This window comes from Pseudomonas koreensis (genome assembly GCF_036668835.1).
GTDB classification, from domain to species: Bacteria; Pseudomonadota; Gammaproteobacteria; order Pseudomonadales; family Pseudomonadaceae; genus Aquipseudomonas; species Aquipseudomonas koreensis_I.
On the sequence record NZ_JAZEVW010000002.1, the window covers coordinates 171,787 to 633,159 of the forward strand.

The 461,373-nt window shown below is 59.6% G+C and carries 369 protein-coding genes, 4 tRNA genes, 8 pseudogenes and 2 riboswitches (2 of these 383 cut by a window edge); of the genes and pseudogenes, 214 read left to right on the forward strand and 167 right to left on the reverse strand.

The genetic code is table 11. The features are described 5' to 3' along the window. The 15 genes from V6F91_RS05870 to rfaH all read right to left on the reverse strand — a co-directional run. Nucleotides 1-616 carry the 5' portion of an acyltransferase gene (locus tag V6F91_RS05870; protein ID WP_332762996.1) on the reverse strand. 434 nt of this gene lie to the left of the window's left edge, so 616 of the gene's 1,050 nt are visible here — the first part of the coding sequence; it begins with the start codon at nucleotides 614-616; its stop codon lies off the left edge, out of view. 96 nt (nucleotides 617-712) lie between these two features. Continuing rightward, on the reverse strand, nucleotides 713-2,215 hold the full coding sequence (locus tag V6F91_RS05875) for a family 16 glycosylhydrolase (protein ID WP_332762997.1): 1,503 nt from the start codon (nucleotides 2,213-2,215) through the stop codon (nucleotides 713-715). Next, a complete protein-coding gene (gene galE, locus V6F91_RS05880; protein ID WP_332762998.1) occupies nucleotides 2,212-3,267 on the reverse strand; it encodes a UDP-glucose 4-epimerase GalE in 1,056 nt (351 codons plus the stop codon). Before galE ends, V6F91_RS05875 begins: the two co-directional genes overlap by 4 nt. A 32-nt stretch (nucleotides 3,268-3,299) precedes the next feature. Beyond that, the gene (locus V6F91_RS05885) at nucleotides 3,300-4,718 is read right to left on the reverse strand and encodes an oligosaccharide flippase family protein (protein WP_332762999.1); all 1,419 of its coding nucleotides are present in this window, start codon (nucleotides 4,716-4,718) and stop codon (nucleotides 3,300-3,302) included. 13 nt (nucleotides 4,719-4,731) lie between these two features. After that, complete coding sequence (locus tag V6F91_RS05890) at nucleotides 4,732-5,676, reverse strand: glycosyltransferase family A protein (RefSeq protein WP_332763000.1); 945 nt, start codon at nucleotides 5,674-5,676, stop codon at nucleotides 4,732-4,734. 17 nt (nucleotides 5,677-5,693) lie between these two features. Beyond that, nucleotides 5,694-7,007, reverse strand: coding sequence for an O-antigen ligase family protein (locus V6F91_RS05895; RefSeq protein WP_332763001.1), 1,314 nt, complete (start codon nucleotides 7,005-7,007; stop codon nucleotides 5,694-5,696). Further along, nucleotides 7,004-8,116: a glycosyltransferase gene (locus V6F91_RS05900; RefSeq protein WP_332763002.1), complete on the reverse strand. Its 1,113-nt coding sequence runs from the start codon at nucleotides 8,114-8,116 to the stop codon at nucleotides 7,004-7,006. Before V6F91_RS05900 ends, V6F91_RS05895 begins: the two co-directional genes overlap by 4 nt. Then, on the reverse strand, nucleotides 8,113-9,195 hold the full coding sequence (locus V6F91_RS05905) for a glycosyltransferase (RefSeq protein WP_332763003.1): 1,083 nt from the start codon (nucleotides 9,193-9,195) through the stop codon (nucleotides 8,113-8,115). The genes V6F91_RS05900 and V6F91_RS05905 overlap by 4 nt, the downstream gene beginning before the upstream one ends. A 2-nt stretch (nucleotides 9,196-9,197) precedes the next feature. Then, nucleotides 9,198-9,902, reverse strand: coding sequence for a WecB/TagA/CpsF family glycosyltransferase (locus V6F91_RS05910; protein WP_332763004.1), 705 nt, complete (start codon nucleotides 9,900-9,902; stop codon nucleotides 9,198-9,200). 13 nt (nucleotides 9,903-9,915) lie between these two features. Continuing rightward, nucleotides 9,916-11,256, reverse strand: a complete 1,341-nt coding sequence (locus V6F91_RS05915) for a UDP-glucose/GDP-mannose dehydrogenase family protein (protein ID WP_332763005.1) — start codon at nucleotides 11,254-11,256, stop codon at nucleotides 9,916-9,918. Nucleotides 11,257-11,326: 70 nt separating this feature from the next. After that, nucleotides 11,327-12,718 (reverse strand): undecaprenyl-phosphate glucose phosphotransferase, encoded by a 1,392-nt coding sequence (locus tag V6F91_RS05920; protein ID WP_332763006.1) that lies wholly within the window; start codon nucleotides 12,716-12,718, stop codon nucleotides 11,327-11,329. Between the two features lie 147 nt (nucleotides 12,719-12,865). Further along, nucleotides 12,866-15,187 (reverse strand): GumC family protein, encoded by a 2,322-nt coding sequence (locus tag V6F91_RS05925; RefSeq protein ID WP_332763007.1) that lies wholly within the window; start codon nucleotides 15,185-15,187, stop codon nucleotides 12,866-12,868. Between the two features lie 2 nt (nucleotides 15,188-15,189). Continuing rightward, nucleotides 15,190-15,723: a polysaccharide biosynthesis/export family protein gene (locus V6F91_RS05930; RefSeq protein WP_332763008.1), complete on the reverse strand. Its 534-nt coding sequence runs from the start codon at nucleotides 15,721-15,723 to the stop codon at nucleotides 15,190-15,192. Nucleotides 15,724-15,735: 12 nt separating this feature from the next. Continuing rightward, nucleotides 15,736-16,896: an outer membrane beta-barrel protein gene (locus V6F91_RS05935; RefSeq protein WP_332763009.1), complete on the reverse strand. Its 1,161-nt coding sequence runs from the start codon at nucleotides 16,894-16,896 to the stop codon at nucleotides 15,736-15,738. Between the two features lie 37 nt (nucleotides 16,897-16,933). Then, entirely contained in the window at nucleotides 16,934-17,467 is a 534-nt protein-coding gene (gene rfaH / locus V6F91_RS05940) for a transcription/translation regulatory transformer protein RfaH (protein ID WP_332763010.1), read from the reverse strand. Nucleotides 17,468-18,021: 554 nt separating this feature from the next. On the opposite strand from rfaH, the gene V6F91_RS05945 reads away from it, so the two are divergent. Beyond that, a complete protein-coding gene (locus V6F91_RS05945; protein ID WP_332763011.1) occupies nucleotides 18,022-19,005 on the forward strand; it encodes an SDR family NAD(P)-dependent oxidoreductase in 984 nt (327 codons plus the stop codon). Between the two features lie 117 nt (nucleotides 19,006-19,122). Continuing rightward, nucleotides 19,123-19,638, forward strand: a complete 516-nt coding sequence (locus V6F91_RS05950; RefSeq protein ID WP_332763012.1) for a cupin domain-containing protein — start codon at nucleotides 19,123-19,125, stop codon at nucleotides 19,636-19,638. A gap of 190 nt (nucleotides 19,639-19,828) precedes the next feature. Here V6F91_RS05950 and V6F91_RS05955 read toward each other — a convergent pair whose 3' ends face one another. Next, complete coding sequence (locus V6F91_RS05955) at nucleotides 19,829-22,150, reverse strand: hypothetical protein (RefSeq protein ID WP_332763013.1); 2,322 nt, start codon at nucleotides 22,148-22,150, stop codon at nucleotides 19,829-19,831. Between the two features lie 25 nt (nucleotides 22,151-22,175). Further along, a tRNA-Lys gene (locus V6F91_RS05960) sits at nucleotides 22,176-22,250 on the reverse strand. Nucleotides 22,251-22,880: 630 nt separating this feature from the next. Here V6F91_RS05960 and V6F91_RS05965 point away from each other — a divergent pair. Together V6F91_RS05965 and V6F91_RS05970 are read left to right on the forward strand one after the other, a co-directional pair. Continuing rightward, nucleotides 22,881-23,348 carry a metallophosphoesterase family protein gene (locus V6F91_RS05965; protein WP_332763014.1) on the forward strand — a complete coding sequence of 156 codons (468 nt, stop codon included), beginning with the start codon at nucleotides 22,881-22,883 and terminating at the stop codon, nucleotides 23,346-23,348. A gap of 127 nt (nucleotides 23,349-23,475) precedes the next feature. Further along, nucleotides 23,476-23,895 carry an ATP-binding protein gene (locus V6F91_RS05970; protein WP_332763015.1) on the forward strand — a complete coding sequence of 140 codons (420 nt, stop codon included), beginning with the start codon at nucleotides 23,476-23,478 and terminating at the stop codon, nucleotides 23,893-23,895. A gap of 14 nt (nucleotides 23,896-23,909) precedes the next feature. Here V6F91_RS05970 and V6F91_RS05975 read toward each other — a convergent pair whose 3' ends face one another. Together V6F91_RS05975 and V6F91_RS05980 are read right to left on the reverse strand one after the other, a co-directional pair. Next, entirely contained in the window at nucleotides 23,910-24,650 is a 741-nt protein-coding gene (locus V6F91_RS05975) for an NAD(P)-dependent oxidoreductase (RefSeq protein ID WP_332763016.1), read from the reverse strand. 361 nt (nucleotides 24,651-25,011) lie between these two features. Further along, the gene (locus tag V6F91_RS05980; protein WP_332763017.1) at nucleotides 25,012-25,890 is read right to left on the reverse strand and encodes a LysR family transcriptional regulator; all 879 of its coding nucleotides are present in this window, start codon (nucleotides 25,888-25,890) and stop codon (nucleotides 25,012-25,014) included. Nucleotides 25,891-25,993: 103 nt separating this feature from the next. On the opposite strand from V6F91_RS05980, the gene V6F91_RS05985 reads away from it, so the two are divergent. The 3 genes from V6F91_RS05985 (at nucleotide 25,994) to V6F91_RS05995 (ending at nucleotide 29,058) form a co-directional block, all read left to right on the forward strand. Next, nucleotides 25,994-27,346 carry an acyclic terpene utilization AtuA family protein gene (locus V6F91_RS05985; protein ID WP_332763018.1) on the forward strand — a complete coding sequence of 451 codons (1,353 nt, stop codon included), beginning with the start codon at nucleotides 25,994-25,996 and terminating at the stop codon, nucleotides 27,344-27,346. Then, nucleotides 27,346-27,669, forward strand: a complete 324-nt coding sequence (locus V6F91_RS05990; protein WP_332763019.1) for an AtuA-related protein — start codon at nucleotides 27,346-27,348, stop codon at nucleotides 27,667-27,669. Before V6F91_RS05985 ends, V6F91_RS05990 begins: the two co-directional genes overlap by 1 nt. Nucleotides 27,670-27,750: 81 nt before the next feature. Further along, nucleotides 27,751-29,058, forward strand: a complete 1,308-nt coding sequence (locus V6F91_RS05995) for a citrate:proton symporter (RefSeq protein WP_332763020.1) — start codon at nucleotides 27,751-27,753, stop codon at nucleotides 29,056-29,058. 12 nt (nucleotides 29,059-29,070) lie between these two features. On the opposite strand, the gene V6F91_RS06000 is transcribed toward V6F91_RS05995, so the two are convergent. Further along, nucleotides 29,071-29,988 (reverse strand): LysR substrate-binding domain-containing protein, encoded by a 918-nt coding sequence (locus tag V6F91_RS06000; protein WP_203417900.1) that lies wholly within the window; start codon nucleotides 29,986-29,988, stop codon nucleotides 29,071-29,073. A gap of 193 nt (nucleotides 29,989-30,181) precedes the next feature. Here V6F91_RS06000 and V6F91_RS06005 point away from each other — a divergent pair, with 193 nt between their 5' ends. From V6F91_RS06005 to V6F91_RS06035, 7 genes are all read left to right on the forward strand, one after another. Then, nucleotides 30,182-30,931, forward strand: coding sequence for an SDR family NAD(P)-dependent oxidoreductase (locus tag V6F91_RS06005; protein WP_332763021.1), 750 nt, complete (start codon nucleotides 30,182-30,184; stop codon nucleotides 30,929-30,931). Nucleotides 30,932-31,028: 97 nt separating this feature from the next. Then, a complete protein-coding gene (locus tag V6F91_RS06010; RefSeq protein ID WP_332763022.1) occupies nucleotides 31,029-32,327 on the forward strand; it encodes an MFS transporter in 1,299 nt (432 codons plus the stop codon). 17 nt (nucleotides 32,328-32,344) lie between these two features. Then, nucleotides 32,345-33,193, forward strand: a complete 849-nt coding sequence (locus tag V6F91_RS06015) for a transketolase (protein ID WP_332763023.1) — start codon at nucleotides 32,345-32,347, stop codon at nucleotides 33,191-33,193. Next, nucleotides 33,190-34,212, forward strand: a complete 1,023-nt coding sequence (locus V6F91_RS06020; protein ID WP_090283349.1) for a transketolase family protein — start codon at nucleotides 33,190-33,192, stop codon at nucleotides 34,210-34,212. The genes V6F91_RS06015 and V6F91_RS06020 overlap by 4 nt, the downstream gene beginning before the upstream one ends. A 62-nt stretch (nucleotides 34,213-34,274) precedes the next feature. Further along, complete coding sequence (locus tag V6F91_RS06025) at nucleotides 34,275-35,219, forward strand: alpha/beta hydrolase (protein ID WP_332763024.1); 945 nt, start codon at nucleotides 34,275-34,277, stop codon at nucleotides 35,217-35,219. A 136-nt stretch (nucleotides 35,220-35,355) separates the two neighbouring features. Then, on the forward strand, nucleotides 35,356-37,323 hold the full coding sequence (gene betT, locus V6F91_RS06030) for a choline BCCT transporter BetT (protein WP_332763025.1): 1,968 nt from the start codon (nucleotides 35,356-35,358) through the stop codon (nucleotides 37,321-37,323). 130 nt (nucleotides 37,324-37,453) lie between these two features. Continuing rightward, entirely contained in the window at nucleotides 37,454-38,908 is a 1,455-nt protein-coding gene (locus tag V6F91_RS06035; RefSeq protein WP_332763026.1) for a TrkH family potassium uptake protein, read from the forward strand. Here V6F91_RS06035 and V6F91_RS06040 read toward each other — a convergent pair. From V6F91_RS06040 to V6F91_RS06050, 3 genes are all read right to left on the reverse strand, one after another. Then, the gene (locus tag V6F91_RS06040) at nucleotides 38,905-39,828 is read right to left on the reverse strand and encodes an SDR family NAD(P)-dependent oxidoreductase (protein ID WP_332763027.1); all 924 of its coding nucleotides are present in this window, start codon (nucleotides 39,826-39,828) and stop codon (nucleotides 38,905-38,907) included. The genes V6F91_RS06035 and V6F91_RS06040 overlap by 4 nt on opposite strands. 102 nt (nucleotides 39,829-39,930) lie before the next feature. After that, the gene (locus tag V6F91_RS06045) at nucleotides 39,931-40,560 is read right to left on the reverse strand and encodes a glutathione S-transferase (protein ID WP_332763028.1); all 630 of its coding nucleotides are present in this window, start codon (nucleotides 40,558-40,560) and stop codon (nucleotides 39,931-39,933) included. Between the two features lie 138 nt (nucleotides 40,561-40,698). Continuing rightward, on the reverse strand, nucleotides 40,699-40,911 hold the full coding sequence (locus tag V6F91_RS06050; protein WP_332763029.1) for a hypothetical protein: 213 nt from the start codon (nucleotides 40,909-40,911) through the stop codon (nucleotides 40,699-40,701). Between the two features lie 301 nt (nucleotides 40,912-41,212). On the opposite strand from V6F91_RS06050, the gene V6F91_RS06055 reads away from it, so the two are divergent. Beyond that, the gene (locus tag V6F91_RS06055) at nucleotides 41,213-41,989 is read left to right on the forward strand and encodes an alpha/beta hydrolase (protein ID WP_332763030.1); all 777 of its coding nucleotides are present in this window, start codon (nucleotides 41,213-41,215) and stop codon (nucleotides 41,987-41,989) included. 51 nt (nucleotides 41,990-42,040) lie between these two features. On the opposite strand, the gene V6F91_RS06060 is transcribed toward V6F91_RS06055, so the two are convergent. Beyond that, nucleotides 42,041-42,970 (reverse strand): aromatic alcohol reductase, encoded by a 930-nt coding sequence (locus V6F91_RS06060; protein WP_332763031.1) that lies wholly within the window; start codon nucleotides 42,968-42,970, stop codon nucleotides 42,041-42,043. A 96-nt stretch (nucleotides 42,971-43,066) separates the two neighbouring features. Here V6F91_RS06060 and V6F91_RS06065 point away from each other — a divergent pair, with 96 nt between their 5' ends. Beyond that, a complete protein-coding gene (locus V6F91_RS06065; protein ID WP_332763032.1) occupies nucleotides 43,067-43,525 on the forward strand; it encodes a helix-turn-helix domain-containing protein in 459 nt (152 codons plus the stop codon). An 18-nt stretch (nucleotides 43,526-43,543) separates the two neighbouring features. On the opposite strand, the gene V6F91_RS06070 is transcribed toward V6F91_RS06065, so the two are convergent. From V6F91_RS06070 to V6F91_RS06080, 3 genes are all read right to left on the reverse strand, one after another. Beyond that, a complete protein-coding gene (locus V6F91_RS06070; RefSeq protein ID WP_332763033.1) occupies nucleotides 43,544-45,601 on the reverse strand; it encodes a pyridoxamine 5'-phosphate oxidase family protein in 2,058 nt (685 codons plus the stop codon). A gap of 117 nt (nucleotides 45,602-45,718) precedes the next feature. Then, on the reverse strand, nucleotides 45,719-46,237 hold the full coding sequence (locus tag V6F91_RS06075; RefSeq protein ID WP_332763034.1) for a DUF3833 domain-containing protein: 519 nt from the start codon (nucleotides 46,235-46,237) through the stop codon (nucleotides 45,719-45,721). Between the two features lie 72 nt (nucleotides 46,238-46,309). Beyond that, nucleotides 46,310-48,196 carry a sigma-54-dependent Fis family transcriptional regulator gene (locus tag V6F91_RS06080; protein ID WP_332763035.1) on the reverse strand — a complete coding sequence of 629 codons (1,887 nt, stop codon included), beginning with the start codon at nucleotides 48,194-48,196 and terminating at the stop codon, nucleotides 46,310-46,312. A 242-nt stretch (nucleotides 48,197-48,438) separates the two neighbouring features. Between V6F91_RS06080 and V6F91_RS06085 the strand changes: the two genes are divergently transcribed. The 5 genes from V6F91_RS06085 (at nucleotide 48,439) to V6F91_RS06105 (ending at nucleotide 56,633) form a co-directional block, all read left to right on the forward strand. Further along, nucleotides 48,439-50,256, forward strand: a complete 1,818-nt coding sequence (locus V6F91_RS06085; protein ID WP_332763036.1) for an NAD(P)/FAD-dependent oxidoreductase — start codon at nucleotides 48,439-48,441, stop codon at nucleotides 50,254-50,256. Nucleotides 50,257-50,701: 445 nt separating this feature from the next. Further along, entirely contained in the window at nucleotides 50,702-51,580 is an 879-nt protein-coding gene (locus V6F91_RS06090; protein ID WP_423815324.1) for a ZIP family metal transporter, read from the forward strand. Nucleotides 51,581-51,669: 89 nt separating this feature from the next. Further along, the gene (locus V6F91_RS06095) at nucleotides 51,670-52,572 is read left to right on the forward strand and encodes a bestrophin family protein (protein ID WP_332763037.1); all 903 of its coding nucleotides are present in this window, start codon (nucleotides 51,670-51,672) and stop codon (nucleotides 52,570-52,572) included. 272 nt (nucleotides 52,573-52,844) lie between these two features. Beyond that, nucleotides 52,845-55,250, forward strand: a complete 2,406-nt coding sequence (locus V6F91_RS06100; protein WP_332763038.1) for a glucose/quinate/shikimate family membrane-bound PQQ-dependent dehydrogenase — start codon at nucleotides 52,845-52,847, stop codon at nucleotides 55,248-55,250. 84 nt (nucleotides 55,251-55,334) lie between these two features. Further along, nucleotides 55,335-56,633 carry a carbohydrate porin gene (locus tag V6F91_RS06105; protein ID WP_332763039.1) on the forward strand — a complete coding sequence of 433 codons (1,299 nt, stop codon included), beginning with the start codon at nucleotides 55,335-55,337 and terminating at the stop codon, nucleotides 56,631-56,633. A gap of 73 nt (nucleotides 56,634-56,706) precedes the next feature. Here V6F91_RS06105 and V6F91_RS06110 read toward each other — a convergent pair whose 3' ends face one another. Further along, on the reverse strand, nucleotides 56,707-58,278 hold the full coding sequence (locus V6F91_RS06110; protein WP_332763040.1) for a hypothetical protein: 1,572 nt from the start codon (nucleotides 58,276-58,278) through the stop codon (nucleotides 56,707-56,709). Nucleotides 58,279-58,548: 270 nt separating this feature from the next. Here V6F91_RS06110 and proP point away from each other — a divergent pair, with 270 nt between their 5' ends. Continuing rightward, nucleotides 58,549-60,051: a glycine betaine/L-proline transporter ProP gene (gene proP / locus V6F91_RS06115; protein ID WP_332763041.1), complete on the forward strand. Its 1,503-nt coding sequence runs from the start codon at nucleotides 58,549-58,551 to the stop codon at nucleotides 60,049-60,051. 153 nt (nucleotides 60,052-60,204) lie between these two features. Here the strand turns inward: proP and V6F91_RS06120 are convergent, their stop codons facing one another. The 4 genes from V6F91_RS06120 to V6F91_RS06135 all read right to left on the reverse strand — a co-directional run bounded on the left by V6F91_RS06120 (nucleotide 60,205) and on the right by V6F91_RS06135 (nucleotide 64,556). Continuing rightward, a complete protein-coding gene (locus tag V6F91_RS06120) occupies nucleotides 60,205-60,861 on the reverse strand; it encodes a hypothetical protein (protein WP_332763042.1) in 657 nt (218 codons plus the stop codon). A 411-nt stretch (nucleotides 60,862-61,272) separates the two neighbouring features. Continuing rightward, nucleotides 61,273-62,226: an HlyD family secretion protein gene (locus V6F91_RS06125; protein ID WP_332763043.1), complete on the reverse strand. Its 954-nt coding sequence runs from the start codon at nucleotides 62,224-62,226 to the stop codon at nucleotides 61,273-61,275. A gap of 4 nt (nucleotides 62,227-62,230) precedes the next feature. Then, nucleotides 62,231-62,431 carry a DUF1656 domain-containing protein gene (locus V6F91_RS06130; RefSeq protein ID WP_332763044.1) on the reverse strand — a complete coding sequence of 67 codons (201 nt, stop codon included), beginning with the start codon at nucleotides 62,429-62,431 and terminating at the stop codon, nucleotides 62,231-62,233. Beyond that, the gene (locus tag V6F91_RS06135) at nucleotides 62,421-64,556 is read right to left on the reverse strand and encodes an FUSC family protein (protein WP_332763045.1); all 2,136 of its coding nucleotides are present in this window, start codon (nucleotides 64,554-64,556) and stop codon (nucleotides 62,421-62,423) included. Before V6F91_RS06135 ends, V6F91_RS06130 begins: the two co-directional genes overlap by 11 nt. A gap of 171 nt (nucleotides 64,557-64,727) precedes the next feature. On the opposite strand from V6F91_RS06135, the gene V6F91_RS06140 reads away from it, so the two are divergent. The 3 genes from V6F91_RS06140 (at nucleotide 64,728) to V6F91_RS06150 (ending at nucleotide 69,076) form a co-directional block, all read left to right on the forward strand. Continuing rightward, the gene (locus tag V6F91_RS06140) at nucleotides 64,728-65,783 is read left to right on the forward strand and encodes a tetratricopeptide repeat protein (RefSeq protein WP_332763046.1); all 1,056 of its coding nucleotides are present in this window, start codon (nucleotides 64,728-64,730) and stop codon (nucleotides 65,781-65,783) included. Nucleotides 65,784-65,906: 123 nt separating this feature from the next. Next, complete coding sequence (locus tag V6F91_RS06145; protein ID WP_208937475.1) at nucleotides 65,907-67,409, forward strand: ATPase domain-containing protein; 1,503 nt, start codon at nucleotides 65,907-65,909, stop codon at nucleotides 67,407-67,409. Beyond that, nucleotides 67,406-69,076, forward strand: a complete 1,671-nt coding sequence (locus V6F91_RS06150; protein WP_332763047.1) for an ATP-binding protein — start codon at nucleotides 67,406-67,408, stop codon at nucleotides 69,074-69,076. Before V6F91_RS06145 ends, V6F91_RS06150 begins: the two co-directional genes overlap by 4 nt. A gap of 36 nt (nucleotides 69,077-69,112) precedes the next feature. On the opposite strand, the gene V6F91_RS06155 is transcribed toward V6F91_RS06150, so the two are convergent. From V6F91_RS06155 to V6F91_RS06175, 5 genes are read right to left on the reverse strand one after another with little or no spacing between them, the layout of a single operon-like run. Further along, nucleotides 69,113-69,490, reverse strand: coding sequence for a response regulator (locus tag V6F91_RS06155; RefSeq protein WP_332763048.1), 378 nt, complete (start codon nucleotides 69,488-69,490; stop codon nucleotides 69,113-69,115). A gap of 44 nt (nucleotides 69,491-69,534) precedes the next feature. After that, complete coding sequence (locus tag V6F91_RS06160; RefSeq protein ID WP_208937472.1) at nucleotides 69,535-70,749, reverse strand: hybrid sensor histidine kinase/response regulator; 1,215 nt, start codon at nucleotides 70,747-70,749, stop codon at nucleotides 69,535-69,537. Next, nucleotides 70,743-71,336, reverse strand: a complete 594-nt coding sequence (locus V6F91_RS06165) for a chemotaxis protein CheB (protein WP_332763049.1) — start codon at nucleotides 71,334-71,336, stop codon at nucleotides 70,743-70,745. Before V6F91_RS06165 ends, V6F91_RS06160 begins: the two co-directional genes overlap by 7 nt. After that, complete coding sequence (locus V6F91_RS06170; RefSeq protein ID WP_332763050.1) at nucleotides 71,333-72,166, reverse strand: protein-glutamate O-methyltransferase CheR; 834 nt, start codon at nucleotides 72,164-72,166, stop codon at nucleotides 71,333-71,335. Before V6F91_RS06170 ends, V6F91_RS06165 begins: the two co-directional genes overlap by 4 nt. Beyond that, nucleotides 72,166-75,657, reverse strand: coding sequence for a response regulator (locus tag V6F91_RS06175; protein WP_332763051.1), 3,492 nt, complete (start codon nucleotides 75,655-75,657; stop codon nucleotides 72,166-72,168). The genes V6F91_RS06170 and V6F91_RS06175 overlap by 1 nt, the downstream gene beginning before the upstream one ends. Nucleotides 75,658-75,916: 259 nt before the next feature. On the opposite strand from V6F91_RS06175, the gene V6F91_RS06180 reads away from it, so the two are divergent. The 21 genes and pseudogenes from V6F91_RS06180 (at nucleotide 75,917) to V6F91_RS06280 (ending at nucleotide 102,873) form a co-directional block, all read left to right on the forward strand. Beyond that, nucleotides 75,917-76,276 carry a response regulator gene (locus V6F91_RS06180; RefSeq protein ID WP_332763052.1) on the forward strand — a complete coding sequence of 120 codons (360 nt, stop codon included), beginning with the start codon at nucleotides 75,917-75,919 and terminating at the stop codon, nucleotides 76,274-76,276. Nucleotides 76,277-76,430: 154 nt separating this feature from the next. Further along, nucleotides 76,431-80,261: a hypothetical protein gene (locus tag V6F91_RS06185; protein ID WP_332763053.1), complete on the forward strand. Its 3,831-nt coding sequence runs from the start codon at nucleotides 76,431-76,433 to the stop codon at nucleotides 80,259-80,261. A 96-nt stretch (nucleotides 80,262-80,357) separates the two neighbouring features. Further along, a complete protein-coding gene (locus V6F91_RS06190; protein ID WP_332763054.1) occupies nucleotides 80,358-81,668 on the forward strand; it encodes a glycosyltransferase in 1,311 nt (436 codons plus the stop codon). 143 nt (nucleotides 81,669-81,811) lie between these two features. Further along, a complete protein-coding gene (locus V6F91_RS06195; RefSeq protein WP_332763055.1) occupies nucleotides 81,812-82,639 on the forward strand; it encodes a phospholipase in 828 nt (275 codons plus the stop codon). Nucleotides 82,640-82,727: 88 nt separating this feature from the next. Further along, a complete protein-coding gene (locus V6F91_RS06200; protein ID WP_332763056.1) occupies nucleotides 82,728-83,633 on the forward strand; it encodes an AraC family transcriptional regulator in 906 nt (301 codons plus the stop codon). 258 nt (nucleotides 83,634-83,891) lie between these two features. Then, on the forward strand, nucleotides 83,892-85,202 hold the full coding sequence (locus V6F91_RS06205) for a sugar ABC transporter substrate-binding protein (protein WP_332763057.1): 1,311 nt from the start codon (nucleotides 83,892-83,894) through the stop codon (nucleotides 85,200-85,202). Nucleotides 85,203-85,356: 154 nt separating this feature from the next. Further along, the gene (locus V6F91_RS06210; protein WP_332763058.1) at nucleotides 85,357-86,283 is read left to right on the forward strand and encodes a sugar ABC transporter permease; all 927 of its coding nucleotides are present in this window, start codon (nucleotides 85,357-85,359) and stop codon (nucleotides 86,281-86,283) included. Between the two features lie 8 nt (nucleotides 86,284-86,291). Continuing rightward, nucleotides 86,292-87,122 carry a carbohydrate ABC transporter permease gene (locus tag V6F91_RS06215; RefSeq protein ID WP_090283315.1) on the forward strand — a complete coding sequence of 277 codons (831 nt, stop codon included), beginning with the start codon at nucleotides 86,292-86,294 and terminating at the stop codon, nucleotides 87,120-87,122. Between the two features lie 165 nt (nucleotides 87,123-87,287). Continuing rightward, complete coding sequence (locus V6F91_RS06220; RefSeq protein WP_332763059.1) at nucleotides 87,288-88,391, forward strand: sn-glycerol-3-phosphate ABC transporter ATP-binding protein UgpC; 1,104 nt, start codon at nucleotides 87,288-87,290, stop codon at nucleotides 88,389-88,391. Nucleotides 88,392-88,406: 15 nt separating this feature from the next. Next, the gene (locus tag V6F91_RS06225; protein WP_332763060.1) at nucleotides 88,407-89,879 is read left to right on the forward strand and encodes a mannitol dehydrogenase family protein; all 1,473 of its coding nucleotides are present in this window, start codon (nucleotides 88,407-88,409) and stop codon (nucleotides 89,877-89,879) included. Between the two features lie 217 nt (nucleotides 89,880-90,096). Next, nucleotides 90,097-91,593, forward strand: coding sequence for a xylulokinase (gene xylB / locus V6F91_RS06230; protein ID WP_332763061.1), 1,497 nt, complete (start codon nucleotides 90,097-90,099; stop codon nucleotides 91,591-91,593). Between the two features lie 13 nt (nucleotides 91,594-91,606). Then, nucleotides 91,607-92,545: a carbohydrate kinase gene (locus tag V6F91_RS06235; protein ID WP_332763062.1), complete on the forward strand. Its 939-nt coding sequence runs from the start codon at nucleotides 91,607-91,609 to the stop codon at nucleotides 92,543-92,545. Between the two features lie 45 nt (nucleotides 92,546-92,590). Further along, complete coding sequence (locus tag V6F91_RS06240; RefSeq protein WP_332763063.1) at nucleotides 92,591-93,211, forward strand: hypothetical protein; 621 nt, start codon at nucleotides 92,591-92,593, stop codon at nucleotides 93,209-93,211. A gap of 384 nt (nucleotides 93,212-93,595) precedes the next feature. Continuing rightward, nucleotides 93,596-95,668: a type VI secretion system tip protein VgrG gene (locus V6F91_RS06245; protein WP_332763064.1), complete on the forward strand. Its 2,073-nt coding sequence runs from the start codon at nucleotides 93,596-93,598 to the stop codon at nucleotides 95,666-95,668. After that, the gene (locus tag V6F91_RS06250) at nucleotides 95,665-96,489 is read left to right on the forward strand and encodes a DUF4123 domain-containing protein (protein WP_332763065.1); all 825 of its coding nucleotides are present in this window, start codon (nucleotides 95,665-95,667) and stop codon (nucleotides 96,487-96,489) included. The genes V6F91_RS06245 and V6F91_RS06250 overlap by 4 nt, the downstream gene beginning before the upstream one ends. Before the next feature lie 50 nt (nucleotides 96,490-96,539). Continuing rightward, nucleotides 96,540-97,400 carry a hypothetical protein gene (locus tag V6F91_RS06255; protein ID WP_332763066.1) on the forward strand — a complete coding sequence of 287 codons (861 nt, stop codon included), beginning with the start codon at nucleotides 96,540-96,542 and terminating at the stop codon, nucleotides 97,398-97,400. 11 nt (nucleotides 97,401-97,411) lie between these two features. Continuing rightward, the gene (locus V6F91_RS06260) at nucleotides 97,412-99,640 is read left to right on the forward strand and encodes a lipase family protein (RefSeq protein ID WP_332763067.1); all 2,229 of its coding nucleotides are present in this window, start codon (nucleotides 97,412-97,414) and stop codon (nucleotides 99,638-99,640) included. Between the two features lie 128 nt (nucleotides 99,641-99,768). Continuing rightward, a pseudogene (gene tssI / locus V6F91_RS06265) lies at nucleotides 99,769-100,812 on the forward strand (type VI secretion system tip protein TssI/VgrG); the annotation flags it as partial. A 146-nt stretch (nucleotides 100,813-100,958) separates the two neighbouring features. Next, nucleotides 100,959-101,819 (forward strand): hypothetical protein, encoded by an 861-nt coding sequence (locus V6F91_RS06270; RefSeq protein ID WP_332763068.1) that lies wholly within the window; start codon nucleotides 100,959-100,961, stop codon nucleotides 101,817-101,819. Between the two features lie 299 nt (nucleotides 101,820-102,118). Beyond that, nucleotides 102,119-102,385 carry a DUF2790 domain-containing protein gene (locus V6F91_RS06275; protein ID WP_332763069.1) on the forward strand — a complete coding sequence of 89 codons (267 nt, stop codon included), beginning with the start codon at nucleotides 102,119-102,121 and terminating at the stop codon, nucleotides 102,383-102,385. Between the two features lie 89 nt (nucleotides 102,386-102,474). After that, the gene (locus V6F91_RS06280; RefSeq protein ID WP_332763070.1) at nucleotides 102,475-102,873 is read left to right on the forward strand and encodes a hypothetical protein; all 399 of its coding nucleotides are present in this window, start codon (nucleotides 102,475-102,477) and stop codon (nucleotides 102,871-102,873) included. Here V6F91_RS06280 and V6F91_RS06285 read toward each other — a convergent pair. Then, entirely contained in the window at nucleotides 102,870-103,139 is a 270-nt protein-coding gene (locus V6F91_RS06285; protein ID WP_332763071.1) for a DUF1652 domain-containing protein, read from the reverse strand. The genes V6F91_RS06280 and V6F91_RS06285 overlap by 4 nt on opposite strands. Before the next feature lie 365 nt (nucleotides 103,140-103,504). Between V6F91_RS06285 and eco the strand changes: the two genes are divergently transcribed. Continuing rightward, a complete protein-coding gene (gene eco / locus V6F91_RS06290) occupies nucleotides 103,505-103,990 on the forward strand; it encodes a serine protease inhibitor ecotin (RefSeq protein ID WP_332763072.1) in 486 nt (161 codons plus the stop codon). Between the two features lie 38 nt (nucleotides 103,991-104,028). Here the strand turns inward: eco and ilvA are convergent. Beyond that, nucleotides 104,029-105,018, reverse strand: a pseudogene (gene ilvA / locus V6F91_RS06295) (threonine ammonia-lyase, biosynthetic); the annotation flags it as partial. A 249-nt stretch (nucleotides 105,019-105,267) separates the two neighbouring features. Between ilvA and V6F91_RS06300 the strand changes: the two are divergent. Beyond that, nucleotides 105,268-105,411 (forward strand): annotated as a pseudogene (locus tag V6F91_RS06300) (DUF2834 domain-containing protein); the annotation flags it as partial. A 31-nt stretch (nucleotides 105,412-105,442) separates the two neighbouring features. Here V6F91_RS06300 and V6F91_RS06305 read toward each other — a convergent pair. After that, nucleotides 105,443-105,658 (reverse strand): annotated as a pseudogene (locus V6F91_RS06305) (class I SAM-dependent methyltransferase); the annotation flags it as partial. Nucleotides 105,659-105,813: 155 nt separating this feature from the next. Here V6F91_RS06305 and V6F91_RS06310 point away from each other — a divergent pair. The 4 genes and pseudogenes from V6F91_RS06310 to pncA all read left to right on the forward strand — a co-directional run bounded on the left by V6F91_RS06310 (nucleotide 105,814) and on the right by pncA (nucleotide 108,004). Beyond that, entirely contained in the window at nucleotides 105,814-106,347 is a 534-nt protein-coding gene (locus V6F91_RS06310) for a tetratricopeptide repeat protein (protein WP_332763073.1), read from the forward strand. A 90-nt stretch (nucleotides 106,348-106,437) separates the two neighbouring features. Continuing rightward, nucleotides 106,438-106,881, forward strand: a complete 444-nt coding sequence (locus V6F91_RS06315) for a sigma factor-like helix-turn-helix DNA-binding protein (protein WP_332763074.1) — start codon at nucleotides 106,438-106,440, stop codon at nucleotides 106,879-106,881. Further along, nucleotides 106,878-107,219: pseudogene (locus tag V6F91_RS06320) on the forward strand (transcriptional regulator); the annotation flags it as partial. The gene V6F91_RS06315 and the pseudogene V6F91_RS06320, both read left to right, overlap by 4 nt. 158 nt (nucleotides 107,220-107,377) lie before the next feature. Next, nucleotides 107,378-108,004: a bifunctional nicotinamidase/pyrazinamidase gene (gene pncA, locus V6F91_RS06325; protein ID WP_332763075.1), complete on the forward strand. Its 627-nt coding sequence runs from the start codon at nucleotides 107,378-107,380 to the stop codon at nucleotides 108,002-108,004. Between the two features lie 123 nt (nucleotides 108,005-108,127). Here pncA and V6F91_RS06330 read toward each other — a convergent pair whose 3' ends face one another. Next, nucleotides 108,128-109,429 carry an ATP-binding protein gene (locus V6F91_RS06330; protein WP_332763076.1) on the reverse strand — a complete coding sequence of 434 codons (1,302 nt, stop codon included), beginning with the start codon at nucleotides 109,427-109,429 and terminating at the stop codon, nucleotides 108,128-108,130. Between the two features lie 4 nt (nucleotides 109,430-109,433). Further along, nucleotides 109,434-110,135 carry a response regulator transcription factor gene (locus V6F91_RS06335; RefSeq protein ID WP_332763077.1) on the reverse strand — a complete coding sequence of 234 codons (702 nt, stop codon included), beginning with the start codon at nucleotides 110,133-110,135 and terminating at the stop codon, nucleotides 109,434-109,436. Nucleotides 110,136-110,410: 275 nt separating this feature from the next. Between V6F91_RS06335 and V6F91_RS06340 the strand changes: the two genes are divergently transcribed. The 3 genes from V6F91_RS06340 (at nucleotide 110,411) to V6F91_RS06350 (ending at nucleotide 115,504) form a co-directional block, all read left to right on the forward strand. After that, on the forward strand, nucleotides 110,411-111,568 hold the full coding sequence (locus tag V6F91_RS06340; RefSeq protein WP_332763078.1) for an efflux RND transporter periplasmic adaptor subunit: 1,158 nt from the start codon (nucleotides 110,411-110,413) through the stop codon (nucleotides 111,566-111,568). A gap of 15 nt (nucleotides 111,569-111,583) precedes the next feature. Continuing rightward, nucleotides 111,584-114,682, forward strand: coding sequence for an efflux RND transporter permease subunit (locus V6F91_RS06345; RefSeq protein WP_332763079.1), 3,099 nt, complete (start codon nucleotides 111,584-111,586; stop codon nucleotides 114,680-114,682). Between the two features lie 180 nt (nucleotides 114,683-114,862). Continuing rightward, nucleotides 114,863-115,504: a DUF1345 domain-containing protein gene (locus V6F91_RS06350; protein ID WP_332763080.1), complete on the forward strand. Its 642-nt coding sequence runs from the start codon at nucleotides 114,863-114,865 to the stop codon at nucleotides 115,502-115,504. A gap of 67 nt (nucleotides 115,505-115,571) precedes the next feature. On the opposite strand, the gene V6F91_RS06355 is transcribed toward V6F91_RS06350, so the two are convergent. Both V6F91_RS06355 and V6F91_RS06360 read right to left on the reverse strand, forming a co-directional pair. Beyond that, on the reverse strand, nucleotides 115,572-118,226 hold the full coding sequence (locus V6F91_RS06355; RefSeq protein WP_332763081.1) for an autotransporter outer membrane beta-barrel domain-containing protein: 2,655 nt from the start codon (nucleotides 118,224-118,226) through the stop codon (nucleotides 115,572-115,574). Between the two features lie 237 nt (nucleotides 118,227-118,463). Next, nucleotides 118,464-121,289, reverse strand: coding sequence for a hypothetical protein (locus V6F91_RS06360; RefSeq protein ID WP_332763082.1), 2,826 nt, complete (start codon nucleotides 121,287-121,289; stop codon nucleotides 118,464-118,466). 241 nt (nucleotides 121,290-121,530) lie between these two features. Here V6F91_RS06360 and V6F91_RS06365 point away from each other — a divergent pair, with 241 nt between their 5' ends. From V6F91_RS06365 to V6F91_RS06385, 5 genes are all read left to right on the forward strand, one after another. After that, nucleotides 121,531-122,559 (forward strand): LacI family DNA-binding transcriptional regulator, encoded by a 1,029-nt coding sequence (locus V6F91_RS06365; protein ID WP_332763083.1) that lies wholly within the window; start codon nucleotides 121,531-121,533, stop codon nucleotides 122,557-122,559. A gap of 153 nt (nucleotides 122,560-122,712) precedes the next feature. Beyond that, a complete protein-coding gene (locus V6F91_RS06370) occupies nucleotides 122,713-123,495 on the forward strand; it encodes a TIM barrel protein (protein ID WP_332763084.1) in 783 nt (260 codons plus the stop codon). After that, nucleotides 123,488-124,507: a sugar kinase gene (locus V6F91_RS06375; RefSeq protein WP_332763085.1), complete on the forward strand. Its 1,020-nt coding sequence runs from the start codon at nucleotides 123,488-123,490 to the stop codon at nucleotides 124,505-124,507. Before V6F91_RS06370 ends, V6F91_RS06375 begins: the two co-directional genes overlap by 8 nt. A gap of 57 nt (nucleotides 124,508-124,564) precedes the next feature. After that, complete coding sequence (locus tag V6F91_RS06380) at nucleotides 124,565-125,863, forward strand: MFS transporter (protein ID WP_332763086.1); 1,299 nt, start codon at nucleotides 124,565-124,567, stop codon at nucleotides 125,861-125,863. 12 nt (nucleotides 125,864-125,875) lie between these two features. After that, on the forward strand, nucleotides 125,876-126,844 hold the full coding sequence (locus V6F91_RS06385) for a D-glycerate dehydrogenase (protein ID WP_332763087.1): 969 nt from the start codon (nucleotides 125,876-125,878) through the stop codon (nucleotides 126,842-126,844). 55 nt (nucleotides 126,845-126,899) lie between these two features. Here V6F91_RS06385 and V6F91_RS06390 read toward each other — a convergent pair whose 3' ends face one another. From V6F91_RS06390 to V6F91_RS06405, 4 genes are all read right to left on the reverse strand, one after another. After that, a complete protein-coding gene (locus V6F91_RS06390; RefSeq protein WP_332763088.1) occupies nucleotides 126,900-128,087 on the reverse strand; it encodes a pyridoxal phosphate-dependent aminotransferase in 1,188 nt (395 codons plus the stop codon). Between the two features lie 41 nt (nucleotides 128,088-128,128). Further along, complete coding sequence (locus tag V6F91_RS06395; RefSeq protein WP_332763089.1) at nucleotides 128,129-129,754, reverse strand: methyl-accepting chemotaxis protein; 1,626 nt, start codon at nucleotides 129,752-129,754, stop codon at nucleotides 128,129-128,131. Between the two features lie 195 nt (nucleotides 129,755-129,949). Beyond that, entirely contained in the window at nucleotides 129,950-131,092 is a 1,143-nt protein-coding gene (locus tag V6F91_RS06400; RefSeq protein ID WP_332763090.1) for a glycerate kinase, read from the reverse strand. A 145-nt stretch (nucleotides 131,093-131,237) separates the two neighbouring features. Next, a complete protein-coding gene (locus tag V6F91_RS06405) occupies nucleotides 131,238-132,356 on the reverse strand; it encodes a sugar diacid recognition domain-containing protein (RefSeq protein WP_332763091.1) in 1,119 nt (372 codons plus the stop codon). A gap of 171 nt (nucleotides 132,357-132,527) precedes the next feature. Here V6F91_RS06405 and V6F91_RS06410 point away from each other — a divergent pair, with 171 nt between their 5' ends. The 4 genes from V6F91_RS06410 to rarD all read left to right on the forward strand — a co-directional run bounded on the left by V6F91_RS06410 (nucleotide 132,528) and on the right by rarD (nucleotide 138,451). After that, nucleotides 132,528-133,841, forward strand: coding sequence for an MFS transporter (locus V6F91_RS06410; RefSeq protein ID WP_332763092.1), 1,314 nt, complete (start codon nucleotides 132,528-132,530; stop codon nucleotides 133,839-133,841). A 323-nt stretch (nucleotides 133,842-134,164) separates the two neighbouring features. Then, the gene (locus V6F91_RS06415) at nucleotides 134,165-135,178 is read left to right on the forward strand and encodes an aldo/keto reductase (RefSeq protein WP_332763093.1); all 1,014 of its coding nucleotides are present in this window, start codon (nucleotides 134,165-134,167) and stop codon (nucleotides 135,176-135,178) included. 110 nt (nucleotides 135,179-135,288) lie between these two features. Continuing rightward, entirely contained in the window at nucleotides 135,289-137,400 is a 2,112-nt protein-coding gene (locus V6F91_RS06420; RefSeq protein ID WP_332763094.1) for an acyltransferase family protein, read from the forward strand. Between the two features lie 169 nt (nucleotides 137,401-137,569). Further along, nucleotides 137,570-138,451, forward strand: a complete 882-nt coding sequence (rarD, locus tag V6F91_RS06425) for an EamA family transporter RarD (RefSeq protein WP_332763095.1) — start codon at nucleotides 137,570-137,572, stop codon at nucleotides 138,449-138,451. A 64-nt stretch (nucleotides 138,452-138,515) separates the two neighbouring features. Here the strand turns inward: rarD and hppD are convergent, their stop codons facing one another. Continuing rightward, nucleotides 138,516-139,592, reverse strand: coding sequence for a 4-hydroxyphenylpyruvate dioxygenase (hppD, locus tag V6F91_RS06430; RefSeq protein ID WP_332763096.1), 1,077 nt, complete (start codon nucleotides 139,590-139,592; stop codon nucleotides 138,516-138,518). Between the two features lie 245 nt (nucleotides 139,593-139,837). Next, nucleotides 139,838-140,776: a DMT family transporter gene (locus V6F91_RS06435; RefSeq protein WP_332763097.1), complete on the reverse strand. Its 939-nt coding sequence runs from the start codon at nucleotides 140,774-140,776 to the stop codon at nucleotides 139,838-139,840. A 76-nt stretch (nucleotides 140,777-140,852) separates the two neighbouring features. Between V6F91_RS06435 and V6F91_RS06440 the strand changes: the two genes are divergently transcribed. The 3 genes from V6F91_RS06440 to V6F91_RS06450 all read left to right on the forward strand — a co-directional run bounded on the left by V6F91_RS06440 (nucleotide 140,853) and on the right by V6F91_RS06450 (nucleotide 143,958). Then, nucleotides 140,853-141,725: a LysR family transcriptional regulator gene (locus V6F91_RS06440; RefSeq protein WP_332763098.1), complete on the forward strand. Its 873-nt coding sequence runs from the start codon at nucleotides 140,853-140,855 to the stop codon at nucleotides 141,723-141,725. A gap of 98 nt (nucleotides 141,726-141,823) precedes the next feature. Then, nucleotides 141,824-143,359 (forward strand): cyclic diguanylate phosphodiesterase, encoded by a 1,536-nt coding sequence (locus tag V6F91_RS06445; RefSeq protein ID WP_332763099.1) that lies wholly within the window; start codon nucleotides 141,824-141,826, stop codon nucleotides 143,357-143,359. A 233-nt stretch (nucleotides 143,360-143,592) separates the two neighbouring features. After that, nucleotides 143,593-143,958: a histone-like nucleoid-structuring protein, MvaT/MvaU family gene (locus V6F91_RS06450; protein WP_332763100.1), complete on the forward strand. Its 366-nt coding sequence runs from the start codon at nucleotides 143,593-143,595 to the stop codon at nucleotides 143,956-143,958. A gap of 206 nt (nucleotides 143,959-144,164) precedes the next feature. Here the strand turns inward: V6F91_RS06450 and V6F91_RS06455 are convergent, their stop codons facing one another. Next, nucleotides 144,165-144,683, reverse strand: coding sequence for a DUF4946 domain-containing protein (locus V6F91_RS06455; RefSeq protein ID WP_332763101.1), 519 nt, complete (start codon nucleotides 144,681-144,683; stop codon nucleotides 144,165-144,167). A gap of 138 nt (nucleotides 144,684-144,821) precedes the next feature. Between V6F91_RS06455 and gloA the strand changes: the two genes are divergently transcribed. Further along, nucleotides 144,822-145,343 (forward strand): lactoylglutathione lyase, encoded by a 522-nt coding sequence (gene gloA, locus V6F91_RS06460; RefSeq protein WP_332763102.1) that lies wholly within the window; start codon nucleotides 144,822-144,824, stop codon nucleotides 145,341-145,343. Nucleotides 145,344-145,595: 252 nt separating this feature from the next. Here the strand turns inward: gloA and ahpF are convergent, their stop codons facing one another. The 3 genes from ahpF to V6F91_RS06475 form a co-directional block, all read right to left on the reverse strand. After that, entirely contained in the window at nucleotides 145,596-147,158 is a 1,563-nt protein-coding gene (gene ahpF / locus V6F91_RS06465) for an alkyl hydroperoxide reductase subunit F (RefSeq protein WP_332763103.1), read from the reverse strand. A gap of 123 nt (nucleotides 147,159-147,281) precedes the next feature. Then, nucleotides 147,282-147,845 (reverse strand): alkyl hydroperoxide reductase subunit C, encoded by a 564-nt coding sequence (gene ahpC, locus V6F91_RS06470; RefSeq protein ID WP_016774916.1) that lies wholly within the window; start codon nucleotides 147,843-147,845, stop codon nucleotides 147,282-147,284. Nucleotides 147,846-147,982: 137 nt separating this feature from the next. Then, complete coding sequence (locus V6F91_RS06475) at nucleotides 147,983-148,921, reverse strand: site-specific integrase (RefSeq protein ID WP_332763104.1); 939 nt, start codon at nucleotides 148,919-148,921, stop codon at nucleotides 147,983-147,985. Nucleotides 148,922-149,097: 176 nt separating this feature from the next. Between V6F91_RS06475 and V6F91_RS06480 the strand changes: the two genes are divergently transcribed. Next, a complete protein-coding gene (locus V6F91_RS06480; protein WP_332763105.1) occupies nucleotides 149,098-150,105 on the forward strand; it encodes a DNA-binding protein in 1,008 nt (335 codons plus the stop codon). On the opposite strand, the gene gorA is transcribed toward V6F91_RS06480, so the two are convergent. Both gorA and galU read right to left on the reverse strand, forming a co-directional pair. After that, on the reverse strand, nucleotides 150,102-151,460 hold the full coding sequence (gene gorA, locus V6F91_RS06485; protein ID WP_332763106.1) for a glutathione-disulfide reductase: 1,359 nt from the start codon (nucleotides 151,458-151,460) through the stop codon (nucleotides 150,102-150,104). The two genes, V6F91_RS06480 and gorA, sit on opposite strands and share 4 nt — an antisense overlap. Before the next feature lie 128 nt (nucleotides 151,461-151,588). Continuing rightward, entirely contained in the window at nucleotides 151,589-152,428 is an 840-nt protein-coding gene (gene galU / locus V6F91_RS06490) for a UTP--glucose-1-phosphate uridylyltransferase GalU (protein WP_053120371.1), read from the reverse strand. Between the two features lie 255 nt (nucleotides 152,429-152,683). On the opposite strand from galU, the gene V6F91_RS06495 reads away from it, so the two are divergent. Both V6F91_RS06495 and V6F91_RS06500 read left to right on the forward strand, forming a co-directional pair. Then, nucleotides 152,684-152,869 carry a hypothetical protein gene (locus V6F91_RS06495; protein WP_090283267.1) on the forward strand — a complete coding sequence of 62 codons (186 nt, stop codon included), beginning with the start codon at nucleotides 152,684-152,686 and terminating at the stop codon, nucleotides 152,867-152,869. Between the two features lie 139 nt (nucleotides 152,870-153,008). Then, entirely contained in the window at nucleotides 153,009-153,296 is a 288-nt protein-coding gene (locus V6F91_RS06500) for a hypothetical protein (protein ID WP_332763107.1), read from the forward strand. Between the two features lie 3 nt (nucleotides 153,297-153,299). On the opposite strand, the gene V6F91_RS06505 is transcribed toward V6F91_RS06500, so the two are convergent. Both V6F91_RS06505 and V6F91_RS06510 read right to left on the reverse strand, forming a co-directional pair. Then, nucleotides 153,300-153,530, reverse strand: coding sequence for a hypothetical protein (locus tag V6F91_RS06505; protein WP_039762740.1), 231 nt, complete (start codon nucleotides 153,528-153,530; stop codon nucleotides 153,300-153,302). 71 nt (nucleotides 153,531-153,601) lie between these two features. Continuing rightward, nucleotides 153,602-153,958, reverse strand: coding sequence for a hypothetical protein (locus V6F91_RS06510; protein WP_203417816.1), 357 nt, complete (start codon nucleotides 153,956-153,958; stop codon nucleotides 153,602-153,604). Between the two features lie 210 nt (nucleotides 153,959-154,168). Between V6F91_RS06510 and V6F91_RS06515 the strand changes: the two genes are divergently transcribed. From V6F91_RS06515 to ada, 4 genes are read left to right on the forward strand one after another with little or no spacing between them, the layout of a single operon-like run. Next, nucleotides 154,169-154,471: a DUF1883 domain-containing protein gene (locus V6F91_RS06515; protein ID WP_007912251.1), complete on the forward strand. Its 303-nt coding sequence runs from the start codon at nucleotides 154,169-154,171 to the stop codon at nucleotides 154,469-154,471. Between the two features lie 30 nt (nucleotides 154,472-154,501). Beyond that, on the forward strand, nucleotides 154,502-154,666 hold the full coding sequence (locus tag V6F91_RS06520; RefSeq protein ID WP_332763643.1) for a hypothetical protein: 165 nt from the start codon (nucleotides 154,502-154,504) through the stop codon (nucleotides 154,664-154,666). Nucleotides 154,667-154,674: 8 nt separating this feature from the next. Further along, nucleotides 154,675-155,394: a DNA oxidative demethylase AlkB gene (gene alkB / locus V6F91_RS06525; protein ID WP_332763108.1), complete on the forward strand. Its 720-nt coding sequence runs from the start codon at nucleotides 154,675-154,677 to the stop codon at nucleotides 155,392-155,394. Nucleotides 155,395-155,426: 32 nt separating this feature from the next. Next, nucleotides 155,427-156,494: a bifunctional DNA-binding transcriptional regulator/O6-methylguanine-DNA methyltransferase Ada gene (ada, locus tag V6F91_RS06530; protein WP_332763109.1), complete on the forward strand. Its 1,068-nt coding sequence runs from the start codon at nucleotides 155,427-155,429 to the stop codon at nucleotides 156,492-156,494. Between the two features lie 24 nt (nucleotides 156,495-156,518). Here the strand turns inward: ada and V6F91_RS06535 are convergent, their stop codons facing one another. Next, nucleotides 156,519-157,502: an MDR family oxidoreductase gene (locus V6F91_RS06535; protein WP_332763110.1), complete on the reverse strand. Its 984-nt coding sequence runs from the start codon at nucleotides 157,500-157,502 to the stop codon at nucleotides 156,519-156,521. 187 nt (nucleotides 157,503-157,689) lie between these two features. Between V6F91_RS06535 and V6F91_RS06540 the strand changes: the two genes are divergently transcribed. From V6F91_RS06540 to V6F91_RS06575, 8 genes are all read left to right on the forward strand, one after another. Next, entirely contained in the window at nucleotides 157,690-160,122 is a 2,433-nt protein-coding gene (locus V6F91_RS06540; protein ID WP_332763111.1) for an autotransporter, read from the forward strand. Nucleotides 160,123-160,229: 107 nt separating this feature from the next. Continuing rightward, entirely contained in the window at nucleotides 160,230-161,294 is a 1,065-nt protein-coding gene (locus V6F91_RS06545) for a nitronate monooxygenase (RefSeq protein ID WP_332763112.1), read from the forward strand. A gap of 132 nt (nucleotides 161,295-161,426) precedes the next feature. Beyond that, nucleotides 161,427-162,194: a molybdate ABC transporter substrate-binding protein gene (gene modA / locus V6F91_RS06550; RefSeq protein WP_332763113.1), complete on the forward strand. Its 768-nt coding sequence runs from the start codon at nucleotides 161,427-161,429 to the stop codon at nucleotides 162,192-162,194. Beyond that, complete coding sequence (gene modB, locus V6F91_RS06555; protein ID WP_332763114.1) at nucleotides 162,195-162,875, forward strand: molybdate ABC transporter permease subunit; 681 nt, start codon at nucleotides 162,195-162,197, stop codon at nucleotides 162,873-162,875. It abuts the gene before it with no gap. A 3-nt stretch (nucleotides 162,876-162,878) separates the two neighbouring features. Further along, nucleotides 162,879-163,958, forward strand: coding sequence for a molybdenum ABC transporter ATP-binding protein (gene modC / locus V6F91_RS06560; protein ID WP_332763115.1), 1,080 nt, complete (start codon nucleotides 162,879-162,881; stop codon nucleotides 163,956-163,958). Nucleotides 163,959-164,028: 70 nt separating this feature from the next. Further along, complete coding sequence (locus V6F91_RS06565; protein ID WP_332763116.1) at nucleotides 164,029-165,066, forward strand: DNA topoisomerase IB; 1,038 nt, start codon at nucleotides 164,029-164,031, stop codon at nucleotides 165,064-165,066. Nucleotides 165,067-165,168: 102 nt separating this feature from the next. Then, complete coding sequence (locus V6F91_RS06570; protein ID WP_332763117.1) at nucleotides 165,169-165,399, forward strand: hypothetical protein; 231 nt, start codon at nucleotides 165,169-165,171, stop codon at nucleotides 165,397-165,399. Nucleotides 165,400-165,516: 117 nt separating this feature from the next. Then, nucleotides 165,517-165,747, forward strand: coding sequence for a hypothetical protein (locus V6F91_RS06575; RefSeq protein ID WP_008082703.1), 231 nt, complete (start codon nucleotides 165,517-165,519; stop codon nucleotides 165,745-165,747). Nucleotides 165,748-166,240: 493 nt separating this feature from the next. Here the strand turns inward: V6F91_RS06575 and V6F91_RS06580 are convergent. The 5 genes from V6F91_RS06580 to V6F91_RS06600 all read right to left on the reverse strand — a co-directional run bounded on the left by V6F91_RS06580 (nucleotide 166,241) and on the right by V6F91_RS06600 (nucleotide 172,854). Continuing rightward, nucleotides 166,241-166,327 (reverse strand) — tRNA-Leu (locus tag V6F91_RS06580). Nucleotides 166,328-167,674: 1,347 nt separating this feature from the next. Continuing rightward, nucleotides 167,675-168,625, reverse strand: a complete 951-nt coding sequence (locus tag V6F91_RS06585; RefSeq protein ID WP_107647078.1) for a DNA-processing protein DprA — start codon at nucleotides 168,623-168,625, stop codon at nucleotides 167,675-167,677. Continuing rightward, entirely contained in the window at nucleotides 168,625-169,893 is a 1,269-nt protein-coding gene (locus tag V6F91_RS06590) for an HAD hydrolase-like protein (RefSeq protein ID WP_332763118.1), read from the reverse strand. Before V6F91_RS06590 ends, V6F91_RS06585 begins: the two co-directional genes overlap by 1 nt. 163 nt (nucleotides 169,894-170,056) lie before the next feature. Beyond that, nucleotides 170,057-171,097, reverse strand: coding sequence for a phage portal protein (locus V6F91_RS06595; RefSeq protein ID WP_332763119.1), 1,041 nt, complete (start codon nucleotides 171,095-171,097; stop codon nucleotides 170,057-170,059). Further along, the gene (locus tag V6F91_RS06600; protein WP_332763120.1) at nucleotides 171,097-172,854 is read right to left on the reverse strand and encodes a terminase ATPase subunit family protein; all 1,758 of its coding nucleotides are present in this window, start codon (nucleotides 172,852-172,854) and stop codon (nucleotides 171,097-171,099) included. The genes V6F91_RS06595 and V6F91_RS06600 overlap by 1 nt, the downstream gene beginning before the upstream one ends. 154 nt (nucleotides 172,855-173,008) lie before the next feature. On the opposite strand from V6F91_RS06600, the gene V6F91_RS06605 reads away from it, so the two are divergent. The 8 genes from V6F91_RS06605 to V6F91_RS06640 all read left to right on the forward strand — a co-directional run bounded on the left by V6F91_RS06605 (nucleotide 173,009) and on the right by V6F91_RS06640 (nucleotide 177,713). Further along, complete coding sequence (locus V6F91_RS06605) at nucleotides 173,009-173,839, forward strand: GPO family capsid scaffolding protein (protein ID WP_332763121.1); 831 nt, start codon at nucleotides 173,009-173,011, stop codon at nucleotides 173,837-173,839. Between the two features lie 32 nt (nucleotides 173,840-173,871). Then, a complete protein-coding gene (locus V6F91_RS06610; protein WP_332763122.1) occupies nucleotides 173,872-174,879 on the forward strand; it encodes a phage major capsid protein, P2 family in 1,008 nt (335 codons plus the stop codon). Nucleotides 174,880-174,889: 10 nt separating this feature from the next. Next, the gene (locus V6F91_RS06615; protein ID WP_332763123.1) at nucleotides 174,890-175,588 is read left to right on the forward strand and encodes a terminase endonuclease subunit; all 699 of its coding nucleotides are present in this window, start codon (nucleotides 174,890-174,892) and stop codon (nucleotides 175,586-175,588) included. A gap of 104 nt (nucleotides 175,589-175,692) precedes the next feature. Beyond that, the gene (locus V6F91_RS06620; RefSeq protein ID WP_332763124.1) at nucleotides 175,693-176,163 is read left to right on the forward strand and encodes a head completion/stabilization protein; all 471 of its coding nucleotides are present in this window, start codon (nucleotides 175,693-175,695) and stop codon (nucleotides 176,161-176,163) included. Beyond that, complete coding sequence (locus tag V6F91_RS06625; RefSeq protein ID WP_160769727.1) at nucleotides 176,163-176,375, forward strand: tail protein X; 213 nt, start codon at nucleotides 176,163-176,165, stop codon at nucleotides 176,373-176,375. Before V6F91_RS06620 ends, V6F91_RS06625 begins: the two co-directional genes overlap by 1 nt. A 45-nt stretch (nucleotides 176,376-176,420) precedes the next feature. Beyond that, nucleotides 176,421-176,735: a phage holin, lambda family gene (locus tag V6F91_RS06630; protein ID WP_332763125.1), complete on the forward strand. Its 315-nt coding sequence runs from the start codon at nucleotides 176,421-176,423 to the stop codon at nucleotides 176,733-176,735. Between the two features lie 34 nt (nucleotides 176,736-176,769). Further along, the gene (locus V6F91_RS06635; protein ID WP_332763126.1) at nucleotides 176,770-177,246 is read left to right on the forward strand and encodes a phage tail protein; all 477 of its coding nucleotides are present in this window, start codon (nucleotides 176,770-176,772) and stop codon (nucleotides 177,244-177,246) included. Then, nucleotides 177,243-177,713: a phage virion morphogenesis protein gene (locus V6F91_RS06640; RefSeq protein WP_332763595.1), complete on the forward strand. Its 471-nt coding sequence runs from the start codon at nucleotides 177,243-177,245 to the stop codon at nucleotides 177,711-177,713. Before V6F91_RS06635 ends, V6F91_RS06640 begins: the two co-directional genes overlap by 4 nt. On the opposite strand, the gene V6F91_RS06645 is transcribed toward V6F91_RS06640, so the two are convergent. Then, entirely contained in the window at nucleotides 177,710-178,558 is an 849-nt protein-coding gene (locus V6F91_RS06645) for a DUF2971 domain-containing protein (protein WP_332763127.1), read from the reverse strand. The two genes, V6F91_RS06640 and V6F91_RS06645, sit on opposite strands and share 4 nt — an antisense overlap. Before the next feature lie 308 nt (nucleotides 178,559-178,866). Further along, a complete protein-coding gene (locus V6F91_RS06655; RefSeq protein ID WP_332763128.1) occupies nucleotides 178,867-179,352 on the reverse strand; it encodes a hypothetical protein in 486 nt (161 codons plus the stop codon). A 190-nt stretch (nucleotides 179,353-179,542) separates the two neighbouring features. Between V6F91_RS06655 and V6F91_RS06660 the strand changes: the two genes are divergently transcribed. The 15 genes from V6F91_RS06660 (at nucleotide 179,543) to V6F91_RS06730 (ending at nucleotide 191,636) form a co-directional block, all read left to right on the forward strand. Then, complete coding sequence (locus tag V6F91_RS06660) at nucleotides 179,543-180,115, forward strand: phage baseplate assembly protein V (protein ID WP_332763129.1); 573 nt, start codon at nucleotides 179,543-179,545, stop codon at nucleotides 180,113-180,115. Beyond that, the gene (locus V6F91_RS06665; protein WP_332763130.1) at nucleotides 180,112-180,456 is read left to right on the forward strand and encodes a GPW/gp25 family protein; all 345 of its coding nucleotides are present in this window, start codon (nucleotides 180,112-180,114) and stop codon (nucleotides 180,454-180,456) included. The genes V6F91_RS06660 and V6F91_RS06665 overlap by 4 nt, the downstream gene beginning before the upstream one ends. Continuing rightward, nucleotides 180,453-181,364: a baseplate J/gp47 family protein gene (locus V6F91_RS06670; protein ID WP_332763131.1), complete on the forward strand. Its 912-nt coding sequence runs from the start codon at nucleotides 180,453-180,455 to the stop codon at nucleotides 181,362-181,364. Before V6F91_RS06665 ends, V6F91_RS06670 begins: the two co-directional genes overlap by 4 nt. Further along, a complete protein-coding gene (locus V6F91_RS06675) occupies nucleotides 181,364-181,987 on the forward strand; it encodes a phage tail protein I (RefSeq protein WP_332763132.1) in 624 nt (207 codons plus the stop codon). Before V6F91_RS06670 ends, V6F91_RS06675 begins: the two co-directional genes overlap by 1 nt. Further along, a complete protein-coding gene (locus V6F91_RS06680; protein WP_332763133.1) occupies nucleotides 181,980-183,482 on the forward strand; it encodes a phage tail protein in 1,503 nt (500 codons plus the stop codon). Before V6F91_RS06675 ends, V6F91_RS06680 begins: the two co-directional genes overlap by 8 nt. 7 nt (nucleotides 183,483-183,489) lie before the next feature. Further along, nucleotides 183,490-184,071, forward strand: a complete 582-nt coding sequence (locus tag V6F91_RS06685) for a tail fiber assembly protein (RefSeq protein ID WP_332763134.1) — start codon at nucleotides 183,490-183,492, stop codon at nucleotides 184,069-184,071. 89 nt (nucleotides 184,072-184,160) lie between these two features. Continuing rightward, nucleotides 184,161-185,330 carry a phage tail sheath protein gene (locus tag V6F91_RS06690; protein ID WP_332763135.1) on the forward strand — a complete coding sequence of 390 codons (1,170 nt, stop codon included), beginning with the start codon at nucleotides 184,161-184,163 and terminating at the stop codon, nucleotides 185,328-185,330. Nucleotides 185,331-185,345: 15 nt separating this feature from the next. Next, a complete protein-coding gene (locus tag V6F91_RS06695) occupies nucleotides 185,346-185,861 on the forward strand; it encodes a phage major tail tube protein (protein WP_332763136.1) in 516 nt (171 codons plus the stop codon). 27 nt (nucleotides 185,862-185,888) lie between these two features. Beyond that, a complete protein-coding gene (locus V6F91_RS06700) occupies nucleotides 185,889-186,218 on the forward strand; it encodes a phage tail assembly protein (protein WP_332763137.1) in 330 nt (109 codons plus the stop codon). A gap of 8 nt (nucleotides 186,219-186,226) precedes the next feature. Continuing rightward, a complete protein-coding gene (locus V6F91_RS06705) occupies nucleotides 186,227-186,346 on the forward strand; it encodes a GpE family phage tail protein (protein ID WP_024012260.1) in 120 nt (39 codons plus the stop codon). Beyond that, nucleotides 186,336-188,894 (forward strand): phage tail tape measure protein, encoded by a 2,559-nt coding sequence (locus V6F91_RS06710; protein WP_423815316.1) that lies wholly within the window; start codon nucleotides 186,336-186,338, stop codon nucleotides 188,892-188,894. Before V6F91_RS06705 ends, V6F91_RS06710 begins: the two co-directional genes overlap by 11 nt. A 5-nt stretch (nucleotides 188,895-188,899) precedes the next feature. Further along, nucleotides 188,900-189,340: a phage tail protein gene (locus V6F91_RS06715; RefSeq protein WP_332763139.1), complete on the forward strand. Its 441-nt coding sequence runs from the start codon at nucleotides 188,900-188,902 to the stop codon at nucleotides 189,338-189,340. Continuing rightward, nucleotides 189,337-190,605, forward strand: coding sequence for a phage late control D family protein (locus tag V6F91_RS06720; RefSeq protein ID WP_332763140.1), 1,269 nt, complete (start codon nucleotides 189,337-189,339; stop codon nucleotides 190,603-190,605). Before V6F91_RS06715 ends, V6F91_RS06720 begins: the two co-directional genes overlap by 4 nt. 18 nt (nucleotides 190,606-190,623) lie before the next feature. Further along, nucleotides 190,624-190,824 carry a Com family DNA-binding transcriptional regulator gene (locus tag V6F91_RS06725; protein WP_332763141.1) on the forward strand — a complete coding sequence of 67 codons (201 nt, stop codon included), beginning with the start codon at nucleotides 190,624-190,626 and terminating at the stop codon, nucleotides 190,822-190,824. After that, nucleotides 190,785-191,636: a DNA (cytosine-5-)-methyltransferase gene (locus V6F91_RS06730; protein ID WP_332763142.1), complete on the forward strand. Its 852-nt coding sequence runs from the start codon at nucleotides 190,785-190,787 to the stop codon at nucleotides 191,634-191,636. The genes V6F91_RS06725 and V6F91_RS06730 overlap by 40 nt, the downstream gene beginning before the upstream one ends. Nucleotides 191,637-191,727: 91 nt before the next feature. Here V6F91_RS06730 and V6F91_RS06735 read toward each other — a convergent pair whose 3' ends face one another. The 5 genes and pseudogenes from V6F91_RS06735 to V6F91_RS06755 form a co-directional block, all read right to left on the reverse strand. Further along, the gene (locus V6F91_RS06735; RefSeq protein ID WP_332763143.1) at nucleotides 191,728-192,714 is read right to left on the reverse strand and encodes a DUF4238 domain-containing protein; all 987 of its coding nucleotides are present in this window, start codon (nucleotides 192,712-192,714) and stop codon (nucleotides 191,728-191,730) included. A 48-nt stretch (nucleotides 192,715-192,762) separates the two neighbouring features. Beyond that, on the reverse strand, nucleotides 192,763-193,758 hold the full coding sequence (locus tag V6F91_RS06740; protein WP_332763144.1) for a hypothetical protein: 996 nt from the start codon (nucleotides 193,756-193,758) through the stop codon (nucleotides 192,763-192,765). A gap of 90 nt (nucleotides 193,759-193,848) precedes the next feature. Continuing rightward, nucleotides 193,849-195,120: pseudogene (locus V6F91_RS06745) on the reverse strand (Y-family DNA polymerase). Next, nucleotides 195,107-195,538, reverse strand: a complete 432-nt coding sequence (locus tag V6F91_RS06750; RefSeq protein WP_225138110.1) for a LexA family protein — start codon at nucleotides 195,536-195,538, stop codon at nucleotides 195,107-195,109. The pseudogene V6F91_RS06745 and the gene V6F91_RS06750 overlap by 14 nt, the downstream one beginning before the upstream one ends. A 53-nt stretch (nucleotides 195,539-195,591) precedes the next feature. Beyond that, entirely contained in the window at nucleotides 195,592-195,843 is a 252-nt protein-coding gene (locus tag V6F91_RS06755) for a hypothetical protein (protein ID WP_332763145.1), read from the reverse strand. 1,495 nt (nucleotides 195,844-197,338) lie between these two features. Here V6F91_RS06755 and V6F91_RS06760 point away from each other — a divergent pair. Further along, entirely contained in the window at nucleotides 197,339-197,632 is a 294-nt protein-coding gene (locus V6F91_RS06760) for a DUF3077 domain-containing protein (RefSeq protein ID WP_332763146.1), read from the forward strand. A 432-nt stretch (nucleotides 197,633-198,064) separates the two neighbouring features. On the opposite strand, the gene V6F91_RS06765 is transcribed toward V6F91_RS06760, so the two are convergent. Continuing rightward, complete coding sequence (locus V6F91_RS06765; RefSeq protein WP_332763147.1) at nucleotides 198,065-198,412, reverse strand: helix-turn-helix transcriptional regulator; 348 nt, start codon at nucleotides 198,410-198,412, stop codon at nucleotides 198,065-198,067. Nucleotides 198,413-198,514: 102 nt separating this feature from the next. On the opposite strand from V6F91_RS06765, the gene V6F91_RS06770 reads away from it, so the two are divergent. The 7 genes from V6F91_RS06770 to V6F91_RS06800 all read left to right on the forward strand — a co-directional run bounded on the left by V6F91_RS06770 (nucleotide 198,515) and on the right by V6F91_RS06800 (nucleotide 203,991). Then, nucleotides 198,515-198,721 (forward strand): DNA-binding protein, encoded by a 207-nt coding sequence (locus tag V6F91_RS06770; RefSeq protein ID WP_332763597.1) that lies wholly within the window; start codon nucleotides 198,515-198,517, stop codon nucleotides 198,719-198,721. Between the two features lie 37 nt (nucleotides 198,722-198,758). Then, on the forward strand, nucleotides 198,759-199,049 hold the full coding sequence (locus tag V6F91_RS06775) for an ogr/Delta-like zinc finger family protein (RefSeq protein WP_332763148.1): 291 nt from the start codon (nucleotides 198,759-198,761) through the stop codon (nucleotides 199,047-199,049). Next, complete coding sequence (locus V6F91_RS06780) at nucleotides 199,046-199,288, forward strand: hypothetical protein (RefSeq protein WP_332763149.1); 243 nt, start codon at nucleotides 199,046-199,048, stop codon at nucleotides 199,286-199,288. The genes V6F91_RS06775 and V6F91_RS06780 overlap by 4 nt, the downstream gene beginning before the upstream one ends. Before the next feature lie 73 nt (nucleotides 199,289-199,361). Next, nucleotides 199,362-199,601 carry a hypothetical protein gene (locus V6F91_RS06785; protein ID WP_332763150.1) on the forward strand — a complete coding sequence of 80 codons (240 nt, stop codon included), beginning with the start codon at nucleotides 199,362-199,364 and terminating at the stop codon, nucleotides 199,599-199,601. Further along, the gene (locus tag V6F91_RS06790) at nucleotides 199,598-202,321 is read left to right on the forward strand and encodes a bifunctional DNA primase/helicase (RefSeq protein WP_332763151.1); all 2,724 of its coding nucleotides are present in this window, start codon (nucleotides 199,598-199,600) and stop codon (nucleotides 202,319-202,321) included. The genes V6F91_RS06785 and V6F91_RS06790 overlap by 4 nt, the downstream gene beginning before the upstream one ends. Before the next feature lie 345 nt (nucleotides 202,322-202,666). After that, nucleotides 202,667-202,921 (forward strand): DUF4224 domain-containing protein, encoded by a 255-nt coding sequence (locus V6F91_RS06795; protein WP_122699225.1) that lies wholly within the window; start codon nucleotides 202,667-202,669, stop codon nucleotides 202,919-202,921. Nucleotides 202,922-202,923: 2 nt separating this feature from the next. After that, nucleotides 202,924-203,991, forward strand: coding sequence for a tyrosine-type recombinase/integrase (locus tag V6F91_RS06800; RefSeq protein ID WP_332763152.1), 1,068 nt, complete (start codon nucleotides 202,924-202,926; stop codon nucleotides 203,989-203,991). Between the two features lie 56 nt (nucleotides 203,992-204,047). Here V6F91_RS06800 and V6F91_RS06805 read toward each other — a convergent pair whose 3' ends face one another. From V6F91_RS06805 to V6F91_RS06835, 7 genes are all read right to left on the reverse strand, one after another. Beyond that, nucleotides 204,048-204,848: a hypothetical protein gene (locus V6F91_RS06805; protein ID WP_332763153.1), complete on the reverse strand. Its 801-nt coding sequence runs from the start codon at nucleotides 204,846-204,848 to the stop codon at nucleotides 204,048-204,050. Between the two features lie 175 nt (nucleotides 204,849-205,023). Beyond that, nucleotides 205,024-205,097 (reverse strand) — tRNA-Cys (locus V6F91_RS06810). 45 nt (nucleotides 205,098-205,142) lie between these two features. Continuing rightward, nucleotides 205,143-205,218 (reverse strand) — tRNA-Gly (locus V6F91_RS06815). Nucleotides 205,219-205,278: 60 nt separating this feature from the next. Then, the gene (gene pgsA, locus V6F91_RS06820) at nucleotides 205,279-205,839 is read right to left on the reverse strand and encodes a CDP-diacylglycerol--glycerol-3-phosphate 3-phosphatidyltransferase (RefSeq protein WP_007950102.1); all 561 of its coding nucleotides are present in this window, start codon (nucleotides 205,837-205,839) and stop codon (nucleotides 205,279-205,281) included. Nucleotides 205,840-205,871: 32 nt separating this feature from the next. Beyond that, nucleotides 205,872-207,695: an excinuclease ABC subunit UvrC gene (gene uvrC, locus V6F91_RS06825; protein WP_090283252.1), complete on the reverse strand. Its 1,824-nt coding sequence runs from the start codon at nucleotides 207,693-207,695 to the stop codon at nucleotides 205,872-205,874. A 2-nt stretch (nucleotides 207,696-207,697) separates the two neighbouring features. Next, a complete protein-coding gene (gacA, locus tag V6F91_RS06830; protein WP_016984198.1) occupies nucleotides 207,698-208,339 on the reverse strand; it encodes a response regulator transcription factor GacA in 642 nt (213 codons plus the stop codon). Between the two features lie 127 nt (nucleotides 208,340-208,466). Continuing rightward, nucleotides 208,467-208,910: a GNAT family N-acetyltransferase gene (locus V6F91_RS06835; protein WP_332763154.1), complete on the reverse strand. Its 444-nt coding sequence runs from the start codon at nucleotides 208,908-208,910 to the stop codon at nucleotides 208,467-208,469. A gap of 236 nt (nucleotides 208,911-209,146) precedes the next feature. Here V6F91_RS06835 and V6F91_RS06840 point away from each other — a divergent pair, with 236 nt between their 5' ends. Together V6F91_RS06840 and V6F91_RS06845 are read left to right on the forward strand one after the other, a co-directional pair. Next, on the forward strand, nucleotides 209,147-209,275 hold the full coding sequence (locus V6F91_RS06840; protein WP_332763155.1) for a hypothetical protein: 129 nt from the start codon (nucleotides 209,147-209,149) through the stop codon (nucleotides 209,273-209,275). Nucleotides 209,276-209,612: 337 nt separating this feature from the next. Continuing rightward, a complete protein-coding gene (locus tag V6F91_RS06845) occupies nucleotides 209,613-210,686 on the forward strand; it encodes a 3-deoxy-7-phosphoheptulonate synthase (RefSeq protein WP_332763156.1) in 1,074 nt (357 codons plus the stop codon). Nucleotides 210,687-210,739: 53 nt separating this feature from the next. Here V6F91_RS06845 and V6F91_RS06850 read toward each other — a convergent pair whose 3' ends face one another. Next, nucleotides 210,740-211,819, reverse strand: coding sequence for a hypothetical protein (locus tag V6F91_RS06850; RefSeq protein WP_332763157.1), 1,080 nt, complete (start codon nucleotides 211,817-211,819; stop codon nucleotides 210,740-210,742). 327 nt (nucleotides 211,820-212,146) lie between these two features. On the opposite strand from V6F91_RS06850, the gene V6F91_RS06855 reads away from it, so the two are divergent. The 10 genes from V6F91_RS06855 (at nucleotide 212,147) to V6F91_RS06900 (ending at nucleotide 225,097) form a co-directional block, all read left to right on the forward strand. Continuing rightward, nucleotides 212,147-213,016 carry a triacylglycerol lipase gene (locus V6F91_RS06855; protein ID WP_332763599.1) on the forward strand — a complete coding sequence of 290 codons (870 nt, stop codon included), beginning with the start codon at nucleotides 212,147-212,149 and terminating at the stop codon, nucleotides 213,014-213,016. 98 nt (nucleotides 213,017-213,114) lie between these two features. Continuing rightward, entirely contained in the window at nucleotides 213,115-213,396 is a 282-nt protein-coding gene (locus tag V6F91_RS06860; protein WP_039758565.1) for a peptidylprolyl isomerase, read from the forward strand. Between the two features lie 130 nt (nucleotides 213,397-213,526). Then, nucleotides 213,527-215,395, forward strand: coding sequence for an extracellular solute-binding protein (locus tag V6F91_RS06865; RefSeq protein WP_332763158.1), 1,869 nt, complete (start codon nucleotides 213,527-213,529; stop codon nucleotides 215,393-215,395). Then, a complete protein-coding gene (locus V6F91_RS06870; protein WP_332763159.1) occupies nucleotides 215,395-216,456 on the forward strand; it encodes a microcin C ABC transporter permease YejB in 1,062 nt (353 codons plus the stop codon). The genes V6F91_RS06865 and V6F91_RS06870 overlap by 1 nt, the downstream gene beginning before the upstream one ends. Then, the gene (locus tag V6F91_RS06875; protein ID WP_332763160.1) at nucleotides 216,456-217,478 is read left to right on the forward strand and encodes an ABC transporter permease; all 1,023 of its coding nucleotides are present in this window, start codon (nucleotides 216,456-216,458) and stop codon (nucleotides 217,476-217,478) included. Before V6F91_RS06870 ends, V6F91_RS06875 begins: the two co-directional genes overlap by 1 nt. A gap of 9 nt (nucleotides 217,479-217,487) precedes the next feature. After that, the gene (locus V6F91_RS06880) at nucleotides 217,488-219,062 is read left to right on the forward strand and encodes an ABC transporter ATP-binding protein (RefSeq protein ID WP_332763161.1); all 1,575 of its coding nucleotides are present in this window, start codon (nucleotides 217,488-217,490) and stop codon (nucleotides 219,060-219,062) included. Nucleotides 219,063-219,230: 168 nt separating this feature from the next. Continuing rightward, entirely contained in the window at nucleotides 219,231-220,637 is a 1,407-nt protein-coding gene (locus tag V6F91_RS06885) for a sigma-54 interaction domain-containing protein (protein ID WP_332763162.1), read from the forward strand. Between the two features lie 285 nt (nucleotides 220,638-220,922). Further along, nucleotides 220,923-222,314, forward strand: a complete 1,392-nt coding sequence (locus V6F91_RS06890; RefSeq protein WP_332763163.1) for a GntP family permease — start codon at nucleotides 220,923-220,925, stop codon at nucleotides 222,312-222,314. A gap of 7 nt (nucleotides 222,315-222,321) precedes the next feature. Then, nucleotides 222,322-223,095: a 3-hydroxybutyrate dehydrogenase gene (gene hbdH, locus V6F91_RS06895; RefSeq protein WP_332763164.1), complete on the forward strand. Its 774-nt coding sequence runs from the start codon at nucleotides 222,322-222,324 to the stop codon at nucleotides 223,093-223,095. 46 nt (nucleotides 223,096-223,141) lie between these two features. After that, nucleotides 223,142-225,097 (forward strand): acetoacetate--CoA ligase, encoded by a 1,956-nt coding sequence (locus V6F91_RS06900; RefSeq protein WP_332763165.1) that lies wholly within the window; start codon nucleotides 223,142-223,144, stop codon nucleotides 225,095-225,097. Between the two features lie 48 nt (nucleotides 225,098-225,145). On the opposite strand, the gene V6F91_RS06905 is transcribed toward V6F91_RS06900, so the two are convergent. Beyond that, complete coding sequence (locus V6F91_RS06905; RefSeq protein ID WP_332763601.1) at nucleotides 225,146-226,255, reverse strand: PilT/PilU family type 4a pilus ATPase; 1,110 nt, start codon at nucleotides 226,253-226,255, stop codon at nucleotides 225,146-225,148. Between the two features lie 114 nt (nucleotides 226,256-226,369). On the opposite strand from V6F91_RS06905, the gene V6F91_RS06910 reads away from it, so the two are divergent. Together V6F91_RS06910 and V6F91_RS06915 are read left to right on the forward strand one after the other, a co-directional pair. Continuing rightward, nucleotides 226,370-228,907, forward strand: a complete 2,538-nt coding sequence (locus V6F91_RS06910; protein ID WP_332763166.1) for a PAS domain S-box protein — start codon at nucleotides 226,370-226,372, stop codon at nucleotides 228,905-228,907. A 50-nt stretch (nucleotides 228,908-228,957) separates the two neighbouring features. After that, nucleotides 228,958-229,233 carry a peptidylprolyl isomerase gene (locus V6F91_RS06915; protein WP_332763167.1) on the forward strand — a complete coding sequence of 92 codons (276 nt, stop codon included), beginning with the start codon at nucleotides 228,958-228,960 and terminating at the stop codon, nucleotides 229,231-229,233. Between the two features lie 116 nt (nucleotides 229,234-229,349). On the opposite strand, the gene V6F91_RS06920 is transcribed toward V6F91_RS06915, so the two are convergent. The 8 genes from V6F91_RS06920 to V6F91_RS06955 all read right to left on the reverse strand — a co-directional run bounded on the left by V6F91_RS06920 (nucleotide 229,350) and on the right by V6F91_RS06955 (nucleotide 236,088). After that, on the reverse strand, nucleotides 229,350-230,282 hold the full coding sequence (locus tag V6F91_RS06920; RefSeq protein WP_332763168.1) for a sugar kinase: 933 nt from the start codon (nucleotides 230,280-230,282) through the stop codon (nucleotides 229,350-229,352). A 132-nt stretch (nucleotides 230,283-230,414) separates the two neighbouring features. Then, entirely contained in the window at nucleotides 230,415-231,629 is a 1,215-nt protein-coding gene (locus V6F91_RS06925) for an amino acid deaminase (RefSeq protein ID WP_332763169.1), read from the reverse strand. Nucleotides 231,630-231,668: 39 nt separating this feature from the next. Then, nucleotides 231,669-232,433, reverse strand: coding sequence for an IclR family transcriptional regulator (locus V6F91_RS06930; protein ID WP_332763603.1), 765 nt, complete (start codon nucleotides 232,431-232,433; stop codon nucleotides 231,669-231,671). Nucleotides 232,434-232,645: 212 nt separating this feature from the next. Further along, on the reverse strand, nucleotides 232,646-233,035 hold the full coding sequence (locus tag V6F91_RS06935) for a RidA family protein (protein WP_332763170.1): 390 nt from the start codon (nucleotides 233,033-233,035) through the stop codon (nucleotides 232,646-232,648). Nucleotides 233,036-233,065: 30 nt separating this feature from the next. Then, on the reverse strand, nucleotides 233,066-233,857 hold the full coding sequence (locus V6F91_RS06940) for an amino acid ABC transporter ATP-binding protein (protein ID WP_090283234.1): 792 nt from the start codon (nucleotides 233,855-233,857) through the stop codon (nucleotides 233,066-233,068). After that, the gene (locus V6F91_RS06945) at nucleotides 233,854-234,516 is read right to left on the reverse strand and encodes an amino acid ABC transporter permease (RefSeq protein WP_332763171.1); all 663 of its coding nucleotides are present in this window, start codon (nucleotides 234,514-234,516) and stop codon (nucleotides 233,854-233,856) included. Before V6F91_RS06945 ends, V6F91_RS06940 begins: the two co-directional genes overlap by 4 nt. A 9-nt stretch (nucleotides 234,517-234,525) precedes the next feature. Next, on the reverse strand, nucleotides 234,526-235,188 hold the full coding sequence (locus V6F91_RS06950; protein WP_076563193.1) for an amino acid ABC transporter permease: 663 nt from the start codon (nucleotides 235,186-235,188) through the stop codon (nucleotides 234,526-234,528). A gap of 51 nt (nucleotides 235,189-235,239) precedes the next feature. Further along, nucleotides 235,240-236,088: a transporter substrate-binding domain-containing protein gene (locus V6F91_RS06955; RefSeq protein ID WP_093101834.1), complete on the reverse strand. Its 849-nt coding sequence runs from the start codon at nucleotides 236,086-236,088 to the stop codon at nucleotides 235,240-235,242. Between the two features lie 360 nt (nucleotides 236,089-236,448). Between V6F91_RS06955 and V6F91_RS06960 the strand changes: the two genes are divergently transcribed. Continuing rightward, entirely contained in the window at nucleotides 236,449-236,883 is a 435-nt protein-coding gene (locus V6F91_RS06960; RefSeq protein ID WP_332763172.1) for a thioredoxin family protein, read from the forward strand. Between the two features lie 173 nt (nucleotides 236,884-237,056). Here the strand turns inward: V6F91_RS06960 and V6F91_RS06965 are convergent, their stop codons facing one another. The 5 genes from V6F91_RS06965 to cobW form a co-directional block, all read right to left on the reverse strand. Then, nucleotides 237,057-238,616 carry a TerC family protein gene (locus V6F91_RS06965; RefSeq protein WP_332763173.1) on the reverse strand — a complete coding sequence of 520 codons (1,560 nt, stop codon included), beginning with the start codon at nucleotides 238,614-238,616 and terminating at the stop codon, nucleotides 237,057-237,059. 316 nt (nucleotides 238,617-238,932) lie between these two features. Next, nucleotides 238,933-239,616, reverse strand: coding sequence for a vWA domain-containing protein (locus V6F91_RS06970; RefSeq protein WP_332763605.1), 684 nt, complete (start codon nucleotides 239,614-239,616; stop codon nucleotides 238,933-238,935). Next, nucleotides 239,598-240,608: an ATP-binding protein gene (locus tag V6F91_RS06975; RefSeq protein WP_332763174.1), complete on the reverse strand. Its 1,011-nt coding sequence runs from the start codon at nucleotides 240,606-240,608 to the stop codon at nucleotides 239,598-239,600. The genes V6F91_RS06970 and V6F91_RS06975 overlap by 19 nt, the downstream gene beginning before the upstream one ends. Nucleotides 240,609-240,833: 225 nt before the next feature. Continuing rightward, the gene (gene cobN / locus V6F91_RS06980; RefSeq protein ID WP_332763175.1) at nucleotides 240,834-244,682 is read right to left on the reverse strand and encodes a cobaltochelatase subunit CobN; all 3,849 of its coding nucleotides are present in this window, start codon (nucleotides 244,680-244,682) and stop codon (nucleotides 240,834-240,836) included. Nucleotides 244,683-244,685: 3 nt separating this feature from the next. Next, entirely contained in the window at nucleotides 244,686-245,765 is a 1,080-nt protein-coding gene (gene cobW / locus V6F91_RS06985; RefSeq protein WP_332763176.1) for a cobalamin biosynthesis protein CobW, read from the reverse strand. A gap of 100 nt (nucleotides 245,766-245,865) precedes the next feature. Then, nucleotides 245,866-246,077: riboswitch (cobalamin riboswitch) on the reverse strand. 84 nt (nucleotides 246,078-246,161) lie between these two features. Then, nucleotides 246,162-246,384: riboswitch (cobalamin riboswitch) on the forward strand. A gap of 119 nt (nucleotides 246,385-246,503) precedes the next feature. Here cobW and V6F91_RS06990 point away from each other — a divergent pair. The 4 genes from V6F91_RS06990 (at nucleotide 246,504) to cobM (ending at nucleotide 248,648) form a co-directional block, all read left to right on the forward strand. Then, entirely contained in the window at nucleotides 246,504-246,701 is a 198-nt protein-coding gene (locus V6F91_RS06990) for a CbtB domain-containing protein (protein ID WP_093101841.1), read from the forward strand. A 10-nt stretch (nucleotides 246,702-246,711) separates the two neighbouring features. Beyond that, nucleotides 246,712-247,413 (forward strand): CbtA family protein, encoded by a 702-nt coding sequence (locus V6F91_RS06995; RefSeq protein ID WP_332763177.1) that lies wholly within the window; start codon nucleotides 246,712-246,714, stop codon nucleotides 247,411-247,413. Beyond that, a complete protein-coding gene (locus V6F91_RS07000; protein ID WP_332763178.1) occupies nucleotides 247,410-247,823 on the forward strand; it encodes a cobalamin biosynthesis protein in 414 nt (137 codons plus the stop codon). The genes V6F91_RS06995 and V6F91_RS07000 overlap by 4 nt, the downstream gene beginning before the upstream one ends. A 78-nt stretch (nucleotides 247,824-247,901) precedes the next feature. Further along, nucleotides 247,902-248,648, forward strand: a complete 747-nt coding sequence (gene cobM / locus V6F91_RS07005) for a precorrin-4 C(11)-methyltransferase (protein ID WP_332763179.1) — start codon at nucleotides 247,902-247,904, stop codon at nucleotides 248,646-248,648. A gap of 100 nt (nucleotides 248,649-248,748) precedes the next feature. Here the strand turns inward: cobM and nfuA are convergent, their stop codons facing one another. Next, on the reverse strand, nucleotides 248,749-249,333 hold the full coding sequence (nfuA, locus tag V6F91_RS07010) for a Fe-S biogenesis protein NfuA (RefSeq protein ID WP_003225494.1): 585 nt from the start codon (nucleotides 249,331-249,333) through the stop codon (nucleotides 248,749-248,751). Nucleotides 249,334-249,601: 268 nt separating this feature from the next. Here nfuA and V6F91_RS07015 point away from each other — a divergent pair, with 268 nt between their 5' ends. Beyond that, nucleotides 249,602-254,098, forward strand: coding sequence for an SET domain-containing protein (locus tag V6F91_RS07015; RefSeq protein ID WP_332763180.1), 4,497 nt, complete (start codon nucleotides 249,602-249,604; stop codon nucleotides 254,096-254,098). 59 nt (nucleotides 254,099-254,157) lie between these two features. Here V6F91_RS07015 and V6F91_RS07020 read toward each other — a convergent pair whose 3' ends face one another. Further along, nucleotides 254,158-256,452, reverse strand: a complete 2,295-nt coding sequence (locus tag V6F91_RS07020; protein ID WP_332763181.1) for a fatty acid cis/trans isomerase — start codon at nucleotides 256,450-256,452, stop codon at nucleotides 254,158-254,160. A 154-nt stretch (nucleotides 256,453-256,606) separates the two neighbouring features. Between V6F91_RS07020 and metH the strand changes: the two genes are divergently transcribed. Further along, a complete protein-coding gene (metH, locus tag V6F91_RS07025) occupies nucleotides 256,607-260,317 on the forward strand; it encodes a methionine synthase (RefSeq protein ID WP_332763182.1) in 3,711 nt (1,236 codons plus the stop codon). 79 nt (nucleotides 260,318-260,396) lie between these two features. Here metH and V6F91_RS07030 read toward each other — a convergent pair whose 3' ends face one another. After that, nucleotides 260,397-267,716 (reverse strand): NEL-type E3 ubiquitin ligase domain-containing protein, encoded by a 7,320-nt coding sequence (locus V6F91_RS07030; protein WP_332763183.1) that lies wholly within the window; start codon nucleotides 267,714-267,716, stop codon nucleotides 260,397-260,399. 135 nt (nucleotides 267,717-267,851) lie between these two features. Continuing rightward, nucleotides 267,852-275,048 (reverse strand): NEL-type E3 ubiquitin ligase domain-containing protein, encoded by a 7,197-nt coding sequence (locus V6F91_RS07035; protein WP_332763184.1) that lies wholly within the window; start codon nucleotides 275,046-275,048, stop codon nucleotides 267,852-267,854. Between the two features lie 167 nt (nucleotides 275,049-275,215). On the opposite strand from V6F91_RS07035, the gene V6F91_RS07040 reads away from it, so the two are divergent. The 3 genes from V6F91_RS07040 (at nucleotide 275,216) to V6F91_RS07050 (ending at nucleotide 278,089) form a co-directional block, all read left to right on the forward strand. Next, nucleotides 275,216-275,434, forward strand: a complete 219-nt coding sequence (locus tag V6F91_RS07040; RefSeq protein WP_332763185.1) for a DUF2970 domain-containing protein — start codon at nucleotides 275,216-275,218, stop codon at nucleotides 275,432-275,434. Nucleotides 275,435-275,952: 518 nt separating this feature from the next. After that, on the forward strand, nucleotides 275,953-277,611 hold the full coding sequence (locus V6F91_RS07045) for a nitrite/sulfite reductase (RefSeq protein WP_332763186.1): 1,659 nt from the start codon (nucleotides 275,953-275,955) through the stop codon (nucleotides 277,609-277,611). Beyond that, nucleotides 277,595-278,089, forward strand: a complete 495-nt coding sequence (locus tag V6F91_RS07050; protein ID WP_332763187.1) for a DUF934 domain-containing protein — start codon at nucleotides 277,595-277,597, stop codon at nucleotides 278,087-278,089. Before V6F91_RS07045 ends, V6F91_RS07050 begins: the two co-directional genes overlap by 17 nt. Before the next feature lie 69 nt (nucleotides 278,090-278,158). Here V6F91_RS07050 and sohB read toward each other — a convergent pair whose 3' ends face one another. Beyond that, nucleotides 278,159-279,190 carry a protease SohB gene (gene sohB / locus V6F91_RS07055; protein WP_332763188.1) on the reverse strand — a complete coding sequence of 344 codons (1,032 nt, stop codon included), beginning with the start codon at nucleotides 279,188-279,190 and terminating at the stop codon, nucleotides 278,159-278,161. Nucleotides 279,191-279,394: 204 nt separating this feature from the next. Between sohB and V6F91_RS07060 the strand changes: the two genes are divergently transcribed. Together V6F91_RS07060 and V6F91_RS07065 are read left to right on the forward strand one after the other, a co-directional pair. Further along, nucleotides 279,395-280,105, forward strand: a complete 711-nt coding sequence (locus V6F91_RS07060; RefSeq protein WP_332763189.1) for a histidine phosphatase family protein — start codon at nucleotides 279,395-279,397, stop codon at nucleotides 280,103-280,105. A gap of 63 nt (nucleotides 280,106-280,168) precedes the next feature. Continuing rightward, complete coding sequence (locus V6F91_RS07065) at nucleotides 280,169-280,486, forward strand: SCP2 sterol-binding domain-containing protein (protein WP_332763190.1); 318 nt, start codon at nucleotides 280,169-280,171, stop codon at nucleotides 280,484-280,486. Nucleotides 280,487-280,575: 89 nt separating this feature from the next. Here V6F91_RS07065 and V6F91_RS07070 read toward each other — a convergent pair whose 3' ends face one another. Together V6F91_RS07070 and V6F91_RS07075 are read right to left on the reverse strand one after the other, a co-directional pair. Next, nucleotides 280,576-281,079 carry an RES family NAD+ phosphorylase gene (locus V6F91_RS07070; protein ID WP_332763191.1) on the reverse strand — a complete coding sequence of 168 codons (504 nt, stop codon included), beginning with the start codon at nucleotides 281,077-281,079 and terminating at the stop codon, nucleotides 280,576-280,578. Further along, nucleotides 281,076-281,648 carry an MbcA/ParS/Xre antitoxin family protein gene (locus V6F91_RS07075; protein ID WP_332763192.1) on the reverse strand — a complete coding sequence of 191 codons (573 nt, stop codon included), beginning with the start codon at nucleotides 281,646-281,648 and terminating at the stop codon, nucleotides 281,076-281,078. The genes V6F91_RS07070 and V6F91_RS07075 overlap by 4 nt, the downstream gene beginning before the upstream one ends. A gap of 287 nt (nucleotides 281,649-281,935) precedes the next feature. Between V6F91_RS07075 and V6F91_RS07080 the strand changes: the two genes are divergently transcribed. The 3 genes from V6F91_RS07080 (at nucleotide 281,936) to V6F91_RS07090 (ending at nucleotide 285,128) form a co-directional block, all read left to right on the forward strand. Next, nucleotides 281,936-282,799: a LysR family transcriptional regulator gene (locus V6F91_RS07080; protein WP_332763193.1), complete on the forward strand. Its 864-nt coding sequence runs from the start codon at nucleotides 281,936-281,938 to the stop codon at nucleotides 282,797-282,799. 110 nt (nucleotides 282,800-282,909) lie between these two features. Next, nucleotides 282,910-284,055, forward strand: a complete 1,146-nt coding sequence (locus tag V6F91_RS07085) for a sterol desaturase/SRPBCC family protein (protein ID WP_332763194.1) — start codon at nucleotides 282,910-282,912, stop codon at nucleotides 284,053-284,055. A 56-nt stretch (nucleotides 284,056-284,111) separates the two neighbouring features. Beyond that, nucleotides 284,112-285,128: an SMP-30/gluconolactonase/LRE family protein gene (locus V6F91_RS07090; protein WP_332763607.1), complete on the forward strand. Its 1,017-nt coding sequence runs from the start codon at nucleotides 284,112-284,114 to the stop codon at nucleotides 285,126-285,128. Between the two features lie 116 nt (nucleotides 285,129-285,244). Here the strand turns inward: V6F91_RS07090 and V6F91_RS07095 are convergent, their stop codons facing one another. Both V6F91_RS07095 and V6F91_RS07100 read right to left on the reverse strand, forming a co-directional pair. After that, nucleotides 285,245-285,409 carry a hypothetical protein gene (locus tag V6F91_RS07095; RefSeq protein ID WP_203421958.1) on the reverse strand — a complete coding sequence of 55 codons (165 nt, stop codon included), beginning with the start codon at nucleotides 285,407-285,409 and terminating at the stop codon, nucleotides 285,245-285,247. Nucleotides 285,410-285,507: 98 nt separating this feature from the next. Next, nucleotides 285,508-285,756, reverse strand: a complete 249-nt coding sequence (locus V6F91_RS07100) for a hypothetical protein (RefSeq protein ID WP_332763195.1) — start codon at nucleotides 285,754-285,756, stop codon at nucleotides 285,508-285,510. Between the two features lie 203 nt (nucleotides 285,757-285,959). Here V6F91_RS07100 and V6F91_RS07105 point away from each other — a divergent pair, with 203 nt between their 5' ends. After that, nucleotides 285,960-286,481 carry a DUF4142 domain-containing protein gene (locus V6F91_RS07105; RefSeq protein WP_332763196.1) on the forward strand — a complete coding sequence of 174 codons (522 nt, stop codon included), beginning with the start codon at nucleotides 285,960-285,962 and terminating at the stop codon, nucleotides 286,479-286,481. A 57-nt stretch (nucleotides 286,482-286,538) separates the two neighbouring features. Here V6F91_RS07105 and V6F91_RS07110 read toward each other — a convergent pair whose 3' ends face one another. From V6F91_RS07110 to V6F91_RS07165, 12 genes are all read right to left on the reverse strand, one after another. Continuing rightward, nucleotides 286,539-286,802 carry a hypothetical protein gene (locus V6F91_RS07110; RefSeq protein WP_332763197.1) on the reverse strand — a complete coding sequence of 88 codons (264 nt, stop codon included), beginning with the start codon at nucleotides 286,800-286,802 and terminating at the stop codon, nucleotides 286,539-286,541. A 240-nt stretch (nucleotides 286,803-287,042) separates the two neighbouring features. After that, nucleotides 287,043-289,676: an excinuclease ABC subunit UvrA gene (locus V6F91_RS07115; RefSeq protein WP_332763198.1), complete on the reverse strand. Its 2,634-nt coding sequence runs from the start codon at nucleotides 289,674-289,676 to the stop codon at nucleotides 287,043-287,045. A gap of 31 nt (nucleotides 289,677-289,707) precedes the next feature. Then, nucleotides 289,708-291,819, reverse strand: a complete 2,112-nt coding sequence (locus V6F91_RS07120) for a hybrid sensor histidine kinase/response regulator (RefSeq protein ID WP_332763199.1) — start codon at nucleotides 291,817-291,819, stop codon at nucleotides 289,708-289,710. Nucleotides 291,820-291,952: 133 nt separating this feature from the next. Beyond that, nucleotides 291,953-292,642: a GntR family transcriptional regulator gene (locus tag V6F91_RS07125; protein WP_090283193.1), complete on the reverse strand. Its 690-nt coding sequence runs from the start codon at nucleotides 292,640-292,642 to the stop codon at nucleotides 291,953-291,955. Between the two features lie 235 nt (nucleotides 292,643-292,877). Continuing rightward, nucleotides 292,878-293,537, reverse strand: a complete 660-nt coding sequence (locus tag V6F91_RS07130; RefSeq protein WP_332763200.1) for a DUF799 domain-containing protein — start codon at nucleotides 293,535-293,537, stop codon at nucleotides 292,878-292,880. Then, a complete protein-coding gene (locus V6F91_RS07135; RefSeq protein ID WP_332763201.1) occupies nucleotides 293,534-293,902 on the reverse strand; it encodes a DUF4810 domain-containing protein in 369 nt (122 codons plus the stop codon). Before V6F91_RS07135 ends, V6F91_RS07130 begins: the two co-directional genes overlap by 4 nt. 28 nt (nucleotides 293,903-293,930) lie before the next feature. Next, a complete protein-coding gene (locus V6F91_RS07140) occupies nucleotides 293,931-294,617 on the reverse strand; it encodes a CsgG/HfaB family protein (protein ID WP_332763609.1) in 687 nt (228 codons plus the stop codon). A 203-nt stretch (nucleotides 294,618-294,820) separates the two neighbouring features. Continuing rightward, a complete protein-coding gene (locus V6F91_RS07145) occupies nucleotides 294,821-297,898 on the reverse strand; it encodes an error-prone DNA polymerase (protein WP_332763202.1) in 3,078 nt (1,025 codons plus the stop codon). After that, nucleotides 297,895-299,310: a DNA polymerase Y family protein gene (locus V6F91_RS07150; protein ID WP_332763203.1), complete on the reverse strand. Its 1,416-nt coding sequence runs from the start codon at nucleotides 299,308-299,310 to the stop codon at nucleotides 297,895-297,897. The genes V6F91_RS07145 and V6F91_RS07150 overlap by 4 nt, the downstream gene beginning before the upstream one ends. 7 nt (nucleotides 299,311-299,317) lie before the next feature. Further along, complete coding sequence (gene imuA, locus V6F91_RS07155; protein WP_090283187.1) at nucleotides 299,318-299,935, reverse strand: translesion DNA synthesis-associated protein ImuA; 618 nt, start codon at nucleotides 299,933-299,935, stop codon at nucleotides 299,318-299,320. After that, entirely contained in the window at nucleotides 299,935-300,552 is a 618-nt protein-coding gene (lexA, locus tag V6F91_RS07160) for a transcriptional repressor LexA (RefSeq protein ID WP_332763204.1), read from the reverse strand. The genes imuA and lexA overlap by 1 nt, the downstream gene beginning before the upstream one ends. 872 nt (nucleotides 300,553-301,424) lie before the next feature. Continuing rightward, a complete protein-coding gene (locus V6F91_RS07165) occupies nucleotides 301,425-302,102 on the reverse strand; it encodes a DUF3313 domain-containing protein (RefSeq protein ID WP_332763205.1) in 678 nt (225 codons plus the stop codon). Between the two features lie 212 nt (nucleotides 302,103-302,314). Here V6F91_RS07165 and V6F91_RS07170 point away from each other — a divergent pair, with 212 nt between their 5' ends. After that, a complete protein-coding gene (locus tag V6F91_RS07170) occupies nucleotides 302,315-304,675 on the forward strand; it encodes a tetratricopeptide repeat protein (protein WP_332763206.1) in 2,361 nt (786 codons plus the stop codon). A 214-nt stretch (nucleotides 304,676-304,889) separates the two neighbouring features. Here V6F91_RS07170 and V6F91_RS07175 read toward each other — a convergent pair whose 3' ends face one another. Further along, complete coding sequence (locus V6F91_RS07175; protein WP_332763207.1) at nucleotides 304,890-305,861, reverse strand: hypothetical protein; 972 nt, start codon at nucleotides 305,859-305,861, stop codon at nucleotides 304,890-304,892. A 427-nt stretch (nucleotides 305,862-306,288) separates the two neighbouring features. Here V6F91_RS07175 and ccoN point away from each other — a divergent pair, with 427 nt between their 5' ends. Then, a complete protein-coding gene (gene ccoN, locus V6F91_RS07180) occupies nucleotides 306,289-307,716 on the forward strand; it encodes a cytochrome-c oxidase, cbb3-type subunit I (protein ID WP_332763208.1) in 1,428 nt (475 codons plus the stop codon). Between the two features lie 11 nt (nucleotides 307,717-307,727). Next, nucleotides 307,728-307,946 (forward strand): cbb3-type cytochrome c oxidase subunit 3, encoded by a 219-nt coding sequence (locus V6F91_RS07185; RefSeq protein WP_332763209.1) that lies wholly within the window; start codon nucleotides 307,728-307,730, stop codon nucleotides 307,944-307,946. Between the two features lie 191 nt (nucleotides 307,947-308,137). Here V6F91_RS07185 and V6F91_RS07190 read toward each other — a convergent pair whose 3' ends face one another. Next, nucleotides 308,138-308,629, reverse strand: coding sequence for a hypothetical protein (locus V6F91_RS07190; protein WP_332763210.1), 492 nt, complete (start codon nucleotides 308,627-308,629; stop codon nucleotides 308,138-308,140). A 199-nt stretch (nucleotides 308,630-308,828) separates the two neighbouring features. On the opposite strand from V6F91_RS07190, the gene V6F91_RS07195 reads away from it, so the two are divergent. Beyond that, the gene (locus V6F91_RS07195; protein WP_332763211.1) at nucleotides 308,829-309,521 is read left to right on the forward strand and encodes an aspartate/glutamate racemase family protein; all 693 of its coding nucleotides are present in this window, start codon (nucleotides 308,829-308,831) and stop codon (nucleotides 309,519-309,521) included. 1 nt (nucleotide 309,522) lies between these two features. Here V6F91_RS07195 and V6F91_RS07200 read toward each other — a convergent pair whose 3' ends face one another. The 11 genes from V6F91_RS07200 to V6F91_RS07250 all read right to left on the reverse strand — a co-directional run bounded on the left by V6F91_RS07200 (nucleotide 309,523) and on the right by V6F91_RS07250 (nucleotide 321,013). Continuing rightward, complete coding sequence (locus V6F91_RS07200; RefSeq protein WP_332763212.1) at nucleotides 309,523-310,041, reverse strand: GNAT family N-acetyltransferase; 519 nt, start codon at nucleotides 310,039-310,041, stop codon at nucleotides 309,523-309,525. An 830-nt stretch (nucleotides 310,042-310,871) separates the two neighbouring features. Next, on the reverse strand, nucleotides 310,872-311,852 hold the full coding sequence (locus tag V6F91_RS07205) for a LysR family transcriptional regulator (RefSeq protein ID WP_332763213.1): 981 nt from the start codon (nucleotides 311,850-311,852) through the stop codon (nucleotides 310,872-310,874). Nucleotides 311,853-311,952: 100 nt separating this feature from the next. Then, a complete protein-coding gene (locus V6F91_RS07210) occupies nucleotides 311,953-312,900 on the reverse strand; it encodes a peptidylprolyl isomerase (protein ID WP_332763214.1) in 948 nt (315 codons plus the stop codon). Beyond that, a complete protein-coding gene (locus V6F91_RS07215) occupies nucleotides 312,897-313,367 on the reverse strand; it encodes a YbjN domain-containing protein (RefSeq protein WP_332763215.1) in 471 nt (156 codons plus the stop codon). Before V6F91_RS07215 ends, V6F91_RS07210 begins: the two co-directional genes overlap by 4 nt. A 17-nt stretch (nucleotides 313,368-313,384) precedes the next feature. Further along, on the reverse strand, nucleotides 313,385-314,014 hold the full coding sequence (locus V6F91_RS07220; RefSeq protein ID WP_332763216.1) for a DNA repair protein: 630 nt from the start codon (nucleotides 314,012-314,014) through the stop codon (nucleotides 313,385-313,387). A 17-nt stretch (nucleotides 314,015-314,031) separates the two neighbouring features. Beyond that, the gene (locus V6F91_RS07225) at nucleotides 314,032-315,729 is read right to left on the reverse strand and encodes a putative porin (RefSeq protein WP_332763217.1); all 1,698 of its coding nucleotides are present in this window, start codon (nucleotides 315,727-315,729) and stop codon (nucleotides 314,032-314,034) included. Nucleotides 315,730-315,783: 54 nt separating this feature from the next. After that, a complete protein-coding gene (locus V6F91_RS07230; protein WP_332763218.1) occupies nucleotides 315,784-316,488 on the reverse strand; it encodes an energy transducer TonB in 705 nt (234 codons plus the stop codon). Nucleotides 316,489-316,491: 3 nt separating this feature from the next. Next, nucleotides 316,492-316,917: an ExbD/TolR family protein gene (locus tag V6F91_RS07235; protein WP_007915482.1), complete on the reverse strand. Its 426-nt coding sequence runs from the start codon at nucleotides 316,915-316,917 to the stop codon at nucleotides 316,492-316,494. Between the two features lie 11 nt (nucleotides 316,918-316,928). Next, nucleotides 316,929-318,728: a DUF2341 domain-containing protein gene (locus V6F91_RS07240; protein WP_332763219.1), complete on the reverse strand. Its 1,800-nt coding sequence runs from the start codon at nucleotides 318,726-318,728 to the stop codon at nucleotides 316,929-316,931. 15 nt (nucleotides 318,729-318,743) lie between these two features. Continuing rightward, entirely contained in the window at nucleotides 318,744-320,342 is a 1,599-nt protein-coding gene (locus tag V6F91_RS07245; RefSeq protein WP_332763220.1) for a ShlB/FhaC/HecB family hemolysin secretion/activation protein, read from the reverse strand. Between the two features lie 59 nt (nucleotides 320,343-320,401). Continuing rightward, nucleotides 320,402-321,013 (reverse strand): transposase, encoded by a 612-nt coding sequence (locus V6F91_RS07250; RefSeq protein ID WP_090283170.1) that lies wholly within the window; start codon nucleotides 321,011-321,013, stop codon nucleotides 320,402-320,404. An 878-nt stretch (nucleotides 321,014-321,891) separates the two neighbouring features. On the opposite strand from V6F91_RS07250, the gene V6F91_RS07255 reads away from it, so the two are divergent. Then, the gene (locus V6F91_RS07255; protein ID WP_332763221.1) at nucleotides 321,892-322,269 is read left to right on the forward strand and encodes a fe2+ zn2+ uptake regulation protein; all 378 of its coding nucleotides are present in this window, start codon (nucleotides 321,892-321,894) and stop codon (nucleotides 322,267-322,269) included. An 18-nt stretch (nucleotides 322,270-322,287) separates the two neighbouring features. Here the strand turns inward: V6F91_RS07255 and V6F91_RS07260 are convergent, their stop codons facing one another. Further along, nucleotides 322,288-322,476, reverse strand: a complete 189-nt coding sequence (locus V6F91_RS07260; RefSeq protein ID WP_090283703.1) for a hypothetical protein — start codon at nucleotides 322,474-322,476, stop codon at nucleotides 322,288-322,290. A 161-nt stretch (nucleotides 322,477-322,637) separates the two neighbouring features. Here V6F91_RS07260 and V6F91_RS07265 point away from each other — a divergent pair, with 161 nt between their 5' ends. The 6 genes from V6F91_RS07265 (at nucleotide 322,638) to V6F91_RS07290 (ending at nucleotide 330,068) form a co-directional block, all read left to right on the forward strand. Further along, on the forward strand, nucleotides 322,638-322,772 hold the full coding sequence (locus tag V6F91_RS07265) for a hypothetical protein (protein WP_332763222.1): 135 nt from the start codon (nucleotides 322,638-322,640) through the stop codon (nucleotides 322,770-322,772). 245 nt (nucleotides 322,773-323,017) lie between these two features. Then, complete coding sequence (locus V6F91_RS07270) at nucleotides 323,018-324,265, forward strand: MFS transporter (protein WP_332763223.1); 1,248 nt, start codon at nucleotides 323,018-323,020, stop codon at nucleotides 324,263-324,265. 13 nt (nucleotides 324,266-324,278) lie between these two features. Continuing rightward, on the forward strand, nucleotides 324,279-325,409 hold the full coding sequence (locus V6F91_RS07275; protein WP_332763224.1) for an acyl-protein synthase: 1,131 nt from the start codon (nucleotides 324,279-324,281) through the stop codon (nucleotides 325,407-325,409). Nucleotide 325,410: 1 nt separating this feature from the next. Beyond that, nucleotides 325,411-327,813: an acyl-CoA reductase gene (locus V6F91_RS07280; protein WP_332763225.1), complete on the forward strand. Its 2,403-nt coding sequence runs from the start codon at nucleotides 325,411-325,413 to the stop codon at nucleotides 327,811-327,813. A 36-nt stretch (nucleotides 327,814-327,849) separates the two neighbouring features. Beyond that, the gene (locus V6F91_RS07285; protein ID WP_332763226.1) at nucleotides 327,850-329,151 is read left to right on the forward strand and encodes a phenylacetate--CoA ligase family protein; all 1,302 of its coding nucleotides are present in this window, start codon (nucleotides 327,850-327,852) and stop codon (nucleotides 329,149-329,151) included. Beyond that, complete coding sequence (locus tag V6F91_RS07290; RefSeq protein ID WP_332763227.1) at nucleotides 329,139-330,068, forward strand: GNAT family N-acetyltransferase; 930 nt, start codon at nucleotides 329,139-329,141, stop codon at nucleotides 330,066-330,068. The genes V6F91_RS07285 and V6F91_RS07290 overlap by 13 nt, the downstream gene beginning before the upstream one ends. 55 nt (nucleotides 330,069-330,123) lie before the next feature. On the opposite strand, the gene V6F91_RS07295 is transcribed toward V6F91_RS07290, so the two are convergent. Further along, nucleotides 330,124-330,651, reverse strand: coding sequence for a hypothetical protein (locus V6F91_RS07295; protein WP_332763228.1), 528 nt, complete (start codon nucleotides 330,649-330,651; stop codon nucleotides 330,124-330,126). Between the two features lie 380 nt (nucleotides 330,652-331,031). Between V6F91_RS07295 and V6F91_RS27350 the strand changes: the two are divergent. The 20 genes and pseudogenes from V6F91_RS27350 to V6F91_RS07390 form a co-directional block, all read left to right on the forward strand. Further along, nucleotides 331,032-332,162, forward strand: a pseudogene (locus V6F91_RS27350) (HAMP domain-containing protein); the annotation flags it as partial. 333 nt (nucleotides 332,163-332,495) lie between these two features. Further along, nucleotides 332,496-333,023: pseudogene (locus tag V6F91_RS27355) on the forward strand (methyl-accepting chemotaxis protein); the annotation flags it as partial. 239 nt (nucleotides 333,024-333,262) lie between these two features. Further along, nucleotides 333,263-333,709, forward strand: a complete 447-nt coding sequence (locus V6F91_RS07305; protein ID WP_332763230.1) for a DUF411 domain-containing protein — start codon at nucleotides 333,263-333,265, stop codon at nucleotides 333,707-333,709. Beyond that, on the forward strand, nucleotides 333,709-334,143 hold the full coding sequence (locus tag V6F91_RS07310) for a YqaA family protein (RefSeq protein ID WP_332763611.1): 435 nt from the start codon (nucleotides 333,709-333,711) through the stop codon (nucleotides 334,141-334,143). The genes V6F91_RS07305 and V6F91_RS07310 overlap by 1 nt, the downstream gene beginning before the upstream one ends. Before the next feature lie 86 nt (nucleotides 334,144-334,229). Further along, on the forward strand, nucleotides 334,230-335,270 hold the full coding sequence (locus V6F91_RS07315) for an alpha/beta hydrolase (protein WP_332763231.1): 1,041 nt from the start codon (nucleotides 334,230-334,232) through the stop codon (nucleotides 335,268-335,270). A gap of 13 nt (nucleotides 335,271-335,283) precedes the next feature. After that, entirely contained in the window at nucleotides 335,284-336,237 is a 954-nt protein-coding gene (locus tag V6F91_RS07320) for a D-2-hydroxyacid dehydrogenase family protein (RefSeq protein WP_332763232.1), read from the forward strand. A 543-nt stretch (nucleotides 336,238-336,780) separates the two neighbouring features. Further along, nucleotides 336,781-338,367 carry a glycogen synthase GlgA gene (gene glgA / locus V6F91_RS07325; protein WP_332763233.1) on the forward strand — a complete coding sequence of 529 codons (1,587 nt, stop codon included), beginning with the start codon at nucleotides 336,781-336,783 and terminating at the stop codon, nucleotides 338,365-338,367. Nucleotides 338,368-338,384: 17 nt separating this feature from the next. Then, a complete protein-coding gene (gene treZ, locus V6F91_RS07330; RefSeq protein ID WP_332763234.1) occupies nucleotides 338,385-340,181 on the forward strand; it encodes a malto-oligosyltrehalose trehalohydrolase in 1,797 nt (598 codons plus the stop codon). Beyond that, nucleotides 340,178-342,256, forward strand: coding sequence for a 4-alpha-glucanotransferase (gene malQ / locus V6F91_RS07335; RefSeq protein WP_332763235.1), 2,079 nt, complete (start codon nucleotides 340,178-340,180; stop codon nucleotides 342,254-342,256). Before treZ ends, malQ begins: the two co-directional genes overlap by 4 nt. Then, nucleotides 342,253-345,021, forward strand: a complete 2,769-nt coding sequence (locus V6F91_RS07340) for a malto-oligosyltrehalose synthase (RefSeq protein WP_332763236.1) — start codon at nucleotides 342,253-342,255, stop codon at nucleotides 345,019-345,021. The genes malQ and V6F91_RS07340 overlap by 4 nt, the downstream gene beginning before the upstream one ends. Nucleotides 345,022-345,048: 27 nt before the next feature. Next, a complete protein-coding gene (locus V6F91_RS07345) occupies nucleotides 345,049-345,396 on the forward strand; it encodes a DUF2934 domain-containing protein (RefSeq protein WP_332763237.1) in 348 nt (115 codons plus the stop codon). A 222-nt stretch (nucleotides 345,397-345,618) separates the two neighbouring features. After that, nucleotides 345,619-347,778: a glycogen debranching protein GlgX gene (gene glgX / locus V6F91_RS07350; protein WP_332763238.1), complete on the forward strand. Its 2,160-nt coding sequence runs from the start codon at nucleotides 345,619-345,621 to the stop codon at nucleotides 347,776-347,778. Nucleotide 347,779: 1 nt separating this feature from the next. After that, the gene (locus V6F91_RS07355) at nucleotides 347,780-348,778 is read left to right on the forward strand and encodes an acyl-CoA dehydrogenase (RefSeq protein ID WP_332763239.1); all 999 of its coding nucleotides are present in this window, start codon (nucleotides 347,780-347,782) and stop codon (nucleotides 348,776-348,778) included. Next, nucleotides 348,775-349,533 (forward strand): PIG-L family deacetylase, encoded by a 759-nt coding sequence (locus V6F91_RS07360; protein ID WP_332763240.1) that lies wholly within the window; start codon nucleotides 348,775-348,777, stop codon nucleotides 349,531-349,533. Before V6F91_RS07355 ends, V6F91_RS07360 begins: the two co-directional genes overlap by 4 nt. Next, nucleotides 349,530-350,129, forward strand: coding sequence for an SAM-dependent methyltransferase (locus tag V6F91_RS07365; protein WP_332763241.1), 600 nt, complete (start codon nucleotides 349,530-349,532; stop codon nucleotides 350,127-350,129). Before V6F91_RS07360 ends, V6F91_RS07365 begins: the two co-directional genes overlap by 4 nt. Next, nucleotides 350,126-350,812, forward strand: coding sequence for a glycosyltransferase (locus V6F91_RS07370; protein WP_332763242.1), 687 nt, complete (start codon nucleotides 350,126-350,128; stop codon nucleotides 350,810-350,812). The genes V6F91_RS07365 and V6F91_RS07370 overlap by 4 nt, the downstream gene beginning before the upstream one ends. A gap of 151 nt (nucleotides 350,813-350,963) precedes the next feature. Beyond that, a complete protein-coding gene (locus V6F91_RS07375) occupies nucleotides 350,964-351,722 on the forward strand; it encodes a PIG-L family deacetylase (RefSeq protein ID WP_332763243.1) in 759 nt (252 codons plus the stop codon). A 189-nt stretch (nucleotides 351,723-351,911) separates the two neighbouring features. Next, nucleotides 351,912-352,694 carry an endonuclease/exonuclease/phosphatase family protein gene (locus V6F91_RS07380; RefSeq protein ID WP_332763244.1) on the forward strand — a complete coding sequence of 261 codons (783 nt, stop codon included), beginning with the start codon at nucleotides 351,912-351,914 and terminating at the stop codon, nucleotides 352,692-352,694. Between the two features lie 186 nt (nucleotides 352,695-352,880). Continuing rightward, entirely contained in the window at nucleotides 352,881-355,388 is a 2,508-nt protein-coding gene (locus tag V6F91_RS07385; protein ID WP_332763245.1) for an autotransporter outer membrane beta-barrel domain-containing protein, read from the forward strand. Nucleotides 355,389-355,708: 320 nt separating this feature from the next. After that, nucleotides 355,709-356,755, forward strand: a complete 1,047-nt coding sequence (locus V6F91_RS07390; protein WP_332763246.1) for an autotransporter outer membrane beta-barrel domain-containing protein — start codon at nucleotides 355,709-355,711, stop codon at nucleotides 356,753-356,755. Between the two features lie 119 nt (nucleotides 356,756-356,874). On the opposite strand, the gene glgB is transcribed toward V6F91_RS07390, so the two are convergent. From glgB to V6F91_RS07405, 3 genes are all read right to left on the reverse strand, one after another. Continuing rightward, nucleotides 356,875-359,106, reverse strand: a complete 2,232-nt coding sequence (gene glgB / locus V6F91_RS07395) for a 1,4-alpha-glucan branching protein GlgB (protein WP_332763247.1) — start codon at nucleotides 359,104-359,106, stop codon at nucleotides 356,875-356,877. A gap of 2 nt (nucleotides 359,107-359,108) precedes the next feature. Then, on the reverse strand, nucleotides 359,109-362,450 hold the full coding sequence (gene treS, locus V6F91_RS07400; protein ID WP_332763248.1) for a maltose alpha-D-glucosyltransferase: 3,342 nt from the start codon (nucleotides 362,448-362,450) through the stop codon (nucleotides 359,109-359,111). A 169-nt stretch (nucleotides 362,451-362,619) separates the two neighbouring features. Then, entirely contained in the window at nucleotides 362,620-364,614 is a 1,995-nt protein-coding gene (locus V6F91_RS07405) for an alpha-1,4-glucan--maltose-1-phosphate maltosyltransferase (RefSeq protein WP_332763249.1), read from the reverse strand. A 217-nt stretch (nucleotides 364,615-364,831) separates the two neighbouring features. On the opposite strand from V6F91_RS07405, the gene V6F91_RS07410 reads away from it, so the two are divergent. Beyond that, entirely contained in the window at nucleotides 364,832-364,990 is a 159-nt protein-coding gene (locus V6F91_RS07410; RefSeq protein ID WP_167359896.1) for a hypothetical protein, read from the forward strand. A gap of 102 nt (nucleotides 364,991-365,092) precedes the next feature. Here the strand turns inward: V6F91_RS07410 and V6F91_RS07415 are convergent, their stop codons facing one another. Further along, nucleotides 365,093-365,605 (reverse strand): MgtC/SapB family protein, encoded by a 513-nt coding sequence (locus V6F91_RS07415; RefSeq protein ID WP_332763250.1) that lies wholly within the window; start codon nucleotides 365,603-365,605, stop codon nucleotides 365,093-365,095. Nucleotides 365,606-365,730: 125 nt separating this feature from the next. Between V6F91_RS07415 and V6F91_RS07420 the strand changes: the two genes are divergently transcribed. The 3 genes from V6F91_RS07420 to mapR all read left to right on the forward strand — a co-directional run bounded on the left by V6F91_RS07420 (nucleotide 365,731) and on the right by mapR (nucleotide 369,250). Beyond that, nucleotides 365,731-365,964: a DUF3203 family protein gene (locus tag V6F91_RS07420; protein WP_203418236.1), complete on the forward strand. Its 234-nt coding sequence runs from the start codon at nucleotides 365,731-365,733 to the stop codon at nucleotides 365,962-365,964. A gap of 195 nt (nucleotides 365,965-366,159) precedes the next feature. Beyond that, on the forward strand, nucleotides 366,160-367,602 hold the full coding sequence (gene ccoG, locus V6F91_RS07425) for a cytochrome c oxidase accessory protein CcoG (RefSeq protein WP_332763251.1): 1,443 nt from the start codon (nucleotides 366,160-366,162) through the stop codon (nucleotides 367,600-367,602). A 238-nt stretch (nucleotides 367,603-367,840) separates the two neighbouring features. Next, nucleotides 367,841-369,250, forward strand: a complete 1,410-nt coding sequence (gene mapR / locus V6F91_RS07430; RefSeq protein ID WP_332763252.1) for a GntR family transcriptional regulator MpaR — start codon at nucleotides 367,841-367,843, stop codon at nucleotides 369,248-369,250. Nucleotides 369,251-369,381: 131 nt separating this feature from the next. On the opposite strand, the gene V6F91_RS07435 is transcribed toward mapR, so the two are convergent. From V6F91_RS07435 to tpx, 7 genes are all read right to left on the reverse strand, one after another. Further along, nucleotides 369,382-370,128 (reverse strand): SDR family oxidoreductase, encoded by a 747-nt coding sequence (locus tag V6F91_RS07435; RefSeq protein ID WP_332763253.1) that lies wholly within the window; start codon nucleotides 370,126-370,128, stop codon nucleotides 369,382-369,384. 121 nt (nucleotides 370,129-370,249) lie between these two features. Continuing rightward, nucleotides 370,250-372,331: a putative bifunctional diguanylate cyclase/phosphodiesterase gene (locus V6F91_RS07440; protein WP_332763254.1), complete on the reverse strand. Its 2,082-nt coding sequence runs from the start codon at nucleotides 372,329-372,331 to the stop codon at nucleotides 370,250-370,252. Between the two features lie 206 nt (nucleotides 372,332-372,537). After that, entirely contained in the window at nucleotides 372,538-374,007 is a 1,470-nt protein-coding gene (locus V6F91_RS07445) for an efflux transporter outer membrane subunit (RefSeq protein ID WP_332763255.1), read from the reverse strand. Next, nucleotides 374,004-377,111, reverse strand: coding sequence for an efflux RND transporter permease subunit (locus V6F91_RS07450; RefSeq protein ID WP_332763256.1), 3,108 nt, complete (start codon nucleotides 377,109-377,111; stop codon nucleotides 374,004-374,006). The genes V6F91_RS07445 and V6F91_RS07450 overlap by 4 nt, the downstream gene beginning before the upstream one ends. Nucleotides 377,112-377,223: 112 nt before the next feature. Further along, a complete protein-coding gene (locus tag V6F91_RS07455; protein ID WP_332763257.1) occupies nucleotides 377,224-380,316 on the reverse strand; it encodes an MdtB/MuxB family multidrug efflux RND transporter permease subunit in 3,093 nt (1,030 codons plus the stop codon). Next, the gene (locus V6F91_RS07460) at nucleotides 380,313-381,620 is read right to left on the reverse strand and encodes an MdtA/MuxA family multidrug efflux RND transporter periplasmic adaptor subunit (protein WP_332763258.1); all 1,308 of its coding nucleotides are present in this window, start codon (nucleotides 381,618-381,620) and stop codon (nucleotides 380,313-380,315) included. The genes V6F91_RS07455 and V6F91_RS07460 overlap by 4 nt, the downstream gene beginning before the upstream one ends. 173 nt (nucleotides 381,621-381,793) lie before the next feature. Continuing rightward, nucleotides 381,794-382,294 (reverse strand): thiol peroxidase, encoded by a 501-nt coding sequence (gene tpx / locus V6F91_RS07465; protein WP_332763259.1) that lies wholly within the window; start codon nucleotides 382,292-382,294, stop codon nucleotides 381,794-381,796. 241 nt (nucleotides 382,295-382,535) lie between these two features. On the opposite strand from tpx, the gene V6F91_RS07470 reads away from it, so the two are divergent. From V6F91_RS07470 to V6F91_RS07520, 11 genes are all read left to right on the forward strand, one after another. Further along, complete coding sequence (locus tag V6F91_RS07470; RefSeq protein WP_332763260.1) at nucleotides 382,536-382,961, forward strand: YciI family protein; 426 nt, start codon at nucleotides 382,536-382,538, stop codon at nucleotides 382,959-382,961. Nucleotides 382,962-383,202: 241 nt separating this feature from the next. Continuing rightward, on the forward strand, nucleotides 383,203-384,153 hold the full coding sequence (locus V6F91_RS07475) for a SphA family protein (RefSeq protein ID WP_332763613.1): 951 nt from the start codon (nucleotides 383,203-383,205) through the stop codon (nucleotides 384,151-384,153). A gap of 24 nt (nucleotides 384,154-384,177) precedes the next feature. Next, on the forward strand, nucleotides 384,178-385,158 hold the full coding sequence (locus tag V6F91_RS07480) for a MoxR family ATPase (RefSeq protein ID WP_332763261.1): 981 nt from the start codon (nucleotides 384,178-384,180) through the stop codon (nucleotides 385,156-385,158). Beyond that, nucleotides 385,155-386,090 carry a DUF58 domain-containing protein gene (locus V6F91_RS07485; protein WP_332763262.1) on the forward strand — a complete coding sequence of 312 codons (936 nt, stop codon included), beginning with the start codon at nucleotides 385,155-385,157 and terminating at the stop codon, nucleotides 386,088-386,090. The genes V6F91_RS07480 and V6F91_RS07485 overlap by 4 nt, the downstream gene beginning before the upstream one ends. After that, nucleotides 386,087-386,686: a DUF4381 domain-containing protein gene (locus V6F91_RS07490; RefSeq protein WP_332763263.1), complete on the forward strand. Its 600-nt coding sequence runs from the start codon at nucleotides 386,087-386,089 to the stop codon at nucleotides 386,684-386,686. The genes V6F91_RS07485 and V6F91_RS07490 overlap by 4 nt, the downstream gene beginning before the upstream one ends. Further along, nucleotides 386,673-387,665, forward strand: coding sequence for a VWA domain-containing protein (locus V6F91_RS07495; RefSeq protein ID WP_332763264.1), 993 nt, complete (start codon nucleotides 386,673-386,675; stop codon nucleotides 387,663-387,665). The genes V6F91_RS07490 and V6F91_RS07495 overlap by 14 nt, the downstream gene beginning before the upstream one ends. 1 nt (nucleotide 387,666) lies before the next feature. After that, nucleotides 387,667-389,247 carry a VWA domain-containing protein gene (locus V6F91_RS07500; protein WP_332763265.1) on the forward strand — a complete coding sequence of 527 codons (1,581 nt, stop codon included), beginning with the start codon at nucleotides 387,667-387,669 and terminating at the stop codon, nucleotides 389,245-389,247. Between the two features lie 107 nt (nucleotides 389,248-389,354). Beyond that, entirely contained in the window at nucleotides 389,355-390,659 is a 1,305-nt protein-coding gene (locus V6F91_RS07505) for a hypothetical protein (protein ID WP_332763266.1), read from the forward strand. Continuing rightward, a complete protein-coding gene (locus V6F91_RS07510) occupies nucleotides 390,656-391,678 on the forward strand; it encodes an HAD family hydrolase (protein WP_332763267.1) in 1,023 nt (340 codons plus the stop codon). Before V6F91_RS07505 ends, V6F91_RS07510 begins: the two co-directional genes overlap by 4 nt. Nucleotides 391,679-391,751: 73 nt before the next feature. After that, a complete protein-coding gene (locus V6F91_RS07515) occupies nucleotides 391,752-393,326 on the forward strand; it encodes an arylsulfatase (RefSeq protein ID WP_332763268.1) in 1,575 nt (524 codons plus the stop codon). Between the two features lie 185 nt (nucleotides 393,327-393,511). After that, complete coding sequence (locus tag V6F91_RS07520; RefSeq protein WP_332763269.1) at nucleotides 393,512-396,016, forward strand: fused MFS/spermidine synthase; 2,505 nt, start codon at nucleotides 393,512-393,514, stop codon at nucleotides 396,014-396,016. 698 nt (nucleotides 396,017-396,714) lie between these two features. Here the strand turns inward: V6F91_RS07520 and V6F91_RS07525 are convergent. The 10 genes from V6F91_RS07525 to V6F91_RS07570 all read right to left on the reverse strand — a co-directional run bounded on the left by V6F91_RS07525 (nucleotide 396,715) and on the right by V6F91_RS07570 (nucleotide 406,416). Further along, on the reverse strand, nucleotides 396,715-396,993 hold the full coding sequence (locus tag V6F91_RS07525; protein WP_332763270.1) for a DUF971 domain-containing protein: 279 nt from the start codon (nucleotides 396,991-396,993) through the stop codon (nucleotides 396,715-396,717). Further along, nucleotides 396,990-397,952 (reverse strand): HEAT repeat domain-containing protein, encoded by a 963-nt coding sequence (locus V6F91_RS07530; protein ID WP_332763271.1) that lies wholly within the window; start codon nucleotides 397,950-397,952, stop codon nucleotides 396,990-396,992. The genes V6F91_RS07525 and V6F91_RS07530 overlap by 4 nt, the downstream gene beginning before the upstream one ends. Beyond that, the gene (locus V6F91_RS07535) at nucleotides 397,949-398,797 is read right to left on the reverse strand and encodes an ABC transporter ATP-binding protein (protein ID WP_332763272.1); all 849 of its coding nucleotides are present in this window, start codon (nucleotides 398,795-398,797) and stop codon (nucleotides 397,949-397,951) included. The genes V6F91_RS07530 and V6F91_RS07535 overlap by 4 nt, the downstream gene beginning before the upstream one ends. Then, entirely contained in the window at nucleotides 398,797-399,576 is a 780-nt protein-coding gene (locus V6F91_RS07540) for an ABC transporter permease (RefSeq protein WP_332763273.1), read from the reverse strand. The genes V6F91_RS07535 and V6F91_RS07540 overlap by 1 nt, the downstream gene beginning before the upstream one ends. A gap of 196 nt (nucleotides 399,577-399,772) precedes the next feature. Continuing rightward, nucleotides 399,773-401,176 carry an ABC transporter substrate-binding protein gene (locus V6F91_RS07545; protein ID WP_332763274.1) on the reverse strand — a complete coding sequence of 468 codons (1,404 nt, stop codon included), beginning with the start codon at nucleotides 401,174-401,176 and terminating at the stop codon, nucleotides 399,773-399,775. Between the two features lie 231 nt (nucleotides 401,177-401,407). Continuing rightward, nucleotides 401,408-401,653 carry a 4Fe-4S dicluster domain-containing protein gene (locus V6F91_RS07550; protein WP_003225615.1) on the reverse strand — a complete coding sequence of 82 codons (246 nt, stop codon included), beginning with the start codon at nucleotides 401,651-401,653 and terminating at the stop codon, nucleotides 401,408-401,410. 28 nt (nucleotides 401,654-401,681) lie between these two features. Next, nucleotides 401,682-403,412 (reverse strand): fumarate reductase/succinate dehydrogenase flavoprotein subunit, encoded by a 1,731-nt coding sequence (locus V6F91_RS07555; protein ID WP_332763275.1) that lies wholly within the window; start codon nucleotides 403,410-403,412, stop codon nucleotides 401,682-401,684. Continuing rightward, nucleotides 403,409-404,161, reverse strand: coding sequence for a GntR family transcriptional regulator (locus V6F91_RS07560; protein WP_332763276.1), 753 nt, complete (start codon nucleotides 404,159-404,161; stop codon nucleotides 403,409-403,411). Before V6F91_RS07560 ends, V6F91_RS07555 begins: the two co-directional genes overlap by 4 nt. Nucleotides 404,162-404,378: 217 nt before the next feature. Next, nucleotides 404,379-405,266, reverse strand: coding sequence for a Dyp-type peroxidase (locus tag V6F91_RS07565; protein ID WP_332763277.1), 888 nt, complete (start codon nucleotides 405,264-405,266; stop codon nucleotides 404,379-404,381). A gap of 82 nt (nucleotides 405,267-405,348) precedes the next feature. Then, nucleotides 405,349-406,416, reverse strand: coding sequence for an AraC family transcriptional regulator (locus tag V6F91_RS07570; protein ID WP_332763278.1), 1,068 nt, complete (start codon nucleotides 406,414-406,416; stop codon nucleotides 405,349-405,351). Between the two features lie 210 nt (nucleotides 406,417-406,626). Between V6F91_RS07570 and V6F91_RS07575 the strand changes: the two genes are divergently transcribed. The 3 genes from V6F91_RS07575 (at nucleotide 406,627) to V6F91_RS07585 (ending at nucleotide 408,287) form a co-directional block, all read left to right on the forward strand. After that, nucleotides 406,627-407,571 (forward strand): SphA family protein, encoded by a 945-nt coding sequence (locus V6F91_RS07575; RefSeq protein WP_332763279.1) that lies wholly within the window; start codon nucleotides 406,627-406,629, stop codon nucleotides 407,569-407,571. A 253-nt stretch (nucleotides 407,572-407,824) separates the two neighbouring features. Continuing rightward, nucleotides 407,825-408,019 (forward strand): stability determinant, encoded by a 195-nt coding sequence (locus tag V6F91_RS07580; RefSeq protein ID WP_332763280.1) that lies wholly within the window; start codon nucleotides 407,825-407,827, stop codon nucleotides 408,017-408,019. Nucleotides 408,020-408,065: 46 nt separating this feature from the next. After that, nucleotides 408,066-408,287, forward strand: a complete 222-nt coding sequence (locus V6F91_RS07585; protein ID WP_332763615.1) for a type II toxin-antitoxin system RelE/ParE family toxin — start codon at nucleotides 408,066-408,068, stop codon at nucleotides 408,285-408,287. A gap of 53 nt (nucleotides 408,288-408,340) precedes the next feature. Here V6F91_RS07585 and V6F91_RS07590 read toward each other — a convergent pair whose 3' ends face one another. From V6F91_RS07590 to V6F91_RS07600, 3 genes are all read right to left on the reverse strand, one after another. Next, nucleotides 408,341-420,838 carry a filamentous hemagglutinin family protein gene (locus V6F91_RS07590; protein ID WP_332763281.1) on the reverse strand — a complete coding sequence of 4,166 codons (12,498 nt, stop codon included), beginning with the start codon at nucleotides 420,836-420,838 and terminating at the stop codon, nucleotides 408,341-408,343. A gap of 877 nt (nucleotides 420,839-421,715) precedes the next feature. Then, a complete protein-coding gene (locus V6F91_RS07595; RefSeq protein ID WP_093101244.1) occupies nucleotides 421,716-422,057 on the reverse strand; it encodes a hypothetical protein in 342 nt (113 codons plus the stop codon). 86 nt (nucleotides 422,058-422,143) lie between these two features. Further along, nucleotides 422,144-422,788 (reverse strand): ATPase, encoded by a 645-nt coding sequence (locus V6F91_RS07600; protein WP_332763282.1) that lies wholly within the window; start codon nucleotides 422,786-422,788, stop codon nucleotides 422,144-422,146. A gap of 165 nt (nucleotides 422,789-422,953) precedes the next feature. On the opposite strand from V6F91_RS07600, the gene V6F91_RS07605 reads away from it, so the two are divergent. From V6F91_RS07605 to V6F91_RS07620, 4 genes are all read left to right on the forward strand, one after another. Next, complete coding sequence (locus V6F91_RS07605) at nucleotides 422,954-423,202, forward strand: hypothetical protein (protein ID WP_332763283.1); 249 nt, start codon at nucleotides 422,954-422,956, stop codon at nucleotides 423,200-423,202. A 50-nt stretch (nucleotides 423,203-423,252) separates the two neighbouring features. Next, complete coding sequence (gene ahr, locus V6F91_RS07610; RefSeq protein ID WP_332763284.1) at nucleotides 423,253-424,281, forward strand: NADPH-dependent aldehyde reductase Ahr; 1,029 nt, start codon at nucleotides 423,253-423,255, stop codon at nucleotides 424,279-424,281. A 103-nt stretch (nucleotides 424,282-424,384) separates the two neighbouring features. After that, nucleotides 424,385-425,542, forward strand: a complete 1,158-nt coding sequence (locus tag V6F91_RS07615) for a GGDEF domain-containing protein (RefSeq protein WP_332763285.1) — start codon at nucleotides 424,385-424,387, stop codon at nucleotides 425,540-425,542. 8 nt (nucleotides 425,543-425,550) lie between these two features. Then, nucleotides 425,551-426,045 (forward strand): PaaI family thioesterase, encoded by a 495-nt coding sequence (locus tag V6F91_RS07620; protein WP_332763286.1) that lies wholly within the window; start codon nucleotides 425,551-425,553, stop codon nucleotides 426,043-426,045. A gap of 510 nt (nucleotides 426,046-426,555) precedes the next feature. Here the strand turns inward: V6F91_RS07620 and V6F91_RS07625 are convergent. After that, the gene (locus tag V6F91_RS07625) at nucleotides 426,556-428,760 is read right to left on the reverse strand and encodes an OsmC domain/YcaO domain-containing protein (protein ID WP_332763287.1); all 2,205 of its coding nucleotides are present in this window, start codon (nucleotides 428,758-428,760) and stop codon (nucleotides 426,556-426,558) included. Nucleotides 428,761-428,979: 219 nt separating this feature from the next. Between V6F91_RS07625 and V6F91_RS07630 the strand changes: the two genes are divergently transcribed. Next, on the forward strand, nucleotides 428,980-431,601 hold the full coding sequence (locus V6F91_RS07630; protein WP_332763288.1) for a bifunctional diguanylate cyclase/phosphodiesterase: 2,622 nt from the start codon (nucleotides 428,980-428,982) through the stop codon (nucleotides 431,599-431,601). Between the two features lie 2 nt (nucleotides 431,602-431,603). Here V6F91_RS07630 and cydB read toward each other — a convergent pair whose 3' ends face one another. From cydB to V6F91_RS07650, 4 genes are read right to left on the reverse strand one after another with little or no spacing between them, the layout of a single operon-like run. Beyond that, the gene (gene cydB, locus V6F91_RS07635; RefSeq protein ID WP_332763289.1) at nucleotides 431,604-432,605 is read right to left on the reverse strand and encodes a cytochrome d ubiquinol oxidase subunit II; all 1,002 of its coding nucleotides are present in this window, start codon (nucleotides 432,603-432,605) and stop codon (nucleotides 431,604-431,606) included. Between the two features lie 12 nt (nucleotides 432,606-432,617). Further along, nucleotides 432,618-433,994 carry a cytochrome ubiquinol oxidase subunit I gene (locus V6F91_RS07640; protein WP_332763290.1) on the reverse strand — a complete coding sequence of 459 codons (1,377 nt, stop codon included), beginning with the start codon at nucleotides 433,992-433,994 and terminating at the stop codon, nucleotides 432,618-432,620. Between the two features lie 8 nt (nucleotides 433,995-434,002). Beyond that, nucleotides 434,003-434,392, reverse strand: coding sequence for a VOC family protein (locus tag V6F91_RS07645; RefSeq protein ID WP_332763291.1), 390 nt, complete (start codon nucleotides 434,390-434,392; stop codon nucleotides 434,003-434,005). Between the two features lie 23 nt (nucleotides 434,393-434,415). Continuing rightward, nucleotides 434,416-434,631, reverse strand: a complete 216-nt coding sequence (locus V6F91_RS07650) for a hypothetical protein (RefSeq protein ID WP_332763292.1) — start codon at nucleotides 434,629-434,631, stop codon at nucleotides 434,416-434,418. A gap of 262 nt (nucleotides 434,632-434,893) precedes the next feature. On the opposite strand from V6F91_RS07650, the gene V6F91_RS07655 reads away from it, so the two are divergent. Together V6F91_RS07655 and V6F91_RS07660 are read left to right on the forward strand one after the other, a co-directional pair. Beyond that, on the forward strand, nucleotides 434,894-437,020 hold the full coding sequence (locus tag V6F91_RS07655; protein WP_332763293.1) for a TonB-dependent receptor family protein: 2,127 nt from the start codon (nucleotides 434,894-434,896) through the stop codon (nucleotides 437,018-437,020). Nucleotides 437,021-437,097: 77 nt separating this feature from the next. Then, complete coding sequence (locus V6F91_RS07660; RefSeq protein ID WP_332763294.1) at nucleotides 437,098-437,472, forward strand: hypothetical protein; 375 nt, start codon at nucleotides 437,098-437,100, stop codon at nucleotides 437,470-437,472. A gap of 126 nt (nucleotides 437,473-437,598) precedes the next feature. Here the strand turns inward: V6F91_RS07660 and V6F91_RS07665 are convergent, their stop codons facing one another. Further along, nucleotides 437,599-438,180 carry a helix-turn-helix domain-containing protein gene (locus V6F91_RS07665; RefSeq protein ID WP_332763295.1) on the reverse strand — a complete coding sequence of 194 codons (582 nt, stop codon included), beginning with the start codon at nucleotides 438,178-438,180 and terminating at the stop codon, nucleotides 437,599-437,601. 116 nt (nucleotides 438,181-438,296) lie between these two features. On the opposite strand from V6F91_RS07665, the gene V6F91_RS07670 reads away from it, so the two are divergent. Then, nucleotides 438,297-439,739: an amidase gene (locus tag V6F91_RS07670; RefSeq protein WP_332763296.1), complete on the forward strand. Its 1,443-nt coding sequence runs from the start codon at nucleotides 438,297-438,299 to the stop codon at nucleotides 439,737-439,739. Nucleotides 439,740-439,822: 83 nt separating this feature from the next. Here the strand turns inward: V6F91_RS07670 and V6F91_RS07675 are convergent, their stop codons facing one another. After that, the gene (locus V6F91_RS07675; protein ID WP_332763297.1) at nucleotides 439,823-440,458 is read right to left on the reverse strand and encodes a hydrolase; all 636 of its coding nucleotides are present in this window, start codon (nucleotides 440,456-440,458) and stop codon (nucleotides 439,823-439,825) included. A 225-nt stretch (nucleotides 440,459-440,683) separates the two neighbouring features. On the opposite strand from V6F91_RS07675, the gene V6F91_RS07680 reads away from it, so the two are divergent. Then, entirely contained in the window at nucleotides 440,684-441,580 is an 897-nt protein-coding gene (locus V6F91_RS07680; RefSeq protein ID WP_332763298.1) for a LysR family transcriptional regulator, read from the forward strand. Between the two features lie 20 nt (nucleotides 441,581-441,600). Here V6F91_RS07680 and V6F91_RS07685 read toward each other — a convergent pair whose 3' ends face one another. Next, nucleotides 441,601-442,038: a DNA methylase gene (locus V6F91_RS07685; RefSeq protein WP_332763299.1), complete on the reverse strand. Its 438-nt coding sequence runs from the start codon at nucleotides 442,036-442,038 to the stop codon at nucleotides 441,601-441,603. Nucleotides 442,039-442,306: 268 nt separating this feature from the next. Between V6F91_RS07685 and V6F91_RS07690 the strand changes: the two genes are divergently transcribed. The 3 genes from V6F91_RS07690 (at nucleotide 442,307) to V6F91_RS07700 (ending at nucleotide 446,249) form a co-directional block, all read left to right on the forward strand. Beyond that, nucleotides 442,307-443,872, forward strand: a complete 1,566-nt coding sequence (locus V6F91_RS07690; protein WP_332763617.1) for a sensor domain-containing diguanylate cyclase — start codon at nucleotides 442,307-442,309, stop codon at nucleotides 443,870-443,872. Nucleotides 443,873-443,955: 83 nt separating this feature from the next. After that, nucleotides 443,956-444,933 (forward strand): helix-turn-helix transcriptional regulator, encoded by a 978-nt coding sequence (locus tag V6F91_RS07695; RefSeq protein ID WP_332763300.1) that lies wholly within the window; start codon nucleotides 443,956-443,958, stop codon nucleotides 444,931-444,933. Between the two features lie 188 nt (nucleotides 444,934-445,121). Continuing rightward, nucleotides 445,122-446,249, forward strand: a complete 1,128-nt coding sequence (locus tag V6F91_RS07700) for a mechanosensitive ion channel family protein (protein ID WP_332763301.1) — start codon at nucleotides 445,122-445,124, stop codon at nucleotides 446,247-446,249. A 48-nt stretch (nucleotides 446,250-446,297) separates the two neighbouring features. On the opposite strand, the gene V6F91_RS07705 is transcribed toward V6F91_RS07700, so the two are convergent. Then, nucleotides 446,298-448,217 carry a tyrosine-protein phosphatase gene (locus V6F91_RS07705; RefSeq protein WP_332763302.1) on the reverse strand — a complete coding sequence of 640 codons (1,920 nt, stop codon included), beginning with the start codon at nucleotides 448,215-448,217 and terminating at the stop codon, nucleotides 446,298-446,300. Between the two features lie 691 nt (nucleotides 448,218-448,908). After that, a complete protein-coding gene (locus V6F91_RS07710) occupies nucleotides 448,909-449,169 on the reverse strand; it encodes a hypothetical protein (protein WP_423815317.1) in 261 nt (86 codons plus the stop codon). A gap of 131 nt (nucleotides 449,170-449,300) precedes the next feature. Here V6F91_RS07710 and tspO point away from each other — a divergent pair, with 131 nt between their 5' ends. The 9 genes from tspO (at nucleotide 449,301) to V6F91_RS07755 (ending at nucleotide 458,784) form a co-directional block, all read left to right on the forward strand. Beyond that, nucleotides 449,301-449,744 carry a tryptophan-rich sensory protein TspO gene (gene tspO / locus V6F91_RS07715; protein ID WP_332763303.1) on the forward strand — a complete coding sequence of 148 codons (444 nt, stop codon included), beginning with the start codon at nucleotides 449,301-449,303 and terminating at the stop codon, nucleotides 449,742-449,744. Further along, nucleotides 449,741-450,697 carry an alpha/beta hydrolase fold domain-containing protein gene (locus tag V6F91_RS07720; RefSeq protein WP_332763304.1) on the forward strand — a complete coding sequence of 319 codons (957 nt, stop codon included), beginning with the start codon at nucleotides 449,741-449,743 and terminating at the stop codon, nucleotides 450,695-450,697. The genes tspO and V6F91_RS07720 overlap by 4 nt, the downstream gene beginning before the upstream one ends. 199 nt (nucleotides 450,698-450,896) lie before the next feature. Continuing rightward, the gene (locus V6F91_RS07725; RefSeq protein WP_332763305.1) at nucleotides 450,897-451,892 is read left to right on the forward strand and encodes a TRAP transporter substrate-binding protein; all 996 of its coding nucleotides are present in this window, start codon (nucleotides 450,897-450,899) and stop codon (nucleotides 451,890-451,892) included. A gap of 62 nt (nucleotides 451,893-451,954) precedes the next feature. After that, entirely contained in the window at nucleotides 451,955-452,587 is a 633-nt protein-coding gene (locus V6F91_RS07730) for a TRAP transporter small permease (RefSeq protein ID WP_332763306.1), read from the forward strand. Further along, entirely contained in the window at nucleotides 452,584-453,867 is a 1,284-nt protein-coding gene (gene dctM / locus V6F91_RS07735) for a C4-dicarboxylate TRAP transporter large permease protein DctM (RefSeq protein ID WP_332763307.1), read from the forward strand. The genes V6F91_RS07730 and dctM overlap by 4 nt, the downstream gene beginning before the upstream one ends. Before the next feature lie 69 nt (nucleotides 453,868-453,936). Beyond that, on the forward strand, nucleotides 453,937-454,887 hold the full coding sequence (locus V6F91_RS07740) for a TAXI family TRAP transporter solute-binding subunit (RefSeq protein ID WP_332763308.1): 951 nt from the start codon (nucleotides 453,937-453,939) through the stop codon (nucleotides 454,885-454,887). A 78-nt stretch (nucleotides 454,888-454,965) separates the two neighbouring features. After that, nucleotides 454,966-456,993, forward strand: coding sequence for a TRAP transporter permease (locus tag V6F91_RS07745; RefSeq protein WP_332763309.1), 2,028 nt, complete (start codon nucleotides 454,966-454,968; stop codon nucleotides 456,991-456,993). After that, nucleotides 456,990-457,379: a DUF1850 domain-containing protein gene (locus V6F91_RS07750; RefSeq protein ID WP_332763310.1), complete on the forward strand. Its 390-nt coding sequence runs from the start codon at nucleotides 456,990-456,992 to the stop codon at nucleotides 457,377-457,379. Before V6F91_RS07745 ends, V6F91_RS07750 begins: the two co-directional genes overlap by 4 nt. An 88-nt stretch (nucleotides 457,380-457,467) precedes the next feature. After that, nucleotides 457,468-458,784, forward strand: coding sequence for an SDR family oxidoreductase (locus V6F91_RS07755; RefSeq protein ID WP_332763311.1), 1,317 nt, complete (start codon nucleotides 457,468-457,470; stop codon nucleotides 458,782-458,784). Between the two features lie 33 nt (nucleotides 458,785-458,817). On the opposite strand, the gene V6F91_RS07760 is transcribed toward V6F91_RS07755, so the two are convergent. The 3 genes from V6F91_RS07760 to V6F91_RS07770 all read right to left on the reverse strand — a co-directional run. Further along, a complete protein-coding gene (locus tag V6F91_RS07760) occupies nucleotides 458,818-459,762 on the reverse strand; it encodes a class I SAM-dependent methyltransferase (RefSeq protein ID WP_332763312.1) in 945 nt (314 codons plus the stop codon). Between the two features lie 14 nt (nucleotides 459,763-459,776). Then, complete coding sequence (locus V6F91_RS07765; RefSeq protein ID WP_332763313.1) at nucleotides 459,777-461,150, reverse strand: iron-containing redox enzyme family protein; 1,374 nt, start codon at nucleotides 461,148-461,150, stop codon at nucleotides 459,777-459,779. Nucleotides 461,151-461,352: 202 nt separating this feature from the next. Beyond that, nucleotides 461,353-461,373, reverse strand: the 3' end of a protein-coding gene (locus V6F91_RS07770) for a hypothetical protein (RefSeq protein WP_157720699.1). Its footprint extends 132 nt past the window's final position; the window shows 21 of its 153 coding nt (coding positions 133-153); the start codon falls outside the window, past its right edge; its stop codon occupies nucleotides 461,353-461,355.

Here is a 461,373-nt window from a genome sequence, read left to right on the forward strand (position 1 = left end):
TGGCCCAGGCCAGATAAAACGTGGCCCCGGCGATGAACCACGCGGCGTAATCGGTGATCAGCATCGAGCGCAGCTTTTCGAATTGCAGGCCCTCGGCGACGGCAGAGATCAGCAACCAGACCAGCATGCAAGGCTCGATCCGGTCGATTTTCTTCAAGGCCATCAGCACGGAAATCATCAAGTAGAACTTGATCTCCACAAACAGCGACCAGTACACGCCGTCGATGGGCTCGACATTCAGCATCTCGCTGAGAAACGCCATGTTGACCACGTATTGATAAAAATCAGCGCTGAACCGTGGCTGGCCAACGGCGAGGATGACCAGAAAGGTGATCGTGCAGCACACCCAGAAGGCCGGGCAAAGGCGCACCACACGGGAAATGAAAAACACTTTGAGGTTGTTGCTGGAGGCGGTCATCAGGATCACGAAGCCGCTGATCATGAAAAACAGCTCGACGCCCAGATAGCCGTACTTGGCCGGCTCAGCCAGCAGCGGGTAGGGCATCGCCGACATATCGCCCTTGGCATAGCCGCGAAACGCATAGTGAAAGAACACCACGGCAAGGGCCGCCAGAAAACGCAGTAAATCCAGTTCCTTGAGCCGTCGATTGTTCATGTAGATGCGCTCCGGACTGATCAGCGCTGATCAAAAACTGACGGCTCTGTCGAACAAGGTTCGACCCAAGGCGCAAGCTGAAACAGCAGTGGCGGCTCATGGCGTGCTCCCGGCCTGGGACAGCGATGAACGGCGTTGCCACATCTTGATGTAGTCGACTTCGAACGTTGAGGGGAGGTCGGCATCGTCAACAACACCAAACCATGACCACATGGCCTCGCTGTCGAAGACGATTTCCATCGGGAAGAAGAAGTGTTTGTTGCGCGATTCGCGCACCAGCACGCCATCGACATACCAGCGCAACGTGTCGGGCTGCCAGTCGAAGCCGTAGACGTGAAAGTCGTCCGCCAGCCGCCATGGGCTGACCCAGATGCTGCCATCGGCGATGTGCTCGGTGCTTTGCGGTGTGGCCCAGAGGTGGGCGTTCATGTGGTACGAGCGGTCCAGTTTGCCGTCCTTGGTCTTGCCGGCGATTTCGAAAATGTCGATTTCGGTGGCATTGTCGGCCATGCCCGTCCAGGCCAGCCAGAAGGCGCTGGAGCCGGCGGAATTCATCGGTTTCGCCCGCGCTTCGTAATAGCCGAACAAGCCCTTCTCAAGGGTGCGGACCATCGCGGAGGTGTAGTCCTTGAAACCGAGTTTCACGTACTTTTCCGGCAGGGTTTCCTTGCGAAAGACAATGTTCAGGTTACCATTGCTGACGCTGGCATTTTTCTCTGTATACAGCGCCGGTTTGCGGCCGAGCGATTCGTTGCCGACGCCGTGGTTGACGTGCCAGCGTGTGCGGTCGAGGGTGCTGCCGTTGAACTCGTCGGACAGCTTGTCGTTAAGTACCCACTGACTGCTGTTGGCCTGATCGGACAGCGGCAGATTGCTGTTCGTCCGATTCGGTACAGCGCCGAGCGGACCGACCCGGGTCCAGGTATCAGCGATCGGCGGAACCGCCACGGTCCAGCGGTCTGCGAGGTACTGAAAGGCTTGCTGGCGGTCGGCGAGCGAGGCAAACGCACGGTCATAGACCAGCACTTCGGCGATGTCGCCGCGAAAGTTATCCGCCGTGCCAACGGCGTTGCGGCCGATGCCAAACGGGCCGATCGGCACGTCGTAAAGCTCCAGCACCGAAACGTTGGTCGCATACGCTGCAGCATCGCGCAGGCTGATGGCGAAATTCGGCAGGACGTTGTCGTTGTTGGCGGTTTGCGGGCGTGAGCTGAACAAGCGTTGCCAGGCATCGGCCCCGGCTTGTTCTGCCGTGCGCCGCGACACCACCAATACCGTCACCGGACCTTTGGCGCTGCGGATGGCCTTGCCGAGCAAACCCGAGACGCCGTTGAAGCGCACGACGGCACGACCGTTCACTGCGTCCGGCAACCACTGTGGCGCCGCGCCGGGATTGTCGGCGCTGGCATCATGGCCACTGGCGGACTTGTCCTTCCAGCGCAGCACGCGGTTCTGCTCATCGAGCTGCACGCTTTGCGCATCAGCCGCGTCCAGCCACAGCACCAGCCCGGCGGTGGGAACACCGGGCGGCGCTGGCGCGGCGTTGCCGGCCAGGGCAAACCCCAGCAACCAGAGAAACAACACGCCATGAAGTTTCATCGGGCCACACTCAACGCCGGGATCTTGAACGAAGACTGATAGCCCTGCGGATTGCACGACTGCCAGCGCCAGGCATCGACGATCATCTGTTGCAGATCGCGTTGCGCGGTCCAGCCCAATTCCCGCCCGGCCTTGCCGGGGTCGGCAAAGCACTTGGCGATGTCACCTTCGCGACGCGGGGCAAAGCGATAGGGAATGGCGATGCCGGTGATGTCTTCGAAACTCTGAATGATCTGCAGCACGCTGTAACCGACGCCGGTGCCGAGGTTCCACACATCGACGCCGCTGGTTTGCTGCAACTTGAGCAGGGCCTTGAGGTGACCAATAGCAAGATCGACGACATGGATGTAGTCGCGCACGCAGGTGCCATCGAGGGTCGGATAATCGCTGCCGAACACCGTCAGCTCAGGTATCCGGCCAATGGCGACCTGGGTCAGGCAAGGCAACAGGTTGTTCGGCCGGCCGCTGGGATCTTCGCCGATCATCCCGCTTTCGTGGGCACCGATCGGATTGAAATAGCGCAGCAAGGCGATGCTCCAGCGTGGATCGGAGTGGCACAGGTCGGTCAGCAGCTCCTCGATCATCAGTTTGCTGCGGCCGTAAGGGTTGACCGGTTTGCCGGTGCCGAAATCTTCTGAGATCGGTGTGCTCGCCGGATCGCCATACACCGTAGCCGAAGAGCTGAAGACCAGTTTGAACACCTCGTTGCGCGCCATCGCCCGGCACAGTTCCAGCGTGCCGGCCACGTTGTTGGCGTAGTAGTCCAGCGGGTTGCTCACGCTTTCGGCAACGGATTTGAGGCTGGCGAAATGCACCACGGCGTCGATGTCGTAGCGGCCGAAGATGTTGTCGAGCAAATGCGCATCGCGAATATCGCCCCGGATGAAATCCACCCGGCTCAGGGTCAACTGCTCCAGACGCTTGATGCACTCGCGACTGCTGTTGCACAGGTTGTCGAGAACCAGCACGTGACGTCCGGCATTGATCAGGGCCAAAGCGGTGTGCGAGCCGATGTAACCGGCGCCGCCAGTAATCAACGTAGTTTTACGCATGGATGGGCCTTCCTGTTTTTCGTGGACTGAATTCAGCGAGCGGTGAACACCGATTTGAATTCCTGCGGCCAGCGCGGGTGCAGGACGCTATACGCCACGGCATAGCTCAGGGCGCCAAGCGAGATGTCGCACACCAGGTGCAGGTAGCCTTGAACGGACAGGTGCGGCGACACCGACAACACGGTTGTGACCATCACCAGCGAGGCCAGCACGCTGCGGTAATTGGAGTCGAAGAAGCGGCGCCAGTCGTAGCCGACGGCGGTGTTGAGCCCGCGAATCTGCAGCGGCGTGATCAGCAGCATGCGCACCAGCAGTGCCACCGCGGCGGCCATGCCGCCATAGGTACTGCCGAAGACGTACACCAGCAGCAGCGCCAGCAGCGTAGTCAGCACTTCGGCCTTGATCGTGAGATGGCTGCGGTTGACCGCGACCAGCGCGGTGGTCGCGTACATCGCCATGTTGCCGACGGCCGCCGTACACGCCAGCACTTGCAGCAGAGGAATCGCCTCGGCCCATTTGGCGCCGAAGATCAACAGAATCAGGTCGCTGGCCGTGAGGGCGATGCCGAGGAACAGCGGCGTCAACAGAAAACTGCTGACCACAGTCGAGTCGCCGATGATCCCGAGCAGGCGCAGCGGTTCGGCGCTGCGTCGGGAAAACGCTGGCAGCGCATAGCTCAGCAGGCCGTTGTAGATCGCCGTTCGCGGCAGGTCGATGATGCGCATCGCCATGTTGAACATGCCGACCGCATTCGCCCCGGCCGTCATCCCCAGCACCACGTTGACGCCGCGTTGCAGGGTCTGTGAACTGAGTGCGTTGATCGCCACCGGCGTGCCGGCCTTGATCAGCTCGCGCAAGAACGGACCGTCGATATAAAAAGCGATGCGCCGCGGGTCTGCGCGCATCAGCACGATGATCGAGACGAATTCCATGATCAGTGCCTGAGCGACCACCGCCCAGGCGCCGAGTCCCCAGAGCGCCACCGCGATACCGGCGAAACCGCCGACGATCTTGCCCAGCAAGGTGCGCGAGGCGAGCGCCTTGAAGTTGCCGCTGCGGCGCATTTGCGCCACATAGACCCGCGCCATCATGGTGAACAGGATTTTCACCGAGGCCAGCGCGGTCATCCAGCGCAGCACTGGATCGGTCGTATACAACAGCACCGCCAGCGAGATCAGCACAATCGACGCCAGGCTGACCAGCACCGCCGCCCAGAACGCCGTCGAGATGTGTTTGTCTTCCAGACGTTCCAGGCGTACCAGCGGGTCTTCCAGCACCGAGGAGTAGATCAGCCCGACCAGCTCGACAATGGCGATGATGATCGTGCCCACACCCAGCTCGGCCGGTGACAACAGGCGCGCATAGGCGACGAAGGTGATCATCGACAGCAGGATCAGGCCGAATTTTTCCGTGAAGATCCAGCCGAGGGTGACGAGGCGGTGATTGGCCATGGCGGTTACCGGATCATTGAGCGGCGGTTGATGCCGGTGCCTTGAACCCGCTGCGGGCGAGGGCGTAGAGACAGCGCAAGGTCGGTTTGCCGTGATCGAAGATCAGCGTCTGCCAGGAGTATTCGAACATCCGCCGGTACACATCGAGCACCTCGGCATGATCGCCACGCCGGGAAAAGGTATTGAGAAAATCAGTGTGATTGCCCAGCACGAAATCGATGTGTTGCTGCTTGCTCAACTGCGCGCCATAGCGTTCGAGATACACGTCGATGAACTTCATCTTGTTCTGGTAGTGCTTTTTCGGTTGCGCGGTCATGTTGCCGTCGTTGACCGTGCGTTCGAGCAGCACTTGCGGCACCGTGTGGATTTCCCAGTGCTCGGCGATGCGCGTCCACATGAAGCGGTCTTCGCAGTAACGCAGGCCGGCATCGAAGCCGCCGAGTTGCAACATCACGTCGCGTTTGACCAGCGCGGCAGACACGCCATTGAGCACGTTGGCGTGGACGAAGTCGTAGAAGTGCATGCCGCTCTTGCGCACGGCGTCCAGTTGGCGCTTGCCGTTGCTGTAATTGACCTGCGTGTAGCAATCGATCAGCCCGACCGGGCGGCCTTGTTGTTCGAGTTCGGCATACAGCGCCAGTTGCAGCTCCAGCTTTTGCGGGCGCCACTGGTCATCGGCATCGAGCATCGCCACGAAGGTTTCCTGGCTGTGGTGCAAACCGGTATTGCGCGCACTGGCCTGGCCGGCGTTGGCCTGCTGCAACAGGGTCAGGCGAAACGGCGCGGCGAAGTCCCGGACCCGTTGCGGCCCGTCATCGGTGGAACCATCGTCGATGACGATGACGTGATCGGGCAGGCGGGTCTGCTCGGCCAGCGAGGTCAGCGTTTGCTCGATGCTGTCGGCGCCGTTGTACATCGGGATCAGAACGCAAACGGTATACGGGGCTTGGTTTGGCACGGCGGCTTCTCCTTGGGTTACGCCTTGGCGGAATCAGGCGCAAATGCCCGACCAGCCTGACGCTGGCGCGGGTTTGTCGGTTTGAACGCGGGGAGCATCACCAGTTGATGCCGGAAGGACAGGGCGAGGGTGCAGAACACCAGGAATTCGGCGGAGCGGTAGTTGGGAATGACGTATGCCACGTAGTTGGTCACGGCAAACAGGCCGATAATCACCAGCGCACTGGCGCGCAATTGCGCCGTGTGGTTGGCGGTCACGGCGCGGTACTGTTTGAGCAGCGCTTCGCCGAACAGCAGAATCAGTGTGCTCAACTGGATCACACCGCCGTTGAGCAGGGTTTCCATGTAGCCGCTGTGGGCGTTGCCGATGTAACCCCAGCGCGTAATGAACGCGTCGGCATCGGGACTGGCCCAGAACGCGCCGAAGCCATAACCCTTGAGCCATTCCTGCTCGACGAAGGGTGAAAGCAGTTCCCAGATCAGCGTGCGGTCCGTCAGCGACGGGTCGCGACCAGCGATTTCCAGCAGCCAGGCAACGTGGTTGTAGAGCAACAGGCCCGCCAGCAGAAACAGCGCCGTGCTGGCGAAAAACAGCGCCTGCGAGCGGTGGATGCGCAGGCGGATCAGGGTCAGGAAATACCAATAGCTCACCGTGCCGAACACCACCAGAGCGACGCCGGTCGCCGACTGCGCGAGCAGAATCGCCACCAGCGAACACAACGCGCAGAACAGCGCGCGGCGGTTACCCTGGCGGATCATCGGCAGCAATAACAGGATGGCCACGGCATTAAGCCGCGCCCCGGCATTCTTTTCGGCAAAGATGCCCTTGAAGGCGCCGTCACGGATGCCCCCTGAGAGGAACGCGACGTCAGGCATGACCACCGCCAGTATCAGCCCGATGAACGCTGCGGCGCCGATCGCACAGCCGAGCATGAAGACGATCTTTTCCAGCGGGTAGTTCCAGGCAATGAAGCCGGCAAAGAACACCACGCCGAGCAGGGCGATCACCCGTTTCAGGCTGAGCATCGGATCGTGGGACCAGCCGATCGAGGCGATCACACAGAGCAGAAACAGCAGCAGAAAGAAGTTGCTGCGGTAGAAGGTTTTGCTCAGGAACACCTTGTTGCGGATAAAGAAAAACAGCGGCACCAACAACGTCACAAGCCCACAGACCTGGTTGGCGACGCTGCCTTCGAGGTCTTTGTCGACGTCGCCGAAGCTGAACCCGCTGCCCAGCCCGAGGGCAAAGGTGATCACCTGGATGTAAAACAGCACGCCGAACAAGGCGAAGCCGTCGCGCAATGTCGAATATCGGATCGTCAGAGTGCTCATGATGTGGCGCTCCCAAGCATCGCCGTGAGGTAGGTCTGCAAGGCGCGGGTATTGGCGAACCGGGCCGCCGCCTCGAGCCGGGTATCACGCTTGAAATGGCGCGGCGTGTGGAGCTGCAGGCCGATCGCCTGCGCCAGCGCAAGTGCGTCGTCGACCTCGACCAGCGGTGCCACCAGACCATTGATAAGAATTTCTGCCGGGCCGTGAGGGCAGCGAGTCGCGACCACTGGCGTACCCGTGGCCAAAGCCTCGACCAGCGCATTCGGGCTGCCCTCGAAGCGTGACGACAGGACAAAACAATCGGCAGCGGCGACTTCCGCCAGCGGATCGGCGGTGTAACCCGGCAGATCGACACGCTCGGCGACGCCCAGCTCACGGGCCTGTTCCAGCAACTGCGGGCGCAGCGCACCTTCGCCAAAGATGATCAAACGCACGCCGGTATCCGGTAGCGCGGCCAGCGCGCTGATCAACGTGTCGAAACCTTTTTGCCGGGCCAGACGGCCCACGGCAACGATCACCGCACCGGACTTTTCCAGCAGCCAGCGGTGACTGGGGCGGCCCGGGCGCTTTTTGTAGAAGTCGTCGTCGAGCACCGGATTGTCGGCAGTGGTCACGTCCTGGCGGCGCGCGATGGTGGTATCGACCAGATCCTGGGCGACGCCTTTCGACACGCAGATCACCGGGTTAGGAATCAGCCGATACAGCAGCGGTGCCGCGCTGTAGGCCAGCCGCACCATAAAGGCTGGATTGACGTGTTTGTCGTGGGAAAACGCGTTGCGTTCGCTGACGTGCAGGCGCGCCAGCGTGCCGGACAACAGCGCGGCGGCGATCGCCACGACGTTGACGTGAGTCAGCGCCGCCAGTTGCGCATCGAAGCGATTGGCGCGCAGAAACCGTGCGAGTGCCGGAATCGCGCGAACACTGCGCGGGCTATGCAGTTCGACAGTCTTGACGCGCGGGTCGAGATATTTCGCGTTGATGCCGCCGCCGGTGAGCAGGAGCAGGGTCACGTCGTTGTCCGCGTCGACCAGCGCACCGGCCAGGCGCGTCATCATTTTCTCGGCGCCGCCGGCACTGAGGTCGTGGAGAATGATCAGGAATTTTTTCATTGATTCCATACCTGGTAATACGCCTGCGCCGCGTGCTGGCTGGTGTAGGGGCGCAAGGCTTCGGTCAGGGTGTGTTCGTGGGGCATCGCGTCATCGCGCGAGGTCAGACTTTGCAGCATTCCGTCAGCCAGTGCCGGCACGTCGTTGACCTTGACCAGCAGGCCGAGCTGGCCGTTGTCCAGCAGTTCTCGGGGCCCGGTTTCGCAGTCGCTGGCCAGCACTGGTGTGCCCAGCGCCAGTGCCTCGATCAGCACGGTCGGCATGCCTTCGTGGGTCGAGCTGAGAATGAACAGTCGCGCGTTTCTGAGCAGCGGATAGGGATTGCTCAGGTAACCGGTGAAGTGCACCCGTCGTGCGATACCCAGGCGTTGCGCCTGCGCTTTGAGTGCGTCGCGCATCGGCCCGTCGCCGGCGATCACAAGGTCCGGCAGCGTGCGTTGTTGCAAGGCCAGGGCGTAGGCAGCGAGCAACAGGTCAAAACCTTTCTGCTGTGTCAGGCGTCCCAATCCCAACCAATAAGCCTCGGGCAACCCGGCGAGTAATGGCGCCCGTGAGGCCTGGAACAGTTGTTCGGTGATCACCGCGTTCGGGCAATAGCTGATGCGCTTTCGGCCCCATGGCAACAGGCCGACCAGCGACTGGCGCAACGCCGTGGAGACCGTGACCACTTTGCCGCTGCCGCACAGGTACAAGGCGTACAGCAGGCGCAGGCTCGAAGGATTGGTTTTCTGCTCTTTGCAATCGAGGGCAATGTGTCGGCTGTAGATGACTTTGCAGGCACTGCCGAGCGTGGCGAACCAGGTGCAGACGTTGGCCTGCTCCTTGGCGGAAATCAGGTGGGTCACCTGCTCCTCACGGATCAGCCGGCGCAACAGCACGATCGAGCGGAGCAGGCCGGTGATGCCGTTGCCGCCGCCGCTGTGGTGGCGTTGATTGCCCTCGGTGTCCGGGGTTTCGCCGTTCATGACGAAGAAACTCACGCGCCGGCCATCCTTGAGGAACTGCTCGGACAGCCGCTGCTGCACCCGCTCGACGCCGCCACCGGATTTGAAATCCTTGAGAATGAACAGAATGTGCATGGTCACTCCCCGACACTGATGGCGACTTTGCGCCGTGCGAGCAGGGCCAGCAGGTGCAGGAAGTTGCTCGGGTAATCGATGAGGTAGCGTTTGATCGTGTGCGGCTCGCGGTACATGCGGTAGAACGCGCGCAAGTGCAGGCGATTGATCAGCGCCGGATAGTATTGCCGCGAGGCCAGCGCTTCCTGGCGAATGAAGCCGCCGCAGGTGAAGGCAACGCCTTGAAAACCTGCGCGCAGCACGTCCTGTTCGAACTGCTCCTGCAACCCGGCGCCGAGGCCAACAATCAGAATGTTCGCTTCGCTGCGGCAGATGTCGGCGTGCAGCGCCGCAGCCTCGGCAACGTTGAAATAGCCGTTGTGGTAACCGGCAATGCTCAGCCGTGGATACAGGGTCTGGATCTTGCGCATGAACAGCTCAAGTTCGCCTTGCCGGGCGCCGACGAAGTAAACCCGTTTGCCCAGGCGCTCGGCGCCGCCCAGTACCTGGTCGGCGATCGAGGTGAAGTCGAAGCTGACCCGGCCGATGGTTCTGCCGGTCACCCGTGACATGAACGAGGACATCAGCATGCCGTCGCAAAAATAGGTGATGGCGCCCGAACGCTGCGCGAAGACGCTGCTGATCGAGGCAAAGTTGATGAACGAATAGGCCTGGTTGGCCTCGAGCAATTGTGGCGAGTAGTGCCCGACCAGTTCGAGTTTCAACATGGCGAGGCTCCCGTCAGATCACAGAGTGGGTCTGACGACCCACAGAGACGTAGGTGAAGCCGCGTTTGCTCAACCGTTGCGGATCGAACAGATTGCGCCCGTCGAAAATCAGCGGTTGCTTGAGCCGCGCGCTGAGCACGTCAAAGTCCGGCGCGCGAAACGCCTGCCACTCGGTGACGATGATCAGCGCGTCGGCATTTTTCAGTGCCGCTTCCTTGGTGCCGGTCAGGGTCAGGTCATCGCGCGAGCCATAAATGCGCTGCGCCTCTTCCATGGCTTTGGGGTCGAAGGCTTGCACGCTGGCGCCGGCGCGCCACAGGGCTTCCATCAACACGCGGCTGGGCGCTTCGCGCATGTCGTCGGTGTTGGGCTTGAAGCTCAGCCCCCACAGGGCGAAGGTCTTGCCGCTGAGGTGGCCGTCGAAGTGGTTGAAAATCTTGCTGTAAAGCGTGGTTTTCTGTTCCTGGTTGCGCGCCTCGACGGCCTTGAGCACGCGGGCGTCGAAGTCGACACTGGTGGCGGCGTGGATCAGCGCTTTCACGTCCTTGGGAAAGCACGAGCCGCCATAGCCCGGGCCGGGGTAGATGAATTGGTAGCCGATGCGCGGATCGGAACCGATGCCATGACGGACCTTCTCGATGTCGGCGCCGAGGCTTTCGGCGAGGCAGGCCATTTCGTTCATGAAGCTGATCTTGGTCGCCAGCATGCAGTTGGCGGCGTACTTGGTCAGCTCGGCACTGCGCACGTCCATGACGAGGATTTTTTCGCGATTGCGATTGAACGGTTCATACAGTTCCCGCATCACTTCTTCGGCACGCGCGCTGTCGGTGCCGATGATGATCCGGTCCGGGCGCATGCAGTCCTCGACGGCGCAGCCTTCCTTGAGAAATTCGGGGTTTGAAACCACATCGAAGGTCAGATCGCTGCGGTCGTTGTCGGCCAGCACCTGCTCGATATGAGCGCGCACCCGGTCGCCGGTGCCGACCGGAACGGTGGATTTGTCGACGATGATCTGGTGGCGATCCATGTTCAGCGCGATGGTGTGCGCCACGCTCAACACGTATTGCAGGTCCGCTGAACCGTCTTCGTCCGGTGGAGTGCCGACGGCGATCAACAACACGTCGCCGTGGTGTACAGCGTCCGCCAGATCGGTGCCGAAGCGCAGCCGACCGCTCTGATAGTTGTCACGCACCAGGCTTTTCAGACCCGGCTCGTAGATCGGCAGAGTGCCTTCCTTCAAGGCCTCGACCCGGGCGACGTCAACATCGACGCAGAGCACACTGTGCCCGACCTCCGCCAGTGCAGCGCCTTGGACAAGGCCAACATAACCAATACCGAATACGCTCACATTCATGGTCAAACCTCAGGTCGTCATGACCGGTTATCAACGGACGGGCAGGGAGCAGGCAGCGGTGGAGCAGGGGTCAGTAGATGTTTTTCGAGAACAGCGTGAAGGGGGTCTTGAGGAGGATTTTCAGGTCGAGCCACAGCGACCACTGGTTGATGTAGTTGAGGTCCTGGGCGACGCGCAGCTGCATCTTTTCCAGCGTCTCGGTTTCGCCGCGATGGCCGGTGATCTGCGCCAGCCCGGTGATGCCCGGTTTGAGCCGATGGCGGGCCATGTAGGCGCGCACCTTGCCGGTGTAATAAATGTTGTGGGTGACGGCATGTGGGCGCGGACCGACCAGCGCCATCTGCCCGAACACCACATTGAACAACTGCGGCAATTCATCGATGGAGCTGCGCCGCAGGAAGTGGCCGATCGGCGTGAGGCGGTTATCGTTGCGAGTGGCCTGGCGCACCTCACGGTCGTCGTGAACGTGCATCGAACGAAACTTCCACACCTTGATCACTTCGCCGTTGCAACCGTGACGGTTCTGCTTGAACAGCACCGGGCCTGCGGAGGTCAGCTTGATCGCGGTCGCCACCGCCAACAGCAACGGGCTGAGCAGCACGATCGCCAGCGCGGCGAGGCTGCGCTCGAACAGGTCCTTGCACAACAGGCTGGCCGGATGCGAGCTGATCAGGCTTTCGTTGAGGTAGATGGCCGGCATTCGCTCGATTTCCGAGATCGAATGGTTGAGCAGTACCATGCTGCCGAAATCCGGAATCCACACCACGTCGACATTGACGTCCAGCAGATCGATGTACAGCGCCTCGATGGTCGCGGCATGCGCCATGTTCAGCACGATGTACACGCGGCGCACTTCAAGACGCGCGATGATCTCGCGGATCGCATCAACGCGGCCGAGCAGCGGCAGAATGCTGGGCGCGGGGCCGCTGTCATCGGCGGCAGCGACAAAGCCCAGCACCAGCGCACGATTGGGCGTGGAGAGCTTTTTCGCCAGCTCATGCGCGGTCGGGCAGGTGCCGATGATCACCGAGCGGCGCTCATTGCATATCTTGCGTGAGTACATGCGGGCCAGGTAATGCAGGGGTAGAAAACTCGCCGCCTGGACCACGAAACCCAACACCGCCCAGAGGATGATCACCTGGCGTGAATAGATCGCGCTGGTCTGCGTGACGAAGGCAATCGCCGCCAGCACCGCCAGTAGAATCAACCAGCCGGCCAGCAGTCTGCCGAGTCCGACCACCAGGCCATAGCGTTTGTGATATACGCGCATCACGCTGTAAATCGGCACTGAGCCGAGCACAGCCAGGATGATCAGGATGCGGTATTCGCTGGTCAGGTAGCCGACGCGCCAATACACCAGCAGCACCAGCAACGAGGTGGCCAACAGCAGCGCGCACGACCACTGGCCCCAGAAGGTCAGGCCGCGGCGTTGCGTCATATGAGCGGTATAGAGCGGAGTCATGGGCTTGACCTCAAGGCAGCAGTAATGCGTCAGCGCTGAGCAGGCAGACACGAGGTGTCTTCCCGCTGGCTTTTCCGTGGCTCGGCAGAGGTGAAGCGAGTTGTGTTTGGGCAGAAGGGGTGCAGCGGCAGGCGCGGGCGCCCGGTGTTACCTGGGCGCGAAATCGTAGTTATAGAACGCCCGGGAGTGGTGATGGCCGTATTTGCGCGCCTTGCGCAGGTCGACCTGGTTGAGCACGGTACCGAATACCGGCACATGACTCTGTTGCAACATGGCGAGGCCGCGCTGGACCTGACTGATTGGCGTACTGTCGGCCTTGACTACGTAAATGACCGCATCCGAATGCTTGGCCAGCAACAGCGCGTCGCTGATCATTTCTGCAGGCGGCGAATCGATGATGATGTGCCGGTAACGCGAGCGCAGTGCTTCGAGCATGCGCGCCATGCGCGGTGAACTGAGCAAATCCTGCGGCGGTGGTTGCAGCGCGTTGGGCGGCTCGGCAGGAGAGGGCAGACGTGGCGCGGCGAGGGAATCGCGCGCCGACGGCATGACCTTGCCCGCCAGTAACATGTCCAGATTGCCCACCGAAACGATGCAGTCTTCAAGCCTGGCGGTGCCGGCAATCACGTTCGCCAGGCCGGGGCTGTCCGGCGGGAAGTCGAAATTCTGCGACAGCGTGGGCTGGCGCATGTCGGCATCGATCAGCAGTACCCTTTCCAGCGGTGCCAGCGAGCTGGCGAGATTGTTGGCGATGGTGCTTTTGCCTTCACCGGCCACCGTCGAGGTGATCAGCACCACCTGCGAAGGCAATTCATTGCTTTGCAGCATCAGCCAGGTGCGCAGGTTGCGGATCGTCTCGGAGAAGCGCGGGTTGTCGTTGTCTTCGAACAAACGCGCCAGTTGCCGGCGATTCTTCTTCATGACCAATGGCACGACGCTGAGCAGCGGGATGTTCAGCGCGCTTTCGATCGACTCGTCGGTTTTGAAGGTGTTGCTCAGGCTGTCGAACAGCAGAGCCAGGGCCACACCGATGACCGCCGCGACCAAGGAAACGATCGCCACGATCAAGGTTTTGCGCGGTTTGCTCGGGTCGACCGGAACAATGGCCGGGTCGACGATGCGCACTTTGGTCGAGTCCATGTCGGCGGTGGCGGTGGTTTCCTTCAGGCGGGTGACGAAGGTTTCGTAGAGCGCCCGCGAGCTGTCGACCTCACGCTGGAACTCGCGCAACTGGAATTCCTTGCGGGCAATGTCCTGAATCTGCGCCTTGTTGCTGTTGAAGGACTGACGCAGCGAAGCCTCACTGGCAGTAGCGAGCTGGTATTGCCGCTCGATCCCGGCGACGACCTGTTGCACCTGCAATTGCAGGCTGGTGGTGGCGGTGCGCAATTCCGACTGCGCGGACAGCAGGCTCGGGTGTTTCGGCCCATAGCGGCCCGACAGTTCATCGACCTTGGCTTGGGCAAGGGCGCGGTCTGCCTGGAATTTCTGCACCAGGGGGTTACTCAGGACGGCGGGCACGCTGGACAGTCTGCTCAGATCACCGTTGCCCAAGGCTTTGGCCTGCCGATATTCACTTTCAGCTTCGGCGCGGTTGCGCCGCGCGTCGACCATGCGATTACCGGTCATTTCCAGTTCATTGGCGCTGATCGTGGCGACACCGCCAACGTCTACCAGACCTTGTTCTTCGCGGTAGCCCTGGAGCTTTTTCTCGGCGGCGCGCAAGTTGTCACGCAGCTTGACCAGCCGGGTGTTCATCCACGCCGTGGTGGTTTGCGTGGACTTTTCACTGGTGTCGAGCTGGCTGTCGGTGAAGCCGCGGGCCAGCGCATTGGCCGCGGCCGCCGCTAGAACCGGGTCCGGCAGTTCGACCTCGATTTCGAGCAATTGGCTCTTGCCGACAAACTTGACGCTGGTGTGCAGCATCAGGTTTTGCGTGACCTGGTTGAACACGTCTTCTTCGGTGACCGCCGGTTTTTCCGGCAGCCAGCGCTCCAGACCGAGCCCCGGTAACCACTTGTCCAGATCGACAGCCGCCAGCCATTCGCGTGGGGCGAACCACGACTTCGGTTGCTGGCGCGGGTCGGTGACCGGGTGGGTGGTCAGGCCAAGTTTTTTCACCGCGCGCTCGGCCAGATCCCGTGATTGCAGGAGCGCCTGTTGCGTTTGCAGATAGTCGGTGGTGTTGCTGTTGGAGTCCTTGACCTGCTGGAAGGACATCAGCGGCGGGCTCTTGTCGTTGAACAGCAGGGTGGTGCTGCCGATGTATTGCGGGGTGATGTTCGAGACCACAATGGTCGCCAGCAACCCGCTGACCAGAATCAGCCAGGCGATACTCCATTTTGCACGCCAGATCACCCGCCAGAGTTTCAGCAGATCCAGGGTGTCCTTGTCTTCGCTGTGCTGTTGATGCGGCTGCACGTGCGCTTGCAAAGGACGTTCGACGTAGGTGCCAAGGCTGTTGTCCATGATCAGAAGAACCCTTGTGCAATGGAAATGGTGTCGCCGGGGGCAATCGTGGTGCTGCGCGTCACGTTATCGGTGTCGGTCGCGCCACTGGCGCCACGCAAAATGGTGACGCGCTTGATCGAGGCCCGCTCGGTCAGGCCACCACCCAAGGCAATGGCTTTCTCCAGTGTCAGGCCCGGCACGAACGGATAGCTGCCGGGCTTTTTCACCTCGCCATTGATGTAGAAGGAGCGGTACTCGATCTGACTGAGGCTGACTTTCGGGTCGACCAGGTAGCCTTGTTTGAGCCCGTCGACAATGATTTTTTCGACCTGGCTGGGGGTCAGCCCCTTGGCGGAGATTTCGCCGAGAAAGGGGTAGGAAAAGGTGCCGGCGTCGCTGAGCCGGATCTTTTTCAGGCTCAACTCCGGCTCACCGAAGACGATGATGCGTAATACATCGCCGGCGGCCAATTTGTATTGCGTGCCGGGATCTGCCGCGTAGGCAGTCGATGCCGCAAGCAACGAGAACGACAGGACAAGTGCGGATGTGTTCATGTCGAAACCCTCTTAAAGGCTGACGTTGAAGCTGATCTGAAACACGTTGCGGGTGAAGCTTTCGTTGTCGGCATCGGAATCGTTGTCGCGGAAGCGATAGCCGACTTCGATGTCCAGCCAGCGGCGCATCGCATAGATCACCGCGAGGTTGTAATCCTGAAAGTCGTCGGTGCGGCTCTGTCCTTCGTAAACGTAACGGCCGAGCCCGGCCTGGGCTACGGTGGTAATTCGCTCCGTCCAGCCGTGCCGCCAGCCGACCTGGGTGAAGGTCGACTTCACGGCCTCCGCGCCATCGTCGCCCTCGGCCAGCGCCTGGCGCGCGACAAAGGTAAACGTCGAATACGTGCGCGGTTTCCATTGCAGATCGACTTGCCAGGTGGGGTTGTCGAGGTCATTGGATTGGTTGCTGTCGAAGTTCTTTTTTTCATAACCGACGCGCACTTTGCCCGTCGTGCGTGCCGTGAAATCCCAGACGGCACCGGCGAGTACGGCGTCCGATACGCTGCTGCGCGGACTGTTCGCCTGCTTGTAGTCGAAGTCGGTGTGGTCATATTCGAGCAAGCCTCGGGTGTTGCTGCCGATGCGGTGGTACCAGGTGCCAGTAAGGGCAGTGGTGTCGCGTTCCTTGTCGGCATTGATGCCATCGCCATTGTCGTAGCGCAGTTGCGCGTAATTGGCGCCGATGTCGATCTGGTTGTCTGCACTTTTGGCGCCGAAGGTATAAAGCCCGCCAACCCGTTTGTTGTTGAGTTTGTCATTCACCCCCTCGACCGCCGTCGACTCGGTGCGCTCCCATTTGCGATATTCGGCGTCAAGCTTCAAACGATGGCGGTCGGTGAACTCCATCACGCTCTCGGCACGCACTCGTTGTGCTGTGTTCGAGGCATCCGAATCGTCGTGATAGATGTACCGCGTCGGCTGCCAGATCAATCGCGTGGCGCTATTGCGATCTTCAGCCTTGAGCTCGAAGGAGGGCGCCAGTTTGGTGATCATCGAGGACTGCTTGTTGTCTTCCACTTCGCGAAAGTTGTCGTCGTAACTTTCTGAAAAAACGAACGTCGGCGTGAAGTCGAATCCATAAACGTTTATCGCTTGTGGGTCGGTGCTCCAAGCCATTCCCGGGTAGAAAGAGGCCATGATCAGTGCAACAGGGCAGCGTGATTTCCAGGCCATGTCATGGCTCCTGAGAAATGGCAGGTGAGACAAGCAGTCATTTGTACGATTGGAAGTTGTGCTGTTGTCGTTGAATAACGCTAAGCGGCAAGCACACAGGCTGCTCGCGGTTGAGAAACTGCAGAAGCAGTAACACCCGATCGTTGCCTTGTAACGCCTGGAATACACCCTCGAGTGGTGAGAGCGGGCCGCTGATGATCCGCAGTGGCTCACCGGGTTCGAGTCGTCCTTGCACATCCGAATTCGATTCCAGGCAGCGTTCGCGCAAGTGCTCTATGACATGCTCCGCTACTGCCGCGGGACCATGATTGAACTCGACAATCCGGCTGACGCCACGGGTCGAGCGCAACGGTGCCCAATTGTCAGTGCCGCTGAGCTGGATAAACAGATAACCGGGGAATAACGACTCCATCACGCGCTGTCGTTTCCCGCGGATAACGCGCTCAGTGAAGAGTTGGGGATGAAAGACCACGTAGTGTTGCTGGAGCAGGTTGAGGTGTGCGCGCTCATCCTGACGTGGTTTGCATTGCAACAGATACCAATTGGGTTGATCCGAGCTGATTGCTGGCATGCGTGTAAACTCTTTGATGTTCGAGAAGTTTAGGGCAGGCAGAAGCTCTATTCAGGGCCGTGCAAAGACAATTGGCAGGGGATGTTTTTATTATTATGTAACGTTGATGTGTTTCAACAATGAATCACTTGTGCGGCGCCATGTAGGCTGAACTTTCCCAAAGACAAAGCTACCGCACAGTCTGCATGTTCGCAGTGTTTATGTTAGGTCGCTAAGTGGTTAGCTCAGGAACTTTTTGGAGCGAAGGAGAAGGGATTCGCGCCACGTTCAGCTAGACGTTGATAGTTATCGGCCAGTCTTCGCAGTCTGTCAAACGATCCAAGTCAAAAAACACGCCATTTGTCGACTAGCGAGTCCCGTTTCGGCTATGTCATTGTTTATACGATGTTTTTAATTTGACGTTCCAATGTGTCTGGTTTTTTTACACTGATCGGCAAGGCAGATTGCTAAGATCCTCCAGCATTGAGTTGCTGCAAAATTCTTCTAAGCTACGGACTGCTTCTGTCGCGTGACGTTATAAATCACCGCCTATTCGATTGAGAGGAGCAGGCACTATGACCGTTCTTGTGACTGGCGCCGCGGGCTTTATCGGGTATCACACGGCCCAACGAATGGCTCAACAAGGTCAGCAAGTTATTGGTATCGACAACCTCAATAACTATTACAGCGTCGAACTTAAAGGTGCGCGATTGAAACAACTATGTGAACTGCCGAATTTCGAATTTCGACGGATGGACATAGTTGATAAACCGGCACTGATGGCATTGTTCGATCAATATCGTTTCACCGAAGTTATCCACTTGGCCGCGCAGGCCGGTGTTCGTTATTCGCTGGACAATCCGGATGCTTATGCGCAGTCGAATCTGGTGGGTTTTTTGAACGTACTGGAAGCCTGTCGTTTTCACCAACCGGCGCATTTCATCTACGCATCAAGCAGTTCGGCGTACGGCGCTAACAGCGAACTGCCTTATAGTGTCGACAACCCGGTCGAACGCCCGGTTTCGCTGTACGCAGCGACCAAACGCGCCAACGAATTATTAGCCAGCAGCTATTGCCATCTCTACGGATTGAAAGCCAGCGGGCTGCGCTTTTTTACCGTTTATGGGCCCTGGGGCCGACCGGACATGGCGCTGTTCAAGTTCGCTCAAGCGATCCTGCAGGGTGAGCCGATCGATATTTATAACAACGGCCAGATGGCGCGGGACTTCACTTATATAGATGACATTGTCGAAGGTATCGCATTGTTGCGTTGCAAACCGCCGGTAGCGGAGAAGGAGGGCGAGGGCGTTAACAAACTGTTCAACATAGGCCGCGGCCAACCGATAGCTTTACTGGATTTTGTCGAATGCCTGGAAAAAGCATTGGGCGTTAAAGCACAGTACAATTTTTTACCGCTGCAAGCGGGTGATGTTGTCAGTACATGGGCCGATGTGTCGGCACTTGCACAATGGACAGGCTTTTCTCCACAGGTGGATGTTGCAGATGGCGTGTCCCGATTTGTCAGGTGGTATCGCGATTATTATCAAATTTTGTCCTGATAATTGAATGAGCTGAAAGGCTGATGCAGGGTGGATAAAGCGAGATTATTGATAGCTACACTAAATGACCGTTTAGTTGAGCTAACAAAAAACCTATCAACAACGTGGGAGCAGGCGGTGATCGAAGCTAAACCCAATGCACAAGACGTCATCAATGCACTGGAACTCGTAGCTCACGTCGAAGGCGGCTATTTCCGCCGAACCTATCAATCCGACCACCGCGCCAGCGTTGAGACCAGCACAGGGCCGCGCTATCTGCTGACGTCGATCTTCTACCTGTTGACTGAGCAATCACCGGTTGGACAGTTTCATTTCAACCAGTCCGACATCCTGCATTATTTCCATCTGGGCGATGCCATCGAATACAGCCTGATCCATGCAGACGGCTCATTGCAAACGCTGGTCATGGGCAGCGACATTCTTGCCGAGCAACTTCTGCAATTACACGTACCAGGTGGCATATGGAAAGCTTCGCGCTTGCTCAATGGCCCGCACGGATTCGGATTGATCAGCGAGGCGGTTTCGCCAGGATTTGATTTTGCTGACATGGAGATGGCTGATCGAAGAAAACTCACTGCGCAATCTCCGCAGCATCGTGCGCTGATTGAAAAGCTGACGCGGGACGAAGGCTAAGCAGTGCAGATTTCAATATCGAGCAGTGGATCTACGGAGCGTGCGCTGAGGCTTTGCAGCAGATTCAAATGCCGCGTACATCGTGGCTGCGTCGTAATACTTTGTTACGTGTAATGTATATTATGTTAAATCATGGATGCGAATAGCCTCAGGTTTCAGATATCACATCCACCACTCCCAACCTCTCAGTCTAAGCAACGCCATTCGTTTGCAGCTTCAACAACCAATGTCTCTCGGTAGTCCATCCGATAAAAACCTGAGCACCTTCGCTTGCTTGGCGAGCCTCGGTCAACGGTGTGCCAGAAGCTGCTACTCGCAATCCTCTAATCGCCGGCAGGAACCTTTCACGAAATGCACTAGGCTGAGTCGCGAAATGAGCTTCGATTCGTTCAATCGCGAATTGCATTTCTGCCTCATCGAGCATCGCTAGATAAAACACCATCTGCCGCCACGCGTACGCTGTATTTTTGATCATCACCAGGCTGGAGTGATAAAACCTCAACTTCATCTGCTGGCGTATGCATATCCACCTGAAGCATTCCTCGGCCATCGAAGCCAGGCGATCCTGCAATAGCGCTTTCAACCCAAGCTCACCGAATAAGAGCGAGAGGTTTTGTGTCGTCAGGATCTGTTGTTGCTCAATGATTTTCCCGTTAGTCGCCGGTCGCCATGTCCCCAGGCCCTCATCAGCGCGCTGGGAGCACAATCTGGCCAATGCGTCCCTGGTACTAGCGTCAGCCCTGGAGAACTTTTTGCGCCTGGATTTCGGTTGATCAGGAAGCATCGCCAATTGGCTTGCATCAATGTCGTAGTAATTGGCGTATAGCGTGCCACCTGTCAAAGATGCCGCCTGCCTGGCAGCTCTTATGTACTTGTTCGAGAAAGCGCCCATGAAAATGTCCGAGGCGACTTCTTCCACAAAAGGCAGATCCAGCTTGGCCATCGCCGCAAGCGCGGCAAATTCCTGAATCAGTTTGTTGGGCAGGATCGCTTGAGGAAAAGCACAAAGGGTCATTGCTGCGGATTCGATCAGGACCTGTCTGGCTGCGTCAGCGACCACCGAGTCCGTTTTACGCTCGACTTCAACAGCCGCCACCCACGGCAATTCATTCATCCTGACCTGACTTTGCAGATCCAACAGCAACAATGATCGGCGTTGTCGAAAGGCGCGATAGGTTGCTACAGAGAGCATCCGCAGCGACATATCGCGAAATCCTGCACTGCAGATCTCAGCTGTTATCGCTGGCAGCAGCCGCGCCACGGTATCCCCGGATGTAATCAATCCCTTCTCGATCAACTCGGCAATTGTGCCCTTTCGACACCGCTCGACGCGTCGACGAATATCAGGAGGAATGCCGATACCTGTTAACAGCGAATATGCGGTCGCTTCTTCGCAGGTAACGGGTTGCAGCAGAGATGAAAAGTCGGAAACTCCGTCCGAACCGGGATACCTGCTCAGACGTGCGGCAACCGCTTTAGCAAATAGATGGTGACCGGGTGCGGACACGTGACTACGTTGAGAGTCTCTGTGCTTTTGATGAGATTCGGATTCGGGATGACCATGCTTGCGTACGAAATCGTCGACGATCCTGCGAATTCGTCCGACTTGCCGTCCCGTAAGCGACGCCACATCGCTTGCGCAACTCCCCAGCAGTGCAAACAACTCCCCTGCCCGATCCCTTGAGCTTTCAGCTTCACCTGAAGTGCTGGGGCAAGAAGCATCGAACTGCCGCTTCAGAATATTCGCCTGCTCAAACCAGCCCTCGGGGTACCGGCGACAAGGCCAATTATCCTGATACGTTAAAAGGAACAGCGACACCGCCGAATCGTAAAGCGGTAAACGAGTTTCAACGACATGCTTCTGCACTGCCACGCGCGCCTGTGCCGGGCGATTTGAAAGCACGGCCCTGACATCACCGACAGTAAAAGCCTGCACTTGCCCTGAAGAAAGCGGCAAACCGTCAGAAGCCATCGGAAAGAATCGCAGCTGTTCAAAGAAAGGCGCTATCGCTTCAACCAGGTCCCATGCACTCTCTGTACGTTGCTGCCCCAGCAACCAGGCCACGGTCAGCAGTGCAGCCTCTTCGGGCACCTCGATTCGATAATCCCCGCTCGCCAGCTTCGTTTGCAGTACCTCGATCCCCTCCTCCGTAAGGTGCCAAGTGTTGAGATCGAGTCGCTCGAAGCCAGGACGGATACCAGGAATCGAAGCAGCCAACTGTCGCTCGTACTCGGTCAGTGCACCGCCGGCCAAGAACCGCCCAGTGGCGAAACCTCCAGTGACGACTTCCAGCGTGACCCACTCAGGCACATCCGCGAATGGAGTTCGTGAGCCATACGACGCCGATCCCTGCAATATGTGCTCGATTACATTGCGCCAGCGCTCGATGCGCTTGCTCGTCTGTGCGTCATTGTCGAGGCCCGGTGCAGTGAGTGCTCGAGACAGTTGAAAGGCTGCATAGCCGGCACCTATGCCGGCGTTCGCATTCGATTCCCTATCGTCCCTGAGCATGAGTCCTTCCGAGCCTGCGATGTTGTGGGTCCGGGGGCTGGATTCGAACCAGCGCCCACCCGGTTAAGAGCCGAGTGTTCTACCGCTGAACTACCCCGGAACAGAGCGCGGATTGTCCACGAGCGTTGAACGATTGTGAAGATCGAAAACATTGCCGCTTGTGAACCTGAACGGTCGCACCGGCGTCGCGAACCAATACTCCGGGAGCCGAAGACTTTATTTCGGGTTGTGGGATTGTCAGTCAGTTTAGCGCTACTGTGCGGAATCGATTACTTCGCCGTTCCAGTAGCAATTGTACGCGCCGGAGCGGCCGCGATTGAGACTGCACTCAAAATACGTTTGAGCTCGATCCCCAGCGCCTCCCCTTCTGATTCAGCCCCGATTTGCCAAGCTCCGACCCCATAGTCCGCATGATAGGTCGGGCTGACAAGCGACATTACTTTGTCTGCCCGAGGTATCAGCAGCAATGAAACGTCAGGCTTGATGCCCTTCCACTGGAGACTATCGTGATAAATGTGCGCTGACTCCATTGCATCCAGGAAAATCCGCGTGAGTATTCGAACTGGCATGTTCAACCCTGACGAAGCGAAATATGCGAATGGCGCCTTGGTGGAGTATGGGCAAAAAGATCGAGTCGAATATCGAGATGCCGGGAGATCAGGCTTGGTAAACGTCCGCTTCGGGTCGAAAACAGTCGCTCCCACCCGAAACGCCCACGGAGAATTGGCTCATGAAAACCGCCGTAATATCCGACACTCATAATCTCCTCCGCTCTGAAGCCACCGGCGCGCTCCAAGGCTGTGACCTGATCATCCACGCCGGCGACATTGGCAACCCAGACATCCTCGCCCGATTGTCCCAAATTGCTCCCGTCCACGCCGTGCGTGGCAACAATGATCTAAGCAGCCCATGGGCCAAAGACCTCCCCGACCTTCTGACCTGCACGCTCAACGGCTGGCACACCCTCCTAATCCACGACATCGCCGACGTCCCCGCCGATCTAGATCCAGACATAAAGCTCATCATCACCGGCCATTCCCATAAACCGCGCATCGAATGGCGCGGCGATCGTCTATACGTGAACCCTGGTAGCGCCGGCCCTCGGCGTTTCAAATTGCCGATCACGCTGGCAATTCTCGAGATACAACCCGACAGCATCGAGCCGCGCCTGATTTCCCTGCTGGATCCCCCCGCCTGAAATCGCTACGGTTGCCGCGATCCAGAACAGGGAATCCACGCGTGGTCTGCAGCGCGACAGTGGTAGCTCAAGTTGCTTCGACGCTTTTCAATGAGCATCATGAAAACTCGACAAGGAGACGTCTCTCATGCCCGAACCAATACTGCATCTGATGGCAGGCAAGATTGCATCCGGCAAATCGACATTGGCCAAGTCCTTGGCATCCGATCGTTCGGCCATTCTGCTCAGTGAAGATTATTGGCTCTCACAGCTCTACCCTGATCAGGTCAAAACAGTGCTCGATTACGTACGGCTTTCGCGTCAGATCCGGAAACTGGTCGGCACGCTTGTCGTCGATGTGCTGAATTCTGGCGTGACCGTGGTTTTGGATTTCCCAGCTAATACTCCAGAAGACAGGCAGTGGTTATGCGGTTTGGCTGACGCTGCTGGAGTTTCTCACTGTTTCCACTACGTCGAACTGGATGATGAGACCTGTCGGGCCAGGCTACATCAGCGCAATGGCCGCGCCGAGCATGAATTTTCGGCGACTGACGCTGAGTTCGGTTAGGGGGTAATTTGCGTTCAATCAGATTGAGCTCTTCCTTCCAATATCTCAAACCCGTCATCAACGGGGGCATACCCGACAACTTTTTTGCTCTGATCTATAGAGAGACGCTTATATCGGTTATCTGAGACCCCATGGATAACGTGAAAACCCTTCAGCTCGGCTTCAACGCAATTATTGAGAAGTGCGACAACATCTCTAAAACTGATGAAGGCCGCAACGTCTCTGTGACTGTGGGTTTGCCCTTGTTGAAATTTGGCTACGTTGGCAATACGGACTGCGATGGTCGTCATCTGTCCATCGTTTGCATACATCGAAGCCAAAGCTTCTCCGAACGCCTTGCTGACTCCGTAGAGATTGCCTGGTTTAGGTGCCATGCATTCCTGGATCTGAACATCCGTTGGATATCCCTCAATCACTTGGGCACTGCTTGCAAATATGAAGCGCTTGCAACCTTGTGCATTTGCGGCGAAAAGCATGTTGTAAGTGCCCACGATGTTCACTGAAAGCAGTGAGTCCATGAAATCGGCGTCTGGGTCAGGGTCAGCGGCAAGATGGATGACGGTATGGATACCTTCGCAAGCTCGAAGGCAACTGGCTTGATCCCTGACATCCAGAGCGAAACGCTGTGCCGAATCCGGAAGTTGAGTTACGTCTAGATCGGCCAAACGCAAATCGGATTTATCGTCGCGCTCTTGCCAAAAAGCAGTGCCGATCTTCCCTGCCGCACCTGTGACGAGGATTTTCCTTGAGCTCATTTCGGCATGTCCTTGTGGTAAATGTCACGCCAGCCTCCCAGCCTTGTGATCGGTTTACAACCACCGATATGAGCTTGCCAAGAAAAGCTGTTTCGCCTCGGCATGGAGCCACAGAAAGGAGGCTGGATACCTGCTCTGCGACGCCATGGGCGATGGCTCAGGATTGCGAGAACCAGATTCTGGCCTCGCTTGACACGCTGGGCGCAGGATACCGGCGCCATGGCAATTGTGCCGTCCATGAAACAGCCATCATTGAACAAGGAGCGGTCCTTAAAGGCGCAATTGCGGCCACATATGCGCGTGCCGCGTCTGGGACTGATTGACCAGTTTGCTCACGATTAAACGTCGGAGCGCCACTGGCTCAGCCTAGCCTCAACCCTGCCAACCTGCGCACAAACGCCTGCGTCGACGGCGTCTGCTTCAACGGTTTCCTCTGCAACAACCCCAACGACCGCTGCTGCGGCTGTTCAACCTGCAAAACCTCCACCTCCGCATCAACACGCAAAAACCTCGTGGCGCTGGCCGGCAACAACGTAAACCCCAACCCCGCACGCACCAGCGCCGCCGCCGTGCTCATGTGCGCAACTTCCCACGAACATTCAGCCTTCACACCCAACAACGCCAATGCCGCATCCGCCAGCGGACGAATGCTGGTGTCCGGGGTCAGCGCTATATAAGGCAGCGACTGCCAGCGCTCGTCAGAGCTACCCGCCAGAGCATCCCGGCGCACCAGCAGCACCAGGTTGTCGTCCATCAGCGCTTCGAATTCCAGTCCGGACAGATCCTCTGGGCGCGACGTTATGCCCAAGTCGACTTCGCCACTTTGCACCCAATGGCTCACCTCCCCCGCGCGCCCATCGCGCAGCGATACCTGCACGCCGGGAAATTCGCGCATGAACTCTGCGATGATTTCCGGCAGAAACGACGCAGCCGCAGTCGGTAACGCTGCCAAGCGAATGCTGCCGCGATTGAGATTCAGCGTTTCGCGGGCATCGCGAACAGCGTTTTCCATGTCGCGGAGCATCGCTTGGGCCTGGGGCAGGAAGTGTTCGCCGGCCGGGGTCAGTTCGACGCTGCGGGTGTTGCGCGCCAGCAGTTGCAGGCCGATGGTGTCTTCGAGCTTGCGGATGATGTAGCTCAGCGCCGGTTGCGAGACGTGCAGTTTCTCTGAGGTGCGGGTAAAGCTTGAGGTCTCGGCGATCAGGATGAACGCGCGCAGCTGGCGGAAGTTGATGTCCATGCTCGACCGATAAAATTAATGGATTAATTTTTAGAATATTTAAAATTTACAGAACAATCCAACGCTCGCATGATGGCCGCGAACACATGCCGAGTCCGACGCAATGACAACAACAATTCATATCGGTTGTGGCGCAGGTTTCGCCAATGATCGCCCCGACGCGGGTTTGCGCCTGGCGCAGGATCTGGCCAGCCGCTGCGGCAAACGCTATCTGATGTATGAACTGCTCGCCGAGCGCACCCTCGCCGAGGCGCAGCTGCGCAAACAGGCTGACCCTGAAAGCGGCTATGCGGCGCGTTTATTCGACTTTCTTCGCCCGGTGCTCGATACCTGCATTGACGCTGGCATTCCTATCATCACCAATGGCGGCGCGGCCAATCCACGCGCTGCAGCCCAGCGTTTGCGCGTCGAACTGGGCGCACGCCACGCAAATCTGAAGATCGCCTGCGTGCTCGGCGATGACTTGCTGCACGTCGAACAGCAACGTCTTGAGCAGTGGCTGGACCTCGATGTTGCGCAACACGATGTGGTTTCGGTGAACGTCTATACCGGCGCCGACGGCATCACCCAGGCATTGAATGACGGCGCCGGCATCGTCCTCTGCGGTCGGGTTGCTGACCCTTCGCTCGCGGTGGGTCCGATCCGCCATGGTCTCGGCTGGGCGGCGGATGACTGGGAGAAAATGGCCATCGCCACAGCTGCCGGGCATCTGCTGGAGTGCTGCACGCAGGTCACCGGCGGCTATTTTGGCCATCCTGGCATCAAGGACGTGCCCGATCCGGCGCGTTTGGGCTGTCCGATTGCCGAGATCAGTGCTGACGGCACGCTGGTCATTACGAAAGCGGCTGGCTCCGGCGGTTGCGTGACCGAGCGCACCGTCAAAGAGCAATTGCTGTACGAAGTCCACGACCCGCGCCGTTACCTCACGCCGGATGTGGTGCTCGACCTCGGCGAAGCCGGCGTGACCACCCTCTCCCCCAACCGCGTGGCCATCAGCGGTATTCAGGGCCACCCGCGTCCTGCACAGCTCAAGGGTTTGGCGGGCCTGCGTGGCATGTGGTTTGGCGAGGCCGAGATTTCCTATGCCGGCCCCGGCGCGGTCGATCGGGCGAAGCTTGCCCGCGACATCCTCCTGCAACGCTTCGATCAACTGGCCCCGCAAGTGCAGCCGTGGATCGACATTGCTGGCGTGGCCAGCCTGTTCAACGATGCCCGTGGCGACTACCTCAACCAGTGTCTGGCGCAAGCGCCGCAGGTGGCGGATGTGACGGTCAGGGTCGGTCTGGTACACAAGGATCGCGCTCAGGTCGACCTGCTTTTAGCCGAGGTCGAGTCCCTTTACACCAACGGCCCGGCTGGCGGTGGCGGCGTTCGCCGGCACTTGAGCGAGTCGATTGCCACCCACGGTTTTCTGATTGCGCGCGATGAAATCGAGACGCGCCTGGAGTGGTACTGATGACTGCACTTGTCACGCTTGCTGATTTCGCCCACGCCCGCGCCGGTGATAAAGGCAATATCCTCAGTGTGGTGGTTCTGCCGCTGGACGCCGCGCATTACGACTGGCTCAAGCGCGAGCTGACCGCCGAGCGCGTCGCCGAGCAGTTCGCCAGCCGCCGGCCTTCACGCGTTCAGCGTTATGAGATCGATACGCTGCAGGCGCTGAATTTCGTCCTCAACGATGCGCTCGAAGGCGGGGTGAATCGCAGTCCGGGGCTCGACCGCCATGGCAAAAGCCTGAGCTACCTGCTGCTGTCGTTACGCCTGCCCGCGCCGGGTTGAGCGCTCTCCTCTGACAGGTTTTACCGGGCCGTCGTATCAGGCCGAATCGCACAATAAAAACAATACCGAGATGCCATATCCATGATCACTGCACTGGGTTTTCTCATGATGTTCAGCATCATCGCGCTGATTTTGCTCCGTAGAATCAGCCCGGTGGTGGGCTTCACCACAATCCCCGTCGCCGTCTGCCTGCTGGCCGGTTTCGCGCCGCCGCAGATCGGCGATTTCATCAAGAATGGCTTGATCACCGTGGCACCGACCGCCGCGCTGTTTCTCTTTGCCATTCTGTATTTCGGCATCATGCGTGATCGTGGCCTGTTCGATCCGCTGGTGAATTTCCTGATCCGGCGTACCGGTGGCAAGCCGTTGGCCGTGGCGTTGGTCACGGTTTTGGTGACCGCTGTGGTGCACCTGGACGGCGTCGGCGCGGCAACGTTTCTGCTGACCATTCCGGCGTTGCTGCCACTGTACAAACGCCTGAACATGAGCCCGAACACGCTCTTGCTGTTGGTCGGCACGACCGCAGGCGTCGGCAACATGGTGCCGTGGGGTGGCACCACCGCGCGCGCAGCCGCCACCACCGGGCTTGACGCAACGGCGCTGTGGATGGGGCTGATTCCGGTGCAACTGGTGGGCTTCGCCTGCCTGCTGTTGATTGCCGGATGGCTCGGTTTGCGTGCGCAGCGTCGGTTGCCGAAATCCTTGGGCGCTGCGTCGAGTTATGACGCCGCACTGGCCCAGCCTGAAGAACGTGAGCACGCGCTGTCACCACGGCAGTGGCGTTACTGGCTCAACGTTGCCCTGACCGTCGCCATCCTCGCCTGTCTGTTCAGCGGTATTTTCCCGTTGTACGCCTGTTTTATGGTCGGCTTGGGCATTGCGCTGCCGCTTAACTTTGCTTCGTTGGAGGCGCAGACCGATCGCATCAAGGCGCATGCGGCCGACGCGCTGCAAATGGTCCTGGTGATGATGGCCGCCGGCGTGCTGCTCGGCGTGTTGTCCGGGGCAAAAATGTCCGACGGCATGGCCCTCGCGCTGATCGACGCCCTGCCCCATGGCTCTGCGCAATATCTGCACCTGATCATCGGTGCGTTCGGCGTGCCGTTGGGGATGATTTTTTCGCCCGATGCCTACTACTTTGCGTTACTGCCGGTGATTCGTGATGTGGCGGTCGCTGCCGGCGTGCCTCTCGAAGCAGTCGCACGGGCAATGTTGATCGGCGAAAACACCGGTTTCGCCATCAGTCCGGTGGTGCCCAGTGTGTACCTCGCTCTGGCGCTGGCCGGGGTCGAATTGCGCAAGCACATCATGTACACGTTTTTCTGGGCGTGGAGCGTCAGCCTGGTGATGTTGGTATTCGCCGTGCTCAGCGGCGCGATCCCTACCTGAGGTCAATCCGGCTCAATAGACGAAACCATGGCCCAGCTCGCTCTCGATCCACTCGAGAAAGCGCCGAACCCGGGGAAACGTCGAATGCGCCTTGGGAAACACCAGATGATGGGCGGCCACCGCAGCACTCAGTGCTTCGGGTGCCACTTCTACCAGCGTGCCGGCCGCCAGATACTTTTGCGCCAGCAAGGTGCTTTCCAGGGCAAAGCCGAGCCCGTGACTGGCGGCTTCCAGCGACATATAGGAGCGGTCGAAGCTCAGCGCATAAGGCCGCTCCGGGCGCGCCAGGCCGTGCTGGGCGAACCACTGCGGCCACTTCAGCAGGGTCGCTTCCGACAGAATCAGATCATGATCGAGCAGGTCCGCCGCCGCGCGCACCGGTCGTTGCGCGAGCAGCTTCGGTGACGTCAGCACGGCGAATTTTTCATTGCGCACGGTGCGCACCTCGTAGCTCGGCCAGTTCGGCGTGCCATGGCGGATGTCGACGTCGATCTTGTCGCGGCTGAAATGCAGCGATTCATAGGAACAGGACAGGTTGATCTGAATGTCCGGATGACTGGCGCGAAATGCTTCCAGGCGTGGCATCAGCCAGAGCAGGCCGAAGCTCGGCGATGAGTGCAGCCGCAGGCAATCGAGGCTGACATCGCTGGCCGCGCGTTCGGTGGCCACGGCCAGACTGTGCAGAATCCCGGAAACCTCTTTCAAATACTGCTCGCCCACCGGCGTCAGCGACACACCACGCGCAGCGCGCACGAACAATTGCCGGCCGATCATGCCCTCGAGTTTGGCCAGTTGATGGCTGACCGCTGACGGCGTCAGGTCCAGCACTTCGGCGGCGCGGGCGACGTTGCCGAAGCGCGCGGTTTGCTCGAAGGCCTGAATTGCTCTCAGCGGTGGCAGGATCACAGGGGCATCGGAATCGGTGCGCATGGCGGCTCCGTTAGATTTTTTATGGTTTTTCGGCTGCTCGCATTCAATCACTCGCCAGCCGGGTTGACGAGTGCTGAATTTTTTTCAGCATTGAATGACGTTCGCGTTATTGCTCGACCCCGCCCCGGAGGACAAGCTGAGTCATCGGTTCTTCACGGATCGACCCAATAAAAACAATTTGAGGGACTCCTCCATGCTTCTTCAAGGCAAAGTCGCAATCATCACCGGTGCCGCATCTGCCCGTGGCATCGGTCGCGCTACCGCAATCACGTTTGCGCAACACGGCGCACAGGTGGTGATCCTCGATCTGGATGCCTCCGCCGCCCGCGATGCCGCGGCGTCCCTGGGCGAAGGTCATCTGGGCCTGGCTGCCAACGTCGCCGATCAGGCACAGGTGCAACACGCCGTCGCTGCGGTGATCGAGCACTTCGGGCGCATCGATATTCTGGTCAACAACGCCGGCATCACTCAGCCGCTGAAAACCCTCGAAATCGGCCATTCCGATTACGACAAGGTGCTCGACGTCAGCCTGCGCGGCACCCTGCTGATGTCGCAAGCGGTGATTCCGCTGATGCGCCAGCAGGCCTCGGGCAGCATCGTCTGCATGTCTTCGGTGTCGGCGCAGCGCGGTGGCGGGATTTTCGGCGGCCCGCATTACAGCGCGGCAAAGGCCGGTGTGCTGGGGCTGGGCAAAGCCATGGCCCGCGAACTGGGGCCGGACAATATTCGCGTCAATTCCATCGCCCCCGGTTTGATTCACACCGACATCACCGGCGGCCTGATGCAGGATGACCGCCGCCACGCGATCATCGATGGCATTCCGCTCGGCCGTCTCGGTGAGGCGCAGGACGTCGCCAACGCGGCGCTGTTCCTGGCCAGCGACCTGTCCTCTTATCTGACCGGCGTCACCCTCGACGTGAACGGCGGCATGCTGATTCACTGACAACGCCTGGGCGGGCCTGCGTGGCCCGTGCGGTTCTGGATCGATGACGCAGCCGGGCCTGAAGGCCTGGCGGTCAATAAAAACAAGAGATCAGACCATGACTACCCTGTCGCTCGAAGCGGTTTCGACCGTGCGCTCTTCTGCCTATCGCAAAACGGCCTGGCGGCTGATGCCGTTCCTGATGCTGTGCTACCTGTGCGCCTATCTGGATCGGGTCAATGTCGGCTTCGCCAAGTTGCAAATGATGAACGATCTGGCCCTCAGCGAAACCGTCTATGGCTTGGGCGCCGGCGTGTTCTTCATCGGCTATTTCCTCTGCGAAGTACCCAGCAACATCATCCTGCACAAGGTCGGTGCGCGCGTCTGGATTGCGCGGATCATGATCACCTGGGGCATTGTCTCGGCGCTGTTCGCCTTCGTCGAAACCGCGTGGCAGTTCTACGCCCTGCGCTTTCTGCTGGGGATCGCCGAGGCCGGTCTGGCGCCGGGCCTGTTGCTTTATCTGACCTACTGGTTCCCGTCCTACCGGCGTGCGCGCATGACCGTGTTGTGGTTCATCGCCATCCCGCTGTCCGGCATGGTCGGCGGCCCCCTCTCCGGCTGGATCATGAACCATTTTGCTGGCGTGCATGGCTGGGCCGGCTGGCAGTGGATGTTCGTCCTCGAAGCGGTGCCTACCGTGCTCGTCGGCCTGCTGGTGCTCAGCTATCTGAAGGACGGCGTGCATCAGGCGAACTGGCTCAACGATGACGAAAAAGCCCTGATCAGCCGCGAACTGGCGGAAGACGACCAGCAAAAAGTCACCCACGCCTCGGTCGGCGAGTTTATCCGCGACCGGCGGTTGTGGTTGCTCGCCGGGATCTATTTCTGTGTGGTGATGGGCCAATACGCGATCACGTTCTGGCTACCGACCCTGGTGCGCAATTCAGGGGTATCCGACCCGCTGCACATCGGTTTCCTCACCAGCCTGCCGTACCTCTGCGCGATTGCCGCGATGCTGCTGGTCGGCCGCAGTGGTGATAAGCACCGCGAACGCCGCTGGCACCTGATCGTGCCGATGATTGCCGGAGCCATCGGTTTGAGTCTGGCGGCAATGATGGGCGGCAACTCGACCCTGTCGATCCTCAGTCTGTGCCTGGCGGCTTCGGGGATTCTCTCGGCAACCTCACTGTTCTGGATGCTGCCCACCACGCTGCTCGGCGGCGTGTCTGCCGCTGCCGGCATCGCTGCGGTCAACAGCTTCGCCAACCTCGCCGGTTTCTGCTCGCCGTATCTGATTGGCTGGATCACCACCCTGACCGGCTCCAGCGCCATCGGCATGTACCTGATCACGGGCGTGTTGTTCGCCGGCGCCGCGCTGGTGCTGCGCATCCCTGCCGCCCTGGTCAATCGTTGAATCAACGGAGTTTCATCATGATTATTGAGTCTTCAAACGCTGCATGCCTGAGCCTCGCCGAGCGTGCGCACAACATTCGCCGCCATGCGCTGCGCATGGGTCAGGTTCAAGGCCAGGGCTACGTCGGCCAGGCCCTTGGCGCCGCAGACCTGCTCGCCGTCTCGTATTTCCATGCGATGAACCATCGCCCGGCAGATCCCGAATGGGAACAGCGCGACCGCTTCTATCTTTCCATCGGTCACTACGCGATTGCGCTGTACGCGGCGCTGATCGAAGCCGAGATCATTCCGCTCGACGAACTGGAAACCTACGGTTCGGATGACAGCCGCTTGCCGATGTCGGGCATGGCCGCCTACACCCCCGGTATGGAAATCACCGGCGGTTCGCTGGGCCAAGGCCTGGGCATCGCGGTGGGTGCTTGCCTGGGCCTGAAGCGCAAAGGCTCGTCCTCCTTCGTCTATAACCTGCTGTCGGACGGTGAACTGAACGAAGGTTCGACCTGGGAAGCGGTGATGTCGGCTTCGCACTGGCAGCTCGACAACCTGATTGCGATTGTCGACGTCAATAACCAGCAGGCCGACGGCTATTCGAGCGAAATCCTCTCGTTCGAGCCCATCGTCGATCGCTGGCAAGCCTTCGGCTGGTTCACCCAGCGCGTTGACGGCAACGATCTCGACGCGCTGGTCGCGGCGTTCGATGCCGCGCGCAAGCACCCCGGCCGCCAGCCGCGCGTGATCATCTGCGACACGAAAATGGGCAAAGGCGTGCCGTTTCTGGAAACCCGGGAAAAAACCCACTTCATTCGCGTCGAAGAACACGAATGGGACCTGGCCCTGCGCAACCTCGAAGAAGGAAAAGACCAATGAGCAACGCCGCCAACACTCCGTCCGCAACCGGCGAGCCGGTCAAAAAGCGTCTGACCACGTCGGCGATGATCGCTTCGATTGCCTCCGAGGGCCAGGCGACCCGCTCAGCGCCGTTCGGCCACGCCCTGGCAGCGCTGGCTGATCAGCGTGCGGACATCGTCGGGCTGTCTGCGGACCTGTCCAAATACACCGACCTGCACATTTTCGCCAAGGCGCATCCCGAGCGTTTTTACCAGATGGGCATGGCCGAACAGTTGCTGATGAGCGCCGCCGCCGGGATGGCCCGTGAAGGTTTTGTGCCGTTTGCCACGACTTATGCGGTGTTCGCGTCGCGCCGCGCCTATGACTTCATCTGCATGGCCATCGCCGAGGAAAACCTCAACGTCAAAATCGTCTGCGGCCTGCCCGGCCTCACTACCGGTTACGGGCCCAGCCATCAGGCCACCGATGACCTGGCGATTTTCCGCGCCATGCCCAACCTGATGATCGTCGACCCCTGCGATGCCCTGGAAATCGAACAGGCAGTGCCGGCCATCGCCGCCCACCAAGGCCCGGTCTACATGCGTTTGCTGCGCGGCAATGTGCCGTTGGTACTGGACGAATACGGCTATCAGTTCGAGATCGGCAAGGCCAAAACCCTGCGCACCGGCAACGATGTGCTGATCATCTCCACCGGTTTGATGACCATGCGCTCACTCGAAGCGGCTCAGCAGCTTCAGGCCGACGGCATCGATGTTGCCGTGCTGCACGTGCCGACCATCAAGCCGCTGGACGAACAGACCATTCTTGCCGAGGCGCGCAAGTCCGGGCGGTTGGTGGTCACCGCGGAAAACAGCTCGATCATCGGCGGCTTGGGTGAAGCGGTTGCCGGGCTGTTGCTGCGCAACGGTGTGACGCCGACATTCCGCCAGATCGCCCTGCCCGACGCGTTCCTCGACGCCGGTGCGTTGCCAACTTTGCATGATCGCTACGGGATTTCGACCCCTGCGGTGTGTGCGCAGATCAAAGCCTGGTTGTAGCTTTACGGGTACGGGGTGCTTTGTTCGAAAGCGCCCTGTCACCGAAAAAAGGAGGCAGAACAGTGCAACCCCATGAACTGCTCGATCCGGCGTTTCGCGAGTTTTTGGCGTCTGGCAAAGACGTCTGGTCACTGCAAACCTTGCCGGCGATCAGAGCGCGCGTGCATGCAACATACAAAACCCCGGAACAGGCACGCGGTGAAAGCGTATGGACCACGGCGCACGACGGCGAGCGGTTACGCCTTTGTCTCTACAGGCCTGACGGCGCCCCACAAAGCACACCCTGTCCGGTCATCCTCTATATTCACGGCGGCGGTTTCGTCCTCGGGCAACCGGAAATGGCCGACGATTATCTGGCCGATCTCGCCACACAACTCGGTGTACTGATCGTCGCGGTCGATTATCGACTCGCACCCGAGCACCCCTTCCCCACGCCGCTTGAAGATAGCTACACGGCGCTCGGCTGGATATTCGCCCATCAGCACGAGCTCAATGTCGACACCTGCCGGCCCGTGATCATGGGCCACAGTGCCGGCGGTGGATTGGCCGCGGCGCTGGCAATTCTGGCGCGAGACCGCGGCACTTACCCGATTGCAGGTCAGGTGCTGATCTATCCGATGCTCGACCACCGCACTGGCACTGCGGACTCGCCGCACCGCAACGTCACCACGGGGGTGATCGGCTGGCCGCCTCAGGCGAACCGGTTCTGCTGGGACTGCCTGCGCGCCGAGCAGACGCTTGATCAACAACAGGCAGGCTGGTTTTCACCGGCCTTGCAGCCAGACCTCAGCGACTTGCCGCCGACCTTTCTTTCGGTCGGAGCGCTGGATCTGTTTCTCGAAGAAGACGTCGCCTACGCGATGAAATTGTCGCGCGCAGGCGTCGCCGTCGAGCTGCACGTCTACCCCGGTGCCCCGCATATGTTCGATCAATGTCCGGGGGCGATCACCGAGCAGTCCGCCGGCGATATTGCCCGTGCACTGCAACGGATGATCGCCAACGCGTAAATAATCTACCCGTGCCTGCAAAAAAAACGCCGCCAAGGCGTTGCGGAACGACGCCCGTCCCCTATGGTCATCTGAAACGCCGCGCGATTTTCCCTTCAGTCGCATACCGCGCTGTGACCGACCTCAGGAGATTCATATGACCAACAAGGCCGACACGGGCGCCGCACCGACGCTCAACCCTCCGGTTTTCTATACCTCGGGTGTGCTCCTGCTTTTACTGGTCATCTACGCCAGTGTGTTCCCGGCCCACGCGCAAGTGGTGTTCGCCAATGTGCAGAACTGGATCATCACCAACGTCAGCTGGTTCTACATTCTGGCCGTGGCGATCATCCTTGGTACCGTGGTGTTTCTCGGCATCAGTCGCTACGGCGACATCAAACTCGGGCCCGACCACAGCAGTCCCGATTACAGCAGTACCACCTGGTTCGCCATGCTCTTCTCGGCCGGCATGGGCATTGGCCTGATGTTTTTCGGCGTGGCTGAACCGGTCATGCATTTTCTCAATCCGCCGGTGGGTGACGGCAGCACCGTCGAAGCGGCGCGGGAAGCGATGAAAATCACGTTTTTTCATTGGGGCCTGCATGCCTGGGCGATCTACGCCATCGTGGCGATGATCCTCGCCTACTTCAGCTACCGCCACGGGCTGCCGCTGACCCTCAGGTCTGCGTTGTATCCGTTGATCGGTGACCGCATTCATGGGCCGATCGGCCACGCGGTCGACATTTTCGCCATCATCGGCACCGTGCTCGGCGTGGCGACCTCGCTGGGTTTCGGCGTGGCGCAGATCAATACCGGGCTCAACGCGCTGTTCGGTGTGCCGATCAACACCACCGTGCAGATCATTCTGATTGTCGCCACCACCGGCCTTGCGACCATTTCCGTGGTGACCGGGCTGGACAAAGGCGTGCGCCGGCTATCCGAGCTCAATCTTGGTCTGGCGGTGTTGTTGCTGTTGATGGTGATCATTCTCGGGCCGACCGTGCTGATCCTGCAGACCTTCGTGCAGAACACCGGCGGTTACCTCACCGAAATTGTCAGCCGCACCTTGAATCTGTATGCCTACCAACCGACCGACTGGATTGGCGGCTGGACCCTGTTCTATTGGGGCTGGTGGCTGGCGTGGTCGCCCTTCGTCGGGCTGTTCATCGCGCGCATTTCCCGTGGCCGCACCATTCGCGAATTTGTGATGGGCGTATTGCTGGTACCCGCCGCTTTCACGCTGCTGTGGATGACCGTGTTCGGCAATACCGCGATTCATATGATCCTTACCGAAGGCATCACTGACCTCGGCGCGGCCATCGACAAAGACACCTCGTTGGCCTTGTTCGCCTTTCTTCAGCATTTCCCGTTTTCCGGGGTGATCTCGCTGGTAGCGGTGGTCATGGTCGTGGTGTTTTTCGTCACCTCGGCGGACTCCGGCGCCATGGTGGTCGACATGCTCGCCTCGGGCGGATCGTCGAACACGCCGGTCTGGCAGCGGGTGTTCTGGGCATCGAGCATGGGCCTGGTGGCGATCGCCCTGCTCCTGGCTGACGGGCTCAAGGCTTTGCAGACCGCAACGATTGCCAGTGCCCTACCGTTCACCATCACCCTGCTCTTCAGCATGCGCGGCTTGCTCAAGGCCTTGAAACTGGACGCGACCAAGCGCGGCTTGCGCTATCAATCGCTGTCGCCAGGGGTCAGCCGGCATCCGGGCGGCTGGCAACGACGCTTGCGCACCATGGCCATGTTCCCGCGCCGCGCGCACGTGCTTCGCTTCATTGCGGAGACGGCAAAACCGGCGTGCCTGTCGGTCGCCGAGGAATGGCGCAAGCAAGGCTATGTCTGCACCGTCGAGGATCTGCAAGACAACAGCGTGCGGCTCAGCGTCGGCGGTGCTGACAACCCACAGTTTATTTACGAAGTGCGGCCGCACCCTTACACCATGCCGAGCTTTGTGATGGCCGACACCCAGGATGAGGAGCGCAAATATTTCCGCGCCGAAGTGCACCTGCGCGAAGGCGGCCAGGATCAGGACATCATGGGCTGGTCCCGCGAAGAAGTGATCGGCGACATACTTGATCAGTACGAGCGCCACATGCAGTTTCTGCATCTGGTCGGCTGATTGTGGCACGGCCGTGACTGGCGATCAGCGCCAGTCACGGTTCAGTCGCGCGAAAAAATTACGCAAATTTTACGCACTCGACATGTCGACATCCGATACTACGCGCCGTTATTTCAACAGACGAACGTCCATGTCTTTTGCAGCACTGCGGCTTATCGGTTTCATCCTCGGCATCTTCCTGATCACGCTTGCCGTGAGCATGGCGATTCCCATGCTCACGCTGGTGGTGTTCGAGCGCAGCGACGACCTCTCGGCGTTTCTCTGGTCGAGCGTGATTACCGTCGTCTGTGGCCTGTTGCTGGTGGCGCGCGGGCGCCCCGAAACGGCTCAGCTTCGCCCGCGCGACATGTATTTGCTGACGACTGCCAGTTGGGTGGTGGTGTGTGCCTTCGCCGCTTTGCCGATGGTGTTGATCAGTCACATCAGTTACACCGACGCCTTTTTCGAAACCATGTCCGGCATTACCACCACCGGTTCCACCGTGCTCAGTGGCCTGGACCAAGCCTCGCCAGGCTTGCTGATGTGGCGCTCGATGCTGCACTGGCTTGGCGGCATCGGCTTCATCGGCATGGCGGTGGCGATCCTGCCGCTGCTGCGGGTCGGTGGCATGCGGCTGTTCCAGACTGAGTCCTCGGACTGGTCAGAGAAAGTCACGCCGCGCTCCCATGTCGCCGCCAAATACATTCTGTTTCTGTATCTCGGTCTGACCTCTGCCGGCGCGCTGGCCCTGTGGCTGTGCGGCATGACGCCGTTTGAAGCAATCAACCATGCGATGTCGCTGATCTCCACGGGCGGCTTCTCGACTTCCGATGCCTCGCTCGGGCACTGGACGCAAGCGTCGATTCACTGGGTCGCGGTGGTCATCATGATTGCCGGCAGCCTGCCGTTCACCCTGTATGTCGCGACCTTGCGTGGTCATCGCCGCGCCCTGTTCAAGGATCATCAGGTGCGCGGCTTCATCGGGTTTCTGGTGGTCACCTGGCTGCTGGTCGGCACCTGGCTGTGGCAGCACAGCGATTACTCGTGGTGGGACGCGTTTCGCATCGTCGCGGTGAATGTCACTTCGGTAGTCACCACCACCGGCATTGCCGTCGGCGACTACACGCTGTGGGGCAGCTTCGCCATTCTGCTGTTCTTCTACCTGACCTTCGTCGGTGGATGCTCCGGCTCCACCGCCGGTGGCCTGAAAATCTTCCGCTTTCAGGTCGCCGCCGCGCTGCTGGTCAGCAGCTTGAAGCAACTGATCCACCCGCGGGCAGTGATCCAGAAGAAGTACAACGGCCACCCGATCGACGAAGAGATCCTGCGCTCGCTGCTGACCTTCTCGTTTTTCTTCACCATCACCATCGCCGTGATCGCTCTCGGGCTGGCCTTGATCGGGCTGGACTGGACAACCGCCCTGAGCGGCGCCGCCACTGCGGTGTGTAACGTTGGGCCGGGGCTGGGCACGATCATCGGCCCGGCGGGCAACTTTTCATCCTTGCCGGATGCCGCGAAATGGTTGCTGACCATCGGCATGCTCCTGGGCCGACTGGAAATCCTCACAGTGCTGGTGCTGATTACGCCGGTGTTCTGGAAGTACTAACGCTCGCCTTGCCCGATCATGCGCAGGGCTGTTTCCCACAGGCGCTGCGCGTTATCCGGGTCGAGCGCATAAGGTGCGACGCCGGTGTAATCGGCCGGACGTCGGTCGACCACCAGCGCCTCATTGCAGTCCTCGAAATAGCGGCCACCCACGCCTTCCAATAATGGCGAAGCCGCCAGCAACACGGAGGTCGCGGCGCCCTGCTGCACGTTCTTCTGCCGTTCGATCGGCGTTTTCAGTCCACCGGTATGCTTCTGCAGATTGGTGGCGATCGCGCCCGGATTCACCGCGTTGGCGAGCACACTCTGATGCGCCCAGCGTCGAGTGATCTCCGCCGCGAACAGCGCGCAGGCTGACTTGGCCTGGGCATAGGCGGCGAAAGCCTCGTAGGCGCGGAAGTCGAAATTGATGTCGTCGAACACCACCGGACCCAGCAGATTGGCGCTGGAACTCAGCGAGACGACTCGGGCACCTTCGGCCTTGATCAACGCATTCTGCAGCCCGAGCACCAACGCAAAATGGCCGAGAAAGTTGGTGGCGAACTGGATTTCCCAGCCCTGCGCACTCAGCGTGCGCTCGGGCACGGCCATGATTCCGGCGTTGTTGACCAGAATATGCAGCGGCGCTGACCAGTCTAGTGTAAACGCTCGAACCGAATTCAGATCCGCCAGATCGAGCGCCCGGACATCGACCTGCCCGCTGCCCTGCGCGCTGAGCTCGGATGCTATTGATTGCGCCGCTTCTGGGCGTCGCACTGCCAGCGTTACGTGCGCGCCAGCGTTGGCCAGGGCACGGGCGGTTTCCACGCCGATGCCGGCCGCGCCACCGGTAACGATCGCGCGCTTGCCGCGCAGGTCGACGCCTTCGATGACTGCTTGCGCGGTGGAATGAAAACCGAACGGTGTGCTGATGCGTGTCATGCCTGATTCCTCTGAGGGTTGCGGGACTCTGCACCCGAACGCTGAAAATCCAAATAGCCCGGCCGCCTGCCCTATAGACGGCAAGCCACTCCGGGCGGTCGATCAGGCGTGCTGCAAGCCAACGGCAGTGCGCTGCATACCGACAAAGCCGGGCAACGCTTCAATGCCGCTAAGCCAGGCACGAACATGCGGATAATCCGTCAACGCAACATTGCCTTCCGGGGCGTGTGACACGTAGGTATAGGCGGCTACATCAGCGACAGTCGGCTGGTCGCCGGCGAGGAATCGGCTGTTGGCCAACTCGTCTTCCATCACCTTGAGCAGGTTGTGCGATTTGCTGATTGCCTCTTCGGCGTTGTAACCGGCACCGAACACCGTAATCAAACGCGCCGTCGCGGGGCCTGAACTGATCTGCCCGGCAGCCACCGATAACCAGCGTTGCACTTTCGCCAGAGCATCCGGATCGCTCGGCAGCCATTCGCCGTTGCCGTATTTCGCGGCGAGGTACACCAGAATCGCGTTCGAGTCGGCCAGCACGGTGCCGTTATCGTCGATCACCGGTACCTGACCGAATCGGTTCAGGGCAAGAAATTCGGGGGTTTTGTGTGCGCCCTTCATCAGGTCGACGAACACCAGTTCGGTCGGCTGGCCGAGCAGTGACAGCATCAGTTCGACGCGATGGGCGTGGCCAGACAAGGGGTGGCGATACAGTTTGATCGGTTGCTGGGACATGGTGGCGTACTCCGGTTGTTATTGGGTTCGACCTGGTGATCGCGTCGATGGGCTGATCTTGCTCCCGGTGGTGAAACGGCGGAATAACCGCCGACAGCAATCGAGCATTTCACTGGATGGAATGATCGGCGCCGATCTTCAGCGCAGCCGCTTGAGTAAGGCACAGAATTTCGCCAACAGGCTTTTATCTGCGCACGGTTGAGAGTGCTCGCTCACGCCGAATGCGCTGAACTCGCCCGCCAGCGCGCCCATGAATTGCGGCAGCAGGAAACTGGCTTCGTGCTCACGGTCGAGTGGGTGCGACGTTTGCGAGGCGGCTGGGCAAAAGCGGTGTGGAGTGATGTCAGCCATGGTTATCTCCCGGTTATGTGACATTCGCGATGACCGTGACGGTCGTTCGCTCCGGGCAGCAGTCTCTCCAGCGCGGGCGGTTTAGAGAATGCGCAGCGATGTCATGGCCTTATTGCGCTGGATGAAACAATCGGCGCGCTGGCGGACGGTTCGAAAGCAAACGCTGCCATTGCAAATACCGCAACAGTGGTTTGCCGTTCGTGGTTGTTCTCTTCCTCTGTGTTCACAACCGACCATGCGCCCCGCAGTGCGCAAACAGGTCGCGCTGCCTCATCCCTCCTTCACTCACAGGTAACAACCAATGAACAAGTTATTTACAGGCATGGCCCTGGTCGCCGCGATGGCCGCCGCCAGCGCTGCATTCGCCGCACCGGTCAAACCGACCGTCGTGCTCGTCCACGGCGCTTTCGCCGACTCGAGCAGCTGGAACGGCGTGGTCAACCTTCTGGAAAAGGATGGCTACCCGGTCATCGCCGCGTCGAACCCGCTGCGCTCGCTCAAAGGCGATGCGCAATCGGTCGCCGATATCCTTGCCACCATCAAAACGCCAATCGTACTGGTCGGGCATTCCTACGGCGGACCGGTGATCAGCGAAGCGGCTTACGGCAACGCCAATGTCAAAGCGCTGGTGTTCGTCGCAGCCATTGCGCCCGACGCCGGCGAGTCAACTGCTGCGTTGTCCGGACGCTTCCCGGGCGGCACGCTCGGCCCTACCCTCGCCCCGCCTGTGCCATTGGCTGACGGCGGTAAGGATCTGTATATCCAGCAGGACAAATTCCACGCCCAGTTCGCGGCCGATGTTTCCGCCGCCGACGCGAAGGTAATGGCGGCGACGCAACGTCCGGTCACCGTCGCGGCGCTCAACGAAGCCGCAACGCAACCGGCGTGGAAAACCATCCCGTCGTGGTTCGTCTACGGCGACCAGAATCACAACATCCCCGCGCAAGCCCAGGCATTCATGGCCGAACGCGCGCACGCGAAACACACCGTCGTGGTTAAAGGCGCGTCGCACGTGGTGATGGTGTCCAACCCGAAAGTCGTCACCAGCCTGATCGAAAAGGCTGCCAGCGCTCAATGACGACAAAGCCGCTGACCGCATCCGGCCTGGTTGCCGGATGCCTTTCAAGCGTTACTTGCCCGCCAGATTCTGCTGAACCCATTGCTGCGCAGTGGTCACCGCGATCCCCTGCCGTTCATTGAACGTCCCCGCCTTGGGCCATGCCACACCACGACCTTGGGCGAACACCGCGCGGTATTTCTTGATGTGATGGGTGGGGTCTTTTCGCAGTTCGTCCATCAGGTGTTGAACGGTCCACACGTTGGACTTGAATGGTCGCCCCAGCGCATGTTCGAGGATGCCCGCGACCTGTCCGTAGCTCAGCGTGTCGCCGGACAGGTAGACAATTTCATTCCGCAAGCGAGGCTCAAAGAACACGATCTCCGCCGTCAGCGTGCCGATGTCCTCGGGCGTGGTGAGCGTCACACTGTTTTCCAGACTGCCCAGCGCATTGACGGTGTCGTTGTCGAAATCAACCACCTCGAACACCGGTTCGAACAGAAAACTGGTGAACATGCCGGTCGAGATGATCACCCATTCGGTCTGGTTCTGCGCGCGCAGCAATTCACGCACGTCGAGCTGCGCATCGAACAGATCCTGCGGACTGCCACGGCCGATCACCTCAAAGTCCACGCCGAACTGCCACGGGAAATAGCGTTTCACCCCAGACTGGAGCGCCGCTTTCGCCAGTTTCATTGGCGTTTCGCGACCGGCAACCATGCCGGCGCAGCCGATGACCGTGTCGAACCGGGCAAACACGGCTGCCAGTTGCTCGATCGAATCGTTGACCAGGTCGGCGGCCACCATGTGGATGCCGAGGCTGCGCAGCTCATCGATTTCGGCCTTTTTTTCCGCCACTCGGGAATTGATGGTCGAGTCCCTGAGCAGGACGCTGATGGTCGAGCCGGGCGCGCGCTTTGCCACTCGCGCAAGATTGCGCAACACCGCAAAGCCGAGTTCTCCAGCGCCCAGCACCAGAATGGATTGTGCTGTGTGAGTCATGATGTCTCCTTAAAACCGTTGCCTGTAAGATGCGCCAATGCTGGCAGCAACCGTCAGCGCTCGTAAGAAGGCACACGCGTGATACCAGGGGAAGACATGACCGACCAGAACGCGTTGAGGCACGCCGAAGCGATCTGCCAGACGCTCAGAAAAGACGATGACGGCGTGCGCCGCGAAGTGCTTGCACACGCCGGCAGCCGCTGGTCACTGGGCATCCTGCATGCCTTGGGGGTGTATGGCGCGATGCGTCACGCCGAGATAAAACGCCAGATGACCGGCGTGACCCAGCGCATGTTGACCAAGACTCTGCGCGCGCTCGAGCGCGACGGCCTGTTGGTGCGTCGCGAGTTCGGTGAAGTGCCGCCGCGTGTCGAATACGAGCTGACAGCACTCGGCCAAGGCTTGTTGGTGCGCATGTCACCGGTGTGGACCTGGGTGGTCGAAAACGTCGAAGACTTTCGTACGGCGCGGCGCGCTTTCGACCGTCAGGACGGGCAAAAACCGGCATGGCAGATTCCGACGCCGATGGCGGAAGATCCTGACGCGATCAAGTAGCCGCGCCAGGACCTCGCTTCAGATCTCCAATACCAGCGTCTCGCTGGCCTGCGCCGGCACCGAACAGCAGATCAGCACCTCCCCCTCCGCCAGCGTCTCTGCCGGCATGTTCAGGTAATGCACCTGGCCGCTGACCAGCCGTGTTTTGCAGGTGCCGCATGAGCCGCCGCGACAACTGAATTCCGGGCTCAGCCCGCGACTCTCGGCGAGCTGCAACAGGGTGCCGCTGTCCGGCATCCAGCGTGCTTCCTTGCCGCTGCTGGAGAACAGCACTTTCACCGGTTCGCTGGATTTCGCCACTTGCTGCTGCGCCGGGACCAGCGTTTGCAGATCCCGCACCAGCGTCGACGGGCCGAAGGTTTCTGCGTGAATGCGCTCGTCGTGGATGCGCAGCGAGCGCAGGCCGTCATACAGCGCCTGCGTGAACGCGCCGGGGCCGCACAGGTAAAAGTCGTAATCGTCGAGCGGCAGCAGATTTTTCAGCACCTGCAAGTCGATCCGCCCGGCCAGTTCGAAGCCCTCGCCTTCGCGCGCGTCGGTTTCCGGCTGACTGATCAGGCGCAGCACGCGCACCTTGTCGCCGCCCAGGCGTGCGAGTTCGCTGATTTCTTCGCCAAAGGCCAGATCGGCCACGGATCGCGCACTCTGGACAAACCACGTCGGGCGTATGCGGTTGATGCGCCGACCTTCATAAATCACTTCGCGCAGCATCGACAACAGCGGCGTAACGCCTACGCCGGCGGCGATCAGCACCAGCGGACGCCGCTGCGTCGGATCCACGGTGAAATGCCCTTGCGGCGCGCGCGCTTCGATGGTGTCACCGGGTTGGAAATGCGCGTGCAGGTGTGAAGACACACTGCCATCGCGCTTGACGCTGATGCGCACAAAATCATCCGAGGGCGCGCTCGACAGGCTGTAGGTGCGAATGGCCGGGGCTTTCTGGCCGTCCAGTTGCAGCCGCAAAGGCAAGTGTTGCCCGGCAGAAAAACGAGGCAGTGCCGCGCCATCGGTGGATTCGAAATAGAACGAACGAATGCTCTGGCTCTCGTCGACGACCCGCACCAGCCGTAACCAGCGCCAGGTATCGCGCAACGCTTCGGCCTTCAAGCGCTCGGCGGCTTGCGCCCAACTGCCGGTCATCAACGAGTTCGGCGAGTCGCCCTCGGCCACACTCGCCCAGCGCAACGGGATCGCCTTCTGTCGGCGGATAATCAGTTGCGGCGTAAAGCGCCACAAGCGCTCGACGCCTTGAAACGCGGCGATTTCCGGGCTGTCGAGAATGATCTCCGAGTGACCGTTCATTTGCAGCAGGTCGCCGCTGTCGAAGTCGATGAACGTAAGCCCCGCTCGCGGATTGACGAGCATATTGCCCAGGGTGTTGAAGAACAGGTTGCCGGAGAAATCCGGAATGGTCAGCACGCCCTCCTCGTCAATGCGCACGAATCCGGGTTTGCCGCCGCGGTGTGAAACATCGACCTGCCGCGCGCCTTCGCGCACGATGTAGCTGGCGACATAGAAGCAATCGGCCGTGCTGATCAGTTCACGGGCGCGCGTGTCCAGCGTGGTGGTTTCGCTGACATCGCCGGCCGGCTCATCGGCAAAGCTGAACTGGCGCAGGTTGATGTAGCGCGGGCAGTTGCCGTACGCCTGGCTGACGGTGACGGCAAAGCTGTCGTCGCCCTGGCGCCGGACGATGCCGTTCATGCGATTGCGGCGCCGAGTGTGCAGTTCGATGCCTAACAGGCCAATTGCATCGCCCTCGTTGATGCCGCTTTCCGCCGGATCGGCGGGCTCGCGCGCAATGGCCATGTGCAGGGTTTCGGGGTTTGGCGAACTCAGGAAACCGGGCTGACCGCAGCGAATCGTCGCCCATGGCTCGCCTTGCGGATCGACCGCGCCGACGACGATAAATGGCAATTGCGCGTAAAAATCCCGGTGTTGATCGGGCATCCAGGTGCGGGCCATTTGCCGTTGCCCCGGCCCCGCCATGATCTCCACCGCGCCCACGGAACGCTGTAACGCCAGCTCTCCGTCATGCCAGGGAGAGGGTTCTGCTGCGTCAGCCACTGGGTTCATCGCCATTCTCCGCCTGCACCGCGACGAGACAGGCGAGCACGCCCGCCGGTTGGAGCTACGAGTGTAGTCCAAAGCTTCGCGTGCCTCGGCTTGCGGATTGGTGTCTTTCGTCGGCGGTTATTTACGGAAAAACAACGTGATCTGACCGACCTCAACGCCAAACTTGCTCATGTACGAGCGGTTGATCAGGGTCTTGTCATCCATCAGGTACATCCAGTCATCCAGCTCGACGTCGTACTCCTCGCCGTCCACCGGCAAACGCAGCACATACCGCCAGCGCAAGGCGTTGCCGGCCGTCTCGCCCCGCGCCTCGCCGACCACATCGCCGGCGGTGCCGCGCCATTGGCCGGGGCCGTCCGGGGTCAGGGTCCAGACGCGTTTCTGTTTCGTACCATCGCTGTAGGTGAACGACTCGTCGAGAATCAGCTTGCTGCCTTCGGAATGGCCATTGATCAGCACATGAAAGCGCTTGGCGACCTCACCCGAACGCTTCTGAAAAATCCCCCAGGCCTCAACCCGACCCTCGAAGAATTCGCGCAACTCCAGCGTGGGTTTTTCCTGGCTGTAGCTGCGTACGTCGACGCCGCTGCAACTGGCCAGGGCGAGGCACAACAGGAGGGTGCAGAGTTTCAACATGAGCGCTTGCCTCTGGGTTCAGGAATCGGACGGTAAAGCCGTTGCGTTGCGCCAATAGCACGAAGTCTGCGATCACCCGGGCCGGGTTATCCCGTGCTGGCGCAACTTGCGATACAGCGTATTGCGGCTGATGCCCAGCCGCGCGGCGACCCGGGCGATGTGCCAATGCTCGGTGTTGATCAAGGTCAGCAGGGTTTGTCGTTCAGACACGTTCAGCGGGTTTTCCACTGCCTCGGCGTTGTACGGCAGCAATTCGTGCAGGTCATCGAGGCTGATGCGCCCATCGATGGCCAGCGCGACCAAGGTCCGCAGGCAGGTGCGCAATTGCCGGACGTTACCGGGCCAGGGCTGTTTCAGCAGGCGCTCCTTAACCCCGGCGTCCAGTCGGACGCGCATGCCGGCCGCTTCTTCACGCAGCAGCAGATCAAACAGCCGCCCCTTGTCCGAGCGGTCGCGCAGCGCCGGCAGTTGCACGGCAAAACCGCCGATGCGGTAGAACAGGTCTTCGCGCAAACGCCCTTCGGCGACGCAAGTCTGCAGGTTCTGGTGGCTGGCGCTGATCAGGCGTATATCCAGTGGCCGTGCGCTTGTGGCGCCGAGCGGCACCACCTGGCGCTCCTCCAGCACCCGCAGCAGACGTGTCTGCAACGCCAGCGGCATGTCGGCGATTTCATCGAGAAACAGAATGCCGCCATGGGCCTGTTCGAGCTTGCCGAGCATGCCTTCCTTGCGCGCGCCGGTGAAGCTGCCGCCGCGATAGCCGAACAGCTCGCTCTCGATCAGCGTTTCCGGAATCGCCGCGCAATTGATCGCCACAAATGGCTGGCTGGTTCGAGAACTCGCCCGGTGCAGCGCCGCCGCGAAGGCTTCTTTACCGGTGCCGGTTTCTCCTTGCAGAAACACCGGTACGTCGCGTTCCAGCACACGCAACGCGCGGGCAAAACCGCGTTGCAGGCGCGGGTCTTCGAGGCAAACGCGCGCGTCGTTGATGGGCGCGATCGCGGGAATGGCGGGCTGTGGCCGACGCAGCGGTTCGCGCAGCTGGGCAAACAACTGCCGACCGTCAGCCAGGCGCAGCGGCCAGCAAACGCTGGGTAGCGCGCCGGCGTGACTGATCAGTTGATCGATCGGTGTCTCCAGCAGCAGCGCCAGCGACTGGCCGATGATCGGCTCACGACTGAGGCCAAGCAGTTCCAGACCCGCGTCGTTGATCGAGCAGATCCGCGCATTCTCATCGAAGCTGAGCAGCCCTTCGCCCAGCAGTCCGACAAACCCGGCGTCCGGATGAAAACGCAGCAAATAGCGCTGCGGATCGTGCCCGAGAAAGAAGCAGCTCTCGATCAGTTTGGCCGACAGGTTGGTCAGCGCCATGGCTTTGAAACGCTGTTCGAGGCTCTGTTCTTCGCGCACCGAGGACAGATTGAGCACGGCGAGCAATTCGCCGCTCGGGTCGAAGATCGGACTGGCCGAACACGTCAGGCCGACGTGCTTGCCGCGAAAATGCTCGTCGCGGCGGATGGTCACGTGCTGACGCTCGACCAGGCAGGTGCCGACGCCGTTGGTGCCTTCGTGTTCCTCGCTCCACACCGAGCCCAGCCACAGCCCGGCGCGCTGAAACCCGGCGCGCTCGGCATCGTTGAACACACTGTCGATCGCCACGCCGCGCGCATCGGTGAGCAACACCACATGGCCGTCACGCCCGAGCTGTTGGTGCAGGCTGTTCATCTGCCAGTGCGCCACGGCGATGATGTGTTCCAGCGGCGCGCGGTGATCCTGCAAACGCGCTTGCTCGACCACATCCGGCGCGCGGCGACTGGCGGGATCGAGGCGGTATTGATCGAGGCAGCGGCGCCACGAGCGAGTGATCGCCAGGTCTGCAACGGGACCAGGACTAGCGACGCTACCCTGTACGGCTTGCAGCACTTGCTGTGCGTGGGCATTGATCAAGGCCGGTTTCATTGTTGTTGTTCTCCGCTACGGTCGGACACGGGACTGTTTGCAGCTTATATGAAAAGTCCGAAACCGGCGTTTTTCGCCCGGCGTGACACAGTGTCATCGCCCATTCCCGAATTCGTGACACAGCGCCGATACACGATTGGCGATCTACAGCGCCAACCGCTCTGCCACGGGGCTTTGCCGAAGCTGGCCCGAGCCTTGCTCCAGGGCTGTTGTTCTTACAACAACAAGATCGGAGAAGCCCTATGAACATCGCTATCGATGCGCCCCTGCAAACGCCGACCGCGCAACTGGCTGCCTGGATCGAGACCCTCGGCGAGCGTCTCGCTCAACGTGACGTGGAGGCAACGCTGGAGCTGTTTGCCGACGAATGCTACTGGCGTGACCTGCTGCTGTTCAGCTGGAACCTGGTAACACTCGAAGGCAAACCGGCGATCCGCGAGATGCTCGAAACCCGCCTCGAACCCACCCTGCCGCAACAATGGCGACTCGACGGTGAGGCGACGCTGACCGACGGTGTGCTCGAGGGCTGGATGAGCCTGGAAACCGAGGCAGCGCGAGGCAAGGGTTATGTGCGGCTCAAGGATGGCCTGTGCTGGACGCTGCTGACCACAATGCGCGAGCTCAAGGGCTTCGAAGAACCCAGCGGTCGCCGCCGACCGATGGGCGCCAACCATGGCCACGCCCATGCCGACAAGCGTAATTGGCTGGAACGCCGCCGCGATGAACACGCGGCGCTGGGCATCACCACCCAGCCGTATTGCCTGATTGTCGGCGGCGGTCAGGGCGGCTTGGGCCTCGCCGCGCGGCTCAAGCGCCTTGGCGTGCCGACGCTGATTGTCGACAAGGCCGAACGGCCCGGCGATCAGTGGCGCGGTCGCTACAAGTCGCTGTGCCTGCATGACCCGGTCTGGTACGACCACATGCCGTACCTGCCCTTCCCCGATCACTGGCCGGTGTTCACGCCCAAGGACCAGATTGGCGACTGGCTGGAGATGTACAGCAAGGTCATGGAACTCGATTACTGGTCGCGCACCGAATGCCTCAGCGCCGGGTTCGATGAGCAGACTCAGACCTGGACAGTTGAGGTGCTGCGTGACGGCGAGCGCCTGACGTTGAAACCGACGCAATTGATCCTCGCCACCGGCATGTCCGGCGTGCCCAATGTGCCGCGCTTTCCCGGCGCCGAGGTGTTTCAGGGGCAGCAACATCATTCCAGCCGCCATCCCGGCGGCGACGCCTGGCGCGGCAAGCGTGCCGTGGTCATCGGCGCTAACAACTCGGCCCACGACATCTGCGCCGACCTCGTGGAGAACGGCGCCGAAGTGACCATGGTGCAACGCTCGAGCACGCACATCGTGCGCTCCGACAGCTTGATGGAACTGGTGTTCGGCGGGCTCTATTCCGAAGATGCGCTAGAGGCAGGCTTGACCACCGACAAGGCCGACATGCTGTTCGCTTCGATCCCGTACAAGGTCATGCCGAGCTTTCACAAACCGATCTTCGACGCTATCAAAACCCGCGACAAAGACTTTTACGAGCGTTTGGCCAAGGCCGGTTTCATGCTCGATTTCGGAGATGATGAATCCGGTCTATTTTTGAAGTACGTGCGCCGTGGCTCTGGTTATTACATCGACGTCGGCGCGTCCGAGCTGATCGCCAACGGCACGATCAAGCTCAAGAGCGCGCCGGGGCTGGGCGTCGATCACATCGAAGCGGATGCGGTGGTGCTGACCGACGGCAGTCGGCTGGCGGCGGACCTGATCGTCTATGCCACCGGCTATGGCTCGATGAATGGCTGGGCGGCGAAGCTGATTTCTCAGGAGGTGGCTGACAAGGTCGGGCGCTGCTGGGGGCTGGGGTCTGGCACGACCAACGACCCGGGCCCGTACGAGGGGGAATTGCGCAATATGTGGAAGCCGACGCGACAGGACAATCTGTGGTTTCACGGCGGTAATCTGCATCAGTCGCGGCATTATTCGTTGTATCTGGCGTTGCAGTTGAAGGCGCGGTTTGAAGGGCTGGATGTCAGTGTTTATGGGGATGGCGGGTCATTGCGCTGATTGAGTTGTGGGGCGCCGATGCTTGTGGGGGGCGGCGCTGGTTTTGTGTGGTGGCCGGTATCGATCCCCCTCACCCCAGCCCTCTCCCCCATGGGGGGCGAGGGGAAAGGGAGCCGATCTTCGTGGTTGGCCAGATCTCGGCCTGTCTCGAGGCTGATGTTCAAAGCCTGAGACCACCTCCGAACGCTCAGTCCGGCGGATCTCTTACATCCACCTCGGTCAGTCCCCTCTCCCTCCGGGAGAGGGTTAGGGTGAGGGGCTTTTGATTTTTGCTTTTGCCGTCTGTCGCCTGTCCCGGAAAAAAATTGCAATTCCTCCCCACCCCATCGCTTCTGATATCTGTAAGCGCGCCCGTAATCTCAACCCCAATCGACCCAAAACCACAGGAGGCCCCATGTCACTTCCCTCGTCTTCCGCAAGCACGACCATGCGCAGCTGGTGGAGCATGGCGTCGAGTGGCGGCTGGCCGGGGCTGTTTTTCTGGGCGACGCTGATCGTGGTCACCGGGTTGCTGTTGGTCAGCGGTTACGCCGCATTGGTCGGTGCCGACGAAAACAATCTGCGGCTGGCCGTACTGGGCGGCTTGTCGGGTTTCGGCGCGACGGCACTGGGCGCCGTGGCAGCCATGGTCCTGCGCGACATCGCCTCGCGCACTCAGGACACCATGCTCGGCTTCGCCGCCGGCATGATGCTCGCCGCCAGTTCGTTTTCGCTGATTCTGCCGGGCATCGACGCCGCGGAAAAAATGACTGGCAATTCATTGCTGGCCGCCGGTGTGGTGGTATTCGGTCTGGCGCTGGGCGTAGCGTTGATGATCGGCCTGGATCGCTTCGTGCCCCACGAGCACCAGGAAAGCGGCCGCCGTGGGCCGGAGTCGCAGCGCATCAATCGGGTCTGGCTGTTCGTCCTCGCCATCACCCTGCACAACCTTCCCGAAGGCATGGCGATCGGTGTGAGTTTCGCCGACGGCGACATGAAAGTCGGCCTGCCGCTGACCACCGCCATCGCCATTCAGGACATTCCGGAAGGTCTGGCCATCGCATTGGCTCTACGCGTGACCGGTATATCGGCCTGGCGCGCGGCGCTGATCGCCATTGGCTCGGGACTGATGGAGCCGTTGGGCTCTGTGATCGGGTTAGGTGTTTCCAGCGGCTTTGCCCTGGGCTATCCGATCGCGCTGGGGCTGGCCGCCGGTGCAATGATCTTTGTCGTTTCCCATGAAGTGATTCCGGAAACCCACCGCAACGGTCACGAGACCCCGGCCACGCTGGGGCTGATGCTCGGCTTCGGCGTGATGATGTTCCTCGACACCGCATTGGGTTAATCGATTTAGCAGGCCGCGGACCTTTAGCGCGAAAACAGCGTCGGAGTTAAGGCGTCACTCCTGATCGCCAACGCTCACGAGGTTCCGGTTTGAAAGCTGCCATCGCCAAAAAGTACCGTCTGATCATCAAGACCCTCGGCTACGTGGGCTGGTCGCTGTTCTGGCTGTTGCTCTGGGACATCGCCGTCACCGTGGATTTCATGCTGTTTCTCAACGCCAAATTGAATCTGCCGTTGATGCCCCTGACGTTGCTCGGTTCAGCGCTGGTGGTGTTGATCAGTTTCCGTAACAGCAGCGCCTATAACCGTTGGTGGGAGGCGCGCACGCTATGGGGGTCGATGATCAACAACTCGCGCAGCTTCGCCCGTCAGGTGCTGACGCTGATCGACGATGGCGGTCGTGAGGTCAATCCGGTCAAGTCGACGCTGTTGCGCCGCCATGTGGCTTACGTCAATTGCCTCGCCGCGCACCTGCAAGGTCTGCCCTGCCCCGAGGAGGTCCGGGCGTTTATTCCGGCGGATGAATTTGCCCGCAGCGGCACCACCAACAATTTTGCCAACGACATTCTCACCGGCTCGGCGGCGTTGCTCGCTCGCGAATACAAGGCCGGGCGTCTGGACAGCATTCGTCTGGCGCGGCTGGAGTCGACGCTGGTGGATCTGTCCAACAGCCAGGGCGGCATGGAGCGGATTGCCAACACGCCACTGCCCTACCCTTATGTGTATTTTCCACGGCTGTTCATCTCGCTGTTCTGCCTGATCGTGCCGGTCGGGCTGGTTGAATCGCTGGGCTGGTTTACGCCGCTGGCCTCGACCGTGGTTGGCTTCATGTTGTTGGCCATCGAACGCATCGGCACCGACCTGCAGAGTCCGTTTCGTCACAGCGAACACCAGATTCAAATGGAAGCGCTGTGCGAAACCATCGAGAAAAACCTACAGTCGATGCAGCGCGATTCGCTTGGCGACGTACGCCGGATCGAAGAAAACGCCTGATCTCCCTCCCATCGGTCGCCGTGCGTCGGCCCGTCGAAAGCTGTTCATCCTCGTCGCGGATGAACAGCTTTTTTGCTTATGGCTGTCATTAATCCCACCGCTACTGGCACAACCAAGCTTTTCCCGCGCAGCCTCCGTACAAACTCATCCAGTAACACAGCGTTTAACGCGCGCCGGAATCGCGGACTACGCTTTATCGTGAAAATTTGTGTTTTAACTAGGTAGTTACCTAACGATATACTGCGCACCTCATTTCAACGGGGACATTCAACGTGAACCAGAGTCAACGCCTCTCGGGCATATCAAAATTCATTCTCGTCGGGCTCGGCGTGGTCATCGCCCTGCTCGGCCTGGCGCTTGCCGCAGGCGGCGTGAAGTTGGTCAGCCTGGGAGGGTCGTGGTACTTCCTGGTCGGTGGATTGGTGATGACGGTGTCCGGCCTGCTGATCGCCCGTTGCAAAACTGTTGGCGCCTGGCTGTTTGCAGTCTTCCTCGTCGGCACTGCGATCTGGGCGGTGAGCGATGCCGGGCTGGTGTTCTGGCCGGTGTTCTCGCGGCTGTTCATGTTCAGCGTGATCGGTCTGGTCGTCGCGCTGGTCTATCCCCTGCTCAAGCGTGCCAACGGTGAAGCCGCCGGTCGCGGTGCTTATGCCGTTGCCGCCGTGTTGGCGGTGGGCGTTGCAGTGGCTGGGGGCAACATGTTCGTCGCCCACCCGACCGTTGCCGACACCGGTGCCGGCCCGGGCCTGACCCCGGTCGAGCCGGCCAAGGCGCAGAAAGACTGGGCGCACTACGGCAATACCGAAGGTGGCAGCCGCTTTGCTGCGCTCGACCAGATCAACCGCAACAACGTCGACAAGCTCAAAGTCGCGTGGACCTACCACACCGGTGACGTTGCCGAAAGCGACGGCAATGGCGCTGAAGACCAGCTCACCCCGTTGCAGGTCGGCAACAAGGTATTCATCTGCACCCCGCACAACAACCTCATTGCGCTGGACGCCGACACTGGCAAGGAAATCTGGAAAAACCAGATCAACGCCCAGTCGAAAGTCTGGCAGCGTTGCCGTGGCATGGCGTATTTCGACAGCACTGCGGCCATCGCGCAGCCAGCCAATTCGCCGATCATCGAAGCCAAACCGGCGCCGGCTGCCAATTGCCAGCGCCGTCTGCTGACCAACACCATCGATGCTCGTCTGATCGCCGTCGATGCCGACACCGGCGAGTTCTGCCAGGGTTTCGGCAACAACGGTCAGGTCGATCTGAAGGCTGGTCTGGGTGATGTGCCGGACAGCTACTATCAGTTGTCCTCGGCGCCGTTGATGGCCGGCACCACAGTCGTAGTCGGTGGTCGCGTCGCCGACAACGTGCAAAGCGACATGCCCGGCGGCGTGATTCGTGGTTTTGACGTGATCACCGGCGCCATGCGCTGGGCGTTCGACCCGGGCAACCCGCAGGATCGCAAGGCTCCGGCCGACGGCAGCACCTACGTGCGCAGCACGCCAAACAGCTGGGCGCCAATGTCCTACGACTCGGCAACCAACACCGTGTTCCTGCCGATGGGCAGTTCGTCCACCGACATCTACGGTGTCGAGCGCAGTGAACTGGACCACAAGTACGGCGCGTCGATCCTGGCGCTGGACGCCAGCACCGGTGAAGAGCGTTGGGTGTACCAGACCGTGCACAACGATCTCTGGGACTTCGACTTGCCGATGCAGCCGAGCCTGATCGACTTCGACAAGGACGGCAAAAGCATTCCGGCGCTGGTCATCGGTACCAAGGCCGGGCAGATCTACGTGCTGGACCGCGTCACCGGAAAACCGCTGACCGAGGTCAAGGACGTGCCGGTCAAAGCAGCGAACATTCCTAACGAGCCGTACTCGCCGACCCAGCCAAAATCGGTGGGCATGCCACAGATAGGTGCGCAGCACCTGACCGAGTCGGACATGTGGGGCGCCACGCCTTACGATCAACTGCTCTGCCGCATCGACTTCAAGGGCATGCGCTACGACGGCTTGTACACCGCGCCGGGCACCGACAAATCGCTGAGCTTTCCAGGTTCGCTGGGTGGCATGAACTGGGGCAGCATTTCCACTGACCCGGTGCACGGTTTCATTTTCGTCAACGACATGCGCCTTGGCCTGTGGATTCAGATGATCCCGTCGCAGAACAAAGGCCAGGCCGCCGGCGGTGGTGAAGCGCTGAACACCGGCATGGGCGCGGTACCGCTCAAAGGCACGCCGTATGCGGTGAACAAGAACCGCTTCCTGTCGGTGGCTGGCATTCCGTGCCAGGCGCCGCCGTTCGGCACCCTGACCGCGATCGACATGAAGACCCAGAAAGTCGCCTGGCAAGTGCCGGTCGGCACCGTTGAAGACACCGGTCCGCTGGGCATCCGCATGCACTTGCCGATCAAGATCGGTCTGCCAACCCTCGGCGGCACGCTGTCGACTCAGGGCGGCTTGATCTTCATTGCCGGCACCCAGGACTTCTACCTGCGCGCCTTCAACAGCGGCAACGGTGAAGAAGTCTGGAAAGCCCGTCTGCCGGTCGGCAGCCAGGGCGGCCCGATGACCTACGTTTCGCCGAAAACCGGCAAGCAATACATCGTCGTCACCGCCGGCGGCGCACGTCAGTCGACCGATCGTGGCGACTACGTGATGGCCTACGCCCTGCCGTAACCCACGGCGACCACGTCAAGCGCGGCACCTTCGGGTGCCGCGCTGCTTTTCCCTATCGCTCAAGTTTTCAGCAGGAAGTTTCTGATGTTTTTGGCTGTTGGCTTTTCCCGCTCCACACTGTTGCAAGGCCTGTTGCTGGGCCTCACCTGCACCGCCACCCTCCCCGCGTTCGCCGCTGACGATTCCGATCTGTTGACCCGCAGCACCCTCACCGGTGACTGGGGCGGCCTGCGCCATCAGCTCGACGAAGACGGCATCAAATTCAGCGGCGACTACAGCGGCGAAACCGCTTATAACGCCGACGGCGGCCTGCATCGCTCGGCGCGCTACTCGCAGAACATCAAACTCGGTGTGCAGTTCGACCTGAGCAAACTCTACGGCGTCGACAATGCCGGCAAGGTCCAGCTGACCATCAACGACCGCCGCGGCAACAGCGCCTCGGAAGATCTGGTTGGCAACCGTTTGCCGATTCAGGAAAACTACGGCGGCCTGTACACGCGCCTGACCGAACTGAGTTATGAGCGCAGCCTGTTCACCCCGGCGCTCAATGTCAAACTCGGTTACATGGCCATGGGCAACGACCTCGGCGGCCTCGACAGCGGCATCCTCTGCAACTTCATGAACGCCGGTTTCTGCGGCCATCCGCTGAACATGTCCGGCGGCAGCGGCTGGGCCAATTACCCCAACGCGCACTTGGGCGTGCGGGTCAAATACGACCTGTCGCCAGCATGGCAACTGCGCGTCGCCGCGTTCAATGTCGACCCGTCGAGCAACGGCAACTCCAGCCGCGCCTGGCACCTGGGGCCGAAGCACACCACCGGCACCGTGGTGCCGATCGAACTGGTGTACAAGCATGCCGGCACACTGCCGGGCGAATACAAGGTCGGCTATTACTACGACAGCTCCGACGTCAAACGCATCGGCAGCGACGACGAAGTTTCCGGGCGCGGCGGCCATTACTTGCTGATCGATCAAGCGGTTTGGCGTTCACAATCCGCCGAAGGCCGCAGCCTGCATGCGTTCGGCCAGTATTCCGCAGCCAGTGAAGCCGCCTCGCCGTTCAGCAAGTGGTACGGCACTGGCGTGGTGCTGTACAACCCGTTCGAAGGCCGCCCGCGTGACACCGTCGCTCTGGGCTACGGCCGCGCCGTGCCCAACCCGCGCAGCCGCGATGTGCAGCAAGACGCCGCGCTGGCCAATGGCACTGCATTTCCCAATCTGGACAGCGCCGAGCAATTGATCGAACTCGGCTACGGCTATCAGGCCACGCCTTGGCTGACACTGCGGCCGAACATGCAGTACATCATCGAACCGGGCGCGTTTTCCGGGCAGGACATCGACAATGCGTTGGTGTTTGGTTTGCAGGTGAAGGCTGTACTTTGAAGCTGTAATCAGCCGAGATAAATCTCTGTGAATTCGCTCCACCCGCTCGTTTTTGAACGGGCGGAGCGACGTGCTAGAAAATCCAGTCGGTCAGGCTCCTGTCACGATAGGAGATGTAGTCTTTGTCGACTGTTACAGTCACGTTTGCATCGAGTAACGCCTCGATTGCACCGGTTTGCCAATCACCCAGACTGTCTCTCCAGACGAACTCCAAAGTTCCGTCCGTGGTGAACTGCAGCCGGCCCTTGATGCCTTCTGGCAATGAAGCGTCTTGTTCTGTATGGAGCTTCTGCGCAGGCACTGTGAACTTTGCCTGCGTCACCACTTCACCTCTGTCCTGCGTCGCAAAGAACCGGGCAAACCGTTCCAGACCCTTAGGGTACTGACGCTTGAAAATCTCCTGAATCAGCAGCTCATCCTGAAGCAGGCGGTCCAGTGGAAAGTCGAATGATCGGGCGACGCCGGATGCCTGGGTATAGCGAATTTCAAGATGAGGCCTGCCAGCAAAATTCTCGTTAACACCGAGCGTCAATCCATCGTCGAGCAAGTCAGACACCAGTTGCGCCACCCTGGAACGAATCAGACCGCGGTCCACGGGCTCGCTTTCTTCGTACGCTTCATAAGCTGAAAAATGCGGCGATGGCAATTGAGCAATGAGTCCTTTGGCAATCGCCACGCGGTAATTCATCCTGGCTTCACGCTTCAGCTCGCCTGTGGTACTGAGAAACAACGTCAAATCAGCGTTATCCGCGTCAGTAGAGGCGATGAATTGCAGAGCATCCTCTACCTTGAGAGTGCTTTTGGACGTTTTGATCAGCGCAACCGCGTACTTCACGGCGAGCTGATTCGGGATGGTATTTCTATCGTATCCCTTGAGATTCAGATACGACTGGTAGCGAAACGGTTCAGGCGCCTGCTCGTCCTGCAAGTAGGCCACTTCGACATCCAGCAAGTTACGGTCGCGCGATAGAATCTGCAAAATATCCAGCTTTCTGTTCGGATCATAGTGGGGGTCTTTGAACAGCGCGACCAGTTGCCGCCCCAGATCCCGGTCTCCCGCCATGATGCCCCATTCACCGTCGGCGACCGCCAGTAGACGCAAAGCATCGTAAAAATCCTGTCGGTCAGATGAAGGCGACTGAACGATGGAAAGGAGGCGTTTTTCGTCGCCCACCTTGAAGTCGAGGCTGACCATCACATCGCTCTGCGCTTTTCGTCTGGCCAGTTGAATGATGTAAGAGTCCAGTAAAGCGCGCGTCCGATAGGCATCGAGCGTCTTGCTGGCTTCCGAACTGTCATTGCTCAATGAAAGCCAACTTTCTATTCTTTGCTTCATCAAGGTATGCAGCGTCGACTTCAGATTGTTGGTTGTAATCCAGGCGAATGCACCGCCAACAATAACGACTGCTGCCAGAATAAACGTGAGCACACTGACGGCTTTATGCACCGGAGCATTGGCCTTCTCGATGACGTCCTTGCTCAGTTCATATTTTATTTTTTCAACGCTGCACTGAAACTCACGCTCCAGCGCCTTGATTTCATCCAGGGATTTCGCAGAACTGCGCTTGGCCTTGGCCAGCAGCCGCCGAATTTCGTTAAGCGTTTCTTGCGAGTCCTGATCGGGGCGGGTGTTGTCACTGGTCATTACGAGGCTTCCTGTCCCACATGCTTATGTCCATGTGCTTTGCGTTTTGTGTTGCCGTAGTCGACTGAAACTACGCGTTGCGACGAGTCTTTCTATACGAGACGCACGACAAAATCATCCCGATCAGTGAATTATTTGGTTACTTCTGATCTCTGATCCCACAGAGGGCGTGCCATTGAAAGGATGGCATCGCATGAGAACGGACCTCGTCTTCCCTGTCCCCTACGGCAGCGGCACGCAACAAGACGGCTCAGCAACAGAGTAATCACCATGAAACCACGCAAGAAAACCGTCAAACCGATCGGCCTGAAGGACATCACCATTGTCGACGACGCCAAGATGCGCAAGGCAATCACCGCCGCCGCGCTGGGCAACGCCATGGAATGGTTCGACTTCGGTGTGTACGGCTTCGTCGCCTATGTGCTCGGCAAAGTGTTCTTCCCCGATGCCGATCCGGGCGTACAGATGATCGCCGCACTCGCCACCTTTTCCGTACCCTTTCTGATCCGGCCGTTGGGCGGCTTGTTCTTCGGTGCGCTGGGCGATAAATACGGGCGGCAGAAAGTCCTCGCCGCGACCATTGTGATCATGTCGCTGAGTACCTTCGCCATCGGCCTGATCCCGTCCTATGCCTCGATCGGCATCTGGGCGCCGATTCTGCTGTTGCTGGCGAAAATGGCTCAGGGTTTCTCGGTCGGTGGCGAGTACACCGGCGCTTCAATTTTCGTTGCCGAATACGCGCCGGATCGCAAGCGCGGCTTTCTTGGCAGCTGGCTGGACTTCGGCTCGATTGCCGGGTTTGTTTTCGGTGCGGGTGTCGTGGTGTTGATCTCGACCATTCTCGGCGAGCAGCGCTTCGAGGAATGGGGCTGGCGCATTCCGTTTTTCCTCGCCCTGCCGCTGGGCATGATCGGCCTGTATTTGCGTCACGCCCTCGAAGAAACCCCGGCGTTTCAGCAGCACGTGGAAAAGCTCGAACAAGGCGACCGCGAAGGTCTGGCCGGCGGCCCGAAAGTCTCGTTCAAGGAAGTGGCGACCAAGCACTGGCGCAGCCTGATGACCTGCATCGGTGTGGTGGCGGCGACCAATGTCACCTATTACATGCTGCTGACCTACATGCCGAGTTACCTCACGCACAATCTGCATTACAGCGAAAACCATGGTGTGCTGATCATCATCGCGATCATGGTCGGCATGCTGTTCGTGCAGCCGTTGATTGGCTTCATCAGCGACAAGATCGGCCGCAAGCCGTTTATCGTGGTCGGCAGCATCGGTCTGTTCATTTTCGCCATTCCGGCGTTCATGCTGATCAACAGCGGCAGCATCGGCCTGATCTTTTCCGGTCTGCTGATTCTCGCCGTGCTGCTGAACTTCTTTATCGGCGTGATGGCCTCAACCCTGCCGGCGATGTTCCCCACACACATCCGCTACAGCGCACTGGCCAGCGCCTTCAACGTTTCGGTGTTGATCGCCGGTCTGACCCCGACCGCCGTGGCCTGGCTGGTGGAAAGCACCAACGACCTGTATATGCCGGCGTACTACCTGATGGTCATCGCCGTGGTCGGCCTGGTCACCGGCGTGACGATGAAGGAAACCGCCAACAAACCGCTGCGCGGTGCAGCGCCTGCGGCTTCGGACCTTGAAGAGGCCAAGGAACTGCTGCAAGAGCACCACGACAACATCGAGCAGAAGATCGAAGACCTCGATGCCGAAATCGCTACGTTGCAAGCCAAACGCAATGAGCTGGCGCAGCAGCATCCGCGCATCGATTGACGCGAAACCTCAGCAAAACGTCCGCCATTGTGGCGGACTTCTTTATAGCAGCCTGCTTCGCATGCGCCTGTTTCCTTAAGCCCAAGTGTCAGAGAGGGCTACGTAAGCAAGCGTAGTCGAGCGATGAATGGCTATCAGATTCGCCCACCGGGGTTAAATGTCACGGCTGATTTCGTTGCCGGGATCCTCCAGAACGTCAGTTACATTGGCCGGTTGATAAACCCAACCGATGAACAACTCATAACCCACCGCCAGTATCACCGGCCCGGTAAACAGTCCGATGATGCCGCTGGTGACCATGCCGCCCAGCGCGCCGATCAGCCCGGCGACAATCAGCGCAATCACAAACACCACGATCCCCGCGCCGACGCCCGCTGCTTGATGCAGGACTACCCTGCTCCAGTCCTTCAGGTGCGGGGCCAGTTCCTGGAATGTCCAGCTCAGGTCCTGCGAGGCGTGCATCCAGATGCCATACAGTGGCGCACCGATGAGCGGCCAGGCCTCGACGCTGGCCGGTGGCGGCGGAATCTCGAACTGCCCGGCTTCGATCGTGCGCATGCCACCCTTGACCGAATCGGCAATCGAGGCGCCAAGCAGACTTAACGGCAACATCAGAATCGCCAGTCCCAGCAGCACCAGAATGATCGCCGCCCAGCCGTAGCGATTGCCAAGCTTGGCGCCGAGTTTCTGATTCAGCGGATACAGGGTGACCGCGAGGATCAGCGCCCACAGCATCACATTCAGAAACGGATGAAAGATGTCGTAGCAAAACAGCACCAGCACGGTGATCAACCCCGCACGGATGAGCACGTCCAGCAGCGCGCGGGAACTGTGAGGGAGAGGGAACTGACCGGGGCGTATGCCAAAGGTACGCTGACCTGAAATACCGAGTCGAACTCAGGTTTTGAACGGCCCACGAATCGGCTCCCTCTCCCTCGGGAGAGGGCTGGGGTGAGGGGCGAATCCACCGAAAATCTCAAGCCATGCGACGCTTCTAACCACTCAACAATGAGCGTTAGCTCGCGTGCCCTTGATCTTGCGTCACCGGCGACGTCGGAAGGGACCCGAGCTGCGAGGGCCGTACGTAGGAGCAAAGCCTTTTGGTTCTTTTTTGGCGTTTGAAAAAGGGACTCGCCGTAATGGCGAAACCATAAGAAGCCATTACCGCAGCAACGGATATGTACCCAAAAAATCAGAGCACACAAATCTCAGCGCTGCGCCTTAAAAAACATGATCCTCAAGCACCGTCACAGTAGCAGTCGTACCCGCACGCAAGCGGTTCTTCCCGACATAATCGCCATCAATCTCGATCCGCACTGGCACCCGCTGCGCCAGTTTCACCCAGGTGTAACTCGGATTGATGTTGGCCAGCAGCCGGCTGCCCGGTGCGTTTTCCCGGTCGGCAATAGCAAAGGCAATGCTTTGCACCGTACCGCCAAAAGTTTCCCCGCTCATCAATTGCACACGGACCCGATTACCTTCGCTGATGCGCGGCAGCTTGGTCTCTTCGAAGTAACCACTGATATAAAACGAATCACTGTCGACCAGCGCCATCAAGGCACCACCCGCTGTCGCATAGTCACCCTGACGGGTCAGCAGATTGGTGACATAGCCACTGACCGGCGACTCGACGCGGGTACGCTGTAGATCAAGTTCGGCCTGGGTCAGTGCGGCAACCGCCAACTGCACATTGGCCTCGGCCAGGCCGAGATTGGCCTGGTTACGCAACAGATCCGCCTGGGCCACTGCCACATCGGTACTGGACTTCTCCCACTCTTCACCGGAAATCGCAAAACCCTGTTTGAGCTTGCGCCGCCGGCGCTCCTCGCTCTGGCGCTGCTTGAGCAAGGCTTCGCTGGCGACGATGGCCGCTTGCGACTGGCCCAGCGATGCCCGGGCAACTTCCACTGAGCGTCGCGCATGCTCTACCGCCAGGCGATAGCGCGCCGGATCGATCTCCATCAGCAGTTGCCCCTTGTCGACATGCTGGTTGTCCTGCACGGCCAGGCTGACGATACGCCCGGAAACATCCGCCGACAGCGACACCACATCCGCCCTCACCCGTGCATCCCGTGTCCACGGCGCACGGGTGTAATACTCCCAGGCAAACCAGCCCAGCACGATGGCCAACACCACCACCGCCAACGTGACCAACCGCGCGAATAACACTTTCAAGGCATCAGGCTCCCATCAACAAAATCAGCGCGGCGCAAACGCACGCGTACAAGGCGCCTTCAAACAGCGCTTCATGCCAGACCAGACGCAGCACGCCGAGGCGACGCAGCCCCCAGTCCAATAGCAAAAATATCGGTATGGCCAACAACAGCGCCTGGGCAATGGGCGGCAGGTACACACCGCCAATCTCGAAATCAATGGGCAAGGGCCGGTTCTCCTACCGGAATCGAGCGTTCGATGAATTCACCGTGACGCTGCAGGAATGACACGATGATCAGCAAGGCCACACGCATACGGAAGACCGACCAGAGATGTTCATGGCTGGCGACGTGCAGATCGTCCAGTTCGTCGCCCAAGGCACGCAGCGTCGTCAGCAACGGTGTCAGTTGCACATCCTCGCGCCCGGCGACAAAACGCCCGGTCTTGCGCAGCGCAGATGCCAGATGCTGACTGAATGCCTCACCGAGCAACGCATTGTTTTGCGCCTGCTGCCGCAACTGCTGCATCGCCACCCCCAGCGCCACGCACGCCAGGCTGACTTCATACAGCTGTTGCATGGCCCGGGTGTTCGTCGCAGGCAGCAGACCGAGCATGCTGGTCAACCGGTCGACCATGCGACTTTCGAAGGCAAATTGTTCTGCGTCGGTCGCGGGAGTTTTGCTCAGCGCATGCACCTGCTCACGCGCTTCGTTATACAAGCGGCGCAAGCGCAATGCCGGGCGGAACGGAAAAATCAACGCATAGACCAACAGCGCCAGCAGCGCCGCACTGACGTAGGCGCCCGCAAATTCGAACCACTGAATCGCGGTATTCTGCCCGGTGCCGACGTTCTGCGGACCGATCATCAAAAAGCTCGATAACCCCAGGCCCATGGCAATACCCGTCGTCGCCGGGTTCGCCAGCCCGATCGCGATGACATACAGCAGCGGCGCGAGCAGTAACGCCAGCGGTTCAAAATCACTGATCGCCGGCACCAGCATGAATTGATAGAGCGCCGAGACCACCAGCGCCAGTCCGAGGCCACGGGCGTAACTCTGCGCAGCCATCAGCGGTCGCGGAAAGGTTGCCATGAGCGAACAGAGAATCCCCACCAGAATCATCCCTCCCCGTGCGCCGTCCCAAGCGGTTTCGATCCAGATCAATCCGGCCACCAGCAATGCCGTAAAGGCGCGAACCGCATTCATCGAAGCCAGGGTGAAATCCAGATGCAGGGGGCTGACCTTAGCGCGATAGAGCACGCTGGCCTCACGCCCTTCCTGGATCGCATCGCTCAGCTCCAGGATCTGTTCCAGTTGCTGCAGCAGCCGCGCCTGTTCCCAGCGTAACGCCCAGGCCAGCGAACGCAGGGTCGCGCTCATGTTTTCGGTCAGTTGCTCAGCCTCGTACGCCAGCCCTTCGAATTGCTGCTGCAGGGTAACGAAATGATGACGACGCTCCCTGGACAGTGAGCGCCCCTGATCCCCCAGCTCGTCCAGAAGTGCCAGTTCTTCGCTGCGCAGGCGCTGCACCTCCAGCGGCAAATCACCCTCCCAGCGCTCGGTGAGCAGTTCGCGCTGGTGGCGTAATGCGGTGAGTCGCGAGGTCAGCAGCGTCAGTTGATTGCCCAGCAGCAGCACCAGATTGTTGGCACTGCGCAAACGCGGCGCATCGAAGTAAAGATGCCGACGCAAACCCTCCAGCGCGCTGATTTCCCCAAGCAATTGCTGCTGGCGTCGCTGAAAATCTTCTTCGCTTTCTTCGGTGCGCAGCACTGCCGCGGCATGCCTGGCCGCCAGTTTGATCACCTGATCGACCTTGGCGAAATAACCCTTGGCCACGGCTTGCGGTCGCGCCGTCAACAAGCTGACTACGCACACGCACGCCACGGCCAGCAGGGTTTCAGTCACGCGAGTTACTGCCAGTAAAAATGTCCCGTCCGGATCCGGAATCGCCAGCAGCGCCACGACCACCGCGGTGTAACCACTGAGCACGAACGCTTGTGAACTGGTATAGCGCAGCAACGTGCCTCCGGCGGTGCACAGTGCCAGCCACAGCGCGAGCGTGGTGATAAAGGGCAATGGCGCCTGGGGAAAAATGGCCATGATCAACACGGCGACAGTCGCACCGAGGGTCGTACCGATCACCTGGCCGAAGCTGCGCGCCAGCGCCATCCCGGCCAAGGGCTGACTGACGATGACCACCGCCATGATCGACCACTTGGGCTGGTCGAGGTCGAAGACGAACGCCAGATACAACGTCAGTAACCCCGCCGCAATGGTACGCAGGGCAAACAGCAGGACGGCCTGACCGGGATGGATGACGGCCTTGAAGTAACTGAACAGGGCTGGCATGGGCACACTCAACGAAACGACTCCTGCAAGCGTAGACACTGCATCGTCGGCTTGGTGCTCAACTGAGTCGACGCAGCTCGTAGGACGATTCGCATGTAGAGGGTTTGACTGATCGCCCGTGCTGACCGAAGCTTGCCGCTCTGCTCAACAACGCCTGTTTCGGAAACCTGCATGCCTCAGTCTCGCCGCTATCTGTATATCAGCCTCGGCCTGGTGCTTATCGTCATCGTGGCCTGGGTTTCGCTACGTAGCACCGCCCCGGTGATCCCCGATGCGATCAAGCACGGCTACAGCGAAGCGCTGAACGCCGCGCGCACCGGTGAACCGGGCGCGGCACGCCAGTTGTATCAGCAACTGGGCCGCCCGGATATCTCGGTGAAGCGCCGCGTATGGCTGCACGGCGAGCTGCCCAACTACCCGAGCCCCCAGGCGTTGAAACTGGCTGACAGCGACCTGCAGAACGAAGCCCCGCAAGTACGATTGGCCGCCATCAAGAGCGTGGTCGGGCTGGTCCCGGGCGGGCAACGCAGCCTGCTGTTGGGGCCGATGCTCGACGATGCCGATCAGAATGTCCGTTTTGCCGCTATCAACGCCCTCCTCGGCCTGACGCCGGACGAGCTGGGGCTGTATTTCGCGCCGCTGCAGCAAGCCATCGACGGTTGGGAGCAAACACTCAAGGCACAACCGGAAAGTGCCGCCAACTACGCGCAATTGGCCCGGCTGCACATTCACAACGCCGAACTCAAGCAAGCGCAAGTCGCCCTGGAAAACTCGCTGCGCCTGGAGCCGGGCAATCTGCCGGCGCTGGTCATGCAGATCGATGTCCTGGATCGTCAGGGCCAGAGCGACGCGGCCCGGCAATTACTGGCCCGGCAACTCAAGGCCCAGCCTGATTCGGCCTATCTGCAACATGCCCTGGGCTTGTGGTTGCTGCACCACGGCCAGCGTGAATACGCCCTGCTCGGTTTGTCCAAAGCTGTGGAACTTGAACCGGACAACAAGGACTACCGCTACGATCTCGCCACTACCCTGCACAGCGCTGACGAACTGGAAGCGGCGCAGAAGCAATTACAGGAAATCGTTCAGCGCCATCCCGCCGACCGCAAGGCCCGGGTTCTGCTGATCAATTACTGGAAAGAAAGCGGCCAGCTGCAAAATGTGCAGATTCTGCTGGCGCAACTCGAACAGCTCAACCCGGACGATCCGGCGCTGCAACAGGGGCTTTGAGCGTAAAAACCCGCAACATCCGCAAACAATAAGCGGAACTGCCATCACGGCTTAAGGTCAAGTTATTCAGGCCGACCCAATGCATCGATGGTCGCGCTTCCCTAAGTCATGAGAGGACATTATTTGTCTACTTCTAACGAGTTGATCAGTGCGAAAGCCGCTACCGGCATTGCGGGTCTGGATGACATCCTGGCCGGTGGCTTGTCTCGCGGCCATGTGTTTCTGCTGGAGGGTGAGCCCGGAACCGGCAAAACCACGGTCGCTTTGCATTTTCTCCTGGCCGGCGCGAAAGCCGGCGAGCGCTCGTTGTACATCACGCTCTCGGAAACCGAGCACGAGCTGCGCCAAGGCGCGCTGTCCCACGGCTGGACGCTGGACGAAAACATCGAAATCTTCGAGCTGACGCCGCCGGAAAGCCTGCTCAACGCCGAGCATCAGCAAAGTCTGCTGTACTCCTCCGACCTGGAACTGGGCGAGGCGACCAAACAGATTTTCGAAGCGGTCGAGCGTTTCAAGCCGACCCGCGTGGTGCTCGACAGCCTCTCCGAGATCCGCTTGCTGGCGCAAAGCTCCTTGCGTTATCGCCGGCAGATCCTGGCCATCAAGCATTATTTCGTGCGCTATAACGCAACCGTGGTGCTGCTTGACGACCTGACAACCGAATCCCTCGATAAAACCGTGCACAGTGTTGCTCACGGGGTGATCCGCCTTGAGGAACTGACGCCGACCTACGGCGCCGAGCGGCGACGCGTGCGGGTGGTCAAATACCGCGGACAGAAGTATCGCGGCGGTTTCCATGATTTCACCATCATGGGTGACGGCGTGCATGTGTTCCCCCGCCTCGTGGCGGCCGAACACCGTGGCGAGTACGCGCGATTGCAGCTGTCCAGCGGCATCAAGGAAATGGACGCGCTGCTCGGCGGCGGCATCGAGACCGGCTCCAGCACGCTGATCCTTGGTCCTGCCGGTACCGGCAAGTCGCTGATCTCGATGATCTTCGCCGCAGCCGCTGTCGGTCGTGGTGAAAAGGCTGCGCTGTTTATCTTCGACGAAGAACTCGGCTTGCTGCATGAACGGATGAAAAACATCGGTATCGATCTCAAGGCACTGCAGGCCACCGGCAATCTGCTGATCGAACAGGTGGACGCGGCAGAACTGTCGCCGGGCGAGTTCTCCCATCGCGTACGTCGTTGCGTCGACGAGCGCGAAATCAAGACAGTGGTGATCGACAGCATCAACGGTTACCAAGCCGCCATGCCCGAAGAGAACGCGCTGGTCCTGCACATGCACGAACTGTTGCTGTACCTGAACCGTAAAGGCGCAGCGACGTTCATGACCGTCGCCCAACATGGCCTGGTCGGTGACATGCAAGCGCCAGTCGACATTACCTACTTGGCTGACACCGTAGTGCTGCTGCGCTACTTCGAAGCGCTGGGCAAAGTCCGCCGCGCGATTTCCATCATCAAGAAACGCACCGGCAGTCACGAATCGACCATTCGTGAATTCCGGATCTCGAAAGTCGGCATGACCATCGGTGAACCGCTGGAAGCGTTTCAAGGCGTGCTGCGTGGCGTCCCAACTTACCTCGGCGCGAACAATCCGCTGCTTCAGGAAGACAGCTTGTGAATCTTGCGGTGCCACTGGCCGAACGGGCGCTGATTCTGGCGCCCCTGGGTCGCGACAGTCAGATTGCGCTGAAGATCCTCAATGAGGCCGGTTACGGTGGCGTTGTCATCCCCGCTCTCGGTGAGTTGTGTACGCAGCTGGAATTGGGTGCAGGTTTGTTGCTGGTCGCCGCCGAAGCCTTGCGCGGGCCGGAAATGGAAACGCTGTTCGCCTGGCTGGAGCAGCAACCGGCGTGGTCCGATCTGCCGATCATTCTGTTGACCCACCACGGCGGGCAGGAACAAGGCCCCTCGTCGCGCCTGAGCGATCTGCTCGGTAACGTCAGTTTTCTCGAGCGCCCTTTTCATCCTGTCACGTTGGTCAGTATGGTCTCGGCCGCATTGCGCGGACGACGACGACAATACGAAGCGCGCGACCGCCTGATCGATCTGAGCGAGAGCGAACGGCGCCTGCAATCGACCCTCGAAACCCTTGAGCAACAGGTCGAAGAGCGCACCGCGCAATTGCGCCACAACGAAGAAGCGTTGCGCCAGTCGCAGAAAATGGAAGCGGTCGGTCAGCTCACCGGCGGCATCGCGCACGACTTCAACAACATGCTCACCGGGATCATCGGCAGCCTCGAATTGATCCGCCGACGCCTGGCCCGTGGGCGCACCGAAGACCTCGACAGCCTGATCGATCTGGGCGTGACTTCAGCCAACCGCGCCGCCGGCCTGACCCATCGTCTGCTGGCTTTTTCACGCCGGCAGTCGCTGGATTCGAAAGCCGTACAGATGAACACTCTGGTCCTGTCGATGGGCGAGTTATTGCAGCGCAGCCTCAATGAAAGCATTCATCTGGAGATGCGTCTGGATGAAAACCTCTGGATCGCCGAAGCCGATCCCAATCAACTGGAAAGCGCCCTGCTCAACCTGGTGATCAACGCCCGTGATGCCATGCCCGACGGCGGCAAACTGGTGGTCGAGACCAGTAATCAGGTGCTGCATCGCGATTTCACCGAGGCCTACAGCAATCTCGAACCCGGCGATTACGTGATGCTCAGCGTCACCGATAACGGCTGCGGCATGCCGCAGAGTGTCATGAGCCGTGCCTTCGATCCGTTTTTCACCACCAAACCGATCGGCCAAGGCACAGGCTTGGGCCTGTCGATGATTTACGGGTTCAGCAAGCAGTCGCGCGGCCATGTTTCGATCGAAAGCGAAATTGATCAAGGCACTACGGTAAAACTCTACCTGCCACGCTTTCGCGGTGAAGAAATGGTCGCCGACGATAAAGACGTTGAGCATTCGCCGGATGCGCTGGATGGCGAAACCGTACTGATCGTCGAGGATGATCCAGCAGTGCGCGTTCTGGTCTGTGCTGTGCTCAGCGAGCTGGGTTATGCCTACGTTGAGGCAGGCGACGCCGACACAGCGCTGCCGTTCCTCAATTCGACGCAGCGCATCGATCTGCTGATCAGCGACGTCGGCTTGCCGGGTATGAATGGCCGGCAACTGGCAGAAGTCGGCCGCCAGTACCGGCCCGGTCTGAAGGTGCTGTTCATCACCGGTTACGCCGAGCACGCCGCAGTGCGCGGCGGGTTTCTGGACTCTGGCATGCAGATGATCACCAAGCCGTTCACCTTCGATCTGCTCACCGCCAAGGTGCGCGAGATGATCAAGAACTGACTGGCAACCCACGGCCCGCGCCAGCGGGCCAGGCAGTCAGGCCAGCAATTGCTGAATCTTTTCCTGCAGCACGTCCAGATCGAAGGGTTTCTCCAGAATGGGAGCCTTGTTGGTGATCGGGCTACCGGTCTCGCGGATTTCCTGCGGATAACCACTGATGAAGATCACTTTCAGATCCGGGCGCAGTTTGACGGCAGGTTCGGCGATCTGCACGCCGGAGATTCCGCCCGGCAAACGAAAGTCAGTGATCAGCATGTCCAGGTGCGGCTTGCTCGCCAGAATTTCGAACGCCTGCTCACCGTTTTCCGCCTGCAACACGCGATAGCCCTGCCCCGACAGATAATCCGTCAGAACCATCAAGATAACCGGTTCGTCTTCGACGACGAGTACTACATCTTGTGCATCTACGCTCATGGGAAGCCTTTGTTCGGTCAATAGCTGCTGATACGACCGTGCGGTCAATCAGAGGTTGCGTCGGATATGCCGTTTTCCTGGATTGGCAGACAAACGCGAAACAGGGCGCCTTCGTTGATTTCACTTTCGACGACGATAGAGCCGCCATGGGCGGCGACGATCTGCTCGGAAATGAACAGACCCAGCCCGAGCCCGGCCACTACCGTCTTGGCGGAAACCCGTTCGAACTGTTGGAAAATGCGCTTCTGGTTCTCTTTGCTGATGCCGATGCCGTGGTCCTGGACTTCGATTCGCGCTTCCTCGCCCTCACGGTAGACGCGCACCTGAATCGGGCTACGCCCCCCGTAACGCAAGGCATTGGTCAACAGGTTCGAGACCACTTGCTCGATGCGGAACTCGTCCCAGTGACCTTCCACGGGGCCGAATACGGTCAACGACACTTCGGTCTCTGCGGCCTCGATCTGCTGCGCGAAGTTCTGCAGCAGATTGCTCACCAGTTGCACCAGATCGAAACGGCTCGGGCGGATCGACAACTTGCCGGTACGAATGCGCGACACGTCGAGCATGTCTTCGATCAGGCGAATCAGGCTTTTGATCTGCCGCTCATCGCGGTCGACCATGGCGTGCATCTTGTCGAGGGTGAACGCCGAAGCATTGTCGCGGGCCAGGTGCATTTTGCGCAGCTGGGTTTCGAGGATCAGACCGTTCAGCGGCGTGCGCACTTCGTGGGCGACGATCGACATGAAGTCATCGCGCATACGCACGGCCTGCTCGAGGTCAGCCTGAGTGCTTTGCAGTTGTTGCAGCAACGCTTCCTGTTCGCGACGGGCCTGCTCGAGCGCTTCGAGCTGTTGCTTCAACGCTTTGCTTTGGCGATACAGATCGACGAACACGTTGACCTTGCTTTTCACCGCATGGATATCCAGCGGTTTGTGCAGAAAGTCCACCGCCCCGCTCTCGTAGCCTTTGAACGCGTAGTTCAGTTCACGGCCGGCGGCGCTGACGAAAATGATCGGGATGTTCTTGGTTTTCTCGGTGCCGCGCATCAGTTCGGCGAGTTCGAAGCCGTTCATCCCCGGCATCTGTACGTCGAGAATGGCCATGGCGAACTCGTGTTGCAGCAGCAACGACAACGCCTCATCCGCTGACAGGGCTTTGTAGACCGTGCGGTCTTCGCGCTTGATCAGCGCTTCGAGTGCCAGCAGATTCTCCGGCAGATCGTCGACGATCAGCAGTTTGGCTTGGATGTTACTTAGCATGCGATTCGTTCCAGCTCGACAAGCAGACCGCTGATGTCGTGAATGGGTAGGACATGATCCGGCTGCCGAATGTTCATTGCAGCCTGAGGCATGGTGGCGACCTGTGCTTCGTTGGGGTCCTGGACAATGGTCAAACCGCCGCAGCGTTTGACGTAGGCCAGCCCGCGCGCGCCATCGTGATTGGCACCGGTCAGTAAAACAGCGACCAGCGTGGGCCCGTAGGCGTCGGCCGCGGACTCGAACAGAAAATCGATCGAGGGTCGCGAATGGTGCAAACGGTCTTCCTGACTCAAGGAAAAGCTGCGGTCCATTTCGATCGACAGGTGATAACCGGGCGTGGCGAAATACACCGTACCGGCTTCGATATCCTGCTTGTCGGCGGCTTCGATCACGGGCATTTGCAGACGTCGGGCGAAAACCTCAGCCAATTGGCTGCGGCGCTCTTCAGGCAGGTGCAACACAACAACGATCGGCAATCTGAAGCCACGGCGCAGCGGTCCGAGCAAAGTCAGCAGCGCCTCGACGCCACCGGCGGAAGCTCCGACCACAACGGCCTCGACACGAGGCAAAACCGCCGTTTTGTTCATGTTTTGCGGTAGATCCGTTCTTGTTTCACCAACGGTTCGAACCGGTTGGCATAGTTGGAAAAGTCCAGCGTCTCTTTGCTGCCCAGCACGAGAAAGCCGCGGTGACACAGCGATTCATGAAACAGCCCGAAGGCCCGGTCCTGGAGTTTCTTGTTGAAGTAGATAAGAACGTTTCGGCAGGAAATCAAATGGGTTTCGGAGAACACGCTGTCAGTGGCCAGACTGTGGTCGGCAAAGGTCACGTTTTCGCACAAGGTCTTGTCGAAAATTGCATAGCCATAGGCGGCCGTGTAGTAATCGGCGAACGAGCGCTGGCCACCGGCCTGCTGGTAGTTGGCGGTATAAGCGCGGACATTTTCCATCGAGAAAATGCCCTGCTTGGCCTTGTCCAGCGAGCGCGGGTTGATGTCGGTTGCGTAGATGATCGTGCGGTCGAGCAGGCCTTCTTCGCGCAGCAGAATCGCCATCGAATAGACCTCCTCGCCCGTGCTGCAGCCGGCAATCCAGATTTTCAGCGAAGGATAGGTGCGCAGCAGCGGCACCACTTCGTTGCGGATCGCCAGAAAGTGCGAAGGGTCGCGAAACATCTCGCTGACCGGAATCGTCAGCAGCTGCAGCAGCTGCATGAACGCCGTCGGATCATGCAGCACTTTTTCCTGTAGCGCCGAAATCGTCGCGCACTCGAACTGGCTCAACGCGTGTTGCACCCGGCGCTTGATCGAAGCGCCGGAGTAATCGCGAAAATCGTAGCTGTACTTGAGATAAATCGCCTCGATCAGCAGGCGCAGCTCGATTTCGCTGTTTCGTTCGGCGGGTGTACTGCGTTCCACTAAATGCGTTCCATTTTCGGTAACCACACACGAATCAGCGAGAACAGACGATCCAGATCGATGGGCTTGGCCAGGTAATCATTGGCGCCCGCCTGCAGGCAGCGCTCCTGATCGTCCTTCATGGCCTTGGCCGTGACCGCAATGATCGGCAGCTTGCGCCAGCGCGGATCCTTGCGGATTTCAATGGTGGCTTCGAAACCGTCCATTTCCGGCATCATCACGTCCATCAACACCAGATCGATGTCCTCGACTTCGTTGAGTTTATCAATCGCTTCACGACCGTTACGGCCGATCACCACGACTGCGCCTTTGGTCTCCAGGGCACTGGTCAGAGCGAAAATGTTGCGCACATCATCGTCCACCAACAGCACCTTGCGGCCCTCGAAGACTTTGTCGCGGCTGCGTGCGGTCTTGAGCATCTTCTGCCGTTCATGGGACAACTGCGATTCGACTTTGTGCAGAAAGAGTGTGACCTCATCGAGCAAGCGCTCCGGCGAGCGTGCGCCCTTGATGATGATCGAGCGCGAATACTTGCGCAGCTCGGATTCTTCATCGCGCGTCAGGTTGCGTCCGGTGTAGACAATCACCGGCGGGAACGAGCAGATGTCCTCGGTAGACATGCGCTTGAGCAGGTCATTGCCGAGCATGTCCGGCAACTTCAGATCGATGACCATGCAGTCGTAGATCGTCGTGCGCAGCAGCTCCAGCGCATCCTGGGCCAGGCCCACCGCGGTGATTTCAATGTCTTCATCGCCGATCAACCGCGCGATGCTTTCGCGCTGCAGATCGTCATCCTCGACCAGCAGCACGCGTTTGACCTTCTGCGTCAGCTTGGCTTCGAGACGGGCGAATACGTCTTTGAGCTCTTCGCGGGTGGTCGGTTTGACCGCATAGCCGATGGCGCCCATGTGCATCGCTGCTTCGACACGGTCTTCGACAGAAATCACATGCACCGGAATGTGCCGCGTGCCGGCGTGTTCCTTGAGACGTTGCAGCACGGTCAGACCCGAGTGGTCTGGCAGGCGCATGTCGAGCAGGATCGCATCCGGGACGAACTCTTTTGCCAAATCATAGCCCTCGTCCGCACCGTGGGCGACCAGGCACTGATAGCCCAGTTCGTGCGCAAGGTCATAAAGAATGTGGGCGAAGTTCGGTTCGTCTTCCACCACCAGAATGCAGCGTGTGTTGAACGGAGCCTTGTCACGATCATCGGCGAAACGCGGAATGTGCACCGGGGCCAGCGGTGACACATTGAGCGCCGGCGCTGCGGGCACGACTGGCGCAGGCGGCGTGAAGGTCAACGGTGCCGATGCCACTTCCGCGGACTCGCTGTATTGGGTTGGCAGCAGAAGCGTGAACACACTGCCCTGCCCCGGCGTGCTGCTGACGCTGATCGAGCCGCCGAGCAAGGTCGCCAGATCACGAGAAATCGACAAGCCCAGACCGGTGCCGCCGTATTTGCGGTTGGTGGTGCCATCAGCCTGGCGGAACGCTTCGAAAATGCTTTCCTGCTGGTCGGGCGCAATACCGATGCCCGAATCGCGAACGATGAATGCAATACGGTCGTCGGGTTGGCCGGCGATGGTCAAGCTCACCGAACCCTTTTCGGTGAACTTCAACGCGTTCGACAGCAGGTTCTTGATCACTTGCTCCAGCCGCTGACGGTCGGTGTACAACATGGTCGGCGCACCCGGCTGCAGGTCGACAGTAAAGGCCAACTGTTTGTCTGCGGCCAACGGCTCAAACATATTGCGCAGGCCTTCAGCCAGGCGCCCGACGCTGGTGTTTTCCGGCAGTACTTCGAGCTTGCCCGCCTCGACCTTGGAAATATCCAGAATGTCGTTGATCAGGTTGAGCAAGTCGTTGCCGGCGGAATAGATCGACTCGGCAAACTTGACCTGCTCGGCGCTGAGGTTTTCCTGCGGGTTCTCTGCCAGCAACTTGGCCAGAATCAACGAGCTGTTCAACGGCGTGCGCAGTTCGTGGGACATGTTCGCCAGGAACTCGGACTTGTATTTGCTCGAACGCTGCAATTCTTCGGCGCGTTCTTCCAGTTGCACCTGGGCCTGATTGAGCTCGGTGTTCTTCTGGTCCATGGCATCGCGCTGCTCGGCCAGGGTTTGCGCCTGTTCGGCAAGCTGCTCGTTGGTCTGCTCCAGTTCGACCTGCTGGGTTTCCAGATGCGCCTGGGATTCCTTGAGAATCCGCGACTGTTCTTCCAGCTCTTCGTTGGCGGTTTTCAATTCTTCCTGCTGCACCTGCAACTCTTCGTTGAGTTGCTGGGTTTCGGCGAGCACTTCCTGCAGGCGCTGACGATAACGCGCCGCTTCGATGGAGGTGCCGATGTTGCCGGCAATCAGTTCCAGCAATTCTATGTCGCGCTGGTTCAGCGGGCGCAGGAAGCCTAGTTCGATCACGCCATTGACCCGCTCGTCATCGCTGGTCGGCACCACCACGACACTGTGCGGCAAACCCTCGCCCAGGCCGGAACTGACTTTGAAATAGTCGCTGGGCACGGAATCCAGACGAATCAGCCGCGCCTGCTGTGCGACCTGACCCACAATACCTTCGCCACTGAATATCGCTTGTTCCTGCTCTTCCTGTTCACGGGAGAACCCGTAAGTGGCTACGCGTTTCAGTCCGCCGTGCTCTTCGCGCACATACAATGCGGCCACGGCAGTGCCCAGGTATTGCGCGCAGAACTGCAGAATATTGCGCCCCAACAGATTCAGCGTCAGTTGTCCCAACACTTGCTCGGCCAGTTGTGTCTGGCCGTTGCGCAACCACGCCTGTTTTGCCAGTCGCTCGGCACTGGCCTCTTGCGCCGCCAAAGTCGCGCTGTAGCTTTGCGAAAGATTGACCAGATCACGGCGACCGACATACGCCAGCAAACCGCTGATTACGCCGATGAACAGCAGATAAAGGCTGATACTCCAGATCGTGGTACGCCGCACATCTTCATTGCGTGTGGCGCGCAATACTTGTTCGGTCTCGATGACGTCTTCGAACTGTTTGCGGATTTCGTCGGTCAGGCGCTTGCCGCGCCCGGCCTTGACCGCGCCGCGGTAATCGCCGCTGCTGCGCTGCAGATCGATCATCGATTGCGCGTAATTGGCCCACTCGACCTGCAACGCCTGCAGGCGGCGCAAACGATCCGTCTGCACCGGGTTGTCGGCGGTCAGCTCAAGCAGGGTATTGAGCGCCACGGCGATGCGCGGCTTGGCAGTCTCGTACGGGTCGAGGAAATGCTCGTCACCGCTGAGCAAATAGCCGCGCATGCCGGTTTCCAGGTCCACGGTGAGTTTCACCGCTTCGTTGGCGTTATTGATTACCCGGTCGGTGTGCTCCACCCATTGGATGACCGACAGCAGATAGGTGATCAGCGCCACGAAGAACACGGCGCTCAGTGCGCCAACGCCCAAAGGCAGGCTGATGTTGCGAGTCAGGAGTTTGCGAAACCGTTGTTCATCAACCGAAGACGGAGAGGACATGTGGCAGCCTTGTCGAACTGTTGAAAAACGTGGAGTTTGCCCGAAAACCCCGGTCTGGATCCATTTTTCTGACACTTTTGATGGCAATTTCCTACATCCCCCCTGCACTCGGACTACGCCAACCGTTATCCTGTCGCAGCCCCGAGGCCCGCGCCTTTTTTGTATCAGGCCGGGAACTTGTGGCTACGCGCCACTTACTCATGCAAGAGTCCGGTCATTTCGATCGACCGGTGTCCCCCGTTTTCTTGAGAGCCCTGCCATGTCTGCCACTCCACCCACCATTCTTGTCGTAGAAGACGACGCTATCGTGCGCATGCTTATTGTGGATGTGCTGGAGGAGCTGGAATACAAGGTGCTTGAGGCTGACGGCAGCGAGCAGGCGCTTGCTGTTCTCGGAGCGCCGTCCGAGCAAATCAATCTGATGATGACGGATGTCGGACTGCCCGGCATGGATGGTCGCGAACTGGCGATCGAAGCGCGCAAACTGCGCCCCGCCCTCAAGGTTTTGTTCGCCAGCGGTTATGCGGAGTCCATTGATGTCCCTGAAGATATGCATATAATTGGCAAACCGTTTTCCATTGACCAGTTGCGCGACAAAGTTAAAGGGATTATTGATTAACGCATAAATCAATAGAACTGCCACCCTTAATGACCTCGAGATAAATACAATAATTTTCGAGTAACTGAAAAACGCCCTCACACAAACCCTGTTGATTACCATCCATTTAAAAAAGAGGATACGCCGAACTTACAAACCAACAACAAGCAGACTTATGAACACCAAGCGTACGAACTCTTTCAATAAACGCAATTTATCCCGGCCTACCTATTCCATAGACTCCCAGCGCGATCACTCTCCGAGTGATAATCGTGAGCGGGAAGAAGTCATTTATAAGCTCAGACAACGCGCTTCGGATCTTGCCCCCTCGCAAACCATTACCCTGGACGGCGCCACCATTTCCCTGGAATCGGAATCATCCCTGGATGATGCACTGCTTGCGGGTCGGCAGCTATTACAAACATTGTCCGAACAAGCCTCTTTCAAAAAACTCCTGGCCACATTACAACTTGCCGATCGCTTCATTTTCGAGGTAACGGCTGAAGGCAAAATGAATGCAATCAGCGGGTACAACACCACGGGGCTGGAAAATGCTTTCATCCTCGCGCCGGATTTGAAAGAAGACCTGCAAATCCTGGTTGAAATGGCAGCGTTGACCGGTGGCAAGATTTCCAACACCGATCAGATTGATTTAGCACAATGGCTGACATTCCACGGTTTTCAGATCCCGCGCAACGCTCTCGAAGTTTCCCGCCTGGTGGCATTCATGAATGCTGCGCCCACGCCAGGTCCAGTGTTTGGTAACTATCGGGAAATGATCAAGGCTAGCGAAGGCGACACGGCCACGCTGTCTGCGGCTCAACGCGGCGAGCTTCGTAAGCTCATTGTCAGTTATACAAAAGGTGAGTCGTTACTGGAGCATCTTTCAGAACGTATTTTGGGTGGACGCTCTGCGCCGTTCACACGCTTTGAAGCCGAAAACATCATTGATCAATTGATCTCCAGCCCAATCGCTGTGCATTGGGCGAACGCTTACGTACGCGATTTGGGCTGGTATGGCGCGCAGCCGAATCAACCACAGTCAGCAGCGTCGCGCAAACAAATAATCCTGACCGCCCTGTTGCTGGATCTCCATTCGCAAGTCGGTGAGCAAGAGCCGCGCAATCATGTAGCCGGCTTCGATCTTTACGCTGCCGAACATCTGGAACAGTCTTTCGCAGACATACAGACCCAATTCGAAAATCACCTCATCGCGCATCATAGAGTGAGCCCGAGAAATGTCGCACTCGCCGCGCATTTATTACTGGCGGAGCCCGCGCCGGAGTTTCTTGTCCAACATCTGCCCGCCACGCTATTGCTGGGCACACCGCTATGCGTCGAATACTGCCGAATTGTGGCGGTGCATGAAATCATAGCGCCCGGCTCAACCCGCTCGATGACCTACGCGCAGCTGCAACAACTCTCAACACTGGAACCTACGACCGCATCGCGCAAGAAACTCGATGCTCTGGCAGCGATAGATCCTGTCATCGATTGGGCGTTACTCAACAAGGTCGTTGCACCTGAAGACATCGAGCAGTCGGTTGCCGACGCCCTTAAATTCTCCACGGATGCTTATGTTCAGCATTCCAGGACACTTGCCGCAAATGCTGAAACGTTGAAGCGTCCTCTGCCAACACGCAAAAGTGTTGCACTGGACATTCTCACGCACGTCGCCAAGGGTTGCACTTACCTTGAACGCGATGTGCTTCAGCAAGTACGCAATGTATCGCTGGAAGACGCCTATGACTCGATGCGCCTTTCTCCGGTTGAACTGCACATGTCCAACGATCTTGCGACCGGAGATTGGGATTTGAAAAAAGGTGACAGTATCTATGCAGCGTTTCCCGGCCTATTGCGCAATCTGGTTTCACCCGACGGTGAATTCCACCGCCAGTTCAATCGGGCCTATGTCACTCACATGCAAGCCATGCATACGCATCTGAAACAGGCCTTCTCGTTTCTGCCACTGTCTGAGCGGACTCGTTTGCTTAAAGGCAAGGTGACGATGTTCACGGTGCGACCTTCGGTCGCGAAACTTCAGACCATTACCAACTTGCCCGTCAACCCCATTGCATCGGTCATTGACTCGATCGTCAAGACGACTGAGCGCAAGCCCACTGAAAGCCACAAGGAAATAGACGACGCCAAAGGCCGCTACGGCGTTGTGATCTATTGCGAGTACGAAGGTCAGGGTTCGTGTTACGAGCTACTCACGTTGCACGGCGTCTGCCGCGAAAACACTCAAATGGCAGCGCTGATACAGCAGGAAAACCTTTTGGATTCAAAGGATCGTCCTGCCGGGGTGAATTACTCTGCACCGGCTACGGTGCATCGATTACCTACGGATATCGAATGTTATACCCATGGCGTTCCGCCCGGTCTCGTCGCTTTCAGTTCGGGCATTATCGACAGAGTCGATGAGTTGCCCGCTGAGCCACCGGCGCAGATCAACGGTTACTACCAAAGTTTCTACTCCAAGGAGTTCGATCGCCTGGTGAACTTCGTACTCAAGCACCGGCCGGTAGCAACTTATGATGAACTGGTCAAAGAATGTTGGGGACAGACCCGGCTCGAGGCGTTGCGGATCAAACGGGACAAGGATCTGGATACGTTTCTCAATGTGATCGTTCCATTCAAGTCGTGTATCGAAGATTTGAATTCCGACGATGTAGAGCGACAAGTTCAAGGCGCCGGAGCTTGCGCGCTGGAAGCCGCGATGACCGTTCTGTTGGTAGTCGCTGCCATCGCAAAAGTTGCCACCGTGGTCGCCACAGGCGTGAGTGTTGCCACAAAGGCCGGCAAAATCGCTTCGACAGGCCTTGGACTGGTAAACAGCCTGATCAACCCACTGGACGGGGCCGCCGATGTACTGATCAAGGGAGCGAAACTCTTACGTAAAGGCTGGCACAGCGGTTTGGCCGCACTTGAAGGCGCTATATACGATGCCCGGAAGTGGACTGCAAAACCGCCCTACCAGGCACTTTCCACGGCGGTCGATGCCGACACTCTACGGCTGGGCACGCGACAATATGCGCAGAGCTCCACCGACCTTTTCCAGGTATGGGGCATACGCCACACGGATGAATGGTACGCCGTGAACCGTCTGGGCGAACCGTGGGGACCTCAATTGAGAGAGCTGAAAGTTGTCAATATCTTTCGCAACCCATTCAAACGAGCAAAACCGTTCAGTTACACCCGCGGTTATCTTAAAAAAGCGATTCCTCACGCTAAAAGCAAAATCGACAACACCATTGCGTTGATTTCCGACGCCCGGAACGAGGAGATCAGACTCGTGCTTCTGCATGTGTTTGGTACCGGTTCGGATGCGGCAGCCGAGCACATCACAAAAAATCTGCGGAGCATGCGCAGCGATCTTGACTATCTGCGCATTGAAAACATGATCTTTCGGCCACCGGGTAGCGATGCCTATGCTGCGTTACAGCCTCAAGCCTATAAGCGCTGGCAAGCCGCTGTGTACTCCAATACCAAACTGGACGTCAATACGAGGACTTTCCTGTCTATTTACCCAGACAATCTGGATGAATTTTACGAAGTGGCGAAATTTGACGACGCCAAGATCGGCGACGTTCTGGTGCATGAAATATCGCATGGCGCTCCAGGCACGCTTGACTTCTATTACGGAGATGCAATTAAAAGTGCAACCCCGGCAGAGTACGACGCCGTCGGATTGCTGGAATTTGCCAGAGACCCGCACAAGGCTCATCCCAGGAATCTCCGCAACCCTCATCATCGCTATGCAAGGAGAGAAGACTTTGACGAGTTCGAGGCTATTACGGACTGGCCAGAAATCATCAAAAAGCACCCAGCGCTGTTGAATGCCGAATCCTATGCATTGGCGGTGTCTTTGATCGATCAATATCAAACCAGCCACGCGACGTTCAAATTCAACCTTTCGGTCATCACCAATACGATCAATAACACCGCTCCCGGACAGTTCCTTCCGGGGCCGCTCCTGCTCAATCTGGCTAAACCGGCCTTTTAAAGCGCGTACACAGGTGCACTGCTGACAAGAGGGGCGCAGACAACCATCACTGTGGTTTAATTGCGCCCTTTTTTTTCAACCCGGCTGATACTCCTCATGACCCTGCCCTCCACTACCAAAGTGCTTGTCATCGGCTACGTCTGGCCAGAGCCGCGCTCTTCGGCGGCCAGCGGGCATGTCATGCAGATTCTCGAAACGTTCCTGCAGCAAGGCTGGGACATTACCTTCAGCAGCCCGGCCGGTCCCGGTGAGCACAAGGCCGACCTGGCCGCGCTGGGCATTCGCGAGTTGCCGATCGAACTCAATAACAGCAGCTTCGACGAGTTCATCAGCGAACTGGCGCCGGATATTGTCCTGTTCGACCAGTTCATGATGGAAGAGCAGTTTGGCTGGCGCGTCGAAAAACATTGCCCGCAGGCGCTGCGCGTGCTGGAAACTTCAGACCTGCAAAGTCTGCGGCATGCACGCCATCAACGGCTCAAGGATCGCCTCAAGCTCAATCCTGACCAAAATGACTTCAGTGACGTGTTTGCGCCGGCCCTGAATGATGAATTCGCGTTGATGGCGCAAAGCGATCTGGCCAAACGTGAAATTGCTGCGTTGTATCGTTGCGATCTGAGCCTGATGATTTCCGAAGTTGAAATCAAGTTACTGACCGAGCAGTTCGGGTTGCCTGCGCAATTGCTGCACTGGTGCCCCTTGATGATTGATCCGCCAGTAGCCGAGCCAGCCGCGATCGCCGACCGGGCGGACTTTCTCAGCATCGGCAACTTCCGTCACGCGCCCAATTGGGATGCGGTGCTGTGGCTGAAAACCACGATCTGGCCGCTGATTCGCCAACAGTTGCCGCAGGCCCAACTGCATATCTATGGCGCTTATACGCCACCGAAAGCCACCGCACTGCACAACGCCCAAGAAGGCTTTCACATCATGAATTGGGCCGAAGATGCGTTGCAGGTCATGTCTGCTGCGCGGGTCTGCCTGGCGCCGTTGCGTTTTGGCGCGGGCATCAAGGGCAAACTGGTCGACGCCATGTTGTGTGGCACCCCCAGTGTGACCACGCCGGTGGGCGCCGAGGGCATGCACGGCGAGGATTCCTGGCCCGGTGCAGTTAACCAAAACGCAGTCGATTTCGCCAACAGCGCTGTCGCGCTCCATAACAACGAGGCGCAATGGCAGCAGGCGCATGCGGCCGGTTATACGCTGCTGACCGAGCGTTATTCACAATCGGTGCATGGGCCGGCGCTGATTGAAAAACTGCTTTATTGTCAGCAAAACCTTGAACGCCTGAGAGTTGAAAACTTTACCGGCAGCATGTTGCGTCACCACTCGCACAAGAGTACTCAATACATGTCGCAGTGGATTGAAGCAAAAAATCGTTTCATTCAACAAACGTCGAATTTGTAAGAGACAGCATCTACACGACTTGCATTAAAAGCCATGTTGGCTATTCAAAGTCGAGACGTTATAAACATCCTGCGCGCGCACTTTTATTCATCATAAAAATACGCAGGATAGATGACATGGACAACTTTCAAACTTATCAATGGATGGCTGATGCGCAGCTTATAGATAATCTTTCGCTGTATGAATTGACGCTGCCAGGCGCGCATAACGCCGGTTGTGACTGGCAGGCGACTTACGCGTTGATACCGGGGAAAAACTGGCTGGCCTGCCAGGACGTCTCGTTCTACTCACAGTTGAACCGTGGCGCCCGCGCACTTGATGTTCGTCTCGAGTTTATCGCCGAAGCCCAAGGCTTGGCGCAATTTCGTTTCCAGCATAATGGCCACCGCTCCTCTCGTACGCTTGAAGATCTGATACGGGATATAAAAGGGTTTTATGAGCGAAGCCCTGATGAATTCATCATTCTGGATTTTCACGAACTGAAAAACGGCACAAAGGCATTTGATCATTCGTTATTCAAAGCGCTGATGCTCGAACACTTGGGGGAGCGAATGATTCCCGCGAAGAATCTGCATTTGACCTTGGGGCAACTCAAGGCAATCAGTCCGCTGCAACGAATCATGGTGGCGGCATCCATGACCTGGGAAACCGACGACCATCGCTTCCAGCGCAAAATCGATCACCAATGGATTAACCAGAAGATTGTCAGCACAAGCGATTTGCGAGGTTTCATTGCGGACGTGTTGGGCAAACCGATCAGCAGACTGCACCCATGGTCCCTGTCGGCGACCAGTTACACCCTCGGCGGACCGCAACGCGTTCTCGGCGCGCTGGATGACTGGTTTGATCCAGACAAGTCCGACTGGGCGAAAAAGTGCCACATCATCAATTTCGACTTCATCAAGGACTCGAATCTGGTGCACTTTTGCCTGACGGCCAATCTGCAAAAGGCCCGTGAGAAGTTTGCGTAGAAAGCGCAACCGCAAGGCCAACGGGAACTGGCGCAACGCTCGATAAACGAGGCATCATCGTCAGGCGATCAACAACAAGAAGCGCGCCATGACCCGAACCGCTCGCGTGACCGACCCCTCCTACGAGTTGATGGACGACCATAATGGCTTGTCCATCATCTACCGCCAGCACGGGTTCCCCTGCCCGCTGGTGCGTTGGCACTTCCACAAGGAATACGAACTGCACCTGATCGTCGCCAGTTCCGGCAAGGTGTTCATTGGTGACTACATCGGTAACTTCTATCCGGAAACGCTGTTCCTGACCGGTCCCAATCTGCCGCACAACTGGATCAGCCAGGTCGCCGAAGACGAAGTAGTGGAAAAGCGCGACATGTTGGTCAACTTCACCGATGAGCTGTTCGAAAGTGGCCATCAGGTATTCGCCGAATTGAAAACCCTGGCACCGCTACTTGAACGTGCCCAGTACGGTATCGAGTTTCGCTGCAAGCGCACCATTCGCCAGGCCATGACGCTGATGCAGCGTATTGCCGACTCCACCGGTATTACCCGCCTCGGGCATTTTTTCATCCTGATGGAACTGCTCGCGGCCAGTGATGATTTCCTGTTGCTATCCGGGGCGACGACGCCGCAACTGGCCGATGAGCACAACATCGATCGCACCAACCGTGCGGTCGATTACATCTTCAGCCACTACGCCCGTGACATCTCGCTGGAAGAAGTAGCGGAACACTTGGGCATGACCCCGACTTATTTCAGCCGCGTGTTCAAACAGGCCACCGGGCGCAACTTCATCGAGTTCGTCAACCGCCTGCGCATCAGCAAGTCTTGCGAGTTGCTGGCCGATGGCGACAAACCGGTGACTGAGGTGTGTTTTGAATCGGGCTTCAACAATATTTCCAATTTCAATCGGCGTTTTCAGCAACTCAAGGGCATGACGCCATCGCACTACCGGCGGCTCGCAGTGCAGCGGCTGACCGAGCAGAACCACCTCTGACAACAACGCAATTCCCAGTGGGCACCGTTGCGGTCGAAAAACCTGTACAGATTCAATACTCCTCCCACGCTGCAAACCCCTTCCCTGCGTTAACCTCTGCAAACTTCAGTGCAAAAAAGTATCGATCAAAGTGCTAGGGATGATTTGTCACTGCGCCGATTGAAGGCTGTAATCAGCGCAGATTCTTCCTGTCGTCGGAAGACACAAAAACAATAACTGTCCTTCTGTTACCCGCCGGGTGCAGAAAAGGAGTGCACGATGCAACCCACTGCAAAAGCTCTGCTTGCCCTCACCTGTATGACCCTGAGCAGCGTCAGTCTCGGCGCCCAGACCCTGACCATCGCTACCGTCAACAACAGCGACATGATCCGCATGCAGAAACTCTCGAAGACTTTCGAGAGCGAGCACCCGGACATCAAGCTCAATTGGGTCGTGCTCGAAGAAAACGTTCTGCGTCAGCGCCTGACCACCGACATTGCCACTCAGGGCGGTCAGTTCGACGTGCTGACCATCGGCATGTACGAAGCCGCACTGTGGGGCGCCAAGGGTTGGCTGGAGCCGATGAAGGACTTGCCGGCCAGTTACGCCCTAGACGACGTTTTCCCGTCGGTGCGTGAAGGCTTGTCGGTGAAAGGTTCGCTATATGCGCTGCCGTTCTACGCAGAAAGTTCGATCACCTATTACCGCACCGACCTCTTCAAGGAAGCCGGGCTGACGATGCCAGAACGGCCGACCTGGGAAGAAATCGCCGGGTTCGCCGAAAAACTCACCAACAAGGACAAAGAGCAGTACGGCATCTGCCTGCGCGGCAAGGCCGGTTGGGGCGAGAACATGGCGCTGATCACTACCGTGGCCAATGCCTATGGTGCACGCTGGTTCGATGAGCAGTGGAAACCGGAATTCAGCGGCGCGGAATGGAAAAACGCACTGAATTTCTACGTCAACACCATGAAGAAATCCGGCCCGCCTGGCGCTTCCAGCAACGGCTTCAACGAAAACCTCGCACTGTTCAACAGTGGCAAGTGCGCGATCTGGGTCGACGCCAGCGTCGCCGGCTCCTTCGTAACCGACAAGAGCCAAAGCAAAGTCGCTGAGCACGTCGGCTTCACCTTCGCCCCGCATCAGGTCACCGATAAAGGCTCAGCCTGGCTGTACTCGTGGGCTTTGGCGATCCCAACCAGCTCCAAAGCCAAGGATGCCGCCAAGCAATTCAGCGCCTGGGCCACTTCCAAAGAATACGGTGAGCTGGTGGCGAAAACCGATGGCATCCCCAACGTACCGCCTGGCACTCGCGCCTCGACTTACAGTGACGCTTATATGAGCGCCGCGCCGTTCGCCAAGGTCACCCTGGAATCGCTGAAGGCCGCAGACCCGAGCAAACCGACACTGAAACCGGTGCCTTACATCGGCATTCAACTGGTGACCATTCCTGAATTCCAGGCCGTGGGCACCCAGGTCGGCAAGTTGTTCTCAGCGGCGCTGATCGGCCAGACCACGGTGGACCAAGCCCTGGCCGCGGCGCAGCAGACCACCGAACGCGAGATGAAGCGCGCCGGTTATCCCAAGTAACTGCTGAGCGACTTGCTCCTGCCTTTGGGGGAGCGAGCCTGCTCGCGAAGGCGTCGTGTCAATCAATATCCATGATACTGGACCACCGCTTTCGCGGGCAGGCTCGCTCCCACAAGGGATCTCCATTGGTCTGTCTGACTCGGTTGTGATCACCATGAATACTTCAACTGCCAAAGCCCACATCGAACTGGCGCCACCCCAGCGCAAACTCCGCGTACGCAATCCCGGCTGGTTTCTGGTCAGCCCATCGGTGGCTTTGTTGCTGCTGTGGATGATCGTGCCACTGGGCATGACGCTGTACTTCTCGATGATCCGCTACAACCTGCTCTACCCCGGTGAGAACGAATTCGTCGGGCTGGAGAACTTCACCTACTTTCTGACCGACTCGGGCTTCATGCCCGGCGCCACCAATACGTTGCTGCTGGTGGGCAGCGTGTTGCTGATCAGCGTGGTGTTCGGCGTGTTGATCAGTGCACTGCTGGAAGCGAGCGAGTTTTTCGGTCGCGGTCTGGTGCGGGTCATGCTGATCTCGCCGTTTTTCATCATGCCCACGGTTGGCGCGCTGATCTGGAAGAACCTGATTTTTCATCCGGTGTCGGGAATCCTCGCGTACATCTGGAAGCTGTTCGGCGCACAACCAGTGGACTGGCTTGCCCACTACCCGCTGCTGTCGATCATCATCATTGTCTCGTGGCAATGGCTGCCCTTCGCGATCCTGATTCTGATGACCGCCATGCAGTCGCTGGATCAGGAACAGAAAGAAGCCGCTCGCCTGGACGGCGCCGGCCCGATCGCGATTTTCTGGCATCTGACCTTGCCGCATCTGGCGCGGCCGATTGCCGTGGTGGTGATGATCGAAACGATCTTCCTGCTGTCGGTGTTCGCCGAGATTTTCACCACCACCAACGGCGGCCCCGGTTACGCCTCGACCAACCTCGCCTACCTGATCTACAACCAGGCGCTGGTGCAGTTCGACGTCGGCATGGCCTCGGCGGGCGGCTTGATTGCCGTGGTCATTGCCAACATCGCGGCGATCATTCTGGTGCGAATGATCGGCAAAAACCTGACTGACAAAGCCTGAGGCCCGCCATGACTCTTCAACAATCCCGCCGCTTGCAAAGCCTGTTGCTCGGCACTTTGGCCTGGGCCATCGCGATCGTGATTTTCTTTCCGATCCTGTGGATGGTGATGACCAGCTTCAAGACCGAAATCGACGCGTTCGCCACACCGCCGCAGTTCATCTTCATGCCGACGCTGGAGAACTACCTGCACATCAACGAGCGCAGCGACTACTTCAGTTTCGCCTGGAACTCGGTGGTGATTTCCTTCAGCGCCACCGCCCTGTGCCTGCTGATTGCAGTGCCGGCGGCGTACTCGATGGCGTTCTACGAAACCCAGCGCACCAAAGGCACGCTGCTGTGGATGCTCTCGACCAAGATGCTGCCGCCGGTGGGCGTGTTGATGCCGATCTACCTGCTGGCAAAAAGTTTCGGCCTGCTCGACACGCGCATTGCGCTGATCGTGATCTACACGCTGATCAACCTGCCGATCGTGGTCTGGATGGTTTACACCTACTTCAAGGACATCCCCAAAGACATCCTCGAAGCCGCACGCCTCGACGGCGCCACGCTCTGGCAGGAAATGGTCCGGGTGCTGCTGCCGATCGCCAAGGGCGGCCTCGCCTCCACCGTGTTGCTGTCGCTGATCCTGTGCTGGAACGAGGCGTTCTGGTCGCTGAACCTGACGTCATCGAAAGCCGCGCCGCTGACCGCACTGATCGCCTCGTATTCAAGCCCTGAAGGTTTGTTCTGGGCCAAGTTGTCGGCCGTGTCGACGCTGGCCTGCGCGCCGATCCTGATCTTCGGCTGGATCAGCCAGAAACAGCTGGTGCGCGGCCTCTCGTTCGGAGCCGTGAAATGAACATCCCGAACCCAACCCGATTTCCTGTGGGAGCGAGCTTGCTCGCGAAGAGGCCGTGTCAGTCGACATCAATGGTGAATGACAGTCTGCATTCGCGAGCAAGCTCGCTCCCACAAAAAAGCATGCCTGCATCAAACGAATAACAACATTGCGGAGGCCCATCTCATGGCCAACCTGAAAATCAAGAATCTGCAAAAAGGCTTCGAAGGTTTTTCCATCATCAAGGGCATCGACCTTGAAGTGAACGACAAGGAATTCGTGGTCTTCGTCGGGCCGTCGGGCTGCGGCAAATCCACCCTGCTGCGTTTGATCGCGGGCCTGGAGGAAGTCAGCGACGGCACCATCGAACTCGATGGACGCGACATCACCGAAGTCAGCCCGGCCAAGCGCGATCTGGCGATGGTGTTCCAGACCTACGCGCTGTACCCGCACATGACCGTGAAGAAAAACATGTCGTTCGCCCTCGATCTGGCCGGCGTGCCGAAAGCCGAAGTCGAGAAGAAAGTCGGCGAAGCGGCGCGGATTCTCGAGCTCGGCCCGATGCTCGAGCGCAAGCCGAAACAGCTCTCCGGCGGCCAGCGTCAGCGCGTGGCGATTGGCCGCGCCATCGTGCGCAACCCGAAGATTTTCCTCTTCGATGAACCGCTGTCAAACCTCGACGCCGCGCTGCGCGTACAGATGCGCCTGGAACTGCTGCGCCTGCACAAAGACCTGCAAGCGACGATGATCTACGTGACCCACGATCAGGTCGAAGCGATGACCATGGCCGACAAGGTCGTGGTGCTCAATGGCGGCCGCATCGAACAGGTCGGCTCGCCGCTAGACCTGTATCACAACCCGGCCAACCTGTTTGTCGCCGGTTTTCTCGGCACGCCGAAGATGGGGTTCCTCAAGGGCAAGATTGCCCGCGTCGACGCGCAGAGCTGCGAAGTGGCGCTGGATGCCGGCACGCGCATCAACCTGCCGTTCAACGCCGTAAACCTCAGTGTCGGCAGCGCCGTGACTTTGGGCATTCGCCCGGAACATCTGGAACTGGCGCAACCGGGTGATTGCAGCCTGGCAGTGGTCGCCGACGTCAGCGAACGCCTCGGCAGCGATACGTTCTGCCACGTCACCACCAACGCCGGCGAAGCCCTGACCATGCGCGTGCGCGGTGATCTCGCCAGCCGTTATGGCGAACAGCTGAACCTGCACCTGGACGCCGCCCACTGCCATTTATTCGATGCCGAAGGTGTGGCGTTGACCCGCCCGCTGCGTGTCGCGGCCTGATTTCGAGACTATCCGATGAAACTCAACCAACAGAACCTCAACCGTCTCGCCACCGAAGTCCAGCTGCCGGCCTATGGCCTCAGCGACACCCGCCAGGGCATTGCGCACATTGGCGTCGGTGGCTTCCACCGCGCGCATCAGGCGTATTACACCGACGCCCTGATGAACAGCGGCGAAGCCCTCGATTGGGCGATTTGCGGTGTCGGTTTGCGCGCTGAAGACCGTCGCGCCCGTGATGATCTCAAGGAACAGGATTACCTGTTCACCCTGTTCGAACTGGGTGACAGCGATGACACCGAAGTGCGCGTCATCGGCGCGATTCGCGACATGCTGCTGGCCGAGGATGGCGCTCAGGCATTGATCGACAAACTTGCTGATCCGCAGATTCGCATCGTCTCGCTGACCATCACCGAGGGCGGTTATTGCATCGATGACAGCAACGGCGAATTCATGGCGCACCTGCCGCAGATTCAGCATGACCTGGCTCATCCAGAGGCGCCGAAAACCGTGTTCGGTTTTCTGTGTGCGGCCCTGGAAAAGCGCCGGGCGGCGGGGATTCCGGCGTTTACCGTGATGTCCTGCGATAACCTGCCGCACAACGGCGCCGTGACCCGCAAAGCGCTGCTCGCCTTCGCCACCCTGCGCGACAGCGATCTGTGCAGCTGGATCGACGCCAACGTCAGCTTTCCCAACGCGATGGTCGATCGCATCACACCGATGACCAGCACCGCGCATCGCCTGCAACTGGCCGACAAACACGGCGTCGACGATGCCTGGCCGGTGGTCTGCGAGCCGTTTGTGCAATGGGTACTCGAAGACAAATTCGTGAATGGCCGTCCGGCGTGGGAGAAGGTCGGCGTGCAGTTCACCGACGACGTTTCGCCCTACGAGGAAATGAAGATCAAGTTGCTCAACGGCAGCCATCTGGCGCTGACATATCTGGGCTTTCTCAAGGGCTATCGCTTCGTCCACGAGACCATGAATGATCCGCTGTTCGTGCGTTACATGCGCGCCTATATGGATCTTGACGTGACCCCGCAACTGGCAGCTGTGCCGGGCATTGATCTGAGCGATTACAAGGACACGCTGGTCGCGCGGTTTTCCAATCAGGCAATTGCCGATCAACTGGAACGAGTATGTTCGGACGGCTCGTCGAAGTTTCCCAAGTTCACCATCCCGACGATCAATCGACTGATCGCCGACGGCCGCGAGACCCGGCGCGCGGCGTTGGTGGTGGCGGCGTGGGCGTTGTATCTGAAGGGTTTCGATGAGAATGGCGATACGTACTCGATTCCTGATCCACGGGCGGCATTTTGTCAGGCGCTGGTGGTGGACGATGGGTTGATTACTGAACGGTTGCTGGGGGTAGAGGAGATTTTTGGTGCCGCAATCCCGAAATCGGCGGAGTTTGTGGCGGCGTTCGAGTGGTGCTACAACAGCTTGCGCGATGAAGGCGTGACGCGAACACTGGAACGAGTGCTCGCCTGAAAAGCCCCTCACCCTAGCCCTCTCCCAAAGGGAGAGGGAACTGACCGTGGTGGCTGCGAGAGATACGCCGACCTGAAATATCGAGTCGAACGCAGGATTAGGAAATCCCCCGATCTGCTCGCTTCCCCCTCGCCCCCTTTGGGAGAGAGGGCTGGGCGGGCGGCGTTCCGATGAGGGGGTAGCTTTTGATCTTCAACACAATCCGACCGGTGCATAAATGACAACAACAAAGCTCTTCCTCGGCATCGACTGCGGCACCCAAGGCACCAAAGCGATCATCCTCGACGCGGTCAGCGGTCAGGTCCTCGGCCAGGGTGCCGCGCCGCACACAATGATCAGCGGCGCCAACGGGCGCCGCGAGCAAGAGCCGCAACAATGGCTGGAAGCCTTCGCCCTCGCTACCCGCCAGGCGTTGCAGGCCGCGAATGTCGATGGTCAGGACATCCTCGCCATCGGTGTTTCCGGCCAGCAGCACGGCCTGGTCCTGCTCGACGATCGAGGCGAGGTACTGCGCCCGGCCAAGCTTTGGTGTGACACCGAAACCAGCCCCGAAAACGACCGACTGCTCAGCCATCTGGGCGGCGAGCAAGGTTCGCTGGAGCGTCTGGGCGTGGTCATTGCGCCGGGGTACACCGTGTCGAAACTGCTCTGGACCAAGGAGCAACACCCCGTCGTCTTCACCAGCATTGCACGCATGCTGCTGCCCCACGACTACCTGAACTTCTGGCTGACCGGTCGCGCCTGCAGTGAATACGGCGATGCGTCCGGCACCGGCTATTTCAACGTACGCACCCGCGAGTGGGACTTGCAATTGCTGCGCGACATCGACGCCAGCGGGCGCCTGCAAGCGGCGCTGCCGGAACTGATCGAAGCCCACGAAGCGGTCGGCACGATCCTCCCGGCGGTCGCCGAACAGCTTGGCCTGAACCCCAACGCGCGGGTCGCCAGTGGCGGCGGCGACAACATGATGGGCGCGATTGGCACCGGCAACATACAGCCCGGCGCAATCACCATGAGCCTCGGCTCTTCCGGCACGGTATACGCCTATTCCGACACAGCGACCGTCAGCCCGGATGCCTCGGTGGCCACGTTCTGCTCGTCCAGCGGTGGCTGGTTACCGCTGATCTGCACGATGAACCTGACCAACGCCACCGGTGCGATTCGCGAGTTGTTCGCGCTCGATTTGCAGCGCTTCAACGATCTGGTCGCCCAAGCTCCGATCGGCGCCGACGGCGTGTGCATGCTGCCGTTTCTCAACGGCGAGCGCGTCCCTGCCCTGCCCCACGCCACCGGCAGCCTGCACGGCTTGACGCTGGACAACCTGACCCAGGCCAACCTGTGCCGCGCCGCCGTCGAGGGCACGACCTTCGGTTTGCGTTACGGACTGGATCTGCTGCGCCGCAATGGTTTGCAAAGCCTGCGCATTTGCCTGATCGGCGGTGGCTCGAAAAGCGCTGTGTGGCGGCAGATCGTCGCCGATATCATGAACACCCCGGTGATTTGCACCGAACAAAGCGAAGCCGCGGCGCTTGGCGCGGCGATTCAGGCGGCGTGGTGCACTGCATCGGCTGACGGCGATCAAGACAGCCTCGAAGATCTGTGCCAACGCTGCGTAAAACTCGATGCCAGCAGCGAAACCCTGCCGATCGCCGCCAATGTGGCGGCCTTCCAGCAGGCTTATGAACGCTATCAACAGCATGTCGCAACCCTATAAAGAGCAAACAATCATGTATTTGGTGTGTGGCGAAGCCCTGTTCGATTTTTTCAGTGAAGACGATGCCAGCGGTCTGGCCTCGAAGGTCAATTTCAAGGCAATCGCCGGCGGTTCGCCGTTCAACGTCGCTGTCGGTTTGCGCCGCTTGGGCGTCGACTCGGCGCTGTTTGGCGGTGTGTCCACCGACTACCTCGGTCGCCGCTTGCTGCAAGTGTTGAAGGACGAAGGCGTGCGCCCGGATTATCTGGTGGAGTTCGCTGCGCCGACCACACTGGCGATGGTCGCGGTCGGCGCCAACGGCTCGCCGCATTACAGCTTTCGTGGCGAAGGCTGCGCCGACCGGCAGTTGAGCGCGGCGCACCTGCCGACCCTCGGCGCCGAGGTACGCGGTATGCACGTGGGCTCGTTCTCACTGGTGGTGCAGCCGATCGGCGACGCCCTGCTGCAACTGGTGCAGCGCGAAAGTGGCCAGCGCCTGATCACTCTCGACCCGAACGTACGCCTCAATCCCGAGCCGAACATCGACCTGTGGCGCGAACGCATCGCGACACTGGTGCCGCTGGTGGACCTGATCAAGGTCAGTGATGAAGACCTGAGCCTGCTCTATCCCGAACAGGATCCGCAGCAAGTCATCGAGCGCTGGCTCGAGCATCGCTGCCAGATGGTTTTCCTCACTCGTGGCGGCGACGGCGCCAGCGTCTTCAGCCGTCAGCACGGACATTGGTCGGTGCCGGCCGTTTCGGTGAAAATCGCCGACACTGTGGGCGCTGGCGATACCTTCCAGGCGGCGCTGATTACCTGGCTCACCGAAAATGGTCTGGACTCGGTCGAAGGCGTGCAGCAACTGGCGCGCGAACAGATCGACGCCATGCTCCGTTTCGCCGTCCAGGCCGCCGCGCTGACCTGCAGCAAGACCGGTCCGGATCTGCCCTATCGTCAGCAATTGAGCTGAGCGCGTAGACTGTCGGCTTTTTTGCGCACGACGGGATAACCGCTTTTGAAATACGGGCAGACGCTTGGACTACTGACACTGGCAGCACTGATGACCGGGTGCGGCACTTCGCCGCCCCGTTCGCCGGAAGATATCTGTGAGATCTTCCGCGAAAAAAGCGACTGGTACGACGCCGCGCAGGTCACGCAAAAACGCTGGGGCGTGCCGATTCAGGTGCCCTTCGCGATCATGTATCAGGAATCCGGCTACCGCTACGACGCCAAGACTCCGCGCAAATATCTGCTCTGGGTGATCCCGTGGGGTCGGGTGTCGACCGCCTCGGGTTACGCGCAGGCCAAAGATGAAGTCTGGGCCGACTACCAGAAAAGCACTGGCCGCAACTGGGCCGACCGCGAAGACTTCGATGACGCCATCGACTTCATCGGCTGGTACATGGACAAAACCACCTCAATCAATGGCGTCTACAAGTACGACGCCTACAACCAGTACCTCAACTACCACGAAGGCTGGGGCGGCTTCCGCAACAAGACCTTCGCCAGCAAAGCCTGGCTGCCCCCGACCGCGCGCAAGGTGCAGGTGCGCTCCGACACTTATGCGCGGCAATATGCCGGGTGCAAAGAGGATCTGGATCGGGGCTTCTGGAGCCGGTTCTGGCATTGGTTGTAGCGGTGAGCTCTCGACCGCTATCGCCAGCAAGGCTAGCTCCCACAGTTAAAATGCGTTCTGCCTATGAAATGCACTTCATGTCCGAAACCCATTCCCCTGTGGAGCGAGCCTGCTCGCGCAAGCGATCGATCAGACGCCAAGATCGCCACCTGCCGTACTCCCCGACAACTTCGACGGTTGTTTCTTCAGCACCAGCGCGTAAGAAAAGTCGCCAATTGCGCGGCCCATACCCCACCAATCACCCGATTTCATTGACCCAAACGCTACCCCTAAGGGTTTTCCCTATCCCCCAGACCCACCCCACCTACGGCTTTTGCGCCTTGAACGAGACGGCTTAATCCTGCAACATCTGTGTCCTGCTTATTCACGGACGGAATTCAAGGCATGCTGGACGCCAACGCTACCCACATCACCCTCACCCTCGAAGGCGCCAACGCCGACCTGCAGGTCCTCAGTTTCACCGGTCGCGAAGCCCTGAATGAGCCGTTCCGTTTCGACCTCGAACTGGTCAGCGCCCGCCCCGACCTCAATCTTGAAGAGCTGCTGCACAAGCCCGGCGTGCTGACCTTCGGCGCCACCGGCGAAGGCAAGATCCACGGTCTGGTCTATCGCATCGAGCAAGGCGACTCCGGCAAGACCCTGACCCGTTACAGCCTCAGCCTGGTCCCGCAACTGGCTTATTTGCGGCACAACCACGATCAGCAGATCTTCCAGCAACTGACCGTGCCGAAAATCATCGCGCAGGTACTGGAAGACCGCGGCATCCTCGCCGACGCCTACAGTTTCCAGCTCGGCGCCGAGTACCCGGAACGCGATTATTGCGTGCAGTACGACGAGTCAGACCTGCATTTCATCCAGCGCCTGTGCGAAGAGGAAGGCATTCACTTCCATTTCCAGCACAGCAGCAGCGGCCACAAACTGGTGTTCGGCGACGATCAGACGGTCTTCCGCAAGCTCAAACCGGTGAGCTACCAGCAGGACTCCGGCATGGCCGCCGACGAACCGGTGATCAAACGCTTCAACCTGCGCCTGGAAACCCGCACCACCCGCGTCAGCCGCCGCGATTACGATTTCGAGAAACCCAAAATCCTCCCGGAAGGCGCGGTCAAATCCGAATTCGCCCCGGACCTCGAGGATTACGACTACCCCGGCCGCTTCACCACCCGCGAGCGCGGCAAGTTCCTCTCGACCCGCGCGCTGGAACGCCATCGCAGCGACTACAAACTAGCCGAAGGCAAAGGTGACGAACCAACGCTGACCAGCGGCCATTTCCTCACGCTAGCCGAACACCCGCGCGCCGAATGGAACGACCTGTGGCTGCTGCTCGAAGTCTTCCACGAAGGCAAACAACCGCAAGTGCTCGGCGAAAACGTCACCAGCGACGTCACCGACAACAAAAGCGATTTCCACCAGGGTTACCGCAACAGCTTCCTCGCCACCCCGTGGGACGCACACTACCGCCCTGCTCTCGAACACCCGAAACCAAAAGTCCTTGGCAGCCAGACCGCGATCGTCACCGGCCCTGCGGGCGAAGAAATCCACTGCGACCAGTACGGCCGCGTCAAAGTGCAATTCCACTGGGACCGCGACGGCCAGTCCGACGACAAAACCACCTGCTGGCTGCGCGTCGCCAGCGGCTGGGCTGGCGCGGCCTACGGCGGCATCGCCATCCCGCGCATCGGCATGGAAGTCCTCGTCACCTTCCTCGAAGGCGACCCCGACCAGCCACTGGTCAGCGGCTGCCTGTACCACAAGGAAAACGTCGTCCCCTACGACCTGCCGGCGAACAAAACCCGAAGCACCTTCAAAACCCTCAGCTCCCCGGGCGGCAAGGGCTACAACGAATTCCGCATCGAAGACAAGAAAGGCGCCGAACAGATCTACATCCACGCCCAGCGCGACTGGGACGAAAACATCGAACACGACCAAAAGATTCGGGTGGGCAACGAACGGCATGACACTGTTGAAGCCAATACGCTGAGCGAATTCAAGGTCGAAGAGCACCGGATCACCCATCTGGACCGAATCAGCGAAATGCGCGCGGATGATCACCTGACGGTGGGTGTGACGCAGCACGTGAAGGTGGGGACTGGGCAGTTTGTTGAGGCCGGTACGGAGATTCACTACCACGCTGGCGAGAAGGTTGTGGTTGAGGGTGGCATGGAGCTCACGGCCAAGGCTGGCGGGAGTTTTGTGAAGGTGGACGCGGGTGGTGTGACGATTAGTGGCGCTGAGGTGAAGGTTAATACCGGTGGTGCGCCGGGTGTGGGGACCGGTATCGGGATACTCGAACCGGTCATCCCATGGGCCGCTGCGAAAGACAAGGCAGGCGCCCTTCTCGTTCCGGCGGCCGTACAGATGGCCATGGCCAAAGCCGCTCGTGCAGCGGGAAATATTCGTTGCCCTATTTGCGAAGCCTGCCGGGAAGGTAAATGCGATTTGGGAGCTACCGCATGAGTGACGTGCTTGATAACTGGATGGGCGGACAATCACGCCTCGACCGAGTCTTGATCCTCGTACTCGACAGCCTAGCCGAACCCAACCCGGTGACACCGCTGTATAGCGCTGGTGTCATGCAGCGCTCAGTGCAATTGTACCGACGCACCGAATTCTCAAAGTTCGCGGCTATCAGTCCGTGGCTGACCGCATTGCACAACCCGGGCAATGATGCCTTTCGCAGACTGCTCAATGAACCTGAACGCAACTGGGGCTGGATCGGCAGTATGGACAGGGCCGACCTCGACAGCCTGACCCAGCATTGGATTGCGCGCATGGTAATCGACGAAGACGGCGACCGCTCGCTGTTTCGTTTTCAGGACAACCGGGTGCTGGCGCGCTGCCTCGCCAATATGAAAGATAGCGAGTTGCCACTGCTGCTTGGGCCAATCAGCAGCGTGCTGTATTGGGACCAGAGTCAATGGAAAAGTGCTGATAACAGCAGACCTGGAATGCATCCGGTCCCGAATCCCGAGCCGTGGTTGCGCAATCCCGAGTCTGGTGAACACGCTCGCAGCATTTTGCGCCAAAACTTAAAACGATGGATATTCACATATCACCTTGAGGCAGCTGCCACCCTAGCTGAGACCCGAGTGGTCAGTGAATGGCTTGAGGATCAATTGGATTTGCTTGATGCCTGGGGCTGGCAACTACCAGAGCAAAGGGAGTTGATGTTAAGTCGTCGACTGTCAGAACAATGTATGCAGGATCTGGCGTGGGATCCTTTGCCGAATGAAACTTCTCCAGAGCACTTTGCGAGATGCCGACGAGTATTCAGTTGAGTTTATAAATCCACTTCAGTTATGTTTTATAGTTTTTCCGGGGCACAACGATGAGCAAGCTATCAGTTTCACTAACTTTAAATTCATTACTACTTATGGCACTTCCTTTAATCGGTGCCTGTAGCTATGCCGGCCAAATTGCTCAAAGTAGCATTGAAGACATTACCAGCCACTATGGGTCCGACTCGTTTACTCTCGTAGCGACTGCACCTGCAAACTTTGGCCTAACAGCAAAATCACAATATTCACCACTAGTTGGTCAGGATTGCAAAACCTATTCAACGGGCTTAGGAGGCGAAGTAACCCGACGGCATCAAAAAACAGATCAGATTGATGTAAAAGATATAGAACAAACCGCTCGCTTCGATATCCCGCTCAGTTATCGCATAGCCGGATGCAAGATGGAGCTGACTCGCGTAGACATGGCCATCGACGGCCGCTATGGTACATCTTCATTGGATATCGGGGGGGATGTCGGAGGAATTTCTGTAATAGGACAAACGGCTATTGGAAATTCAGCGCCATCTTTGGCTGAGAACCCTGAGTTTAGAGGCTTGTGCACCTGGATGTTTCAACTCAGCGTCGCGAGAATCGAAAAGAACGGAATTTCCAAAATATTATCCTGCAGCGCGGCAAATTCAGATTGGGGCGTGTCATCTGACTATTTTGAACGCCGCAAGCCGGGCGGCTCAATCCAGCGATCAAGTATCAACGGTAAGAGCGTAAAATTCATCTTCCGTCTATCAAAAGACGAAGAACCCAGCATGAACCATCGCTGGATTCAAACCAAGAAAGGCTGGAAGCCTTGTGAGGGCAGCGCAACATCAAACAGGTGCCAAACTCCTCCTACTTTCAAAAAATTCAAAATGAACGGCCGCGAGTGTACGGTATATCCGTCTTGCACTGAATAAGGACATTCCCGATGACAGACCCATACCTGTGCGACAAAAGCGTCTGCCCTGCCCGGGGTAGCTGGTTAAGCTTTAGATTGGTTGATGAGTTTGGTGACGGCAGGCCATACGCGGGCTTAACCTATGAATTAACCGACGCAGAGGGGCAAATATACAATGGTAGCTTAGACAGTGATGGATACGCGAAGGTCACCAATAACTACAAAGGCCCAGTAACTTTGACGTTGGAAAAATCATACTCAGGGGGAGACACTTGGTATGAAAACCTTGTCGACCGAAAAGACTATCCAATCCCTCTGACGGATTTTCAGGTCGCAGCTGAAAAAACATTACATCGCCCAATCGGTAGCACCGCTAAAAGCGGCGCTTATAGAGCCGCCTCGGAAAAGGCAGAATATTACAACGTAGAAGTCCGCCAATTCGTAAAGTACAAAAGCCACTTACCCCTTCCGGCGAAACTATCTAAACCTGTTCCTTACGGCTGGACAAAATTAGCCTGTGACTTTGGTGAAGGGAAAGTTCCAGATTATGGAACGGCACTTCTACCAGACAAACATTACGTCCTAGAAGTACGTGCATTAAGGGCATTCAGACCACTTATATCCTTGGCGCCTACCTTCAGCGCAGTTAATCTTTACAATCTTTCATTATTTGCAACGCTAAGTTATGGTGATTTTGGACAATCCCCTGAAAACCCGAATAACCCCGAAAATCCAGAAGACCCAAAACGAACAAAACCTAGACAAGAAATAACATTCCCTACGGTCGGAACAGTTGGACATGTATTGCAAACCTGCTTGGCTTGTTATCAGGAACCCATGCGTTATGCCGATGCTAAAACAATAAACTATCCAGTTGTTGAAGACATCCCCTACTCAAAACGATTGGAGATCATTCCTTACGATCCACAACTCTATATAAATCCAAGCGAACAGGAAACCCCAGCGCAGGTTCATTTTTTCAATGATGCACGCGGATATTCATTAGATTCCAAGAAGACCGACACCCAAGCGTATGCGACGCATGACGATCGTATGATCCTGATAGCAATACGTGGAACAGCGGAAAAGTGGGATGCCTTGCGCGACGGAGATGCCGAGCAAGTCCCGATTAAAGATGGTATCGGCAAGGCTCACCAGGGATTTCATAATGCCTACGTCGTATTACAACCATTCATAACAAAATATCTCGAAAGATTTCTTACCAATGGCCAACGCGTTGTGGTTTGTGGCCACAGCCTAGGTGGGGCGATTGCACTCTTGTTAGCTGAATGGATACGTCAAAACTATGACGAAAAAGTCATTCTCTATACCTTCGGTTCCCCTAGAGCAGGTGATGCAGACTTTGTCGAAGGAGCCAAACCTCTCGTTCATCACCGAATTGTAAACAACAATGATCCGGTACCCAGCGTACCCGCAGCTTGGATGGATACCAAGCAAGCAGTCTGGGTTACCGGAGTCGCCGCCACTGTTACTGGAGGAGTCGCACCGATTGTAGGGGGAATCATCTTTGGTGCGGGATTGAATCGGTTCGGCGGGAAGCCTTACCGGCATCATGGCATACAACGGTACTTCACCCCTTTGCGGCTGCCAGGCAACCAGATTTCATCGGTATTGTGGACTCCAGGTTGCGAAGGGTATGAAGAGTCGGCAATGACACAGCTTTGTTATGCGAATATCAAAAACAATGACACTCCGGAACGTAGCAACTTCGGAGTACAGGTGATGAACGGGGCGGACCATACAATGCTTGGCGGCTACATTCCCGCCTGCTGGGCGACTTTGCGACGCTGGCAAGATACGCAAACCAGCGGCGGAAAAATCATTACCTCTCGCGAAGCGCTCAATCTGCGGACACAATTAAAATTCTACCGCTCCGAATTAGAAAAATGGCAGAGCGCGCAGCAAGTGGAATTTCCAGGAGGAACGATTGAAAGCAGACCTCAGGATCGCGCAACGTCTCTCCAGAGAAGATCAACTATGTCTGATCTCCAAACCCGCCAGAAGGAAATTGCTCTGGCAGTGAGCCATAATCAAAAAGAACTCGAAAATATCGAGACTACGCTGAAGAACATAGATTTATTGGAGCAAACAACTGTAGAGCTTTCCGACGTTTACGGTGATCGTGCCGAGTTACCGGAACTGAAAACTCATATCCAACGATGGGCTGATCACAAAGAGAACCAAGCCATCGTGCGAGTTGCCCAAGTCCCACAAGGGGCGATAGCGAACATCGCTTGAGGTATCCGAGTTCGAGCACAAACAGAGAGTTATGGGTAGGCCATTGTTCTACCCAAGACTACGCTTCTATAAGCACTGTAATGGTGAATATCTTAGAGGACACGCACCGTCAAAAAAGATGGAACTTGGATCGAATCGTGTTTCGCAAATTGAAGCCGGTCAGCTACCAGCAGGACTCCGGCATGGCCGCCGACAAACCGGTGATCAAACGCTTCAACCTGCGCCTGGAAACCCGCACCACCCGCGTCAGCCGCCGCGATTACGATTTCGAGAACCCCAAAATCCTCCCGGAAGGCGCGGTCAAATCCGAATTCGCCCCGGACCTCGAGGACTACGACTATCCCGGCCGCTTCACCACCCGCGAGCGCGGCAAGTTCCTCTCGACCCGCGCGCTGGAACGCCATCGCAGCGACTACAAACTCGCCGAAGGCAAAGGTGACGAACCAACCCTGACCAGCGGCCATTTCCTCACGCTCGCCGAACACCCGCGCGCCGAATGGAACGACCTGTGGCTGCTGCTCGAAGTCTTCCACGAAGGCAAACAACCGCAAGTGCTTGGCGAAAACGTCACCAGCGACGTCACCGACAACAAAAGCGATTTCCATCAGGGCTACCGCAACAGCTTCCTCGCCACGCCGTGGGACGCACACTACCGCCCTGCCCTCGAACACCCGAAACCAAAAGTTCTCGGCAGCCAGACCGCGATCGTCACCGGCCCTGCCGGCGAAGAGATCCACTGCGACCAGTACGGCCGCGTCAAAGTGCAATTCCACTGGGACCGCGACGGCCAGTCCGACGACAAAACCACCTGCTGGCTGCGCGTCGCCAGCGGCTGGGCCGGCGCGGCCTATGGCGGCATCGCCATCCCGCGCATCGGCATGGAAGTCCTCGTCACCTTCCTCGAAGGCGACCCCGACCAGCCACTGGTCAGCGGCTGCCTGTACCACAAGGAAAACGTCGTCCCCTACGACCTGCCGGCGAACAAAACCCGAAGCACCTTCAAAACCCTCAGCTCCCCGGGCGGCAAGGGCTATAACGAATTCCGCATCGAAGACAAGAAAGGCGCCGAACAGATCTACATCCACGCCCAGCGCGACTGGGACGAAAACATCGAACACGACCAGAACATTCGTGTCGGCAACGAACGGCATGACACGGTTGAAGCCAATACTCTGTGAGAACAATGCATGCAAGATGTCGGGTGAGACTTTTTCCGAGTGAAATACCTCCAGAGCGTTTAGCGAGGTGCCAACGCGATCCTGTTGAGTTCATCAATCAATTTTAGTTGCGGCTTAACCTTTTGTCAGAGAGCGAAACAATGAATAAGCCATCACCTTCGCTCCATCTAAAGTCATTACTACTTCTGGCGTTTCCTTTATTCGGTGCCTGTGCCTCTGCCGGTCAAATTGCTCAAAGTAGCATTGAAGACATTACCAGCCACTACGGGTCCGACTCGTTTACTCTCGTAGCGAATGCACCTGCATACTTTGGCTTAACAGCAAAATCACAATATTCACCACTAGCTGGTCAGGATTGCAAAGCTTATTCAGCGGGCTTAGGAGGAGAAGTAACCCGACGGCATCAAAAAACAGATCAGATTGATGTAAAAGATATAGAACAAACCGCTCGCTTCGATATCCCGCTCAGTTATCGCATAGCCGGATGCAAGATGGAGCTGACTCGCGTAGACATGGCCATCGACGGCCGCTATGGTACGTCTTCATTGGATATCGGGGGGGATTTCGGAGGAATAACTATAAAAGGCAATACGACTACTGTCGGATCGTCCTCATTAGCCAATGATAACTCTGAATTTAGAGGCCTATGTACGTGGATGTTCCAACTAAGCGTGGAAAGAATCGAGGAAGACGGAATTTCAAAAATATTATCGTGTAGCGCAGCGAACTCTGAATGGAATGTACCCTCCGACTATTTTGAACGCAATAAGCCGGGCGGAACTGTTCAACGATCGAGCATTAAAAATAAAGAAATAAAATTCACATTCCGCTTGGCGAAAGATGAAGAACCTAGTATGGACAATCGGTGGATCAAGACCACAGAAGGATGGAAGCCCTGTCAGGAAACCGCAACATCAAAAAGGTGCCAAACACCTCCAGTTTTCAAAAAATTCAAAATCAACGGCCGTGACTGTACGGTATATCCGTCTTGCACTGAATAAGGACATCCCTGATGGCGGCCCATATCTGTGTCGCAAAATCGAAGTATTTGCGGAGAAGTTGAAAACAACTTACCCGGCGCTCTTATTTTCCCCGAAAAACTAAGAGATTGACTGTCTCTGTCCCCAATCGCGCGACATTCCGTTCCCCGACAGCCACCGTTCAGCCTGCTTAACCCTGCCTTAACGCCCCAGCCAAAAACTCTCCCTGACCGCACACCCCAGCCCCCATGGCTGTCGCCCAGTGCGGCAGGTTCGGCCGCATCACACCGAACCCCCTTTCCGTCGCACGGGAGTCCTCTATGAACATTCGTATCTCACTTGTCACCGCCGCCCTCGCCTGCACCGCATTCGTCGGGCTGGCCCAAGCCAATGACACAACCCCCTCAAACGCCGCGCCCTACAAGTACGGCATACCGCTACACGTGGCGAAAGTAGTCGCACTGACCGAACCGCCCACCCTGGAATGCAAAGTCATCACCGCCGACATGAAGTACCTCGACAACAACGGCAGACCTGAAGAAATCAGCTACCGGAAATTATCCGACGCGTGCCAGCTGCAAAACTGACAGAAACGTCTGATTCGCGGCTTTGCGGTAGGCGGGAGGGGTTTCGGCGGTTATGCTCGGAGCCTTCCTCACTGCCGCAAGGATTCGCCATGCAGTTGTCGTTTCGCACGTTGTCCGGGCTCACATGTTCATTGTGTTTTCTGTTGGCGCTGGCCTGGGGCATTTTCCCTGAACGGCTGCTGGCGATCTGGAGCGTCGAGTATTCCGAGGGTGTCGGTTTTGTCGCGCGGCGCAGTGCGGTGCTGTTTGCGGCGTTGGGAGTGATGTTTTATCTGGTGCGCAATGCACCGCCGTCGCTGGGGCGCAATGCGTTGAGCAACGGTTTTATCGTCGGTTGTCTGGGGTTGGCGGTGCTGGGTTTTGCGGAATGGCTGAACGGTCATGCCGGCCCCGGGATTTTGCTCGCGGTGCTGGTCGAGTTCGCGCTGGGCCTTGGTTTTGTGCAGGCCCGGCGCGTGACGGTCGAACTGGGTGAAACAGTGCGTTAAACGGCTCGCGAACGAGCAGTAGTTTGATGAAGCGCAGTCTGTTGAGCGAGATCGGAACGAAGCCCCGCGACCAGATTGTTGATTTCGCGACAGCTGTTGAGTCGGCTGGCATCGATGCCGTTGACCTGCAGATCAACCTGATCGGTACGATGATCGCCGAAGACCTTGACGGTCATCGACAGATCCGGCGACAGCGTGCATTGGCAGCGTTTCGGCAGAAAACTGCTTTCGATGATATTGCGTAGTTCCAAGGCAGACAGAAACATGGCGAACCCTCTCCTTACTGTGAGATGCCAATCAAGTATTCACGCTGACCGTGGCGCCCCTGCGCGGGTGTATCCCCGCTGTTTCCCTGGGTGCGTCAAGCGGCGGTACTGCGAAATGCCCATTGGAGTGTAGGCGCCCAAATCCGGTGCGCCGCACTGAAAGAACGCATAAAGCGTGCCTTTGATCGGCTTGTTTTCGCTCCTTATAAATCAGTTACTTGGCGCAGTGGCCAGTATTCTGCTATTTGCATAATGCATGAAAGGCCTGCCCGAGCACTGCATTTTGCAACTCCGCACCGATTTGCATTAAGCATCCATGACAGCAAGAATGCCCCCACCACCCCGACACCCGCACGGAGGCTTCCATGGGTTCTTTACGCGTATATGCGATCACCGGGCTGCTTGTTGCCAGCCTGCCCACCCTCGCCCACGCGGCCAAGCTCGAAGACGTCGCGCCGTATCCCAAGGCTGAAACCGGATTCGCTCGCCAGGTCATCCATCTGCCCAAGCAAGAGCAGGAGGAAGACTTCCAGGTCGAAATCCTCGCTGGCAAAACCCTTGAGGTCGATTGCAATCGGCAGCGACTCGGCGGCGCGCTGGTCGAGAAAAATCTTGAAGGCTGGGGTTATCCGTTCTATCGCCTTGAAAACGTCAGCGGCCCGGTGAGCACGATGATGGCCTGCCCGCCCGGCTCGCAGAAAAAACGCGTGTTCGTGCCGGTCGTCGGCGACGGTTTCAAATTGCGCTACAACAGCAAATTGCCAGTAGTCGTCTACGCACCGTCGGACGTAGAAGTGCGATATCGGATCTGGTCGGCATCTGAAAAAGTCGGCACTGCGCTGCCGGAATAACCACAGCAAGGAGTTCACGCCGGGACGCCGCACACTGCGGCGCGCTCGGCGACATAGCGCAGACTGTCGAAGTTGATATTGGCGCCCGAATCAATCGCCACGAATGTCTGCCCTCGCACAGAGGTTCGTCCCACGTATTGTTTGATGCCTGCCACAGCCAAGGCGCCGGAAGGCTCGGTGATCGAACGCGTGTCGTCGTAGATGTTCTTGATCGCGGCACAGAGGTCGTCGTTGCTGACCGTGATGACTTCGTCCACGCAAAAACGGCAGACTTCGAAGCCAAATGCGCCGATCTGCGCCACTGCCACGCCATCGGCGAAAGTGCCTACGCTGGGCAAAACTACACGCTGATCCGCGTCCAGCGCAGCTTTCAGGCACGCCGAGTGTTCGGATTCAACGCCGATGATGCGCACCTCCGGACGCAGATATTTGACGTAAGCGGCGATGCCCGCAATCAGCCCGCCACCGCCCACCGGAACAAAGATTGCGTTCAGCTCCCCCTGATGCTGCCGAAGGATTTCCATCGCCACGGTGCCCTGCCCGGCAATCACCTCGGGATCATCGAATGGCGAGACGAAGGTGCGTCCGCTGAGTTCGGCCAGTTGCAGTGCATGCGCCAGTGCGAAAGGAAAACTCTCGCCATGCAGCAGCGCTTCGGCACCGCGACTGCGCACGCCTTGTACCTTGAGTTCGGGGGTGGTGGACGGCATGACGATCGTCGCTGTGATACCCAGTTCGCGTGCCGCCAGCGCCACACCCTGGGCATGGTTGCCGGCTGAGGCGGTGATGACCCCGCGCGCTTTCTGCTCTTCGCTCAGTCGCACCAGTTTGTTGTAGGCGCCACGGATCTTGAAGGAGAACGTCGGCTGTAAATCCTCACGCTTGAGCAAGACCCGGTTGCCCAGCGACTCCGACAATGCCGGCGCCGCTTGCAATGGCGTGCGCACCGCGATGTCATACACCGGCGCGGCCAGGATCTTTTTTACGTACTGCTCAAGCAGGGCTTGCTGGTCGGGGCTGTGCGGCATGGTCGTCTCCTGACGTTGTTCAAAACCCCGGAGACAGAAAGTGAAAACCCGCCTCTAGGGCGGGTTGGGTGCTGCAGTCGTGAGCTAGCCCGCCAAATGAGGAATGGCGGTAATAATGCTTGGCTGGCAGCGCAATACGGTGGAAGTCATGGGATGGAAAGTAGCTTGCGCGCTGTTGGCGAGTCAATGGCCAAATTCAGCCGCAAGCGTTAGGGTGGCGACTCTCTCATCGCACCAAGGAAGGCACGCATGATCTCCCTCGCCCTGCCCCTCACGACTTTGCTCGCTTTTGGTGGTTACACCGTTTCGGTGATGCTCCAGGCCGAACAGTCGTTGATCGATTTCGGCATCAGCCTGATGTCGCGTCCAGGCACCGCACAGGTTGTTATCGATCACTTGGAAACGGCATGGACAGTCAGGCCTTTTTCACAGCGATGACTTGCGCGCCAGTCGCCACCAGGCGGCCGGTGAACTTGCCAGTGCCGGCGCCCGGATCGATGACGGTCTTGTGCCCATCCAGGCCGAGGGTCGCAGACAGCCATTCACTGACCTGCGGCGGATAATCCGGCCGGCCTTTGACGTAGATGTCGGAAGCGGTCTTGTAACCACTTCGGGCTGAGGGATGGACTTGATCGCTCATGGCGACGCCCCTTTGACAAAACTTCGGATCGACGGCAGACGCTGTCGAGCATAGCGCTGGAATTTGCGCTTACCTTGAACAGTCACTGACAAAGCAATGAATAAAATTTCACCTGAGCTGTTCAACATGAAACATGACTCCGTGGAGCCTTGCCCATGACTATCCGTTCCGTTATGTTCGCCGCCCCGTTGGTGCTGGTCGCCGCGATGTTCAGCCACTCGGCCCTGGCCAGTGGCGATGAAGAAGCGCCCGTGCAGAAACCCGAATGCCCTAAAGGCCAGGTCTGGGACAGCAAAACGCAGAAATGCGTACTGCAAACCAGCACCCTGCTGCCGGATGCCGACCGTACCGACTACGCCTATCGCCTTGCCAGGGACGGTCGCTACGAAGAGGCGCTGACGCTGCTCGATACGCTGAAACAACCGAACACCGCCAAGGCCCTCAACTACCGCGGTTACGCCACGCGCAAACTCGGGCGCACCGATGAAGGCATCGGGTATTACCTGCAATCGGTGAAACTTGATCCGCGTTACGCGCAAGTGCGCGAGTACCTCGGTGAGGCCTATGTGATCCAAGGGCGTGTAGACCTTGCCCAGGAACAACTGCAGCAGATCAAAACGATTTGCGGCACGTCCTGCGAGGAGTACCGCGACCTGGCCGAAGCCATCAACGATTCGACCAAAACCTGAGCAGTTTCAAGGAAACTCATCATCAACGAACAGACCTTCAGAGCAGAACTCGGACAACATCTGGCGCGACTGTGGCGCTACGGTTTGTTGTTGTCGCGCAATCGGCATGTGGCCGAGGATCTGGTGCACGCGACGTGCGTGCGCGGACTCGAACGCGCAGATCAGTACGTGGCCGGTATGCGGATGGAACTATGGTTGTTGGGCCTTTTGCATTCGATCTGGATCAACGAAGCTCGCGCGCGCCGGGTGCGTCAGGAACCCGCGCGAAATGGCGCAGAAGCTCACGATGCCTTTGCTGCGAAACCCCACGTCATGGCTGCGCAGGTCATTCGCCGAGTGGATGCCTTGCCGGAAATTCAGCGCGAGACGGTTTATCTGGCTTATGTCGAAGGTTTTTCCTACAGCGAAGTCGCCGATATTCTGCACGTTCCTGTCGCGACAATCATGACGCGTCTGGCCACCGCCAGGTTGAAACTGGCTGAGTACCCACCGCTGTACACGGTTCCGACCTCTAACGAGACTGATCACTCATGAACGCCCCTTCAGATGAGCAACTGGTCGCCTGGCTCGACAACGAACTCGACGCCGAGCAACGCAGCCTGCTGGAACAGGCCATCGCGGACGATGCATTGCTCAACCTGCGCGTGCAGTGGCTCAGTCGCAGTAATCTGCCCTACCAAAACGCCTATGAAGAACTTGCGCAACAGGCACCGCTCGAACGGTTGCAGGCGCGACTGGGCGCGATTCCCTCGCCTGAAAAACCGAGGCTGAGCCGTCGCTGGTTTATCGGTGCCGCCGCGGCAGCGTTGTTTGCCGGTGGTGTCCTGGCCGATCGCGCGTTCCTTGGCTGGCAGACAACACGGTCAAACCACTGTTCGCCACCCGCTCGGGACGTGGCAAGCAAGCGCCGGCTCACGAGCGGGCACGACGCTGCGCCAGAACTGGAAAGCAAGGCGAAATGTTAAAAGCCGCGTCGGCGCATGAGCAGTCCTGAACTATGCTGAGCGACTGTTTTCAAGGAGAACACGCAATGCCTGATTCATCCCGTGCTGCGTTATTAGTGATCGACGTGCAGAACGATTTCATTCCCGGCGGGCAATTGCCAGTGCCGGAAGGCGATCTCATCGTGCCGTTGATCAACCGGCTCGCCCGCCAGTTCAGCCAAGTCGTCATTGCCCAGGACTGGCACCCGCCGGGCCACGCTTCGTTTGCCTCAAGGCATCCTGGCAAGCAACCCTTCGATAGCATTCAATTACCCTACGGCGAGCAAACGCTATGGCCTGAGCATTGTGTGCAAGGCACCGCCGGCGCCGAGTTCCACCCTGACCTCGATTTGCCGCACGCTCAGTTGATCATCCGCAAGGGCTGCAATCCTGATATCGACAGCTATTCGGCGCTTCTGGAAGCCGATCGCTGCACCACCACCGGCCTGTCGGGCTATCTTAAAGAACGCGGAATCGACACCGTTTACATGGTCGGACTGGCGCTGGATTTCTGTGTGATGTTTTCTGCGCTGGACGCGCGGGCGGCGGGTTTCAATGCCTATGTGGTGCTCGATGCATGCCGGGCAATCGATCTGGATGGATCACTGGCGGCAGCGATCGAGCGGATGCAAAGCGCCGGGGTCGGCTTGATCCAATCGACAGAACTTGCCTGAATACTTCAAGCCCTGTGGGAGCGAGCCTGCTGGCGAAGACGTCGGATCAGTCGACTTATTTGTCGCTCATAGGCCGCCTTCGCGAGCAGGCTCGCTCCCACAAGTTACTCAGCGTTTGGAGTCTCAGGCTTTCGTCGGCAACCACAACCTGAACCGCGCCCCACTCAGCGGCGAAGGTTCGACGGTCAGTGTGCCGCCCTGGGCTTCCAGTGCCCGGCGGCTGATTGCCAGGCCCAGGCCAAACCCGCCGGTAGACCGATCACGACTGCGGTCGAGCCGATAGAACGGTTCGAAAATCCGCTCACGCTCATCGTCGGGAATACCGATACCGTCGTCGTCGACCCAGATTTCACAGCCCTCGGCATTGACCTGCACACCAATCTGAATACGTTTCTCGCAATAGCGCATGGCATTGCGCAGCAGATTCTGGATCGCTCGAGCGGTCAGGCGCGGATCCAGCGAAAAGCGTTCGAGCTGACCGTGCAGCAACACGTCGATGACGATTTCCGGCGACTCCAGTTCCTCATCGACACTGCCGAGAATGCTGTCGATAAATTCGTCCAGCGACACCTCGACCTGTTCGGGCAGTTGCGCCGGATTCTGCAGGCGACTGTACGACAGCAACTCCAGCACCAATTCGTCCAGCTCGCGAATGTGCGCGACCAGCCCCTGCAAGCGCTCGCGGCTGGCGGCCGGCAAATCGTCGGACAGCGCCAGCGCCAGGCCGAAATCCAGGCGCGTCAATGGCGTGCGCAATTCATGGGACACGGCGTTGAGCAGATCACGTTGCTGGTTGAGCAGTTTTTCGATGTCGCCGGCCATGGTGTCGAAGACGTGCGCGAGGCTGCCGATGTTCGAGCTTGGCGCGATATGTGTGCGTTCGCTCAAATGGCCTTTGCCGAAACGTTCGGCAGTACCTTTGAGGCGTTCCAGATCGCGCCAGTGCGGACGCAACCACATGAGCAGACAGGCAAGCAATGTCGCGCCGATCAGCACGTTGATGCTCCAGTACAACAGATCGACGTCAACCGGATCGGGCGGCACAACCATCTTCACCGCGGTGGTGTCGTCCAGCGCCGCTACCGCCAGTGTGCGCCAGCCCCAATCGCCGATGCGCACGACGTTTTCTTTACGGCGCAGGCGCTCCCGCTCGATGTCAGTGAACTGTGCGTCATCGATTCGAGCGAGGACAATGTGCAGCGGCTGAAAATCCTTGTCCAACGACGCCGCCAGTGCCGGCCACCGATCTTGCGGCACCGCGTGAAACTGGCGGGTAATCAGCGATTGCAGGCCTCGTGAAAAATCGAGGTTGTAAGTGACGAAGCGATCCCGGAACGCCATCACCACCAGATCCGGCACCAGATAGATCGCCGCACTGTAGGAGACGATCGTCACCAGATACAGGCGAAACAGGATGCGAAACATCAGCTCAGCACTCCCATTCGGAGCGGCTGAACAAATAACCCTTGCCCCACACGGTCTTGATCTTCCGCGCCTCGCCGGCATGGTCGTCGAACTTACGCCGCAGCTTGGAAATCGCCACGTCCACCGAACGGTCGGTGCCGTTGAATTCGATACCGCGCAGACGTTGCAAAATCTGGTCGCGGCTGAGCACTTCACCGGCATGCCGGGCCAGCACCACCAGCAGATTGTATTCGCCGCTGGACAGCTCGACCGGTTGCTCGCGCCAGGTCACGGTGCGCTCGGACAGGTCGATGCACAGATTCCCCATGACGATCCGGTCATTGACCGTCTGCGGCTCGCCGAGGCTGCTGCGGCGCAACAGCGTGCGCACTCGCGCCAGCAATACACGCGGCTCGCACGGTTTGGTGACGTAATCGTCGGCGCCCATTTCCAGGCCCAGCACCTGATCGTGGCTGTCATCGCGGGCGGTGAGCATAAGGATCGGCAGCATTGCCGAATCAGCGCGCAGCAAGCGGCAGACTTGCAAGCCGTCGAGGCCCGGCAGCATCAGGTCGAGGATCACCAGATCCGGCGGGTTGACACGTGCCCGCTCGCGCACGTGGTCGCCACGGCCAATGACGCTGACGGAATAACCGTTGCGCTCCAGGTAGCTGGAAATCAGTTCGGCGAGGGCGGTGTCGTCTTCGACCAGGAGGATGTTGGGCATGGGGTGATCCAGATATTGCTGTGGTGGATGTCAGACCGTTTCGCGAGCAGGCTCGCTTCCACAGTGGTTTTGCATTGTTTACGAAACCCATGTGGGAGCGAGCCTGCTCGCGAAAGCGGTTCAACGGTCACAAAAGAATTCAAGGCTTGCAGGATATACGCCCTCACCCCTCCCCGAGCAAAACCCTTACACAATTTCACACAGCGCCTACAAAGCTTCACCGCTAATCTCGGCGTCTGCCCGTAGGATGCGGACTTCAATATTGGGGGTTGTACATGTCGAACAAACTGCTGGCCGGGCTCGGCCCGATCGCGCTGGTGCTGATGCTGAGTGCCTGTGATTCGTCGTCGGACGCCGAGGTGCAGGCGCCACCGGCTACGGTGCGTATCGAGACGGTCGAAGCGCATCCCCTGACGCTCAGCAGCGAACTCAGCGGGCGCATCGCCGCGCCACGGATTGCCGAAGTCCGTGCACGGGTCGCCGGCGTGGTCCTGCAACGGACCTTTCGCGAAGGCAGCGACGTGAAAAAGGGCGACGTGTTGTTTCGCATCGACCCGGCGCCCTTCAAAGCCGACCTCGACAGCGCCGAAGCGTCGCTGCGCAAGGCTGAAGCCAATGCCTTTCAGGCGAAACTGCAAGAGCAGCGTTATGCGCAGTTGATCGACGATAAAGCCATCAGCGGTCAGGACTACGACAACGCCCGCGCCAATGCCCGGCAGACCGCAGCCGACGTAGCGGCGAATAAAGCAGCGGTGGAACGGGCGAAACTGAATCTCGGCTACGCCACCGTCACGGCGCCGATTTCCGGTCGCGTCGGTCGCGCACTGGTCACCGAAGGTGCATTGGTCGGGCAGAACGAAAGCACCCCGCTGGCGCTGATTCAGCAGCTCGATCCGATCCACGCCGATCTCACTCAGTCGACCCGCGAGCTCAACGAACTGCGCCGCGCGTTCCGCTCCGGGCAGTTGCAGGAAGTCGGCCAGGATCAGGTCAAAGCCACGCTGATCCAGGACGACGGCAGCCTGTATCCGCTGCCGGGCAAGTTGCTGTTCAGCGACATCACCGTCGATCCGGGTACCGGCCAGATCATCCTGCGCAGCGAATTCCCCAACCCCGATCTCGACTTGCTGCCGGGCAGTTTCATCCGCGTACGTCTGGAACAGGCAACGATCGCCAATGGCATTACCGTGCCGCAACGCGCGGTGCAGCGTGACAGCGCCGGCATCGCCCAGGTGCTGACCGTCGACGAGCAGATGCGCGTTGCCCAGCAACCGGTGCAACTGGGCGCGGTGCAGAACAATCGCTGGATCGTCACCGGTGGTCTCAAGCCGGGCGACCGCATCGTCGTCGAAGGCCTGCAACATGCCCGCCCTGGCGAAACCGTGCAGATCGACGACAGCCCTCTTCCCATTGCCCAGACCTCAGGTCAGTAAGCAGGACGCTTTTTTATGCCGCAGTTCTTCATCGATCGCCCGGTATTCGCCTGGGTCGTCGCGCTGTTCATTCTGTTGGCCGGAGCGCTGGCCATCCCGCAATTACCGGTGGCGCAATACCCTGATGTCGCACCACCGCAGATCGAAATCTACGCCGTGTACCCTGGCGCCTCGGCGCAGACCGTCGATGAGAGCGTGGTCAGCCTGATCGAAGAAGAGCTCAACGGCGCCGATCATCTGCTGTACTTCGAATCGCAGAGCAGCCTCGGCAGCGCCACGATCAAAGCCACGTTCCAACCCGGCACCAACCCGGAACTGGCCCAGGTTGACGTGCAAAACCGCCTGAAAGTGGTCGAGTCACGACTGCCGCAAGCGGTCAACCAGCAAGGCTTGCAGGTCGAGAAAGTCTCGTCGGGCTTCCTGTTGCTGATCACCCTGACTTCCAGTGACGGCAAGCTCGATGACGTCGCGCTCAGCGACTATCTGGCGCGCAACGTGATGAACGAGATCAAGCGTCTGGATGGCGTCGGCAAGGCGCAGTTGTATGGCGCCGAACGGGCCATGCGCATCTGGATCGATCCGCAGAAGCTGATCGCTTTCGACCTGACGCCCGCCGACGTCAACGCCGCCATCGTCGCGCAGAACGCGCAGGTGTCCGCCGGAAGCATCGGCGATCTGCCGTCACCGGCGTCGCAGGAAATCACCGCAACCATTCTGGTGAAAGGCCAGTTGTCGACGCCGCAAGAGTTCGCCGACATCGTGCTCAAGGCCAATCGCGACGGCTCCACCGTGCGCGTCGGCGACGTGGCGCGAGTCGAGATCGGCAGTCAGGAATACCAGTTCGGTACACGCTTGAACGGCAAGCCATCAACAGCGGTTGGCGTACAACTGTCGCCGGGCGCCAACGCACTGAACACCGCAACACTGGTGCGGGCGAAGATGGACGAGTTGTCGCGTTACTTCCCGGCCGGCGTTGAATACAAGATCCCGTATGACACCTCGCCCTTCGTCAAAGTCTCGATCACCAAGGTGGTTTACACCCTTGGCGAAGCGATGCTGCTGGTGTTTGCGGTGATGTTCCTGTTCCTGCAGAACGTGCGCTACACGCTGATCCCGACGCTGGTGGTGCCGGTGGCATTGATGGGCACGTTCGCGACCATGCTTGCGCTGGGTTTTTCGATCAACGTGTTGACCATGTTCGGTATGGTGCTGGCGATCGGCATTCTGGTCGACGACGCCATTGTCGTGGTGGAGAACGTCGAGCGGATCATGGCCAGTGAAGGCTTGTCGCCCAAGGAAGCCACGCGCAAAGCAATGACGCAAATTACCGGAGCGATCATCGGTATCACGCTGGTGCTGGTGGCAGTGTTTATTCCGATGGCGTTCATGCAGGGCTCGGTCGGGGTGATTTACCAGCAGTTCTCGTTGTCGATGGCGACCTCGATCCTGTTCTCGGCTTTCCTTGCGCTGACGCTGACCCCGGCGTTGTGCGCCACCTTGCTCAAGCCGATAGCCAAAGGCGAGCATCATGAAAAGTCCGGGTTCTTCGGCTGGTTCAACCGGCGCTTCGAGCAACTGACTGACCGCTATCAGGGCTGGGTCGGCCTTGCGCTGAAACGCAGCGGTCGCTACCTGCTGATTTACGTCGTGCTGCTGGTCGGACTGGGCTTTTGCTTCGCGCGCCTGCCCTCCTCGTTTTTGCCGGTGGAAGATCAGGGCTACACCATTACCGACATTCAACTGCCGCCCGGTGCGACCAAGAATCGTACGGTGGCCGTGGCCGAGCAGCTTGAAGCACATAACGCCGGCGAACCGGGGATCAGTGACAGCGTGGTGATTCTCGGTTTCAGTTTCTCCGGTAGCGGCCAGAACGCAGCCTTGGCGTTTTCGACGTTGAAGGATTGGTCGCAGCGCGGCAGTGAAGATTCCGCCAGTTCGATTGCCGATCGCGCCAACGTCGCCTTGAGTGAAGTCAAAGACGCCATGGCGTTTTCGGTCCTGCCACCGCCAGTCGATGGTCTCGGTACATCGAGCGGTTTCGAGTTCCGTTTGCAGGATCGTGGCGGGCTCGGCCATGCGACCTTGATGCAGGCGCGCAGCGAATTGCTCGCCGCCGCCGAGAAAAGTCCGATATTGATGAATGTGCGTGAAAGTGCTTTGGCCGAAGCGCCGCAAGTACAGCTAGTCGTTGATCGCAAACAGGCGAACGCGCTGGGCGTTTCCTTCGCGGACATAAGTAACGTCCTGTCGACTGCGGTGGGTTCGAGTTACATCAACGACTTCCCCAACCAGGGCCGGATGCAGCGCGTTGTCGTGCAAGCAGAAGGCGACCAACGTAGTCAGGTCGCCGATCTGCTGAAAATGCATGTACGCAACAACACCGGGAATATGGTGCCGCTGTCGGCGTTCGTACAGGCCAACTGGATTCAGGGCCCGGCGCAGTTGACCCGTTACAACGGCTATCCGGCGATTGCGATTTCCGGCGAACCATCACCGGGGCACAGCACCGGTGAAGCGATGGCGGAAATCGAGCGTCTGGTGGCACAGGGGCCGAAAGGCTTGGGCCAGGAATGGACCGGCCTGTCGTTGCAGGAACGCTTGTCCGGCAATCAGGCGCCGATTCTTCTCGGATTGTCGCTGCTAGTGGTGTTCCTGTGTCTGGCGGCGCTGTACGAGAGCTGGTCGATTCCGACTTCGGTGTTGCTGGTCGTGCCGCTGGGTGTGCTCGGCGCGGTGCTGGCGGTGACGATGCGTGGGATGCCGAACGATGTGTTCTTCAAGGTCGGATTGATCACCATCATCGGCCTGTCGGCGAAGAACGCGATCCTGATCATCGAGTTCGCCAAGAGCTTGTGTGAAGAGGGTCACGATCTCATCGATGCGACGTTGCAGGCGGCGCGCTTGCGGTTGCGGCCAATCGTGATGACGTCGCTGGCGTTCATTCTCGGCGTGGTGCCGCTGGCTATCGCCACGGGTGCCAGTTCGGCGAGTCAGCAAGCCATTGGCACTGGCGTGATTGGCGGGATGATCACTGCGACGCTTGCGGTCATCTTCGTGCCAGTGTTCTTTGTTGTTGTGATGAAGCTCGTACAACGATTCAACAAACACCATTGATCCAATGTGGGAGCGAGCCTGCTCGCGAAAGCGCCCGATCAGTCAACATCAATTTTGAATGTACCGACGCTTTCGCGAGCACGCTCGCTCCCACAGGGTTTTTGCAAACATTCAGCGATGTGGTCATGTCCGTCATCGCTGGGCTAAGGTGTTCAGACCATCCCGGCCCATCGAGATCTCATGCGCTTTCTCGCCCGCACCCATCCTCGTCTCTCTGCCGCCGCGCTGTTCGGCCTCGCCACCGGCCTGCTGGCCCCCGCCGACTCCGTCGTCAGCAAAATTCTCATTGGCTGGAACGTCGGCGTCTGGACTTACCTGATCCTGATGCTGTGGCTCACCATGCGCGCCAAGGCACCGGACGTTAAACGCATCGCTGAGATCGAAGACGAGAATGCCGGACTGGTGTTGTTCATGGTATGCATCGCTGCGTTGGCGAGCCTGGCGACCATCACGCTCGAACTGGCCGGCAACAAGGACCTGGAAACCAGGCTCAAACTTCTGCATTACAGCTTCACCGCCCTCACGGTGGTCGGTTCGTGGCTGCTCATCGGCGTGATTTTCTGCGTGCATTACGCGAGGTTGTATTACACCTGGGGCGGCACGGAACCGGCGTTGCGTTTTGCCGAAGGGCTGACAACGCCCAATTACTGGGACTTTTTGTACTTCTCGTTCACGATCGGCGTGGCCGTGCAAACGTCGGATGTGGGAGTTGCGACGAGGGATATTCGCAAGATCGTGCTGGCACAGTCATTGATCGGGTTTGTGTTCAATACGGCTATTCTGGGATTCTCGATCAACATTGCCGCCGGATTGTTTGGCTGAGGCTTTCGAAGTTTTTTCCAATAAAAATAGCCCCGGCATTACCAGGGCTTCTCCATCTCATTCGAATTTAGAAAAAATGACTCAATCTCAGGCTCGCACTCCAGTCCTGGGAGATGGTATTGCCCGTACCGCCCCCGATTTCGCCCGCGACCTGCCAGTTTCGCTGTGCAGGTGTCCATTTCAGCCCGGCACGGTATTCCAGCGTGCTACTGGCGCGGTCATCATTGAAACTGTCTTCGTTGATTTTAACCTCATTGGTTTTGACGAACTCATGGTTTGCCCCCAGCGAAACACTGGGCTCCAGCAAGGCGCCACCTTCCAATGCCAACAACCGTCCGCCCCGGACGCCAATGTTTCCTTGTATGGATCGCATGGTGTCTGCTTTGACTGAAAGGCCATTGTCTAGCTTATAGCTGTCACTCTGAGTGACGCCGGTAGATACGCCGACCTGCGGTTCGAGAAACCAGTTGTCCGCAAAGCGGATGTGCTTGCCGACGGTAACGGCAGCACTCGCGCCTAGCGACTTGTAATCGCCTTTGGCCCGTGTGCCGTCGCTCATGGTGACTTTTGCCTTGTTGTCGAACTGGTTGAGCTTGAGCATACCGTTGACGAACAAACCGCTCTCGGGATCGAATGCGCTGCCGTAAACACCGGCATTCAAGCTATCGACCGTTGCCTTGGAACCGTACTTGAGGTCCATCTCGGTGCGGCTGGAACCGACGAAACCGCCCAGCAGAACATCGCGTCCACCGATGACTACCGTGGTATCGGCACCACCGGTAATTCCTGTCTGATTTTGTGTGTAACCATCACCATAGGCATTCTTGACGTTGTATTGGTTGCCATAAGTGCGTACCCAGACACTGTTACTCAACTTGGTCGTGTCGCTGTCACTGGCTGCTCGCATTGCAGCATCAGGCCGGATACTGAGGCCACGATCACCGATTTGCGTATTGAGCATGTTCATCTCCGCGTTCGATACGCTGCGCGCGCTCCCTGCCAGCGCGAGTGCGGTGTTGCTCGACGTACTGACGGTTTCCTTGTCCGGGTTGAGGAAAAGGCCCTGGCCGTCCTGTTTCAACCGATAGACAAAAGCACCAGCGTCCACCGTTTCGCGACCACCCAGCGAGAAACTGGCATCGCCGGCGGCAATATTGCCGACCTTCACCGCTTCGGCAGTAACGGGCGTAGTACCGGTGGCAGCAATTTGCAGTTGGTGTTGTCCGCTGGCATTACCGGTGACATTCAGAAAGTCGGAGGACCCGTTGCCCAGATCCGTGCCCATCACAAAGGTGCCGCGACCAGACAGGTCGCCGATATTCAACTGCTGAAACTGCTCGTTCGTGCCCATGCGAACAACGCCGTTGTCCAGCGCAAGGCGTTGCACGGTATTGTCGCCAGTCATCACCCACTGGGCTGCATTATTGACAGTCAGGTTGCCTGAATTGTTGACCTGACCGGTCAGCACAGAAGCATTGTCCAGCAGCACGCCACCGTTGGCAGCCGTGCTGACATCGCCAGTGAGACTGCTGCCATTGTTCAGCACCAGGCTTGAGACGTCCTGGACAGTACCGTTGAGCGCAGAACTGTTGTCCAGGTCAACAAGGCCATTGGCGTCAGCCAGTACATTGCCGGTCATCTGGCTGCCATTGTTCAGCGATAACCCGACAACGTTTTCCACGTTGCCAGTAAGACGGGCTTTATTGTTCAGGCTGACATTTGACGCCGTTCCTGCAACGGACAGAACATTGCCATTGAGCGAGCTGCCTGAGTCCAGGCTGACTTGCGTCACATTCTGCAGATCCCCCGCCAGCGCCGCGCCGTTCCGCATCCGCCAAGAAATCGAACTGCCCGTCTCGGCCACAACATTGCCGTTCAGCTGGCTTGCATCAACGGTGAGGTTGGCCGTTGAACGGTTGGCTGCTCGCAGAACATTGCCGTCGCCACCGATCAATTGCGTATTACCCAGAATGCTGATGGTTGCAACCGTACCGGCACCACCGGAGGAACCCAGCACGATCGCCGAACCGGTGCCACCGGTCACACGGGTATCCGTGATCGCTACGATACTGGAGTTGACGCCGGTGGGATCAGTGACGATCTGAAGGCCGTCCAGCTCTCCGGAAAGCGTACTGCCCGTCGCAGTGAGTGTTGAACCGCCCAATTGCACGCCGTAACTGGTTGCACCGGTTCCCCGTATGGTCGAGTTTTCTACATTCAGAGTAGTGAAGCCCACGGCGTTCGCCCCACCGGGACGCCCCGTAATCGTGCTTCCGCCTTTGACTGTCGCGCTTGAGGCGGCAGGGGTATTCTGATTGCGCCCGACCAACAGGCCGAAACTGTTCGAACTGGTGATCGTTGTGTTGTTATCGATCGTTGCACTACTGTCGATCAGTTGTATCGCGCCACGGCCGGTCGTGCTTTCAACAGTAGCACCTGAAATCGACAGCTTTGAGTTGCTCGTACTGATTCTCTGGCTTTTGCCGCCATTGAAGTCAATGGTGGCGTTAGATGAGGTAAGCGTCAGGGCTTCAGCATTGTTGATCGTCAATGTTCCTCCGTCAGACACCGTCCATGCTTCGGGAGCGGGAGGATTGGTGACCTCTTCACTTTGACCCGGTAAAAGGATCCGACTATTGGCTTGCGGCGATGACGCAATTGCGATGGCAATAATCAGTCCTTTGATTGCATAGGGATGTTTCGAATTAGAAAACGACGGCATAGCAATTTCCTCAACTGCACGAGTTATTGAGACTGGTCAATGGCGGAATTGATCATCCGCTAAAAACATTCATCAGCCTAATAAGAAAAGCGAGAAACCTTTGTAGGAAAAGTCCTATTTAATTGAGGAATCGCCTTCAACATGAGCAGGCGTAAATACCTCGATTCAGGAATCAAAAAAAACACCGCAAGAGAGCCGTAAAAGCTCTCTAGCGGCGTCAACTCATACAGCCACTGCTTAAGGCGCAACAGCGGGAGCCGCTGTGCCGTCGCAATAAGTGAAACTGGTGCTGATAGTGTCTATCAGCCTTACAACTGGAACGGAACTTTGTTCGCCGTTGATATCCGTCGTATACCAATATTTACCATAAGCTACCGCGCCTCTCGCCGGCTGTGCAGCCTTGAACACGGCAGGGGTAGTTCCGGTTAATGCAAAGTCGGGCACGTCGGCGGCCTTGATGGTGTAATCTGCTGACACTTTTGTATTGGCAATCAGATCGGTACCCGTCGCATTTCTATGCGCCTCAAAATGCACCTTGATTATTTTGCCCGCCGGCAACAGCGGATCCTTTGGAATCATAAGACCCAGGTCATATCCAGAGGTCGGGCTGTTCATTGCATAGCATTCGATATATGGGCGTGTATCCGGTTTCCGAATCCTCACGGTTGGCGTTGGCAGAGGAATCGGCAGCCCGGCCACTAGTACGGTTTCCTCCATCGACCTCATGATGTTTTTGTCGATACCGGACTTCTGAATAGTCCAGCGAGCTTTTACACTAGGAGTGGTAAGACCGGCAACTACACGGGCCGGAATATCGACTTGAAACTCCGTTTCATCTACAAACGGAACATAGGGTTCCAGCGCAATTTCATTGATATAGCAAGTGGCGGTTTGCTCCGGTGTAATCGGTGGATCCGAAAGTTTGAACGTTACTTTGAATTTGCCAGCTTGACTTCGATCACCCGGTAACAGATTGTTCGCAGTATTGGACGCACCGGTCACAACAGGTAGCACGAGCTCGGAGTTGATCAAGTCTGGCAGGTCCGGATTTACCGGACCTGCGTAATCAAATGCCAGGATGAAAGTGGCGATTGGTGACTGTACATCCGTGGTCATTCCCGTTCGCGTGATCGTATAGTAGATGTTGACATTTTTCGGTTCGCTGGCTCCGTCAAATACCGTTGCAAGGTCAGCATAAGCAAGAGGGAACGTCAGATTCGCACCGGCCCATGGCTGTGGATCGAGGTCAACGAAGACGGTCGCATCGAAGGCATCCTCGATAGTTATGTGGATTTGATCGCCTGTCTCGGCATTATCAATGAACGCACTTTCAACGATGGCAGAGATGCCACCGGCGAGATCGTCCAGATAAAGCGGCGTCGTGTAGTTCGGATCGGTTCGGGGCACCAGCGGCGCTTTGTTCGCCACGGGTGCTTGTGCCAGCGCCAATGTCAGAAACGCGATGGGCGCCGACTCGAGGCTAAGATTGCCCGGAAGATCTTTGTACTGCTGAACGATGTTGACCCGCCCTCTCGGCGGAAACTTGCGAAGCTCAGTGTTCGGGAACGAAATTGCGCCAGTATCGGGTACGGGACCGTTGAAAACCAAAACCGACTGAGTGGCGTTGCGAAGCCAGACGCTAACCTCGTCATCAGCAGTTCGCCGTTGCGGATAACCGGTAGGCACGGTGCAATTGACATTTACGTTTGCCGGTAGCGTCATCCATGCTTCGGTCACGGTTACCTGCGCATCCGTTGGTTTGTTGACAAACACAGGAGGCGGCGTAGGCCTAACTTCTCTTCGCGGATTCTTTGTGTGGAATGGCGCAGTCTGGTCGATGACGACCTCTAAAATATTAGACGGGTCTTCGATACCGCCGCCGCCTTTGTATACTTTTAACTGAATTTCATAAGTCGTCGGGTCAACCGGTGTTGGAAGCTCGGGAAAGTGGCTGCTGGCAACCTCTAACGGGATTTTGCCTGCCGGCCTCGCAGAAATTGGTCCCAACGGAATCGTACCAATAACCTTAAAAACCCCACCTTTTACTCGTAACTCCACATCCACATCATCGTCTTCTTCTTCATCGGCGGTACGATCAAGATTAATGACCAGTGTCCCGCTGTCCAGTACGCTCTTGGCGATATAGTTATCAGTCAGCGTGTCCACTGTGATAGCAGAAAAAGGCCCGATCTCTTTAACCCCCATGGAAAAGGGTCTGATTTTTTGGGGTTGTAATTTAAATGACATTTCCATATCTCCTTGTGTATTTAGGCCAAAAGGGCCTGTTTCGCCAGGTATCACCCTGTCTATTTTCACTAAACCTTTTTTCGACTCGCCATAAAGTCGCCCACCCTTGTGTAATTGCCAGCGTGCGATTGCTGAATCACTATCAATAAGCGGTTTTATGTTAGGTTCAAACGGAACAACAAATTGCCAATGTGCATCGATGTGCTTCTGCTCCAGCGTTATTTCCCATTCACCGAATGTTTCCGGCACAGGCGGACCGCTTCCATTCAAACTCGAATATCCTTGCCAATATAACTTTGCTCTATCTCCAGTCGCCGCAACTCCACCGGCCGTGGGCACCAAAACGGTAGCGCCGGAGGTTAACGACGGCACTGTTTTATTATTCAAGTAACCCCACAACGTTGCGTGGGGGAATTCAGGTTCGTCGAGAACCACAATGGGCCTGTGATCAATGGTCAACTTTCTTTCAGGTGAAGGATCCGAATTACCGCCGCTCGCCTTCCAGACTTTGTAAGATAAAAAAGCAATGCCGTCCGTTGCGAGGTGGGCTGGCGTCAAACGAAAGTACAGTTTGGCGGGTTGTGGCGGACTGTAAAATTCTGTGTAGAGCCTCGTAACAACGTCGCCCTGCGCCAGTTCCACCCACAGTTCGTCCATAGGCCTAGGGTCGAGCCAATAGGGAATAATGATCTGCGTACCGTTAAGCAAAATATCGCGCGGCACATAACCATCGAGATCGCCGTCATCAATACCTTCTACCGAGAGCGGGCTCGCTAGAATCCCGATGCTTCTTACGCTCGCGTTCCTGATCGTCATGATTCATTTGCCCGGTCATTTAGTTACGCAAATGGTGGTGGTGCGCATGGGTAAATTAGGCGCTCGGACAGTGAACTTGCATACTGTCAGATCTGACAGGTATCTGGACCGTTCGTCGGTTTTGAACAGACCCGTGCGGTCGCTATGCCAAATGCTTCTTGACGCAGGTGCTTTGTTTGATGTCTTCTGAAACCGGTTTCAGCGTTTTATTTGTCAAACCAACAATAAGATCATTCCTGTCATGAACGACTTTTCCACCGCCCAGCGCAGCCGCATTACCATGCTCGACGTCGCCGAACGCGCCGGAGTGTCGAAGGCCAGCGTTTCGCGCTTCATTGGCGATGACCGCGCCCTGCTCTCCGATGCCATCGCTCTGCGCATCGAGCAGGCGATTGGTGAACTCGGCTACCGCCCCAACCAAATGGCCCGTGGTCTCAAGCGCGGGCGCACTCGCCTGATCGGCATGTTGGTCGCCGACATCCGCAACCCCTATTCAATTGCCGTGATGCACGGGGTGGAAACCGCCTGTCGTGCGCACGGCTACAGCTTGGTGGTGTGCAACACCGATCGCGATGACGAGCAGGAACGCCAGCATCTGGCGCTGCTGCGCTCGTACAACATCGAGGGGCTGATCGTGAATACCCTCGGCCATCACCGTAACGAAATGCATGAATTGCGCCGCGAGATGCCGTTGGTGTTAGTGGATCGCAAGGTGGACGGGCTCGACAGCGATATGGTCGGGTTGAACAATCCACAGGCAGTAGACATGGCGTTGGCACATCTTGAGCAACGCGGTTATCGCGATCTGGTGTTGGTCACCGAACCGTATGACGGCACCAGCTCGCGGATCGAGCGGGTCAGTAGTTTTCAGGCACAGATCGCGCAGCGTCCAGACCTGGCAGGAGCGATGCTGGAAACGGGTGACGATCTGCAAGCGCAACTTCAAACCTTTTTAAACACGCCTGGTAACGGTCCGAAAGCGTTGTTCTGCGCCAACGGCGTGGCGGCGCTGGCGGCGACGACGGCATTGCGGGCGATTGGCTCGCGGCTGTTTGAAGATGTCGGATTGATCGCCCTGGATGATCTGGATTGGTATCCGTTGGTCGGCAGCGGGATTACTGCGCTGGCGCAGCCGACTCAGGAGATTGGCGCGCGGGCGTTCGAGTGTCTGCTCAGGCGTTTGCGTGGGGATGACGAGGCGGCGCGGGTGGTGGATTTTGCGCCGGTGCTGGTTGAGCGAGGATCTACCCGTGGGGTTGGTAGTGTTTGAACTGACGCCTTCGCGAGCAGGCTCGCTCCCACGGTTTGGAACACGGTCACCTGTAGGAGTGAGCCTGCTCGCGAAGGCGCCCGCAAGAACACCGCAGAGCTGACTGATATTTTATTTGAACAAAAATGAAACCGGTTTCAGAGGTCAATAACAATGAATAAACCTGCCGTTTCCATCAGTTTGTCCAGCTACGGCGCCGAGCTTGTGCGCCAGTGCGGGCAAGATTATTTCATCGACGTTCTGGCCGCAGCCGGGGCCAATCGCATCGAGTGGCGTGAAGAGCTGCTGACCCGTGAAGAGCCGGCGCAATTGGCTGCGGCCACCGAGGCGCAGGGCTTGCAAAGCATCTATTCCTCACCCACCGAACTGTGGCTCGCCGGCCAGGCGCAACCGAATCCCGAATTGATTACGGCACTGCAACAGGCCGAAGCGTTCGGTTCGAAGTGGCTGAAAGTCTCGCTCGGCTATTTCACCGACACCAACGACCTGCAAGCTTTGTCCGAACGTCTGCAACGAACCTCGGTGCAGTTGCTGGTGGAAAACGATCAGACCTTGCACGGCGGGCGCATCGAACCGTTTCAGCGCTTCTTCGCGGCGGTGGAGCAGCACAACCTGCCAATCAAAATGACCTTCGATATCGGCAACTGGCAGTGGCAGGACCAGTCCGCTACCAGCGCCGCGCGCTTGCTCGGCCGGCATGTCGGCTATGTGCACTGCAAAGCCGTAGCCCGTCGCGCCGACGGCAAACTGGTAGCGGTGCCGCCAGCCGTCAGTGATCTGCATCTGTGGGAACAACTTTTGCGGCACATGGCCCAAGGCGTTATGCGCGCGGCCGAATACCCGTTGCAGGGCGATGATCTGCTGCAACTGACCACCGAGCATGTCGCCGCCCTCGCCCGCCTCGGCCAATCGCGTCTGGAGCCTGCCCATGTGTGAGATCGATATTCTTTCGTTCGGCGAAACCATGGCGATGCTGGTCGCCGAGCAGACCGGTGATCTGGCGTCGGTCGAGCATTTTCACAAACGCATTGCCGGTGCCGACAGCAATGTCGCCATCGGACTGTCGCGGTTGGGTTTCAATGTCGCCTGGTTGAGCCGGGTGGGTGATGATTCGCTCGGTCGCTTCGTGGTCGAGACCCTGATCAAGGAAGGTCTGGATTGCAGCCACGTCGATGTCGATAAACAGCACCCGACCGGTTTCCAGTTCAAGTCGCGCAATGACGATGGCAGCGATCCGCAGGTCGAGTATTTCCGTCGTGGTTCGGCGGCAAGCCATTTGTCCCCGAGTGCCATCAAGGAAGCGCTGCTGGGCGCCCGCCATCTGCATGCCACCGGTATTCCGCCAGCGCTATCAGCCACCGCTCGTGAGATGTCCTTCGAGCTGATGACCCGCATGCGCCATGCCGGGCGTAGCGTTTCGTTCGATCCCAACCTGCGCCCGAGCCTGTGGACCAGCGAGCGCGAGATGATCAGCGAGATCAACCGCCTCGCCGCCCTCGCCCATTGGGTCTTGCCGGGGCTGAGCGAAGGCCGTTTGCTGACCGGTTTCGAAGACCCGGCGGACATTGCCGCGTTCTATCTCGATCAGGGCGCCGAAGCGGTGGCGATCAAGCTCGGCCCGCAAGGCGCTTATTACCGCACGCAGCTGGACCAGGGTTTTGTCGCTGGTGTGCCAGTGGCTCAGGTCGTCGATACGGTCGGTGCCGGTGACGGCTTTGCGGTGGGGCTGATCAGCGCCCTGCTCGAACATCAGAGTGTGCCCGAGGCGGTGCAACGCGCGAACTGGATTGGCAGTCGGGCGGTGCAGAGTCGTGGGGATATGGAAGGCCTTCCTACCCACGTGGAATTGTCGGTTGAATATGAGGCCGCCTTCGCGAGCAGGCTCGCTCCCACCTTTGAAATGCAGTCCCCTGTGGGAGCGAGCCTGCTCGCGAAAGGGCGCGCCTGATCACCACAACTTGAATGAACCTGCTGCGACAAAAACAACAAGCTCAGGAGCAAGACCATGAAAAACGCTACTCTCGCCACCCGCCGCTGGTGGTACATCATGCCGATCGTGTTCATCACCTACAGCCTGGCGTATCTGGATCGCGCCAATTACGGCTTCGCCGCTGCCTCCGGCATGGCCGAAGACCTGATGATCACCCCGGGCCTGTCGTCACTGCTCGGCGCGCTGTTCTTTCTCGGCTATTTCTTCTTCCAGGTGCCCGGTGCGGTCTACGCGCAAAAGCACAGCGTAAAGAAGCTGATTTTCGTCAGCCTGATCCTCTGGGGCGGCCTCGCGACTCTGACCGGCGTGGTCTCCAACGCCTATTGGCTGATCGTGATCCGCTTCATGCTCGGCGTGGTCGAAGCCGCCGTGATGCCGGCGATGCTGGGCTACCTGTGCCACTGGTTCACCCGTGCCGAACGTTCGCGAGCCAACACCTTTCTGATCCTCGGCAACCCGGTGACGATGCTGTGGATGTCGGTGGTTTCGGGTTACCTGGTGCAGCACTTCAGCTGGCGCTGGATGTTCATAATCGAAGGCTTGCCGGCGGTGCTTTGGGCGTTTATCTGGTGGCGTCTGGCCGATGACCGTCCGGCCCAGGCCAAGTGGCTCAGCGATCAGGAAAAGCACGATCTGGAAAGCGCACTGGCGGCGGAGCAGGTCGGGATCAAAGCGGTGAAGAATTACGCCGAGGCATTCCGTTCGCCGAAAGTGATCATTCTCGCTTTGCAGTTTTTCTGCTGGAGCATTGGCGTCTACGGCTTCGTGTTGTGGCTGCCGTCGATCCTCAAGGCCGGCGCGCAGATGGACATGATCGAGGCTGGCTGGTTGTCGGCGATGCCGTATCTGGCGGCGGTGATCGGCATGCTTGCGGTGTCGTGGGGTTCGGACAAGTTGCAGAAGCGCAAACGCTTCGTCTGGCCGCCGCTGCTGATCGCGTCCATCGCGTTCTACGGATCCTACGCGCTCGGCGCGGAACATTTCTGGTGGTCGTACACGCTGCTGGTGATCGCCGGCGCCTGCATGTACGCGCCGTACGGGCCGTTCTTCGCGATCGTGCCGGAGATCCTGCCGGCCAACGTCGCCGGCGGCGCCATGGCGCTGATCAACAGCATGGGCGCACTCGGTTCGTTCGGCGGCTCGTATCTGGTCGGTTACCTGAACAGCTCCACCGGCTCGCCCGGCGCGTCCTATCTGCTGATGAGCGGCGCCTTGCTGCTGTCGGTGGTGCTGACGATTTTTCTCAAGCCCGGCGCCAGTGACCGCGTCGTCGCCAAAGCCGTTGCCACGCCGCGCGTGCCGGCGCATTCCTGAAAGGACTTTGTCATGAAAAAACACGTCGTGCTGTACAAAAAACTGTCGCCCGCGCTGATGGCGCGTCTGCAAGAACAGTTCGAAGTGACGCTGATCGAAAGCCTCGACGCCGACGGCCTCATGCAACTGCGTGACGCCCTGCCCCGCGCTCACGGTTTGCTCGGCGCAAGCCTTAAGCTCGATGCGGCGTTGCTTGATCTCGCCCCGCAGCTACAAGCCATCGCCAGCGTTTCGGTCGGCGTCGATAACTACGATATCGATTACCTCAGCCGTCGCAAAATCATGCTGACCAACACCCCGGACGTACTCACCGAAACCACCGCCGACACCGGTTTTGCCTTGATTCTCGCGGCGGCTCGGCGGGTGGTTGAACTGGCGAACATGGTGCGCAGCGGCCAGTGGAACCGCAACATCGGTCCGGCGCATTTCGGCACTGATGTGCATGGCAAGACGCTTGGCATCATCGGCATGGGCCGCATTGGCGAGGCGTTGGCCCAGCGCGGGCATTTCGGTTTTGGCATGCCGGTGATCTATCACAGCCAGTCGCGCAAACCGGCAGTCGAGGAGCGCTTCGATGCGCAATACCGCAGCCTCGAGGATTTGCTCAGACAGGCCGATTTCATTTGCCTGACCTTGCCGCTGACGGCGCAGACTGAAAAGTTGATCGGCGCCGAGCAGTTTGCCTTGATGCGTCCCGAGAGCATTTTCATCAATATCTCGCGTGGCAAGGTGGTCGACGAGGCGGCGATGATCGAGGCGCTGCGTCATCAGCGCATTCGTGCGGCGGGGCTTGATGTGTTCGAGCGTGAACCGCTCGATCATGGCTCGCCGTTGTTGCAGCTCAATAATGTGGTGGCGACGCCGCACATGGGGTCGGCGACGCATGAAACGCGCGAGGCGATGGCGCGGTGTGCGGTGGAGAATCTGCTGGCGGCGCTGGCTGGGGACAGGCCGGCAAATCTGGTGAACCCTTTACACTGATCGTTTCCACGCTCTGCGTGGGAACGATCAGTGTGTGGGGTACGGCCAGGGACCATCAGGCACTGCGCGCCTGTAAAAGCTGCGCTGCGCACAAGGCAATCCGTGCGCAGGCGTCGGCCAGTTTAATCCGGTCGACCACCAGGCCAATGCGAATATGCCCCGCCGCACTTGGCCCGAACGCTTCACCGGCCAGCACCGAGACGCCATAACCTTCGAGCAATCGCTCGGCAAACGCCTGGGCGCCGAGCCCGGTCTGGCGCACATCGACCATCACGAACATGCCGCCATCGGGCCGGATCGGGTGCAGGCCCGGGCAGCCGTGCAAACGCTCGCAAACCAGGTCGCGGCGCAGGCGATACTCCTCGCGCATCTGCGTCACTTCCGGCAGATCACTTTGCAGCGCAACCTGCGCGGCTTTCTGCACGAAATCCGGCAATCCGAAGAGCATGCTCAGCGACAGGTTGACCAGATGCTCGGCCAGCGGTTTCGGCCCGATCACCCAGCCGATGCGCCAGCCAGTCATGGCGTGGGATTTCGACAGGCTGTTGATCGTTGCCGTACGCTCGGCCATGCCCGGCAGGCTCGCCGGGCTGATGTGCCGGCCTTCGTAAAGCAGTTCGCTGTAGACCTCGTCGCTGATCAGCCACAGGTCGTGGCGGACGCACAGCGCCGCCAGTTCCTGCCAGATCAACAGCGACAAGCTTGCACCGCTGGGGTTGTTCGGGCTGTTGAGCAATATGGCGCGAGTCTTTGAAGTAATACGCACGGCAACATCGGCCGGGTCGACGCGAAAACCATTTTCCGGGCGCACCGGGACGGGAATGACCGTTGCGCCGCAAGCGCCGAACACGCCTTCGTAAGTGACGTACATCGGTTCGGCGATGATCACCTCATCGTCCGGATCGAGCAGACATTGCGCCACTGAATACACCGCGCATTGCGCGCCGGGCAAGACAATCACCTGATCAGGATCAACGCGCTGACCACTGCGCTGGCAATGGCGCTCGGCAATCAGCCTGCGCAGCTCGACCCGGCCACGGATGTCGGCATAATGCGTATCGCCAGCCAACAGACTGTCGATCGCGCCGTGGACAATCGGCAACGGCGTATCAAAGTCCGGATCGCCGACGCTCAACAGCAGAATATCGACTCCTTCGGCGCGCAACGCCAACGCTCGGTCGTGAATCTGCCAGGCGGCGGCGCCCTCGCCGGCAATGCGTTGGGTCAAGGCTGAATAGCGCATGTACGTCTCCTGATCGCGCGGTTTCCAGCCTTCACCGTATCTCAAATCACGAAACGCGCCACCATCGCATTCAAATCCACCGCCAGACGCGACAGTTCGTGGGTCGCGGCGCTGGTCTGGTTGGCCCCGGCCGCCGACTGCGTGGCCAGATCGCGGATGTTGACGAGGTTGCGATCGACTTCGCGCGAAACCTGCGCCTGCTCTTCCGAAGCGCTGGCGATGACCAGGTTGCGCTCGTTGATCTGGTGGATCGACTGAGTGATCTGCTCCAGCGCCACGCCGGCGGCACGGGCCATTTCCAGGGTGGTCTGGGTACGCTGGTTGCTTTGCTGCATCGAGGAGACAGCCTCGCCGGTGCCGTTCTGAATGCCGGCGACCATTTTTTCAATTTCCTGAGTCGATTGCGCGGTGCGGTGGGCGAGCGCCCGGACTTCGTCTGCCACCACGGCAAATCCACGTCCGGCTTCACCGGCACGCGCAGCTTCGATCGCGGCGTTGAGCGCCAGCAGGTTGGTCTGTTCGGCGATGGCGCGGATCACGTCGAGCACTTTGCCAATGTCGCGACCCTGCGCGGCGAGGCCTTCGATCATCTGCGCGGTGTTCTGCACGTCGTGGGTCATGGTCTGGATCGCGTCGACGGTTTTCACCACCTGATCGCGACCTTCACGAGCAGCGTGAGTTGACTGGTTCGAAGCTTCGGAGGTCGACACGGCATTGCGCGCAACCTCTTCGACGGCGGCGGTCATCTCGTTGACGGCGGTGGCGGCTTGTTCGATTTCGTTGTTCTGCTGCTGCAAACCGCGCGAGGCTTCTTCGGTGACGGCGCTGAGTTCTTCGGCGGCCGCGCCCAGTTGCGTGGCGGAACCGGCGATCTGTTCGATGGTTTGACGCAGGTTGACCTGCATTGCCGCGAGGGCTTCGAGCAGGCGCGCCGGCTCGTCCTTGCCGTCGACTTCGATGGCTTTGCTCAGGTTGCCGCTGGCGATGGTTTGCGCAGCCAGTACTGCCCGGTTCAACGGCGTGACAATGCTGCGGGTCAGCAACCAGGCCAGCAACACGGTGGCCAGCGCTGCGATCACCGCGACAATGATGATGCCGGTGATGGCGCTGTCGTAATAGTCGCCGGCGCGAGTCGACGCGGTTTTGGCATCGGCCGCATTGATTGCGATCAATTTGTTCAACTGCTCGCCCATCTGGTCGGTGCCTTCCTTGATTCGCGTGTTGATCAGCGCGCGTAGCTCTTCCATTTTGTCCTGGCGCGACAACTCGAGCATCTGGTTCTGCGCTTGTGCGTAGTTGTCCAGCGTGGTCGAAAACGTCTGGTAGATCGCGCGCTCTTCCGGACCGGCAGGCAGTTCGGCATAAGCGGCTTGTGCCTTGCGCGCCTTTTCAACCAGCACGGCGATACGCGTCTGTGCTTCCTGCAACGCGGCAGGCTCGCGATTGACCAACACGCGAAACGACAGGATGCGCATCCGCAGGACGTTTTCGGTTATCACGCTGAGCTGGGTCACGCTGGGCAGTTGCGTCGAATTCATATCGATCGACGCCTGGCGAATGACCGACATGCGATTGACGGCGAACACGCCGAGCACGACGACCAATAAAGCGATGAAGGCAAAACCGAGGAAGGCACGGGGCGCGATATTCAGGTTACGCAAGGACATGGCTGCACTCTCAAGATAGAAGCTACGAGCGTCCATGCCATATCACTGAGCCGTGGGGGTGGGCTGCAGTTCGGCGCCACTGTTTTGGAGTTTTGTGTGCGCCTGACCTTTGTATCGGCCAGACTTGAGGAAGATTGCGGGTCCGTTGCAACTATTTTTATCGGTGTTTCAGGAATGAAACACCGATCAGAATTTTCACGCGCTACGCCGTGCGATCTGCCAGACACGAGCAATGTCGGTGGCGCGTTCACGCAACAACCGTGGCGCTTCGGCGCAGGCCTGTTCCAGGCTCATCGGTCCGCTGGTCACGGCGAATGCCGCGTCGATGCCATGGCCATACAGTTCTTGATAACCGTCGCCGAGGGTGCCAGCAATCACCACCACCGGCACACCGTTTTGCCTGGCTATTCTTGCGACGCCGAACGGCGTTTTGCCGCGCAAGGTCTGCGCGTCGAAGCGCCCTTCTCCAGTGATTACCAGATCGGCATCTTTGACCGCATCGGCGAGCCCCACGAGCTCGGCTACCACCTCAACGCCGGCCTGAAACTGCGCACCGAGAAATGCCTTGGCGGCAAAGCCCAGACCGCCCGCCGCACCGCTGCCAGGTTCATCGCGGACGTCTTTGCCCAGCGCTTGCGCGCACAGTTCGGCAAAGTGCCCCAAGGCTTGATCGAGTTGCTGCACCTGAGCCGGCGTAGCGCCTTTCTGCGGACCAAAAATCGCTGAGGCACCGTGCAGGCCGCAGAGTGGATTGTTCACATCAGCAGCAATATCGAAACGCACCTGTGCCAGACGCGGGTCGAGGTCGCTCAGGTCCAGCCGCGCCAGTTGCGCCAATGCAAGGCCGCCGGGGGCCAGTGCCTGGTTCTGCGCGTCGAGCAGTTTCAGCCCCAAGGCCTGCATCGCGCCGGCGCCGCCATCGTTGGTGGCGCTGCCGCCAATCGCCAGAATCACCCGTTGTGCGCCAGCATCCAGCGCCGCGCGGATCAGTTCGCCGGTGCCAAACGTGCTGCTGATGCACGCATCGCGCTGCCCGAGCGGCACCAATTGCAGGCCACTGGCTTCGGCCATTTCGATGATCGCGGTCTGGCTATGCGGCAACCAACCCCACGCGGCCTCCACCGGCGCACCGAGCGGGCCACGGACGCGACTGCGGCGCAATTCGCCTGCATTGGCGGCGAGAATCGATTCCACCGTGCCTTCGCCGCCATCGGCCATCGGGCATTTGACCAGCGTCGCTTGTGGCCACACCTGCGCCAGACCAAGGGCGATGGCCTCGGCGACGCCCTGAGCACTGAGGCTGTCCTTGAATGAATCGGGGGCGATGACGACTTTCATGGGAATTCTCCGGTGACAATGTCCGTCATGCTGCCAGTGGTCGAGCAGGTTGACCCCGGTCGGTTGCACAAGGGCTAAAGATGATTGTTGTTCATTTTCACAAAAGATCTGTGTTGCAGCTTCTGCCGTCTTCGAAGGCGCCAGATCAATTCGGATCCGTCTGCGGCAACAACTGCACTCCTAAATACAACGCCAGCATCCCATCCAGCCTGAGCGGATCGACCCCGCTCAACTCGGCGATCCGCTCCATCCGGTAGCGCAGGCTGTTGCGATGAATGCCCAAGGCATCGGCACAGGCCTGACTCTGGCCGTCGTGTTCGCACCAACTGCGCAGCGTCGCCAGCAATTGGCCGTTGCTGTCCTTGGCGATCACCTTGCGCAGCGGTTTGAGCAGTTCGTCCAGCGCGTCATCGTTACGATGGCGCCAGAGCATCACCGGCAATCGATAGCGGTTAAGGGTCAGTACCCGCGAGTGCGGTAAAACTTCGCGCCCGTAAGCAAGTAGATCGCCGACCCGCCGATAACAGCGGCGCAGCCCGGCCAGCCCGTCGGCCTGCCCGCCCACGGCCATGCGCAGGATCTTCCAGCCGAGGCCATCGAGTTTTTCCAGCAAGCGCTCGGGCTCGACGTGCTGACTCGTCGGCCGACACCAGAGCAGCGATGACTGCGCCGAACTCACGCACCAGCTGTCCGGGTAACGCGACATTAGCCAGGCACTCAGCGCCTCGACGGTTTGCCCTGGACCGTGCTCCAGACCCAGCTCGAACAGGTGCGGCACCCGCGTCAATTGCGGCTTGAGCCCCAGTTGCTGCGCCTCGTCGACCAGCCGCGGCGAATCACCCGCCTCGCTCAGCAAGAGCGCCAGCAGGTCATCACAACGCTGGCGCCGCCATTGCTGGTCGGCCTGCTGATTGCGCTGGCCGACGAGCATTTCCGCGGTCATGCGCACCAGCTCGGCATAAGTGCGCAATTGCTCCGGCTCACCGGTGATGCCGAGCACGCCGATCAAGCGCTGATCGAGCAGCAGCGGCAGGTTGATCCCCGGCTGCACGCCTTTGAGATGCACCGCCGTCTGCGCATCGATTTCGACCACGCGACCATTGGCCAGCACCAGTTGCGCACCCTCGTGGCGAGTATTGATGCGCTCCGGTTCGCCGCTGCCGAGGATCAGCCCCTGGCTGTCCATGACATTGACGTTGTAGGGCAAAATGGCCATCGCCCGGTCGACGATGTCCTGGGCGAGGTCGTGGTCAAGTTCGAACATGACAGCGGCAATCCTTGATGTTCGGCGCGTGCGATTGTTCACCCGCACAGGGTCTGCCGGCAAACCCTGTGCTCAGGCACAAAGACAATCCGGCCAGAGGTGGCCGAGACTCTCGGGGCGATCAACGTTACCCTTTGCATCGCAAAAAATCATAATAAAGAGAGAGCCGCTATGTCGCAGAGCGCCGCAGCTACCCAGACCATCGACACGGACGGTAAAAACGCCGTCTACAAACGCATCACCCTGCGTTTGATTCCCTTCATTTTCATCTGCTACCTGTTCAACTACCTCGACCGGGTCAACGTTGGCTTCGCCAAACTGCAGATGCTCGACGCGCTGAAATTCAGCGAAACCGTGTACGGCCTCGGTGCCGGGATCTTCTTCATCGGCTACGTGCTGTGCGGCGTGCCGAGCAACCTGGCCCTGACGAAATTCGGTCCACGGCGCTGGATTGCGCTGATGATGATCACTTGGGGCACGCTGTCGACCTGCCTGCTGTTCGTCACCACGCCGACCGAGTTTTACACGCTGCGACTGTTCACTGGCGCGGCCGAAGCCGGTTTCTTTCCCGGTGTGGTGCTGTACCTCTCGCAGTGGTTCCCGACGTTCCGCCGTGGGCGGATCATGGCGCTGTTCATGTCGGCGATTCCGGTGTCGGGGTTGCTCGGCAGCCCGTTCTCCGGCTGGATTCTCAATCATTTCGCCGCTGGCCAGGGCGGTCTCGCTGGTTGGCAATGGATGTTCTTGCTGCAAGGCATTCCGACGGTCATCCTCGGCGCCCTCGCCTGGTTCTTGCTCAGCGACAGTTTCGCCAATGCCAAGTGGCTGACCCCGCACGAACGCGCGGTGCTTGAAGCGGATCAGGCCGAAGACCTGGCGAACAAACCGAAATCTACCTCCGACTCGCTGCTGGCGGTGTTCAAGAACCCGGCGATCTGGGCGTTCGGCCTGATCTACTTCTGCATCCAGAGCGGCGTTTACGCGATCAACTTCTGGCTGCCGTCGATCATCAAGAATCTGGGTTTCAGCGATAACCTGGTGATCGGCTGGTTGAGCGCGATTCCCTATCTGCTGGCGGCGGTGTTCATGCTGGTTGTCGGTCGCTCGGCCGACCTGCGCAAGGAACGCCGCTGGCATCTGGTGGTGCCGATGCTGATGGGCGCGATTGGCTTGCTGATCGCGGTCAACTTCGCGGCGAATCCGGCCATTGCAATCCTCGGCCTGACCATTGCCACCATGGGTGCGCTGACCGGGCTGCCGATGTTCTGGCCGGTCCCCACTGCCATGTTGAGTGCAGGCGCCGCGGCCGGTGGACTGGCGTTGATCAACTCGATGGGGCAGATGGCCGGGTTCTTGAGCCCGTATCTGGTGGGTTGGGTCAAGGACAGCACGGGGTCAACGGATGCGGCGTTGTATCTGCTCGCGGCGGTGATTGTCGGCGGGAGTTTGCTGGCGTTGCGGCTGACGCGGACGTTGCGGGCTTAGGCTTCAAATGGTTTCCAGACACGGTCCTGGTTGGGGCCGTTTTTTATCTCGGTTCGGCTCGGGACCTGGTTGGAATTTGAGATCGGCAGCCCCTCACCCCAGCCCTCTCCGGAGGGAGAGGGAGCCGATTGGTGGGGCGTTCAAAACTGGCGTTCAGCGCGGTATTCGTCGTCGGCGTAATTCTCGCATTCACCACGGTCAGTCCCCTCTCCCTCCGGGAGAGGGCTAGGGTGAGGGGCTCTTGATCTTATAAATTCACTTTGCGACGACTTGCGCATCTGGTATTTGATCACCCTCTCCCATCGCCAAAAAAGGATTTCGCCATGAGCTACCGCACACTCGGCCATTCTGGATTGCAGGTCTCCACGCTGACGCTCGGCACGATGATGTTCGGCGAGCAGACCAGCGCCGAAGACTCGCTGCGCATCATCGACAAGGCCTGGGACCAGGGGATCAATTTCATCGACACCGCCGACGTCTACACCAACGGTCGCTCCGAAGAGATCGTCGGTGAAGCGATCGCCCGGCATCGGCACGAATGGGTGCTGGCCACCAAGGTCGGCTTCGGTCCGGTGGACGGCGTCCCAAACCGCAGCGGTTTAAGCCGCAAACACATCTTCAATGGCCTGGAAGCCAGCCTCACTCGGCTCGGCACTGACTATGTCGACATCTATTACCTGCACCGCGAAGACCACAACACGCCGCTTGAAGTCAGCGTTTCGGCGGTTGGCGATCTGATTCGCCAAGGCAAGATCCGCTATTGGGGGCTGTCGAACTATCGCGGCTGGCGCATCGCCGAGGTCATTCGTGTTGCAGAGAAGCTCGGCGTTGACCGCCCGGTGATCAGCCAGCCGCTGTACAACATCGTCAACCGTCAGGCCGAGACCGAGCAGATTACCGCTGCGCAAACCTATGGCCTCGGCGTGGTGCCTTACAGCCCGCTGGCCCGTGGCGTGCTCAGCGGCAAGTACGCGCCGGATGTGCAACCGGACGCCAACAGCCGCGCCGGACGTCAGGACAAGCGCATTCTGGAAACCGAGTGGCGCGTCGAGTCGTTGCGCATTGCCCAGCAGATTCAGCAGTACACCGAGCAGCGCGGGGTCGGCATGGTCGAGTTTGCGATTGCCTGGGTGTTGAACAATAGCGCCGTGACTTCGGCGATTGTCGGGCCGCGGACCGAAGCGCAGTGGGATGCCTATTCCAAGGCGCAGGGGGTAAAGATCAGCGCCGAGGACGAGGCATTCATCGATTCGCTGGTCACGCCGGGGCATGCTTCGACACCGGGTTTCAACGATGTCAGCCATTTCGTGCCAGGACGTAAACCGCATCAGGCATAACAGGTCTTCCCTAATGTAGAACAGCCGATACAATCGGCTGTTTTTCATTGAATTCAGCGCGATCAAACGGAAACTGGATTGATCGTCGCAAAATTGCCAGGGATCACTGCATGTTCGATCGCTCCGTCGAGGCACCCGCAAAGCCTTCTCTGCTGGAACGTCCCGGCGATAAACACGATCCGCATTCACCGCCTCGCGCTGAAGCAGCGGCAACGGCTGCCGAACGCAAACCCTCGATCGAGTACCGCGCCGACATCGACGGCCTGCGCGCCATCGCCGTGCTGCTGGTATTGATCTTCCACGGTGGCCTGGCGTTGTTTCCGTCGGGATACATCGGCGTCGATATCTTCTTTGTGATTTCCGGGTACTTGACCACCTCGATCATCATGACCTCGCTGGACAAGAGCACGTTCAGCTTCTCCGGCTTTTACACGCGACGAATCTGGCGCCTGCAACCGGCGATCATTGCGCTACTCATCGTCACCCTGCTGATCACTACGTTGCTTTATCTGCCCAGCGACTACGTCGACTTTCTCAAAAGTGAAAAATACACCTCGCTGCTGATCTCCAATCAGTACTTTTCCAAAGTGACCAGCGGCTACGCGACGCCGGATGCCGCGAGCCTGCCGTTGTTGCACACCTGGTCGCTGGCCATCGAATGGCAATGGTATCTGGCCTTGCCGCTGGGCCTCTGGTTGCTCAACCGTTACGTGGCGAAAAGAGTGTTCAAGACCACCGTGCTTGGTCTGACGCTGGCGGCAATGGCACTGGCGCTGTATTTGTCGTACGCCTATCCCGACCGCAACTATTATTTCTTCACCGCACGCATCTTCGAGTTGATGATCGGTTCCTGTGCGGTCATTTTCAGCAGCAAGACGTTCCGGCTCAAGCGCCTGAGTGCTTCGCTGATGTGTGCGCTGGCGCTGGGGACATTGTTCTACTTCGCGACGCGCGAAGATATTTTGTCGGGGTTTCCCGGCTACCCTGCCATCGCCGTGTGCCTGGCCACGGCCGTGCTGCTGTTTCGCGGCATCGGCGATGCCAGCGTGACCTCGAAGGTGCTGGCGTTCCGGCCGCTGGTGTTCATTGGCACGCTCTCGTATTCGCTTTACGTGTGGCACTGGCCGATTCTCGCCGTGACGAGCTACCTGGGCATCGCCCTCACCCCGCTGGTGCAGGTGGTGTACTTCGGCGCGACCTTCGTCATCGGCTATCTGTCCTTCGTGCTGATCGAAAACCGTTTCCGCAAGCCACGCGCAGGCTTTGGCAAAACCCTGATCTGGCTGATGATAGTGCCGGCGATTGCCTTGTCGCTGTTGCACTCCGCGGGTGACCGGAACGAGGGCTGGCCGAACCGCTTCAGTCAGGGTTCGAACAATCTGTTCAACGGTTTGAAAGCATCAGTGCCGGCCAACCGGGAAGCCTGTCTGGGCGTGAGCGACGGCGCCGATCCTGGCTGCATCATGGGCGCCGCGCAGGCCGAGCCACAGGTTCTGCTGATGGGTGATTCCTACTCGAACCATTATTGGGGCTTCGTTGAAACGCTGGCCAAGGACGCGAACCTCGCTGTCCTCGCGCAGGGTTATCCGGCCTGCCTGGCGCTGCCGAACATCTACCTCTACAACTGGTACAAAGCGAAAAACGCGCTGTATCAGAAATGCCACAACGCTGCGCAACGCTACTACGAAATGATCACCAACCATCATTTCCGCTACGTGATCATCGGGCAGTTCTGGGAGGCGTATCTCACCGATGCCATCGTCACCCGCCTGGAGGATCCGCGCAGTGTTGAACTGTCGCAGCAACGCCTCGGCGTCGCGCTCCGCCAAGCCTTGGACATCATCGTCAAATCCGGTGCGACCCCGGTGTTTTTGATGAATACCCTGCCGATGCCGACGGGGATCAACGAGTGTTTATTGAAACAGGTGAAGTTGCGCGGTTTGCTCGGCAGTGCCGAACAGAGCATTCAATGCGCTTCCGTGCCTTGGTCAAATAACGACGATCCGACATTGGCCGAGTTGTTCAGTGAACTACAGGGCGAATACCCGAGCCTGATCGTCATCGACCCGAAAAGCCTGCAATGCAAGGATGGCGCTTGCACGACCACCGTCGATGGCTTGCCGGTTTATCGTGACCTCGGCCACATGACCGATTACGCGTCTTACCGGTTTGGTGAAATGTACCTCAAGCGTTTTGGCAATCCGTTGAAGACCGGTCAGTGATTTCAAAAGCTTCGCGAGCAGGCTCGCTCCCACAGGTTATACGGCAGCTATGCTGATGGCGCGGCGATCCGGCTGATGTATGTGAAGGATATTGAGCAACCGATCAATATTCAGCACAAAAACCACGTATCCTTCGCGCCCCGTTCAACCCTCAACCTGCGAGGACAGCTTGGCTAAAGGTATCGCTCTATCGGTTTCGGCATCGGTGCTGTTTGCCGTCATGTATTACTACACTTCGTTGCTCACGCCGTTGAGCGGCGTGGAGATCTTCGGCTGGCGGATGCTGCTGACCGTACCGTGCATGACTGTGTTCATGCTGGTTTCCGGAGAATGGCGGCGGGTTGTCGAGCTGATGCGCTTGATGGCAGCGAGGCCGAAAATGATCGGCGGCTTGATCATCTCGGCAGCGTTGCTCGGCGTGCAGTTGTGGCTGTTCATGTGGGCACCGTTGAACGACTACAGCCTCGATGTCTCGCTGGGGTATTTCCTGCTGCCGCTGGCGATGGTATTGACCGGGCGCATCGCCTATGGCGAGAGCCTGTCGTATCTGCAAAAAATCGCGGTGTTTTTTGCAAGCCTGGGCGTGCTGAACGAGCTGTATCAGGTTGGCGGTTTTTCCTGGGCGACGCTGGTGGTCGTGGTCGGTTATCCGATGTACTTCGTGCTGCGCAAATACCTGAAGACCGACAACCTCGGCGGTTTGTGGGTCGACATGACGTTGATGCTGCCGGTCGCCTGGTGGTTTGTGCAAGGCGGCGAGCAAGGCTTTGGCGTGTTTGACCAGTATCCCGGGTTGCTCTGGCTGATTCCGCTACTCGGCCTGATCAGTGCCTCGGCGCTGGTGGTGTACATCATCGCCAGCCGCTTGCTGCCGTTCAGCCTGTTCGGGTTGTTGAGTTATGTTGAGCCGGTACTGCTGCTCGCCGTGGCGTTGTTGCTCGGTGAGAGCATCAAGTCCGGGGAGTGGCTGACCTATATCCCGATCTGGGTGGCGGTGGTGGTGCTGGTCTTCGAAGGCTTCAAGCACTTGATGCGACAAAGCCGCCCTTAAGCCAAACACAAAAAAATGTGGGAGCCAGCCTGCTGGCTCCCACAATGTTTATCGGTGCAACGGATTACTCGGTGGTCAAAACACCACGACGCACCTGGTCGCGCTCGATCGACTCGAACAGTGCCTTGAAGTTGCCCTCACCGAATCCATCGTCGCCTTTGCGCTGAATGAATTCGAAGAACACCGGGCCCATCAGGGTTTCCGAGAAGATCTGCAGCAGCAAACGCTTGTCGCCCTGTTCCGAGGCGCCATCGAGCAGGATGCCGCGCGATTGCAGTTGCTCGACCGGTTCGCCGTGGTTCGGCAAACGCCCTTCGAGCATTTCGTAGTAGGTGTCCGGCGGTGCCGTCATGAAGCGCATGCCGATCTTCTTCAACTGATCCCAGGTCTTGATCAGATCGTCCGTGAGGAACGCGACGTGCTGGATGCCCTCACCGTTGAACTGCATCAGGAACTCTTCGATCTGCCCAGCGCCCTTGGACGATTCTTCGTTCAGCGGTATGCGGATCATGCCGTCCGGTGCGGTCATCGCTTTCGAGGTCAGGCCGGTGTACTCGCCCTTGATGTCGAAGTAACGGATCTCACGGAAGTTGAACAGCTTCTCGTAGAAGTTTGCCCAGTAAGCCATGCGACCGCGATAAACGTTGTGGGTCAGGTGATCGATGATCTTCAGGCCGGCACCGACCGGGTTGCGGTCCACGCCTTCGATGAACACGAAGTCGATGTCATAGATCGAACTGCCTTCGCCGAAACGGTCGATCAGGTAGAGCGGCGCGCCGCCAATGCCTTTGATCGCCGGAAGGTTAAGCTCCATCGGACCGGTTTCGATGTGAATCGGCTGTGCGCCAAGTTCCAGTGCGCGGCTGTAGGCCTTTTGCGAATCCTTGACGCGGAACGCCATGCCGCAAACGGACGGGCCGTGCTCGGCGGCGAAGTACGAGGCGACGCTGTTCGGTTCGTTGTTGAGGATCAGGTTGATCGCGCCCTGACGGTACAGGTGCACGTTCTTGGAGCGGTGAGTCGCGACTTTGGTGAAGCCCATGATCTCGAAGATCGGCTCCAGCGTGCCGGGAGTCGGCGATGCGAACTCGATGAACTCAAAGCCCATCAGGCCCATTGGGTTTTCGTATAAATCTGCCATGGTGACGCCTCATCATTTCTTTTCAATTAACCAGGGTTATTTGTCAGTCATGCGAGGTCGATGGGTGGCGCACAGGAAATGCCGCGCACACTGCGGGCGAGGAAGTCACCGTAGATCAGTTGAAACCCGAATATCTTCATTGTCGACCCAAGGCTCTTGCGGGCGAGGCTTCTGCTGCCAGAAGACGATTATTATTGTATGCGTAACCCGATTCTACACAGCGTAAACCGGCTTGTCTGCTGCCCCTATGAAATCCGCTTTTTTGCGTTTGCCGCAAGGGGTTTGTTGCACAGGTAGATGCCGCCGAGGATCAGCGCACCGCCCAGCCCCATGGTCAGCGTCAGTTGCTCGCCCAGCAGCAGCGCGCCGAAGATCACCGCCGTCAGCGGGTTGAGCGCGATGAATACGCCACTGCGCGTCGCGCCGATCTTGCGGATGCCGTCGTAGTAACCGATGTAGGCCAGCGCCGAGCCGAGCACACCCAGGTAGGCGAGGCTCAGCCATTGCGCCGTGCCCAGATCATTCAGTGCTGTCCGGCTCAGATCGCCGCGCGCTGCCGCCAGCAGCCATAACATCAGCGTGCCGATCAGGACTGAGTACGTCACCGTCTGCACCGGTCCCAACGACTGGTTCAGCTCACGGGAGAACAACGAATACCCCCCCCAGCCCAGCACGCAACCGAAGATCAGCGCATCACCGATCCACGCGTCGCGTGCTGCGACCAGTAATTGCGGATCGCGACTGACAATTACCAGTACCGCGCCGATGATGCAGGTCGCGATACCCGCCGTTTTCATTCGCCCCAGGCGCTCGTTGAATAACCACCGTGAGGCGAGACCAATCACCGCCGGGTTCAGGGCGACGATCAACGAAGCGCGCGACGCGTTGATGTATTGCAGGCCATAGAAGAAGCACAGGTTGTAAAAGAAAATCCCGAAGAACCCCAACAGTGCCAGGCGCAACCATTGCCGGACCGTCGGCCGGACAAGCGCAATCCGTGCCAGCCATAGAAAACCCAGCAAGGCCACGCTGGCCAGCAAGAAGCGCAGGCTGGCAGCAAACACCGGGCTCAGACTGCCACCCAAAAAACGCCCGGCGACGAAGGTGCCACCCCAGATCATCGTTACCCCAGCGAGGGTCAGATAAACCGGAACGTCGGATGATGTTTTTCCAGGATTGTGCATGTAGTCCAGGCTCGAAGGGTTGCCGATGCTTTATGATCATCCTCATTCATCCTCATCGTAAAATGAGCAAATAATCATGACCCTCACGCAACTGGAGATCTTCTCGCTGGTCGCCGAACTGCGCGGTTTTACCCTGGCCGCCCATCGCTTGGGGATCTCCCAGTCGGCGGTGTCCCATGCGATGAAATCACTGGAGCAGGAACTCGGCGTTGAATTGCTGCGCCGACATCAGTCGCAAGTAGAACTCAGTACCATCGGCGCGCAATTGTTGCTGCGCGCGCGTGCCATGCTCGGCCTGGCCAATACCTTGCGCCAAGAGGCCGCCGATGCGCGCGGCATGAAAAGCGGTACCTTGCGCATCGGTTCGTTCGGGCCGACTTCGTCGGTCAAACTGCTGCCAGCCATTCTGCGCCGCTATCGAGAAGCTCATCCCGGCATCGAAGTGCACGTTGACGAAGGACCGGATCGTCAGGTGATTCAATGGCTGGAGGAGCGACGGATCGACATCGGCTTCGTCGTGCTGCCAGAAGAGCGTTTCGACACATTCAGTCTGATCGAAGACCAAATGGTCGTCCTGCTGCCGCCCGACCACCCGTTGACAAGGCATCCGGCGTTAAGCCTGAACGATTTGTGCGCGGCGCCATTCGTGCTCACCGAGGCCGGCTCTTCGGAACTGGTGTCGCGACTGTTCATGGCCGCACGCCTGCAACCGAATATCCGCTACCGCTGTGCGCAACTGCTCAGTACGCTCGATCTGGTCAGCCGTGGCGACGCCATCACCATCGTCGCCGAAGGCTCATTGCCACGAGTGCAAGACAAGGCCTTCGTGAAGAAGCCATTGTTGCCTGCGGTCAAGCGTCAGGTCGGACTCGCCGTTCTTGATCGGCGCCAGGCATCACCCGCCACGCTGGCGTTTATTGAGCTGGCGACGCGGATCAATCATCGCTGAGCAGCGCGAGCGCGTCGTTCGATCTATCCTCGCATCTGGCTGACTGTTTTGTGCAGCGCGCCGAGCTTCGCCCCACCCCACCGCGACAGGATGCGCCCATGCCGTTGACCGTCAGACCACGCCGCAAACGCAGCACGCGCATTATCGTCACGCTGCTGAGCGGGCTGCTACCGCTAGTGCTGGGCTGCGTAATTCTGTACTCGCAGGCGCAACGCACGCTGGAGCAGAGTTCGCAGGAAACCGCCGATCAGGCCTTGCGTCAGTTTGAACTGATGCTCGACAACACCGCCCAGGCGGCACATGAGTTGCTGCCCCTGGCCGGCCAGGCTTGCGAAAACGTCAAGCTCGCCCTGCGTGAACAAGTGACCCGCCGCCCGTTCGTGCGCTCAACCAATCTGGTGTGGGACAACAACCTCTATTGCAGCTCGCTGTTTGGCGACTACCAGGAAGTCGTGAATGCCGGTGACTATAACCAGGGCAAATTGTGGCTGATGAACGGCAACCCGGTGACACCGGACACCGCGCTGCTGGTGTATCGACTCAGCGAAGGCCGCGGTGGCGCGTTGACCACGCTGGACGGTTATCACCTGAGCAACATCCTGCGGCTGATCGGCCGACAGACGCTGCTGGTTTTACAGGTGGGTGATAACTGGCTGACGGTTCAGGGCAAGGTCCACACGGGCGCCCTCCCCGAACTTCCCGTTGCGCCGACGACGCTGGTTTCATCGCGCTATGGGTTTAGCGTCAGCGCCGGTTTCGCCCAAGGTGAGACCTGGCGCTACATGGCCGCTGAGTACCCGCCGTTGTTCAGCCTGCTGATTTTCTTCGGCGCGGTGTCCGGCGCGATCGGCCATGTCGTGCAGAAGCGCTCGACATCGCCAAGTCACGAGATGCTTCGCGCGCTGGAGGCTGGTGAGTTCGTTCCCTACTTCCAGCCTGTGGTGCATGGCGGCAGCAAGGCCTGGTCAGGGGCCGAGGTGCTGATGCGCTGGGCTCATCCCAAAGAGGGTCTGGTGCGACCGGACCTGTTCATTCCATTCGCCGAACATTCCGGACTGATCGTGCCAATGACCCGCGCGCTGATGCAGCAAACCGCTGCGCTGCTGGGACCGCTGTCATCGACCTTCACTGCACCCTTTCACATTGGCATCAATATCACCGCCAGCCATTGCCGGGACCTGGAGTTGGTGGAGGATTGCCGCCTGTTTCTCGCCGCATTCTCGCCCGGCAGCATCAGCCTGGTGCTGGAATTGACCGAGCGCGAGCTGATCGAACCCACCGAGATCAGCCGACAACTGTTCGAGCAACTGCATTCATTGGGCGTGAAGATCGCCATTGATGACTTCGGCACCGGGCACTCCAGCCTTGCCTACTTACGCAAATTCAACGTGGACTTTTTGAAGATCGATCAGAGCTTCGTTGCCATGATCGGCATCGACGCGCTATCGCGGCACATACTCGACACGATTATCGAACTGTCGGCCAAGCTGGATTTGGGTATTGTTGCTGAAGGTGTCGAAACGCAGGCACAGGCCGATTATCTGACCGCGCACCATGTCGATTTTCTCCAAGGGTATCTATTCGCCAGACCGATGCCGGCAGCGCATTTCATCGACGCATTAACTCATCGTTAACTAAGCTGATCCAAAACGAGCGTACCGATTAGGCGCACCAAATTGATACAAAAGACCACTGTTGTTACATCAAGACAACATCAGGATTTACTCTTGGCGCATTAACTACTACAATTTTTTCAACCTGAGCAAAATTCGCAGGTGAGCCATTATCACCGAGTCGCTTCACGGCTCTTGGCTTATAGCTTTGTTTGCGGTTGGTATCAGCCAAACACACTATTGGAGTAAAGATATTGTCCAGACTCGCTGAATTTCGTGCAGCTGAAAAGGCCCTTCAGGAACAGCTCAAGCAGCTTGAATCGCTGAAGAACGACGCCGGGCTCAAGAAAGAAATCGAATTCGAAGAAAAGCTCCAGGGGCTGATGAAAACCTACGGCAAAGGCCTGAAAGACATCATCGCCATCCTCGATCCAAACCCGGCAAAATCCGGCTTGCAGGCCGCTGTAGCGCCGAAGACCCGCCGCGCTCGGGTGGTCAAGGTGTATCAGAATCCGCACACCGGTGAACTGATTGAAACCAAGGGCGGCAACCACCGAGGTCTGAAAGCCTGGAAGGAACAATACGGTGCTGGCACCGTTGATTCGTGGTTGCGCGGTTAATTCACCAGCCGACTAAAAGCCCCGCATCAAGCGGGGTTTTTTATTGACAATATCTAACAATGAAATGAATTTCATCGTACAACTTGCGACTTTTGTGTAACGTTTATGAGCCAGCGGCTAAACATTTTGCTGCTTGATGTTGCCGGCGGCCTAAACTGTAGTCTTAATCCCTTCCGGCATCTAACCGTCTTGTGCAGAACAGCGGCTTAAAGTTTCAAGCTGTTTCTCACCGCCACTATTTCGTCTGCGCTCGCTTTATAAACCTCTGCCTGCCCCGCGTAGGAAAGTACATAGGCCTTGTCTGCCTCGACTGCCGCGACGAGGGTTTGTGATAGCACATGTCGTCCGTTTTCAGTGATCGTGCAAGTGGTTTCCAGTGCAGACAAAGATCCCAGTGTTGCCGCGTGCACTTTGTTGCAGACACTTTGGTAGCCGCTTTGGAAAAAATCCTTCTGAATCGATTTGCGCATCTCCAGCAGCACGCCCGGCAAATTGACTTGATGGTCTTTCTCGACCTCGGTCATGGTCAGCTCCATCACCATGACCTGATTGCCGTCAGCGTCAATTTTGACTGCCCGCTGTCGCGACACCTGCGCAGTTGCTGCGGGCAGCGCTTCAACCTGCCAACCGGCCGGCCAGGTGATGCTCGGCTCGTCCGCGGACGCGCACACCGCAACGAACGACAAGGCAGAAAACACAAACAGGGATTTGAACAGTCGGATCATTGCCGAAAGCACTCGCAAATGGAGCGTTGAAGTCTGAGGCTCGCCCGGGCGCAGGGCAAGTCTGCCCTTTCATTTGGCGATGCCGGCAGGCATGCGTATCATTGCATTCATCACTCGCCCATAGTTATTGGAGGGCTCATGAGCCTGCACGAACTCAACACATTTCCCGGCGTCACCGCCACCCCGGACAGCGCAACCCGCAACTTCGTTTTCAACCACACCATGTTGCGCGTCAAAGACATCACCAAGTCCCTGGACTTCTACACCCGCGTACTGGGTTTCTCGCTGGTCGAAAAACGCGACTTTCCGGAGGCCGAATTCAGCCTGTACTTCCTCGCGCTGGTCGACAAATCGCAAATCCCGGCTGACGCCGCTGCTCGCACCGAATGGATGAAGTCGATTCCGGGGATTCTCGAACTGACTCACAACCACGGCACCGAGAACGATGCCGATTTCGCCTACCACAACGGCAATACCGACCCGCGTGGTTTCGGCCACATCTGTATTTCGGTGCCGGATATCGTGGCGGCGTGCGCACGCTTTGAAGACTTGGGCTGCGATTTCCAGAAGCGCCTGACTGATGGAAGGATGAAGAGCCTGGCGTTTATCAAGGATCCGGATGGTTACTGGGTTGAAATCATCCAACCTGCGCCGCTGTAAAAGCTGAAAGCCCCTCACCCTAGCCCTCTCCCAGAGGGAGAGGGGACTGATTGGGGGATGTTGAAGAATTACGCCGACTTGAACGATTCGCGGTGAATCCATAATCGACCGGCTCTCTCAGGTCGATGGATGACTTCAGACACCTCGGTCGGCTCCCTCTCCCTCGGGAGAGGGCTGGGGTGAGGGGTGGCTTTCCACGCGCAATAAAAAACCCATGATCGCTCATGGGTTTTTTCGTTTTTGACCTGGCCGTTACGCCGGCGCCGACGTGCGAATCAGGTGATCGAAAGCGCTCAGCGAAGCCTTGGCGCCCTCGCCTACCGCAATCACGATCTGCTTGTACGGCACGGTGGTCACGTCACCGGCAGCGAAGATCCCCGGAATCGAAGTCTCGCCACGGTTATCGACTATGATCTCGCCACGCGGCGACAGCTCGATGGTGCCTTTGAGCCAATCGGTGTTGGGCAACAGACCGATCTGCACGAAGATGCCTTCCAGCTCGACCGTGCGCAACTCGTCGGTCGTACGATCCTTGTAGCGCAGACCGTTGACCTTCTCGCCGTTACCGGTGACTTCAGTGGTTTGCGCACTGGTGATCACGGTGACGTTCGGCAGGCTGTACAGCTTGCGCTGCAACACGGCATCAGCACGCAGTTGCACGTCGAACTCCAGCAACGTGACGTGCGAGACGATACCCGCCAGGTCGATGGCCGCTTCAACGCCGGAGTTGCCACCGCCGATCACCGCGACACGCTTGCCTTTGAACAGCGGACCGTCGCAGTGCGGGCAGTACGCCACGCCTTTGTTGCGGTATTGCTGCTCGCCCGGCACGTTCATTTCACGCCAGCGCGCACCCGTCGCCAGGATCACGCTCTTGGCTTTGAGTGTCGCGCCGCTGGCGAAGTGCACTTCATGCAGCTCGCCGTTTTTGCCAGCGATCAGCTTGTCAGCGCGTTGCAGGTTCATGATGTCTACGTCGTATTGCTTGACGTGTTCTTCCAGCGCCGTCGCCAATTTCGGCCCTTCGGTTTCCTGTACGGAAATGAAGTTCTCGATGGCCATGGTGTCGAGCACCTGACCGCCGAAACGCTCAGCCGCAACGCCAGTGCGGATGCCTTTACGCGCCGCATAGATCGCCGCCGAAGCTCCGGCCGGACCACCGCCGACAACCAGTACGTCAAAGGCGTCTTTGGCACTGATTTTCTCGGCCTGACGCTCGATGGCACCGGTGTCGAGTTTGGCAAGGATCTCTTCCAGGCCCATACGGCCCTGACCGAAGTTCTCGCCGTTCAGATAAATGCTCGGCACGGCCATGATCTTGCGATCATTGACTTCATCCTGGAACAGCGCGCCGTCGATGGCAACGTGGCGAATGTTCGGGTTGAGCACGGCCATCAGATTCAACGCCTGGACCACGTCCGGGCAGTTCTGGCAAGACAGCGAGAAGTAAGTCTCGAAGCTGAACTCGCCTTTGAGCGACCGTATCTGCTCGATCACTTCAACACTGGCTTTCGACGGATGACCGCCGACTTGCAACAGGGCCAGCACCAGCGAGGTGAATTCGTGGCCCATCGGGATGCCGGCGAATCGCAGACTGATGTCCGCGCCCGGACGGTTGATCGAAAACGATGGCTTGCGAGCGTCGTCACCGCTGTCGATCAAAGTAATGTGGCTCGAAAGACTGGCAACGTCTTTGAGCAGGTCATGCATTTCACGGGATTTCGCACCGTCGTCGAGGGATGCAACGATCTCGATCGGCTGGGTGACCCGTTCCAGGTACGATTTCAACTGGGCTTTAAGATTGGCGTCCAACATACGGGCGATTTCCTTTATTTGAGGCGAAAAAAAGCCCGAGCGAATCTCGCCCGGGCATTTTTATTGGGCGGTGCAGCTAACTAGATAGGTGCGGCGTGCCGCCCTGCGTTGCGTGTCACAGACTTAGATCTTGCCGACCAGGTCCAGGGACGGAGCCAGAGTGGCCTCGCCTTCTTTCCACTTGGCTGGGCAAACTTCGCCTGGGTGCGCAGCGACGTACTGAGCGGCCTTGATCTTGCGCAGCAGCTCGGAAGCGTCACGGCCAACGCCGCCATCGTTCAGTTCAACGATTTTGATCTGACCTTCAGGGTTGATCACGAAGGTGCCACGGTCAGCCAGACCCGCTTCTTCGATCAGCACGTCGAAGTTGCGCGAGATGACGTGGGTTGGGTCGCCGATCATGGTGTATTCGATTTTGCCGATGGCTGGCGAAGTGTTGTGCCAGGCAGCGTGAGCAAAGTGGGTATCGGTCGAAACGCTGTAGATTTCCACGCCCAGCTTCTTGAACTCAGCGTAGTTGTCGGCCAGGTCTTCCAGTTCGGTTGGGCAAACGAAGGTGAAGTCGGCTGGGTAGAAGAACACCACGGACCACTTGCCTTTCAAGTCAGCATCCGAGACTTGAACGAAGTCGCCGTTTTTGAACGCGGTAGCTTTGAACGGTTTTACTTGGCTGTTGATGATAGGCATCGATGACTCTCCGTCAGGGGTTATGAAGTTGATGGGTGAATCCTACCCACTCACTCGACGGAACGCTCATTGGCAAACCTGATGCTGCTGATTTGTTTTCGCTATTAGCTGGCTGTATTAATAGAAGAAAACGATCTCTACGGTTGATCCGGTTTATCCATAATCCGAGCCATTCCCTGGAATGGGCTGACTTCAACATAGCGCATCGCCGATTTCATGTCTTTCCAGCCGACGTAGCTCATCAGCGACTTCAAATCCCAACCCGCTTGATGAGCCCAAGTGGCAAAACCGCGCCGCAACGAGTGACTGGTGTAACCCTCGGCGGCGATCCCGGCGCGCTGTAACGCTTGGCGCAGCAGCGGGATGATGCTGTTGGCATGCAGCCCCGCCTCATTCAGGTTGCCCCAACGATCGATGCTGCGAAACACCGGCCCGCGTACCAGAGCCGCTTCGGTGATCCAGTCGATATACGCCTGCACTGGACACAGCTTGAGCAGCGCAGGGGCTTGATAGGTCTGCCCGAGGTTTTCCCGATCGCCCTTGCTGCGTGGCAGATACAAGGTGATGCCCTTGCCGGCGTGCACTTGCACATGGTCGATCTGCAGGCGGCACAATTCATCGCTGCGAAAGCCACGCCAGAATCCCAAGAGAATCAACGCGCGATCACGGTACGCCTTAAGCAAAGCCGGGCGATCCTGTTGTTCGCGCGCGGTTTGCGCCTCCTGCTCAAGCCAGTCGATGACCCGCTGCAAGTCCTGCAGTTGCAATGGCTCGGCTTGTTTCTCCTGCGCCGGGTGCAACGCGCGAATGCCTTTGAATACCTTGCGCACCACCGGCGCCTTGGTCGGGTCAGCGAAGCCTTGACTGTTGTGCCACTGCGCCAGAGCCGACAAGCGCAGCTTCAAGGTATTGATCGATAGCTCAGAAGCGTGAGCAACCAGGTAACGCGCAACGCTGTCAGCGGTCGCCGGCAGAAACCCGCCCCACTTCACTTCGAAATGCTCGATGGCCGCGCGGTAGCTGCGGCGCGTGTTGTCGCGGGTGGCGGCTTGCAGATAGCGATCCAGATCGCTCATGGGCTGGTTCTCGCTGGCGTACTGGTTTGAAGAGACAAGCGAGCATTTTGCCGTGTGACATTGGGTAATACCAGAATATCCCGCCTTTAATGTTCGATGCATTTCACTTTTATGTCGGCATGGTACACTGCCCTTATCAGTGGCATGTACCACAGTACGAAACCGTAGGAGTTCATATGGCCCGTGGCGGCATTACCAAAGCACTGGTGCAGATCGCGCGCACCGCAATTCTGGCGCGCGGCGAACACCCGAGCATCGACGCAGTACGCATCGAAATGGGCAACACTGGCTCGAAAACCACGATCCACCGCTATCTGAAGGAGCTGGACGACGGCGCACAACCGGCGGAAGCTTCGGCTGAGCCAATCGATGATGAGCTGACCGCCCTCGTTTCTCGCCTCGCGCAACGTTTGAAAGAGCAGGCGCAGGAGCCTGTCGAGCAGGCGCGCGAACAGTTCGAAGCGCAGCGTGAAGCGCTGGAAGCAGAGCTTGCGCAGACGCGCCAGGCACTGGAAAAGCTCGAGCACCAGCACGACATTCAAGGCGCTGCACTGGAGCGCGAATCCGAAGCACTGAGCAGTACGCGCTCGATGCTGCAAACCGAGCAGACGCGCAACGCCGGCCTCAATCAGGCTTTGGCCGATTTCGAATTACGCTTGCAGGACAAGGACGAGCAGATCCGCTCTCTGGAAGAAAAGCACTTGCACGCCCGCGATGCGCTGGAGCACTACCGAAACGCCAGCAAAGAACAGCGCGAGCAGGAACAGAGCCGTCACGAAGGTCAGGTGCAGCAGATTCAGGCCGAGCTGCGTCAGGCACAACAAAGCGCGCTGATGCGTCAGGACGAGATCACGCAATTGCATCGCGACAACGAACGCTTGCTGACCGAAAACCGTGGCACCCAGCGCGAACTGAGCCTGCTGCAGGATCAGCTCAAGCAGAGCAATCTGCGCCAGGATCAACTGCTCGAACAAGCCACGCGCGTCGACAGCGAACGCACCCTCCTCCAGGAACGCCTGCGCGTCGCTTCGCTGGAAAGTCAGGCACTCAAGCAGAGCGTCGAGGAGCAAACGCAGCTCAACCAGTCACTGGAAAAGGAATTGACTAAAGCTCAGGCCAGTCTGGAAGAAAGCCAGCGTCTGGCGGCTGCCGTTGCGGCAGCGCCAGAGCCGAAAGGCGTTTAAGCGCTGACCGGCGTACGCATGGTGACAAACTCTTCGGCGGCCGTCGGGTGCACCCCGATCGTGTCGTCGAAGTCGCGCTTGGTCGCGCCAGCCTTCAACGCGACGGCCAGTCCCTGGACGATTTCGCCGGCATCCGGGCCGACCATGTGGCAACCGAGGACCTTGTCGGTCCTGCCATCGACGACCAGCTTCATCAGGGTCTTCTCCTGACACTCGGTCAATGTCAGCTTCATCGGCCGGAAGCGGCTTTCGAAAATGACCACTTCATGCCCCGCTTCGCGCGCCTGCTCTTCGGTCAGACCGACCGTGCCGATGTTAGGCAGGCTGAACACCGCCGTCGGAATCATCTTGTAATCCACCGGACGGTAGTGCTCCGGCTTGAACAGACGCCGCGCCACCGCCATCCCTTCGGCCAGCGCCACCGGCGTCAGCTGCACACGACCGATCACATCACCCAACGCCAGAATCGACGGCTCAGTGGTTTGGTACTCGTCGTCGACCTTGATGAAGCCTTTATCATCCAGCTGCACACCGGTGTTTTCCAGGCCCAGATTATCCAGCATCGGACGACGGCCCGTGGCGTAGAACACGCAGTCGGCCTCCAGAACGCGACCGTCCTTGAGCGTGGCTTTGAGGCTGCCGTCAGCCTGCTTGTCGATCCGCGCAATGTCGGCATTAAACTGCAGATCCATCCCGCGCTTGGTCAACTCTTCGTGCAAGTGTTTGCGCACCGCGCCATCGAACCCGCGCAGGAACAAATCGCCGCGATACAACAGCGTGGTATTCGCGCCGAGGCCATGGAAAATCCCCGCGAACTCGACTGCGATGTAACCGCCACCAACCACCAGTACGCGCTTGGGTAGCTCTTTAAGGAAAAACGCCTCATTGGAGCCAATGGCATGTTCGCTACCAGGAATCTCTGGAATCTGTGGCCAGCCGCCGGTGGCGATCAGAATATTTTTAGCGGTGAAGCGCTCACCCTTCACTTCGACCTCATGCGGGCCGACGATTTTTGCGTGCGCTTCGTGCAGCGTCACGCCACTGTTGACCAGCAGATTGCGATAAATACCGTTGAGACGATTGATCTCGCGGTCCTTGTTGGCGATCAGCGTCGCCCAGTCGAAATTCGCTTCGCCGAGGTTCCAGCCGAAACCCGACGCCTGCTCGAAGTCTTCGGCGAAGTGCGCGCCGTACACCAGCAGCTTTTTCGGCACACAGCCAACGTTGACGCAGGTGCCGCCCAGATAGCGACTCTCGGCCACCGCCACTTTCGCACCGAAACCCGCCGCAAAACGCGCAGCGCGCACACCGCCGGAACCGGCGCCAATCACATAAAGATCAAAATCGTAGGCCATTTCTATCTCCTGGGCAGGCGCTCAGCATACCCGCAGGCGCTAATTGGGCAAGCGTTGCCGCTGATAAGGGGGTGCAAAACGAAAAAACCCGCCGAAGCGGGTTTTTCTTGCAGACCAGTCAAGCGCTTTTAGTAAGCCTTGCCAGTCTTGTAGAAGTTTTCGAAGCAGAAGTTGGTCGCCTCGATGTAACCTTCGGCGCCACCGCAGTCGAAACGCTTGCCTTTGAACTTGTAAGCCATCACGCAGCCGTTCTGGGCTTGCTTCATCAAGGCGTCGGTGATCTGGATTTCGCCACCCTTGCCTGGCTCGGTCTGTTCGATCAGATCGAAGATGTCCGGCGTCAGGATGTAGCGACCGATGATCGCCAGGTTCGACGGCGCGTCTTCCGGCTTTGGCTTCTCGACCATGCTGTGTACGCGGTAGATGTCGTCGCGGATCATTTCGCCAGCGATGACACCGTACTTGCTGGTTTCCTGCGGGTCGACTTCCTGGATGGCGATGATCGAGCAGCGGAACTGCTTGTACAGCTTGACCATCTGGGTCAGCACGCCGTCGCCGTCGAGGTTCACGCACAGGTCATCCGCCAGTACCACGGCGAACGGTTCGTCACCGATCAGCGGGCGACCGGTCAGGATCGCGTGGCCCAGGCCTTTCATTTCGGTCTGACGGGTGTACGAGAACGAGCACTCGTCGAGCAGCTTGCGGATACCGACCAGGTATTTCTCTTTGTCGGTGCCTTTGATCTGGTTTTCCAGCTCGTAGCTGATGTCGAAGTGGTCTTCCAGAGCACGTTTGCCACGGCCGGTCACGATGGAGATTTCCGTCAGACCAGCGTCCAGCGCTTCTTCAACGCCGTACTGGATCAGTGGCTTGTTTACCACCGGCAGCATTTCTTTAGGCATGGCTTTAGTCGCTGGCAGGAAGCGAGTACCGTAACCGGCTGCTGGGAACAAGCATTTCTTGATCATATAAGTCCTTGAAAAGGCTGTGTGTACGAGTTTCGGCGCAGTCTAATCAGGCGGCGCGCACCTTACAATGCCCCGCACTGGCTAACCGATGCCAAGATAGAGAAATATTCTTGCCGATAGTTCCATTCAGGTTTCAGCAGCGTATTCAGCGTAGCTCAAGAACCGGACGACCCGGATCACCATACCCTGAACGGCCCCCAATGTGCGCATTTGCCGGTATCATGGCGACTTTGAACCAGCGAACGAGACAGATAGATGGCTGCGGTAAAAATCGTCAACGGGTATGTGATCGACAAGAAAGACGGCAAGTGGACGCTGACCACCACCAATGGCGAGCACATCGCCGGGCCTTTCGACAGCGAACAAATGGCTACCGATGTGGCGGCAGTATTCACCGACACGCCAGCATCGGCCAAGCGCCGCGGCAAGGATCAGGACTGATCGGCCGCGCCACAACCCCCAAGCCCTGCCATCGCGCAGGGCTTTTTCATGCCTGCGGACAAACAAGTGGCCAATCGCTATAACCTTTTCGACGCGGCGCTGTCAGAGCGTCTAGCCCCCCCTTGCTGAAGACCTGAACATGACCCTGAAATCCTTGCTGTCTCTGCTCGCAGTATTAACCCTGGCCGGATGCGCCACTTCGCGCCCCGCCTATCTGAACAACGGCGAACAAGGCCTGGCGATCGATTGCTCCGGCGAAGCCAACTCCTGGGCAATGTGCTACGAAAAGGCCGATGCATCTTGCGCCGGCACCGGTTATCGCATAGTCGGCACAGACGGCACACCCGCCCCCACAGAGGATGACAAGACCTTGGGCGTGGATGTCGGCAATTACAAAAACCGCAGCGTCCTCGTGGTGTGCAAATAGTCGCTACATATGAATTTCGGCGAATTTGATCCCGAGGCCACGCACGACTTCGATCAAATCGTCGAGACGGCTGAACGATTCGACTTCGTCGTTATCGTCCACCAGAAAATAACTGCGACCGGCGCTTTTCTTGAAAAACACAATCCATTCGCCCGGATTGGCCGGGTTCTGAATGACATGCGTGGCAGAGATGAGGCCCTCTGCATGGCGCTCCCGAACGTGCTCTCGCTTCATCGCGACTCCAGAAATAACAATGCCGTCACAGCATCACTGCGACGGCATTGGTGCTGACGACGACAAGTCTATCAGCCGGAAATACAGGCGTTGGCGGCTTTTTGCACATCATGCGGACGCACTGGCACATTCGACATGCGCTCGTGCAATTTGATGCTGCTGCCGCCAGAGCGGTCTTCGATATCGAAGACGGCCGCCGCACCGGTGGAAAGTTTACCCGGCACGATCACTCGCACGCCTTCCTTGTGCGGCTGCACTTGCAGCGCGCCGCGGCTGTCGGCCAGCTTTTCGGCCAGACATTCGGCATATTCCTGGGGCTTCTTGCCGGAGATTACGCTCATGGTCGGCAGCGTTTCATTGATCTCGGAAACGTTCGCACAGCCACCGACAGCCAATATCAACGGCAGACACACCACACCCCACTTCATACAAATCCTCCGTTAAAGACCGTCCGACAGCACAAACGCTGATTTTCTCCGACGCCTTTTGCATTTAACCCGCATCCCATCGCGAATATCTGTTCAAAATTGTCAAACCGATGCCCGACGGCCAGATAATAACCCGTGCGGGCTGATAAACTGCGCTCATCGACAAGCTATCGTTTTGATTTTGTAGAAAAAGCCCTTCTGGAGGCGCCCATGAAATTCATCCACCAGCGCGAACACCTCAACGAAGACGACATCGTCGTCATTCAGTGCTCGCAAATGTGCAACATCCGTCTGATGAACGACGCCAACTTCCGCAGCTTCAAAAATGGCGGCCGCCACACTTATCACGGCGGCGCCTTCGATACCTTCCCGGCCCGCATCACCGCGCCGAGCACCGGTTTCTGGAACATCACCATCGACACCGTCAACCGCCGCGCGATCAGCGTGACACGCAAGCCGACGCTGACCCACTCGATCAAGATCATCCGTCGCTCGAGCACCAAGCTCAGCTGATTACCGCTCACCCGAAAAGGAAACATGACCGTGGCGCAGAAAACCAAATACGTCATCAAGTACAAGCTCGACGGCGAGCAACGTTTTGAGTTCGCTGAGCTCGAAATCGGCACTGAAGAGGAAGCAGAAGCGACGCTGAAAGAAATGCACAAAGACCAAACAGTCAGTGACATCAAGGTCAGCAAAGCGCTGTAATCGACACCATGCAACCGACCACGTTTGATCTGTTCACCGACCACGAACCCGTCCAGCAAGTCCGGGCCGAGCAAATCGGCGAGCAAGCGTGGGTGTTACGCGGGTTTGCCTTGTCACAGGTTGATCGGCTGCTGTCGGAGTTGGACACGGTTCTTGCGGCCGCCCCGCTCCGCCATATGGTCACCCCCGGCGGTTTCAGCATGTCAGTCGGCACCAGCAGTTGCGGGAGTCTCGGCTGGGTCACTGATCGCCGAGGTTACCGATATTCAAACGTGGATCCGCTCAGCGGATTACCGTGGCCCGCGTTACCTACGGTGTTTGCCGATCTGGCGCGCGCTGCAGCTGAACAGGCCGGGTTTGCTGACTTTGCGGCCGATTCCTGCCTGATCAATCAATATGTCCCAGGCGCAAAAATGTCATTGCATCAGGACAAAGACGAAAAGGCCTACGCTGCGCCAATCGTTTCGTTGTCGCTGGGCTTGCCGGCGATGTTTCTGTTCGGCGGTTTTGAACGCAGTGACAAGTGCCAGCGAATCCCGCTGCTGCATGGCGACATGGTGATCTGGGGCGGCGTTGACCGCTTGCGTTTCCATGGCGTGCTGCCGATCAAGCCAGGCCATCATCCGCGCCTGGGCGAACGACGCATCAATCTGACCTTTCGCGTCGCCGGCAGTACGAGAAAGTTTGACCGCAAGGCCCGGAGTGTCGAGGCATTCGGCAGCAGTTAACCTGAAACAAACAGGTCAACGGATTACCCCTTATGGACACGCTCGCCAACACCGTCAGCATTGAAACCGATCCGCGCTGGGCCGCTGTGGTGGCCCGCGACCCGAAAGCGGACGGGCAATTCGTCTATGCGGTAAAAACCACAGGTGTCTATTGCCGGCCAAGCAGCCTCTCGCGCCTGCCGAAACCGCACAACGTCGAGTTTTTCGATACGGCTGAACAGGCCGAGGCCGCAGGTTACCGAGCCAGTAAACGCGCCGGCAAGGATCACAGCGATGTTGCCGCACAGCACGCTGCGACGGTCGCCATCGCCTGCCGTCATATCGAGGCTGCCGAGACATTGCCGGCGCTCAGCGAACTGGCGCAGACTGCTGGCCTGAGCCCATTTCATTTCCACCGCATATTCAAAGCCGGGACGGGATTGACGCCCAAGGGTTACGCGGCCGCCCACCGCTCGCGCAAGCTGCGGCAACATCTGGCGAATGGCGGATCGGTGACTGAAGCACTGTATGGCGCTGGATTCAATTCCAATAGCCGGTTCTATGAGTCAGCCGATCAATTACTCGGGATGAAACCTGGCGATTACCGCGCTGCAGGAAAGAACAACGATATCCGCTTCGCCGTTGGCCAATGCTCGCTTGGGGCGATTCTGGTCGCGCAAAGCGATCGCGGAGTGTGTGCGATTCTCTTGGGTGAAGATCCGCATCGTCTGGTTTGTGATCTGCAGGATCAGTTTCGCCAAGCCAACCTGATCGGCGCCGATACCGGGTTCGAGCAATTGATCGCCAAGGTCGTGGGGTTTGTCGAGGCGCCAGAGATTGGGCTGGATTTGCCGCTTGACGTGCGCGGCACTGCGTTTCAGGAGCGCGTGTGGCAAGCGCTGCGGGAAATCCCGCCGGGGCAGACGGCCAGTTACGCGCAAATCGCCCAACGCATCGGTGCGCCGACGTCGATGCGCGCGGTGGCCCAGGCCTGCGGGGCCAACCGTCTGGCGGTGGCGATTCCGTGCCATCGTGTAGTGCGCAGCGATGGCAACCTGTCCGGCTATCGCTGGGGCGTCGAGCGCAAACGGCTATTGCTGGAGCGGGAAACGCAGCCTTAGCGCCTGGCGCTCGGTCAGGTCATGTCAGCGATTGACGTCGACCACAACGCGTCCGCGCAGTTGCCCGGCCAGCAACTGCGGCGCGGCGTCGATGGCGTCACTCAGGCCGATTTCGTGGCTGATCAAGTTCAGTAGCGAGAAATCCAGATCCTTGGCCAGCCGCTCCCACGCTTGCAAACGTCGCGCTTTCGGTTGGGTCACGCTGTTGATGCCAGCAAGCGTCACGCCGCGCAAAATGAACGGCGCCACCGACGCCGGGAAGTCCATGCCCTGTGCCAGACCGCAGGCCGCCACAGTGCCTTCAGCGCGAGTGCTGGCACAAGCATTGGCCAAAGTGTGACTGCCGACGGAATCGATCACGGCGGCCCACCGTTCCTTGGCCAACGGCTTGCCCGGTTCGGCCAGCGTCGCGCGGTCGATGATTTCGCTGGCGCCCAATCGCTGCAGGTATTCATGCTCCGACACTCGCCCGGTGGACGCCACCACGCGATAACCGAGTTTGCTCAGCAGCGCGATGGCGAAGCTGCCGACGCCGCCATTGGCGCCGGTGACCAGCACCTCACCCTGGGCTGGCGTCACACCATTGCGTTCAAGCGCCAAAATGCACAGCATCGCGGTATAACCGGCCGTTCCAACGGCCATGGCCTGTGCCGCCGTAAAGGCCTTGGGCAACGGAATCAACCAGTTGCCATTGAGCCGCGCCTTTTGTGCCAGACCTCCCCAGTGATTTTCGCCAACGCCCCAGCCATTGAGCAGCACCTGGTCGCCGGCCTTGTAATCCGCATGGGAGCTGTGTTCCACAGTGCCCGCCAGATCGATCCCTGGCACCATCGGAAATTTGCGCACCACCGGGCTGCTGCCGGTAATGGCCAGGCCATCCTTGAAATTCAGCGTGCTGTACGCGACAGCCACGGTGACATCGCCCTCGGGCAATTGCGCTTCGTCAAGCTGCTGAAGATTGGCGCGGTAACCGCTGTCGTCTTTGTCGATCACAATGGCGTTGAACATGACTGCCTCGCATGACTGTTTTCAGAATGTAGCGCCGTGGAATAGCACATCGAAACACATTGCCACATTCGACCATGGGCCAAACGGCAAATCTGCCGGGTGTTTCCATGGCGGGCGACTATGCTTTTTCGACGGTGGTGCGTTCGCTGCTGTTTCTCAAGAAAGCGGTCTGTCGATGGAGTTGACAATGCCTTATCCGCGCTGGTTTTTCGTGTTGTTGCTGCTTTGCCTGTCCGCACTCGGGAATGCCTGGGCGGCACCTGCCACCGACGCCGCGAGCGAGCCGACATGGCCGCAGGTGATCAGCAGTGACAAAGCGAAACTGACGGTGTATCAACCGCAACTCGACAGCTGGGACGGCTACACGCTGAACGCTCGAGCGGCCGTCGAGGCCACGGCGGCCGATGGCAAATCGACTTACGGCATCGTGCAATTCAGCGCGCACACGCTGGTTGACAAGGCCACACGTTGGGTCGCGCTCGACCAGTACAAAATCATCAAGGCAGATTTCCCCGCCGATGCCAACCAGGCCGACACCTGGATCGCCGTGTTGCAAAAAGACGCCGCGAACCGCAAGAAAACCATCTCGCTGGACCAGCTCGAAGCGGCTGTCGGCGTGCTGTCGGCCGAGGAGAAAGTCGACAGCGCCCCGCTGGAAAACTCACCACCGACCATCATCACGTCCGAGGTTCCCGCCCTGCTCGTCTATGTCGACGGTGAGCCAGCTTATCGCCCGGTTGAAGGCACTGCGCTGCAACGGGTCATCAACACTCGCCCGCTGTTTTTGAAAGACGCCTCGGGCAAACACTATTTACATGTCTTCGATGGCTGGATGGTCGCCGAGCAGGTCGATGGTGCATATACCCGCCTGAGCAACCCAGCGCCTGATCTGGAAAAAGCCAAACAAACCGCGATCAATAGCCGACAAGTGGATCTGCTCACCGGGCAAAGCAACCCGAAAGACAAGATTCCGAGCCTGGCCAAACCGCCGCTACCGAAAATCTTCGTCGCGACGACGCCCACCGAACTACTGGTCACTGACGGCGCCGCACAGTGGGCGCCGATTCAGGGCACCGGCCTTTTGTATGTCAGCAATACCACTGGGCACATCTTCAAGGAAATCGGTGACCAGAACAGTTACGTGCTGATCTCCGGGCGCTGGTTTCGCGCGACCGATATGAACGGCCCATGGACGTTTACCCCGGCAGACAAATTGCCGGCGGACTTTGCCAATATTCCCGATGACAGCCCGAAAGAAAACGTCAAAGCCTCCGTGGCGGGCACGCCACAAGCTCGGGAAGCAGCCATCGCTGCAAGCATTCCGCAGACTTCGGCGATCAAAAAGAGCGCAGTGAAAATGACGACGCCACAGTTCGACGGCGAGCCGCAGCTCAAAGCCATCAACAACACTGCGCTGCAGTATGTGGTCAACAGCGCCACACCGATCATTCGCATCGACAACGACAATTGGTACGCGGTGGAGAACGGCATCTGGTTCAGCGCGGCCACGGTCAACGGGCCCTGGGTGGTCGCCAGCTCGGTGCCGGCGGTGATCTACTCGATACCGCCGAGTTCACCGATGCATTACCTCACTTACGTCAAAGTCTATGAATCCAGCGGCGGTACGGTGGTGGTTGGCTACACACCGGGATATCAAGGATCGAATGTCGACCCCGCCACGGGCGTGGTGGTTTATGGCACCGGTTATCCGTATTCGCCGTGGGTCGGTAGCGTCTGGTACGGCCCGCCAGTGACCTACGGTTTCGGTGTTGCGATCCGTTATACGCCGTGGACCGGCTGGACCTTCGGCTTCGGTTTCGGCTGGAGCTGGGGCGGCAGCACCGTCGCTATGGGTTGGGGCTGGGGCGCCTATCCGTGGTGGGGCAATTACGGCTGGGGTTATGCCTGGGGGCCGCGCCTCTATCCAGCGCCACTGGCCTGGGCCGGTGCGGCTTACGGATATCGCGGCGGTGCCATCGCATGGGGGCCCGGTGGCTGGGCCGGCACCACCGGCAATCTTTATCATCAATGGGGCGACCGGGCCACGGTCAGCCGGTATGGCGCCGGCTATAACGCGTGGACGGGCAATCGCTGGGCCGGTCAGGTCGGGGCTTCGTACAACTCACGCACCGGGGTTGCCGCCGCCGGGCAAAGAGGCGCCGTGCACAATGTCTATAACGGCAACTACGCCGCCGGGCGCAGCGGTGTCGCGACCGGACCGAACGGTGGCGCCATCGCTGGTCAACGGGTCACTGCCGGCAATGCGCGCAATGGGACGCAAATCACTGGAAGTCGCGGAGCGGTGTACAACCCGAACACGGGCACCACCACGCAATATGGTGGTGTACGCGGTCGTAATGGAGGGGCCGCGCACGTTGGCGACAATGTCTATGCCGGGCGCGACGGCAACGTCTACAAACAGACCGGCAATGGCTGGCAACCGGTGACCAGGGGCGGTACAACGCGCCCCGCCATCAACAACAATGCGCAATTGCAGAACCTCAATCGCGATTCCGCTGCGCGTAACCTCGGTAACCAGCGGACCCATAACTTTCACGATTCATCACGCGTGATGAATCGTTCGTTTGGTGGGGGCGGCGGCGGGCTCCATCGGCGCTGAAAAACTGCACAGGTTGTTCTCAATTTCGAACTGGCTCGACACGCAGTTTTGCTGTTACAAACCACTTCTGCCGTCCCTGCCCGCTTCCTCGTACGGAGAACAGCTTCATGAGCCAATGGCCAGACACTCGCCTCGTTGATTTGCTCGGCATCGAATTACCCATCATTCAGGGGCCGATGGCCGGTGCGACGAATTCGTCCATGGTGATCGCCGTGTGCAACGCTGGTGGACTGGGCTCAATGCCGGCGGCGATGTTGAGCATTGAACAATTGCGCGAAGAACTGAAGACCATTCGCCAGAACACGACCAGGCCATTCAATGTCAATTTCTTCTGTCATCAGCCTCCAGTCGCCGATGAACAGCGCGCGCGCGAATGGAAAAACCTGCTTGAGCCGTACTACCGCGAACTGGGCGTTGATTTCGACGCACCGACGCCGGTGTCCAATCGCGCGCCTTTCGATGCGGCGGCCTGTGAAGTGCTGGAAGAGTTCCGGCCCGAGGTGGTCAGTTTCCATTTCGGCCTGCCGGAAAAACCGCTGCTGGAGCGAGTCAAGGCTACCGGGGCAAAGATTCTTTCATCGGCCACCACGGTCGATGAAGCGGTCTGGCTGGAGCAGCACGGTTGCGATGCGATCATCGCCATGGGCTACGAGGCCGGCGGTCATCGGGGCATGTTCTTGAGCGATGACCAGAGCAGTCAGGTCGGCACGTTTGCCCTGGTGCCACAAGTGGTCGATGCGGTGAGCATACCGGTGATTGCCGCAGGCGCCATTGCCGATGCGCGCGGCGTGGCAGCAGCATTCATGCTCGGCGCCTCGGCCGTACAGGTAGGCACCGCTTATCTGTTCACTACCGAAGCGAAAATCAGCGCCAGTCATCACAAGGCACTGCGCAGCGCCAAGGAAAGCGAAACCGCGATCACCAATATTTTTACCGGGCGGCCGGCGCGGGGCATTCTCAACCGGGTGATGCGCGAACTCGGCCCGATGTCGGCGCAGGCACCGGCGTTCCCCCTCGCTGGCGGGGCATTGATGCCTTTGCGCGCGGTGAAAGAGGAACAGTTCGCCAACCTCTGGGCCGGTCAGGCGTTCACGCTAGGCAAGGATACAGGCAGTGCTGAACTGACCCGGCAGTTGGCTGAAGGCGCACTGGCGAAACTCACGCATCGTTGAGGTGACGCAGAACATTTCCTGTTTGGCTTCGTTTCGCTATATATTTCCGTATATAGCGAAAGCACACTTGCCGCGAAGCAGCCTTCACCTGAGAGCGCTGCCCGGCGTACACGCCAACCACGGAGCTGTTACATGACCATGCGTGCTTCACGTTTTGCCCCCGCCTGCCTGGCGTCTCTGATCGCTGCTTGCGCCAGCAGTGGTGCTTTGGCTGAGGAGGTACAAGTGGCAGTGGCCGCGAATTTCACCGCGCCGATCCAGGCCATCGCCGCCGGCTTCGAAAAAGACACCGGGCATAAACTGGTTGCAGCCTACGGCGCCACCGGCCAGTTCTATACGCAGATCAAGAACGGTGCACCGTTTGAGGTGTTCCTGGCCGCTGACGATACCACCCCGGGGAAACTTGAAAAGGAAGGCGACACTGTCAAAGGCTCGCGCTTCACTTATGCGATCGGTACCTTGGCGCTGTGGTCGGCGAAAGAAGGTTACGTCGATGACGCGGGCGAAGTTTTGCAGAAAAACCAGTACCAGCATCTGTCCATCGCTAATCCGAAAGCTGCGCCCTACGGCCTGGCGGCGACCCAGGTACTGGCCAAACTCAAACTGACCGAGGCGACCCAAGCCAAACTCGTTGAAGGTCAAAACATCACCCAGGCTTATCAATTTGTCTCGACCGGCAATGCCGAACTGGGTTTTGTCGCACTGTCGCAGATCTACAAGGACGGTAAAGTCAGCAGCGGTTCGGCGTGGGTCGTGCCTGCCGACATGCATGATCCGATCAAACAGGACGCCGTGATTCTGAACAAAGGCAAAGACAATCCTGCCGCCAAGGCACTGGTCGAATACCTCAAAGGCCCGCAAGCCGCAGCAGTGATCAAATCCTACGGTTATCAACTTTAAATGGCGCTGACCAGTGCCGATTTCGCGGCGATCTGGCTGACCCTGAAACTGGCGTCCGTCACCACGGCGATCCTGTTGGTGATCGGCACACCGATTGCCCTGTGGTTGTCGCGCACCCGCTCCTGGTGGCGTGGCCCGGTCGGGGCGATCGTCGCCCTGCCCCTGGTCCTGCCGCCCACCGTCATTGGTTTTTACCTGTTGCTGATGATGGGCCCGAACGGCTTTCTCGGCCAATTCACCCAATGGCTGGGTCTGGGCACGCTGACCTTCAGCTTTACGGGGCTGGTGATCGGCTCAGTGATCTATTCCATGCCGTTCGTGGTGCAACCATTGCAGAACGCGTTTTCCGCCATAGGCCAGCGCCCGCTGGAAGTCGCCGCCACCCTTCGCGCCGGTCCCTGGGATACGTTCTTCAGCGTGATGGTACCGCTGGCCCGACCCGGTTTTATCACCGCAGCGATCCTCGGCTTTGCGCATACCGTCGGTGAGTTCGGCGTGGTGCTGATGATCGGCGGCAACATCCCCGACAAGACCCGTGTCGTTTCCGTGCAGATCTATGACCACGTCGAAGCCCTCGAATACGCCCAGGCCCACTGGCTGGCCGGGGCAATGTTGATATTTTCGTTTCTGGTATTGCTGGCACTGTATTCCAGCCGCAGGACCCGCGCGGGCTGGAGCTGAGTGATGATCAATACTCGTTTGAAAACCGTCTGGCCGGGCTTCAGCCTCGATGTCGACTTGCACTTGCCGGGCCGCGGCGTGACCGCGCTTTATGGACCTTCGGGCTCAGGCAAGACCAGCTGTCTACGTTGTATCGCTGGACTCGAACGCGCCGGGCAAGCCTTTGTTGAGGTTAACGGCGAGGTCTGGCAGGACAGCGACAACGGCATTTTCGTCCCGCCGCACAAGCGAGCAATCGGCTATGTATTCCAGGAAGCGAGCCTGTTTGCGCATCTGTCGGTCATGGCCAATTTGCAGTTCGGCCTCAAACGTATTGCCAAATCACAGCGCCAGGTCGAAATAACGCAAGCCACCGAACTGCTGGGCATCGCGCATCTGCTGGAACGCCATCCAGAGCATTTGTCCGGCGGCGAGCGACAGCGTGTCGGCATCGCCCGCGCTTTACTCACCAGTCCGAAATTGTTGTTGATGGACGAACCGCTGGCCGCTCTCGACAGCCAGCGCAAAAACGAAATCGTGCCTTACTTGCAGCGCCTGCACGACGAACTGGACATCCCGTTGCTGTACGTCAGCCATGCCCAGGACGAAGTCGCGCGGCTGGCCGATCATCTGGTGTTGCTCAGCGAAGGCAAGGTGTTGGCCAGCGGCCCGATAGGCGAAACCCTCGCACGGCTGGACTTGCCAATGGCAATGGGCGATGACGCCGGGGTGATCATCGAAGGCCAGGTCAGCGCTTACGATGCGCAGTATCAATTGCTGAGTCTGCAACTGCCGGCTACCGAAATGAGCATTCGCGTCACGCATGCGCCGATGGCTATCGGCCAAACGCTGCGCTGCAAGGTGCATGCGCGCGACATCAGCCTGGCGCTGCATGACAGCGAATCCAGCAGCATTCTCAATCGATTGCCAGTTACGGTAGTGGGCGAGCAAGCAGCCGACAACGCCGCTCACGTGCTGATTCGTCTCGATGCGGGCGGCACGCCGTTGCTCGCACGCATCACCCGTTTTTCCAGAGACCAATTGAGTGTGCATCCGGGCCAGCGGTTGTGGGCGCAGATCAAAGCGGTCGCGGTGCTTGCCTGAATCATTTGGCACGACGGCAACGGTGTGCGGTCAATGATTTTACTGACCGCTGCCACCCAAGGACCTTGCCATGCCCGATACCGAGCTGACTGCTGCGCTGCCATCCGACCTGCATTATGTCGATGACTCCCAGCCCGGTATCATTCGCAAGAAACTGCGCGGCAAGTTCTGCTACTTCGAGCCTTCGGGCCAGCGCATTACCGATCCGGATGAAATCAAACGGATCAACGCCCTTGCGGTGCCGCCGGCGTACACCGATGTGTGGATCTGCCCGGACCCGTGCGGTCATCTGCAAGCCACCGGCCGCGATGCCCGCGGCCGCAAGCAGTATCGTTACCATGCACGCTGGCGTGAGGTGCGCGATGCCGACAAGTATTCGCGTCTGCGCGATTTCGGTCTGGCACTGCCGAAGCTGCGCAAGCAACTGGAAGCGCTGCTGGCGGCGCCCGGCTTCAGTCGCGACAAGGTCATGGCCACCGTCATCACCTTGCTCGACGCGACGCTGATTCGGGTCGGCAATACGCAATATGCCCGCGACAACCGTTCTTACGGCCTGACCACCCTGCGCAGCCGCCATGTCGAGGTCAACGGCAGTGCGATCCTGTTCCAGTTTCGCGGCAAGAGCGGCATCGAACACCAGATCACCGTCAAGGACCGACGGCTGGCACGCATCATCAAGCGCTGCCTGGAGATTCCCGGGCAGAACCTGTTTCAGTATCTGGACGATAACGGCGAGCGCCACTCGGTCACCTCCTCAGACGTCAACGCATACTTGAAAACCCTCACCGGCGCCGATTTCACCGCCAAGGATTACCGCACCTGGGCGGGGAGCGCTTTGGCGCTGTCGACATTGCGTGAGTTGCAATGGGAGTCCGAAGCCGAGGCAAAACGGCACGTGGTGGAGATGGTGAAAAGCGTCGCCAAACAGTTGGGCAACACCCCGGCGGTGTGCCGCAAGTGCTACATCCACCCTGGCGTGGTGGAGAAATTCATGCTCGGCGCCCTTGCCGAACTGCCGAAACCGCGCGTGCGCAAAGGCTTGCGAGCCGAGGAAGTGGCGCTGGCGATGTTTCTCGAACACATGATCGAGGTAGCGGACGCCAGTTGATGCCTGACTTGAGCGGGCAGCCGACGCGCTGAACTGTCTATTTTTTGCGCAATCGCTACAGGCTTCTATAGTTGATGTGACACGAATCAGTGCGGTGGCGCCATGGAAGACATTTTCGTCGTGCAGCGTTGCACCAGGATCGTCATTCACGGCCGTCGCGCCGAGGACAGTCAGCAAGACCCTGCTGAAGCGCAGAGCTGGTTTCGCATCCGCGACACACGCACTGGCGGCTTCATCGGCGATGGCTACGACGAAGAGCACGACGCGCAGAACGAATGCAAACGGCTGAACGCAGTCAGCGCCCCGTCAAATCCCCGCCAGCCCTGCGCCTGATATCGATCAAAAGCGGGTCTATACTCAATCCAGCTGAGGGAGCAGCACCCCACGGCAGGAGGCTCGCAAACGCGGGCTTTTTGCTGCCATTCAGCTCAGATAGAACGGAGGTGTTCCATGTCCGAAAAAGAGTCCATCACCACCCTCCTCACCCTGCTCGACGCCCGCCAGGCCAGGCTCGCAGCCGCCTGCAAGGAAATCGCCGACTGGGTCGATCACCAAGGCGGCCACCCCACCGCCCTGCGCATCCGCGACCGGCTCAACGACATCGAAAAGGATGCTCCGCTGATTCGCAACACGCTGTCAGCGTTGAAACCTGTCGATCGGCCATTGCCCCGGTTCAGATGACCGCGATTGAACAAGCGGACGCGAGGTTTGCTGTACGAGCGGTGACGCTGCAGTCACCGCCAGCACGCTTGCGCGTCATGATTATTTTTCCTTCCTGATCAATTCCCTGCCGGTCAAAAGCCAATATCGCTTTTTACACCGCCATCCCCACATGATTTCCCGTAGCACAATCCAGCCGAAAAAAAATGAACATACGTTCACCGTAAACACCATTGAAAGCGTCTAGCCTGCGGGTTCCGACATAGTGACTACAGGAGTAACCCACCATGTTCTCGCACGAAAGCATCGCGCTGATCACGCTTTTTTTCCAATCCTGGTTGTGGGCGTACTTGTGGCCGCTCTGCATCCGCTACATGCATTCGCGAGCTGGATACGCAGGCGCAGGGTAAAGTCCACTCGGCTCAGCAAAGAGATGAATTCGCGCTGACCCTGGTAACCGCGACGCAAAAAAAAGGGCTTGCATGAGATACCTCATGCAAGCCCTTCATATTCATGGTGCCCGAAGCCGGAATCGAACCGGCACGCCCTTACGAGCGGGGGATTTTAAGTCCCATGCGTCTACCAGTTTCGCCATTCGGGCGGTAGCGCGATGCTGCTGTAGTCTGCATCAGAGCAGCAGTCCCGACAGGATGCAGCCCTTGAAGCAGTGCGGGAAATATATACATCACTTCCCGTTGAAGCAAGTTTGCAATGGCTGTATTTCGCGACTGAATCTTGCAGCGCAGTGCAAATAAAAAAGCTCCGTAAATCATGGATCTACGGAGCTTGTTTAAAGTGGAGGCCGAGGTCGGAATCGAACCGGCGTAGGTGGATTTGCAATCCACGCTACAAAGCTAAGTAGATCAACAGGTTAGCACGTAATGCGTTCCGCAAGCTACTGATTTATAAAGCGCTCCAGGGCCCATTCCACAAGGGTGCCGGAAACCGTTGCGGAACGCTTTCAAGCTGATTTCAGTCACAGTGAAGCTGGACTGCTAGCGCATTCGAAATGCCGACACGCATCAACGGTGACCTTGTTTTTCGACCGCATTTTTAAGCTGCGTACCACTCCCCCGACTGCTGAATTGCTGCCTCGCGTTGCTTCGCTACGCGCTTGGGCTTTCCTCGAACAGTCGTGTTTTGGAGATATGGGACGTTAGTGAAATCGTTCCGAGGGTTGCTGGTAATGAAAGATTCGAAACCGCCCGATTACAATTTTCGCGAAGTCTGGTCCCGGTTTTTAAGGGTTTCAGGGCGATAGTTAGCGCGCAAGGGTTCCCATGGCAGTCCCATAGATTTGTGCGGCAGTCGAACGCGCAAAGGGCGATACGGTGGTTACCCGTTTTTTTGGGAACGGCATCGGAAAAAGGTAATTTCGGTAACTAAATCAAATAACCGGCCTAAGAGCCTTGATTCAACTGACCTGCAAGGTATCGGCACAAGGTAATTTTTAAGTAATGTAAAGGTAAGGTAATCACCTTTTAAGGGAGTAATTTTTCTATTCATTTACCTCTTATAAATCAGTCACTGACGCCAACATTACCTTTTTCATTACTCAAAATTACTTTTTGAAGTAATTCAGTAAAACCAATGAAAACGGGGCTTTCAGCGGTCGACCGATATCCGAATTACCACATTACTTTTTTCCGACTGGGCTGCTGAAAATCAGCGCCTGACGGTGCCTCATGTCTGACGAACAAACGAGCCAGGGAAAATGCATCGGGTACCCTACCCTTCGCAGGGATTCGCAGGCTTTTTGTCTACTTCATTCAGCATCACAAAGCCCAGCCGAGGCTGCGCTCGGCGGATCGCAGGACTGCGGAAAAAAAGACCCATTTAGCCCGTAGGCGAGGTGGGGGGACGACGACGCGCGCCAATAAAATTTCACCGTGCAAATTGCCCAGTAAATATTATGTAAACTAAGCAGTTTCATGCGACTTCTAGTAGTTTATTTAATAACTCGATCTAGACTCTTGAGCATATCTGGATAATCAAACTTGCTTTTCAAGACCATCAAGTTGCTTAACTCAGAAGCTGTCGCCTTTAACAAGTTACATCGAGCGACACTATCACCTTCTGAAAGCATCAAATTTGCAGATATCTTCGGCTCTGCATTTTCTATATCTCGCACAGTTGGATACGGAACAATTAAACTGCGACCAAACTTAATAGCGCTTCTAGACGCATGTAGGCTCCCGCCCTTCAAATCAGACTGAATCATGATTACACCACTAGAAAGCCCTGCCTGAGTTTTATCTCGAATCACAAAGTTAGGCCCAGAAGCTTTTACGCCGAACGCAAACTCAGAAACTAGAAGTCCCCCTTTCGATACGATATCTCTAGCCAACTCCTGATTCTGGCGCGGAGCGATCATTTGCAAACCATGTGCAAGTACCGCAACTGTCCCCCCCCCGCTATCTAATGCTTGTCTATGCGCGATAGCATCACACCCAATGGCTAAGCCACTGACAATCACCCATCCCTGACCCACGACATACTCAGTAATTCGCTGAGCTATTATCTTGCCGTGTTCAGTAGGTTCGCGAGTACCAATCACCGCAACACTTTTTTTATTTAATAACTGAGAGTTTCCTTGTAAAAACAACAACGCGGGAGCCGAACCAGAACCACGCAACAACTCTGAATATTTTCCGTCCAATGTGGATACAACTTCAATCCCATTTGTTTCTGCGGCTTTCTTCTGAAACTCAGCGCTACTCATCGCTGCGTCATATATAGATGCATCAAATGGGATTTTTCGAAGCGAAGATGCCATCTCGCACAACTCAAAAATTGTCCCATTCGGATTATGTAAAGAAAGCGCCTTATTAATAGTACTTGCACCGATACCCTTCAATGCGCTGAGCACTAGAGCTAAAAAGGCGTTCTGGCTTAACATCACCTATCCTTGATTGAAATCGTTTGCGCTAAGCATACGCAAATCACATGCACAGCGCCATTATCCCTGCAGATTTTGTCCATGAAGAAAAGAGTTGCTCCAGTAGTAACCACATCATCTAGGACAAACACCACTTTGCTGTCGAACTGCTCGGGATTATCACAACTCAGACAATCTCGTACGTTCTCAAATCGCTGCACACCGTTTAGGAACTCGCCATGGTGTGATTTGGCTGCATCCGAAAATTTGAATGCAGTGGGTGCAAAACTCACTACACCGTCACTGATTGCATCATGACTATTCGCCTCTTCAATATAGGCAAGGAAGTTCTCCATCCTAGGCTTTCTACCTAATTTCGAGGGCGCAACTGTTACAATAACTTCATATTTGTATTTTTTTCGCCTCTGTAAAAAACCCTCACTTTCCCTTAGTGCTGATATCTGATTCTGCATAGCATCCCGAACACAGACTGCCCACTCCTGAGGAAATGTATCGGTATCTTTATATTTAAGAATTTCGTCAGTTAATAAATGCCACTCTCTTTTGTTTTTTGTTGCTTGATGCTCAGCAAACAAACGTCCAAGCGAAAGCACTCGAAAGGGTTTCCCGGGTTCCCCAAAACCATCCGGTGTAAAATGTGAAGTTGCACAAACACGCTCGGGATAATTTTCATCTAAAGGCTCTTCCAACACAACCTTCTCAAGCCATGGCAACTTTGACTTAATTGAAGTAATAGCACGAAGTAGCGTATTTTCCTTCTTCACGATCGCATCAGGAATTCTATTGCGTGCGGCATAACTTGGTTTCGCCAGCCCTACTTCACTTAAGACAAACCAGCATCCTCCTCTATACGCAGCGTCCGCATCACTTATATCATCGCCAACGAGGATAACCTTTTCTCGGTCATCTACTCCCGCATGCTTTGCCGCTAGATACAATCCATCCGGCTGAGGCTTAGGTCGATCGACATCCTCATAGCCTACGATAGCTGCCCACTTGATTTCAGGGTATACGATATTCAATAATTCCCGAGCGTAAGCTCGAGGAGATCGAGTAACAACAGCAACTTGTACACTAGGGAGGCTTTCAGAAAGCTTTATAAAAAAATCGCTAGATAATATTCTCCGCTGGAGCGATGTAGCTTTTGCTCTCAGTCGCGCCAAGTAGTCCTCGTCACTAACATTGACATTTTCTTTGCCGCGAAACTCTATAAGATCGTCAGTCTTTACGAGAGTGTTGTCCAAATCAAATATAATTAAATCAACCATCTAGAAATTCCCTGTAAATCAGTCCTTAGATGGCCAAGCCTCGCGCTTTTACATGCAACATGTCAATACGACATCATTACAATTGAGCTTTCATGCGACTGATTTTATCTATCTAGAAAAGTCATTCGATAGTTTTTATCTATAGCTTGCACGGATTTTTAGATCACACTTTGGTTATGCGATTACTCAAGAAAACTCCTGAACAAGTGAATCTTATTACCTCATCGCAGCACCACTCATTGACTTGTTCAAATCTAGCTTGGAGTGGTAGCAGCTCATTGCAAACCCAAAGCTCAGATGCCTCTTTAACCGAGCCAAAGCCACCTGCGTGCTGCGGAACAATACCCATCAACTGCGGTGGAATCCGGAGGCTCGCCAACACGTCATCCCTAGTCTGATTCTTAATCGAGTTGAATTCATCCTTAGCCGCCACCTCGCTCACCGGAATCAGTTGAATCCCGTCCTTTTTGCCGGTCGGCGAGTACACGAACAAATTCCGGAAATTTCCTGGCCCCTTCGATTCCTTCAGAGCCTTGCGCAATGCATCAATGTCCGCCTCTGTCTGGGCCGCGTCCGTCATGTACAAGATGAAACCAGCGTGACTACCGTTCTCGTAATACTTGCGCCGAAACAACGTCGCCGACTCGTTCAACAACGCCGACTGCAAAGCACTGATCCACTCCGGCAACCCATAAATCTCTTGATGCAGATCCGCCTCACGCAGATGAAAAATGCTGTCCGGCTCAAACGCATGTTCGTCCTTCCACCCCCGCACCTGGTAAAACTGCCCGTCCGGGCCGGCACGCATGTACTTCGCCAACGGCGTCTCCAGTTTGCGCACGCCACCCAACCGCGAACGCCGACCTTCAAAATAGCCATTGCCCAAACACAAAAAATCCAACGCAAACTGCTCAAACGAAGCCCGCGACAACAGTGGATGCGGGATAAACGTCTTGCTCAACAAGTTGCGCTTGAACATCAACCCCGAATGCAAATGCACGCTCGCCCCCACCGACCGAGCCAGCCCATCCAGCGAAAGCGGCGGCTCATACCACCGCCCGTTGAACCAGCACTCCAGATAATCGAAAACCTCCCGACCACCCAGCACCGGCGTCGGCTCCCCGAAGGAAAACACCTGCGTCCCCGCCCGCGTGGAGGGTGTGGTCGCGGGCAACAGTGTCTGATTGGCCAATTGTTCAGTCATCAATAAATCTCCATACGCCCAGTATTGGCAGTGGTCTGCCCCTCAAGCGGTTCGTGGTGCAATGCGTGAAAGAGCGCCCAGGCCAGGTCGGCGTGGCCGGTGTTGTCGTTGCGGCCGGCGGTGTAGGTGTACTGGCGTCCGCCGGCGGTGACGGTTTTGCGGATCGCCATCAGCGACTGGGCCATGTCGGTCCAGCCGGCATCGAATTCGAGCCGGCCCTTGTGGATCACGTCGTAGGCCTTGAGTACCAGGCGGGTTTTGACTTCGGGCGAGTAGCTGAAGGTGGTCACCGCCGGGAAGAACTGGCGCACCAGCTGGGCCACGCCGCTGCCCAGACCGGTCACGTCGATCCCGATGTAGGTCACCCAGTAGCGATCGCAGACGCTTTTGATGAACGCGGCTTGCGCGGCGAAGTCCATGCCACGGAATTGGTGGCGCTCGAGGATGCGGAATTTGCCGCCCGGTACCAGCGGCGGCGCGATCACGACCATGCCAGAACAGTCGCCCGTCTCGGCCGGGTCGTAACCGATCCAGACCTGACGGTCGCCGAACGGGCGCATGGCGAAAGGTTTGTAGTCCTCAGCCCACTCGACCCAGCTGTCCACCATGCACGACTGCAACAGGGTCAGCGGGAAGATGCTCGCGCCGTCGTCGACGAACTCGCACATCAGCAGATTGGCGAATGCCTCGGGGCTGTATTCGCGGCGCAACTCCTCGATGTCGAACAGGTCACACCCGCCCCGCTCCGCGTCCAGAATCGTGACGATCTGCCGCCACAATCGATCCTCACAGAACCGGCCCTGCTGGAGCGCACCGTGGGACACGTCAACCTTTTTATGCTGCGCGGCGGGCTTGCCCTTGTTGAAGCGTTCGCCCGTCCAGAAGGTGTACGCCTCGTGGGCCATGCTCGACGGCGTGGAAAAGTAGGTCTTGCGCCACGTCTTGTGCATCGCCATGCCCGAAGCGACCTTGTTCAGTTCCTCGAACTTGAACGTCCAAAAGAACTCATCGAAGTAGAAATTGCCGTGATAGCCTTGGGCGGTACGCGCGTTCGTACCGAGGAAAAACAGCTCAGCGCCGTTGGGCAAGACGATGGGATCGCCAGTCAGCTCGACGCCGATAATCTCGCGGCAGAACGCTTGAATGTAGCCCCGGAACAGGTAGGCCTGGTTCTTCGAAGCCGACAGGAAAATCTGGTTGCGGCCGGTCTCCAGCGCATCGATGAACGCCTCGCGGGCGAAGTAGTAAGTCGCGCCGATCTGCCGACTCTTGAGAATGACGCGGGTGCGCTGATTGCCGGCGCGGTACCAGTCTTTCTGGTAGTCGAAACAGCCATCGATAAAGGCCTCACGCAGCAGCTCGATCTGGTCTTCGTCAATCTCGTTCTTGACGGCCTTTTTCTTCGGCTCGGCGTTGCGTTTCGCTAGATTCGGGTTGAGGTCGGTTTCGGTACCGCTTCCCTGAAAGCGCTGGATGCGCGCCTGCCGCTCCAACTGCCGGTGCAGCAAATCAATCTCTTTGAAATCGCTGCCGCTTTTCCCGTCCTTGAGGATCAGTTGCACTAACCGCGCTTCCAGTGCCCCGCCGATTCGCTCGACATTGTCGGCGCGGTCCCACTGATCGCGGGCCTTCCAGCTATGTAGCGTCTTTTCCTTTTCGCCAGTAGCCTCGGCAATCTCGCAGACGCGCCACCCCATCCAATACAGAAACTTGGATTGGCGGCGCGGATCCATGGGCAGCAGTGCGGTCGTAATCATGGCCGCGATGCTGCCGCCCATGCCGACGACTCAATAGCGGCGCCTCTTGTACCGCCCTTCCCTACAGTCCCGCCTCATTGCCGCAACTCGCGCGCGTCACGACCATGCCCTTCATCGCAGGCAATCAGCGCCCAAGCAAATGAGGTTTCCCGACATGAAGAAATTCCGCAGCAACTGGTTCCGCGTCGCCGTCGAGGGCGCTACCTCGGACAAGCGCACCATCAAACGCAACTGGCTGGAACAGGCTGCGAAGAACTTCAACCCGTCCACCTATGGCGCGCGGATCTGGCTTGAGCATTTCCGTAGCTTGCTACCCGACAGCCCATTCAAGGCCTACGGCGATGTATTGGCGGTGAAAACCGAAGAAGTGGACATCAACGGCCAAAAGAAACTGGCGCTGTTCGCCCAGGTCGAGCCGACGGCTGACCTGATCGCCATGAACAAAGCAAAACAGAAGATCTACACCTCAATCGAAATCGACGACAGCTTCGCCGATACCGGTGAGGCCTACATCGTGGGCCTCGGCGTGACCGATTCACCGGCCAGCCTTGGCACCGACGTCTTATCGTTCTCGGCCCAGAAACCGGACGTCAGCCCGTTCAAGGATCGCCATTACTCCGCGACTTCGATGTTCACCGAGGCGGTCGAAACCGAACTGACATTCGAAGAGGTCGAGGAAAAGCCGAGCATCGGCGCCCAGCTTTTCAGCAAGGTGCAAAACCTGCTCAAAGGCAAACAGACCAAGGACGACAGCGAGTTTTCCCAGATCAGTGATGCCGTCGAAGCCGTCGCCGAACACGTCAAGGACCTGCCAGACCAACTGACCGCCGAGAAAAAATTCTCCGCAGGCCTGAGTATCCGACTGGATCAACTGAGCAAAGACTTCACCGAACTGAAAACCCAACTTTCCACCACCCAGGATCCCAACCAGAAAACGCGCCCTCCGGTAACCGGCGGCGACAACTCGGTAGTGACTGACTGCTGAAAGTCAGCCCCGCATAACCAAGGACGACCATCATGCGCAACGACACACGCGTTCTCTTTAACGCGTACCTGCAACAGCTCGCCCAACTGCACGGCGTGAGCGACGTCACCACCAAATTCACCGCCGCGCCGAGTGTTGCCCAGACGCTGGAAACCCGCATTCAGGAATCCAGTTCGTTCCTCAGCTCGATCAACATCTACGGCGTGTCGGAGCAGTCCGGCGAGAAGATCGGCATCGGTATCGACGGTACTATTGCCAGCACCACCGACACCACTGTGAAGGATCGCGAACCCCGTGACCCGAGCAGCCTGGACAATCGCGGGTACACCTGCACGCAAACCAACTTTGACACCGGCCTGCGTTACCAGAAGCTTGATCAGTGGGCGAAATTCAAAGACTTTCAGGCGCGCATCCGTGACGCGATCATCAAAGTTCAGGCGCTCAACCGGATCATGATCGGCTGGAACGGCACCAGCCGCGCCGCCACCTCAAACCCGGCCACCAACCCGCTGTTGCAGGACGTGAATATCGGCTGGTTGCAAAAAATGCGCACCGAAAACGAAGCCCGCGTCATGGCCGAAGTTGTGGCAGGCAGTGGCAAGATCGAGATCGGCGCCGGCAAGGACTTCGAAAACATCGATGCGCTGGTTGTCAGCATGGTCAACGAGTTCATCGACCCTTGGTATCAGGAAGATACCGATCTGGTGGTCATCTGCGGCCGTCAGCTGTTGGCCGACAAATACTTCCCGATCATCAACAAAACCCAAGCGCCGACCGAAATGCTCGCTGCTGACATCGTCACCAGCCAAAAGCGCTTGGGCAATCTGCCGGCTGTGCGCGTACCGCACTTCCCGGCCAACGGCCTGCTGGTGACTCGCCTCGACAACCTGTCGATCTATTGGCAAGAAGGCACCCGCCGCCGTACCGTCGTCGACAACGCCAAACGCGACCGCATCGAGAACTTCGAATCGGTTAACGAAAGCTACGTGATCGAAGACCTTGGCTGCGCAGCCATGGCTGAAAACATCACCCTGAGCTGAGGCGGACACCATGACCAATCCTTGCCGTCGCCATTTTGTTCGTGTCAGTGCCGCCATCGAAGCGGCAGCAGCCAATCCCACTCAAACCATGGCCGGCGCCACGGCCTACGAACATCAGCTCAATCAACTGCTGCAAGACCGTCTGCGCCTGAAACAGGTGCAATCCAATCAGGGCAAAGCGGAACTCAAGCGTCAGTTGCTGCTCGATTACATCCCCTACGTGCAAGGCGTGCTCGAAGGCGGCAAAGGCGCACAGGATGAAGTGCTGACCACCATCATGGTCTGGCGCATCGACGCCGAGGACTTCAGCGGCGCCCTCGACATTGCCGACTACGTGCTTAAACACAAATTGATCATGCCTGACCGGTTCGAACGCACCACCGGCTGCCTGGTCGCGGAAGAAGTTGCCACCGTCGCGCTCAAGTCGCTGAAAGTCGGCGAACCGTTTGAGCTGGCGATTCTGAAACGCACCGCCGAACTGACCGACGCCGAAGACATGCCCGATCAGGCCCGCGCAAAGCTGTTCCTCGCCATGGGCCGCGTAACACTGGAAGGCGTCACCGACGAGGGCCTTGGCCAACCCGGTCAGGTGCAAGCCGGCATCGCCTTATTGAAAAAAGCCATCGACCTGCACGACGCCTGCGGTGGCAAAAAGGATCTGGAGCGGACCGAACGCCTGCTCAACAAACTCACTGCCGCTGGCAGCTAACCGAGCGTCCCCACGCACCCCGCCGGCTCGGGGCGGATCGGCCAGGCCGCTCCTCCTGAACGTGAAGCCCCGACCACCGGCGACCTACAACAGAGCGCAGATTCATGAGCGGATTCGTAGCGGGCGGCACCGGTGCCCCGGTCCCGAGCGGCCACATCAACACCGACCCCTTCTGGCCATCGATCGACCTCGACGACGTGCGCGGCACTTTGCGCATCGACTCCAGCGTCACGCCGATCCGCCTGGAAACCGCGACCATCGCCGCCGCCATCAGCGTGAACCGCGAGTTTGCCACCTGGCGCCGCGCCAAACAGGCCGAAGGCTACGCCACCCTCGCGGACGTTCCGGCCGAACAAATCGAGGACAAATCCGAACTCGTTCACCTCTATCAACGGGCGATCTACGCCGCGACCGGTGCGGAGATCTGCGAGCGCTACCGCTCCTACGACAGCACCAACAGCGGCAACCAGAAGGCCGAAGAACTGACCCCGAGCATCGACGAACTGCGCCGCGACCAGCGCTGGGCCGTGCGCGACTTCCTCGGCCTCGGCCGTACCACTGTGGAGCTGATCTGATGGCCGTCAGCATCCGCGCCCAACAAAACGACACCGTCGATGCCCTGTGTTGGCGTCACTACGGCCGTACCGCTGGTGTCACCGAAGCAGTACTCGAAGCCAACCCCGGCCTTGCCGACCACGGCCCGACCTTGCCGCAAGGTCTCCTGGTGCAAATGCCAGAAGCCCAAGCCGCCGCCCCGCAACGGCAGATGGTGAACCTATGGGACTGAACAGCCCGCACCGCGCCCTTGAACCCAACCACTCTGGATCATGGAATGAAACGCATGCCTGACCGTCCCGACACCTGGGCCTGGCTCGCCGCCTGGCTCGAACAGAACTGGCACGCCATTTACTCCGGCCTGCTGGCCGTGATCATTGCGGGCCTTCGCGTGATCTATGGCGGCGGCACCGTGCGCCGGATGGTGATCGAGGCGCCCCTGTGCGGCGCACTCGCGCTTTCCGCCAGTTATGGGCTTTCGCTGCTGGGGATTCCCATTTCTGCCGCACCTTATTTCGGGGGTGTGATCGGCCTTCTGGGCGTTGAAGGCACCCGTGCTGCAGCCAAGAAGTTTTTCAACCGCAAGGTCTAGCCGACATGATTTACCAACACCAGCAGGTCCGCCAATGAACAAGCCCGACAGCCTGAAGGCCCACCTGCTCGCCACCGTGGCCGAACTCAAGCACAACCCCGACCGACTGTTAATCTTCATCGACAACGGCAAGGTCCGCTGCACCGCCGCACACACGCTGTCGTTCGAATACAGCTTCGACCTGCAGGTCATCCTCACCGACTTCGCCGGCCATCCCGATAGCGTCATGTTGCCGCTGCTGGGTTGGCTGAGCGTTCACCAGTCCGAACTACTGGAGAACCTGAACAAGGCCGCTGATGGCATCCAGTTCGAGGCTGACATTCTCGATAACAGCAAAGTCGATATGAGCCTGACGCTACCGCTGACCGAGCGTGTGGTGGTGGGCAAGGATGACCAGGGCAACACCACCATTCGACATCCTGGCGAACCGCAAAGGGCTGCTGACTTTCTTGATCCGAACTGGATACCACGCGCACAAGGAACAGGAAGTGAATGGGTATTGCCGCAATGACCAATCGGCTGGAAACACTGGAGGACTGGGCGGCGGGATTGCTTGGGCAGCTTGAGCTGGCATCGCGCATCAAACTGGCACGCAGCATTGGTCAGGCCCTCCGCCGCAGCCAGCAGCAGCGAATCATTGCCCAGCAAAACCCGGACGGCAACAAGTACGCGCCGAGAAAACAGCGCAACCTGCGCGGGAAACAGGGTCGTGTGAAATTAAAGGTAAAAATGTTTCAGAAGCTGCGCACAGCTAGCTTTTTGCAAGTGAAAGGCGATGGGAACTCCATCAGTCTCAGCTTCACCGGGCGCGTAGCCCGGATTGCTAGAGTTCATCAGTACGGGCTGAAAGACCGGGCGGAGCGCGGAGCGTCGGAAACAAGATATGAACGCCGAGAAATTCTTGGTTTTACAACCGATGAGTTTGATGCAATCAAAGACATGTTACTGGTCCATCTGCTACTAACAAACCAACCCTAATCAATCTGCTCTACTATCAGTCGGTAATCTGTCGGATGAATTTTTGCACGAAATAAACTTACATTCTTATACGCGTTATTCGACCGCAATTTTTCAATTACTGCCATCGAAAGCCCTTCAGGCATTTTAGCACCCAACACAACCGACTTTACTGCATTCACCGGAAACTCAAACAGACAAATTTTCTCGCCAGCCATATCTAGCGTCTTATCTGCCTCAGATAAAGGAAGCATCATTCGCCACTCGGCCTCATACTCCCAATGATCACTTTTCGTAAGAAAAAACTCTTCTTCGTTGGTTTGCGACAATGTAACTTCCGGTCGTTTCTGACCGTAAACGACTTTCCTCAAGGATCGAAGACTATCGTTTGGCCCAACCTTTCTGTTGAAAAAATCGGACTGGGGATCAAACTCTAGGACAAACCCTTTATGACAATCAGCATAATGGGCCCACATAAGCAAATCATCATTTTTTTCCGAAAGACATAGGACACCGATATGATTATTCCAACCAGCGTATAACGCCTCTTGCATAGCTGGTATTGACGACTCCATATTATGTCTAATCAAAGGTGCCATGAGACGCATATTCGCACTCATGCGAACATGGAACTCTTCTTTAGACATTATAGCCTTGACACCTTCGTCCATCGCTGCGTACAGATCCGAATGATCCCTGTCGGCATACTCAACCAATGTACTCTCAAACTCATCCTGCGTATTAATTGATTTTATAAAAGGAAAAAACTCAAATGGATCATTAAACGCAGCGGGAGGAGAGAATCTAATTAAACAGTTCTCTATGACTGACAATCGCTCAGCTCCAAAATACTTGAACATTCGCATGCAATTCTCCTTAATTTCAAAAAAATCATACTAACCTGGCAACTGAAGTGATTGACTCATTTTGCAAGTAAGGCTGGCTGTACCCTCGTGGGCGCAACGCCAACATTGCATCACGACCTAACCACCCTCGCCCGCCTGATCGAAAACCTCATTCGCCTCGACACCATCGCTGCCGTCCAGATGAAGCTCTCACGCGTTCAGGTTAAAACCGGGTAATTTATGAGCGCCGCGAGCTGCTAGGATTTACGCATTCGGACATAGACAGCACTCGAGAAAACCTCTATCCAACTTAGTCTAAACTCCAAGTTTCACTTGTCTTTTACATGCTCCTTCCCAACCCCTCTCAGCGTTATCGCCATCCATCCTTGCCAAGGCCCTTCTATGCTATGAACCTTGAAAAAACCCTCGGTATGGACATCACTTCTGAAGCGCATATTCCAGTGAATTTCCGGGTCATTGTGAAAGAATCCAATCTCTGTTCCTGCATCGTCTGCCTTGATACTAAAGAACGTAGTCGCTTCAGGGTTTTCACCAAGCTGCCAATCTACTAACTGGCGGCTCTGCTCCTCATCAAGCACAAGTTCTAAATCCAGTACAGCGTTTCGATTTTCAAATAAAAAATCAGAAAATTTCGAATCTAACGGACCTCTGTACTTCTTCACACGGCTCTTGAACGCCTTGTATAGGCTTACAACTTTTGCTCCTGCTCCCGCCACAGCCCCCACCGCAGCGACCACCGCCGAAATTATCCCCCAATGCTCGACCACAAAATCAATAACCAGCTGAAATTCCATGCCAACTCCCTTCAATCACCATTCATCCATGCCCAGTCCGGTAGGTGGAGAGGACACCATCGAATTAAAAAACCACCGCCAAACACCAGTGAATTTTACGCGGGCAGAACAATAAATCACTCAATGTAAAAAACCCATATACAAGTTCGATGAGCTGCGCTCTCACGCGCATAGCGCCACCATCGGCGCCATGAACGACTTAGCCACCCTCGCCCGCCTGATTGAAAACCTCATCCGCCTCGGCACCATCGCTGCCGTCCAGATGAAGCCCCCGCGTGTGCAGGTCAAAACCGGAACCCTCACCACCGGTTGGCTCCCATGGGTCGCCGCCCGAGCCGGCGCCGACCGGGAATGGAACCCACCCACCGAAGGCGAGCAGGTCATTCTGTTCAGCCCATCCGGCCAACTCGGCAACGGCATCGTCCTGACCGGCCTGTTCAGCGACAACATCCCGGCCAACGGCGACCGCGAAGGACTGCACCGAACGACCTACCGCGACGGCACCGTCATCGAGTACGACAGCGTTGCGCACCACCTCAACGCCACACTTGCCGAAGGCGGCACCACCAGCTTGATCAGCACCGGTGGCATTCACATCGTCGGCCCAATCATCCATGAGGGCGACTACACCCAGACCGGCAACCAGAACGTCACCGGCACGGTCACTGTGTCCGAAGATGCCATCTCGGCCGGCATCAGTCTGGTGAAGCACTTGCACGGCGGTGTCATGCCTGGCGGCGCGAAGACGGGGAAACCGGAATGAACAGAGAAACCGGCGCAGCCCTCGGCCTGGTCGAACACATCGCCCAGTCCATCACCGACATCCTGACCACTCGCATAGGCACCCGCGTCATGCGACGCGAATACGGTAGCCTGCTCCCCGAGTTGGTGGATCAGCCGTTTAACGACTTCACCCGGTTGCAGGTATACGCCGCTTCCGTCATGGCCCTGATGCGCTGGGAAACCCGCATCAGCCTCAGCCGCATCCAGTTCATCGGCGCGAACCTTCAGGGGCAGGCGTCGCTGGAATTCGAAGGCACCATCGTCGACAACAATCAGCCGCTGAGCCTGAGCGTGCCTCTACAACTGGGGGGCAGCGTATGAACACTTTTGTGGCCATCGACCTCGGCCAACTGCCTGCGCCGCAAATCGTCGAACAGATCGATTACGAACAGATCCTCGCCGAGCGCAAGGCTTACGCCGTCAGCCTCTGGCCGATCGAGGAACAACCCGAGATCGCCGCCCGCCTCAACATGGAGTCGGAGCCGCTGACCAAATTACTCGAGGAAAACGCCTACCGCGAAACCGTCTGGCGTCAGCGGGTCAATGAAGCATCCGTCGCCAATATGCTCGCCCTGGCCAAGGGCACCGACCTCGAACAGCTCGCCGCCAACTTCAACGTGAAACGGCTGGTCATTCAGGCTGCAAACCCGACAGCCGTACCGCCCCTTCCAAAGCTGATGGAAAGCGACGACAGCCTGCGCGAACGTGCGCAAATGGCATGGGAAGGCCTCAGCACCGCCGGCCCGCGTAACAGCTACATCTTCCACGCCCGGTCCGCTGACGGACAGGTCGCCGACGCTACAGCCGAAAGCCCGGCACCTGCCGAAGCCGTGGTCACCGTGCAATCGGTGCTGGGCGATGGCACCGCGTCGCCGGCACTGCTCGACAAGGTCAAAACCTACCTCAGCGACGACGACCGCAGGCCCGTCGCTGATCGGCTCACCGTTCAGGGTGCGGAGATCATCAACTACAAGATCAAGGCCAGGATCTACCCGCTCACCAACGGACCGGAAACCGAGCTTGTTCTCGCAGCAGCCGAAGCTCAATTGCTTCAGTTCGTGCATCAGCGCCGACGCCTGGCACTGGAGGTTTCCGAATCCATCGTGCACGCCGCGCTGCACGTCGAGGGCGTGCGCAAGGTTGTACTCGAGGACTGGGAAGACATCGTCGCCACCAAGTACCAGGCGCCGTATTGCACGAGCGTGGAACTGACATTGGGGGTTGAGTGATGACCTACCAGCCACTGCTACCCGGCAACTCGACACCACTGGAACGCCAAGCCGCGCAGGCGTTGGCTGAAATCCAGCGCGTGCCCATTCCGTTGCGCACGCTCTACAACCCTGACCAGTGCCCCCTGCCCCTACTGCCGTATTTGGCCTGGGCGTTTTCAGTGGATCGTTGGGACAGCAAATGGTCAGAAGCCGCCAAGCGTGCCGCGTGCAAAGCCGCCTATTACGTGCACTCCCACAAGGGCACCATCGGCGCATTGCGCCGAGTGGTAGAACCGCTGGGCTATCTGATCGAAGTCGCGGAATGGTGGCAGACCGTTCCGCCTGGTATTCCAGGCACCTTCACGCTGCGCATCGGCGTCCTCGACTCCGGCATCACCGAAGCGATGTACCAGGAACTGGTCTGGCTGATCGATGACGCCAAGCCGCTCACCCGCCACCTCACCGGCCTCGACATCATTCTTGAAACCCGGCTCGACACCTTCGTTGGCTTCGCCGTTTACGACGGCGACGAAATCGACGTGTATCCCTGGAGCAACTCGGACATCGACGCATCCGTCCGGGGCTACACCGGCGTGAGCCTCTACACCCTCGACGAACTGGACGTGTATCCCCATGGTTGATCAGAACTCTATTTTCGGCGGCATGCTGACAACGCTGGGCGCCGCAAAGAAAACCCGTTGTGATGCGCTAGGCGTCAGATGGAAGCCGAGTCATATGCTGCTTGGCGACGCCAACGGTACGGATCCTGTACCTAGCGCAGAGCAAACCAGTCTCATAAATCAGCGATACCGCGCCCCGCTCAATAACCTGTATGTCTCGCCCACTGATGAAAATATTCTGATCGCCGAACTGGTGCTGCCCCCGGATGTGGGCGGGTGGTGGATACGAGAGCTGGCGCTTGAGGACGATGCCGGTGTGTTCTCGGCAGTCGCCAACGTTGCGCCAAGCTATAAACCACTACTTGCGCAAGGCTCGGGTCGCAATCAGATTGTGCGAATGCACCTCACCATCAGCGGTACTTCAGAAATAGAGCTGAAGATTGACCCCTCGGTAGTTCTTGCCACGCGCGAATACGTAGATCGCGCTCTCAAAATCGGGTCTATTGTCACCAGATTATCGTCAAACAGAGCCCTGAAACCGAGCGAGCTGGGCCTTGTTTTAGCAGATGCTGCTGCCTCTTCGCTGACCCTTGAACTGCCCTCTTCTGATGCGAATATTGGCGGTCGTGACGTTATCGTTTGCCGCACGGACAACAGTATTCATCGGCTGATTGTCCAAGCGACAGGGAAGAACACACTGAAATTTCACACCCATCTAAACCCGATGGGTTACCCCTTTATGGTGTTAATGGGGGCGGGGGACTGGTGGCACCTACGCAGCGACGGCGCAGGAAGCTGGTGGCCGGTCGGGCGCTTCGATAGCACACCATTAGGACGTCCAGTGTTTGAGACCACTACTGTGTTCAATCCCGGCGGGTACGGCGCGCTTAACGGGCAACTACTCAAGAGAGCTGAATGGCCATGGCTTTGGGATCACGCGCAACAGTCAGGCATGCTTTATCCAGAAAGAGAGCAGCGAATGGAAGGCGCATGGAGCAGCGGAGATGGCCGCACAACTTTTCGCTCCCCAGAAGCGCGAGGTGAGTTTCTACGAGTGCTCGACCAAGGGCGCGGAGTGGATAGAACTCATGTGACCGGCATTGCCAAAAAAGGTAGTTCAGTCATTACAGAAATCAGAACTCATGCCCGGCTCGTACCTGGAATGCTAATCGAGGGTCGTCATCTGCCTCGGGGCAGCAGAATAACTAAAGTGAACGATGGAGAAATTGTTGTTTCCAGCAAATCCGAGAAGGACGGAGACGGAACGTGGCAAGTAGCCGGTCGTGTCGCAGGCTCATGGACTTCAGATGCGTTCAGTGATCACACACATTCCGTGTCATTAGGGCAAGGTGTGGGCAATCTCGACTCTCTGGTTCCCGCCTCTGTCGCCCGTGGCAGCGCCGATTTGCAGCACGTCGTCTCGCACAACTTCTCGCCTTCCTACATCGGCCACATTGGTGACGCAGAAACTCGCCCCAGAAACATCGCCTACCCTGGCTGCATCAAAATGATCTGAGGAATCTATGATCACTTATCTGATAGACGACGCCGGGGCCTTGTCCGGTCCTGTGACGTTCCCCCCCATACCGGGCTTCGGCCCGCAGTTGCCGGGCAATGCAGTTCAATTGCCCGAAGAACTTGCACCACCGAAACCGAGCCATGCCTGGGCGATGGTCAAGGGCGAACCTCAGCAGATCCGAGATCTACGCGGTACGGTTTTCCGCACGGAGGACGGTTCGATACAGACATGGGACGCTCTTGGCGATCTTCCTCAAAGCGTGACGCACGACCCATGGCCTGGAAAACATTTCATTTGGAAACACAATAAATGGGTACTCGATAAATCAGCTCAACGAGCTTCACAGAGCGCAATGGCAATTGATCGACGCGACAGTTCACTGCAAGCATCACAGCTACGCATCGCACCGCTGCAATACGCCGAAAAACTTGGTACCGCGACTTCGAGCGAACTGAAATTGCTGGATGCCTGGATGCGCTACAGCGTCGAACTCAATCGCATCGAACAGCAGGAGCACTTTCCCGAAATCATTGATTGGCCGATACCGCCGTCCTCACTCCAACGCCAGTCAAACCGTCGTCTGTAGCCGTTGAGCCTACAACGTCCGGCGCACGACGTAAGCACCCAACAGCGGCAACCTGTGCACCGACTCCACCTCATGCACAGGCCGCTTCCATGTCCGACTTTCTTCATGGCGTCCGGGTCATCGAACTTAACGATGGCTCACGCCCGATTCGCACAATTCCGACCGCCGTCATTGGCATGGTTTGCACAGCCGATGACGCCGACTCGGTAACCTTCCCGCTGGATACGCCTGTGTTGGTCACCAATATCCAGAGTGCCTTGGGCAAGGCTGGAGAAACAGGAACGTTGGCCGCCAGCCTGCAAGCCATCGCCAGCCAAACCAAACCCTACGTCATCGTCGTGCGGGTTAAACAAGGCCAAGACGAGGCGGAAACCACCAGTGCCTTGATCGGCACCACCACCGAGGCAGGCAAGTACACGGGCATGAAAGCCCTGCTCGCCGCCAAATCGAGGCTGGGCATGGTGCCACGCATTCTCGGCGTACCAGGACTCGACTCTTTACCGGTCGCCACGGCATTGGCCGCTGTCGCGCAACAGCTTCGCGCCTTCGCTTACATCAGCGCCTGGAATTGCAAAACCAAGGAAGAAGCCGTCGCCTACCGGCGCAATTTTGGCGCGCGAGAGGTCATGGTTATCTGGCCAGACTTCCTGAGCTGGAACAGGACGCTCAATCAAGTCTCGAACGCCAGCGCAGTGGCAAATGCCTTGGGGCTACGCGCCAAGATCGATCAGCAAACCGGCTGGCACAAAACTCTATCCAACGTGGCCGTCAGCGGCGTGACTGGCATCAGCGCCGACGTGTTCTGGGATCTGCAAAACCCGGCGACCGATGCCAACTACCTCAACGCTCATGAAGTCACCACATTGATCAACGAAGGCGGTTTCCGTTTCTGGGGCAGCCGCACCTGTAGCGACGATCCGCAGTTCGCTTTCGAGAACTACACCCGCACCGCGCAAGTGCTCGCGGACACGATGGCCGGCGCGCAGATGTGGGCGATGGACAAACCTCTGCACGCCTCGTTGGTGCGCGACATGATTGAGTCCGTCAACGCCGAATTTCGCACCAAGACAGCTGCCGGTTATCTCGTTGGTGGCGGGTGTTGGTACCCCGAAGACATCAACACGAAAGACACCCTCAAGGCCGGCAAGCTCTGGCTGGATTACGACTACACACCGATCCCGCCGCTGGAAGACCTGACCCTGCGTCAACGCATCACCGACCGCTACCTCATCAACTTCGCCAGCCAGATCAACCGCTAACCGGAGAACGGCGCCATGGCCCTGCCGCGCAAACTGAAAAATCTCAACCTGTTCAACGATGCCAACAGCTATGTCGGCGTGGTCAAGAGCGTCACCCTGCCCCCACTCGGCCGCAAGATGGAGAGCTATCGCGGCGGCGGCATGAACGGCCCGGTCAAGGCTGACCTGGGTTTCTCCGACGACGGCATCCAGTTCGAATGGAAGACCGGCGGGCTGGACCTGATCGCGCTGCGCCAGTTCGGCGCAGTGAACGCTTCAGGTATCGCCCTGCGTTTTGCCGGCGCCTTCCAGCAGGACGACACCGGTGATGTAAGCGCCGTTGAAGTGGTCATGCGCGGCCGTCACGAGAGCATCGAGATGGGCGACAACCAACCCGGCGAAGACACCGAACACAGCATCACCACGACCTGCTCCTACTACAAGCTCATCGTCGATAACGAAGAAATCATCGAGATCGATCTGCTCAATTTCATCGAAAAAGTGAACGGCGTCGACATGCTCGAAAAGCAGCGCGCCGCGATCGGTCTCTGACCTTCGCCCAACCTTAGGCCACTCCCTATGCAAAGCATCGAGCCACACGAAATCAACCTTTCTGTCGATGACAACAGCGTCACACTCGATACACCCATCATTCGCGGCAAAACCACGATCAATACGCTCACTCTGCGCAAACCCCAATCGGGTGAACTGCGCGGCGTGCAGTTGATCGAGTTGCTGAACATGGACGTCGCAACCCTGATCAAAATCCTGCCGCGCATCACGTCGCCAGGCATCACAGCGCCGGAAGCCGCCGGCATGGACCCGGCGGATCTGCTGGCCTGTGGCAGCAAGATTTCCGCTTTTTTGTTGCAGAAGTCGGTGAAGACGGATGTCTGCCTCGTTGCGTAGAGAACGCCATGGCTGACTTGGCGGTGGTCTTTCATTGGGCGCCAGCGGACATGGATTCGCTGGGCCTTCAAGAGCTGATGGAATGGCGCGAGCGCGCCAGGCTGCGGAGTGTCGCCGATGGCGAATGATCTGAAACTGCGGGTATTGCTGAGTGCCATCGATCAGGCCACTCGGCCACTGAGGGCGATCAACAACAGCAGCATCGGCGCAGCCCGTGCCTTGAAGGAGGCCCGCGAAAAGCTCAAGCGACTCAACTCACAGCAGAAGGATGTGAGCGCCTGGCGCTCGCAACGTGCGGCGGCCGAGATGACGGCTCAGGCGCTGCAAGCAGCACGCAACAAAGTCAGAACGTTAAGTCAGCAAATGGCCGCCACTGCTGCGCCGACGAAGACCATGACACAAGAATTGCGCAATGCCGTCCGTGAAGCGCAGAAGCTCAAGCAACAACACCAGCACAACAGCGAGCAGCTACAGCGCCTTCGTACTCGGCTGCACGACGCCGGTCTCAGTACCAAAAACCTAAGCCAGCACGAACGTCGCCTGCGTGAGCAAACCGATGCTGCAAATCAAAGCATCACTGAGCAGACCCGACGTTTGGCGGCGTTGGCGGCTCAACAGCGCAGGCTGACAGCGGCCCGTGCCGCAATACAAAATCAGCGAGATGTCGCCAGTTCAATGGCTGGAAAAGGCACGGCAGCGGCTGCGAGCGGAGGCGCAGCGCTGTATGCCGGCGCAAAGATGATCATGCCCGGCATCGACTTCGACGCCAGCATGAGCAAAGTGCAAGCGATCACCCGCCTCGATCAAAACGCTCCCGAGCTATCGGATCTGCGCAAGCAGGCGCGAGGGCTGGGCAGTTCCACACAATTCACCGCCGGCCAAGCCGCCGATGCTCAAGGTTTTCTGGGCATGGCCGGCTTCCAGCCGAAAGCAATCAAAGCCGCCATGCCCGGCATGCTCGACCTCGCCTCTGCCGGCGGTACTGAATTGGCCCAGACCGCCGACATCGCTTCAAACATTCTCTCCGGACTCGGTATGGAAGCCGAGCATATGAGCAAACTGGGCGACGTACTCGTCGGCACGTTTACCCGCTCCAACACCAATTTGCAGATGCTCGGCGAAACCATGAAATACGCAGCACCAATGGCCAAGACCTACGGCGTCGAGCTGGAAACCGCCGCCGCGATGGCGGGCAAATTGGGTGATGCTGGTTTGCAAGGCAGCATGGGCGGCACGGCCCTGAGTTCGATCATGAACCGCTTGGCAGCGCCGCCCAAAGCTGCAGAAAAAGCACTCGCACAATTGCAGATCCGCACTGCTGACGCTCTCGGCAACTTGCGGAAAATGCCGGACATCCTCAAAGAGATTCACGACAAAACCAAAGACCTGGGCACTGCGAAAAAAGGTGGCCTGTTCAAGGCCATTGCCGGTGAAGAAGCCGTCAAAGGCATGGCCCAATTGGTGACTCAGGCCGGCAATGGCGAGCTGCAAAAACTGATTGCCAGCCTGCGTGAAAGCCAAGGCGAGGCAGCTCGCACCGCCAAAGTCATGGCTGACAATTTGAAAGGCGACCTGACAACGCTAGGCAGTGCCTGGCAGGATCTGGGCATTGAATTGCAGGATCAGCAGGACGGGCCTTTACGGTCGCTGATCCAATCCCTCACGGAGGTTATTCGCGGTGTAAAAAACTGGGCTGCCGAGCATCCGGAACTGGCGGCCACCATTGTAAAAGCTGTAGCAATCATCGCGGGGTTAGCGGTGGTACTCGGTGGCCTGATGGTTACGGTTGCCGGTGTCATGCTGCCCTTCGTGGCGTTACGACTCATGTTCCTGAGCTTGGGGATTCGCCTGCCCAGCCTGATCAACCTGTTGTGGAGTCTTGGTCGCAAGGTACTGCCGTTCGTGGGTAAAGCGCTGCTCCTCCTCGGGCGCGCGCTGATGTTGAATCCCATCGGCTTGGCCATCACCGCCATTGCCGGCGCAGCCTACTTGCTCTACCAGAATTGGGACGCCGTGAAGCTCTACTTCACCGATGCCTGGAAAGAGATCAAAGCAGGTTTCAAAGGTGGCACGACCGGCATCCTCAAGACCCTGATCAATTTCAGCCCTGTGGGCTTGCTTTATCAGGCCTTCGCGGCAGTCATGAGATACCTCGGGATTGAGCTGCCCGGTCGGTTTACCGAGTTCGGCGGGATGATCATCGACGGGCTGGTGAACGGGCTGAAGGCGGGGATCGGCAAGCTGAAAAATGTCATGGGGGATATCGGCGACTCCACCATTGGCTGGTTCAAGGAAAAGCTCGGTATCAACAGCCCTTCTCGCGTATTCGCCGAGTTGGGCGGTTTCACCATGACCGGCCTCACTCAAGGACTGGAGCGTCATCAGCGTCAACCGATCGGCGTGCTAAGCGGGTTGACTCAGCGGCTCAATGACACAACCAAAGCGATCAGCTTTATGCCGGGCGCGAGAAACCATTCGCTGACCGTCGACAACCGATCTCCGCTCAAACCTAAATCGCCATCGATTCACGACAGCCACGATAGTTACGAGATCAACGTCCAGGCTGCCCCGGGCATGGATCCGTTGGCGATTGGTCGTGCGGTACGCGCCGAGATGACCCGCATCCAGTACGAGAAAGAAGCCCGTCAACGCAGCCGTTTGGCCGACCTGGAGTAACGCCCATGATGCTTGCCTTGGGCATGTTCGTCTTCAGTCTCTCGACCGCTGCTTACCAAGCCTTGCAACGCCAAACAGAATGGCGCCACGCGAGCAGCAACCGTGTCGGCTCGGCACCGGCTCGGCAGTTTTTGGGGCGGGGTGACGACTCGATCACTCTGCCCGGCGTCATCCTGCCGGAACTGGCCGGCAGCGCACTCAGCCTCGATGCACTGCGGCTGATGGCCAACACCGGTAAAGCCTGGCCGATGGTCGAAGGCAGCGGCCGGATCTACGGTTTGTGGATCATCGAGAGCCTGAGCGAAACCAAGACACTGTTTTTCCGTGACGGCACACCCCGGCGTATTGAATTCACGGTGAGCCTCAAGCGCATCGATGACGACTGTATCGATCTGATCGGAGTCGGAACCAGCGTGGGCATCAGCATCATGAGGACACTGTTATGATCGACGCTGCCCTCTCCCGCGTTACCGGTTATCTGGACAAGGGCCTCTCACGCTACCAGCGAGAAGTCGCTTATCCAGTGCCGGCCTTCCGCATCACTGTGGACGGCAACGACATCGCTCAGCTGATCAGCCCGCGCTTGATGAGCCTGGACCTGACCGACAATCGCGGCATCGAAGCCGATCAGCTCAGCATCACCCTCAGCGACCATGACGGCCTGTTGGCCATCCCTCCCACCGGCGCGCTAATTCGCGTGTGGCTGGGCTGGAGCGACACCGGCCTGATCGACAAAGGTACCTACACCGTCGATGAAACCGAATACTCCGGCGCGCCCGATGTGCTGACCATTCGCGCTCGATCCGTCGATTTACGTAAGAGTCTAAAGACCAAGCGCGAACGCAGTTGGAGTAACACCACCCTCGGCGACGTGCTCGGAGACATCGCCTTGGGCAACGGCCTGAGCACCACCATTGCCGGCACTCTTGACGGTTTACCCATCCTGCAGCTCGACCAGGCTAACGAATCCGACGCCAATCTGATCAGCCGCATCGGCGTAGAATTCGATGCCGTCGTCACCGTTAAGGCTGGCTGCCTGTTGTGTCTGCCGGCCGGCGGCGGAAAGACCGCCAACGGTGCCGATCTGCCCCACATCACCCTGACTCGCGCCGACGGCGACCAACACCGCTACCTGCAAGCCGACCGCGATAGTTACGACGGAGTGCGTGCCTATTTCTACGACGTGAACAGCGGCGAAAAGCAGCACGCAATTGCGGGTGGCGGCGAAAACTCCAAGGATCTGCGCCACACGTACAGCGATCGGCAATCGGCCCTACGCGCTGCCCGCGCCGAGTTCAACCGATTGCAGCGCGGAAGCGCAACGCTCAGCTACACACTGGCCATCGGGAGACCGGATCTGATTCCAGAGCTGACCTACACGCTCGAAGGCGCGAAACCCGAAATCGACGAAGTCATCTGGTACGGCGGCAACGTGCAGCATTCCCTCACCGCGGACAGCGGCTACACGGTCAGCCTTGAGCTTGAGAGCAAGTTGCCGGAAGACACGCTTGAGGGGTTGGCCGAGGAGAACAAAGACGTATTCACAGGCGTCATCGCGTACTACCGAGACGAGAAAAGCGGTGTGCAGAAGCCGATAACGACTGGAGACCAACGCAAGCCAAAACGCCTACGTTGGCTGTACGCCGCTGAGAGCTCCGCCAAACGTGCGGCGGATCGCGAATGGAAAAAACTGCAACGAGAAAAACCATGACCCATCAAGGACGATTGCATGCAGGACATACGTTGCGGCCACTGCTGCCGCAAACTCGCCGCTGCCAGCGGCTTCACTGAATTACAAATCAAGTGCCCGCGCTGCCGGACACTCAACCACCTGAAGGCCCCGAGCCTCCCCCAAGAGTGCCGCGAGCATCCAGAACAACGAGTTCCTGAATGCCCCAACCCACCCTTGGCAGCCTGTTCGCAGGCATAGGAGGCTTTGATGTCGGATTTGAAAACACGGGATACCGCAGCGCCTGGCAAGTCGAACTCAACCCCATCAACCGGGCTGTGCTTGCCGATCGATTTCCCCACGCCCAGCAATTCGAAGACGTGCGCCACTGCGGCGCCCACAACCTCTGCTCCGTCGACGTCCTCACAGCAGGCTTCCCCTGCCAGGACATTAGCATCGCCGGCGCCCGAGAAAACAATCGAGACACCCGCGGCCTACGCGGCGCACGCAGCGGATTGTTTTGGGAAGTCATACGAATCCTCAAGGAAATTCAACCTCGCTGGGTGGTGCTTGAGAACGTCGTTAACCTGCTCGCTGTCAACGATAGCCACGACTTTGAGACAGTCATCCGGGCCCTTGCGGACTGCGGGTATGTGGGATTTTGGCGAGTGCTTAATGCTCAATATTTCGGAGTCCCCCAGCAACGTCGTCGAATATTCCTGGTCGCAGGTTTTGAACAAATGCCCCCCTTCGAGTTCCTGGCTGACGCCGCGCCAGTGGACGCAATACCTCCAGCGTCTCAATCGCAGCCCTGGCCACGCCCCGCGGATGCCTGGGCTGCCAATACTCTACTGGCCGACAGAGTCCCCTCACAGATCGCTATGGGCTGTACCACTCTCGTCGCTCACGCGAACGGATGGGATCAGATGGCTGAGCGGCAGCGAGCGGCTGAAGATGATGGGTTTTGCCTCGGACTGGATGCGGCCAACCTTGCAGAGGCTTTCGGTGCCGGAAATGCCGTTGTTACGCAGGTGGCGGAGTGGGTTGCAAGGATGTTGATTCGAGGAGGATGATTATAGAGCGCGTGCCGAGTACTGCTGACACGCGCTTAACAAAACGATGCGGCCATTTTCGCATTCCTGTGCTTTCGCGTTAAAAAGTCCATTAAGGCTTCTGCAATCTCAAATAATGCGGTTTAAACTCTCTCATCGATGCTTCGGAGCTGGAATAAATCGTAAGGTGAGCATTGCCGGCCACAGCGATATTCAAATGACGCACTTCACTTTCACTAATACCATCGGACATATGCTCATAGCTGTCACTATCCGCGATAATATATCCAAATTTAGGCGAAATTGGATAGTACAAATCCATCGTTTTCGGCACGCTTAACCGAGCTGCAGCCCCCCCTGAGGCCTGCAAGTTAATTACCGGACAATCGCTTGTAATAAATGGTAAATCCGTCTCATTTCTGACAAAAACCCTTTTTGACTTTTCCCAGCCCTTTACGAGCCCATATCCAAACCCACTGCCATTCATAAAGCTAAGAAGCCACCAGTTCTTTCTGAACAGCCTCATATAGTGGACCTCTTGAGCGTTTTTCGGCTTAAGTTTTTCATGCTCTGCGAAAATACGATCTCTAATCTTTCGCGTACGAAAAAGCTGATGAGCTAAAAAATTACAAAAATTTGTACTGTTTTTTTTGTCTTCCAGACAAGTTGCATCCCCTGCAACCAACTGATCGAGGATGGGTCTTGCTAAAAGCTCAATAGCCGTATGTGTCTCTTCAAAAAAATTCGATTCAGCTTCTTTTGAGATTCTGCAAAGATCCTCATATTTCGAACTATCCTCCTGACCAACATGGCAATTAATCAACTTGGATACCAATCCAAAATAGGCAATCTGCCGCTTGTGAAAATCTTTGAGAGATGGAGAGTCATGCGTAGGCCATCGCTTGAGAAAATCAACATCTTCTTCAGTCAAAGCGATTACATTGTTGTATCCTTCTTCCTTAGACAATCCTTTAATACTATTGTACGAAACAGCCCCACTCGGCCCAAGATGCCATATATTATTGTTCGAGGCCCACGCCCTCAGATAATGAGCCCATACGTAGTGATGATTCCGTTTTATTTCTCCTGATCTACTCATTATGCACCCCTTACAACCCCCCTTAATAAGGCAAGAAAACCGCCACCACTACCTATCCACCATTACTTTAAAAGTTGAACAGTAGCTCTCAGAAAGTGTAAGACCCTTAATCTTATCAACATCCGCCGGAGGGTATTTCATTTTAGCATGGGTATTAAAAAATAACCCGACAATAATGCTAAACGCCATACTCACAACTCCTAGCAGATAACCTTTGAAGGAAAAAACATTATAATAAAATATCGCCATTGAAAAACCCAGCTTTGGCTCCCCCGCTGCTGGCAAAAAGCTCAACGGATATATCACACCAATGAAAAATATAAATAACACCAGCGCTAATGCATATGTGATTTGTTTAGGGGATTCAGGATTTCCTTTTATCGACGCTAAAAACTCGGCCGCCAATCTAGAATGATGTTTGGCATCTAAAAAACTTTGCTTGAAGCCGTCTCTAACCTTATTCATTTCAACCACCGGTAATGGCACTCGAGGAACAAAATCGGCGGGACGGGGTTCCGGTGTAGTGAAATACCGCGCCCCAAGGCTGTTAGGGATACCTAAGATACTTCTTTGCGGGTTAATATCTTTTTTACTCCGCGCATAAGCCTCTGCCGCAGCCTCGCGCTTCTCTCGCTTTTCAACGTTAGCCTCACAAAATTTTCGAGCAATTACCATTAGCCTCTCCCTTACACCCTCCATATCCGAATAAGGAGAGAATTTACGCTCTCCAACAAAATCACTCAAGACATCCTCTGTGACTTTACTAACCGATTCTTCATTACCATAGAACTCTTCAAGAAAATCAGAAAACTCATCGTACTCGTCCCTATTATAACATTCATTATACCAACCAATATTATAGCTATTCGCCGAATCCGAAATTTTTTTTGCTTGAACTAATAGATCTCTCAACTTGGTATTTTTTTCACGAAAAACTGTTTGATTAGAAAAGATTTTTGTAATAATAAAAGCACCAAATATACCCACTATCGCCGCAGCCGACTGCGACAAAGAACTAAAAAACCAATTCCAATCTAAGACCATAAATAAAATCCTTTTAAAAAATTATAGATATATGCACCAGTTTAAGTATTCGCCACCGCAAACCAATGCTAAATTTTTCATATGTCAGTATTATTTGCACTTCACTACCCACAGCTGATCAAGATTCGTGGTGAAACTCAGACTCATCGTCCCCCGCTGCATCCCCCAATCGGGATCTGTCGGCATACTACCAGCACGCAGCGTTCCGCTGCCCCACCGTTGGTTAATCTCATCCAGAACCCCCATAACTCTTTCAGCGGCTTGAGGTTGTGACGGAGCGAATAGATCATACGTAAATTCACCTGGCTGCCGCAGATCCATCAGTAAAACTTCGGCCTTGCTGTACTTGAAGCCAGACCGGAACAGACGGGTGATCGCCTCGGTCGCGCCCTTGGTTAGCAGCCTCACATCATTAGTCGGGTAAGGTAATTCAATCAAAGCACTGTTGGCATATTTGGTTTCCTCCGGACTGTACATGCCGGTGCGTATACCGATGCGCATTTTCTTGCACAGAGAGTTTTGCGCTCTAAGCTTTTCCCCCGCGCGATGCACGTAGGTGGCGACCGCTTCCTTAACAAGATCGATGGTGGTCAGCCGCATTCCAAACATGCGGCTGCTGCATATTCCTGCTTGGCCGGCTCGGTCTCTAAGAGTTCTAGACGCGACGTTCCGGTCAGCTCCCGTGCGGTCTTCTCGATGACGACGCTGGACTTCTGTCGGAGCGTCCGCTCTCGCGAGGTCCATTGCTGTGGCAATCTGCATGGCTTCGAGATGGGCTTTCATAGGACGCCCGATGCCCCACTCTTCACCGACTTCTGTATTCCGGAACACCCAGTCGCGCTTGACAGGGTCGCAGATATCCGCCACTCCGCCGGTATGCGCTTGCAGACACTTTGCTTTGTGGTTGGCGAGTTTGGCTAGGGTTTTGGTTGGCGCGATGCCCACGCCAACTGGGATGCCCGTTCCTTTGTAGACGGCAGCGCGAATGGTTCGTCCGAAAGTCGTCAGGTCACCGGGAACGCCAGTGAGACTGGCGAAGGCCTCATCGATGCTTTACACCTCGACGGCCGGAACCATGGACTCGATGATCGTCATCACGCGTTCGCTCATGTCGCCGTAAAGCGCGCAGTAGCTGCTGAACACCTGGATACCGTGACGACGCAGTTCATGACGAATCTGAAAGTACGGCGCGCCCATTTTCGCGAAGGGTTTGGCGTCGCAGCTGCGGGCAATGACGCACCCATCGTTGTTGCTCAGAACGACGATGGGGGTATTGGCGAGATCAGGGCGAAAGACACGCTCGCAGCTTGTGTAGAAGCTGTTGCAGTCAATGAGGGCGAAGACCCGATCACGACCTGCCATGGTCGCGCACGCTATAGGTCACTACACCCCAAATCACCAGCTCGTCACCCTCCATTACATAGCGCGGCGGGTACTTGCTGTTTGCCGATAGCAGCATGACGACGTTGTCGCGGCGGTGTAGGCGTTTGCAGATGGGTTCGGCGTTGAGGCCGGCGATGACAATATCGCCGTGTTCGGCATTGAGGCTGCGATTGACGATGACCAGATCGCCGCAAAATATTCCCGCGCCTTGCATGCTGTCGCCCTCGATCTTCGCAAGGTAGACGTGCGGCGCTCGGATATCGAACAGCTCGTCCAGGGAGATATGCTTTTCGATGTGGTCGGCGGCTGGGGACGGAAAGCCCGCCGGTATACGGAACGAGTAAAGCGGGAGCGTTTCGCCGCCCGCCGACAACGGGCCAAGGATGGTGACACTCATGATTCGAACCTGGATGAGAAATGGACTGTAGGGACGAGGTGACTCGTCACTGCCTACTCATCACTATTGATGTCGAGCATCGATTCCACCGCAAAGGCTAGCGCCCCATCCGCCAACTCAAGCAGATCGCAGATGTCGTCGCTATCAATCACCTTATTTGTGTATAGGGTGCGGGCTCCGGTCAGGAGTGCTTTGTGGTGAGCGCCTGGTCGAGCGAAAAGCGCGGATCTGTCGGCGAGCATCGCCCGCCAGTGCGCTAAGTCGTTTGACTGCGAGCCAGATGCGACGGTTATTGTGGTTTTCATCGGTTCGGTTTCCCATGCGAATGGCACTGTACGTACAACCAGTATATTTCGAGTCTACGCATGGTACCTACAGATGCCGACGAAATGCCTTACGGCGCATAAGGAAACGACCGATATAAAAGCGTATTTTTGACAGCTTATACAGGACAAAAAAAACCCGCTTCAGCAGAAGCTGAAACGGGTTTTCCCACAAAAACGACCGTTACTTCAGGTCGTCAAAGTGGTCTCGCAGGAACTCGTAAAAGCGGAACGCTTTAAACAATCTCCATACGAGGCTCAGCGTACGCAGCAAAAGCTTCATACGTTTTGGCCTCCAGGTTGGGGGCCAAACCTCCAGCACACTTACCGGATCACGCGTGCCTTCAGCAGATACGCCAGTATTGCCTGTGAGGCGGCCGGTTGAGACCCCTCCGAGGCATCATCCGGCACGGGTGCAAAACCGTGTCAGAGGGCATAAATCTGTTATGCCACCAGCCAAACCTCACCGCCGCACTGGCATACGAGCGACGACATCTTAACCTGATCCTCAGGGGTTCCCTGGCAAAAGGATAAGGGGGTTTTGTAAATCGGTATTTCTGCCAGTATCATCGCTTCGGTGTATCGGCCAAAAAAGCGGCGATTTGGTCGCGTGGCTCAAAAATCACCTTGCGAGGATGATTGAAGATTAATAATATGACCGCACGCCAGTATTGTCTGTGAGACGTACTTAGCCTGAGCCGCAAGCGAAGGCTTACAAAAGAACCGCCCTGCAAAGGCGGTTTTTTTTCGCCTGCCGTTTGCAGGTACGGCGCAGCAATTTCCCGAATTCGGCTTTTGAGCTACGCGATCAAGCAGGGCACAGGTTTCGAGATAATGACTTCAGCCTCCTGAAACGCTCCTCGCAGCTTCGCGACTGACGTTCGTGAAATCCAACGAGATCTTTGGTTCCTGTTATTCGGCCCCATCTCGCTGTATCTCATTTTACTGACGGGGTGACTCCTGACCTCTCACAGAAAGCCTACGCGTCACAGGCGAATGAGTCCGCGGACCCGTTTGACATGGGGATCCGAATATCAAGTGACTCAGGTCAAAGTTGTAGGCAAAATCCGCGAGTTGCGTAAGGAAGCACGACTTCTGTGCTCTCAGCAGGCAAGTGCCTTGCCGACCCTCAATTCGCCGGGATACTCTCCAGACATCGCTGTAGATTCAGCGATCGGGCTTGGAAACCCGTCGAGTCACGCAACAGCGCTCCTCCCATAAGCGTCAGCGTACTTTTACGACTGTAGGTTTATGATATGGCGGCTGTGCGTGGGACGTCTTAGGACGTGCCGGTCTCCTTGACTCCCGGTTTCCAACCTGCGTACAGCTGCCACCCATTCGCTTGGAAACGATAGCGGCAGCTCCTCATGTCAAGGAGTTAGACCATGTACATCACTATTCTCATATATGCCCCACCTCACCCTCAACGCCTGATTTCACTCTCTTCCCAATTGCCCTCTATTGCTGGAGGTGCCAAATGATCGAAGAAGCCGAAGAAAAAACCATCGGTCACACCCACTTCATCTATTGCGCGGACAAGCCACTGTTTCAAGTTTGTGCCGGCGTTCCGTTCAAGGACGCATTGACTCGGGCATCAGATCTGCTGTGCCTGGCCAAATCACTGGCAGAAGACGCCGCTTTCGCGAAGGAAACTGACCGATATGCCTGGGGCGCGCACTTCGCGACGGTGTTCGCAAAAGCCTTGGTCGATGATGTCCTCAAAGCCATGTCACCACGCCCCGGCCCGGTGACTCTGAAAGCCGCAAAATAGCGAGCGAAGCCTCTACGTTTGAGTGCTTCGACGGTGGTTGGGCGTGCTTTTGGCGCCCTCCCCCGAGCATCAAAACGCCCGACACAGGGCCGGGCTTCCTTTGGGCTTTCCATTTCTATCCAATTAATTACAAAAGTTATGGGTCGGTCGCACTGAACTTAAGTGTCACGGCTTGTGGACAAGCGCCTGTGATATGCGCTGTATGTATCCACGATCCGCTTCAGACATCGCTCTATACCATGTAAGAAGATTCCGCTCTTCTTGCGTTAACTCGGACATTTCGCACTTTGGTTTATCCGTGCGTATGTTCTCTTTTTTGTCTTGATCCAAATGCCCACTACTCCATTAAGTGCATTGAGGGGCAACGTTACTCATGAGTGTGGAAAATCAAAACTGAAATCCGTCGTAACGAATGTTTTAAATCTCGACGAGTTATTTCGTAGCAGCAGAAAGGTGGGTAACTTCGGCCATGGCGCCGACAATTCGATGCACAGCTTTTTGGTCATACTCAGAAAGCGTTCGAAGCTGTTGAATGAGTTGGTTTTCAGCAGCATCCAGCTCATTGGGAGTTGCCGATAGACGTACACCGGTCAAGACGTAAAGGACGTCCACACCAGCTCTGGCCACGGCGGTGAGATAGGCAGAATCAGGATTACGCTCGCCTTTTTCATAGCTGCCCTGCGTGTTGCGAGTGATGCCGCCCTGCTGTGCAAAGGCATCTTGGTTAAGGCCCAGGCGCGTCCTTTCCTCGCGCAAGCGCTCACCTACTCCAACGTCCAAGTCTTCCTGAGATGCACAACTTTTCAAGCTTTCACCCTTTACAGGCCCAACTATTTGGGCATAATGAAATCAAACCAACACGAATGCACACGAATGGACACTATGCCCGCCCCACTCACAACCGAGCAAGCCCGAGCGGAACTTGATCGGAAAGGCATCAGCCTTGCCGAGTTCTGTCGTCGTAACGACCTCAATAGCAACTTGGTCAGTGATTTGCTCAACGGTCGCAAGAAAGGACTTCGCGGCAAAGCCCATGACGCTGCGGTATTGCTGGGTATAAAGGTCGGCACTGTTAACACCGGAGACTGAGAGTCAAATCGTTCACCCAACGCAAGGATGCCCACCATTGAGCACTTATAAACTTGTTTGCCCCCATTGCCATAACCGCATGCGAATACGCACCAGCGAAGGCACTCATATTTTTCTGCGTGTCGCTTATCTGCAGTGCCTAAACGAAGCCTGCGGCTGGTCTGTCCGGGCTGAGTTTGAGATGACGCATGAGATGAGTCCCAGCGGAATGGCAAACCCTGCCGTGCAACTCCCGTTGGCATGTGTGGCGCAGCGTCGAGCGGCCATGCAGCCCGATGACAATCAGATGTCGTTGATTCCGCCTCAGGCAATGGAGGCCGCACGATGAACACCACCCACTTCGCCCCTGACTATCGCACCTGCATGCAGGACGCAGCTCACGCCTACCTGTTGCGGCATCGATCTGAGTACCTTGTCGACTCAGATCGCTTGTTCAGCAGCGCCGAACACCATTTGATCGTAGCCCTTGAGGTTCCGGCCAACCTCGCGGAAAAGCTGGTGTACCTGGCGTGGAATGACTTGCAGCAGGCCGATCGAGCGCCTCACCAGGTCACCGAGACGCTCTAACCCTTCTTATTTAAGTACCCCGCATCCCTGATCCACAGGGTTGGGAACGCTTTGCCTAAAAATCGAGGATTTCATGGAAGACTCAATCTGCATCAACCTGACACTGAGCCGTATCGAAGCGTGCAAGCTTCTGGATGACATTCGCGATCTGTATGCCGCACTTCATGAAAAGCACTGGGATGAAGAGCTATTTAGTGTCATTCCCATCGAACACAGGCTTAACGCAATGCTGGCTGCCCTTCCGTCCTTGCGAGTTAAACAGCAGTTGATCACTGCACTCTCGGAAGAAATCTGGAGAAGGCGTTCTTGGTGAGCGCCTTTCCCAGCACTTTACACGCCGATGTATTGCAGCGCCTCGCAGATGACTATGGACTCAAGCGTCGCTTGAGCACCGATTATCTGCGAGGCGGCAAATGCCCAGCGTGTGGAAAGGAAGAGCTCTACACGCGGTATGCCGAGCCTTGGTTGCTCATCTGCGGACGAGAAAGCAAATGCGCGCAGCAGTGGCACCTTAAAGATATCTACGAAGATTTGTTCGGCGACTGGAGCAAGCGCGCGCCGTCCTCTGAGCAATTCCCCTTGGCGACGGCTCGGGCTTATCTTGAATTTGCTCGGGGCTTTCGCTTTGAACTTATTCAAGGCTGGTTCTCTCAGGAAACGTATTTCTCTGAAGCGTTGAGCGCTGGCAGCGCGACTGTTCGCTTCGCGCTCGATAAGGGAGGTTACTGGGAACGCCTGATCGACCGGCCGCAACGGTTCGGCAAGATGAAGGCGCGCTTCAAAGCCGGCGAAAGCCCGCGTGGTTGCTGGTGGTGTCCTCCCTGCATTGGACTGCTAGACGTCGCAGAATTGTGGATTGTGGAGGGCATTTTTGACGCGATCGCTCTGGTGCATAACGGCATCGCGGCAGTGTCCGCGATGTCGTCCAACCTTTTCCCTGAGGACTCATTGAAGATGCTGGCTCGCCAGCGCGGCGGGAAGTTGCCCAAACTGGTTTGGGCATTGGACAACGAACCGGGTGCGCACAAGTACACCAAGCGCTGGGTGCGCCAGGCTCGAGCCCTAGGTTACGAATGCTATGCAGCGCAGATCCCCCAAACAGACAGCCGCAAGGTCGACTGGAACGATCTGCATCAACGCTGGGCTTTCATCGATGATGAAAATCAGCGCGCCGAGCGGATTAAAAAAGACGTGGCCACCGCCCGCTATTATGGCTCTTTGCTGATCGCGGAAAGCGCCTCAGAAAAAGGCGTGCTGATGTACGACTGGCGCGAGCGCCATGAATTTCACTTTGGTTTCGACAGTCGTTTGTACTGGTTCAGGATGGATCTCGAGAGTTTCAGCCGGGCGATGCATGCGCTGGAAGCTTCCGACCTTCACGAAGACCAGCTACTCAGCGAAGGCCAGCGACGGCAAAAAGCCCTGCGGCAATGTGGTGGTGTTGTCGAGATTGCCAACTGCTACCCACAGGCCTTGTATTTTCAACGTAACGAAGTCACCGATGAATCCTGGTATTACTTTCGCGTCGACTTCCCCCACGACAGTGGCAGCGTGAAAAACACCTTCACCGGTGGCCAGGTCGCTGCTGCTAGCGAGTTCAAAAAACGCTTGCTGGGGATGGCTGCCGGCGCGGTGTTTACCGGCAGTAGCAAGCAGCTCGACAAGATCATGAAGGACCAATTGTTCGGTTTGAAGACTGTTGAAACGATCGACTTCGTCGGCTATAGCAAGCAGCACAGTTGTTACGTGTTCGGCGATCTCGCAGTACGAGGCGGCATCGTCAGCCTGGTGAACAAGGAAGACTTTTTCGAATTCGGCAAACTGCGACTCAAGACACTGCAGAAGTCGATCACCATGCACATTCAGCGCGACGGGAAGCAGTACCGCACTGACTGGTTGCCGATGTTGTGGTTGTGCTTTGGTGCCAAGGGAATTGTCGCCCTCGCCTTCTGGTTTGGCTCGCTCTTCGCCGAGCAGATCCGAGCGAAGTACAAGTCGTTTCCGTTTCTTGAGGTCACTGGCGAAGCCGGCGCCGGCAAGACCACATTGCTGACTTTTTTGTGGAAGCTGCTCGGCCGCGAGCATGAGGGGTTTGATCCTTCGAAATCGACCCGGGCCGGACGCCAGCGGGCGATGGGGCAAGTTTCCAATATGCCGGTGGTGCTGATCGAGGGCGATCGGAATGAACCGGACAAAGCCCACGCCAAAGGTTTCGACTGGGACGAGCTGAAGGACTATTACGGCGGCGGCACGCTTGGCACCAAAGGCATGAAAACCAGTGGTAACGAGACTTACGAGCCACCGTTTCGTGGTGCGATTGCAATCAGTCAGAACGCCGATGTCAGCGCTTCCGAAGCCATCCTCACGCGGATCATCAAATCGCATTTTGCACGGCCGGAAGTCACGACTGAGAGTCGCGCGGCCGCTGACAATTTGAATCTGATTCCGGTTGAGCATTTGAGCCATTTCTTGCTACTGGCCGTACGCGCTGAGACGCAGGTGATGACTCAGTTCGCCGAGCGAGTGCTGCTTCACGAGCGGCATTTACGCGAACTCAAAGATATTCGCGTTGAACGGATTATCAAAAACCACAGCCAGTTGATGGCTCTGGTGGATTGCCTGCGCTTGGTGTGCCCGCTCGATGACAACGAGGTAGCCACAACACAACAAGCGCTGGTGAGCATGGCGCTGGAGCGACAAGCCGCGATCAGCGCTGACCACCCGCTGGTTGCTGAGTTTTGGGAGGTTTTCGAATACCTGGAAAGTATCGGCGAAGGCCCGCAGGTCAATCACAGTACTGACCCCAAACTTATCGCGATCAACCTCAACGAATTTGCGGAGTTGGCCAGCCTCCACCGGCAGAACCTCGCCGACCTCAAAACGTTGCGTGGGCTGCTAGTGAACAGTCGTAGCCGTAAGTGGCTGGAAACCAACAAGGCGGTGTACAGCGCGGTTCGAGCTTCCCAAGCCGTAATCAACGGAGCGCCAAGACGGAGCTCTACCGTGCGCTGCTGGATTTTTAAGCAGGCTTGACGCGCTGCAATTAAAGGATCACTCGGAGTTGTAGTGCCGGGATGCGTAATGGAGAAACACCATGCAAGCACCAAAACCAAGCGGAAGCGGTATAGAGGCCTCCACGAACATTTTCACAGCCTGCGACGAGATTTCTTTTGTCGCTGCACGTATTGCTGGGTACAGACTGCGCATGTGCGAAGGAACGAGTGCCGAGATAGGCAGCGCTACGGCTGTAGTCCAGACCTGCAGTAACCCTGACAGTTTGCGGCCCTCGAGGCAGACAGCCAGTTTCGTCTTGGAAGGACCAGATTTGCTCTCTGAAAAACATAACAAGCCACGAGACACTTTCTCTTTGGAACAAGCATGAATCGAGAAAACCAGCCTCAGTTGGCAAGCGAAACGCTTTCGGAAGATGAACTGGCAACCATCACTGGATACAAGACGCCGTGTTTCCAGCGCCAGTGGTTAACCCGCAACGAGTGGGAATACGTCCTCACGGGCGCACAACGTCCAGTCGTGGGTCGTGTTTACGCCCGTTTGAAACTTGCCGGGGTAAAGCCGTCAGCCAACAACGCTGTCGCCGAGACCTGGTCCCTTGATCTATCCCGCGTGAACTAACAATGCGCCAGAAGAAACCAGCAAACCGAGATTTGCCACCAAGGATGATCCGCCGTGCCCGGAAAAGGAAAAACGGCCAAATCTGGGTGGGCTACTACTACAACGGCAGAGATAGTGAGGGTAATCGCGTCGAAATCCCGTTGGGAGGGGATCTAGACGAAGCCAAGATCGAATGGGCACGATTAGATCGCAAAGCGATACCCAAACCGGCCCACTTAATGGGCCGGTTGTTCGACGATTATGAGTCGAAGGTGATCCCGACACTCAAGCCAGGCACTCAAAGCGATTACCTGAAAGGTCTCAAGCAATTGCGGAACGCATTCGAGTCGGCTCCGATCGAGGCGATCTCTCCGCAGGTGATAGCTCAGTACCGAGACGCGCGCACAGCGAAGGTCCGCGCAAACCGCGAAATCGCCCTTCTTTCGACAATGTTCACCTTCGCCCGCGAATGGGGCCTGACTGACAAGGCCAACCCGTGCTTCGGCCTTCGCAGGAACAAGGAGACTCCTCGGGACTTCTACGCCGGCAATATCATCTGGAATGCCGTGTACGAGCAAGCCGGACAAGACCTACGGGACGCCATGGACTTGGCATATCTGACCGGACAACGACCGGCCGATGTGCTAAAGGCATCCACCACCGATCTCAACCATGGTTTTCTGATGGTCGGCCAAGGCAAGACTGAAAAACGCTTAAGAATTCGTCTTTACAACGGCGATAACGAGACAGACCTTTGCGCCTTCATCAACGGACTGCTTGATCGGCGGGCACAGGCGGGCACCAGGACATCAATCTTAATCACCAACCAAACTGGGCTCCGTATGAGCTATAACATGTTGCGCAACCGCTGGGACGAAGCCAGGGAAAAGGCTGCGATAAAGGCCGCAGCCGACGGCGACAGCGAGCTGTCGGTGACGATCAGGAAATTCCAGTTTAGGGACATTCGGCCAAAGGCCGGTAGCGAAATAGAAGACATCACCGACGCAAGTCGCCTGCTCGGCCACTCAACAGAGGAGATGACAAAGAAAGTTTATCGACGTGTAGGAGAGATAGTGAAGCCGACCAAATAACGTCGAACCTCAAGTTAGTTAAGTGCCGCCATCCATAACAAGGATGGCGGTAGAAATTAAGCACTCTGAGGATCTTCACCACTTGGATCCTCAGTTCTGCCAGGGTGGTGTACAAAATACCCTCCCGTACTGTCAGCATATTTGATACTACTCCCCACAATAGGTTGCGCATGCACAATACTTGAACCAACAGTGCCAAGCAGCCCACCTATGATACCTCTACTTACGATGTTTCGAGGCTCAGCCCCAGGTTCAGGCCCATTCGCTACTCGATGTTCAAGCTCACGCACACGACCAGACAGCGCCCTAGTGTTCGCTAAGATCTCTGCGAGGATACTGTCTTCTGACCTTGCCGGTGCTGGCGTTTGTTGTTCCGTGCTCGCCAAAGCCGCATTGAAGTCCGATTCGAATTTAGGCCAATACGTGTCAAAGACCTGATTCAAGATCCGCTCGTCCAGCCGCCCATTTTCAAGGCAAGAATTCAATGTTTTTACAAGCCTTAAAACGGAGGCTCTGTCTGGCGTGGTGTGATTGAACTGCGCTAAAGGGTCCTCGATATCTGTCGGCGTCAAATCCACTAAAAATGTGCAAACCCTGCTCGCGCTTAACCCCTTCGCAAGAGCACCAGTTTCAAAAAGTATCCATGGCTTATTCTTGTTCTCCTGAGTCAGGCAGACGATACCAGCCGCAGTATCTCGGAGCTGATCTGATATCTCTGAGAACCAGACGGCCCCCTTGTCGATGTGCTGCGTTGAGATCCAAGGCTCTGATGCCTGCAACACGCACTTGATCCACTCGCTCAACATCTCAGCAACGGCCATGCTCCTGCCGCCCGACCAACTCACAAAAATCTTCATCCTTCATTCCTTTCCCAGTGGACAGCCGGACACAATATGTCATAGCAAAGTAGCGTTGCGCCACCACAGCCAGCGGCTGCAGTTGCGGAACTACTGCCAAAGATTGCGGAACACCTCATTTTGCTCGAGCAACAAAAAAACCCCGTAGATCATTGATCTACGGGGCTTTCAATAGTGGAGGCCGAGGTCGGAATCGAACCGGCGTAGGTGGATTTGCAATCCACTGCATAACCATTTTGCTACTCGGCCTCAAAGCATTTGCTGTCAGTAGCACAACAACAAATACGTAAAACTTGGAGCGGGAAACGAGACTCGAACTCGCGACCCCGACCTTGGCAAGGTCGTGCTCTACCAACTGAGCTATTCCCGCTTGGTGATGCGCATTCTATAGAATTAAGAAGGTCCGTCAACCCCTTGATTCAAAAAAGTTTTATTTCTTTTCCACATCCGTCTTCAGATGGGGCCAGGCGGCACGGAGGTACTGAACCATCGACCATAACGTCAGGCCGGCGGAGACCATCAGCAAGGCGTAACCCAAGATGACCCAGAAGCTGAAGTCCTTGGGATTGGCCAACAGGATCACCAGAGCAAGCATCTGTGCGGCGGTTTTCCACTTGCCCAGGTTGGACACTGCGACATGTGCACGGGCGCCGAGTTCGGCCATCCATTCACGCAATGCCGAAACGACGATTTCGCGACCAATGATGACTGCCGCCGGCAACGTAAGCCAGAGATTGCCGTGTTCCTGGACCAGCAGCACCAGCGCTACGGCAACCATGAGCTTGTCGGCAACCGGATCGAGAAACGCGCCGAACGGCGTGCTCTGCTCCAGACGACGGGCCAGATAACCGTCCAGCCAGTCGGTCGCTGCCGCAAAGGCAAACACCGAGGCAGAGGCCATGTAACTCCACTGGTAAGGCAGATAGAACAGCAAAATGAAGATAGGTATGAGCAGGACGCGTAAAACGGTAATCAGATTAGGGATATTCATCGGCACAACTGGCTACGAGGTGAAAGGGCATTCTACTCGCTATGCAGGTTCGCATAAATCGACTCTGCGAGCTTTTTACTGATCCCCGGGGCTTTGGCGATCTCTTCGATGCTTGCACGAGACAACTCCTGCAATCCACCAAAATGTTTCAACAAGTCGCGACGGCGGGTTGGACCGACGCCGGCAACGCCTTCAAGCGTAGAGGTACGGCGGGTTTTGCCACGGCGCGCGCGGTGCCCGGTGATCGCGAAACGGTGTGCCTCGTCGCGAATCTGCTGAATAAGATGCAAGGCCGGCGAATCGCCGCGCAACGTGAACTCGTGCGCCGCATCATTCAGATACAACGTTTCGAAGCCGGCCTTGCGGGTTGCGCCCTTGGCAACACCGAGCAGGATCAGATCCGGCACGGCCAGTTCATTGAGCACGTCGCGAGCCATCGATAGCTGGCCCTTGCCGCCATCCACCAGCAGAATGTCCGGCAACTTGCCCTCGCCTTCCTTGAGTCTACTGAAGCGCCGCGTCAGTGCCTGGTGCATGGCGGCGTAATCGTCACCGGCCGTGACGCCTTCGATGTTGTAGCGCCGGTAGTCGGACTTGATAGCGCCTTCGGGGCCGAACACCACGCAGGAAGCCACCGTTGCTTCACCACTGGAATGACTGATGTCGTAGCATTCCAGACGCTGTGGCGGCTCATCCAGATTCAGCACCTCAGCCAAGGCCTCGAAGCGCGCCGCCGTGTGTTGACGGTTGGCCAGACGAGCACCCAATGCCTGCTCGGCATTGGTGACAGCTAATTGCTGCCAGCGCGCACGTGTACCACGGACCCGATGACTGATCGCCAACTCGCGCCCACGCAATTCATGAATGGCCTCGATCAGCGCCGGAAAGTCTTCGTGCACCACATTGACGATCAGTTCACTCGGCAAATCGCGCTCGGGACTGCTGATGAAGTATTGGCCCAGAAACGCGGCCATGACTTCCGACACGTCTTCTTCGATGCCCACTTGTGGGAAAAAATTCTTGCTGCCCAGCACGCGCCCGCCGCGAACACTGATCAGATGCACGCAGGCGCCGCCGGGGTTGACGAACGCTGCGATGACATCAATATCTCCCGTGCCACCCTCCATGCTTTGTTGATCCTGGACCCGTCGCAACAGTGCGATCTGATCGCGCAATTCGGCGGCTCGCTCGAACTCCAGATTGATCGCTGCTTCTTCCATCGCCGTGGACAACTCGTTGGTCAACGCATGACTACGCCCTTCAAGAAACATCACCGAGTGACGCACGTCCTCGGCATAAACCTCTGGCTCGACCAGGCCAACACAAGGCGCCTTGCAACGTTTGATCTGATATTGCAGGCATGGACGCGCACGGTTCTTGTAGTAGCTGTCTTCACACTGACGAACGAAAAAGGTTTTTTGCAGAAGGCTCAGGCTTTCGCGAATGGCACCGGCGCTCGGATAGGGGCCGAAGTACTTGCCCTTGGCTTTTTTCGCTCCGCGGTGAATGCTCAGGCGCGGAAATTGGCCATCGGAGAGAAATACGTAAGGGTAGGATTTGTCGTCGCGCAGCAGGATGTTGTAGGGCGGACGCCACTCCTTGATCAGCGTTTGCTCAAGCAATAACGCTTCGGTCTCATTCGCCGTGATGGTTGTCTCGACCTGCGCAATGCGTCCGACCAACGCCGCAGTTTTAGGCGCCAGCCCGGTTTTGCGAAAGTAGCTGGCCAGGCGCTTCTTCAGGTTCTTGGCTTTACCGACGTATAACAGTCGCGCATCACTGTCGAACATGCGATAGACGCCTGGACGTCCGCTGACGGTCGATAGAAAAGCACTGGAGTCGAATGTTTCAGTCATGATCAGAGGCTGGCATCGACCATGCCGTGACGAACCGCCAACAGCGTCAACTCGACGTCGCTGCTGATCGAAAGCTTTTCGAAAATACGGTAGCGGTAGGTATTCACGGTTTTCGGCGACAGGCACAGCTTATCGGAAATGATCTGCACCTTCTGACAGCCGACAATCATCAACGCGATCTGGATTTCCCGCTCCGACAGCGCATCGAAGGGCGAATCGTTGGACGGCTGGAAGGATTTGATTGCCAGTTGTTGAGCGATTTGCGGACTGATGTAGCGCTGACCGGCGAACACCAGGCGAATGGCCTGAACCATTTCCGGTAATCCGGCGCCCTTGGTCAGATATCCCGCAGCGCCGGCCTGGAGCAAGCGTGTCGGGAAAGGATCCTCTTCACATACCGTCACAGCGACGACTTTTATATCCGGATGACTGCGCAGGAGCTTGCGCGTGGCTTCCAGGCCACCGATGCCGGGCATCTTGACGTCCATGAGAACCACATCGGGTTTCAACTCTCGAGCCTTGATCAGGGACTCTTCCCCGGACTCGGCCTGGCCGACCACCTGCAAGCCGTCGATATCGGCCAGCATGCGGGTAATGCCCGTACGAACGAGATCATGGTCGTCGACCACTAGCACCCTAATCAAGCAGACACCTCGCGATATGGTCATGTTGGGATGCGGGACACCTTAGCAAAAAGTGCCCCACAGACCTAGCGGAAAGCAGCATTAAAAGAGTTTCAATACATCATTGAGGGCTTGCCGGCTGCGGGTTTCAGAGCACAGGTGTGCTGATATCGAGCTGCATTCGCAGAAAACACTCGTCCTTGCCCCGGACCTGCAGACCTTTTCTTTCGTAAAGGTTTCTTGCCGGATTATTCTCGAAGACCGTCAGGCGTATAGCCGGACGACGCTCTCGGCGCGCCATATCAATAACCTGATCGATCGCCCAGGAACCGGCGCCTCGCCGATGAAACGCTTCAGCGACCTGTAATTCACGGATATAAAGCGCGCGCATGTCCCGGCTCAGACTGACATAACCGACAGACACGTCATCGCGTACTATCAGCCAGTTCTGCCGCTCCGACCACGCGACATCGAACGCATGGTCCTGCCATGGCAGTTCGAACTCGATGTAGTAACGCAGCATGTTCTGGCAGGTCAGCTCACGGGCGAATGTCATGTCCTCGGGGGTGGCGTGACGCAACTCAAAGGTCATCAACCTGCCTTCTTCAGAAACACCAAACCAGGGCTCTTGCCATTTTTTTCACATTGGTCAGTACCACAACCAGCACAATGACGACACTGTCCATCCTCGGTCAACAAGCAAAGTACCAAGTGTTACGATCTCAAGCACTTCGACAATAGGCATCAGGTTGAACAGGCAATAGCAATTTCTGATTGCTGTCGCCGGTCAGCGTCGAGTAAGCTCGGTCCATTCAACGGAGACAGACCATGCTCAATACCCTTTCACAGCTTGATACCGTCAGCGCCCAGCGCTCGGTTGCGGCTGCGTGGGTAAATGGTGTTTGCGCTCCGGTCAGCTTTTATTTTGGGTATTGGTTTAGCCACTGGCGCGCCTGATACCCAAACGGCGCCCATGTAAACGGGTCGCCTACCAGAGATTTCTCAACCCCCGGTCGGCTTCCCGACCGGGGGTTTTGTTTTTTCAGGCTTTACGAATTTTTCAGCCACACCACCAGACATTTGAGGATTCACCCATGAATTACGCCACTTATCACCGTTACGACAGCTTTAGCGCCTGGCGATTTACCAGCTTCCGCTCGGGACAGCCTGCCGCCTCCGATCGGTCACCTACAGGTGGCAAGCACACACACGTAGCCAATCCGGCCAATTGTCGAACACCCCAGTAGGGCCGAGCGCGCGGTAAGAAACCGCCGCCAGCCCAGGAAGACCGAATATGAACTCGTCCGTTTCCGCTCTGCCACTGTCCACGTTGAACCCTGCCAACGAAGCGCTGACGTTGCGCCTGCCCAGCGCGTTGCAACTCAAACTGCAATTACCGCTCAGCAACACTTTGAGCCAGCAAGTCGCCGCACAGCGCCAATCCGTGCGCGCCATTCTCAACGGCCAGGATCAGCGATTGCTGGTCATTGTCGGCCCCTGCTCTATCCACGACCCGCAGTCCGCACTCGAATATGCCGGCAAACTCGCTCGACTGGCAGAACAGGTCAGCGACGAAATGCTTCTGGTGATGCGTGCTTATGTGGAAAAACCACGGACCACCGTTGGCTGGAAAGGCCTGGCCTATGACCCGCATCTGGATGGCAGCGATGACATGGCCGGTGGCCTTGCGCTGTCACGCGAGTTGATGCTGGAAATGATCCGGCTCGGCTTGCCGGTGGCCACGGAACTGCTGCAACCGATTGCCTCCGGGTACTTCGATGATCTGCTGAGCTGGGTGGCCATTGGCGCGCGTACTACTGAGTCGCAGATCCACCGCGAGATGGCCAGCGGCTTGAGCATGCCGGTCGGCTTCAAGAACGGCACCGACGGCGGCGCTGCTATTGCGGTTGATGCCATGCGGTCGGCAGCGCACCCGCATCGGCATTTTGGCGTCGACAGCCAGGGGCATCCGGCCATCATTCAAACGCCAGGCAACCCCGACACCCATCTGGTGCTGCGCGGAGGTCATAAAGGGCCGAACCACGATCGTGAGAGCGTGGCAAAAATCCACGCCGATCTTAATCGATTGAATATCCCGAGCCGGATCATGGTCGATTGCAGTCACGCCAACAGTGGCAAGGACCCTTTGCGCCAACCCGGCGTGTTCAACGAAGTGCTTGAGCAACGCCTGCAGGGTGATCGCGGCCTGATCGGCATGATGCTGGAATCACACCTGTTCGAAGGCTGCCAGCCACTGAGCGGATCTCTGCGCTATGGGGTATCGATTACCGATGGCTGCCTCGGTTTCAGTGCGACTGAGCGCTTGTTGCTCGACGCCGCCAAGCGTCTCGCTGCGCACGCGAACTGATAGCCGTGCCACCCCTGCGGTTTCGCTGAAACCGCAGGGGTGGGCAAACAGCGCTACGCCTCCACTCGTACCGGCGTTTCTGCCGATTCCTGACTGACATCATCGAGACGTTCAACTGTGTAAGCCACACGCACCGTGGTGCCATGATGCTCACGCCAGAACCGGTGCGGCACGATGAAAATCAGTGGTTTCCCTGCCGTTTCGCGCGTGATCTCACGGTCGTCGCGATGGTTGAAAAAGTCTCCGTCACATTTGAGGTATACCAGCTCCCCTTCCTGTGTGCGGGCATTACCGATCACGACAGTCACCCCATCGATTGCATCCTCACTCCCAAGCACGCCATCCTGGGCCTCCAGCACATCGGGGGCGTCCAGGTCCTCACGGACAAAGGGCATCACCAGCAGTTTCGTCGCTTCGGACTCACGCAATGCGCCGACAGCGTCTTCGACCCGATAACGCACCGCTACCTGCTCACCGAGATGTCCGACGATTTGCGTGCCGTCAATCCAGAATGACAGCACATCGGCCACAGCGAAGGCTTCGACCTTCAAGTTATCCCTGAAAGCACCTGGAAACGCATCGGTGCCCCATATCAATGTCACCCGATCGCCAGCCGCCATGCGCGCGTAAGGCTGCAGCACGACAAGCGTACCCTCCGGCACCCGTGCAGGGTCCAGTGTTCCACTGACCACACCCTCGACGATCGGTGCGAGCAGTTGTGGCCGTGTGTCACCGACCGATAATTGCAGGCGCGCCGACAAGGAGGGTTCGGGCAATCCGGCACTCATATGAGCCCAGTAGATTTCCAGCGAACCGCCATCCAGTGCCGCGACATGCAGGCCTTTGATGACGAAAACAACCTCCTTGCCGACTTGGCCCTCGGTGACATAACGAACCATTTCATGCTGGTAAGCGAAGCCTTCAATATCCAGCCCGTCCCAACTCAGCTGCAAGCGATCGCCGCAGGTCATGCCTGGATAAGGAGCGATACGGACAACGACCCTGCCCAATGCGGGATCGAGCACCCTGCCTTCGACGGAATCCAGGGTTACCGCTGGCAACAGTTCCTTTGATACACAGGCTCCGGCGGGGTGGCGCATCCGGTAGCAAAACTCGACTTCATGCGTGTTCATCAGTGGCTCCGTTCCTTGGAAAAACGCCGCTAACAGGCGACGTCGACAGCTCATTGAACGAGATTCGGCGAATTTCTTCTGTCGGCAAGGTTCGCCGCAGACATCCGGTAAAAGCTGCGCGCCGAGTAGGCAAACATCTCGAATTGGTCATCGAACGTGCGAAAGACGGCGGCAACTTCCGATTCGGATCTCACAAGTATCTGATAATTCGTACAACTCCTAGTCCAGTTTCATCAACCAAGAGATGCCTCTTCTTACTTCCTCGGCAAGATGAGTGTTTTAGAGTGGCCTCCGGACTCCCGATGAACCTCTGTGAAAGGTCAGAACATGCAACGGAATGCTTCAACTCGCTATCCCATCCTGCTGGTACATGGTCTGTTCGGATTCGAGCGCATCGGCCACTTCGAGCTGTTCCATGACGCACGTGACGCTTTGCAAACAGCCGGCAGCCGTGTGTTTGTCCCACATATTTCCGCCACTCACAAAAACGAGACAAGGGGTGAACAACTGCTTGCACAGATCCATCGCGTACTGATCGGCACAGGTGCCGAGAAAGTCAACCTGATCGGCCACAGCCAAGGTGCATTGGCAGCCCGCTACGCTGCAGCGCTTGCACCACACGCCGTTGCTTCGGTGACGTCGGTCAGTGGCCCGAATCATGGTTCGGAACTGGCGGACTTCTTGCGCAAGGCACTGGTCCCGGGCCGTTTGCCGGAAGCGGTAGCGCAGAACGTAGCGACGCTGTTTGCCAACTTCCTTTCATTGCTCAGTGGCTATTCGGCGTTACCGCAGAACGCACTGGCCGCGCTCAATGCACTGACAACCGAAGGCGTCGGCGATTTCAACGACAAGTATCCGCAAGGACTACCCAAAACATGGGGCGGGCATGGGCCGGAACAGGTCGATGGCGTGCGCTATTACTCATGGAGTGGCGTCATTGCGGGCGCGCCCGCCTCACTGCTTGATCCCATGCAACGTATCTGCCAGGCGCTTTCGCAATATTTCACGACCGAGACGGAGCAAAACGATGGGTTTGTCGGGCGCTTCAGTTCTCACTTGGGCCAAGTGATTCGCTCGGACTATCCATTGGACCACCTGGGCAGTCTGCGCCGCGCTCACGGCACGGTGTCGGTCCTGCCCGACCCGATGGAACTGTACGTCGAACACGCCGAGCGTCTGCGTGCAGCCAATCTCTGATTTGCGCCACGGACAGAGGAGCGGAACTTTGCCGGGAAATCACTCACTGAATCCGGTAGGCTCCACATTTTACTGAAATACATTTGGAGAAATTCCCCATGGCTAAAGCCACTGCCCGCCACATCCTGGTTTCCAGCGAAGACAAGTGCAACGAACTCAAGGCCCAGATCGAAGGCGGCGCCGATTTCGCTGAAGTGGCCAAGGCCAACTCCAGCTGCCCATCGAGCCGTCAGGGCGGTGATCTGGGTTCCTTCGGTCCTGGTCAGATGGTCAAGGAATTCGACACCGTGGTGTTCAGCGCGCCAATCAATGTCGTGCAAGGCCCGGTGAAGACCCAGTTCGGCTATCACCTGCTGGAAGTCACCAGCCGTCAGGACTGATTCGTCGTCCGACTGCCCGCAACGGCCCGCCTTCTGGCGGGCCGTTGTGTTTCAGTTACACATACGGCTGGCGAGCGACGCGCCTCTCGCGTACAACTTGCGCTTATCGATTCAAGTCCCAAGGCTGACAATGCGACTGGTTTTCTCCACATTGATGCTCGCCACCCTCGCCCTGCTGACGGCTGGCGCAAGCGCGAACGCCGCACCGCAACATGCCCTGACCGTTTATGGCGAGCCTGCCAAGTACCCTCCCGGTTTCAGCCATTTCGATTACACCAACCTGCAGGCCCCCAAGGGCGGCACGATGCGCCGCTCGGCCATCGAGATCGGTCACTTCGACCATGTCCTGCCTTATATAGACAAAGGCATCGGTGTCACGCAGATCGATGGGTTGTTGTATTCGCCGCTGGCCCAGCGCTCGCTGGACGAGCCTTACACCGTATATGGCCTGGTCGCGCAAAAGATGGAGCGCTCGGATGATGGCCTGTCGCTGCGCTTTTTCATCAATCCCAAGGCCCGCTTCGCCGACGGCAAAGCGATTACCGCCGAAGACGTGCGCTACACCTATGACCTTCTGATGACCCAGGGCAGCCTGCGCTATCGCACCCAGTTCGCCGACGTCAAAGGCGTCGAGGTGGAAGCGCCGCTGACCGTGCGTTTCGATTTCAAGAGCAGCGAAAACCGCACCCTGCCCCTCGATATCGCGACATTGCCGGTATTCCCCGAGCATTGGTGGAAGACCCGTGATTTCGCCAGTGGCGGCGGTTACGAGCCGCCTTTGGGCAGCGGCCCCTATCGAGTCGGCAAGGTCGACTCGGGTCGCAGCATTACCTTTGAACGCAACCCCGACTGGTGGGGCAAGGACTTGCCGGTCAGTCGCGGCCTGTACAACTTCGATCACTTCAGCATCGAATACTTCGGTGACACCGATGTCGCCCGCCAAGTGCTGCGCGGCGGCGCCTACGACTACAACCGCGAGTTCTCGGCGACCGGCTATTCGATCGGCTATGACAGCCCCGCACTGAGCGACGGCCGTCTGCAAAAAGCCCATTTGGCGACCGAAGCGCCGCAATCGGCCCAGGGATTCGTGTTCAACCTGCAAAAGCCGATGTTCGCCGACCGGCGTGTGCGCCAGGCATTGGCGATGCTCTGGGACTTCGAGTGGAGCAACCGGCAGATGATGCGCAGTCTGTATATTCGCCAGCAAAGCTACTTCTCCAACACGCCGCTGGCCGCCACCGAGTTGCCCGATGCGCAAGAACTGAAGATCCTCGAACCGTTGCGCGGGCAGATTCCCGACGAGGTGTTCAGCAAAGTCTTCGAGGCGCCAAAAACCGATGGCAGCGGTGTGATCCGCGACAAGCAACTGCAAGCCCTCGCACTGCTCGAAGAGGCTGGCTGGAAACCCGATGGCGATCAGCTGGTGAATGCGCAGGGCGAGCCGCTGAGCTTCACTTTTCTGGTCAGCCAGAACGGCATGGATCGCCTGCTACTTCCTTACAAACGCACGCTGAAACAGATCGGCATCGAGCTCAACATCCGCCGCATCGATTCGTCGCAATACGTCAACCGGTTGATGAGCCGCGATTACGACATGATCGTTACCGGCTATCCCGTCACTTCATCTCCTGGCGGCGAACTGCTCAACTACTTCGGCTCGGCGTCGGCCAACGATCCCGGTGCCAACAACTACATGGCGCTAAAAAACCCGGCGGTCGATACTTTGATCAATGGCCTGATTCGCGCATCAACCCAGGCCGATATGCTGCGCTATGCGCATGCGCTGGACCGCGTTCTGCAATGGAACTACTACTGGATCCCCAATTACTATCCACCCGGTACTTCGACCGTGTGGTGGAACCGTTTCGGCATACCGACGATTCAGGCCAGCAATGACGAAGCGATCGAGAGCTGGTGGGAAATCAGCCGCACGCCGCTGACCAACCAACAGATGACCGCCGAGAAAATTGCGCGTGGCAGACCCGGAGGGCCGCACTGATGTGGAGTTACATACTGCGGCGTCTGCTGCTGATCATCCCGACGCTGGTGATTATTCTGCTGGTCAATTTCGTGATCATTCAGGCCGCTCCCGGCGGCCCGGTGGAACAGGCCATCGCTCATCTGCAAGGGATCGGTGGTGCCAGCGTCGGCGCCGGTGCCAGCGAGACAGCCAGCGGCGCCTCGCGCGCCAGCCGTGGCCTCGATCCGCAACTGATCAAGGACATCGAGAAACAATACGGCTTCGACAAACCGGCCCATGAACGCCTGTGGCTGATGCTGAAAAACTATGCGCAGCTGGATTTCGGCAAGAGTTTCTTCCGTGGCGCCACGGTCACTGATCTGATCCTGGAAAAGATGCCGGTGACCATTTCGCTCGGCTTATGGGCGACATTGATTACCTACCTGGTGTCGATTCCGCTGGGGATTCGCAAAGCTGTTCACCACGGTAGTCATTTCGATGTCTGGAGCAGCACCGCAATCATCATCGGTTATGCGATGCCGGCGTTTTTGTTTGCCATGTTCCTGATCGTGGTGTTCGCCGGCGGCACCTCGCTGAACTGGTTTCCGGTGCGGGGGCTGGTCTCGGACAATTTCGAATCGCTGTCGACCCTGGGCAAGATCGCCGACTATTTCTGGCACCTGGTGCTGCCAGTGACAGCGCTGGTGATCGGCGGATTTGCGACGCTGACGATCCTCACCAAAAACTCGTTTCTCAATGAAATCACCCGCCAGTATGTGGTGACCGCTCGCGCCAAAGGCTTGAGTGAACGCCGCGTGCTGTATGGCCATGTGTTCCGCAACGCCATGCTGTTGGTGGTCTCGGGGATTCCTCAGGCCTTCATCAGTGTGTTCTTCGCCGGCTCCCTGCTGATCGAAGTGATCTTTTCTCTCGATGGCCTCGGGCGCATGAGCTACGAAGCGGCGGTCTCGCGAGATTATCCGGTGGTGTTTGGCTCGTTGTTCATCTTCACCCTGTTCGGCCTGCTGATAAAACTGGTTGGCGACTTGTGCTACACCCTGGTCGACCCGCGTATCGACTTCGCCGCGAGGAACGCCTGATGCTCAAGCTCTCGCCGTTGGGCCGTCGTCGTTTTGAGCGTTTCAAGAAAAACCGTCGCGGCTGGTGGTCGCTGTGGCTGTTCATCGGCCTGTTCATGCTGACACTCGGCGGCGAATTGATCGCCAACGACAAGCCGTTGATGGTCAGTTATCAGGGCCAGTGGTACTTCCCGGTATTCAAACGCCACACCGAGCAGGAATTCGGCGGGCAACTGCCATTCCAGGCTGATTATCGCAGCGACTATGTGCAGAACCTGATCCGCAAGGACGGCGGCTGGCTGCTGTTTCCGCCGATTCCGTTCAGTGACGACACGCCGAACTATGACCTGAATAAACCAGCGCCGAGCCCGCCTACATCGGTGAACTGGTTGGGGACTGACGATCAGTCGCGAGATGTGCTGGCGCGGGTGATTTTTGGCGCGCGGGTGTCGATCCTGTTCGCCTTGATGCTGACCTTTGTCAGCGCCTTGATCGGCATTGCTGCCGGTGCATTGCAGGGCTACTACGGCGGCTGGGTCGACCTGCTTGGGCAACGGCTGCTTGAAGTCTGGTCGGGGCTACCGGTGCTGTACCTGCTGATCATTCTTTCCGGTTTCGTCGAGCCGAATTTCTGGTGGTTGCTGGGGATCATGGCGCTGTTTTCATGGCTGGCGCTGGTGGATGTAGTGCGCGCCGAATTCCTGCGCGGACGCAATCTGGAATACGTCAAAGCTGCCCGTGCGCTGGGGCTCAGCGACCGCAAAGTGATTTTCCGGCACATACTGCCCAACGCGATGAACGCGACTTTGAGCTACCTGCCGTTCATTCTCACCGGGGCGATCTCGACCCTGACCGCGCTGGACTTTCTCGGCTTCGGCATGCCCGCCGGCAGTGCTTCGCTGGGTGAGTTGATCGGCCAGGGCAAGCAGAACCTGCAAGCACCCTGGCTCGGCTTGACCGCGTTCTTCACGCTGGCGCTGATCTTGTCCTTATTGGTATTCATCGGCGAAGCGTTGCGTGACGCATTCGATCCAAGGTCCTGAAGCGTGCCCATGACTGACAATCTGATTGAAATTCGTAACCTCAATGTCGCGTTCCACGGCCAGACCGTGGTGCGTGATTTGTGTCTGGATATCCGTCCGGGCGAATGCCTGGCGCTGGTCGGCGAATCCGGCTCCGGAAAATCGGTCACCGCGCACTCGATCCTGCAGTTGTTGCCAGAGTCCGAGGCGCATTCTCACGGCAGCATTCGTTATCGAGGCCAGGAGCTGCTCGGCGCGGATCCCAAGGTCTTGCGCGAGTTGCGCGGCAACCGCATCGCGATGATCTTCCAGGAGCCGATGACCTCGCTCAATCCGCTGCACACCATCGAGAAACAGATTGGCGAAACCCTGCTGCTGCACCGTGGCCTCGGCGGCAAAGCGGCGCAGCAAAGGATTCTCGAACTGCTGGGTCTGGTCGGCATCCAGAAACCCAAGGAGCGCCTGAAAGCCTATCCGCACCAGCTTTCAGGCGGGCAACGGCAGCGGGTCATGATCGCCATGGCGCTGGCATGCGAGCCGGAATTGCTGGTCGCCGACGAACCCACCACCGCACTTGACGTCACGGTACAACGCAAGATTCTGCTGCTACTCAAATCCCTGCAGAAGCGTCTGGGCATGTCGCTGCTGTTGATCAGCCATGACCTCAATCTGGTGCGCAGCATCGCTCAGCGTGTGTGCGTAATGAAGGCCGGCGAAATCGTCGAGCAGGCGCCCTGCGAAAACTTGTTCACCGAGCCGAAGCATCCTTACAGCTGCGTGCTGCTCAACGCCGAACCCGAGGGCGAAGCGTTGCCGCGTGATGAGCGCGAGAATGTGCTGGAGGTCAATGATCTGAAGGTCGAGTTCGCCGTCGGTGGCGGACTGTTTCAGCGCAAGCAGTACCTGCGCGCGGTGGATGGCATCAGCCTGAGCATTCAGCGTGGCAAGACACTGGGCATCGTCGGCGAATCGGGCTCAGGCAAGTCGACGCTGGGTCAGGCGGTCCTGCGCCTGCTCGATTCCGAAGGCAGCATCCGCTTCCAGGGCGAGGCACTCGACGGTCTCAATCAGAAACAGATGCGACCGTGGCGGCGGCAAATGCAAGTGGTGTTTCAGGACCCGTTCGGCAGCCTCAGCCCGCGCATGTCGGTGGCGCAGATCATCAGCGAAGGCCTCGAAGTGCATTGTGAATCAAGCGCCGATGAGTGTGACGAGCAAGTGATCCGCGTGCTCAAAGAGGTCGGCCTCGACCCGGAAAGTCGTCATCGCTATCCCCACGAGTTTTCCGGTGGTCAGCGCCAGCGCATCGCCATCGCCCGGGCACTGGTATTGAAACCGGCGCTGATTCTGCTCGACGAGCCGACGTCGGCGCTGGATCGCACGGTGCAGAAACAAGTGGTCGCCCTGCTCCGCCAGTTGCAGGAAAAACACGGTTTGACATATCTGTTCATCAGCCACGATCTGGCGGTAGTGCGCGCGCTGGCCCATGACCTGATTGTGATCAAGGACGGTAAAGTCGTGGAGCGTGGCGCCAGCCATGAGGTGTTCGAAGCGCCGCAGCATCCTTACACCAAAGAGCTGTTGGCGGCTGCGCATCCGGGGTAGGCATAATCGGTGTTCGACCCGATACCGTGTCGCGGCCTTCGCGAGCAGGCTCGCTCCTACAGGGTTCGCGGCTGCTCACGCATCGTGTGACGACCGGTTTCACTGTGGGAGCGAGCCTGCTCGCGAAGGCACCGGCCCAGGCCACATATCATCAGGATCATTCGACAGATGAACACCACCGAAAGCCTCAAGGACTACCAACGCGTTCGCACGCTGGCGATCCGCTCGCTGTTCGAAATCATCGAGCAGTCCAGCGAAGGCACGGTGATCGTCGATCGGGATGCCAACATCGTCTGGATGAACGAGCGCTATGCCCGGCGCTTCGGTCTTGAATCGGCTGCGGGCGCGATCGGCAAGGCTTGTGAAAGCGTGATTCCCGGCAGCCTGCTGCGTGAAGTGGTACGCACCGGGCGGCCGATTCTGCTCGACATGCAAGACACGCCGAAAGAGCCGTTGGTGGTGATGCGTCTGCCGATCCATGACGATGCCGGCACGGTGATCGGCGCGATCGGTTTCGCCCTGTTCGATGAGTTGCGCACGCTGTCGCCAATGCTCAAGCGCTACCTGAGCATGCAGGAAGAACTGGCCTCGACGCGCTCGCTGTTGCGCGCCCGCCAGACCAAATACAACTTCGCCCACTTCATCGGCACCAGCGCCGCCAGCCTCGAAGTCAAACGCCGCGCGCGGCGCAGTGCCAGTGCCGAATCGCCGGTCTTGCTGCTCGGTGAAACCGGCACCGGCAAGGAACTGCTCGCTCAAGCGATCCACAGCGCATCGCCCCGCGCGCACAAAGCCTTTGTCAGCATCAACAGCGCGGCGATTCCCGAGGCGCTGCTCGAAGCCGAGTTCTTCGGCACGGCCCCCGGCGCGTTCACCGGTGCTGATCGCAAGGGACGTACCGGCAAATTGCAGATCGCACAGGGCGGCACGCTGTTTCTCGACGAGATCGGCGACATGCCGCTGCCGCTGCAAAGCAAGTTGCTGCGCGTTCTGCAGGAAAAGGAGTTCGAGCCGGTCGGCTCCAACGAGGTGATTCAGAGTGATGTGCGGGTCATTGCCGCGACCTCGACTGATCTGCAAGCGGCAATCAAGCGCGGCGAATTCCGCGCCGATTTGTACTATCGCCTGAATGTGCTGCCGATCCAGGTGCCGCCTCTGCGCGAACGCCTCGATGATTTGCCGGCACTCAGCGAAGCGATTCTTGAGGAGCTGCGCAGCCAGCACGAACTGCACCGTGATGCGCTGGCATTGCTTGGGCAACATGCGTGGCCGGGGAACATTCGCGAATTGCGCAACGTGCTGGAGCGCGCAGCGTTGCTCAGCGATGACTTGATTCTCACCGAACAGGATCTGCGTGCGGCGATCGGCACGTTGATGCCGGTTGAGCGTCAGTCCGCGCTCATCGCAAAAGTACCGCTTGAGGAAACCTTCGCCCGGGCGCGAGAGCGCTTTGATCGGCAATTGATTGAAACGGCGTTGGCCCAATGTGCGGGGAAGGTGCCGGAAGCGGCGGCCCGGCTGGGGCTGGGGCGGTCGACGTTGTACAAGAAAATGGTGGCGTTGGGTATCGTCTGATCTCCCTTTTGAGATGCTATCTCTTTCTGGAGACAGCAGCAAAAGCTTCGCGAGTAGGCTCGCTCCCACGGGTTAAATGCGATCAAAATGTGGGAGCGAGCCTGCTTGCGAAGGCGTCCGACCATGCACTCGAGCTCTCTTAACAGAGACAAGCGTCCCGTCAATCAACCCTGACTTCAATATAATTCGATAAATTTCAAGCATTTAGCCAATTGGCACAAATCTCGCTAACACCTCTCCACACCCGTTCCACCCACAAAAATAACAATTTTGGAGAGACACACCATGAGTGTGATCATTGCCTTGGCAGCCCTCGCGTTGCTGATGCTGGCCGCCTACCGTGGCTACAGCGTTATCCTCTTCGCCCCGATTGCCGCGCTCGGCGCGGTCCTGCTCACCGACCCTTCCGCCGTCGCGCCTGCGTTCACCGGGGTGTTCATGGAAAAAATGGTCGGCTTCATCAAGCTGTATTTTCCGGTGTTCCTGCTCGGCGCTGTGTTCGGCAAATTGATCGAGCTGTCGGGTTTCTCCCGATCGATCGTCGCCGCAGCGATTCGCCTGCTCGGTACTCGCCAGGCCATGCTGGTGATCGTGCTGGTTTGCGCGCTGCTCACCTATGGCGGCGTGTCGTTGTTCGTGGTGGTGTTTGCGGTGTATCCGTTTGCCGCCGAGATGTTCCGCCAGAGCAATATCCCCAAACGGCTGATCCCGGCGACCATCGCCCTCGGCGCGTTTTCCTTCACCATGGACGCCCTGCCCGGCACCCCGCAGATTCAGAACATCATTCCCAGCACGTTCTTCAACACCACCGCATGGGCCGCGCCGTGGCTGGGTGTGATCGGCACGATTTTCGTGTTTTGCGCCGGCATGCTGTTTCTTCAGCGTCAGCGCAACAAAGCGCAGCGCGCCGGTGAGGGCTATGGCACCGAACTGCGCAACGAGCCGGAAACCGCCGAAGACCTGAAACTGCCCAATCCTTGGCTTGCACTGTCGCCGCTGCTCGCGGTAGGCATTATGAATCTGCTGTTCACTCAATGGATTCCGCAGTGGTACGGCAAGACCCACAGCCTTGCGCTGCCAGGCATGGCCACGCCGGTCACCACCGAGATCGCCAAGCTCACGGCGATCTGGGCGGTGCAGGCGGCGTTGCTGGTCGGCATTCTGATGGTGTTGGCGTTCGGCTTTCAGGCGATTCGCAGCAAACTCGCCGAAGGCAGCAAGAGTGCGGTCAGCGGCGCACTGCTGGCGGCGATGAACACCGCGTCCGAATACGGTTTTGGCGCGGTGATCGCCTCGTTGCCGGGCTTTCTGGTGCTGGCCGACTGGCTCAAGCAAATCCCCAATCCATTGGTCAACGAAGCCATTACCGTAACCCTGCTGGCCGGCATTACCGGCTCGGCATCGGGCGGCATGAGCATTGCGCTGGCGGCGATGTCCGAGCAGTTCATCAGCGCGGCCAATGCTGCAAACATTCCGCTGGAAGTGCTGCATCGCGTCGCCGCCATGGCCAGCGGCGGCATGGACACCCTGCCGCACAACGGCGCGGTGATCACCCTGTTGGCGGTGACCGGGCTGACCCACCGCGAAGCCTATAAAGACATTTTCTGTATTACGCTGATCAAGACCCTGGCGGTTTTCGTAGTGATCGGCACTTTCTACGCCACTGGCATTGTGTGAGGTATTCATGACGACTCTTACCGGCAAGACCGCACTGGTTACCGGCTCCACCAGCGGCATCGGTCTGGGCATCGCACTGAGCCTGGCCAAGGCTGGGGCCAATCTGATTCTCAACGGTTTTGGCGATGCGTCGGCAGTGATTGCCGAAGTCGGCCAGTTCGGCGGCAAGGTCGGCCATCATCCGGCCGACGTCAGCGATCCGGCGCAGATCGCCGAGATGATCGCCTACGCCGAGCGCGAGTTCGGCGGCGTGGATATCCTGGTCAACAACGCCGGCATCCAGCATGTCGCGGCGGTGGAAGAGTTTCCGGTCGAGCGCTGGGATTCGATCATTGCCATCAACCTGTCCTCGGTTTTCCACAGCACCCGCCTGAGCCTGCCGGGCATGCGCAGCAAGAACTGGGGGCGGATCATCAATATCGCGTCGGTGCACGGTCAGGTCGGTTCGACCGGCAAAGCCGCGTACGTGGCCGCCAAGCACGGCGTAATCGGCCTGAGCAAAGTGGTCGGCCTGGAGACCGCGACCAGCAACGTCACCTGCAACGCCATTTGTCCGGGCTGGGTGCTGACGCCGCTGGTGCAGAAGCAGATCGACGATCGTGCGGCCAAGGGTGTCGATCCGCAGCAGGCGCAGCATGATCTGCTGGCCGAGAAACAACCGTCGCTTGAGTTCGTCACGCCGCAGCATCTGGGCGAACTGGTGTTGTTCCTGTGCAGCGAGGCCGGCAGTCAGGTGCGTGGCGCGGCGTGGAATATCGATGGCGGCTGGCTCGCGCAATAACGCCCCTCTGTGGGAGCCCCGTCAATTCGATAAAAAGAGGCAAGCAATGTCCGACATCCTCTGGCAACCCGATGCCAACCGTATCGCCCGGTCGCGCATCGATGCGTTTCGCCGTGCCATCAATCAACGCCACGATTTGCACATCGGAGACTACCCTGCCCTGCACCGATGGAGCATCGAGCAGCGTGCGGATTTCTGGCAGGCGCTTGTCGATTTTTTCGATATCCGCTTTCACACCCAGCCCGACGCGGTACTGCGTGAAGGCGCGCAGATGCCCGGTGCCGAGTGGTTTCCCGGCGCGACCCTGAACTTCGCCGAACACCTGCTGCGCCGCCGCGACGACGCCGTAGCGGTGATCAGCGTGGCGGAGAACGGCCAGCGCGAGCAATTGACCTGGGCCCAACTGGCCGAGCACGTCGCCGGTTTTCAAGCGAGCCTGCAGGCGGCCGGCGTGGGCCTCGGTGATCGTGTGGCGGCGTGCATGCCCAATACCTGGCAGACGCTGGTGGCGATGCTTGCGACCACCAGCCTCGGGGCGATCTGGTCGTGCTCATCGCCCGACTTCGGTACCCACGGGGTCATCGACCGCTTCGGCCAGATCGAACCGAAAGTGCTGCTGACCTGCGCGGGTTATCGCTATGCAGGCAAGAACCTCGACCAGACTGACAAGATCAACGGCATCCTCGAACAGCTGCCGACGCTCAAACAGTTGATCATCGTCCCGTACGCCCAGCCGCAAGCACGCGCCCAAATGTACCGAACACAGGCTGAAGTGAGTTTGTGGGATGACTTCTACGCAGCCGGCGGCGAAGCGCATTTCGTCCCGGTGCCGTTCAACCATCCGCTGTACGTGCTGTATTCCAGCGGCACCACCGGCGTACCGAAATGCATCGTCCACAGCACCGGCGGTGTTTTGCTGCAACACGTCAAGGAGCACGGCCTGCATTGCGATCTCGGCCCCGGCGACCGGCTGTTTTATTACACAACCTGCGGCTGGATGATGTGGAACTGGCTGGTCTCCGCGCTCGCGGTTGGCAGTGCGGTGGTGCTCTACGATGGCTCGCCGTTCTACCCGGACCACCCGCGCTTGCTCGACTTGATCGACGATGAGCGCATCAGTGTGTTCGGTACCAGCCCGAAGTTTCTCGCCACCCTCGAAAGCAGCGGCGTCATCCCCCGTGACAGCCATGACCTGCGCAGTCTGAAAACCCTGCTGTGCACCGGCTCGGCGCTGTCGCCGCAGAGCTATGACTATGTTTACCGCGAGATCAAAAGCGATGTGTGCCTGGCCTCGATGTCCGGCGGCACTGATATCGTCTCTTGCTTCGTCAATGGCAACCCGCTGTCAGCGGTACGGCGCGGTGAAATCATGGGCAAGAGCCTGGGCATGGCGGTCGAGGTGTGGAACGACGCCGGCCAGCCGGTGACCGGCGAGAAAGGCGAACTGGTCTGCACCCGGCACTTCCCCGCCATGCCGATCGGTCTGTGGAATGACCCGGACGGCACGAAACTGCGCCAGTCATATTTCAGCCTGTTTCCCGATGTCTGGGCACAGGGCGATTACGCCGAACAATTGCCACACGGCGCGATGTTGATACACGGGCGTTCGGATGCTGTGCTGAACCCCGGCGGCGTGCGCATCGGCACGGCGGAAATCTACCGTCAGGTCGAAAAGCTCAGCGAAGTACTGGACAGCGTCGCCATCGGCCAGCAGTGGCAGGATGATGTACGGGTCGTGTTGTTCGTGCGATTGCGCGAAGGGCTGCAACTGGATGACGCGCTCGAGCAGCGCATCCGCCAGGTGATCCGCGCCAATACCACCCCAAGGCATGTACCGGCGAAGATCGTTGCGGTGACCGATATCCCGCGCACCATCAGCGGCAAGATCGTTGAACTGGCGGTGCGCGAGAAGGTGCACGGGCGGCCGGTGAAGAATACCGATGCGCTGGCCAATCCCGAGGCGCTTGAGCAGTTTCGGGATCGGCCGGAACTGGATTTCTGAACCTTGCGCGGGTATCCGCTCGCTAAAGCGCGGGCGCCAGCCGGTTCGTCAATCCATCAAGCCCCACTCTCCCGAAACCGAGCCCGCGTTATTGATGGGTTCATCCGCCAGCTTCAAGCGCAGCTTCAGATTGTTCGCCGAGTCTGCATTTTTCAGCGCTTCGTCTGCACTGATTGCGCCTTCCATCACCAGCGCAAACAGTGCGGCGTCGAAGGTTTGCATGCCCAGCTCGGCGGACTTTTCCATCATCGGTTTGAGCTCGTCCAACTGCCCGCGGCGAACCAGATCAGCGATAGTCGGCGTACCCAACAACACCTCGACCGCTGCCCGGCGCTGCCCATTGAGGGTGCGTACCAAGCGCTGCGAGACAAAGGCGCGCAAATTATTCCCAAGTGCATGCAACAGCTGCGGTCGCCGCTCTTCGGGGAACATGTTGATGATCCGGTCCAGCGCCTGATTGGCATTGGTGGCATGCAATGTCGAAAGCACCAGATGCCCGGTGTCGGCAAACGCCAAGGCATGCTCCATGGTTTCGCGGTCGCGGATTTCCCCGATCAGCACCACGTCCGGGGCCTGGCGCAGGGTGTTTTTCAATGCCGCGTGAAAACTGCGAGTATCGACACCGACCTCACGCTGATTGACGATCGAGCGCTGATGCCGATGGATGTACTCGATCGGGTCTTCGATGGTGACAATGTGCCCGGTACTATGGCGGTTGCGATGATCGATGAGTGCTGCCAGAGAGGTCGATTTACCCGAGTTGGTCGCACCGACGAACAGAATCAGCCCGTGCTTGAGCATGATGGTGTCGAGCAGCACTGGCGGCAGTTTCAAATCGGCGAACCGCGGTATATCGAGTTTGACGTTACGGATGACGATCGACACGTCGTTGCGCTGCTTGAAAATGTTCACCCGAAAGCGGCCGATGCCCGTTCGGGAGATTGCCAGGTTCATTTCCAGATCCCGGTCGAACTCCCGTTGCTGCTCGGCGTCCATCAGTGAGGCGGCGATGGCGGCGGTTTCGCCGAGTTTGAACGGCTGATCGCCCAGCGCGACAAGCACGCCATCGATCCGCGCGCTGGGCGGTGCACCTGTCGAAAGAAACAGGTCTGAGCCGTTTTTATTGGACAAAATTGATAACAGTGCATCGATTTCCATGGCAAAAATCACCCGCGAAGCATTCAATGAACAGAAATTGGCCTGCACCTGGCGCATGCCTGTTTGCAACAATGATAGACGCCGTCTCGCCGAACTACGCTCAGGACCGATGTAATGAACGCTGTACCGATTCCCGATGACGCCCAGGCACTGCTCAGCCGTACCGACTGGAGTCGTGGCCCACTGGGCGCTGCCGATGGCTGGCCGCAGAGTCTGCGCACCGCGGTCGACATCGTCATTCACTCGCCCATGCCCATGCTGTTGCTGTGGGGGCCACAGCTGACGCAGATCTACAACAATGGCTTCGCCCTGCTCGCCGGGCAGAAGCATCCGCAGGCGTTCGGCCAGCCGGCGCATGAGGTCTGGCCGGAGCTTCGCGACTTCACCGACCCGATTTACCGCGCCGTCCTGCAAGGCCAGGTGCGCACCTACAGCGAGAGACGCTTTACTTTGCAGCGTGACGGCAAGGACAGCGACTTCTGGCTTGATCTGACCTATAGCCCGATTCGCGACGAATCCGCGCAAGTCGCCGGGATTCTCGTCACCGCCATCGAAACCAATGAACGCCGACGCGTTGCGCTGGAGTTGCAGCGCCGCTCCGAAGAGAGCCTGCAAGCGCAACGTGAAACCGAAGAGCGTCTGCAACTGGCCTTGGCTGCCACCGACGCGGTCGGCACCTGGGACTGGAATATCGGCGAAGACCGCTTTATCGCCGACACGCATTTCGCCCAGTTGCACGGGGTCGATCCTGCACAGGCCCAGCAATTGCCGATCAGCGAGTACCTGCAAGGCGTGCACCCCGAAGACCGCGCCATGGTTGCGCGCAGCATCAAACACTGCATCACCCACGGCACCGAATACGCCGAAGAATATCGCTTGCTACAGAGTGACGGCGAGGTGCGCTGGGTGTTTGCGCGCGGGCGCTGCTACAAGGATCACCATGGCCGGCCGACGCGGTTCCTCGGCGCGGCGCTGGACCTGACCGAGCGCAAGCACACCGAACAGGCATTGCGGCAGAGTCAGACCGAGCTGCAATTGATCATCAACGCCATGCCGATCCTGATCAGCTACGTCGATTGCGAAGAACGCTTCCGCTTGAACAACGCGGCTTATCTGGACTGGTACGGCCTCACGCCACAGGAGCTGTACGGGCGCACGATCCGCGAGGTAATTGGTGAGGAGGCGTATTTCCTGCGCCTGCCGTACATTGCCGAGGCGCTGGCCGGCCGGCCGTGTTCCTTCAGCCTGTACACCCCGCACCGCGACGGCAGCAGCCGCCACGCGTTGATGAATTATCTGCCACGTTATGGCGCCGACGGCGCGGTCAACGGTTTCTATATCTTTGTGATCGACGAGACCGAGCGCAAGAAAACCGAAGAAGCCCTGCGCAATCTCAACGAAACCCTTGAAGAACGCGTCAGTGCCCGCACCGAGCAACTGGCTTTGGCCAATCAGCGTTTGCAAAGCGAAATGTTCGAGCGTGAGCGCGCTGAAGATGCCCTGCGCCATGCACAGAAAATGGAAGCGGTGGGTCAGCTGACCGGTGGCATCGCTCACGACTTCAACAACATGCTCACCGGGATCATCGGCAGTCTTGATTTGATGCAGCGCTACATTGCCAACGGCCGGGCTGACGAGATCGGGCGGTTCACCGAAGCGGCGGTGTCTTCGGCCAACCGCGCGGCGGCACTGACTCACCGTTTGCTCGCGTTCTCGCGGCGCCAGTCGCTGGACCGCAAAACCCTCGACGTCAATGTGCTGGTGCTATCGCTGGAGGATCTGATCCGCCGGACCAAGGGCGATCCGATCGAACTCAAACTGCAACTGGCCGACGATGTGTGGCCAGTCAGCACCGACGTCAGCCAACTGGAAAACGCCCTGCTCAACCTGGTCATCAACGCCCGCGATGCGATGCCCGACGGCGGCGAGTTGCTGATCGAAACCGCCAACGTCTATCTCGACGGCAGTGACATCACCACGCTGGAACCGGTCAAGGCTGGCGATTACCTGATGCTGGCGGTCAGCGACAACGGCACCGGCATGACCCCCTCGGTACGCTCGAAGGCCTTCGATCCATTCTTTACCACCAAGCCGATCGGCCAGGGCACCGGCCTCGGTTTGTCGATGATTTATGGTTTTGCCCAGCAATCAGGCGGGCATGTCAGCCTCGACAGCTTGCCGGGCCAGGGTACGTCCGTGCGTTTGTATCTGCCGCGCTTGCAGGGTGTCGAAGCGCCACACGCTACGCAACCGGCGCTTGAGCAAACGCCGACTATCGCCACCGGTGCAACCGTGATGGTGGTAGAAGATGATCCGGCGGTGCGCATGCTGGTGCTCGATCTGCTTCGGGAATTGGGTTATCAGACCTACGAAGCCGTCGACGCGAAGACCGCCCTGCCCCTGCTCGAATCCGGCCGGCGTGTGGACCTGCTGGTCACCGACGTCGGCCTGCCGGGCATGAACGGCCGACAACTGGCGGAAATCGCCCGTCAGCATCGGCCCGGCCTGAAGGTGCTGTTCATGACTGGCTACGCGCAAAAAGCCGCTGAACGTCAGGGCTTTCTCGAGGACGGCATGGACATGGTTGCCAAACCGTTCGCGGTCGAGCTGCTGGCCAGCAAGATCCGCACGATGACCAGCCAAACCCTGTGACTTGAGGCATAATCCGCGCCCCGCCGTCACCCCGTTATCAGGACCGCCCGATGAAAGCCCAAGCCCGCCACATTCTGGTGAAAACCGCCGAAGAGGCCGAACAGCTCAAACAACGCATCGCCAAGGGTGAGGCGTTCGATGTGCTGGCGAAGAAATTTTCCACCTGCCCGTCCGGCAAACGCGGCGGCGATCTGGGCGAAGTGCGACCGGGGCAAATGGTCAGTGCGATCGATGCGGTGATCTTCAAAAAACCGCTGCGCACGGTGCATGGGCCGATCAAGAGCAAGTTTGGTTATCATCTCGTGCAGGTGTTTTATCGGGATTAGTGGGTTGGCTTGCGGGCCCAATCGCGAGCAGGCTCACTCCTACCATTGCAACGCATTCCACCTGTGGGAGCGAGCCTGCTCGCGAACCGATTGCGCAGCAAGCGGCCATTCAACAGCTATTTCGGAATCAACGCCCCCGGTACCTGAATCACCCGACTTGCCAGCAGATGCCCAGCCTGCGCCGCGTCCACAGGACTGCCACCGGACAAGCGCCTGGCCAGATACGCCGCACTGAACGAATCCCCAGCCGCGGTGGTATCTACCACTGTCTCGACCTTCTGCGCCGGCACTTCGAACGCCTCACCCTCGCAACGAATCAGGCATGCCGCGGCGCCCCGCTTGAGCACCACTTCCGGCGTACCGATCTGCGCATACGCCGCGAAAATTTCATCACAATCCGGGAAGCCGAACAGCGCCTGCTCGTCGTCCACCGTCAGCAACGCCAGATCGACGTAAGGCAAGACGCTGCGATACGCCGCTCGCGCCTCTTCGACAGAAGCCCACAGCCGCGGCCGGTAGTTGTTGTCGAAGACGATGCGCGCATCGTTCTGCCGCGCATTGATCAAGGTTTCGATCAATCTGTCCCGGCCCTTCGCGCCGAGTACAGCGAGAGTAATACCGCTGAAATACAGCACGTCATAATCGGGCAACGCCGCCAGCACCGGTTCGGCGGCCGGTGTGGTGAAGCACTCGCGGACGGCGGCTTCGTTGCGCCAATAAAGGAAACGTCGCTCACCGTTGACGTCGGTCTGAATGCAGTACAAACCGGGCAAGCGGCCAGGCAGGCGTTGAACCAGATCGAGGCCGATGCCTTCGCTTGCCCAGATCCGGCACATTGCGTCACTGAAACTGTCGTCGCCCAGCGCGGTGACGTAATTGACCTGTGCCTGATCGCCCATTGCGCGGGACAGATACACCGCAGTGTTCAGGGTGTCGCCGCCGAAGCTTTGCTGCAGGCTGCCATCAGCGCGCTGCTGCAACTCGATCATGCATTCGCCGATCAGGGCGATGCGCGGGATGTTTGGGCCCAAGGGGCTTGAGGTGTTCATTTCAGGGGGTCTCTGATGGTTCGGTGGTGGCTGTGCCGCCGTCATCGCGAGCAGGCTCACTCCTACAATTGGTATGCATTTCAAATGTAGGAGTGAGCCTGCTCGCGATTGGCTGCGCCTCGGTCTGAAGCCTTAGAAACAAGTCTCCATGCTCTCGATCACCGTCAGTTGTTCATCCACCAACAAGCCCACCCGCCATTTGTCGAACGTCAGGCACGGGTGCGACGTGCCAAAGGAAATGATATCGCCCACGCGCAGCTCCACGCCCGGCGCCACCGTCATGAACGCATGCTGATCCATGACCGCAGTCACCTTGCAGGCACTCACGTCATCGCCCGAAGCTGGCACCGCGCCGGCCTTGTAGCGCAGCAATGGCACCGGCAAACCGGCATCGAACGCCACATCGCGCTTACCGAGCGCGATCACCGCAAAACCCGGTTCCGGCAATGACTGCACATGCGCCCAGACTTCCAGCGCCGGGCGCAAGCCTTCGTGCAGATCGCTGCGCCGGTCGAGGACGCAGCACTGCGCATCCTTGTAAATGCCGTGGTCGTGGGCGACGTAGCTGCCCGGTCGCAGCACGCTGAGAAAGCGCCCAGCGGCGTTTTGCGTTTCGAACGATTCGGCGATCAAGTCGTACCACGCCGAGCCGGACGCGGTGATGATCGGTTTGGCAATGGCGAACGCGCCGCTGTCCTGCAACTGCACGGCCAGGCGTACCAACGAGGCGGCGAACTCGCGGATGCCGCTGACCGCGTGGTCGCCGTGGATCACCCCTTCGTAACCTTCGATACCGGTCAGGGCCAGCGCCGGTTGGGCGTTGATCGCCTTGGCCAGCTCGATGACTTCCTGTTCGCTGCGGCAACCACACCGCCCGCCGACGACGCCGTACTCGATCATCACGTTGAGCTTGAGCCCGCGCGAAGCGAAATACGCGCCCAGATCGGCGACGTTATCCGGGTGATCGACCATGCAGTGGAATTCGAATGCCGGATCGGTAAGCAGATCGGCGATCAGCGCCATGTTCGCGGTGCCGACCAATTGGTTGGCCATCAGCACCCGTCGCACGCCATGGGCATAGGCGGCGCGGGTCTGGGTCGCGCTGGCGAGGGTGATGCCCCATGCACCAGCGTCGAGCTGACGCTTGAACAGCGCCGGGGTCATGCTGGTTTTACCGTGGGGCGCCAGTTCGGCGCCACTGTCGCTGACGAACTTCTGCATCCAGCGAATGTTGTGCTCCAGTGCCTGGTTATGCAGCACCAGCGCGGGCAGGCTGACGTCACGCGCCAGTTGCGCGCCGATGGCCGCGTCGCCCTTTTGCACAGCACGATTGTTGGCAGTCGTCATGGTCGAACTCCTCGTTGTCGCGGCCGCAGGCAGCCGCGTTTATTCGTTGATGCGCCGGGCGAGGCTGTTGGCGCTCTCGATCAGTACCCGGCGATAGTCGTCGTAATGGGTTTTCGCGTCGGCCCGTGGCGCGACGATGCACAAGGTACAAATCGCCACGCCTTGCGGGTCTTTGACCGGCGCGGCGAAGCAATGGGTGAAGGTGTCGGCAACGCTGTCGAATGAAAAGAAACCGTCGATGCCGGCCTGACGGATTTCCGCCAGAAAACGCTCCATTGGCAGACGTTCGCCATCGGGCAGGATGTAGTCGTCTTCGTCGATCAAGTCGATGATCTGCTGGTCGCTCAGGTGTGCCAGCAGCAGTCGCCCCGAAGCTGTCCACGGGATCGGCGCGTTCTCGCCGATGTCGGAAGAAATGCGGAAATGCCGCTCACCCTCCTTCATCAACGCCACCGTGTATTTGCGCCCGTTGAGCAGGCACATCTGCGCGGTTTCGCGGGTCTGGCTGACAATCTCCTGTAAGGCGTGATCGGCCTCGCGACTGAGGTCGAAATGGCGCAGGTGCGCCTGGCCGAGAAAGTACAGCTGGCGGCCGAGGTAGACATGACCGTCCTTGCCCACCGGTTCCAGGATGCGCCGTTCGAGTAACGAGGCAACCAGTTCGTAGACCGTGGATTTCGGGCTGCCGATGCCGTTGGCGATGTCGTTCGGGCGCAGCGGCTGGCCGATTTCCTTGAGGAAATCGAGGATATCGAACGCCCGGTCCAGACCGCGAGCCCGGCGCTTGATGGTGTCTTCGGTCATATCAGTGGTTCCCATTCAAAGTCGCCGGATGGTAACTGGCCCTTGGTGTCGTGTCAGCGGCAACGCTGCCCTCACCCCCCCGCCCTCGCCCGGAGGGAGAGGGAGCCTGATCGTATCGATGCGTATATTGTGGTCAGCTGCAAAAAACAGCATCGACAGTGATCAGTCCCCTCTCCTTCCGGGAGAGGGCTAGGGTGAGGGGAAGCCTTCACTCAGGCCTTCATCTTGTACGCGATGCAATCAATCTCAACCTTGCAATCGACCATCATGCTCGCCTGCACACAAGCCCGCGCCGGGGCGTGTTCGGGTTTGAAGTATTCGCCGAAGACCTTGTTGAAGCTGCTGAAGTCCCGCGGATCATCCAGCCACACACCGACCCGCACCACATCCTCCAGGCCATAACCCGCCTCTTCGAGAATCGCGATCAGGTTTTTCATGGTCTGGTGAGTCTGTTCGACAATGCCGCCGACAATGATCTCGCCCTCCACCGCTGGCACCTGGCCGGAGACGTGCAGCCAGCCATCCGCTTCGACTGCGCGCGCGAAGGGACGCGGCTGACCGCCGGCGGCAGTGCTACCGGTGCCATAACGAGTAATGCTCATGGGTGTTTCTCCTGATTACAAAACAAAGATTTAAAACCGCGTGTTCTTCAAAAACTCGGCCAGACGCGGTGACTGCGGGCGCTCGAACAGCTCCTTGGGAGGCCCCTGCTCTTCGATCCGCCCCTGATTCATGAACACGATCTTGTCCGAGACCTCGAAAGCAAACCGCATCTCGTGGGTCACCAGCAACATGGTCATGCCGTCTTCGGCCAGGCCTTTGATCACGTTGAGCACTTCGCCGACCAGTTCCGGGTCCAGGGCCGAGGTGACCTCGTCGAACAACATCAGGCTGGGGTTCATCGCAATCGCCCGGGCAATCGCGACGCGCTGTTGCTGACCGCCCGACAACTGGCCGGGAAAGTGATTGCGCCGCTCCAGCAGGCCGACGCGCTCCAGCCATTTCTCGGCAAGCACCACGGCTTCGTCCTTGTGCATTTTTTTCACCTTGAGCAAGCCCAGGGTGACGTTCTGCAACGCGGTCAAGTGCGGGAACAGGTTGAACTGCTGAAACGCCATGCCGGTCATCGCACGATGGCGGGCGATCACTTTTTCCGCGTGACGTACGCGCTTGCCGTTGACCTCGTCATAACCGATCGATTCGCCGTCGAGCAGAATCTGCCCGCCCTGAAATTCCTCAAGCATGTTCACGCAGCGCAGCAACGTGGTCTTGCCCGAACCGCTGGAACCGATCAGCGTCACGACGTTGCCGCGCTGCATGCTCAAATCGACACCTTTGAGCACTTCGACCGCGCCGTACTGTTTGTGCAGGCCGCGAATGTCCAGCAGCGCCTGATTCTGTGGGGAAACTTGAGCTTGAGTCATGGCAGGGCCACCCGCTTTTCAATGTGCCGGCCGAGTAATTCGATGCCGAAGTTGATGACGAAGAACAGAAAACCGGCGAACAGATAGAATTCCAGGGTCATGAAATTCCGGGCAATCACCTGCTGCGTACTGAGCAGCAACTCGGCCACGCCGATTACCGAGAGCAAGGTCGAGGCCTTGACGATTTCCGTGGACGAATTGACCCAGGTCGGCAAAATCTGCCGCAACGCCTGCGGCAACAGCACGTAGCCGAGGGATTGATAAAATGTCAGACCGATGGCTTTGCCCGCTTCCATCTGCCCCCGTGGCAACGCTTGCAGCGCGCCGCGGACAATCTCGGCGACGTGCGAGCCGCAAAACAGCGTCAGGCCCAAGGCGCCGGCCTGAAACGCGCTGATCTGCCAACCCAGCGCCGGCGCCATGTAGAAGCAGGCCAGCACTAATACAAACACCGGGGTGCCGCGAATCAGATCGACGTAAAAACGAAACGGCGCGCGCATCCAGAAGCGCCCATAGGTCAGCACCAACCCGGCGACAACACCGAGCAAAGTGCCGAGCAGTATCGCCAGCGCCGAGACCTGCACACTGGTCAAAAAGCCCTGCCACAGCGGCTCGCGCGCAACCCACAATTCATGCAGCCAATTGGGTGATTCGTACATCGCAGCCTCCTATCGGCGGATCGCCAGACGCTGCTCCAGGTAACGCAGCAGCATGGCAATGAGGTAACAGGCCGCGACATACAACGCCGTGGTCACCAGCCAGGTTTCGATCACCCGGTAGCTTTCGACGTTGATCTTGCGCGCGTAATAAGTCAGCTCCGGCACCGCAATCGCAGCGGCCAGCGAGGTGTCCTTGAACAGCGAAATGAAGTTGTTCGATAGCGCTGGCAAGACGTTGCGCAGCATCACCGGCACGGTGATGTAAGCCTTGACCTGCCATTCACCGAGACCGATTGCCAGCCCGGCTTCGCGCTGGCCTTTGGGGATGCTCAGCAAACCGCCACGGAACACTTCGGTCAGGTACGCGCCGGCATACAGCGACAGGGTGATGATGAACGAGGGGATCTTGTCCAGACGAATGCCAAGGCTCGGCAGTGCGAAATAGATCAACAGAATCAACACCAGGATCGGCGTGTTGCGTACCACCGTGACGTACACCGAGGCCAGCACCCGCAAGGCGCGATGCTTCGACAGCAAGGCAAACGCCATCAGCAGGCCGATCACGCAACCGATGGCGATCGACACCAGCGCCAGTTGCAGGCCCAGACCGAGCCCCGCCAGCAAGGTGTCGAAATCGCGCCACACGGCAGCAAAGTTCAACTGATAGTTCATGGTCAGCAGTACCTTGAGCGAGGCGACGGCAATCGCCCCGCTCTCACGGGATCATTTGAATTCGACAGGGAAACCGATGGCCGGCGACGGCAGATCTACACCGAACCACTGCTTGAACGACGCGGCGTAGGTCGGGAATTCAACCCCGGTCATGGCTTCATGCAACGCGGTGTTGACGAAGTTCAACCAGTCCTGATCGCCGCGTTTGACTGCGCAGGCGTAGGTCTGCGGGCTCCAGGCGTAGGCCGGGCTGCGATAACGGCCAGGGTTCTGCACCATCAGGTATTTGACCGAAGACTGGTCGGTGGCAGCCGCGTCGGCGCGGCCGGAGTTCACTGCCTGATACATCAGATCGACACTGTCGTACTGATCGACCTTGGCCTTGGGCAACGCCTGGTGCACCAGTTCTTCGGCGTAGACGTTTTGCAACACAGCAACGGTGACATCGTCGCCCGCGGCTTGCAGGTCTTCGATTTCCTTGTACTTGCTGTTGTTCGGCAGCAACAGACCAACCCCTTCGCGGTAATACGGCAGGGTGAACGCCACTTGCTGCGCGCGGCTGGCGGTGACGGTGATGAACTGGCAGCTCATGTCGACCTTGTCGGTGAGCAGATTGGGAATCCGCGCATCGGACGACTGCACGACGAACTCGACCTTGCTCGGGTCGTTGAACAGTCCTTTGGCCACCATCCTGGCGATGTCGATATCGAAGCCCTGCAACTTGCCGTCCGCCCCCTGAAAGTGCCACGGCGCATTGGTGCTGCCCGTGCCGACAATCAATTTGCCGCGAGCCAGGACACTGTCGAGCTTGCTCTCGGCAGCCTGGGCCAGGCCCATCACGGTTGATGAAGCTGCAAGAACGAAAACACACGCTTTGAACAACGAAGGACGGCGATGCATGGCAAGCACTCCAGAATGGTGTTTATTCCGCTATACCGGAACACGGTTTGTTACTACGGAATAGACAGCAGAAAGTGTGCCACAGCCCCGGTCAGAAATCTGCGCGGGTTTAAAGGTTTTTAGAATCAAGGGGATGCAATGGAGATATTGTTTGGGAGTGGTGCGTTAGAGGGAGCGGGTGCGCTACCGAACGCTACTGCAGGCGGGTATCAGGTTCCCAAACGGGATGGGGTGGGCGATTTCGGTGCGTTTGATAATCAGGCGTTGTTTGAAGGGCACCTGTAATTTCTGACAGTAGACGTCCCCACATACCCTCATTTAACGTCGCCGGACCTCACCGTCGTTGAAAAGGAGCATTCAATGAGCGCATCAACCCCTGCGGCAACGCTGTCACCGGTTTATCGCAAAGCCCTGAAAACCTGGCGCCCGGTCATCCTGTACTTTGCCAACGAGCACTGCCCCGCGTGCGAATGGGCTGGCCCGATCTTTCGCCAGACTGCCGAAGCCTACCGCCACCGTGCCAACGTTTACATGCTCGACACCGGCCAGTCGCCGCGCCATCCGTTGGTCACCGGCACGCCCACAGTGCTGTTCTATCGCAACGGCAAACTGCTGAAAAAGCTCAAGGGCATCGGTACGGAAGAGACGCTTGCAGAAGATTTCGCAAGGCATGTTGGCAAGACCAAGGCGCCTGCTGCACCGGCGCGTAAATCCCAGCATGACCTGGCCTGGTTGCGTGAGACATTCAAGGTTTTGCGTACCGTCGCGCACTCGCGTCAGCGTCGTTCGTATTGACTGCGCAAAACGCTCAAGTGCCTGCCCCATAAACGTTAAGTAGGATTGAAGCGTGACCAACTGGCAAGCCAGCTCCCACACGGACGCGCACGGCATTCGATCTGAAGCAAACTCATGACCCGTGGGAGCCAGCCTGCCGGCGATGGCGGAGGGTCAGGTAATGACCGCTGCAATCATGCAGCGGCGCGCTCCAGCAACACTCGCGTGACCCGTCGCTCTTCCACCGCCTCCACGGTCAATTGCCAGCCTTCGTACGCCAGCCGATCGCCCTTCATCGGCAAGCGATCCAGCAAACTCATCACCAGGCCAGCCATGGTTTGATAATCCTCGGTCGGCTCGGCCGCGAACCCGGTACGTTGGCGCACTCGGGCGAGTGGTAGCGCACCGCTGACCAAAAAGCCGCCCTGCTCCTCCAGCACATCCGGGCCTTCGATCTCGCTGGCATCGGGCAACTCACCGGCAATCGATTCGAGAATATCGGTCATGGTCAGAATCCCGACAAAATCACCAAACTCGTTGACCACGAACGCAATATGCGTCGAGGCCGCGCGCATCTGTTCCAGTGCGTTGAGGATCGAATAGCTATCGAGGAGGTTGACGGTCTGGCGCGCCATTTGCGCCAGGTTTGGCTCGGCGCCGGCCAGATAGTCCTTGAGCAGTTCCTTCTTGTGCACAAAGCCCAACGGCTCATCCACCGCGCCGTTGCGTATCAGCGGCAGGCGCGAGTAGGACGAATGCATCAATTTTGTGCGAATCGTCTCCGCGTCATCGGCCAGGTCAATGGCATCTACGTCGGCGCGCACCGTCATCAACTGGCGAATCGGTCGCTCGGCCAGTTGCAGCACGCCGCTGATCATCACCCGCTCACGGCGGTCGAACAGTTCCGCGCTGGGCGCATCACCGTTGTCGAGCAGGTCGGAGATTTCCTCGCCCACTTCTTCGGCTGCCAGGGTGCGCCCGCCGAGCAAACGCATGACCGCGTGGGCCGTGCGCTCACGCAGCGGACGCAGGCCCTGCATCGAGCGCTTGCGGCGCGCCCGGGCAATCTGGTTGAACACCTCGATCAGGATCGAGAAACCGATGGCCGCGTACAGGTAGCCTTTCGGAATATGGAAGCCCAGACCTTCGGCGGTCAGGGCGAAACCGATCATCATCAAAAAGCCCAGGCACAGCATGATCACCGTCGGGTGTGCATTGACGAAACGGGTCAGCGGCTTGCTGGCGACGATCATCAGGCCGATGGAAATGATCACCGCGATCATCATCACCGCCAGCTCATCGACCATGCCCACCGCCGTAATCACCGCATCGAGGGAGAACACCGCATCCAGCACCACGATCTGCGCAACGATCGGCCAGAACAGCGCATACGCCGCATTGGTCGTGCGTTCACCGACATGGCCTTCCAGCCGCTCGTGCAATTCCATGGTGGCCTTGAACAGCAGGAACACGCCGCCGAACAGCATGATCAGATCACGCCCGGAGAAGCTTTTGCCGAACACTTCGAACAGCGGCTGCGTCAGCGTGACCAGCCAGGAAATGCTCGCCAGCAGGCCCAGGCGCATGATCAGCGCCAGCGACAGGCCGATGATTCGTGCTCGGTCACGCTGATGCGGCGGCAGTTTGTCCGCGAGGATCGCGATAAACACCAGGTTGTCGATACCCAGCACCAGTTCCAGCACGATCAATGTCAACAAGCCCAACCAGGCCGTGGGATCCGCTAACCATTCCATAAAACGTCTCGATTTCTCTCAGTGAATTCAGGCTGCCGGACACGACAAAACGCAACGCGAAGGCTCAAGAGCCGCATTGCCAAAGATAGTCGGTAGTCGAAAAACCGGATGCTGCGCGAGCATCAAGACCGCGCCGTAGCGCGAGGAGAAGTGATAACTGGGGGGCTCCGAGAGGGTGTTCATGCAAATCCTGAATGAAAAATGGCCTTGGAGCGTACAGCCTCAAGACACATTTTCCCCAGTGGCAAATCATTTCAAGATCTGTACGGATGAGCTGGCGGCTGTTCCGTTCGCGAGCAGGCTCGCCAAGCGATCGTCAGCGGGCAGCCAGCTCATCGATGTGCCGATAGTCGGTGCCCAGCGCTTCGGCAATTGCCTGCGCTCGGCCCAGGCGAATCGGTCCGCGCTCGATATCAACCAGCAATCCCGGGCAATTCAGCGCTGGCAGTCCGGAGCAATGCTTCAAACGCCCGTCCGTTACCACCAGCAATCGCTGCTGTTCGGCGGGGAAACGCTTGCGCCGTTGCCCCAGCCATTGCTGCGCCTGCAGCAGCGCCGCGAGCAACGGTGTGCCACCGCCCGCTCCCAACGCTTGCAGCCACGCTTGCAAACCACTGGACGCTTTGAGTCCCTGCACGTGCCATGTCGGCGTCGAACCACTGGCGGTCAGCAAAGCGAGCCGCGCGCGCTGGCGGTAGGCGTCGTCGAACAATTGCGCGAGCAGACCTTTGGCATCGCTCAAAGCCTGATGGCGTCGGGTCGAAGCGGAGGCGTCGACGATCACCAGCCACAACTCGTGCGGCGAGCGGGTGCGCAGTTGAAACAGCAGGTCTTCACGCAGTCGTGGCCGCCCGTTGAGCAACGTGCCGGGCCAGTTCACCGAGCCACTGCTGGCGCTCTTGCGCTTGCCCTGGCGTCCGTTGTCGAGCCGTCCGGCGCGGGGTCTGGCATTCGCCCCCGCGTCGGATCGGGGGCGAATGCCTAGGGCTTTTTTGGCCAGACGGGCACTTCTCGTCGAGTGCCGGTGGCGAGCGCGGGCGCTGGCATATCGCCCCACTGCCCCTGCCCTTCGTTCGCCGTGTTCTGTGCCTGACTGGGCGCCTGCGGCGGTTGTTCTGGCTGCTGCGGGCTCGGCGCCGACGGTTCGCGACGTCGATGGCGCAGGGCAAACTCCGCCACGGCGTCGATATCTTCCTCGCCAATCTGCGTCGCCCCACGCCATGCAGCGTGAGCGCGGGCGGCGCGCAGCCACACCAGATCCGCGCGCAAACCATCCACGCCAGCGGCGAAACAACGCTCGGTAATCTGCGCCAACGCGGCGTCGTCCAGCTCGATGTTGCTCAATGCGATTCGCGCACGCTCACAGCGCTCACGCAGGCTTTGTTGCGCGGCGGCCCAGTGCGCGCAGAACGCCTGCGGATCGCTGTCGAAATCCAGACGCCGACGGATGATCTGGCCGCGCTCGGTCGGTTGCGTGTGGCCACTGAGCGCGACGTTCAGGCCGAAGCGGTCGAGCAACTGCGGGCGCAACTCTCCCTCTTCCGGGTTCATCGTGCCGATCAGGACAAATTTCGCCGAATGACGATGGGAGATGCCGTCACGTTCGATCAGGTTGGTGCCGCTGGCGGCGGCGTCGAGAAGCAGATCGACCAGGTGGTCGGGCAGCAGATTGACTTCATCGACGTAGAGCACGCCGCCGTCAGCCTTGGCCAGCACGCCGGGGGAAAACTGCGCGCGACCGTCGCTCAGGGCAGCGTCCAGATCGAGGGTGCCGACTAGACGCTCTTCGGTCGCGCCCAGCGGCAAGGTGACGAACTGGCCGCTGGCGAGCAGGTCCGCAAGGCCCCGGGCCAGGGTCGATTTGGCCATGCCGCGCGGTCCTTCGATCAGCACGCCGCCGATTTTCGGATCGATGGCGGTGAGGCACAGGGCAAGTTTGAGGTCATCGGCGCCGACCACGGCGGAGAGGGGAAAATGTGGGGTGTCGGTCATTTGTGGGTTCTCTGGCGTGGTCGTGGGTGGTCGTGAATGTTGTGGGGTGTCAGGTAAAAGCCCCTCACCCTAGCCCTCTCCCAGAGGGAGAGGGAACTGATTGAGGTGATCTTTCGAATCTCGCCGACCTGACACTTCGAGTCGAATACCCGTTTCGAAAACGACGCAGATCGGCCCCCTCTCCCTCCGGGAGAGGGCTGGGGTGAGGGTTGGCTTTTGGACGCGCTATCCATCCTCCTCGATATCCAGCAGCAAATTCTCCAGCGCTTCCTTATAAGCCCCCGGTTCCTGCCACAGGCCGCGCTGTTGCGCTTCAAGCATGCGCTCGGTCATATCGCGCAGCGCATGCGGATTGTGCTCGCGGACAAACTCCCGGGTCTGCGGGTCCAGCAAATAGGCGTCGGCCAGCAGCGCATATTGATGATCGTCAATCAATTGCGTGGTCGCATCGAAGGCGAACAGATTATCGACCGTCGCGGCCATCTCGAACGCGCCTTTATAGCCGTGGCGCTTGACCCCGTCGATCCATTTCGGATTGGCCGCGCGTGAACGGATCACCCGGTTCAGCTCTTCTTTCAGCGTGCGAATCTTCGGCAAATCGGGTTGGCTATGATCGCCGTGATAACTCGCCGCCGCTTGGCCGCTCAGGCTTTCCACGGCGGCGAGCATGCCGCCCTGGAACTGGTAGTAATCGTTGGAGTCGAGCAAGTCATGCTCGCGATTGTCCTGATTCTGCAGCACCGCCTGCACCTGACTCAGGCGCTGGACGAACTGTTCGCGGGCGGCGGTACCCTCGTCGGCGCCGCCATAGGCGTAAGCGCCCCAGTTCAGATAAACCTCGGCGAGATCTTCGCGGCTCTGCCACAGACGACCGTCGATAGCGCCTTGCACGCCAGCGCCGTAAGCACCGGGTTTGGCGCCGAAGATGCGCCAGCCGGCCTGCCGCCGCGCGGTATCTTCGTCGACGCCGGACTGACGCAGCGCTTCGCGCTCGGCGCGCACTTTCGCCGCCAGCGGATTGAGGTCATCCGGCTCGTCCAGCGCTGCGACCGCTTGCACGGCGGCGTCGAACAAGCGAATCAGGTTGGCAAACGCATCGCGGAAAAATCCCGAGACGCGCAACGTCACATCGACGCGCGGACGATCCAGCAGGCTCAGCGGCAGAATCTCGAAATCATCGACACGCTGACTACCAGTGGCCCATACCGGGCGTACACCCATCAACGCCATGGCCTGAGCAATGTCGTCACCGCCGGTGCGCATGGTCGCGGTGCCCCAGACCGACAGGCCGAGCTGACGCAGGTGATCGCCGTGATCCTGCAAATGCCGTTCGAGAATCAAGGTCGCCGACTGGAAACCGATGCGCCATGCCGTGGTGGTCGGCAAATTGCGCACGTCCACCGAATAGAAATTGCGCCCGGTCGGCAGCACATCGAGGCGCCCGCGACTGGGCGCGCCGCTCGGGCCGGCGGGGACGAACCGGCCGCTGAGGGCGTCGAGCAGACCGCGCATTTCTGCCGCGCCGCAGGCGTCCAGGCGTGGTGCGATGACCTCACGCAAATTATCAATGATCAACCCGACTTCAGCCCACCCCGGTTCCCGTGGGAGCGAGCCTGCTCGCGAAGGCGCTGGGTCAGGTGAATCATTGCTGAATGACACACCGCCTTCGCGAGCAGGCTCGCTCCCACAGGAATCCCTCAGGGATTCGAAGATCAGGTCGGTGGCGAACAATTCGAGGCGTTCGCGGGTGTCGCCGGCGGTGCGCCAGACTTCATCGGTGACGGTTTGCAGTTCGTCTGGACGCGCGCCGGTCCATGGCTCGGCCAGTAAGCAATCCAGCGGATCGAACCCCAGTTCAAACGCCTTGGCCAATGCGCGCAACAGGCTCGACTGGGCGCCCTTGCCATCCCCGCGCGGAATCCGCAGCAAGGCCAGCAAGGTATCGATGCGCAAACGCCCACTCGGCGACTCGCCGAAAATATGCAGGCCATCGCGAATCTGCGATTCCTTCAAATCACACAGATACGTATCCAGACGCGGCAACCAGATCGCCGCATCGGCGTCACTGTCCAGCGCGGCGTCGAGTTGCAGCTCGCGGTCGATCTGCGTGTCGCGCACCAGTTGCAGAATGTCGCGCTGCAATTCCCGGGCGCGGCGCGGGTCGAGCAACTGCGCTTCGTAATACTCGTCGGCGAGCAGTTCGAGATTGCGCAACGGCCCGTAGGTTTCGGCGCGGGTCAGCGGCGGCATCAAGTGATCGATGATCACCGCTTGCGTGCGCCGTTTGGCCTGAGCGCCCTCGCCCGGGTCATTGACGATGAACGGGTAGATATTCGGCAACGGCCCGAGCAGCGCGTCCGGCCAGCAGTTTTCCGAAAGGCCGACGCCTTTGCCGGGCAGCCATTCGAGGTTGCCGTGCTTGCCGACGTGGATCACGCCGTGGGCGCCGTAGGTGTTGCGCAGCCAGAAATAGAACGCCAGATAAGCGTGCGGCGGGACCAGATCGGGGTCGTGATACACCGCGCTCGGGTCCACCTGATAACCGCGTGCCGGCTGAATGCCGACGAAAGTCAGACCCAAGCGCAGCCCGGCGATCATCATCTGTCCGTCTCGGCACATCGGGTCGCTGTGCGGCGCGCCCCAACGCGCGATCACGGCGGCGCGATTGGCTTCGGGCAATGCATCGAACATCGCCAGATAAGCGTCCATCGCCAGGCTTTGCTGGCATGGGCGCAGGTCAATCGTCTCAAGGTCATTGCTGACGCCGCCGAGCAATTGCTGGATCAGCTCGGTGCCGCTGCCTGGCAATTCGGCCGAAACCGGATAGCCCTCGGCCTGCAACGCACGCAGGATATTCAGCGCTGCCGCTGGCGTGTCGAGGCCGACACCGTTGCCGATGCGCCCGTCGCGGGTCGGGTAGTTGGCGAGGATCAGCGCGATGCGCTTTTCGCTGTTCGGCACCCGCGCCAGATCAGTCCAGCGCCGCGCCAGTTCGGCGACAAAATCCATGCGTTCGGGTTGTGCGCGATAGCACACCACATCCGATTGACTGCGCTCGCTGCGCCAGGCCAGATCCTTGAAGCTGATCGGTCGGCTGATGATGCGTCCGTCAAGTTCCGGCAAGGCAATGTGCATGGCCAGGTCACGCGGGCCAAGGCCTTGCTCGCTGTCGCGCCAGCCGGGCTCGTTGTCCTGGGCACAGATCGCCTGGATCACCGGGATATTGCGGCGAAACGGCCGTAGATGCGGCGCTTCAGGGCTGGATTGGGCAAAACCGGTGGTATTGAGGATCACCCCGGCCTCGACTTCGTCCAGCCAGTCCTCGACCACCGACAGGCAGCCGGGTTCTTTCAGGCTGGCCACGGCGATGGGCAACGGATTCAGTCCCGCGGCCTGTAGACGCTGGCAGAACACATCAATGAACGCAGTGTTCGCCGCTTGCAGATGCGAGCGGTAAAACAGCAGCGCCACGACCGGTTGTGCGGGCAGCCATTCGGCCTGCCAGTCACTCAGCGTCGCGGTGGTTTTGTTCGGATGGTAAATCGCTGTGCGTGGCAGGGTTTGCGGCTCGCCCCACGGGTAATCGCGGGCGAACCAGCGATTGCCCAGGCACCGGAAAAAATCCAGCGCATTGCCCAGACCGCCCTGACGTAGAAATTGCCAGAGCCGGTCACGGTCCACCGCGCTGACGGTGCTCAAGTCGCTGAGTTCCGGGTCGGGGCGATCATCGCCCGGTACCAGAATCACTTGCACGCCGCGTTCGGACAGTTTGACGAGGCGCTCGACGCCATAGCGCCAATAGGCAATCCCGCCGTGCAGCGAAATCAGAATCACCTTGGCGTGACGCAGCACTTCATCGACGTACAGATCGACCGAGGCGTGATTCTGCACTTGCATCGGGTTGGCCAGACGCAGGCTCGGGTAGTCTTGCGGCAACTGCTGCGCCGCTTCGGCGAGCAGCGCGAGGCTGGAATCGCCGCTGCACAGGATCACCAGCTCGGCGGGGGTCTGGCCAAGGTCGGCAATGTTGTCATCCGAGACGAAACCGCCGGGCTGGGTCCTGAGCAGGTGCATGGCTTAAACGCTGAGCGCGGCGCGCAGTTGCGCTTCGAGTTGGACCGCGTCGAGTTCCTGACCGATCAACACCAGACGCGTCACGCGCGCTTCATCGGCGCCCCACTGACGGTCGAAATGCTTGTCGAAGCGCGTACCCACGCCTTGAATCAGCAGACGCATCGGCTTGTTCGGAATCGCGGCAAAGCCTTTCACGCGCAGGATGCCGTGCTGCACCACCAGTTGCGTCAACGCGTCGAGCAGCAGGCTTTCGTCGGCTTGCGGCAGTTCGATGGAGATCGAGTCGAAGGCGTCGTGATCGTGGTCATCGTGATCGTCGTCACCGTCGTCACCGTCGTGGTGATGGTCATGGTGACTGTGCCGGCTGTCGATGTGCTCTTCGGAACCGGCGCCGAGGCCGATCAACACGTCCAGCGGCAGACGGCCGTTGCTGGCTTCAACGATTTTCACCGCAGGTGGCAGCTCTTCGGCGACTTCCAGACGTACACGCGCGAGATCTTCCGGGCTGGTCTGGTCGGCCTTGTTGAGGATCACCAGATCGGCGCTGGCCAGTTGATCGGCGAACAGTTCGTGCAGCGGCGATTCGTGGTCCAGATTCGGATCGAGTTTGCGCTGGGCATCGACCTGGTCCGGGAACGCGGCGAAGGTGCCGGCGGCCACGGCCGGGCTGTCGACCACGGTGATCACCGCATCGACGGTGCAGGCACTGCGGATTTCCGGCCACTGGAAGGCTTGCACCAACGGTTTGGGCAGGGCCAGGCCCGAGGTTTCGATGAGGATGTGATCGAGATCGCCGCGACGCGCGACCAGCTCGCGCATCACCGGGAAGAACTCTTCCTGCACCGTGCAGCACAGGCAGCCGTTGGCCAGTTCGTAAACGCGGCCGCCGGCTTCTTCTTCGGTGCAACCGATGGTGCATTGCTTGAGGATTTCGCCGTCGATGCCCAGCTCGCCAAACTCGTTGACAATCACTGCGATACGCCGGCCCTGGGCGTTGTCGAGCATGTGCCGCAGCAACGTGGTTTTGCCCGAACCGAGGAAACCGGTGACGATGGTGACGGGGAGTTTGGCCAGTGTTTTCATCGGTATGCCCTTTGGCAAGCGGCGGGCATACGGGACGAGAACCGGAAACGTGCAGGCGCGCCGGAAGTATTCGCCACCGGATCACCCCGCCCGGTTGAAAGTGAGAATCTGTGACGAGGCAGGTCTCCTGGCTGACAGTGTTCAGGCGCCGGGCCTGGCATTCGCTGCGCCTTCCCGCGGGCTCGTGGACCGAGCTGGCAGTGGCGTGGCAGCGAACATCACCGTTCACAGTTGCGGGGGCAGCCGCGGCTTTGACCGCGTTCCCTTCTTAGCTTCGGCAAAAGCCGAAGAACCTCGAAGGCGCAAGGCTACGCATGGCTTGGTGATGGGTCAATGCTTTGGTTTCGTGGATATTCACGACTGCCCGAAATTGACTCAAACCCACCTACATGCTCTCCTGTGCGCCTTGTTACGGGTGCCCTTCACAGGGTGAAACGGGAAACCGGTGAATCATGTGCTTTACTCAGAGCCATGTCAGTCCGGTGCTGCCCCCGCAACGGTAAGCGAGCGAAGCGTCAAAGCCACTGTGCCAACCCGGCATGGGAAGGTGATGCTTGCAGGTCGGCCCCAGCGCCAACCCCTCGTGAGCCCGGAGACCGGCCCGCAACACACCAGTGCGCAATCAGTGTCACTGGAGATAACAAACCCGCGGTGGGCGGGCGCTGTTCATACCTCTGCACGTCCGTCGCGCAGGGTCTGCAGGCGCTCGCTTACACTGATTACTTAAAGGGAAGCGCCATGTCGATCATCAGCAGCACCGGCAGCAACACGGACAAAATCGCCAGCACCACCACTCTGAGCCAACGCCTGATCGCTGCCGCCTTCGCCTCGATTCTCGGCGCGGGCCTGGTGTATTTCGCCGGTTTTTCGCATATCGAAGCGGTGCACAACGCAGCCCACGATACCCGCCACAGCGCTGCGTTTCCTTGCCACTGAGACCCGTCGTATGATCAAGCGAATTGCGCAAACCGCAGGTTTCACTGGCCTGCTGGCCGCCCTGCTCCTCACGCTGCTGCAAAGTTTCTGGGTCTCGCCGCTGATTCTTCAGGCGGAAACCTATGAAAAATCCGCACCGGTCGCCGAAGTTCACGAACACGCGGCCGGCACCGCGGCGCACAGCCACGATGACGAAGCCTGGGAGCCGGAGAACGGCTGGCAGCGCGTAGTTTCGACCACCGGTGGCAATCTGGTGGTGGCGGTCGGTTTCGCCCTGATGCTGGCGGGCCTGTACACCCTGCGTGCGCCGCGTTCCACCGCGCAAGGCCTGCTTTGGGGCCTGGCCGGCTATGCCACGTTCGTGCTGGCGCCGACGCTGGGCCTGCCGCCGGAATTGCCGGGTACTGCGGCGGCTGATCTGGCATCACGGCAGATGTGGTGGATCGGCACTGCGGCGTCGACTGCGGTCGGCCTGTCGCTGATCGCTTTCAGCCGGCACTGGCTGATGCAGCTGCTGGGCGTGGCGATTATCGCGGTGCCGCATGTGATCGGCGCGCCGCAACCGCTGGTGCATTCGATGCTCGCGCCCGAAGCACTGGAAACCCAATTCAAGGTCGCTTCGCAGTTGACCAACGTGGCGTTCTGGATGGCCCTGGGCCTGATCAGCGCCTGGTTGTTCCGCCGCAACAGCGACGGCCACTACCACGCATGAGCGATGACCGCGTAGCGTCAACCTTGGTTGTCGGACTCGGCTGCCAGCGCGGCTGTCCGAGCAGCACGCTGCGCGCGCTACTGGACCAGGCCTTGCAGGCAAACGGCATTGAGCTCAAGTCAATCAAGGCCCTGGCCAGCATCGATTTGAAGCGCGACGAACCGGGCCTGCAGGAACTGGCCGCTCAACTGGCCTTGCCCCTGCTGTACTTCAGCAGCGAGGAATTGGCCGGTTACCAGTCAATGCTCAGCCACCAGTCGCAAATCGCTTACGAACGCACCGGCTGCTACGGCGTGGCGGAAAGTGCAGCGCTGGCGCTCGCCGAACAACTCCTGCAGGCGCCGGCAAAGCTGCTGATCAGCCGACAAAAATACGCTCAGGCCACTCTGGCGTTGGCCGGCGCCGCGTAAATCTCGATAATCCCCATCGTCCATCATGAACAATCTTCATCTGAAGGGTTGTTGCGCTTCTTCTTCAAGGATTCAACGATGACCGTTTATTTCATCGGCGCCGGCCCCGGCGACCCGGAATTGATCACCGTTAAAGGGCAACGGTTGATCCGTCACTGCCCGGTGATCATCTATGCCGGTTCACTGGTACCCGCTGCAGTGCTCGAAGGGCATCAGGCGCAAACCGTGGTCAACAGTGCCGAGCTGCACCTTGAGCAGATCATCGAGCTGATCAAGACCGCGCATGCCAACGGCCATGACGTCGCGCGGGTACATTCCGGCGATCCGAGCCTGTACGGGGCGATCGGTGAACAGATTCGTCATCTGCGTGAGCTTGATATCCCGTTCGAGATCATTCCTGGCGTGACGGCCACCGCCGCCTGTGCGGCGCTGCTCGGAGCCGAACTGACCCTGCCGGATGTGTCGCAGAGCGTGATTCTGACTCGCTATGCCGACAAGACTGCGATGCCGGTCGGCGAAGAATTGGCCAATCTGGCCCGGCATGGCGCAACCATGGCGATTCACCTGGGAGTCAATCATCTGGAGAAGATTCTTGTGGAGTTGTTGCCGCATTACGGTGCGGATTGTCCGATTGCGGTGATTCACCGAGCGACGTGGCCGGATCAGGACTGGGTGGTGGGCACGCTGGCCGATATTGCCGACAAGGTGGCAGCGAAAGGCTTTCGGCGCACGGCGTTGATTCTTGTCGGGCGGGTACTGGGCAGCGATGTGTTCAGCGAGTCATCGTTGTATCGTGCGGGGCATGCGCATCTCTATCGCCCTTGATGGCCTCTTCGCGAGCAGGCTCGCTCCCACCTTGGGTAAAACGAGGGTATAAAAAAACGGCGCTCACGGGGCGCCGTTTTTCCTGTTCGCAGCGAACGCTTTAGTAGTAGGCGTTTTCTTTCTGCGTGTGGTCGGTCACGTCGCGCACGCCCTTGAGCTCAGGGATGCGCTCGAGCAAGGTGCGCTCGATGCCTTCCTTCAAGGTCACGTCGGCCTGGCCGCAGCCCTGGCAACCGCCACCGAACTGCAACACGGCAATGCCGTCTTCCACAACATCGATCAGGCTGACCTGACCGCCGTGGCTGGCCAGCCCCGGGTTGATCTCGGTTTGCAGGTAATAATTGATGCGCTCGTTGACCGGACTGTCGGCGTTGACCATCGGTACCTTGGCGTTTGGCGCTTTGATGGTCAGTTGGCCGCCCATGCGGTCCGTGGCGTAGTCAACCACGGCGTCGTCGAGAAACGCTTCGCTGAACGAATCGATATACGCGGTGAAGCTTTTCAGCCCCAGCGCCGTATCTTCAGGTTTTTCTTCGCCCGGCTTGCAGTAGGCAATGCAGGTCTCGGCGTACTGGGTGCCAGGCTGGGTGATGAAGACGCGGATGCCGATGCCCGGGGTGTTCTGCTTGGACAGCAGATCAGCCAGGTAATCGTGGGCGGCGTCGGTAATGGTAATAGCGGTCATGGAAACTCCTCGCAGGCTTGGGCGCAGTTTACGCCAATCGGCGCGCGGGACAAAGTCCCAGTATTTTTGTCGGAAAAAGCCGGGCGCATGCCCTCGCCCCCTCGCCGACCACGCTGATGACTTGGCGCTTGAACGGCGGATGCGCTGTTTACAAATGGAAACCCAAGCACATTCTCATCCATATATATGTATACCTCAGCCGGTTTTCCACCCCCCTATATTGAAGGCCTTCGACTATTTTCCAGCCGCTACGGCTCAAAGGCCTTGAATGTCTACTTCGCTGTCCCGTTTCTACAACAAGACGCCGCCGCGCAGATTGCAGGATCTCAATCACCTGATCAGTTACCTGCATGGGCTCATCGACGATAACTTCAACACGGATGCCAGCCAGCTCTATTACTACCCGACCGCCGCCTCTGAATTGGGGCGCGAGTGCAAGGAAGCCTTTCGTGTATTGAAAAAACTCGAGACAGATGAAGATTTCATAACCCACCTTTCCACGCCAGCCACGGTCGATCAATCGCTGTTAGGCAACGACTTCCTGTACGACTTTGTATCCTTGCAGTTGAGCTCTACAAAAAACCCGACACCTGACCCGGCAGAGGTGTTCCCGATCGCCGGTCACTCGGTAACGCTGAGAGATGTTCCGATCTACTGGTCGATCGACGTTGATGTCTTGCTGGATATCTACCACAAGGTCGGCAACGGGCTCAAAAGCGACGGTTCCGTGCGCTTGGACCTGGTGCTGGCCTGGTACGCGCTCATCCCCCGGCGTCCCGCCACACAGGCTGACTGGCAGCGCCTGCTGCACAATCTGGTTGAGCATCGCGCGCTATGGCTGCTCGGGCATCACGGTCCCGTCAGCGACTTCGAACACTTGTTCAGCGCTGAGGGCGACAAAACGATCATGCGGGTTATCCGCCAAATCGAATCCGAAACCTCCCGCTGTCTGTTGGCTAATGTCGTACCGGTGAAACCCAATGGAAAATTTGCAAAGTTAAGCCAAACCACGCCGGTAACGCTCCTGGAAACAGCCCTGCAATCGGCCAATAACCTGCAACTGGCGCAACGTATTGCCAGGGAACTGGATTGGTATACGGCGAAGGACAAGCAAAACGGACCAGCCACTGTACTGACCAGGTTGTTATGGCGAGCGCTTTGGCTGAGTATCAAACCGGGCCCGCACGGTAACTATCAAAACGAGTTGCAGATACTGATCGAGCCCGGCTGTAGTTATTCATCCATACACAAATCATTGATCGAAGAATTTCAAAGATCACTTCACGTCGAGCGGCCCATTGCCCTGCTAGCGGTGGCCATCATGAAATGCAATGTGGCCAGCGAGGCATGGGTTCAGGATATTCCTGACGAACTGCCGTACGCCACGTCCAGTACCTGGGTCAATTTCAAAAGCGGGTTCATGCTTGCCGAATCCGTCGCGCCCGGCTCATCCCGACAGATGAGCTTTGAACAGCTGCTGAATTTGCCAGCAGAGCATTTTCGAGCCTTTGCGCACGATATCGAGCAACAGCGACTGGTTGCCGCCGCCAAAGTCCGCCCAACGGTAGAGTGGGCAGCGGCGACGGGATTGTTCGCCACACGTCAGACGGCTTACCCGGTCAGTGAAATAGAGCTGGCACTGAGCACGCTGGAACAGCACGAGCAAGAAATGCTCGATGCCCTGAAAAACTTCGCGCTCAATCCGCCGAGCCGCTTTCGTTACGCATCAGACGCAGCGTACGACCAGGCGTTTCAGGCCTGGCTGGTCACTCCAAGAGCCGCCTACAAGTCTTTGATCAAAACATTGCTAGCCCAATACCTGCCTGCATGCCGGGGTGATCTTGAGCGAGACGAGGTGACTGTCTACTCGTTGCGACTGCCGCTCAACGACACGCAGGTCGAACATGAGAACAAAGCCAACACCGACGCGGTGCGTGGCCGCTGCGGGTTCATTCTGCGAATGGTCAATCCCGCTTGGCCGTCCCAGGCTCGTTACGTTGAAGTCTTCCCTCGGACGGGTGTCGTGTGCCTGCGCGAAGACATTGATGCGCTGCCAGTCGGCGGTGAGATCAAGGTCGAAAAAGTCGGTTCCAGCAGCCGTACCAGTCGCGGCTCCTTCAGAAAAGGCACCGAAATGCCTTTTGACTGGGAAGCTTACCGCGACGGCTCGAAACCCAGAGCGCATCAGCACGCCACCCTGATCATGGAGCAGGTTGGCGGAACATTCGCCGCGGTGGCCATTGAGCAACGCGCCCCCGACGTAGCGACACGCACCCTGCCCTTCGCTGCGAATAATCTGACCTCTGCCCGCGCGGAAGAACTGGCAGTGATGATTGCCCGCGAATTGTTTTACAAAGATGAGTCGGCCTTGCTCGAAGACACCCGCAAGGCGACCCGCAGCTCGGATATCGGCAGGGATTTTCTCGAAGACCTCAGCTTCTGGGGAAAGATGTTGGTACCGTTCTGGGGCGCCATCGATGATCTGGCATCCGGCGAGTCGCAACGCATTGAGCGCGGCGGGCTTGGCCTGTTCACCGATATTGTCTCGTTTGGCCTGCCGATTGGCAGATACCTGGCCGGTTGTACGCGGGTGGTCAGCCTCGCAGGCAAGATCGGCCTGCGTCTCGCCTTGCCTAAATTGGCCATCCTGACGCGAACCCTATTGATCTCGACGCTGCGCGAACTCAACCCGCTGGAGTCAGTATTGGCAGTGCTCAGGCTCGCACGCTTCACCCTGCGCAAGGTTGGCGCTGCGGTAATGCGTCAGGCACGCCTTGGCATTGCCCAACTGCGCGATGGAACGGTGACTGCTCAGCACTTGATCGCGGTTGACCCGACCACCTGGAAACCGCACCAGCCCGGTGATCGATTGTGCACCGTCGAGGGGATTGCCAATATTCCCATGCGCAACGTCGGCAGCGTCGACATCGCGGACTATCGGCTCATCGATGCGCTGACAAACCAGGCTTTCGGCCCGCGCTACCGCGAGCCAGTGACGGTCATGAGCAACAGCAGCCCGTTGCTGCGTCCCTACGCTGTTGAACCGCATTGGATTGCCGGCCTCCAGGCCGACTCGCGAGGGATCTTTTTTCGCCCTGAATACAACCAGAAGTTCATTTGCAATATTGATGAACACGGCTCCGTCGCGGTTTACCAGATACGTGAGAATTCCTATGGATTCCTTCAGGAAACCGCGCAGACCGGGGAAAACAGCTTTTCCGTGGTGCTGGTCAACCCGAAAAACAACCGTGACCTGTCGATCAATCTGTCCTCGGTGAAGCCCGGTCACTGGTACACGAAGAACATCCGGGTCAGCGGCGGCGCGCCGGACGATCCCACCGTGACAACACCGTTGCATCTGCAAGAGTGGTCGCGGTTCAGCGAGCACGTACTGAAGGCCACCCTTGAGGCGTTCGCGAAAAAGCATCGGCTGGACCCGGCCGCTTTCAGGCAATTCGTTCACACGCAAGTCCAATTGAAACCGCTGGGCCAAAGCATACTGGATCGGTCCGGCACTGCACGTACGGTCGTCACCTACGAACATCTGCGAAAGTGGCGCAACATGTCGCAGGAAGGCCGCAACACCCTCAGCCGCGAAGGCTTCGCCGCCACGGAGAATCTTGACCCGCAGGAGTTCATTTCCCACGTCAACACCGATGGCTCGTTCCGGGGTCCGGGCAAGGTGTTGGAGAAATATGCCCATAACCAGCCGTTCACGCCTTTGACCGCGGAACATATCGAGCGATGGCGCTTGCGTTACGTCGCTACCGGGTCCGCCAGCACCATGAGTACATTCCTCGATGACGAAAATCTCGACCCGGTGCTCTGGTCAACGTTTGTCAATGATCGGGGTGAATTGAGAAGTGCGGTACCGGAGTGTTTGCAATTGCTCGCTGCCTCGGATTCAGCGCTCATGCGCGCTCGAAAGTCCCTTCCCCCCGGTACTGGGATAAAGTCCGCTTCCTGGCAAATGCCACGGCCGCCATCGCCTGGCGAAACAGGGCCGCTTTCGCAGCCGACTGCTGGCAGTTCCAAGCGACCTCGACTGGATAATGCTGCGCCAGACAACGCGCGCACCGCGGACCTGACCCCTTCGCTTGGGCATCACATCAATAACAATGCCCCCATTCTTCAGGACCCGACGGATGTCAGGATCAGCCTGACGCGCAAACTGGAAGGAGATATCGACAAAATAACCATCACCGAAACCAATCGCTTCCTCGCGGGGTTTGAGGGTGCCAGACTCAAGGAAATGACGCGCCGAATCACCGAAGACGTCCATGAATGGATCGCCGATGAAGGCCGCCATCACGACAGACTGCTCAGTCGTCTCGAGGTCAGACGACCGCTCGACGGTCCGGAACGAGGGTTGTCGGTATTTGCCAAAGTCGATATCGAGCCTTTCGAAGTACTGGGGCCCTACGCCGGCAAATTGCACCGCACCGCCAAATCCGTGCGGGCGGAAATCCTCGAAAAATCCACCGAGAAAGTCAGCACTTTTCTCTACGAAACGGCAACGAAGGGCGCCACCCTGAGCGGTCATGGCAACAGCAACGTGCTGAGCCTGATCAACGCGGTCAATGTGCCCGGCCAAGCCAATATCGGCGTGGAGAACGTGGGCTCGATCTATGTTGGCAAATACATGGTGTTTTTGCTCGCCTGGGAGAAGATTCCGGCGGGCACCGAACTGTTCCTCGATTACGGCGCTGATTACTGGAAAGCCTTGAAGCCCGCTGGCGCAGCGTCAGCGCACGGCCCGACATGAGCGCTGCTCAGCATTGACCCACCCGGCGACGCAGGCCACAAGCCTGCGTCGTCGGGTGCTCACAGATTCTCGTAGCGATTCATGTCCAGCACGCCCTCTTCCACCGGATCGGTTTCGTGAAGGTACCGGCTCAGATCATGGAAATAAAACCAGAACTGCGGGTGACTGCGACGGATGCCCCAGCGCTCGACGATTTTCTCGAAGCGATCGACATCCCTGGCATTTTCCATCGCATCGACAAACACAGGCACCTGATCCGCCGGAACGTTGAAGATGAAATTCGGATAACTGGTCAGCACCCCCGGATAGATCGTCAACGTGTCGAGCCCCGGCTGATAGCGCAGCGATTCACCCAGCAGAAACGCCACGTTGCTGTGCGCACGGTTGCGCAGCAGGCTGTACACCTCGCGTTTGCCACCCGCCGCTTCAACGCGCAGCAGGGTCGCTTCCGGCAACTGATCGATAACCTTCATGCCGGCCGCCGGGCGTGAGGCCAGACGACTCAACGCCTGCTCGGCATTTTGCAGCGCCGGATCAATGTTCGGCCGCGAGCAGTAAGCGCCATCGCAACGATTGATCGGATCAGGCCGCGCATTCAGATCACCGTAACGTGTCAGCAACTGCATCGCGAAGTCGCGTTTGGGGTCCTTTTCATCAAGCTTCAGCGCGGTCGGTTTGTCGTCATCGATGGCTTCGTAATCGAGCCACATCTTGAACTGACCGCTGCTCTGGTACCAATCATTGAGGTAATCCTCACGGGAATCGGCCGGCATCAGGCGCAGGAAGTTCTGCTCGGCGCCGTTGCGGATCAGGTCGAAATACAGACGCGTCTGTGCCTGATGGGAGACATTGCCGAACACATCGAAGTTGACCGCCAACTGATAATAGGTGCGCTCCAGCAACGGATAGTCGAACAGCCACATCGTCTGCGGCACATCGCCGATCAAGCCCTTGACCACCGCGGCGCTGTCGAAGTGGCGGAAAATGCTCAGCAACGCATTGTCATTGCCGGCCCACAGGGTCGACCAGCTCGGCGCCGGGATTTCAGCGTAATTGTCGCGGCGCAGCGCCTCATATTCGTTACGTTTATCGCGATAGTTGCGCCACAGGCTCAGGACACTGCCGACATCATCGTTCTGCCCCGGCATGGCCAGCAACGGCGTGGCCTGACCGCGATAGCGCGGGTCGGTGATGTACAGGTCATGCTCCGGGGCCTGGAACAGCGCCCAGAAGTTGTCGCGAATCACGTCAGTCGCGATCTGCCCGCGGCACACCGGGCCACGAATAAAGGTTCGAACAAAATATTCGGCGTTGTCGAGCATGAACTGATACCGCGCCTGCGCCGGAATCGCTTCGAAGGTGGCGAACGGGTTGGCGCGACTCTGCGGGCCATAACCGGGCAACGCATCGACCTGCCAGTTACCGCTGTAGAACAGGCTTTTGATCCGCGCCATCTTCGCCGCACTCAGCGGGTAGGTGATGTGGGTCTTATGCACGATCACCCCTTGCACCGGCCACAAGCGGTAATACACCTGCGTGCCCGGATCGTCGTTGGGCCGACGCGTGGCGATCAGGTCAATTGGCTGGCCGGTCGGTGTGCGCGAACGCACCCACTGGAAAAAATGCCCAGGCTCACCGTCCTTGAAATAGATGTGCGCCAGGTACCAGTGCTCGAACAGCCAGCGCCCGACCAGACTCTGCCGCGCGCCGGGGGCGTTGAGCAGGTTTTCCCACTGGACGATCTGCAACGCCTCTTTGGCGCTCGGCGCCAGCCCCTGCTCATCGATCGGCGCGCCCGACGCCAGCCAGCGCTGCAAGGTCTGATATTGCTGGTCGGTCAGCCCGGTGACCGCCAGCGGCATGCCTTCTTTGGGATGCGCCCCGGCGTAAGCGTCGAATTCGGCAGGCATCGCGCACAGATTGCTGCGGTTGAGCCCCAGCACGATGTCTTGCGGCAGTTTGGCGTTGGGCGTCAGCGGGGTTTTGTGGCCGAGCTCCAGCATGCGCGCCATCAGTGCCGCCTGGCTGCCTTGGGCATCGAGCACCGAATAGAAATCCTTCTGCTGCCAGGCACGTTTGCCAAAGGCGTCGTAGAACAATCGGGTGGTCGGCGCTGCCTGGGTGCGTTCGCCATCATAGACCGGCATTTTGCTCGCGCCGCGGGCGGCTCCCTCGCCGCTGCCCAGGTTCAACTGGCAGGCCGAGTCATAACAGGCGTGGCAAGCGACGCATTTCTCGGTGAAGATCGGCTGGATATCGCGCGTATAACTGATCGGGGACGAGGTCGCAGGCGTCTGCGCTGCAGCAACGCCGCTCAGGAACAGCAACATGAAACTGATGACGCGGTACGACATGCTGCTGATCCCGATTGTAAAAAAGGCTGCGATTCTACCGTTATGACGTCCGTACCAACATGAGCGATATTCATGAAAAAGCCTGACATGCTCCAAAAGCGCACAGGTTTGTTATGATCCCGCTCCTTCGTAATGGTCTTTTCGAGTAGTCCACATGTCCGATCGCAGCGTCCGCCTTCAAGCTCTCAAGCAAGCCCTCAAAGAGCGCATCCTGATTCTCGACGGCGGGATGGGCACGATGATCCAGAGCTACAAGCTCGAAGAGCAGGATTATCGCGGCAAGCGCTTTGCCGACTGGCCGAGTGACGTCAAGGGCAACAACGACCTGCTGGTGATCACCCGTCCGGACGTAATCGGCGGCATCGAAAAGGCTTATCTCGACGCCGGTGCCGACATTCTCGAAACCAACACCTTCAACGCCACACGCATTTCCATGGCCGACTACGGCATGGAGGAACTGGCCTACGAGTTAAACGTAGAAGGCGCACGCCTGGCCCGCAAGGTTGCTGATGCCAAGACCGCCGAGAACCCGGCCAAGCCGCGCTTTGTCGCCGGCGTACTCGGCCCGACCAGTCGCACCTGCTCGCTGTCGCCCGACGTCAACAACCCCGGCTACCGCAACGTCACGTTCGATGAGTTGGTGGAAAACTACACCGAAGCCACCAAAGGCCTGATCGAGGGCGGCGCCGACCTCATCCTGATCGAAACCATTTTCGACACCCTGAATGCCAAAGCGGCGATCTTCGCCGTGCAGGGCGTGTTCGAAGAACTGCATCTCGAGCTGCCGATCATGATTTCCGGGACCATTACCGATGCGTCCGGGCGTACCCTGTCGGGGCAGACCACCGAGGCATTCTGGAACTCGGTGGCCCACGCCAAGCCGATTTCCGTAGGCCTGAACTGCGCGCTCGGCGCCAGTGAGTTGCGCCCGTACCTGGAAGAGCTGTCGAACAAGGCCAGCACCCACGTGTCCGCGCACCCGAACGCCGGCCTGCCAAACGAATTCGGCGAGTACGACGAACTGCCGTCGGAAACCGCCAAGGTCATCGAAGAATTCGCCCAGAGCGGCTTTCTCAACATCGTCGGCGGTTGCTGCGGCACTACGCCAGGCCACATTGAAGCCATCGCCAAAGCCGTCGCCGGTTACGCGCCGCGGCAGATTCCGGACATTCCCAAGGCTTGCCGCCTCTCGGGTCTGGAACCGTTCACCATTGATCGCAGCTCACTGTTCGTCAACGTCGGCGAGCGCACCAACATCACCGGCTCGGCCAAGTTCGCCCGGCTGATTCGCGAAGACAATTACACCGAAGCCCTCGAAGTCGCTCTGCAGCAGGTTGAGGCCGGCGCGCAGATCATCGACATCAACATGGACGAGGGCATGCTCGATTCGAAGAAGGCCATGGTGACCTTCCTCAATCTGATTGCCGGCGAACCGGACATCTCGCGCGTGCCGATCATGATCGACTCGTCGAAATGGGAAGTGATCGAAGCCGGCCTCAAATGCATTCAGGGCAAGGGCATCGTCAACTCGATCAGCATGAAAGAAGGCGTCGAGCAGTTCATCCATCACGCCAAACTGTGCAAACGCTACGGCGCTGCGGTGGTGGTGATGGCCTTCGACGAAGCCGGTCAGGCCGACACCGAAGCGCGCAAAAAGGAAATCTGCAAACGCTCCTACGACATTCTGGTCAACGAAGTCGGCTTCCCGCCGGAAGACATCATCTTCGACCCGAACATTTTCGCTGTGGCCACCGGCATCGAGGAACACAACAACTACGCGGTCGACTTCATCAACGCCTGCGCCTACATCCGCGATGAACTGCCCTACGCCCTGAGCTCCGGCGGCGTGTCCAACGTGTCGTTCTCGTTCCGCGGCAACAACCCGGTGCGCGAAGCGATCCATTCGGTGTTCCTGCTGTATGCGATCCGCGCCGGCCTGACCATGGGCATCGTCAACGCCGGTCAGCTGGAGATCTACGACCAGATCCCGGTCGAGCTGCGCGACGCTGTTGAAGATGTGATACTCAATCGCACGCCGGAAGGTACCGACGCCCTCCTCGCCATCGCTGACAAATACAAGGGCGACGGCAGCGTCAAGGAAGCCGAGACCGAAGAGTGGCGCAACTGGGACGTCAACAAGCGTCTGGAGCATGCGCTGGTCAAGGGCATCACTACGCACATCGTCGAAGACACCGAAGAATCGCGCCAGTCGTTTGCGCGCCCGATCGAAGTGATCGAAGGCCCGCTGATGTCCGGCATGAACATCGTTGGCGACCTGTTCGGCGCCGGTAAAATGTTCCTACCGCAAGTGGTGAAATCCGCTCGCGTGATGAAACAGGCCGTGGCGCACCTGATCCCGTTCATCGAACTGGAAAAAGGCGACAAACCGGAAGCCAAAGGCAAGATCCTCATGGCCACGGTCAAGGGCGACGTGCACGACATCGGCAAGAACATCGTCGGCGTGGTGCTCGGCTGCAACGGCTATGACATCGTCGACCTCGGCGTAATGGTCCCGGCGGAGAAAATCCTCCAGGTCGCCAAGGAAGAGAAATGCGACATCATCGGCCTCTCTGGCCTGATCACGCCGTCGCTGGATGAAATGGTCCATGTCGCGCGCGAAATGCAGCGTCAGGACTTTTACCTGCCGCTGATGATCGGTGGTGCGACCACCTCCAAAGCGCATACCGCGGTGAAGATCGAGCCGAAGTACAGCAACGATGCCGTGGTTTACGTGACAGACGCCTCCCGCGCCGTGGGTGTGGCGACGCAGTTGCTGTCCAAGGAACTGAAGGCCGGTTTCGTCGAAAAGACCCGACTGGAATACATCGACGTGCGTGAGCGCACCTCGAACCGCAGCGCCCGCACCGAGCGCCTGAGCTACGCCGCCGCCATCGCCAAGAAACCGCAGTTCGACTGGGCCAGCTATCAGCCGGTGAAGCCGACTTTCACTGGCAGCAAAGTGCTCGACAACATCGATCTCAAGGTGCTGGCCGAATACATCGACTGGACGCCGTTCTTCATTTCCTGGGATCTGGCCGGCAAGTTCCCGCGCATCCTCGAAGACGAAGTGGTCGGTGAAGCCGCCACCGCGCTGTACAAGGACGCGCAGGAAATGCTCGCCAAGCTGATCGACGAGAAGCTGATCAGTGCCCGTGCGGTGTTCGGTTTCTGGCCGGCCAATCAGGTGAATGAAGACGACATCGAGCTGTACGACGATAACGGCAAGCCGCTGGCCAAGCTGCATCATTTGCGCCAGCAGATCATCAAGACCGACGGCAAACCGAACTTCTGCCTCGCCGACTTCGTCGCACCGAAGGACAGCGAAGTGACCGACTACGTCGGCGGTTTCATCACCACGGCCGGTATCGGCGCCGAAGAAGTGGCCAAGGCCTATCAGGACGCGGGCGACGATTACAACTCGATCATGGTCAAGGCGCTGGCCGACCGTCTGGCCGAGGCTTGCGCCGAGTGGCTGCACCAGCAGGTGCGCAAAGAGCACTGGGGTTACGCCAAGGATGAAACGCTCGACAACGAAGCGCTGATCAAAGAGCAATATCGCGGCATCCGCCCGGCGCCCGGCTATCCAGCCTGCCCGGATCACACCGAGAAGGCTGCGCTGTTCACCCTGCTCGATCCTGAAGCGGCCCAAATGCGTGCCGGACGCAGCGGCGTGTTCCTCACCGAACACTACGCGATGTTCCCGGCAGCAGCGGTCAGCGGCTGGTACTTCGCCCATCCGCAGGCGCAGTATTTTGCCGTGGGCAAGATCGACAAGGACCAGGTGCAAAGCTATACCGCTCGCAAGGGCCAGGACCTGAGCGTGACCGAGCGCTGGCTGGCACCGAACCTGGGCTACGACAACTAAATTACGACAAGTAAGTTACGACAGACAAGGCGCGCAAGGCCCGGGTGCAGCTTGCTCCCGGGCCTTGTCATTCATCCGCTCACGGGCGCCATGATGGGCCGGGCTGCGGTGAAGAAGGAGCAGGTTGTGCCGCGCCTTCGCCCACCGGCGCCATACTCTGCATTTGCGCGCGAGACAGTTCTATCAACTTTTCAATGCGCGCTTCCGCCAGTTCGATCTCCAGTGCCGCCATCGCCTCCAGGTAACGGTTACGAGTCGCCTCGTTATCGTTTTTGTCCGGGTAGAGGTCCTCGACCTCCTCCTGACGCCGGCTCGCGTTGCTTTCAAGTGTCTCGAAAACCTCGGGGTTGCGTTCGCGCAAATAGCGAATCCAGTAATCGCGACCGATCAGATCTTCCAGAAACCTGTCCGACGCTTCGTCAGCGAGAACGGCTGCACGCGCGTCGAGCAATCGCTGCCCGCGAATCGGTGTGGCGTACAGCATGTGCTCAGGTTGTGCTGGCAATTCCAGGCCATCGGGCCAGCCGCGAATCATGCCGATGCGGTATTGCAGGCGGACTTCCGCGCGGTCCTTGTTCCGGGCAGCGGCTTCGGCCAGTCGGTCGACCCTTTCCAGACGAAACAGGCGTCGGGTCAGATCAAGCAAGGCTCTGCCACGCTGCTCCGGGCGCTGCCGCGGAACGTCGCGCAGGGCGTTGTATTCATAGACGCGGGTTTCCAGCTCGCTGAACGACAGGATCCGGCCATCGCCGCAGGTACCGTGGGTTTCGGCATTGAGAAACAACAGGTCACGCAGTTCGGCGTTTTCCGTGGCGGCCTCGATGACTTGCCACACCCGATGGGTCAGATCGGCGCCGGACAACCTGAATTCGAGAGTATCGGGCAAGGTCGAGAGCAAATGGAAGAACGACTCATGATTGACCTGCCCGGCCAATTGTTGCCATAACGCTTGCCGCGCGGCACGCGCATCTGCATGCGTGAACGTCATCCAGGTTTCCATCGCCGGCGGCGCCACGTCCTGGGCCGGATCGGCAATCACCTCCGCTGCCTCCACACCGGCATGCGTATCCATGCGCCTGGCACCGCCATCGCCTGGGCCACTCGGGTCATCACTGTCGTCGCTATCGGAATCCGAGCCCGGGTCTGATCCGGAACCACTATCCGAGGTGCTCACACGCTCGTCGATCAAACCTTGCACAGATTCCGGCGTGTACCCCATTACGTTACCGCCACCCTGCGCGGCGCTGTAATCCCTGAGTTGCTCCAGTGCGTTAAGCGACAGCGAGTTATCCGACAAATCAGCACCCGCCACGAGCCGCTCATGGTTGCCGCCCAACAGCCGGTCCGGGAAGACCATGATGTTGTTGTCCGACAGGTCGAGCTTTTGCAGATGCGCCAGTTCGAGCACGCCGCCCGGCCAGAAATCCAGACCGTTGTGGCTGAGGTTGAGGGTTTCCAGACGGCTGAAGGCGGCGGCGTCGAATTCTTCCAGCTGATTGTGACTGAGGTCGAGCCAGCGCAGCCGCGTCCCGCTCGCGTGTTGATACACAGTCTGCGCGAGGGCCAAGCGATTACCGCTCAATTCCAGACGTTCCAGACGGTTCAGACGACCGACCGCTTCCGGCAGCCGTTCCAGCGCATTGCCGTTGAGTCTCAGTGTGGTCAGCTCAGGGAACGCCGGGCAAAAGAGGTTGAAGCTATCGACTGAAAACTTTGCCCCGGTCAGATCCAGTGTTCGCACATGGGAAAACAGGGTCGACAACGCAGGCAGCTCATGCATGGTCCCGGCTGCAAGGCTCAGCGTCTGTCCGGCGGACTCGGTGTGCGCCGTGAGACCATCCCGCCAGCAAGTGCGAATCCTCGTCGCGTCAAAGAGCCTCGAGGACGACGGCGCCCTTTCACCAAACCCTTGCGTCGCGCCGAAAATCCAGCCGTTCAACTCACGCGTCAGCGTCTCGTTACTGGCTCGCCACTGGTTCAGCCTGTCCGCCACTTGCTCAGCGGACAGGCCTTCATCGCGCAATCGCGCAACGCTGACTTGCGCTTGTTCAAGCGTCAGCGAGGGAAATATCTCCAGCACACGGGCGCTCATGTCGGCGCCGCTGCCGAGTGCAGAGGCCGGCGGCAGCGGTAACAGCTGACCCGCGCGATCCAGCGCGCTTTCCTGCGGGGTCGCGATTGAACCAGGCAATGGCGCGGCTTGCGCGTCGAACCGTTGCAAGGCGCCTTCGGGCAAACCGATGGTCATTTCTATCCGGCCCTGCGCCGTTTTCAGCGCCGCTGCGCCGGTGACATTGAAGCGGTTGTTGAGCAAGCGGGTCTTGAGCAGCACAGTGTCGTTGGCAAGCACATCCTCTGGAAGCGACCCGATGGTGTTATGACGCAAATCCAGCAGTTGCAAACGCGGCAGGCTTTGCGCCCCTGTCGGCCATTGATTGAATCCATTGGAGCTGAGGTTCAGCGTCTTGAGCCCGGTCAGGCGAGAAACGTCCAGCGTGTCCAGCTGATTGAGCCGGGCATTGAGATGTTCCAGTTTACTCAGCGCATCGAATTGGGCCTGAACGTCAGGGGTAACGATGATACGGTTGAGCGACACGTCCAGCCGTGTCAGTTGCGGGACATCGGCTGGCCGGACCGGCACTTCTGTCAGTCCGCAGGCGGTGACTTCCAGGCTTGTGGTACCACTGAATGCCTGGAGAAAACCGCGAACCTGTTCGATTGGCACATTCAACCGGTCCAGCCGAACGCTTCGCACGTGAGCAAACGTACCGGCTGGCAGTTGGGGCAGTTCACTGACTGCGTCCTCGCCCAGCGTCCATGCAGTGTCAATCACTTCAAACACGCCGGCATCGCCGGTTTCGGCACCGGATGGCAGGTCCATGGCATCGTAGGGACGAACGTCGTCTGGCAAGCGATAACGTCTGCGTATGGCTGCGCGCCAATTCTGTTCCAGCGCGCGCATCACCCGGGCGTTCGCCGGCGTTTGCCAGCGCGCTGCCGGCATCGCTGTACGTAGTTCTCCGGTTGCAGTGGCCTCGTAGAACTGGCGGAAGATTGCGCTGTGCTCGACACGCAGAATCTCCACAGCCTTGAGTCGGGTTTCCGGGGTGTTCCACAGATTCATGATGCGCTCGGGCAACGGATTGATACGCCCCGCTTCACCTGTCAGGAACTGTAGCTCTCCGCCGCAGTAGCTACGAACCATCGAGTCCAGATCAACCAGATGCTGCCACTGCCCCATGTAGTTTTTCACATAGTCGTAAACGGGTTTGAACGCTTCATGGGAAAACTTCGACCAGTCGAGTGACAAGCCCGCCCAGAGTTTTTCGTGCCCGACATAAAGCGTTTGGGGCAGGGAAGCGATGGCGGTCTGGGTCAGATCCAGTCGCTCCAGTTCAGGCAGTTGCTCCACATAAGCCGGCCACTGGGTAAGGCCCGGCGCTTCGATCTTGAGTTTTTTCATGCGCCTGAGGGGAGCCAGGTCCAGGCCAGGCGGCATGCCTGCGCCGCTGGTCAGGTCGAGGTGAAGCTCCTCGACGGCGGTCAACGTACGCAATCGTGTCGACAGATCTGCAGCCATGACCGTGGCTTGCGTTCTGAACTTGAGCTTCTTCAGCGCGGACATTCGCGTCACGGTCAAGGGCAGGGTCGTCAGTGCCTGCTCATGCGCCATGTACGTGCCAAACAGACTGCCCCGCTCTCCCAGCGACAGCTTTTGCACATTGGCAAACCGCGCCAGGAATGCGTCTGCATTGGCATCGGTCAAACCGTTGCCACCAATCGAAAGCTCACGCACATGAGCAAAGTCGGCGGTCAGTACCGGCAGAGGATCGTAGGTGAGGATCGAGAGTTGATCGGCACCCGCGACCCCAGTAGACAAAGCGTTGCGCCAGCAGGTTTTCAGCGCTTGTGCAGCGCGAAACTTGTGATCGGTACCGGAACGTTCCCAAGGTGCCAGCGTCGATGTCCCCGCCCATTCATCCAGCGTCGCGTTCAGTTGCTCCCACTCACGCCGACGTGCTTGCAACAGCTCGAAAATGGCGCTGTCGTCTTGTCCTGCCCGATATTGTTCGAGAATGAAGCCTTGAACCTGTTCGTAGCTCAGTTGCGGATAAATGTCGCGCACATGAGCGACCAGGTTCTCTTGCACACCCGCGCCGCGTCCGCTGGCGGGATAACCGATCAGCGCAGCGTTCACCCGCACGGGCGGCTTGATCCATTTCACCTGTGGCGCCAGCAGCGCGGGCGCATCTGCTTGATGCTGATCGGCGTAATCGATGATCTTTGTTCGCAACCTGGCGGATTGCCCGACCTCCGGCACTCCAAGGCTGCGTCGCGCCTGATCAGGCAGAGCATGCATGATCGATGAATAAAAATTGTCGCCGTTGCGAGGCAGACTATTGAGCGCCTCCCCGCGCTCGTTGAACGCCTCAAACTGCATGCCTTTCTTGATCAGGTATTTTTTCTCGCCGGCGGTTTCGCTGCCGATGCTGTCAAGCAGCATGCCAGCCTCATGGCCCTCGCGAACTTCGATACGAACGTTGTCCGCCCAACCCGGCAATTGCTCCAGCGTGTGCAATGCCAGGCGTCGGCTGTCCGCCGAAGCGACGTTTTCGCTGCGCAGACCGGCGTACGCCGCCACTTGTCGGCTTTGGCGCGCATACCAGCGTGCCTCTTCCAGCAGGCGCAGCGGCACTCGTTGACCCGCGCCGAGTCGCTCCAGATCATCGAGGCGTGCATGTGCCAACACTGTCTGTGCCGCTGGTTCGCTGAGGCCGGGACAGGCCTTCTGCAAACGCACAACCTGGGGGGCAATGGGGTCCTTCCCCAGATAGATGCTGTCGTAAATCGCCGGCTGACGGGTGTCGGCGTAGTTGGCGATCTGCTTGCCGAACTCTGCCGGCCGGGCATCGCGCACGCGTGCACCCTGCTCTCCCAGGAGCCCGGTGACTTCAGATTCGTCCAGCGCGGCCAGAATATGTGCTGGCAGCTTACCGCTGAGAACATCGGCCCGTGATATCTGAATCGGTGTCTTGACGCCGACATTGCGAAAGCGCCTGACGGAACCATACCTGACGGACTTGCCGGACAATGCCTCGCCGTCGAAGACTTCCAGTACCCGGTTCGCCGGCCAGCGCGGCATTTCGGTGATCAGCGGCAACGCGTAGAGATAAAGGTCGTCGATCGGTTGCGTCCCGCGTAACTGCTCAACGACCCGCGCCGCGTTGCTATCGGCCTGCATGACGCGCATGGCCTGGGTCAACTCCGGTGGTGGCAGCGCAGAATCGATGTGCATCTTGCGCAGGGCGGCGTCGCTGACACCGCTGATATCGGCAGCCTTGAGCAGCTGCGCATCGGAGAAAGCTTCGGTTGCATGGCCGATGCGCCTCAGCAGGGTCAGACGATCCCAGGTGTGTGGGCGCTCCAGCGTATGCCGCCAGGCGCCGTGACCATTGCTGTCGAGCACCGGTTGCCAGGCGTTGGCGTCGCTCGGATGCCTGATCCGCCATTTGCCGATCGAGTCATCGAAAAACTGCTCGTAGGCCTTGCCGCCCTGGCGAATGTAGGTTTTTCCTTCAAACACATGCTGCCCGGCGAGATTTGGCCCGGGGCTATCGGGCAGCGTGACCGCAGACTCGTAAGCTTGCAGGCCGGCTCTCCACAGGCGGGTTTCGCCGTTGGGCAACTGCACCGGCTGCAGCTGTTCAATGACTGGCACAGCCTTGGCACTGGAGATTTTCCGCACCCCAGCCCCTACCCCGGCCATCAACGCAATCTGCGCCAGATTCTCCGCCACATCGATCAGATGATCCTTGGCGGCACGGCGATCGCCCTCACCCCATTCAATCGCGCCCTCAAGGGTTTCATAGAGCAATTGCCCGGCCATCACCACCATCATCACTTCGCCCAGCACCGGCACGAACATCGAGACCATGTTCAAGCCGAGCAGGCCGATCTGCATCAAGTGCGCCAGCCTGGCCTCGCGAGCCTTGACGTCGACATCGTCGGTTGGCACGGCATGGCTTCGAGCGTCGGCCAACACCTTTGCCCGGCTCTCGTTGTAGAGGTACTGCCAGAGGTTCTGATTTTTTTCCCACAACCCACGTTGCCTTTGCAGGAACGCGCCCGGAGCGATGTATGGATCAGGTTCGGGCTCGAGTTTCGCCGCAGGTGGCGGGGGCAACTGCTTGATTCGAGTAAAAGGCGCGCCGGGGCCGAACGAGGTGACGATGCGCCACGGGGAGCGCCAGAAGTCACTGGGTGAATCGCCGGCCTTTCGGGTGAACTGACTGAAATAGTCACCTCGCTGGTCGTACGGCAAAAACTGACTGAGAAAGCGTTGATAGGCAGTCGGTTCAGCGCCCGACGCTGATGGATTGCTTCGAGCCGTGAGTAGCCGCTTGAATTCTTTTTTGTCTTCATCGCCGCGATAGCATTTGAACGGGTGTTCGGGATCGTGAGGGATATAAACAATCCATTCACTGGCGTAGCGGTACTTCTCACTGATGACGAACACTACACAGCCCGTCATTCTTTTTTTCATCAGGCTGAAGTCGCAAAACCACACTGGCTTGTTGCCGACCGAGGGATTGAGCTCGCCCTCGATCACCGAAACGATCATGGCGTAATGCGCAGCTTCGATGTCCTTCGTCAGCAAAGCCTGCTCGGCAGCAGCGCGCATTGTCGCTTTCTGGCTGGCAATGAAACGCTCGCGCAGTACCGCCTCCGCCACAGGGTCCGCGGGATGAAAGAATGACTGCAGCCAGGTCTGATATTGCTTGCCAATGTCCAGACGGCGACACAGTCCAAGGAACTGGCTGACCGAGATCGCAAGGCTCATGGCCTCATAGTTGCCGGCTTCCGTCGTTGCCACGACAAATCCGGAGGTGGCGTGGTAAGCACCCTGGCTACACTCCCAGGCTTCGAAGTTATGCAGCGCGGCCTCCAGCAATGACAATTTGAGCACTTCGAACGAGTCCACCTCTACTTCCAGAACGCTGATCTCCAGCGGCCGGCGCAGGCACAGCAGGGTCTGGTCAACGTCCACTTGCAGCTGATACTCGTCCGCAAGGGCCTTGATCAGCAAAGGCCTGGCAAAGGCTTCGACCTGCTGAACCGTCGCCATGCTTTTATCCAGGCTGTTCTGCGCAACAACGCTGGCCTTGAAGGTGTCGCGCAACGTCTGGCGCTGGGTCGGCGTCGCGTTCTGAAACCAGGATGGCAGCGCAGTTGTGACGCCCTTGAACGCCTCGCGTCGTTGCGCTGAGGCGTTGGTCAACCAGGCAGGGATCGATTTCTCAAGGAAGTGGCCGTGCAGGCTTTGCGTCGCTTTCGGTGTTGCAGGGAGCGCGAGCGAAGCAGGTTGCTTCGCCTGCGCAGTGAGTGATGTCGGGTTCATGATTGCTCCTTATGGGGAAACAATCAGCAGACCATGTCAGGCCATTGCGTCTGCGGTATCCGGATATGGCAGGGTTGGAGATGCGTAACCGGATACGTCACCAGCCCCGGCACGTCACTGCGACTCGATGCCCTTTCACGGTCGCGATGACGGCCCAGGTGTCGGCGACAGACGACCGGGCAGCTCGGACTCACCGGCAAAGCTCTGCAGATCGGTGATCACCTGTCGCGTCAGTGCTATCTGCTTCTGCCGGCGCCGCGCCTCCATGGTCCTGCCCAGACCCTCAAGTTCCTGATCGTACTGTTGCTTGTTGATTTCACCCCCCGCGAGCCGCTCGTCCAGCACGGTCCAAAGCTGCTCACGCTGCGCATCGATCTCTACGTCGATCGCGCGCGTCTCCTGCGGGTAGCGCTCGCGCAGATAAGCATTCCAGTAATCCCGTTCGACCATGCTCGCCGGTAGCGCGTCCGTCTGCTCCGCTTCCAGGATCGAAGCGCGAATCTGCGTCAGGAGTTCATCGCTCAGTGGCGCGTCGTACAGCATGTAGGCCGGTTGGCCGGGCAATTCGATACCGTCGCCCCAGCCACGGGTCAAACGGATGCGGTATTTCAGGCGTACCTCGGCGCGGTCCATGCCGTGTCCTGCGGCCTCGGCCAGCACTTCCAACCGCTCCAGACGAAACAACTGCCGGGAAAGACGCAACAGTGCCCGACCCCGTAGCGCTGCCCTGTTCAACGGAACGTCGTGCAAGGTGCGATACACCGCAACGCGTACCTGCATATCACTGAAGGTCAGAATCCGTCCGTCCACGCAAGTGCCATGGGTTTCAGCGCCCGCGAACAACAGCTGTCGCAACTCGGTATTTTCCGTGGCGGCCTGCACGACGTCCCACATTCTTCGGGTGAGATCCGCCGGTATCAATCGAAAATCCTCGGTGTCGCGCAACAGCCGCAGCAACTGGAAAAACCGCTCATGATCCGGTTCGCGCGCCAACTGCGCCCAGGCTGTACGTCTTTGTGACTCCACTTGCGGGCTGCTGTGCTTCAGCCAGGGCTCCAGCGATCCTGGCGCTACGTCGATGGCTGGGTCAAAAACGTCTTCCACAGACTCTACGGCTGCGTGCGGGTCATGCGTGGCGGTATTCGTTGCATCGCCGGTGGGCTCGGCGACACCGACAGGGTCAGGCAGAACACGTGCATCGATCATGCTGTTGATGCTTGTGCGTGATATTCCCAGCACGTGAGTCGATGACTGTTCGCGGGCGTAGCGGCGCAAATCCTGCAACGCGGCAAGAGACAAGTGCTGGTTCCCGGACAAATCAGTCCCATGGATCAAAGATTCGTGCGTGCCATTGAACAGATCAACCGGGATGTCGACAATCTCGTTGCCGCTCAGGTTCAAGTTGCGCAGCCGTGGTGCCTGCAACACGCCGACCGGCCATTCGGTCAGGCGGTTGTAACGCAGATCCAGGGTCTCGATGACGCCAAAATCGGGCGGATTGAATACGCGCAGTTCGTTGTATCCGATATCCAGCCGGCGAAGACGCCCGCGAAAAACCAACGGATAAAGGCTCGTCGCGCTGTGGAGATCGCAATATTGCATGTCCAGACGTTCCAGATGACGCATCCGTAACACCGGGGCAGGCAAAGACGTCAGGGCGTTGCCACCGATATACAAGGTATCGAGAGAGGGAAAGGCATTGAGAAAACCGTCGGAGCCCTGCACGGTCATCCCCACCCCGTTCAGATCCAGCGTGGTCACCGCCGCAAGCTGCACAGCGAGCGCTGGCAAGTCACCTGTCTCACGCCCTTCGAGCTCAAGCTCCAGCCCCGGCCTGCGGGAGGTTTCCGTGAGCCCGTCGAGCCATGCATCGCGGATTCTTCGCGCCGCAAACGAACGGTTTTGTGCGTTGATCTGCAGCCGGTCCGTGCGTATCTCGCGGATGTACAGCCAGTCATTCAACTGACGGACCAAACCCTCACAAGACCGATGCCAGACGTTGATTTGTGCTTCGATTCGCGCCTCACTCCAGCCCGTCGCCCGCCAGTTGTTCACGCAAGGCTCAGCCCGTGCGTGAGGCATGATCGTGCTCAGGCGTTGCACGTTCGCCGAAGCCAAAGCGTCATCGGGCAATACGGCCATCTGCTCTGGAAGCGGCAGCAGCAAATCGATCAATGACCAACCCGTTTCCGCCAAAGGAAATGGTTCCGGTACCGGTTGCGCCGCGAAGCGATGCAACGTGCCCTGTTGCAATCCCCTTTGCTGCTCGACTCGCAGCAGCGCCGCGTTAAATCCAGCTTCGCCGTCAAGGCTGAAAAGATTACCGCTCAAATTGGTTCGCATCAGTATGTCGGGATGCGACAGCACAGACGGCGGCAAGATCGCGATACGATTGTCGCGTAAATCCAGCCAGGCCAATCGCCGCAGGCGTTCGGTGCCGCCGGGCCACGTTTGCAGTGAGGACGACCGTAAATTCAAGGCACGCAAGCGACTCAAAGCGCCGACATCGATGTCATGAAGTGGGTTATGACTCAGATTCAATCGTCTCAGACGCTGCAATCCATTGATCTGCCGCTGCACGAGCGGCGTTACCACGATGCTGTTGCCTGACACATCGAGGTGCGTCAGCGCTGGCAACGCGTCCGCGGTAAAAGGCAGTTCGGTAAAGGTCGCACCTGTGATTTCAAGGCTTTCGACCTGATTGAATGCACGGAAAAAGCTGCGGGCCTGTTCGAGCGGCACATCCAGCCGCGCCAAACGCAATGTGCGCACGTGCGCAAAACTGCCGGTCGGCAGCGACGGCAGCTCGGTGAGCAGTTCAGCCTGCGCTGACAACGAGGACGGCGTTCGCGCCCCAGGCAATTCGAACGTTTCGACGCTGGCCGGCAGGCCATAGCGCCGACGAATCGTGCCATGCCAACTGACTCTCAGCGAATTGAGCATGTCGGCGTTGCGCCCTGTCGACCAACGCCGTCGGGGGGCTGCATAGCGTGTTCCGTGGCGCAGGGCGGGGGCGTAGAACTGAGCGAATACAGCTTCGTATTCGGCGCGAAGATCCTCGATCGCCTCAATTCGCGTTTCAGGTGTCGCCCAGGCGCCGTAAAAGGCTTCGGCCAAAGGATCAGCCTGACCGGGCCTGATCGCCATGGCGTCCAGCTCCGCAGCGCAGAACTCACGGACCATCTGATGCACATCAAGCAGATGACCAAAAGGGCCGGAGTATTGGCTGACATAGTCGTAAGCGCGCCTGAAGGTAGCCGGAGTGACTCGTGACCAATCCAGCGACAACCCGGCCCAGAGTTGTTCGTGCTCGTGATAAAGCGACTCCGGCAAGGTTTCAATCAACGTGTTGGTCAAATCCAGACGCCCAAGCCGCCGAAGCCGTTCGACGTAGGCAGGCCATCGCCACAAGGCGCGCGGCGCGTTTATGCGTAAGGTGTGCAGTTGCGTCAGCGGCTCGAGATCGAGCCCGTGGAGTGTGGTTGCGTCGGTTCCCGAATAGTCGATGTGCAGCGTTTCCAGCGACGTAAGCGCCCTGAGTCTGGGGGCGAGGGTCGGCGCCAGCAAAGGCGCATCGGTGGCGAAGCGCAGGCGGGTCAATCGCGGCAATTGTCCGACTGCCAGTGGCAGCGTCGTCAGCGGCCGGGCCATGGATCTGCGGTGATAAACCGGCCCCGGCTCGCCGATCGACAAATCGGTGAGGTTCGGAAAAGCTGCCAGGAAGCCATCAGCATTGGCGTCCGTCACGCCGATGCCCGTCAGCGACAGTTCGCGCACATGATCGAAGCGAGTGCTCAGCCCCGGCAGCGAGGTGTCGAAAATCAAAGACAGCCGCGCAACATCGGCAATCTGTCCGGCCAAGGGTGCATTGCGCCAAGCGTCTCGTAACGCCTGAGCCACGTGCGTGCGGCGCTGTGCAGTCTGGCTGTCGGTCGGGCCCGCCTGCCACTGATCGAGGGTGGTGTTGAGGGTGTCCCAATCCTGCTGACGCGTTTGCAACTCAGCGTAGATCTGCATGTCGTTACGGCCTCGTTGCTGTGCGAAGAATGCATCGGCCTGCTGCCGTTGGGGATACAACTGCGTGACTCGCGACTCCAGCGAAGGATTGAACCCCCTGCCCCGACCACTTGCATAATAGCCATGCAACCTCTCAGCAACCCGCACCGGCGGTTTGAACCATTTGGCTTTGGTTTCAAGCACGCGCGCAGCTTCACGTCGATGAGCATGCGCTGACTCAATGATCCGGTGTTGCAGTTCACTGCCGCTGTGGCCGTCATGCAGCCCCAACATCCCACGCAGCTCATCGGTCAAGGCGTACATGAGCGAACGGTAAAAGCTGTCCTCGACTCTGTGCACCCGGTTGAGCGCTACTCCATGTTCATCGAATGCCTGGTAAAAAGGCCCGTTCTTTACCAGATAGCGTTTAACCGCGGCGGTCGGTTCGCCAATGCTGTCGAGCAAGGCGCCGGCAGTGCTGCCTTCGCGAACCTCCAGACGCAGCGTCGAAGGCCATTCCGGCAATTGCTCAAGGGCAAACAATGCCAGCCGCCGACTCGCTGCCGAGGCTAGATTCTCACTGTGCAACCCGGCAAAAGCGCGGGTCTGGCGCCCTTGGCGAGCATGCCAGCGGGCCTCTTCGAGCAGTTTGAGCGGCGAACGCCCGGTCGCATCCATGTGGTTCAATTGCGCCGACGTTGCGTGATCAAGCACGTCCTGTGCGGCTGTCTCGCCGAGACCGGGACACTCTCGCTGGAGGATACGCGCGGGACCGCTCACCGGTTGGGTGCCGCTGTAAAGGCTGTCAAAAATCGCTGCCTGGCGCGTGTAAGCATATTCGGCGAGCCGCCGCATGAACTCGTCAGGCCTTGCGGGTCGAAATTGCGCGACTCCGCTGCCCAACAGATGAATGATTTCATTTTCCTCCAGCGCTGCGAGGATGCGTGCCGGCATCTCGCCATTCAGTAATTGCGCCCGACTTAAGCGGATCAATGGTTTTTGGCCAGTTTCAGCACCCGGATCTAACGCCCCATAGCTGATCGACTGTGCCGCGCTCTCCGACCCGGTAACGATTTCCAACACCCGACCGGGCGGCCAGTTCGGCATTTCGGGGATCAATGGCAATGCGTACAGAAACCGATCATCGATCGCTCTTGCGCCGCGCAATTGCTCGATCATCTGCCGCGCACCGGCGTCCGCCTCGAACAAGTTGATGGCGTCGCGCAATTCGGGCGGTGGCGGCAGATCGTCCATGTGCATCTTGCGCAACGTGTTGTCACTGACACCGCTGATATCGGCCAGCATCAGCAATTTTTCATCGCTGAAGCCGTCGGCGACATGCCCCATGCGCCGCAGCAACGTCAGGCGCTCCCACGCCATTGGCTGCTCGGACACCAGACGCCACGCGCCGTGGCCGTTATGCGTGAGTGCCGGCCGGTATGCGTTGGGGTCAGTGGGATGTTGCAGTCGCCATTGCGCGGTCGAGAGATCGAAAACCTGCTGATACAGCTTTCCTTCGTGACGAATGCAGGTCTTGCCATCAATCCGGTACTGCCCCATCTGGTTGGGGGCCGACGACGGGGCCAGGTCAATGTTTTGCTCATAACCATCGAAGGCGGGCTTCCACAGACGCGTCTGGCCGTTGGGCAGCGTGACGGGATGCAGATGCTCGATGACCGGCTCCGCTTTCACGGTCGTGAGCTTCTTGACGACCACGCCGCCGGCGGCCATCAAGCCAATCTGGGCAAGGTTTTCAGCGACGTCTACCAGGTGCGCCTTGGCGGCATGCCGATCGCCCTCACTCCATTCAACGACGCCCTCGATCGTTTCAAACAAAAGCTGTCCAGCCATTACCACCAGCATGATCTCGCCCAGCACCGGTACGAAGATCGAGGCCGTATTCAACAGCAGCATGCCGTATTGCAGCAAACCGGCAAGTTTTGCATCGCGTGCCTTGGCATCGATGTCACGGGTGGGAACCGCATGGGCGCGGGCGTCGCCGAACACCTTGTCCCGGTGTTTCTCGTAAAGGTATTGCCAAAGGTCGGCGTTGGGTTGCCATGGGTACACTTGCCGATGTGGCATTAACGCAGCGGCAACGTAGGGGGCCGGGTCCGGCACCATTTTTGGGTATTTGGGCGAGGTGTTCCAGATTTCGACAAAAGTCAGCGTTGCTTCCAGTATTTTGCGCCAAGGCGACGACGCCCAATCGGCCAGGGAGTCGCCTGATTTGACGAATTGACCGAAGTACCAGGAGCGCTTTTCGTAAGGCAGGAACTGGCTGAAAAAACGCTGATATGCGGTGGGCTCGGTCGTTTGCGCCTGATCCGCGGGGCGAGTGCTCAGCAGCCGCTTGAAGGTGTCGCTCATTTGCGTGCCGGTATAGCGCTTGAGCGGATGCTCGGGATCGTTGGGCACGTAGAGAATGACGGCCTCGACCAGCTGATATTTTTCCGCGATCTTGAACGCCACGCAGCCGACCAGCCTGTGCCGCATGAGGCTCATGTCCTGAAACCACACCGGCTTGTTGTCCAGTCGGGGATGTCTTTCGCCGTTGAGCACCGACAGAATCATCGCGTGGTCCTGGGGACGGATATCTTGCGTCAAGAGCGCCCGCTCGGCCGCGGCGCGCATGGCCGCTTTCTGACTGGCAATGAAGTCGCGGCGCAATGTCACCTCGGCCGTCGGATCGACAGGATGGAAAAAAGTCTTCAGATAAGCCTGGTATTTCGTGCCGATATCCAGATCGCGGCACAGGCTGAGAAAGTTTCTCACCGACACGTTCACCGGTACGGCCGTGTAGGTGCCCGCGGTTGCGGTTACGATCGCAAAACCGGAGCTGCGGTGAAAAGCGCCATACGCACATTCATCACTTTCAAAGTTGTGCAGCGCCGCCTGTAGCATCGGCAGCGTCAGGGATTCGAAAGTGCCAATTTCTTCACCGGTGATCCCCGCGCGTATCGGGCGTTTGAGGCATAACAGGGTCTTGTCGACGTCGACCTCGACCTGAAAACGGGTCTTCAACGCCTGCAACAGTATCGGCCGGGCAAACGCATCGATGTCCTTGAACACCGACATCGTCTTATCCAGCCGCGCTTGTGCCTTGAAGCTGCTGCGAAAACTGGCATGCAACACGTGGCGTTGCGCCAGGGTCGCTCCGGCATACCAGTCAGGCATGACCGAGCGTGCCTGTTTGAGTTCAGCCTTGCGCTGCGACGAAGCGTCAATCAGCCACTGCGGCACTGCACTTTTCAGAAAAGGTCCGTGAAGACTGTCTGTCGCCAACGGTTGGATCGGATCATCCGCAGCTTGCGGATCAGGGGAATCGGGGGACATACATCGCTCCTGTAAATAGAGCGACAGCACATCACCTGAACCGATGCGGTCGACGGTACATAGTTATATGGCCGGGATTAGTTGTAACGGCATATCTGGCGAGTCGAGCTGAGGTATCTGTACACCGTTGGACTATGCTTGTGAGGCAACATCAACCGGAGGGATTTATGGACGATCCAGTCAACAACAAACCGCCGAGCTTCTGGCAGATGCTGCACAGCGTCATGGCAGCGGCTTTTGGCGTGCAAAGCGGCAAAAACCGGGAAAGGGACTTCACCCACGGCAAACCCAGCCACTTCGTGATCATGGGTGTCTTGTTTACGGCGTTGTTCGGCCTGACGCTGTTCGCCATTGTCAAACTGGTGCTGCATCTGGCCGGTGTCTGAAGCCGACATGAGAAACCCGGGCCTTGGCAGAAGCGCCGCGCGGAAATCGGCGAAGCACCGACTGGCACGTGCCCCCGCTAACGACTGGCGTCGAAACAGGCCCGTAATCCCTTACTGATGACTGACCCAGAATACCGCTGTTCCTACGACGAGAATGATCAGGAACAGGATGGCCCACGCATCGACGCTGCTGTCGCTCTTTCTTGCCTTGGTCGGATTGCTCATTGCATCGCCTCTTGTCGGTTTTATCGGTGATTGCAGAAAGACTCGACCACAGTTAAGACGAAGATTGTCCGCACGACAAATGTGGATTAGTTGACAGCGATTCTCGTTAGGCGATTTGGTTCTTTACATATACTCAAACATCACTTTTGCGCATAACTGCAAACGGGTATATTGCCCCGGCTCCGTCAGGGAGTGCGCGGCCGTGCGCGCAGAATTGCAGAGGCACAATCGGACTCCAGCAAGCGAAAACGCAGCGTTTTCCGAGTAGCCCAAAGCCTGAGAACAGGACTTATATGTACGTATACGACGAGTACGATCAGCGGATCATCGAGGACCGCGTCAAGCAGTTCCGTGATCAGACCCGACGCTATCTGGCAGGTGAGCTGAGCGAAGAAGAATTCCGCCCCCTGCGCCTGCAAAATGGCCTGTACATCCAGCGTTTCGCGCCGATGTTGCGTGTGGCCGTGCCGTACGGCCAACTGACCTCGCGTCAGGTGCGCATGATGGCCAAGATTGCCCGCGACTACGACAAGGGCTACGCCCACATCAGTACGCGGCAGAACGTGCAGTTCAACTGGCCTGCGGTCGAAGACATTCCGGACATTCTGGCTGAACTGGCCACCGTGCAGATGCACGCCATCCAGACCAGCGGCAACTGCCTGCGCAACGTCACCACCGACCAGTTCGCCGGTGTCGCCGCCGACGAAGTGATCGACCCGCGCCCCTGGTGCGAAATCGTGCGCCAGTGGACCACGTTCCACCCTGAATTCGCCTACCTGCCGCGCAAATTCAAGATTGCCGTCAACGGTTCGACCAGCGATCGCGCCGCCATTGAGGTTCACGATATCGGTCTCGAGCCGGTGTACAACGCTGCTGGCGAACTGGGCTTCCGCGTGCTGGTCGGCGGTGGCCTCGGTCGTACGCCGGTGGTTGGCGCCTTCATCAACGAGTTCCTGCCGTGGCAGGACCTGTTGAGCTATCTCGACGCCATCCTGCGGGTCTACAACCGCTACGGCCGTCGTGACAACAAGTACAAGGCGCGAATCAAGATCCTCGTTAAAGCGCTTACGCCTGAAGTGTTCGCGCAAAAAGTCGATGCGGAAATGGAGCACCTGCGCGGTGGCCAGACCACATTGACCGAAGCTGAACTGCAGCGTGTGGCCAAGCACTTCGTCGATCCGGACTACAAGGCGCTGGACAACCAGACCGCGCAGTTGGCCGATCTGGACAAAGAGCATCCTGGTTTCGCCCGCTGGCGCAGCCGCAACACCCTGACGCACAAGAAGCCGGGTTATGTGGCCGTGACCCTGTCGCTGAAGCCGACCGGTGTGGCGCCAGGCGACATCACCGACAAGCAGCTCGATGCTGTCGCCGACCTGGCCGAGCGCTACAGCTTCGGTCAGCTGCGCACCTCTCACGAGCAGAACATCATTCTTGCCGACGTTGAGCAGAGCCAGTTGTTCACCCTGTGGGGCGAATTGCGCGAGCAAGGTTTCGCCACGCCGAACATTGGTTTGCTGACCGATATCATCTGCTGCCCTGGCGGTGATTTCTGCTCGCTGGCCAACGCCAAGTCGATCCCGATCGCCGAATCGATCCAGCGTCGTTTCGACGATCTCGACTACCTGTTCGATATCGGTGAACTGGACCTGAACATCTCCGGTTGCATGAACGCCTGTGGTCACCACCACGTCGGCCATATCGGCATCCTCGGTGTGGACAAGAAAGGCGAAGAGTTCTATCAGGTTTCCCTCGGTGGCAGCGCCAGCCGTGACGCCAGCCTGGGCAAGATCCTCGGCCCGTCCTTCGCTCAGGACGCCATGCCTGACGTGATTTCGAAGCTGATCGACGTGTACGTTGAACAACGCACCGAAGACGAGCGCTTCATCGACACCTATCAGCGTATTGGCATCGACCTCTTCAAGGAACGCGTCTATGCAGCGAATCATTAAGAACAACGAAGTCGTCGACGAAACCTGGCACCTGCTGCCCAAGGATTTCAACATCGACGAGATCAGCAACTGCGACGACCTGATCGTTCCGCTGCAGATTTGGCGCGAGCACAGCCGCATGCTCAAGGCCCGCGACGGCGGTCTGGGAGTCTGGCTGGATGCTGATGAAGAAGCCGAAGAGATCGGCGAGGACGTCAATGAGTTTCAGGTAATCGCCCTGAACTTCCCGGCTTTCACCGACGGCCGTAGTTACTCCAACGCGCGCCTGCTGCGTGACCGCTATGGCTTCAAAGGTGAGCTGCGGGCGATTGGCGACGTGCTGCGCGATCAACTGTTCTACATGCATCGCTGTGGTTTCGACGCCTTTGCCATTCGCGCCGACAAAGACCCGTACGAAGCACTGGAAGGTCTCAAGGATTTCTCGGTGACCTACCAGGCCGCGACCGACGAACCGCTGCCGCTGTTCCGTCGCCGTTAAGCCTCAGAGCTTTTGCTGCGCACATAAAAACGCCGGTCATGTGACCGGCGTTTTTTTATGCCTGTTGGATTACCAGAAACGTTGCTGCGTGAGGCGGCTCCACCAGCTCAACAGCACGCGATCGACCGAGCCGCTGGCGGCCATGCCGATACGTTCCTGCAGGCTTTTACGCTCGGCGTAGTGCAGGTGATAGACGTCGGCTTTTTTCGCCCGGTCTGCCAGGTACTCGTCGCTGGTCTTCAGTTCATCGACCAGTTGCTTGTCCAGTGCTGCCATGCCCAACCAGACTTCACCGGTTGCCACGTCATCGATTGCCAGTTGCGGGCGATAGCGGGCGACGAAGTTCTTGAACAGTTGATGGGTGATGTCCAGGTCTTCCTGAAATTTCTCCCGGCCCTTTTCGGTGTTTTCGCCAAACACGGTCAGGGTGCGCTTGTACTCACCGGCGGTCAGCACTTCGAAGTCGATATCGTGCTTCTTCAGCAGGCGATTGACGTTGGGCAACTGCGCAACCACCCCGATCGAGCCGAGAATCGCAAACGGCGCACTGATGATCTTCTCGCCGATGCAGGCCATCATGTAGCCGCCGCTCGCCGCGACCTTGTCGATGCACACGGTCAACGGCACGCCTGCTTCACGGATGCGCGCCAGTTGCGAGGAGGCCAGACCGTAGCTGTGCACCATGCCGCCGCCGCTTTCCAGGCGCAGGACCACTTCGTCCTTCGGTGTGGCGAGGGTCAGCAACGCGGTGATCTCGTGACGCAGGCTTTCGGTAGCAGAGGCCTTGATGTCACCATCGAAGTCGAGCACGAACACCCGCGATTTTTTCTCGGGTTTGTTCTTTTGTTTCTTCTCGCCTTTCTCGGATTTCGCCTCGCTCTTGCGCAGCGCCTTGAGTTGATCCTTGTCGAGCAGCGTCTGCTCCAGGCGCTCACGCAGGCCTTTGTAGAAATCGTTGAGCTTGCTGACCTGCAATTGCCCCGCCGACTTGCGCCGGCCCTTGCCGCGCAATGCAGCAAAACTGGCCAGCACCACCAGAATGGCGATCACCAGCGTGACAGTCTTGGCCAGGAAGCTGGCGTATTCGGTGAAAAACTCCACAGAGACTCCTTAGAACAATGCGTGGTTATACGGCACACGCGGAATGGCCCCAGCATACCCATGCGCCGCCTTGTCGACCAGCCGTGAAACCTTCGGCAACACCCCTGTAACGGGCATTTCAAACAAGCGTATGTTTTTTCATTGACAGCTACCCGCCATCCTCATAACCTCGCCAAACCTTCAACGTACCGGGAAGACGCGGACGTGGGCAGCATCTACTTGATTCGACATGGCCAGGCCTCCTTCGGTGCAGACGACTACGACGTGCTGTCGCCGACCGGCGTGCGCCAGGCAGAAATCCTCGGTCAGCACCTCGCTGAACTGGGCATTCGCTTCGATCGCTGCCTCGCCGGTGACTTGCGCCGCCAGCAGCACACGGCCACCAGCGCCCTGGAGCAATTCAGCGCCAAAGGCCTGCCGGTGCCGATCCTCGAAACCGACTCCGCGTTCAACGAATTCGATGCCGACGCGGTGATCCGCGCCCTGCTCCCGGCGATGCTGCCGGAAGAACCGGAAGCGCTCGACATCCTGCGCAACGCCGCGCAAAACCGTGGCGAATTCCAGCGCATCTTCGCCCGGATCATCGAGCGCTGGCTGGCCGGCACCTACGACACCCCTGGCCTGGAAAGCTGGCAGGGTTTCGTCGAACGCGTCCGCGCCGGGCTGCACCGGATTCTCGATCTGGCGCAAAAGCACCAGACCATCGCCGTGTTCACTTCCGGCGGCACCATTACTGCCCTGCTCCACCTCATTACGCAAATGCCTGCGAAACAGGCCTTTGAACTGAACTGGCAAATCGTCAACACCTCGCTCAACCAACTGAAGTTCCGCGGTCGCGAGGTGGCCCTGGCTTCCTTCAACAGTCATGCGCACCTGCAACTGCTGAAGGCACCGGAACTCATCACTTTCCGCTGAGTACCGGACAACTGTGACCCTTGCTGTAACACCAGCACCATTACCTAACAAAAGGATCGAACCATGACCTCCGTAGCTGATGCCGTAAAAGCAATGCAAGCCAAGTTCAACCCAGCCGCCGCTGCCGGTCTGGATCTGGTCTTCGGTTTCAACATCACCGACGAAGACAAGCAGTACGCACTGATCGTCAAGGACGGTACTTGCGACATCCAGGAAGGCGAAAACCCGGATGCCAACTGCACGCTGGTACTCGACAGCCAGACCCTGAAAGACATCGTCAGCGGCGACACCGACGGCATGCAGGCATTCATGGGCGGCAAGCTGCGCGTTGAAGGCGACATGATGCTGTCGATGAAACTGTCCGAGCTGTTCCCTTCGTAAGAAGCGGCTTGGTTATCTGCAAATCCCGCCCTTTGTGGCGGGATTTGTCGTTTCAGCGCCAGGCTTGTGTCTGGTCGTTGAGCGTCTGGTCAGCTAGCAGCCAAATCCTTCAACAACCGTGTATCCAGACCAAACCGCTCCTGCGAAATCATTCTGAATTGCCCCTCCGCCAAATCGCAGCTCACCAGCAAATTCCACGAATGGCGAGTTGCCACCGAAGGCACCAGTACGAACGGGTGCTCGGCCAACAAGGCGTCGGCGAATCGGCGCTGATTGGGCGAGGTTTTCATCGGGTGCAGCCAGTGAGGATTGGGCACTTCCTCCGGTTGCACGATTCTGACGCTGGCTTCGTGGATGACCTCAAAACAGGTCAACACATGAGGTTCCTCGTCCAGTGCATCGAACCCGCCATGGGCGGCCACTTCGAGGATGGCCGTGGAGGGGTCGACTGACGCATAAACCACGCGTCGCCCGGGTGTATTCCAGCGGCCGCCACGGCGATTCGAACCCAAGCCGCGATCCCACGTATCGCTGTACATCTCGAGATCCAGTCGCCAGGCGTACCAGCGTTCATCCCAGGGCAAGGGATTCATTGATAAACCCCGTATTTGATCTGGTTCAGATACTCCTCGACCATACTGAAGCCCAATGCGTGACCGACCAGATCGAGCGGTACATGGCCATAGAAATAGGTAGCCGATTGTTGCAGCCACGATTCGGCCTTCGCCTGGCGTGCGAATACTTCGGTGGCCAGTTCCAACGCTGCGGCATATTGGTACGCGATGATGCTCTGCGGCGTGTCGAGGCGCACCGGTGTGTTCTCTTTGATCAGGCGCCGCACGGTTCTGACGGACCTGCCAGTGATACGTTTGACCAGATCGCCACGCTGATAAAGCTCGCTGGTGGCGAGCATGTTGAGAACATCGTGCAACTCAAATCCTTCGGTTGTGCAACGGAGGATCAGCATCGGGTCGTCGCCGGTGTCCTGCCCTCGCAGCAATAACTCGACCGGCTTGCCCTCGAGCTTCTTCAAACCCTTAAGCCGGGGCGCTTTGGCAGCGGGCATGGCGACGTCCTCCGAGGGGCATCTGGCGCGATCGTCGCGCCAGTAATGGCGAGGGGAGTAAGCAAGTGAGTTACTTTCAAGCAGCGGAATTCGCATATTGCCGTCCTTTGTCCGGGTTCAGAGCGGTGGCGCGCTCGGTGACTTCAATGTCGGGACTGATGCTATAGGCCAGGCGTCCGACAACCAACCTGAAAAAGTCGTCAGAAATATCCCCTCATCTGCTGAAATCAGGCCCGTTTCCGTAGGACCTGACTGAGGCTCGCGGCATGCCGGCACGGTTGGTCGAGGATTGGGCGCGGGTGCGTTCGGTGGCGTTCGCCAGTTGATTCGGCGGTGACTGCATTTGCCCGTACAATGCGCCATCTGAAAACACCGGCCCGCCCATGGACATCGATCTCGCTCGCACTTTTCTGGAAATAGTCCGCCATGGCAGCCTCGCCGCGGCGGCGCAGAAACTGTTTGTCACGCAGACGGCAATCACCGCGCGGGTGCAGAAGCTGGAAAGCCAGCTCGGCAGTACGCTGTTCGTGCGCAACCGCGCCGGGGCGAAGCTGACGCCCAACGGCGAGGCCTTCGTGATCTATGCCAATCAACTGGTGCAGACCTGGGAAGCCGCACGCCGCGACCTGCCGCTGCCCGAGGGCTATCACAACGTGCTGCACATCGGCGGCGAAGTCAGCCTGTGCAACCCGTTGATGCTCAGCTGGGCGGCGGAACTGCGCGAAAAGATCCCCGGTCACGCCCTGCGCATGGAAATCCGCGACGGTGAAAACCTGCTGCGTCAGCTCGAACTCGGCGTGCTCGACGCAGCCCTGGTCTATCAACCGGAATACTGGCCGGGCTTGCAGGTCGAGCAAGTGCTGGAGGAAAAACTGATTCTGGTGCGCGCTCCCGATTGCCCGGATCCCTACGTGTACATCGACTGGGGCCCGGATTTCCGCCGTCAGCACGACGCCGCGCTGCCCGAAAAAGCCAAGGCGCCGTTGAGTTTCAATCTTGGCCCGCTGGCCCTGCAATACATCCTTGAACACGGTGGCAGCGGCTACTTCCGCACTCGCGTGGTGCGCACTTATCTGGAAACCGGCGCGCTGGAGGCGGTGACCAAGGCCCCGGAATTCGGCTATCCGACCTACCTCGTCTACTCACGCGACCGGGATTCTGCAACCCTGCAGCAAGCCTTCAACCTGCTGCGCGAAGTGATCCGCACCGATGACGACTGGTCGCAGCGCTGGAATCCGTTGAGCTGACGCGGACGCTTTACACCGGATGATGGCGCAACTGCCATCAAGGTCGAGCCTGCACAAATGGCCGGATCGGCTACTCTGCCGGTATCAAAACGATACCCGCAGGTGAGGCAGTGAGGCAGACCACCGAGATGTTCCGCGAGCGCTACCGTGCGGCCGTTCATCCGCGGTACAACCCGTGGCTGCACGGTGGGTTTGTACTGGCGTTTGGTGTGCTGGCAATCGCCGGGTTCTGGAGCGGCGTGCAGCAGGTCAGCCCGCTGCAATGGCTGACGGTGCCGTTGACCCTGCTGCTGTTCAACTTCGGCGTGTACATGGTCCATCGCCATCTCGGCCACCATAAAAAGGCCTGGGCGAAAATGTTCTATGCCCGCCATGCCGGCGATCACCACAGCTTTTTCACCCCTGACCACATGAGCTACGACAGCCCGCGCGACTGGCGGGTGATTCTGTTTCCGGCGTGGCTGGTCGTGATTCATACACTGCTGATCACCCTCCCGTTGTGGTGGCTGCTGGCACAGGCCAACGCCAACGTCGCCGGGCTGTTCGGCGGCTGCATGGTGCTGGGCTATTTGACTTACGAAGTCTTTCACGCCTGCGAACATCTGCCGCCAGATCATCCGCTGGCGCGCCTGCCGTGGATTCGCCAGATGGGCCGCCTGCATGAACTGCATCACCGCCGCGAACACATGCAAGCAAGCAATTTCAACATCGTTGTGCCGCTGATGGATTACCTGTTCGGCACGCTTTATCGCGAGCCTGAAGCTACCCTTCCGAGTCATTCGAGACTGCCCATGACCCGCATGCAGCACCAGATCGATATTGCTGGCGACCCTGTTGCCGTCCTCGCCTATGCCGCCAGCGTCAGTCGCTGGCCGGAGTGGCATCCTTCGTCGCTGAAAATCGACGGCGCACCAGGGCCGCTGCATGCCGGTTCACGTTTCGAAGAAGACATCAACGCCGGCGGGCGCAGCGGTCATTTGCGCTGGGAAGTCACCGAGTACCTGCCGGGCCGCCGCTGGTGCGCGCGGGCGCAAGGTGATCAGGGCTTATCGCTGCACCTCACCTACGAATGCAGCGCCGAGGCTGGCGCGACGCGATTCGTGCGCACGCTGGATTATCGTTTCGACGGTTTCGCCCTGCGTGTCGCCAATCGCTTGCTGCTCAAGCGGCGTATCGAACGCGAGTCCGCCGCGTCATTGCTGGCGTTGCGCGACATGGCCACGCATTACCTGGCCTCAGCGAGGGCGCACGCGTGAAGCTACGACATGGAGGGTCATTGCTGATTGTCATCGTTATCGGTTTTTTGTGGTTGATGCCGACCCGCGTCGAACCGCTGGCCTGGACCCCACCGCCAGCACCGTCGATGAAAGAAGGGATCTACGCCGACAACCAGAAACTCAAAGGCGCGGTAAAGGTCGGGCCGAGCGATATCGAAGGGCCGGAAGCGTTACTGCTGGAAGACGATTACCTCATCACCGGGCTGCATGACGGCCGACTGATCCGCACCAGCCTCGACGGCCAGGAGCGCAAAGTGCTGGCTGACACCGGTGGTCGTCCGCTGGGTCTGGCGCGGCATCCTAACGGTTTGCTGGTGATCGCCGATGCGGTCAAGGGGTTGCTGTCGCTCGACGCGCAAGGTCGGTTGATTCCATTGAGCACCGAGGCCAACGGTCTGGCTTTCGGGTTCACCGACGACGTGGCGATCGACAAATCCGGGCATTACGCCTACTTCAGCGACGCTTCCAGCCGCTGGGGCTATGGCCATGACGGCGAGGCGATCATCGAGCACGGCGCTGACGGGCGTTTGCTGCGCTATGACTTTCAGACCGGCAAGACCAGCGTGCTGCTGGACAAACTGCAGTTCGCCAACGGCGTGACCCTCGGCCCGGATGACGCCTACGTGCTGGTCAACGAAACCGGCGCCTACCGCATCAGCCGTTACTGGCTGAGCGGACCGCAAGCCGGCACCCATGATGTGTTTATCGACAATCTGCCGGGGCTGCCGGATAACCTCGCGTTCAATGGCAGCAATCGCTTCTGGGTGGCCTTGTATGCGCCCCGCAATGCCTTGCTCGATGGCACCGCCGAACATCCGTTCGTGCGCAAGATGATCGTCCGGGCGCTGACCGTGCTGCCGAAACCGGTGGAGAAACGCGGCTTTGTGCTGGGGCTGGATCTGCAGGGCAAGGTGATCGCCAATCTGCAGGATGCCAGCAGCGGCAATTATTCGCCGATTACCACAGTGCGCGAGTATGGGGAGTGGTTGTATTTCGGCTCGTTGAAGGCGCGGCATATGGCGCGGATGCCGTTGGACGCGGCCTTGAAGTGAACCCTTTGATTCGGTGTTGAATGGGCGGCCGCCATCGCTAGCAGGCTAGCTCCCACAGGGGTTTGTGCACGACGAAGAAACCCTGTAATAGCCAGCCTGCTGGCGATAGCGTTTTGTCAGTTGCTGGATCTGTCGAATTTTTCGGGGTCTTCATCCTCGGGCAATTCTTCCACGGGTTTCTCGGGATGCGCGGTGGTATGCGCCGGGCTGTTCGGTTCGGGACGGGTTGGAATCGGGTCGAATCCGCCCTGCTCCTCACTGGGAAATCTGGGGTCGTTCATATGGCACCTCGCCAAGAGTCGGGGACAAGAGACTCTGAATATTCGAGGTGCCGTTGGCGATAGTCGTTCCGGTCAGTCAGTGACCGCCGGTCGGTGGCTCACTGGCCCGTCAGCGGCTGCCCGGCCAGTCGGGCGACGATGCCTTCTTTGGCGATCACGCGTTTCTCCTTGAGCTTTTTCAGGTCGTCATCACTGAGTGTATTGGCGTTCTCGGCCTCGACCACTTCATTGTCCACAACAAAGTATTTGCTCACCAATGAATCCAGCTTCGGATCCTCGGAGCGTTTTTGCTCGATCTCTTCCTTCTTGCAACCCAGGTCCTGATACAGATCATGTGAAACCGGCATGAAACACCTCCATCAATTGATCGACAATCAACGCGACCGATGCGCTGACTCGTTATCAGCATGGCCTCACCCGCAGGCGTCTGTCGACACCCTGTCAGACCAGCGGTTGCCGTTCGTCGCCCTGTCGTAAATGCGATAAAACCTTTGCCGTCTGCGCTCGCTCCATTGGATAACGCTCACAAAAACCTGCGTGGAGATACCCAATGGACGGATTCAACCTGCGTCATCTCGCTCTGGCTGTTGCACTGTCTACCGGCATGGGCAGCGCCTTTGCCGCGACCGACAATGACTTTGTCGATAACGCCGCCGCCGGTGGCATCGCCGAAATCGAAACCAGTCGCCTGGCCCTGGAAAAAAGCCAGTCCGCAGACATCAAAGCCTTTGCCAATCAAATGATCACTGATCACAGCAAGGCCAACGATGAGCTGGCGGCGATTGCCAAAGCCAACGACATCGAAGTTCCGGATACCACCACCCTTACCAAACAGGCCAAGGCGAAGATTCTCGACTTGCGCGATGAATCCTTCGATGCGGCCTATGCCAACAACCAGGTCATGGCGCACCAGGAAACCATCGAGCTGTTCAAGAAACAGGCGAACACCGTGACCGATGACAAGGCCAAGGGTTCGACTGAACTGAAAGCGTTTGCGCAGAAAATGCTCCCGGCGCTGGAAAAACACCTGGCCCATGCCAAAGAGCTGCAAGCCAAGCACCCGAGCAAGTAAACGCACGGGCGATAAAAAGCCGCATCCGTGGATGCGGCTTTTTTGTGTGTGCAGCCATCAACCCCCGTCGGTGTCGATGTCGGCATCGGTGCTCTCGCCCGGCGCAGGTCGGTCCGGGTCGGGTTTAAAGCCGGGGCTGTAGTCGTTGCTGTTATCGCTGTGATGTTGCTTCTGATCGACATCGGCAGCAGCGCTGTCCGCCTGGCCTTCTTCTACCGGCGCTGGCGTAGTCTGTCCCGGTGTTTGCGGATCGATCGCGGGGTCGTTGCGGTTGATCGAATCAACTGATTGATTTTGCTGTTGCGACGCTTGATCGTTCATAGCCACCTCATTCAGGGTCCTGCATCTTTCATCTGGCACGACTGGAAACGTCGGCCATGCAGATTCGAAGCCCGACGGCGATGATTCGTTCAAAACATCGCAGGGCTTGGGATTCGGCGGATAAATCATTCGTGAAGAATAGGCTCCCACAGTGACTGGCGTGTCGCCGCGGCTTTGAGTACACCGCAGAAATCGGTGGGAGCCAGCCTGCTGGCGATGGTGCCGGTCGCGGCCATGGAGCTATCGGCCCAAAGCCCGTGCAAGAAACGGCGCAGTCTTGCTTTTCTTGCTGGCGGCGACTTTTTGCGGTGTGCCGGCGGCGACGATCCTGCCGCCCTGATCCCCCGCACCCGGGCCGATGTCAATCACCCAGTCGCTTTGCGCAACCACGCGCATTTCATGCTCGACGACGATCACCGTGTGCCCCGCCATCACCAGCGTATCCAGTTGCTCGAGCAGCCTGTCGACATCGCGCGGGTGCAATCCGGTGGTCGGTTCGTCGAGCACATACAAGGTCGCGCCGCGCTGGTTGCGTTGCAGTTCGGTGGCGAGTTTGATGCGCTGTGCCTCACCGCCGGACAACTCGGTGGCCGGCTGCCCGAGTCGCAGGTAACCGAGGCCAATATCGCGCAGCACTTCCAGCGAGCGGCGGATCGCCGGTTGCTCGGCAAACACCGTCACCGCTTCATCGACGGTCAGTTGCAGCACCTGGGCGATGCTCAAGCCTTGCCAGAGAACCGCCAGGGTCTGCGGGTTGTAGCGCGCGCCATGACAGGTCGGGCACGGTGCATAAACGCTGGGCATGAACAGCAATTCGACACTGACAAACCCCTCACCTTCGCAGGTGGCGCATCGGCCCTTGGCGACGTTGAAGGAAAACTGCCCAGCGTCGTAACCCTCGGCGCGCGCCGAATCGGTGGCGGCAAACAGTTTGCGTACGTTATCGAACAGCCCGGTGTAGGTCGCCAGATTGGAGCGTGGCGTACGGCCGATGGGCTTCTGATCGACTTGCACCAGACGTTTGATCGATTCCAGCCCTGCCGTGACCTGGCCGCCGCTGACCTGCGGCGCCTCGTCTTCGAGGCTGAGTTCTTCCGGTTCGGCATCCACCGTCGGCCGGCCCAGTTGCGCACCGACCAGCTCCAGCAAGGCCTGACTGACCAGACTCGATTTGCCGGAGCCGGACACGCCGGTCACCGAGGTAAAACAGCCCAACGGAAATTCGGCGCTGAGGTTATTCAGATTATTGCGGGCGATGCCCTCAAGCTTCAGCCATGCCGTGGGCTTACGCGCTGTGCGCGGCGGACGTTGCGATTCGCCGAACAGATAGGGGCGGGTCTGCGACAACTCGACCTCGGCCAGACCGGCCGGCGGGCCGCTGTACAACACCTCGCCACCCTTCTCACCCGCTGCCGGGCCGACGTCGATGAGCCAGTCGGCGCGGCGCATGGTCTCGACATCATGCTCGACCACAAACAGCGTGTTGCCGTCCGCCTTCAATCGCTGCAAGGCCTCGAACAACGCCTCGCCATCGGCCGGATGCAAGCCGGCGGACGGCTCGTCGAGTACGTAAATCACGCCGAACAGCTGTGAGCCCAATTGCGTCGCCAGGCGCAAGCGCTGCAACTCGCCGGACGACAGCGTCGGCGTGCTGCGCTCGAGCGCCAGATAACCGAGACCCAGATCGGTCAGGGTGCTGACTCGCTCCAGCAAATCCTCGGCGATGCGCTGCGCCGCAATCCGCTTCTCCAGAGACAGGTTCGGCGTGTGCCGCACATCCGGCGCGCTGGCATGCCCGCTGGCGCCGTGGGCCACGCGCTGCCGGCGCGCCTCGCGGGTTTGCGCATGACTGAGGGTAGCGCTGCTTTCTTCAGCCTGCTGGAGATAATCCGCCGCCGCGACCGGGCGCAACACTTCTGCCAGTTGCAGCAACGGCATCTGCGACAGCGCACCGATGTCGTGCCCGGCAAACGTCACCGACAACGCCTCACGCTTCAAGCGTTTGCCCTCACACAACGGGCAGGGGCTGCCGAGCATGAACTGCGAAACGCGCTTTTTCATCAGCGCACTTTGCGAGTGGGTAAAGGTGTGCAGGATGTAGCGACGCGCGCCGGTGAACGTGCCTTGGTAACTCGGTTCCAGCTTGCGTTTGAGGGCGACGCGGGTTTCTTCCGGGGTCAGCCCGGCGTACACCGGCACGGTCGGTGTTTCCTCGGTGAAGAGAATCCAGTCGCGCTGCTTTTTCGGCAGTTTCTTCCATGCGATATCGACGTCGATGCCCATGGTCACGAGAATGTCGCGCAGGTTCTGCCCTTGCCACGCCAGCGGCCAGGATGCCACCGCGCGCTGGCGGATGGTCAGGTTCGGATCCGGCACCATCAGCGCCTCGGTGACTTCATAAACCCGCCCCAGGCCATGACATTCCGGGCAGGCGCCCTGCGGGGTATTCGGCGAAAAGTCCTCGGCGTACAACATCGGTTGCCCCGGCGGATAACTGCCGGCGCGCGAATAGAGCATGCGAATCAGGCTCGACAACGTGGTCACGCTGCCCACCGACGAACGCGTACTCGGCGTGCCGCGTTGTTGCTGCAGCGCCACGGCGGGCGGCAGGCCTTCGATGGAATCGACATCCGGCACACCGACCTGATCGATCAGGCGCCGTGCGTAAGGCGCCACCGATTCGAAATAGCGCCGCTGCGCTTCAGCGTAAAGGGTTGAAAAGGCCAGTGATGATTTGCCCGAACCGGACACCCCGGTGAACACCACCAAGGCGTCGCGGGGAATATCGACATCGACATTCTTCAGGTTGTGTTCCCGGGCGCCGCGAACCCGGACCATGCCGGCGGGCGCTTTGGAGCTGCGTTTGGAAGTCATCGACCTGCCTTGCTGAAGGAGTGTTCAACGCTCAACTGCTGATTACCGCGCGAATTGTTTGCAGCAGGGCTTGCGGGCTGTAGGGCTTGCCGAGCAAATGCGTGTCGGGGCTGAGCTGGTGGTTGCGCGAAATGATGTCGCGGGTATGTCCGGACGTGAACAGCACCGCCACCGGCGGCGTCTGCACCTTGGCCCAGGCGAACAGATCCGAGCTCTTGATCAATCCCGGCATGACCACGTCAGTAAAAATCAGATCGACGTCGGTGCCTTCGAGCAATATCTGCATCGCCACATCGCCATTGCCGGCCGTGACAACGCGATAACCTTCCTCGCGCAACAACTCGACCACCGAGGTGCGCACGGCATCGTTGTCCTCGACCACCAGAATCGTCTCATTGCCGCCGCTCTGCTGGCGTTGCAGGTTCGGCGATTCGTCGAGGATCGGGCGCAGACTGCGCGGAAAATACAACTGCACCCGCGTACCCTCGCCGATCCGGCTGTCGATCTCGACGTGGCCGCCGCTCTGCTTGACGAAACCGAAGACCATGCTCAGGCCCAAACCGGTGCCCTGGCCATCCGCCTTGGTGGTGAAAAACGGCTCGAACACTTGCTCAAGGATTTCCGGCGGGATACCGGCGCCGCTGTCGCTGACCGCGACCCGCACGAAATCGCCGGGGCTGATGCCTTTACCGGCACAGAACGCGCTGTCGAGCTGGACGTTGGAGGCACTGAGGCCGATCACGCCCTCGCCTTTCATGGCATCGCGGGCATTGATCGCCAGGTTGAGAATGGCGTTTTCCAACTGGTTGCGGTCGACGTAGACATGCCACGGTGCTGGCGGCAATTGCACATCGATCTGAATGGTTTCGCCGAGGGCGCGCTGGAGCAATTCGCCGACGCCCTCGAAGATCTGCTGCGGATTGCACACCGCCGGCGACAACGGCTGGCGTCGGGCAAACGCCAGCAGTTGCGAAGACAGCTTGGCGCCGCGCTCGACCGCTGCCAGCGAAGCACCGACGCGGCGCTGCACATTGGCATTGTTCGGTTCATGCCGCGCGAGCAGATGCAGGTTGCCAGCGATCACTTGCAGCAGATTATTGAAATCGTGAGCGACGCCGCCAGTCAATCCGCCGATCGATTCGAGCTTCTGCGACTGGCGCAACTGCTCTTCAGCCGCGAGGCGCGCCTCGACCTCTTCGGCCACGCGCTGCTCGAGGTTGCGAGTGAATTTGAGCAGCGATTCTTCGGCGTTCTTGCGTTCATGAATGTCGATCAGCACGCCGGGGAAACGCAGCGGCGCGCCGTCTTCGTCGAATTCGCAAGCACCGCTGGCCAGCACCCAGAGGTAACTGCCGTCGCCGCGCAACACACGATATTCGGCGTTATACGGCTCACCGGTTTGCACCGAATGGGCGACGCGTTCCTGGACCCAGGCGAGGTCATCGGGATGAATGCGTGAGTCGGCAATGTCCTGGGCCAGGTTGCTCAGGTCCTGGTCGGGCGGATAGGAAAAGGTCCGGGCGAAGCGCTCATCAGCCGAGAGTCGGTTGTTTTTGATGTCCCAGACAAACGAGCCGAGCAAGGCCCCGGCATTCAGCGCCAGCCGCACCCGTTCGTTATCGGCGCGGTAGGCGTTCTCCGCTTCCTGACGCAAGCGCTCGGAGATCACCAGTTCGGTGGTTTCCACCACCATCGCCATCACGCCCGCGGGCGCGCCCTGATCATTGGCCACGGGGCTGTAATAGAGATCGAGCCAGACGTCTTCCGGGACGCGGTCGCGCAACAGCACAAGGAGTTTATTGCGATAGGACAACGTGCCGCCCGCCAGGCAGGTATCGACCACGTTGCGATTGAATTCGGCGACTTCCGGCCAGCCCAATTCGACTGGCGCGCCAAGCAGGTAAGGATGGCGGCCGCCGGCGAATTGCGAATAGGCGTCGTTGTAAATCATGTAGCCGGCACGGCCCCAAAGCATCACCATTGGCAGCGGCGAGGCCAGCATCAGTTGTACCGCGCTGCACAGACTCGCCGGCCAGCTATGCAACGGGCCCAGCTCGGTGTGGCTCCAGTCGAACGCCCGAATACGCTCGGCCATTTCGCCTTTCCAGCCGTCACAACCGTAGCTCTCGGATAAAAACTGCATCGATTGACTCGGTGTCCTGTGGTGAATACCCGATCTGTCGCGACGCCGGAACGACGCGACGCTCGTGTGTTTCGAGCGTCCCCAGCCGTATTGGTTTCATCAGAGATTAACCGATTTGTTAACCCGCAGCCGACTAGACCCCGATCAGGTGTTTGAGCGGGTGGTAGCCGGTTTTCATTTTCGCGGCGACATCAAGAATGGCCTTCTCGATCCCATTCAAATGGGTACAGGTCAGTTCAATGGCAGCGCTCTGGTTGCCGGCCTCGATGTGCTCGATCAGACGCAAGTGTTCGTCATCGCGGCAGACTTCGTGGCTGTCGTCATCCAGCGCGGCAGCGTATAGAGAGGCGCGAGAGATCAGCTTCTGGAACCAGTCGAGCAGGACAGGATTATTGAGGCTGCGCGCCAGTTTGAGGTGGAATTCACCGAGCAGATAAATCAGCCGTTCATGATCGCCCGCCGCGTGGGCTTCGTCTTCGAGCAGCAGGTGCGCACGCAGGTCCTGCATCGCCGCCGGGTCTTTGCGCCGGCACAATTCGGTGACGATGCCGATCTCGATCAGCCGACGGGTTTCGAACAGCGAACGCAGCTCCTCGTTGCTCGGCAATGACACGGATGCGCCTTTGTTGGGCTCGGTGGTGACCAGCCCTTCGGCTTCCAATTGCTTGAGCGCCGCGCGCACCGAGGTGCGGCTGACATTGAACAACTCGGCCAGCGAGGCCTCCCCCAGCTTCATCCCCGGACGCAGCGAACGCTTGCTGATCGCCTGATAAACCCCTTGGTAGACGCGGTCGACCGTGGTCTCCGGTTTCTTGTCGGTCATACGAACACTCCTTTGGCGTCGGTTGGCCCGAGGCGCAGAATATCGACTTTGGCGTCAGGATACAGGGGTTTCGATGGGGAGATGGGGCTGGGGCTGACTACTGTCGTCAGCAGCGCGAAGACATAGACTCCTGTGGGAGCGAGCCTGCTCGCGAAAGCGCTAGTCCAGTCAACATTGATGCTGAATGACAAACCGTCTTCGCGAGCAGGCTCGCTCCCACAGTGATCAGGCCGGCTTAGTCGGTGCCGTATTTCGGCGAGCGCGGGCCATACAGCAGGCCTGCCGGGTGGCCGGCGGAGAGCAGACGATTGCTCGCCACACCGGCAATCGGGTAGCCAGCGTCCGTGGAGCTGTTGATGATCTGCTTCACGGCGGCGGTGATCAGCATGCCGATCAGACCGCCACCACCATTGTTGCCACCCTCTTCGCTCGACGCCCGCGCCGCGCCGGTCCACAGCGTCGTGCCGCTGCTCAGGTCGACCAGTTTGGCCGTCGCGGTCACCGCAGTTTCACTGCTGATTACCATGTAGCGAGTGCCGTATTCGGTCACAGTAATGTACAGCGCCGCGTCCGCACCGAAGATTTCCTTCAGTTTGTTCGGCGGTGCCTGATGAATGTCATCGGGCGTGGTCATGCCGTTCTGGCGGAAGGTTTCATCGACCAGCGTGATCGGCAGGACGTAGTAACCGGCCTCGGCCAGCGGAAACGTCACTTGCGACAGCAGGCTGTACGAAGCCTTCACGTCCGGCGAGGTATTGAGCGGCGGCAGGACCAGGATGGTTTTCGGGCGCGCCTGTTTGTAGGCCGAGTAATCCACGGTCTTCGGCGCGACGCAGCCACCCAGCACGGTCAGGGCCAGACCGGCGATCAGCCATTTGCAGGTACGCAAGATCATTGGCTGACTCCGGCCTTGGCGTTCTTGAGCAGAAAGTCCATGTAGGTGCCGGACTCGGGAAACAGCGTTTTTTCGGTATTGAACTGCTGCACCATCTGATCGTCCTTGCCCATGCTCAGATAGAGCAGGCCCAGGTGCGCGTGGTAGCCCGGCGGTACGGCTTTACCGGTAGAACGAATTTTCTGCAGGTCACGTTCCAGCGCTTCGGCCTGTGCTTCTTTCGGCTCCTCGCCTTTGAAGTATTCGTAGACCTGCGGCTCGTAGCCTTCCCACTGGTACAGGGTTTTCGGCGCGGCACAACCGGCCAGCAACGTGCTGGCGGCCAGCGTCAGCACCAGCAGCGGGCGCGACAGATTCAGTTTCATGGGTGTTGCTCCTTGCAATGGGCGTCGATCAGTTGCCCGGTTTCCAGGCACCGGCGTTCATGCCATCGACCAGACGATTGATCGCCTCGCGCATGGCCAGATCCAGTACTTTGCCGTTGAGGGTGGAGTCGTAGGCAGCGGTGCCACCGAAGCCGATGATTTCGCGGTTCGACAAGGCGTACTCGCCGGCGCCCTGGGTGGAATAGACCACTTCGGAGGTGCTGATATTGACGATGTTCAGGTTGACCTTGGCGTAGGCGACCTGAGTCTTGCCGCGACCGAGAATGCCGAACAACTGATGGTCGCCGGTTTCTTTGCGGCCGAACTCGGTGACGTCACCGGTGACCACGTAATCAGCGCCTTTCAAACGCTGAGCCTGCCCCTTGATCGCGGCTTCCTGCTGAATTTCACCCATGTTGTCGCGATCCAGCACGCTGAAGCGGTTGGTCTGCTGCAAGTGGGTGATGAGAATGGTCTTGGCCTGGCCGCCGAGACGGTCGACGCCGTCGGAGAAGATGCCGCGCATGTAGCTGGAGCGGTTATCGAATTTGCCCACGGCCATTGGCACGCGAACGCCGGTCCAGACCTGAGTGGCGCTTTCGACCTTGGCCACCGGCAGCGCGCGGGAGCTTTCCGTGGCACAGCCGGACAACGTGGTGGCCAGCGTGCCGAGCACGGCAATCGCAACGCCTGAGACCAATATCCGGGAGATCATTCTCACTGAGTATTTCCTTCTTGAAAAACGGGGTGTCCCGGCACTGCAAAGTACCGGGCAGCGGAAAAGGGCCGGCATTATGACAAAGTGCCATCATTCGTGACAGGTTTTTTTGGCGTCAATAAACAGGCTGGGAATTCAGGGACAATTGAAGCCAGGCTCGCTCCCACAGGGTTCTCCGTTTGGCCCGGGGTTGGCGTTGGTCAGTGGAAATCCCGGCTTTGTACGCGTATTCCGTTGAGCAGCGGACTCAGGTCGCTCAGGCGTCCGGCGATCAGGTGCCGCACTTCGCCCTCGCGTTCCCAGCGGCCATCGACCCTCAGCAGTTGCGAGCCGACCAACACTTGCCGCTGGCGCTCGGCCAAGTCGCGCCAGACCACCACGTTGACGTTGCCGAACTCGTCTTCCAACGTGACGAACGTCACCCCACTGGCAGTACCCGGTCGTTGGCGCCCGGTCACCAGCCCGGCCATGCTCACCGGCCGGCCATGTTCGACATCGAGCAATTCCCGCGAGCTGCGACAGCGCAAGGCTCGCAGTTCTCCGCGCAACAGTGCCAGCGGGTGCGGGCCCAATGTGGTGCCGACGGTGGCGTAATCAGCGTGCAGATCCTCGCCGACGCTGGGTTTGGGCAGCAGCACTTCCGGCTCCTCCTGGCTGGGCACTCCGGCAAACAGCCCCAACTGCTTTTGCACCCCTGCCACTTCCCAGCGCGCCCGATGCCGATGCCCGGCCAGGCCACGCAAGGCCCCGGAATCGGCGAGCAAGGCTTGCGCGCGGCTGTCAAGCGCCGCACGCTCGCCCAGATCGGCGACATCGGCAAACGCCCCGCGCGCCCGCGCCGCTTCGATGCGCCGGGCGTCGTCCTCGCGAAAGCCTTTGATCATGCGCAAGCCCATGCGAATCGCCGGTTGTGGCCCGGTGGTGGTTTCCAGGCTGCAATCCCAGTCGCTGGCACGTACGTCGACCGGGCGAATCTGCAATTGATGGCGGCGCGCATCCTGCAGAATCTGGTCCGGACTGTAGAAGCCCATCGGCCAGCTATTGATCAGCGCACAGGCAAACGCGGCTGGTTCGTGACACTTGAGCCAGCAACTGGCGTAGGTCAGCAAAGCGAAACTGGCGGCATGGGACTCGGGAAAACCGTAGCTGCCGAAACCTTTGATCTGCTCGAAGATCTGCGCGGCGAATTCCGGTGTGTAGCCGTTTTTCTTCATGCCGGCTGCAAGGCGCTCCTTGTGCGGTTCCAGGCCACCGTGGCGTTTCCACGCAGCCATGGAGCGGCGCAACTGGTCGGCCTCGCCGGGGCTGTAGTCGGCGGCCACAATGGCGATCTGCATCACCTGCTCCTGAAACAGTGGCACGCCGAGGGTGCGCTTGAGCACCACTTCCAGTTCTGGCGAAGGATAGGTTTCTTTTTCTTCTTTATTGCGACGGCGCAGATACGGGTGAACCATCCCACCCTGAATCGGGCCCGGCCGGACAATCGCCACCTGAATCACCAGATCGTAGAATTTTTGCGGACGCAGGCGTGGCAGCATTGACATCTGTGCGCGCGATTCGATCTGGAACACGCCGATTGTGTCGGCGCGGCTGATCATCGCGTAGGTAGGCTTGTCTTCGGGGGGAATCGTCGCCAGGCTCAAATCGCGTTGGCGATGGCGGCGCAGCAGATCGAAACAGCGGCGGATCGCGCTGAGCATGCCGAGCGCCAGGATATCCACCTTGAGCAGGCCGACCGCATCAAGGTCGTCCTTGTCCCATTGAATGATCGTGCGTTCGGCCATGGCCGCGTTCTCGACCGGCACCAGGGTGTCCAGCGGTTGCTCGGAAATCACGAAACCGCCAGGGTGTTGCGACAGGTGCCGAGGGAAGCCGATCAGTTGCCCGGTCAGGCTCAAGACCCGGCGCAGCAGCGGGCTGTCGGGGTCGAAACCGTTTTCGCGCAAGCGTGCCAGCGGCGGAGTTTCATCGCTCCAGTGGCCGCAGCAATCGGCCAGTGCATTGATCTGATCCGGCGGCAGGCCCAAGGCCTTGGCCACGTCCCGCACGGCACCGGCGGCATGGTAACTGCTGACCACTGCGGTCAACGCGGCACGCCGACGGCCATAGCGGCGAAAGATGTATTGCAGGACTTCTTCGCGGCGTTCGTGCTCGAAATCGACATCAATATCCGGCGGCTCGTTGCGTTCCTTGGACATGAAGCGTTCGAACAGCAATGTGGTGCGCTCCGGGTCGATTTCGGTGATGCCCAAGGCAAAACACACCGCCGAGTTGGCCGCCGAACCACGGCCCTGACAGAGAATCTGTTGCTCGCGGGCGAAACGCACCACGTCGTGTACGGTGAGAAAATAGCTTTCGTAGCCGAGTTCGGCGATCAGTTGCAGTTCCTTGTTGATCTGGCGCAGCACCTTGAAGGGTGCGCCTTTCTTCCAGCGCCAGGCGATGCCCTCCTTGGTCAATTGGCGCAACCAGGAAGTAGCGCTGTGCCTCTCGGGCACCAGCTCCTTTGGATATTGATAGCGTAATTCGCTCAGATCGAAGGTGCAGCGCCGAGCGAGTGCGAACGACTCATCGAGCAAGGCCTGCGGATACAGCTCACGCAGCACCTCGACACTGCGCAAATGCCGCTCGCCATTGGGGTGCAATCGCAGGCCAGCCTCGGCCACCGGCAGGTGATGACGGATCGCAGTCATGGTGTCCTGCAGGGCGCGGCGGCCACGCGCGTGCATGTGCACGTCGCCACTGGCTACAGCTGGAATCTGCAACTCGGCGGCCAGATCCAACAGCGCCGTCAGACGCTGTTGATCGTCCTGGCCTCGGTGCAGTTGCACGGCCAGCCACAGCCTGTCGCCGAACGTCTGTTTCAGCCAGCGCCCTTCCTGTACCTGATCGATTGAGTCCGGTACCCACAGCACCAGCAGCCCCGACAGCGGCTCGTTGAAGTCCTCGCACAAGACTTGATACTGGCCTTTTTGCCTACGCCGCCGCGCGCGGGTGATCAAGCCGCACAGCGCCTGATAACCGGCAAGGTTCTCCACCAACAGCACCAGCTTCGGGCCGTTTTCAATGCGCACTTCGCTGCCGATGATCAGTGGCAGCTCAACCGACTTCGCCGCTTGCCACGCTCGTACGATGCCGGCCAGTGTGCATTCGTCGGTGATCGCCAAGGCCTGATAGCCGTGCTTTTTCGCTCGTTGAAACAACTCGAGCGCACTGGACGCACCGCGCTGAAAACTGAAGTTCGACAGGCAGTGCAGTTCAGCATAACCACCGTTCATGCAAACCAGCCCTGCAGCCACAACGGACCTCCCTCACCCACCGCCCGCCAGGCCCAGCCCTGCTGGCCGGCGCGGTTCTGGATCAGGTAATAATCGCGGCGCACATCGTCGCCGTCCCACCAGCCGGATTCAATGCGCTCCGGGCCCATGAGAATTCGCGCCGAGCCTTCCGGCACACTCTGCGGTTCAGTGAGTAGCCAGCCCGGACGCTGCACGCTCGGCAAGCCTGCGCACGGCTGTTTGTCGACGCCGAACTGCCAGGCGCACTCGGGACGATGATCGGCCTGGAAGCGCAAACCCTGCACCGCATCGTCGCCCAGCCGTGCACGCAGACGCTCGCGCAATTGCTCCCACGGCAGGGTCTGCTGCGGACGGTCGTCGAACAGCTCCTGAAACTGCGGCACGAAACTCGGCAGATCTTCTGCACGCAGGCGAAAGCCGCGCACCGGTGCCTCGACCTGCACCTGTTCCAGCCGCCCGCGCGCCAGTTCGAAGAGCATCGCCGGATCACGTTCGGCGCTGAGCAGGCCGACCTTGATCAGTGTATCCGGCAAGCCGGCGTGTTCCAGATGCAGATCGAAACGCTGCACGCCGCTGTCGCGCCCGCATAGGAACGCCGACAGATCGCCGGTCAGGCGCCGCAACGGGAACAGCAGCGCCTGATGCGATTGCACGTCGAAGTTGAGTTCGATGCGCACATCGAAACGATCAGGTGGCAAGTAGAACTCCAGCGCCAGCGGCCGCGCGCCGAACAGGGTGTCGAGGTGTTTGAGCATCGACGCTTCGAAGCGCCGTGCCAGCGCCTGACGCGGCAGGCTTTGCACTTGATTGAGGTTGCGCAGGCCCATCCGGGAAAGTGCCGTGGCCACGCTCGGCTCGAGGCCGACACGGTCGACGGGCAATTGCCCCAGATGATGCTGCAAGGCCTCGCCGTCCGGCACCACCAGCCCATCATAGGCGTTGGCCAGTACCCTGGCAGCCACCGGATTGGGTGCGGCGACGATGCGATGGCGAAAGCCCAGTTCGGTCAGTTCCTGGCGTAACCGCGCTTCGAATTGCGCCCAGGTGCCGAACAGACCCAGGCTCGACTCGATCTCGAATACCACGGTACGCGGGTAATGCACGCTGACCTGCGCACTGAAGCGGTAGGCCCACGCCGCGAGAAATTGCTGCCAGCGCTCGACTTCGGCGGCCTGGTAATCAACCGTGGCAAAGCCTTTGCTCATGGCCTGGGCCGCAGTCATCGATTGCCCCGCACGCAAACCCAGTTTGCGCGCCGCCGGGTTGACCGCCTGCAATACCCGGCGCTGGGCCGGGCCGTTGAGCAGCACCAACGGCTCATCGGCATCAGGGCGCTGACGCAGTACAGCGTCCAGAGCCAATTGCGGAAACAGAATGCATACCCAGCGCATGACGGTCTCAGTGCCCCACGGCAAAAGCAATCGGCGCTGAGCGCGCCAACCCGCCACGGCACTTGAGAATGCGCAACTGAGCGGGTTTGGCATCGATGGCAATCCGCAGCGCCGCTGGAGAAGGGTTGACCGCTTCGCTCAAGGGCCTCCAGGCAAAGGCCAGGGTCTGGCCGGACTCGGCAGCCACCTGCAGACGTCGCAAAGCGCGATCATCAGCCTTGTGCGGCCAGCACAGCACCGCGCCACAACTGCCCGAACGCAGGCATTGTTCCGCCGCCCACAAGGCGTCCCGTTCGCTGGCCTGAATCACCGACAACTGCCGCAGGTCGACCCCGGCGCTTGCCCAAGCCTGCGGATACGGCACGAACGGTGGCGCGACCAGCACGATGCGCTCACCCGCTGCTGCCAACCGTGCCAGCGTCGGCCAGACCAGTTGCAGCTCACCGACACCCGGGCCGGCCAGCAGGATTTCGCTCAGTGCTCCTTCCGGCCAGCCACCGCTGGGCAGCGCTGCATCGAGTGCGGCATGCCCGGTCGGCTGTGGACTGGCCGCCGGTGGCGCAGGCCGGCCCTTCCAGACCTGGCCGCCATTGAACAGCGTATCCAGTGCAACGACGGCGCCCATCAGCCTTGCCTCACCAGACCGCAGAACACCCCTTCGATCGCCAGATCCTGATCGTCACGCACCACAATCGGCTGATACGCCGGGTTGCGCGGCAACAGCCGCACTTCAGTGCCCAACCGCTCGAAGCGTTTGATAGTGACTTCCCCATCAAGACGCGCCACCACGATCTGCCCATTCAGCGCCTCGGGATTGCGCCGCACGCCGACCAGATCGCCGTCGAGAATGCCATCCTCGATCATCGAATCACCCTGCACCCGTAGCAGGTAATCGGGGGTGCGAGAGAACAGCGCGGGGTCAAGCATGAAGCGCCCATGCACCTCGGCATCGGCGCCAATCGGCGCACCGGCGGCCACCCGGCCAAGCACGGGAACATCGAGCAGCTCCGGACGCGGCGGCTGACCGAGCAGCCGAATACCCCGGGCCTGATGCGGGTTGACCTCGATAAAACCGGCTTCAGTGAGCGCCAGCACATGCTTGCGCGCCACACTTCGCGAGGCAAAACCAAAAGCCTCGCTGATTTCAGCGAGGCTTGGGGACTGACCGTGTTCGGCGATACGTTCGCGGATAAAGGTCAGGATGGCGGTACGGCGGGGAGTGAGATTGGTCATGGAGTACATTTGTACTCTTGTAGGAAATACCTGACAAGCACCGCCAGTCAGGTAGGCCCAACCCGCCGGGTGCAGCCATGAACGCAGCCGTGACGCCGAGCGTGGGAAAAACCAGATCAAGATCAAGATCAAGATCAAGATCAAGATCAAGATCAAGATCAAGATCAAGATCAAGATCAAGATCAAGATCAAGATCAAGATCAAGATCAAGATCAAGATCAAGATCAAAGACCCCTCACCCTAGCCCTCTCCCGGAGGGAGAGGGGACTGATCGCGGTGGATGCGAGAGCTACGCTGACTAGAAATACCGAGTCGAACGCAAATTTCTAATCCAACCAAAATCGGCTCCCTCTCCCTCCGGGAGAGGGCTGGGGTGAGGGCCGGATCCACCACAAACCCCAAGCCGAACAACCGCTTCTCACCACTCAACAATGAGCGTTAGCTCGAGTGCTTTTGATCTTGATCTTGCCTAACCAGCGACATCGGAAGGCTGAGTGGAGGGATTGATCCGGGCGTGGGAGCGCAGCGACCGTCTGGCGCAGCCAGACACAGCGCAAGGAGGTGCAGCGAAGCAAACCGTAGCCGCTGCGCCCGGATCAGTCCCGGAGCGAATGGACCCGAGCCTGCGAGGGCCGAACGCAGGAGCAAGCGTTTTTTTGCTTACTTTTTTTAGGCGTTTGTAAAAAAAGTGAGTCGCCGTAAGGGCGAAACCATAAGAAGCCGTTACCGCAGCAACGGATATGTACACAGCCCCCAAAAAAACCAGCGCCTGAAAGATAGCCATCGCCAGCAGGCTGGCTCCCACACTGATCTTCAGTGCTCACAAAACGGAGCCTGCCTGCCAACGACGAAGCCTGAGCCGAAGCCGAGGCCTCAGCACATCATTTGGCCTCAGCCTTGAGCTTCAAATAAGTCTGATGCATATCCACCGCCCAACCATCGATAACCTTTTTAACGTCATCAGCCTTCATCACCTGCGAAGAATTCTCCAACGGCGTCCCGGTACCTTTGCGTACTACCTGCGCCACGACACCGTTACTGCCGCCATCGAGAAACACCGCCTCGGTGGCCAAGGTCGTTTCCTGATCACGAATACCACTGGCAGTGCTCACAGCCGCAGCAACCAACGCAATCGGAATCACCTCATAGGCATGCAAACCTTCGGTCTTGCTGCTCACCGCCGTAATCGCCGGACGCACCACAATCACCCCCGGCCCGGGCCCGGTCGCCAACGGCAACGACTTGCCGACTTCACGCTTGAGCGCCTGATCGTAATAACTGGTGATGCCGTTGAGCGTCTGCTGCGGAATTTTCGCGGTCGGCTGCGGCTTTGGATAGAGCTGGCTCGGCTCGATGTACACGCTGGTGAATTTGTTGATATCCAGTTTCGGGTCCATCCAGCGCATTACCTCCGCACCGGAAGGAGATTTGGCCTCCTTGAGCTGGCTGTAGTCCTTGAGAAACCCGGAGTATTCATCGGGAGCGACGGTCTTGCTGGAACAACCCACCACACCGAGAGTGGCAATGCACAGCGTGCCCATCATAACTGCTAGCTTCATGCTTTAACTCCTGTCAGAAGGCCAAAAACTTTGCCTGGGGGAGTTACAGGTATAGCTAAATCCTCGGTAATTGCGCTGGCAAAGCACAAAATTCACACAAGGCTGCGCAACGGCTCACGCGCCCTATTTGACAGACGCCGGTCACGCGGCAAAGCTGCAAGGAGCTGGAACGCGCGCCCGACGGCAAATGCCCCTGGACTACGGAAGTCGCAATGCCCAAGCATAAAAACAAAGCCGCACGACCTGACCCTGATTCGTCCCGTTCTTCGACCTCAAGTTTGCTGTTTCCCGCCACCATCGGTGTGCTGCTGGCTGCCGTGGCCGGCATCGGCTGGTTTCTGTTCAGCCCCGCTCCCGCGCCTGTGAAACCCATACCGGTGAGCACGCCGGTTGCCACTACTGCCAAACCACAACCGGTCGTGGCGAGCGCTCCGGCGACCATGGTCGATGAACAGCAATGCCAGGGTTGCCACAGCGAACAGGTCAAGGACTGGCAAGGTTCGCACCACCAGCTGGCGATGCAGGCGGCGAATGCCGAAACAGTGCTCGGCGATTTCAATAATGTCACCTTCAAGGCGGAAAAAGAGACCACGCGTTTTTCCCGCAGCGAGAGCGGATTCTGGGTCAACACGCCGGGCATCGATGGCAAAAACGCCGATTTCAAAGTCGCCTACACCTTCGGCATCGCGCCGTTGCAGCAGTACCTGATCGAGGTCGGCGAAGGTCGCTTGCAGGCGCTCGGCGTGGCTTGGGATACCGATAAGCACCGCTGGTTTCATCTCTATCCCGGCCAGGGTGTCAATTTCAGGAATCCGCTGCACTGGAGCAAGCCCAGTCAGAACGCCAATTTCATGTGCGTGGAGTGCCACACCACCGGCTTCAAGCGCAACTTCGAGGCGGCCAGCAACACCTTCAACAGTCAGTGGAACAGCCTCGGCGTCGGCTGCCAGGCGTGCCACGGTCCGGCGTCGAATCATCTGCAGTGGACGGCGCAAAAAACCGATCTGATCCATCACGGCTTTGACGTGAACCTGAAAGACAAAAACGCCACCGTCGAGATCGAAACCTGCGCACGCTGTCACGCCCGTCGGGCACCGCTGGGTGATGGTTTTACGGTCGGCAAGCGCTTGATGGACGATTACCTGCCCAGCGCCCTCACCCGCGAGCTGTACGAGCTGGACGGCAAGATCAAGGATGAAGTGTTCGAACACGGCTCGTTCCTGCAAAGCAAAATGTTCGACAAGGGCGTGCGCTGCAGCAATTGCCACAACCCGCACAGCACCGAACTCAAGGCGCCGGGCAACGCGGTGTGCCTGCAATGCCATAACACAGCCGGCAAGACCCCGATCGAAGGCGTCGACGGCAAAGGCCTGCAAGCGAAGAACTACGACTCCAGCGAACACACCCGCCACACCATGGGCCAGCCCGGTTCGCAATGCGTGGATTGCCACATGCCCGGCAAGTTCTACATGGGCAACGATTTTCGCCATGATCACAGCTTCAGCATTCCCAACCCGGAACGGGCGCAGAAGCTCGGTACGCCGGACGCCTGCCTGACCTGCCACCAGGGCAAGGCCGGCGACAAGATCACCGCACAGTTCAAGCTGTGGAACGCATCCAGCGCAGCGCAATCGCCGCGTTATGACGAGAGTCTGCGGCTGATCCGCAATGGTCAGCCCGGCGCAGCGGACGCGCTGTACACGCAGCTGCAACGCAGCAACCTGCCGGCCATTCAGCGCGCGACGTTACTGGCGGAACTGCCGCTGTACCCAAGTGAACAGGCATTGAAACTGGCGACCCAGGATCTGCGCCACACCGACCCGCAAGTGCGCGAAAGCGCGGTACGCGCGATCAGCGCCTTCCTGCCACCCGCGGAGCGCGCGCCGCTGCTCTCGCCGTTGTTGGGCGACCCGGTGAAAGCCGTGCGCATCGTCGCGGCGCGGGATCTGCTCGGCGCTGCGCGTAACAACGGTCTGGGCGCGTCGCAAGCCAACTGGAACGCGGCGATTGCCGAATATGAAGCGGTGCAGAAAAGCCTGCTGGAACGTGCCGAAGCCAATCTCAATCTGGCGATGCTGTACCAGGCCAACGGCCGCGCTGCCGAAGTCGAAGGCTTTTTACGTTCGGCACTGCAACGTGACCCGGACTTTTATCCGGCACTGGTCACGCTGGTGCAATGGCTTGAAGGCAATGGTCGGGTTGCCGAGGCGCAGCAACTGCTCGGCGACAGCCTCCAGCAACATCCGGATGCCGCGTTGCTGCAGCACACCCAAGGCCTGTCACTGATCCGTGCCGGCAAGAAGGCCGAGGCCATGGCACCGCTGAAAAAAGCCGCGCAACTGGAACCGCAAAACGCGCAGTACGGCTATGTGCTGGCGGTGGCGCTGCATGGAAGTGGCAAGGTGGATGAAGCGTGTGCCGTGCTGGAAGGATTGCTTAAAGTACAGCCGGCGAACCGCAATGCACGGTTGTCGCTGATTCAGTATTACCTCGACAGCGGGCAGGAGCCGAAGGCGCAGGTGCTGTTGCAGGGGTGGAAGAAGATGAATATGGGGGATCCGGCGCTTAAGTGATCGGCTGTAGATTGCGTCCCCTCACCCTAGCCCTCTCCCGGAGGGAGAGGGGACCGATTGTGGGATATTCAAGAGATGCACTGACCTGACCTACTGCAGTGAGTCCATAATCGACTGGATTCTCAGGTCGACACACCTCGTCAGACACCTCGGTCAGTCCCCTCTCCCTCCGGGAGAGGGCTAGGGTGAGGGGCTTTTGATCTTCAACCCCAATTCACCAGGATGTCTCACCACTGCGCATCGCTATCTCGCGCCGGCTATTGATCCGCATCGCCTTGATCAGCGATACCGTCCCCACCAGTAAAATCACCGCACCAAACAAAAAGTCGATGTTGTACAGGCGGAAGTCCTGCACCGGCCCGAGCAGCAGCCCGCGCACCAGCGCCACGCCTACCAGCGTTGCGAGGAAATCGATCCCCGGCAGGTCGCGATAAAACACCAGCATCAGCGGCAGACACAGCACCAGCAACAGCATCAGTACCACGACCTTGAACGAATCCTTGCGCTCGACACTGAAGGCGCACTCGTGTGGTCCGTAGGGCTTGTAATCCTCGTCGCGAATCATTGAGGTGTTCTCGTTGATGTAGTCGACGCGGTTGTATTTCTGGATCGGTGTGAAGGTATTGGACATCTCCATCAGCGTGGTGATGTTCTTGAACCGCAGGTCGATGCGTTCGCTGCCCTTGAGGTAATACAACACCGGTTTGTAGCCGTAGCGGTAGGTGTCGAACGGGAACGCAGTGGCCTGCCCCTGCACACCGATCGGACGCGGTTCGAGCTCGGCGTAGGCGCTTTTGTTGCTGGCCGACAGGTTGCGGCTCAGCGGCTGCACCTTGACCTGTTCGAGGAAGATCGGCGTGGCGCCGTAGGTCCACTGCAACGGCTCGAGGCGCAGGCGCAGTTCGTTGCGGCTCAGGTCGTAGCGGTTGAAGGTGCGTTCGGACACCACCAGCGCACCGCTGAGCATGAACTCGCCGCGCAGGTTGTTGGTGACGCGAAGGGTCAGTTGATCCTTGCCCAGCGCCGCCGCTTCGGTGGACGGTGGCGCGCCGCACCACGCGGTGCTTTCGCCGACACCGCCGAGCTGGCCGTCGCGGTTTTCGTTGAACAGATAAACGTAACTGGCCCACAGCGTCAGCAGCAAAAGCAACGCCGTCAGACCGAGGATTTTTTTGCCCGGACTCACTGATCAGACTCCCTTCTTCGGTTCCATCGTCCAGCCGAAAACCCGCTGGCGAGCGCGACTCTACCAAAAGGCCATCAGTGACCCAAGGGGAAATGCCTAATCGCTGAGGATACTAAGGGTTTCCCCGGTCCGGGCGTTTCGACTTGTAGGAGTGAGCCTGCTCGCGATAGCGGAGTGTCAGGTTCAAATAAGGAGGCTGACACTCCGCTATCGCGAGCAGGCTCACTCCTACAATGAACCGTGGCAGGGAAAAGAAACTCAACAACAACCAGATCAGCCCGCGGCAAACCGCCACAGCCAAGCCCCAAATCTGATCCGCACAAACCAGCCATTCCTGAGGCTGTTTTGTTTCCAGCGCAATTCCTACAGTGCAGCACATGCCAGACCAGCAGGCCTGGCGCGACTTGCAACCGTGGATGAACTGACCATGAGCACAGCAACAATCGGACAGGCCTATAACTACAAGGTCGTGCGCCAATTCGTCATCGCGACGATTTTCTGGGGGGTGGTGGGCATGGCGATGGGCGTGTGGATCGCCTCGCAGCTGGTCTGGCCCGAGATGAACCTGGACTTGCCGTGGACCACTTTCGGCCGCTTGCGCCCGCTGCACACCAGCCTGGTAATTTTCGGTTTCGCCGGCAGCGCACAATTTGCCGCCAGTTATTACGCGGTGCAGCGCACCTGCCAGGTGCGGCTGTACTCGGACACCCTCGCCGCGTTCACTTTCTGGGGCTGGCAATCGGTGATCGTGATCATGCTGGTCACCCTGCCGCTGGGCTACACCACCACCAAGGAATACGCCGAAATCGAATTCTCCGGCGCGGTGTGGATGGCCGTGGTCTGGGTGGTGTACGCCGTGGTGTTCTTCACCACCGTGGTGCATCGCAAGACCCGGCATATCTACGTCGGCAACTGGTTCTTCGGTGCGTTCATTCTGGTGATTGCCATGCTGCATGTGGTCAATCACCTGTCGATTCCGGTGGACTGGTTCAAGTCCTATCCGGTGTATTCCGGCGCCACCGACGCCATGGTGCAGTGGTGGTACGGGCACAACGCCGTGGGCTTTTTCCTCACCACAGGCTTCCTCGGCATGATGTATTACTTCGTGCCGAAACAGGTCAACCGGCCGGTTTATTCGTATCGCTTGTCGATCGTGCACTTCTGGGCGTTGATCACCCTGTACATCTGGGCCGGCCCGCATCACCTGCACTACACCGCCCTGCCCGACTGGGCGCAATCGCTGGGCATGGCCATGTCGCTGATCCTGCTGGCGCCAAGCTGGGGCGGGATGATCAACGGCATGATGACCTTGTCCGGCGCCTGGCATAAATTGCGCACCGATCCGATTTTGCGTTTTCTGGTGCTGTCGCTGGCGTTCTATGGCATGTCGACGTTTGAAGGACCGATGATGGCGATCAAGACCGTCAATGCCCTCTCCCACTACACCGACTGGACCATCGGCCATGTCCACGCCGGCGCGCTCGGCTGGGTGGCGATGATCACCTTCGGCGCGACTTACCACATGGTGCCGAAAGTCTTTGGCCGCGCGCAGATGCACAGCACGCCGCTGATCAACCTGCACTTCTGGCTCGCGACCATCGGCACGGTGCTGTACATCGCCTCGATGTGGGTCAACGGCATCACCCAAGGCCTGATGTGGCGGGCGATCAACGAAGACGGCACGCTGACCTATTCGTTCGTCGAAGCGCTGCAGGCCAGCCATCCGGGGTTCATCGTACGCTTCGCCGGCGGGGTGTTTTTCCTCAGCGGCATGTTGTTGATGGCCTACAACGTCTGGCGCACGGTGCAAGTTGCGGATGTCGCACTGGCGCGGCGTGACGCGCAGATCGCCTGAGGAGACCTCTGATGGAAATGCTCTTCGATGGGTCGGTCGTGGTGTTTTTGTGGCTGGCGGTGGAGTACTGCTTGCGCCGGGAGACGGCGGACAGTCTGGATGAAGCGAGCATGGTGCCGTTTGCTGACGATCCGGAAGTGGCACGGCGGGTGGAGTTGGCGACCGGGAAATCGGTAAATGCAGTGGCGCCTGAAGAGGTCAAGCCGGGGTGGATTAACCTCGATATGTGAGGTGTGTCAGCGGGACGGCCCTCACCCTGGCCCTCTCCCAGAGGGAGAGGGAACTGACCGAGTTGTTTGTTCGAAATACGCCGACCTGAAATATCAAGTTGAACTCAGGCTTTGAACAGCACTCGATCTGCTCCCTTTCCCCCTCGCGCCCTTGGAGGAGAGGGTTGGGGTGAGGGGGTAGGCTCTTGATCTTACCCACGATCCCGAGGAATCAAACCCTGCAACTGCTGTGCAAGAAAACTCGCATCAAAGACAAACGTATCCGGATCCTTCAACCCGTTGGTCTTGCGCCACTGCCATTCGCCATTGGGCAACCCCACCAGCGAAATGCTGCCATACCTTGCCGCCGTCAGCCCCATCACCGCCAGTGAAATCTGCCCACCGCTGCCCATTACATCCGGCACAAACTCCACCGGCTTACCGGCAATCACAATGCTCAGTTTCTCAGTCTTGAACGTCGACGTCTCCACCGGCACGCTCGGCCCGGACGCGACGTAGGCCTCGCGATTCACCTCCAGCAGATTCGGCGCCTGCACCGGTTCCAGCCATTGCTGGATATCACCGAACAGCGCGGTAATCCGCGTGGCCCATGCCGCCGATTGCGTCTCGAACAGTTGCTTCTTGTGCGCTTCACTTTCGGCGTAATGGCGGAGCATCTGGCCCAGTTGCTGTACATCGTCCATAGCGGTGTTCCTCGGAAAGGACCTGCGAACCTCGATAGTGGCAGATCGAAGCCTCGGCGTACGTTAAAGCTGCAGCGAGCGTAACACTTGCATGGAAAGTCAGCGGTACAGTCAGTCGGTGCTGGCTTCGACCTGCAAACAAAAGGACACTCCAGCCAGACCCGAACTCTCGACACACCTCACTGCACGAGGACATCCAATGCGCACCATCGGCCTGATCGGCGGCATGAGCTGGGAATCCAGCGCCGAATACTATCGCCTCATCAACCAACAAGTCCGTGATCGCCTCGGCCCGTTGCGCTCGGCGCAATTGCTCATGTACAGCGTCGACTTCGGCCCCGTCGAACAGGCCCAGCACGCAGGACGCTGGGATGATGCCGCGGCCATCCTGGTCGATGCCGCGCGCAGGCTCCAGGCGGGCGGCGCCGATTGCGTGGTGCTGTGTACCAATACCATGCACAAGGTCGCCGAGCAGATAAAGGCAGCGATCCATATTCCGTTTCTGCACATTGCCGAGCCGGCAGCCCAGGCGGCATTGTCGATTGAGGCGCGTACCGTTGGCCTGCTCGGCACGGCTTTTACCATGGAACAGGATTTCCTCAAGCAACGCCTGATCGCCCAAGGCTTGACCGTGTTGGTGCCGGACGAAGCCGAGCGCAAGGACGTGCACCAGATCATCTACGACGAACTCTGTGTCGGCGTGATCAGCGACCAGTCGCGGCAAATCTACCAACGAGTGATCGAATCCCTCACCGCACGCGGCGCGCAGGCGATCATCCTCGGCTGCACCGAAATCGGCCTGCTGATCAAACCCGAACACAGCGCCCTGCCCCTGCTCGACACCACCGAACTGCATGCGCAGTCGGCGGTGGCGTTCGCCCTGGGCGACTGATTCAATTTTTTGAAAAACCGCGCAGACGGGCCATGCTCAGCGTATCGACCCACTGCCCGTCGCGCACTGCGTAATCACGAAACAGGCCTTCGGTTTCGAAGCCGAACTTGCGGTAAAGAGCGATGGCCGCTTCGTTATCGGCGTACACCGTCAGTTCGACCCGGTGCAGATTCATCCAGTTATCGGCCACTTCCAACGCCGCCGCCAACAGTTTTGAGCCGACACCTTTGCCTTGCCATGCGACCGCAACGCCCATGCCGAAACTGCCGGCGTGTGCCCGACGCATTCGCGAATACGCCTCCAGCCCGAGGTTGCCGATCACTACGCCCTGATGCAGTGCCACCAGCTTTACCGCACGTTCGTTGTCCGCCAGCAGGCGTTGGCGCCAGATTTCTACGGACTGGAACGGCATCTGCAACACCTGCCGCGCAACAGCCGGGTCGTTGTAGAGCGCGGTAATGCCTTCGAGGTGGGACTCGTTGGAGCGTATGAGGTGGATGGCGGGGTTTGGGTCTGACATGGGATCGGTCCGTGATCGAGGAGTGGCTGATCACTGTAAACCGCCAGTAATCCGTCTGGCGAGCGCTCCCACAGGAACTTTGCTCTGCCGGCGGGCCAGAAGATCAAAAGCAACGTCAAAAGCCCCTCACCCTAGCCCTCTCCCAGAGGGAGAGGGGACTGACTGTGGTGGATGTGAAAGATGCGTCGACGTGAACTACCGAGTCGTACGCGAATATCAAAACCAACCGAAATAGGCTCCCTCTCCAGGGGGAGAGGGCTGGGGTGAGGGGCAGCCACACCACCAATCCAAAGCCAACCCCCCGCTTCTAACCACTCAACAATGAGCGTTAGCTCGCGTGCTCTTGATCTTGATCTTGCGTCACCGGCGACATCGGAAGGCTGAGTGGAGGGATTGATCCGGGCGTGGGAGCGCAGCGACTGTCTGGCGCAGCCAGACACAGCGGACGTAGGTGCAGCGCAGCAAACCGTAGCCGCTGCGCCCGGATCAGTCCCGGAGCGAAGGGACCCGAGCCTGCGAGGGCCGTACGTAGGAGCAAGCCTTTTGGGTTAATTTTTTGGCGTTTGAAAAAGGTGACCCGCTGTAAGAGCGGAACCGTAAGTAGCCGTTACCGCAGCAACGGATATGTACCTAAAAAAACCAGCGCCTGAAAGAAAGCCTTCGCGAGCAGGCTCGCTCCCACAATGGAACTGAGTACATCAGCCAGAAAGGGGTCGGCTCAGAGGCCGCCATCGCTGGCAAGCCAGCTCCCACAGGGTTCGCGGTGTATCAACACCTCATCAGTGATGATAGCCATCGCCAGCCGGCTGGCTGCCACAAGTAACCGGTGATCAAGGCTGAAACCATTCGCGCCGCTCCGCAAAGGTATGGTGAATCAGCTCGGTAAGCGCCTGCACCTCAGCCAACCCCTCAGACTCAGCACTAACCGCCAACCAAACCTGCAACTGCATAGGCTCAACAAACAACCCAGGCAACGCAATCAACCCCCGATCAAACCGGCTCATATACGCCGGCAACAACCCAATGCACGCGCCGCAGCGAATCATCTCCAGCATCAATTCATACGACTGCATTTGCACCACTCCGGCCAGGCGCTGTTCGACCAGCTCATTCCACGGACGAAAGCTGTCGATTTGCCGATCGTGCTGCCATTGCACCAGCATGAAATCAACAAGATCGTCCGGCGTTTCCGGGCGCGCGGTCACGCGTGAATAGCGTTTGGCGATGTGCGGCAGGTAATCCAGACAGGCCAGCCGTTGCGGTTCGCGGGTGGCAAAGGTCGGACCAGGATGTGAAGTTGAGCCGTGGGCCAGCCAGAGGACAATGTCAGCGCTGACCGCACGCAGCGACAGTTCGCTGTCGAGCGCAATGATCTCCAGACGCACACTGGCGTTGCGCCGCAGCAGCGCGATCAGGTCGCGGCCGAGAATGTCATGCAGGATCGATTCGGCCACCGCGAGACGAATCAGCGGCTGCTCGATCACCGGGAGTTTGCGTTCGTGAGCCAGGGTGATCAGTCGGGCCTGAAGCTGCTGGCCTTCGCGGGTCAGGCTCAAGGCGCTGCCCTGAAAGCTGAACAGGCTGTGCTGCAATTGCTGTTCGAGTTGCGCCAGTTGTTTGCGCAATAGCGTCGAGCGCACATTGAGACTACGCGCCGCTTGCATGAAACAGCCGCAACGCGCGCTGACGAGGAAGTACTGCGCGACGTCGCTGTCGATGGAGGACGCCTGGCTGAGCCAGGTTTCGGCTTTGTTGTCGGGCGAGCGGTAATCGTTGGTGCCGGGGCGTCCTGCGAGTTCGGTGAATGACATTGATGACTCCCTGTCGATCTATGTATTTGTCTTGAGTGCACCATGGATCCCTGTGGGAGCGAGCAAGCTCGCTCCCACAGGGGTCGTGGTGTAGGTGAGATTAGTGTTTTTCCTCCAGGACTTTGTTCAGTTCGGCACCGTCGATGCTCAGCGTGGCGGTGTTGAGCATGCCGTCCAGGTATGCCTGGGCGATCTGTTCCTGGCGCTGTGCACGCAGGGCCTGGGTCAGTTGATCGCGCAGTTCGTCCAGCGTCGCGGTGCGGGCCGGTTGCTGTTCGGTGAGTTTGATCACGTGAAAACCGGCAGCGCTTTGCACAGGATCAGACACGGCGCCGACCTTGAGCCGAGCCACGGCGCCTCGCACCTCCGGCACCAATTGCTGCAACGGTTGCAGCCCGCTATCACCGCCCCGCTCTGCCGTAACGCGATCCTGCGAATACTGCGTCGCCAGCGCGGCAAATTCCGCCGGTGAGGCCTGCGCTTTCTTGCTCAGCTCAAATGCTTGCTTGCGCACCGCGTCCAACGTCGCAGCATCACTGACGCCAAGGAAAATCTGACTGACCCGATACAGCGCCGGCGTCTGCCAACTGGCCTTTCCCGCCTCGTACGCCTGCTGGATTTCAGCCGCACTCGGATACTCCGCCGGCACCTGACTCACCGAGCGCAGGTAATCGCGAAAGACAATCTGCTCAGTCGCCGCCCTGGTCTGCCGTACGATCTCCGGGCGCTGCGCCCAGCCCTGCGCGTCGGCCTGTTCCAGCACCGCTTTCTCGGCCAGCCGCGTGCGAATCCAGCGCTCCAGCGCCTCGCGATTTCCCCGCAATTGCTCGCGAGCTTCAGGCGCAACGGTCGCCAGCAACGCCTGAAGCTCCTCGGGGGTGACCTGCTGATTCCCCAACCGCGCCACCGCAGGCCCCGCAGCAACCGCCGCCAACGGCGAGGATTGCTGGGCGGCAACCGGGTCACTGCCCGGCCGCAGCACCAGCGCCACGGCCACCACCAACAGCGCCACCGCAGCGGCGCTGATCACCATGGCAGGCTTTTTCACAGCGCGACTTCCTCTTGCTCGGCAACTGCCGCTTTGACGGTCGCGGCCTGTGCGGCCTGACTGAAATCACGCAGGTAGACGATGAACTCCTGCAACAGTCGATCCCACAATTCGAGATTACCGCGCAGATGATCGTTACTCACGCCGGCGGCCAGCACCACGTCCATTTCCATTACCAGAAATTCGCCCTGCAACGACAACCGCGCAAAGCGCCGGGTGGCGTTCCATTGTTCGGCCACACCCGGCGGCAACTCGCCTTGCACGCGCAGCGCACAACTGAAGGTGAAGTCGACGTAGCTGCCCTGCTCCGCCGCCGGGTTGCCGAACCGCACGGCGTAGCCGATGCCCTGGCTGGCGCTGAGCAACTGGACGATACCGTTCTGCTCGGTCTGGTTGACGCGGTAACCGGCCGCTTGCAACACCTCGGTCAGTGATTGTGGCGATACGTGGCTGATGAGTTGAGTCATGGCTGCTTCCTTGTCTGTCAGTGGGCGCGCGCGGCTTGCGGCGCGTCGAATTGAGTTTTGTAGAGGTCGTCACCGAAGCCCTGAGCCAGTTCATCGAACTTGACCCGCGCACTGCCCGCGAAGGGCTGGCGGATCTTCATCACCTCGGCGACGTCGATGTTTTCGTAGGCCGTGAGGATCTGCTTGGCGACACCGTACATCTGTTGATTCTTGGCTGAACATTGCTGCACTTGTGTGTCACGTTCGCTCAATTGCGCCTCGAGCTTCGCGCGTTCAGCCTCTTTGCCACGGGCCATGACCAACAAATCGTCATAGGCCTTCTTGAACTTGCCGGTCTGCTCGACGCTGGCCGCCACTTGCGCCTGGGCCTGGCTGTGCAGGCTCTGTTGCTGGCCGGCGAGCTGTTCGGCAAGGCCTTGGGCCTTGGCCAGTTCCGCCGTCAGCTGCTTGATCTGCGCCTGCGCAGCCTTGGCTTCGTTCTGCGCCGCCAGTTGCGCAGCGCTGGCCTGGGCCTGCTGACTTTGCAGAGCCTGAAGCTGCTGAGTGGTGCTGCGCAATTGCGTGCGCAGGCGTTCTTCCATGCCTTCGGCATTCGCGCCAGTGGCGATCAACAGGCCGAGCCCGAGCAACACGAATCGCGATTTCATAAGCCTCTCCTGGCGCTTTAGAAGCGCGTGTTGATCTCAAGCTGCAAGACGTCGATGTCGTACGGCGCGCCATACACCGCCTCGGTGCTCATCCAGCGTCCGGTGGCGTAAACGTTCTTCGCCAGACCGTAATTGCCGCCGAGGAAATAGCCCTTGGCGTTGGTCCCGCCAAGGTGGAACGACGAGTCGTTGAAGCCGTCCGGCAAGGCATCCGGCTGGATGTATTTGTAGCCGGCGAACATGTTCCAGTCGCCCTGCTTCTTCAGGTCCAGTGCGCTGCCGAGGGTGAACTGCACCATCCACGCATTGGCGCCGCTGTCGATGTCGCCGTTGCTGTCGAGGTTGTTGACGATCTGCCCGGCCGAGCGCCTGCGCATGTCGCCTTCGTTGTAGGCGAGGTTGTGGATGTAGTTGCCCTGACTGCGCAGTTTGAAATCTTCCGGCAGGTCGGCATCCCAGACCATATTGAGATCGAGCAGATTGAATTCCGATGCGAGGCCGACGAATTGCGGTTGCGGCGTGGTCGTCGGGTTGAGCGGGTTCGGCGTAATGTCGCGTAGCAGAAACACGCTGTTGCCCTTCTGCATGAACGCCGCGCGGCTGCCATCGCTGTCACAGCCGGGGGCGCCGGCCCACGGTTCGCAAGGCGCCGAGCGCTGGCCTTCGATATCGTCAAAGCGGTAATAGGCCAATGCGCCCTTCAAGCGGTTGTTGCTGTTGATCGCCCATTTGGCGCCGATCTGCGCGCCGTACAGCCACTTGTTGTCGCTTTCTTCCTTGTCGAAGCCGTTGCTGCTGGCCGTGTCGTTGGTGTAGTCGACCGGGAACGCGCCGACGGTGCCGAACACGCCCCAGTCGCGGTTGAGCTTGTGATCGAACAGCGCTGCGACGCCATCGAAATTCAGGTCATTGGAATAGAGCATGTCGGTGGACATGAACGGGTTGGCGAAGCGCCCGCCGGTCAGGGTCAGCTCATCGCTCGGTTTCCAGTTGAGGTAACCCTGATCGAGCCAGATGTCTTTCTTGGCGAACCCGCCGCCGAGGTTTTGCGTGGTCGAGACCGGGTTGTTGTCCGAGCCGGTGCCGATGCGAATGCCGGCGGTCCATTGCGGCGAAATCTCGGCTTTCATGCCCAGCCGCGCGCGAATGCGGAACTGGTTGGTGCGGTCTTCGCGGGTATTGAGCAGCGGCGGCAGGCTGGTGCTGCTGTTGGGATTGACGTCGTACGGGCCGTTGTTGTTGAGCTTGGCGAAGTCGACGATCTCGTTGCTGTTGCTGTCCGAGTAGTAGCGCGATTCGTTGCGCAGGCGAATATCACCGTCAAAGCTGATGCGCGCAGCCCATTCCGGGAAGCTGTTGGGCGCGGCCCAGTTTTCCTGTTTGGCGGTGGCCATGACCTCGGCTTTGACCTGATCGCGAATCTGATCACGCACCGCCGCCGGCACGTATTGCACACGGACATCGCCCGGTGCGGCGACTGGCCCGGCAGCCACTGCCGTGGTCGCGGCAGCCTGCTTGGCCTGGACGGCTTCGTTCTGCGCCTGAGCGATCAAAGCATCGGCCTTGTCCTGTTTCAGAATGCCCTGCTCGACCAGCAAGCGGATCAGATTGATCGTGGCGTTTTCCGACGGTGCCGGCGCGGCCACGGCCTGACCGACCAGGGTCGCGACGACCATGCCGACCGCCAGGGACAATCGATTCACATTGGAAATCATCTGCACACAACTCCTTTTGGCCAAGCTCGAAGGCTTGGCAATAAACAGGCTGGGTTAACCCGGACGCTGTCCTTGCAGGGACAGGCGCACGGGCAAAGTGATCGAGGCCGGAGGCCGTTCGCTGAGGGCCGGCGCGCCACGCAGCGCGGCCAGCACCTGGGTATCGATTTGCGGGTTGCCGCTGGACTTGATCAGCTCGACGCGGGTGATCTCGCCGACGCTGCTCAGCCACACATCCGCCTGCAACGAGAACGCGAGGTTGCGCAGCTCCGGGTTTTCGCGCAGCAAGCGTTGAAAGGTGAACGCGAGGAACTGGCTGTACGTGCCGGTGCCCAAACGCCCGCCGCCGGCCCCGGCCATGCCGCCGCCCTTGCCCGCGCCGATGTTGAAGGCGTCATTGCCGGACTGCGCATCACCGTCCATTTGCATGGGGTTGGCCAGGTCGTCCGCCGGCGATGGCGGTGCCTCTTCTTCAGGCTTGACCTCTTGCGGCTCGGGCGTTGGCTCGGGCTCGACGACTTTTTCTTCCACCGGGGTTTCCGGCTCCGGCGGTTTTTCCGGCGGCGGTGGTGGCGGTGGCGGCAACGGAATGATCGTCGGCACCTTCGGCGCTTCGCGGCGTACGCCCGCCATGTCGTTGGCCCACTGCCAGAGCAACCATGCCGCCAAAGCAGCGATGAGCAGACCGGCGCCCCACTTGGCATAACGCAGCGGCGACTTCTTCACCGGCAATGGCTCGATCGGAAGTTGTGCAGTCATGACTCAGCCCTGACTCGGTTTGCCGGTGACGAGACCGACCTGGGACAGTTCGAGCCGGCGCAACAGATCCAGCACCTCAATGACCTTCTGGTATTGCACCGTCGCATCGCCGCGCACGATCACCGGGAAATCCGGGCTCTGCGCTTTCTCGATACGCAGGCGCTCTTCCAGCTCGGCGAGGGTCACCGGGTAGGCATCGAGAAACACCTGACCGCCGTCATTCACCGAAATCGCCTTGGTCTTGGCTTCCGACAGCGACACCGAGGCACTGGCCTTGGGCAGGTTGATCTGGATCCCGGAGACCTGTGCGGTGGCGGTAAGGATGAACATCACCAGCACCACCATCAGCACGTCGACCAGCGGCGTGATGTTGATGCTGTCCACCGCGGCATCTTCATCATCGTCGTGGGAGGCATTTACGGACGCCATGGCAATGCTCCTCAGGCCGGTACGGAATGGTTGGCGTGATGGCCGCGCGCATGCGACGACTCACTGAACTGACTCTCGCCGTGCATCTCCGCCAGACGGGTGATGAACTCGTCGACGAACACGCGCATGTCGGCGCTGACTTCCTTGTTGCGAGTGATCAGGCGGTTGTAGCCAAACAGCGCCGGGATCGCCACGAACAGGCCCATGGCGGTGGCGAGCAACGCTGCGGCCATGCCCGGTGCGATCGCATTGATGTTGACGTCACCGGCCATCGCCGTGCCGAGGAACACCACCATGATCCCCAACACCGTGCCGAGCAGGCCGATGTAGGGGCCGCCGGCGATGGCGTTGGACAGGGTCGAGAGTTTCGAACTCAGTTGCTGGTTTTCACGGGTGCGCACGCCGTCCATCGAGCAGCGGATGGCTTCGATGGTCGCAGCCGAAACCGATGAGGTATCGGCGCCCTGCTCGCGGCGGGTGCGGATCTCTTTGACCGCCACCAGGTACAGGCGCCACAGCGAGGAATGTTGCAGGCGCTGAGCGAGTTGCGCGTCGTCGGCGAACATTTCCAGACGCGTGCCGACCTTGGCGAAATGCGTGCGGAAGTCTTCGTTGGCCGCGGTGACACGGCTGAGGGTGCGGTTCTTGCGCAGCATGATGATCCACGACTGGAACATCATCAGCACCAGCACGGCGATGATCACCCAGGCGTCCACCGGCACCGCATTGAGCAGGAAACCGAGGCTGCCGAAACCGAAACCGGACTGTTCTTCGTCGACGCCGTAAGCCACCAGCTTCGACTCGGCGCCCTGGGACGTGGCATCGGCCAACAGCAGCGCGGCGGGACGGGCGACTTTCGACAGGCGCAGCTCATCGATAGCGCCCACGAACGGCTGGAACGGCCCTTCATGCAGATCGGCACCGATGGCCATGACCGAGTTGAACGCCGGCATCGCCTGAGCAAGCGTGGCCGCTTCGCGACCGTTGATGAACAGGGTGACTTTGGAACCTTCAGCGGTCAGCGCGACATGCTGCCATTGGCCCGGATTCAGCGCTTGTGTGGCGACGGCACGTTGACCGTCGATTTCAACAAACGGCACACCTTGGTTGGCACCGACCAGCAGGCTGTTGGCGCCTTCACGACGGGCGAGAATCAGTTGCTCGCCACTGGCCTGATCCAGACGCAGCCAGGCACTGAAGGTAAACGCACTGCCAGCGTTGTGTTGCAGCGAAGGACTGGCCGGCAGCAGCAACGGCTGGCCACTGAACTGCAAGGCGCGCCCGACGACGCCGTCAATCGCCGCGCCGGTGGCGCTTTGCGCGGTGTTGCCATAGGCGGTGGTGTCTTTGGCCGGGGTGCCGGTGGCGCCGTCGAAGTGATACAGCGCGGTGTAATTAGGGTCGAAGGTCAGTTGGCCGTTGCCGGTCGCCGGCGCCTTCTGATTGCCGTAATACATCCAGATGTCCTGCCGCTGCCCGCCTTCGACATTCGGCACGTCGACCCAGATCAGCGCCATGCCCATCAGCGCGTCGAAGCTTTCGATCTGGTGGTTGAGCACGGTTTTGTCATCGGCAGCGACGAAGCGCAAATCCGAGCCGTCCTCTTTCACCCCGTCGAACGTAAAGTTGCCAGTGTGCAGGCGCACCAGCAGCGCCGTGCGACCGAGCGCCTGATTGATCGCCGCGCCCTGCGGCGTGGTGTCGACGGCGATCTGTTTGCGGTAATGCCAGTCATCCTGCCACCAGGCCTGAGCCGTGGCCGGGAGCACGAAGCCCAGGCAGATCAACAGGGAAAGAATGAGGCGCTGCATGAAAAGTGCTCCTGGTTAGAAAGTGGCCTGAAGGTTGAAGTGCAGGCGCGATTCCTGTTTCGAGGTGTTCGGCCCTTCGAGTAGCGGGTAGCCCCAGTCGAGGCTGCCGGACAGCCATTTGCTCAGGCTGGCGCGGGTGCCGAGGCCGACACTGGCCAGGGCGTAATTGGCGTCCTGATCCGGCAGTTCGTCGCGCAGATAGAGTTGTGCGCCTTCGGCAAAGGCGTAAAAGCGCCAGTCCTGCATCCAGGTGCCGGCGAATTTCGCCAGCGACGGCGTGCGCAGTTCCTGACTGAGCAGGTAACCGTCATCGGCGGTGCGTTCTGCAGCCAGATAGCCGCGCACCGAAGTCGCGCCGCCGGCGGAGAATTGTTCGTTGGAAACCAGTGGGCCCGAGGCCAATTGGAACGCCGCTTTGGTCGCGCTCTGCCAATCGCTGTCGAAGGTCCAGGTGTAATTGGTGTCGCCCTTGAGCACGGCGAAACTCGGTTTGGCGCGGTAGCGTTTGTAGTCGAAATCTTCGTCGGAACTGCCGTAACCGAAAATGCTGCGAGTGGCCGCGACCAGACTCAAACCGAGACCGAGCTGGCTTTTTTCGCTGTAGCGATAACCGTTGTAGGCGAAGGTAAACGGCGCGTATTGCAGCGGCACCTTATCGCTCTCGCCGGACAGGGTCAGGCGTTCGTCAAAGTCCTTGAAGTCGATGCCGGCCGACAGCGAGTTCGACCAGTTGCCGCTCGACGGCAGCGTATAAATCGCCGAGACACCGTAGCTGTGGCCCTTGCCGAGCACGTTGCTGCCACCGATGGTGGCGACGTTGCTGTCGGACTGGTAACCGGAAAACTGCACGCTCCAGCGCTCGCTCAGCGGTGCGGTGTAGGAGCCCGACCAGACCTTGGCGTTGTCGGTTTCCTGCGGCGCGGTGAAGAACGTCAGGTTGACGCTGTGGCCGAGTTGCCAGAGGTTGTTGTAGCCGAGGCTGGTGACGGTGCGCAGCTTTTCGGTGTCGGCGCTGTAATCGTTGTTGAGGCCGACGCTGGCGGTCCACGGGTTCTGGTCTTCGACCTGCAGATCGACGTCCATGGTGCCGGGGCGCTGACCTTCGCGCACCAGCGGCATGACTTGCCGGCCCGGGGTTTTGTTGAGTTGCGCCAGTTCGCCCTGGACCTTGGCGAAATCCGGCACCTCGCCTTCCTTCAGCGCCGGTACGTTGTCGCGAATGTCCAGCGGCGAATAGTGCTTGGCGCCGACCACGCGCACGCGGCCGACCTTGGTTTCGCTGACTTGCAGGTAGACGATGCCGTCAGCCACGGCTTGCTCCGGCAGCTCGACGAACACCGATTGATAACCGCGCTCCTGATAGGCCTTCTGCAACGCATCGCGGGCGCCTTCAATATCGCTGAGGGCTTTTTGCGGGCCGAGAAACGGATACACCGCTTCCTCGATCGCCGGCGCATCGAGCACGGTATTGCCACGTACGAAGTATTCGTTGACGTCGACCAGACGCGGCGCTGCAGCGTTTGCGGCGCCCTCTTCGGCCAGCGCCGGCTGCACGCCTGCCGTCACCAGCAGCCAGCCGCACAGCGCCAGCCGTGACTTGAAAATCGGTTCCACACTACCCCCTGAATTCGCGATGACCTGTTGGCGCTTCAGCGCCCGGTGTGTTGCCGCTGTTAGTTGCCGACGTGCGGGGCGCAGGCGTGTTTGCCCAGCCAGGTGTGCAACAGCGCGAAGTTCAAGGAGAACTCGGGCATTTGCAGCAAGGCACCGCAGAACACTTCGCCGATGATTTTCTGAATGAGCAGCACCGCACGCGGCTCGTTGAGCAGCGTGGCGATGTCGCGACTGAGGGCGCTGAAGCTCCAGACTTTCTGGTTCAGACCGAGGCCGACGAACCAGCGGAACAGCAGGTTGTAATTGAGCTGTTCATAAAGCTGCTGTTCGCTGGGTACCGAGTACAGCAGTTGCAGAAGCAGGATGTGCATCACCGTTTGCGCCGGAATCAACATGCCCGGCTCGGCATTCAGGTCGTGCAGGAGTTCGCGGTGGGCATCAAGCAAATCGTCGATCTGCGGGCGCAGCAAAACCAGCGAATGCCCCGGCGGAATGTAACTCGACACCTCTTTCAAAGCGCCCTGCCAGTCATCCTGCGAAACGATCCAGACCCACGGCGCGCCGTAGCGATACACCGACACCGGCTTCTTGCGCGCCGCCTCGACGATCTTCGACAAGCGCTGATCGAGTTCCTGCATGCCCACTTTCGAATAGCGTTCCATAGTCCCCATTGCCTCACTCCCGGCGTCCCGCCTCGGCTTGCAAAGTGCACCCCGAAGGGCCCCTCAAGCGCGTTACATAGGCATGACCGGACTGGCTATGTGCTACCGAACTTTTGTCATAAAAGCTTCATTACACGAGATCGCTGGTGGGGGAGTTTTCAAGTTATGAAAACAAACGCGGGAGAAGCCAGAAACAAAAGCCCCTCACCCTAGCCCTCTCCCGAAGGGAGAGGGAACTGACCGCGGTGATTGGAAGAGGTACGCCGACATGAAATACCGAGTCGAATGCAAATTTCGAATCCAACTGAAATCGGCTCCCTCTCCCTCGGGAGAGGGCTGGGGTGAGGGGCGAATCCACCGAAAATTTCAAGCCATGCGGCGCTTCTAACCACTCAACAATGAGCGTTAGCTCGAGTGCCCTTGATCTTGATCTTGCCTGACCAGCGACATCGGAAGGCTGAGTGGAGGGATTGATCCGGGCGTGGGAGCGCAGCGACCGTACGACGAAGTCGTACACAGCGGAAGTAGGTGCAGCGAAGCAAACCGTAGCCGCTGCGCCCGGATCGATCCCGGAGCGAAGGAACCCGAGCCTGCGAGGGCCGAACGCAGGAGCAAAGCCTTTTGGTTCCTTTTTGGCGTTTGAAAAAGGGACTCGCCGTAAGGGCGAAACCGCCAGAAGCCCCCCCCGAAGCAACGGATATTCACCCCAAACAACCAAAGCCTGGTCGGCCCAGAGGCCGCCACGCCCCCAAAAAATCACAAGAAAAAAACACCGAGCCAACAAATTTTCCACATCTTTTCTTTCATGATTCGTCGCGCTGATACGTCTAGTTCAGAGACAACGAAAAAAACCCATTCCCGATCAGGCCCTGAAAAGGAGTAAGCGCATGTACAACTCGCAACTACCAGCGGACGGTAGCCAGGCCCCCAAAGGAATCCCCATGAGCCCGAACGCGAGCGAATTCGGCCAGCGCGGCGAGCGACACGGCAATGAACGCATCCGGTTGCTGCTCAAAAGCTTCGGCCTGCGCACCAGCCTGATCCGTCTGAAAGTGATCGACGCGCTGCTGGTCGCCGCACAACACGAGCGCAGACTGGGCGTGCGCGGTGTCCACAGCCAATTGCTGGATCTGGATATTCCGCTGTCCTTTCTCAGTGTGCGCGAAGTGCTCAAACGCCTGTGCAGCGAAGGGGTGATCGTCTTCAATGAAGACAAGAGCTACAGCCTGCATCCACAGGCTGCGGCGGTTCTCAAGCACGATTGAAGTGAGCGGCGATCGCCGTCAAGGCTTGACCTTGCGGCGCATCACGCCATTGATCACCACGACGACCACCGCTACAGCGATCGCGACAAACTGGAAGGTCTTCTCGGTAATCATCCCGGCGTTCTGCAGCCACGACAGGCCGAGCATGATCGCCAGGACCGACAAGGCGATCACAATTGAATAAATCAAGCGTTGCTTCTGGGTCATTGCGGCTTCCTGAGACTTTTTAAAATGTATCGAATTTGTATCCGTTTGCATGCCATGCGCATACCGATCGGTTGCAATGCATTGGCTGTAAACGGGGTCTCATGTTACAGCCGCGCAAGCGTTTTGGCTTGCTGGCGGCGTTACCTCTGAGGATTTTTCAAATGCTGCGTCGTATCACCTGGCTGATCCCCGTTCTGGCCCTGCTCACCCTGAGTGGCTGCATCATCTTCCCCCACGGACATGGCGATCATCACCGTTATTACCAAGGAGGCCCTGGCTACTACCAGCATCGTTGAAGCACGATTGCTCGCCCTTCCCTGCAGGTCGATAAACTGACCCAGGCTGTTAATTCAACAGCCCAGCTCATATTCAGCAAAGCCCGCCAATGGCGGGCTTTGCTGTTTTTGCAATAAACAAAATCGGCATAGAGCTAAACATTTTGCAAGCTTTTGAAACTTAATGTCGCAGCAAAACAATAGGTTGCGCGAGTCTGTGCAACTTAGTCTCTGCCAACTTTTTCGACCACCCAACAAAGACGTTTATGCAGAGAACTCTCATACCCATCGGGCCCTATCAAGTGCTCGGCTTCTGCCTGGCGATCAGTGCTTTTGAACTGCTGACGTACATGGCCAGCGACTTGATCATGCCAGCCATGCTCAGCGTAACTCACGAATTGCAGGCGGATGCGCGACATGTACCCAACGCTTTCAACCTCTATCTGCTGGGCGGCGTCTGCCTGCAATGGCTGATCGGGCCACTGTCGGATCATTGGGGGCGACGCCGCGTGTTGCTGGTCGGCTGCGCCTTGTTCGCAGCGGCGTGCGCGGCGGTCTTCATCAGCCAGAGCATTGCCGTGTTCAATCTGCTGCGGCTGCTGCAAGGCATGGGTATCGGCTTCGTGGTTGCGGTGAGTTATCCGGCGCTTCAGGAGGTTTTCTGTGAGGCCGATGCGGTGCGCCTGATGGCACTGCTCGGCAATATCGCCCTGCTGTCGCCGCTGATCGGGCCGTTGCTGGGCGTCGTCCTGCTGCAATGGCTGTCATGGCGCGAACTGTTTCTGGGGCTGGGTGTTGCCGCTTTGCTGGTCTGGCTGGGGCTGTTTGCGTGGATGCCCGAGACGGTGGGCGTGACCCGACACGACGGGCATCGGCAGGCGTCGATTGGCTTTTCATGGCAGCAGACCTGGCAACGCTACCGCGCCCTGCTCGGCAATCGGCGGTTCCTCGCCGCAAGTCTGGCCCTGGGGTTAATGAGCCTGCCGCTGATTGCCTGGATCGGTCTGGCACCGTTGCTACTGATGCAGGTGCTGAACCTGACGCCCATTCAGTATGGCTTGTGGCAGATCCCCATCTTCAGCGCCGTGATCGTCGGCAATCTGATTCTCGACCGTTTGCTGCCCACTCATTCGTTGCCTCGGGTTGTTCGCCTGGCGCTCTGGCCGTTCTGCGCTGGCCTGTTGGCGCTGATCGGCTGCGCCCTGTCCGGCGCTGGCATCGCTCCGGTGGTCGCGAGTCTGTCGGTGTACGCGGTCGGGCTGGGCATGAGCAACGCTGCTCTGTATCGATTGGCGTTATTTGCCAGCGACGACAGCAAAGGGCTGGTTTCGGCGTCGGTCGGCATGTTGTCGATCACGGTGATGGGGCTCGGCGGGGGGCTGATTGCAACCATCGGCGCAGGCGCACGTCTCGAACTCTTCGCGCTTTTCGCCGCCTTCAGCGGCCTGATGTGCCTGCCTCTGTTGCAGGGCCTGCGGACAAGACGCAGTCGCACCTCAGCTTCTGATCAGTAAAGGAATAATTGAAATGATTGATTTATCCGCCTGCGATGCGCTGTGCGCATTGCCGCAGCCCTATTGCCAAAATTCAGTGCCCGCAGGGCTGTTCGACCACGCCATGAGCGAGATCAGCCAGTTCCATTGTCAGCACACGCCGGGCTATGAACATTGGTTGAACGCCAACGGTCTTGATGTCCGCGACCTCAGCTGCCTTGATGACTGGTCGCGGCTGCCGCCCATTCTCGCCAACTTCTTCAAGCAACAATTGGTGCTCAGCCCCAGCGCAGAAAACGCTCTGGAGCTGACGTCATCCGGCACCAGCGGGCAGAAAAGCCGCATGCGCTATGACGAGCGCAGCCTGTCGCGCGCGCAGTTCATGGTCGAACGGATTTTCCATCACTACGCTTGGAATACCGCAGAAACGCCCTGCAATTACCTGCTGCTCAGTTATGAGCCGCACGGTGCCATCACGCTGGGCACGTCATTCACGGACCAATTCCTCTGCCGCTTCGCTCCCGTCAATCGCGTGGTCTACGCCTTACGCAGCAACGGCGCAGGCCACCAATTCGATGTGTTCGGGGTGATCGCCGCTCTGCAGGCGTTCGCTGAAGAAGGCCTGCCCGTGCGGATTTTCGGCTTTCCGGCGTTTCTCTGGCAGGCCCTCGAACACATGAAGACCACCGGGGTGGCAGAGCTGAAACTGCCGGAGCAGTCACTGGTGTTTTTCGGCGGAGGCTGGAAAGCCCGCGCCAGCGAAGAAATTGCCAAAGATCAGCTGTACGCGCGCATTGCGGCGCAACTCGGCATCGAAATATCGCGCTGTCGAGACGGTTACGGCGCAGTCGAACACGCGGTGCCGTACATCGAATGCGCCCATCACCATTTTCATGTACCGGTTTACTCCAGAGTTTATGTGCGCAATCCACACGACTGGTCTGTCCAGCCCTACGGCCGGCAGGGCCTGCTGGGCTTCGTCTCTCCGTACATTTCCTCAAGTCCGGCGCATGCGGTAGTGATGAGCGATCTGGCCACCTTGTACCCCGGATCGAGCTGCGGCTGCGGCCTGTCCAGCGACTGGTTCGAACTGCATGGCCGCGCAGGCACCACCGCAGGCCGAAGCTGCGCGATGGCGGCATCCGAACTACTGGGGAGGCACTGATATGTACCTGATCAATGGACAACTCACCGCCGACTGCGACTTGGGCGACGCCCTGCTGGCGTTGCAGCAGCACTTGCCGCAACAGCTGCGCATTCCGCTTGACAGCGCAACCGTGCTCGCCGCGGTGGCAAACTTCGCGCAGCGCTTGCAAAGCTCTACATCGACGCTGCCACTCGATGATGAGCAACGGCTGGCACTGATTGATTTCTGCCGGCCGCAAGCACTGCAACACAAGCTTGAACGTGAACTCGGCGATCAATCCGAGTCGCTGCGACGCATCGATTACCGCAAAGCGCATTTTGAACGCTGGTGCCCGTTGGGTCTGGTGATGCATGTCACGCCGGCCAACGCGCCGCTGCTGGCCTGTTGCGCCATGATCGAAAGCCTGCTGGCCGGCAACATCAATTGGCTGCGCCCGAGCAGCAGCGATCGAGGTCTCACGGCAAGACTGCTGCACGCGCTGGTTCACAGCGACACCAGCGGACAGTTATGCCATTACGTGGCGGTACTACCGGTCGCCACAGCGCAGATCGGCCAGTTATGCCAGTGGGCCAACGGCGTGTCGGCCTGGGGCGGCGAAACCGCGTTGCGCGCCATCCGTGAACAGTTGCCACCCGGTTGTCGCTGGATCGACTGGGGCCACCGCATCAGTTTTGCCTATCTGACGCCTCCAGCCGCTACACCGCAGCGGCTGGAGGCGTTGGTCGATGAAGTCTGCCGACTCGATCAGCAGGCCTGCTCGAGCCCACAATGGCTGCTGGTCGACAGTAACGACCCTGCAGTCCTGGAAAGGATCGGTGCCGATCTCGCCGAGGCCTTCGAGCGCCGCGCCGAACAGTGGCCGGCGCTGCTGCCGACGATTCAGGAAGCCAGCGAGATCAGCACCCAGGCGATGATGGCGCGGCTGAGCCAGAGCTTTTGTGCGGTGAGCGGACGCGTATGGAGCGCGGCGGGATGGCGAGTGATCTGGTCCCATGATCAGGCGCTCGCGCCCTCGCCGCTGTTTCGCACATTGCTGCTCAAACCCCTGCCCCGCCATGGTTTGACTGAGCATTTGTTGCCGTGGCGCAAGGTCTTGCAGAGCTGCGCACTGATCTGCGAAGAGGCGCAGATCGGCGAGCTGGCGCGCGAGCTGATCGCCGCAGGCGTCAGCCGAATTGCTCCGGTGGAGAGCATTCATGACGGCTACGAAGGCGAACCGCACGACGGTGTGTACGCACTGCAACGCTTGAGTCGTCGGGTGTCGGTCAGCGTCACACCCACACAGATCCCTTGCCGCATGAATCTCGACCCGCCCCCTCGCGCACTGTCTCCGACGGGCCTGCCGATCACCGATAAAAGCGCTTTCATCGCCACCCCGCCGACCACCACCGCACAACTGTTTTTTCGCTCCGGCGGCAGCAGTGGTACGCCAACGCTGTCGGGCTACAGTTATCGCGACTTTCACCAGCAAATGCGCGCAACGGCCGACGGTCTGTTCGCGGCGGGCCTCGATCCACACCGCGACAAGGTCATGAATCTGTTTTTCACGGGTGGCCTTTACGGGGGGTTCTTCAGTTTCGCCAAGGTTCTGGAACTACTGGGCGCCCGCCACCTGCCCATGGGTGCGCCGGCGGACGATGACTACAGCGACATTGCCCAAGTGATCATCGACCAGAAAGTCACCGTACTGATCGGCATGCCCAGCACCGTGCATCGACTATTTCGCAATGAAGAGCAGCGTCTGCGCGGTTATGGCGCGATCGAAAAAGTCTTTCTCGGCGGCGAACACATCAGTGATCAGTGCCGTGAGCTATTGCAAGCCTGCGGTGTCAGTTGTATTCGTTCTGCGGTGTACGGCAGCGTCGATGCCGGCCCCTTTGGGCATGCCTGCGGGGCGACCGGCGACGGCGTGTTCCATCTGATGGAGGCGATCCAGCAACTGGAAATCGTTGCGCTGGACGCCGACGCGCCGGTGATCGGCGATGAGGTCGGCCGTCTGCTGTTTACTTCCAAAGCACGCGAAGGACAGCGCGTGCAGCGTTATGACGTCGGAGACACCGGGCGCTGGCTCGCCGGCGACTGCCCTTGCGGTCTGCATTCGCCGCGCTTCGAACTGCTCCAGCGGCACGGCCGCCTGTTGCGTATCGGCACCGATTTCATCTGCCTCGATGAACTTGCCCGGCATTTGCAGTCACCGTTTCAACTGCACCTCGATCACGCCCCTGACGGCCTGGAACACCTGCTGATTCGCAGCCCGCACGAACCGGCCGATGCCCATGAGCGACTGCAACATTACACGACGCTGGACCTGTTACAGCGCAACGGCCTGCTCACGGTGCAGGCGCAACGCTGCGCGCCGGAGCAATTTCGCAGAAATAACCACAGCGGCAAGACGCCACAGTTGATCGACGCGCGCCGCTAGCGCTCGTCGTCATGGCCTGAATAAACAGAGACCTGAATGTATACCAAACCTGAACTCCACCAGTTACTTGCGTTTGTCCGCGAGAGCTCACCGTATTACGCCATGCATTGGCAACACGTGGCCGTGCAAGACACCGCGCTCGATCAACTGCCGGTAGTCGATCCCAAACAGTATTGGCAGGCCGGCCAGCCTCTTGAGCACTGGCCGGTACTGACCTCGGCAGTCGAACGGGCGCTGGTGTTCAAAACCGGAGGCACCACCGGCGCCGGCAAGCTTTCTGTGTTTACCCGCGAAGAATGGCAGGCGCTGGTGCGCGACTTCGGCAGCCAGCTAGGCCAACAGCTCAATCGGGGCGATCGGGTTGCCAACCTGTTTTTCGTCGGTGATCTGTATGCCAGTTTCGTTTTTATCCACGATGCCCTGGCTCACGAAGACGCAGGCGTTATCGAATATCCCTTCACCGGTGATGTCGATCCTGCGGCCCTCGCTGACGCTATCCGTCAGTACCGGATCAACGTGCTGGCCGGCGTTCCTGCGCAACTGTTGGCGTTTGCCGGCGAGCTCGAGCGCCAGTCGCTGTGCCTCTATGAAGTTCAAACGCTGCTTTACGGCGGCGAGAGTCTGTTCGCCGGGCAACTGCAAAGGTTGCGCCGGGTATTCCCGAATGCGCGCATTGCTTCGATCGGCTACGCCAGTGTCGACGCCGGGTTCATCGGTGCGTCGAGTCGCGATTGCGCGCTGGGCGAACATCGCATGCTGCCGGACCATAGCGTGGTGGAAATCATTGATGAACACACCGGGGAGGTCATCGACGAGTGCGGGCGAACCGGGCGGCTGGTAATCACCAACCTCACCCGCCGGTTGATGCCGTTGATTCGTTACCCGGTCGGCGACCTCGCCTGCTGGCGGGAACCGGCCACGGCAGCGCGGCGCAAGTTTGCCTTGATGGGCCGCAGCGCCAGCAGCCGGCGAATCCGGGTGGGCAGTATGACCCTGCTCACCGAAGACATTGAGCGGATTATCCAGCGCACCACCGGCAGCGAAGACTGGCAAATGATCATCAGCCAATCGGCGGGCGTGGACAGGCTCAGCTTCAAATGGCTGGTGGATACGCAAATGTCGGCAACTGCGCAATGCAGCGCGGCATTGCACAGCGAGCTGATCGATCAGTATCCGCTGATTACGCAACTGGGTCCGCAGGGTTTGCTTGAAGTACAGGTACGCGGTTGCAGCGCCGACCAACTCGTTCGTCATCCGCGCTCCGGCAAACATCAACGAGTCGTTGACCTGCGCGTTTATAACAATACCCCGCCGGAGCGAAGCCCATGGACAACGTGACGTTACGCAACTATCGCCCCTCCGACGCTGGCGCCGTCAGCCGACTGTTTCGCGAGATCTATGGTGATCACTACGTGCAGCCGCACGTGTATCTGCCGTTGATGATCAATCAGAATCACGGCGAAGGTCGTTGGCATTCAATGCTGGCGCATTCGGAGAAAAAGCTGCTCGGGCATGCCAGCTTGTGCCGCAACAGCGGATCGCACACGGCGGAACTGGCGTTGAGCGTGGTGCATCCGTCAACCCGCGGTCACAACATCGCCACACGACTGGGTGTGCGCCTGTTGATCCATGCACAAGCGCTGGGTTGCCAGGGCGTGACCATCAAACAGGTGACACAGCACCCGTACACACAGCGCATGGCCGAGCGCCTGGGTTTTTGCAGTACCGGGTTGTTACTCGATTATGTCCCTTCGCCCTTCGGCGAGCCGCTGTCGGAGTCGGTTGTCGTCGGCTTCACCGCCATCGATGGTTATCGTCGCCCGCTACCGGTACTGCCGTGGCCCGCCAGCTGTCGCGATTTCATGGAGCGCTTATCCAGCGTTTACGGGACGCAGAACAGGGAGGCACCGTGGGTCGGGCCGCCGTTGCATGTGGAGCACTGTTCCGGGCGTTACGAGGTGACGTTGAAAAAACTTGATTACAGTCTGTTGAAACAGTTATGCCAACTGCCGCAGCAATGGATGATCTCGATCAGGCTCAGGCTCGCCAGCGGCTTTGCCAGCGCCACCGAAAGCCTGGCGGCAATGGGCTTCATCTTCACCGGCATTGCCCCGAATGAACGTTGCCCGGGATGGCTGGCACTGTTTCATCGGGGCTACCGCGCGCAAACGCTGGAACTGCATTGCCCGCACATTCAGCGTTTGCATGACCGAGCCCAGCAGCAAATCGCACCGCGTACTGCCGAGGCGCCGTAAGCGATCTGAACAAACCTGGCCCGTTCGAGCACCGAGCGGGCCAGCGCAGGCGCTTTTATGCCTTGGCTTTGACGCCTTGGTCGACCGGCTTGGCGACGTTGCCTTCGCCGTAGGTCTTGAGGTTCTGCAGAACGTAAATGGCTTTTTTGAATTCGGGAATCAGGTTCTTGCCGTAGGCATTGCCATTCAGGCCGTTGGTCTGGATTGCATCGAGTTGCGTGGCGAAATATTCCAGCGCGTTGAATTTGACGTCGATGTCCTTGGTCACGCCGAAACGGTCGAACTTGTCGCCCGCGTTCATCAAGGTGAAGGAAGTGATTTCCGAGATCAGCCCGCGGCTGCGCAGCATCTCGCTCAGATTGCCCATTTGCTTGACCGAAACATTTGCCGGATCAAACCCCTTGATCGCTTTGCGCAAGCCCTGCTTGTCCATCTCGGCGGTATTGATCGCGTTGGGATCGTTGCCGACCAGAGTGAGCATTTGCTGCACCTTGACGCTCTGGGCCACTTGTTTCTTGGCGCCGGTGTCGCGAACCATCACCCCTGCCTTGCTTTCCCAGCCGCCGACAATACCGATTGTCATGAAATGTCTCCCTGCGAAATGACCATGAAATGTCCGTTTTGAATACGTTCAGTGGGCGCGAGTATCGGCGGGCGAACTGATGGCACCAACCTCTTTCTGCACTTTTTTACAATTCTCGTACATTCACGATACAAAAGCTGAACAACCCGCCGGCCTTGCGCCAGAGCTGTCATCGCATTGTCATGTCGAGAGGATTTTCGAATCAGCGCAGGTGCGGATACGGCGGCATGTATCACGCTTGATACCGACCAGTCATCGGCGTCGCGATTATTAGCACTCAAGTACCTCAAGCTTCGCCCGAGAACGACGATACGCTTTCAATACCCTCACTGTTGCAACCTTGCCCTCTAACAAGAATCGCTGCTCAAGGACCGGTCTCCATGCCCGCATTCCGCACCATTCAGGCCCGCTATACGTTGTTTCTGGTTCTGTTCATCCTGCTGCTGTCGGTGTTGACGGTGGTGGGCATCAGCCAACTGGTCGCCCCCAAACTGCGGGAAACCGAAGAACAAGTGGTGCTCAACCGCATCGCCGAAGTAGCCGAGCAGATTCAGGGCGAACTGAACAAAGTGCAGGCGCAACAGCGCAGCATCACCCAGACCATTCCATTGCTCGACAGCGCCGCCATCGATGCCGTGCTGCCGGGGCTGGTCGATCAGTATGGCGAATTGAAGGTGTTTGGCGGCGGGATCTGGCCACTGCCGGGCCAGCGTGAAGCCGGGCGCAACAAGTTCAGTACGTTCTGGCACCGCGACGCTTCGGGCAAGCTCGCCGTGAACACGTTCTGGAACAGCGACGCCGCTCCCAACTATTACGACCAGAGCTGGCACAAGGGCGGCATGGCCACACCCCGCGGCCAGTGTGCCTGGGCGGCGGCCTATAAAGATGATGCCAGCGCCGAGCCACGCACCAACTGCGCCATGGCGATTTTCAAAAACGGCAGCGCCTGGGGCGTGTCGACCATTGACGTGACCCTGGGTTTCTTCAACGACCTGGTGGCACGCAAGGAAAAAGACCTCAACGCCGAAATGCTCATTGTTGAAGCGGACGGCAAGATCATCAGCAACAGCTCGCGCATCAGCGGTCCGATCGTGCTGAAGAACATCAGCGAACTGGCCGCGACCTCGACCTTCGCCGCTCAGGTGAAAACCGGCCTGCAGAACCGCGACCAGGCGCAACGCAGCGAATTCGACAACAACGGTGAAGACAGCACGTTCTTCATGCGCCCGATCGAAGGCACGCCGTGGTTCCTCGCCACCGCGCTGCCGACGAAAATGCTCACCGCCCAGCGTGACGACGTGCTCAGCACCTTGAGCATGCTGCAGATTCCGCTGGTGATCCTGCTGGTGCTGTTGCAGGTCTACGCGATTCGCCAGTTGGTGCAGCGCATGAAAGCCTTGAAAGCCAACATCGACTTGCTCTCCAGCGGTGATGCCGATCTGACCCGCCGCATCACCATTCGCGCCGAGGACGAACTCGGTGCTATTGGTCATTCGGTCAACACGTTTATCGCCTACCTGCAAAACATGATCAGCGAAGTGACCCAGGCCACTGGTGCCATGGCCTCCAGCCTCGATGACCTGCAGCGTACTTCGGCGCACACCGGCCAGATCCTGCTGCGCCACGCCTCGGAAACCGATCAGACCGTCACCGCCATTACCGAAATGAGTTCGACCGCCGAAAGCGTGGCGCAGAATGCTGCCGAAACCGCGGCGTTCACTCAACGCGCCAACGAAAACGCCGACCGCTCGCGCGTAGTCGTCGGCGAAGCCACCAACAGCGTGGTCGCACTGATCGACGAAGTGGCGAGTGCTACGCACAAGGTTGAAAACATGCAGCAGGACGCCCAGCGCATTACCGAGATTCTCGGCGTGATCGGCGCGATCGCCGGGCAGACCAACCTGCTCGCGCTCAACGCCGCCATCGAAGCCGCACGCGCCGGCGAACAGGGGCGCGGCTTTGCCGTTGTCGCCGATGAGGTCCGCGCCCTCGCCGCTCGTACCCAAGCCAGTACTTCGGAAATCAACGAAATGCTCACCCGCCTGACGCAAGGCGTGAGTTCGTCGGTGAGCGCCATGGAAAACACCCAGGCCAGTTGCCAGTCTGCCGCTGACGCCACTGCGCGAGTCAACTCGGGGCTGGACGAAATGGCCGGCTCGGTCAGCCATATCAACAGCCTCAGCACCCAGATCGCTACGGCTGCCGAACAGCAAAGCGCCGTCACCGAAGAGATCAACCGCAGCATGGTGCAGATCCGCCACATGGTCGACGAACTGGTGCAGAGCGGCCAGACCAGCGAACTCAACACCCGCCAGTTGCTGGAAGCCAACAGCCGGGTCAGCGCGATCATGGGGCGGTTCAAGGTTCGCTGATCCCAGCGCCCACGGTGATTCTGGACATTGCCCGAGTCCCTGTGGGAGCGAGCCTGCTCGCGAAAGCAATCTGTCAGTCCCTCCATCATCGTCTGGACAATTGCATTCGCGAGCAGGCTCGCTTCCACAAGGGGCTGGCAGTCTATTTGCAACAACCTGAAACACTGCGTTGATGCCGAACAGCGAAAACCGGGCAAAATGCGCTCTCTTCTGACCGCCACCCGAGCCGAGAATCCCTCATGCGAATCCATCTGCGTCTGCTCGCCCTCAGCGCCCTGTTCATCTCCTCCCTCGCCCAGGCCGCCGAGCTGATCCCGATTGAAGTCCATCGCGACGCCAACTGCGGTTGCTGTAAAAAGTGGATCAGCCACCTCGAAGCCAACGGTTTCAAGGTCGACGATCACGTCGAAAGCGACATGAGCAGCTTCAAGCAACAGCACGGCGTGCCGCCCCGTCTGGCCTCGTGCCACACCGCAATCATCAACGGCAAATTCGTCGAAGGTCATGTTCCGGCTGAACAGGTGCTGGCCCTGAGCAAGCGCGACGACCTGCTCGGCGTGGCCGCACCGGGTATGCCGATGGGCTCGCCGGGCATGGAAATGGATGGCATGAGCGACGCCTGGCAAGTGATCGGCCTGAAAAAGGACGGCGCTGATGTCGTCGTGGCGGATTACCCGGCGCATTGATCGGGGCCGCTTACGCCGGGCTGTTCCTGGCTGCGTTCGGCGCCGCGACCTTGCTGCCGCTGCAATCGGAAGCGCTGCTGGTCGGTCTGATCGTCAGCGAGCATTACTGGCTGTGGGGACTGCTGGCCGTGGCGACGCTGGGTAACGTCCTCGGTTCGCTGGTCAACTGGTGGCTGGGCAGAGGGCTTGAACGCTTTCAGGGCCGGCGCTGGTTTCCGGTCAGTCCGCAGCACATGGCCAAAGCCCGGAAGCACTACCAGCGTTTCGGTCACTGGTCGCTGCTGTTCAGTTGGCTGCCCGTTATAGGAGATCCGTTGACGCTGATCGCCGGGGTCATGCGCGAACCGCTCGGGCGTTTTCTGCTGATCGTGACCCTGGCCAAAGGCGCCCGTTACGGCGTGCTGGCCATGCTGACCCTGGGCTGGCTGGGTTGAACCATCGGCCGCGATCATTGCCTGTTTTTAACGTCGCCATAATCCGGCCGTTCGAGCATCGGCCCATTTCAAACGGAGTTTGACCTATGCCTGTCTCGTTTTCCCGCTGGCTCCCCGGGCTGCTGCTGTGCGCCGCCCTGCCCTTGTCCGCTCAGGCTGCCACGCCCGCCGCCGAAGGCCCGGCCTACGGCCCCGAGCTGCAAGGCTTCGATTATCCGTACACCCTTAAGCACTTCGCGTTCGAATCTCAGGGCAAATCCCTGCAGATGGGTTACATGGACATCGCCGCCAACGGCAAGGCCAATGGGCGCACCGTGGTGCTGATGCACGGCAAGAATTTCTGCGCGGCGACCTGGGACAGCTCGATCAAGGCGCTGAGCGAGGCCGGTTACCGGGTGATTGCGCCGGATCAGATCGGTTTCTGCACCTCCAGCAAACCCGACCACTACCAATACACTTTCCAGCAACTGGCGACCAACACGCAGCAGTTGCTCAAAGCACTGGGCATTCAGAAAGCCACACTGCTGGGGCATTCCACCGGCGGCATGCTCGCCACCCGTTATGCCTTGCAGTACCCCGAGCAGGTCGAACAGCTGGCGATGGTCAATCCGATCGGCCTGGAAGACTGGAAAGCCCTCGGCGTGCCGTATCGCACCGTGGATCAGTGGTATCAACGCGAACTGAAAGTCAGCGCCCAGGGCATTCGCGAATATGAGCGCACCACCTATTACGACGGCCGCTGGAAGCCGGAATTCGACCGTTGGGTCGACATGCTCGCCGGGCTGAGCAAAGGCCCGGGCAAGACCCAGGTCGCGTGGAACTCGGCGCTGATCTACGACATGATCTTCACCCAGCCGGTGTATTACGAGTTCAAGGACCTGAAGATGCCGACGCTGCTGCTGATCGGCACCTCCGACACCACCGCAATCGGCAAGGACATCGCCCCGCCGGAAGTCAAAGCGAAGATCGGCCACTACGACGTACTCGGCAAGCAGGTCGCCAAACTGATCCCGCAATCGACGCTGGTCGAATTCCCCGGCATGGGCCATGCACCGCAAATGGAAGAACCGGCGCAGTTCCACAAGGCCCTGCTCGGCTGGCTGAATACATCCAATCCCGTTCGTTGATGAGGTAAGGCTGATGGCGTTGCAGATTGCGGTGATTGATGACTGGCAGGACGTGGCCCGCGATGTGGTCGACTGGTCAGTGCTCGAGGGCATCGGTGAAGTCACATTCGTGCATGACTACCCGGCTGACAACGCCACCCTGGCCGAACGTCTGGGCCGCTATCAGGTGATTTGCGTGATGCGCGAGCGCACGCGTTTCGACGAGGACCTGCTCAAGCGCTTGCCGGCGCTCAAGCTGCTGGTCACAGGCGGCATGCGCAACGCAGCACTGGACATGCCGGCGGCAGCGAAACTCGGGATCAAGGTCTGCGGCACCGACAGTTACAAGCACGCCGCGCCCGAGTTGACCTGGGCGCTGATCATGGCTGCCACGCGCAATCTGCTCAACGAAGCCACCGCCTTGCGCAACGGGCAATGGCAGCAAGGACTGGGCGGTGACCTGCATGGCAAGACCCTGGGCATTCTCGGTCTGGGCAGTATCGGCCAGCGCGTGGCGCAGTTCGGCCAGGTGTTCGGCATGCGCGTGATTGCCTGGAGCGAAAACCTCACCGCCGAGCGCGCCGCACAGGCCGGAGTGACTTACGTCAGCAAGCAGGAACTGTTTGAGCAGGCCGATGTGATGTCGGTGCACCTCGTGCTCAGCGAACGCAGCCGCGGGCTGGTCGACGCGCAGGCGCTGGGCTGGATGAAACCGACTGCGTTGCTGGTCAACACCGCGCGCGGGCCGATCGTCGACGAAGCGGCGTTGATCAAGGCACTGCAGAAACAGCACATTGCCGGGGCAGCGCTGGATGTCTTCGACGCAGAACCATTACCGGCCCTGCACCCGTTTCGCACACTCGAAAACGTGCTGGCGACGCCCCATGTGGGCTATGTCAGTCGGCAGAACTATGCGCAGTTCTTTGCGCAGATGATCGTGAATATTCAGGCATGGTCTGCAGGGGAGCCGATTCGCCTGTTGAATTAAGACATCCATGAGTAGCGGTGGTGTCCCGTCCATCGCATTCGCGAGCAGGCTCGCAAAACGGCAAGCACAGTCCTCACCCGCGAACACATCGCACCACAACAGTGCAGTCGCCCTCCCCGCTAGCACAAAATCGTGACCGCCCAGTCACCGTTTTGGCCCTCCGTTGCAAAAAAAACTGCCCTTCGTCGGTGCGTTTGCGCAGATCCAGCAATATTTTCTTACGCACAAACCGATTGTCGAACAATTTACCCATTTGCTCTGGCCCGCTCTAGGATCTGGCCTAGACTCATTTTCGCAGGGTGAAACCGCCCGGTCACATCGCCGAAAAAAACTCGAAACTTTTGCATCCAGCGTCGGGTCATCAAGAAGACAGAGCCAAAACGACTGGTGCAATCCTTGCAATGGCTTCACCACCCATTCTGCTTGCGCGTGTTGGGTAGCGTTTGCTCACCGATGCGTGGCGCGTTTGCGCCCGGTCACAGGACGTGGCTCTGAACTTTGTTTGTACGAGACAAGAACAGATCAACACTACGGGAGATACATATGATCAGTGCGGCATTGGATATTCAGGGAGAGCGTGCTCACCAGGTGATTGGCGACTCGAGCACCGTCAGCGTTCCCGGCAGCCGATCGATCAACGTTCCCGGCACCAAGACGCTGACTCCGGTCGCGAGCAAGAACCCCAACAAGAAAAAAGTCCTGTTCGTCACCTCGGAAATCGCCGATCTGGTGAAGACCGGTGGCCTGGGCGACGTTTCCGCCGCCTTGCCGCGCGCCATGGCACATCTGCACGATGTGCGCGTGCTGATTCCCGGTTACCCGCAAGTGATGCACAGCGAGAACCCGATTCACATCATCGGCGAACTCGGTGGCCACGCCGCGCTGCCACCGTGCAAGATCGGGCGCATGGACATGCCCGACGGTCTGGTGATCTACGTGTTGATCTGCCCCGAATTGTACGAGCGTGAAGGTGGCCCTTACGGCGCCAACAATGGCCGCGACTGGCCAGACAATCATATTCGTTTCGCCCGCCTCGGGCTGGCCGCTGCCGATATCGCCGCCAACCTCGCGCAGATTCACTGGTGCCCGGACCTCGTCCACGCCCACGACTGGCCAGCAGGCCTCGCCCCGGCCTATATGCACTGGCGCGGCCAGCGTACGCCGACGCTGTTCACCATTCACAACCTCGCGTACCAGGGCGTGACCAGCCTCGGTTCCTGCCCGGAACTGGGGATTCCCGCCCACGCCCTGCAGCAGGAAGGCATGGAATTCTACGGCAAGATGTCGTTCCTCAAGGCCGGCATGGCCTATTCGAGCCACATCACCACGGTCAGCGCCACGTATGCGCAGGAAATCACCACACCGGATTTTGGCTGCGGTCTCGACGGCTTCCTCGCCGCCAAGACCCAGCAAGGCTTGCTCAGCGGCATCCCCAACGGCATCGACGAGAGCTGGGATTCGGCCACCGATCCGCACCTGTTCGCGCCGTTTGCGATTGGTGACTGGGAAGGCAAAGCGGTCAACGCCGCGCATGTTCGCGAGCTGTTCGGCCTCAACGACTCGACCGGTCCGCTGTTCGCCGTAGTGTCGCGCCTGGTCTATCAGAAAGGTCTGGACCTGACTGAAGCGGTCTCCGAGTTCATCGTGCAGAACGGTGGCCAGATCGCAATCATCGGCCGTGGCGAGCCGGAAGAAGAACAGGCCATGCGTGAGCTGGCGCTGCGCTTCCCGGGGCAGATCGGCGTACGCATCGGCTTCAACGAGACTGACGCGCGGCGCATGTTCGCCGGCAGCGATTTCCTGTTGATGCCTTCGCGTTACGAGCCTTGCGGCCTGAGCCAGATGTACGCGCAGCGCTTCGGTTCGTTGCCAGTGGCGCGCAATACCGGCGGCCTGGCCGACACCATTGAAAACGGCGTCACCGGTTTCCTCTTCGATGAATCCACCGTCGACAGCTACAAGGAAGCCCTGAGCCGCGCGTTCAAGGTGTTTGCCTTCCCGGAACTGCTCAATGCCATGCGTTGCCGGGCAATGGCGGCGCCATTCAACTGGAGCAAAGCGGTCGAACCGTACGCTGAACTCTACGAACAACTGGTGGCCAAGGCATTGGGTAAAGCCAGCCACAAATAATCAGGGAGGTTTCCAAGATGCCGTCAAGGACCCAAGAAACCTGGCCCCACGGCGCGATCGTGCTGGACGCCGAACACACGCAATTTGCTCTGTGGGCTCCCGATGCGTTTTACGTCAGTGTTGAACTGGCCGATGGTCAATCGCTGCCCATGCTGCCGCAGGGTGATGGATGGTTTGTGATCAAGGCCCGCTGTCCAGCGGGCAGTCGCTACCGCTACTGTATCGATGGCGAACTGGAGGTGCCGGACCCGGCCTCCAGGGCCCAGGATGGCGACCTCCACCGCCACAGCGTGGTGGTCGACCCGCACGCTTACACTTGGCGACACAGCGCCTGGAAGGGTCGGCCATGGAACGAAGCAGTGATCTACGAGCTGCACGTCGGTGCGCTCGGTGGCTTTGCCGAAGTCGAGCAACATCTGGCCCGGCTCACCGCAATGGGCATCACCGCCATCGAATTGATGCCGCTGGCGCAATTCCCCGGCGACCGTAACTGGGGTTACGACGGCGTCCTGCCCTACGCCCCGCAAGCCTCTTATGGCACCCCCGAACAACTCAAGCATCTGATCGACACCGCTCACGGCCATGGTCTGGCGGTGATCCTGGACGTGGTCTACAACCACTTCGGCCCCGACGGCAACTATCTGCACCGCTACGCGAAAAGCTTTTTCCGCGAGGACCAGCACACGCCCTGGGGCGCGGCGATCGATTTCCGTCGCAGTGAAGTGCGCGAATTCTTCATCGAAAACGCCTTGATGTGGGTGCTCGAATATCGCTTCGACGGCCTGCGTCTGGATGCCGTGCACGCGATTGGCGACTCTGATTTCCTGCGCGAAATGGCCCAACGCGTGCGACAACAGATCGATCCGGCCCGTCACGTCTGGCTGACCGTCGAAAACGAGCTGAATCAGGCCAGCCTGCTGGAGCACGATTATGACGCGCAATGGAACGATGACGGACATAACGCGTTGCACGTGCTGCTGACCGGCGAAACCGACGCCTATTACGCTGATTACGCCGAGCAACCGACTGAACAACTGGTGCGCTGCCTGAGTCAGGGCTTTGTTTTCCAGGGTCACGTCAACCGTCATGGCGAACGGCGCGGCGAGCCGAGCGAGCATTTGCCGTCCACGGCATTCGTATTGTTTCTGCAGAACCATGACCAGATCGGCAACCGCGCGTTTGGCGAGCGCCTGCATCAACTCGCCGACCCACGCGCATTGCAGGCAGCGACCGTGCTGTTGCTGCTGTCACCGATGGTTCCACTGATGTTCATGGGCGACGAGTTCGCCGCCGAGCAACCGTTTCTGTTTTTCACCAGTCATCACGGTGAACTGGCTGAACGGGTACGCGAGGGTCGGCGCAATGAGTTCGCCGCGTTCAGCGCCTTCGCCGATCCACACAAACGCGAGACGATCCCCGATCCGAATGCCGAAGCAACCTTCCACGCTTCCCAACCACGGCAAGAAAACGGCAATCAACGCCAACAGCAAACCCTCGAGCTGTACAGCGAGCTGTTGCACCTGCGCCATCAGCACATCACTCCCCACCTGCCCGGCACGCAAACGCTGGGCGCGCAAAAACTCGGTCACGCCGCCGTGAGTGCGCGCTGGCGGCTGGGGGATGGCAGTGAGCTGCGAATTGACCTGAACCTCAGTGACACGCCAGTGGTCAACCCTCCACACACCGATGCCGTCTGGCTGTTTCAGCAGCCTGCCGGTGTCACCCCGGATTCGGGCGAACTGCCCGCGTATTGCGCGCTTGTCAGCCTCACGGCCGCAACCCCTTTGCTACCTCTGGATGGAGAGCGCCTATGAGCGATGCGCAACTGGAAATACTCGCCAGCCGAGCCGGCCTCGCCGTCGACTGGATCGACGCCAACGGGCGTCAGCAAAAAGTCGCTCCTGCGGTATTACGCAATGTCTTGATTGGCCTAGGCCACCCCGCCAGCACGGCGCAGGAAATCGATGCCAGCCTGCTGGAATTGCAAGCGGCGCAGCAGGACCACCATCTGCCGCCGCTGTTGACCTGCGATGTCGGCACACCGGTGGACCTGACCCGCTTTTTCGCCCCGGAAACGACTTGTGAAATTCACCTCGAAGATGGCTCACGGCTGGATCTGAAACTTGATTCGCAAGCGATGCTGCCTGGCCTGATCCCGGTCGGTTATCAGCAAGTGCATATTGGCGATCAATATTTCACCCTGGCGGTGGCGCCAGAACGCTGCTTCAGCGTCGCCGACGCCGTGGACAATCCGATCCCCCGGGCCTGGGGTCTGAGCGCGCAGTTGTACGCTTTGCGTCGTCCCGGCGATGGCGGCTTCGGCGACACCCTCGCCCTCGAAGAACTGGTGCGCGTGGCCGGTGAACGCGGCGCCGACGCCGTGGCGATCAGCCCGATGCACGCGATGTTCAGCGCCGATACCAGCCGCTACAGCCCGTACTCGCCCTCAAGTCGTCTGTTCCTCAATTCACTGTATGCCGCGCCCGGTGCGATCCTCGGTGAGCGGGCGTTGCGCGATGCGATCGACGCTACCGGTCTGGGCAACCAGTTCGCGCAACTTGAAGACCTCACACTGATTGACTGGCCGGCCGCGGCCGAGGCCAAGCAGAAATTGCTGCAAGCCTTGTACGACGGTTTTGTCGCCGGCGATCACCCGTTGCACCCGGACTTCGCCAGTTTCCGCCACAGCGGCGGCGAAGCGCTGGAGAATCATTGCCGGTTCGAAGCGATTCAGGAAATGCGCGCCGCCCGAGGCGAAAGTCTCGACTGGCGCGAATGGCCGGAACACTGGCGCGACCCGCGCGGCGCCGCACTGGCAGCCTTCGCCGAGGAATACGTGGATCGCATTGGCTATTTCGCCTTCTGCCAATGGCTGATCCACCGCTGCCTGGAACGCGCACAGACCGCTGCGCGCAGTGCCGGTATGAGCATCGGCCTGATCGCCGATCTGGCCGTAGGTGCCGATGGCGCCGGCAGCCAGGCCTGGAGTTTTCAGGATGAATTGCTCGCCTCGCTGACCGTCGGCGCACCGCCGGACATTCTCAACCGCTCCGGTCAGGGCTGGGGGATTTCCGCGTTCTCGCCCGAAGGTCTGGTACGCAACGGCTTTCGTGCCTTCATCGACATGCTGCGAGCCAATTTTGCTCACGCCGGTGGCTTGCGCATCGACCACGTCATGGGCCTGCAACGCCTGTGGGTGATCCCCAATGGGGCCGCTCCCGCTGACGGCGCGTACCTGTACTACCCGTTTGACGACATGCTGCGTTTGCTCACGCTGGAATCCCATCGTCATCAAGCCATCGTGCTCGGCGAGGATCTGGGCACGGTGCCCGAAGGCCTGCGGGAAAAACTAGCCGCACGCGCCATGCTGGGCATGCGCGTGCTGCTGTTCGAACAGGACAACACGCATTTCAAGCCGATTCTTGACTGGCCGGACAACGCGCTGGCGACCACCAGCACCCACGACCTGCCGACGCTCAATGGCTGGTGGCACGGTCGGGACATCGACTGGAACGCACGCCTTGGACTGGTCGACGCCAACGGCGAAATCGACTGGCGCCATCACCGCCAGCGCGAGCGCGAAGGCCTGCGCAATGCGCTGAGCCAGGACCCACAGAATTTCCGCGAGGAATCCCACGAGGCCGATCAAGTGGTCGATGCCAGCGTGCGGTTCCTCGGCCACACCCGTGCACCGCTGGTGCTTTTGCCGCTGGAAGATGCCCTCGGCATCAACGAGCAGGCGAATCTGCCGGGCACCACCGACACCCACCCAAACTGGTCGCGGCGCCTGCCGGGCACCAGCGAAACGCTGCTCGACACTGACGATGCCGCGCGACGCCTGGAACTGCTCGCCTGTGCCCGACTCCAGGCTGCCGAGCGTGACCAATGAACCAAACGCTTATCCAGCCGCTGCGCGCGACCCTGCGGCTGCAATTTCATAAAGGCTTCACTCTTGAACAAGCGGTGCCACTGGTGCCGTACTTCGGCCGATTGGGCATCAGCCATGTCTACGCCTCGCCACTGCTCGCGGCGCGCGCCGGCTCCATGCACGGTTACGACGTGGTCGACCCGACCCAGGTCAACCCGGAACTGGGCGGCGAAGCGGCGCTGCGGCGTCTGGTCAGCAGCCTGCGCGAGCACAACATGGGGCTGATCCTCGACATCGTCTCCAACCACATGGCCGTGGGCGGCAGCGACAACCCGTGGTGGCTCGACCTGCTCGAATGGGGCCGGCTGAGCCCCTACGGCGAATTCTTCGACATTCAGTGGCATTCCCCGGACCCGTTGATGGAGGGCCAATTGTTGCTGCCGTTCCTTGGCAGTGATTACGGTGTCGCTTTGCAGGAGGGTACGCTGAAACTGCAATTCAACGCGCAGACCGGCAGTTTCCATGTCGAGCATTACGACCACCACTTCCCGATCTGCCCGAACGATTACGGCGAATTGCTCAAGGGCGATGATCCGCTGAAATCCCTGGCCGATCGTTTCAGTGCGCTGAGCTATCAGACCGATGCGCATTCGCTGTCGATCCCGTTGAAGCAGGAACTGCAGCAACTGGCGAGCGACCCGCAGATCCTCGATGCAATTCAGCGCAATCTGCGGCACTACGATTCGACCACGGCAGAAGGCTTCGACAAGCTGCATCAGTTGCTCGAACGCCAGAGCTATCGCCTCGCCAGTTGGCGCACCGCAGCGGATGACATCAACTGGCGGCGCTTTTTCGACATCAACGAACTCGGCGGTTTGCGCGTCGAACGCCCGGCGGTGTTCGAAGCCACCCACGGCAAGATCTTCCAGTTGATCGAAGAAGGTCTGGTCGACGGTCTGCGCATCGACCACATCGATGGCCTGGCCGACCCGCGGGGTTATTGCCGCAAACTGCGTCGGCGTCTCGACAGTCTCGCGCCGGGGCGGCACTTGCCGATCTACGTCGAGAAAATTCTCGGCGCCGGCGAAACCTTGCGCCGCGACTGGGCGGTGGACGGCACCACCGGTTATGAATTCATGAATCAGCTGTCGCTGTTGCAGCACGATCCGGACGGTGAACACGTCCTCGGTGAACTGTGGCAGCGCCGCACCGAACGCCCCGCCGCGTTTATCGAAGAAGCACAACTGGCGCGTCAGCAGATTCTCAACGGCTCGCTGGCCAGCGATTGCGAAAGCGTCGCCCAGGCTTTGCTGCAAGTGGCCCGCGATGACCTGATGACTCGCGACCTGACCCTGGGCGCGATCCGCCGGGTGTTGCAGGCGCTGATCGTGCATTTCCCGGTGTATCGCACCTATGTCAGCGCCATGGGCCGCTCTGAGCAGGACGAGGTGTTCTTCCAGAAAGCCATGGACGGTGCCCGGCAAACCCTTAGCGAAGCCGACTGGCCGGTACTCGAATGCGTCGCCGGCTGGCTCGGTGGCACGCCGTGGCGGCGTAAACCGCGCGGGCGCTCGCGCAAGATTCTCAAGCACGCGTGCGTACGTTTTCAGCAGCTGACCTCGCCCGCCGCCGCCAAAGCCGTGGAAGACACCGCGCTGTATCGCTCGGCAGTGTTGCTGTCACGCAACGATGTCGGCTACGACACCGAGCAATTCAGCGCGCCGCTGAGTGACTTCCATGCCGTCAACCAACGGCGACTGAGCGAATTCCCGGACAACTTGCTGGCAACGGCGACCCACGACCACAAACGTGGCGAGGACACCCGTGCGCGGCTGGCCGTGCTCAGTGAACGCAGCCACTGGTACGCCGAGCAGGTTGAATTGTGGCGCGCCCTCGCCCGCCCGGTGCGTAGCGATGAACAGATGCCGTCAAATGGCGATGAACTGATCCTCTATCAGGCCTTGCTCGGCAGTTGGCCGCTGGACCTGCGCGATGACGATCAGGCCGGTTTTGCCGACTACGCCAAGCGGATCTGGCAATGGCAACAAAAGGCCCTTCGCGAAGCCAAGCTGCAAAGCAGCTGGAGCGCGCCCAACGAAGCGTACGAAAACGCTGCCCAGGCGTTCACCGAAAAACTCCTCACCCGCGCGGAAGGCGAACTGTTGCGCGCGGCACTGAGCAAGACTGTCAACAGCATTGCCGCCGCCGGCGCGCTCAATGGCCTGGCGCAAACCTTGCTGCGCATGACCGTGCCGGGGGTGCCGGATCTGTATCAAGGCAACGAGTATTGGGATTTCAGCCTGGTCGATCCGGACAATCGCCGGCCGGTGGATTACCCCGCGCGCGCGCAGGCCTTGCAGGCGCAAACGGCGCACACCGAACTGCTGGCGAACTGGCGTGACGGGCGCATCAAACAGGCCCTGATCGCCGAGGTGCTGCACCTGCGCGCCGAGCATGCCGAGCTGTTCCGACGTGGCAGCTATCAGGCCCTGGAAGTGCTCGGCAGCCAGGCGCATAACGTGCTTGCCTTTGCTCGTGAACATGAGGGCAAACAGGCCGTCGTGATCGTGCCGGTGCGTTGCGCAACTCTGCTGGAAAACAGTGCCCTGCCGCAAGTGGATGCGCTGCGCTGGGGCGATACGCGGGTGGTTTTACCATTCGCCGCCTCCGCGACAAACCTGAAGGGACTTTTTGCCAGCGCAGCAGTCACAAAACACAGGGAGCTGAATGTCAGCGACGCGCTGGGGGATGTCCCGGTCAATCTCTTTATCCAACACTTAACGTAAGCAAGAGTTCAGTTCAGGAGTATTGCGATGAGCACCGACGATAAACGCATTCGCGAATTCGCCTATCAGATATGGGAATCGGAAGGTAAACCCGAAGGCCATGAGGAGCGCCACTGGGAGATGGCGCGCAAGCTGGCCGAGGCTGAAGCACTTGCACCGAAGAAGCCGCCGAAGGCCACTGGCAGTAAAACGCCCGGCAAAACCGCGACCAGCAAGGCGACTGAGGGTAAAGCGGTAAACGGCAAGACCACGCCGACGGCGAAAGCCAAACCGGCAGCGAAGGCCAAGCCGGCCAGCACCCCGAAAGTGGTGCCGCCGGGCGAAAAAGCTGTCGAGAAAAAACCGCGCGCGCCGAGAAAGCCTCCGGCGATCTGACGCTACTCGATTATTGAACTGAACGAACGTGTGGCGGGCTTGCTCGCCATAGGGGGCAACTCGCCCTCAAGAAACCCACAACCCACCTGTGGGAGCGAGCTTGCTCGCGAAGGCAATCTGTCATTCAACATCGAGTCGACTGTCAGTCCGCTTTCGCGAGCAAGCTCGCTCCCACAGCGAATCGGTGTCAACCGAACTACCGCGTTTTTTGCAGGAGCAATCATGACCCGTCCAAAAAAAGCCGAGCCCGCCGCGCATGCCGAGCCGTCCAGAATCCGTGAAGGCCTGCCCTTCCCGCTCGGTGCGACCTGGGATGGTCTGGGGGTAAACTTTGCTCTGTTTTCCGCCAATGCCACCAAGGTCGAACTGTGCATCTTCGACGATGCCGGCGAAGTCGAACTCGAGCGCATCGAACTGCCCGAGTACACCGACGAGATCTACCACGGCTACTTGCCGGATGCGCATCCCGGTCTGATCTACGGTTACCGCGTCTATGGCCCGTACGATCCAGCCAACGGTCACCGTTTCAACCACAACAAATTGCTCATCGACCCGTATGCCAAACAACTGGTCGGCGAACTGAAATGGTCGGAAGCGCTGTTTGGCTACACCATCGGCCACCCGGACGCCGACCTCAGTTTCGATGAACGCGACAGCGCGCCGTTCGTGCCCAAGTGCAAGGTCATTGATCCGGCGCACACCTGGGGCAACGATCACCGCGTCAGCGTGCCATGGGACAAGACGATCATTTATGAAACCCATGTGCGCGGCATCAGCATGCGCCACCCTTGCGTGCCGGAAAACGTACGCGGGACCTTTGCCGGCCTGATGGTCGACGATGTGCTTGAGCACGTGCGCAAGCTCGGCGTTTCGACGGTGGAGTTGCTGCCGATCCACGCCTTCGTCAATGACCAGCATCTGCTGCAAAAAGGCATGACCAACTACTGGGGCTACAACAGCATCGCCTTCTTCGCTCCAGACCCGCGCTACCTGGCCAGCGGCAAGATTGCCGAGTTCAAGGAAATGGTCGCGCACCTGCACGATGCCAATCTGGAAGTGATCCTCGACGTGGTCTACAACCACACCGCCGAAGGCAACGAGCAAGGCCCGACCCTGTCGATGCGCGGCATCGACAACGCCTCGTACTACCGCTTGATGCCCGACGACAAGCGCTACTACATCAACGATTCCGGGACCGGCAACACCCTCGACCTCAGCCACCCATGCGTGCTGCAGATGGTCACCGACTCGTTGCGCTACTGGGCCAGCGAGATGCACGTCGACGGTTTCCGCTTCGACCTGGCAACCATTCTCGGGCGTTACCACGACGGTTTCGATGAGCGCCACAGCTTCCTCGTCGCCTGCCGTCAAGACCCGGTGCTGCGTCAGGTGAAAATGATTGCCGAGCCGTGGGACTGCGGTCCCGGTGGTTATCAGGTGGGCAACTTCCCGCCGGGTTGGGTCGAGTGGAACGACAAGTTCCGCGACACCGTGCGCGCATTCTGGAAAGGTGACGACGGCCAGCTCGCCGACTTCGCCAGCCGCATGACCGCTTCGGGCGAGATGTTCAATCAACGCGGGCGCCGGCCATACGCTTCGGTGAACTTCGTCACCGCACACGACGGTTTCACCCTCAACGATCTGGTCTCGTACAACGACAAGCACAACGAAGCCAACGACGAAAACAATCAGGACGGCAGCAACAACAACCTGTCGTGGAACCACGGCGTCGAAGGCCCGACCGATGACGCGGAAATCAACGCCCTGCGCCACCGGCAGATGCGCAACTTCTTCGCCACCCTGCTGCTCGCCCAAGGCACGCCGATGATCGTCGCCGGCGATGAGTTCGCCCGCACCCAGGACGGCAACAACAATGCCTACTGCCAGGACAGCGAGATTGGCTGGGTCAACTGGGACCTGAGCGAAGACGGCAAGGCTCTGCTGAAGTTCGTCAAACGCCTGATCAAGCTGCGTCTGGCCTACCCGATCCTGCGCCGTGGGCGGTTCCTGGTCGGCGAGTACAACGAGGATATTGGCGTCAAGGACGTCACCTGGCTGGCGCCGGACGCCACCGAGATGACCACCGAGCACTGGCATGACGCGCACAACCGCTGCCTGGGCATGCTGCTCGATGGCCGCGCGCAGGAAACCGGCATCCGCCGCAAGGGCGCCGACGCGACGCTGTTACTGGTGGTCAACGCGCACCACGACATCGTCAACTTCGTCTTGCCGGAAGTGCCGGATGGCGGCTTCTGGACGTGCATGGTCGATACCAATCAGCCGGCGATTCGCGGCCAGGAACGCTTCGAATTCGGCCACGAATACTCGGTGACCGGGCGCTCGTTGCTGTTGTTCGAACTGCAACGCGACGAAGAAGATTGATATGGACCTGCAAAGCTATCTGGCCCGACGCGCGCCGGATTACCCCGCCACCGCCGCCCTCGGCCAATGCCTGCGAGCAATGGTCGAGGCCGGCCTGGATCGCTTGCCGCTGCCCGGCAGCGGTCACACGCTGGAGCGTTTTCAGCGTCTGGCCGCGGTCGGTGGGCATGATCTGGGGTTGTGCAAGCTATACGAGGGGCACACCGACGCGCTGGCCATCATCGAACAATTGGGCGGCACCCCGACGCCGGGCAGCACCTGGGGCATGTGGGCGGCGGAACCGCCGCAGGCACGCGTCAAGGTCAGCCCGGCCGGGCACATGGTCAATCTCAACGGGCGCAAGGCTTGGTGTTCCGGCGCAGCGGTGCTTAGCCATGCCCTGCTCACGGCGTGGGACGCTGACGATCAGCAGCAACTGGTTGCGGTGGCCCTCGACCAACCCGGCGTGACCATCACCGGGCACGGCTGGCAAGCCGTGGGCATGAGCGCCACCGGCAGCGTCGAGGTGGTGTTCGAGAACGCCGAAGGCCAGGCCATCGGCGATCCCGGCGACTACTTGCAACGGCCGGGCTTCTGGCAAGGCGGGATCGGCATCGCCGCGTGCTGGTACGGCGCTGCGCGGCAGATCGGAGAGCGCTTGCGCCAACACTGTGCCGAACGCGATGAACCGCACGCACTGGCGCACCTCGGTGCGGTCGACAGTGCCTTGCAGGCGGCCGCCGATGTGCTGCGCTTCAGTGCTTTGCAGATCGACGCCCAGCCCGAAGCCGACGCTGAACTGCTCGCCCGGCGTGCGCGGGCGGTGGTCGAGCAATCCGCTGAACAGGTTTTGCGCGACACGGGCCGAGCGCTCGGTGCCGGGCCGTTTTGTCAGGATCGGCGTTTTGCCCATCTGGTGGCTGACCTGCCGGTGTTCCTGCGCCAGAGTCACGCCGAGCGCGATCTCGCCGCGCTCGGGCAAATAGTTGCGCAGCAGCCCGGCGAGGTCTGGGCGCTATGAAAGCCAACCCGATTGTCGGCCAGGGCACGTCGCTGCATCAGTGGCAAAACTCGCAGCGCCTGGCGGAGCTACCGGTGATTGATGTGCTTGATCTGGTGCCGGTAGGCGCGCGAGCCGTCATTGTCGCGCCGCATCCGGATGATGAAGTGCTCGGTTGCGGCGGGCTGATGCAGCTGCTCGCCGCGGCCGGACGGCCGATGCAACTGATCTCGGTGACCGACGGCAGCGCCAGCCATCCTGGCTCGACGCTCTGGCCGGTCGAACGTCTGAGCGTAGTGCGCCCGCAGGAATCCGCCGAAGCCTTGCGCCGTCTCGGCTTGCCGATGCATAGCCTGAAATGGCTGCGCGGTGGTTTCACCGACACCCAGGTAGCAGCGCAGGAACGGGCACTGAGCGAATTCATTCAAAGCTATTTGCATCCGCATGACGTGCTGTTTACCACGTGGCGTGAGGATGGTCACAGCGATCATGAAGCGGTCGGCCGCGCCAGTCTCGAAGCGGCGAGCCGCGCCGGCGTGGTGTGTCACGAGCTACCAGTGTGGACATGGCACTGGGCGACGCCGGAAGACGCGGCGGTGCCGTGGCAACGTGCGCGCAAGATTCTCCTTTCACCTACCCACGTCGCACGCAAACGCCACGCCGCCCATGCGTTCGCCAGCCAACTGGAAGGCGATCGCGACGCCGGACTTGCGCCGGTATTGGCACCGTATGTCCTTGAACGCCTGTTGCAGCCGTTCGAAGTGGTGTTCCTGTGAGTGTCGAGGATCGTTACTTCGACGGTTTGTTTGCCGGTAACGACGACCCGTGGGCGTTCCGTCAACGCTGGTACGAACAGCGTAAACGCGCGATCACCCTCGCCACACTGCCGCGTCCGCACTATCGGGCGATCTTCGAACCGGGATGCGCCAACGGTGAATTGAGCGCCGAGCTGGCCAACCGTTGCAGTCGTCTGCTGTGCTGCGACACTGCCACCGCGGCGGTGAAGCTGGCGCAAACGCGCTTGAGCCTGTTCGACCATGTCGAAGTGCGGCAGAACCGCCTCCCCGGTCACTGGCCGGAGGAAAAATTCGACCTGATTGTATTTAGCGAAATCGGCTACTACCTCGACCGCGAGGATCTGACAGAAGTGATCCGCCACATCGGAAACTCCCTGACCGCCGACGGCCAATTACTGGCCTGCCACTGGCGCCCGCCGATCGAGGGCTGCCCGTTGAATGCACGGCAGGTCCACGACCAGATCCATGAACAACTGGCATTGCCGCGTCTGGTGCTGCATCAGGAAGCGGATTTCATTCTTGAAGTCTGGAGTCGCGAGCCACGTTCGGTGGCAGCGCTGGAGGGTTTGCGTTGATTGGGATCGTGATTCCGGCACACAACGAAGAGGCATTGCTTGATGAGTGCCTGCGCGCCGCGCTCCGTGCCAGCCACCATGCGCAACTGGCCGGCGAGGAGGTGCAGGTGCTGGTGGTGCTCGACAGCTGCACCGATCGCTCGGCGCAGATCGTCAGTCGCTACCCGGTGCTCAGCTTGCCGATCGACGCCAGTAATGTCGGTGAAGCGCGCGCCGTCGGTGCCTGGTGGTTGCTGGAGCACGGTGCACGCTGGATCGCTTGCACCGACGCCGACAGCCGGGTCGCCGACGATTGGCTGGTGGCCCAGCTAGGCCTGCAGGCGGACGCGGTGTGCGGCACGGTGACCGTTGAGCATTGGCCCGATTCGGTCGATGAGGAGGCGCAGATCCGCTATCACCGCCACTATCAGGCGCGTGAGGGCCACCGGCATATCCATGGCGCCAACCTGGGTGTCAGCGCGGCGGCTTATATTTCTGCTGGCGGCTTCAAACCGCTGGCCTGCGACGAAGACGTGCAACTGGTGCGCGCACTGGAACGCTCGGGTGCGCACATCGCCTGGAGCCATCGCCCACGGGTGCACACCAGCGCCCGCCTCGACAGTCGCGCCCGCGGCGGATTCGGCGACTATTTGCGCAATCTGACACAGTCAGGCGAAAAAAATACGGATCAGATTGATCTGTGACGCGACGAATCCCGTGTCTTGAGCAATACTCTGCATCGCGGTAACCCAAGGGTCGGAGCACCGCACAGTTGCAACCCATTTTGCCATCAGCGTGCACGGCCAGCGTTTGTGACCGATGACGCTGGGCATGCCACACAAGGACGTCGCACTGATGAAACCGTTCATCCTCAATGACAGCAACCTGCCGGCGCAAATCTGGAATTCGGCCGCGCAGCTCGACAGCATTCCCGTCATCAATACCCTCGCTCTGGTCCCGCCCGACGCTCGCGCCGTGTTGATCGCCCCGCATCCCGGTGATGAGGTGGTGACATGCGGCGGCCTCCTGCAACTGCTCGCCAACCTTGGCCATCCGCTGCAATTGCTCTCGATCACCGATGGCAGCGCCAGCCACCCCGGCTCGCGGCAATGGTCGGAAAAACGCCTGAGCGTGTTTCGCCCGCAGGAAAGCGTCGAAGCCCTGCGCCGCCTCGGCCTGCCGATGCACAGCCTGAAATGGGTGCGCGGCGGTTTCACCGACAATGCGCTGCGGGTACAGGAAGCGCAGGTCTGCGAGTTCATCAGTCGGTACCTGCGCCCCGGCGATGTGGTATTCAGTACCTGGCGCAACGATGGCAACGATGACCATGAAGCGGTCGGCCGCGCCAGCGCCAAAGCCGCTGAACAGGTCGGCGCCCGCTACCACGACGTGCCGGTCTGGGCCTGGCACTGGCCGGAGCGCGAACAGCAACAGATCCCCTGGGAACGCGCACGCAAAGTGCGCCTCGACACCTGGACCGTTGCGCGCAAAAGTCACGCCACCCACGCCTACGCCAGCCAGCTCAACGGCGAACCGGCCATCGGCATCGCGCCGCTGCTGCCGCCGGCGATTCTGGAGCGGATGCGCTTGCCGTATGAAATCGTCCTCGTCTGACAACGACCGTCCCCTGTAGGAGTGAGCCTGCTCGCGATAGCGGTCTATCAATTACGCATGTGTTGTCTGACCCACCGCAATCGCGAGCAGGCTCAATCCTACAGAGGGATTGTGTGTTCAGATCAGACGGAACTGCCACCCCTCCCCATCAGTCGCATGAACAAGCGTGCGCAATTTCGAGGAGTGAACGTGTCCAGCGAACCCGAGCGTCAGCGTGTCGACGCACCCGTCATTCATCGCCTGCGCGTGTTGACGGTCAATACCCACAAGGGCTTCACCGCTCTCAATCGCCGATTCATCCTGCCCGAGCTGCGCGAAGCGGTGCGCAGTACGGCGGCCGACCTGGTGTTTTTACAGGAAGTGGTCGGTGAGCATGAACGGCATTCGAGCCGCTACAACGAATGGCCGCAAACCTCGCAATACGAATTTCTCGCCGACAGCATGTGGAGCGATTTTGCCTACGGGCGCAACGCCGTGTACCCCGATGGGCATCATGGCAACGCGCTGCTGTCGAAATACCCGATCCGCGAATACCGCAACCTCGACGTGTCGATCACCGGCCCGGAACGACGCGGCTTGTTACATTGCATACTCGATGTGCCGGGGCACACCGAAGTGCATGCCATCTGCGTGCATTTGAGTCTGCTCGAAAGCCACCGGCAATTGCAGTTGAAACTGCTTTGCCAGCTACTGGAATCGCTGCCTGACGATGCCCCGGTGATCATCGCCGGCGATTTCAACGACTGGCAGTTGCAAGGCAACGTCGCCCTCGCCCGGCGCGACTATCTGCACGAGGCATTCGAGCGCCACCATGGCCGCCCGGCCAAAACCTATCCAGCACGCTTCCCATTGCTGCGCCTCGATCGGATCTATCTGCGCAATGCCAGCAGCCATGACCCGCAGATCCTTGGAAACAAGCCATGGACGCATCTTTCCGATCATTTGCCGCTGGCGGTGGAAGTGCATCTGTAGATTCATTAACGCCGCGACCGTCCGTCGGTGTCGCTTGAACCGCAGCTAAAACGATCTACACCTAAAACAGCTCAAGGAGTAGCGCATTCAAATTGTTAGGACATGGACTTGATGTCAGGCATCAACTGCCGAATCTGCCATGTTCTTCCCAAGGATGATTTCCCGCATTTGCCCAAGGGAATGACCATGAAGCGCTACCTCACCCGCCGCCAGGCGTTGCCGCACGCCTTGTTCCTGCCCGCCTCCATGTTGCTGTTGACCAGCCTTCCGGTTTCGGCGGCGTGTACGCTGGTTGCCGGGCCGGGCAATGACAGCTTCACCTGTGACAGCGGTAGCAGCGGCTCGCTGACGGACCTGGCGGGCAACAACAGCCTCACCCTGCCCGCCAACGGCACCGGTCAAATCAATGGCAGCGTGACCTTCGGCGGCGGTAGTGATCGGGTAGCCATTGATGCGGGCACACTTACCGGTGCCGTCAATCAAGGCAATGGCATCGATGTGTTCGTGATGAATGGCGGCTCGATCGGCTCGCTGGCCCAGGGCGACAGTCGCGATACGTTCCTGATGACCGGCGGCACCATCATCGGTGCGTTCGAAGACGGTGACGTCGCGCGCATGACCGGCGGCAGCATTGGCCGGGTCGACATGAAACTCGACAACAATATTTTCGATCTGTCGGGCGGGCAGATTCTCGGCAATCTGGTGACCGGGTTTGGCACCGACGTCATTATCGTCTCCGGCGGGCGAATCGGCGGTAACGTCAGTGTCAGCGGCGGGAATGACAGCATCACTGTCAGCGGTGGCGAGATTGCCGGGGAAATTCGCGCCAGCGTCGGCGATGACCGCTTGCTGTGGTCCGGCGGCCTTATACGCTCGGCGATCCTGATGGACGTCGGCAATGACAGCGCCACCCTGCTGAATCTCGATGACAGCGTGCTGGCGCTGACACCGGGGGTTGCAGGTGGCGCCGGCAATGACACCTTGACCTTCGATAACTCGCGCACTGCACTGCCCGAGCGACTGGTCAATTGGGAAACCGTCAATCTGAACAACGACTCGCAACTGGACCTGGGCGTGTCGGGTCTGGTGCTGGGCGATGCCGCCACCGGCACCGGTGTATTGAATACCGACGCCAGCAGCGTCTTGCTGGCAACTCAGGGGGCGATCGTCCCGGCCGTGACCGGCCAGGCGGTGACCGTCAACAACGCCGGGATCATTGACCTGACCCGCAATAACAGCCGCACCGATGACACGCTGACGGTGCAAGGCCGCTACGTCGGCACCGGTGGTCAGTTATGGCTACAAAGCGTAGTCGGTGCGGATGATGCACCGAGCGACAAACTGGTGATCAACGATGGCAGCCTCAGCGGCGCAACGGTCATCACGGTCTACAACCTTGGCGGCTCGGGCGCGTTCACCCAGACCAACGGCATCGAACTGGTACAAGCCCAAGGCAGCACGATCAGTAGCGATAACGCTTTTACGCTGAAAGGGCCGGTGTCGGTCGGTGCCTATGATTACTACCTGTTCAAGGGTGGCGTCACCGCCGGTACGCAGAACAATTGGTACCTGCGCTCCGCAGTGGTTGCGCCGCAGATGATGAGCGTTTCTAACCCCGACCCATCGCTGCCGCCCCTGTTAGTGCCAGTGGTAGCCACTCCCATAGCAGCCATCGCTCCGGCGGGCAGCCCGCCAGTACCCGTGTTGCCTGCGGCCGTCGCGGGAGCGGCACCGATTCCTTTGTACCGCCCTGAAGTGCCGACCTGGTCAGTGTTGCCGCCTGCTGCCGCGCAACTGACACTCAACGCGCTTGGAACGTTCCATGATCGACAGGGCGATCAGCGCTTGCTGAGTGAAACCGGAGCCTTCGGCGCCGGGTGGGGCCGGGTCTACGGCAAAAACCTCGAGCAGACCTGGGCCGGCACGGTCACCCCGCGCCTGGACGGTTCACTCAAAGGCTTTCAGGTTGGCAACGATCTGTTCAGCTCACGGATGTCCGGCGGGCAAAACCAACGTGTGGGGTTTTTCGTGGGGCACAGCCGCCTGCACGGTGATGTCGACGGTTTCAATGAAGGCTGGCAACACAACAGCGCCGGCAAGATCAAACTTGAAGGCGACAGCTATGGCCTGTACTGGACATTCACCACCCCTAACGGCGCATACCTCGACAGTGTCGTGATGGGCACTCGCTTCGACGGCGACAACCGCTCCGACCGCGGCGTCAAACTGGACAATCGCGGTCACGCCCTGAGCCTGTCGATCGAGGCCGGTTATCCATTGCCGATCAATGATGTTTGGGTGATCGAGCCGCAGGCACAAATCATTCACCAGAAAGTCTCACTCGACAGCCAGGACGATGGCATCTCACGCGTATCGTTCGATTCCGACGGCGCCTGGACGGGGCGCCTCGGCGCACGACTCAAGGGTCGCTATCAAGTCAATGGTCTGCCGGTGGAACCGTACCTGCGTGCCAACCTCTGGCACACGTTTTCCGGCACGGATTCGGTGACCTTTGGCAACAGCGATGTGATCACCAGCGAGCAAAAATCCTCGACAGCCGACCTTGGGGTCGGCATCGTGCTGACGCTGGACCGCACCGTCAGCCTTTTCGCCAGTACTGACTACAGCAGCAATATCGACAGCAACGACCTGCACGGCGTGGTCGGCAACATAGGCGTACGCGTTAGTTGGTGACCTTCCGTCGGTACGCCGGCCCGACCATGCGCCGGTACAGACAGTGATTATCCATGCAAACAAGCACTTAGTTATTTCTCGTTAAAACAGAGAGTTGCCAGCTCTGAATACCGCCTGCCGCTTATCGCCCGGTTTCTTGACGCGACGGCATCGCTCTTCTTATCTCTACCTTACTACCCCGAAATTATTACCGGGACGAACCTTCGGCCACTCGCAAAAGCGAGCGGTCAAGGCTCGCCCCGCTCCATTCGGTCGCCCCTCGTTCGGGGTAGGAGAGGCGCCACAACGAGATGCCGCATGCGCCCGCAAGGTAGACCGCCATGAAAACTTCACTCACCCCACAAGAGATCAAAATCACTTTCTGCACTGTGTCGAGCTCGATCCTGCTGTGCTCGTCCATGGAGGCCAAGGCCGGGCCAGCGGCGGATGACACCCGCATCTGGTATCGCGCGGATGTGCCGGTGATGCCCCTGCCCGCCACGGTGATTACCCCTGGGGATGCGCAAGACGCACCCTTGGTCAGCGCAGATGTGGCACCGTCAGCCTGGGATGAGTTGTACGGGCGCAGTGCGCGGCAGGCGCAAACCGATGTGTTGTCGTCTGGCTATGCGATTGCCAGTGGTGGCGAAGGCAAAGGCCCGGCGCTGCTGACCCTGCAAAGCCCCAACGGTTTTACCCAAACCGTCGGTGTGATCGGTGGCGATCATCAGATCCGCGCCAATCACAACGGCCCGCTGAGCAGCCGCGCCCTCGCCGACCCGGGCACTGATACGTTGAATCTACAAGGCCAAAGCCTCGGCGCCTATTACAGCCTGACCGCCGCTCAGGGCTGGCACGTCGACCTGTCCGCCAGCGCCGGCCGGGTCAGTGGTTTCAGCCGCAACGCGCAAGGCGTCCGCCAGGCCACTGAAGGCAGCGCAATGACCTTCTCGGTGGAGGGTGGCTTCCCCATCGGGCTCAGCGAAAACTGGGTGGTGGAACCGCAGGCGCAGCTGATCAATCAACGCATCAGCCTCGACACGCCGTATGCAGGCACCGGCAATGCCTCGTCCAGTGAGCTGACAGCGTGGAGCGGTCGCGTCGGCGCACGCTTGAAAGGCAGTTACGATTTGAATGGTTTGCCGGTGGAACCCTACGTGCGCACCAACCTCTGGCACACGGTCTATACCGGCAGCACGGTAACCCTGGATCAGGTCGACAAGATCAGTAGCAGCCGCAAGTCATCGACCGTGGATTTAGGCCTCGGACTGGTGGCACGCATGAGTCCGACGGTGAGCCTGTATGTGAGCGCCGATTACAGCAGCGATGTCGATGACAATGATTTGAACGGGTTGATTGGCAGTCTCGGAGTGCGGATGCGTTGGTGAGGGACCCATCGCCAGCAGGCTGGCTCCCACAATGAATCGAGTTGCCCGCCCATTACGTGAACGGCGCTAAACCCTGTGGGAGCCAGCCTGCTGGCGATTGCAAGCGACGCGGCCTCGGATCAACCCTCCGGCTTGAGAATCAAGACGGCTAGCGGTGGCAGGTTCAATTCCAGCGACAGCGCCTGACCATGGCTTGACACTTCCTCGGTCTGCGCCCCGCCGCCGTTGCCATAGTTGGAACCGGCATAGGTCTCGGCGTCGCTGTTGAGCAATTCCTTCCAGCGCCCGGCAAACGGCACACCGACACGATAGGACTGGCGCGGTACCGGAGTGAAGTTGGCCACCACCAGCACCGGCTCGCCCTCCTTGCTCCAGCGCAACCAGGCGTAAACGCTGTTGATCGCATCGTCGCCGATCAACCACTGGAAGCCCTGCGGCGCGTCGTCCTGATCATGTAGCGCCGGCTCTTCGCGATACAACCGATTGAGATCGCCGACCAGTTTTTGCACGCCTTTGTGCTCGGAATATTGCAGCAGATACCAGTCCAATTGCTGGTCGTGGTTCCACTCGCGCCACTGGCCGAATTCGCAGCCCATGAACAGCAGCTTCTTGCCCGGGTGAGTCCACATGAAGCTCAGATAGGCGCGCAGGTTGGCAAACTTCTGCCAGCGATCGCCAGGCATCTTGTCGATCAGCGAATGCTTGCCGTGTACCACTTCGTCGTGGGAGATCGGCAGGATGAAACGCTCGGACCAGGCGTAGACCAGACCAAAACTCAGCTCGTTGTGATGATGCGCGCGGTACACCGGATCCTGCTGGATGTAATGCAGCGAATCGTGCATCCAGCCCATGTTCCATTTGTAGGAAAAGCCGAGGCCGCCCTGCTGGGTGCTCTGGCTGACACCAGGCCATGCAGTGGATTCTTCGGCGATTACCAGCGCGCCCGGTGCTTCCAGTTCAACCACGTCGTTCAAGTGGCGCAGGAAGTCGATCGCCTCAAGGTTCTCGCGTCCGCCGTGGCGGTTCGGCACCCATTCGCCGGCCTTGCGTGAATAGTCGCGATAAAGCATCGAAGCCACCGCATCGACGCGCAAACCATCAATGTGAAAATGCTTGAGCCAGTGCAACGCCGAAGCGAGCATGTAGCCGTGCACCTCAGTGCGGCCAAGGTTGTAGATCAGCGTGTCCCAGTCCTGATGGAAGCCTTCCAGCGGGTTGGCATATTCATACAGCGCGGTGCCGTCGAATTGCGCCAGCCCGTGGGTATCGGTCGGGAAATGCGCCGGCACCCAGTCGAGGATCACGCCGATGTCGGCCTGATGGCAGGCGTTGACGAACGCGGCGAACTGATCCGGCGTGCCATAACGCGCGCTCGGCGCGAACTGCGAAAGCAATTGGTAACCCCAGGAACCACCGAACGGGTGTTCCATGATCGGCATCAGCTCGATGTGGGTGAAACCCAGTTCCTTGACGTAGGGGATCAGTCGATCGGCCAATTCCGGCCAGGAGTACTGGCGCGCCACTTCACCCAAATCATCCAGCTCGCACTGCCATGAGCCGGCATGCAATTCATAGATCGACAGCGGCTTGGCACGTTGCTGGCGCTCGCGGCGGCCGCTCATCCAGTCCTGATCCTGCCAGTCGATCTGCAACGGCGAGGCGACTTTCGAGGCGGTGTCCGGCGGCAGGCTGGTGGCCAGTGCCATCGGGTCGGCCTTGAGCGGCAGAATGCCGTGCGAGCCAAGAATTTCGTATTTGTACAACTCACCCGCTTGCATACGCGGAATGAACAGCTCCCAGACCCCGGATGGATGGCGCAAGCGCATCGGATGGCGACGACCGTCCCAGACGTTGAAATCACCGACCACCGAGACCCGCCGGGCATTCGGCGCCCACACGGCGAAGCGCACGCCATCGACGCCGTCGACGGTTTTCAGCTGCGCGCCGAGGCAAGCACTGAGGTCACGGTGATTGCCTTCGGCGAACAGATACAAGTCCATCTCACCGAGCAACTGGCCGAAGCTGTAAGGATCTTCCGCGACCTGCTCGCCCCCCGCCCAGCGGGTGCGCAGCAGGTACGAGCGCGCTTGGGCAAAGTGGCCGACAAACAGCCCGGGCGTCTCGGTCATTTCCAGCGGGCCGAGTTCTTCACCGCTGTCCTTGTCCAGCACCGCCACACTCAGCGCGCCCGGCAGGTAGGCGCGGATGAACTGCCCGCCAGCGCCATCGCCGTGCGGACCGAGAATGGAAAAAGGATCGTGATGTTCAGCACGCACCAAGGCATCGATATCTTTTGCCGAGGGCAGCAAGGCCTCTTTGACCTGACCCTGTTCCTTGTTCGAGAAACTCATGACTACTCTCCACCAAGATCGGAAAAGGGTTTAAGCCCCGTCAATAACCCATACAAACCGTGCAATGGCACGGGCAACCACGTGGGGCGATTCAAGGCTTCATAGGCCACTTCATAGGCCGCCTTCTCCAGGCCGAACAGCGCCAGGGCGGCGTCGGCACCTTCAGGATCCTGCCAGGCATGATCAAGGTTAGCCGCTGCCTGGCGATACGCCTGAACAAATGCCTCACGGGCTTCACGCAGATAGCGTTCGGCGACGCGTTTGCGCGCGGCTTCGGCTTCGGCGCTGTTATCGACGTTGTGCACGTTGATGGTCATCGCCGCTGCGTAATCAAAGGAACGCAGCACCCCGCTGACGTCCTTGTACGGACTGTGTTTGCCACGGCGCTCACTCAAGGGCCGCGCCGGTTCACCCTCGAAATCGATCAGGTAGGCATCGCCCTTGATCACCAACACTTGGCCCAGGTGCAAGTCGCCGTGGACGCGAATGCGCAGCCCGCCGGTGGCTTTTTTCGCCAGATCCTGCACATGGGCGAGGATGGTTTTCTTGTCATCGATCAAGCGCTTGACCAGTTTCTGATCCGCGGCGCTGAGTTCGCCCTGATGCTGCTTGAGCAGGGTCAGCGCACGCTCGACCTGCGCGGCAACGTCCTTGCCGGTCGCCTGCATGTCCTTGGCCGACGCCACTTGCGGTGCGAAATCGGCATTGTCGGTAGGCGCGGCGAGCACCTGATGCATCTCGCCCAGACGTTGCCCGAGCATGCCGGCAAAATCCTTCAGCTCCCCGAGGGCGTTGTAATGTTGCTCCTGCTCGGAGACGGCATCGGCCAGTTCGTCGCGCAATGCTCGTTCCAGATTGTTCTGCGTCCACTCCCACGCATCACCCTGATTGCTCAGATAGCCTTGGGCAATCATCAGCAGGTTGTCTTCGCCTGCGCCATCGCGGCGAATCACCGAACCCAGCAGCGGAGAGATATTGGCAAATCCGGCCTCGGTCAGGTAAGCGCTCATCTCCAGTTCCGGGTGTACGCCAGAAGCGACTTTGCGTATCAGCTTAAGCACCAGGCTGTTGCCGATCACCACCGAGCTGTTCGACTGCTCGGCCGACAGATAACGCACTTCCGACTCGGCACTGAGCCCCAGTTTTTCCAGGTGCTCCGTCGAGGCGAAACGGATTTCACCTTCGGCCGACTCCAGCACCGTGTCGTTCTGCATGCCTTGCAGCACCGCACGCACGAACGCTTCGAGGCTGAACGCATCGGTGATCAGTCCGACCTGTCGCACGCGTCTTACACGCGACAGCGCCAATTGCTGCGGCAATGCCGGGCCGACCTGGTCCTCTGCAATGAAGCCGAATGGCAGCTGATAGCGATGGGTCTGGCCGCCAGCAGTGACTTCGATTTCGCTGAGCAGCACCGGATGCTGGGCATCGCCGAAACGCACGCCGTAAGCCAGACGGACCTTCTCAATGGCCGCATCCTTGCCGGCGAACCAGCGGCGGTTCTGTAACCAGTTCGGCAGGATGCTTTGCTCCAGCGTCGTGCGCGACGGCGCTTCGAGCAGTTCTTCCATGCGTTTTTTCAACACCAGCGTGGTGAAGTCCGGCAGGCTCTGCGCCGGCTCGACGTGCCAGCTCGGCATCTGGTTTTCTGCGGCCAGGCCGAACCAGTAGAAGCCGTAAGGCGCCAGGGTGAGGAGGAAATTCAACTGGCCGATCGGCGGGAATGCATTACCGCCAAGCATCTCCACCGGGACCATCCCGGCGTAGGCCGAAAGGTCCAATTCAACCGCTTGCGCACTGCGCGACACGTTGGCCACACACAGAATGATCTCGTGCTTGCCGTCGACATCGGTGTACTCACGGATATACGCCAGCACCCGCCGGTTGTTCGGCGAGAGCATTTTCAACGAGCCACGGCCGAACGCCTTGGACTGCTTGCGCACGGCGAGCAGGCGACGTGTCCAGTTCAGCAGCGAATGCGGATCGCCGGACTGGGTTTCAACGTTGACCGACTGATACCCATAGAGCGGGTCCATGATCGGTGGCAGCACCAGACTCGCCGGGTCGGCGCGGGAGAAGCCGCCGTTGCGGTCGATCGACCACTGCATCGGCGTGCGCACACCGTCGCGGTCGCCCAGATAGATGTTGTCGCCCATGCCGATTTCATCGCCGTAATACAGGGTCGGCGTGCCGGGCATTGACAGCAACAGGCTGTTGAGCAATTCGATGCGCCGGCGATCACGCTCCATCAACGGCGCCAGACGGCGGCGAATGCCAAGGTTGATCCTCGCGCGACGGTCAGCGGCGTAGTAGTTCCACAGGTAATCGCGCTCCTTGTCGGTGACCATTTCCAGGGTCAGCTCATCGTGGTTGCGCAGGAAAATCGCCCATTGGCAGTTGGCAGGGATTTCCGGAGTCTGGCGCAGAATATCGGTAATCGGGAAGCGATCCTCCTGCGCCAGCGCCATGTACATGCGCGGCATCAGCGGGAAGTGAAAGGCCATGTGGCATTCATCGCCGTTGATGCCGGCAGCGTCGGTGTCGCCGAAGTACAGCTGGGTGTCTTCCGGCCATTGATTGGCCTCGGCGAGCAGCATGCGGTCAGGATAATTGGCGTCGATCTCGGCGCGGATCTGCTTGAGGACGTCGTGGGTCTCCGGCAGGTTTTCATTATTGGTGCCGTCACGCTCGATCAGGTAGGGAATCGCGTCCAGACGCAGACCGTCGATGCCCATGTCCAGCCAGTAGCGCATCACCGACAGCACCGCTTTCATGACTTGCGGATTGTCGAAGTTCAGGTCCGGCTGGTGCGAATAGAAGCGGTGCCAGAAATACTGGCCGGCGACCGGGTCCCAGGTCCAGTTGGATTTTTCGGTGTCGAGGAAGATGATCCGCGTGCCGTCGTATTTCTGATCGTCATCCGACCAGACATAGAAATCCCGCGCCGCCGAGCCGGGCTTGGCCTTGCGCGCCCGTTGGAACCACGGGTGCTGGTCCGAGGTGTGGTTGATGACCAGCTCGGTAATGACGCGCAAGCCGCGCTTGTGCGCTTCGGCAATGAAGCGCCGCGCATCGGCCATGGTCCCGTAGTCGCTGTGCACACCGCGGTATTCGGCGATGTCGTAGCCGTCATCGCGACGTGGCGAAGGGTAGAACGGCAAAAGCCAGATGGTGTTGACGCCGAGGTCGGCGATGTAATCGAGCTTGGCGATCAAGCCGGGAAAGTCGCCGATTCCGTCATTGTTGGAGTCGTAAAACGATTTGACGTGAACCTGATAGATCACCGCGTCCTTGTACCAGAGCGGGTCTTTGATGAAGGCGGCTGCCTTGGGTTTCTTCGCCATGTGAAACTCCTGTTCAATTCTGGAAAAACCGTGAGCCGTTCACTTGACTCGAATGCGCTGCATACCCTGTGGGAGCGAGCCTGCTCGCGAATGCGCCTGGACATTCACTGAAGGCGTCGCCTGCAAGATCGCTATCGCGAGCAGGCTCGCTCCCACAGGGGTTGGATGGTCATGCGGTAATCCGCCAGATCCCGAACGGTTGGTACGCCGGGTCAATGCGCATGAACTGGTATTTGCCATGCCAGTCCCAGCGATGGCCGTTCATCAAGTCCTCACCGTGGGTCGTCGCATCGTCTGGCAGACCCATTTCCCACAGCGGCAATTCAAAATTGGCTTCCTGGACGTTATGGGGATCGAGGCTGACCGCCACCAGAATGAAGTTGCTGCCATCCGCGCTGCGCTTGCCGAAGTACAGAATGTTGTCGTTCCAGGCGTTGTAGATCTTCAGGCCCAGATGCGTGTGCAGCGCCGGGTTCTGCCGGCGGATGCGGTTGAGCTGGGCGATCTCGGCAATGATGTTGCCCGGCGCGGTGAAATCGCGAACGCGGATTTCGTACTTCTCCGAATCCAGATACTCCTCTTTGCCCGGCACCGGCGCCGATTCGCACAGTTCAAAACCCGAATACATGCCCCACAGGCCTGAGCCCATGGTCGCCAGCGCTGCCCGAATGAGAAAACCGGGACGCCCGGAGTCGTGCAGGAACGCCGGGTTGATGTCCGGCGTGTTGACGAAGAAATTCGGCCGGTAGCATTCGCGCCACGGCGACTGATTCAGCTCAGTGAAATACTCTGCCAGCTCGGCTTTGCTGTTGCGCCAGGTGAAGTAGGTGTAGCTCTGCGTGTAACCGACCTTGCCCAGACGCGCCATCATCGCCGGGGTGGTGAAGGCTTCAGCGAGGAAGATCACCTCCGGGTACAGCGCGCGCACGTCGGCGATCAGCCATTGCCAGAACGGCAGCGGCTTGGTGTGCGGATTGTCGACGCGGAAGATCTTCACGCCCTCCTTCACCCAACCGATGACGATGTCACGCAGCTCGACCCACAGGCTCGGAATCGCATCCGGCGCATAAAAATCGACGTTGACGATGTCCTGATATTTCTTCGGCGGGTTCTCGGCGTATTTGATCGTGCCGTCCGGGCGCCAGTTGAACCAGCCCGGATGCTCTTTGAGCCAGGGGTGATCCTGCGAGCACTGGATGGCGAAATCGAGAGCGATTTCCAGCCCATGATCCGCAGCCGCTGCGACCAGCCGGCGAAAATCTTCTCGAGTACCGAGCTGCGAATGGATCGCTTCGTGGCCGCCCTCCTCGCTGCCGATCGCATACGGGCTGCCGGGATCGTCCGGGCCGGCGGTCAGCGAATTGTTGCGGCCCTTGCGATGGGCGCGGCCAATCGGGTGGATCGGCGTGAAGTACAACACATCGAAACCCATGTCCTGGATCATCGGCAAGCGCGAGTGCACATCATTGAAGGTGCCGTGACGCTTGGGATCGTCGGTGATCGAGCGTGGAAACAGCTCGTACCAACTGGCAAATTCGGCCAGTTCACGCTCGACGTCCAGGGGGAATTCGGGGCTGATGCTCAGATAGGCGCGGTGATCGGCCTGGGCCATCAGCTCTGCACTGCGCGAGTGCAGAAACAACGCGACCTGCTCGGTTTCGAGCAGACCGGACAATTCGTGGTGCAGCGCTGCGAGGTCTTCGCTGAGCTGACCTTCGCTGCGTTCGGCGGCCTGCTGCACCATGCTGCGGCCTTCCTGCAGTTCCAGCGACACCGGCACGGCGGCGCCGTGCTTTTTCTCCAGTTCATACTGAAAACTGGCGAAGTGATCGATCCATGCCTCAATGCAATAAACGTAGCGGCCCTGCTCCTGCGGGCGGAACTGGCCTTGCCAGCCATTATTGCCCTGCTCGGACATCACTTCGGTCTGCCACACCTCGGCGCCGGCTTCGCGCCAACGGATGCGCACCGCCAGTTTGTCGTGGCCATCGGCGAAGACTTTGCTGGTCACGACCACGTCGCGCCCGGCGATCGACTTGACCGCGAACTGGCCGCCGTCGAGGGTCGGCATGGTGTTTTCGATGACGATGCGCGGTAGCAGCAAGGCCTGCGACAACGGCATGTGCGGGTTATAGCTGTGCTCGGAAGGTTTATCAGCAGTCATTGAGCATCTCTCCTTCTACGCCCCAAGGACGCTCTTGTGCCTGATCACTGTTCGCGACAAGGCAGCCGCCCCGTGTTGAACTCACTTAGGTTCCGAGCGACCGGCGCGGATAAAAGTTCAGATGAAATTGCTGCGCCGCGACCGCGGATCGAATTGATCGCCAAGTGGTCAACCCACTTAAGCACGTCTCACGCCATGTGCCACACGGAGGTTCTCAATGACTATCCCGATCCCGGCGGAAACGCCGGACCCGAACATCGACAAACCGACCCTGCCGGAAACCGAACCGCCAGCGGTGCCCGAGCAGGAACCGCCTGGCACCACACCACCGCCGAAAGAAGAACCACCGTCGACGATGCCCCCGGTTATCGTGTAATCCCCCGCATGCTGATCGTTCCCACGCTCCTCGTGGGAATGCAACCCGTTCTTGCACCCGATCGTTCCCACGCAGAGCGTGGGAACGCTCATTGGTGTTCGATCACAAGTGGTCATTCTTGTCGACGTCCTTTTCAAACACCCGCACCACATAAGGCATCACGCTGAAGATCGCCAGCGCCAGAACGGTACTCAGCAGCGCCGTCGCCTCCTTGCCCAGCCCCACCGCCACGCCGATTGCCGCCGTCATCCACAACCCGGCCGCGGTGGTCAGGCCTTTGACGTGGGCCTCGTCGCCCTGCTGATTCTTCAGAATGGTCCCGGCGCCCAGGAAGCCGATCCCGGCGATCACGCCTTGCAACACCCGGCTCATTGCATCGGATTCCGCGCCCGACGTTTGCGGCACCAGCACGAACAACGCGGCGCCCAGCGCCACCAGCATGTGCGTACGCACGCCAGCAGCCTTGCCCTTGTGCTCGCGCTCGAAGCCAAGGATGCCGCCGAGCACCGCCGCCATCACCAGGCGTACGGTGATGCGGGTGATTTGCGATGCATCGGCGACATCGGCAAATTCCGCTTGCAGGGTTTGCCACACCTCGTCCCACCAGTCTTCCATCGTGCAGTCTCTTGTTATTGGCTTGATAAACGATGGACAACGGCGACCATTAATCGGTTGCGCAGAACCAACCGCAACGCTTGCGCCCTAATCCACAAGACCCTCATGGAAAAAGGACAGCGCTCATGCCCGTTCGAATCGAGAACCAGACGTGCTTCTTCACCACCGAAAACGGCGAGGAGATTCGCCTGTGCAGCGACCTGACCGTGATCACCGACACCGATAAAGCCATGTCGGCGGTCGATATTGAAGGTCAGCGCATCTACCTGACCGAAGCCGAAGTCGATGCACTGACCGTGGCCGGCGCCAAAGACGGCCGCGAACATGTGAAAGCAGACACAGGTGATTCGGTGATTTGACTGACCTTGATCAACACCGCGCGCAAACGCCTGCGATAGGCGCTTGCGCCTTTATCGGCGTGCTGCTTCAAGTTGCCGCAGGCAGTGCGCCACAACGTATCTGATCCGCTTTTTATTCAAATACCTGAGTCTGTTTTGTATACAGATCGACGCTCATAGTGCTCCGGCCTGATGGAGGCTGATGAGCGAACGACCATGAGCGAACAAATCCCCGTCCGAACCGTTGAAGCTTCCCCCAACCAAGCAGCGCATATAAATAAGGTGCCCGCACGCCCGCTGAAGGCGACGTTCAAGTCCAGCGACAACCAGATCCACACCCGCAGCTTCACGGGAGTTTTCCGCAACTTGCGCCTGAGCGGCGCCGGGGTTCTGTTTGCGCTGTTCTTCGGCACCGTCTGGCTGAATTGGGGTGGTCGCCAGGCGGTGCTGTGGGATCTGGCCGAAAGCAAATTCCACATCTTCGGCGCAACCTTCTGGCCACAGGATTTCATTCTGCTGTCGGCGCTGCTGATCATCGCCGCGTTCGGCCTGTTCGCCATCACCGTGTTCGCCGGCCGCGTCTGGTGTGGCTATACCTGCCCGCAAAGTTCGTGGACCTGGATTTTCATGTGGTGCGAGAAAATCACCGAAGGCGAGCGCAACCAGCGGATCAAATTGCAAGCCGCGCCGTGGACCGTGAAGAAGCTGGCGCGGCGCGCGGCCAAGCACACGTTGTGGCTGGCGATCAGCGTGCTGACCGGGCTGACCTTCGTCGGCTATTTCACGCCGATCCGGCCACTCGCCGAGGAGCTGCTGACCTTGCAGATCGGCGGTGTCAGTTTGTTCTGGGTGCTGTTCTTCACCGCCGCCACCTACATCAACGCCGGTTGGCTGCGCGAGGCGGTGTGCATGCACATGTGTCCCTATGCGCGGTTCCAGAGCGTGATGTTCGACAAAGACACGTTGACCATCGCCTACGACGCCGCCCGCGGCGAAAACCGTGGGCCGCGCAAACGCGAGGCCAAACCTGTTGAAGCGGGGCTTGGCGATTGCATCGATTGTCATCTGTGCGTGCAGGTCTGCCCGACCGGCATCGACATCCGCGACGGCTTGCAGATGGAGTGCATCGGCTGCGCGGCGTGCATCGACGCCTGCGATTCGATCATGGACAAGATGAACTACCCGCGTGGGCTGATCCGCTACAGTTCCGAGCACCAATTGCAGGGCGGCAAGACGCATCTGCTGCGTCCCCGTTTGATTGGATACACGCTGGTGCTGTTAGTGATGCTCGGCGCGTTGGCGTGGGCGTTGGTGGAGCGACCGATGGTCTCGCTGGACGTGACCAAGGATCGCGGACTGTTTCGCGAGAATGCCCAAGGGCAGATCGAGAACATCTACAGCCTCAAAATCATCAACAAGACTCAACAGCGGCAGAGCTACAACCTGTCACTGGTCGACGGGGACGGTTTCCAACTGCAAGGCCAGACGGAGCTGAGTCTGGCGCCGGGCGAGATTGTCGATGTGCCCGTGTCGGTGGCGATGACGACTGAACGGCCGAACAGCAGCTCGCAGACGTTGAGCTTCAAGATCGCCGACAGCGATGAGCCAAAGGTGTACAGCGTGGCCAAGAGCAGGTTTGTCGCGCCGATGAATCGTTGAGCCGTTAGAATCGCGCCCCTCACCCCAGCCCTCTCCCGAGGGAGAGGGAGCCGACCCAGGTGTATGACTTTCTGCATCAATCTGCGAAACCGAGTCGATTATGGATTCAATACAGCCAGCTCAGGTCGACGTACTTCTAAAATTCACTACGGTCAGTCCCCTCGCCCTCTGGAGGAGGGCTAGGGTGAGGGGCCTTCCCCCTGACACATCACAAAAATCCAGAACACCAGGGCCCCCAATGAAACGCTACGAAAAATTCGCCGACGACATCGCTGAACTGATCCGCTCCGGCGTCCTCGGCCCCGGCCAGCGCGTGCCGTCGGTGCGTTACGCCAGCCAGACCTACGGCGTCAGCCCGTCCACAGTGTTTCAGGCCTACTACCTGCTCGAACGTCGCGGACTGATCCGTGCGCGCCCGCGCTCCGGCTATTTCGTCAACACTCATGCACCGAGCCCGTTCTCCGAGCCGGTGATCAGCCATCAGGTCAATGAGTCCACCGAGGTAGACGTCAGCGAACTGGTGTTTTCGGTGCTCGATTCGATCAAGGACCCGAACACCGTGCCCTTCGGCTCGGCGTTCCCCAGCCCGACGCTATTCCCGTTGCAACGGCTGTCGCGCTCGCTGGCCAGCGCCGCGCGCGAGATGGACCCGCGCATGGTGGTCACCGACATGTCGCCGGGCAACCCGCAATTGCGTCGGCAAATCGCCCTGCGTTACATGGTCGGCGGGCTGATGCTGCCGATGGAAGAACTGCTGATCACCAACGGCGCCCTCGAAGCGTTGAACCTGTGTCTGCAAGCCGTTACGGAACCCGGCGATCTGGTGGCCATCGAAGCCCCGGCGTTCTATGCCAGCCTGCAAGTGCTCGAACGGCTAAAGCTCAAGGCCGTGGAAATTCCCGTGCATCCGCGTGACGGCATCGACCTCGGTGTGCTCGCGCAGACGCTGGAACGCCATCCGATCAAGGCCTGCTGGTGCATGACCAGTTTCCAGAACCCGATGGGCGCCACCATGCCCGAGGCGAAAAAACAGGAACTGGTCGAACTGCTGCGCTCGCATCAGGTGCCGCTGATCGAAGACGATGTCTACGCCGAGCTTTATTACGGTCAACAGGCGCCAAAACCGGCCAAGGCGTTCGATACCGAAGGGCTGGTCATGCATTGCGGCTCGTTCGCCAAAAGCCTCGCCCCCGGCTACCGCATCGGCTGGGTCGCCGCCGGGCGCTACGCGCAGAGGATCGAACGGCTGAAGCTGATGACCTCGCTGTGCGCCTCGATGCCGGCACAAGCGGCGATCGCCGATTACCTGCAACACGGCGGTTACGACCGTCACCTGCGCAAATTGCGCTACGCGCTGGAAGAGCAGCAAAGCGCCATGCTCGCGGCCATTGCCCGCTACTTCCCGGCGCAGACGCGGGTCAGCCAGCCGGCAGGCGGGTACTTCCTGTGGCTGGAGTTGCCGCCGCAAATGGATTCGCTGAAGTTGTTCCAGATGGCGCTGGCGCAGGGCATCAGCATCGCGCCGGGGCCGATTTTCTCACCGACGCAGCGGTTCAGGAATTGTATTCGGCTGAACTATGGCAGCCCGTGGACCGAGGATTCGGAGAAGGCCATGGAGACGTTGGGGCGGATCGTGCGGTCGTTCTGACAGTTTGATATTGCCTGGACTGGCCCATTCGCGAGCAGGCTCGCTCCCACATTGGTTCTGTATTCACTAATCTACTGTGGGAGCGAGCCTGCTCGCGAAGAGGCCGGGCCAGGCAACATCAATCTGGAAGCTCAGCGCCCGCCCCCCAGATCCACAAACGTCCCCGTCGCATACGACGCCTTGTCCGACAACAACCAGACAATCGCCTCCGCCACTTCATCCGGCCGGCCACCACGGGCCATGGGGATCGCCGATTCCAGTTTGCTGACGCGGTCCGGGTCGCCGCTCAACGCGTGGAAATCGGTATAGATGTAACCCGGACGCACCGCATTGACCCGAATGCCCTCGCCCGCCACTTCCTTCGACAGGCCAATGGTGAAGGTATCGAGTGCGCCTTTGGAGGCGGCGTAATCGACGTATTCGTTGGGCGAACCGAGCCGTGCGGCGACGGAGGAGACGTTAACGATGCTGCCACCCTGCCCGCCATGCTTGGGCGACATGCGCAGGATTGCGTGTTTGGCGCAAAGGATCGGCGCCAGCACGTTGGTTTTCATGATTTTCAGGATACGGAATTCGGACATTTCGTCGACCCGCGACTTTTGCCCGACGGTGCCGGCGTTATTCACCAGTGCGGTGACCCGGCCCAGCTCGGTGTCGACGCGATGGAACAGTGCTATCACTTCATCTTCGATACTGACGTCGGCGCGTACGGCAATCGCCTGGGCGCCCAAGGCCCGGACTTGCTCCAGCACGCTGTGCGCGGCCTGTTCATCCGACTGATAGTTGATGCAGATCCGATAGCCCTGCGCGGCAGCCAACAGCGCCGTAGCGGCGCCGATGCCGCGCCCGCCGCCGGTGATCACGATGACTTTATCCATGCTGGCCTTTCCCCCAAATGCACACGTGACAGTCGGGGCCAAGAATAACCGCCATTGCAGGGTTTTGCATGCGCTACCCAGTGAGAGCGAGCCTGCTCGCGAAGAACGATAACGCGGTCAATCAGGCCAGCGCCAACGCCTCACCGCGCACAATGTCCTGCATGAAACGCTCGGCCGGCAGCGGATGCCCGAGCAGATAACCCTGCAAGGAATCACAACCCAACTGAGTCAAAAACTTCTGCTGCACCCCGGTTTCAACCCCTTCCGCAACAATCCGCAGACCCAACGCCTGCCCCAGCGCCACGATCGCCGAGACAATCGCCGCGTCGTCGCTGTCGTGTTCCAGATCGCGGACAAAACCCCGATCGATCTTCAGCTCGTTGGCCGGCAGGCGCTTGAGGTACATCAGGCTGGAATAACCAGTGCCGAAGTCATCGATCGACAGGTCGACGCCCATGTCCGACAACTCCTGCAACACCGTCATGCTCGCATCGGCATCGCTCATCGCCGTGGTTTCGGTGATTTCCAGGGTCAGGCTGTTCGCGGGCAAGTGATGCGTGGCCAACGCCGTGGCGACGCTGCGCACCAGCCCGGTGTGGCAGAACTGCAAGGCCGAGAGATTTACGGCAATCCGCCAGTCGGTGTAACCGAGCACAAACCACTCGCGCATCTGCCGGCACGCCTCGTTGAGCACCCATTCGCCAATCGGAATGATCAGGCCGCTTTTCTCCGCCAGTTCGATGAATTTGTCCGGCATCAGCATGCCGTGCACCGGATGCTGCCAGCGCAACAACGCCTCCGCCCCGACCGCGCGGCCATTGCCGGCGTCGAACTTGGGCTGGTAATGCAGGCTGAACTGGCTGTGCTCCAGCGCCGCGCGCAGGTCTTGCAGCAACTGCAACTGCTTGCGCGCGTTGTTGTTCATCGAAGCATCGAAAAAGCTGTAGCCGTTTTTCCCGCCGCCCTTGGCGTGGTACATCGCCGCATCGGCATTCATCAGCAGTTCCTGGGCGTTCTGGCCGTTGCCCGGATACAGGGCGATGCCGACGCTGGCGGAAATCTGCAAATCATGGCCCGCGACGCGGAATGCCTGGGCGACCAAGCCCACCTGGCGCGCGGCCAGGCCCAGCGCATCATTGGGTTCGCTCAAACGCACCAGCAGGACGAACTCATCACCGCCGATCCGCGCCAGCGTGTCCTGGCCGCGCAGGTCTTCGCGCAGACGCACACCGACTTCGCGCAACAATTGGTCGCCCATGTGATGGCCGAACGCATCGTTGACCGGTTTGAAGCCATCCAGATCGATGAACATCAAGGCGAAACAGCCGCCGTGCTCGTCGACCTTTTTCATCGCCTGATTGATGCGGTCGTCGAGCAGCATGCGATTCGGCAGACCGGTCAGCGGGTCGTGCAAAGCCAGTTGGGTGAGTTCGCGGTTGGCCACGGTCAACGAGTGTGCGAGGTCGGCGGTACGCGCTTCAAGACGCGCATCAAGAATAGAGGTCAGCAAAGCGATCGACAGCACCGCCAGCGTGGTGATCAAGACCAGTCCGTCGAGGCCATTGCCTTTCAAGCCGTTGAGCGTGGCGCCGCAGAAACTGCCCGCCGGAAATTGCGCAGCGGCCATGCCGGTGTAATGCATGCCGACGATGGCAACCCCCATGATCACCGCTGCGCCGGCGCGAATCAGCCGCACGTACGGCGAATGCTGGCGCAGACGGAAGGCGATCCACAGCGCTGCGGCCGAAGCGCCGACGGCGATCAGCAACGAGGCGCCGAACAGCGCCGGATCGTAATCGATCCCCGGAGTCATGCGCATCGCCGCCATGCCGGTGTAATGCATGGCACTGATCCCGGAACCCATGATCAGGGCGCCGAAACCCAGTTGCAGAATCGGCAGCTTCGGCTGGCTGACCAGCCACAGGGCAAAGCCGCAAGACAGTACGGCGATCAGCAGCGACAGCGCGGTGAGGACAATGTCGTAACCCAGATCGATCGGCAGCTTGAAGGCGAGCATGCCGATGAAGTGCATCGACCACACGCCGACGCCCATGGCGAACGCGCCGCCGGCCGTCCAGAAATGCACGGCGCGGCCCCTGGCGGTGGCGATGCGGCCGGTGAGGTCGAGTGCGGTGTAGGAAGCGAGAATCGCCACGCACAACGAAATGAAAACCAGAGTGGAGGAATAACTACCGATGAGCATGGGGATTCTCGTGGACACCCAACGCACAATCGCGTCCATTCTCGGTCGGGTAAATGCGGCGATTGTACTGATTGCGCAGAAGAACGCACTGACAAAGTTATCAAATGGCCATCAAGCCGATGAAGCGGTGTCTGATCGTCTTACAATCGTCCGGTTCGCCGATTGATCGTTCCCACGCAGAGCGTGGGAACGATCGCTCAGCCAGGTTATTGCGTGCCGCTGACTTCCAGCTGGCCATCCCAGCCACCGCCCAGTGCGGCAATCAACTGCACGCTGGCGATCAGGCGGCTTTGCAGAATGTTCAGCACGCTGCGCTCGTTGCTCAGCGCCGTGGCTTGCACCACGACCACGTCGATATAAGCGATCAGCCCGGCCTTGTACTGGTTCTCCGTCAGGCGCAAGGAATCGCGCGCCGCGTCGAGCGCTTCCTGACGCACTGCGGCTTCTTCTTCATACACCTTGAGCTGCACCAGATAGTTTTCCACTTCGCGGAAACCGTCCAGCACGGTCTGCCGGTATTGGGCCACGGTCTGGTCATACACCGCTTCGGTGCGGTCGACTTCCGCCGAGCGCTGGCCGCCGTCGAACAACGGCAGCGCCAGTTTCGGCCCGACCGACCAGAAACGGTTCGGCAGGCTGATCAGGTTTTGCGAAGTGCTGCTGCTGTAGCCGCCACTCAGGCTGAGGGTCAGGTCCGGGTAGTACGCGGCTTTCGCCACGCCGATATTGGCGTTGGCGGCAATCACCGAGCGCTCCGCCGATGCAATATCCGGACGCCGTTCCAGCAATTGCGACGGCAGACTCACCGGCACCTGTGGCAGTTTCGGGATGGTCTGCACTTCGGCAATGCTGAAGTCGGCCGGCGCTTGCCCGGTGAGCACGGCAATGGCGTTCTCGAATTGCGCGCGCTGCCAGATCAGGTCGACCAGATCGGCCTGGGTGCTTTTCAGCTGGGTCTGCGCCTGCGCGACCGCATCACGCCCGGAAACCCCGGCGCGGTACTGATTCTGGGTCATCTGCAACGATCGCTGATACGCCGCAACGGTCGCTTCCAGCAAACGTTTCTGTTGATCGATCACGCGCAATTGCAGGTAGTTCTGCACCAGTTCCGACTGCTGGCTCAGGCGCATCGCCGCCAGATCGGCAAAACTGGCCTGGGCGCTGGCCTCGTCGGCTTCGAGGCCGCGACGCAGTTTGCCCCAGATGTCGGCTTCCCAACTGACGCCCAGCTCAGCATTGTAGGTATCGCGAATGCCGCTGGAAGAACTGCTCAGGCTCGAACTGCTGCTGCCGGTGCCCTGGCTGGAACGGGTCTTGCCCACGCTCAGGTCGACGCTGGGGTAAAACGCTCCGCGCGCGCTGCGCACCAGAGCCTGGGCCTGCCGGTACTGCGCTTCCGACTGGGCGACCGTCTGGTTGGAGCTGTTGAGTCTTTCGATCAGCCCGTTGAGCTGCTGATCGCCATACAACTCCCACCAGGCGCCGCGGGCCAGCGCATCGCTCGGGTTGGCCTGGGTCCAGCCTGCGGCTTCCTTGTACTGCGCAATTTCAGCCGTCTGCGGGCGCTGATAATCCGGGCCGACAGCGCAGGCACTGAGCAGCGCCACACACAGCGACAGGCTCAGCAAGCGCGAGCCCCGTGCGGTGGCCAGGTTGAAAAGCGAACGGTCAGTCATAGCGGAGTTTCCAGAGCGGCGTCAGTACGCACGCCACGCCATTGGTTGAAACGATGGCGCAGCTTGTCGAGATAGAGGTAAACCACCGGGGTGGTGTAAAGCGTGAGGATCTGGCTGAAGACCAGCCCGCCAATGATGGTCAGGCCCAGCGGCTGGCGCATTTCCGCACCTTCGGCACGGCCAAGCAGCAGCGGCAAGGCGCCAAGAATCGCCGCCAGCGTGGTCATCAAAATCGGTCGCAGCCGTTGCAGGCAGGCGCTGCGGATCGACTCCAGCGGCGACAGGCCTTGATGACGTTCCAGTTGCAACGCCAGGTCAATCATCAGAATGGCGTTCTTCTTCACCACCCCGATCAGCAGGAACAGGCCGAGCAACGAGATCAGGCTGAACTCGCTACCCAACGCATAGATCGACAGCAACGCGCCGACACCCGCCGACGGCAACGTAGAAAGAATCGTCAGCGGATGAATATAGCTTTCATACAACACGCCGAGGACCAGATACACCGCCAGCAGTGCGCCGAGAATCATGAACGGCTGGCTCTTTTGCGTCGCGGCAAAGGCGTCGGCGGTGCCGGCCATTTTCGCGATCACGTCTTCCGGCAAACCAACCTTGGCAATCGCCCGCTCGATCGCGGCGCTACCCTGCTCCACCGTCACGCCTTCAGCCATGTCGAACGCGATGCTCTCGGAGGCGAACTGGCCTTCGTGGCTGACGCGGTCGTCTTCGAGGCTGTTTTCGTAATGAGCGAAGGTCGATAGCGGCACGCGCGCGCCATCGGCGGTAATCACCTGCACCTGCTTGAGCGTCACCGGGTCCTGGGCGTATTTCGGATTGACCTCCATCACCACCTGATACTGGTTGAGGCTGTCGTAGATGGTTGAAATCTGCCGCTGGCTGTAGGCGTTGTTGAGCACGGCGGTGACCATGTCCATATCGATGCCGAGGCGTTTGGCCTGATCACGGTCGACGATCAGCGTCACTTGCTGCGCGCCGGCGCCCTCACGGGCATCGATCGCGGTCAATTCAGGCAAGGCGCGCAGCGCCGCGACCACCTTCGGATACCACTTGCGCAGCTCGCCCAGATCACCACTTTGCAGGATGTAGCTGTACTGCGAAGTGGTCTGCTCGCGGCCACCGCCAAATTGCAGATCCTGGTCCGCCATCAGCATCAGTTGTGCGCCGGGGACCTTGGGCATCTCCTTGCGCAGGCGCTCGATGACTTTCTGTGCGTTGAGCTGCCGATCCTTGATCGGCTTCAGGCGCACCAGCATGAAGGCGTTGTTGGTGCCGTTGGTGCCACCGATGAAGCCGGCGACGCTTTCTACCGCAGCGTCCTTGAGCACAGCGCGGCGGAAGATTTCCATTTTCGGCTGCATCACGCTGAACGACAGGCCGTCGTCGCCGCGCACGAAGCCGATCAACTGACCGGTGTCCTGTTGCGGCATGAAGGTCTTCGGCACCACCACGTACAGGGCGACGTTGACCGCGACGGTGATCAACAGGCTGAGCAGAGTCAGACGGCGGTGGCGCAGCACCCAGTCGAGACTGCTGGCGTACTTGTCGACCATCCAGTCGTTGGTCCGCTGGCTCCAGCGTTGCAGGCGGTTTTCCTGGCCCGGCGTGTGCGGCTTGAGCCAACGCGCGCAGAGCATCGGCGTCAAGGTCAGGGACACCACCAGCGAGACGATGATCGCCGCCGCAAGAGTGATCGAAAACTCACGGAACAGGCTCTCGACAATCCCGCCCATGAACAGAATCGACAGGAACACCGCCACCAGCGAGACGTTCATCGACAGCAAGGTAAAGCCGACTTCCTTGGCGCCGAGGTACGCAGCCTGCATGGGTTTGACGCCTTCGTCGATGTGCCGGGAAATGTTCTCCAGCACCACGATCGCGTCATCCACCACCAGACCGGTGGCGAGAATCAGTGCCATCAGCGACAAGTTGTTCAGCGAGAAACCGTACAGGTACATCACCGCGAAGGTGCCGACCAGCGACACCGGCACGGCCAGGGTCGGGATCAGCGAAGCGCGGAAATTCCCGAGAAACAGGAACACCACCAGAATCACCAGGGCCACGGCGATCAACAGGGTCATTTCCGCTTCGTGCAGGGTGGCCTTGATCACCGGCGAGCGGTCCATCGCCAGGTTCAGCTTGACGCTGGCCGGCAGCACCGCTTGCAGGGCCGGCAACTGCGCCTTGATCTCGTTGACCGTCTCGATGATGTTGGCGCCGGCCTGGCGGTTGATCACCAACAGCACCGCCGCGTCATCGTTGAAGAAACCGCTGTTGTAACGGTCTTCGACGCCATCACTGACCTTGGCCACGTCCTTGAGGCGCAGCGCCGCGCCGTCGGCGTAGTGAATGATCAGCGACTCGTAGTCCTTGGCCTTCTCCAACTGGTCATTGGCCTGGATCTGCCACAGGCGCTGGCCGTCCTCGACCGAACCTTTGGGCCGGCGCACGTTGGCTTCGGCGATGGTCTTGCGCACATCGTCGAGCGCCACGCCGTACTGGTTCAGCGCCTGCGGTTCGAGCTCGATGCGCACTGCCGGCAGCGAACTGCCGCCGATCTGCACTTCGCCGACGCCCTGCACCTGCGACAGACTTTGCGAGAGGATGGTCGATGCGAGGTCATAGAGCTGACCTTTTTCCAGCACGTCCGAAGTCAGCGACAGGACCATGATCGGCGCCTGCGACGGGTTGACCTTTTTATAGGTCGGCATGCTGCGCATTCCGCTCGGCAGCAGATTGCGCGAAGCGTTGATCGCCGCCTGCACCTCCCGTGCCGCGCCATTGATGTCGCGGTCGAGGTCAAACTGCAGAATGACCCGGGTCGAGCCTTGACTGGAACGACTGCTCATGGTGTTGACGCCGGCAATCGCACCGAACGAACGCTCCAGCGGCGTCGCCACGGTCGACGCCATCACCTCCGGGCTGGCACCGGGCAGGCTCGCCTGCACGACGATCACCGGGAAATCCATCTGCGGCAGCGGCGAGACCGGCAACAGACCGAAACTCACGCCACCGAGCAGCATGATGGCCAATGACAGCAGCATGGTTGCCACGGGGCGTTTGATGAACGGACCGGAGAGGTTCATAGCGTCGAGCTCCAAGCTGCAAGCTGCGAGCTACAAGCTGTTCCTGCGCGCGCAGGCTGCTGTTTTCTTGCAGCTTGAAGCTTGCAGCTTGAAGCTGCTTTCACCACGCCGCTCACACCACCTCTCCCGCGACAGGCTTGGTCCAACGCCGCCCCAACCGATCAAAAGCCAGGTAAATCACCGGCGTGGTGAACAGCGTCAACACCTGGCTCACCAACAATCCGCCAACCATCACCAGACCCAGCGGTTGACGCAGTTCAGCGCCGGAACCTGTGGCGAGCATCAACGGCACCGCGCCAAACAATGCCGCCAGCGTAGTCATCAAAATCGGCCGGAAGCGCAGCAGCGCTGCCTGATAGATCGCCTGCTCCGGGGCCATGCCCTGGGTGCGTTCGGCATCGAGGGCGAAGTCGATCATCATGATCGCGTTCTTTTTCACGATACCGATCAGCAGAATGATGCCGATGATCGCGATCATCCCCAGATCGTTGCCGCTGAGCAGCAGCGCGAGCAGCGCACCGACCGCTGCTGAAGGCAGCGTCGAAAGAATCGTGATCGGGTGGATATAGCTTTCGTACAGCACGCCCAACACGATGTACATCGTCACCACTGCGGCCAGAATCAGCAGCAAGGTGCTCGACAGCGACGCCTGGAAGGCTTCGGCCGCACCCTGGAACTGGGTCTGCACGCCGACCGGCATGCCGATGTCCTGCTGCACTTGTTCGATCACGTCGACCGCATGCCCCAGCGCCACGCCGGGGGCCAGGTTGAAGGACATCATTACCGCCGGGAACTGGCCGATATGAGTAATTGCCAATTGCGCCTGGCGCTCTTCGACATGGGCCAGGCTCGACAGGCGCACCTGCGCGTCATCGGTGGTCTTGACGTGGATCTGGTCCAGCGCCTGCGGGCCGATGCGTTCGCCGGCCTGGGCCTGCAGCACCACGCGGTATTGGCTGGCCTGGGTGTAGATGGTCGAGATCTGCCGCTGACCGAAAGCGTCGTACAGCGCATCGGTGATGTTCGACACCGAAACGCCAAGGCGTGAAGCGGCGTCGCGGTCGATCACCAGATAGACCTGCAAGCCCTTGTCCTGCAGGTCACTGGCAACGTCGGTGAGTTCGGGGCGCTGGGCCAGTGCCTCGACCAGTCGCCCGCTCCATTGGCTGAGCAACTCGGCGTCCGGCGAGGACATGCTGAACTGGTATTGGGTGCGGCTGACGCGGTCTTCGATGGTCAGGTCCTGCACCGGCTGCATGAACAGGCGGATACCCACCAGTTTGTCCAGCTTGGGTTGCAGGCGCGCAATCACTTCACTGGCGCTCAGATCACGTTCGCCGTGGGGTTTGAGGTTGATCAGCAAGCGGCCACTGTTGAGGGTGGCGTTATCGCCGTCAACACCGATATACGACGACAGGCTTTGCACCGCCGGATCTTCAAGGATCACTCGGGCCAGTTCCTGCTGGCGTTCGCCCATGGCGGCAAAGGAAATCGACTGCGGCGCTTCGGAAATCCCCTGGATCACGCCGGTGTCCTGTACCGGGAAGAAGCCCTTCGGCACGACCATGTAGAGGAACACCGTCAGCGCCAGTGTGCCGATGGCCACCAGCAAGGTCAGCGGTTGATGCTTGAGCACCCACTGCAACATGCGCCCATAGCCGGCGATCATCCAGTCGATGAACGCGCCACTGGCCCGATAGAAACGGCCTTGCTCGTGCTCTTGCGGTTCACGCTTGAGCAGGCGTGCGCACATCATTGGCGTCAGGGTCAGCGACACCACCAGCGAAATCAGGATTGCCACCGCCAGGGTAATCGCGAATTCGCGGAACAGGCGCCCGACCACGTCCGCCATGAACAGCAGCGGGATCAATACGGCGATCAGCGACAGGGTCAGGGAAATCAGGGTGAAGCCGATCTGTCTGGCGCCCTTGAGCGCGGCCTGCATCGGACTGTCGCCCTCCTCGATGAAGCGCGAAATGTTCTCGAGCATGACGATCGCGTCGTCGACCACGAAACCGGTGGCAATGGTCAGCGCCATCAGGGTCAGGTTGTTGACCGAGAACCCGGCCAGATACATCACGCCGAACGTGCCGATCAGCGACAGCGGCACGGCCACCGACGGGATGATCGTCGCGCTGAACCGGCGCAGGAACAGGAACGTCACCATCACCACCAAAGCGATGGCAATGAGCAATTCGTGTTGCACGTCGGTGACCGAAGCGCGGATGGTCTGGGTGCGATCGGTCAGCACCGTCACGTCGAGGCCGGCCGGCAGGTTGTCGGTAATGCTCGGCAGCAACGCCTTGATGCGGTCGACTACCTCGATCACGTTGGCACCGGGTTGGCGCTGAATGTTCAGCAACACCGCCTGATTCTGGTTGGCCCACGCCGCCAGACGTTCGTTCTCCGCGCCGTCGACGATCTCGGCGACGTCCTTGAGCCGTAGCGGCGCGCCGTTCTTGTAGGCAAGAATCAGGTTGGCGTAGTCCTCGGGCGAGGTCAGCTGGTCGTTGGCATCGAGCATCGACACCCGCGTCGGGCCATCGAAGTTGCCCTTCGGCTGGTTAACGTTGGAGGCGCTGATCAAGGTGCGCACGTCCGACAGGTTCAGGCTGTTCGCCGCCAGGGCCTCCGGGTTGACCTTGATCCGCACCGCCTGACGCTGGCCGCCGGCAATGCTGACCATGCCGACCCCGCTGATCTGGGCGATCTTCTGCGCCATGCGTGTATCGACCAGATCGTTGAGCTTGGGCAGCAGCATGGTTTTCGAAGTAATCGCCAACGTCAGCACCGGGGTGTCCGCCGGGTTGACCTTGTTGTACACCGGGGGTGCCGGCAAGTCAGTCGGCAGCAAGTTGGTCGCGGCATTGATCGCCGCCTGCACCTGCTGCTCGGCGACATCCATATTGATGTCGAGGCTGAAGCGCAGGGTCAGCACCGAAGCGCCGCCGGAGCTGGTCGAGGCCATCTGCGTCAGGCCGGGCATCTGCCCGAACTGACGCTCAAGCGGCGCCGTGACTGCACTGGTCATTACATCCGGGCTGGCGCCGGGATACAGGGTCATGACGCGGATGGTCGGGTAATCGACCTGGGGCAGCGCCGACACCGGCAACAGGCGATAAGCGATCAGACCGGCCAGGACAATGGCCAGCATGCTCAGGGTGGTGGCTACCGGTCGGAGGATGAACAGCCGCGAAATGTTCATGCGCCCTTCTTGGCCTTGTCAGTCACGGCGGCGTCCGGCGCGTTGGCGGCGGATTTGCCTTGCAGATGCTCGGTCGGCGTGGTCGGCACCTGATTGCTGTCATTGACCACTTCGACTTCACTGCCTTCCTTGAGGCGGTCGGTGCCTTCCAGCACCACGCGGTCGCCTGCCGCCAACCCTTCGGTGACGACGGTGTGCTCGCCATCACTGGCGCCGATCTTCAACTGACGGATGGTGACTTTCTTGTCGCCGTCCAGCGCATAGACGAAGGTGCCGTTGGTGCCGAACTGAATCGCCGCCGAGGGGGCCAGCACCACGCCCTTCAGCGTGTCCGCGAGCAAATGGATATTGACGAACTGATTGGGGAACAGCGCCTGATCGCGGTTATCGTAACGGGCCTTGAATTTCAGGGTGCCGGTGGCGACGTCGATCTGGTTATCGAGGCTTTGCAGTACACCGGTGGCCTGCAGTTTGCTGTCGCCGCGATCCCACGCCTCAGCCGACAGTCTGGCGCCGCTGCGATAGCGCGCGAGCACCGTGTCGAGGCTGTTTTCCGGCAAGGTGAAAGCCACGCTGATTGGCTGTGTCTGGGTGATCACTGCCAGCGCCGTGGTGTCGTTGGCGGTAACGAGGTTACCGACGTCGACCTGACGCAAACCGACGCGCCCGGCAATCGGTGCGCGGATTTTAGTGAATTCGAGGTTGAGCTTGGCGTCGTTGACCGCGGCCTGATTGGTCTTGACCGTGCCCAGATACTGGCCGACCAGCGCTTCGGCGGTGTCCAGGGTCTGCTTGGCGATGCTGTCTTCTTTATAGAGACCGCGATAACGCTCGACGTCGACCTGAGCGTTTTTCAGCTGCGCCTGATTCTGCAGCAAGGTGCCTTCGGCCTGGAGCAAGGCGTTCTGGTATGGACGCGGATCGATCTCGGCCAATACATCGCCGGCCTTGACCATTTGCCCTTCTTCGAAATTGATCTTCATCAGCTCGCCGCCGACCCGGCTGCGTACGTTGATGGTATTGAGCGCCGTCACGGTGCCCAGCGCCTTGTAATACAGCGGGAAGTCCCCGGTTACCGCCGGCGCCACGCGCACCGGAATCGGCCCGGTGCCGCCACCGAAGCCCGGCCGCATCATCCCGGACCGTCCGGCATGCCCGGCCGCTGCCTTGTCCGCGCCCTCTTTGTGGGCGGAACCGGCGGGCCAGAATTTCCAGCACAGTACGGCGATCACCAACAGGACAAGCAGGCTGATCAGCCAGCGACGGGATTTGCGGGAAGACGATTGCATGGAGTTATTGACCATTGGCGCGTGGGCTTCTATTACGGGAGGCTGAACGATAAGCACTGACTGGATTTAAGCAAAGCAGCTTTACCGGCAATTTACCTTGCACTTACGTTTCAAGGTGTGAGGCAAAACCCTGATACACAAATGAAAACGGCCTGGACAGGGCCAGGCCGTTAACAATTGTAAAAGCCTTACTTGAGAACGGACAGTGCCGCTTCGTAGTTTGGCTCTTCAGCGATTTCCTTGACCAGTTCGCTGTGAAGAACGTTGTCGTTCTCGTCCAGCACGACCACGGCACGGGCGGTCAGGCCTTTCAGCGGGCCGTCAGCGATGGCTACGCCGTAGTTTTCGATGAACTCGCTGCCGCGCAGGGTCGAAAGGTTCTTCACGTTTTCCAGACCTTCGGCACCGCAGAAACGCGCCTGGGCGAACGGCAGGTCAGCGGAAATGCACAGCACCACGGTGTTGTTGATGTCATTGGCCTGAGCGTTGAACTTGCGCACGGAGGTGGCACAGGTCGGGGTGTCGACGCTTGGGAAGATGTTGAGGATTTTGCGCTTGCCGGCAAAGTCTTTCAGGGTGACGTCAGACAGATCGCCGGCAACCAGAGAAAAGGCTGGCGCCTTGGAACCGGCTTGTGGCAACTGGCCGTTGACTTGAACCGGATTGCCTTTAAGGGTGACTTGAGCCATGACTTGAGTCCTTCTGATGTTTTTGATTGGAAAGCATGCAAGAGGCGGAAGTTAACCATGAAATGGCCTGACGAGCTAAACCCTTCGTTGAACTGTTGGGGGCGAGCACGGGAAATTGTATACAACCCAGCGCCAATCCCCTTGTAGGAGTTTTTTGCGGTGTTGCATGAAATGGTGTCGATTCAGCGTTGCGCCATTCGACCAGCTAGCGAAACCTCCCCTTTTTTCAGGAGCACCCGCCATGCGTTTCATGATCCTCGTCAAAGCCAGCGCCGATTCCGAAGCCGGTCTGATGCCAACTGAAGAACTGCTCAGCGCGATGGGCAATTTCAATGAAGAACTGGCCAAGGCCGGCGTTCTGGTCGAAGCCGATGGCCTGCACCCAAGCAGCAAAGGCGCGCGCGTGCGTTTTTCCGGCGACCAACGCACGGTAATCGACGGCCCGTTCATCGAAACCAAGGAGTTGATCGCTGGCTATTGGGTCTGGGAGGTGAAATCGAAAGAAGAAGCCATCGAATGGGTAAAGCGCTGCCCCAACCCGATGCCGGGCACCGAGGCTGAAATCGAGATCAGGCAGATTTTCTCTGCTGACGACTTCGGCGAACACCTGACACCGTCATTGCGTGAGCAAGAACAGCGTATTCGCGAGCAGGCGAAAAAGACCTGACGAGCTCGCTATGTGCGTTGTCCCCCATACACCAAGGAATTAATCCCTTCGACTGGCTAACCCCCGATTTGCTGCTAGTTTCAGAAGAACCTGTCCTACAGGCTTGATAAAGAACGGGAACATGCAGGGGCGGCGAAACAGCACCCGGCTGTCCTGAAACACACCATGGAATCGGGAAATGATCTGCAGTCGAGCCAGGATTACTGATTTTCAGCGCGGGCGGGACGACGCAGCGTGGCCGATGTTCAAGCCGTGGGTAATGCGCCCGTTGCTGGCGCTGTGCATGATCGGCAGTCCTCTGCTTTACGCAGCAGAGGGTGGCGTTGGCCGACCGATCACCGGTCAGCAGGTGTTTTCCAACGCCGGGATCGTTCCGCCCGAGCCGGGCTGGGTCATGTCGCTCACCAGCATCTGGTACGACGGCTCGCTGAAAGGCAGTAACGGTGCACCGATTTCCGGCTCGGTCAGCGGCGGGATCGACATGAAAGTGTCCTACACCATGGGCAACTTCACCCACGTCTGGGACACCGGCAAAGGACCGTGGAATTACGCTTCGGCGATCGGCGTTCCCGTGCAATACACCGACATCAAAGCGAGTATCACCGGCCCGCGCGGCCGCACATTGGGTGACAGCGATTCCGGCACCCAATTCGCCGACGCACTGATCACGCCGATTGCCGCCGGTTACCACTTCGATGAGCTGAATCACATCTCGTTTTCGCTGCCCATCTACGTGCCCACCGGCGCCTACAACAAGGATCGCCTGGCCAACCCGGGACAGAACAATTACACCTTCATGCCAACCGTGGCCTTTACCCACCTCGACGGCAAGGGCGGCGAGTTCACCTTGTCCAGCGGACTGGAGTTCTATACCGAGAACGACGCCACCGACTACCGCAACGGCAACCTCTTTACCCTTGACGCACTGTGGACCCACGGTTTCGGCAACGGCTGGAACGCCGGTATCGCCGCCGGCTACATCCAGCAACTGACCGATGACAAAGGCCAGACGGCCGACGTCTTCAACGGCTATCGCGGCCGCTCGGTCGGCGCCGGCCCGGTAATCGGCTGGTCCGGCAAATTCGCCGACGCCCAGGCCAACATCAGTGCGCGCTGGGTGCCGGAGTTCGACACCAAAAACCGCCCCGAAGGCAACGGCTTCAGCGTCAACCTGACCCTGGCATTTTTCTAGACCCGGCCACAAAGGACTGTCCTCATGACCGCGCTCAGCGACCTCAACGCCCTGCAAGCCAGCATCGCCGAAGCGGTGCTCGGTCAGGATCAAGTCATCCGGCAGATCCTGCTCGGCCTTTTGGCTAACGGCCATTTGCTGCTGGAAAGCCTGCCCGGCCTGGCCAAGACCCGCACGGTCAAAGCACTCGCCAGACACCTCGACGCGAAAATGAGCCGCATCCAGTTCACCCCGGATTTGCTGCCCTCGGACATCACCGGCGCCGAGGTGCTGCATCAGGTCGAGGGCAAAAACGAAATCCGTTTTCAGCCCGGCCCGCTGTTCGGCAACCTGATTCTCGCCGACGAGATCAACCGCGCCCCGGCCAAGGTCCAGGCAGCGCTGCTCGAAGCCATGGAGGAACGGCAGATCACCGTGGCCGGCAACAGCCATGCGCTGCCGGAACTGTTCATCGTGGTGGCGACGCAAAACCCGATCGAGCAGGAAGGCACCTACCCGCTGCCGGAAGCGCAGATGGACCGTTTCCTGATGAAGGTGCTGCTCGATTATCCGAGCGCCGAAAACGAAAGTCAGGTGCTGCGATTGCTGCGTAACGAAGAGTTCGCCCAAGGCGCGAGTACCGCGCCAGCCAAGGGTTTCAATCTCGCTCAGGAAGTGATTTTCGCGGCGCGCAAGGAAGTCAGCGCCGTGCATGTCTCGCCGGCCATCGACAGCTACCTGATCGACCTGATCAACGCGACCCGCTATCCCGCCGATTACGACGAAGACCTCGCACGCTGGATCGCCATCGGCGCCAGCCCGCGCGGCGGTATCGGTCTGGACCGTTGCGCGCGCGCCGATGCGTGGTTGCAGGGGCAGGATTTCGTCTCCCCGGACAACGTGCGCGCGGTGGTGCATCCGGTGCTGCGTCATCGTCTGCAACTGAGTTACGACGCTGTCGCCGATGGCGTCAGCGCCGATCAGGTGCTGGACCGGATTCTCGACAAAGTCGCGATTCCGGCATGAACACCGACGGGCTGGTCTACGTGTCTCTTGCGCAATTGATGGCGCTGGAGTTCAAGGCCCGTGACCTGAGTTTTCTTGCTCGTCAGCCACGCGGCAGCATTCTTGCCGGCAATCATGCCTCGCGGCTGCGCGGGCGTGGTTTGAATTTCGATGAGCTGCGCCGCTATCAGCCCGGCGATGACTTGCGTCACCTCGACTGGCGCGCCTCCTTGCGCACCGGTAAACCGGTGGTGCGTACCTTCACCGAGGAGCGCGACCGCCCGGCGCTGATTGTGGTCGACCAACGCATGTCGATGTTCTTCGGCTCGCAGCGCAGCTTCAAATCCGCCCTCGCCGCCGAACTGGCGGCACTGGCAGCGTGGATGGTGTTCAATGCCGGCGATCGGGTCGGCGGGCTGGTGTTCAACGATCAGCGCATCGACAGCATCGCGCCGTTGCGCAGCCGCAAACGGGTGGAGGCGTTGCTCAGCCGCATCGCCGAACACAACCAAGCGCTGAACGCGAGCAACCCCGACGCCGAAGACGAAGCGCAACTGGACACCGCCCTGCAACGCTGCCTTGCACTGGCCGGGCATGATCATCTGATCTGCATCGTCAGCGACTTCGCCGGTGCTGGCCCGCGCACCCTGCAACTGCTGCGGCAATTGGCGGCGCATAACGATGTGATCGCCTTGCAGGTCTACGATCCGCTGGCGCTGAAGCTGCCGGACGATGGCCGACTGTTGGTCACTCAGGGCGAGTTGCAGGTCGAGCTGGCGGTCGACAAGCGCAACGTACGCCAGCCGTTGGGGGATTTTCTCAGCGGTCGCCTGCAAGACGTCGCGAGTCTGCTGCGCCGCAGTCAGGTGCCGCTGATGATGTTCAGCAGCGCCAAAACCGCGCACGAACAGTTGCGCGCCGAACTGGGCAAAAGCGCCGGAGCACGGCGGTGAACCCGAACATCCCCAGTATCGACCAGCTCAGGGAGCTGGGCTTGCCGGCGCCCGTCAGCTACGCGCCGCAGACGTGGGGCTGGTGGGTGCTGCTAGTGATTTTGATGCTCGCCGCATTGCTTGTCGGCTTGCGGCGTTATTGGCAATGGCGCAGAGACGCTTATCGACGCGAAGGCCTGGCGCGACTGGCGCAGCTGCGTGAGCGCAGTAATGATTTGAATGCCATGCGCGAACTGCCGGAACTGCTCAAGCGCGTGGCGCTGTCGATGCCCACACGATCGCAAAATTGGAACCCGATCCCTGTGGGAGTGAGCTTGCTCGCGAAGAGGCCGGCACATTCCAGAACTGCAGTGACTGACACAGCGCTTTCGCGAGCAGGCTCGCTCCCACAGGGTGTTGCGGCGCTCACACAGGACGACTGGCAAGCCTTCCTGCAACGCCACAGTAAAAAACCACTCCCCGCCGACTTCAGCTTCCAACTCGCGCAACTCGCCTACGCCCCCGACGACACCCTGCGCGGCCTGCCTGCACCGCAACGTCAGGCGCTCTTCGATATCTGCCGATACTGGGTGGAGCATCACCATGTGGCAGCTTGATTACCCATGGCTGTTGCTGCTGGCGCCGCTGCCGTGGCTGGCTTACCGCTACCTGCCCGCCTACAACGAAGCGCGCAGCGCCGTGCGCGTGCCGTTCTTTGCCGCGATGAGCCGCGCGGTCGGCGAAGCACCGGGAGCTGTCGGCAGCCGCCGCAATCACTCGCAACTGCTGCTCAACCTGTTGGTCTGGGCGCTGATCCTGCTCGCCGCCGCGCGCCCGGTATTTGTCGAAAAGCCTCTGGAACGGCAACAACCGGTGCGCGACCTGATGCTCGCGATCGACCTCTCGCAGTCGATGGAAACCGAAGATTTCACCAATGCCAACGGCGAGAAAATCAATCGCCTTGCAGCAGTCAAAGACGTCGTGCAAGGCTTCATCGACAAGCGCAAGGATGATCGCCTCGGCCTGATCGTGTTCGGCAGCGGCGCTTATCCGCAGGCGCCGCTGACCCTCGATCACGCCAGTTTGTCACTGCTGCTCGCCGACACTGGCATCGGCATGGCCGGCCCCAACACGGCGATTGGCGATGCCATTGGTTTGAGTCTCAAGTTGCTGGATCAGGCCCACGAACAGGAGAAAGTGCTGATCCTGCTCACTGACGGCAATGACACCAGCAGCGCGATCACCCCGGACCACGCGGCACAAATGGCCGCAAGCAAAGGCGTGATCATCCATACCATCGGCATTGGCGACCCGAGCGCATCCGGCGAGGCCAAGGTCAATCTGCCAGCGCTGGAGCAAATCGCCCAGAGCACCGGTGGTCAGTTCTTCCGCGCCGAAGACCGCAACGCGCTGAATCAGGTCTACGACACCCTCGATCGTCTCACGCCGCATCAGGTGAAAACCCTCAGCCATCAGCCGCAGCGCGAGCTGTTTTACTGGCCGTTGGCGGCCGCGCTGCTGATCCTGGCGCTGTATCACCTCGGCGCCCTGCTGCGGGTTCGGCTGGCCTTCGCTCGTCAGCGCGAGGAGGCCTGAGATGGAGATCAACCTCAGCGATCTGCATTTCCTGCGCCCGGCATGGCTGCTGCTCGCATTGTTTGCAGGTTTTTTGCCGCTGCTCTGGCGCCGCGGCCGCGACTTGCAACGGCGGTTGCGCGGACAGATCGCCGAACACCTGCTGGCGCATTTGTTGGTCACGCCTGTAGATCACCAGCGCCTGCGCCCGGTGCATGGGCTCTGCGCGTTGTTGATCCTCGGCGCGCTCGCCGCCGCCGGGCCGACCTGGGAACAGGACCGCCCGGACTTTCTGGAAAACCGCGCACCGCTGATCATCGCCGTGGATCTGTCGCCGTCGATGGACGCCAGTGATGTGCAGCCAACCCGGCTGGAGGCGGTTAAACACAAGCTGCACGATCTGATCCTGCGCCGCGCCGGTGCGCGTACCGCACTCATTGCCTACGCCGGAAGTGCGCATCTGGTGTTGCCGGCGACCGATGATCCGGCGTTGCTCGATACGTTCATCCAGGCTCTGAGCACGGGATTGATCGAAAAACCGGGCAAAGACGTTGGCGCCGTGATCGATCAGGCGAAACGCTTGCTCGACGCGGAAAAAACACCCGGCACCCTGCTGCTGCTCACCGATGGCGCCGACACCGCGACACTCGACGGGCTTGATCAGCGTTTGCACGGTAGCGCCTTGCAGGTGCTGGTACTGGCGGTCGGCAGTGTTGACGGCGGCGTCATTCAGGGCGCCAACGGCCAACCGCGCAGCGATGGCAACGGGCGCCCGGTGCTGGGCAGCTTCGATCAGGCCGCGCTCAAACAACTGGCGTCTGCGGTTGATGCACCGCTGGGCAGCCTGACCCTCAACAACGACGATCTGGACTGGATCGAATTGCACGCGCAACGGCACTTTCAGACCAGCAGCGCCGAGCAGCGCGAATTGCACTGGAAGGACACTGGCTACTGGCTGTGCTGGCCGCTGTTGTTGCTGGCACTGTTCAACGTGCGCAAGGGCTGGAGCGTCAACTGGCTGCCGGCGATGTTGCTGGCTGCAGGGTTGGGCTGGCCAGCAGCGCCGGTGCAGGCCAACGCATTGACCGACGCGTTTTTCACCCACGATCAGCAGGGCCGCTGGGCCTTCGAACACGATCATCTGCCGCAAGCGGCGGCGTTGTTTATCGACCCATACTGGAAAGGCATTGCGGCGTATCGCGCCGCCGATTACGACCTCGCACTGGCGACCTTTGCGCGACTGGGCACACCGCAGGCGTATTTCTATCTGGGCAATATCTACGTGCGCCGCTTCAAGTTCGATCAGGCCATCGCCGCGTATACCCAGGCCTTGAAACTGCAACCGCAGTTCCCCGAAGCCACGGCCAATCTGGCCCTCGCGCAGGCGCTGCTGAAAGATACCGAAAGCGCCGAGCAGAATGCGCCAGAAACCAAACCCGACGAAGTGAAATTCGACAAGGCACCGGGCAAGGGCCAGAGCAAAGCGATCAAGACTGAACAAGCGGCGTCCGATGCGCTGTGGCTGCAAAACCTGACCACCTCGCCGGCGAAGTTCTTGCGACAGAAATTCAGGTTGCAGGATCAGCAGGAGGCCGGGCCATGAACCGAGTCGCGGCCATCGCCAGCAGGCTGGCTCCCACACTGGATCTCCATTCACCGCAATCTCACTGTGGGAGCCAGCCTGCTGGCGATAGCGGCCGTCGGATCGCTATGACTTTACCGATCTTGCTGATGAGCTGCCTGTTCACACTTCAGGCTTTGGCCGCCGAGCCCCAACTCAAAGTACAGGCCCATCTGCAACCCGCTGAAGGCGCAATGGTCGGTGGCCTGGTCGAACTGCAACTCGACGTCCTCACCGACACCTGGTTCACCAGCGCTGCCACCCTGCCCGATCTCAAGCTCGACGGTGCCTTGGTCACGCCTCCGGGCGGTGAGGCGCAGCATCTCAATCAGACCTTTGACGGCGTGGCCTTCAGTGGCCTGCGCTACCGCTATCTGATCACGCCGAACGTTGCACAAACCTTCGCTATTCCGGCGCTGACCGTGCGCGCCACGCCCGGCCAGGCCAGTGCTGAACTCAGCGCACAAAGCCAGCCGGTACAGTTCAACGCTACTCGGCCGCCAGGCTTTGCCGAGGGTGAAGCGCCGCTGGTAGCGACGGCGCTGCGCTTCACGCAAGAAATCGTCCATTCGGCCACGCCGCTGAAAGTCGGCGACAGCATCAACCGGCGGTTGACCCTGCAAGCGGACGGCGCGTTGGCGATGAGCCTGCCGATTCCTCAACCTGGCGATGTCAGTGGGCTGAGTCGCTATGTGCAAACCCCACAAGTCAGCACCATGGACGACGGTCGCGGCAATATCCTCGGTGGTCAACGCATCGACAGCGTCAGCTACCGTGTCGATCAGGCCGGTTCGTACACATTGCCGGCGATCGAGATGAAATGGTGGGACGCTACGGCGAAACAACTGCGCAGCGCACAAGTCCCGGCGGTCACCTTCGAGGCAGTGGCGAACAGCGCTCATCAACCGGTATTTTCAATCACCGAAGACCTCAAGCAACTGGGTCGCGATCAACTGCGTTTATCCACCCGCTGGTTGCTCTGGCTGAGCGCATTGGTCGCGGTGATCAGCGCCGTTTATCTGCTGCGCCCTGGGTTCACCCGCGCCTGGCAACGCTGGCAGGCACGCAGACACGCCAGGCAGATGGCGTGGCTGCAATCCCCCGCGTTCGCCTGGCAACAAATCGATGGCCAGCTGCAAGCCCGCCCGGCGCAATTGAGCGCCCTGTATCTGTGGCTGCGGCGCAGTCGCCTGGGGCTGAAACTGGTCGAGGCCGGGCCGCGTTTACAAGGACTCTTACGCGGACTTTACGGACGTCAACCGACCACTGAGCAAACACTTGTTCAACTGCGCCAATCCTTGACTACGCTTCAAAGTCAGGCCGAACAGCAGCAGGTAAAAAGGGCCTCGGCGCTACGTCCGCTCAACCCCGTTCACGAGAAGGATTTCCCATGACGAACCCGATGCTGTACCGCCAACGTTTCGGACTCGCCTTGCTGCTTGCACTGGCCCTGCCGTTGCTGGCCCAGGCCAGCGAGCCCCTGCCGTCGTGGCAGGAAGGGCCGGCGAAAAAAAGCATCATCGAATTTGTCCAGGCCGTGACCGACCAGAGCAGCAAGGACTTCGTCAAACCGGCCGACCGGATCGCCGTGTTCGACAACGACGGCACCTTGTGGAGTGAGCAGCCCGCCTACTTCGAACTGCTGTTTGCCTTCGATGAAATCAAGCGCACCGCGGCGCAGCATCCGGAATGGAAAACTACCCAACCGTTCAAAGCGGTACTGGAAAGCGATCACAAAGCGCTGGCCGCAACCGGCATGGAAGGCGTGCTGAAAATCGTCGGCGCCACCCACACCGGGATGACCACCGAGGCCTTCGATGACTACGCGAAAACCTGGCTCAGCCAGGCGCGCCATCCGAAGACCGGCAAGCCGTACACCGAAATGATCTTCCAGCCGATGCTCGAGATGCTCGATTACCTGCGCAAGCAGGACTTCAAGACCTACATCGTTTCCGGCGGCGACACTGGCTTCATGCGCGCGTTTGCCGAGAAGGTCTACGGCATCCCGCCCGAGCAAGTGATCGGCACGACCTTCATCACCTCGTTTCAGTACAAGGACGGCAAGGCCTCGATCCTGCGCACGCCGAAACTGGCGCACAACGACGACGGCCCCGGCAAGCCGGAAAGCATCGACGCGGTCATCGGAAAACGCCCGATCCTGGCCTTCGGCAATTCCGACGGCGACCTGCAGATGTTGCAGTGGACCGCTGCCGGGCCGGGCAAACGATTCATGGGGCTGGTGCATCACACCGACGCCAAACGCGAATGGGCCTATGACCGCCAATCCAGTATTGGCCGGCTCGACCTGGCCCTCGACGAAGCGAAATCCCGCGGCTGGACCGTGGTCGACATGGCTGCCGAATGGCGGCGTATCTACCCGTTCGAACCGCTGGCCACCGAGCAGGTGCAATAAGAGAAAGCGTGCTGCAGGACTGCAATAAACGTTTGTCGCAAAAACAACCACCCCCGCGAAAGGAGCAAGTCATATGACTCGCATACGCAAGTGGCTACCGAAGCTCGCCCTGATGGCGGCTTCGGTGATGGCGTTGTCGGCAACCGCCACAGCGGCTGAAAAACCCAACATTCTGGTGATCTTCGGCGATGACATCGGCCAGACCAATATCAGCGCCTATTCCATGGGCGTGGTCGGCTACAAGACCCCCAACATCGACCGTATCGCCAAAGAAGGCATGATCTTCACCGACTACTATGCGGAAAACAGCTGCACGGCCGGGCGATCCTCGTTCATTACCGGGCAGACGCCGCTGCGCACCGGCCTGTCGAAAGTCGGCATGCCCGGCGTGCCGGTCGGCTTGCAGGCCCGCGATGTGACCATTGCCCAGGCGCTCAAAGCCCAAGGCTATGCCACCGGCCAGTTCGGCAAGAACCACCTGGGCGATAAAGACGAATACCTGCCGACCAATCACGGCTTCGACGAGTTCTTCGGCAACCTCTATCACCTCAACGCCGAAGAGGAGCCGGAGCGCCCGTACTGGCCCAAGGATGACGCCGAGTTTGTCAAGGCAGCCTCGCCGCGCGGCGTGATCCACAGCTTTGCCGATGGCAAGATCGAAGACACCGGCGCGCTGAACAAAAAACGCATGGAGACCATCGACGACGAAACCACCGCGGCCGCGCAGGCCTTCATCGAGAAACAGGCGAAGGCGGACAAGCCGTTCTTTGTCTGGATGAACACCACACGCATGCACGCGTTCACCCACGTTCGCGAATCAATGCGTGGCCAGAGCGGGATGATCGGCAACGATTACGCCGACGGCATGCTCGAGCATGACGGCGACGTCGGCAAGCTGCTCAAAACCCTTGATGACCTGAAGCTCACCGACAACACCATCGTGGTCTACACCACCGACAACGGCCCTAACCAATGGTCGTGGCCGGACGCGGCAACCACGCCGTTCCGTAACGAGAAGAACTCCAACTGGGAAGGCGCCTACCGGGTTCCGGCGATGATTCGCTGGCCGGGCAAAGTCAAACCGGGTGAAGTGTCGACGCAGATGGTCTCGGGCCTCGACTGGTTCCCGACCTTGCTCGCGGCGGTAGGCGATACCGACATCAAGGACCGGTTGCTCAAGGGCACGGACCTGGGCGGGAAAAACTACAAGGTGCATCTGGACGGGTTTAACCAGCTGGATTACCTGACCGGCAAAACCGACAAGAGCGCACGCAGCGAGTTCTACTACTTCAACGATGATGGCGAGCTGGTCGGCATGCGCTACAACGACTGGAAGATCGTGTTCTGCGAGCAACGTGCTCCCGGTGGTTTGCAGGTGTGGAGCGAACCGTTCGTGTGCCTGCGCGTGCCGAAAATGTTCAACCTGCGCATGGACCCGTATGAACGTGCCGACGTCGTGTCGGACCAGTATTACGACTTCCTCACCAAAAACGATTATCTGATCTTTGACGGTACCCGGCGCTCGGCGAAGTTCCTCCAGACCTTTGTCGATTATCCGCCGAGCCAGCGCCCGGCGAGTTTCAGCATCGATCAGATCCGTGCGGACGTAGACCGGCGCATCGAGGAGAAAATGAAAAAAGCCCAGTAAACGCTGCATCGCCGCCCGCCCTCGTCGGCGGGCGGCCCTCTTTATTGATCTGCAACCGTGTCGGCCCAATCGCTGGCAGGCCAGCTCCCACAAGGGATTCGTGACCTATGGGAGTCCAGTGTGGGAGCTAGCCTGCTAGCGATGACGCCCGTGCAGTTGCTGATTTCTGAAATAAGGTCCCCGCAATGTCCACACGTATCGCCAGCAAGCCATCGGCCATACCCGCCTCGCCCAGCGCCTCGGTGACCCTGCGCATCCCCGCCATTCTGCTGTGCATCTCCGGTGCCGCCGCGCTGGTTTATCAAGTGCTGTGGATCAAGCAGTTGTCGCTGGTGGTCGGGGTCGAGGTGTATGCGATCACCACGGGCATCAGCGCCTCTTTTGCTGGGCTGGCCATCGGCGGCTGGCTGTTCGGGCGCTGGGCCGACCGCGTGGCGCAACCGTTGTTGCTGTATGCCGGGCTGGAAGTGCTGGTGGCGATCCTGGCGGTCGGCACGACTGTCGCCATGGGTGTTGCGGCGAGTGCGTTTGCCTGGCTGCAGACCTGGGTCGGCGTGTTCGCCTGGCTGTTGCCGTTCACCCTGGTTGGCATTCCCGCCGTGCTGATGGGCGGCACCTTGCCGGTGCTGGTGCGCGCACTGGCCCACGATCCGGGCAAGGCTGGCGGCCAGCTGTACGCGGCAAACACACTGGGTGCGATCGTCGGTACCTTGCTCGCCGCGTTTGTGCTGATCGCCAGTCTCGGCGTACGCGGCAGTGCCTTGTTTGCGGCAATGCTCAACCTGCTCGCGGCGGCCGGCGCATTGTGGTTCGCCCGCCAGCATCCAGCCGCTGTGCCAGCCGTCATCAAACATCACGCTGAAAAAGCTCCGGACCACACCGCGCTGTGGCTGTACTCCGTCGCCGGTGGCGTGGCGCTCGGTTATGAAGTGGTGTGGTCACAATCGATCGTGCAGTTCATGAGCACACGCACCTATTCCTTCGCCGTGGTGCTGGCGACCTATCTGGCCGGATTATTCATCGGCAGCGCCCTACTCGCCCGCCGCGTCGAGCGCATCCGCGATCCGTGGGGCGTGTTCGGCCTGTTGATTGCCGGCGCCGGGCTGGTCGCGCTGCTGGAAATCGCCCTGCTCGGGCGCTGGCTGGTGCTGGCACAGAGTCAGGCAGAAACCTGGTTGTTGAGCATGCGGGTTAGCGAACTGGCCGGAATGAGTGCGCGCTTTGCCGTGGCGGCGCTGAGTATCGTGTTTGTGCCGACCCTGTTGCTGGGCGCTGCGTTTCCGTTGGCGTTGCGTTTGAGTGTCGGCCAGCAGCGCGTCGGCCGGGACGTCGGCGCGGTGGTGGCGTTCAATACGCTGGGCGGGATTATCGGCGTGATGCTCTGCGGTTTTCTGCTGATCCCTTGGCTGGGTCTGGTGCGCACCTTGGGCCTGCTGGCGATTATCGCCGCAGGCATCGGTTACATCGCCGTGCGCAAAGGGCATCACGTCAAGAAAGGCCGGCGTCAGGCCGTGGTGGCATTGGGACTGGTGACGGTGGCCGTGGCGCTGTTGACCCCGGTCGACAAACTCGCCAGCCTGCTGCCCGGTGCACGCAATGGCACCCTGGCGTTCTATGAAGAAGGCCGTGGCGGCACCGTCGCAGTCGTCGCTCAAGGTCGCGGCGCGAACACCTTCCACCGTTTGTACATTCAAGGCGTATCCAACACCGGCGATGCCATGCCGTCGCTGCGCTACATGCGCATTCAGGCACTGCTGCCGCTGCTGATCCACAACGGCGAACCGCGTTCGACCCTGGTGATCGGTTTCGGCACCGGCATTACCGCCGGCGCCCTGCTGCGCTATCCGGGCCTGCAACACCGGGTAGTTGCCGAGCTGTTACCTGCCGTGGTCAAAGCCGCGCCGCTGTTCAAAGGCAACTTCAACGCCGCCAGCGACCCCGGCGTGGATGTGCGCTTGCGCGACGGCCGCCAGGAACTGCTGCGCAGCGCGCAGACCTACGACCTGATCACCCTCGAACCGCCACCGCCGTCAGCCGCCGGAGTGGTCAACCTGTATTCGCGCGACTTCTACCAACTGGCCGCCAGCCGCCTGCAAAACCAGGGCATCGTTGCGCAATGGCTGCCGCTGCCGACGCAGAACATCGACGACTCGCGCTCATTGGTACGCAGCTTCCTCGATGTGTTCCCCTACGCCTCATTGTGGACCAGCGAATTCCACGAAATGCTGCTGGTCGGTTCGCGGCAACCCATGACCCTGGACGCGGCAAAAATCAGCGCACGTTTCCAGCAGGACAGCGTGCGCAGCACCTTGCAGGATGTCGGCATCGGCTCCGCCGCCGCCCTGCTCGCCACCTGGGTCACCGACCGCGCCGGCCTCGAACGCTTCGCCGCCGACGCCCCGGCCGTGACCGACGATCAACCCCGCATCGAATACGCACCGTGGGTGCGCAGCCAGGAAATCACCCGCGTGCTACCGGCCTTGCTCGACCTGTACCAACCGCCGCCACTGGTGAATGCTGATGGCGGATTCACCGAACGCATGCAAGCGCACCGCCAGCGCCTGATGCAATTTTATCGGGCGAGCCTGCACGCTTATGACGGTGATCGCGACGCCTGGGCGCGGGACATTCGCGAGGTCATGCAGGGGGATGGCGGGAATCCTTATTTTCGCTGGTTTGTCGGGCAGTGATGCGGCGCCTGTTGGATCGCCATCGCGAGCAGGCTGGCTCCCACAGATTTCGCGGTGAAGGCAAGGCTTGGGGCTACAGAAAACTCACTTTGGGAGCCAACCTGCTGGCGGTCGCGGTGGTTCAGGCTAAAGCTTGAAATAGTCGAAAGTCAAAAGCCCCTCATCGGAACGCCGCCCGCCTAGCCCTCTCCCGGAGGGAGAGGGGACTGACTGTGGTGTTTGGAAGAGTTACGCCGACTTGAGATACCGAGTCGAATGCAAGTCTCGAAGCCAACCAAAATCGGCTCCCTCTCCCTCGGGAGAGGGCTGGGCGGGCGGCGTTCCGATGAGGGGCGAATCCACCGAAGATCTCAAACCATGCGGCGCTTCTAACCACTCAACAATGAGCGTTAGCTCGAGTGCCCTTGATCTTGCTTTTGACTCACCGGCGACGTCGGAAGGCTGAGCGTAGGGATTGATCCGGGCGTGGGAGCGCAGCGACCGTACGACGAAGTCGTACACAGCGGAAGGAGGTGCAGCGCAGCAAACCGTAGCCGCTGCGCCCGGATCGATCCCGCAGCGAAGGGACCCGAGCTTGCGAGGGCCGAACGTAGGAGCAAGCGTTTTTTGCTTACTTTTTTTGGCGTTTGAAAAAAAGTAAGTCGCCGTCAGGCGAAACCGCCAGCCGCAACACCCGAAGCAACGGATATGTACCCAAATCAAAAATCAGCACCCAGCAGATAATCCCAGGGATAAATCCCCCGCTGATGCCCATCACTGAACACCAACTGCACCCCATACCCCTGACCATTCACCTCAACCAGACGCACACGATCATCGACCAGCGGCGTAACCCCCTGCAGGCGCAACGCACGACATTGCGAACACGGACACTGCCGCCGCAGTTGAGCATGCCCCAACACCGACTCACGCCCATCCGGCCAGCTCAACCTCAAGGTCCGCTCACGCTGCGAATTGACCACCGCCAAAGGACTCATTGCAACTGACTCAAGGCAATGCGCACCGCCTTGCGCACTTCCGGATCGCCGTCATCCTGCGCCGCCTGCAAAGCCGCCACAGCGCCACGATCATTCAACTCACCCAAGGCCAGCGCCGCCTCCTTGCGCAGGTTGCTGATGCGATGACCGAGCGTATCGATCAACGCCTCCAGCGCCGGCACAAAACGCAAACGACCCAGGCTGCGAGTGGCGCGCAGACGCACTTGCCAATAGTCATCGCTCAACGCCTCGACCAGCGCCGGGCCGGCGTCGCCATGGCCGACCTTGCCCAACGTCGTCGCTGCTTCTTCGCGCACCTGCCAGGCACTGTCCTGCAAGGCCTGGCGCAAGGCTGGCAACACGTCGGCACTGGAGGCCAAACCCAGCGCTCCGGTAGCCGCACGGCGCACTTCGGTGTCCGGATCGTCGCTGGCCAAACGCGCCAACGCCGGCAGCGCGTCGAGTTGCTTGAGCCAACCCAGCACGCCGACCGCTTCGCGACGCACATTGGCGTCGGCATCGTTCAGCGCCGCGACGGCAGCGGGCGCCGCGTCGGCAAAACGCAACTCACGCAGGGCACGAAACGCGGCGATGCGCACGTTGACATCGGCATGAACCGTCCACGGCAGAATCACCCGCCCCGCCGCTTCAGACTTGAGCAAGCTCAGGCTTTGCGCGGCAGCCGCTTGCACGGCCAGCGATGGATCGGTCAGCGCCTCGCACAGCGCCTGCACGACCGGTTCATCCTCCCAGGCCTCAAGCAATCGCGCAGCTTCGGCACGCACGTCTTCGGCTGGATCGTGGCCAAGTCGATCGACCAGCCAGAGCAAGCCATCCGGTTCTTCAAGATCCGCCAGCTCGATCAGGGCGATGCGCCGCACGCCAGGGTCATCAGCGGTCAGGCGCGGTTGCAGAGCAAGGATTTCATCGATATCGGTCACTGCAAATATAGAGGTCATAGGGCAAATCGCGGCAAAGGGTTTTCAGGAGGCAAGCCGAGCGGGTTGAGGCGCGGCAGCGGTCGGTCGGTGTCGTGGCGCAGCAGGTCGAGGCAATGGCGTTTGAGGCGGGCGAACTCGGCGCTGGTGACCAGATCGCTGGTGCGCGGTCGAGAAAAATCCAGACGTAGATCTTCGATGATCCGCCCCGGGCGTGCGCTCATCACCAGCAAGCGGTCGGCGAGAAACAGGGCTTCGTCGATGTCGTGGGTGACGAACACGACGGTGGTCCGGATGCGCGTCCAGATATCCAGCAGCAGCTCTTGCATGTTCAGGCGGGTCAGCGCATCCAGCGCACCGAACGGCTCGTCCATCAGCAACAGCCGCGGACGATTGACCAGCACCCGAGCGATTTCCACCCGTTGCTGCATGCCGCCGGACAACTGATCGGGCCAGCGCTCGGCAAATCCGTCGAGCCCCACCAGTTTGAGAATGTCATCGGCCGCGCCATGCCGCTCGGCCTTGCCCATGCCACGCATCTTCAAACCGAAGGCAACGTTGTCGCGCACCGTGCGCCACGGAAACAGCGTGTGATGCTGGAACACCATGCCGCGCTGCGGCGACGGTCCGGACACCGCCGCGCCGTCGACTTGCAGGCTGCCGGTGCTGGCGCTCAAGTGCCCGGCCAAGGCTCCGAGCAGGGTCGATTTGCCGCAACCGGACGGGCCGAGAATGCACACGAACTGGCCGGGTTCGATCTGGCAATCGAGATCCTGCACCGCCTCAAAGGCTTCGCGGCCTTCACCGAGCACGATCGACAACTGGCGAATGTCGATCCGCCCTTCCGGGTTTTGCATCACGCTCATCAGGCTTTCCCTCGTGGTCGATGCCAAGGCGTGAACAAGCCGCCCAAGCGTTTGATCAGCCAACTGCTGCCCATGCCCAGCACGCCGATCAGCAGCATGCCGACGATAATGTCGGCGTAGTTCTGAATGGTGTAGGACTCCCACGTGTAGTAACCGATGCCGAACTGGCCGGAGATCATTTCCGCCGTGACCAGACAGAACCACGACGTGCCCATGCCGATGGCCAAGCCAGTAATGATGCTCGGCGCGGCGCCGGGCAGAATCACTTCGAGCAAAATTGCCCGACGCCCTGCCCCGAGGCTTTTCGCCGAAGCGATCAGCCGTGGGTCGACGCCTTCGACGCCGTGCACGGTGTTGAGCAGGATCGGAAACAGCGCGCCGGTGAAGGTGATGAAGACCATCGACAGTTCCGAGGACGGAAACATCAGGATCGCTAGCGGAATCCACGCCACGGCGGGAATCGGACGCAGGACTTCCAAGGGTGGCAGCAACACGTCTTCGGCCCATTTCGAGCGACCGATGGCCAGGCCCAAGGCGATGCCGATGACCAGTGCAGCGAGGTAACCGGCGAACACGCGGCTGAGGCTGGCGGTCAGGTGCTGCCAGAGCTTGCTGGAGTCACCGAGGCCCAAAGCTGCCTCAACCACGGCCAACGGCGTGGGCACGTTGGCGAACGTGACCAGGCCGAGGTTCCAGTGGTGACTGGCGGCGAGTTGCCAGAACAGCAGGCAGAGCAGCAGTGAGGCGGCTCTTGATATCCAGCGTGTGGGTGTTTTCATGGAGCGGGTTTCCAATTCTGGATATGTGTTGTGGCTGAGATATACCCCCTCACCCCAGCCCTCTCCCCCAGGGGGCGAGGGGGAAAGGGAGCCGATCTCCATGTTTTTCAAAACTGAGTTCGGCTCGATAGCGAGCGGCCCCGCGGTCAGTCCCCTCTCCCTCCGGGAGAGGGCTAGGGTGAGGGGCTCTTGATCTTTAGCGTGCAGCAACGACCTGCGCCGTGGCATCGTTAAAGTCAAACACCTTGCCCCCCTGCACCGAAGCAAATGCCTGCGCCTGCCCCTTGAGCAGAAATGCGCTCAAACGCCCTTTGGCATCACTGGCAAACCAAGCTTGCTCGGCCAGCAACTTGATCCCGCTGTCGCTCGCCTGCGCATACACCGCACGAATATTCTTGCCTTCCTGCTTCAACGCCGCCAACGCACCAAATGCCGATTCAGCCGAGCCATAACGGCGCACCTTGGCTTCACCGCGCACCCAGATTTCCGCGACATGACTGACGTCGGTGATCGCTTTGCCAGTTGCCGCATCCACACCGGTCAACGGCGTTGGCGCGTAATTAGCCAGTTGCGCTGTGTAGTCGAGATTCGACGCCTTGAACGCCGCGCGAATGTATTGGTCGTCGATGAAGCCGTTGAGATCGAGCCCGCGATCGGCTTTTTTCAGCAGCTTGAGCGTGTCGATGGCGGTGCCGACGGCCTGGCGATATTCGGGCTTCCAGCTCAGGTCGCGGGTCTGCACGCCGAGCGGGCCGTGGAACAGGTACGCGACTTCGGCATCGACCCCGGTGACCTTGGCGATCAGCTCGCTGTATTTCTCAGGTTCGGTGGCGAGCAGTCGATTGGCCTCGAGACTCGCCCGCAGATACGCGACGACGACCTCCGGGTATTTCTTCGCGTAGGCCTGATCCACCAGCGCACCATGAAATGTCGGCGCGTTGGCCTGAGAGCCGTCGTAGATCTTGCGAGCGAAACCGCGGCTGGGGAACAGTTCGGCGAACGGCACGAAATCGGCGTGCGCATCGATCTTGCCGGCCTGCAACGCCGAGCCGGCGACTTCCGGTGGCTGGGCGATGATGTTGACGTCCTTGAGCGGATCCCAGCCCTGCGCCGCCACCGCGCGCAACAACATGCCGTGGGCCGTCGAGGCGAAGGGCACGGAAATGGTCTTGCCCTTGAGCTCGGCCAGCGACTGCACCGTGGACGCGCTCGGCACGACGATGCCGTTGCCGCTGCCCTTGATGCTCCCCGACAGCACACTGATGAACAGGCTGTGCTTGCCCGCGGTTTCAAACGCCACACCGTTGAACGCACCGGGGAAATCGGCCATGGCGCCGAAGTCGAGTTTGCCGGCGACCATCTCGTTGGTCAGCGGTGCGCCGCTGGTAAAGTTCTTCCACTGCACCTCGTATTTGGCGTCTTGGTAGGCGCCGTCGTGGGGCAGGTATTTATCGAGCAGACCCAGCTCACGAATCAACAAACCGCCGGCGGCGCAGTTGATGGTGGTGTCCTGGGTACCGATGGCGATGCGGATGGTTTCGGCCGATGCCGATACGGTGAACGAAGCCAGTAGCAGACCGGCGATTGCTGCACGCAACATGGGTGTTTCCCCTCGAATCGTTTATTGGATGTTCGTCTCCGCCGCGATCAGGGCGCGGTGGGAAACGAGGGGTGTCGGTAAATCGAGCGTCCGGGGTTTGCGGATGGCTTGGCGTTGTCACAATTGAAATGTGGGAGCGAGCCTGCTCGCGAAGGCAGCGTGCCAGTCACCCATATTTCGGAATGAAAAACCGTATTCGCGAGCAGGCTCGCTCCCACAGTGGATCCGTGTTCAACGCAGGAGATAGGGGATGTCGACCTTGACGGCGCCGGTCGGGCAATCCTTCTCGCACGGCATGCAATACCAGCATTCATCGAACGCCATGTAAGCCTTTTGCGTGGCCGGGTTGATCGCCAGCAAGTCCATCGGGCACACATCGACACACACGGTGCAGCCCTTTTCGGCGATGCATTTGTCCTCGTCCACAGTGACGGGAGCGTTGGAGCGGAAGAAGATTTCCTGAGCTTGGTAGGCCATGGTTCGGATTCTCTTGTTTAGTGGTGCATCAAGCGGCGAAGGCGCCCACGCGCAAGCGGTCATAGGCCTGCATTTCTTCAGCATCGAGCGGGATGATGTAAGGCTCTACGGCTCTCTTGAAACTGGTCATCTGGCCGTCCTCGCCCTTCTTCAGGTGGCAATGGCAGAACCACTCACTGTCGTTGCGCTGCGGGTGATCGACGCGGTAGTGGTACAAGCCCCAGCGGCTTTCGGCGCGGAACAACGAAGCGCGTGCGGCCATTTCGGCGCAGTCGCGAATGACGCTGGTTTCCATCGCGCGCATCAGTTCGTGAGCGTTGTTGGCTTTCATCTGCTCGAGATCGCGCTCGATGTCGCTGAAGCGTTGCAGGCCGATCTGCATCTTCTTCGTCACTTTCGGCGGTTGCAGGTAGTCGTTGACGAAGCGCCGCAGTTTGTATTCGACCTGCGCCGGTGGCAGGCCGTGTTCGCGATCCAGTGGTGCATAGACCCGGGCTTTTTCCTTGGCGATCTGCTCGGCATCCAGCGCCGAGAATTCGCGCCCGGCGACAAACTCTGCCGCGTTGTGCCCGGCAAACCAGCCGTAAGTGAAGGCGCCGAGCATGTAGTTGTGCGGCACGGCGGCCATATCACCTGCGGAGTACAGGCCTTTCACCGAGGTCTCCGCGCGTTCGTTGACCCATACGCCGGACGCCGAGTGACCGCTGCAAAAGCCGATTTCGGAGATGTGCATCTCGACCATTTGCGTGCGGTAGTCAGTGCCGCGATTGGCGTGAAACTGGCCTCGACTCGGGCGCTCGTTGCTGTGCAGGATCTCCTCGATGTTCTGGATGGTTTCCTCGGCCAGGTGATCGAGTTTGAGGAACACCGGGCCATTGCCACTTTCCAGTTCCTGGTGAAACTCCCACATCATCTGCCCGCTCCAGTAGTCGCACTCGATGAAGCGCTCGCCCTTGTTGTTGGCGGTGTAGCCGCCCAGGGGACCGGTAACGTAGGCGCAGGCCGGGCCGTTGTAATCCTTGATCAACGGGTTGATCTGGAAGCACTCGAGGTTGGCCAGTTCGGCGCCGGCGTGATACGCCATCGCGTAGCCGTCGCCGGCATTGGTCGGGTTCTCATAGGTGCCCATCAGGTAGCCCGACGACGGCAGACCGAGGCGCCCCGCCGCACCGCACGCGAGGATCACCGCTTTGGCCTTGATCACATGGAAATCGGCGGTCCGGCAATCGAAGCCCATCACGCCATTGACGGCGCCCTCTTCGTCGGTCAGCAAACGCGTGCAGACCAGGCGATTGGTGATGCTCACTCGCGCGCGTTTCAACTGCCGATACAGGACTTTCTTGATGTCGTGCCCTTCCGGCATCGGCAGCACGTACGCGCCCATGTGGTGGACCTTTTTCACCGCGTAATCGCCGGTTTCGTCCTTCTCGAATTTCACGCCCCAGCGGTCGAGCTGTGAGAGGGTTTCGAAACTGTGCGTTGCATAGGCATACACCGCCGCCTGATTGACGATGCCGTCGTTGGCGATGGTGATTTCCTTGGTGTACTGCTCCGGCGTCGAGTGGCCGGGAATGATCGCGTTGTTCAGGCCGTCCATGCCCATGCTGATCGCGCCACTGCGTTTGACGTTGGCCTTGTCGACCAGCAGAACGCGCAAGTCGCGGTTCTGCTCTTTGGCCTTGATCGCTGCCATCGGTCCGGCGGTACCGCCGCCAATCACGACGATGTCATATTCCTGTTCGAGCACGTTGCGGGTCATGCCTGCTCCCCTTTTTGCCGATCGATTCGCAGGCGGTACTGGAAGGCATCGCCACGGTAATAAAGATGTTCGAAGTCCAGCGGCTGACCTTGGGCATCGTGGGTCAGACGCTCGATGCGCATGATCGGCGAACCGGCCTCGACGTTGAGCGCCTGGGTCAGGTCGCTGTCGGCCAGCACCGCATCGATGGCCAGATCGGCATGACCGAGGGCGATGCCGCAGTCGTTTTCGAGGATCAGGAAGATGTCGCGGGTGACCAGATCAGCCTTCTCCAGGCGCTCGCCCAGCGCTTTGGGCAGGTAGGTGATTTCCAGCGAGATCGGCTCGCGATTGATCAGGCGCACGCGTTTGATCTGCGCCACGGTCTCGCCCTCCGCCACCTGCAAACGCTCGGCGACGCGCTTGTCCGCGGCAATGAATTTGAAACTGCGCAGGCGGTTGATTACCTCGTAACCGCGGCCGGTCATCGACTCGGCAAGGCCTTGCAGGCTGCTGACGTTTTGAAAGGTTTTCGGCTTGGCAACGAAAGTGCCTTTGCCATGGATCTTGAAGATCAGCCCTTCCTTCTGCAGATCGCCGAGTGCCTGGCGCACGGTGATGCGGCTGACTTTGAACAGTGCACCGAGTTCGCTTTCGGAAGGCATCTGGCTGTCTTGCGGGTATTCGCCGTCGAGAATCCGCGCGCGCAGCACATCGCGCAACTGGGTGTGCAGCGGGACGCTGCCAAGGGAGAGAACATTATCGGTCATCTTCGGATCACTTGTCATAACGAGTTATGGGGTGATCTTAGAGTTGTTATGACAAGTGTGGGAAATACCGAATGGGCATAACCTTAGATGCCAGGCAAGACTGGTTTTGGTAAGCCATTACCTGCTGGCGATAGCGGTGTGTCAGGGCCAAATCAGCTGCCTGACATGCCGTCATCGCGAGCAGGTTCGCTCCCACAGGGGATCGCGGTGCATGTGATCAGCCGATGTGCAAGGCGCGCAGGTCCAGGTGGCCGTCCTTGAGTGGCGGGCACCAGTAGTAGCCGCCAGTGATCGGCCGGCTGATGCGATACAAGCCGTCGGTGATGCCATCTTCCAGGCCGCTCATGCGCCGCAGTTGCGCTTCGAAGGCATCCAGCGAGAAGCCGAACGCGAGGAACATCAGACCGGCGCGATCGCCTTCGATCCACGGCATCGAGCGGCGTACGACGAAGGCTTCCGGGGCGAAGCTTTCCTGCGCGGTGCGCTTGACGTGGGCCGAGACCGGCGCGTCGTCGATTTCTTCGTTGTCGCTCAGGCGCCGGCCCATGATGTTGTCTTTGTCCTCGGCGGACAATTGGTGAAAGCCCTTGAGGTCGTGCTGCCACTGCTGGATCGCGGCGAAACTGGCACCGACGTGGCCGTCAGCGCCCTGGCTCAGCAGCGCGGCAGCGATGGCGGCGTCATCGTGCGGGTTTTCCGTGCCGTCTTCGTAGCCGGTGAGGTCGTGGCCGTCCTTGTGGCGGAAAGCTTCCTGACGATCGACCAGACGCAAGGCCGGTGCGAGTGCGGCTTCAAGGGCGTTGGAGCGATTGAGCAATTCGCCACGGTCAACACCGTGCAACCAGACCCACAATGCGTGCTGGGTGGCAGGGTTTTCCACACCGACGCCGGCCAGTGTCGGGAAGCTGCGCAGCCCGTCGATCTGCACGTTGAGCACCTTGACCAGCGGTTCACCAAACCCCACCACTGCCGACGCGCCATCCACCTGATTGAGCAGGTTATCGAGCGCCTGCGGCAGCGCTTCCACCGATTCGAGGGCGAAGAACAGGTGACGCGCTTGCGCAGGAACTGGGGTGACGAGAATGCCCGGCTGGTAGTAACTCATGTGAACTCCTTGAAAAAGTGCGCGGAGTTTACCTGCGGGCGGTGGATTTGTGGGGTTTGGTGAGTGTCTGGAACATCGACCCTCACCCCAGCCCTCCCTCCGGGCGAGAGCTGGGGTGAAGGTTGGCGTCGTTGCGCCAGGCACTCGGGCTCATTCCGGTCCAGCGTTTGAAGGCGCGGCGAAAACTGCGTACGTCGCTGTAGCCAACTTCTTCGGTGATGCGCTCGATCGGCATGTGCGGATTCGCCAGCAGGCTCAACGTGCGCGCCTGGCGCACTTGCTCCAGCAACGCCTCGAACGTCAGCCCATGCTCGGTCAGGCGCCGGCGCAAAGTGCGGCTGCTCATGTTCAAGTCGCCGGCAATCTTCTCGATATGACTGCCGCGACTTAAATCGCGAGCGATTGCCCGTTCCACCGCCTGAATCAAATCCAGTTTGCGATGCACCTGCGCCGCTTCCAGCTCCAGCAACGCCACCGCCTGCCGCAACGCCAGCGAGTGGTGATTGGGCAGGTTCACGTCCAGCCATCGCGCCTCGATCAGCATGCGATTGTGCAGGCAGCCGAAGCGCACGTCCGGCCCGAGCAAGCGCTGATATTCGCTGCGATAGTCCGGTGCGGCGTGTACGAATTCCACGGCGATCGCCTTGAATTCAGCCCCCACCAGCGCGCGCCCGTACACCAGTAGACTGGCGAAGAATTCCTCGACCGCAAACACCTGCACATCTGCAAATGGCAGGCGGCATTCGGCATCGAGCCAGACCTGATCGCCCACCACATCGACACTCGACACGACAATCCCGCCCGAGGTGTGCTGATGGCGAATGCCCAGGGCAAAGGCATCGCGCAAGGTTTTGCACAGCGACAACACATGACCGAGCAAGCCCAGCGTACCCAGCACATTCTGCGCGCCGACCCACAACCCCAGGCCCTGATTGGGCAGCACCTTGAGCGCACGTTGAATCATCGCCACGGCCTGACGATAGGAGATCCGCTGCGCCGGGTCCTGCAGGTCTTCGAGGTTGAAACCCAGCCCACGGCACAGGCTTTGAGGATCAAAACCCTGGTTCTGCACCACGTCGGCGAGGGTCTGCAACAGGAATGGCGAAACCATCGCTATTTCAAAAGTGGGGTCTTGGACTTTTACGTTCATGGGGGCTGACATTCCGGATCACGCTTGATTGTTATTTTTGTAACCGGTTATGTCGAAAGAAGTTAGCACAGGGTTGGCCGAGTGTCCGCAGAAGTCCCCCTGTTTGTCCGCCAATACCCTGCCCCGCCGTGCGCCAAGCGCTTATTTCTAGCGTACCCGACGCCCCGCGTGCCGGCGTTGCGCTCCAACACAATAATAATGAGGACGGCTATGTACCCGAACCGCGCAACATTCCCCCTGCGCCTGGCCCTTTGCTTGCTGGGCTGCGCCAGCGCAGCGGCCTTGGCGACCGAGGCCGGCGTCGACAATATCGGCCCCGGCACCGATGGTTTCTTCATGCTGCCGACCGACGTCGACAGCCTTCCCGACCACATGGTCGCGTTCAACCTCTACTACAACCATTACAAGTCGCGGAAGCTCAACATCAGCTCGCTGGGTGGCAAGGTGCCGAATGTCGAGATCGAATCGACCGCAGTAATTCCGCGCCTCGACTATCTGAGCCCCGTGCGGGTATTCGGCGGACGCCTGGCCGGGTACATCGCCCAGCCGTGGCTGAAGCAGGAAGTCTCGGTGTTCGGCCTGAGCGACACCCGCGAAGGCATGGGCGACACCACCGTCGCGCCGATCATCCTGTGGGACATGGGCAAGGACCTGACCCTCGCTGCTGCGTTGGAAATCACCGTCCCCACTGGCGAATACAGCGTCGATCGGCTGGCCAACACCAGCAATAATTTCTACACCTACAAACCGTTGTTTTCCTTCACCTGGCTGCCGACCGACAAGACTGAAGTCTCGATGAAGACCACCTACAGCTTCAACGAGAAGAACAAGGACACCGACTACAAATCAGGACAGATCTTCCACTTCGATTATTCGGCCAGCTACAAGCTGACCGACGACCTGATGCTCGGTATAAACGGCTACTACCTGAAACAGACCACCGACGACAAACAGTTCGGCCATACCGTGCAGTTCGCCGGGCAGGACGTCGATGACGGCGTACGCGGCCAGGTCTTCGCCATTGGCCCGGCGCTGCATTTCACCTTTCTCAAATACGCCAGCGCCGAGATCCGCTGGGCCAGGGAGTTTGATGTGGAGAACCGGCCGGAGGGGGAGATGTTGTGGGCGAAGATCAGTATTCCGTATGCGTTCTGAATGCACTTGTAGGAAAGCGCACCTGGATTTGTAGCCTGAAAACCTGAAAAACGCATTGTTGGAATACGCCTACAGCGGCGGTCGAGATTACCGGACAACAGGGGCGAAACGTCTGGCAGATTTAAAGGGGGTGCTTGCAGATACTGGGCTCCGTTATCCCATGGTTCATCAAGGGCTCATGGGGTGCATCGTCAGCCAGTGACGACAATGAGCCATTCCCCTTAGACTGCTTGGAATTGATCACGGAGGTCATATGAGCCTATTGCTTTCCCCGTTTTATTCTGAGTTCGATTCCGAAGAAAAGGCAGAGAGCTACGATCGCTGGTTTTGTGCCAAGGTGCAGGCTGCGCTGGATGATCCTCGCGCAGGCGTTCCCCACGAGGAAGCCATGGTGCGGCTCGACCAATTATTAGAAGAGAAACGCAAGAATCGCCGCACTGCCGCTTGAATGGAGCGATCAAGCTCTGGACGATCTGGCTGACATCATCGATTACATTGAACAATACAATTGCAACGCTTCAGCGGCTCTGCAGCACAAGGTTGATGCAGCTACGCAAAGGCTTTCATCAATACCCTATGGCGACAGATCCGGTCGAGTGTCAGGTACCCGGGAAATGGTGCTCAATTCCAACTATCTGCTGGTCTATCGAGTGAACGGGCGTATCAGAATACTGACGCTGGTCCATACCCGACAACAATACCCGCAGACCTCATAGAATAAAAAAAGGGCGACCCACCGGTCGCCCAAACGTACTGCACGAGAGTCCTCTTACAACGTCAGCTGCCCACGCTCCTCCTCGGTCAACTGCTGCCTGGCCTGTTCATCCAACGCCCCGGCGCCCAGTACCTGCACCGGGCTGTTCGGGTTGTACCCCGGTGCTGGTGCGCGGCTGGCGCCATCGCGCGACGGTGTGAGTTGCTCGTTGCCGAAGCTCAGCACCTGTACGGTAAACACCGAGGCCTGATTCTGCCGCGCCGCCGCTTGTTGCTGTCGCGCCACATCTTCCGCCGCTTGCGTGGCAGAAGAGGCTGCCGAGCTGGCCGAGGTGATCGCGCCGGTATTCACCGCCGACACCACCGGCACACCGGTCGCCTTGCCCTGCACCGAGATGTTCGCGGCGTTGACCACCGTCAGGGCGGCGATGTTGACGTTGCCCGACACGCGAATCCCCGCCTCGCCCGCGTCGATGGTGCCCAGCGGCGCAATCAGGTCGATATCGCCCGGTGCCACTTCGGCAATCGGGTTGAGCGTGGCGATACCGGCGCCGGTGCTTGGCACCGAAGGCGACAGCGTAACGTTGCCCCACGTATCGTAGACACGCTTTGGCGGGGTATAGACCACGGTGGTTTTGGAACCGCGACCGGCGTTGATGTCACCTTCGGCCGACCAGCCCAGAATCGAGCCGCCGAAGGTGGTCATGATCCGGCTCTGCCCGAGCAGAATGCTGCCCTGCGAATACAGCTGAATGTTGCCCGAGCCCTGGGTGATGATCCCCGCCGTGGACGGCGGTGCCGCGCCTTCGATGCCGAACACCTGGCCACCGCCCGGGGTGAGCATCTGAATGTCACCGCCGAACAGGGTCTTGACCCCGGCGCCGCCGTACAGCGTGATGTCGCCGTCATAGCGGATCGCATTGCCGGCAACATCAGTGGTCGGGAACAACGCAGCAATCGCGTTGCGGCCACGCAGATAACTGCCTTGGCGCGGGCCGTCGGCGTCGTTGTATTCCAGGCCACCGGCGCGCAGTTCGGCGAAGTACACCTGCCGCGCGAAGATCGCTTGCTCGGCACTCGGCAGCGCGGCGTAGAAGACCTGTGCCTGTTCGGCGTTGCCGCTGAAGCCGTAACCGAGGGTCAGCCAGCTTTGCAGCTCGTCGACGTAGGTCTTGACCACTTTGCCCGGTTGCGCGCTTAACGAGGCATCGGGATTGGCCAGATTTTGCGGGTTCAGATAACGCGCGATAAAACGCGAATAATCCGGGCCCTGCGCACCGATGCCGGCCTGCAAGACCACACTGGCGCCCGGACGGTTGTCTCCCGCCACGATTGAGCCAAGGCTGTTGATGCTGGCGCGGTCCTCCATGACGATGTTGCGTCCGGCATTGACGTCCAGCGTGCCAGGCCCGGCAATATCGAAGCTGCTGTAGAGAATGTCGCGCCCGGCCCAAACGCGCGATACGTCATGCGGATCGTTATGGACAAATACGTTGCCGGACGAGGTGATGACTTCCTGCCCGACACCTATCTCATCTGCCTGCACAAGCGTGGGCTGCCCCAGGTAAGTCCCGGAAGCCACGATGTCACGCCCCGCTACCATCCACACCGGGCCTGCCGCTTCATACCAGGTGCGCTTGCTCGTTCCGAAACTCAAGGTTTCGCCACTGCGAACCCCGACAAGATCGCCGGTCAGGGCGTAGAACCGTGCCGATGCCTGCCCGCCGTTCAGTCCCGAATAGCTGTCGGGACCGAACGCGAACAATGGATAACGCGTGTTGCTGTCCGGCAGTACGCCATCTCTGCTGTAGTTGCTGCTCTGCGGTTTGCCGGAGGTGTTTGTGGCGAAAGTATTGAAGGCCGGATTGAACGGCGTGGCAATCGCCGAAGCACTGGCCCCGGACTGGTTGATGGCGTAACCGCCGGCATAAATGGAATCCCCGGCCAGCAGCTCGAGCTGCCCCGATGGCGACGGTGCCAGAAGCAATGAGTAAGCCGTCAGCGGGTTTTGCAGGTTGGTAAACGTCGCCGATGGCCCGGCATAAATCGAGCCCTGCCCTGCCACCGCACGCAATATGGACGGATAGACAAAGCGGCCGTCGGTCGGTGAGGTATTACGGCCGCTGACCAACCTGCCGAACTCGCTGAATTCGCCGACCTGCGTGCTCGGCGCCAGATTGCCGCCGGCTGAGAACAGGTCGATGGCGGTGTGCTCTGTCCACAGCGAGAAACCACTGAGCACGCCGCCCTGGGTAACGTTGCCAGTGTCGTCATAGACCGGCGAGGCATTCGTCAGGCTGACGCGACCCGGGTCTGTCGCCCCGCCCAACACCAGGTCACCGCGGCTGTTGAGCTGCATGGCCGAATCGCCCGGTATCAGCACCAGGCCACCAGACGCACTGCCGACGGTTGCCGTGAAGGGATCGAACGGACGTGTTTCCCGTGAATCGTTGACGTGCGCCAACGCACCGTATTGCAGGTTGATACCGCCCAGCGCACCGCCGTTCAACTGCGCTGCACCGCGCAGGTTGATCAACGCGCCTTGCAAGTCGTGGGTCGGCTTGCCGATGCCGGTCTTACTGGCGCGCGCTTGCAGCGACGGGTTGAGCACACCGCCGATGCGAATATCCATGTCGCCGCCACCGGTCATTTGCACACTGCCATCGCTGCCGACCCGCCCGGTGCTGCCGACGGCGAGGATCACTCCTTGGCCGCGCGGGTAATTGACCGCATCACCCAGCGGTTTGAGCATGCCGACGTCTGCCCCTGCACGCAGACTGATGTTGCCGCCGCCCAGGGTGCCGAAGCCGGTGAAGCCCACCAGGTACGGTTCGGTGTTGTTGCTCCCGGTTGAGATCAGCTGGCTGCCATAGCTACCGAAGTTGATCCACCAGGCTGTGGGCATGTCCGCATCGCCCGTGCCCTGGCGCCACAGCCAGTTACCGACGGCGGCACTCGCCATCTGCTCGCGAAAGCCACCGTTCAGCGAGGTCGCTTTAGTGCCCACCGAGTCGCCGGACACCGAACCGCCGGCGTTGATCGTCAGGTTGCCGCCCAGCTGCGGATACCAGGCCTGATAGAGGCTGTCAGTCCCACCGTTGACCCACTTTTCATAATCGGCGCCAGCGCTGCCGAGCACCGAATTGCTGTCCGAAAGATGCCCGCGCGGCTGATTGTAAAGCGGGTCGATATTCGCCGACTGGGTGCCGGCGGTGTACACGCCAAACGGCGAGTCCATGCTCAGGTTGCCAGCCGCCATCAGATCGAGATCACCGGTACCGGTGCGCAGCACGCTGAACATCTGGGTATGGGCTTTGGCGGTTTTCCCGGGGTTGTTGCCAATGCACAGCTCCGGTTGCAGATCGCAGATCACGTAATATTCTTCCGGCACCGGCTCGTAGTCCGCGCCCATTCCGCTGCCCGGTGCCCAGACCCAGCGGGCCATGGGTGCGCAGTCGCCCGGTTCTATATCGCACAGGATGAGATATTCCTCGGACACCGGCTCGAACTCAGGGAATCCATACTGGTTGCCAGCGGCCCAGACCCGTTTGCCGGCCTCGGTGGTGACCTTTACACCGTAGTGACTGTCCGCCAGGCGCAGATTGCCCTCGCCTGTCAGCGGTTTTACCGTACGGCTGTCGGCAGCATCAAGGTCCGCACCCGCCACTACCCGCATCGACCACGACGCGCTGCCGGAAGGCAACATGCTTGCCACTGCCCAGTTCTTGCCTTGCTGCTCGCCGGCAAACGGTCGCAGTTCGATCAGCGACGTGCCCTCGGCAAGTTTCACATCGGTCATCGACGGGATCAGCGAACCGCGCAGCAACGCCAGCGAACCGTTGAGTTTCACCCCGGAAACGCTGAGCATATCGGCGTCGTAAACCCCCGGCAGCGGCACGCCTTTGGGCCAGTTCATGGCTTGCAGAGCGGTCGCCTTGTTCAAGCGAATGCCCGCACCAAGGCGCGTTTGCGCGGGCAGCGTCACGCTCTCGCTCAGCAACGTACCGGCGGCGTACAGCAAGTTGCCGCTCGGGTCATGGATGGCGCCTGCCAGCACCGTACCGGCGCTGAAGGTGTACGCTTCGGCCAGCACCGCCTGCGTCGGCAGCAAGGTGCCATTGGCCAGGACCGCGCCCTGAATCATCACGTCGTAATTGAGCGTGGCGCCGATCGGAAACTGAGTGCCCTCGGCCAGCGAAACACCGCTGCCCGGCACGATCAGATCACCGCCAAATGGCTGCACGCCAGCAATCAATTTCCAGCCAGCGTCATCGACGGTTTCCGGCGGCGGCGCGAAGCCGTCGTTGATGCTGCCATAGATGTCGAGGTTGCCACCGGCGCGAATCACCAGGCTGCCGGCCTCACCGGAACCGTAAACCGACGGGTTCAATTGTGTGTGCCGGTTGAGGCTGGCGTAGCGATAAGCGGACAAGTCCAGATCGCCCTCCACTACCAGATCACCGTCGGCGGTTTTGCTGGCGATTTCCACGCCGGGGCGCAGGTGAAAAGCGTCCGCATAGGTGGCGTTGTTGAGACCAGCCAGTTTGCGTTGCAGCAGGTCTGTGTTGTTCAGCGCAGCATTGATGAAGGTGTCGCTGTCGGTGTGAATACGATCGAGCATGGCCTGATCGATCACTTGATACGGTCGACCACTCACCGCCTCATCGACGCCGTCGCGGGCATCGGTATAGCGACGGGTGCCGTTGAGGCCGATCGACCGAGCGCCCTGAATCGTCAGCGCACCGCTGACATCGATGGCGATGTCATTGCTGCCCAGGCGCGGCGCATTCAGCTCCAGCGTGCCGCGCAACATTCCATCGTGTTGTCCGGCCAGATTGCCCGGCACGGCGTCGGTGCCGTGGCGCAGGTCGATCCGCGCACCGGAGGCCAGCGTCAGCACGCCTTCACCGGAGTTCAGCTCGACGGTGGCGCGGTTCGGCGCATCGATGATTTCGCCATAACTGTCGACGCGCAGCACGCGGCCGTGAGCGTCGAGGACGCTATTGCCGGTGAGGGTCAGGCCGTTTTTGGCCGACAGGCGTATGCTGCCGACGCGTTCGCCACTGGCGTCTACAAGCCCCGCCACGGTCAGGTTGCCATTGTCCACCGAAACGTTGACCTCGCTCGCCTTGAGGCCATCGCCAATCAGCAGATTGCCTTGCTTGAGCTGCAGGCTGCGGCTGCCGAATACTTGCCCGGCGTTCAGGCGCTGATTGAGCGCGGCGAACTGCTCAGTGGCATCACCGCCCAGCCGTTGCGCACGGATCTCCACGCCACCGGCCTTGTACGGCACCAGCGTCCCGCCGGCATCGTAGTAACCGCTGCTGCCGCCAAGGACCTGCCCTTGCAGATCGACGGTTCCCGCCACGTCAGCCAATGCGATGGCGCTGAGGTGGCCGGCCTGATTGTTCTTCGCCGACAGATCGATTCGCGAGCCGGCCGCCTGACGAATATTGCCGTTGGCGCTGTACAGCGACACATCACCGCCCCAGCTGTATTTGCTCACATCGTTGAACGGCAAGGTACGCCCGGCCAGATCCAGCACCGCGCCGCTACCCAGATTCAGATCCTCTTCGGACTTGACCGTCAGTTTGCCGCTGGCCAGGGTAATACGGCTATCGAGAACGATACTGCGGGCCTCGAGATTGAGTTCTGCACCTAATGCATCCGCAACACCGGCAGCCCCGCCGCCATTGAGCGTCAGGTTATTGCCGGCCTTGAGCAGGTTGACCGACGCCGCCTCACCGGTGAGCAACGGCGTACGCAGATTGAGGTTGCCGCCGCTGTAGCTGTAACCCTTGACCGGGTCGTAAGCGCCCTGCTCCTGATACACCGCGAGGCTGCCCTTGTGATTGGCGGTGATGCGCTCGCTGGCCGTCAGGTTGACGTTGGCAAAGCCCAGCGCCAGACGATTGTTCTGATCCAGACCACTGGCTTGCGGCATCGGCCCATAACCCAGTTCGATGCGTTGCGCCTGAATGTCCAGGGTGCCGCTGCCCGTGCCGGCGCCGTCGGTAATGACACCGCCAGGGCTCTGCGTAGCGCCGTTCCAGATCAGATTGGCGGTGCGGATGCTCGCCACATCGCTGGCATCGCCCAGACCGTAGATCGCAGGCGTTGCCAATACCAGATTCTGCAGTTTGCTCTGGCCGGTCTGCGGATCGAGGGTGTCGAGGCTGACGCTGCCAAAGAAATTGAAAGCATCGCGGGTGGTGAGACTGAGGGTTTCCAGGGCCGGCGCACCGGCCTGCGTATCGCCGCGCAGCAAACGGTTCAGGACGCTCTGGTTAAGCGTCAGGCCGGCCGGTACGCGATTACCCGCCGCGGCCAATGCCTCGGCACTGCCGGCATTCACCGCACCGACCGACAACGCCAGATGCCGGGTGCCGAAACGCACCGCGTCACTGAGTTCGAACTGATTGTCCGTGGCGGCGGTGATGCTGCCGGTCGAATAGAGCACTGCCGGCGCACTGCACAGATCCGTCGCGCAGGTGCCGATGCGGATACTGCCGGCGCCCGTGATGCCGCTCGCCACCTCTGGCGCCAGCACGTTGGTCCAACCGTTGGAAGCCAGCAACAGGCTGGAATTGCGCGGCTGATACAGATAGCCGGCGGTCGAATCGTAAGCCACCTTGCCATGCCCGAGGGTATTGATCCCGGCACCTGCCTCAACGGTGATGCCACCCAGGGTCGAGGTGGTGCGCAACATGACCTCTGGCGCAGCCAGAATCGCGCCTTCGCGCAGGAGGATATTGTTGCTGGTGCCCGTGAACTCGATGAGGTTGGGCGAGGTGTTGTACACAACCTTGGGTAATGCACCAAGGGTCAAGCGCGCGGCGTTGAGGTTGTTCAACGAATCGGCATACAGCGACACACCGGCGAAGCCCTCGGTCGGCGCACGTCCCGTGCCAAGTACTTCGATGTCAGCGCCGGCATTACCGCCGCGTATCGCAGCCGTACCGGTAAAACCGCCCTCGGCAGCCTTGAACAACGCCTGCCCGTTGAACTGCAAGGCGATGTCCTGCTCGCCACCGGCACTCAAGCGCATGTCCAGCGTTTTGCCATCCATCGGCGCCAGTGCGCGAGGTATGCCACGGCGGGCCGCATCGCTTTGAATGAACTGCGTGAACCCGGTTTCGTTGTATTGCGAGTACCGCCGCAACACATCCGCCGCAGTCAGGATGACCTGGCTGGCGAGGTTGTCACGGACCCCGGTGTTGGCAATCGACAATTGCCCGCTACCCGCCCAGGAACCGTTGCGCAATGGCAACGCCGAACTCATCGCGCCTGCTGTGGCCTGACCGTTGACCTCGACCCGGAACGCCCCTGGCAGCAGCGCAAAGGTCGACGGCAACAGGGTGTAGGTGCCCGCCGCCAGCCCCGGCACGCCTGCGCCGAGGGTGATCTGCTGGCCGATGCGCGGGTCGACCGCACCTGGCTCGGCCAGCAGCGGCGCGTAAACGCTCTGATTGCCCGGAACAATGGCGTACACCGGGTTGCTCGCCAGCCCCGGCAGGCTGAAGCTGCCGTCGCCGGCATTGCGTACCAGCGGGTTGAAACGTGCATCGGTCGAGCCGCCGCGCCCGGAAACGAAACCGGCGCCACGCAGATCGCCACCGCCTGACAGGTCGATCAGCGCGCCGCTCTGTACATCAATGAATTGCGAGTTCAGCACAACGCCGTCGGTATCACCGGTGACGCCGTTCAGCACCACGGACTTGCCGTCGTAGCGATAATCGATGCCATCCGTAGTGCCGCCGTAGGGCATCACCAGTCCGGCGCCGCTGACTGACGTCACGCTGCCCGGCAGCAGGCGCACTTCGCGGGTTTGGGTGACCACATCGTCACCTACTGTAATCAGGCCCAGTGGCGCGCGGATAACGCCGCCCTGCTCAATGGTGCCCGCTGCCAGGCTCAGACTGCCGAATACCGAATACGGCACCGCAGCGGGTGCCGGTCCGCGACCGCTGATGCGCAATGTGTGTGAGGAATCGGCGATGGGGCCCTGATAACCGACGCGTACCTCAGCCTGCACCCCCGTTGCCGGATAAATCTGCGCCGCGCCGAGATCCAGGTCACCCGGGGTCCATAAACGGGTTTTCGGCGCGTCATCGTTCGGCGCGAGGAAACGCAGATCACCGCTGCTGTTCAGGGACACGCGGCCAAACGCACGGCGGCTGTATTCCACCGCCGGAGCCTGCAGTTGTGCGATCGAACCCTGGGTGCCGAATGACAAACCGTTGCGCACATCCAGCAGATTGGCCGATGCGCTGAAGGTTGCGCCTGTCAGCTTCGTCGTTGGATTGAGCAGCAGTCGCGGACGCATTAAGCCGACGCCCGCGAAGTAGCTGCCGACACCTGACAGGCGCAGGTACGGAGCGCTCAACTCGACACGGGCCGTCGCCTGCGAATCCTCAGCCAGCGACAGCGCTCCGGCATAAAGATTGAGGCTCTGATTCATGTGCAGATCGACATCACCGTCAAACGACAGCAGGCCGTTGCTGAACAGACCGAGGTTATCGAAGCCGCCGGCCATCAAGCTGTCCGCACTCAGGCGCGCCTGCCCATAACGCAAGCCATCGGCAGCCTCGCCCGGTTGCAGATCCACCGCCAGCGGTTTGTCACCGGCGCTTTGGCCGATGATCATTTCCCGTGGCGCGCGTACCGGGTTGCTCGCCGAGTCAACATACAACGGCGTTTCCAGGGCCAGTTCCAGGCGCCCGCCCGCCGCGCCGAGACCACCGGCCGCTGCGCGCAAATCACCGTCGATGAACAGGCCGTTGTAGGAACTCAGGCTGATGCGTCCGCCGTCGCTGGCGACACGGGTCGGGCCTTGGCCCGCAATGTCGAGCACCGCCTCGCTACCGGACGCGTCGAGCCGCGCGCCCTGGCGAACAATTACGTAAGCATCGGCCGCTGTGGCCGTGGCGGCTGTTGCATCGATTTCGCCACCGACAATGATGCTGCCGCCCTTGCCGACCTGGCCGTAGGTTCGGCCCAGCGCATCGATCGCCGTGCTGGCGCGCCCGGCAACGTCGAGCACGGCCTGTTCGCCGATCCAGATCGAACGCTCGTGCGCCTTCGGGTCGGCCTGTTGATTAGACGTGGTCGGATTGATCGACCCGAACTGCTGTTGCCGGATATCGATCGTACCGCCCCAGGCATTCAGTTCACCGTCAACCGTGATCTGCCCGGCGCCACGCAGCGTGATGCGCTGCCCCGGATCGACGCTGATGCGCGAACTGCGGCCGAGGGTCAACGAGCTGTTGGCGGCATCGATCAGCCCGATCAGGCTGGCCCCGCCTTGCAGGGTCAGGCTGGCGCCGCCGCGTTGTGTCAGCACACCTTTGAGCGCGTCTTGCTGAAACAGCGGTGGTGTCCACAGCTCCAGCGCCGCCCCAGGTTCGGCAGCACTGGCCAGACTCGGCGCTTGCTCGGTAAAGCGGTACACCGGCATGCTCACGTCGATCGCGGCGCCTTCGGCAACCTGCAGCCCGCTCAGGCCGATGAGGTTGTAAGCTGAAAAGCCCTTTTTGAACAGATCGGCAGATAGCTGCAGGGTATTGTCTGCCAGCGCTTTGTCAGCCTGCCCGACGAGTATCTTGTTGGCCTGCACCGTCAACGTGCCGCCGCCGGTGACGCCATAACCGCGCAAATCGCCTTCAAGCTTGAGATGAGTCTGGCCGGGCGCCGAAATGGCACTGGATTCCAGCGTCAGGTCACCGCCCTTGCCACCACGGGGCTTGCCGTTGGCGAGAATGGCGCCACCGGAAGAGACATCCAGCAGGCTGCCGGCGCCGATATCGATATCGCCACTGCTGCGAATCGACAGCACACCGCCGTTGAGGTACGCCAGGCTGGCACCGTCGTCCGGGTCGGTGCGCAGGTTGCTCCACAGACCACTGGCATCAAGCCGCACACCCTCGGTGACGGTGACTTGCGTCGCCTTGCCATCCTTCGCCGTCAGGCGGGTGTCAGTGGTGCCGCTGCTGAGGAACTGATTGAGCACGTTGCCCAGCCGCAGACTGCCGCCACGCGCGGTCAGGTCGGCGCCAATCTGTACATCCGGTGCGTAGAGGGTGATGTCGCCGCCGTTATCAACCGTGAGCGCGCCGTCGACCACGACCTGATCCCTGGCCGCGACCTTGAGGGCGCCGAGCCGGAAACCATTGAGTTGATCGTTATCGAGGAACAACGCGCCCTTGCGCGCATCGGCCACCGCACCGGTGAGATCCAGATCACTGCCGCCGACCGGACGTTCGCCACCGATCTGCACGTTATCCAGCGTCGGATTGAGCGTGTACAACAAACCGCCCGCCGCCGCGACGTAGGTCGGCTCATAGCTGCCGACGACCAACTGTGCACGCCGCGCCAGCGCCGTCTGGCTCTGATCGTAACCATCGAGCTGAGGTTTCGGCGCCTGGTTCTGCCGCTCGCCCTGGTACACCTCGCCAACCATCTGCCCTTCGAGCACCGCGTTGGCGGTGGCGATCACCAGTTGCCCGGCGTCGCGGCCGACGGTGTATCCCGACTCGAATCGTGAGCGCGGGGCAATCAGCGGATTGTAAAAAACGCTGGTCTGACCCCAGCGTTCACTGTGGTCTTCATAGCCCTTGTACAACCCGGTGTAGAGCAAATCCCCCGGAGCGCGGGAAACTTCGTAGAGTTTGCCATCCTCGCCGCGCAGCCAACTCTGCCGCACTTCGCCACTTTGCACATCGAGGGTGCCGCCCGACAGGTTGATCAGCGAGCCTTTCTCGGTGACCACGTCGTTGCCAGCAAAACTCACCGTACCGCCCTGGGCCATCCACTCGCCAACGCTGTGGCCTTGGGTGCCGAGATAACCACCGACTTCGAGCAAGCCACCCGCGGTGTACCAGCGGTCGGTGGCATAGCCATTGGTGCCGGCCGGCACGTGGACCAGTTCGCGCACATCGACCCAGATGTCATTGCTGTTGAGCGCGCCTTTGTCACGGTTGCCCGAGGCATCGCGCTGCTCGTTGCCCTGCACGTTGATCTTGATGCTGTTGTTTTCCATCGCCACTTTGACGCCGAGGGCTCCGGACACATCAATCATCGCGCCATCACGCACCAGGCTGCGGCGCTGCGCACTGACAGCCACCTGGCCGCCGGTGGCAAGGGTAATCGAGCCATTCTGGAATTCGACGGTGCCACCGCTCTGCACCTCAATGCGCGATTGATCGCCCCGAATGCGGTTGTTGGCGTTGACGCCGGTCAGCGCCGCATCATGCTGACTGTCGAGGGCGGTCAGGTCGCTGCTGTCGAGCAGAATCGCCGTGGCACTGCCCTGCCCCAGCGTTACGCTGCCAGTGGCGTCGGTGCTGGGGTTGCTCAGGTGAATCGTGCCGCGCGTCGCGACCGAAGTGCTGGCAAGCAACACGCCGTTTTGCACCACCTCATGACCGGCCAGGGTGATGTCACCGGTCGCCGACTGAATCAGACCGTTGTTGGTGACCTTGCCGGCAGTTGCCCCCGCTTTGAACCCCGGAATGACTTCACTACCGAACGTGGTCGACAGGGCATTGCCCTCGGTGCCCGAGCCTTTGCGGATGTAGAAGCGGTCACCGGCGGCGAGTACGGTCTGGCCCTTGACGGTGCTGATGCTGCCGTCGTTCTGTACTTCATGGCCGAGCAATAACGCGTAGCCGCCGGCATCGGTCGAGGCCGCCGGTTTGTGGGTTTCGATGGCCGCGCCGCGCTCCACGAGCACCTTGCCGGCCGCTTCGGTGAAGGTCGGTTGCGTGCCGGTGCTGTCAAAATACAGCCCGCGGTCACGGAACTGGATGTCCGTGATATTCGCCGCCGCAGCTACCAGATTGCGCACGTTGACCTGACTGCTGCCGCTGAACACGATGCCGTTGCGGTTGATCAGCATCACCGTGCCGTCGCCCTTGATCTGGCCCTGAATCTGGCTCGGCCGCGCGCTCGGATCGTTGACCCGGTTGAGTACCGCCCAGTTCGATTGCTGGGCGAATTCGACCGAGGTGTTGCGCCCGACGTTGAAGGTTTCCCAGTTGAGGATCGCCTTGTCAGCGGTCTGCTCGATCGTCACCGTGGTCTTGCCGCCGCTCTGGGTCTGCTGCGGACCTTTGGCGTTCTGCCAGCCCTGGGCGAGGCTGTTATCGACCTTCAAGCCGCCCTCGCCCAGCCCGTCCGGCACCATTTGCACCGTCCCCAACGCCGCCGCCCGCCCAGCCGCCTGCGCCGCTTGCTGCGCAGCAATCGCCGCGACCGTGTTGTTGAGCGTCTGAATCGAACGCTGCAATTGCTGATTGGCCTTCTGCTGCTGCGCCAACGGCGGCGTCATCCCCGGTAACCCACCCCCGCCCGGCCGCGCCGCCGCAGCCTGCTGCGCCGCGCCCTTGGCCGCAAACCAGGCCGAATTGAACGCCGTCTGCGCCTGCGCCCCACCCGCCACCAGACACAACGCCACCGCCTGCGCCAACGGCTTGAGCAACCACAGCGCCGGCTCGACGATTTCACGCCTGGATGACTGAACGTTGGAACGACGACGGGACGGGCGAGCGAGCATCACTACGAGATCCTTTTGTTGACTGCCACACATGGCTGCAGGCATGCGTAGACCTGCTGTTACGACATAGGCAGTTGGCGAGGACCACGACCGAACGGATGTCACACAAACTTCATGAAGGGGGAGTAGCTGACCGCGAAACGGAGCTGACGATCAAAAGCCCCTCACCCTGGCCCTCTCCCGGAGGGAGAGCGGACTGACCGTGGTGGATGCCAGGGAATTGCCGGCGTGAAATACCTGGTCGAATGCAGATTTGAGAGCAAAGTCAAAAGCCCCTCACCCTAGCCCTCTCCCAGAGGGAGAGGGGACTGATCGTGCTGATCGGAAGAACTACGTCAACATGAAAAACCGAGTCGAATGCAAGTTTTGAACGGCCCACAAATCGGCTCCCTCTCCCTCGGGAGAGGGCTGGGGTGAGGGGCAGCCACACCACAAATCCCAAGCCAAGCGACGCTTCTAACCACTCAACAATGAGCGTTAGCTCGCGTGCCCTTGATCTTGATCTTGCCTGACCAGCGACATCGGAAGGCTGAGCGCAGGGATTGATCCGGGCGTGGGAGCGCAGCGACCGTCTGGCGCAGCCAGACACAGCGCAAGTAGGTGCAGCGAAGCAAACCGTAGGCGCTGCGCCCGGATCGGTCCCGCAGCGAAGGAACCCGAGCCTGCGAGGGCCGTACGTAGGAGCAAGCCTTTTCGGTTACCTTTTCGGCGTCTGGAAAAGGTGACTCGCCGTAAGGGCGAAACCGCCAGAAGCATCACCCGAAGAAACGGATATGCCCCCCCAAACAAACCCCCAAAAAAAACCCCACAACCAAAGGCGTGGGGCAAAGAATTGGTTGGTTGCGGCCAACCAAAGGAGCTCAGACAAATCAAAAAATCAGATGCAATCCTGCGCCGCCCGCTCAAAACTCGACGGCAACAAATTAGACGCCAGCAGATGCCGCTCATAAATGAACACCTTGCCGCCATTCCCCGCCTTGTAAGCCTCAAGCACGTTGTCCGCGGAAATCTTGCTCGGCACCACAATCCGATAACTGCGCTGGGTCTGCGAAACCGTCGGGTGCAGCGCACTGCCCTGCAACTTCGGCACCACGCACTCGGCGTACTGCTCTGGAGTCTTGCTGGTCTGCAAGGTCAGGCTCGGATTGTTCGGCGCCGAAGCACACCCGGCGAGCAACAAGGAAGCGACAGCCATGGCAGGAACGAATAAAAGACGCATCGGGGTAATCCTGAAAATAAAGGTTCGGTTCAACCGGCAACGGTCCAGCCTCACGGAGCCGCCGTTGCCATTTATGTTTTGAGAGATCAGCTCGACGCCACCAGCGCCTTGAGCGACACATCGAATTGTTTCAAGGCATCAAATTGCAGGTCGCGCTGTTTGTCGATCTGCGCCGCAATCGCCGGCGCTGCCTGGTCATGCACCCAGACCGAAGGCAGCTGTTTTTCCACCGCGCCTTCAGCCTTGCCGATGTATTGCAGGTCGGCGTCATAGAAGCGCGCAGTAAAACGCGCCTCGACCAGGTTGTTACGCTGGGTCAGCAAGCGATTGAAGGTGTCGAGCTTGACCACCACGTCCGGATGCGCCTGCACCAGCGCATCGAGGTTGTCGTAGACCGTCACCGAGAGAAACTGCTGTTGCAGCGAACTCACCAGCCAGTCGATCGCCAGTTCCGGATCGGAGCTGCCGACAAATGCTTCACGAATCCGCGAATCCAGCGCATCTTTCGCGCCATTGGCCGCCATGTCGTGATAACGCTCGAGGTATTGCAGGTTGTCCAGGGTGCTCGCACTGAGCAACACGCCGACGGTTTGCGAATGCTGCAAGCTCGCGCTGCTGCCACCCAGGCTCTGGAAGTGGCACGTCCCGGCGTCGGCTGCGTAGGTCGGCGCGGTAAACATCGCGCCCGCTGTCAGCAGGGTGAGCAAAGCCAGTCGGGGCAGCATGTTCATCGCGCAATTTCCTTGAGCGGCGTGGTCGATGGAAGCGATTTTCCGCCGATTGCCGACAAAGCAGAACTTGCGTTTCTTGATGGTCACTATTACTTCTAGCAATAGTTGCGCTCGCGCAGACTGCGAGACACTCCAATACAACGACAAAGACCCGCGAGGTTTGCCTTGAGAACGTTTGACCTGATCCGTGACGCCGTTTTTCCCGAATATCGCGAGCGCGTGGCCGAGTATCTGGTGCAGTACGAAAGTGTGTTGCTGGACAAAAACCGTCGCGATCCAGAACTGATCAAAGACACTGCCAACCAATTGCGCGGTTATCTGCGCGGACTCAACACCACGCGCGTGTTGGGTATGGCTTATTGGGAAGAGCTGGATCGCCGAGTGGTCGACACCTGGCTCGCGCCCGCGTCATGACCGTCTAGACTTGCCGGGCGTTGTCCCGTCAGTCGAACCGGAGGTGCGTCATGAGCAACAGCGAACCCACAACTTTCAACGGCTGGGCTGCGACCGCGGCCGGTGCCCCGCTCGAACCGTACAGCTACGACCCCGGCCCGTTGGGCGAAGAAGACGTTGAAGTGGCGGTGGAATATTGCGGCGTCTGCCACTCCGACCAGTCCTTGATCGATAACGATTGGGGCATCAGCCGTTACCCGTTCGTGCCCGGCCACGAAGCCGTCGGCAAAATCGTGCGCATGGGCGCGCAAGTCCGCGGCCTGCAGCTCGGTCAGCGTGTCGGTATCGGCTGGTATAAAGGCAGCTGCATGCATTGCTCATCGTGCATGTCCGGCTCGCAACAACTGTGCGGCACCGCGCAACCAACCATCATCGGCAGCAATGGCGGCTTCGCCGATCGCTTGAGAGCGCATTGGGCCTGGGCGGTTGCGGTCCCGGACAGCCTCGATCCGGCGCTGGTCGGGCCACTGTTCTGCGCCGGTTCCACGGTGTTCAATCCGTTGCTGCAGTTCGGTGTGAAACCGACCGATCGGGTCGGCGTGGTCGGCATCGGCGGACTGGGCCATCTGGCGCTGCGCTTTCTAAACGCGTGGGGTTGCGAAGTCACCGCATTCACCTCGTCCCTGAACAAGCAGGACGAGGCCAAGCGGCTAGGCGCGCACAACGTGGTTGCCTCAACCGACAGCAACGCATTGAAAGCGATTGCCGGCAGCCTCGACTTCCTGCTGATCAGCGCCAACGCCGACCTCGACTGGCCGGCGATGCTCGCAACGCTACGTGCCAATGGTCGCTTGCATTTCGTCGGCATCGTACCCAGCGCGATTCCGGTGCATGTGTTCGATCTGATTCCGCAGCAGAAATCGCTGTCCGCCTCCCCGGTCGGCTCGCCCGGCACCATGGCGACCATGCTGGAATTCTGTGCCCGGCACCAGATTCTGCCGCAGGTAGAGATGTTCCCGATGAGCAAGGTCAACGAGGCAGTCGACCACTTGCGCAGTGGCAAGGCGCGCTACCGCGTGGTGCTCGACGCCAGCCAATAAGCCAAGGCGCGGCGGCGCAGGCCGACCGCGCCCTCTGCGAAAAATCCGCCCGAACGCTTACAATCGCCGGTCCTACCGCCCAATCAGACAGGCCCGCCCGTAAATGCTGCTCGACCCGCCAACGATGCTCACCATCACCATCGCACTTGCAGCCGCTGCCGCGCTGTACCTGGCGATCGAATGGCGCAGTATTGGTGAATCTTCGCTGCTGTTCTGGAGCGCTGGTTTCGCCACGATCAGCGTGGGTTCCACCCTCGCCCTGTTGCGCAGCAGCGGCTTCCTGTGGCTTGGCATCTGGTTCGCCAATGGCTTGTTGGTGAGCGCGCACTTCTTTTTTCTGCTCGGCGTGGCGCGTTTTACCCAGACACGGCTGTCGCCGGCCTGGTACCTGATTTTCCTGACCTGGCTGGTGATGCTGTTGATGCCGGACGGGCCGCTGTGGTCGAAAGCCATGCTGGTGGCCAATTCGCTACTGGTGGCGATTCCGACGCTCAAGGCCAGCTCGCTGTTACGCCCGCACGGCAAGTCGCTGAGCGTCGGCGCAGTGCAACTGCGTTATGTGCTGCTCGGCCATGGCCTGTTCTACGTGGCCAAAGCGCTGACCGTGGCGATACCCGGCACGTTGATCGATCTGGCGGCGTTTCGCGGCGAGATCATTCAGATTTCCTTGGTCGAAGGCGCGATGGCGATCATGTTGATTGCGTTATCGATGACCGGCACCGAACGTTATCGCCGGGAAAAGCAGATCGCCCGCCTTGCCGAGCGCGACCCGCTGACCGCCCTGTACAACCGCCGCGCGCTGGAAAAACGCGCACCGCGCCTGCTGCAACAGGTATCGCCGCAACAGCCGGGCGCCCTGCTGCTGATCGATATCGACAATTTCAAACTGGTCAACGACCACTTCGGCCACACCGCCGGCGACCGTTTGCTCATCGCCCTCAGTGAAATGATCCTAGCGACACTGCCGCGCAATGCCTTAACGGCACGGCTCGGCGGCGACGAGTTCGTCATCCTGTTGAACAACACTTCCTGTGAGCGCATCGTCGAACTCGGCGACAGCCTGCGCGATCAGTTTTTGAACATGGCCTCACAGACCTTTGCCACGTCAGCCGCGGTCACCCTGAGCATCGGCGCCAGCGCATTCGACACGGCCCCGGCCAGTCTCGCGGCACTGATCGAACAAGGCGATCTGGCGCTCTACGAATCTAAACGCGGCGGGCGCAATCGCCTGCGTCTGACCGGGCTCACCACTCCAGGATAATAAGAAACATGTCCAGCCTCGACACACCACTGCAAGACCTCGCCGCCCCCGAAGGCGTTTGCTACGGCTGCGGCGGCCGCAACCCGGATGGCCTGCACGTCAAAAGCCGCTGGCACGACGACGGCATCCACGTCATCGCCGAGCACCTGCCCGACAACCAATATTGCGGCTGGCCGGATCTGGTCTACGGCGGGCTGATCGCCATGCTGGTCGACTGCCACTCCAACTGGACGGCAATGGCCTACCACTACCGCGCGGAACACCGCGAAGCCGGCAGCCTGCCGCGCATCGACTGTGTCACCGGCAGTCTGGGCATCAAATTCATCAAACCGACACCGATGGGCGTGCCGCTGATCTTGCGGGCCAGAGTTGACGGTGAAGTCGGGCGCAAGACGCGAGTGATTTGCGAAGTGTATGCGGGGGAAGTGCTGACGGCGGTAGGCGATTCGGTGTTTGTGCGGGTGGATACCGGGCAGTTGGCGAATGCGGCGCATGGGCGTTGAAGCCTCGACCATTCGATGCTGCCGATTGGGTGGTTTATTTGAATCCTGCATAAATCGGCTCCCTCTCCCTCTGGGAGAGGGCTGGGGTGAGGGGCGAATTCACCACAAATCACCAGCCGGACGCCCTGTTTTTTAGCGCTCAACTCTGGATTACTGGGTGAAGCTTGAAATCGGCCTAAAATCAAAAGCCCCTCACCCTAGCCCTCTCCCAAAGGGAGAGGGAACTGACCGTGGTGGATGCGAGAGATACGCCGAATTGAAATACCGAGCCGAACTCAAACTTCGAGTCCAGCCGATGCGACATTCGGCAATACATAAACTACGCGGCCCTGCGTCGCTGCCTACAAATCGCGCAGAGCGCCGGTTTGTAAGGCATCGGTCCAAACTCTGCCGTTTGCATGTCGCTGCCAATCAACAAATCGCAGTGGAAAAATCGGGTTGACGCTAATGTCTGCCAGATCTCTTTCCGCGAGTGATGAAAGCCTGGGCCTACACCCAGGCCTACCCGTGTCAACGCGACAGGTTTGCCACTTTTGCCCGCGCCGAATGCAACTTCCTGTAGCTCTCAATCAAACGCAAATGCCGATCCAGCCCTTCCAGCTTCATGCTCGTCGGGGTCAGTCCGTAAAAGCGTACGCTGCCGTTGACCGAGCCAATCGCTGCGTCCATGCGCTCATCGCCAAACATGCGGCGGAAGTTGGCTTCGTAGTCTTCAAGTTGCAGATCCTCGTCCAGCTCCATCTCCAGCACGACGTTGACCGCTTGATAGAACAAGCCGCGCTCAACGGTGTTGTCGTTATATTGCAGAAAGGCTTCGACCAGGTCCTTGGCCTGTTCGTACTTTTGCAGGGCGAGGTAGATCAGCAGGCGCAGTTCGAGGATCGTCAGTTTGCCCCACGGCGTGTTGTCGTCGAACTCGATGCCGATCAGCGTGGTGATGTCGGTGTAATCGTCCTGTTCGCTGTTTTCCAGACCTTGGGCAAGGTTGCGCAGGCCGACTTTGCTCAGGTTGTGCAGGTTGAGAATGTCGGCGCGAAATTGCAGGGCTTTGTTGGTGTTGTCCCAGATCAGGTCTTCGACCGGGTAGATCTCCGAATAATCCGGCACGAGGATGCGGCAGGCCTTGGCGCCGATGTGCTCGTAGACCGCCATGTAGACTTCCTTGCCCATGTCTTCAAGGATGCCGAACAGCGTCGCCGCTTCTTCGGCATTGGAGTTTTCGCCCTGGCCGGAGAAATCCCACTCGACGAACTCGAAGTCTGGTCTGGCACTGAAGAAACGCCACGACACCACACCGCTGGAATCAATGAAGTGCTCGACAAAGTTGTTCGGCTCGGTCACCGCCTGGCCGGAGAACGTCGGCTGCGGCAAGTCGTTGAGGCCTTCGAAACTGCGGCCCTGAAGCAATTCGGTCAGGCTGCGTTCCAGCGCCACTTCCAGGCTCGGGTGCGCGCCAAACGAGGCGAACACGCCGCCGGTGCGCGGGTTCATCAGGGTCACGCACATCACCGGGAATTCGCCGCCCAGCGAGGCATCCTTGACCAGCACCGGGAAGCCCTGCTCTTCCAGGCCTTTGATGCCGGCAAGGATGCTCGGGTATTTTTCCAGCACTTGTTGCGGCACGTCCGGCAGGGCCATTTCGCCTTCGAGAATTTCGCGTTTCACCGCGCGCTCGAAGATCTCCGACAGGCACTGCACCTGCGCTTCGGCCAGGGTATTGCCGGCGCTCATGCCGTTGCTCAGGTAAAGGTTTTCAATCAGGTTCGACGGGAAGTACACCACTTCGTTGTCCGACTGGCGCACGAACGGCAGCGAACAGATGCCGCGCTGGGTGTTGCCGGAGTTGGTATCGAACAGGTGCGAGCCGCGCAGTTCGCCGTCGCGGTTGTAGATCTTCAGGGTGTAGTCGTCGAGGATCTCGCTCGGCAACTCGTCCTTCGGACCCGGCTTGAACCACTTTTCGTCCGGGTAATGCACGAACTCGGCGTTGGCGATCTCTTCGCCCCAGAACTGGTCGTTGTAGAAGAAGTTGCAGTTCAGCCGTTCGATGAACTCGCCCAGCGCCGAAGCCAGCGCGCCCTCCTTCGTGGCGCCCTTGCCGTTGGTGAAACACATCGGCGAATGCGCATCGCGGATGTGCAGCGACCAGACATTGGGCACGATGTTGCGCCACGAAGCGATTTCAATCTTCATGCCCAGGTCGGCCAGAATGCCCGACATGTTGGCAATGGTCTGCTCAAGCGGCAGGTCTTTACCGGCGATGCAGGTGCCCGCGTCAGACCCCGAATGCGGCATCAGCAAGGCCTGCGCATCGGCGTCGAGGTTGTCGACTTCTTCGATGATGAATTCCGGGCCGGTCTGCACGACTTTCTTCACGGTGCAGCGGTCGATAGAACGCAAAATGCCTTGGCGATCCTTGTCGGAAATGTCCGCCGGCAACTCGACCTGGATCTTGAAGATCTGGTTGTAGCGGTTTTCCGGATCGACAATGTTGTTCTGCGACAGGCGAATGTTTTCCGTGGGGATATTGCGCGTGTCGCAGTACAACTTCACAAAGTAAGCCGCGCACAACGCCGACGACGCCAGAAAGTAATCGAACGGCCCCGGTGCCGAGCCATCACCCTTGTAGCGGATGGGCTGATCGGCGATCACCGTGAAGTCGTCGAACTTGGCTTCAAGTCGAAGATTGTCGAGAAAGTTGACCTTGATTTCCATGCGGGATTACCAGAATACGGCTAAACGAATGGCCGCCATTATCCGGCTTTTGCGCGCGATGTCTTGTGCTTTCGGGATTCGCCGCCGGCCGGCGACACTGGTAATTTTGGCAAACTCGCTACACTTCGAAGCAACGCGTCGTCATCCATGACAACAATCTGAACAATGTGCCCGCGCCGTTGTTCTAGATTCAGAAGACACCGGATCAAGGACGAGCACATGGCCGTTTCTGCTTCTGCGCAACCCCTGTCGAGCCCGCAACGTGCGGTCACCCGCCGGCTGGCCATCGCGGTCGGCGCATTGTTCGTTGCCGGCGTCATTGCCGCGGTGAGCGCCCTGCTCGGCATTGCCAATCAGCTTGATGAAAAAGACGTCGAACAAAACCGGTTCTATTCGGCGCGAGCGTTGGAAAACCGCATTACCACCTCAAAAAACTACATCACCAGCTACGCCTACTGGACCACCGCTTACGAACATCTGAGCGGGCCGGTGGATACGGACTGGGCCTATGTCGAGCAGAACATGGGCAAAACCATGTTCACCAGCGACGGCTACGACGGCGTCTTCGTGATCGATCGTAATCGCACCAAATACTCGGTGATTCGCGGGCAAATGGTCGAGACCGACATTTCCGAGGTATTGCAGGTGCCAGCCGCAGCCTTGCTGGAACAGGCGCTGAACCAGCCGGACCTGACCAAACCGGTGGCCACTTATTCGTTGTTCGAGGGCTGGCCGGCTCTGGTCACAGCCGCCCCGATCATCCCCAACGATGAGCGCCCGCTCGACGAACTGAGAAATACCTCGGTGCTGGTGTTCGTCGACAAACTGACCCCGACCAAGCTGCGCAAGATCGGCAGCGGTTACGGCCTGACCAACCTGACCCTGGCGCCGGACGACAGCATCGAAAGCAGTCAGCCAAGGGTGCCACTCGACAGCACCGGTTACAGCCTGATTGCCGATCTGCAACGCCCCGGTCAGCAACTGTTGTGGTCGTTGATTCCGCCACTCGGCGCGACGCTGATCGTGCTGATGTTGCTGACTGCGTATTTCTTTCGCCATGCCCTGCGCTCATCGCAATACGTCGATAACAGCATTGAAGCGATGCAGGCCTCCAATCTTGCGCTCGAGAGCGCCAACCATGCGCTCGAAGCCAGTGAAGAGCGCTTTCGCGCGGTGGCCGAGGCCGCCTCGGACTGGATCTGGGAGGTCGACCGCGATCTGTTGCTGACTTACCTGTCGGCACGTTTCAGCGAGGTCACCGGTTATCCGCAGACCTTGTGGCTGGGCCAGCACATCGGCGAATTGCTCACCTGTGACACGACACCGCTGGAGTTGTGGCTGCGCAAGCTCAGCGAAGAAACCAGCAGCAGCGATTTGCGCTGCACCTACCGCGATCACTCCGGACAACCGCGCCACTGTCGGCTGTCCGCACGGCCAATCTTCCGTCAGCATAATGTCGTCGGCTATCGCGGCACCGCCAGCGACATCACCGACGAAGTGGCGGCCCACGCGCAGATCCAGCACTTGTCGATGCACGATGCCCTGACCGGTCTGCCCAACCGCAACAAACTGGCGCGCTATCTCGACGAAGCCCTGCTGCTCAAGGAACACGCGCCGCCGCTGTCGCTGCTGATGATCGACCTCGATAATTTCAAACCGATCAACGACTCACTCGGCCATCCGGCCGGCGATGCGGTGTTGCAGGAAGTCGCCGTGCGCCTTCGCGAATGCACGCGCGAAGATGACATCGTCGCGCGCCTGGGGGGCGATGAGTTCATCGTCGTGCTAAATGGCATGGACACGCATCACGAAATCGACAAATTCTGTACGCGGCTGATCGGCAGCCTGCATCAGCCAGTCCTGTTCGAAGAACATCCGCTGCACATCGGCGCCAGTATCGGTATCGCCCTCAGTCGGCGCCACGGTTACGTACCCAGTGACCTGATCCGCTATGCCGACATTGCCTTGTACCAGGCCAAATCCGACGGCAAAAACACCTGGTGCTACTTCGAAGCGCACATGAGCGACCAGATCCAGACGCGTCGGCAGATGGAAGACGATATGCGCCATGCGCTCAAGCACAATGAATTTGTCCTGCATTACCAGCCACGCTACAAGGTCGATGGCAAACAGATCGTCTCCGTCGAAGCACTGGTGCGCTGGCAGCATCCGACCAAGGGCCTGTTGGGGCCGGATCTGTTTATCCCGCTGGCCGAGCAGACCGATCTGATCGTGCCGCTCGGGCGCTGGGTGTTGCGCGAAGCCTGCGAGACCGCGCTGGCGTGGCCGGAGGATGTGCTGTTGTCGGTGAACCTGTCGCCGGCGCAATTTGCGGTCAGCGATGTGGTTGAGGATGTACGTGAGGTGCTGGTCGCCACGCGTTTCCCGGCCAGTCGCCTGGAGCTGGAAATTACCGAAAACGTCATGCTCAACGACACCGACGGCGCGCTCGCGACCATGAACGCTCTGAAGGAACTCGGCGTGCGCCTGAACATGGACGATTTCGGCACCGGATATTCATCGCTCGGCTACCTGCGCGCCTATCCTTTTGACGGCATCAAGATCGACAAACGTTTCATCGCTTCGATCAGTAGCGGTACCAACGATCGCGCGGTGGTGCAGGCGATCATCGGGCTGGGTAAAGCCATGGGCCTGACGGTGACTGCCGAAGGCGTCGAGACCGAGGAACAGCTGGATATTCTCGGCGTCGACCAGTGCAACGAGGTCCAGGGTTATTTCATGAGTCGGCCGATCGACAAAACCGCGTTTGCCGAGTTGTTGCAGGCCTCACGCCTGTCGCCAGTAAGTAGTACGACCAGCAGAAAGGGCCGGGTGACCTGAGGTCAACCCTGCCCCGCCACCCTCACCTTGCCGCTGAAGACTTTGAAGCCGAAGGTGTTGTAGGCCAGCGTCAGCGGTACCAGCACGGCGAAACCGATGAGCATGAATTTTTGACTGTTCGGGCTGGACGCCGCGGCGCTCAAGGTCAGGTCCGGCGGGATGATGCAGGGAAACAGCGCAACCAGCATCACGGCGAAGGCCAGCACGAAGACACCCAGCGCGGCGAACAACGGCAGTAAATCCAGGCGGCTGCGAAAACCCATGGCAAAGACCAGCAGTGAAACGCCAAGGAGCACCCCCGCCGGCAACCACAGCCGAATATCCATCAAGCGTTGCGCGTATTGCGGATACAACGTGGCAGTCCAGGCAACCAGCGCCAGCAACAACAGCACAACGCTCAAGGCCAGGACCCGAGCCTGGCGCGCCGAGCGCTGCTGCAGTTGATCCATCGTCCGCCAGTAAAGCCAACAGGCGCCGAGCCACAGATAACCCAGTACCAGCACCAGACCGCAGAACAGCGCAAATGCACTCAGCCATTCCCGGCCATCGCCGCTGTACTGGCCGTTGTGATGCGCGACACCCTGCACCAGCGTACCGAGGACCACGCCTTGCACGAAACCGGTCAGCAACGATGCAACCATCAGCACCCTGTCGATCGCCCGTTTGCGCCGTTCGCTGGACGCATGATCGCGAAATTCCAGCGCCACCGCCCGCGCAATCAATGCCAGAAACATCACAATGAACGGTACATACAGCGCCGGCAGCAAAATCGCGTAGGCCAGTGGAAATAACGCGAGCAACCCGCCGCCACCGAGCACCAGCCAGGTCTCGTTGGCATCCCAGACAGGCAAAATCGTCACCCCCATGGCTCGACGCTCGCGGCTGCAAGCCGTCACGCCCATGAGCATGCCGACGCCCAGATCGGTGCCGTCGAGAATCACGTAGTTCATCACCGAGAACGCCAGCGCGGCGGCGCTGAGCAGGGTCAGCCAGTCAGTGTCCATGCAGACGTGCCCTCAAGAATGCCCGGTTTCGTCGGCCAGGGTCGGTTGCGGCCCCGGCTCGTCGGCTTGCGGCGGCTCACGCAGCAAGCGCAACAACACCCACAGGCCTACGGCAAAAATCAATAGATAGAACAGCAGGATCAACCACGTCGAACCGAGCACTTGCGCACGCGATATCGACGACAGGCTGTCCGCCGTACGCATCAAGCCGTAGACCGTAAACGGTTGTCGGCCGACCTCGGTAACGACCCAGCCGCTGAGCATCGCCAAAAATCCCGCTGGGGCCAGCCACACGCAGCCGCTCAAAAACCAGTGCGCGCTGTACAGCCGCCGACGCCGGCGCAGGATCAGGCTGACCACGCCCTGGCCGAACATCAACAGACCCAGCCCGACCATCAGGCGAAAGGCAAAAAACACTGGCGCCACCGGCGGGATGTCTTGCGCCGGGAATTCATCCAGCGCGGCGATGCTGCTGTGTAAATCGTGATGCAAATACAGCGAGCCCGCGCGCGGAATTGACAATTCCCACAGGTTGCGCCGCTCGTTCATGTCCGGCCAGGCCAGCAGGCGCAACGGTTCGCCGGCGCCTGCGGGCGGGCGGGTCCACGAGCCCTCGATCGCAGCGACCTTTTGCGGCTGGACCTGCAAGCTGTGCCGGCCGTGAAGATCACCGACCACGATCTGCAGCGGCATCAACAGCGCGATCACCCACAGCGCCATGGAGAACTGCGTACGAGCGCGGGGATTGTGTGCAGCCTTGCGCAATTGCCAGGCGCTGACGCCGGCGATGAATGTGGCACTGCCGATGAACACGGCGAGGATCATATGCGCCAGACGATACGGAAACGACGGGTTGAAAATGATCGCCCACCAGTCCTCAGCGATGAAGCGGCCGTCCGGGGCAATCGAATAGCCTGCCGGCGTCTGCATCCAGGAGTTGGCGGAGAGAATCCAGAACGCGCTGACCAGTGAGCCCAGCGCCACCGCGCAGGTGGCAAAAAAGTGCAGTTTCGGGCCGACCTTCTTCAGGCCAAACAGCATGATGCCGAGGAAACCCGCTTCGATGAAAAACGCCGCGAGCACTTCATAGAACATCAGTGGCCCGATGACGTCGCCAGCCTGCACCGCCAACCGCGACCAGTTCAACCCGAACTGATATTCCAGAATCAACCCCGATGCCGTGCCCACCGCGACGTTGAGGGCGAACACTTTCAACCAATAGCGATAAACATCAAGGTAAACCGTGCGCCCGGTTTTCAACCACAACGCTTCCAGCACCATCAGGAAGTTGGCCAGACCGATGCTGAACGCCGCCAGCACGATGTGGAAACTGATGGTGATTGCGAACTGGGCGCGGGCCGCCAACAGGGCGGAATCGACTGGCTCCATGCAGGCGATCAGCCGCTGAAAAACAGCGCAAGCTTGTTGCCCTCGGGATCGCGCAGGTACGCGACATAAAAGTCCGGCGTGTAAGCCTCGCGGGTGCCCGGCGCGCCTTCGTCGGTACCGCCGTGGTCGAGCCCGGCCTTGTGAATCTGGTCAACCTGCTGTCGGGATTCGGCGCGAAACGCTGGCATCATGCCGTTACCCGCGGTCGCCGGCTCACCGTTGAAGGGTTTGGCGATGTGCACGCTGCCGGGCCCATTGGACTTGTCGGCCGCGCCCGGCAGATAGAAACAATCATGTTCTTCGCGATCATGCAGATAACCCAGCGGCGTGAGGATCGCGTGGTAAAAGGCCGCCGAACGTTCCACGTCATTGGCGCCGATAAACAGATAACTGAGCATGGGGATGTTCCTCCGCTGGCCATTCAACCGTGGGTTTGTTCTTCGTTATGGGTGAACAGGCTGCCGGCCTCGCGCACCAGTTGCCGCCATTCCGCAGGGGTGATCAGGCCTTGTTCCTCCATCGCATCGGCGGCCTTGAGCAGTTCGTCGTAGCGCTGCTCCGGGTCCGGATCGTCCTGTGTTTGCGCCGCCAGTTCGCGCCAAGCCGCCAGTGATGCCTGTTTTTGCTGATCGAACATGGGGGTATCTCCTGAAAGACTCATCCGGTAGAAAGATTCATCACGGCGCTGGTTCAGGGCAGTCGACGGATGGACGGTCTGTTTGAAACGGCTCAACGGCGTTGCGATATTTGTTTATTGACCGTGCAGTGTCGATCCGCGAAGTTATTCGCCGTCCGGTTGTGAGTCATGGCTGGGGGAAAAGCTCTCTGCCCATGTGTTTTCCCGCTGGTTTACTGCGTCGCACTGTTCACTGTTCATCCCTGTTCGCTGGAGTTTCTCGATGCCGTCGCCCAAATCCCTGCCCGCCGCCCTGCTCGGCCTGGCCCTTGCCTGCCCGGCGCTGGCCGAGACCCAAGGTCTGGAACTGGGGCAAGTGCTGATTTCGGCGGATGAGCGCAACGGCGCAGACGCCAGCGTCGAAGAGGCCAAGACCCGTCTCGAACAGGTGCCCGGTGGCACCAACGTGGTCGACATGCGTCAGCCGTTGCAAGGCCGCGTGGCGAGCAATCAGGATGTGCTGGCCTACCAACCGGGCGTTTATGCGCAATCGGCGGGCAATGAAGGCGTGAAGATTTCCGTGCGTGGTTCGGGCATCAACCGCGCGCCGGGGGCGCATGCATCGGGGCTGTACACGATGCTCGATGGCTTGCCGTTGACCGGCCCCGGCGGCACGCCGTATGAATTGCTCGAGCCGTTGTGGGTGGATCACGTTGAAGTGCTGCGCGGCGCCAACGGCTTTGATCGCGGCGCGCTGGCGCTGGGTGGGGCCATCGATTACGTCAGCCACACCGGTTTCACCGCGCCGAAGCTGCAAGTGCGCTATGCGACCGGCAGCCACGGCTATCAGCAGCGTCAGGTCAGTTCCGGGCAGGTGCTCGGCGACTTCGATTACTACGTGTCGCTGACCGATTCCAACGCCGACGGCTATCAGGATCACACCGCCAGCGAAAGCAAAGGCCTGATTGCCAACTTCGGCTATCGCTTCAACCCGAACCTGGAAACGCGCTTCCATATCCGCTACCGCGAAACCGACAACGACCTCGCCGGCCGCGTGACCCAGCACTCCATCGAGCATCATCCGCGGGCCGCCAACCCGTCCTACGTGGCGCGGGACGACAGCCGCAAGCAACCGGGCAGCACTTTCATCGGCAACAAGACCACCTTCTTCATCGACGACGACTCGAGCATCCAGACCGGCCTCGTCTATCACGATTACCCGATGGATCTGCGCGAAGGCCCGAACCGCTTGAAGGTCGCCTACACCGACGTCAGCGGCACCTTCGACTACAAGCGCCGCGATACCCTGTTCGGCATGGAAAGCCGCAGCAATGTCGGCCTGCGTGTGACCAAGCACCTGCCCAACGACGGCGCCAGCGAATTCGTCCGGGTGCCGAGCGGCAACACGGCCGGTTACGCGCCGGGCACGCGCATGCGTAACTTCACCTATCAGGGTTCGGATACCGTCCTGCATGTCGGCAATGACCTGGAAATCGCCGACGACCTGTGGCTGACCACCGGCCTTGCCGCCATCTACACCCGCCGTGAAAGCGCGGTGACCTACCCGCAAAGCGGCGGCAAAACCAGCCTCAACGATTGGGATTACGCACCGCGAATCGGCCTGCGCTACCAGATCACCCCGGATGTACAAGTGTTCGGCAACCTCAGCCGCTCGGTCGAGGCGCCGCACCCGTGGTCGCTCATCTACAGCTCCAACGTGCGTTTCCCGGCTGGTAACGGCGCGGCCACCGGCACGCAAAAAGACCCGACCACCCTGCAAAACCAGACCGCCACCACCCTTGAACTCGGTGGCCGTGGCGACAGCGCTGTCGGCGAATGGAGCCTGGCCTGGTATTACGCACAAGTGCGCCACGAACTGCTTTCGGTTCTGCCCGATGCCGCCGCAGTCACCCCGTACGAACTCAATGCCAGCCCGACCGTGCACCAAGGCATTGAAGCCAGCCTCAACAGCAAACTCTGGTCGGCGGCGGACGGCCGTCAGTTGAGTTTGCGTCAGGCCTACACTTTCAGCGATTTCCACTATCGTGATGACCCGCGTTTCGGTGACAACCGTCTGCCGGGCTTGCCGATGCACTATTACCAGGGCGAGTTGCGCTATGACTGGCCGCAAGGTTTCTTTGCCGCCGTAAACACGCAATTGGTATCGAAAACGGCCGTGGATTATGCCAACAGCTACTACGCTGATCCGTACGCGCTGTTCGGCGCAACGCTGGGCTACAACGCACCGAAGGGTGACTGGCAGGGCTGGATCGACATGCGCAACCTGACCAACAAGCGTTACGCCGCGACGGTCACGCCGGGGTATGACGACAAGGGGCTGGATGCAGCACGGTCGACGCCGGGTGAAGGAATGGGGGTGTATGTCGGGGTTTCGTGGAGTTTGCTCTGAGGAGCGCCTTGTGGGAGTGAACAATTGGGTTGTTCAGGATCAGTCTCGTAAATCTGACTAGACTCAAGCCGCCTCTGATGATGGATCGTCCGATGAAATTTCGATGCCCTGACTGTGGTTATATTGCCAGCAGTATTGCGCCAACCCACAAGTGCCCCGAGTGCGGCAACTTCTCCCACGACTGGCTGATTTATGACTGGGACACCTTCGCTTCGATCAAGCGTCGGCATCTCGGCTATAACGTGGCGATTATTTGCCTGGCGCTTGCTGGCGTGCTGACGGCTCTGATTGTGGGATCATCCCTTGTGCTGCTGTGGATGCTCGCCTTGCTGATCATCCCTGCGATGGTCAGCGGATGGCGTTGCCGCACGCAGTTGAGGGACCCGTCAAGTTACCGGGGGCACAAGGCTGGCATTGTATTTCCCTGGTTCAGCGGTTTCGGGGGCTTGTGAAGCGTACTGGCAACGAGATCCGCTTTACCCTATTTATAACGTTGAATAGCAGAACGGCAGGCTAGAACCGGCCTGCCGCTTCCCCTCAGTTGCGTCAGAAAGCGCAACACTGCTTCGGACGGGCGGCTATTCAAGCCGCCTGCGCACCATTCGCAACAACTGCCCCGCTACGTCGTCCATCCCGTTGTTCTGCGCCACCACCTGCGCCCCTTCGAGCAACAAGGTCAACTCTTGAGCCGTGTCGAGCGGCTCATTCAGCTGCGCTTGCTCGCACAACGTGACGATTCGCTGAAACTGCCGGCGCTTATGGGCTTCGATCAATTGCCGTGCCGGATGCTGCGGGTCGGCGAGCTCCGCCAGGCTGTTGGTGAACGGGCAGCCGCGATAACCCGCTCTTTGCAGGTCTTGCGCGATGAATTCGGCGAACCCCATCAATTGCCTGGCCGGCTCGTCCGGCAGGCGTGCAGCGAGTTCGTCGAGTACGGCGCCGTATTGCTCGGTCAGTAAGCGCAACCACTCCAGCACCAGGACATCCTTGGTTTCGAAATGCCGATACAGCGTCATTTTCGTCGAGCCCGCCAACGCGGCGACAGCGTCGACGGTCACGCGGGCAATGCCCTGCTCAAAAAACAGCGCCTGAGCGGCATCGATGATCCGTTCACGCGGCGGTAGCTGCGCGATGCGTTCTGGGCGTAGGGGGATATCCAAGGCGAGCACTCTTTGAGTTGAATTCTGCTTGACATCGATACTACCGAGTATCGCTTGATACTTACAAGTATCGCGCGATACTCAAAAGTATAGACCGCTCATCACTGGAGACACCCATGCACTTTTCCGAGTACGCCGAACAAAACGCCGTCGGCCTCGCCACTTTGATCGCCGAGCGCCAGGTCAGCGCGTCCGAAGTGCGCAACGCTGCCCTTCGCGCCATCGAAACGTTGAATCCGCAGATCAACGCTGTCATCGAAACCTGGGACGATGAACCGCAACCACAAGCCGGACCTTTTCAGGGTGTGCCGATGCTGCTCAAGGATCTCGGGTTGACGGCGCAGGGCCGGCGCAATGAGCTGGGCAGTCGGCTCGCCCAAGGTTGCGTCGCGGATACCGATTCAGAATTGATGAGCCGGTTCCGCCGCAGCGGTCTGCTTCCCTTGGGACGCACCACCACACCTGAACTGGCCGCCAGCACGACCACTGAAAACCGCGTCGACGGCCCGACGCGTAACCCTTGGGACGTTACCCGCATCGCTGGCGGCTCCAGCGGCGGTTCGGCGGCCGCAGTGGCGGCAGGCATGGTGCCGGTGGCGCATGCAACCGACGGCGGCGGTTCGATACGCGTGCCCGCCGCGGCGTGCGGACTGTTCGGCTTGAAGCCCAGTCGCGGCCGTTTGCCCATGGGGCCTGACGTGGACGAAGTCTGGGCCGGACTCGCAGTGCACGGTATGCTGAGTCGTTCGGTCAGGGATACCGCAAGTCTGCTCGACACCTTGCACGGCCCGGCTGTGGGTGAAGCATTTCATGTCGCACCGCCCGAGCAGGCTTACAGCGCCCTGCTCAACCGCGAACCCCGCCCGTTGCGCATTGCCGTGCAGGAGGTCGCCTCGAACGGCCAACCGACAGCGCCCGAGGTGAGCGCCGCTTTGAAACGGGTTTGTCATACCCTGGAAAGCCTCGGTCACCTTGTGACCCCGGTCGTCACCAATATTGGCCTGAGCTGGGAAGCGTTCGTTGAACTCAACGCACGCTTCTGGTCCAGCAACACCGCCGCCTGGATCGACGCGATTGCCGCGGCGACACGACGCCGCATCGACGAGTCGACACTGGAGCCGGCAACACTGGCGCTCTACCGGTTCGGTAAGGCATTGAGCGCAACCGAGCTACTGGACGCCATGTACCAGCGCAATATCGTGACGCGACACGTCGGCCAGTTGTTTGTCGACTACGACGTGCTGCTGACACCAACCTTGCCGCAAGCCCCGCCCGTCATCGGCGCCTATAACGCAGGCGAGGAATCGCTTGATGGCCGCAGCTGGATGGCGCGGGTGTTTGCCCACTCGCCGTTCACTGCCGTTTTCAACGTCAGCGGATGCCCGGCAATGTCGATGCCGCTGGCACAGGATCCATCCAGTGGTTTGCCGATCGGCATGCAATTTGGTGCGGGTTACGGTCGCGAAGATCTGTTGCTGCAACTGGCGGCGCAGTTGGAACGGGCATTGCCTTGGCAGGCGCGGCGTCCTTCGAACTGGGCCGGGAATGAGCGCGGCTGAACAACCGCGGCGTGCACGCAGAGCCAAGAAGTGAGGCCCGCAAACACAGGCCTCACTTGGTCAACGGACTGAATCGCTAATGATTACAGCCTCACAGCGCTTTTTTCCGCATTGTAGCCATCGGCATTTTCAAATACCCCCATGAACCCCGCGACCGTCGACTCGCGTGCCCAGTCGCGCTGAAGCTCGCAGTACAGCTGCACGCGGCTGATCAACCGGGCACCCGCCTGTTCCATGCGCCGTAACGCCGCTTCGTGAGCAACAACCGACGTACCGCCCACGGCATCAATCGGTATGTAGACCTCATATCCCTCCTGAATCGCATCGAGCACCGGAAAAGTCAGGCAGGCCTCGGTCCAGAGCGCTGTCATGATCAGTTTCGGTCGGCCAAGTGCCTTGACGGCTTGCTTGAACTCCGCGTCTTCCCAGCTGTTGATCGAGGTACGGTCATAGGTGGGCAAATGCCCGAGTACCGCTTGCAGCTCCGGAATCGGTGGTTTGTTGCGACCGGTCGCGACGTTGACCGTTGAATGGATGATCGGGAGGTTATAGTTGACGGCCGCTTTGGCCAGGCTGGTGATATTGAACACCAGCTCGTCGCGCGGCATCGAGCGGATCGAGGACACCTGAATCGGCTGGTAATCAATAACGATCAGCGCCGAATTCACTGGCGACAACAGTTGATCGGTCAGAGGGTTGCGGATTGTCTCGCTTGCCATTTGCTGCTCCTGCTTTTAGTTGTCATGTACGCAAGCGCGGACCCGATAGCTCGCTCGAACAAGCGGCGAGTGCTTCGTAGCCTGCACTGCATTGAGGGAGACTGCATTTCCCGGCTACGGACCTGGTTGGGCCGTGTTGCCAGAGAGCAGGATTGTGCTGTTGCTCGACTCAACGCAGTAGTAGCATCCCGAGACTAGCTGTGTTGCAGAATGGGGAACGCGGGTTTGGATATCGAAGAATTGCAGACCTTTGTAGCCGTCGCTGATGCGGGCGGAATTTCATCGGCGGCGACTCGGCTGGGCGTGTCCAAATCCATCGTCAGCCGTCGGCTCGCGCGGCTTGAGGCGGATCTGGGCATTCAACTGCTCGCGCGCACGACTCGCGGTGCGGCACTGACCGAAGCGGGGATTGCGTTTCGCGACCATGCCGCGAAAGTCTGCGCCGAAATAGACATGGCGAAGGAGACACTGCTGCCAGCCGGCCCGCTGCGCGGCCGACTGCGGATTGCCGCGCCGCTGTCTTTTGGTCCGACGCACTTCGCCCCGATGCTGGCAGAAATGGCGCGCCGTCATCCTTTGCTGCAGATGCAGACCTGCTACAGCGATCGTTTCGTTGACCTGATCGGTGAAGGTTATGACTGTGCGATACGCGTAGGCTATCTACCGGACTCGAATCTGATTGCGCGTGGCATCGGCCCGATCTTCACCAAACTCGTCGCCAGCCCCGGTTACATCAAAGCCCATGGCGAACCGGCATGTCCACACGACTTGCTGGCTCACGAGGCGCTGATGCAGAGCACCGAAACCTGGCAGTTCATGGACGGCGGCAACGTGGTGACGGTTCGTCCGCAAGGACGCTTCAAGGCTGACAACGGCACGGCGTTGGTTGCCGCTGCCACGGCCGGATTGGGCGTTGCCTATTTGCCGGACTGTCTTACCTATGAACAGGTGAAGTCAGGCGCACTGGTGCCGATCATGACTCACTACCCCCCGCCCCCGGCAGGCGCCTATGTCGTGCGCCCCCCGGGGCCACATCCGGCGCGCAAGATCCAGGCCCTCACCGAACTGCTGATCGAGTCGTTTGGACAGTCACCCCATTTCGCCAAGCCGGTATCCGTGTGAGCGGCTTCGCAAAACGACCGCTATTCCAAAAACAGCCCAGCCGCCGCTTCCCGCATGAAAATCTCAACGGTCTTTGGCCCGACCCCATCGAATTGGCAAAGGCGCTTTTCAAGCGCCTTGCGATCAGCACTCGCGGCCACGATGTTGCGGACCTTGCCGGCGTATTCGCTATTGAGTTTGTTTGCCAACGCGAGCAATCGCGAGGCCGTGCTCTCGTCGTAACGCACATAACGGGCTTGCCCCAATAGCCCGACCAACTGGCGGTGGCTGCACTGTGCGAGTTTCTGCGGCGTATCGTTGCGATGCTGCACGACGATGATCCGGTACGCCTGCGCGGCAATCGCGCCCTGGATTCTTTTGCCCATCAGGAAACTGGCAACCAGCCATTTGAACAGCCCCGCTTCGTTGGCTCCTAGAAGGTCGATCTGCAAGTCGCTTGCGCTGATGTTTTTACTCACGGTCTGGTCTCAATGATGACACTCGGCCCGGCGTGGCTGCCGAATTGTAGCGACTCTTCAGTCGTGCCATGTCAGTTCCGATAGGCGCAAGCCAGTGAAGGTTCGAAAAAACACCACGCGTCGAACATGTCGCGAGTCTCGAGGTATTCAACGATGTCGGCCGCGGCCGTTAAATTGAATCTCAAGCGAGCCAGCGTGGTCAGCTTGTGGAGAAGACCAGACGAATGCCACGGGAAGAATATGAGCCTCGCAGCATATGAATATGCAGATGCCCGGTCGTAACCGGCCTGACCCGAAGATGAAAGGCACCGCAGACGCTGGCCCGATCAAGGCTGTCAGCGCTGTCGCGGCGTTCCGCCTGACAGTGGCGTTCATGTTGACGGTGATTCTGGCATTTCTCGGCGTGGAGGGATGGCGAACCTGGCGTGACTACCACTCAGCGTTTACGTCGGCACGCAATTCCGTCACCAACCTTGCCAGGGCGACGGCGCAACATGCCGAGGATGCCATTCGACAAGTGGATGTGCTCACTGCGGCTCTGGGCGAGCGCGTAGAAGGCGACGGACTGGGAAACATTGATGTGAACCGCATCCACAAGTTGCTGGTTCAGCAAGCCCGACTGATGCCGCAGCTGCATGGCCTGTTCATTTATGGCCCGGACGGGCAATGGATCGTCACCGACAAGGAAGTCATCCCTGAACCGGCGAACAACGCCGACCGCGATTACTTCCAATATCACCGCACACACACTGATCGTAATGTGCGTATCGGCAAAGTGGTGAAAAGCAAATCCACCGACGATCTCATCATTCCCATCTCGCGTCGCTTGAACAACCCTGATGGTTCCTTTGCAGGGGTTCTCCTTGGGACCATCAAAGTCAGCTATTTCGTGGATTATTACGGTGATTTCAAAATCGATGACCGAGGTGCATTGGTTCTGGCACTGCGCGATGGAACAATCCTGGTACGTCGCCCGTTTATCAAATCCGTTATCGGTCAGAGCCTGGCGAGCAGTGAAATCTTCACGCGTTATCTGCCCGTCGCCAGCGACGGCATCGCAGAAGTCAAAGCCGTCGTGGACGGCACCGAGCGCCTGTATGGTTATCGGGCCTTGACCACATACCCCTTGGTGGTCGAAACCGGACTTTCCCGTGAATCGATCATCGCGCCCTGGCGCTGGGATCTGTACAAGACCGGATTTGTGCTGTCCTCGGTGATTTGCGCGTTTACGGTGTTCGGTATGATTGTCCTGAATCAGCTTCGCCAGCGCATGGCCATTGAAAAAGAGTTGCGGCTTGCCCATCAGGCCATGCGCGATATGGCCTTGACCGACAGCCTCACCGGCCTGGCCAACCGGCGTCGGCTGGACACTGCGCTGGACGACGAGCTTCGCTTGGCCAAGCGGCAGAACTCGTCACTGGCATTGATCATGATCGACGTCGATTACTTCAAACGCTACAACGATACCTACGGGCACGCCGCCGGTGACGAATGCCTGGCGACTGTCGCAAAAGCGATTTCCCACGCACTGAAACGCCCCGGGGATCTTGCCGTCCGGTATGGCGGTGAAGAGTTCGCCGTGCTGCTGCCAAACACCGACCTCCATGGGGCAGAACGGGTCGCCCGGCACATCATCGAGACCCTTCGAGCGCTGGGCATAGAACACGCCGCACACCCTCTCGGCCACGTCACTGTCAGCGCGGGCATCGCAGCGGCCAAGCCAGCCGAGCACAACCTTGGCGCCGCTACGCTGATCAACGCCGCCGACAAGATGCTCTACGCAGCGAAGCAGCAAGGCCGAGACCGCTACTGCATCGCCACGCAGCTAGCGTGATCGCCATCACTCGTCACAATCCGGTCACTGCCATCTGCTAGCCTCTGCGGCACGTATCACTTGCTCAAGGCCCGCAATTTCAAATGCAATGGAATGAGTCCACACGTCGCCAGCCCATCATCCTGCGCTCCGAAAACCTCCACTCCGATGACTTCGGCGCCCTCTTCTCGCGTTTTTTCGGCAACCGCTACGCCGACACCCCGCCGATTCCCGCGAACATCGTCATCAGCGGTGTCTACGGTCGACACGAAGGTGTGAGCTTTCGCCGCATGCACTATCGCGGTGACTTCAGCGTGGCCTTTCCCGACCCACAGGACGAGATCACGTTCGTCATCCCGACCGCCGGCAAGATCCTGTTCAATCACGCCAGCGAATCCATCGGCGCAAGCCATATCGGCCTGGCGATCGACAAGGCTGATATCCGCTCGATGCGTTTCTTCGACGATCACGCGCATCACGGCATGTCGATCAACCGCCATCAGCTCACCGAGCGTTTATCGGCGCTGCTGGATAAACCGATCGTGCAGAAGATCGCTTTTCAGCCCAGCGTGGATTTGCAGTCGCCAGCCTTTCAGGGCCTCAAGGCGTTGATTGACCTGGCGACGGGAAGCGAGTTCGACACCTTGCTCAACAGCGGAACCTTGATGCCCTCGCGCCTGCGCGAAATGTTGATCGATGCGGTGCTGGAGGCGTGGCCGCATAACTTCTCCGAGGCGTTGCGGCGGCCGGCGCCGCTGGTGGCGCCGCGGCATGTGAAGCTGGCGGTGGAGTTTATTCAGGCGCATCCGGAGCAATCGATCAGCGGCGTGGAGCTGGCGCGAATGAGCCATGTCAGCCAGCGTGCGTTGCAGGAAGGCTTTCGCCGCTTTGTCGGTATGTCGATCGTGGCGTATCAGCGTCAGGTACGTTTGCAGCGGACTTATGAGGCATTGGCGCAGCGGCATTCAGCGTCGGTTACACAAGTGGCGCTGCGCTTTGGCTTTAGCAATGTCGGGCGGTTTTGCCAGTATTTCCAGAACGCATTCGGGATAAGTCCGGCGCAGCTGAAATCGAGGCTTTGAGGCCTGCGTTTGCCGGGTACCCCAATGCAACGCTTTCCACAGCCCGCGTAATTTGATGGAACAGCCTCATACACAAAACGACTAACCCCTGACAGGCCACTCGATCGCAGTAAAGCATCGGCTGGCGTCTACCTGGCTGCGGTGGCCGCTGCGCATGCGCCGGCGCAGGCTTCGATAGGGGGTTTCCAATGACTGAGGATTTCACCGGTTTTTTCACTGATCACGCGATTTTAGGCATTTCGCTGGGGAACTGGATTCTGGCGTTTTGCGCGACGTTGCTGAGCTATTTCCTCGCGCGAACGGCAATCCGCTTCGTATTTCGCAAGGTGCAGGCGCGGGCAGCGGCCGGTAATAGACACTTGAGTTACATGGCCAGCGAAGTGCTGTCGGCGACCAGCACCACGCTGTTGCTGCTGGCGTCGATTCTGATCGGGATCGGTTTGCTCGATCTGCCCGAGCGCTGGCTCAGTCGAGTCAGCAGTTTGTGGTTTGTGGTGGCGGCGTTGCAGGTCGGTCTGTGGGTCAATCGCGCATTGGCGCTGGCGCTGCATCGTTACTTCTCGCGCCACAGCACCACCGGCACGTTTCAGGGCAGTGCTCTGGCGACGCTGAGCCTGTGGGGCGTCAAGGTGTTGTTGTGGGCGGTGATTCTGCTGGCCATGCTGTCGAACCTCGGCGTCAACATCACCGCGTTCGTCGCCAGCCTCGGCGTTGGCGGTATCGCGGTAGCGCTGGCGGTACAGAACATTCTCGGCGACGTGTTCGCCTCGCTGTCGATTGCCGTCGACAAGCCGTTTGAAGTGGGCGATTTCATCGTCGTCGGCACGCTGGCCGGTACCGTCGAACACGTCGGCCTGAAAACCACACGCATACGCAGCCTCGGCGGCGAGCAGATCGTCATGGCCAACGCCGACATGATCGGCAGCACCATCCAGAACTACAAACGCCTGCAGGAACGGCGGATCGTTTTCGAGTTTCGCCTGACCTATGAATGCTCGACCGAGCAGATCAAAGAAATCACCCGCCGCGTCGAAGCGATCATCAAGCATGAAAAACAGGCGCGCTTCGATCGCTGCCATTTCCGCAGTTTTGGCGAGAGCGCTCTGGAGTTCGAGACGGTGTATATCGTCCTCGACGCCAGCTACAACGTGTACATGGATGTGCAGCAGCGGATCAATCTGCAGATCATGGAAGCGGTCGCCGATATTGACGCGGCGTTTGCCTTCCCGTCGCGGACGGTGCATATCGCGTCATTGCCTGAAGCCGCTGCGTTACCGCCGAAAGCGCAGCATGTCTCGCGTACGGAACATGCCTGAGCGCTTTGAAAAGCCGGCCGCCAGCAGCACTGGCGGCCGGTTTTTCGTTCAGAACGCGTAACTGGCCTTGAGCCCGCCGTTGAAACCGTGGCTGTCACCGCCGCCACTGGCACCGACCTCAGCGCCCAGGCTCAGGGCGCCGAGGTTGGCCATCAGGTTGACCGCGCCGCTGAATTGATCGCGATTGTCGAAAGCCGCGCGCTGTTCAATGTCGAGGCCGAGCAGATGGCTTTGGCTGTCGACCTGGTTATCGCCCAAAGTGCGTTCGTAGCCTGCCTGCACGCCCGGCACCAGCTGCCAGGCGCCCATTGCCAATGGAGCGAAGGCGACGTTGAGGTTGGCGACAGCGCTGCGGCGGGTGGCGCTATTGTCGTCGACGTCCAGCGCCAGTTCGCTGCCCTTCTCCTGGAAGCCGTTGAGGTCGAGGTGGCTGATGCGCAAACCGAGGCTCGGTTCGAAGGTCATGCCGTTGACCGGGGCGCGATAACCCAGCGCCAAGGTGGCACCGGTGAGGTTGCCATGGCTGTCGCCTTTCGCCGTGCCAAGGCCAGCGCCGAGTTCGCGTTTGCTGGTGTAATCGACGTAACCGGCACTGGCATTGGCGTCGACGAACAGGCCGCGCTCCAGGCTGCTGAAACCGTAGCGCGCGCCGACATTGAGGAAGGTGAAGTCCGTATCCGCCTCCCCGCCCGCCCCGCCGACGCTGCCATTGCTGTAGCCGAACCCGCCGCGCGCACTGAATTGTTCGCTGAAGCGTTGGGTGATACCGACCATCAAGCCCTGACTGTGCTCATTGCTGCTGTCGGCATGGGCCGAGCCATCGGTGCCGAGGTAGCCAGCCAGCGCGGTACTCCAGAGGCGGTACTGCCCGACCTTGAGATCACTGCCGCTGGCGAAGGGCGCCGCGGCTTGCTCAATCATTGCGTTCTGGCGCAGCAAGTAGCTCGCCGCGTCGGCGTGCACCTGACCGCCGACCTGGCTTTCAACCCCGCCGAGAGTGCCGGCGTCGATCGCAGATTGCAGGTAGTAGTTGTACGCGCTGTAGGTGCCGGACAAGTCGGTATTCTGCAACTGCCGCAACAACTCGGCACCCGCCGCCGCGTTACCGATCAGCCCGGCCTGCCCCGGCAGACTGTTGTATTCGACCAGCTTGCCGCGCAGCACGTAAATGGTTTCCTGCGACAGACCGAGCCCCTGTTTGAGGTAATTGTCCATGCTGCCGTACTCGGCGGCGACCTGGTCGAGACCGGCCTGCAAGTAACTGGCCTGCACGCCCAGCAACGGCTCGTAAACCGCGGCCATGCTCGGCGGCAAGGCTTTCAGCGTCGCCGCCACACGGGCGGCGGTGTAGTCGTTGGTCGCCAGATAGTTGGCCATGATGGTCGCCTCATCGACCCCGGCAATGCTCTGCAAAACAGCCGCGGTCCAGCCGGTGCGGTCCTTGCCGGCGGTGCAGTGAAACAGCTGCGCCGCATCGACACTGGCGAGGGCATTGAACAACTGGCCGAACTGACTGCGCATGCCCGCGTCGCTGACGAAGGCGCGGTTGGTCTGCTCCATCATCGCGATGGCGTCAGCAGCGCTGTTGAACGAGATATGGGTGATATCGGCACCAGAGGTAGTGCTGCCGATGATATCGATGTTCTGCCAGGTCGCGCCCGCGATCATCGTGTCAGGCGTGGCGGCAATTTCGCTCGGCGTACGCAGATCATAAATCGCCCCGATACCCAGCCCGTCAAGCGTCGCCAGATCCGCCGCCGACGGCGTCAGCGCATTGGAACGATAGAACACCCCGCCACGCATCGTGCCGTCATGGGCGGTGGAGTAAGCGCTGGTGGTACCGGCGACATCACGGAAGTTGTCGATGCCTTGCAAACGTGGCGTGTCGAGCGCAACAGGCTCGGCAGCGTGAGCGGCAGCGATGGACAGGCTCAGAACGGACAGCGAACACAGAAGACGTTGGAACACAGTGCAGCCTCATTGAACAAGCGTTGGGCTTTTCACTATGGGCATGCCAGTGGGACGGAATATGACAGTTTCGCGTGGAAGGGAAATGCCTGCGCGAATGGGCCGTGGGGAGCGTGAATGGTCTGTTTTTCGAGTCGGTGGTTTGAAATCAATCTGAAAATCAAAAGCCCCTCACCCTAGCCCTCTCCCGGAGGGAGAGGGGACTGACCGCGGGGGATGTGAGAGCTACACCGACCTGCGATACCGAGCCGTACGCAAATTTAGAAGCCAACCAAGATCGGCTCCCTCTCCTCGGGGAGAGGGCTGGGGTAAGGGGCAGCCACACCGCAGATCCAACGCCATGCGACGCTTCTCACCACTCAACAATGAGCGCAAGCTCGAGTGCTTTTGATCTTGTTTTTGATCCACCGGCGACATCGGAAGGCTGAGTGGAGGGATCGATCCGGGCGTGGGAGCGCAGCGACCGTCTGGCGAAGCCAGACACAGCGCAAGGAGGTGCAGCGCAGCAAACCGTAGCCGCTGCGCCCGGAGCGATCCCGGAGCGAAGGGACCCGAGCCTGCGAGGGCCGAACGCAGGAGCAAGCGTTTTTTTGCTTACTTTTTTTTGGCGTTTGTAAAAAAAGTGAGTCGCCGTCAGGCGAAACCGCCAGCCGCAGCACCCGAAGCAATGGATATGTACCCAGCGCGAAGATCAACCCTTTCGATCACCCACCCGAATATCCGTCAGCCCCACCCGCTCCGCCTGCTCCATCACCTGCTCCGGCGTCGAATCGGCCGAAGGCATGAGCAAACTGTTCTCCGCATCCCCCAAATGCAACTGCAACAAATGCATCGCCGCCTCATGCTCAGCCAATTGCGCCTGCTTCAACTCAAGCTCATAACGCCGTGGCTCACCATTGAAGCGATACTCCAAAACAAAAACAGCCACCGTCTCATCCTCGAAGAAAGTCAAAATAACTGCATACCCTGACCGACCGGTCAGCTTATTGGTTCAACCGCATCGCTTGCCGGGCAAACTTTTCGCAACGGCGGACGTCCCTTGCATACACTTCCCGAAAAGCTGATCACAGCTAAGGACTGGCAATGACCTTCTTCATCTTCCTTCTGGCCTGCGCAGCAGCCGCCACCACCGGCGTAATGTTCAAACCCGGCGCGTGGTACGAAGGCCTGAACAAACCCGGCTTCACCCCACCCAACTGGGCGTTTCCGGTGGCCTGGACGATTATTTATCTGTTGCTGGCCTGGGCCGGTTACCGCTTGAGCCTGATCCCCGGCAGCCAGACCGTCCTCGCCCTGTGGGCCGCGCAAATCGCCCTGAACACGCTGTGGACGCCGGTGTTCTTCGGTTCGCATCAAGTGTTGGCGGCGATGGTCATCCTCACGCTGCTGTGGCTGGTCGTCGCGGCGATGGTAGTGCTGGCGTTGCAACTGGACCTGGTCACCGGGCTGATCCTGTTCCCGTATCTGGCCTGGCTGTGCGTCGCGGCGGCATTGAACTTCTCCATCCTGCTGAAGAACCGCGTATGACGGCCGCTGCCCCTTGGCCGCAAGGTGAGCGTGAACTGGCGCAAGTGCGCGCGTTCAACCGCAAGCTCGCCTGGCTGCCGCGCTTCAAGATACGCAATCGCCTGACGCCACGCGTGATCCAGACGCTGCTGCGCGTCAGTCAGGTCGGCGGCGCGAAAAAGCTGCGCGAGCATGGCCTGACGGCCGAGCGAAAAATCCTCGATACGGTGCCGGTGCGGATCATCCGCCCCCTAGGCCGGCCGCGCGGCGTGGTGCTGGATTTCCATGGCGGCGGCTGGGTCATCGGTAACGCGCAGATGAACGACAACTTCAACATCGCCATCGTCAATGAGTGCGAGGTGGCGGTGGTCTCGGTTGATTACCGATTGGCCGTTTCTACCCCCGTCGAAGATTTGCTCAATGACTGCCTGCGCGCTGCTCGCGGGTTGCTCAATGACGCCGAGTTCGCCGGATTGCCCGTGGTGGTGGTCGGCGAATCGGCCGGCGCCCATCTGGCCGTCGCAACGCTGCTCGCATTGAAAGCCTCGCCCGAATTGCTTCGACGCATTCACGGTGCACTGCTGTATTACGGCGTCTACGACCTGACAGGCACACCCAGCGTACGCAACGCGCCAGCCGACACACTGGTGCTGGACGGCCCCGGCATGGTCGACGCGCTGCGCCTGCTGACCCCCGACCTGAGCGATGCACAACGCCGCCAGCCGCCGCTGTCGCCGCTGTATGGCGACTTCAGCGACCTGCCCCCTGCGTTGCTGTTTGCCGGTGAACTCGATCCGCTGCTTGACGATACCCTATTGATCGCCGAGCGCTGGCAACCCTCGGCGCCGGTTGAGCTGCATGTATTGCCGGCGTCGCCCCACGGGTTCATTCATTTTCCGACGGCGATTGCTCAGGGCGTGTTGGCTTACAGTCGGCAGTGGATTTCGACGCGTGTCGACGGCGCCAGGGCGTGATGACACGATTTCAATGAAGGATGGGTACTCGAGCATCACGTGTAACCTCTTGAAACAGCCTGCAATACCCGTTTTCTGCAATTTGCCGGTGTTCACCCGCCAACCGCTGATTTTCTGCCTAGACTTGCTGTTGTTCCGGCACCCGATTGCGCTCAACGCATCGAGCCATCCGATAACAACAACAAGAGGAAGTCCGTAGATGCTCAGATCCCTGTATACCGCGCTGGCCTGCGCACTGGCGTTAGGCACGATGAACTCGGCCGTGGCAGCCGACCCGGTGATCATCAAGTTCTCGCACGTTGTTGCCGACCAGACGCCCAAAGGCCAGGGTGCCCTGCTGTTCAAGAAACTGGTCGAGGAGCGCCTGCCGGGCAAGGTCAAGGTCGAGGTCTACCCCAACTCCTCGCTGTTTGGCGACGGCAAGGAAATGGAAGCGCTGCTGCTGGGCGATGTGCAGATGATTGCGCCGTCGCTGGCCAAGTTCGAGCAATACACCAAGAGCCTGCAGCTGTTCGATCTGCCGTTCCTGTTCAATGACATCAACGCCGTCGACCGCTTCCAGCTGAGCCCGCAGGGTCAGGGGCTGCTCAAGTCCATGGAAAGCAAAAACATCACCGGCCTGGCCTATTGGCACAACGGGATGAAGCAACTGTCGGCGAACAAGGCGCTGCGGGTGCCCGCCGACGCCCGTGGCCTGAAATTTCGCGTGCAGGCTTCTGCGGTGCTTGAGGAACAGTTCAAGGCCGTGCGCGCCAACCCGCGCAAGATGAGCTTCGCCGAGGTGTACCAGGGCTTGCAGACCGGCGTGGTCAACGGTGCGGAAAACCCCTACTCGAACATCTACAGCCAGAAAATGCATGAAGTGCAGAAGTTCATCACCGAATCCAACCATGGTGTGCTGGATTACATGCTGATCACCAACACCAAATTCTGGAATGGCTTGCCACCGGACGTGCGCAGCGAACTCGACAAGATCGTCGTCGAAGTTACCGCCCATGTGAACAAGGAAGCCCAACAACTCAACGAGAGCGACAAACTGCGCATCCTCGCGGCCAAAACCACGGAAATCATTACCCTGACGCCCGAAGAACGCGAGCAATGGCGCGAAGCGATGAAACCGGTGTGGAAGAAGTTCGAAGCCGATATTGGCCCTGAGCTGATCTCCGCCGCCGAAGCCGTCAACAAGGCTCAGTAATCGCATGGCAGGTGCTGCCGGGGCGGCGCCTGCCAGTCTTGACTCGACGTGAGATGCCCGCCATGAAAGCGCTTCGGCGAATCTGGGAACACTTCGAGGAAGGCTTTATCGTCTTCCTTTTGGCTGCGATGACGCTGGTTACGTTCGTTTACGTGATCCTCAACAATTTCTACAGCCTGTTTTACTGGCTCGCCGATCACTGGCCGGCGGCAAGCTCGCCGCTGTTCGCCATCGGCGACGGCATCATGGGCATGGCTCAGGCGATGACCTGGAGCACCGCCCTGACCAAGGCCCTGTTTGGCTGGCTGATCTTTTTCGGGCTGGCCTATGGCGTGCGCACGGCCGGGCACATCGGCGTTGACGCGCTGGTCAAACTGGCCCGCCGCTCGGTGCAGAAATACATCGGCATACTCGCCTGCCTGTGCTGCCTGGGCTATGCCGGGGTGCTGTGCATTGCCAGCCTGGAATGGATCGCGACCTTGATGAACGCCGGCATCGGTGCCGAAGACCTTGGCCATTTCGGCATCATGCAATGGCATATCGGGTTGATCGTGCCTTTGGGGTTCGCGCTGATTTTCATCCGCTTCGCCGAAATCCTCCTGCGTATTCTGCGCAACCGTCAGACCGGACTGGGCCTGGCCGATGAAGCCGCCGACGCGCTGAAACTCGCCGAGCACGAGGGTGACAAGCCATGACCATCGCCTTCCTGTTCGTCGCGCTTTTCGCTTTGATGTTCATTGGCGTGCCAATCGCCATTTCCCTCGGTCTGGCCGGGTCGCTGACGATCATATTTTTCAGTCCCGATTCCGTGCGTTCGCTGGCCATCAAGCTGTTCGAGACCTCGGAGCATTACACCCTGCTGGCGATTCCGTTTTTCCTCCTCGCCGGCGCCTTCATGACCACCGGTGGGGTTGCCCGTCGTCTGATTGACTTTGCCAATGCCTGCGTCGGGCACATTCGTGGCGGTCTGGCCATCGCCGCCGTGCTGGCGTGCATGCTGTTTGCCGCCCTCTCCGGCTCCAGCCCGGCGACCGTGGCAGCGGTGGGTTCGATCGCCATCGCCGGCATGGTCCGTTCCGGATATCCGCAGGCCTTCGGCGCGGGGATCATCTGCAACGCCGGGACTCTGGGGATTCTGATTCCGCCGTCGATCGTGATGGTGGTGTACGCCGCAGCCACCGAAACCTCGGTCGGCAAGCTGTTCATGGCGGGGGTGATACCGGGTCTGCTGTTGGGCACGGCGCTGATGGTGGCGATTTATATCGTCGCGGTGAAAAAGAACCTGCCCGCCCTGCCCCGCGCCACCCTGCGCGAATTTCTCGCCACGGCACGCCAGGCCATCTGGGGCCTGTTGCTGATGGTGATCATCCTCGGCGGGATCTATTCGGGGATGTTCACCCCCACCGAGGCGGCGGCCGTGGCGGCGGTCTACTCGGCGTTCATTGCGCTGTTCGTCTACAAGGACCTGACGTTTCGCGAGACGCCAAAAGTCCTGCTCGAGTCAGCCAAGCTGAGCATCATGCTGATGTTCATCATCGCCAACGCCATGCTCTTCGCTCATGTGCTGACCACCGAACAACTGCCGCAGCAGATCACCGCCTGGGTGATCGACGCCGGCCTGACCCCGGTCACTTTCCTCTTGGTGGTCAACATCGTGTTGCTGATTGCCGGCGCGTTCATGGAGCCATCGGCGATCATCCTGATTCTGGCGCCGATTCTGTTCCCCATCGCCATGAAACTGGGCATCGACCCGATTCACCTGGGCATCATCATGGTGGTCAACCTGGAGATCGGCCTGATCACGCCGCCGGTGGGGCTGAACTTGTTTGTCACTTCGGCGGTGACCGGCATGTCCTTGCCGGCGACTATCCGGGCGGCGATGCCCTGGCTGATGATTCTGCTGCTGTTCCTTATATTGATTACCTACGTACCGTGGATTTCACTGGTATTGCCGACCTGGCTGGGGATGAGCTGATGCCCGCACCCGTGCCGTGCTGCGCTAAAACACTCTGCTGAAAACCATAACAAGACGGAGAGATTGCCCATGCGAGTCAAGACACGCTTTGCCCTGTTGGCCGCCGCCACCCTGGCATTGAGCAGCGCAGCACAGGCCGCGCCGGTGTTCATCAATATCCTGACCGGAGGCACCAGCGGGGTGTATTACCCGATCGGTGTCGGCTTGTCGCAGATTTACAGCGATGGCATCGCCGGTTCGAAGACCTCGGTGCAGGCTACCAAAGCCTCGGTGGAAAACCTTAATCTGTTGCAGGCCGGTCGTGGCGAGTTGGCGCTGGCCTTGGGCGATTCGGTGGCGGATGCGAAGAACGGCGTAGAAGACGCCGGTTTCAAAGCGCCCCTGACCAAACTGCGCGCCCTCGGTGGCGCCTACCCCAATTACATTCAGATCGTCGCCAGCCAGGAATCGGGAATCAAGTCTCTGGCCGATCTCAAGGGCAAGACCATCTCGGTCGGCGCACCCAAGTCTGGGACCGAACTCAACGCCCGGGCCATTTTCAAAGCCGCCGGCCTGACCTACGAGGACATGGGCAAGGTGCAATACCTGCCCTTCGCCGAATCGGTGGAGCTGATCAAGAACCGCCAACTGGACGCCACACTGCAATCCTCCGGCTTGGGCATGGCGGCGATTCGCGACCTGTCTTCGGTGATGCCGCTGAACTACATCGCCATCCCGCCTGAGGTGGTCAGCAAGATCGGCAACCCGGCGTATCAGAGCGCGATGATTCCAGCCAACACCTATGACGGTCAGGCCGAAGCCGTGCCGACCGTGGCAATCACCAACATCCTGGTGACCCGCGCCGACCTGCCCGATGACGTCGTCTACCAGATGACCCGACTGCTGTTCGAGAACCTGCCGCGCCTGGGCAACTCTCATTCGGCCGCCAAGGACATCAAACTGGAGACGGCGGCGAAAAACCTGCCAATCGATCTGCATCCCGGTGCCGAGCGCTACTACAAGGAAAAAGGCGCGTTGTAACCGCCCCACGGCCAGTGGCGAACCGAGCGTCGCCACTGCGCCAGTGTTCTTCCAGCGTAGTCATGAGGCAGGCCGCCAATGAGCGATGAGCATCACGGCATTTCCGCGAATCCGCGGGACTGGCCAAAAGCGCTGTTTTACGTAGCGCTGCTGTTTTCAGTGTTCCAGATCATCACCGCAGCCTTTGCCCCGATCTCCAGTCAGGTGCTGCGCGCGGTGCACGTCGGTTTTCTGTTGTGGGTGGTCTTTCTCAGCTACCCGGCTTACGGCCAGAGCAGACCCTGGCAACCGCTGGCCTGGTTGCTCAGCCTCGCCGGCATCGGTGCCGCCCTGTATCAGTGGGTGTTCGAAGCGGATCTGATCCTGCGTTCCGGCGACCTGACGCCAACCGACATGCTCGTGGGTGTGGTGCTGATTGCGCTGGTCTTCGAAGCCGCGCGGCGGGTGATGGGCATTGCGCTGCCGATCATCTGCGGCTTGTTCCTCGCTTACGGCCTGTTCGGAGAATACCTGCCCGGCGAACTGGCCCACCGCGGCTACGGCGTCGACCAGATCATCAATCAACTGTCGTTCGGCACCGAAGGTTTGTACGGTACCCCGACCTATGTGTCAGCCACCTACATCTTCCTGTTCATCCTGTTTGGCGCGTTCCTCGAACAGGCCGGGATGATCAAGCTGTTCACCGACTTCGCCATGGGTCTCTTTGGTCACAAGCTCGGTGGGCCGGCCAAGGTCGCCGTGGCCTCGTCAGCGTTGATGGGGACCATCACCGGTTCGGGGATCGCCAACGTGGTGACCACCGGGCAATTCACCATTCCACTGATGAAACGCTTCGGCTACCGGGCGGCGTTCGCCGGCGGCGTCGAAGCCACTTCCAGCATGGGCAGCCAGATCATGCCGCCGGTGATGGGCGCAGTGGCGTTCATCATGGCGGAAACCATCAATGTGCCGTTCGTGGAAATCGCCAAGGCCGCGTTGATCCCGGCCATCCTGTATTTCGGTTCGGTGTTCTGGATGGTCCATCTGGAAGCCAAACGCTCCAACCTGCAGGGCTTGCCAAAAGACCAGTGCCCCAGCGCATTCGGCGCGATCACGGAGCGCTGGTACCTGCTGATTCCGCTGCTGGTGCTGGTTTACCTGTTGTTCTCCGGGCGCACGCCGCTGTTTTCCGGCATGGTCGGCCTGGCCTTGACGGCCATTGTGATTCTCGGTTCGGCGATCATTTTCAGGGTGCACAGCTTCGGTCTGCGCTGTGCGTTCTGGATCGCCTTGGGCGTGCTGTGCACAGGCTTCTTTCTGCTGGGGATCGCGGTGATTTTCGCCGTCGTCGCGGTGCTGGTGCTGGTCTGCGCTTTGATCAAGGGCGGTCGGGATACATTGCAGATCTGCCTGCACGCACTGGTCGAAGGCGCGCGCCATGCGGTGCCGGTGGGCATTGCCTGCGCGTTGGTGGGCGTGATCATCGGCATTGTGTCGCTCACCGGTGTGGCATCAACATTTGCCGGCTACATTCTGGCCATCGGCCGTGACAACCTGTTGCTGTCGCTGATCCTGACAATGATCACCTGCCTGGTGCTGGGCATGGGTATTCCGACCATTCCCAACTACATCATCACCAGCTCGATTGCCGCGCCGGCGCTGCTGGAGCTCGGCGTGCCGCTGATTGTGTCGCACATGTTCGTGTTCTATTTCGGCATCCTCGCCGACCTCACTCCACCTGTCGCCCTCGCCTGCTTTGCCGCTGCGCCGATCGCCAAGGAAAGCGGCTTCAAGATCAGCCTGTGGGCGGTGCGCATTGCGCTGGCCGGTTTCATTATTCCGTTCATGGCGGTCTACAACCCGGCATTGATGCTGCAAGGCGACAACCTATGGATGACCGCTTACATGCTGCTGAAAACCGTTCTGGCGGTCGGCCTGTGGGGCGTCGCCTCTACCGGTTTTCTGCAACGCAAGATGGCAGTGTGGGAGCGCTTGCTCAGCCTCGTCGCGGGGGCGTTGCTGATTGTCGCGCTGCCGCTGACCGACGAACTCGGCTTCGCCCTCGGCATTCTGGTTTTGTTCCAGCACGTCTGGCGATCGCGGCGCGCCGGGCTGGCACCGGCATGATCGGCGTGTGCCTGGGGCTGGCCGGCAGTCTCTGGGCGCAACTGCCGGTCTACCACTTCACCCTGGCGTGGAACCACAGCATCGAAAAGATTCGCTGGGAAGAAGATTACCGCGTCAGCGCTGAAGGTCTGGTACTGCAAGAAGCGCGGGTGCGCGGCAATGGCGCCGGTATGGACATCCCCGATGACGCGCGCCTGGCAAACGGCAGTTGGCACTTCCAGCGCCGCTTGCCGCCCCAACAACCTCTGAAACTGGGGCGCACACCCGAGGCGGGCGATTATCAGCTGTGCATCGAGGGCGACTGTCAATCGATGAGTCGCTGGGTCGGCGCCCCGACAAGCGCGCAACCGTTCATTGAGCTGTGGAGCTGCGAGATCGCCGGATAATCGTCATTCAGCGCCCGCTCCTCTTTTGCATGGAACCCTGCGTTCTCCGCCGTTCTCTATCGCAGAACCAACGGAGGAGGAATTCCCTATGATCGCCCCTGAAACCGGTATGAAGCCGGGTGAGCGCTATCGCATTGACAGTGTCGAGCGCGCGCCGCAGTTTTCTGGCTTTTTCCTTGATGGCAAGTATTACCTCGGCCCCGAACTGCAGACTGCGGTCGGTTGGCTCGAAGGCCAGACGTTTGTTTACGACATGGTCGATCCCAAGGGCGAGCCGATCTACCCCGACCGGGTCGCCGGCCGGATCGAAGCGCTGACGCTGGTGATGGCTGACGGCTTACGCCTGGCGGTCGAGCGGGTGCCCTACGAAGCGGAAACCGTTCAGCCGGCTGCGGCGCCTGAAACCCTCGCGCCGAAACGCGCAATGGCCAGCCCGCGCCTGACGGGCAAACTGGTAGTCATCACCGGTGCCTCCAGCGGCATCGGCCGGGCGACGGCGCATGCATTTGCCGACGAACAGGCGCGGTTGGTGCTGGCCGCGCGTGACGGCGAGGCGCTGGCCGAGGTGGTCGATGAGTGCGCGGCTCGGGGTGCACAAGCATTGGCAGTGCGCACCGATGTCACCTCCAACGAGCAAATGCAACAACTGGCCGAACAGGCGGCGGAATTTGGCAATGGCCGTATCGATGTCTGGATCAACAACGCCGGCGTTGGCGCAGTGGGCGATTTCGCGCAGACGCCACTGAAAGTGCATGAACAGGTTCTGCAGACCGACTTGCTCGGCTATCTGCGCGGCGCCTACGTCGTGTGGCCGTATTTCAAAGCGCAGCAACAGGGCATTCTGATCAACACGCTGTCGCTCGGCAGCTGGGTGGCGCAGCCCTATGCAGCGGCGTATTCGGCAAGCAAATACGGTTTGATCGGTCTCACCGAGGCCCTGCGCGGCGAACTGGTCGGGCAGCCGAATATTCATGTGTGCAATATCTATCCGGCCGTCATCGATACACCGGGTTTTCGCGATGGTGCCAACTACACCGGCCATGCGCTGAAGCCACCACCACCGGTTTATGATCCGCAGCGAGTGGCAAGCGCGATGGTCAACTGTGCCCTCAAGCCAAAACCGCAAGTCACCGTCGGCAGTGCGGCAACCATCGCTCGCGTGGCGCATTTTCTGCTGCCGGGCTTTTCGCAGTTGTCGGGCTGGCTGACCCGCCGAGGCATCCAGCGCAGCCCGGCCATCGAAACGTCTTCGGGGAATTTGTTTACGCCACCCAGCGGCGAACGGCGCGTCGAAGGTGGCTGGCGTCAGCCGACACGACCATCACCGCTGCTGGTCGCTGGCGCGGCCATGCTGGTCGGTGGCTGCCTGCTGGCGATCAATCGATCACGCGGACGCCACCGCTAGCCAGCGTCCGGCGAGCGGTGGCGCGGTGAAGCGTCACTGCTCGCGGGTCACCGTCAGCGCAACCACGGCGATCCGCTCGGCCAGAGCATATTCAGGCTTGACCAGTTCTTCACCGAACACGTCCGGGTCGAGCTCTTCATAAGTCCAGGCATACCTGCTGCCGGCCACCAGCGGTTTGATCGCTTCGAGAAACGGGTCCTGCCCGGCTTGAATCGCCACCCCGGTGTAGACCAGTAACGTCCCGCCATGCGCCAGGCGCGGCAATGCCTCGCGCACGATGCGCACCGACAGTCCCTCGCCCAACGCCCCACCACCGTGGCGATAGGCGCGCTGATGCTGATCGTTCATGTACGGCGGGTTGGCAATGATCAGGTCGAACTCGCCTTCAACGCTGGCCAGCAGATCGCTGTGGTACGCCGAGACGTTGTCAGCGCCGGCCAACTCCGCGTTGACTGCGGTCATGCGCAGCGCCTGCGGGTTGATATCGACCGCCAGCACCTCGGCCTCACGGCGTGCCCGGGCAATGATCACCGCCCCTGCCCCGCTGCCGCAGCCAATGTCCACCGCGCGTCTGATCGGAGCGAAGCGTTGCTGTAGCTGCGCTTGGATGGCGCGGGCGAAGCGATAGGTATCGGGGCCGAAAAACACCGCGTCGTTGGCGGTGGTGGGAAAAGCTGAATGCGCAAACAAGCGGTCATTGAGCGTGGACCAGCGCACATTGCTGCGCCACAGCGAACCCTGCTGCTCGATGATGCCCGCCTGCTCAAGCTTTTCCAGCTCATGCGCTGATAACAGCTCGCTGGCAAACGGCATCGACCACCCGAATACATCGCGCAGGTCTTTGGCCAACGGGCTGGCGAAGCGTTGACAGACCCGTTCGTGAGTCAGCGGTGTCGGGGTGATGAACCGGTAGCCGCTGTCGTGCAAGCGTTTACCCAATTCGAATAGCGTTCGATCCGAAGTTTCCTGTAGCGACATGCAGCCTCCTGTGGTCAACGCAAACGGTCACGCAATTGAATAAAACGTCGGGTCGCAAACAGCCCGGCCGGACGCCAGTGCCGCTGCGGTTGCAACCAGGGTTGCAGCTTGCGCATCTGTTCGACAGGCGGCAGATTTTCCAGGCTTTTCTCCAGCGTGCGCTGCTCGGCATCGGCGATCTCGACTGGTTCATCGGCTGCCGCGCCTCTGCGTGCGACGTAGGGCCGGTGCGCGTTGTCCGGGCAGTCACCGGTGATCCAGTCGCTGAGCAATTGTTTTTCGTAACCGTTGAACACCCCGAACATCACCGCTTCGCTGCCCTCGATCAGGCGCCAGAAACGGCTTTGCTCGACCGGCTGGCCACGTTTGATCCAGCTCTTGCGCTCCAGCGCCGCGAGGAAATCGGCCATCTGCCCCGGCGCCGCCAGCCACTGATTGATGGTGCGGTCTTCGATCCGGCAATAGTCGGAATGCATGTGCTGGCCGAAGATCGCTTTGCGTTCGAGCATCGTCACCACGGCACGCTGCAAATCGAACTCCTGAATGACCGCCGTCGAGCCTTTGCCCAGATCGTTGAGGCGGTAGCCGACGGTCATGCGCCGGTAAAAATCCTCGCGCTCAGGGCCTGCCGGGATTAGCCGCAACAGCGCTTGCACGGCCTTGCGCGCGTGGCCGGTGCTGGCGTTGTCGATGGTCACATGCAGACGGAAATATTGCGGATCGATGCCCAGCTCGGCCAGTTCGTACGAGCTGATCAACAAGTGCAGAGGTGGCTGCTCGTATCCCAGGTTGTAGCCGATGACTTCTGGCAGAAACTCATCGCCGAAACGTCCCAGCGCCAGTTGCAAGGCGCCCTGCAGAAAGTATTCATCGGCCAGACCCTGCAGGTCGGCGCAATCGTGTTCGGCCAGCAACTTGCGATAGATCACCACATGGTTCTGCCGAGGGAGACCGTCGCCCAGCTCCTCAAGATAGGTATCGAGCAGGTAGTCGAAACGCTGGTCCTGCCAGTGCGCAGGAATGCTCGCCAGCCAGGCGCCGTCGACTTCTTTGGTCGGCGCTACATGCTGGAGGAAATACAGCGCGTGGGATTTGTTGCGGAAATAGCGCCGGTCCGCGCCCTGCTGGCGCTCCGACAGGTACTCGGCGTATTGCGCCGCGACATCGGCACAGTGCGCCTCGGACCATTGCGCCAATGCCTCAGGCTCCGACGGCAGATCCAGCGGCAGCTCGGCGGCCAACTTCAGTTGTTGGCGAAGCAGATCGTAGGCAATCCGATCAACCGCAGAATCTTCCGCCAACAGCCGATCATAAAGATCGTGATAAGAGACCGGATGCGACACGGCCCTGTGTGAAGACTTCTTGATCGGGATGTCGATCAGCGTCATGGCAGCTCCCCTCATCAAATGCATGCTCATAAACGAGAGAGTCGCCGCCGGTTAAAATAATTCCTTTTTTCAGCGCAGCGACGGAGCCAACGGTGCATCCTTCGCTACTGCCGTCATCCGCCTGCGGGAAAATGCCTGGACAGCACGAACTGCCCAGGCAAATTCCTGATTTTTCCGGCGAATCGCGTGAGCAGAACCGCGATTACTTTTTCTCTTCGGCTGA

Coding starts and splice junctions, on each gene's coding strand:
- V6F91_RS05875 (WP_332762997.1), bottom strand. CDS start 2,215: ATGAAACTTCATGGCGTGTTGTTTCTCTGGTTGCTGGGGTTTGCCCTG.
- galE (WP_332762998.1), bottom strand. CDS start 3,267: ATGCGTAAAACTACGTTGATTACTGGCGGCGCCGGTTACATCGGCTCG.
- V6F91_RS05885 (WP_332762999.1), bottom strand. CDS start 4,718: ATGGCCAATCACCGCCTCGTCACCCTCGGCTGGATCTTCACGGAAAAA.
- V6F91_RS05895 (WP_332763001.1), bottom strand. CDS start 7,007: ATGAGCACTCTGACGATCCGATATTCGACATTGCGCGACGGCTTCGCC.
- V6F91_RS05900 (WP_332763002.1), bottom strand. CDS start 8,116: ATGAAAAAATTCCTGATCATTCTCCACGACCTCAGTGCCGGCGGCGCC.
- V6F91_RS05905 (WP_332763003.1), bottom strand. CDS start 9,195: ATGCACATTCTGTTCATTCTCAAGGATTTCAAATCCGGTGGCGGCGTC.
- V6F91_RS05910 (WP_332763004.1), bottom strand. CDS start 9,902: ATGTTGAAACTCGAACTGGTCGGGCACTACTCGCCACAATTGCTCGAG.
- V6F91_RS05915 (WP_332763005.1), bottom strand. CDS start 11,256: ATGAATGTGAGCGTATTCGGTATTGGTTATGTTGGCCTTGTCCAAGGC.
- V6F91_RS05920 (WP_332763006.1), bottom strand. CDS start 12,718: ATGACTCCGCTCTATACCGCTCATATGACGCAACGCCGCGGCCTGACC.
- V6F91_RS05925 (WP_332763007.1), bottom strand. CDS start 15,187: ATGGACAACAGCCTTGGCACCTACGTCGAACGTCCTTTGCAAGCGCAC.
- V6F91_RS05930 (WP_332763008.1), bottom strand. CDS start 15,723: ATGAACACATCCGCACTTGTCCTGTCGTTCTCGTTGCTTGCGGCATCG.
- V6F91_RS05935 (WP_332763009.1), bottom strand. CDS start 16,896: ATGGCCTGGAAATCACGCTGCCCTGTTGCACTGATCATGGCCTCTTTC.
- rfaH (WP_332763010.1), bottom strand. CDS start 17,467: ATGCCAGCAATCAGCTCGGATCAACCCAATTGGTATCTGTTGCAATGC.
- V6F91_RS05945 (WP_332763011.1), top strand. CDS start 18,022: ATGACCGTTCTTGTGACTGGCGCCGCGGGCTTTATCGGGTATCACACG.
- V6F91_RS05955 (WP_332763013.1), bottom strand. CDS start 22,150: ATGCTCAGGGACGATAGGGAATCGAATGCGAACGCCGGCATAGGTGCC.
- V6F91_RS05965 (WP_332763014.1), top strand. CDS start 22,881: ATGAAAACCGCCGTAATATCCGACACTCATAATCTCCTCCGCTCTGAA.
- V6F91_RS05970 (WP_332763015.1), top strand. CDS start 23,476: ATGCCCGAACCAATACTGCATCTGATGGCAGGCAAGATTGCATCCGGC.
- V6F91_RS05975 (WP_332763016.1), bottom strand. CDS start 24,650: ATGAGCTCAAGGAAAATCCTCGTCACAGGTGCGGCAGGGAAGATCGGC.
- V6F91_RS05980 (WP_332763017.1), bottom strand. CDS start 25,890: ATGGACATCAACTTCCGCCAGCTGCGCGCGTTCATCCTGATCGCCGAG.
- V6F91_RS05985 (WP_332763018.1), top strand. CDS start 25,994: ATGACAACAACAATTCATATCGGTTGTGGCGCAGGTTTCGCCAATGAT.
- V6F91_RS05990 (WP_332763019.1), top strand. CDS start 27,346: ATGACTGCACTTGTCACGCTTGCTGATTTCGCCCACGCCCGCGCCGGT.
- V6F91_RS05995 (WP_332763020.1), top strand. CDS start 27,751: ATGATCACTGCACTGGGTTTTCTCATGATGTTCAGCATCATCGCGCTG.
- V6F91_RS06000 (WP_203417900.1), bottom strand. CDS start 29,988: ATGCGCACCGATTCCGATGCCCCTGTGATCCTGCCACCGCTGAGAGCA.
- V6F91_RS06005 (WP_332763021.1), top strand. CDS start 30,182: ATGCTTCTTCAAGGCAAAGTCGCAATCATCACCGGTGCCGCATCTGCC.
- V6F91_RS06010 (WP_332763022.1), top strand. CDS start 31,029: ATGACTACCCTGTCGCTCGAAGCGGTTTCGACCGTGCGCTCTTCTGCC.
- V6F91_RS06015 (WP_332763023.1), top strand. CDS start 32,345: ATGATTATTGAGTCTTCAAACGCTGCATGCCTGAGCCTCGCCGAGCGT.
- V6F91_RS06020 (WP_090283349.1), top strand. CDS start 33,190: ATGAGCAACGCCGCCAACACTCCGTCCGCAACCGGCGAGCCGGTCAAA.
- betT (WP_332763025.1), top strand. CDS start 35,356: ATGACCAACAAGGCCGACACGGGCGCCGCACCGACGCTCAACCCTCCG.
- V6F91_RS06035 (WP_332763026.1), top strand. CDS start 37,454: ATGTCTTTTGCAGCACTGCGGCTTATCGGTTTCATCCTCGGCATCTTC.
- V6F91_RS06040 (WP_332763027.1), bottom strand. CDS start 39,828: ATGACACGCATCAGCACACCGTTCGGTTTTCATTCCACCGCGCAAGCA.
- V6F91_RS06045 (WP_332763028.1), bottom strand. CDS start 40,560: ATGTCCCAGCAACCGATCAAACTGTATCGCCACCCCTTGTCTGGCCAC.
- V6F91_RS06050 (WP_332763029.1), bottom strand. CDS start 40,911: ATGGCTGACATCACTCCACACCGCTTTTGCCCAGCCGCCTCGCAAACG.
- V6F91_RS06055 (WP_332763030.1), top strand. CDS start 41,213: ATGAACAAGTTATTTACAGGCATGGCCCTGGTCGCCGCGATGGCCGCC.
- V6F91_RS06060 (WP_332763031.1), bottom strand. CDS start 42,970: ATGACTCACACAGCACAATCCATTCTGGTGCTGGGCGCTGGAGAACTC.
- V6F91_RS06065 (WP_332763032.1), top strand. CDS start 43,067: ATGACCGACCAGAACGCGTTGAGGCACGCCGAAGCGATCTGCCAGACG.
- V6F91_RS06070 (WP_332763033.1), bottom strand. CDS start 45,601: ATGAACCCAGTGGCTGACGCAGCAGAACCCTCTCCCTGGCATGACGGA.
- V6F91_RS06075 (WP_332763034.1), bottom strand. CDS start 46,237: ATGTTGAAACTCTGCACCCTCCTGTTGTGCCTCGCCCTGGCCAGTTGC.
- V6F91_RS06080 (WP_332763035.1), bottom strand. CDS start 48,196: ATGAAACCGGCCTTGATCAATGCCCACGCACAGCAAGTGCTGCAAGCC.
- V6F91_RS06085 (WP_332763036.1), top strand. CDS start 48,439: ATGAACATCGCTATCGATGCGCCCCTGCAAACGCCGACCGCGCAACTG.
- V6F91_RS06090 (WP_423815324.1), top strand. CDS start 50,702: ATGGCGTCGAGTGGCGGCTGGCCGGGGCTGTTTTTCTGGGCGACGCTG.
- V6F91_RS06105 (WP_332763039.1), top strand. CDS start 55,335: ATGTTTTTGGCTGTTGGCTTTTCCCGCTCCACACTGTTGCAAGGCCTG.
- V6F91_RS06110 (WP_332763040.1), bottom strand. CDS start 58,278: ATGACCAGTGACAACACCCGCCCCGATCAGGACTCGCAAGAAACGCTT.
- proP (WP_332763041.1), top strand. CDS start 58,549: ATGAAACCACGCAAGAAAACCGTCAAACCGATCGGCCTGAAGGACATC.
- V6F91_RS06135 (WP_332763045.1), bottom strand. CDS start 64,556: ATGCCAGCCCTGTTCAGTTACTTCAAGGCCGTCATCCATCCCGGTCAG.
- V6F91_RS06140 (WP_332763046.1), top strand. CDS start 64,728: ATGCCTCAGTCTCGCCGCTATCTGTATATCAGCCTCGGCCTGGTGCTT.
- V6F91_RS06155 (WP_332763048.1), bottom strand. CDS start 69,490: ATGAGCGTAGATGCACAAGATGTAGTACTCGTCGTCGAAGACGAACCG.
- V6F91_RS06160 (WP_208937472.1), bottom strand. CDS start 70,749: ATGCTAAGTAACATCCAAGCCAAACTGCTGATCGTCGACGATCTGCCG.
- V6F91_RS06165 (WP_332763049.1), bottom strand. CDS start 71,336: ATGAACAAAACGGCGGTTTTGCCTCGTGTCGAGGCCGTTGTGGTCGGA.
- V6F91_RS06175 (WP_332763051.1), bottom strand. CDS start 75,657: ATGTCCTCTCCGTCTTCGGTTGATGAACAACGGTTTCGCAAACTCCTG.
- V6F91_RS06180 (WP_332763052.1), top strand. CDS start 75,917: ATGTCTGCCACTCCACCCACCATTCTTGTCGTAGAAGACGACGCTATC.
- V6F91_RS06185 (WP_332763053.1), top strand. CDS start 76,431: ATGAACACCAAGCGTACGAACTCTTTCAATAAACGCAATTTATCCCGG.
- V6F91_RS06190 (WP_332763054.1), top strand. CDS start 80,358: ATGACCCTGCCCTCCACTACCAAAGTGCTTGTCATCGGCTACGTCTGG.
- V6F91_RS06195 (WP_332763055.1), top strand. CDS start 81,812: ATGGCTGATGCGCAGCTTATAGATAATCTTTCGCTGTATGAATTGACG.
- V6F91_RS06200 (WP_332763056.1), top strand. CDS start 82,728: ATGACCCGAACCGCTCGCGTGACCGACCCCTCCTACGAGTTGATGGAC.
- V6F91_RS06205 (WP_332763057.1), top strand. CDS start 83,892: ATGCAACCCACTGCAAAAGCTCTGCTTGCCCTCACCTGTATGACCCTG.
- V6F91_RS06210 (WP_332763058.1), top strand. CDS start 85,357: ATGAATACTTCAACTGCCAAAGCCCACATCGAACTGGCGCCACCCCAG.
- V6F91_RS06215 (WP_090283315.1), top strand. CDS start 86,292: ATGACTCTTCAACAATCCCGCCGCTTGCAAAGCCTGTTGCTCGGCACT.
- V6F91_RS06220 (WP_332763059.1), top strand. CDS start 87,288: ATGGCCAACCTGAAAATCAAGAATCTGCAAAAAGGCTTCGAAGGTTTT.
- V6F91_RS06225 (WP_332763060.1), top strand. CDS start 88,407: ATGAAACTCAACCAACAGAACCTCAACCGTCTCGCCACCGAAGTCCAG.
- xylB (WP_332763061.1), top strand. CDS start 90,097: ATGACAACAACAAAGCTCTTCCTCGGCATCGACTGCGGCACCCAAGGC.
- V6F91_RS06235 (WP_332763062.1), top strand. CDS start 91,607: ATGTATTTGGTGTGTGGCGAAGCCCTGTTCGATTTTTTCAGTGAAGAC.
- V6F91_RS06245 (WP_332763064.1), top strand. CDS start 93,596: ATGCTGGACGCCAACGCTACCCACATCACCCTCACCCTCGAAGGCGCC.
- V6F91_RS06250 (WP_332763065.1), top strand. CDS start 95,665: ATGAGTGACGTGCTTGATAACTGGATGGGCGGACAATCACGCCTCGAC.
- V6F91_RS06255 (WP_332763066.1), top strand. CDS start 96,540: ATGAGCAAGCTATCAGTTTCACTAACTTTAAATTCATTACTACTTATG.
- V6F91_RS06260 (WP_332763067.1), top strand. CDS start 97,412: ATGACAGACCCATACCTGTGCGACAAAAGCGTCTGCCCTGCCCGGGGT.
- V6F91_RS06270 (WP_332763068.1), top strand. CDS start 100,959: ATGAATAAGCCATCACCTTCGCTCCATCTAAAGTCATTACTACTTCTG.
- V6F91_RS06275 (WP_332763069.1), top strand. CDS start 102,119: ATGAACATTCGTATCTCACTTGTCACCGCCGCCCTCGCCTGCACCGCA.
- V6F91_RS06280 (WP_332763070.1), top strand. CDS start 102,475: ATGCAGTTGTCGTTTCGCACGTTGTCCGGGCTCACATGTTCATTGTGT.
- V6F91_RS06285 (WP_332763071.1), bottom strand. CDS start 103,139: ATGTTTCTGTCTGCCTTGGAACTACGCAATATCATCGAAAGCAGTTTT.
- eco (WP_332763072.1), top strand. CDS start 103,505: ATGGGTTCTTTACGCGTATATGCGATCACCGGGCTGCTTGTTGCCAGC.
- V6F91_RS06310 (WP_332763073.1), top strand. CDS start 105,814: ATGACTATCCGTTCCGTTATGTTCGCCGCCCCGTTGGTGCTGGTCGCC.
- pncA (WP_332763075.1), top strand. CDS start 107,378: ATGCCTGATTCATCCCGTGCTGCGTTATTAGTGATCGACGTGCAGAAC.
- V6F91_RS06330 (WP_332763076.1), bottom strand. CDS start 109,429: ATGTTTCGCATCCTGTTTCGCCTGTATCTGGTGACGATCGTCTCCTAC.
- V6F91_RS06335 (WP_332763077.1), bottom strand. CDS start 110,135: ATGCCCAACATCCTCCTGGTCGAAGACGACACCGCCCTCGCCGAACTG.
- V6F91_RS06340 (WP_332763078.1), top strand. CDS start 110,411: ATGTCGAACAAACTGCTGGCCGGGCTCGGCCCGATCGCGCTGGTGCTG.
- V6F91_RS06345 (WP_332763079.1), top strand. CDS start 111,584: ATGCCGCAGTTCTTCATCGATCGCCCGGTATTCGCCTGGGTCGTCGCG.
- V6F91_RS06350 (WP_332763080.1), top strand. CDS start 114,863: ATGCGCTTTCTCGCCCGCACCCATCCTCGTCTCTCTGCCGCCGCGCTG.
- V6F91_RS06355 (WP_332763081.1), bottom strand. CDS start 118,226: ATGCCGTCGTTTTCTAATTCGAAACATCCCTATGCAATCAAAGGACTG.
- V6F91_RS06360 (WP_332763082.1), bottom strand. CDS start 121,289: ATGACGATCAGGAACGCGAGCGTAAGAAGCATCGGGATTCTAGCGAGC.
- V6F91_RS06365 (WP_332763083.1), top strand. CDS start 121,531: ATGAACGACTTTTCCACCGCCCAGCGCAGCCGCATTACCATGCTCGAC.
- V6F91_RS06370 (WP_332763084.1), top strand. CDS start 122,713: ATGAATAAACCTGCCGTTTCCATCAGTTTGTCCAGCTACGGCGCCGAG.
- V6F91_RS06375 (WP_332763085.1), top strand. CDS start 123,488: ATGTGTGAGATCGATATTCTTTCGTTCGGCGAAACCATGGCGATGCTG.
- V6F91_RS06380 (WP_332763086.1), top strand. CDS start 124,565: ATGAAAAACGCTACTCTCGCCACCCGCCGCTGGTGGTACATCATGCCG.
- V6F91_RS06385 (WP_332763087.1), top strand. CDS start 125,876: ATGAAAAAACACGTCGTGCTGTACAAAAAACTGTCGCCCGCGCTGATG.
- V6F91_RS06390 (WP_332763088.1), bottom strand. CDS start 128,087: ATGCGCTATTCAGCCTTGACCCAACGCATTGCCGGCGAGGGCGCCGCC.
- V6F91_RS06395 (WP_332763089.1), bottom strand. CDS start 129,754: ATGTCCTTGCGTAACCTGAATATCGCGCCCCGTGCCTTCCTCGGTTTT.
- V6F91_RS06400 (WP_332763090.1), bottom strand. CDS start 131,092: ATGAAAGTCGTCATCGCCCCCGATTCATTCAAGGACAGCCTCAGTGCT.
- V6F91_RS06405 (WP_332763091.1), bottom strand. CDS start 132,356: ATGTTCGAACTTGACCACGACCTCGCCCAGGACATCGTCGACCGGGCG.
- V6F91_RS06410 (WP_332763092.1), top strand. CDS start 132,528: ATGTCGCAGAGCGCCGCAGCTACCCAGACCATCGACACGGACGGTAAA.
- V6F91_RS06415 (WP_332763093.1), top strand. CDS start 134,165: ATGAGCTACCGCACACTCGGCCATTCTGGATTGCAGGTCTCCACGCTG.
- V6F91_RS06420 (WP_332763094.1), top strand. CDS start 135,289: ATGTTCGATCGCTCCGTCGAGGCACCCGCAAAGCCTTCTCTGCTGGAA.
- hppD (WP_332763096.1), bottom strand. CDS start 139,592: ATGGCAGATTTATACGAAAACCCAATGGGCCTGATGGGCTTTGAGTTC.
- V6F91_RS06435 (WP_332763097.1), bottom strand. CDS start 140,776: ATGCACAATCCTGGAAAAACATCATCCGACGTTCCGGTTTATCTGACC.
- V6F91_RS06440 (WP_332763098.1), top strand. CDS start 140,853: ATGACCCTCACGCAACTGGAGATCTTCTCGCTGGTCGCCGAACTGCGC.
- V6F91_RS06445 (WP_332763099.1), top strand. CDS start 141,824: ATGCCGTTGACCGTCAGACCACGCCGCAAACGCAGCACGCGCATTATC.
- V6F91_RS06455 (WP_332763101.1), bottom strand. CDS start 144,683: ATGATCCGACTGTTCAAATCCCTGTTTGTGTTTTCTGCCTTGTCGTTC.
- gloA (WP_332763102.1), top strand. CDS start 144,822: ATGAGCCTGCACGAACTCAACACATTTCCCGGCGTCACCGCCACCCCG.
- ahpF (WP_332763103.1), bottom strand. CDS start 147,158: ATGTTGGACGCCAATCTTAAAGCCCAGTTGAAATCGTACCTGGAACGG.
- ahpC (WP_016774916.1), bottom strand. CDS start 147,845: ATGCCTATCATCAACAGCCAAGTAAAACCGTTCAAAGCTACCGCGTTC.
- V6F91_RS06475 (WP_332763104.1), bottom strand. CDS start 148,921: ATGAGCGATCTGGATCGCTATCTGCAAGCCGCCACCCGCGACAACACG.
- V6F91_RS06480 (WP_332763105.1), top strand. CDS start 149,098: ATGGCCCGTGGCGGCATTACCAAAGCACTGGTGCAGATCGCGCGCACC.
- gorA (WP_332763106.1), bottom strand. CDS start 151,460: ATGGCCTACGATTTTGATCTTTATGTGATTGGCGCCGGTTCCGGCGGT.
- galU (WP_053120371.1), bottom strand. CDS start 152,428: ATGATCAAGAAATGCTTGTTCCCAGCAGCCGGTTACGGTACTCGCTTC.
- V6F91_RS06495 (WP_090283267.1), top strand. CDS start 152,684: ATGGCTGCGGTAAAAATCGTCAACGGGTATGTGATCGACAAGAAAGAC.
- V6F91_RS06500 (WP_332763107.1), top strand. CDS start 153,009: ATGACCCTGAAATCCTTGCTGTCTCTGCTCGCAGTATTAACCCTGGCC.
- V6F91_RS06505 (WP_039762740.1), bottom strand. CDS start 153,530: ATGAAGCGAGAGCACGTTCGGGAGCGCCATGCAGAGGGCCTCATCTCT.
- V6F91_RS06510 (WP_203417816.1), bottom strand. CDS start 153,958: ATGAAGTGGGGTGTGGTGTGTCTGCCGTTGATATTGGCTGTCGGTGGC.
- V6F91_RS06515 (WP_007912251.1), top strand. CDS start 154,169: ATGAAATTCATCCACCAGCGCGAACACCTCAACGAAGACGACATCGTC.
- alkB (WP_332763108.1), top strand. CDS start 154,675: ATGCAACCGACCACGTTTGATCTGTTCACCGACCACGAACCCGTCCAG.
- ada (WP_332763109.1), top strand. CDS start 155,427: ATGGACACGCTCGCCAACACCGTCAGCATTGAAACCGATCCGCGCTGG.
- V6F91_RS06535 (WP_332763110.1), bottom strand. CDS start 157,502: ATGTTCAACGCCATTGTGATCGACAAAGACGACAGCGGTTACCGCGCC.
- V6F91_RS06540 (WP_332763111.1), top strand. CDS start 157,690: ATGCCTTATCCGCGCTGGTTTTTCGTGTTGTTGCTGCTTTGCCTGTCC.
- V6F91_RS06545 (WP_332763112.1), top strand. CDS start 160,230: ATGAGCCAATGGCCAGACACTCGCCTCGTTGATTTGCTCGGCATCGAA.
- modA (WP_332763113.1), top strand. CDS start 161,427: ATGACCATGCGTGCTTCACGTTTTGCCCCCGCCTGCCTGGCGTCTCTG.
- modB (WP_332763114.1), top strand. CDS start 162,195: ATGGCGCTGACCAGTGCCGATTTCGCGGCGATCTGGCTGACCCTGAAA.
- modC (WP_332763115.1), top strand. CDS start 162,879: ATGATCAATACTCGTTTGAAAACCGTCTGGCCGGGCTTCAGCCTCGAT.
- V6F91_RS06565 (WP_332763116.1), top strand. CDS start 164,029: ATGCCCGATACCGAGCTGACTGCTGCGCTGCCATCCGACCTGCATTAT.
- V6F91_RS06570 (WP_332763117.1), top strand. CDS start 165,169: ATGGAAGACATTTTCGTCGTGCAGCGTTGCACCAGGATCGTCATTCAC.
- V6F91_RS06575 (WP_008082703.1), top strand. CDS start 165,517: ATGTCCGAAAAAGAGTCCATCACCACCCTCCTCACCCTGCTCGACGCC.
- V6F91_RS06585 (WP_107647078.1), bottom strand. CDS start 168,625: ATGTTAAGCCAGAACGCCTTTTTAGCTCTAGTGCTCAGCGCATTGAAG.
- V6F91_RS06590 (WP_332763118.1), bottom strand. CDS start 169,893: ATGGTTGATTTAATTATATTTGATTTGGACAACACTCTCGTAAAGACT.
- V6F91_RS06595 (WP_332763119.1), bottom strand. CDS start 171,097: ATGACTGAACAATTGGCCAATCAGACACTGTTGCCCGCGACCACACCC.
- V6F91_RS06600 (WP_332763120.1), bottom strand. CDS start 172,854: ATGATTACGACCGCACTGCTGCCCATGGATCCGCGCCGCCAATCCAAG.
- V6F91_RS06605 (WP_332763121.1), top strand. CDS start 173,009: ATGAAGAAATTCCGCAGCAACTGGTTCCGCGTCGCCGTCGAGGGCGCT.
- V6F91_RS06610 (WP_332763122.1), top strand. CDS start 173,872: ATGCGCAACGACACACGCGTTCTCTTTAACGCGTACCTGCAACAGCTC.
- V6F91_RS06615 (WP_332763123.1), top strand. CDS start 174,890: ATGACCAATCCTTGCCGTCGCCATTTTGTTCGTGTCAGTGCCGCCATC.
- V6F91_RS06620 (WP_332763124.1), top strand. CDS start 175,693: ATGAGCGGATTCGTAGCGGGCGGCACCGGTGCCCCGGTCCCGAGCGGC.
- V6F91_RS06625 (WP_160769727.1), top strand. CDS start 176,163: ATGGCCGTCAGCATCCGCGCCCAACAAAACGACACCGTCGATGCCCTG.
- V6F91_RS06630 (WP_332763125.1), top strand. CDS start 176,421: ATGAAACGCATGCCTGACCGTCCCGACACCTGGGCCTGGCTCGCCGCC.
- V6F91_RS06635 (WP_332763126.1), top strand. CDS start 176,770: ATGAACAAGCCCGACAGCCTGAAGGCCCACCTGCTCGCCACCGTGGCC.
- V6F91_RS06640 (WP_332763595.1), top strand. CDS start 177,243: ATGACCAATCGGCTGGAAACACTGGAGGACTGGGCGGCGGGATTGCTT.
- V6F91_RS06645 (WP_332763127.1), bottom strand. CDS start 178,558: ATGCGAATGTTCAAGTATTTTGGAGCTGAGCGATTGTCAGTCATAGAG.
- V6F91_RS06655 (WP_332763128.1), bottom strand. CDS start 179,352: ATGGAATTTCAGCTGGTTATTGATTTTGTGGTCGAGCATTGGGGGATA.
- V6F91_RS06660 (WP_332763129.1), top strand. CDS start 179,543: ATGAACGACTTAGCCACCCTCGCCCGCCTGATTGAAAACCTCATCCGC.
- V6F91_RS06665 (WP_332763130.1), top strand. CDS start 180,112: ATGAACAGAGAAACCGGCGCAGCCCTCGGCCTGGTCGAACACATCGCC.
- V6F91_RS06670 (WP_332763131.1), top strand. CDS start 180,453: ATGAACACTTTTGTGGCCATCGACCTCGGCCAACTGCCTGCGCCGCAA.
- V6F91_RS06675 (WP_332763132.1), top strand. CDS start 181,364: ATGACCTACCAGCCACTGCTACCCGGCAACTCGACACCACTGGAACGC.
- V6F91_RS06680 (WP_332763133.1), top strand. CDS start 181,980: ATGGTTGATCAGAACTCTATTTTCGGCGGCATGCTGACAACGCTGGGC.
- V6F91_RS06685 (WP_332763134.1), top strand. CDS start 183,490: ATGATCACTTATCTGATAGACGACGCCGGGGCCTTGTCCGGTCCTGTG.
- V6F91_RS06690 (WP_332763135.1), top strand. CDS start 184,161: ATGTCCGACTTTCTTCATGGCGTCCGGGTCATCGAACTTAACGATGGC.
- V6F91_RS06695 (WP_332763136.1), top strand. CDS start 185,346: ATGGCCCTGCCGCGCAAACTGAAAAATCTCAACCTGTTCAACGATGCC.
- V6F91_RS06700 (WP_332763137.1), top strand. CDS start 185,889: ATGCAAAGCATCGAGCCACACGAAATCAACCTTTCTGTCGATGACAAC.
- V6F91_RS06705 (WP_024012260.1), top strand. CDS start 186,227: ATGGCTGACTTGGCGGTGGTCTTTCATTGGGCGCCAGCGGACATGGAT.
- V6F91_RS06710 (WP_423815316.1), top strand. CDS start 186,336: ATGGCGAATGATCTGAAACTGCGGGTATTGCTGAGTGCCATCGATCAG.
- V6F91_RS06715 (WP_332763139.1), top strand. CDS start 188,900: ATGATGCTTGCCTTGGGCATGTTCGTCTTCAGTCTCTCGACCGCTGCT.
- V6F91_RS06720 (WP_332763140.1), top strand. CDS start 189,337: ATGATCGACGCTGCCCTCTCCCGCGTTACCGGTTATCTGGACAAGGGC.
- V6F91_RS06725 (WP_332763141.1), top strand. CDS start 190,624: ATGCAGGACATACGTTGCGGCCACTGCTGCCGCAAACTCGCCGCTGCC.
- V6F91_RS06730 (WP_332763142.1), top strand. CDS start 190,785: ATGCCCCAACCCACCCTTGGCAGCCTGTTCGCAGGCATAGGAGGCTTT.
- V6F91_RS06735 (WP_332763143.1), bottom strand. CDS start 192,714: ATGAGTAGATCAGGAGAAATAAAACGGAATCATCACTACGTATGGGCT.
- V6F91_RS06740 (WP_332763144.1), bottom strand. CDS start 193,758: ATGGTCTTAGATTGGAATTGGTTTTTTAGTTCTTTGTCGCAGTCGGCT.
- V6F91_RS06750 (WP_225138110.1), bottom strand. CDS start 195,538: ATGAGTGTCACCATCCTTGGCCCGTTGTCGGCGGGCGGCGAAACGCTC.
- V6F91_RS06755 (WP_332763145.1), bottom strand. CDS start 195,843: ATGAAAACCACAATAACCGTCGCATCTGGCTCGCAGTCAAACGACTTA.
- V6F91_RS06760 (WP_332763146.1), top strand. CDS start 197,339: ATGATCGAAGAAGCCGAAGAAAAAACCATCGGTCACACCCACTTCATC.
- V6F91_RS06770 (WP_332763597.1), top strand. CDS start 198,515: ATGCCCGCCCCACTCACAACCGAGCAAGCCCGAGCGGAACTTGATCGG.
- V6F91_RS06780 (WP_332763149.1), top strand. CDS start 199,046: ATGAACACCACCCACTTCGCCCCTGACTATCGCACCTGCATGCAGGAC.
- V6F91_RS06785 (WP_332763150.1), top strand. CDS start 199,362: ATGGAAGACTCAATCTGCATCAACCTGACACTGAGCCGTATCGAAGCG.
- V6F91_RS06795 (WP_122699225.1), top strand. CDS start 202,667: ATGAATCGAGAAAACCAGCCTCAGTTGGCAAGCGAAACGCTTTCGGAA.
- V6F91_RS06800 (WP_332763152.1), top strand. CDS start 202,924: ATGCGCCAGAAGAAACCAGCAAACCGAGATTTGCCACCAAGGATGATC.
- V6F91_RS06805 (WP_332763153.1), bottom strand. CDS start 204,848: ATGAAGATTTTTGTGAGTTGGTCGGGCGGCAGGAGCATGGCCGTTGCT.
- pgsA (WP_007950102.1), bottom strand. CDS start 205,839: ATGAATATCCCTAATCTGATTACCGTTTTACGCGTCCTGCTCATACCT.
- uvrC (WP_090283252.1), bottom strand. CDS start 207,695: ATGACTGAAACATTCGACTCCAGTGCTTTTCTATCGACCGTCAGCGGA.
- V6F91_RS06835 (WP_332763154.1), bottom strand. CDS start 208,910: ATGACCTTTGAGTTGCGTCACGCCACCCCCGAGGACATGACATTCGCC.
- V6F91_RS06840 (WP_332763155.1), top strand. CDS start 209,147: ATGCTCAATACCCTTTCACAGCTTGATACCGTCAGCGCCCAGCGCTCG.
- V6F91_RS06845 (WP_332763156.1), top strand. CDS start 209,613: ATGAACTCGTCCGTTTCCGCTCTGCCACTGTCCACGTTGAACCCTGCC.
- V6F91_RS06850 (WP_332763157.1), bottom strand. CDS start 211,819: ATGAACACGCATGAAGTCGAGTTTTGCTACCGGATGCGCCACCCCGCC.
- V6F91_RS06855 (WP_332763599.1), top strand. CDS start 212,147: ATGCAACGGAATGCTTCAACTCGCTATCCCATCCTGCTGGTACATGGT.
- V6F91_RS06860 (WP_039758565.1), top strand. CDS start 213,115: ATGGCTAAAGCCACTGCCCGCCACATCCTGGTTTCCAGCGAAGACAAG.
- V6F91_RS06865 (WP_332763158.1), top strand. CDS start 213,527: ATGCGACTGGTTTTCTCCACATTGATGCTCGCCACCCTCGCCCTGCTG.
- V6F91_RS06870 (WP_332763159.1), top strand. CDS start 215,395: ATGTGGAGTTACATACTGCGGCGTCTGCTGCTGATCATCCCGACGCTG.
- V6F91_RS06875 (WP_332763160.1), top strand. CDS start 216,456: ATGCTCAAGCTCTCGCCGTTGGGCCGTCGTCGTTTTGAGCGTTTCAAG.
- V6F91_RS06880 (WP_332763161.1), top strand. CDS start 217,488: ATGACTGACAATCTGATTGAAATTCGTAACCTCAATGTCGCGTTCCAC.
- V6F91_RS06885 (WP_332763162.1), top strand. CDS start 219,231: ATGAACACCACCGAAAGCCTCAAGGACTACCAACGCGTTCGCACGCTG.
- V6F91_RS06890 (WP_332763163.1), top strand. CDS start 220,923: ATGAGTGTGATCATTGCCTTGGCAGCCCTCGCGTTGCTGATGCTGGCC.
- hbdH (WP_332763164.1), top strand. CDS start 222,322: ATGACGACTCTTACCGGCAAGACCGCACTGGTTACCGGCTCCACCAGC.
- V6F91_RS06900 (WP_332763165.1), top strand. CDS start 223,142: ATGTCCGACATCCTCTGGCAACCCGATGCCAACCGTATCGCCCGGTCG.
- V6F91_RS06905 (WP_332763601.1), bottom strand. CDS start 226,255: ATGGAAATCGATGCACTGTTATCAATTTTGTCCAATAAAAACGGCTCA.
- V6F91_RS06910 (WP_332763166.1), top strand. CDS start 226,370: ATGAACGCTGTACCGATTCCCGATGACGCCCAGGCACTGCTCAGCCGT.
- V6F91_RS06915 (WP_332763167.1), top strand. CDS start 228,958: ATGAAAGCCCAAGCCCGCCACATTCTGGTGAAAACCGCCGAAGAGGCC.
- V6F91_RS06920 (WP_332763168.1), bottom strand. CDS start 230,282: ATGAACACCTCAAGCCCCTTGGGCCCAAACATCCCGCGCATCGCCCTG.
- V6F91_RS06925 (WP_332763169.1), bottom strand. CDS start 231,629: ATGACGACTGCCAACAATCGTGCTGTGCAAAAGGGCGACGCGGCCATC.
- V6F91_RS06930 (WP_332763603.1), bottom strand. CDS start 232,433: ATGACCGAAGACACCATCAAGCGCCGGGCTCGCGGTCTGGACCGGGCG.
- V6F91_RS06935 (WP_332763170.1), bottom strand. CDS start 233,035: ATGAGCATTACTCGTTATGGCACCGGTAGCACTGCCGCCGGCGGTCAG.
- V6F91_RS06940 (WP_090283234.1), bottom strand. CDS start 233,857: ATGACTCAAGCTCAAGTTTCCCCACAGAATCAGGCGCTGCTGGACATT.
- V6F91_RS06945 (WP_332763171.1), bottom strand. CDS start 234,516: ATGTACGAATCACCCAATTGGCTGCATGAATTGTGGGTTGCGCGCGAG.
- V6F91_RS06950 (WP_076563193.1), bottom strand. CDS start 235,188: ATGAACTATCAGTTGAACTTTGCTGCCGTGTGGCGCGATTTCGACACC.
- V6F91_RS06955 (WP_093101834.1), bottom strand. CDS start 236,088: ATGCATCGCCGTCCTTCGTTGTTCAAAGCGTGTGTTTTCGTTCTTGCA.
- V6F91_RS06960 (WP_332763172.1), top strand. CDS start 236,449: ATGAGCGCATCAACCCCTGCGGCAACGCTGTCACCGGTTTATCGCAAA.
- V6F91_RS06965 (WP_332763173.1), bottom strand. CDS start 238,616: ATGGAATGGTTAGCGGATCCCACGGCCTGGTTGGGCTTGTTGACATTG.
- V6F91_RS06975 (WP_332763174.1), bottom strand. CDS start 240,608: ATGACCGACACCCCACATTTTCCCCTCTCCGCCGTGGTCGGCGCCGAT.
- cobN (WP_332763175.1), bottom strand. CDS start 244,682: ATGCACCTGCTCAGGACCCAGCCCGGCGGTTTCGTCTCGGATGACAAC.
- cobW (WP_332763176.1), bottom strand. CDS start 245,765: ATGAAAACACTGGCCAAACTCCCCGTCACCATCGTCACCGGTTTCCTC.
- V6F91_RS06990 (WP_093101841.1), top strand. CDS start 246,504: ATGTCGATCATCAGCAGCACCGGCAGCAACACGGACAAAATCGCCAGC.
- V6F91_RS06995 (WP_332763177.1), top strand. CDS start 246,712: ATGATCAAGCGAATTGCGCAAACCGCAGGTTTCACTGGCCTGCTGGCC.
- V6F91_RS07000 (WP_332763178.1), top strand. CDS start 247,410: ATGAGCGATGACCGCGTAGCGTCAACCTTGGTTGTCGGACTCGGCTGC.
- cobM (WP_332763179.1), top strand. CDS start 247,902: ATGACCGTTTATTTCATCGGCGCCGGCCCCGGCGACCCGGAATTGATC.
- nfuA (WP_003225494.1), bottom strand. CDS start 249,333: ATGACCGCTATTACCATTACCGACGCCGCCCACGATTACCTGGCTGAT.
- V6F91_RS07015 (WP_332763180.1), top strand. CDS start 249,602: ATGTCTACTTCGCTGTCCCGTTTCTACAACAAGACGCCGCCGCGCAGA.
- V6F91_RS07020 (WP_332763181.1), bottom strand. CDS start 256,452: ATGTCGTACCGCGTCATCAGTTTCATGTTGCTGTTCCTGAGCGGCGTT.
- metH (WP_332763182.1), top strand. CDS start 256,607: ATGTCCGATCGCAGCGTCCGCCTTCAAGCTCTCAAGCAAGCCCTCAAA.
- V6F91_RS07030 (WP_332763183.1), bottom strand. CDS start 267,716: ATGAACCCGACATCACTCACTGCGCAGGCGAAGCAACCTGCTTCGCTC.
- V6F91_RS07035 (WP_332763184.1), bottom strand. CDS start 275,048: ATGTCCCCCGATTCCCCTGATCCGCAAGCTGCGGATGATCCGATCCAA.
- V6F91_RS07040 (WP_332763185.1), top strand. CDS start 275,216: ATGGACGATCCAGTCAACAACAAACCGCCGAGCTTCTGGCAGATGCTG.
- V6F91_RS07045 (WP_332763186.1), top strand. CDS start 275,953: ATGTACGTATACGACGAGTACGATCAGCGGATCATCGAGGACCGCGTC.
- V6F91_RS07050 (WP_332763187.1), top strand. CDS start 277,595: ATGCAGCGAATCATTAAGAACAACGAAGTCGTCGACGAAACCTGGCAC.
- V6F91_RS07065 (WP_332763190.1), top strand. CDS start 280,169: ATGACCTCCGTAGCTGATGCCGTAAAAGCAATGCAAGCCAAGTTCAAC.
- V6F91_RS07070 (WP_332763191.1), bottom strand. CDS start 281,079: ATGAATCCCTTGCCCTGGGATGAACGCTGGTACGCCTGGCGACTGGAT.
- V6F91_RS07075 (WP_332763192.1), bottom strand. CDS start 281,648: ATGCGAATTCCGCTGCTTGAAAGTAACTCACTTGCTTACTCCCCTCGC.
- V6F91_RS07080 (WP_332763193.1), top strand. CDS start 281,936: ATGGACATCGATCTCGCTCGCACTTTTCTGGAAATAGTCCGCCATGGC.
- V6F91_RS07090 (WP_332763607.1), top strand. CDS start 284,112: ATGCCGACCCGCGTCGAACCGCTGGCCTGGACCCCACCGCCAGCACCG.
- V6F91_RS07095 (WP_203421958.1), bottom strand. CDS start 285,409: ATGAACGACCCCAGATTTCCCAGTGAGGAGCAGGGCGGATTCGACCCG.
- V6F91_RS07100 (WP_332763195.1), bottom strand. CDS start 285,756: ATGCCGGTTTCACATGATCTGTATCAGGACCTGGGTTGCAAGAAGGAA.
- V6F91_RS07105 (WP_332763196.1), top strand. CDS start 285,960: ATGGACGGATTCAACCTGCGTCATCTCGCTCTGGCTGTTGCACTGTCT.
- V6F91_RS07110 (WP_332763197.1), bottom strand. CDS start 286,802: ATGAACGATCAAGCGTCGCAACAGCAAAATCAATCAGTTGATTCGATC.
- V6F91_RS07115 (WP_332763198.1), bottom strand. CDS start 289,676: ATGACTTCCAAACGCAGCTCCAAAGCGCCCGCCGGCATGGTCCGGGTT.
- V6F91_RS07120 (WP_332763199.1), bottom strand. CDS start 291,819: ATGCAGTTTTTATCCGAGAGCTACGGTTGTGACGGCTGGAAAGGCGAA.
- V6F91_RS07125 (WP_090283193.1), bottom strand. CDS start 292,642: ATGACCGACAAGAAACCGGAGACCACGGTCGACCGCGTCTACCAAGGG.
- V6F91_RS07130 (WP_332763200.1), bottom strand. CDS start 293,537: ATGATCTTGCGTACCTGCAAATGGCTGATCGCCGGTCTGGCCCTGACC.
- V6F91_RS07135 (WP_332763201.1), bottom strand. CDS start 293,902: ATGAAACTGAATCTGTCGCGCCCGCTGCTGGTGCTGACGCTGGCCGCC.
- V6F91_RS07140 (WP_332763609.1), bottom strand. CDS start 294,617: ATGATCTCCCGGATATTGGTCTCAGGCGTTGCGATTGCCGTGCTCGGC.
- V6F91_RS07145 (WP_332763202.1), bottom strand. CDS start 297,898: ATGAACGGTGGTTATGCTGAACTGCACTGCCTGTCGAACTTCAGTTTT.
- V6F91_RS07150 (WP_332763203.1), bottom strand. CDS start 299,310: ATGCGCTGGGTATGCATTCTGTTTCCGCAATTGGCTCTGGACGCTGTA.
- imuA (WP_090283187.1), bottom strand. CDS start 299,935: ATGGGCGCCGTCGTTGCACTGGATACGCTGTTCAATGGCGGCCAGGTC.
- lexA (WP_332763204.1), bottom strand. CDS start 300,552: ATGTACTCCATGACCAATCTCACTCCCCGCCGTACCGCCATCCTGACC.
- V6F91_RS07165 (WP_332763205.1), bottom strand. CDS start 302,102: ATGAAGCTAGCAGTTATGATGGGCACGCTGTGCATTGCCACTCTCGGT.
- V6F91_RS07170 (WP_332763206.1), top strand. CDS start 302,315: ATGCCCAAGCATAAAAACAAAGCCGCACGACCTGACCCTGATTCGTCC.
- ccoN (WP_332763208.1), top strand. CDS start 306,289: ATGAGCACAGCAACAATCGGACAGGCCTATAACTACAAGGTCGTGCGC.
- V6F91_RS07185 (WP_332763209.1), top strand. CDS start 307,728: ATGGAAATGCTCTTCGATGGGTCGGTCGTGGTGTTTTTGTGGCTGGCG.
- V6F91_RS07190 (WP_332763210.1), bottom strand. CDS start 308,629: ATGGACGATGTACAGCAACTGGGCCAGATGCTCCGCCATTACGCCGAA.
- V6F91_RS07195 (WP_332763211.1), top strand. CDS start 308,829: ATGCGCACCATCGGCCTGATCGGCGGCATGAGCTGGGAATCCAGCGCC.
- V6F91_RS07200 (WP_332763212.1), bottom strand. CDS start 310,041: ATGTCAGACCCAAACCCCGCCATCCACCTCATACGCTCCAACGAGTCC.
- V6F91_RS07205 (WP_332763213.1), bottom strand. CDS start 311,852: ATGTCATTCACCGAACTCGCAGGACGCCCCGGCACCAACGATTACCGC.
- V6F91_RS07215 (WP_332763215.1), bottom strand. CDS start 313,367: ATGACTCAACTCATCAGCCACGTATCGCCACAATCACTGACCGAGGTG.
- V6F91_RS07220 (WP_332763216.1), bottom strand. CDS start 314,014: ATGAAATCGCGATTCGTGTTGCTCGGGCTCGGCCTGTTGATCGCCACT.
- V6F91_RS07225 (WP_332763217.1), bottom strand. CDS start 315,729: ATGATTTCCAATGTGAATCGATTGTCCCTGGCGGTCGGCATGGTCGTC.
- V6F91_RS07230 (WP_332763218.1), bottom strand. CDS start 316,488: ATGACTGCACAACTTCCGATCGAGCCATTGCCGGTGAAGAAGTCGCCG.
- V6F91_RS07235 (WP_007915482.1), bottom strand. CDS start 316,917: ATGGCGTCCGTAAATGCCTCCCACGACGATGATGAAGATGCCGCGGTG.
- V6F91_RS07240 (WP_332763219.1), bottom strand. CDS start 318,728: ATGCAGCGCCTCATTCTTTCCCTGTTGATCTGCCTGGGCTTCGTGCTC.
- V6F91_RS07250 (WP_090283170.1), bottom strand. CDS start 321,013: ATGGGGACTATGGAACGCTATTCGAAAGTGGGCATGCAGGAACTCGAT.
- V6F91_RS07255 (WP_332763221.1), top strand. CDS start 321,892: ATGTACAACTCGCAACTACCAGCGGACGGTAGCCAGGCCCCCAAAGGA.
- V6F91_RS07260 (WP_090283703.1), bottom strand. CDS start 322,476: ATGACCCAGAAGCAACGCTTGATTTATTCAATTGTGATCGCCTTGTCG.
- V6F91_RS07265 (WP_332763222.1), top strand. CDS start 322,638: ATGCTGCGTCGTATCACCTGGCTGATCCCCGTTCTGGCCCTGCTCACC.
- V6F91_RS07270 (WP_332763223.1), top strand. CDS start 323,018: ATGCAGAGAACTCTCATACCCATCGGGCCCTATCAAGTGCTCGGCTTC.
- V6F91_RS07275 (WP_332763224.1), top strand. CDS start 324,279: ATGATTGATTTATCCGCCTGCGATGCGCTGTGCGCATTGCCGCAGCCC.
- V6F91_RS07280 (WP_332763225.1), top strand. CDS start 325,411: ATGTACCTGATCAATGGACAACTCACCGCCGACTGCGACTTGGGCGAC.
- V6F91_RS07285 (WP_332763226.1), top strand. CDS start 327,850: ATGTATACCAAACCTGAACTCCACCAGTTACTTGCGTTTGTCCGCGAG.
- V6F91_RS07290 (WP_332763227.1), top strand. CDS start 329,139: ATGGACAACGTGACGTTACGCAACTATCGCCCCTCCGACGCTGGCGCC.
- V6F91_RS07295 (WP_332763228.1), bottom strand. CDS start 330,651: ATGACAATCGGTATTGTCGGCGGCTGGGAAAGCAAGGCAGGGGTGATG.
- V6F91_RS07305 (WP_332763230.1), top strand. CDS start 333,263: ATGCGAATCCATCTGCGTCTGCTCGCCCTCAGCGCCCTGTTCATCTCC.
- V6F91_RS07315 (WP_332763231.1), top strand. CDS start 334,230: ATGCCTGTCTCGTTTTCCCGCTGGCTCCCCGGGCTGCTGCTGTGCGCC.
- V6F91_RS07320 (WP_332763232.1), top strand. CDS start 335,284: ATGGCGTTGCAGATTGCGGTGATTGATGACTGGCAGGACGTGGCCCGC.
- glgA (WP_332763233.1), top strand. CDS start 336,781: ATGATCAGTGCGGCATTGGATATTCAGGGAGAGCGTGCTCACCAGGTG.
- treZ (WP_332763234.1), top strand. CDS start 338,385: ATGCCGTCAAGGACCCAAGAAACCTGGCCCCACGGCGCGATCGTGCTG.
- malQ (WP_332763235.1), top strand. CDS start 340,178: ATGAGCGATGCGCAACTGGAAATACTCGCCAGCCGAGCCGGCCTCGCC.
- V6F91_RS07340 (WP_332763236.1), top strand. CDS start 342,253: ATGAACCAAACGCTTATCCAGCCGCTGCGCGCGACCCTGCGGCTGCAA.
- V6F91_RS07345 (WP_332763237.1), top strand. CDS start 345,049: ATGAGCACCGACGATAAACGCATTCGCGAATTCGCCTATCAGATATGG.
- glgX (WP_332763238.1), top strand. CDS start 345,619: ATGACCCGTCCAAAAAAAGCCGAGCCCGCCGCGCATGCCGAGCCGTCC.
- V6F91_RS07355 (WP_332763239.1), top strand. CDS start 347,780: ATGGACCTGCAAAGCTATCTGGCCCGACGCGCGCCGGATTACCCCGCC.
- V6F91_RS07360 (WP_332763240.1), top strand. CDS start 348,775: ATGAAAGCCAACCCGATTGTCGGCCAGGGCACGTCGCTGCATCAGTGG.
- V6F91_RS07375 (WP_332763243.1), top strand. CDS start 350,964: ATGAAACCGTTCATCCTCAATGACAGCAACCTGCCGGCGCAAATCTGG.
- V6F91_RS07385 (WP_332763245.1), top strand. CDS start 352,881: ATGAAGCGCTACCTCACCCGCCGCCAGGCGTTGCCGCACGCCTTGTTC.
- V6F91_RS07390 (WP_332763246.1), top strand. CDS start 355,709: ATGAAAACTTCACTCACCCCACAAGAGATCAAAATCACTTTCTGCACT.
- glgB (WP_332763247.1), bottom strand. CDS start 359,106: ATGAGTTTCTCGAACAAGGAACAGGGTCAGGTCAAAGAGGCCTTGCTG.
- treS (WP_332763248.1), bottom strand. CDS start 362,450: ATGGCGAAGAAACCCAAGGCAGCCGCCTTCATCAAAGACCCGCTCTGG.
- V6F91_RS07405 (WP_332763249.1), bottom strand. CDS start 364,614: ATGACTGCTGATAAACCTTCCGAGCACAGCTATAACCCGCACATGCCG.
- V6F91_RS07410 (WP_167359896.1), top strand. CDS start 364,832: ATGACTATCCCGATCCCGGCGGAAACGCCGGACCCGAACATCGACAAA.
- V6F91_RS07415 (WP_332763250.1), bottom strand. CDS start 365,605: ATGGAAGACTGGTGGGACGAGGTGTGGCAAACCCTGCAAGCGGAATTT.
- V6F91_RS07420 (WP_203418236.1), top strand. CDS start 365,731: ATGCCCGTTCGAATCGAGAACCAGACGTGCTTCTTCACCACCGAAAAC.
- ccoG (WP_332763251.1), top strand. CDS start 366,160: ATGAGCGAACAAATCCCCGTCCGAACCGTTGAAGCTTCCCCCAACCAA.
- mapR (WP_332763252.1), top strand. CDS start 367,841: ATGAAACGCTACGAAAAATTCGCCGACGACATCGCTGAACTGATCCGC.
- V6F91_RS07435 (WP_332763253.1), bottom strand. CDS start 370,128: ATGGATAAAGTCATCGTGATCACCGGCGGCGGGCGCGGCATCGGCGCC.
- V6F91_RS07440 (WP_332763254.1), bottom strand. CDS start 372,331: ATGCTCATCGGTAGTTATTCCTCCACTCTGGTTTTCATTTCGTTGTGC.
- V6F91_RS07445 (WP_332763255.1), bottom strand. CDS start 374,007: ATGACTGACCGTTCGCTTTTCAACCTGGCCACCGCACGGGGCTCGCGC.
- V6F91_RS07450 (WP_332763256.1), bottom strand. CDS start 377,111: ATGAACCTCTCCGGTCCGTTCATCAAACGCCCCGTGGCAACCATGCTG.
- V6F91_RS07455 (WP_332763257.1), bottom strand. CDS start 380,316: ATGAACATTTCGCGGCTGTTCATCCTCCGACCGGTAGCCACCACCCTG.
- V6F91_RS07460 (WP_332763258.1), bottom strand. CDS start 381,620: ATGGTCAATAACTCCATGCAATCGTCTTCCCGCAAATCCCGTCGCTGG.
- tpx (WP_332763259.1), bottom strand. CDS start 382,294: ATGGCTCAAGTCACCCTTAAAGGCAATCCGGTTCAAGTCAACGGCCAG.
- V6F91_RS07470 (WP_332763260.1), top strand. CDS start 382,536: ATGCGTTTCATGATCCTCGTCAAAGCCAGCGCCGATTCCGAAGCCGGT.
- V6F91_RS07475 (WP_332763613.1), top strand. CDS start 383,203: ATGTTCAAGCCGTGGGTAATGCGCCCGTTGCTGGCGCTGTGCATGATC.
- V6F91_RS07480 (WP_332763261.1), top strand. CDS start 384,178: ATGACCGCGCTCAGCGACCTCAACGCCCTGCAAGCCAGCATCGCCGAA.
- V6F91_RS07485 (WP_332763262.1), top strand. CDS start 385,155: ATGAACACCGACGGGCTGGTCTACGTGTCTCTTGCGCAATTGATGGCG.
- V6F91_RS07495 (WP_332763264.1), top strand. CDS start 386,673: ATGTGGCAGCTTGATTACCCATGGCTGTTGCTGCTGGCGCCGCTGCCG.
- V6F91_RS07500 (WP_332763265.1), top strand. CDS start 387,667: ATGGAGATCAACCTCAGCGATCTGCATTTCCTGCGCCCGGCATGGCTG.
- V6F91_RS07505 (WP_332763266.1), top strand. CDS start 389,355: ATGACTTTACCGATCTTGCTGATGAGCTGCCTGTTCACACTTCAGGCT.
- V6F91_RS07510 (WP_332763267.1), top strand. CDS start 390,656: ATGACGAACCCGATGCTGTACCGCCAACGTTTCGGACTCGCCTTGCTG.
- V6F91_RS07515 (WP_332763268.1), top strand. CDS start 391,752: ATGACTCGCATACGCAAGTGGCTACCGAAGCTCGCCCTGATGGCGGCT.
- V6F91_RS07520 (WP_332763269.1), top strand. CDS start 393,512: ATGTCCACACGTATCGCCAGCAAGCCATCGGCCATACCCGCCTCGCCC.
- V6F91_RS07525 (WP_332763270.1), bottom strand. CDS start 396,993: ATGAGTCCTTTGGCGGTGGTCAATTCGCAGCGTGAGCGGACCTTGAGG.
- V6F91_RS07530 (WP_332763271.1), bottom strand. CDS start 397,952: ATGACCTCTATATTTGCAGTGACCGATATCGATGAAATCCTTGCTCTG.
- V6F91_RS07535 (WP_332763272.1), bottom strand. CDS start 398,797: ATGAGCGTGATGCAAAACCCGGAAGGGCGGATCGACATTCGCCAGTTG.
- V6F91_RS07540 (WP_332763273.1), bottom strand. CDS start 399,576: ATGAAAACACCCACACGCTGGATATCAAGAGCCGCCTCACTGCTGCTC.
- V6F91_RS07545 (WP_332763274.1), bottom strand. CDS start 401,176: ATGTTGCGTGCAGCAATCGCCGGTCTGCTACTGGCTTCGTTCACCGTA.
- V6F91_RS07550 (WP_003225615.1), bottom strand. CDS start 401,653: ATGGCCTACCAAGCTCAGGAAATCTTCTTCCGCTCCAACGCTCCCGTC.
- V6F91_RS07555 (WP_332763275.1), bottom strand. CDS start 403,412: ATGACCCGCAACGTGCTCGAACAGGAATATGACATCGTCGTGATTGGC.
- V6F91_RS07560 (WP_332763276.1), bottom strand. CDS start 404,161: ATGACCGATAATGTTCTCTCCCTTGGCAGCGTCCCGCTGCACACCCAG.
- V6F91_RS07565 (WP_332763277.1), bottom strand. CDS start 405,266: ATGAGTTACTACCAGCCGGGCATTCTCGTCACCCCAGTTCCTGCGCAA.
- V6F91_RS07570 (WP_332763278.1), bottom strand. CDS start 406,416: ATGAACGTAAAAGTCCAAGACCCCACTTTTGAAATAGCGATGGTTTCG.
- V6F91_RS07575 (WP_332763279.1), top strand. CDS start 406,627: ATGTACCCGAACCGCGCAACATTCCCCCTGCGCCTGGCCCTTTGCTTG.
- V6F91_RS07580 (WP_332763280.1), top strand. CDS start 407,825: ATGAGCCTATTGCTTTCCCCGTTTTATTCTGAGTTCGATTCCGAAGAA.
- V6F91_RS07590 (WP_332763281.1), bottom strand. CDS start 420,838: ATGCTCGCTCGCCCGTCCCGTCGTCGTTCCAACGTTCAGTCATCCAGG.
- V6F91_RS07595 (WP_093101244.1), bottom strand. CDS start 422,057: ATGCGTCTTTTATTCGTTCCTGCCATGGCTGTCGCTTCCTTGTTGCTC.
- V6F91_RS07600 (WP_332763282.1), bottom strand. CDS start 422,788: ATGAACATGCTGCCCCGACTGGCTTTGCTCACCCTGCTGACAGCGGGC.
- ahr (WP_332763284.1), top strand. CDS start 423,253: ATGAGCAACAGCGAACCCACAACTTTCAACGGCTGGGCTGCGACCGCG.
- V6F91_RS07615 (WP_332763285.1), top strand. CDS start 424,385: ATGCTGCTCGACCCGCCAACGATGCTCACCATCACCATCGCACTTGCA.
- V6F91_RS07620 (WP_332763286.1), top strand. CDS start 425,551: ATGTCCAGCCTCGACACACCACTGCAAGACCTCGCCGCCCCCGAAGGC.
- V6F91_RS07625 (WP_332763287.1), bottom strand. CDS start 428,760: ATGGAAATCAAGGTCAACTTTCTCGACAATCTTCGACTTGAAGCCAAG.
- V6F91_RS07630 (WP_332763288.1), top strand. CDS start 428,980: ATGGCCGTTTCTGCTTCTGCGCAACCCCTGTCGAGCCCGCAACGTGCG.
- cydB (WP_332763289.1), bottom strand. CDS start 432,605: ATGGACACTGACTGGCTGACCCTGCTCAGCGCCGCCGCGCTGGCGTTC.
- V6F91_RS07640 (WP_332763290.1), bottom strand. CDS start 433,994: ATGGAGCCAGTCGATTCCGCCCTGTTGGCGGCCCGCGCCCAGTTCGCA.
- V6F91_RS07645 (WP_332763291.1), bottom strand. CDS start 434,392: ATGCTCAGTTATCTGTTTATCGGCGCCAATGACGTGGAACGTTCGGCG.
- V6F91_RS07650 (WP_332763292.1), bottom strand. CDS start 434,631: ATGTTCGATCAGCAAAAACAGGCATCACTGGCGGCTTGGCGCGAACTG.
- V6F91_RS07655 (WP_332763293.1), top strand. CDS start 434,894: ATGCCGTCGCCCAAATCCCTGCCCGCCGCCCTGCTCGGCCTGGCCCTT.
- V6F91_RS07660 (WP_332763294.1), top strand. CDS start 437,098: ATGATGGATCGTCCGATGAAATTTCGATGCCCTGACTGTGGTTATATT.
- V6F91_RS07670 (WP_332763296.1), top strand. CDS start 438,297: ATGCACTTTTCCGAGTACGCCGAACAAAACGCCGTCGGCCTCGCCACT.
- V6F91_RS07675 (WP_332763297.1), bottom strand. CDS start 440,458: ATGGCAAGCGAGACAATCCGCAACCCTCTGACCGATCAACTGTTGTCG.
- V6F91_RS07690 (WP_332763617.1), top strand. CDS start 442,307: ATGCCCGGTCGTAACCGGCCTGACCCGAAGATGAAAGGCACCGCAGAC.
- V6F91_RS07695 (WP_332763300.1), top strand. CDS start 443,956: ATGCAATGGAATGAGTCCACACGTCGCCAGCCCATCATCCTGCGCTCC.
- V6F91_RS07700 (WP_332763301.1), top strand. CDS start 445,122: ATGACTGAGGATTTCACCGGTTTTTTCACTGATCACGCGATTTTAGGC.
- tspO (WP_332763303.1), top strand. CDS start 449,301: ATGACCTTCTTCATCTTCCTTCTGGCCTGCGCAGCAGCCGCCACCACC.
- V6F91_RS07720 (WP_332763304.1), top strand. CDS start 449,741: ATGACGGCCGCTGCCCCTTGGCCGCAAGGTGAGCGTGAACTGGCGCAA.
- V6F91_RS07725 (WP_332763305.1), top strand. CDS start 450,897: ATGCTCAGATCCCTGTATACCGCGCTGGCCTGCGCACTGGCGTTAGGC.
- V6F91_RS07730 (WP_332763306.1), top strand. CDS start 451,955: ATGAAAGCGCTTCGGCGAATCTGGGAACACTTCGAGGAAGGCTTTATC.
- dctM (WP_332763307.1), top strand. CDS start 452,584: ATGACCATCGCCTTCCTGTTCGTCGCGCTTTTCGCTTTGATGTTCATT.
- V6F91_RS07740 (WP_332763308.1), top strand. CDS start 453,937: ATGCGAGTCAAGACACGCTTTGCCCTGTTGGCCGCCGCCACCCTGGCA.
- V6F91_RS07745 (WP_332763309.1), top strand. CDS start 454,966: ATGAGCGATGAGCATCACGGCATTTCCGCGAATCCGCGGGACTGGCCA.
- V6F91_RS07750 (WP_332763310.1), top strand. CDS start 456,990: ATGATCGGCGTGTGCCTGGGGCTGGCCGGCAGTCTCTGGGCGCAACTG.
- V6F91_RS07755 (WP_332763311.1), top strand. CDS start 457,468: ATGATCGCCCCTGAAACCGGTATGAAGCCGGGTGAGCGCTATCGCATT.
- V6F91_RS07760 (WP_332763312.1), bottom strand. CDS start 459,762: ATGTCGCTACAGGAAACTTCGGATCGAACGCTATTCGAATTGGGTAAA.
- V6F91_RS07765 (WP_332763313.1), bottom strand. CDS start 461,150: ATGACGCTGATCGACATCCCGATCAAGAAGTCTTCACACAGGGCCGTG.